Annotated in this window: 405 protein-coding genes, 7 tRNA genes, 3 rRNA genes, 4 pseudogenes and 1 riboswitch (2 of these 420 running past the window's edge); of the genes and pseudogenes, 197 read left to right on the top strand and 222 right to left on the bottom strand. The window is 62.9% G+C overall.

The window, feature by feature from the left end; genetic code table 11:
• Positions 1-678: the 5' portion of a LysR family transcriptional regulator gene (locus AT302_RS23150; RefSeq protein ID WP_407668806.1), read on the bottom strand. It extends 342 nt beyond the left edge of the window; 678 of the gene's 1,020 nt are visible here — the first part of the coding sequence; the start codon lies at positions 676-678; its stop codon lies off the left edge, out of view.
• 99 nt (positions 679-777) lie between these two features.
• Between AT302_RS23150 and AT302_RS23155 the strand changes: the two genes are divergently transcribed.
• Positions 778-2,007, top strand: a complete 1,230-nt coding sequence (locus AT302_RS23155; RefSeq protein ID WP_058376013.1) for an MFS transporter — start codon at positions 778-780, stop codon at positions 2,005-2,007.
• An 88-nt stretch (positions 2,008-2,095) separates the two neighbouring features.
• On the opposite strand, the gene AT302_RS23160 is transcribed toward AT302_RS23155, so the two are convergent.
• Positions 2,096-2,935, bottom strand: coding sequence for an arylamine N-acetyltransferase family protein (locus AT302_RS23160; protein WP_058376014.1), 840 nt, complete (start codon positions 2,933-2,935; stop codon positions 2,096-2,098).
• Positions 2,936-3,155: 220 nt separating this feature from the next.
• Here AT302_RS23160 and AT302_RS23165 point away from each other — a divergent pair, with 220 nt between their 5' ends.
• The gene (locus tag AT302_RS23165; protein ID WP_084656415.1) at positions 3,156-3,590 is read left to right on the top strand and encodes a GFA family protein; all 435 of its coding nucleotides are present in this window, start codon (positions 3,156-3,158) and stop codon (positions 3,588-3,590) included.
• 33 nt (positions 3,591-3,623) lie between these two features.
• Here AT302_RS23165 and AT302_RS23170 read toward each other — a convergent pair whose 3' ends face one another.
• On the bottom strand, positions 3,624-4,160 hold the full coding sequence (locus tag AT302_RS23170; protein WP_058379896.1) for a glyoxalase superfamily protein: 537 nt from the start codon (positions 4,158-4,160) through the stop codon (positions 3,624-3,626).
• 334 nt (positions 4,161-4,494) lie between these two features.
• On the opposite strand from AT302_RS23170, the gene zapE reads away from it, so the two are divergent.
• A complete protein-coding gene (gene zapE / locus AT302_RS23175) occupies positions 4,495-5,526 on the top strand; it encodes a cell division protein ZapE (protein ID WP_058376016.1) in 1,032 nt (343 codons plus the stop codon).
• Here the strand turns inward: zapE and AT302_RS23180 are convergent.
• From AT302_RS23180 to AT302_RS23190, 3 genes are all read right to left on the bottom strand, one after another.
• Positions 5,510-5,704 carry a helix-turn-helix transcriptional regulator gene (locus AT302_RS23180; RefSeq protein ID WP_058376017.1) on the bottom strand — a complete coding sequence of 65 codons (195 nt, stop codon included), beginning with the start codon at positions 5,702-5,704 and terminating at the stop codon, positions 5,510-5,512. The two genes, zapE and AT302_RS23180, sit on opposite strands and share 17 nt — an antisense overlap.
• Positions 5,705-5,739: 35 nt before the next feature.
• Positions 5,740-6,114, bottom strand: a complete 375-nt coding sequence (locus AT302_RS23185; protein ID WP_058376018.1) for a hypothetical protein — start codon at positions 6,112-6,114, stop codon at positions 5,740-5,742.
• A 108-nt stretch (positions 6,115-6,222) separates the two neighbouring features.
• The gene (locus AT302_RS23190; RefSeq protein ID WP_150791735.1) at positions 6,223-7,113 is read right to left on the bottom strand and encodes a LysR family transcriptional regulator; all 891 of its coding nucleotides are present in this window, start codon (positions 7,111-7,113) and stop codon (positions 6,223-6,225) included.
• 112 nt (positions 7,114-7,225) lie between these two features.
• Between AT302_RS23190 and AT302_RS23195 the strand changes: the two genes are divergently transcribed.
• The 4 genes from AT302_RS23195 to AT302_RS23210 all read left to right on the top strand — a co-directional run bounded on the left by AT302_RS23195 (position 7,226) and on the right by AT302_RS23210 (position 10,407).
• Entirely contained in the window at positions 7,226-8,002 is a 777-nt protein-coding gene (locus tag AT302_RS23195) for an NAD(P)H-dependent oxidoreductase (protein ID WP_058376020.1), read from the top strand.
• A 94-nt stretch (positions 8,003-8,096) separates the two neighbouring features.
• Positions 8,097-8,723: a LysE family translocator gene (locus AT302_RS23200; protein WP_058376021.1), complete on the top strand. Its 627-nt coding sequence runs from the start codon at positions 8,097-8,099 to the stop codon at positions 8,721-8,723.
• Positions 8,724-8,974: 251 nt separating this feature from the next.
• The gene (locus AT302_RS23205) at positions 8,975-9,628 is read left to right on the top strand and encodes a hypothetical protein (RefSeq protein WP_058376022.1); all 654 of its coding nucleotides are present in this window, start codon (positions 8,975-8,977) and stop codon (positions 9,626-9,628) included.
• A 23-nt stretch (positions 9,629-9,651) separates the two neighbouring features.
• Complete coding sequence (locus tag AT302_RS23210; RefSeq protein WP_058376023.1) at positions 9,652-10,407, top strand: 3D domain-containing protein; 756 nt, start codon at positions 9,652-9,654, stop codon at positions 10,405-10,407.
• 39 nt (positions 10,408-10,446) lie between these two features.
• Here the strand turns inward: AT302_RS23210 and AT302_RS23215 are convergent, their stop codons facing one another.
• Positions 10,447-10,950, bottom strand: coding sequence for a CPBP family intramembrane glutamic endopeptidase (locus AT302_RS23215; protein WP_058376024.1), 504 nt, complete (start codon positions 10,948-10,950; stop codon positions 10,447-10,449).
• Between the two features lie 93 nt (positions 10,951-11,043).
• A complete protein-coding gene (locus AT302_RS23220; protein WP_058376025.1) occupies positions 11,044-12,528 on the bottom strand; it encodes an MmgE/PrpD family protein in 1,485 nt (494 codons plus the stop codon).
• Between the two features lie 118 nt (positions 12,529-12,646).
• On the opposite strand from AT302_RS23220, the gene AT302_RS23225 reads away from it, so the two are divergent.
• Positions 12,647-13,543 (top strand): LysR family transcriptional regulator, encoded by an 897-nt coding sequence (locus AT302_RS23225; protein ID WP_058376026.1) that lies wholly within the window; start codon positions 12,647-12,649, stop codon positions 13,541-13,543.
• Positions 13,544-13,576: 33 nt separating this feature from the next.
• Here AT302_RS23225 and AT302_RS23230 read toward each other — a convergent pair whose 3' ends face one another.
• Positions 13,577-15,238, bottom strand: coding sequence for a metallophosphoesterase (locus tag AT302_RS23230; protein WP_218918975.1), 1,662 nt, complete (start codon positions 15,236-15,238; stop codon positions 13,577-13,579).
• A gap of 136 nt (positions 15,239-15,374) precedes the next feature.
• Positions 15,375-16,178: an AraC family transcriptional regulator gene (locus tag AT302_RS23235; protein ID WP_058376028.1), complete on the bottom strand. Its 804-nt coding sequence runs from the start codon at positions 16,176-16,178 to the stop codon at positions 15,375-15,377.
• Between the two features lie 252 nt (positions 16,179-16,430).
• Between AT302_RS23235 and AT302_RS23240 the strand changes: the two genes are divergently transcribed.
• From AT302_RS23240 to AT302_RS23250, 3 genes are all read left to right on the top strand, one after another.
• Entirely contained in the window at positions 16,431-18,647 is a 2,217-nt protein-coding gene (locus AT302_RS23240; RefSeq protein WP_084656418.1) for a TonB-dependent siderophore receptor, read from the top strand.
• Positions 18,648-18,847: 200 nt separating this feature from the next.
• Complete coding sequence (locus AT302_RS23245; RefSeq protein ID WP_157125860.1) at positions 18,848-19,693, top strand: hypothetical protein; 846 nt, start codon at positions 18,848-18,850, stop codon at positions 19,691-19,693.
• A 58-nt stretch (positions 19,694-19,751) separates the two neighbouring features.
• Positions 19,752-20,576, top strand: a complete 825-nt coding sequence (locus AT302_RS23250; protein ID WP_058376030.1) for a CPBP family intramembrane glutamic endopeptidase — start codon at positions 19,752-19,754, stop codon at positions 20,574-20,576.
• 271 nt (positions 20,577-20,847) lie between these two features.
• Here AT302_RS23250 and AT302_RS23255 read toward each other — a convergent pair whose 3' ends face one another.
• Both AT302_RS23255 and AT302_RS23260 read right to left on the bottom strand, forming a co-directional pair.
• On the bottom strand, positions 20,848-21,684 hold the full coding sequence (locus AT302_RS23255) for an SDR family NAD(P)-dependent oxidoreductase (RefSeq protein WP_058376031.1): 837 nt from the start codon (positions 21,682-21,684) through the stop codon (positions 20,848-20,850).
• A gap of 81 nt (positions 21,685-21,765) precedes the next feature.
• Positions 21,766-22,464 (bottom strand): TetR/AcrR family transcriptional regulator, encoded by a 699-nt coding sequence (locus AT302_RS23260; RefSeq protein ID WP_084656419.1) that lies wholly within the window; start codon positions 22,462-22,464, stop codon positions 21,766-21,768.
• An 89-nt stretch (positions 22,465-22,553) separates the two neighbouring features.
• Here AT302_RS23260 and AT302_RS23265 point away from each other — a divergent pair, with 89 nt between their 5' ends.
• The 3 genes from AT302_RS23265 (at position 22,554) to AT302_RS23275 (ending at position 26,525) form a co-directional block, all read left to right on the top strand.
• A complete protein-coding gene (locus AT302_RS23265; RefSeq protein WP_084656420.1) occupies positions 22,554-23,351 on the top strand; it encodes a class II aldolase/adducin family protein in 798 nt (265 codons plus the stop codon).
• 134 nt (positions 23,352-23,485) lie between these two features.
• Positions 23,486-24,883: an MFS transporter gene (locus AT302_RS23270; RefSeq protein ID WP_218918976.1), complete on the top strand. Its 1,398-nt coding sequence runs from the start codon at positions 23,486-23,488 to the stop codon at positions 24,881-24,883.
• A gap of 112 nt (positions 24,884-24,995) precedes the next feature.
• On the top strand, positions 24,996-26,525 hold the full coding sequence (locus AT302_RS23275; RefSeq protein WP_058376033.1) for a class I adenylate-forming enzyme family protein: 1,530 nt from the start codon (positions 24,996-24,998) through the stop codon (positions 26,523-26,525).
• A gap of 54 nt (positions 26,526-26,579) precedes the next feature.
• Here the strand turns inward: AT302_RS23275 and AT302_RS23280 are convergent, their stop codons facing one another.
• Positions 26,580-27,002 (bottom strand): SHOCT domain-containing protein, encoded by a 423-nt coding sequence (locus tag AT302_RS23280; RefSeq protein WP_058376034.1) that lies wholly within the window; start codon positions 27,000-27,002, stop codon positions 26,580-26,582.
• A gap of 307 nt (positions 27,003-27,309) precedes the next feature.
• Here AT302_RS23280 and AT302_RS23285 point away from each other — a divergent pair, with 307 nt between their 5' ends.
• The 4 genes from AT302_RS23285 to AT302_RS23300 all read left to right on the top strand — a co-directional run bounded on the left by AT302_RS23285 (position 27,310) and on the right by AT302_RS23300 (position 33,666).
• The gene (locus tag AT302_RS23285) at positions 27,310-27,924 is read left to right on the top strand and encodes a pyridoxamine 5'-phosphate oxidase family protein (RefSeq protein ID WP_058376035.1); all 615 of its coding nucleotides are present in this window, start codon (positions 27,310-27,312) and stop codon (positions 27,922-27,924) included.
• Between the two features lie 117 nt (positions 27,925-28,041).
• A complete protein-coding gene (locus AT302_RS23290) occupies positions 28,042-31,065 on the top strand; it encodes an autotransporter family protein (RefSeq protein ID WP_058376036.1) in 3,024 nt (1,007 codons plus the stop codon).
• A 116-nt stretch (positions 31,066-31,181) separates the two neighbouring features.
• Positions 31,182-32,249 carry an RNA methyltransferase gene (locus AT302_RS23295; protein WP_058376037.1) on the top strand — a complete coding sequence of 356 codons (1,068 nt, stop codon included), beginning with the start codon at positions 31,182-31,184 and terminating at the stop codon, positions 32,247-32,249.
• 226 nt (positions 32,250-32,475) lie between these two features.
• Positions 32,476-33,666 (top strand): MORN repeat-containing protein, encoded by a 1,191-nt coding sequence (locus AT302_RS23300; protein WP_084656421.1) that lies wholly within the window; start codon positions 32,476-32,478, stop codon positions 33,664-33,666.
• Between the two features lie 80 nt (positions 33,667-33,746).
• Here the strand turns inward: AT302_RS23300 and AT302_RS23305 are convergent, their stop codons facing one another.
• Together AT302_RS23305 and AT302_RS23310 are read right to left on the bottom strand one after the other, a co-directional pair.
• Positions 33,747-34,436, bottom strand: a complete 690-nt coding sequence (locus AT302_RS23305) for a hypothetical protein (protein WP_058376039.1) — start codon at positions 34,434-34,436, stop codon at positions 33,747-33,749.
• 167 nt (positions 34,437-34,603) lie between these two features.
• Entirely contained in the window at positions 34,604-35,395 is a 792-nt protein-coding gene (locus AT302_RS23310; protein WP_058376040.1) for a hypothetical protein, read from the bottom strand.
• A 625-nt stretch (positions 35,396-36,020) separates the two neighbouring features.
• On the opposite strand from AT302_RS23310, the gene AT302_RS23315 reads away from it, so the two are divergent.
• From AT302_RS23315 to AT302_RS23325, 3 genes are all read left to right on the top strand, one after another.
• A tRNA-Gly gene (locus tag AT302_RS23315) sits at positions 36,021-36,094 on the top strand.
• A gap of 208 nt (positions 36,095-36,302) precedes the next feature.
• Positions 36,303-36,884: a TetR/AcrR family transcriptional regulator gene (locus AT302_RS23320; protein ID WP_058376041.1), complete on the top strand. Its 582-nt coding sequence runs from the start codon at positions 36,303-36,305 to the stop codon at positions 36,882-36,884.
• A gap of 129 nt (positions 36,885-37,013) precedes the next feature.
• Entirely contained in the window at positions 37,014-38,198 is a 1,185-nt protein-coding gene (locus tag AT302_RS23325) for an MFS transporter (protein ID WP_058376042.1), read from the top strand.
• Between the two features lie 19 nt (positions 38,199-38,217).
• Here AT302_RS23325 and AT302_RS23330 read toward each other — a convergent pair whose 3' ends face one another.
• The gene (locus AT302_RS23330; protein WP_058376043.1) at positions 38,218-39,135 is read right to left on the bottom strand and encodes a LysR family transcriptional regulator; all 918 of its coding nucleotides are present in this window, start codon (positions 39,133-39,135) and stop codon (positions 38,218-38,220) included.
• 119 nt (positions 39,136-39,254) lie between these two features.
• Here AT302_RS23330 and AT302_RS23335 point away from each other — a divergent pair, with 119 nt between their 5' ends.
• The 6 genes from AT302_RS23335 to trmB all read left to right on the top strand — a co-directional run bounded on the left by AT302_RS23335 (position 39,255) and on the right by trmB (position 46,834).
• Positions 39,255-40,055 carry an alpha/beta fold hydrolase gene (locus AT302_RS23335; RefSeq protein WP_058376044.1) on the top strand — a complete coding sequence of 267 codons (801 nt, stop codon included), beginning with the start codon at positions 39,255-39,257 and terminating at the stop codon, positions 40,053-40,055.
• Positions 40,056-40,285: 230 nt separating this feature from the next.
• Positions 40,286-41,092, top strand: a complete 807-nt coding sequence (locus AT302_RS23340) for a DUF3348 domain-containing protein (protein ID WP_064674996.1) — start codon at positions 40,286-40,288, stop codon at positions 41,090-41,092.
• Entirely contained in the window at positions 41,073-44,285 is a 3,213-nt protein-coding gene (locus AT302_RS23345; RefSeq protein ID WP_058376045.1) for a DUF802 domain-containing protein, read from the top strand. Before AT302_RS23340 ends, AT302_RS23345 begins: the two co-directional genes overlap by 20 nt.
• Entirely contained in the window at positions 44,282-44,974 is a 693-nt protein-coding gene (locus AT302_RS23350) for an OmpA family protein (protein ID WP_058376046.1), read from the top strand. Before AT302_RS23345 ends, AT302_RS23350 begins: the two co-directional genes overlap by 4 nt.
• Positions 44,967-45,833: a DUF2894 domain-containing protein gene (locus AT302_RS23355; protein ID WP_058376047.1), complete on the top strand. Its 867-nt coding sequence runs from the start codon at positions 44,967-44,969 to the stop codon at positions 45,831-45,833. Before AT302_RS23350 ends, AT302_RS23355 begins: the two co-directional genes overlap by 8 nt.
• A gap of 191 nt (positions 45,834-46,024) precedes the next feature.
• A complete protein-coding gene (trmB, locus tag AT302_RS23360; RefSeq protein ID WP_058376048.1) occupies positions 46,025-46,834 on the top strand; it encodes a tRNA (guanosine(46)-N7)-methyltransferase TrmB in 810 nt (269 codons plus the stop codon).
• Between the two features lie 79 nt (positions 46,835-46,913).
• Here the strand turns inward: trmB and AT302_RS23365 are convergent, their stop codons facing one another.
• From AT302_RS23365 to AT302_RS23380, 4 genes are all read right to left on the bottom strand, one after another.
• A complete protein-coding gene (locus AT302_RS23365) occupies positions 46,914-47,756 on the bottom strand; it encodes an undecaprenyl-diphosphate phosphatase (protein WP_058376049.1) in 843 nt (280 codons plus the stop codon).
• A gap of 111 nt (positions 47,757-47,867) precedes the next feature.
• Positions 47,868-48,506, bottom strand: a complete 639-nt coding sequence (locus tag AT302_RS23370) for a DUF1439 domain-containing protein (RefSeq protein WP_084656423.1) — start codon at positions 48,504-48,506, stop codon at positions 47,868-47,870.
• A gap of 134 nt (positions 48,507-48,640) precedes the next feature.
• Entirely contained in the window at positions 48,641-48,901 is a 261-nt protein-coding gene (locus AT302_RS23375) for a YkgJ family cysteine cluster protein (RefSeq protein ID WP_058376050.1), read from the bottom strand.
• Positions 48,902-48,995: 94 nt separating this feature from the next.
• The gene (locus AT302_RS23380) at positions 48,996-49,769 is read right to left on the bottom strand and encodes an SDR family oxidoreductase (RefSeq protein ID WP_058376051.1); all 774 of its coding nucleotides are present in this window, start codon (positions 49,767-49,769) and stop codon (positions 48,996-48,998) included.
• Between the two features lie 108 nt (positions 49,770-49,877).
• Between AT302_RS23380 and AT302_RS23385 the strand changes: the two genes are divergently transcribed.
• The 4 genes from AT302_RS23385 to AT302_RS23400 all read left to right on the top strand — a co-directional run bounded on the left by AT302_RS23385 (position 49,878) and on the right by AT302_RS23400 (position 53,248).
• Positions 49,878-50,531 carry a TetR/AcrR family transcriptional regulator gene (locus AT302_RS23385; protein WP_058376052.1) on the top strand — a complete coding sequence of 218 codons (654 nt, stop codon included), beginning with the start codon at positions 49,878-49,880 and terminating at the stop codon, positions 50,529-50,531.
• A gap of 79 nt (positions 50,532-50,610) precedes the next feature.
• The gene (locus AT302_RS23390) at positions 50,611-51,279 is read left to right on the top strand and encodes a protein-L-isoaspartate O-methyltransferase family protein (RefSeq protein WP_058379901.1); all 669 of its coding nucleotides are present in this window, start codon (positions 50,611-50,613) and stop codon (positions 51,277-51,279) included.
• A gap of 121 nt (positions 51,280-51,400) precedes the next feature.
• Positions 51,401-51,724 (top strand): rhodanese-like domain-containing protein, encoded by a 324-nt coding sequence (locus AT302_RS23395; RefSeq protein WP_058376053.1) that lies wholly within the window; start codon positions 51,401-51,403, stop codon positions 51,722-51,724.
• Between the two features lie 9 nt (positions 51,725-51,733).
• Positions 51,734-53,248, top strand: coding sequence for a TolC family outer membrane protein (locus AT302_RS23400; RefSeq protein WP_064674997.1), 1,515 nt, complete (start codon positions 51,734-51,736; stop codon positions 53,246-53,248).
• Between the two features lie 163 nt (positions 53,249-53,411).
• Here the strand turns inward: AT302_RS23400 and waaA are convergent, their stop codons facing one another.
• The 4 genes from waaA to AT302_RS23420 form a co-directional block, all read right to left on the bottom strand.
• Positions 53,412-54,746, bottom strand: coding sequence for a lipid IV(A) 3-deoxy-D-manno-octulosonic acid transferase (waaA, locus tag AT302_RS23405; protein ID WP_058376054.1), 1,335 nt, complete (start codon positions 54,744-54,746; stop codon positions 53,412-53,414).
• The gene (locus tag AT302_RS23410; RefSeq protein ID WP_237172003.1) at positions 54,746-55,696 is read right to left on the bottom strand and encodes a Kdo hydroxylase family protein; all 951 of its coding nucleotides are present in this window, start codon (positions 55,694-55,696) and stop codon (positions 54,746-54,748) included. Before AT302_RS23410 ends, waaA begins: the two co-directional genes overlap by 1 nt.
• Complete coding sequence (gene waaC / locus AT302_RS23415; protein WP_237172217.1) at positions 55,693-56,682, bottom strand: lipopolysaccharide heptosyltransferase I; 990 nt, start codon at positions 56,680-56,682, stop codon at positions 55,693-55,695. The genes AT302_RS23410 and waaC overlap by 4 nt, the downstream gene beginning before the upstream one ends.
• A 200-nt stretch (positions 56,683-56,882) precedes the next feature.
• Positions 56,883-58,280 carry a phosphomannomutase/phosphoglucomutase gene (locus tag AT302_RS23420; protein WP_058376055.1) on the bottom strand — a complete coding sequence of 466 codons (1,398 nt, stop codon included), beginning with the start codon at positions 58,278-58,280 and terminating at the stop codon, positions 56,883-56,885.
• Between the two features lie 343 nt (positions 58,281-58,623).
• On the opposite strand from AT302_RS23420, the gene AT302_RS23425 reads away from it, so the two are divergent.
• From AT302_RS23425 to AT302_RS23455, 7 genes are all read left to right on the top strand, one after another.
• The gene (locus AT302_RS23425; protein ID WP_058376056.1) at positions 58,624-59,841 is read left to right on the top strand and encodes an oligosaccharide flippase family protein; all 1,218 of its coding nucleotides are present in this window, start codon (positions 58,624-58,626) and stop codon (positions 59,839-59,841) included.
• Between the two features lie 4 nt (positions 59,842-59,845).
• Positions 59,846-60,976 carry a glycosyltransferase family 4 protein gene (locus AT302_RS23430; RefSeq protein ID WP_058376057.1) on the top strand — a complete coding sequence of 377 codons (1,131 nt, stop codon included), beginning with the start codon at positions 59,846-59,848 and terminating at the stop codon, positions 60,974-60,976.
• Positions 60,973-62,112, top strand: a complete 1,140-nt coding sequence (locus tag AT302_RS23435; protein ID WP_058376058.1) for a glycosyltransferase — start codon at positions 60,973-60,975, stop codon at positions 62,110-62,112. Before AT302_RS23430 ends, AT302_RS23435 begins: the two co-directional genes overlap by 4 nt.
• Before the next feature lie 15 nt (positions 62,113-62,127).
• The gene (locus AT302_RS23440) at positions 62,128-63,282 is read left to right on the top strand and encodes a glycosyltransferase family 4 protein (RefSeq protein ID WP_058376059.1); all 1,155 of its coding nucleotides are present in this window, start codon (positions 62,128-62,130) and stop codon (positions 63,280-63,282) included.
• A 55-nt stretch (positions 63,283-63,337) separates the two neighbouring features.
• Positions 63,338-64,438: an MraY family glycosyltransferase gene (locus AT302_RS23445; protein WP_058376060.1), complete on the top strand. Its 1,101-nt coding sequence runs from the start codon at positions 63,338-63,340 to the stop codon at positions 64,436-64,438.
• 50 nt (positions 64,439-64,488) lie between these two features.
• Complete coding sequence (locus tag AT302_RS23450; protein ID WP_058376061.1) at positions 64,489-65,580, top strand: MraY family glycosyltransferase; 1,092 nt, start codon at positions 64,489-64,491, stop codon at positions 65,578-65,580.
• A gap of 118 nt (positions 65,581-65,698) precedes the next feature.
• Entirely contained in the window at positions 65,699-66,724 is a 1,026-nt protein-coding gene (locus AT302_RS23455; RefSeq protein WP_058376062.1) for a symmetrical bis(5'-nucleosyl)-tetraphosphatase, read from the top strand.
• Between the two features lie 137 nt (positions 66,725-66,861).
• On the opposite strand, the gene AT302_RS23460 is transcribed toward AT302_RS23455, so the two are convergent.
• The 7 genes from AT302_RS23460 to AT302_RS23490 all read right to left on the bottom strand — a co-directional run bounded on the left by AT302_RS23460 (position 66,862) and on the right by AT302_RS23490 (position 72,845).
• The gene (locus AT302_RS23460) at positions 66,862-67,692 is read right to left on the bottom strand and encodes a lysophospholipid acyltransferase family protein (RefSeq protein WP_058376063.1); all 831 of its coding nucleotides are present in this window, start codon (positions 67,690-67,692) and stop codon (positions 66,862-66,864) included.
• A 12-nt stretch (positions 67,693-67,704) separates the two neighbouring features.
• A complete protein-coding gene (locus AT302_RS23465; RefSeq protein WP_058376064.1) occupies positions 67,705-69,009 on the bottom strand; it encodes a dihydroorotase in 1,305 nt (434 codons plus the stop codon).
• A gap of 8 nt (positions 69,010-69,017) precedes the next feature.
• Positions 69,018-69,995 carry an aspartate carbamoyltransferase catalytic subunit gene (locus AT302_RS23470; protein ID WP_058376065.1) on the bottom strand — a complete coding sequence of 326 codons (978 nt, stop codon included), beginning with the start codon at positions 69,993-69,995 and terminating at the stop codon, positions 69,018-69,020.
• Between the two features lie 98 nt (positions 69,996-70,093).
• A complete protein-coding gene (gene ruvX / locus AT302_RS23475) occupies positions 70,094-70,522 on the bottom strand; it encodes a Holliday junction resolvase RuvX (protein WP_058376066.1) in 429 nt (142 codons plus the stop codon).
• On the bottom strand, positions 70,519-71,088 hold the full coding sequence (locus AT302_RS23480) for a YqgE/AlgH family protein (RefSeq protein WP_058376067.1): 570 nt from the start codon (positions 71,086-71,088) through the stop codon (positions 70,519-70,521). Before AT302_RS23480 ends, ruvX begins: the two co-directional genes overlap by 4 nt.
• A 104-nt stretch (positions 71,089-71,192) precedes the next feature.
• Entirely contained in the window at positions 71,193-72,662 is a 1,470-nt protein-coding gene (locus AT302_RS23485; RefSeq protein WP_058376068.1) for a hypothetical protein, read from the bottom strand.
• Between the two features lie 12 nt (positions 72,663-72,674).
• The gene (locus tag AT302_RS23490) at positions 72,675-72,845 is read right to left on the bottom strand and encodes a rubredoxin (protein WP_039370930.1); all 171 of its coding nucleotides are present in this window, start codon (positions 72,843-72,845) and stop codon (positions 72,675-72,677) included.
• Between the two features lie 213 nt (positions 72,846-73,058).
• On the opposite strand from AT302_RS23490, the gene thiD reads away from it, so the two are divergent.
• Positions 73,059-73,943, top strand: a complete 885-nt coding sequence (thiD, locus tag AT302_RS23495; protein WP_058376069.1) for a bifunctional hydroxymethylpyrimidine kinase/phosphomethylpyrimidine kinase — start codon at positions 73,059-73,061, stop codon at positions 73,941-73,943.
• 98 nt (positions 73,944-74,041) lie between these two features.
• Here the strand turns inward: thiD and AT302_RS23500 are convergent, their stop codons facing one another.
• The 8 genes from AT302_RS23500 to recA form a co-directional block, all read right to left on the bottom strand.
• Positions 74,042-75,841, bottom strand: a complete 1,800-nt coding sequence (locus AT302_RS23500; RefSeq protein ID WP_157125862.1) for a PglL family O-oligosaccharyltransferase — start codon at positions 75,839-75,841, stop codon at positions 74,042-74,044.
• Between the two features lie 193 nt (positions 75,842-76,034).
• Positions 76,035-76,559, bottom strand: a complete 525-nt coding sequence (locus tag AT302_RS23505) for a pilin (RefSeq protein WP_058376071.1) — start codon at positions 76,557-76,559, stop codon at positions 76,035-76,037.
• A gap of 180 nt (positions 76,560-76,739) precedes the next feature.
• The gene (locus AT302_RS23510) at positions 76,740-77,468 is read right to left on the bottom strand and encodes a TerC family protein (RefSeq protein WP_058376072.1); all 729 of its coding nucleotides are present in this window, start codon (positions 77,466-77,468) and stop codon (positions 76,740-76,742) included.
• A gap of 125 nt (positions 77,469-77,593) precedes the next feature.
• Complete coding sequence (gene sucD, locus AT302_RS23515) at positions 77,594-78,475, bottom strand: succinate--CoA ligase subunit alpha (RefSeq protein ID WP_058376073.1); 882 nt, start codon at positions 78,473-78,475, stop codon at positions 77,594-77,596.
• Positions 78,476-78,556: 81 nt separating this feature from the next.
• Positions 78,557-79,723 carry an ADP-forming succinate--CoA ligase subunit beta gene (gene sucC / locus AT302_RS23520; RefSeq protein ID WP_058376074.1) on the bottom strand — a complete coding sequence of 389 codons (1,167 nt, stop codon included), beginning with the start codon at positions 79,721-79,723 and terminating at the stop codon, positions 78,557-78,559.
• On the bottom strand, positions 79,720-80,592 hold the full coding sequence (locus AT302_RS23525) for a DUF2889 domain-containing protein (RefSeq protein ID WP_407668807.1): 873 nt from the start codon (positions 80,590-80,592) through the stop codon (positions 79,720-79,722). The genes sucC and AT302_RS23525 overlap by 4 nt, the downstream gene beginning before the upstream one ends.
• Before the next feature lie 123 nt (positions 80,593-80,715).
• Entirely contained in the window at positions 80,716-81,171 is a 456-nt protein-coding gene (gene recX / locus AT302_RS23530) for a recombination regulator RecX (protein WP_322788720.1), read from the bottom strand.
• 232 nt (positions 81,172-81,403) lie between these two features.
• Positions 81,404-82,468: a recombinase RecA gene (recA, locus tag AT302_RS23535; protein ID WP_058376077.1), complete on the bottom strand. Its 1,065-nt coding sequence runs from the start codon at positions 82,466-82,468 to the stop codon at positions 81,404-81,406.
• A 201-nt stretch (positions 82,469-82,669) separates the two neighbouring features.
• Between recA and AT302_RS23540 the strand changes: the two genes are divergently transcribed.
• From AT302_RS23540 to AT302_RS23555, 4 genes are all read left to right on the top strand, one after another.
• Positions 82,670-83,359, top strand: coding sequence for a response regulator transcription factor (locus AT302_RS23540; protein ID WP_058376078.1), 690 nt, complete (start codon positions 82,670-82,672; stop codon positions 83,357-83,359).
• Between the two features lie 158 nt (positions 83,360-83,517).
• The gene (locus AT302_RS23545) at positions 83,518-85,188 is read left to right on the top strand and encodes a sensor histidine kinase (RefSeq protein WP_084656424.1); all 1,671 of its coding nucleotides are present in this window, start codon (positions 83,518-83,520) and stop codon (positions 85,186-85,188) included.
• 171 nt (positions 85,189-85,359) lie between these two features.
• A complete protein-coding gene (locus AT302_RS23550; protein ID WP_058376079.1) occupies positions 85,360-87,018 on the top strand; it encodes an MFS transporter in 1,659 nt (552 codons plus the stop codon).
• 166 nt (positions 87,019-87,184) lie between these two features.
• Positions 87,185-87,261 (top strand) — tRNA-Met (locus tag AT302_RS23555).
• Between the two features lie 279 nt (positions 87,262-87,540).
• On the opposite strand, the gene AT302_RS23560 is transcribed toward AT302_RS23555, so the two are convergent.
• Together AT302_RS23560 and AT302_RS23565 are read right to left on the bottom strand one after the other, a co-directional pair.
• Positions 87,541-87,921 (bottom strand): TFIIB-type zinc ribbon-containing protein, encoded by a 381-nt coding sequence (locus tag AT302_RS23560; RefSeq protein ID WP_058376080.1) that lies wholly within the window; start codon positions 87,919-87,921, stop codon positions 87,541-87,543.
• A gap of 251 nt (positions 87,922-88,172) precedes the next feature.
• Positions 88,173-88,952, bottom strand: a complete 780-nt coding sequence (locus AT302_RS23565) for a TerC family protein (RefSeq protein ID WP_058376081.1) — start codon at positions 88,950-88,952, stop codon at positions 88,173-88,175.
• 192 nt (positions 88,953-89,144) lie between these two features.
• Between AT302_RS23565 and AT302_RS23570 the strand changes: the two are divergent.
• Together AT302_RS23570 and AT302_RS23575 are read left to right on the top strand one after the other, a co-directional pair.
• Positions 89,145-90,020 (top strand): annotated as a pseudogene (locus tag AT302_RS23570) (LysR family transcriptional regulator); the annotation flags it as partial.
• A 169-nt stretch (positions 90,021-90,189) separates the two neighbouring features.
• Positions 90,190-91,263 (top strand): AI-2E family transporter, encoded by a 1,074-nt coding sequence (locus AT302_RS23575; RefSeq protein WP_058376082.1) that lies wholly within the window; start codon positions 90,190-90,192, stop codon positions 91,261-91,263.
• A 76-nt stretch (positions 91,264-91,339) separates the two neighbouring features.
• Here AT302_RS23575 and AT302_RS23580 read toward each other — a convergent pair whose 3' ends face one another.
• Positions 91,340-92,917: a tetratricopeptide repeat protein gene (locus AT302_RS23580; RefSeq protein ID WP_058376083.1), complete on the bottom strand. Its 1,578-nt coding sequence runs from the start codon at positions 92,915-92,917 to the stop codon at positions 91,340-91,342.
• Positions 92,918-93,413: 496 nt separating this feature from the next.
• On the opposite strand from AT302_RS23580, the gene AT302_RS23585 reads away from it, so the two are divergent.
• On the top strand, positions 93,414-95,153 hold the full coding sequence (locus AT302_RS23585) for an ABC transporter permease (RefSeq protein WP_058376084.1): 1,740 nt from the start codon (positions 93,414-93,416) through the stop codon (positions 95,151-95,153).
• Positions 95,154-95,163: 10 nt separating this feature from the next.
• Positions 95,164-96,480 (top strand): ABC transporter ATP-binding protein, encoded by a 1,317-nt coding sequence (locus AT302_RS23590; protein WP_058376085.1) that lies wholly within the window; start codon positions 95,164-95,166, stop codon positions 96,478-96,480.
• 24 nt (positions 96,481-96,504) lie between these two features.
• On the opposite strand, the gene AT302_RS23595 is transcribed toward AT302_RS23590, so the two are convergent.
• Positions 96,505-97,398 carry an outer membrane protein gene (locus tag AT302_RS23595; protein WP_058376086.1) on the bottom strand — a complete coding sequence of 298 codons (894 nt, stop codon included), beginning with the start codon at positions 97,396-97,398 and terminating at the stop codon, positions 96,505-96,507.
• Positions 97,399-97,864: 466 nt separating this feature from the next.
• Between AT302_RS23595 and AT302_RS27750 the strand changes: the two genes are divergently transcribed.
• The gene (locus AT302_RS27750) at positions 97,865-98,008 is read left to right on the top strand and encodes a hypothetical protein (protein ID WP_157125863.1); all 144 of its coding nucleotides are present in this window, start codon (positions 97,865-97,867) and stop codon (positions 98,006-98,008) included.
• Between the two features lie 97 nt (positions 98,009-98,105).
• Here AT302_RS27750 and AT302_RS23600 read toward each other — a convergent pair whose 3' ends face one another.
• Both AT302_RS23600 and kbl read right to left on the bottom strand, forming a co-directional pair.
• Positions 98,106-99,080 carry an NAD-dependent epimerase/dehydratase family protein gene (locus AT302_RS23600; RefSeq protein WP_170935826.1) on the bottom strand — a complete coding sequence of 325 codons (975 nt, stop codon included), beginning with the start codon at positions 99,078-99,080 and terminating at the stop codon, positions 98,106-98,108.
• Positions 99,081-99,082: 2 nt separating this feature from the next.
• A complete protein-coding gene (gene kbl, locus AT302_RS23605) occupies positions 99,083-100,300 on the bottom strand; it encodes a glycine C-acetyltransferase (protein ID WP_058376088.1) in 1,218 nt (405 codons plus the stop codon).
• Between the two features lie 128 nt (positions 100,301-100,428).
• Between kbl and AT302_RS23610 the strand changes: the two genes are divergently transcribed.
• Complete coding sequence (locus tag AT302_RS23610; protein ID WP_058376089.1) at positions 100,429-101,019, top strand: helix-turn-helix domain-containing protein; 591 nt, start codon at positions 100,429-100,431, stop codon at positions 101,017-101,019.
• Between the two features lie 204 nt (positions 101,020-101,223).
• Positions 101,224-102,846, top strand: a complete 1,623-nt coding sequence (locus tag AT302_RS23615) for a methyl-accepting chemotaxis protein (protein WP_064674998.1) — start codon at positions 101,224-101,226, stop codon at positions 102,844-102,846.
• Between the two features lie 69 nt (positions 102,847-102,915).
• Here the strand turns inward: AT302_RS23615 and AT302_RS23620 are convergent, their stop codons facing one another.
• Positions 102,916-103,599: a TetR/AcrR family transcriptional regulator gene (locus AT302_RS23620; protein WP_058376090.1), complete on the bottom strand. Its 684-nt coding sequence runs from the start codon at positions 103,597-103,599 to the stop codon at positions 102,916-102,918.
• Positions 103,600-103,842: 243 nt separating this feature from the next.
• On the opposite strand from AT302_RS23620, the gene AT302_RS23625 reads away from it, so the two are divergent.
• Together AT302_RS23625 and AT302_RS23630 are read left to right on the top strand one after the other, a co-directional pair.
• A complete protein-coding gene (locus AT302_RS23625) occupies positions 103,843-105,129 on the top strand; it encodes an MFS transporter (RefSeq protein WP_058376091.1) in 1,287 nt (428 codons plus the stop codon).
• Positions 105,130-105,197: 68 nt separating this feature from the next.
• On the top strand, positions 105,198-106,322 hold the full coding sequence (locus AT302_RS23630; protein WP_058376092.1) for an alkene reductase: 1,125 nt from the start codon (positions 105,198-105,200) through the stop codon (positions 106,320-106,322).
• 81 nt (positions 106,323-106,403) lie between these two features.
• Here the strand turns inward: AT302_RS23630 and AT302_RS28280 are convergent, their stop codons facing one another.
• The 6 genes from AT302_RS28280 to AT302_RS23655 form a co-directional block, all read right to left on the bottom strand.
• Positions 106,404-106,535 (bottom strand): hypothetical protein, encoded by a 132-nt coding sequence (locus tag AT302_RS28280; protein WP_257786044.1) that lies wholly within the window; start codon positions 106,533-106,535, stop codon positions 106,404-106,406.
• A gap of 197 nt (positions 106,536-106,732) precedes the next feature.
• Positions 106,733-107,968: a mechanosensitive ion channel family protein gene (locus AT302_RS23635; RefSeq protein ID WP_058376093.1), complete on the bottom strand. Its 1,236-nt coding sequence runs from the start codon at positions 107,966-107,968 to the stop codon at positions 106,733-106,735.
• Positions 107,969-108,152: 184 nt separating this feature from the next.
• Entirely contained in the window at positions 108,153-109,355 is a 1,203-nt protein-coding gene (locus AT302_RS23640) for an osmoprotectant ABC transporter ATP-binding protein OsmV (RefSeq protein WP_058376094.1), read from the bottom strand.
• The gene (locus AT302_RS23645) at positions 109,352-109,999 is read right to left on the bottom strand and encodes an ABC transporter permease (RefSeq protein ID WP_058376095.1); all 648 of its coding nucleotides are present in this window, start codon (positions 109,997-109,999) and stop codon (positions 109,352-109,354) included. The genes AT302_RS23640 and AT302_RS23645 overlap by 4 nt, the downstream gene beginning before the upstream one ends.
• A gap of 52 nt (positions 110,000-110,051) precedes the next feature.
• Positions 110,052-110,972 (bottom strand): glycine betaine ABC transporter substrate-binding protein, encoded by a 921-nt coding sequence (locus AT302_RS23650; RefSeq protein WP_084656648.1) that lies wholly within the window; start codon positions 110,970-110,972, stop codon positions 110,052-110,054.
• 67 nt (positions 110,973-111,039) lie between these two features.
• Positions 111,040-111,774 carry an ABC transporter permease gene (locus tag AT302_RS23655; protein ID WP_058376096.1) on the bottom strand — a complete coding sequence of 245 codons (735 nt, stop codon included), beginning with the start codon at positions 111,772-111,774 and terminating at the stop codon, positions 111,040-111,042.
• Positions 111,775-112,643: 869 nt separating this feature from the next.
• Here AT302_RS23655 and AT302_RS23660 point away from each other — a divergent pair.
• Positions 112,644-114,011 (top strand): GGDEF domain-containing protein, encoded by a 1,368-nt coding sequence (locus AT302_RS23660; RefSeq protein ID WP_058376097.1) that lies wholly within the window; start codon positions 112,644-112,646, stop codon positions 114,009-114,011.
• Here AT302_RS23660 and AT302_RS23665 read toward each other — a convergent pair.
• Genes AT302_RS23665 through AT302_RS23680 form a run of 4 tightly spaced genes read right to left on the bottom strand, consistent with a single transcriptional unit; the run spans position 114,008 to position 119,222 of the window.
• The gene (locus AT302_RS23665; RefSeq protein ID WP_058376098.1) at positions 114,008-114,421 is read right to left on the bottom strand and encodes a VOC family protein; all 414 of its coding nucleotides are present in this window, start codon (positions 114,419-114,421) and stop codon (positions 114,008-114,010) included. The genes AT302_RS23660 and AT302_RS23665 overlap by 4 nt on opposite strands.
• A 50-nt stretch (positions 114,422-114,471) precedes the next feature.
• The gene (locus tag AT302_RS23670) at positions 114,472-116,019 is read right to left on the bottom strand and encodes a SpoVR family protein (RefSeq protein WP_058376099.1); all 1,548 of its coding nucleotides are present in this window, start codon (positions 116,017-116,019) and stop codon (positions 114,472-114,474) included.
• Between the two features lie 2 nt (positions 116,020-116,021).
• The gene (locus AT302_RS23675) at positions 116,022-117,284 is read right to left on the bottom strand and encodes a YeaH/YhbH family protein (protein WP_058376100.1); all 1,263 of its coding nucleotides are present in this window, start codon (positions 117,282-117,284) and stop codon (positions 116,022-116,024) included.
• A gap of 15 nt (positions 117,285-117,299) precedes the next feature.
• Positions 117,300-119,222 (bottom strand): PrkA family serine protein kinase, encoded by a 1,923-nt coding sequence (locus AT302_RS23680; protein WP_058376101.1) that lies wholly within the window; start codon positions 119,220-119,222, stop codon positions 117,300-117,302.
• A 1,020-nt stretch (positions 119,223-120,242) separates the two neighbouring features.
• Here AT302_RS23680 and AT302_RS28285 point away from each other — a divergent pair.
• The 10 genes and pseudogenes from AT302_RS28285 to lnt all read left to right on the top strand — a co-directional run bounded on the left by AT302_RS28285 (position 120,243) and on the right by lnt (position 129,519).
• Complete coding sequence (locus AT302_RS28285; protein WP_257786045.1) at positions 120,243-120,365, top strand: hypothetical protein; 123 nt, start codon at positions 120,243-120,245, stop codon at positions 120,363-120,365.
• Complete coding sequence (locus AT302_RS23685) at positions 120,362-121,120, top strand: metal ABC transporter ATP-binding protein (RefSeq protein ID WP_058376102.1); 759 nt, start codon at positions 120,362-120,364, stop codon at positions 121,118-121,120. The genes AT302_RS28285 and AT302_RS23685 overlap by 4 nt, the downstream gene beginning before the upstream one ends.
• On the top strand, positions 121,110-121,988 hold the full coding sequence (locus AT302_RS23690) for a metal ABC transporter permease (protein WP_058376103.1): 879 nt from the start codon (positions 121,110-121,112) through the stop codon (positions 121,986-121,988). Before AT302_RS23685 ends, AT302_RS23690 begins: the two co-directional genes overlap by 11 nt.
• 11 nt (positions 121,989-121,999) lie before the next feature.
• Positions 122,000-122,938, top strand: a complete 939-nt coding sequence (locus AT302_RS23695) for a metal ABC transporter substrate-binding protein (protein ID WP_058376104.1) — start codon at positions 122,000-122,002, stop codon at positions 122,936-122,938.
• Between the two features lie 299 nt (positions 122,939-123,237).
• Positions 123,238-124,581, top strand: coding sequence for a tRNA (N6-isopentenyl adenosine(37)-C2)-methylthiotransferase MiaB (gene miaB / locus AT302_RS23700; RefSeq protein ID WP_058376105.1), 1,344 nt, complete (start codon positions 123,238-123,240; stop codon positions 124,579-124,581).
• 28 nt (positions 124,582-124,609) lie between these two features.
• Entirely contained in the window at positions 124,610-125,680 is a 1,071-nt protein-coding gene (locus AT302_RS23705) for a PhoH family protein (protein WP_058376106.1), read from the top strand.
• Positions 125,677-126,141 (top strand): annotated as a pseudogene (gene ybeY / locus AT302_RS23710) (rRNA maturation RNase YbeY); the annotation flags it as partial. The gene AT302_RS23705 and the pseudogene ybeY, both read left to right, overlap by 4 nt.
• A gap of 156 nt (positions 126,142-126,297) precedes the next feature.
• The gene (locus AT302_RS23715) at positions 126,298-126,996 is read left to right on the top strand and encodes a gamma-glutamylcyclotransferase (protein ID WP_084656428.1); all 699 of its coding nucleotides are present in this window, start codon (positions 126,298-126,300) and stop codon (positions 126,994-126,996) included.
• A gap of 78 nt (positions 126,997-127,074) precedes the next feature.
• Positions 127,075-127,950 carry an HlyC/CorC family transporter gene (locus AT302_RS23720; RefSeq protein WP_058376108.1) on the top strand — a complete coding sequence of 292 codons (876 nt, stop codon included), beginning with the start codon at positions 127,075-127,077 and terminating at the stop codon, positions 127,948-127,950.
• Positions 127,951-127,971: 21 nt separating this feature from the next.
• Complete coding sequence (lnt, locus tag AT302_RS23725; RefSeq protein WP_237172005.1) at positions 127,972-129,519, top strand: apolipoprotein N-acyltransferase; 1,548 nt, start codon at positions 127,972-127,974, stop codon at positions 129,517-129,519.
• A gap of 99 nt (positions 129,520-129,618) precedes the next feature.
• Here lnt and AT302_RS27755 read toward each other — a convergent pair whose 3' ends face one another.
• A complete protein-coding gene (locus AT302_RS27755; RefSeq protein WP_157125864.1) occupies positions 129,619-129,774 on the bottom strand; it encodes a hypothetical protein in 156 nt (51 codons plus the stop codon).
• Between AT302_RS27755 and glyQ the strand changes: the two genes are divergently transcribed.
• The 6 genes from glyQ to gloA all read left to right on the top strand — a co-directional run bounded on the left by glyQ (position 129,773) and on the right by gloA (position 135,787).
• Positions 129,773-130,711, top strand: a complete 939-nt coding sequence (gene glyQ / locus AT302_RS23730) for a glycine--tRNA ligase subunit alpha (RefSeq protein WP_058379905.1) — start codon at positions 129,773-129,775, stop codon at positions 130,709-130,711. The two genes, AT302_RS27755 and glyQ, sit on opposite strands and share 2 nt — an antisense overlap.
• Positions 130,708-132,819 (top strand): glycine--tRNA ligase subunit beta, encoded by a 2,112-nt coding sequence (gene glyS, locus AT302_RS23735; RefSeq protein ID WP_058376110.1) that lies wholly within the window; start codon positions 130,708-130,710, stop codon positions 132,817-132,819. The genes glyQ and glyS overlap by 4 nt, the downstream gene beginning before the upstream one ends.
• A gap of 23 nt (positions 132,820-132,842) precedes the next feature.
• Positions 132,843-133,445 (top strand): D-glycero-beta-D-manno-heptose 1,7-bisphosphate 7-phosphatase, encoded by a 603-nt coding sequence (gene gmhB, locus AT302_RS23740; protein WP_058379906.1) that lies wholly within the window; start codon positions 132,843-132,845, stop codon positions 133,443-133,445.
• Positions 133,446-133,535: 90 nt separating this feature from the next.
• Positions 133,536-134,300 (top strand): lysophospholipid acyltransferase family protein, encoded by a 765-nt coding sequence (locus AT302_RS23745; RefSeq protein WP_058376111.1) that lies wholly within the window; start codon positions 133,536-133,538, stop codon positions 134,298-134,300.
• Between the two features lie 86 nt (positions 134,301-134,386).
• A complete protein-coding gene (locus AT302_RS23750) occupies positions 134,387-135,286 on the top strand; it encodes a M48 family metallopeptidase (RefSeq protein WP_058379907.1) in 900 nt (299 codons plus the stop codon).
• Between the two features lie 99 nt (positions 135,287-135,385).
• Positions 135,386-135,787: a lactoylglutathione lyase gene (gene gloA, locus AT302_RS23755; protein WP_058376112.1), complete on the top strand. Its 402-nt coding sequence runs from the start codon at positions 135,386-135,388 to the stop codon at positions 135,785-135,787.
• Between the two features lie 63 nt (positions 135,788-135,850).
• Here gloA and AT302_RS28325 read toward each other — a convergent pair whose 3' ends face one another.
• Positions 135,851-136,306 (bottom strand): rubredoxin, encoded by a 456-nt coding sequence (locus tag AT302_RS28325; RefSeq protein ID WP_084656429.1) that lies wholly within the window; start codon positions 136,304-136,306, stop codon positions 135,851-135,853.
• 297 nt (positions 136,307-136,603) lie between these two features.
• Between AT302_RS28325 and AT302_RS23765 the strand changes: the two genes are divergently transcribed.
• Complete coding sequence (locus tag AT302_RS23765) at positions 136,604-137,494, top strand: DMT family transporter (RefSeq protein ID WP_058376113.1); 891 nt, start codon at positions 136,604-136,606, stop codon at positions 137,492-137,494.
• On the opposite strand, the gene rsmA is transcribed toward AT302_RS23765, so the two are convergent.
• From rsmA to AT302_RS23785, 4 genes are read right to left on the bottom strand one after another with little or no spacing between them, the layout of a single operon-like run.
• Positions 137,469-138,302 (bottom strand): 16S rRNA (adenine(1518)-N(6)/adenine(1519)-N(6))-dimethyltransferase RsmA, encoded by an 834-nt coding sequence (rsmA, locus tag AT302_RS23770; protein ID WP_058376114.1) that lies wholly within the window; start codon positions 138,300-138,302, stop codon positions 137,469-137,471. The genes AT302_RS23765 and rsmA overlap by 26 nt on opposite strands.
• 10 nt (positions 138,303-138,312) lie before the next feature.
• Entirely contained in the window at positions 138,313-139,416 is a 1,104-nt protein-coding gene (pdxA, locus tag AT302_RS23775) for a 4-hydroxythreonine-4-phosphate dehydrogenase PdxA (protein WP_084656430.1), read from the bottom strand.
• Between the two features lie 43 nt (positions 139,417-139,459).
• Positions 139,460-140,830 (bottom strand): peptidylprolyl isomerase, encoded by a 1,371-nt coding sequence (locus AT302_RS23780; protein ID WP_058376115.1) that lies wholly within the window; start codon positions 140,828-140,830, stop codon positions 139,460-139,462.
• Positions 140,823-143,237, bottom strand: a complete 2,415-nt coding sequence (locus AT302_RS23785) for an LPS-assembly protein LptD (protein WP_058376116.1) — start codon at positions 143,235-143,237, stop codon at positions 140,823-140,825. The genes AT302_RS23780 and AT302_RS23785 overlap by 8 nt, the downstream gene beginning before the upstream one ends.
• 109 nt (positions 143,238-143,346) lie before the next feature.
• Here AT302_RS23785 and AT302_RS23790 point away from each other — a divergent pair, with 109 nt between their 5' ends.
• From AT302_RS23790 to purH, 7 genes are all read left to right on the top strand, one after another.
• Positions 143,347-144,435, top strand: coding sequence for an aminoglycoside phosphotransferase family protein (locus AT302_RS23790; RefSeq protein ID WP_064675000.1), 1,089 nt, complete (start codon positions 143,347-143,349; stop codon positions 144,433-144,435).
• 10 nt (positions 144,436-144,445) lie between these two features.
• Positions 144,446-145,195: an N-acetylmuramate alpha-1-phosphate uridylyltransferase MurU gene (murU, locus tag AT302_RS23795; protein ID WP_237172006.1), complete on the top strand. Its 750-nt coding sequence runs from the start codon at positions 144,446-144,448 to the stop codon at positions 145,193-145,195.
• Positions 145,196-145,278: 83 nt separating this feature from the next.
• Positions 145,279-146,610: an aminopeptidase P N-terminal domain-containing protein gene (locus AT302_RS23800; RefSeq protein WP_084656432.1), complete on the top strand. Its 1,332-nt coding sequence runs from the start codon at positions 145,279-145,281 to the stop codon at positions 146,608-146,610.
• A 36-nt stretch (positions 146,611-146,646) separates the two neighbouring features.
• Positions 146,647-148,041: an FAD-dependent monooxygenase gene (locus tag AT302_RS23805; RefSeq protein ID WP_237172007.1), complete on the top strand. Its 1,395-nt coding sequence runs from the start codon at positions 146,647-146,649 to the stop codon at positions 148,039-148,041.
• A gap of 76 nt (positions 148,042-148,117) precedes the next feature.
• Positions 148,118-149,146 carry a tRNA dihydrouridine synthase DusB gene (gene dusB / locus AT302_RS23810; protein ID WP_084656433.1) on the top strand — a complete coding sequence of 343 codons (1,029 nt, stop codon included), beginning with the start codon at positions 148,118-148,120 and terminating at the stop codon, positions 149,144-149,146.
• On the top strand, positions 149,143-149,376 hold the full coding sequence (locus AT302_RS23815) for a Fis family transcriptional regulator (protein ID WP_058376120.1): 234 nt from the start codon (positions 149,143-149,145) through the stop codon (positions 149,374-149,376). Before dusB ends, AT302_RS23815 begins: the two co-directional genes overlap by 4 nt.
• 165 nt (positions 149,377-149,541) lie before the next feature.
• Positions 149,542-151,107: a bifunctional phosphoribosylaminoimidazolecarboxamide formyltransferase/IMP cyclohydrolase gene (gene purH, locus AT302_RS23820; protein WP_058376121.1), complete on the top strand. Its 1,566-nt coding sequence runs from the start codon at positions 149,542-149,544 to the stop codon at positions 151,105-151,107.
• 443 nt (positions 151,108-151,550) lie between these two features.
• Here purH and AT302_RS23825 read toward each other — a convergent pair whose 3' ends face one another.
• From AT302_RS23825 to AT302_RS23880, 12 genes are all read right to left on the bottom strand, one after another.
• On the bottom strand, positions 151,551-152,606 hold the full coding sequence (locus AT302_RS23825; RefSeq protein WP_058376122.1) for a porin: 1,056 nt from the start codon (positions 152,604-152,606) through the stop codon (positions 151,551-151,553).
• A gap of 8 nt (positions 152,607-152,614) precedes the next feature.
• Positions 152,615-153,775 carry an XdhC family protein gene (locus AT302_RS23830; protein WP_064675001.1) on the bottom strand — a complete coding sequence of 387 codons (1,161 nt, stop codon included), beginning with the start codon at positions 153,773-153,775 and terminating at the stop codon, positions 152,615-152,617.
• The gene (locus AT302_RS23835) at positions 153,775-155,997 is read right to left on the bottom strand and encodes a xanthine dehydrogenase family protein molybdopterin-binding subunit (RefSeq protein ID WP_157125970.1); all 2,223 of its coding nucleotides are present in this window, start codon (positions 155,995-155,997) and stop codon (positions 153,775-153,777) included. The genes AT302_RS23830 and AT302_RS23835 overlap by 1 nt, the downstream gene beginning before the upstream one ends.
• A 91-nt stretch (positions 155,998-156,088) precedes the next feature.
• Entirely contained in the window at positions 156,089-156,532 is a 444-nt protein-coding gene (locus AT302_RS23840; RefSeq protein WP_058376124.1) for a (2Fe-2S)-binding protein, read from the bottom strand.
• Positions 156,533-156,732: 200 nt separating this feature from the next.
• Entirely contained in the window at positions 156,733-157,674 is a 942-nt protein-coding gene (locus AT302_RS23845) for an AraC family transcriptional regulator (RefSeq protein ID WP_058376125.1), read from the bottom strand.
• A gap of 300 nt (positions 157,675-157,974) precedes the next feature.
• Complete coding sequence (locus AT302_RS23850; protein WP_064675002.1) at positions 157,975-158,604, bottom strand: HutD/Ves family protein; 630 nt, start codon at positions 158,602-158,604, stop codon at positions 157,975-157,977.
• A 53-nt stretch (positions 158,605-158,657) separates the two neighbouring features.
• Entirely contained in the window at positions 158,658-159,926 is a 1,269-nt protein-coding gene (locus AT302_RS23855) for a glutamate-5-semialdehyde dehydrogenase (protein ID WP_058376127.1), read from the bottom strand.
• Positions 159,927-159,999: 73 nt separating this feature from the next.
• Positions 160,000-161,079 carry a DNA polymerase III subunit delta gene (gene holA, locus AT302_RS23860; RefSeq protein WP_058376128.1) on the bottom strand — a complete coding sequence of 360 codons (1,080 nt, stop codon included), beginning with the start codon at positions 161,077-161,079 and terminating at the stop codon, positions 160,000-160,002.
• 29 nt (positions 161,080-161,108) lie between these two features.
• On the bottom strand, positions 161,109-161,624 hold the full coding sequence (locus AT302_RS23865; protein ID WP_058376129.1) for an LPS-assembly lipoprotein LptE: 516 nt from the start codon (positions 161,622-161,624) through the stop codon (positions 161,109-161,111).
• An 82-nt stretch (positions 161,625-161,706) separates the two neighbouring features.
• Positions 161,707-164,298 (bottom strand): leucine--tRNA ligase, encoded by a 2,592-nt coding sequence (leuS, locus tag AT302_RS23870; protein WP_058376130.1) that lies wholly within the window; start codon positions 164,296-164,298, stop codon positions 161,707-161,709.
• A gap of 294 nt (positions 164,299-164,592) precedes the next feature.
• Positions 164,593-165,390, bottom strand: coding sequence for a 4-hydroxy-tetrahydrodipicolinate reductase (dapB, locus tag AT302_RS23875; RefSeq protein WP_058379911.1), 798 nt, complete (start codon positions 165,388-165,390; stop codon positions 164,593-164,595).
• Between the two features lie 30 nt (positions 165,391-165,420).
• Positions 165,421-166,110, bottom strand: a complete 690-nt coding sequence (locus AT302_RS23880; RefSeq protein WP_084656650.1) for an outer membrane protein assembly factor BamE — start codon at positions 166,108-166,110, stop codon at positions 165,421-165,423.
• Between the two features lie 164 nt (positions 166,111-166,274).
• Between AT302_RS23880 and fur the strand changes: the two genes are divergently transcribed.
• Together fur and AT302_RS23890 are read left to right on the top strand one after the other, a co-directional pair.
• Positions 166,275-166,706: a ferric iron uptake transcriptional regulator gene (gene fur, locus AT302_RS23885; protein WP_023594193.1), complete on the top strand. Its 432-nt coding sequence runs from the start codon at positions 166,275-166,277 to the stop codon at positions 166,704-166,706.
• Between the two features lie 156 nt (positions 166,707-166,862).
• Positions 166,863-167,735 carry a GumC domain-containing protein gene (locus AT302_RS23890; protein WP_058376132.1) on the top strand — a complete coding sequence of 291 codons (873 nt, stop codon included), beginning with the start codon at positions 166,863-166,865 and terminating at the stop codon, positions 167,733-167,735.
• Positions 167,736-167,842: 107 nt separating this feature from the next.
• Here the strand turns inward: AT302_RS23890 and gap are convergent, their stop codons facing one another.
• Together gap and tkt are read right to left on the bottom strand one after the other, a co-directional pair.
• Positions 167,843-168,853 carry a type I glyceraldehyde-3-phosphate dehydrogenase gene (gap, locus tag AT302_RS23895; protein ID WP_058376133.1) on the bottom strand — a complete coding sequence of 337 codons (1,011 nt, stop codon included), beginning with the start codon at positions 168,851-168,853 and terminating at the stop codon, positions 167,843-167,845.
• Between the two features lie 28 nt (positions 168,854-168,881).
• Complete coding sequence (gene tkt, locus AT302_RS23900) at positions 168,882-170,894, bottom strand: transketolase (RefSeq protein WP_058376134.1); 2,013 nt, start codon at positions 170,892-170,894, stop codon at positions 168,882-168,884.
• Positions 170,895-171,091: 197 nt separating this feature from the next.
• Between tkt and AT302_RS23905 the strand changes: the two genes are divergently transcribed.
• The 4 genes from AT302_RS23905 to AT302_RS23920 all read left to right on the top strand — a co-directional run bounded on the left by AT302_RS23905 (position 171,092) and on the right by AT302_RS23920 (position 174,122).
• Positions 171,092-172,033, top strand: a complete 942-nt coding sequence (locus AT302_RS23905) for a spermine/spermidine synthase domain-containing protein (protein ID WP_058376135.1) — start codon at positions 171,092-171,094, stop codon at positions 172,031-172,033.
• A 112-nt stretch (positions 172,034-172,145) separates the two neighbouring features.
• On the top strand, positions 172,146-172,568 hold the full coding sequence (locus AT302_RS23910; protein WP_058376136.1) for a VOC family protein: 423 nt from the start codon (positions 172,146-172,148) through the stop codon (positions 172,566-172,568).
• Positions 172,569-172,680: 112 nt separating this feature from the next.
• On the top strand, positions 172,681-173,418 hold the full coding sequence (locus AT302_RS23915; RefSeq protein ID WP_058376137.1) for a 16S rRNA (uracil(1498)-N(3))-methyltransferase: 738 nt from the start codon (positions 172,681-172,683) through the stop codon (positions 173,416-173,418).
• A 62-nt stretch (positions 173,419-173,480) separates the two neighbouring features.
• Complete coding sequence (locus AT302_RS23920) at positions 173,481-174,122, top strand: YidB family protein (RefSeq protein ID WP_058376138.1); 642 nt, start codon at positions 173,481-173,483, stop codon at positions 174,120-174,122.
• A gap of 163 nt (positions 174,123-174,285) precedes the next feature.
• Here AT302_RS23920 and AT302_RS23925 read toward each other — a convergent pair whose 3' ends face one another.
• The 3 genes from AT302_RS23925 to AT302_RS23935 all read right to left on the bottom strand — a co-directional run bounded on the left by AT302_RS23925 (position 174,286) and on the right by AT302_RS23935 (position 177,836).
• Entirely contained in the window at positions 174,286-174,834 is a 549-nt protein-coding gene (locus AT302_RS23925; protein WP_058376139.1) for a barstar family protein, read from the bottom strand.
• 7 nt (positions 174,835-174,841) lie between these two features.
• Positions 174,842-175,237 (bottom strand): ribonuclease domain-containing protein, encoded by a 396-nt coding sequence (locus AT302_RS23930; protein WP_058376140.1) that lies wholly within the window; start codon positions 175,235-175,237, stop codon positions 174,842-174,844.
• A 295-nt stretch (positions 175,238-175,532) separates the two neighbouring features.
• Positions 175,533-177,836 (bottom strand): NADP-dependent malic enzyme, encoded by a 2,304-nt coding sequence (locus AT302_RS23935; protein ID WP_058376141.1) that lies wholly within the window; start codon positions 177,834-177,836, stop codon positions 175,533-175,535.
• A 436-nt stretch (positions 177,837-178,272) separates the two neighbouring features.
• Here AT302_RS23935 and thiL point away from each other — a divergent pair, with 436 nt between their 5' ends.
• From thiL to AT302_RS23950, 3 genes are all read left to right on the top strand, one after another.
• Positions 178,273-179,268 (top strand): thiamine-phosphate kinase, encoded by a 996-nt coding sequence (gene thiL / locus AT302_RS23940; protein WP_058379912.1) that lies wholly within the window; start codon positions 178,273-178,275, stop codon positions 179,266-179,268.
• Complete coding sequence (locus tag AT302_RS23945; protein ID WP_058376142.1) at positions 179,265-179,786, top strand: phosphatidylglycerophosphatase A family protein; 522 nt, start codon at positions 179,265-179,267, stop codon at positions 179,784-179,786. Before thiL ends, AT302_RS23945 begins: the two co-directional genes overlap by 4 nt.
• 157 nt (positions 179,787-179,943) lie before the next feature.
• Complete coding sequence (locus AT302_RS23950) at positions 179,944-180,447, top strand: CinA family protein (protein WP_058376143.1); 504 nt, start codon at positions 179,944-179,946, stop codon at positions 180,445-180,447.
• 195 nt (positions 180,448-180,642) lie between these two features.
• Here the strand turns inward: AT302_RS23950 and pyrF are convergent, their stop codons facing one another.
• Both pyrF and corA read right to left on the bottom strand, forming a co-directional pair.
• Positions 180,643-181,455 carry an orotidine-5'-phosphate decarboxylase gene (pyrF, locus tag AT302_RS23955; protein WP_058376144.1) on the bottom strand — a complete coding sequence of 271 codons (813 nt, stop codon included), beginning with the start codon at positions 181,453-181,455 and terminating at the stop codon, positions 180,643-180,645.
• Between the two features lie 63 nt (positions 181,456-181,518).
• Positions 181,519-182,481: a magnesium/cobalt transporter CorA gene (gene corA, locus AT302_RS23960; RefSeq protein ID WP_058376145.1), complete on the bottom strand. Its 963-nt coding sequence runs from the start codon at positions 182,479-182,481 to the stop codon at positions 181,519-181,521.
• Between the two features lie 278 nt (positions 182,482-182,759).
• On the opposite strand from corA, the gene AT302_RS23965 reads away from it, so the two are divergent.
• Positions 182,760-183,614 (top strand): mechanosensitive ion channel family protein, encoded by an 855-nt coding sequence (locus tag AT302_RS23965; protein ID WP_058376146.1) that lies wholly within the window; start codon positions 182,760-182,762, stop codon positions 183,612-183,614.
• Between the two features lie 40 nt (positions 183,615-183,654).
• Here the strand turns inward: AT302_RS23965 and mtgA are convergent, their stop codons facing one another.
• The 7 genes from mtgA to mpl all read right to left on the bottom strand — a co-directional run bounded on the left by mtgA (position 183,655) and on the right by mpl (position 191,780).
• On the bottom strand, positions 183,655-184,398 hold the full coding sequence (mtgA, locus tag AT302_RS23970; protein ID WP_058376147.1) for a monofunctional biosynthetic peptidoglycan transglycosylase: 744 nt from the start codon (positions 184,396-184,398) through the stop codon (positions 183,655-183,657).
• A gap of 9 nt (positions 184,399-184,407) precedes the next feature.
• Complete coding sequence (gene aroE / locus AT302_RS23975; protein WP_058376148.1) at positions 184,408-185,292, bottom strand: shikimate dehydrogenase; 885 nt, start codon at positions 185,290-185,292, stop codon at positions 184,408-184,410.
• Positions 185,293-185,468: 176 nt separating this feature from the next.
• Complete coding sequence (lpxO, locus tag AT302_RS23980; protein WP_058376149.1) at positions 185,469-186,365, bottom strand: lipid A hydroxylase LpxO; 897 nt, start codon at positions 186,363-186,365, stop codon at positions 185,469-185,471.
• A gap of 69 nt (positions 186,366-186,434) precedes the next feature.
• Positions 186,435-187,415: an energy transducer TonB family protein gene (locus AT302_RS23985; protein WP_237172008.1), complete on the bottom strand. Its 981-nt coding sequence runs from the start codon at positions 187,413-187,415 to the stop codon at positions 186,435-186,437.
• The gene (locus AT302_RS23990; RefSeq protein WP_084656652.1) at positions 187,409-189,589 is read right to left on the bottom strand and encodes a ribonuclease catalytic domain-containing protein; all 2,181 of its coding nucleotides are present in this window, start codon (positions 189,587-189,589) and stop codon (positions 187,409-187,411) included. Before AT302_RS23990 ends, AT302_RS23985 begins: the two co-directional genes overlap by 7 nt.
• A gap of 130 nt (positions 189,590-189,719) precedes the next feature.
• Positions 189,720-190,331: a YqiA/YcfP family alpha/beta fold hydrolase gene (locus AT302_RS23995; protein ID WP_058376150.1), complete on the bottom strand. Its 612-nt coding sequence runs from the start codon at positions 190,329-190,331 to the stop codon at positions 189,720-189,722.
• Between the two features lie 66 nt (positions 190,332-190,397).
• Positions 190,398-191,780 carry a UDP-N-acetylmuramate:L-alanyl-gamma-D-glutamyl-meso-diaminopimelate ligase gene (mpl, locus tag AT302_RS24000; RefSeq protein ID WP_058376151.1) on the bottom strand — a complete coding sequence of 461 codons (1,383 nt, stop codon included), beginning with the start codon at positions 191,778-191,780 and terminating at the stop codon, positions 190,398-190,400.
• A 190-nt stretch (positions 191,781-191,970) separates the two neighbouring features.
• Here mpl and AT302_RS24005 point away from each other — a divergent pair.
• From AT302_RS24005 to AT302_RS24050, 10 genes and pseudogenes are all read left to right on the top strand, one after another.
• Positions 191,971-192,627, top strand: a pseudogene (locus AT302_RS24005) (UDP-N-acetylmuramate--alanine ligase); the annotation flags it as partial.
• 240 nt (positions 192,628-192,867) lie between these two features.
• Positions 192,868-193,392, top strand: coding sequence for a TlpA family protein disulfide reductase (locus tag AT302_RS24010; RefSeq protein ID WP_058376152.1), 525 nt, complete (start codon positions 192,868-192,870; stop codon positions 193,390-193,392).
• A 155-nt stretch (positions 193,393-193,547) separates the two neighbouring features.
• Positions 193,548-193,994, top strand: coding sequence for a type II 3-dehydroquinate dehydratase (gene aroQ / locus AT302_RS24015; RefSeq protein WP_058376153.1), 447 nt, complete (start codon positions 193,548-193,550; stop codon positions 193,992-193,994).
• A 70-nt stretch (positions 193,995-194,064) separates the two neighbouring features.
• Positions 194,065-194,526: an acetyl-CoA carboxylase biotin carboxyl carrier protein gene (gene accB, locus AT302_RS24020; RefSeq protein ID WP_058376154.1), complete on the top strand. Its 462-nt coding sequence runs from the start codon at positions 194,065-194,067 to the stop codon at positions 194,524-194,526.
• 106 nt (positions 194,527-194,632) lie between these two features.
• The gene (gene accC, locus AT302_RS24025) at positions 194,633-195,997 is read left to right on the top strand and encodes an acetyl-CoA carboxylase biotin carboxylase subunit (RefSeq protein WP_058376155.1); all 1,365 of its coding nucleotides are present in this window, start codon (positions 194,633-194,635) and stop codon (positions 195,995-195,997) included.
• 41 nt (positions 195,998-196,038) lie between these two features.
• Positions 196,039-196,932 carry a 50S ribosomal protein L11 methyltransferase gene (gene prmA, locus AT302_RS24030; protein ID WP_058376156.1) on the top strand — a complete coding sequence of 298 codons (894 nt, stop codon included), beginning with the start codon at positions 196,039-196,041 and terminating at the stop codon, positions 196,930-196,932.
• Positions 196,933-196,956: 24 nt separating this feature from the next.
• Entirely contained in the window at positions 196,957-198,057 is a 1,101-nt protein-coding gene (locus AT302_RS27765; protein WP_058376157.1) for a DUF3426 domain-containing protein, read from the top strand.
• Between the two features lie 33 nt (positions 198,058-198,090).
• Complete coding sequence (gene tpx, locus AT302_RS24040) at positions 198,091-198,591, top strand: thiol peroxidase (protein WP_058376158.1); 501 nt, start codon at positions 198,091-198,093, stop codon at positions 198,589-198,591.
• A gap of 130 nt (positions 198,592-198,721) precedes the next feature.
• Positions 198,722-199,657, top strand: a complete 936-nt coding sequence (locus tag AT302_RS24045) for a carbohydrate kinase family protein (protein ID WP_058376159.1) — start codon at positions 198,722-198,724, stop codon at positions 199,655-199,657.
• Between the two features lie 16 nt (positions 199,658-199,673).
• Positions 199,674-200,153, top strand: coding sequence for an outer membrane lipoprotein (locus AT302_RS24050; RefSeq protein WP_058376160.1), 480 nt, complete (start codon positions 199,674-199,676; stop codon positions 200,151-200,153).
• 304 nt (positions 200,154-200,457) lie between these two features.
• Here AT302_RS24050 and AT302_RS24055 read toward each other — a convergent pair whose 3' ends face one another.
• Both AT302_RS24055 and AT302_RS24060 read right to left on the bottom strand, forming a co-directional pair.
• Positions 200,458-201,123, bottom strand: a complete 666-nt coding sequence (locus AT302_RS24055; RefSeq protein WP_058376161.1) for a histone H1-like DNA-binding protein — start codon at positions 201,121-201,123, stop codon at positions 200,458-200,460.
• 716 nt (positions 201,124-201,839) lie between these two features.
• Complete coding sequence (locus AT302_RS24060; protein WP_058376162.1) at positions 201,840-202,991, bottom strand: ribonucleotide-diphosphate reductase subunit beta; 1,152 nt, start codon at positions 202,989-202,991, stop codon at positions 201,840-201,842.
• A gap of 655 nt (positions 202,992-203,646) precedes the next feature.
• Between AT302_RS24060 and AT302_RS24065 the strand changes: the two genes are divergently transcribed.
• Positions 203,647-204,612: an aldose epimerase family protein gene (locus tag AT302_RS24065; RefSeq protein ID WP_157125868.1), complete on the top strand. Its 966-nt coding sequence runs from the start codon at positions 203,647-203,649 to the stop codon at positions 204,610-204,612.
• 117 nt (positions 204,613-204,729) lie between these two features.
• On the opposite strand, the gene AT302_RS24070 is transcribed toward AT302_RS24065, so the two are convergent.
• The 5 genes from AT302_RS24070 to AT302_RS24090 all read right to left on the bottom strand — a co-directional run bounded on the left by AT302_RS24070 (position 204,730) and on the right by AT302_RS24090 (position 211,028).
• Positions 204,730-207,681 carry a ribonucleoside-diphosphate reductase subunit alpha gene (locus AT302_RS24070; RefSeq protein WP_058376164.1) on the bottom strand — a complete coding sequence of 984 codons (2,952 nt, stop codon included), beginning with the start codon at positions 207,679-207,681 and terminating at the stop codon, positions 204,730-204,732.
• A gap of 375 nt (positions 207,682-208,056) precedes the next feature.
• The gene (gene ampD / locus AT302_RS24075; protein ID WP_058376165.1) at positions 208,057-208,683 is read right to left on the bottom strand and encodes a 1,6-anhydro-N-acetylmuramyl-L-alanine amidase AmpD; all 627 of its coding nucleotides are present in this window, start codon (positions 208,681-208,683) and stop codon (positions 208,057-208,059) included.
• Between the two features lie 439 nt (positions 208,684-209,122).
• Positions 209,123-209,635, bottom strand: a complete 513-nt coding sequence (locus AT302_RS24080) for a DUF1269 domain-containing protein (protein WP_058379914.1) — start codon at positions 209,633-209,635, stop codon at positions 209,123-209,125.
• Between the two features lie 223 nt (positions 209,636-209,858).
• Positions 209,859-210,137, bottom strand: coding sequence for a PP0621 family protein (locus AT302_RS24085; RefSeq protein ID WP_058376166.1), 279 nt, complete (start codon positions 210,135-210,137; stop codon positions 209,859-209,861).
• A gap of 6 nt (positions 210,138-210,143) precedes the next feature.
• On the bottom strand, positions 210,144-211,028 hold the full coding sequence (locus tag AT302_RS24090; RefSeq protein ID WP_058376167.1) for a cytochrome C assembly family protein: 885 nt from the start codon (positions 211,026-211,028) through the stop codon (positions 210,144-210,146).
• A gap of 103 nt (positions 211,029-211,131) precedes the next feature.
• On the opposite strand from AT302_RS24090, the gene ffh reads away from it, so the two are divergent.
• Both ffh and AT302_RS24100 read left to right on the top strand, forming a co-directional pair.
• Entirely contained in the window at positions 211,132-212,496 is a 1,365-nt protein-coding gene (ffh, locus tag AT302_RS24095) for a signal recognition particle protein (protein ID WP_058376168.1), read from the top strand.
• Between the two features lie 141 nt (positions 212,497-212,637).
• Entirely contained in the window at positions 212,638-213,186 is a 549-nt protein-coding gene (locus AT302_RS24100) for a hypoxanthine-guanine phosphoribosyltransferase (protein ID WP_058376169.1), read from the top strand.
• An 85-nt stretch (positions 213,187-213,271) separates the two neighbouring features.
• Here AT302_RS24100 and AT302_RS24105 read toward each other — a convergent pair whose 3' ends face one another.
• Together AT302_RS24105 and AT302_RS24110 are read right to left on the bottom strand one after the other, a co-directional pair.
• The gene (locus AT302_RS24105; protein WP_058376170.1) at positions 213,272-213,865 is read right to left on the bottom strand and encodes a MarC family protein; all 594 of its coding nucleotides are present in this window, start codon (positions 213,863-213,865) and stop codon (positions 213,272-213,274) included.
• Between the two features lie 170 nt (positions 213,866-214,035).
• A complete protein-coding gene (locus AT302_RS24110) occupies positions 214,036-215,775 on the bottom strand; it encodes a proline--tRNA ligase (RefSeq protein WP_058376171.1) in 1,740 nt (579 codons plus the stop codon).
• Between the two features lie 130 nt (positions 215,776-215,905).
• Here AT302_RS24110 and AT302_RS24115 point away from each other — a divergent pair, with 130 nt between their 5' ends.
• Positions 215,906-216,643 carry an RNA pyrophosphohydrolase gene (locus AT302_RS24115; protein ID WP_237172009.1) on the top strand — a complete coding sequence of 246 codons (738 nt, stop codon included), beginning with the start codon at positions 215,906-215,908 and terminating at the stop codon, positions 216,641-216,643.
• 68 nt (positions 216,644-216,711) lie between these two features.
• On the top strand, positions 216,712-217,419 hold the full coding sequence (locus AT302_RS24120) for a CNP1-like family protein (protein ID WP_058376172.1): 708 nt from the start codon (positions 216,712-216,714) through the stop codon (positions 217,417-217,419).
• A 139-nt stretch (positions 217,420-217,558) separates the two neighbouring features.
• On the opposite strand, the gene proB is transcribed toward AT302_RS24120, so the two are convergent.
• The 4 genes from proB to rplU all read right to left on the bottom strand — a co-directional run bounded on the left by proB (position 217,559) and on the right by rplU (position 220,803).
• Positions 217,559-218,692, bottom strand: coding sequence for a glutamate 5-kinase (gene proB / locus AT302_RS24125; RefSeq protein ID WP_058376173.1), 1,134 nt, complete (start codon positions 218,690-218,692; stop codon positions 217,559-217,561).
• 214 nt (positions 218,693-218,906) lie between these two features.
• Positions 218,907-220,052: an Obg family GTPase CgtA gene (gene cgtA / locus AT302_RS24130; RefSeq protein ID WP_058376174.1), complete on the bottom strand. Its 1,146-nt coding sequence runs from the start codon at positions 220,050-220,052 to the stop codon at positions 218,907-218,909.
• Positions 220,053-220,202: 150 nt separating this feature from the next.
• Positions 220,203-220,463, bottom strand: a complete 261-nt coding sequence (gene rpmA, locus AT302_RS24135) for a 50S ribosomal protein L27 (RefSeq protein ID WP_017234735.1) — start codon at positions 220,461-220,463, stop codon at positions 220,203-220,205.
• Between the two features lie 28 nt (positions 220,464-220,491).
• Positions 220,492-220,803: a 50S ribosomal protein L21 gene (gene rplU / locus AT302_RS24140; RefSeq protein ID WP_058376175.1), complete on the bottom strand. Its 312-nt coding sequence runs from the start codon at positions 220,801-220,803 to the stop codon at positions 220,492-220,494.
• A gap of 364 nt (positions 220,804-221,167) precedes the next feature.
• On the opposite strand from rplU, the gene AT302_RS24145 reads away from it, so the two are divergent.
• From AT302_RS24145 to yacG, 9 genes are all read left to right on the top strand, one after another.
• The gene (locus AT302_RS24145; RefSeq protein WP_237172219.1) at positions 221,168-222,097 is read left to right on the top strand and encodes a polyprenyl synthetase family protein; all 930 of its coding nucleotides are present in this window, start codon (positions 221,168-221,170) and stop codon (positions 222,095-222,097) included.
• 24 nt (positions 222,098-222,121) lie between these two features.
• Positions 222,122-222,198 (top strand) — tRNA-Pro (locus tag AT302_RS24150).
• Positions 222,199-222,412: 214 nt separating this feature from the next.
• Positions 222,413-223,705, top strand: coding sequence for an HlyC/CorC family transporter (locus tag AT302_RS24160; RefSeq protein WP_084656436.1), 1,293 nt, complete (start codon positions 222,413-222,415; stop codon positions 223,703-223,705).
• Between the two features lie 158 nt (positions 223,706-223,863).
• Positions 223,864-225,216, top strand: coding sequence for a GspE/PulE family protein (locus AT302_RS24165; RefSeq protein ID WP_058376179.1), 1,353 nt, complete (start codon positions 223,864-223,866; stop codon positions 225,214-225,216).
• Positions 225,197-226,516 (top strand): type II secretion system F family protein, encoded by a 1,320-nt coding sequence (locus tag AT302_RS24170; RefSeq protein WP_058376180.1) that lies wholly within the window; start codon positions 225,197-225,199, stop codon positions 226,514-226,516. The genes AT302_RS24165 and AT302_RS24170 overlap by 20 nt, the downstream gene beginning before the upstream one ends.
• Complete coding sequence (locus AT302_RS24175; protein WP_058376181.1) at positions 226,513-227,382, top strand: prepilin peptidase; 870 nt, start codon at positions 226,513-226,515, stop codon at positions 227,380-227,382. Before AT302_RS24170 ends, AT302_RS24175 begins: the two co-directional genes overlap by 4 nt.
• Positions 227,379-227,993, top strand: a complete 615-nt coding sequence (gene coaE, locus AT302_RS24180) for a dephospho-CoA kinase (RefSeq protein WP_058376182.1) — start codon at positions 227,379-227,381, stop codon at positions 227,991-227,993. Before AT302_RS24175 ends, coaE begins: the two co-directional genes overlap by 4 nt.
• A gap of 159 nt (positions 227,994-228,152) precedes the next feature.
• Entirely contained in the window at positions 228,153-228,908 is a 756-nt protein-coding gene (gene zapD, locus AT302_RS24185) for a cell division protein ZapD (RefSeq protein WP_058376183.1), read from the top strand.
• Between the two features lie 4 nt (positions 228,909-228,912).
• A complete protein-coding gene (yacG, locus tag AT302_RS24190; protein ID WP_058376184.1) occupies positions 228,913-229,107 on the top strand; it encodes a DNA gyrase inhibitor YacG in 195 nt (64 codons plus the stop codon).
• A 93-nt stretch (positions 229,108-229,200) separates the two neighbouring features.
• Here the strand turns inward: yacG and AT302_RS24195 are convergent, their stop codons facing one another.
• From AT302_RS24195 to secA, 4 genes are all read right to left on the bottom strand, one after another.
• On the bottom strand, positions 229,201-229,632 hold the full coding sequence (locus tag AT302_RS24195) for an NUDIX domain-containing protein (protein ID WP_058376185.1): 432 nt from the start codon (positions 229,630-229,632) through the stop codon (positions 229,201-229,203).
• Positions 229,633-229,717: 85 nt separating this feature from the next.
• On the bottom strand, positions 229,718-230,596 hold the full coding sequence (locus AT302_RS24200) for an ATP-binding protein (protein WP_058376186.1): 879 nt from the start codon (positions 230,594-230,596) through the stop codon (positions 229,718-229,720).
• Between the two features lie 224 nt (positions 230,597-230,820).
• A complete protein-coding gene (gene argJ, locus AT302_RS24205) occupies positions 230,821-232,050 on the bottom strand; it encodes a bifunctional glutamate N-acetyltransferase/amino-acid acetyltransferase ArgJ (protein WP_058376187.1) in 1,230 nt (409 codons plus the stop codon).
• Between the two features lie 167 nt (positions 232,051-232,217).
• Positions 232,218-235,013, bottom strand: coding sequence for a preprotein translocase subunit SecA (gene secA / locus AT302_RS24210; protein WP_058376188.1), 2,796 nt, complete (start codon positions 235,011-235,013; stop codon positions 232,218-232,220).
• A 306-nt stretch (positions 235,014-235,319) separates the two neighbouring features.
• On the opposite strand from secA, the gene AT302_RS24215 reads away from it, so the two are divergent.
• Positions 235,320-235,799: a DciA family protein gene (locus AT302_RS24215; protein WP_058376189.1), complete on the top strand. Its 480-nt coding sequence runs from the start codon at positions 235,320-235,322 to the stop codon at positions 235,797-235,799.
• 152 nt (positions 235,800-235,951) lie between these two features.
• Here the strand turns inward: AT302_RS24215 and lpxC are convergent, their stop codons facing one another.
• The 17 genes from lpxC to coq7 form a co-directional block, all read right to left on the bottom strand.
• Positions 235,952-236,866 (bottom strand): UDP-3-O-acyl-N-acetylglucosamine deacetylase, encoded by a 915-nt coding sequence (lpxC, locus tag AT302_RS24220; protein WP_058376190.1) that lies wholly within the window; start codon positions 236,864-236,866, stop codon positions 235,952-235,954.
• Between the two features lie 578 nt (positions 236,867-237,444).
• Complete coding sequence (ftsZ, locus tag AT302_RS24225) at positions 237,445-238,635, bottom strand: cell division protein FtsZ (RefSeq protein ID WP_058376191.1); 1,191 nt, start codon at positions 238,633-238,635, stop codon at positions 237,445-237,447.
• A gap of 116 nt (positions 238,636-238,751) precedes the next feature.
• On the bottom strand, positions 238,752-239,984 hold the full coding sequence (ftsA, locus tag AT302_RS24230; protein WP_010806905.1) for a cell division protein FtsA: 1,233 nt from the start codon (positions 239,982-239,984) through the stop codon (positions 238,752-238,754).
• A 22-nt stretch (positions 239,985-240,006) separates the two neighbouring features.
• On the bottom strand, positions 240,007-240,843 hold the full coding sequence (locus tag AT302_RS24235) for a cell division protein FtsQ/DivIB (protein ID WP_058376192.1): 837 nt from the start codon (positions 240,841-240,843) through the stop codon (positions 240,007-240,009).
• 50 nt (positions 240,844-240,893) lie between these two features.
• Complete coding sequence (locus tag AT302_RS24240) at positions 240,894-241,832, bottom strand: D-alanine--D-alanine ligase (protein ID WP_058379915.1); 939 nt, start codon at positions 241,830-241,832, stop codon at positions 240,894-240,896.
• A 46-nt stretch (positions 241,833-241,878) separates the two neighbouring features.
• Positions 241,879-243,288: a UDP-N-acetylmuramate--L-alanine ligase gene (murC, locus tag AT302_RS24245; protein ID WP_058376193.1), complete on the bottom strand. Its 1,410-nt coding sequence runs from the start codon at positions 243,286-243,288 to the stop codon at positions 241,879-241,881.
• A gap of 1 nt (position 243,289) precedes the next feature.
• Positions 243,290-244,393, bottom strand: coding sequence for an undecaprenyldiphospho-muramoylpentapeptide beta-N-acetylglucosaminyltransferase (murG, locus tag AT302_RS24250; protein WP_058376194.1), 1,104 nt, complete (start codon positions 244,391-244,393; stop codon positions 243,290-243,292).
• Positions 244,390-245,658 carry a putative lipid II flippase FtsW gene (gene ftsW, locus AT302_RS24255; protein WP_058376195.1) on the bottom strand — a complete coding sequence of 423 codons (1,269 nt, stop codon included), beginning with the start codon at positions 245,656-245,658 and terminating at the stop codon, positions 244,390-244,392. Before ftsW ends, murG begins: the two co-directional genes overlap by 4 nt.
• Positions 245,655-247,178, bottom strand: coding sequence for a UDP-N-acetylmuramoyl-L-alanine--D-glutamate ligase (gene murD / locus AT302_RS24260; protein ID WP_058376196.1), 1,524 nt, complete (start codon positions 247,176-247,178; stop codon positions 245,655-245,657). Before murD ends, ftsW begins: the two co-directional genes overlap by 4 nt.
• Positions 247,179-247,304: 126 nt before the next feature.
• Positions 247,305-248,474: a phospho-N-acetylmuramoyl-pentapeptide-transferase gene (gene mraY / locus AT302_RS24265; protein WP_058376197.1), complete on the bottom strand. Its 1,170-nt coding sequence runs from the start codon at positions 248,472-248,474 to the stop codon at positions 247,305-247,307.
• A 15-nt stretch (positions 248,475-248,489) separates the two neighbouring features.
• Positions 248,490-249,899, bottom strand: a complete 1,410-nt coding sequence (locus AT302_RS24270) for a UDP-N-acetylmuramoyl-tripeptide--D-alanyl-D-alanine ligase (RefSeq protein ID WP_058376198.1) — start codon at positions 249,897-249,899, stop codon at positions 248,490-248,492.
• The gene (locus AT302_RS24275; protein ID WP_058379916.1) at positions 249,896-251,434 is read right to left on the bottom strand and encodes a UDP-N-acetylmuramoyl-L-alanyl-D-glutamate--2,6-diaminopimelate ligase; all 1,539 of its coding nucleotides are present in this window, start codon (positions 251,432-251,434) and stop codon (positions 249,896-249,898) included. Before AT302_RS24275 ends, AT302_RS24270 begins: the two co-directional genes overlap by 4 nt.
• A 32-nt stretch (positions 251,435-251,466) precedes the next feature.
• On the bottom strand, positions 251,467-253,242 hold the full coding sequence (locus AT302_RS24280) for a peptidoglycan D,D-transpeptidase FtsI family protein (RefSeq protein ID WP_058376199.1): 1,776 nt from the start codon (positions 253,240-253,242) through the stop codon (positions 251,467-251,469).
• A complete protein-coding gene (gene ftsL / locus AT302_RS24285; protein WP_058376200.1) occupies positions 253,239-253,583 on the bottom strand; it encodes a cell division protein FtsL in 345 nt (114 codons plus the stop codon). The genes AT302_RS24280 and ftsL overlap by 4 nt, the downstream gene beginning before the upstream one ends.
• Positions 253,580-254,533 carry a 16S rRNA (cytosine(1402)-N(4))-methyltransferase RsmH gene (gene rsmH / locus AT302_RS24290; protein WP_058376201.1) on the bottom strand — a complete coding sequence of 318 codons (954 nt, stop codon included), beginning with the start codon at positions 254,531-254,533 and terminating at the stop codon, positions 253,580-253,582. The genes ftsL and rsmH overlap by 4 nt, the downstream gene beginning before the upstream one ends.
• 22 nt (positions 254,534-254,555) lie before the next feature.
• Positions 254,556-254,984, bottom strand: a complete 429-nt coding sequence (mraZ, locus tag AT302_RS24295; protein ID WP_039406026.1) for a division/cell wall cluster transcriptional repressor MraZ — start codon at positions 254,982-254,984, stop codon at positions 254,556-254,558.
• A 443-nt stretch (positions 254,985-255,427) separates the two neighbouring features.
• Entirely contained in the window at positions 255,428-256,126 is a 699-nt protein-coding gene (gene coq7, locus AT302_RS24300) for a 2-polyprenyl-3-methyl-6-methoxy-1,4-benzoquinone monooxygenase (protein WP_058376202.1), read from the bottom strand.
• Between the two features lie 318 nt (positions 256,127-256,444).
• Between coq7 and AT302_RS24305 the strand changes: the two genes are divergently transcribed.
• Positions 256,445-257,599, top strand: a complete 1,155-nt coding sequence (locus AT302_RS24305) for a porin (protein ID WP_058376203.1) — start codon at positions 256,445-256,447, stop codon at positions 257,597-257,599.
• A 169-nt stretch (positions 257,600-257,768) separates the two neighbouring features.
• On the top strand, positions 257,769-258,248 hold the full coding sequence (locus AT302_RS24310) for a MarR family winged helix-turn-helix transcriptional regulator (RefSeq protein ID WP_058376204.1): 480 nt from the start codon (positions 257,769-257,771) through the stop codon (positions 258,246-258,248).
• Positions 258,249-258,406: 158 nt separating this feature from the next.
• On the opposite strand, the gene AT302_RS24315 is transcribed toward AT302_RS24310, so the two are convergent.
• Positions 258,407-259,540 carry an aminopeptidase gene (locus AT302_RS24315; protein WP_084656439.1) on the bottom strand — a complete coding sequence of 378 codons (1,134 nt, stop codon included), beginning with the start codon at positions 259,538-259,540 and terminating at the stop codon, positions 258,407-258,409.
• 169 nt (positions 259,541-259,709) lie between these two features.
• Positions 259,710-261,785, bottom strand: a complete 2,076-nt coding sequence (locus tag AT302_RS24320; RefSeq protein ID WP_058376205.1) for a molybdopterin-containing oxidoreductase family protein — start codon at positions 261,783-261,785, stop codon at positions 259,710-259,712.
• 213 nt (positions 261,786-261,998) lie between these two features.
• On the opposite strand from AT302_RS24320, the gene AT302_RS24325 reads away from it, so the two are divergent.
• On the top strand, positions 261,999-263,195 hold the full coding sequence (locus tag AT302_RS24325) for a M20 aminoacylase family protein (protein ID WP_058376206.1): 1,197 nt from the start codon (positions 261,999-262,001) through the stop codon (positions 263,193-263,195).
• A gap of 69 nt (positions 263,196-263,264) precedes the next feature.
• Here AT302_RS24325 and AT302_RS24330 read toward each other — a convergent pair whose 3' ends face one another.
• The 8 genes from AT302_RS24330 to AT302_RS24365 all read right to left on the bottom strand — a co-directional run bounded on the left by AT302_RS24330 (position 263,265) and on the right by AT302_RS24365 (position 271,713).
• Complete coding sequence (locus AT302_RS24330; RefSeq protein ID WP_157125870.1) at positions 263,265-264,104, bottom strand: DUF3047 domain-containing protein; 840 nt, start codon at positions 264,102-264,104, stop codon at positions 263,265-263,267.
• A 195-nt stretch (positions 264,105-264,299) separates the two neighbouring features.
• A 5S ribosomal RNA gene (gene rrf, locus AT302_RS24335) occupies positions 264,300-264,412 on the bottom strand.
• Between the two features lie 140 nt (positions 264,413-264,552).
• Positions 264,553-267,431, bottom strand: a 23S ribosomal RNA gene (locus AT302_RS24340).
• 274 nt (positions 267,432-267,705) lie between these two features.
• Positions 267,706-267,781 (bottom strand) — tRNA-Ala (locus tag AT302_RS24345).
• Between the two features lie 44 nt (positions 267,782-267,825).
• A tRNA-Ile gene (locus AT302_RS24350) sits at positions 267,826-267,902 on the bottom strand.
• A gap of 64 nt (positions 267,903-267,966) precedes the next feature.
• Positions 267,967-269,499, bottom strand: a 16S ribosomal RNA gene (locus tag AT302_RS24355).
• The 16S, 23S and 5S rRNA genes sit together here with 2 tRNA genes alongside, the layout of an rRNA operon.
• Before the next feature lie 551 nt (positions 269,500-270,050).
• The gene (locus tag AT302_RS24360; RefSeq protein WP_058376208.1) at positions 270,051-270,851 is read right to left on the bottom strand and encodes a basic amino acid ABC transporter substrate-binding protein; all 801 of its coding nucleotides are present in this window, start codon (positions 270,849-270,851) and stop codon (positions 270,051-270,053) included.
• Positions 270,852-270,933: 82 nt separating this feature from the next.
• The gene (locus AT302_RS24365; RefSeq protein WP_058376209.1) at positions 270,934-271,713 is read right to left on the bottom strand and encodes an enoyl-CoA hydratase; all 780 of its coding nucleotides are present in this window, start codon (positions 271,711-271,713) and stop codon (positions 270,934-270,936) included.
• Between the two features lie 509 nt (positions 271,714-272,222).
• On the opposite strand from AT302_RS24365, the gene paaN reads away from it, so the two are divergent.
• The 5 genes from paaN to paaK all read left to right on the top strand — a co-directional run bounded on the left by paaN (position 272,223) and on the right by paaK (position 278,139).
• Positions 272,223-273,917: a phenylacetic acid degradation protein PaaN gene (gene paaN, locus AT302_RS24370; protein ID WP_058376210.1), complete on the top strand. Its 1,695-nt coding sequence runs from the start codon at positions 272,223-272,225 to the stop codon at positions 273,915-273,917.
• 190 nt (positions 273,918-274,107) lie between these two features.
• Positions 274,108-275,310 carry a 3-oxoadipyl-CoA thiolase gene (gene pcaF / locus AT302_RS24375; protein ID WP_058376211.1) on the top strand — a complete coding sequence of 401 codons (1,203 nt, stop codon included), beginning with the start codon at positions 274,108-274,110 and terminating at the stop codon, positions 275,308-275,310.
• A 79-nt stretch (positions 275,311-275,389) separates the two neighbouring features.
• Positions 275,390-276,172, top strand: a complete 783-nt coding sequence (paaG, locus tag AT302_RS24380; protein WP_058376212.1) for a 2-(1,2-epoxy-1,2-dihydrophenyl)acetyl-CoA isomerase PaaG — start codon at positions 275,390-275,392, stop codon at positions 276,170-276,172.
• A 126-nt stretch (positions 276,173-276,298) separates the two neighbouring features.
• Complete coding sequence (gene paaI, locus AT302_RS24385; protein ID WP_058376213.1) at positions 276,299-276,763, top strand: hydroxyphenylacetyl-CoA thioesterase PaaI; 465 nt, start codon at positions 276,299-276,301, stop codon at positions 276,761-276,763.
• An 80-nt stretch (positions 276,764-276,843) separates the two neighbouring features.
• On the top strand, positions 276,844-278,139 hold the full coding sequence (paaK, locus tag AT302_RS24390) for a phenylacetate--CoA ligase PaaK (RefSeq protein ID WP_058376214.1): 1,296 nt from the start codon (positions 276,844-276,846) through the stop codon (positions 278,137-278,139).
• Between the two features lie 74 nt (positions 278,140-278,213).
• Here the strand turns inward: paaK and mltA are convergent, their stop codons facing one another.
• Positions 278,214-279,356 carry a murein transglycosylase A gene (mltA, locus tag AT302_RS24395; protein ID WP_058376215.1) on the bottom strand — a complete coding sequence of 381 codons (1,143 nt, stop codon included), beginning with the start codon at positions 279,354-279,356 and terminating at the stop codon, positions 278,214-278,216.
• On the opposite strand from mltA, the gene AT302_RS27890 reads away from it, so the two are divergent.
• Complete coding sequence (locus AT302_RS27890) at positions 279,355-279,627, top strand: hypothetical protein (RefSeq protein ID WP_058376216.1); 273 nt, start codon at positions 279,355-279,357, stop codon at positions 279,625-279,627. The two genes, mltA and AT302_RS27890, sit on opposite strands and share 2 nt — an antisense overlap.
• Before the next feature lie 55 nt (positions 279,628-279,682).
• Here AT302_RS27890 and apaG read toward each other — a convergent pair whose 3' ends face one another.
• A complete protein-coding gene (gene apaG, locus AT302_RS24405) occupies positions 279,683-280,057 on the bottom strand; it encodes a Co2+/Mg2+ efflux protein ApaG (protein ID WP_058376217.1) in 375 nt (124 codons plus the stop codon).
• A gap of 219 nt (positions 280,058-280,276) precedes the next feature.
• Here apaG and rpe point away from each other — a divergent pair, with 219 nt between their 5' ends.
• The 14 genes from rpe to AT302_RS24475 all read left to right on the top strand — a co-directional run bounded on the left by rpe (position 280,277) and on the right by AT302_RS24475 (position 300,445).
• The gene (rpe, locus tag AT302_RS24410; protein WP_058376218.1) at positions 280,277-280,987 is read left to right on the top strand and encodes a ribulose-phosphate 3-epimerase; all 711 of its coding nucleotides are present in this window, start codon (positions 280,277-280,279) and stop codon (positions 280,985-280,987) included.
• A 10-nt stretch (positions 280,988-280,997) separates the two neighbouring features.
• A complete protein-coding gene (locus AT302_RS24415; protein ID WP_058376219.1) occupies positions 280,998-281,717 on the top strand; it encodes a phosphoglycolate phosphatase in 720 nt (239 codons plus the stop codon).
• A gap of 442 nt (positions 281,718-282,159) precedes the next feature.
• Positions 282,160-283,665 carry an anthranilate synthase component I gene (gene trpE, locus AT302_RS24420; RefSeq protein WP_058376220.1) on the top strand — a complete coding sequence of 502 codons (1,506 nt, stop codon included), beginning with the start codon at positions 282,160-282,162 and terminating at the stop codon, positions 283,663-283,665.
• Between the two features lie 267 nt (positions 283,666-283,932).
• Complete coding sequence (locus AT302_RS24425) at positions 283,933-285,528, top strand: efflux transporter outer membrane subunit (protein ID WP_064675003.1); 1,596 nt, start codon at positions 283,933-283,935, stop codon at positions 285,526-285,528.
• Between the two features lie 17 nt (positions 285,529-285,545).
• Complete coding sequence (locus AT302_RS24430) at positions 285,546-286,619, top strand: HlyD family secretion protein (RefSeq protein WP_058376221.1); 1,074 nt, start codon at positions 285,546-285,548, stop codon at positions 286,617-286,619.
• A gap of 10 nt (positions 286,620-286,629) precedes the next feature.
• Complete coding sequence (gene rbbA / locus AT302_RS24435) at positions 286,630-289,422, top strand: ribosome-associated ATPase/putative transporter RbbA (RefSeq protein ID WP_084656441.1); 2,793 nt, start codon at positions 286,630-286,632, stop codon at positions 289,420-289,422.
• Entirely contained in the window at positions 289,419-290,666 is a 1,248-nt protein-coding gene (locus AT302_RS24440; RefSeq protein ID WP_237172010.1) for an ABC transporter permease, read from the top strand. The genes rbbA and AT302_RS24440 overlap by 4 nt, the downstream gene beginning before the upstream one ends.
• A 105-nt stretch (positions 290,667-290,771) precedes the next feature.
• The gene (locus tag AT302_RS24445) at positions 290,772-293,183 is read left to right on the top strand and encodes a DUF3141 domain-containing protein (protein ID WP_084656443.1); all 2,412 of its coding nucleotides are present in this window, start codon (positions 290,772-290,774) and stop codon (positions 293,181-293,183) included.
• Positions 293,184-293,555: 372 nt separating this feature from the next.
• A complete protein-coding gene (locus AT302_RS24450) occupies positions 293,556-294,143 on the top strand; it encodes an anthranilate synthase component II (RefSeq protein WP_058376222.1) in 588 nt (195 codons plus the stop codon).
• A 139-nt stretch (positions 294,144-294,282) separates the two neighbouring features.
• Entirely contained in the window at positions 294,283-295,311 is a 1,029-nt protein-coding gene (trpD, locus tag AT302_RS24455) for an anthranilate phosphoribosyltransferase (RefSeq protein WP_058376223.1), read from the top strand.
• Between the two features lie 71 nt (positions 295,312-295,382).
• On the top strand, positions 295,383-296,195 hold the full coding sequence (gene trpC / locus AT302_RS24460; RefSeq protein ID WP_058376224.1) for an indole-3-glycerol phosphate synthase TrpC: 813 nt from the start codon (positions 295,383-295,385) through the stop codon (positions 296,193-296,195).
• Between the two features lie 14 nt (positions 296,196-296,209).
• Positions 296,210-296,905: a CYTH domain-containing protein gene (locus AT302_RS24465; protein ID WP_058376225.1), complete on the top strand. Its 696-nt coding sequence runs from the start codon at positions 296,210-296,212 to the stop codon at positions 296,903-296,905.
• Positions 296,906-297,005: 100 nt separating this feature from the next.
• Positions 297,006-297,893 (top strand): uracil-DNA glycosylase, encoded by an 888-nt coding sequence (locus AT302_RS24470; RefSeq protein WP_058376226.1) that lies wholly within the window; start codon positions 297,006-297,008, stop codon positions 297,891-297,893.
• Between the two features lie 275 nt (positions 297,894-298,168).
• Positions 298,169-300,445 (top strand): TonB-dependent receptor, encoded by a 2,277-nt coding sequence (locus AT302_RS24475; RefSeq protein ID WP_058376227.1) that lies wholly within the window; start codon positions 298,169-298,171, stop codon positions 300,443-300,445.
• A gap of 156 nt (positions 300,446-300,601) precedes the next feature.
• Here AT302_RS24475 and AT302_RS24480 read toward each other — a convergent pair whose 3' ends face one another.
• Positions 300,602-301,576 carry a pirin-like C-terminal cupin domain-containing protein gene (locus tag AT302_RS24480; RefSeq protein ID WP_058376228.1) on the bottom strand — a complete coding sequence of 325 codons (975 nt, stop codon included), beginning with the start codon at positions 301,574-301,576 and terminating at the stop codon, positions 300,602-300,604.
• A 124-nt stretch (positions 301,577-301,700) separates the two neighbouring features.
• A complete protein-coding gene (locus AT302_RS24485) occupies positions 301,701-302,300 on the bottom strand; it encodes an FMN-dependent NADH-azoreductase (RefSeq protein WP_058376229.1) in 600 nt (199 codons plus the stop codon).
• Between the two features lie 256 nt (positions 302,301-302,556).
• Between AT302_RS24485 and AT302_RS24490 the strand changes: the two genes are divergently transcribed.
• Positions 302,557-303,507 (top strand): LysR family transcriptional regulator, encoded by a 951-nt coding sequence (locus AT302_RS24490; RefSeq protein WP_058376230.1) that lies wholly within the window; start codon positions 302,557-302,559, stop codon positions 303,505-303,507.
• A gap of 66 nt (positions 303,508-303,573) precedes the next feature.
• On the opposite strand, the gene AT302_RS24495 is transcribed toward AT302_RS24490, so the two are convergent.
• The 3 genes from AT302_RS24495 to AT302_RS24505 all read right to left on the bottom strand — a co-directional run bounded on the left by AT302_RS24495 (position 303,574) and on the right by AT302_RS24505 (position 307,485).
• On the bottom strand, positions 303,574-305,379 hold the full coding sequence (locus tag AT302_RS24495) for a M61 family metallopeptidase (protein ID WP_058376231.1): 1,806 nt from the start codon (positions 305,377-305,379) through the stop codon (positions 303,574-303,576).
• Between the two features lie 41 nt (positions 305,380-305,420).
• On the bottom strand, positions 305,421-306,173 hold the full coding sequence (locus AT302_RS24500) for a DsbC family protein (protein ID WP_058376232.1): 753 nt from the start codon (positions 306,171-306,173) through the stop codon (positions 305,421-305,423).
• 124 nt (positions 306,174-306,297) lie between these two features.
• Positions 306,298-307,485: a UbiH/UbiF family hydroxylase gene (locus AT302_RS24505; RefSeq protein ID WP_058376233.1), complete on the bottom strand. Its 1,188-nt coding sequence runs from the start codon at positions 307,483-307,485 to the stop codon at positions 306,298-306,300.
• A 194-nt stretch (positions 307,486-307,679) separates the two neighbouring features.
• On the opposite strand from AT302_RS24505, the gene ypfJ reads away from it, so the two are divergent.
• The 4 genes from ypfJ (at position 307,680) to AT302_RS24520 (ending at position 310,805) form a co-directional block, all read left to right on the top strand.
• A complete protein-coding gene (gene ypfJ / locus AT302_RS24510) occupies positions 307,680-308,558 on the top strand; it encodes a KPN_02809 family neutral zinc metallopeptidase (RefSeq protein ID WP_058376234.1) in 879 nt (292 codons plus the stop codon).
• 109 nt (positions 308,559-308,667) lie between these two features.
• Positions 308,668-309,762: a redox-regulated ATPase YchF gene (gene ychF, locus AT302_RS24515; RefSeq protein ID WP_058376235.1), complete on the top strand. Its 1,095-nt coding sequence runs from the start codon at positions 308,668-308,670 to the stop codon at positions 309,760-309,762.
• 456 nt (positions 309,763-310,218) lie between these two features.
• On the top strand, positions 310,219-310,473 hold the full coding sequence (locus AT302_RS27410; protein WP_084656445.1) for a type II toxin-antitoxin system HicA family toxin: 255 nt from the start codon (positions 310,219-310,221) through the stop codon (positions 310,471-310,473).
• Entirely contained in the window at positions 310,470-310,805 is a 336-nt protein-coding gene (locus AT302_RS24520; RefSeq protein ID WP_058376236.1) for a type II toxin-antitoxin system HicB family antitoxin, read from the top strand. Before AT302_RS27410 ends, AT302_RS24520 begins: the two co-directional genes overlap by 4 nt.
• 480 nt (positions 310,806-311,285) lie before the next feature.
• On the opposite strand, the gene AT302_RS24525 is transcribed toward AT302_RS24520, so the two are convergent.
• Both AT302_RS24525 and AT302_RS28330 read right to left on the bottom strand, forming a co-directional pair.
• Positions 311,286-311,759 (bottom strand): GNAT family N-acetyltransferase, encoded by a 474-nt coding sequence (locus tag AT302_RS24525; RefSeq protein ID WP_237172011.1) that lies wholly within the window; start codon positions 311,757-311,759, stop codon positions 311,286-311,288.
• Complete coding sequence (locus AT302_RS28330) at positions 311,756-312,436, bottom strand: GntR family transcriptional regulator (protein ID WP_058376237.1); 681 nt, start codon at positions 312,434-312,436, stop codon at positions 311,756-311,758. Before AT302_RS28330 ends, AT302_RS24525 begins: the two co-directional genes overlap by 4 nt.
• 61 nt (positions 312,437-312,497) lie before the next feature.
• On the opposite strand from AT302_RS28330, the gene AT302_RS24535 reads away from it, so the two are divergent.
• The 3 genes from AT302_RS24535 (at position 312,498) to AT302_RS24545 (ending at position 316,735) form a co-directional block, all read left to right on the top strand.
• Positions 312,498-313,943, top strand: a complete 1,446-nt coding sequence (locus tag AT302_RS24535) for an SLC13 family permease (RefSeq protein WP_058376238.1) — start codon at positions 312,498-312,500, stop codon at positions 313,941-313,943.
• Positions 313,944-314,310: 367 nt separating this feature from the next.
• On the top strand, positions 314,311-315,612 hold the full coding sequence (locus AT302_RS24540) for a glycosyltransferase family 87 protein (RefSeq protein WP_058376239.1): 1,302 nt from the start codon (positions 314,311-314,313) through the stop codon (positions 315,610-315,612).
• Positions 315,613-315,616: 4 nt separating this feature from the next.
• Positions 315,617-316,735, top strand: coding sequence for a glycosyltransferase family 2 protein (locus tag AT302_RS24545; RefSeq protein ID WP_084656446.1), 1,119 nt, complete (start codon positions 315,617-315,619; stop codon positions 316,733-316,735).
• On the opposite strand, the gene AT302_RS24550 is transcribed toward AT302_RS24545, so the two are convergent.
• Entirely contained in the window at positions 316,662-317,111 is a 450-nt protein-coding gene (locus tag AT302_RS24550; RefSeq protein ID WP_084656447.1) for a GtrA family protein, read from the bottom strand. The genes AT302_RS24545 and AT302_RS24550 overlap by 74 nt on opposite strands.
• Positions 317,112-317,306: 195 nt before the next feature.
• Here AT302_RS24550 and AT302_RS24555 point away from each other — a divergent pair, with 195 nt between their 5' ends.
• Positions 317,307-319,763: a penicillin acylase family protein gene (locus AT302_RS24555; RefSeq protein ID WP_058376240.1), complete on the top strand. Its 2,457-nt coding sequence runs from the start codon at positions 317,307-317,309 to the stop codon at positions 319,761-319,763.
• 106 nt (positions 319,764-319,869) lie between these two features.
• On the opposite strand, the gene AT302_RS24560 is transcribed toward AT302_RS24555, so the two are convergent.
• The 3 genes from AT302_RS24560 to AT302_RS24570 all read right to left on the bottom strand — a co-directional run bounded on the left by AT302_RS24560 (position 319,870) and on the right by AT302_RS24570 (position 322,229).
• Positions 319,870-321,369, bottom strand: a complete 1,500-nt coding sequence (locus tag AT302_RS24560) for an MDR family MFS transporter (RefSeq protein WP_058376241.1) — start codon at positions 321,367-321,369, stop codon at positions 319,870-319,872.
• Positions 321,370-321,709: 340 nt separating this feature from the next.
• Positions 321,710-321,949, bottom strand: a complete 240-nt coding sequence (locus AT302_RS24565; RefSeq protein WP_058376242.1) for a GlsB/YeaQ/YmgE family stress response membrane protein — start codon at positions 321,947-321,949, stop codon at positions 321,710-321,712.
• Between the two features lie 22 nt (positions 321,950-321,971).
• Positions 321,972-322,229: a GlsB/YeaQ/YmgE family stress response membrane protein gene (locus tag AT302_RS24570; RefSeq protein ID WP_058376243.1), complete on the bottom strand. Its 258-nt coding sequence runs from the start codon at positions 322,227-322,229 to the stop codon at positions 321,972-321,974.
• A gap of 304 nt (positions 322,230-322,533) precedes the next feature.
• On the opposite strand from AT302_RS24570, the gene hemA reads away from it, so the two are divergent.
• The 5 genes from hemA (at position 322,534) to AT302_RS24595 (ending at position 326,901) form a co-directional block, all read left to right on the top strand.
• Entirely contained in the window at positions 322,534-323,814 is a 1,281-nt protein-coding gene (hemA, locus tag AT302_RS24575) for a glutamyl-tRNA reductase (RefSeq protein WP_058376244.1), read from the top strand.
• Complete coding sequence (gene prfA, locus AT302_RS24580; protein ID WP_058376245.1) at positions 323,815-324,897, top strand: peptide chain release factor 1; 1,083 nt, start codon at positions 323,815-323,817, stop codon at positions 324,895-324,897.
• A complete protein-coding gene (gene prmC, locus AT302_RS24585; protein ID WP_084656448.1) occupies positions 324,897-325,826 on the top strand; it encodes a peptide chain release factor N(5)-glutamine methyltransferase in 930 nt (309 codons plus the stop codon). The genes prfA and prmC overlap by 1 nt, the downstream gene beginning before the upstream one ends.
• Positions 325,827-325,945: 119 nt before the next feature.
• Positions 325,946-326,260 (top strand): Grx4 family monothiol glutaredoxin, encoded by a 315-nt coding sequence (gene grxD / locus AT302_RS24590; RefSeq protein WP_058379922.1) that lies wholly within the window; start codon positions 325,946-325,948, stop codon positions 326,258-326,260.
• 32 nt (positions 326,261-326,292) lie between these two features.
• The gene (locus AT302_RS24595) at positions 326,293-326,901 is read left to right on the top strand and encodes a UbiX family flavin prenyltransferase (protein WP_058376247.1); all 609 of its coding nucleotides are present in this window, start codon (positions 326,293-326,295) and stop codon (positions 326,899-326,901) included.
• Positions 326,902-326,950: 49 nt separating this feature from the next.
• On the opposite strand, the gene AT302_RS24600 is transcribed toward AT302_RS24595, so the two are convergent.
• Positions 326,951-327,487: a VOC family protein gene (locus AT302_RS24600; protein ID WP_058376248.1), complete on the bottom strand. Its 537-nt coding sequence runs from the start codon at positions 327,485-327,487 to the stop codon at positions 326,951-326,953.
• Between the two features lie 221 nt (positions 327,488-327,708).
• Between AT302_RS24600 and AT302_RS24605 the strand changes: the two genes are divergently transcribed.
• The 6 genes from AT302_RS24605 to AT302_RS24630 all read left to right on the top strand — a co-directional run bounded on the left by AT302_RS24605 (position 327,709) and on the right by AT302_RS24630 (position 334,992).
• The gene (locus tag AT302_RS24605; protein WP_058376249.1) at positions 327,709-328,002 is read left to right on the top strand and encodes a hypothetical protein; all 294 of its coding nucleotides are present in this window, start codon (positions 327,709-327,711) and stop codon (positions 328,000-328,002) included.
• Between the two features lie 175 nt (positions 328,003-328,177).
• Positions 328,178-328,483, top strand: a complete 306-nt coding sequence (locus tag AT302_RS24610) for a hypothetical protein (protein WP_058376250.1) — start codon at positions 328,178-328,180, stop codon at positions 328,481-328,483.
• 1,122 nt (positions 328,484-329,605) lie between these two features.
• Positions 329,606-331,669, top strand: coding sequence for a methyl-accepting chemotaxis protein (locus tag AT302_RS24615; RefSeq protein WP_157125871.1), 2,064 nt, complete (start codon positions 329,606-329,608; stop codon positions 331,667-331,669).
• A gap of 62 nt (positions 331,670-331,731) precedes the next feature.
• The gene (locus tag AT302_RS24620; protein ID WP_058376251.1) at positions 331,732-332,574 is read left to right on the top strand and encodes a CheR family methyltransferase; all 843 of its coding nucleotides are present in this window, start codon (positions 331,732-331,734) and stop codon (positions 332,572-332,574) included.
• Entirely contained in the window at positions 332,558-333,085 is a 528-nt protein-coding gene (locus AT302_RS24625; RefSeq protein ID WP_058376252.1) for a chemotaxis protein CheD, read from the top strand. The genes AT302_RS24620 and AT302_RS24625 overlap by 17 nt, the downstream gene beginning before the upstream one ends.
• Positions 333,082-334,992, top strand: coding sequence for a chemotaxis protein CheW (locus tag AT302_RS24630; protein ID WP_058376253.1), 1,911 nt, complete (start codon positions 333,082-333,084; stop codon positions 334,990-334,992). The genes AT302_RS24625 and AT302_RS24630 overlap by 4 nt, the downstream gene beginning before the upstream one ends.
• Positions 334,993-335,134: 142 nt before the next feature.
• On the opposite strand, the gene AT302_RS24635 is transcribed toward AT302_RS24630, so the two are convergent.
• The 5 genes from AT302_RS24635 to AT302_RS24655 all read right to left on the bottom strand — a co-directional run bounded on the left by AT302_RS24635 (position 335,135) and on the right by AT302_RS24655 (position 340,142).
• Complete coding sequence (locus AT302_RS24635) at positions 335,135-335,800, bottom strand: HD domain-containing protein (protein ID WP_058376254.1); 666 nt, start codon at positions 335,798-335,800, stop codon at positions 335,135-335,137.
• Positions 335,801-335,835: 35 nt separating this feature from the next.
• Positions 335,836-337,017, bottom strand: coding sequence for a patatin-like phospholipase family protein (locus AT302_RS24640; RefSeq protein WP_058376255.1), 1,182 nt, complete (start codon positions 337,015-337,017; stop codon positions 335,836-335,838).
• A 106-nt stretch (positions 337,018-337,123) separates the two neighbouring features.
• Positions 337,124-337,921, bottom strand: a complete 798-nt coding sequence (locus AT302_RS24645) for a 3-hydroxybutyrate dehydrogenase (RefSeq protein ID WP_058376256.1) — start codon at positions 337,919-337,921, stop codon at positions 337,124-337,126.
• Positions 337,922-338,059: 138 nt separating this feature from the next.
• A complete protein-coding gene (gene ettA / locus AT302_RS24650; RefSeq protein ID WP_058376257.1) occupies positions 338,060-339,727 on the bottom strand; it encodes an energy-dependent translational throttle protein EttA in 1,668 nt (555 codons plus the stop codon).
• A 61-nt stretch (positions 339,728-339,788) separates the two neighbouring features.
• Complete coding sequence (locus AT302_RS24655; protein ID WP_084656450.1) at positions 339,789-340,142, bottom strand: 2Fe-2S iron-sulfur cluster-binding protein; 354 nt, start codon at positions 340,140-340,142, stop codon at positions 339,789-339,791.
• A 388-nt stretch (positions 340,143-340,530) separates the two neighbouring features.
• On the opposite strand from AT302_RS24655, the gene AT302_RS24660 reads away from it, so the two are divergent.
• The 3 genes from AT302_RS24660 (at position 340,531) to AT302_RS24670 (ending at position 342,638) form a co-directional block, all read left to right on the top strand.
• Positions 340,531-340,923: a nucleotide pyrophosphohydrolase gene (locus AT302_RS24660; RefSeq protein WP_084656451.1), complete on the top strand. Its 393-nt coding sequence runs from the start codon at positions 340,531-340,533 to the stop codon at positions 340,921-340,923.
• 142 nt (positions 340,924-341,065) lie between these two features.
• Positions 341,066-342,178, top strand: coding sequence for a metallophosphoesterase (locus tag AT302_RS24665; protein ID WP_058379926.1), 1,113 nt, complete (start codon positions 341,066-341,068; stop codon positions 342,176-342,178).
• Between the two features lie 163 nt (positions 342,179-342,341).
• Complete coding sequence (locus AT302_RS24670; RefSeq protein WP_058376258.1) at positions 342,342-342,638, top strand: acylphosphatase; 297 nt, start codon at positions 342,342-342,344, stop codon at positions 342,636-342,638.
• A 288-nt stretch (positions 342,639-342,926) separates the two neighbouring features.
• On the opposite strand, the gene infA is transcribed toward AT302_RS24670, so the two are convergent.
• On the bottom strand, positions 342,927-343,148 hold the full coding sequence (gene infA, locus AT302_RS24675) for a translation initiation factor IF-1 (RefSeq protein WP_058376259.1): 222 nt from the start codon (positions 343,146-343,148) through the stop codon (positions 342,927-342,929).
• Positions 343,149-343,770: 622 nt separating this feature from the next.
• Here infA and AT302_RS24680 point away from each other — a divergent pair.
• Positions 343,771-344,244: a CBS domain-containing protein gene (locus AT302_RS24680; protein ID WP_058376260.1), complete on the top strand. Its 474-nt coding sequence runs from the start codon at positions 343,771-343,773 to the stop codon at positions 344,242-344,244.
• A gap of 190 nt (positions 344,245-344,434) precedes the next feature.
• A complete protein-coding gene (locus AT302_RS24685) occupies positions 344,435-345,226 on the top strand; it encodes a hypothetical protein (RefSeq protein WP_157125872.1) in 792 nt (263 codons plus the stop codon).
• Positions 345,227-345,310: 84 nt separating this feature from the next.
• Here AT302_RS24685 and AT302_RS24690 read toward each other — a convergent pair whose 3' ends face one another.
• Positions 345,311-346,789 carry an MFS transporter gene (locus tag AT302_RS24690; RefSeq protein ID WP_058376262.1) on the bottom strand — a complete coding sequence of 493 codons (1,479 nt, stop codon included), beginning with the start codon at positions 346,787-346,789 and terminating at the stop codon, positions 345,311-345,313.
• Between the two features lie 441 nt (positions 346,790-347,230).
• On the opposite strand from AT302_RS24690, the gene AT302_RS24695 reads away from it, so the two are divergent.
• Entirely contained in the window at positions 347,231-347,746 is a 516-nt protein-coding gene (locus tag AT302_RS24695) for an outer membrane lipoprotein (protein ID WP_058376263.1), read from the top strand.
• A 253-nt stretch (positions 347,747-347,999) separates the two neighbouring features.
• Positions 348,000-349,415: an undecaprenyl-phosphate glucose phosphotransferase gene (locus AT302_RS24700; RefSeq protein WP_237172012.1), complete on the top strand. Its 1,416-nt coding sequence runs from the start codon at positions 348,000-348,002 to the stop codon at positions 349,413-349,415.
• Positions 349,416-349,430: 15 nt separating this feature from the next.
• On the opposite strand, the gene AT302_RS24705 is transcribed toward AT302_RS24700, so the two are convergent.
• On the bottom strand, positions 349,431-350,252 hold the full coding sequence (locus AT302_RS24705) for a WecB/TagA/CpsF family glycosyltransferase (RefSeq protein WP_058376264.1): 822 nt from the start codon (positions 350,250-350,252) through the stop codon (positions 349,431-349,433).
• Between the two features lie 221 nt (positions 350,253-350,473).
• On the opposite strand from AT302_RS24705, the gene AT302_RS24710 reads away from it, so the two are divergent.
• Positions 350,474-352,177 (top strand): FAD-dependent oxidoreductase, encoded by a 1,704-nt coding sequence (locus tag AT302_RS24710; protein WP_058376265.1) that lies wholly within the window; start codon positions 350,474-350,476, stop codon positions 352,175-352,177.
• Positions 352,178-352,190: 13 nt separating this feature from the next.
• Positions 352,191-353,120, top strand: coding sequence for an NAD-dependent epimerase/dehydratase family protein (locus tag AT302_RS24715; RefSeq protein WP_058376266.1), 930 nt, complete (start codon positions 352,191-352,193; stop codon positions 353,118-353,120).
• Here AT302_RS24715 and AT302_RS24720 read toward each other — a convergent pair whose 3' ends face one another.
• The 4 genes from AT302_RS24720 to AT302_RS24735 form a co-directional block, all read right to left on the bottom strand.
• A complete protein-coding gene (locus AT302_RS24720; protein WP_064675005.1) occupies positions 353,121-354,497 on the bottom strand; it encodes a lipopolysaccharide biosynthesis protein in 1,377 nt (458 codons plus the stop codon).
• A gap of 1 nt (position 354,498) precedes the next feature.
• Positions 354,499-356,205, bottom strand: a complete 1,707-nt coding sequence (locus AT302_RS24725; protein WP_058376267.1) for a glycoside hydrolase family 44 protein — start codon at positions 356,203-356,205, stop codon at positions 354,499-354,501.
• The gene (locus AT302_RS24730; protein WP_058376268.1) at positions 356,183-357,475 is read right to left on the bottom strand and encodes a hypothetical protein; all 1,293 of its coding nucleotides are present in this window, start codon (positions 357,473-357,475) and stop codon (positions 356,183-356,185) included. The genes AT302_RS24725 and AT302_RS24730 overlap by 23 nt, the downstream gene beginning before the upstream one ends.
• Before the next feature lie 103 nt (positions 357,476-357,578).
• On the bottom strand, positions 357,579-358,295 hold the full coding sequence (locus AT302_RS24735; RefSeq protein ID WP_058376269.1) for a polysaccharide biosynthesis/export family protein: 717 nt from the start codon (positions 358,293-358,295) through the stop codon (positions 357,579-357,581).
• Positions 358,296-358,500: 205 nt separating this feature from the next.
• On the opposite strand from AT302_RS24735, the gene AT302_RS24740 reads away from it, so the two are divergent.
• The 3 genes from AT302_RS24740 to AT302_RS24750 are packed head-to-tail and all read left to right on the top strand — an operon-like array spanning position 358,501 to position 362,858.
• Entirely contained in the window at positions 358,501-360,699 is a 2,199-nt protein-coding gene (locus AT302_RS24740) for an exopolysaccharide transport family protein (RefSeq protein WP_084656452.1), read from the top strand.
• Between the two features lie 42 nt (positions 360,700-360,741).
• Positions 360,742-361,713, top strand: coding sequence for a DUF6492 family protein (locus AT302_RS24745; protein ID WP_058376271.1), 972 nt, complete (start codon positions 360,742-360,744; stop codon positions 361,711-361,713).
• A 5-nt stretch (positions 361,714-361,718) separates the two neighbouring features.
• Positions 361,719-362,858, top strand: a complete 1,140-nt coding sequence (locus AT302_RS24750; protein WP_058376272.1) for an acyltransferase family protein — start codon at positions 361,719-361,721, stop codon at positions 362,856-362,858.
• Positions 362,859-362,940: 82 nt separating this feature from the next.
• On the opposite strand, the gene AT302_RS24755 is transcribed toward AT302_RS24750, so the two are convergent.
• A complete protein-coding gene (locus AT302_RS24755; RefSeq protein WP_058376273.1) occupies positions 362,941-363,159 on the bottom strand; it encodes a hypothetical protein in 219 nt (72 codons plus the stop codon).
• A 79-nt stretch (positions 363,160-363,238) separates the two neighbouring features.
• On the opposite strand from AT302_RS24755, the gene AT302_RS24760 reads away from it, so the two are divergent.
• Positions 363,239-364,210 (top strand): DUF4434 domain-containing protein, encoded by a 972-nt coding sequence (locus tag AT302_RS24760; RefSeq protein WP_058376274.1) that lies wholly within the window; start codon positions 363,239-363,241, stop codon positions 364,208-364,210.
• A 6-nt stretch (positions 364,211-364,216) separates the two neighbouring features.
• Here the strand turns inward: AT302_RS24760 and AT302_RS24765 are convergent, their stop codons facing one another.
• The 14 genes from AT302_RS24765 to AT302_RS24830 all read right to left on the bottom strand — a co-directional run bounded on the left by AT302_RS24765 (position 364,217) and on the right by AT302_RS24830 (position 383,507).
• Entirely contained in the window at positions 364,217-364,891 is a 675-nt protein-coding gene (locus AT302_RS24765) for an alginate O-acetyltransferase AlgF (RefSeq protein ID WP_058376275.1), read from the bottom strand.
• Between the two features lie 2 nt (positions 364,892-364,893).
• Positions 364,894-366,375, bottom strand: coding sequence for an AMP-binding protein (locus AT302_RS24770; protein ID WP_058376276.1), 1,482 nt, complete (start codon positions 366,373-366,375; stop codon positions 364,894-364,896).
• A gap of 30 nt (positions 366,376-366,405) precedes the next feature.
• Positions 366,406-366,645: an acyl carrier protein gene (locus tag AT302_RS24775; protein ID WP_058376277.1), complete on the bottom strand. Its 240-nt coding sequence runs from the start codon at positions 366,643-366,645 to the stop codon at positions 366,406-366,408.
• Positions 366,646-366,672: 27 nt separating this feature from the next.
• Positions 366,673-368,250: an MBOAT family O-acyltransferase gene (locus AT302_RS24780; RefSeq protein WP_058376278.1), complete on the bottom strand. Its 1,578-nt coding sequence runs from the start codon at positions 368,248-368,250 to the stop codon at positions 366,673-366,675.
• Between the two features lie 70 nt (positions 368,251-368,320).
• Entirely contained in the window at positions 368,321-369,367 is a 1,047-nt protein-coding gene (locus AT302_RS24785; RefSeq protein ID WP_058376279.1) for an alginate O-acetyltransferase AlgX-related protein, read from the bottom strand.
• A gap of 76 nt (positions 369,368-369,443) precedes the next feature.
• Positions 369,444-370,466, bottom strand: coding sequence for an alginate O-acetyltransferase AlgX-related protein (locus tag AT302_RS24790; RefSeq protein ID WP_084656453.1), 1,023 nt, complete (start codon positions 370,464-370,466; stop codon positions 369,444-369,446).
• Between the two features lie 38 nt (positions 370,467-370,504).
• Positions 370,505-373,195: an NfrA family protein gene (locus tag AT302_RS24795; protein WP_237172013.1), complete on the bottom strand. Its 2,691-nt coding sequence runs from the start codon at positions 373,193-373,195 to the stop codon at positions 370,505-370,507.
• Positions 373,196-373,230: 35 nt separating this feature from the next.
• Positions 373,231-374,928, bottom strand: coding sequence for a glycosyl transferase family protein (locus tag AT302_RS24800; RefSeq protein WP_058376281.1), 1,698 nt, complete (start codon positions 374,926-374,928; stop codon positions 373,231-373,233).
• Between the two features lie 19 nt (positions 374,929-374,947).
• Positions 374,948-377,098, bottom strand: a complete 2,151-nt coding sequence (locus tag AT302_RS24805) for a hypothetical protein (RefSeq protein ID WP_174554633.1) — start codon at positions 377,096-377,098, stop codon at positions 374,948-374,950.
• A gap of 271 nt (positions 377,099-377,369) precedes the next feature.
• Complete coding sequence (gene wecB, locus AT302_RS24810; RefSeq protein ID WP_058376283.1) at positions 377,370-378,530, bottom strand: non-hydrolyzing UDP-N-acetylglucosamine 2-epimerase; 1,161 nt, start codon at positions 378,528-378,530, stop codon at positions 377,370-377,372.
• Positions 378,531-379,056: 526 nt separating this feature from the next.
• Positions 379,057-379,686 (bottom strand): MotA/TolQ/ExbB proton channel family protein, encoded by a 630-nt coding sequence (locus tag AT302_RS24815; RefSeq protein ID WP_058376284.1) that lies wholly within the window; start codon positions 379,684-379,686, stop codon positions 379,057-379,059.
• A gap of 48 nt (positions 379,687-379,734) precedes the next feature.
• The gene (locus AT302_RS24820) at positions 379,735-382,152 is read right to left on the bottom strand and encodes a TonB-dependent receptor (RefSeq protein ID WP_058376285.1); all 2,418 of its coding nucleotides are present in this window, start codon (positions 382,150-382,152) and stop codon (positions 379,735-379,737) included.
• Between the two features lie 132 nt (positions 382,153-382,284).
• Entirely contained in the window at positions 382,285-383,097 is an 813-nt protein-coding gene (locus AT302_RS24825) for a TonB family protein (protein WP_058376286.1), read from the bottom strand.
• The gene (locus AT302_RS24830) at positions 383,097-383,507 is read right to left on the bottom strand and encodes an ExbD/TolR family protein (protein WP_058376287.1); all 411 of its coding nucleotides are present in this window, start codon (positions 383,505-383,507) and stop codon (positions 383,097-383,099) included. Before AT302_RS24830 ends, AT302_RS24825 begins: the two co-directional genes overlap by 1 nt.
• A 373-nt stretch (positions 383,508-383,880) precedes the next feature.
• Between AT302_RS24830 and AT302_RS24835 the strand changes: the two genes are divergently transcribed.
• Positions 383,881-385,104: a phospholipase D-like domain-containing protein gene (locus tag AT302_RS24835; RefSeq protein WP_058376288.1), complete on the top strand. Its 1,224-nt coding sequence runs from the start codon at positions 383,881-383,883 to the stop codon at positions 385,102-385,104.
• 10 nt (positions 385,105-385,114) lie between these two features.
• Positions 385,115-386,722, top strand: coding sequence for an alkaline phosphatase D family protein (locus AT302_RS24840; RefSeq protein WP_058376289.1), 1,608 nt, complete (start codon positions 385,115-385,117; stop codon positions 386,720-386,722).
• A 139-nt stretch (positions 386,723-386,861) separates the two neighbouring features.
• On the opposite strand, the gene AT302_RS24845 is transcribed toward AT302_RS24840, so the two are convergent.
• Together AT302_RS24845 and AT302_RS24855 are read right to left on the bottom strand one after the other, a co-directional pair.
• Positions 386,862-386,937: transfer RNA gene (locus AT302_RS24845), tRNA-Glu, on the bottom strand.
• A gap of 151 nt (positions 386,938-387,088) precedes the next feature.
• The gene (locus AT302_RS24855; protein ID WP_058376290.1) at positions 387,089-388,996 is read right to left on the bottom strand and encodes a sigma-54-dependent Fis family transcriptional regulator; all 1,908 of its coding nucleotides are present in this window, start codon (positions 388,994-388,996) and stop codon (positions 387,089-387,091) included.
• A gap of 339 nt (positions 388,997-389,335) precedes the next feature.
• On the opposite strand from AT302_RS24855, the gene exaC reads away from it, so the two are divergent.
• Positions 389,336-390,856 (top strand): acetaldehyde dehydrogenase ExaC, encoded by a 1,521-nt coding sequence (gene exaC, locus AT302_RS24860; RefSeq protein WP_058376291.1) that lies wholly within the window; start codon positions 389,336-389,338, stop codon positions 390,854-390,856.
• Between the two features lie 221 nt (positions 390,857-391,077).
• The gene (yiaY, locus tag AT302_RS24865) at positions 391,078-392,226 is read left to right on the top strand and encodes an L-threonine dehydrogenase (RefSeq protein WP_058376292.1); all 1,149 of its coding nucleotides are present in this window, start codon (positions 391,078-391,080) and stop codon (positions 392,224-392,226) included.
• A 13-nt stretch (positions 392,227-392,239) separates the two neighbouring features.
• Here yiaY and AT302_RS24870 read toward each other — a convergent pair whose 3' ends face one another.
• Positions 392,240-394,471: a hypothetical protein gene (locus AT302_RS24870; protein ID WP_058376293.1), complete on the bottom strand. Its 2,232-nt coding sequence runs from the start codon at positions 394,469-394,471 to the stop codon at positions 392,240-392,242.
• 569 nt (positions 394,472-395,040) lie between these two features.
• Here AT302_RS24870 and AT302_RS24875 point away from each other — a divergent pair.
• The 4 genes from AT302_RS24875 to AT302_RS24890 all read left to right on the top strand — a co-directional run bounded on the left by AT302_RS24875 (position 395,041) and on the right by AT302_RS24890 (position 399,269).
• Positions 395,041-396,684 (top strand): flavin monoamine oxidase family protein, encoded by a 1,644-nt coding sequence (locus AT302_RS24875; RefSeq protein ID WP_237172014.1) that lies wholly within the window; start codon positions 395,041-395,043, stop codon positions 396,682-396,684.
• 73 nt (positions 396,685-396,757) lie between these two features.
• Complete coding sequence (locus AT302_RS24880; RefSeq protein WP_058376294.1) at positions 396,758-397,156, top strand: c-type cytochrome; 399 nt, start codon at positions 396,758-396,760, stop codon at positions 397,154-397,156.
• A gap of 148 nt (positions 397,157-397,304) precedes the next feature.
• On the top strand, positions 397,305-397,793 hold the full coding sequence (locus AT302_RS24885; protein WP_058379931.1) for a RidA family protein: 489 nt from the start codon (positions 397,305-397,307) through the stop codon (positions 397,791-397,793).
• Positions 397,794-398,198: 405 nt separating this feature from the next.
• A complete protein-coding gene (locus AT302_RS24890) occupies positions 398,199-399,269 on the top strand; it encodes a porin (protein WP_058376295.1) in 1,071 nt (356 codons plus the stop codon).
• Positions 399,270-399,458: 189 nt separating this feature from the next.
• On the opposite strand, the gene AT302_RS24895 is transcribed toward AT302_RS24890, so the two are convergent.
• Positions 399,459-400,853, bottom strand: a complete 1,395-nt coding sequence (locus AT302_RS24895) for an MFS transporter (RefSeq protein WP_167365819.1) — start codon at positions 400,851-400,853, stop codon at positions 399,459-399,461.
• A gap of 329 nt (positions 400,854-401,182) precedes the next feature.
• Here AT302_RS24895 and AT302_RS24900 point away from each other — a divergent pair, with 329 nt between their 5' ends.
• From AT302_RS24900 to AT302_RS24915, 4 genes are read left to right on the top strand one after another with little or no spacing between them, the layout of a single operon-like run.
• Entirely contained in the window at positions 401,183-402,205 is a 1,023-nt protein-coding gene (locus AT302_RS24900; RefSeq protein ID WP_058376297.1) for a DODA-type extradiol aromatic ring-opening family dioxygenase, read from the top strand.
• A 50-nt stretch (positions 402,206-402,255) separates the two neighbouring features.
• Positions 402,256-402,948 (top strand): RraA family protein, encoded by a 693-nt coding sequence (locus AT302_RS24905; protein WP_058376298.1) that lies wholly within the window; start codon positions 402,256-402,258, stop codon positions 402,946-402,948.
• Positions 402,949-403,006: 58 nt separating this feature from the next.
• Complete coding sequence (locus AT302_RS24910) at positions 403,007-403,669, top strand: RraA family protein (RefSeq protein WP_058376299.1); 663 nt, start codon at positions 403,007-403,009, stop codon at positions 403,667-403,669.
• Positions 403,670-403,680: 11 nt separating this feature from the next.
• Entirely contained in the window at positions 403,681-404,382 is a 702-nt protein-coding gene (locus tag AT302_RS24915) for an RraA family protein (protein WP_084656455.1), read from the top strand.
• A 165-nt stretch (positions 404,383-404,547) separates the two neighbouring features.
• On the opposite strand, the gene AT302_RS24920 is transcribed toward AT302_RS24915, so the two are convergent.
• A complete protein-coding gene (locus tag AT302_RS24920; RefSeq protein WP_058376300.1) occupies positions 404,548-405,297 on the bottom strand; it encodes a FadR/GntR family transcriptional regulator in 750 nt (249 codons plus the stop codon).
• A 49-nt stretch (positions 405,298-405,346) separates the two neighbouring features.
• Complete coding sequence (locus AT302_RS24925) at positions 405,347-406,456, bottom strand: CobW family GTP-binding protein (RefSeq protein ID WP_058376301.1); 1,110 nt, start codon at positions 406,454-406,456, stop codon at positions 405,347-405,349.
• A 403-nt stretch (positions 406,457-406,859) separates the two neighbouring features.
• Here AT302_RS24925 and AT302_RS24930 point away from each other — a divergent pair, with 403 nt between their 5' ends.
• From AT302_RS24930 to AT302_RS24960, 7 genes are all read left to right on the top strand, one after another.
• On the top strand, positions 406,860-408,239 hold the full coding sequence (locus AT302_RS24930) for an aromatic ring-hydroxylating dioxygenase subunit alpha (protein WP_064675006.1): 1,380 nt from the start codon (positions 406,860-406,862) through the stop codon (positions 408,237-408,239).
• Positions 408,232-409,254, top strand: coding sequence for a DODA-type extradiol aromatic ring-opening family dioxygenase (locus AT302_RS24935; RefSeq protein WP_058376302.1), 1,023 nt, complete (start codon positions 408,232-408,234; stop codon positions 409,252-409,254). Before AT302_RS24930 ends, AT302_RS24935 begins: the two co-directional genes overlap by 8 nt.
• Before the next feature lie 63 nt (positions 409,255-409,317).
• Positions 409,318-410,595, top strand: a complete 1,278-nt coding sequence (locus AT302_RS24940) for a Rieske 2Fe-2S domain-containing protein (protein ID WP_058376303.1) — start codon at positions 409,318-409,320, stop codon at positions 410,593-410,595.
• Between the two features lie 79 nt (positions 410,596-410,674).
• The gene (locus AT302_RS24945) at positions 410,675-411,694 is read left to right on the top strand and encodes an amidohydrolase family protein (RefSeq protein WP_058376304.1); all 1,020 of its coding nucleotides are present in this window, start codon (positions 410,675-410,677) and stop codon (positions 411,692-411,694) included.
• 24 nt (positions 411,695-411,718) lie between these two features.
• The gene (locus tag AT302_RS24950) at positions 411,719-412,705 is read left to right on the top strand and encodes a PDR/VanB family oxidoreductase (RefSeq protein ID WP_058379933.1); all 987 of its coding nucleotides are present in this window, start codon (positions 411,719-411,721) and stop codon (positions 412,703-412,705) included.
• 51 nt (positions 412,706-412,756) lie between these two features.
• A complete protein-coding gene (locus AT302_RS24955; RefSeq protein WP_058376305.1) occupies positions 412,757-414,217 on the top strand; it encodes an aldehyde dehydrogenase family protein in 1,461 nt (486 codons plus the stop codon).
• Between the two features lie 31 nt (positions 414,218-414,248).
• Positions 414,249-415,028 (top strand): HD domain-containing protein, encoded by a 780-nt coding sequence (locus AT302_RS24960; protein ID WP_218918977.1) that lies wholly within the window; start codon positions 414,249-414,251, stop codon positions 415,026-415,028.
• Between the two features lie 140 nt (positions 415,029-415,168).
• Here AT302_RS24960 and AT302_RS28295 read toward each other — a convergent pair whose 3' ends face one another.
• From AT302_RS28295 to AT302_RS27900, 5 genes are all read right to left on the bottom strand, one after another.
• Positions 415,169-419,320: an autotransporter outer membrane beta-barrel domain-containing protein gene (locus tag AT302_RS28295; RefSeq protein WP_058376306.1), complete on the bottom strand. Its 4,152-nt coding sequence runs from the start codon at positions 419,318-419,320 to the stop codon at positions 415,169-415,171.
• Between the two features lie 972 nt (positions 419,321-420,292).
• Entirely contained in the window at positions 420,293-421,045 is a 753-nt protein-coding gene (locus tag AT302_RS24970; RefSeq protein WP_058376307.1) for a PD-(D/E)XK motif protein, read from the bottom strand.
• The gene (locus AT302_RS27895; RefSeq protein WP_167365764.1) at positions 420,984-421,703 is read right to left on the bottom strand and encodes a hypothetical protein; all 720 of its coding nucleotides are present in this window, start codon (positions 421,701-421,703) and stop codon (positions 420,984-420,986) included. The genes AT302_RS24970 and AT302_RS27895 overlap by 62 nt, the downstream gene beginning before the upstream one ends.
• Positions 421,679-422,005 carry a hypothetical protein gene (locus tag AT302_RS24975; RefSeq protein WP_058376308.1) on the bottom strand — a complete coding sequence of 109 codons (327 nt, stop codon included), beginning with the start codon at positions 422,003-422,005 and terminating at the stop codon, positions 421,679-421,681. The genes AT302_RS27895 and AT302_RS24975 overlap by 25 nt, the downstream gene beginning before the upstream one ends.
• Positions 422,006-422,009: 4 nt before the next feature.
• Entirely contained in the window at positions 422,010-422,354 is a 345-nt protein-coding gene (locus tag AT302_RS27900; RefSeq protein WP_058376309.1) for a hypothetical protein, read from the bottom strand.
• 126 nt (positions 422,355-422,480) lie between these two features.
• Between AT302_RS27900 and istA the strand changes: the two genes are divergently transcribed.
• The 3 genes from istA to repC all read left to right on the top strand — a co-directional run bounded on the left by istA (position 422,481) and on the right by repC (position 425,346).
• Positions 422,481-423,986: an IS21 family transposase gene (istA, locus tag AT302_RS24985; RefSeq protein ID WP_058379935.1), complete on the top strand. Its 1,506-nt coding sequence runs from the start codon at positions 422,481-422,483 to the stop codon at positions 423,984-423,986.
• Entirely contained in the window at positions 423,979-424,776 is a 798-nt protein-coding gene (gene istB, locus AT302_RS24990; protein WP_058376310.1) for an IS21-like element helper ATPase IstB, read from the top strand. The genes istA and istB overlap by 8 nt, the downstream gene beginning before the upstream one ends.
• Before the next feature lie 126 nt (positions 424,777-424,902).
• Positions 424,903-425,346, top strand: coding sequence for a replication protein C, IncQ-type (gene repC, locus AT302_RS28455; protein WP_407668853.1), 444 nt, complete (start codon positions 424,903-424,905; stop codon positions 425,344-425,346).
• A gap of 389 nt (positions 425,347-425,735) precedes the next feature.
• On the opposite strand, the pseudogene AT302_RS24995 reads toward repC, so the two are convergent.
• A pseudogene (locus AT302_RS24995) lies at positions 425,736-426,413 on the bottom strand (site-specific integrase); the annotation flags it as partial.
• Here AT302_RS24995 and AT302_RS27430 point away from each other — a divergent pair.
• Positions 426,352-426,771: a tyrosine-type recombinase/integrase gene (locus AT302_RS27430; RefSeq protein ID WP_084656462.1), complete on the top strand. Its 420-nt coding sequence runs from the start codon at positions 426,352-426,354 to the stop codon at positions 426,769-426,771. The pseudogene AT302_RS24995 and the gene AT302_RS27430 sit on opposite strands and share 62 nt — an antisense overlap.
• Positions 426,772-426,846: 75 nt before the next feature.
• Here AT302_RS27430 and AT302_RS25000 read toward each other — a convergent pair.
• From AT302_RS25000 to petA, 6 genes are all read right to left on the bottom strand, one after another.
• Positions 426,847-426,922 (bottom strand) — tRNA-Thr (locus AT302_RS25000).
• Between the two features lie 126 nt (positions 426,923-427,048).
• Positions 427,049-427,510: a ClpXP protease specificity-enhancing factor gene (locus AT302_RS25005; RefSeq protein WP_058376311.1), complete on the bottom strand. Its 462-nt coding sequence runs from the start codon at positions 427,508-427,510 to the stop codon at positions 427,049-427,051.
• Between the two features lie 98 nt (positions 427,511-427,608).
• Positions 427,609-428,220 carry a glutathione S-transferase N-terminal domain-containing protein gene (locus AT302_RS25010; RefSeq protein WP_058376312.1) on the bottom strand — a complete coding sequence of 204 codons (612 nt, stop codon included), beginning with the start codon at positions 428,218-428,220 and terminating at the stop codon, positions 427,609-427,611.
• An 83-nt stretch (positions 428,221-428,303) separates the two neighbouring features.
• A complete protein-coding gene (locus tag AT302_RS25015) occupies positions 428,304-429,023 on the bottom strand; it encodes a cytochrome c1 (protein ID WP_058376313.1) in 720 nt (239 codons plus the stop codon).
• Between the two features lie 29 nt (positions 429,024-429,052).
• Positions 429,053-430,438 carry a cytochrome b gene (locus AT302_RS25020; protein ID WP_058376314.1) on the bottom strand — a complete coding sequence of 462 codons (1,386 nt, stop codon included), beginning with the start codon at positions 430,436-430,438 and terminating at the stop codon, positions 429,053-429,055.
• 2 nt (positions 430,439-430,440) lie between these two features.
• Positions 430,441-431,055 (bottom strand): ubiquinol-cytochrome c reductase iron-sulfur subunit, encoded by a 615-nt coding sequence (gene petA, locus AT302_RS25025; protein ID WP_058376315.1) that lies wholly within the window; start codon positions 431,053-431,055, stop codon positions 430,441-430,443.
• A 306-nt stretch (positions 431,056-431,361) separates the two neighbouring features.
• On the opposite strand from petA, the gene mscL reads away from it, so the two are divergent.
• Positions 431,362-431,808 (top strand): large conductance mechanosensitive channel protein MscL, encoded by a 447-nt coding sequence (gene mscL, locus AT302_RS25030; protein WP_058376316.1) that lies wholly within the window; start codon positions 431,362-431,364, stop codon positions 431,806-431,808.
• A 95-nt stretch (positions 431,809-431,903) separates the two neighbouring features.
• Here the strand turns inward: mscL and AT302_RS25035 are convergent, their stop codons facing one another.
• On the bottom strand, positions 431,904-432,653 hold the full coding sequence (locus AT302_RS25035; RefSeq protein ID WP_058376317.1) for a Nif3-like dinuclear metal center hexameric protein: 750 nt from the start codon (positions 432,651-432,653) through the stop codon (positions 431,904-431,906).
• Positions 432,654-432,671: 18 nt separating this feature from the next.
• Here AT302_RS25035 and AT302_RS25040 point away from each other — a divergent pair, with 18 nt between their 5' ends.
• Positions 432,672-433,889, top strand: a complete 1,218-nt coding sequence (locus AT302_RS25040; RefSeq protein WP_058376318.1) for a Do family serine endopeptidase — start codon at positions 432,672-432,674, stop codon at positions 433,887-433,889.
• Positions 433,890-434,147: 258 nt separating this feature from the next.
• On the opposite strand, the gene tatC is transcribed toward AT302_RS25040, so the two are convergent.
• The 26 genes from tatC to AT302_RS25170 form a co-directional block, all read right to left on the bottom strand.
• Positions 434,148-434,933: a twin-arginine translocase subunit TatC gene (gene tatC, locus AT302_RS25045; protein WP_058376319.1), complete on the bottom strand. Its 786-nt coding sequence runs from the start codon at positions 434,931-434,933 to the stop codon at positions 434,148-434,150.
• A 64-nt stretch (positions 434,934-434,997) separates the two neighbouring features.
• Entirely contained in the window at positions 434,998-435,540 is a 543-nt protein-coding gene (tatB, locus tag AT302_RS25050; RefSeq protein ID WP_058376320.1) for a Sec-independent protein translocase protein TatB, read from the bottom strand.
• Positions 435,541-435,552: 12 nt separating this feature from the next.
• On the bottom strand, positions 435,553-435,798 hold the full coding sequence (gene tatA, locus AT302_RS25055) for a Sec-independent protein translocase subunit TatA (RefSeq protein ID WP_058376321.1): 246 nt from the start codon (positions 435,796-435,798) through the stop codon (positions 435,553-435,555).
• Positions 435,799-436,066: 268 nt separating this feature from the next.
• Positions 436,067-436,441 (bottom strand): histidine triad nucleotide-binding protein, encoded by a 375-nt coding sequence (locus AT302_RS25060; RefSeq protein WP_058376322.1) that lies wholly within the window; start codon positions 436,439-436,441, stop codon positions 436,067-436,069.
• A 96-nt stretch (positions 436,442-436,537) separates the two neighbouring features.
• Positions 436,538-436,960, bottom strand: coding sequence for a DUF4870 family protein (locus AT302_RS25065; RefSeq protein ID WP_237172015.1), 423 nt, complete (start codon positions 436,958-436,960; stop codon positions 436,538-436,540).
• Between the two features lie 126 nt (positions 436,961-437,086).
• Positions 437,087-437,443: a phosphoribosyl-ATP diphosphatase gene (locus AT302_RS25070; RefSeq protein ID WP_058379937.1), complete on the bottom strand. Its 357-nt coding sequence runs from the start codon at positions 437,441-437,443 to the stop codon at positions 437,087-437,089.
• 5 nt (positions 437,444-437,448) lie between these two features.
• Positions 437,449-437,847: a phosphoribosyl-AMP cyclohydrolase gene (gene hisI / locus AT302_RS25075; protein ID WP_058376323.1), complete on the bottom strand. Its 399-nt coding sequence runs from the start codon at positions 437,845-437,847 to the stop codon at positions 437,449-437,451.
• Positions 437,848-437,864: 17 nt separating this feature from the next.
• Complete coding sequence (hisF, locus tag AT302_RS25080; RefSeq protein ID WP_058376324.1) at positions 437,865-438,638, bottom strand: imidazole glycerol phosphate synthase subunit HisF; 774 nt, start codon at positions 438,636-438,638, stop codon at positions 437,865-437,867.
• A 38-nt stretch (positions 438,639-438,676) separates the two neighbouring features.
• Entirely contained in the window at positions 438,677-439,426 is a 750-nt protein-coding gene (gene hisA / locus AT302_RS25085) for a 1-(5-phosphoribosyl)-5-[(5-phosphoribosylamino)methylideneamino]imidazole-4-carboxamide isomerase (RefSeq protein ID WP_058376325.1), read from the bottom strand.
• 188 nt (positions 439,427-439,614) lie between these two features.
• Positions 439,615-440,253, bottom strand: coding sequence for an imidazole glycerol phosphate synthase subunit HisH (hisH, locus tag AT302_RS25090; RefSeq protein ID WP_058376326.1), 639 nt, complete (start codon positions 440,251-440,253; stop codon positions 439,615-439,617).
• A complete protein-coding gene (locus tag AT302_RS25095; RefSeq protein WP_058376327.1) occupies positions 440,250-440,876 on the bottom strand; it encodes a MarC family protein in 627 nt (208 codons plus the stop codon). Before AT302_RS25095 ends, hisH begins: the two co-directional genes overlap by 4 nt.
• Before the next feature lie 92 nt (positions 440,877-440,968).
• Positions 440,969-441,556: an imidazoleglycerol-phosphate dehydratase HisB gene (hisB, locus tag AT302_RS25100; protein ID WP_058376328.1), complete on the bottom strand. Its 588-nt coding sequence runs from the start codon at positions 441,554-441,556 to the stop codon at positions 440,969-440,971.
• Between the two features lie 27 nt (positions 441,557-441,583).
• Positions 441,584-442,648 (bottom strand): histidinol-phosphate transaminase, encoded by a 1,065-nt coding sequence (gene hisC, locus AT302_RS25105; protein ID WP_058376329.1) that lies wholly within the window; start codon positions 442,646-442,648, stop codon positions 441,584-441,586.
• Positions 442,649-442,750: 102 nt separating this feature from the next.
• Positions 442,751-443,353, bottom strand: coding sequence for a hypothetical protein (locus tag AT302_RS25110; protein ID WP_058376330.1), 603 nt, complete (start codon positions 443,351-443,353; stop codon positions 442,751-442,753).
• Position 443,354: 1 nt separating this feature from the next.
• Positions 443,355-444,677 (bottom strand): histidinol dehydrogenase, encoded by a 1,323-nt coding sequence (hisD, locus tag AT302_RS25115; RefSeq protein ID WP_058376331.1) that lies wholly within the window; start codon positions 444,675-444,677, stop codon positions 443,355-443,357.
• Positions 444,674-445,354: an ATP phosphoribosyltransferase gene (gene hisG / locus AT302_RS25120; RefSeq protein WP_058376332.1), complete on the bottom strand. Its 681-nt coding sequence runs from the start codon at positions 445,352-445,354 to the stop codon at positions 444,674-444,676. Before hisG ends, hisD begins: the two co-directional genes overlap by 4 nt.
• Positions 445,351-446,691 (bottom strand): UDP-N-acetylglucosamine 1-carboxyvinyltransferase, encoded by a 1,341-nt coding sequence (gene murA, locus AT302_RS25125; RefSeq protein ID WP_237172016.1) that lies wholly within the window; start codon positions 446,689-446,691, stop codon positions 445,351-445,353. Before murA ends, hisG begins: the two co-directional genes overlap by 4 nt.
• Positions 446,688-446,927 carry a BolA family protein gene (locus tag AT302_RS25130; protein WP_058376333.1) on the bottom strand — a complete coding sequence of 80 codons (240 nt, stop codon included), beginning with the start codon at positions 446,925-446,927 and terminating at the stop codon, positions 446,688-446,690. The genes murA and AT302_RS25130 overlap by 4 nt, the downstream gene beginning before the upstream one ends.
• A gap of 20 nt (positions 446,928-446,947) precedes the next feature.
• A complete protein-coding gene (locus AT302_RS25135; protein WP_058376334.1) occupies positions 446,948-447,703 on the bottom strand; it encodes an ABC transporter permease in 756 nt (251 codons plus the stop codon).
• Positions 447,700-448,626 carry an ABC transporter ATP-binding protein gene (locus AT302_RS25140; protein WP_058376335.1) on the bottom strand — a complete coding sequence of 309 codons (927 nt, stop codon included), beginning with the start codon at positions 448,624-448,626 and terminating at the stop codon, positions 447,700-447,702. The genes AT302_RS25135 and AT302_RS25140 overlap by 4 nt, the downstream gene beginning before the upstream one ends.
• A 351-nt stretch (positions 448,627-448,977) precedes the next feature.
• Positions 448,978-449,235, bottom strand: coding sequence for an STAS domain-containing protein (locus AT302_RS25145; protein ID WP_058376336.1), 258 nt, complete (start codon positions 449,233-449,235; stop codon positions 448,978-448,980).
• A gap of 4 nt (positions 449,236-449,239) precedes the next feature.
• A complete protein-coding gene (locus tag AT302_RS25150; protein WP_058376337.1) occupies positions 449,240-449,860 on the bottom strand; it encodes an MlaC/ttg2D family ABC transporter substrate-binding protein in 621 nt (206 codons plus the stop codon).
• A gap of 191 nt (positions 449,861-450,051) precedes the next feature.
• Complete coding sequence (locus AT302_RS25155) at positions 450,052-450,933, bottom strand: MlaA family lipoprotein (protein ID WP_058376338.1); 882 nt, start codon at positions 450,931-450,933, stop codon at positions 450,052-450,054.
• Between the two features lie 5 nt (positions 450,934-450,938).
• Complete coding sequence (gene mlaD, locus AT302_RS25160; protein ID WP_058376339.1) at positions 450,939-451,481, bottom strand: outer membrane lipid asymmetry maintenance protein MlaD; 543 nt, start codon at positions 451,479-451,481, stop codon at positions 450,939-450,941.
• Between the two features lie 54 nt (positions 451,482-451,535).
• The gene (mlaE, locus tag AT302_RS25165) at positions 451,536-452,303 is read right to left on the bottom strand and encodes a lipid asymmetry maintenance ABC transporter permease subunit MlaE (protein ID WP_058376340.1); all 768 of its coding nucleotides are present in this window, start codon (positions 452,301-452,303) and stop codon (positions 451,536-451,538) included.
• The gene (locus AT302_RS25170) at positions 452,300-453,112 is read right to left on the bottom strand and encodes an ABC transporter ATP-binding protein (RefSeq protein ID WP_058379939.1); all 813 of its coding nucleotides are present in this window, start codon (positions 453,110-453,112) and stop codon (positions 452,300-452,302) included. The genes mlaE and AT302_RS25170 overlap by 4 nt, the downstream gene beginning before the upstream one ends.
• A gap of 338 nt (positions 453,113-453,450) precedes the next feature.
• Between AT302_RS25170 and AT302_RS25175 the strand changes: the two genes are divergently transcribed.
• The gene (locus AT302_RS25175) at positions 453,451-453,936 is read left to right on the top strand and encodes a GNAT family N-acetyltransferase (RefSeq protein ID WP_058376341.1); all 486 of its coding nucleotides are present in this window, start codon (positions 453,451-453,453) and stop codon (positions 453,934-453,936) included.
• Positions 453,937-454,002: 66 nt separating this feature from the next.
• Here AT302_RS25175 and AT302_RS25180 read toward each other — a convergent pair whose 3' ends face one another.
• From AT302_RS25180 to AT302_RS25195, 4 genes are read right to left on the bottom strand one after another with little or no spacing between them, the layout of a single operon-like run.
• Complete coding sequence (locus tag AT302_RS25180) at positions 454,003-455,232, bottom strand: thiamine phosphate synthase (protein ID WP_064675007.1); 1,230 nt, start codon at positions 455,230-455,232, stop codon at positions 454,003-454,005.
• Positions 455,229-456,077 carry a thiazole synthase gene (locus tag AT302_RS25185; RefSeq protein WP_058376342.1) on the bottom strand — a complete coding sequence of 283 codons (849 nt, stop codon included), beginning with the start codon at positions 456,075-456,077 and terminating at the stop codon, positions 455,229-455,231. Before AT302_RS25185 ends, AT302_RS25180 begins: the two co-directional genes overlap by 4 nt.
• 1 nt (position 456,078) lies before the next feature.
• Positions 456,079-456,276, bottom strand: a complete 198-nt coding sequence (gene thiS / locus AT302_RS25190) for a sulfur carrier protein ThiS (protein ID WP_058376343.1) — start codon at positions 456,274-456,276, stop codon at positions 456,079-456,081.
• A gap of 16 nt (positions 456,277-456,292) precedes the next feature.
• Positions 456,293-457,432, bottom strand: a complete 1,140-nt coding sequence (locus tag AT302_RS25195) for an FAD-dependent oxidoreductase (RefSeq protein ID WP_058376344.1) — start codon at positions 457,430-457,432, stop codon at positions 456,293-456,295.
• 133 nt (positions 457,433-457,565) lie between these two features.
• Positions 457,566-457,691: riboswitch (TPP riboswitch) on the bottom strand.
• Between the two features lie 310 nt (positions 457,692-458,001).
• On the opposite strand from AT302_RS25195, the gene AT302_RS25200 reads away from it, so the two are divergent.
• The 3 genes from AT302_RS25200 to AT302_RS25210 form a co-directional block, all read left to right on the top strand.
• Positions 458,002-459,807 carry an ABC transporter ATP-binding protein/permease gene (locus AT302_RS25200; RefSeq protein WP_084656463.1) on the top strand — a complete coding sequence of 602 codons (1,806 nt, stop codon included), beginning with the start codon at positions 458,002-458,004 and terminating at the stop codon, positions 459,805-459,807.
• A 169-nt stretch (positions 459,808-459,976) separates the two neighbouring features.
• A complete protein-coding gene (locus AT302_RS25205; protein ID WP_058379942.1) occupies positions 459,977-460,765 on the top strand; it encodes an SDR family NAD(P)-dependent oxidoreductase in 789 nt (262 codons plus the stop codon).
• 109 nt (positions 460,766-460,874) lie between these two features.
• Positions 460,875-461,373: the 5' end (the start) of an MFS transporter gene (locus AT302_RS25210; protein WP_058376345.1), read on the top strand. 761 nt of this gene lie beyond the right edge of the window; only the first 499 of its 1,260 coding nucleotides appear in the window; its start codon is at positions 460,875-460,877; the stop codon falls past the right edge of the window.

Consider the following 461,373-nt stretch of genomic DNA (forward strand, 5'->3'; position numbering starts at 1 on the left):
CGTGGTGAGCGCCAGCCACGGCATCTGCGCCAGCTCATGCGGATGCGTGGGCAAGCGCCGGTCTTGCAGCAATTCAGGCGACGCCACCACAATGCGCGGCACATCGGTCAGCGTGATCGCCACGTTTGACGGGTCGCGCAACTCGCCCACGTGAATAGCGCAGTCGATGCCTTCTGCAATGAAATCGGGTTCTCGATCCTGCAAGAACCAGTGCACCTTGATGCCCGCATAGCGCTCGAGAAAACTCACCAGCGGGCCGACCAGCAACTCCTGCCCGAACGCGTGTGGCGCCAGCACGCGCAACGTGCCCTCGGGTTCCTCGCCGGTGCCGCGCAAATCGGCTTCGAACGCCTCCCAGCTTTCCACCAGCTCTTTCGCGCGGGTGAAGCAACGCTCGCCGTCTTCGGTAAGTTTCATCTGATGGGTGGAGCGTTGCAGCAGCCGCAGCCCCAGCGAGCGCTCCAGCATTTGCAGACGACGGCTGACCGTGGGCTGCGTGGTGCCCAGCAGCGCCGCTGCCGCCGACAGGCTGCCCGCTTCGACAATGCGCACGAAGGTCTGCATCAACTCGACGCGGTCGGCACCGCCGGCCTTGAGGGCTGGGACGCCCGGGGCAACGATTGGCGGTTTTTCCGTCGGGAGATTCGGCGAATCAGGCGATTCCGGGGCTTTGGTCATACGTCACACGTATAAAGGTTCTACGGATTATAGGTCTACCGTTGCACCGCACCAAAGGGGAAACTACGCCCCGTACTGTTTCCTCACTGGAGCAATCGCATGAGTTCCGCCCAGCTTTCCAATGCCAGTCCCTCAGACACCCGGCCTCAGCCGGAACTGTCGGCGCGACTGATTCTGCTACTTGCCGCCGGCGCCGGTCTGACGGTGGCCTCGCTGTACTACGCCCAGCCGATGCTGGGCATCATGACCGACGACATTCACGCCGCCAACACGACCGTTGGCTGGGTGCCCACGCTCACGCAACTCGGCTACGCGCTCGGCATCTTGCTGTTAGTACCGCTCGGCGACCGGTTCGACCGCCGCCGCATCGTCTTGATCAAGGGCGCTGCCCTATCGCTGGCACTGCTACTCGCCGCCGTGGCACCAGGCATCGGCACGCTGCTGTTTGCGAGCCTCGCCATCGGGCTGACGGCCACCATGGCGCAGGACATCGTGCCGGCCGCCGCCGCACTCGCCCCTGAGTCGATTCGCGGACGTGTGGTCGGCACGGTCATGACCGGCTTGCTGCTGGGCATTCTGCTCTCGCGGGTGATTTCGGGATTCGTCGCGCAGAACTTCGGCTGGCGGGCGATGTATGTCGTCGCCGCCATCAGCGTGGCGGGCTTTGGTGTGGTGGCTTGGCGCGGTCTGCCGTCATTCCATCCGACCACGCAGATGACCTATCGCCAACTGCTCGGCTCGGTCATCGGCCTGTGGCGCAAGCACCCTGCGTTGCGCCGTGCGGCGCTCGCGCAGGGGTTGCTCTCGGTCGCCTTCAGCGCCTTCTGGTCGACGCTGGCGGTCATGCTTCACGAAGCCCCCTTCCATCTGGGCGCCGCAGCCGCCGGGGCGTTTGGTCTGGCCGGTGCGGCAGGCGCACTGGGTGCGCCGCTCGCCGGACGCATTGCCGATCGCAAGGGGCCGCAGGTGGTCACGCGTCTCGGTGCGGCGCTGGTGGCCGTGTCGTTTGCGGCGATGCTTTTTGCCCCGTTGCTCAGTGCTCATGCGCAGTTGTGGCTGATCGGGCTGGCCGCCATCGGCTTCGATCTCGGAGTGCAGGTGGCGCTGGTCTCGCATCAGACCATCGTGTACGGGATCGAGCCGCCCGCTCGCAGCCGCTTGAATGCCGTGCTGTTCGTCGGCGTGTTCATCGGCATGTCGGTCGGGGCCGCACTCGGTGCGCAAGCGTTGTCGCTGTGGGGCTGGACGGGCGTGGCATCGCTCGCGACGCTCGCCGCACTCGGTGCGCTGGCCGTACGCATGTGGCCGGGCACGGTGATCGCCGATTAATGACGGATTGATCGCTGACGCGATCATCGACAAGACAAAGGCCGCGTCCCGTTCGGGAGGCGGCCTTTTCATTGGTGCTGCGAGTTAATCAGCCAGCGGCGAGCGCCGCACCGGCTTGTGCACGCCGGAACAGGTCGTCGACGTCGACATCCGTCATGTTCAGGCCGAAGCGTTCCCGCACCAATTGTTCGAGCTGTGCCGACGACGTAATCTCGGTCTCGCTGACCAACTCGCCGCGCATGCCGCGCTCCGTCAGCCGGGTGTTCAACACGGCAATCCGGCCCTGCGGCAGCGCACGGCACAGCATCAGATTCTTGCGAAACACCGACTCGGGCTCGGTCGACGTGAACCAGTTGCCCAGCTTGTAATCGACCCACTCCGCCGGCCGCGTCACAAAGCGATACACCGGCAGCCACTTGTCGCCCGATTGCACGCTCAGGTGATACTCGCCGTCGTCTGCCACGGCAAATTGATAGGTTTCGAGCGGTGTGGCCTGCGGTTCGGCCGAGTGCAGACGCAGCGGCGCAGTGAGCGTGACCGAGCCGAAACCGACGTCTGCGAGCCACGCTTCGCCATCCAGATCCACGCGCAGCAACATGTGCGTTTGCGAGGCCTCGGCATCGAACGTGCGCCCCCATACCACCCGGCCGATCAGCGGCGTGACGGCAAAGCCGAGGTGCTGGAGTGCCTTCGCAAAAATCAGGTTCTGCTCGAAGCAGTAACCGCCACGGCCGCCATCAATCAGCTTGGCCACTACCGCAGGCAGATCGACGCTGACCGGCCGCTCGCGCAGCGGGTCAAGATTTTCGAACGGAATGGTCAGTGGATGCAGCGCGTGCACACGACGAAAAACGTCGAGCGTGGCTTCATGCGGGCCGGTGTAGCCGATGCGCTGAAAATAGCGCGCCGGATCGAAAGCATCGGACATGTCTGGCGTTCCCATGACGAGAGATGCCAGTACGTTACCGCATCGCCCGCGCGCGCGGGCAAAGCCCGCGTTTCGAAAGGGCCATTCCTGCCGTGTATGAGCGATGTGGGCGACTCGGGCCATCGCGGCCTGTGACTTTCGGTAGGCTTCATAACGCATCGACTGCCGTATCCTGACGCCTTCGCGCTCACGCGCCTGCCATCGTCCCGGGATTCGATCGATGACAACCACCCCCCACACCCTATCCGTGACCTGCCAATGCGGTAGCGTCACGATGCGCTTGCGCGGCGAGCCTGCCGCCCGCGCCAACTGCCACTGCAATGCCTGCCGCGACTTTTACGGCGCACCGGTATTGGCGGCGACCGCGTGGTCGCCGGACCAACTGAGTATGGAGGGTGCCACGAAGGTCTTTGCCCATCCGACCCGCAGCCTCACGCGACGCTTCTGCCCGCAATGCGGCGAGACGTTGCATGGCACCAATCGGCTGGACATGTACGTTGTCCCCAACGCGCTGCTCGCGCGGGCACACGACGGCCAACTGCCCGCCGCCCTGCGCCCCACGATGCATCTGTTCTACCGCCACCGGCTATTCGACGTGCGCGACGACCTGCCGAAGTATCTCGACGGTTGGGACGGTCCCGTGCACGACGAATGACGATAGCGACGACGGGGTCGCGTGCCGACGCGATTAGCCGTTCGACTCGCAGAAGCGGATGCGGTTATTGAACGGATCCGTGACCGTCATCTGCTTGCCCCAGTCGAGCGCTTCGATGCCGGGATTCATGTTCGGGTAGCGTTTGGCCGACAGGTCTTGCTGATAGGCCGTGACGCCATGCATGAACACGAACGTCGTGGCCCCCGGGCTGGCATCGCCGAAGTGGCCCGATAGATGCAGCGTCATGCCTGCACGCGAGACCTGACAGTAGAGCGGCATGCCATCGGCAAAGCGGTGCTCCCAATCGAGCCGGAAGCCGAGAAAGTCGACGTAGAATTCGCGCGCTTTCGCTTCGTCGAAGATTCGGTGAATCGGGGCAACGGTGTTGAAGACGATGCCGTCGGCGCCAGAGGCCGAGGCGAGTTTCGCGGCGAGCACGTTCCAGTCCGCAAAGCCGAACTGGGCGGCGACGGATTCAAGTGCCTGCGCGTGGGAGATATCGATGCCCTCGCGCGAAAGACGCTCGCGCAGGGATTTAGCCATGATTTTGGCGTCGAGATAGGTTCGCATGTTTGCCATCCTTGATAGCGTTCTACGGCGACGGGGCTGATCAGTGCTCGCGTTGCTGATGCGTGTCGCCAATGGAACGGGACGGACATGCGACCTACGATACTTTCACCGTGCCCGGGTTGCGGGTGCGAGCGGCAGGCAGCATCGGCCTTGCCGGCGATTCTATCAGCAACCGCGGAGAAACCGGAAGCGCCCGTGCGATGCCGGAATGCGATGACACGCACGCAAATTCCATATTGGCCGACGGCGTGCCGCGCCGGTATAGTGGCGCTCGTTGAGACCGTGCCCCGCCGCCCTTGGCGGACCGGTCGTTGTAATGCGGAGCCTTATTCTCATGATCGACGCCGCGCGCGTAATGCAAGCGCTGGCCGAGCGCCACGTTGTTCCCGATAGCCGTCAGCGCGATGCCCTCGCGGCCCTCACTGCCCTTGGCACGCCCGCCAGCGCCGTCGACGGCGTGTATTGCTACGGCCTGCCCGGACGCGGCAAGAGTCTGGTGGTGGACACAGCATTCAGCGTGGCCGCTGGTGAAAAGCGCCGGGTGCACTTCCACGAATTTCTGCGCGACATGCATCGTCAACTGGTGCGCGAACCCAAGTGCGACGACCGGCTTGCCGCTGTCGCCCATCGCTGGCTCACCGGCGTGGCGTTGCTGTGCTTCGATGAATTCCACGTGCACGACATTGCCGACGCGTTTCTGATCGGCCGCTTCCTCGAAATCGCGCTCGCCCGTGGCGTGAAACTGGTGCTGACGTCGAACTACGCGCCACAGGACTTGCTGCCCGATCCGGAATATCACGCACGGTTCGAGGCGACCATCGCGGTCATCGTTCAGCGCTTTACCATCGTGCATTTCGACGGCGCAACGGATTACCGGATGGGTGGCGAGGCCGCGACGCTCTCGCGCTGGATTGCGCCGCTCGACGTGGCGAACGGCGTGCTGCCGCAGCATTTTGCGCAGCTCGAAGGCGCGCCGCCGGGCGCGGCGACGGAGGTTTCGCTGGCAGGCCGCGCGTTAGCGGCATGCAGTTCGGGAGAGCATGTCTTGTGGGCGAATTTCGACGACTTGTGCGTCGCGCATCGCTCGCATCTGGACTATCTGGCGCTGGCGGAGCACTGGCAATCGCTGATTGTCGACGCGCTGCACGTCGAGCGACTTCGGCGGCCCGATACCTTGCAGCGATTTCTCTGGCTGGTGGATATCTGCTACGACCGGCAACGCACGCTGATCATCGCCTCGGACGCGCCATTGATTCCCGCGCTCGATGCCATGCGCGACTGGCGCGATCTTTCGCGCACGATCAGTCGGCTGGCCGAGATGGGCTCGCTCGATTACGAGCGCCGTACACTCACTCGCCCTCGCTGAAGATTTGTTCGATCGGCAGACCGAAGACGCGTGCGATCGCAAACGCTAACGGCAAACTCGGGTCGTAGCGCTGGTTCTCGATCGCATTGACGGTCTGACGCGAGACACCCAGCGCCGTGCCCAAATCGCTCTGCGACCAGCCGCGCGCGAGGCGCAATTCCTTGACGTCGTTTTTCATCGTATGTTGTCGCGTACGCGCATCCGATCACCCAATCAGCGATACCGGGCGGCGCACAGTTGCCCCGCCACCATCCACAACGCACACATCAGCGGCCACACCACGAACAGCGAAAGCTTCGGGAACCCGATGCCTTCCAGAAACCCGTAAGCGAAGGTGATCAGGCCCGTCCCCGCAAACGCGATGGCAAACGCCTCAAGCTGAATGCGTTGCTGCAACTCGTCCATCCGCCGCAAATTCCGGACGATGGCCCAGCACACGCCTGCGCCCGGCAACACCGGCGTCAGCGCGATCAAGGCGCGCGCGTATTGCGGCAAGTCCGGCAGCGCCTGCAATACTTTGATCGACCCGATCAGCAGCACGGTGTAAGCCACCAACGCCCCGCCCAACTCCTTGACGTAAATTCGCATTGCTCAACCTCATGTAAAGGATGCTTTACACGATAGCGAAGTCGCGACGTCATGTAAAGTTTCTTTTACACCCCAATCCGTTGAATCATGCGCGCGAACTTGCGGCCGCTACACCGCATTCGCAATACGCTCCCGCAGCCATTGATGTGCGGGGTCCCGGTGCACGCGTTCGTGCCACAGCATGGATATCTCGAACCCCGGTACCTCGACCGGGGCGGCTACGATTTGCAGCGCGGGGTCGTCGCGCACCAGTCGCTCGGGCGCCATGGCCACGAGATCCGACGTCGCAATCGCGGCGCGCGCCACGAGAAAGTGCGGCACAGATAACACCACGCGACGCGCATGACCGAGCGCGGCCAGCACCTCGTCCGTCCCCGCCTGAAAGCCACCGCTCTGCGACACCATCACATGCTCCAGCGCGCAGAACTGCTTGAGTGTCGGGCGACGGCGCAACTTCGGATGATCGCGACGCCCCACCAGTACGTAGCGCTCGGTGAATAGCTTGCGACGGCGCAGCCCGTCCGGCGAGCCGTCCGTCGTGTGAAACGCCAGATCGATATCGCCCTGCTCCGCCTGCTTCGCCATCAGCGCGGGCGTCATCTCAATCAGCGCGAGACGCGTGTGCGGCGCCACGGCGCGCAAGCCGGGCAGCATCGGCAAGATCACCGTCGACTCGGTGTAGTCGGTCGCAGCAATACGCCATGTGTGATCGGCGCGCGCCGGATCGAACGGGTCGGCGGGCGCCACCGCCTTCGACAGCGCTGCCAGCGCGTCGCGCAGTGGTTCGCGCAGCGCTTCGGCTCGCACCGTCGGGCGCATGCCACGCGGGCCGGGCAACAACAACGGGTCGCCCAGTAGCTCGCGCAACTTCGCCAGATGCACGCTCACCGCCGGCTGCGAAAAGTGCAGCCGTTGCGCCGCGCGCGTCACGTTCTGCTCGTCCAGCAACACGTCGAGGGTGACGAGCAGATTCAGATCGATGCTTCGCAAATTAACCATGGTTATACCTGTCATATTGGCAATTCATTTCCAATATACCTGCTGCCCGCCTAAGCTGCCTTCATTCCCTCAACGCTTTGCTGAGGTTCCCAGTTTGAAATGGAGGTTGGCAATGAATGTCCTGATCGTCTATGCGCACCCGGAGCCGCGCTCCCTGAACGGCGCGCTGCGCGACTTTGCCGTGCAACGGCTCGAAGCGGCCGGACACCAGGTGCAGGTCTCGGATCTGTACGCCATGCAGTGGAAGGCGACCGTCGATGCGCAAGACTCGCTCGTGTACGAGGCCGACGCACCGTTCAACCCGTCGCTCGACTCGAAGCAAGCCTTTGAAAGCGGCCAGCAGAGTCCCGACATTGCGCGCGAACAGGCAAAGCTGCGCTGGGCCGACACGGTGATTCTGCAATTCCCACTGTGGTGGTTCTCGATGCCCGCGATCATGAAGGGCTGGATCGATCGCGTGTATGCCTACGGCTTCGCCTATGGCGTCGGCGAACACTCCGACGCGCGCTGGGGACTGCGTTACGGTGAAGGGTCGATGGCCGGCAAGCGCGCGATGCTCGTCGTGACGACCGGTGGCTGGGATTCGCATTACAGCCCGCGCGGCATCAATGGCCCGATTGACGATGTGCTGTTCCCGATTCAGCACGGCATGCTGTTCTACCCGGGTTTCGATGTGCTGCCGCCGCACGTGATGTACCGCACGGGCCGCACGGATGAGGCGCGTTTCGATCAGATGACCCGCCAATTGGGCGAACGTCTCGACACGCTGGCGACGACGCCGCCGATTGCGTTCCGCCGTCAGAACCATGGGCAGTACGAGATTCCGGCGCTCACGCTCAAGGACGATATCGCCCCCGGCAAGACGGGCTTCGCGGCCCACGTCGACTGATTTACGCGCCGCTGGCAGCGGTCCTGCCGACCGCTTGCCGAGGCGCGGGTTATCTGCAAGACTGGCAGCCGATTCCCCCTTTCGATGCGTCGTCATGCAACTTTCCACGCTTGCGATTTATGCCACCGCCGCGCTCATCGGCGGCCTGATTCCCGGTCCGACCACGTTGCTGGCACTGGCCAACGGCATCTCCGGTAACTGGCGGGTTGTGCTGGTCGGGATGTGCGGCGCAGCACTCTCCGACATCGTCATCGTCGCAGCGGTCGGTGCCGGGCTGGGCGCATTGCTGTCGGCATCGGCCACGCTCTTTGCGACGGTGAAATGGGTCGGCGTGCTCTATCTCGTGTGGCTGGCCGTACAGTTGTGGCGCAGCCATCCGAAGGATCTGAGTCAGGTGCGCATCAAGGCGGACATGAGTGCGCGCCGGGTGTTTCTGCGCAGCTTCGGCGTGACGCTCACCAACCCGAAGATTTTGTTGTTCCTGTCGGCTTTCCTGCCGCAGTTCGTCAACACGTCGATGCCGCAGGTGCCGCAGTACGCCGTGCTTGCGGTGGTGTTTGCGCTGGTCGATATCGTCGTGATGACGTTGTACGCGACCGGTGGCGTGCAGGCGGCGCGTCTGATGACGGCACGCGGCCTGAAACGCCTGAACCGCGTGTGTGCCGTCGTGATGTTTTCCCTCGCAGGCGGGCTGGCGTTGTACCGAAAATCCGGGAATTGAATTCCCCGATACCGGCGAACCCCGCCCGGACGAAGGCTCGCCCTGCCCATCGTCCATTTGAAGGATTCCCAACGATTTTCGTTTCCCTTATTTTCTGACGCGCGCCGGTGGCATCGGGTCACCCGTCACGGCGCGTCGTAGATAGCACGTTCTGAAAGACAAGTCCCGCAGTCTTCGGCCAACACCGGCACGCTGCGGGGTAAAAATAATGACGATGCTGTAACGGCGCCAAGCGCCGCAGGGGAAACGATATGAACCGGTATTCGGCCATCACCGCCGTCAGTGCGGTGGCCATCGCCTTTGTGCCTTCTCTGGGCTGGGCGGCAGATCCATCCTGTACTTCCGAAGCTGCCCTCCTGAACAAGAGTCTCACCGTGCAACAACTTCAGCCGTTGTTTGCCCCCCAAAAGACCCTGGTAGCCACGACCAAGGTCAGCGAGCTCGATATCCAGCCTGAACAGCTGAACGAGCTTGAAACCAGTCTCACGACCTACCAAGTCATCAACGGGGTGACGCTGGAGGCCGTCGTTGGAAAAGCCAAGGCCGACGGCACAGAATTCCTGACGCTCTACACGTTCAAGCAGTACCGGACCGACGATGCCAAGAAGAAAAACGGCATTTCGATCGAGATGAAGATTCATTACTTCTCCAAATCCGGCTCGCTCTCGCTCTCCAACCTTTTCGGCTTCCTCTCGACATCGGCGAACGCGAGCAAGTTCGACGGCAGCATCAGCTTGTCGGTCCATGGCATTGCCAATGCAAAAATGGCAGCGTTGTTGCCGATGCCGTCCCAACTCGATGAGAGCGCCGCCGCCATGTACTTCTCATACATGGGCACGCTCAAAAGCCTGATCACCGATAAGGACACGAAGATCATCCCGGTCGAACTCTCGCCATGCACCTGATCGCCAGCCACGAAAGGAAAATCATGACGCTTCGCCGCCTTATCGTCATTGCGTTGCTCGCATCGCCGTTGACGGCTTACGCGGGCACCGCCCAGCAGTCCGACTTCGATTTTCCGGCGCCCGCCGCCAGCGCCACGCCGAAGAAGCTCTGGGCGACGCATTACTACGTCAACACGGTTGCGAGCGTGCCCACGGGTATCCCGTTGCGTGATGCCGCCGGCAATGCGCTGTCGGACAACATCTCGCCACGCGACTGGTGTCTGAGCGCCATTGAAGGGACCGTTCAGGTCGCGCAAGGCAACACGCGCCGCACGCTGAACTACGCGGGCACGGGCACCCAGCAGGTCGACTGTGCCGCGACGCTCAAGATCGATGCCCGCAAAAAGCCGTGGATCAAGAGCACGGGAAAGAGCTACTTCGAAGTCGCCAAGGGGCCTTTTGGTGACGGCGTGAACGGGTATCAGTTGGTGCCGTTGCGCACCATCGCGGTGGACAGCAGCGTCATTCCGTACGGCACTGTGGTCTATATCGCTGCGGCACGCGGAGCGATGGTCGAGGTCGATGGCGAGAAGATCCGGCACGACGGCTACTTCTTCGCAGGGGACGCCGGTGGCGGTGTGAAGGGCAATCATGTCGACGTGTTCTGCGGCGCGACGTCGGCAAATTGTCTGCCCGGCGTGGTCGCCAGCGACGACAAGCACACGTTCGACGCGGTCGTGATCACCGACGCCGATATCACTCGCCGACTGCGCGCGGCGCACGGACGGACGTCTCCCTGAGATGCCTTGCGCGACCGGGGTAGCCCCGCAATTTCCGGGCTATCCCGGCGTAGCGAAGTACAGGAAGTACACGGTGGTGATGGCGTTTCGCATCATATGCACCGCCATGGTCACCAGAAACGGGCGGCCGCCTCGTTGGTCTTCGATGACGAAGGTGCCGGCCAGCACGAGTCCGACGACAAAGGTCATCAGCACATAGACGGCGCTGTAGGTGTGGGCCAGTGCGAAGAGCGCTGCGGAGATGGCAATCGTGATGCCCGTCGGGCATTTGAACCGGTTGAGCAACCGGATGCACGCCCACTGGAAGACGGCCGTCTCGAGCAGTGGCGCGATCAGGCAGCCCAACAAAATCATCGCCCCCGCGCCACGGCTGCCGAGCCCCGGCCCGGCGAGCGAAAGCTCAGGCATCGCCAGCGTGACGAGAATGACCGGCACCGCTGCCATGTAGGTCAGCAGGAGCGCAACGAACATCAGCGGGACCGACGGCAGCCGGGTGACCCAAGTGACGCACGTCATGCAGCCGGACCAATAGCGCTGGATCATGCTTCGGAAGTGGTTTCCAGTGAGCGAGGCAGCCGAGATGTTATCCCAACTCGGTAGCCCGACTACCCCTCACCGCCACCCACTGCCCCGATGTCAGGCCTTGATCGCGCCCAGCGTGGCGATATCCGCCGCGTTACCAAGCGTCTCCACGTGCCAGCAGGTGTCGATCAGGCGATGCGCCTGCGCGTCCGGCAGGATGCCGTTCACCAGATCGAGAAATTTGGCTTCGAGTTGCTTGTCGGTCATCGGCACTTCCAGACTGCCGATGGCGTGCTCGATGAATTTATGCAGCTTGCGGCCGTCTTTCAACGTGATCGTCATGTCGACCTGTTCCGGCTTGATCGACGGCACGATGGTCGCCGTCACGCGGTCGCGCAGCGCAATCACTGCTGGGTCCTGCACCGCGCGGTCGCTGTACTGACGCTCGCCCGCCGCGCCCTCGATGATCGCCACGGCCACCGAGTGATACACGCTGAATTTGCCTTCCAGCCCGATGCGCGGCGTCTTCTTGCCGGTCAGCTCGATCACCAGCGGGTTGACCTTCAACTCGATGCCTGCAATCTGGTCTGCCGTCAGCTTGTATTCATTGCGCAACTGAATCGCCGCATCGATGGCCGGATGGATCACGATGCCGCACGCAAACGGCTTATACGTGTTGAGCGCCGCTTCGTAGCGCTGGCCCAACCCTTCAGTGATCTCGCGGTAGTCCTGCTTGGTGCTGATGGCGTTGGCCCAGCCGCGCTTGGCTTCGATCATGCCGTCCGAGCTGGTGAAGTCCTTCGCCGCCAGCAATGCTGCGAACAGCCCGTTGCTGGCCGCACGCCCGGGATTGAAACTCTTGTTCATCGACCCGAACGACTCGCGCAGCCCGACCGGCTGCGACGCCGCCAGCCCCAGCGCCCAGACCATCTGCTGCTCGCTCAACCCCAGCACCTTGCCCGCCGCCGCTGCCGCACCGAATACCCCGGCAGTGCCGGTAATATGCCAGCCCACGTCGTAGTGATTCGGGTAGACGGCGTTGCCAATGCGGCATTCAGTTTCGACGCCAAGCACCAGCGCATTGAGAAAGTCGCGGCCCGTGATCGGGTGGTATTCCGCCAAGGCGAGCAACGCCGACGTGACCGGACCCGCCGGGTGAATGATGGTCTTGAGATGGGTGTCGTCGTAGTCGAAGATGTGGCTCGCCACCCCGTTCAGGAACGCAGCGTTCATGATGTCGAAGCGTTCCGTACGGCCCAGCAGATGCGCTTGCGGCGGCCCGGAGAACGGCGTGAGCGCGGCGACAGCCCGATCGACCGTCTCGTGACGCGAGCCGCCGACAGCCACGCCGATCCAGTTCAACAACGTGCGCGTGCCTTCCTTGCGCACGTTCGCGGGCAGGTCTTCGTAGCGCGCGGTGACGATGTAGCGCGCCAGCGTGCGCGTCACGCCCTGCCCCGCTGCGCCCGTGTCGGCGCCAGCACCCGACGCTGCCGCCGGTGCCGGGGCGGCCATGCTGCGCTGGACCAGCCCTTGGGCTGCCGCAATCGAAACCACGGCGCCAGCCTTGAGGGCGGCGCGACGATTGATCGTGTTCATGTGTCTATCCTCCATGCATTTCTTGTTGTTGCACCCTTCGATGGGGCGACCTTCGATCATGCGCGAGTTGGCGACGCATTAGAATCGCAAAAATCACAACCATTAGTGCATACGACGCATGAATCTGGAAATGAGCGACCTGCGCGCCTTCGTGGCGATCGCCGAGCGGGGCAGCTTCCGGGCCGCCGCCGAGGAAATTCATCTGTCGCAATCGGCCCTGTCGAGACGGATTGCCAAGATGGAGAGCACGCTGGGTGTTCGCCTGCTTGAGCGGACCACACGCCGCGTCGACCTGACAGTCTTCGGGCGAGACTTCGCCCGTAAGGCGCGTGACCTGCTGAACGAGTTCGAGGAGAGCCTGCGAGGTCTAACCGACGGCGCCACACGCATGGGAGGCGAAGTGACGCTGGCCTGCGTGCCATCGGCCGTGCGGCACTTTCTGCCGGAAGTGCTTCGCCGGTATCACGAGACGTACCCGCGCGTGCTGATCCGCGTGAACGACTCGGGGGCCAGCGACGTGTTGTCGAGCGTGGCCCGCGCCGAGGCGGACTTCGGTCTGAACTATCTGGGTGCGCAGGAAGACAACATCGAATTCGCGCCGATCCTCAAAGAACCGTTCGTGCTGGCCTGCCGGGCCGATCATCCGTTGGCGGCGCGCAAGCGTGTGAAATGGTCCGAACTGAAAGACCACGACTATCTGTCGGTGGCGAAGGCCAGCGGCAATCGGTTCGTGCTCGATCTGGCACTCGCCGAAACGCCCGACCTGCCGCGCTCGTTTTGCGAGGTGCGCCATGTCATGAGCGTCGTGAGTCTGGTGGAAGCGGGCCTCGGCATCGCCGCCGTGCCACGGCTTGCGATGCCGCCGGGTGCGCACCCAGTGCTGAGAAGCGTGCCGTTGGTGGAGCCGGCGGTCACCCGCACGATGGGGCTGATTCGCCGCCGGGGTCTGGTGCTCTCAAGCGCCGCGCAGCATCTTTACGACACTATTCTGGCGTTCGCCGAAGGCAAGGACTGAGGCGCTCGCCACGGTCGAGCGTGGCGAAAAACCTCACCCCCGGCCCGCCCCATCGCGACGCGGACGGCGCAACGTGAATCGTTCGAAAGGTGCGATCTGACCATCCAGCCCGACCACATCGAAGTAGGTCACGCGGATCTCCGTCATATCGCCGGGATGGCGTCCCGGGTCGACGTCGAACGACGCGAAACCGTACGCGCGTGCGGCGTTGCGAACCGCTGACCACGGAGCATCTTCCTTGACATAGATCGGCGGACGCTTGCCGGTCTTCTCGTCGCGCTCGCCCACACCGGTGATGACGCGGCAGCACGGCGGGTTGAACAGCAACTGATTGGACGGTGCCGACGTACCACCGCCGCCGATCACCATGTGAACGGTGCCTTGCGTGGTGTCGATGACTTCAGTGCCGGTAGCGACCGGAATCGGCGTCAGTGTGCCGTTGGCCTGCTGGCCGCGGATCGGATGCGAGCGCTCGTAGTGATGTTCATGGCCGCACACGACCAGATCGACACCGTACTTGTCGAACAGCGGCAGCCATTCCTCGCGGATACCCAAATCGGCGCCGTTGAATTTGTCGGCGGTGGAAATGGCCACCTGATGCATGCACACGATTAGCCAGTCGATCGACCGGTCGGCACGGGCGGCCGTCAGTTCTTTTTCCAGCCATGCCTTTTGCGCGCCATTCGAATAGCCGCGCACGTAAGAGTCGCCGGCGTCCTGATAGCACACGTCGTCGTTGGCAATGGCGATCACGCGCACGGCACCCGCCGTGAACGCATACCAGAGACCGCGAGTCACATCGGACTGTCCCTCGGCGGGCGGCACCGAGAAATACGTCTGGTAGGCCTGATAACCGATCGGCCCGTTGCCGAGTTCGTTCTCGTGATTGCCCGGTGACGGCATCCACGGGCGATTGCGGGCACTGCGCGTGTTGTTGTTCCAGAAGTCCCACCATGTGCGCACGCGATCCTGTGCGAGATTGGCGTAGCAAAGATCGCCATTGAACAGGTGGAACAGCGGGCGCAAACGCTCGACGCCCAGCACCGTATCGCCAGCCACCGGCGAGCCGAGGTTGTCGTTCACATAGGTGGGCGGCAACGTGACACCGGCGGGCGGCGTGAAGAGTTTGCCAAGGGTCGGCGTGCCCTGATCGCCGAAGCTGGTGAAGCGCAGCGGCTGGCGTCCGCGCGGTGCCGTGCGGAACGTGCCGAATTGCGGTTCTGCGCCGTCGTGCAACGCGGCATAGAGATAGGCGGAATCGGAAGCCAGACCGCCGATCTTGGCGTGATAGGCATACACGGTCTGCTTCGACTTGCCGTCGACATAGTGAACTTCGTCGGCAGCGACCGTTTTCTCCAGACGGCCGTCGGGGCGGCCGAGCAGTACGCGGGGACGCTTGACCGGCTGGAGCGTGTGCCACGACACCACGATCTCGCGCGACGCATCGGCGCCGAACTGGAGATGCAGGCCCGCGACCGGCGGCGTGACTACCGGATCGGGCGAGGCGCCTGCGGGCGACGGGTCCGCCTTGGCTGCCGACTTGCCCGCAGCTTCCGCACCGAGCGGTGCGACCAGCCCCACGGCACCGATGCCTGCTGCGGCGAGCAAGCGACGGCGCGCGAGATCGGGCATGACGTCTGGGTTCACCCCGGGAGTTGCGTCACCGTAGACGGGTTGGTTGTCGTGATCAGTCATCTCGGAGGCCCGGCAGCTTGGTAGGGCCCCCCACTCTAGGTGGCTTGTGTGACAACGCGTCGGTGGACAGTGGGTTCCGGAAAGCAACGTCGTGACGCCCATCCCTAGACGCCGCGATTCACTGCTTTCACTGCCATTACGCCTGAAGGACAAAACCCGCTTGATAACGCTGCGGCGTCACGCCCAACACACGACGGAACATGCTGGCGAAGGTAGCCGTATCCGCGTAGCCAAGCGCCGAGGCCACGTCACCGGGCGCGGTGCCCGTCGAGAGCTGGCACATCGCCTCGCACACCCGCATATGCTCACGCCACTTGGCGAAAGCGACACCCGTCTCGCGCTGAAACAACCGCGACACCGTGCGCGAACTGGCGCCGAGCCGGTCAGCCCAGAGTTCGAGCGTGTCGTTGTTGGCAGGCTCGGCGAGCAGCGCTTCGCAAATCTTGCGCAGACGGGGATGTACCGGCAATGGCAGCCGCCACTGCGCATCCATCTCGCCCGGCCTCGCGTCACCCAATAACCGGCCGATCAGATTGGCCAGCAACCCCGGCACGCTGTCCGGCGCATAGTGCTCGGGGGCTTCGGTCATCGCGACGATGGCTTCGCGCAGTAAGCCGGTCACGGGAATCAGCAGCCCCTCCAGATCCTCCTGGGGCACCTCGAAACTGGTGAGATAGATCGTGCGGAAGGCCACGCTGCCGACCATTTCCAGCTCGTGTTCGACGCGCGGCATGACCAGCAGGCCGATCGACGGCGTGACCACCCACGACGCGCCGGGCGTGCGCACGCGAATCATGCCCGCCGTCGCGTAGATCAGTTGCGCCCGCGAATGCGTGTGCGCGGGCTCCCGCATGCCATGGGGGTAGTCAATCGCATTGGCGATCACCGGGGGTAACGGACGCCGACCGGTGGCGGTGACTGGCGTACGTTTGGTGTCCATCTCGCTTGATAACATCTGCAAATCCGTCCCGTCAGGACAAAATCTGTCGCATTCGCGGCGATTGTTGTCGCCGCACGTTGCCCCAACGGCGATATGATCGGCTCCCGTCAGGCACTCCTTGACCGCCAGCGCCGGCCCGAACCGTCGCGGCGCACAACTCAACTCCCCCGCCAAACCCTCCGTACCCCGGCCGACAAAGACGCCGCGGACGACGCTTCACGTAAAAAGTTAATGATACGCATTTTTATTAACATGACAAACACACACGATAACGTCGCGCGGCAGCCGTCGCGCAATCTGAAGTCAGCCAAGCACCGGACGGGCGTTCCGGGATCGCTGCGGCGCCGGGGAAGCGGGTTGATCTGGGTGCCGCTGGCCTTCGCCGCCGTCTCCGGCGCGGCGCACGCGCAAGACAGCGGGGTGCCGTCCGCCGTCGCCCTGCCGACACAGGAAGTGCGGGCCGACCGGGAGGAGTCGCCAACGGGGCGCACTGACGGTGTGGTTGCCAAGCGCAGTGTCTCGGCGACCAAGACCGACACGCCGCTCGTGCGCGTGCCGCAATCGGTGTCGGTCGTCACCCGTGACCAGATGGATGCACAGGGCGCGACGACCATCGATCAGGCGTTGCGCTACACGCCGGGCGTGTCGTCGCAGGACGCCACCGACTTCCGCTTCGACCAATTGCGGGGCCGGGGCTTTTCGTACGACACCTACCTCGATGGACTGATTCTTCAGCCGAACGCGTTTTATGCGAATCCGCGCATCGATCCGTATTTCCTTGAACGTATCGAAGTGTTGCGCGGCCCGGCGTCGGTGCTTTACGGCGCGGGCAGTCCGGCGGGCATCGTCAATCTGATTACGAAGATGCCAAGCGACGAGCCGGTGCATGAGCTGATGTTGCAGTTCGGCAGTCATAGCCGCTTCGAGGCGGGCTTCGACATGGGCGGCAAGGTGACGGACGACGGTACGATCCTGTATCGCGTAACAGGTCTGGCGCGTGACGCGAATTCGCAGGTCAACGGCATCAAAGACCAACGTCTGGCGATCGCGCCGAGCGTGACCATCCGGGCGTCGCGCGACACTTCGCTGACGCTGTTTGCCAGCTACCAGCGCGACCCGGCCGGCGGGCTGTTCAACTCGCTGCCGGTCAGCGGCGTCGTGAGCGGCAACCCGAACGGCAAGATCGACCCAAACACGTACGTCGGCAATCCGGATGTCGATTACTTCCGGCGCACGCAATACTCGTTCGGGGCCAAGTTCGAACATGCGTTCAACGACACCCTCAAATTCCGCTCGAATCTGCGCTACCTGCACGATGACATCGACTATCACCAGTCGTTCTTCCTGAACTACCTGCCGGGCTCGACCTCGACGGTATCGATGAACGCGTTTCTCGACCGCGAGCACCTGAGCCAGTTCGCGTGGGATAACCAGATCGAAGGCAAGCTGTCGACCGGGCCGCTTCAGCACACAGTGCTCGTCGGGCTCGACTACCAGCGCCTGCTTAGCGGTACCAGCAGCGGCACGGGGCCCATTGGTACGCTCAACGTGTTCGCGCCCAACTACAGCACGCTGGGTCGTATCACCACGACGAACAAGCGCGTGGATACGGCGACCGACCAGTTCGGCATGTACATGCAGGATCAGATTCAGTACGGCGGATGGACCGCGCTGCTCGGCCTGCGTCAGGACTGGACGTCGATGAACGTGCAGACGCAGACCACCACGAGTGCGAGCATTCAGAACCAGAGTCCACATGCGTTCACGTGGCGTGGCGGGCTGTCATATCTCTTCGATTCCGGCATTGCCCCGTACTTCAGCTATGCCAAGTCGTTCCAGCCCACGGCAGGCGTCGACTACTTCAATCAGGCACTCAAGCCCACGACGGGCGAGCAATACGAAATCGGCGTGAAGTACCAACCGAAGTCGTATAACGCGCTGTACACGGTGTCGTTCTACAACCTGACGCAGCAGAACGTGACCACGGCCGATCCGGCGCACAACGGGTCGGTGATCCAGACGGGCGAGGTGCGCTCGCGCGGTATCGAACTCGAAGCGCGCCTGCAATTGACCGACTCGCTGAGCGCGATCGGGTCGTACACGTATCTGAATCAGACCGTCATGAAGACGAACACGGCGTCGCAGTTGGGTAAGCGTCCGACGATGATGCCGCGTTATCTGAGCTCGCTCTGGCTCGACTACACACTGCATGGCGGTGTGCTGCGCGGGCTGGGCTTCGGTGCCGGGGTGCGCGTGATCGGACCGTCGGCGGGCGACGTGCAGAACACGTTCGACGTGCCGGCCGTGGCGCTGTTCGATGCCGCCATCCATTACGACACCGGCAACTGGTCGTTCGCGGTCAACGGCAGCAATCTGTTCAATCGCAAGTACGCCGCTTATTGCTCAGGCGGGGCGTGCTATTACGGCTCGACGGCATCGGTGATCGGGACGGCTAAATATCGGTGGTAATACCGTTGGATTGACGTAATGAAGCGGGCGCGCCGTGTTTCTGGCGCGCCCGCTTTTGTTTGCGTGCCCCCTCACAGAATTGAGAGTGTCTTCCGTTAACAGATTAAATATCCGTGGATGGATGCCGTTATCTCTGCGGTGGACTCGCCGGGGATGGCCTGTCGTTCATGTGAGATTTGTGAGATAGCGGAAAAATGAATTTGAGCATTCGATATGGCGTCGCCACTGCACTCCTCTGCGCTCTGCTGACGGGTTGTGAAGACTCGGACGTCGGCACGGTGAAAGCTGCCAATTACCCGGGCGACCAAACCCACACCTACGGTTCGGCGTTGTCGGATCGCGCGGCCTGCAAGAGCACCAGTTGGAAAACGTTCAAGGACGCGAGTAATCGATCGGCCGTGGAGTACCGCTGTGAGCTCAACGACGCCGTCGCGGCGCTGAACAAGGTTCGTGACGCCCAGATCGACGACATCAACGGCTACCTCAAAGCCAGCAACGACAACCTGAGCAAAGCCATCGAGGGCACCGCCGGCGACGTGGATCGCTACGCGAAACTGCTGGAAGAAAAGAAGGTCGTCGTTCAGCAAATCGACGAAAAGAGTCAGGCGCAATTGGCCGGCATGGACGGACCGTCGGCACTGAAAGCCAAACAGGTGCTGGACACGTCCCGCGCTTACGCCGTATCGGAAGTCGAGCGTTATCAGGCGGAGCTGGACAAGGCCAAGGCCGGTGGCAATGCGGATTCGCTGAAAGCCTCGATGCAAAGCTATCAGGACCGGGCGGCCACCGATATCGCCAACCTCCACGCAAAGTACGACGGGGTGAAATCCGTGACGGAAGTCATTCAGTGGGCCGTGAACGACAAGGTCGTCGTGCCCACGTACTTCGGCTTTGAAATCGACTCGGCGAACGGCAAGCAAACCGTCGATAAGTCATCGCAGTTCACAGGATTTCTCCGACAGATTGTCGCAAACCGTGGTCAGGATTACGTGACGCTTGTCGCACCGACCGTGCTGGCCGGTGTTGCCAATACGACTGCGAAGTGACAGATAAATAGCAGGCAAATCGCGGGCAGTCATCGATCAGCCCCCAAGACCATAAGTCATGAACAACAGACCGACCGAATACTGCTTCCCGAACCTGCTGGAAGCTTTCTTTGTTGTGATCGCGATCTTCTTTGTCGAGATGGTGACGGATGCGATCGTGGTGCAACTGAGCTATATCGTCGGCATTCGCCCGATGGCGGCTTACAGCATTGGCCGTGTGCTGGCTTACGGGCTGGCATTTTGGGCAATGCTTCACTACACCAAGCTCAGCTATCGGGATCTGTTTCATCAGGGGCGCGCTTCGATGCGCGCCACGCTGGGGCTTTTCACGGTGCCCATTCTGCTATTGACGCCGGGATTGCTGCTGCTCATCACGGTGATCGGCACCGGCGTGGAGAAGATGTTCCCGATAGGAGGATGGCTGCAAGCCTCCAATGACTTTTACCGGCAGACCGGGCTCGGCTCCTTCGTACTCGTGTGTCTGGTCGCGCCATTTGTCGAAGAAATGCTGTATCGCGGCATCATCCTGCGCAGCTTTCTGCGGCAGTATCCGGCGGGCACGGCCATCGCGCACTCAGCCGCAGTCTTCGGTCTGGCTCACCTGAACGTCTATCAGTTCGTCGTCGCCCTCATCTTCGGACTGGTGGCCGGAAAGCTGTACGAACGGACTCGCTCACTGCTCCCCGGCATCCTGCTGCACGTGTTCTACAACACCGCCGTGGTTGTGAGCACCATGAACCTGCCGACAGACGAGAAGAATCTGACCGTCTTCGACATGCCGGCCCTGTGGTGGCTGCTGGCGATCGCAAGCGGCGGTGCCGGCGCACTGATGTTGGTCAAACTGCTCGGCGGCGCCGCGGTAGTGCGTGCGGGGGCGAAGTAACGGCCGACTGTGATTTGTCTCAGTTTCGCCAATGTCCCCTGCCAGGTATCGTTGCATCAACTCGCCAACACAGCGAGATCGATGAAACCCAACACTGGAGGTGTGAAATGCCCTGGATGGCTATCTTGGACGGAATGGTTGCAGTGGGTTCGTGGGCAAGCCGGCTCGCTCCGGTCGCAAAGTTCATGTCGGACACCGCAAGCCTCTTCATGTAAGCACCTGCGGCGGATGTTGCACCCGCCGCAAGATTTCTCTTACCGGCTCTCCCGTCTTACGCTGCGCCGGCGCGTGCCAGTTCGCGGAAGTTCATCCAGTGCGAACTGACCAGCCAGCCAGCGTCGACGGGCAAGCTGACACCGGTGATGGCGCTCGACTGGTCGCACATCAGGAAGCTCACCGCCGCAGCGATTTCATCCGTACCGACCAGACGTCCCAACGCCGAATGCGCCTCGATGGCTGACGCGCTGCGCTTGCCGGTCGCAAGCTTGTCTTCAAAGATCGGTGTGAGCGTGAAGCCCGGCGCCACCGAGTTCACGCGAATGCCCGACGCGCCAAGTTCTCCCGCTGCGAGTTGCGTGAGCGCCCCCAGCGCCACCTTGGTGGGCGAATACGCGTGCAGCGGTAGCGGACGCAACTCGTTGATCGACGTGATGTTGACCACGGCGCCTGCTCCGGCCTGCGTCATCAGCGGTGCTAACGCGCGCAGGCAATGCTGCGCGCCGAAGTAGTTCACTTCCCAGACGCGGCGCTGCATGGCGTCGTCCATCTCGAGCAGGGGAATGGCGTCCTGCAACAAACCCGCCACATTCACGAGTCCGGCCACGCCGCCACGCTCACGCAGCGATGCGGCGAGCGCGTCGACCGCGGCATGGTCGGTTACGTCAATGGCGGCCAGCGTCATTCTCGGTGTATCGGCACGCTCGCCGAAAACGTCGCGCAGTCGCGCCAGATCGAGGTCGGTGGCCACCACGTGCCAACCGTCGTCATAGAGACGGTTGGCGACGGCCAGACCGATGCCGCCGCTCGCCCCCGTCACGACGACGGCGTGTCCGCTATCGCGCAACGCGTCCAACGAGATGCGCTTCGCGCGGCCAGAAGATGTGTTCATACAGGGCGTCTCCGTCAGGTTGTGTCGTTGCTTTAATTTCTAAACTATTCGTTTAGTTTATTCACAACCCGGTTCGACGCGTCAAGCTTTTTTTGCCGCCGCTTTGGCCGTCGCGCCCTTCGACGGCACCGCTTTTGCACCGCGCACGGCCTTCGCAGCCAAGGTCGGCACCGTGCCATTCGGACCGATCAGGCCCTGCATGACGAGGTTCACGTGCTCACGCACGAACGCACGCGTCAGCGGCTTGTGGCCGACGAGCAAACGGTAGTACAGCGGCGCGTAGAGAATATCGAGCACGACATCGGGGTCGCCCGGCTTGATGAGACCGCGCGCCACGGCGTCGCGCACAATCTCCACGCCCTGCTGGCGGCGGGCCGAGACGTAGCCATCGCGAAACGCCTGCGCGATCTCCGGGTCCGACTGCCCTTCTGCGATCAGCGCACTGATCATCGTGCCCATCGGTCCACAAAACTCTTCGGCCATCTTGAGCAGTCGCGCAAAGATGCTGTCGAGCTTCAACTCTTCCGGATACGGGAGCGCCTGCCCCGCTTCGCGCAGGAACGCCGTCATGATTACCGACGCGCGGTTGGGCCACCACTTGTAGATCGTCGCCTTGCTCACACCGGCAGCCGTCGCGATGGCCTCCATCGTCGTGGCGGCCAGCCCCTGCTCCAGCAACAACCGATAAGCCGCGTCGAGCACAGCGCGCTCCGCTTCGACACTACGTTTGCGACCGCGCCGGCCTGACGTGGAAGATTCGGGATTCAACTGACTTGACATTCGCTCGGTCCAGACAAATACTAAACTGAACGTTTAGTTTATAAATATCGTCGCCGCTTTGCTAGCGGTACGTCGGTTCGGAGAACGGAATGCAGAAGTCTGACACAGTTTTTTCTTCATTTGACCTGCCTGCCGGCGAAGTGCTCGCCGACACCGGCACGACGCCGGCCGAGCAGCGCGTGCGCGAGGATCTCGCGGCGGCGTATCGACTGTGTGCGCTCAATGGCTGGGACGATCTCATCTACACCCATCTGTCGGCGCGCGTGCCCGGCCCGCAGCATCACTTTCTGGTGAATCCGCTGGGCTTGTCGTTCGACGAGATCACGGCGTCGAACCTCGTGAAGATCGACCTTGAGGGCCGCGTTATCGGCCACTCGCTCTACCGCCCCAATGCGGCTGGCTTCGTCATCCACGGATGCATTCATGCGGCACGCGAGGATGCCGCCTGCGTGATGCATCTGCACACGGAAGCCGGCATGGCGCTCTCTGCACTGGAAGACGGTCTGCTGCCGATCACTCAGCACGCGATGCGCTTTGTCGGCCGTCTCGGCTATCACGACTATGAGGGCATCGCGCTGACCACCGACGAGCGCGAACGGCTGCTGGTCGATCTGGGCGAGCACACGGCGCTCATTTTGCGCAATCACGGCACGCTCACCGTCGGGCGTTCGGTCGGACATGCGTTTGTGGAAATGTTCTATCTGGAGAAAGCGGCTCGCGCGCAACTGCTCGCGCAAGCCACGGGCGCTGCACTGCGAATTCCGCCACATGACATTGCCGCATTGACCGCCGAGCAATGGGTGACAGATCTGCGCGGCTCGGGCGATCGCGAATGGCCGCCGCTGTTGCGCAAGCTGGAACGCCACGGGCATGACTACAAGCGGTAAGGCTGGCGCGAGGGCCACGCCGGTAGTGAGTCAGTGAGTCAGTAAATCGTAACGAAGTCGTGCAATACCGCAAGTTCGTATCACCCAACTGGCAGCGACCAGCATTCATAACAGCACCATGACGGAGACACCCCTTGAACCCGACCCCCGCATCTCAGGCGAGCCCACCGGTCGCGAGCGGCGATAACGCCGCCGCGCTGGACTCGCGTCTCGCGCAGGAGACGATCAGTCAGCTACTGCGCCGCATTCTGCCGTTTCTGATCCTCTGCTACATCGTGGCGTTCCTCGACCGGGTGAACGTCGGCTTTGCCGCGTTGCATCTGAATGGCGATCTCGGGTTCACCGCGACCGTCTACGGCTTCGGTGCGGGCATCTTCTCGATTGGCTATTTCGTCTTCGAGGTGCCCAGCAACCTGATCCTTCATCGGGTCGGGGCACGTATCTGGATTGCTCGCATCATGGTCACGTGGGGGATCGTCTCGGCAGGCTTCGCGTTCGTGTCGGGAGAGACGTCGTTCTACGTGATGCGCTTCCTGCTGGGCGTGGCCGAAGCGGGGTTCTTCCCGGGCATCGTGCTTTACCTCAGCCTCTGGTTCCCGGGACGCGCCATGGCGCGCGCGACGGCGATCTTCATTCTGGGTCTGCCGCTCGCGGTCTTGATCGGGGCGCCGTTGTCTACCGCCATCCTGACCTCGTTCCACGACTTCGCCGGCCTGCGCGGCTGGCAGTGGATGTTCCTGCTCGAAGGCGCGCTCGCGGTCGTGGTTGGGGTCATCGCTTACTTCGTGCTCGGCAATTCACCGGACAAGGTGACGTGGCTGACCGGCGCACAGCGCGACTGGCTCGTGCGAACGCTCGCACAGGAGCGCGCCGCCAAGGAAAGTGCGCGTCAGTACAGCGTGATGCAGACACTGCTCTCCGGAAAAGTGCTGTTGCTGGCCTTCGCCATTTTCTGCAACATCACCGCGCTGTTCGGCATCACCTTGTGGATGCCCCAGATCATCAAAGGCATCGGCGGTCTGGACAACACGCGTGCGGGGCTGCTCAGCGCGTTGCCTTATCTGTGCGCCGGTGTCGCGATGGTGATCAACGCGCGGCACTCCGACAAGACTGGCGAGCGTCGCTGGCACATTCTCGTGCCCGCAGCAATCGGTGCCGTGGGGCTGGTGATCGCGGGGAATGCGACTTCGCCGGTCGTGGGGATCGTCGGGCTTTGCATCGCAGCGTCGGGGATTCTGGCGTCGAACATCCTGTTCTGGCCGCTGGTGCCCATGTTCCTGACGGGGGCCGCGGCGGCCGCCGGTATCGGCCTCGTGAATTCGGTCGGCAACCTTGGCGGTTTCGTCGGCCCTTATCTGACGGGTTGGGCGAAGGACACCTTCGGTGGATACGGCGCGAGCATGAGCACGCTCGGCGTGATGGTGCTGCTCTACGGGCTGTTGCTCTTCGCGTTCCTGACGGTGGCGACGCAACGCTCGGGGGACGCGAGTCGTCGTGTTGCGCCGGGGGCCGCACGTACGCCTGCCCATTGATTTGACGACGCGCCCGGCACAGCATGGGCGCGGTTTCCCCTCGCACCGTTTTCTCACTTTTTTCTGATCGCGCGTCGCACGCTGTCCGGGTGTGGCGCGCTCGCTTCCTGTCATGAATATTGCCAATACGCTTGCCCGCGCCGCTGCTCGGCACCCTTCGCACATCGCAACTTATCTCGGTGATTCGCCGCAGCATGACTACGCCGCGCTGGCACGACGTTGCGCTGGCATTGCGCACGGCCTGCGCTCGCTCGGTCTCGCGGAAGGTGCGCGCGTCGCACTCTGGATGCGCAATCGCCCGGAGTACCTCGAATGGCTGTATGCGATCTGGTGGGCAGGTCTGGTCGCCGTGCCGATCAACGCGAAGCTGCATCCGCGCGAAGCCGCGTTCATCGTCAGTGATGCGCAAGCCGAGGGGGTGCTGACGGAAGCGGAAGATCTCCATGCCATTGCCGAGTTTCTGGAAGTGCCAGCGATTCGCATCGCACCGGACGATGCGCGCATCGAGGGGTGGGTGAATGCCGCAGGTGGCTCGGCATCGCAAACGAGTGCAGTCGTCTCCCGGGAGAATGGGGATCTGGCATGGATCTTCTACACCTCCGGGACAACGGGGCGACCGAAGGGCGTGATGCTCTCGCATCGCAATCTCTGGTCGCTCGCGGCGTGTTACCTCGCGGATGTGGATGCCATCGGACGCGACGACCGCACGCTCTACGCGGCACCGATGTCGCACGGCGCCGGGCTGTATAGCGTGGTGTTCATGATGCAGGCGGCGGGACACGTTTTCCCCGCCTCGGGTGGTTTCGATGCCGAGGAAATGTTTGCGTTGGCGGCGTCACTCGGTGGCATCTCGTGCTTCGCTGCGCCGACCATGGTCAATCGTCTGGTCCGGCATGCGCAGGCCTCGGGCGCATCGTCCGACGGTTTCAAAACGATCGTGTACGGCGGCGGGCCGATGTACACGGCCGATATCGAACAAGCGCTTGCCGTGATGGGTTCACGCTTCGTCCAGATCTACGGTCAGGGCGAGTCGCCGATGACGATCACGGTGTTGCCGCGCGATTGCATTGCCGCGAGTGAGCACCCGGCGTGGGCACAACGGCTCGCGTCGGTCGGCCACGCACACGCGATGGTGGAAGTCCAAGTGGTGGATGACGACGGCGTTCCCGTCGCCTCGGGCACGCCCGGTGAGGTCGTGGTGCGCGGCGATGTCGTGATGCAGGGGTATTGGAAAAATCCAGAAGCGACGGCAAAGACGCTTCGCAACGGCTGGCTGTGGACGGGCGACATCGGCGTACTCGACGACGATGGCTTTCTCACGCTGAAGGACCGCTCGAAAGACGTCATCATTTCCGGCGGCACGAACATCTATCCGCGCGAGGTCGAGGAAGTACTATTGCGCGCAGACAACGTGGCCGAGGTGGCCGTCATCGGTGAGCCCGATCCGGAATGGGGCGAGGTGATCGTGGCGTATGTGGTGAGTTGCCCCGGCACACAACTGGACACTCGCGCGCTGGATGCACATTGCCTCGCGCACATCGCGCGATTCAAACGTCCGAAGCGGTATGTCGCGGTGGATGCACTGCCCAAGAATCACTACGGGAAGGTGTTGAAGACGGCGTTGCGGGCACGAGAGATGTGAGCGCTTTCGAACGTTTAAGAAAAAAGGCTCCGGGAGGAGCCTTTTTTTGTGCCGTCAGATGCTGGCAAGGATTTCGCCTCGGCGCTTCTCGAAATCGCCTTCCGTGATCAGGCCCTTGTCGAGGAGGTCCTTGAGCTTCAGGATGCGGTCTTCCACGCTGGCCTGCGCCGGGACCGGCGCTGCCGCGCTCGCTGCCCCCGGGTGCGTCGCGCCTGCACACGCGGCGTTGATGTCGTTCATCAGAGCGACTTCGTCGAACAGCGTATTACCCTTCTTGTCGCGCGTGAGATTCGAATACTCACGGCCGAGCGCGAGCGTCGTCTGCTTGAGATCGGCGTTGGTCGGATCTTTCTTCAGTGCATCGAGCGACGCTGCATAGCGTTGGCGAGCTTCCTCGCGCTGACGTTGAAGCTTCTTCTGATAGATGATCGCCCACGCGACGAACGCCACGATGACGATAAAGAAGATAAAGCCCATTGCTTTCCCCTAAATAGATTCTGGTCCTGCCGAGTCAGCAGAAATATTCGTGTTTATATTGATAGGACATTCGGTACCGCACGTTGGTCGACGCGCCGAATGCGCTTGGCAGTTTAAAACGATCGCCCGCATTTGTCTTACGATTCGAGAGCCGCCCCTATCTCGCTAAACACAGCGGCGAGCGACCCCGCAAAGCCTCCCTTGGAAGGCGCCGAAAGCGTAGCTGTAAAAAATGACAGGGTATCGGCAACGAATTTATACTGCCCGCAGCGGATGGCACCAGTACCGAAACTTACGAGAGCGTCACATGAATCATGAGGTCAATAGCGTGGAACAACTCGCCGCGATTTACGGCGAGCCGGGTGAGCGTGCGATATGGAAAGAGCTGACGTACCTCAACGAGGACTATCAGGCGTTCGTCAGGGCGTGTCCGTTTGTGGCGCTGGCATCCGTCGGCGATGAGGGGACTGACTGCTCTCCGAAAGGCGATGCGGCGGGTTTTATTCAAATTCTGGACGAACGAACCTTGGCGATTCCCGATCGGCCGGGCAATAACCGAATCGACAATCTGCGCAATATCATTGCCGACCCACGCGTGTCGCTTCTCTTTTTGATTCCCGGTATTGGTGAGACGTTACGCGTCAATGGACGCGCCCGCATCTCGGTAGACCCGGATTTGCTCGCGCGCTTTGAAGTCAGCGGCAAGTTGCCGAAAACGGTCATCGTGGTGTCGATCGACCGCGTGTATTTCCATTGCGCCAAGGCAATCGTGCGCTCCCGCTTGTGGGATCAGGAAACACAAATCCCACGAGAGCGCTTGCCGAGTACCGGCGAGATGCATAAACGCCTGAGCGGCGGCCATTTTGATGCGCAGACCTACGACCGGGATTTACAGAAAAATACGGTGGCGGGGTTGTACTAAATTGATGACGTGATTTACGCCGATCACGTCAATCTTTCACTGCATTTCATCAATTCGTCATGACACCGACGAATACTCTGCGACTTCGAACAAGTTCCAAAGAGGACATCGGGGTTTATGAAACCAATTGCCATTCTGGCAGGCGTCATCGCGCTTTTCGCCGAGCAGCACGCCCTCGCCGCCAACTTCCTCATCAATAACGGACAGACGTCCACCACCGCGCAGACGCTCTCCAGCGGGCAATCCGGCACGATTGCCAGCGGCGGCGTCTTGTCCGTGGGCGGCAGCAGTGTCGGCATTACCGCGACCGGCAACGCCACCATCGTCAACAACGGCTCGATCAATATGACGGGCACCGGACGCGCGATACGCGACAACACCGGGGGCCTGACCCTGACGGTCACCAACGGAGTTGGGGCCAGCATCACCACGTTCGACGCCGACGTGATCCAGATGAACAAGGCGAACAGCAACGTCGTGTTCAACAACTACGGCACGCTGACATCGACCAACAACTCCGGCGGCGGCAGTCAGGCGATCGACTTCAACGCGATCACGACCGGCACCAATGTCCTGAACAACTTCGCCGGTGGCGTCATTCAGGCAAACGAAGCCGATGCCGTGCGCCCCGGCGTCAATGGCGTGGTCAACAACGCGGGCATCATCCGCTCGACCAACAACCCCGGCAGCACGAGCAGCAGCGACGGTATCGACGCCCAGTCCAACAGCGGCATCACCGTCGTCAATGCGGGCACCGGCTTGATTCAAGGCGCGCGCCACGGCATCACCGGCGGTGTCGATACGACCACGGACGGAACGTTCAAGCTCTCCGTCACGAACAATGCCGGCGGCACGATTCAGGGCATGAACGGTTCGGGCATCAACATCGACGGGTTCAATGCCAAGGAAGTCGTCACGATCAACAACAGCGGCACGATCATTGGCAATGGCGTGACGGGCGACGGCGATGGTGTGGACGTCGACGGTATCGTCAACATCACCAATTCGGGCACGATTCGCGGCGCGCGCGCCTTCAACGACGTGAGTGAAGGCGTCACGGTCGGTGGCGGCACGATCGTCAACAGCGGCACCATCGTCGGCGAGAACACGCCCGGCGGCATCGGTCGCGGCATCACGCTCGCCGGCGTGGACAAGGACCCGGCCACGGGTCTGGCCATCGCACCGCAGGGCATCTACGTCAATTCGACCATCGTCAACAGCGGCCTCATTCGCGGGCAAAGCGACTCGGCGATTGCCGTGACCGGCAGCCGCAACGCCATGACGGTGACGATCATCAATCAGGCGGGCGGTGTGCTTGAAGGGGGCGGTGCGACGGCAGCCGCCGTCAACACCGGCGCCAACGACGCGACGGTGATCAACTACGGCACGATCACGGCCGATCAGAGCGGCAAAGCCGTGGATCTGGGCAGCGGCAACAGCAGCCTCCAAATTATTGGCGGCGCAGCGGTAGTGAACGGCGACGTGTCCGGTGGCACGGGCACCAGTACCCTGACGATCACGCCCGGCAGCGGCAACGCGTTCAGCTATAACGGCGCGATTTCGAACTTCTCGGCAGTGGCACTCGGCGCGGGCACGATTGCTCTCAACGGGGCAAGCACGTACGCCGGCGCGACGACGATTGCCAGCGGTGCCACCATCATCGTTGGTGACGCCTCGCACCGCAACGCGACACTGGGGAGCGGCCTGACGACGGTGGCTGCCGGTGCGACGCTGGCAGGCTACGGCGGCACGCTGGGCAGCGTGACGAACGCCGGTATTCTCGCGGTCGGCAGCGCATCGCCCGGGGCCACGACAGGCAATCTCGGCACGTTCACGATTGCGGGCGACTACGTCGGCAACAACGCAACCGCGCTGATGGGCGCCACCATCGCCGCCGACGGCACAACGGCATCCGACAAACTCGTCATCAACGGCAATGCGAGCGGCACGACCCTGCTCAAGCTGAAGGTCTCGGGCACCGGCACGCCGACCTCGGGTAGCGGCATTCAGCTCGTGCAGGTCAACGGGACGGCCTCAGACGGCGCATTCAAGCTTGATGCGCCGATTCAGGCGGGCGCATATCAATACCTGCTTCGCAAGATCGGTCCGGCGGGCGGCGACCCGAGCTGGTTCTTGTCGACGTCATACGCCTCAGGCCAGACTGCTTACCGCGCAGCGACGGTTGCCTACGCCATGACGCCGCAGTTGAACACCGATTTTGGTTTCACCATGCTGGGCCGCTTGCAGGAACGCATGGGCAATGCGCGAGCCACCGGCACTGCGGGCGACGACACGTCCAATGGCGTGTGGGGCCGCGTGTACGGCAAGTCGATGGACGCCAATATGTCGGGGCGTTTCGATGCGGATGAGCGCATGTTCGCGGCCCAGTTCGGGCGCGAGTGGCGTTTGAATACCGACGCATCGGGCTGGGGCGGCAGCACGCTGGCGGGGGTGACGGCCACGTTCGGGACGGCATCGGCGTCGTTCTCCGACAGCGCACGCACGCTTGACCCGACGCTCTCGGCGGCGACCGGTTCGGTCAACATGCAGGCGCAATCGGTGGGCGCCTACTGGACACGAATTCTGCCGCAGGGCGCTTATGCCGACGTGACGACCCAGGTCACGCACTATCGCAACAAGTACAGCGATGTGACGGGCATTGGGGCCACGCAAAACGGCTTCGGTGCGGCACTCTCCGGCGAGATCGGCCACCGGTTCGCGATTCTCGGCTCGGGTTTCACCGTGGAGCCGCAGGCGCAACTGGCTTATCAGTACCTGCATCTGAACGGGTTCAGCGACAGCTTGTCGACGGTGTCGGGCAACACGACGAATGCGTTGCGTGGGCGTCTGGGCGTCAAGTTCGCTGCCCCGGATCTGGCGAACGTCGCAGGGGCTGGGTCGGCGTCTCCTTACGTGAGCGCCGACGTCGTGCACGACTTCCTGTCGCCGGGTGCGACCAACGTGGCGGGCGCGAGCTTCGACAGCAGCCTTGCAAAGACGTGGTTTGAAATCGGTGCCGGTCTGGATGCAACCCTCGGTCGCACGTCGTCGCTTTACGCGAGTGTGAAGTACGCCCGCAACATGGGCGGCGATTACCGTCGGAATGTGTACGGACAGGTGGGGTATCGGTATCGGTGGTGATGGGTTGACCTGACCCAAGGCGCGTAGTGTCACGGCGCGGTGTGATATTGGTCTTCCAATGGTGTCATGCCGTCGCCTTGAGTGCCCGAGCGCAAGTGGCGTAGAATCCGCACCCTATGCGCTTCTCCGACTTCGACCAACGCCTCGCCGCACTCGGCGCTCAGCCCGTCCATCGCGGCCGGGTGGCGCGCGTCTGGCTGGACGGTCAGGCGCTCGACACCGGCACGCGGCGTCGAAGCTCGGAGCACTTCCTCCCGCTGGCGCTACGCAACGCCCTTCCCACGATCACCGCAGAACTGGATGCGCTCGCGCGCGTGCGTTCCGAGCATGCCGGCAACGACGGCTCGCGCCTGCTCGTCGAACTTGCCGACGGGCAGATGGTGGAAAGCGTATTGCTGCCACGTGACGGACTCTGCGTCTCCACGCAGGTCGGCTGCGCGGTTGGCTGCCGGTTTTGCATGACCGGCAAGAGCGGTCTGATCCGCCAGATTTCGAGCATGGAAATCTTGGCGCAGGTCGTGCTGGCGCGACGTCTGCGTGCCGTGAAGAAAGTCGTCTTCATGGGCATGGGCGAACCGGCGCACAACCTTGAGAACGTGCTCGAAGCCATCGACCTGCTGGGCACCGAAGGCAATATCGGCCACAAGAATCTCGTGTTCTCCACCGTGGGCGACCCGCGCGTGTTCGAGGCACTGCCGCGCCAGCGCATCAAGCCGGCGTTAGCGCTATCGCTGCACACCACCAAGGCGGAACTGCGCGCGCACCTGCTGCCGCGCGCGCCGAAAATCGCACCGGATGCGCTGGTCGAACTCGGTGAAAAGTACGCCCGCGACACCGGTTATCCGATCCAGTACCAGTGGACGCTGCTCAAAGGCATCAATGACGGCGACGATGAACTCGACGCCGTCGTGCGCCTGCTCAAAGGGAAATATGGCGTGCTCAACGTCATTCCCTTCAATAGTCTCGAAGGTGACGACTACCAGCGCCCCGATCGCGAACGCATTCGCGAGATCGTCCGCTATCTGCACAGCCGCGGCGTGCTGACCAAGGTCAGAGACAGCGCCGGTCAGGACGTCGACGGCGGTTGCGGGCAGTTGCGCGCGCGTGCGGTTGCTGGTGCCGCTGGCGAGGTGCAGGTGGTCGAATTGCGCCGCTCGCGTGCGGTAAAGCCGGAAGCGGCATAGCTCTCGCACGACTGTTTTCCAAGTACCAGCATCACGCGCTGGTAATCCCCCGCCGTTCGACCATCATCAACATGGATGATGGAGCTTGTGCCTCCCACTGAGTAATCTTCGCTTGCGAAACCCTGCATAAGGGTGTCCACGCTTGCCGCCGCCGTCCTCACGACCCGGTGGATTCGGATCCATACGAGCGTCGGATCGATAACACTCAGAACGTGGGGAGAAGACCATGAGAAACGCACTTGATTTCACGAAACTCGTTTTGCTGGGCAGCCTGAGCACGCTCGCCGCATGCGCATCGGCGCCGCGCGCGCCAGCCCTTCCATCGACTTGGACAATGACCACGCAAGGCTGCCAGACGTGGAACCGAACGCCATCGGCGACGAGCACGGAAACCGTGACTTGGGATGGCGCGTGTGTGGGCGGCTATGTCGACGGCCCGGGGACCTTGACCTGGTTTCAGGACGGCAGCTATTCGCAACGCTTCGTCGGCACCATGCGGGCAGGCAAACGTCAGGGCATTGGCGAGTATTACTGGGCGAGCGGCGATCGTTATCAAGGGGCGTTCGAGAACGACCTCCGTACCGGCAAAGGCAACTACACATGGAGCAGCGGCGACACGTATTCCGGTGATTTTGTCGATGGCCAGCGCACCGGGTACGGCATTTACACGTATGCGAACGGCAATCGCTTTGAGGGCGATCAAAGCAATGGCAGTTTCATGAACGGCAACCTGAGCGCCGCCAATGGCGAGGCCATTGCGAGATACACCGATGGCAAGCGCATTGCGCTGCGCTATGAGCCGGCACAGGCGTCGAGTCAAACAAGCAGCGGCGGTGCCGGATTCGGAGCGGTGCTGGGCGCCATCGCGCAAGGTCTGGCGGCGGCGGGCGGGAAGAACGCCGCACAGCTTCAGGCGGCGGCATCTGTCATGAATAGTTCTGCTGGCGGTGGTGGCAGCGCGGCGCGGGCGTACAGCGCGCCGAACACAGCGGCCAGTGGCAATGCAACCAGCGGGATGAACGGCGCCGAGACGCAGCCGATGGTCAACAACTGCTTGAGCCTGACGCGCAGCCACAAGTATTCGATGCGAATCAACAATAGCTGCGGTTTTGAAGTGTCGATGATCTATTGCTACACCAGCATCAGCAACGCGGCACGCACTGGCTTCGATGTGACATCCAATGCTTGCACGAATTACCGCACGAGTGCTTCGGCCAACGTCGTTGTCGGCGCGTCGTCGTTCATCGAGGTCAACGCGCCCGACAACACCCAGCCGGTCGAATTCATCGCGTGTAAATCGGCGAACGACGGTTATCCGGAGAAGCTGCGTTACGACGGCAGCCGGCTCAACGGACAGTGCCATTACAGACAAACTACGGCGGGCAACGGGTCACGCAGTTTTGGCGGGGTCAGGTAAGCGGTGGCGCTCCCGCGTGCCGTGAACGCGACGCATCGATTGTCGCTGAACCGGGATCGCGGGGGCCAGAGCGCAGGTGCTCAATTCGAACCGACCTTCGCGCGGTCCGACTGCGCGATACGCAAGGCCCTGAGCTGGATATCAAGTGCCCGTGCCAGTTGTTCCTGCTCGACACGCACCTGAGCGAGCCGCCTTTCGATTTCGTCCTGCTTGGTTTGGGGTGTCGATACCGGTTGCGGTTGTGCTTGCGCGGCGAGGGCATCGTTGAGCACCACCAACCCCAGATTGCCTTCCTTGGTATTGGCGAGCCCTTCCGAGTTCAGCGTCGGACGCCCGGCGCGCTCCCATTCGTCTTGGGTCATCGGGCACTGCACCCCCGTCACCGCCAACGCGTAGCGATTCTCGGCGATGGTGCACAACACGGCCACCGATGCCTTCACCTGCCCCATGCTGCGCAGTTCTCGCGCGTTCTTGAGCGTCTCGCAATGATGGTCGGTCCAAGTGGTGCCAATGGAAAAGCCGAACATCGTGCCCGAGCCACCGACACTGGTCGATCCCATGCAGGTGTCGGTTGACGTTGTCAGCGCGGGCCCCACGGCGGTCGATGCCGAGAAACGCGTGTCGGTGTTGTAGATCGCGTGTGAATCCATGTTGAGCGCACCGCCGGTCGCGCCCGATGAAGCGGTACCGCTGCCCATGCCGGTCATGGACTGCCCGATCGCCGAGAACGCGAGCATGGCGAGACCGGCGAAGAGTGCAATCTTCTTCATGATGTTTCCCCTCAGTGTGTTTTTTGTGTGCGCTCGTGCGGCGGACGAGGTGCCGATGATGCGTAGGGCACCTGCCCGCTCGCGCGCGTCATGCGTTATCGACGCGATGCTGCCGGCGAGCGGTTGGCGAAGTCACGTTGAAGCTGCGACATGCGCCAACCGGCTACTTAGTGCGTCGGCGTCGGCAGTTGGACGACCGCCAGCGGCGACGTGTTGTCCGCTTTGACGGTCACGCCAAACGACGCATTGCTGCTCGCCGTGTTGTGCAGCGTGTTGGCGAAGCCCGACGACTCGTTGTAAGTAGCCCCCGCGCCGATCTGGTTCACGTTCGGGATGTTGGTCAGATTGATATTGGCACTCGTGAGTGCGGCAAGCCCGGTCGCAGCGATGTTATCGACACTCGCACTGCCGCCAGCACTCGTGGTGTTGGTCACCGAGAACCCGTTGTACTGCGGGCCGGTGTAGGCAACGTCTTGTTGAATCGAGCTGTAGAAGTTCGCACCACTAGCTGACGCGTTCGAGTTGGCTTCGTTGCTGCCCGCCTGTGCGTAGTTGGATGTACCGGACGTCGCGCTGCCGGTACCGGTGCCATGTGCACTCGGGAAGGCAAGCGTGCCGTTGGCCGTCGAGCTCGTCGTGCCTTGGGCGATGGCGCCACCGCTACCGCCGCCAACCGATGCGTTGAATGCCAGTGCCGAGCCCGACGTCTGCGTCGTCCCCACCAGATTCATCTGCGTGCTGGCGTAGGTGTTCGTCGTCGAGCCGGGTTGCAGCGTGAACGACGACATCTGCGTGGCGCTGGCACCGGTGTACGACTGACCGGGCGCTACGGCTGCGGCAGAACCGGACACGTTGGTGGTGTTGCTGATGATGCCGGTGCCCGAAGCACTCGGCACTTGTGCATGGGCAACGCCGATCGAGGCGAACAGAGCGAGCAGAGCTAACGAGACATTTTTCATGGTGTGGCTTCTCCAATTTTGTTTCTGTTATGGGCTTCAAAGCACTGGAGATATGGCCACCGAGCACGTGCGAACGATGTGTCGCCTCGTGTGTGATCATCCCCCCGAGACGACCGGATCAGTGGTGAGCGCGTTATGGTTGCGCCCAATCCAGCTTGCCGTTCGTCTACGGAGAGACTGAGCAACTTGTATGCCAATCGAGAATCGGGATTGAAAATCGGCGTCAGGGTTTAGACCGAGAGGCACGCGTCTTCGCCATGACTGTCTTCAGTTGATCAAGACGATTGGATTTGAATAATTCGATCGGTGTGTGCAACGTTCGAACTAAGGCGACGAGGTGCAAACGAGAGAAAGCGTTACGAAGGGCGAATACGTAACGTTACGAGAGGGGGACGCCGCGGAACATCGGTGTATTGGCACGTTTCGCGGCCCTTCAAAGACGTTGCGCGCGCAAAATGCACCACATCGGGAATGGCGTCAATACTGCATTCGATGGATAAGTGAAAAGAAAGAATTTGGAGGATCGAGGGAATCGATCTCAAGATGCTCCGCTCCGAATCGTACCGACCGAAGAAACACGGTAGATTGCCAAAAACCCCAAACCGCGCTTAGAATGGCGTTCTTCGCGGGCGTCGTATAATGGTAATACCCTAGCTTCCCAAGCTAGAGCCGTGGGTTCGATTCCCATCGCCCGCTCCAAAGATTCTTCGAAGAAGCCGTCCTCGTGACGGCTTTTTTGTTTCTGCGCGCCGCATCTCCCACCGCCCTGACATCAATTCCACAACCGATATCGGGTTATTGGAACAGTCGTTAAATAATCGCCTATAGTCTCGTCTACCGGACTGGCGTATTGACGTCGTCCAATGCCTTACCCCGTTTTCGCCCCCTTTTATCAAGGCACATCAACATGAGCGGCAGACCCAGAGAATTCGACGACGCGGCCGTCATCGACGCCGCCATGGATGCGTTCTGGACGAACGGCTATGAAGGCACGTCGGCGCAGACGCTCGTCGAATGCACCGGCCTCGGGCGCGGCAGTCTTTACAACGCCTTCGGCAATAAGCTGAACCTTTATCACGAAGCCCTCGAGCGCTATCAGACGCTCGGGCTTCAGACGCAAGTCGACATTCTCAACGCGCCCGGCGCGGTCAAAGACCGGCTGCGCGCCCTCATGCAATGGGGGATCGACCAAGACCTCGATCCCCAGAAGGGACGCGGCTGCATGGGTCTTTTCGCTGCCCTCGAACGCGGCGGCAAAGACCCCAGAGTGCGCCAGATCAGTCAGGCCTATCTCACCCGTATCGAACAAGTGCTCGTGCACCTGATCGCCATCGGACAACACAGCGGTGAACTCTCCACCGATCGGCCCGCACTCCTCGTCGCCCGTATGTACATCAGCAGCTATTTCGGATTGCGCGCCCTCGGACGCACCGTCTGCGACCGCGCATTTCTCGAAGACATCATGAAAGGCACGATCGCCCAGCTCTGACGCTTTCGATTGCCGACGCAAACGCGACCGACACACGCAACGCACCCAACACACAAGCATCACCCGACATTCGCGCGTAAAGCCCTCTGGGCTTTTTCTTCCCCCAAATATTGAATGATCGTTACAGATATGACGCAAAAAACCTCGATGCCACCGGTCGTGTACTTATTAGGACTCACCGTCTTTGCCATGACCACGGCGGAATTCATGGTTGCCGGCATGATGCCCGCGCTCGCCCATGCGATGAACGTTGGCATTGGCGACATCGGCAACCTGATCTCGCTCTATGCGTTGGGCATGACGATCGGCGGCCCAGTGCTCACCGCCCTCCTGCTCGCCTTGCGCACGCCGCATAAGCAAGCGCTCGTCTGGCTGCTCGTCATCAACGTGGCGGGCGGTGTGCTCGCCGCCGTGGCCACGCGCTATGAAGTGATGGCGCTCGCTCGCATCATCATGGGCGTGGCCAGCTCCGCTACGTTCGGTGTCGCGCTCACGTTGTGCGCCGACCTCGTCGCGCCGTCGGTGCGCGGTCGTGCGGCGTCGTTCGTGCTTGGCGGCCTGATGTTCTCGCCCGTCGTGGGCGTGCCGCTCACGGCGTTCATCGAGCAGCACTTCGGCTGGCGTGCCAGCTTCTGGCTGGTCGCCGTACTCGCCGCGCTCTGCACCGTGGCGGTCGCGCTATGGGCACCTGCCACCGAGAAGCGCGAGACTGTCAGCCTTGCGGCCGAATTCCGTTCCCTGCGCAATCGTCCGCTGTGGGCCGCCTTCATCACGAGCGGCCTGATCATCGGCGCGACCTTCGCCGCGTTCAGCTACTTCTCGCCGATCTTCCTGAACGTCGCTGGGGTATCCGCCGCCACGATTCCGAATCTGCTCGCGATGTACGGTATCGCCAACATCATCGGCAATGCCGTGACGGGCCGGTTTGCTGACCGCCATACGCTCACGGTGCTGGTCGTCGGCCTGAGCGTGCTGGCACTCGCTTTGGTGAGTTTCGCGTTGTGGGCCGATATCACGCCGGTGGGGATTGCCGCGTTTGCCGCCATCGGCCTGACCGGCGTGTCGCTCAACCCCGCCATGGTCGCGCGCGTGATGCGCGCCGCCGCGCCGGGGCCGCTCGTCAATACGATGCACACCTCGGTGATCACGGCCGGTCTCGCGTTCGGCACTTGGGCAGGCGGCTCCGCAATCGACGCGGGCTACGGCATGCGCGCGCCGCTCTGGATCGGCGCCGCCATGGCTGCCATCGGTCTCGCCAGCCTGCTGCCATATCTGCGCAGCGGCCTCGCGCAAACCGCCGACGCCACCTGCTGAACACGCTCGCTGTCACGCTTTACACCGTCTCCGGGCCACCCTCGCCCGCCGCCTCAACCTCACGGCGGAGATACGCCCAGAGACGGTTCGCCACCGGCCCATGCGGCCCCTCGGCACGCCGCGCCGCGACGATTTCCTCTGTGTGCACGGGCAGATGCCGGCTAGCGATGGATTTGAGCGCGCCGCTGCGCAGCTCCTCCTCGATCAGATGCGCAGGCAAGTGTCCCCAGCCCAAGCCATGCACGATCACATCCTTCTTCATCGCCTGATCGGCCACCGTGCACTGATGCGCCCCGTCGATCACGAAGAAGCTCTCGCCGCCCGGCTGCCGCGCCGAATCGCGCATGACGCATTGGGTGTAGCCGCGCATGTCCGCCGGACGCACGAGGCGCGGTAGCGGTGCCGTGAGCATTTGCGGTGCCACCACCGGCACGAGCCGCACCTTGCACAGATCGATCCACGCAATGTCGGCATCGCGCTTGTCGACGCGGTGCAGGATGAGATCCGCGTCCCCCGACATCAACCGTTCCATCGGCCCGCCCACCGTCTCGAAGTGCAATTGCAGACGCGTGTGAGGACACTCGGCGAAGAACCGCGCCAGCAGCCCCAGCAGCAAGCCGCGCGGGCACAGGTCGCCGACGACCACGTTCAACTCACTCTCTTCGCCCATCGCCAACTGCTCGGCGTGCTGTCGCAAGCCCATCGCTTCGCGCAGCAATGGCTGCGCACGCCGGTAGAACGACTCGCCTGCATCGCTTAGCTTCACGCGATAACCGCTGCGGTCGAGCAACGCGAGGCCCGTCTGCCGCTCCAGCCTTGCCACCGCCGCGAACACGGCCGGATGCGTGCGGTGCAATACCGCCGCCGCTGCCTGAAAACTGCCCTCGCGGATCACGGCGTCGAAGCATTGCAGGTCGTGCAGGGTGAATTCCGTCATGTCATCTCTTTTGACAAAGATCGTCCGATCTTTGTAATTTAAATCATTTCCAGCCTCACCCAGAATGGACTTCACGAACTGACCACAACGTCTTTTTCCTGATCTCCCCGGAGGCTACGATGGACAACCTTTCTTTCTTCGACACCACTGACGGCGCGCGTATCGCATATCGGCTCGATGGCCCCGATCACGCGCCCGTGCTGGTGCTCTCGAATTCGATCGGCACCGATCTGCACATGTGGGACGCGCAGATCGCCGACTTCTCGCAACACTTCCGTGTGCTGCGCTATGACGCGCGCGGCCATGGCGCGTCGAGCGTGCCGCCCGGCCCCTATTCACTGGCGCGTCTTGGCGAAGATGTCGTGGAGTTGCTAGATCATCTGGATATCGCCCGCGCGCACTTTCTCGGGCTGTCGCTCGGAGGCATCGTCGGGCAATGGCTCGGCATCCATGCCGCCGCGCGCATCGACCGATTGATTCTGAGCAACACTGCCGCCTATCTCGGCCCGGCCGACATCTGGGACGCGTCGATCGCTGCCGTCCTTCAGGCGAGAGACATGCGCGAGACCACGCAAACGTTTCTTCGTAACTGGTTTCCGGCGCCCATGCTCGATGGCGACGATCCGGCGGTCGTACCGTTTCGCGAAACGCTGCTCGCGACCAACCGCCACGGGCTGGCCGGCTCGTGGGCGGCTGTCCAGCAGACAGACCTCCGGCGCGATATCGCCGCCATCACTCGCCCGACACTCGTGATCTGCGGCGAATACGACACGGTGACCTCCTCCGCGCTCGGGGAAGCTATCGCGAACACGATTCCCGGCGCCCGCCTGCAAGTGTTCCCTGCGGTGCATTTGTCTAACGTGGAATTTCCCGAGCCGTTCTCGAAAGCGATCATCGCGTTTCTCATGCCGCCGCAATGACACGGATCGCGTGCCGCACCACGGGTTTCGGTGTGCGCCGGACCCGTTACTCCCCGTCCTCGGCACGCCGCCAGTCAGCACCCACTCTCCTTTCACCACCGACCGTTGTGCGCGATAGATGCCGCGTCACGAGCGTGTCATGAACGTTGCCGGCACGGGCGGCGAACCTCAACCCGGGGGTGCCGGGGGCCGCGCAGTGTAAACTGCTGGGTTTTTGACCCCCCAGTGGAATGGTGCAAGTGCCCCGGCGTCCTGTAATCAGCGCCCCGACACTCATACGCTCGCTGGCCCGTCTGAGCACGTTCACGCCGCCTGAGGCCGCGCCGTCGCTCTCGGACCGCATGAGTGAGTGGCTGGGCTGGACCGACGCCATCGCCCTGTCGTCGGCTCTCAAAGCCTCCTCGCCGGCCGAAACGCCCGGCGGGCGTACGGCCGCCCCGGCTTCGGCCAGCGGCAGCCGGGAGTTGACACGCGTACGCACGGACCTCGCCGCCGCCATCGCCCGCGATTGCGGTCTGGCCACCGCCCCCGGCGGGCAAATTCGGGCAATGAGCGCCGCCGAGCGTCAGCGGGCCGCCTCGTTTGCCGAGTTTCCCGCTTATCGGCAGCGCTACGCCACGTCGCAACAGACCATGGACACGGCCATCGGCGCGCTGCGCACCCGCATGCGCGCACAACTGGCGTTGATGTCGCCAGACGCCGCCCGTCTGGCCAGTGTCGATGCCGTCATGGAGCGCGTGCTGGGCGCCCGCGAGCGCACCTTGCTCGCCAGTGTGCCGAACCTGCTCGAAGGCCATTTCGTGAAGTTGCGCGATACCGAACAGGCCGCGTTGGCCGCACCGCGCGTGTCCGGTGCCCCGCCGCTCGCCCCGGCAGGCACGTGGCTCGACACTTTCCACCGGGACATGCAGAGCATCCTGCTCGCAGAACTCGATATCCGCCTTCAACCGCTTGAAGGGCTGCTCGCCGCCCAGCTCGCGATTGAACCCGGCGAAAACGTTAGTGAACCCGGACAACATGAATCGTTACCTCGTTGATCTCGTCGCCTTTGTCGCCGGACTGGCCGTTGTCGGCTGGATCGCCATCGGCTATGCCGGCACCAACACCCTCGCGCTGGCCGTCACACTGGTCATCGCCGCCGTCTATCTGTTCGGTGCGCTTGAACTCAAACGCTTTCATCAGTCTTCCAACGCGCTCGCGAAGGCGGTTGGCGAACTGAATACGCCCCCGGCGTCACTGCCGTCATGGCTCGACACGCTGCCCGCCGGCCTGCGCACCGCCGTGCGCCTGCGCGTGGAAGGCGAGCGCGTCGGCCTGCCCGGCCCGGCACTCACGCCCTATCTCGTCGGCTTGCTCGTGCTGCTCGGCATGCTCGGCACGTTCCTCGGCATGGCGGCAACGCTGCGCGGCACCGGTATCGCCCTCGAAGGCGCGACCGACCTGCAAGCCATTCGTGCGTCGCTCGCCTCGCCGGTCAAGGGCCTCGGCTTTGCCTTCGGCACCTCGGTCGCCGGTGTCGCGACGTCGGCCATGCTCGGCCTGCTCGCCGCACTCGCCCGCAAACAGCGCGCGCAAGTGGTGCAGTCGCTCGACGCGCGCATTGTCACCACGCTGCGCGGCTTCTCGCAGCAACATCAGCGCGAAACCACACTGCAACTGCTTCAGCAGCAAGCCGCTGTAATGCCCGCGCTGGTCGACCGTCTGCAAGACATGATGGCGGCCATGGAGCGCCAGAGTCAGGGCCTCGGCGAACGCCTCGTGGCGAATCAGGATGCCTTGCACGCGCGCACGGATGCCTCGTATGCGCAGCTCACAAACGCGATGCAGCAGTATCTGAAAGACAGCGTGACGACCACGGCCAGCGCCGCCGGTGCCGCCATTCGCCCCGAAGTCGAAGCGACGATGGCCAGTCTGGCGCGCGAGACCGCGTCGTGGCACCAGACGGTGTCGTCCGCCATGCAAGACCGCATGGACGGTCTTTCCGAGCGCTTCGAAGCAACGACCTCGCGCGTGGCGAATGTCTGGAAGGATTCGCTGGACGCGCAGTTGCGCACCAACGAGTCGCTCGCGATCGATCTGCGCGGTGCACTCGGTGAGTTCGCGCAGACGTTCGAGACACGCTCGGCGCGCCTCGTCGACGACGTTGCCACCCGGCTCGAAAGCGCGACCGGTCAGGTGAGCACGGCACACGCCGGTGTGGCGCAAACGTGGGAAGCCTCGCTCGCCGCACAGCAACGCACCAGCGATGCGCTCGCGAAGGAACTCGGCGCGACGCTCACGCAGTTCGCACAAACGTTCGAAACGCGCTCTGCGGGGCTGCTGGCCGATGTGACCACGCGCCTCGATAACGCCACTGGCAGCATCGCCACTGCGCAGACGACTGTCGCGCAGGCTTGGGAACAAGCGCTTGCGCAGCAGCAAAGCTCGCACAACGCGTTGACGCAGGATCTCGGCACGGCGCTGGAACGATTCGCACAAACCTTTGAAGCGCGTTCGAGCGCGTTGCTCGGCGACGTGGCGGCCAAGCTCGACGCGACGAGTGGCAACGTGACCGGCGCGCACGAGCGTGTGGCGCAGGTGTGGGATCAGGCACTGACGCAACAACGTCTGTCGCACGACACGATGACGCAGGAACTCGGTGCCGCGTTGGAGCGCTTCGCGCAGACGTTCGACGCACGCTCGAATGCGCTGATCAGCGACGTGGCCGTGAAGCTCGATACGACCAGCGGCAATGTGTCCGGTGCGCACGAGCGTGTGGCGCAAGTGTGGGATCAGGCATTGACACAACAACGTCTCTCGCACGACACGATGACGCAGGCGCTCGGTGCCGCGCTGGAACGCTTCGCTCAGACGTTCGACGCGCGTTCGAATGCGTTGATCAGCGACGTGGCCGCAAAGTTCGACACGACAAGCGGTAACGTGTCTGGCGCTCACGAGCGTGTTGCGCAAGTGTGGAACGAATCGCTGGCGCTGCAAAAGGCCGCCAACGCGTCGCTGGCTGCCGATCTCGGCGCCGCATTGAGCCGCTTCACGGAAACATTCGAGCAACGCTCGGCGCATCTGGTGGACGGTGTGAGCACGCGCACGGAAGGCGCAATGCAAAGCGTTGCCGACACGGCGGCGGTGGTTTCCGGCGAGTGGAAGCAGGCCATCACTGCGCAGCAACAGGCCAACGACTCGCTCACGAAAGACCTCGCCGCCGCACTCGCGCGCTTTGCCGACACCTTCGACACGCGCTCGACGCAACTGCTGCAAGGTGTCTCGACGCAGATGGACGCCGCGTCGGCCAACGTCGCACACGCCTGGCGCGAAGCCATCGCCGAACACGCTCGCGTGAGCGAACAACTGGCAGGCGGCAACCAGCAACTCGTTGCCGCGACGACGACGGCCTTCACCGAACACAGCGCGTCGCTGCTCGATGCTCTGAACGCCGCCAACGCCGCGCATCACGACGCCACCGCCGAGCGCGAGACGCAACGCTTGTCGGCATGGACCGAAACGCTCGAAGGCACGCTCGCGACACTGCGCGAACAATGGCAGCAGATGGGCGCACAAACGGCCGATCAGCAACAGACCATCTGCGAGACGCTCAGCCGCACCGCGCTCGAAATGTCGGAACAATCGCGCAACAACGCGAGCGACACCATCGCCGAGATTTCGCGCCTGATGCAGACCGCCGCCGAAGCGCCGAAGGCTGCCGCCGAAATCATCGCCGAACTGCGCCAGAAGCTCTCGGACAGCATGGTGCGCGACAACGCCATGCTGGAAGAACGCTCGCGTCTGCTCGACACACTCGGCACGCTGCTCGACACGGTCCGCCATGCGGGCAACGAACAACGCGCGGCGGTCGACGATCTCGTCACCACGTCGGCGCAGTTGCTCGAACGTGCCAGCGCAAATCTGGGCGACACCATCGCCGCCCAGACCGAGAAACTGGCCGCCGCATCGGCGCAGGTCACCGGCAGCGCCGTGGAAGTGGCGAGCCTTGGCGACACGTTCGGCGCTGCCGTGCAGGCCTTCGGCGAATCGAACACGCAACTGCTCGACCATCTGCAACGCATTGAGGCGGCACTCGACAAGTCGATGGCCCGCAGCGACGAACAACTCGGCTACTACGTCGCGCAAGCGCGCGAAGTGGTGGAGCTGAGCGTGATGTCGCAAAAGCAGATTCTCGAAAACCTGCAACAGCTCGGCGCTGCCCGCGCACAACCGGGTAGCGCGGCAGCATGAGCCACGACTTCGACTCCGAGATGGCCGACGGCGACGTTGGCGCCGCCGCACCGGCGTGGGCCGTGTTCGGCGATCTGATGTCGGTGATGCTCGGCGCGTTCGTGCTGATCATGCTCGGTGTGATCGGCGTGCAGCTCGAACTGTCGGCCAAGCTGGAGCGAGAGGTGAAGGAGCGTCAGGCCGAAACGCAACGCCGCGAGACGCTGGAGAAAGCGCTCGCCGGGCCGCTGGCAGGTGGACGCGTCACGATCGTGAACGGCCGCATCGGTATCAGCGGCAACGTGCTCTTCGCGCTGAATTCGGATCAGTTGCAGCCGCAGGGCCGCGAAGTGCTGCGCAGTCTCGCCGCGCCGCTCGCCGCCTACCTGAAGGTGAGCGACGAGATTCTGATGGTCAGCGGCTTCACCGACGACCAGCAAGTGCGTGAGACGAACCGGCGCTTTGCCGATAACTGGGAGTTGTCCGCGCAACGGGCACTCACCGTCACGCGCGAATTGATCGCGGCAGGTATTCCCCCGTCGTCGGTGTTCTCGGCCGCGTTCGGGGCAGAGCAGCCCGTGACGTCGAATGGCGACGAGGCTGGCCGCGCCAAGAACCGCCGTGTGGAAATTGCACCGATGCCGCGCAGTAGTGCGGGGAATGCGGGGAATGCGAGCAATGCCAGCAAGGCCGGGAAGACAAATGGCTGACGCTGATACCGCCGATTCGGCGGGCACCGCCGACACCGCCGATCAATCGGTCTGGCAGACGCAGCTCGACCTCTGGCGGGCGCAACAAGCCGACAAACGCGACCCAGTTCGCTTTCACCTCATTGAAGCGCTGGCGCGGCGATCAGCGACCTATACGGGCGAAGCAAGGCGCGTGCTGGACGCGCGCCTGCAAACGCTCGTCGACGCGTTCTCGAAGGCGTTGACGGGCGGTGCAGCACCGGACGCCGAAGGCAGCGCTGCCACGGTGCCGGAAGGCGGGGTTGCTGCCGCATCGTCTTCTCTGTCGCCCCCGTCGCCCCCGTCGCCATTGTCGCCATTGTCGCCATTGTCTGCCCTGATCGCCGACATGACGCAACGCGTCGGCGAGCGGCCCGCACGGTCGGTAGCGTCCAGCAAGCGCCCCGCGAACACGACACCCGCTGCGCGTCCGGCTAGTCCCGCTTCCTTCGTCGCGCCGTCCGCCACGGCTCCCGCTCCCGCCACGCTCCCGGCCGCTCCGCCTGCCCCGCCGAGCGTCATCGCGACGGACGACAGCTTTGAAGACATGGACGTGCTGGAGTATTTCCGCGAGACGTGGTCGAAGCTCAGCACCGACGGCAATCTGCGACAGTCGCTGGCGCAGGTGCCGGAGAATGCCGGGCCGCTGAATTCCAGCCATCTCGTGCATCGCGCGCTCTCGCTCATGCATGACGTGTCGCCCGACTATCTGCGCCACTTTCTGCGCCATGCCGACGCCCTCTCGTGGCTCGAAGACATGGACAGCGCCGGCGCAATGCGCAACAAGAGCGCGGCGCGTGTCGCAGCGTCGGCCAAGCCCTCACGGGCGAAGGCGCGTTGAGCGGCCCCGGGGGCCAACTTGCCAGTCAAGGCCGTTCCGGGCGATAATCGCGCTCGTTCCCGCCGCCAAGGCGCGGGAAAATCCTTTGAAAAATCATCGTGTTGGGCGCCAGCGCAGGCTTCACTGCTAAGCGCGCCGCCCGCCGCAGCACTTCCTCGACAAGCCGTCGCCCCCGACGGCTTTCTGCTTCCATGACGAACCACGCCAACCACGGACAACCGCCGGCTGACGACGCGCAACCGGCCCACGACGACGACGCCGACCTCGACGCGCCGAACACCTCTGACGCGCAAGACGATGAAGCCCAGGTCGGCCCGGACGGCGTTGCGCACCCGCGCCGTATCCGCAGCTTCGTGCGCCGTGCCGGTCGCAGCTCGGAAGCGCAAAAGCGCGCGTTCGATACGCTCGGCCCGAAGTTCCTCGTGCCCTACGCGCCCGAAACGCTCGACTGGCCGGCCGCCTTCGAGCGCCCGAACGCTCCGCGCATTCTCGAAATCGGTTTCGGCATGGGCGACGGCACCGCGCATATCGCCAACGTGCGTCCTGACGACGATTTTCTCGGCGTGGAAGTGCACGAGCCGGGCGTGGGCGCACTGCTCAAGCTCATCGGGACCACCCCGCTGTCGAACGTGCGCATCATCCAGCACGACGCCGTGGAAGTGGTTCAGCACATGCTGCCGGAGGCGTCGCTCGACGGTGTTCACGTGTTCTTCCCAGACCCGTGGCACAAGAAACGCCACCACAAGCGCCGCCTGCTCCAGCCGCCGTTCGTCGCACTGCTCGCTTCGCGCCTGAAACCGGGCGGCTATCTGCACTGCGCGACCGACTGGCAGGAATACGCCGAGCAGATGCTCGAAGTGCTGGGCGCCGAGCCGACGCTCGAGAACACCGCCGCCGACTATGCACCGCGTCCCGACTACCGTCCGGTGACGAAGTTCGAGAATCGCGGCCTGCGCCTCGGTCACGGCGTGTGGGATCTGGTCTTCAAAAAGCGCGGCTGAACGGCGCGATTGAAAGGCTGAGGCATACGAAAAAGGGCACCGCGAGGTGCCCTTTTTTCATTGCGTCAATCCGTGATGCTTAGTCTGCCCAGACCACCAGCCCGCTGTAACCGGTCGCCAGCACCACCAGACCGAACACGATGCGGTACCACGCGAACGCCGTGAAGTCGTGCGACGCGATGTAGCGCAGCAGCCAGCGCACGCAAATGAACGCGCTGATGAACGCCGCCACAAACCCCACGCCGAACAGGCTGAAGTCGTCCACCGACAGCGTGGCACGCGCTTTGTACAGTTCGTAGATGGTTGCGCCGAACAGAATCGGAATCGCGAGGAAGAACGAGAACTCGGTCGCCACCTTGCGCTCCAGCCCGAACATCATCCCGCCGATGATCGTGGCCCCCGAGCGCGACGTGCCGGGCACGAGCGCGAGGCACTGTGCGAAGCCGACCTTCAGCGCGTCGGCCACCGACAGATCGTCGATGGAATTCACACGCGGCAATTGGCCCGCTTCGACATTGCGGCGGTTATGACGCTCGACCAGCAGAATGATCACGCCACCCACGATGAACGCGGTGGCCACCACCGTCGGATTGAACAGCATCGCCTTGATGTGCTTGCCGAGCAGCAGCCCCAGCACGATGGCCGGCAGGCAGGCGACGATCACGTTGATGGCGAAGCGGCGCGAGGTGGCATCGCTGCCCAGCCCGGCCATGACGCGCGCAATCTTCGCGCGAAACTCCCAGCACACAGCCAGAATCGCGCCGAACTGAATCATGATCTCGAAGACCTTGCCTTTGTCGTCGTTAAAGTTGAGCAGACTACCGGCCAGAATCAGGTGACCGGTCGATGAGATCGGGAGGAATTCGGTCAGACCTTCGACCACACCGAGAATGATCGCCTTAAGCGCCAGCAACAAGTCCATGCAATGGTTTCCTGAGAAGTCTTGAAATCGGAAAAAGAGGTTTTACGCGGAAAAAATTAGGTGAGCCGTAGGGCGCTTAACGGCTTAACGCCGAGGCTTGGCCGCGCGGGATCAACGGGAATCGAATTTGACGTTCACACCGTGGGAAAGCACGGTGATCTGGCCCGGCTGGCGCGCCACGCCGCCGATGGTCAGTTGCTCGGGCTTGAACGTGTAGATCGGCGCGCCTTGCAGCAACTGCGTGGCGAGCAACGCTCCCGCCGCATTCAACTGGCGAGACCAGCGTTCAGGCAAGCCATCGATCGTGAACGTTTCGACCTCCGGGTCGCGCAGCACCACGGACATCGTGGCCGGGTCGTAAGCCAGCGCACTGTCGATGGCCAGCGTCCCGGTGAGCGGTGCGCCGCCGAGCGGATGCGTGACCGTGGCGTCGACGGCCACCGCCAGACGGTTGCGCTCGGGTAACAGCGTCAGACGCGGGTGCGACAGGTTCACGTCGAGCACGGCCAGCACGCGGCGGTCGAACGGAAACTTGCGCTCCAACGCGCGCTGCAACTGGCTTTCTGAAAACGTGTAGTCGTTGCCGAACGGCAAACCGGCACACGCGGCGAGCCCAGCAGCGAGTGCCGATGCGCCAGTGAGCGTCAGCCAGCGACGACGCGAAGGGTTCGCCGCTTCGTGCACATCGCGTGCGTCCAATGCCTCGCACTGCTGATGATGTTGCCGGTCCGGATGCGTTTGACGCGCCATGTCTCGTTCCACTACAGGGCGCCAAGCGCCCGACACGCGCGACTATAGCATCCGCCTATGACGCCGAACTACCCGGTGCCTATTGGCATAGCGCTGTGGCGGATGAGGTTTGATGCGTGGGGGTGATCTGCCGGTTACTGCATCGGCGCGGTCAGCGCTTCGAGTTCGGACAGCCAGCGCACGGCCTGTTCGCGGTCGTTGCCACACATTTCCAACGAAGGTTGCAACGAGCCGCACACGGCCGGGCGCAGCGGGCTGCCGAAGATCTGGCAGCGGTCGGCCTCGTCGAGTTGCACGCAACGCGTGTTTGCGGGCTTACCGTGCGGCATGCCGGGAATCGGGGACGAGATGGAAGGCGCGATACAACAAGCCGCGCAATGCGGTCGGCAGTTCATGAAACGTTCGGTTGGGGCCGGCGGCGGAGGTGTCACCGGACAAGCAGGCTGCGCATTTTACCGCGAGCACAACCTGCCCTCCCCCTTCACCCGATCACCACGGCAACGCGCCTGCCACGTCGAAGAAGCCGCCGTTGACCGCCCCGCGCTCGCCCAGCGCCAACATCACCACGCTGCGCGCGCCGTCTTCCACACTCTGGGTGCCTCGTTTGCCGTTCAAGTCGGTGGCCGTGTAGCCCGGGTCGACGGAATTCACGGTGATCGCCGTCTCGCGCAACGTGTGCGAGAGCTGCACGGTCAGCATGTTGAGCGCCGCCTTAGAGGCGTTGTAGCCGATCAGCTTGAACGCGGCATGCTCCCACGCCGGGTCGCCGTTGTTGGCGAGCGAGCCCAGACCGCTCGACACGTTGACAATACGCGCGGCGTCCGAGCGCGACAGCCACGGCAACATGGCCTGCGTCACCCGCAAGGTGCCGAAGAAGTTGGTCGCGAATACCCGCTCGACCGCCTCGATGGACGCCCGCTCGGGGGTGTCGTCGCGAGGATCGGTAATGCCCGCATTGTTCACCAGTACGTCCAGCCGCCCGTGATAGCGCCCGATCCGGTAGGCCGCCGCGTGCAGCGTCTCCGGCTTGAGCAGGTCGATCACCAGCGTCTCAGCCTGAAAACCCGCCTTGCGCAGCGGCGCCACCACCTCTTCACCCCGGGCCTCGTCGCGGGCCCCCACCACCACCGTCATGCCCGCCTCGGCGAGCGAGCGTGCCACTTCCTGCCCAATACCCTTGGTCGCGCCCGTCACCAGTGCCACCCGTCCCAGATGGCGTTCGGCGTCCGCTCGCACTGCCTTGTCGATTGCGTCCCGTTTCATCACTGCTCCCGTCGTCATGCCTGTTGTTCTGCGCTGAACTGCATGCAAAGCCGCGCAAATTTGTTAGCATCGAGTTTATGAAGAATCCTTCAGATTTTCTATTCGCATATGAAACCGGACATCCGAGGGGCCTCAGGGCCCCGTAAATCGCCGCAGCAGGCCCGTTCGCGTGTCACGATCGACGCGATTTTCGAGGCCGCCCTTCAGGTTTTGCTGCTCGATGGCGGGCGCCAGCTCACCACCACCCGGGTGGCGGAGCGCGCCGGGGTGTCGGTCGGCACCCTCTATCAGTACTTCCAGAACAAACAGGTACTGCTCTATGCCGTGCTGGAGCGGCACATCGATCGCATCGTCTGCACGGTGGAAAAGACGTGTCTGGATTCGCACGGCCTGCCACTCGAGGCAATGGCCCGGGCGCTGGCTGACGCGTACGTCGGCGCGAAGATGACGGATATCGCGGAGGCGCAGGCGCTCTATCGTCTGTCGGAAGATCTGGATGGCCGGGAGGTGTTTGCGGGGGCGAGCCAGCGCATGCATGCGGCGGTCGTCGCCATGCTGGATACCGCGCAGGACGGGCGTTTCGACGATACGAGCACGGTCGCTTTCGTGTTCCTGAACTCGATGACGGGGCCGATCAAAGCGATTCTGGAGAACCGCACGCCGGCGGGCACGACCTGCGGCCAGCTCGCTGCGCACATTGCCGATCAGATCGCCACGATGTGTGCGGCCTATCTGCATCGCGTGACCCTTCCCACCCCATAAGTTCACGCGTCATCATGACCGTCGCCCGGAACTGGTAAAATGCGCGGTTGTGTTTGCCTACAATCCCACGGTAATCGAAATGAATTACGAACAGGCCCGCTTTAACATGATCGAGCAGCAGATCCGCCCTTGGGATGTGCTCGATCAGCAGGTGCTCAATCTGTTGACGGTGGTCAAGCGCGAAGACTTCGTGCCGGCGCCCTACCGCAACCTCGCTTTCACCGACGTCAAGATCCCGCTCAAGGGCGCTGCGATCAGCAACGACAGCCAGTTCATGCTGGAACCGCGCGTCGAAGCGCGCATTCTGCAAGCGCTCGCGCCGAAGAAGAACGAAAACGTGCTGGAAATCGGTACGGGTTCGGGCTACATGGCCGCGCTGCTCGCCTATAACGCGCATCACGTGACCACGGTGGAATTCGACGCCTATCTCGCCCAGACCGCCCAGCAGACGCTGCGCGCGAACGGCGTGACGAACGTGGAAGTCGTAAACGCCGACGGCGCACAAGGCTGGAGCGCCGCCGCCCCGTACGACGTGATCGCGATCTCGGGCGCGCTGGCAGAACTGCCGCAGGCCTTCCTCGCACAGCTCAAGGTGGGCGGCCGTCTGGCAGCCTTCGTGGGCGGCTCGCCGGTGATGGAAGCGCAACTGATCACGCGTCTGTCGGAGAACGAGTACCGCACCGAAAACCTGTTCGAGACGCAAGTGGCCTATCTGGTCGCGCCGCAACCGTCGAGCTTCAAGTTCTGAGCCCGGCGCCCGGGTGTATGCCGCCGCCAGCTGACGGCGGCGCGCCCGGATTGCCGTGTGCGGACCCGTCCCCCGGGGGATGAATGAGGACTGGCCGCCATCTATACGACACACGTTGATCATGCAAAACATTACACCGGCGCAATTAGCCCAGTGGCTGGCGGATGGGGACCGCGGCCAACCCACGCTTCTGGATGTGCGTGAGGATTGGGAAGTGCAGACCTGCCACATTGCGCAGAGCAAGAACGTGCCGCTTGGCGACGTGCCTGCCCGCCTGAACGAACTCGACGCCGACGCGCCCATCGTGTGCATTTGCCATCACGGCATGCGCAGCGCCCGTGCCGCGATGTTTCTGGAACAACAAGGTTTTACCCAGCTTTTCAATCTCGACGGTGGTATCGATGCCTGGGCTCGCCAGGTCGACCCGTCGATGCCGACCTACTGAGCGAGGGCCATGCGCCCCCCGAGGCTCGCCGCGCTCCCGCGCGCGGCCAAGCGTGCGCCCGCCCTGCGCGCAGCGTCTGCGATGCCCGTCGTCTTCGCGACGATGTGCTTCGCGCTCGCCGCGCCCGCCGGTGCCACCGATCTTCTCCAGCTTTATGGGGAAGCCCAGACCCGCGACGCGTTGATCGCCAGCGCACGCTCGGCCTATCTCGCGAATGTCGAAGCCCTGCCGCAAGCGCGTGCTGCCCTGCTGCCGCAAGTGACCGCGCGCTGGAGCACCGTGAATACGCACTACGGCTCGGGCAATATCTCGAATACGTTCGGCAGCAGCGGTTACAGCCTCGCGCTAACGCAGCCGATCTTCCATTGGGATAGCTGGCAGACGTATCAACAAGGCAAGCTGACAGTTGCCGCCGCCGAAGCCTCGTTCGCACAGGCAGAGCAGGATCTGATTCTGCGTGTGGCCGGGGCCTATTTCGACGTCCTCGCGGCGCAGGATGACCTCGCGCTGGCCGGTACGCACAAGCAGGCGATTGCTGAGCAACTCGCCGCCGCGAAGCGAAATTTCGAAGTCGGTAACGCGACGATCGTCGACGCGAATGAAGCGCAGGCCAGTTTCGATCAGGCCACGGCTCAGGAAATTGCCGCGCAGAACACGCTCGACGTACGCCGCGCCGCATTTGCCCGTATCGTCGGCCATCCGGTCGGCTCGCTCGCGACGCTGCGTGCTGGCTCGACGCTGCCCTCGCCGCAGCCGAACAATGTGGCGGATTGGGTCGCACAGGCGGAACAAGCGAACTACGGCGTGCAGTTGCAGACGCTGACGCTGGAGACGGCACGACGCGAAACGTCGAAAGCGAAGTCAGGCTATATGCCATCGATCGATCTGATCGCCAGTGGAGCGCACTCGAACGTCGGTAACGCGAACAGCCTGCTGTCGTCGGCGATGTCGAGCCCGACCAGTCAAGGCTCAGGGCCCAGCTCGGCGGGGCAGATCGGCATTCAGATCAGCATTCCGATCTTCTCGGGCGGCTCGGTGCAGAGCAAACTCCGCCAGACACTCGCGCTGGAAGACAAGGCAACGAGTGATCTCGATGACGCACGTCGACTCGCCGTGCTGAGTGCGCGTACGTCGTATCTCGGGGTTTCCAGCGGACTGGCTCAGGTGAAGGCGCTTGAGGCCGCAGAGCAATCGGCGCAATCGTCGGTGGCGTCGAACAAGCTGGGCTATCAGGTCGGCATCCGCATCAACGCCGACGTGCTCAACGCGGAAGACAAGCTCTTCACGACACGTCGCGATCTCGCCAAGGCACGCTACACCACGCTGCTCTCAAGCCTTCAGTTGAAGGCCAGCGCAGCCACGCTGGTGGATACCGATCTGCAACTGCTCAACGCGCTGCTGACGGAAAATCCTGACGCGTCGGCCGCGATGGCCGGGGTTCGCGAAGCCGCGCCGAAGAATTCGGGGGCGGGGTTGCCCGAACGCGGTGTGCGGCCGGGGACTACGGCGCCATTGCGGCGCTAAGGCGCTAAGGCGCTAAGGCGCTACGGCAGATGGGTGCGCCCAGTCTGTCCTCCGGGACGGACCGGGGCCCCTTCCCGCTGCTCAGACAAGTTCAACTCGCCTCGGGAAGGGGCCCCGATCCATCCCCTCCCACATCGCCTGTCCGCCAACGAAACCGATCGGCTCAAGTCGCGCTCGGTGCGGCTTTCACGACTTGCTCGACGTTCCTTTCTTCGCCCAGCCAACGGCCCAGCGCGCCCACCGTGCGCCGGGTCGCGCCCTGATGCTGCTTGGCAAATAACGTCGCCGCCGTACGCATCGCCAAACGACGATCGTCGTTGACCAACAAATCCGCCAACGACGCGGCCAACTCGCCCGCATCGCTCACCCGTCGCGCAGCACCCGCCGCCAACGCGTTTTCGCTCGCCTGCGTGAAGTTGAACATGTGCGGACCGAAGATCACCGGGGTGCCCGCGGCACACGATTCAATCAGGTTCTGACCACCCAACGGCAGCAAACTTCCACCAATGAAGGCGATGTCGGCCGCCGAAAAATACGCCGGCATCTCGCCCATCGAATCACCCAAGACCACCTCGACATCGGCAGGTAACGGCGTGCCATCGTCAGGCCACGCGCTGCGACGCACGTAGTTGAGTCTGAATTTCTCCAACATCGCTGCGACTTCGTCAAATCGCTGCGGATGCCGTGGCACCAGTACCAACAACGCACGACGTCCTTCGTCCGACGCTGCCGCCAACATGGCCCGTGCCTGCAATACCTGCGCTTCTTCACCATCGCGTGTGCTGGCGGCCAGCCACACTTTGCGATTGCCGAAACGCTCGCGCCACACTTTGCCCAGCGCAACGAGTGCAGGCGGCGCGGTCATGTCGAACTTGAGATTGCCCAGCACGTCGACGTCGTGCGCACCCAACATGCGCAAGCGCTCGGCGTCGGCATCGCTCTGTGCAAGCACGCGCGTGAAACCACCGAACACCGGACGGGCCGCTTCGCCAAACTTGGCCGCTCGCTTGAACGAACGCGCCGACATCCGCGCATTGACGAGCACTAGCGGCGTGCCTTGTTCGCGGCACGTGAAGATCAGATTCGGCCAGACTTCGGTCTCCATCACCACGCCGACACTCGGGCGCCACTGCTTCAGGAAACGCCGGATCGGGCCGACCATGTCGTACGGCAGATAACAGCGCAGCACGCGATCGCCGAACAGGCTTTCGCCCGTGGCGCGGCCGGTGGGCGTCATGTGCGTGAGCAAGATGCCGTGCGACGGGTATTGCTCGAGCAAAGCTTCGATAAGCGGCTGCGCTGCACGCGTCTCACCGACGGAGACGGCATGCACCCAGATGAGCGGGCGGCCGGTGTACGGCGCCGCATCGTAGAAGCCGAAACGCTCACCAATGTGACGGCGATAGCCCGGCTCGAACCGGCCTCGCCACCACAGGCGAATTACCGCGAGCGGCGCAACGATCCACCACAACGCACCATAGACGAGACGCAGGAACATCAGATGAGCGCCCGGTGCGTGAGACGTTGCAAGACCGCCAACGGCGAGCACTCGGGGTGCACCATCGCGTCGGCCGGCAGGAAGAAGGTCTGTTCCATCATGAACTGTCCGGACATCACGGCATGCGAGGTCTGGTCGGAAAAGCAGATCCACACGCTCCCCGGCGGGAACGGCATGGTCTGCTGATCAGCCTCGCTCTGGTAGGTCATGTCGGCCTTCATGCCGTCGTGCAGATTCAGCATGATGTGATCGTAACCACTGCGCGGACGCTTGGTAATGCCCACCGCGTTCTGCAACCATGCGGAGCCCGGCCACTGGGTCGGCACTTTCGGCAGGAAACGCTTGGCCACATCTTCGAACGGCTCGCCCACGCGCCACACGCGCGGCTGGCCCGCCGGGTTGATGTTGGTGAACACGCGCAAGATGCGCTCGCCATAGTTGGGCCGCGACGGGAACGCATCGACGTGCAGGCGGCTGTCGTCCTTGCGCCACGAAGTCTGGCGCGTTTCGACCTGATGCAGACGCAGGCTCGTCGGCGCCGCACGCAGCTTGCCCCGGTACTCGGGCAACAAGCCGTCGATCAGGCTGCACGCCTGCGCGTAGTAACGCTTGACGAGCGCGTGCACGGCACGCTGGGTCGCGTCGTCGGACGCCACACCCACGAGGACGTCGGTTTTCGGATCGAGGCTGATGTTCTTGCGCTTGGGATCGGCAATCGCCGGGTCCAGCAGACGCGTTTCGTCCGCACCGATCGCAAAGGCCAGATGCGGGAAATACAGCACTTTGCCAGCCTCGACATCAGCCACCAGCCGCTCGCGCGGCAGCGACAATTCGCCACCCTGCCAGTTGCCGGATTCGACGGTGACGATCTGGCCGCTCTCGGCGCCTGCATTTACGGCGCTCGAAGTGCTTGCGGCGTTCGCGGCGCGGGTTGAATTCGTTTGGCTCATGCGTTTCTGTCCTCCCCGGAGGCGGCGACGTTGCCCGGCAACCCATGCGCCGGCGGCGAGGCTGCCGGCAACAACGGTGCGAACTCGCGCACGGTGTCGCGCACCTGAGCGAGCGTGGGTTTATGCTCGGCGTCGCCGAGATTGACGATGTGCGGCGACCAGAATCCGCCGGTGCGCCACGCAGTGCTGAAATTGTATAGCTCGATGGTCGGGCGGTTCAGCGCTGCGGCAATATGTACCAAACCGGTATCGACCCCGACGGTGATCGCGCCTCGGTCAATCAGGCCGACCACCTGCGACAGATTCATTTTGGGCGGGACCCATGCGCTGTCACCGAGCGCCGCGCCCAAACGCTCGGACACCTCGCGCTCGGCCGCACTGCCCCACGGCAACACGATCAGCAGGCCCTGCGCGGCCAGATCGCGGCCCAGTGCAATCCAGTCGGCTTCGGGCCACGTCTTGTCGTCACGCGATGTGGCATGCACGAACACGGCATACGGACGGTCCGGGCACTGGCTGTGATCGGCACGCTCGGTCGCAATGCCGAAGTCGATATCCTCCGGCACCTCGAAACCCATCGCCCCGGCGACCAGCAGGCGCGAGCGCGTCACGACGTGGGTGTGCGGTTCGATCTGCACCATGTGCTGGTAGAGCAGCCGCACGGGCCATTCGTAGCTGGCGCCTTCGGTGCGATTGCCCAGTCCCCACACGGCGCCACGCGCGGTGCGCGCGATCCAGCCGGTCTTGACCAGACCCTGCGTGTCGATCACGTAGTCGTAGGGGGTTTCGCGCAGGGCACGGCGGAACGTGCCGATCTCCTGCCACGTCTGGGCAGCGAGCGGCTTCTTGCGCCAGCGGCGCAGCGCAAAGGGGATGACCCGGCGCACACCGCGCACGAGTTTGACGAGGTCGACGAAGCCCTCTTCCACGACCCAGTCGATCTGGGCGTCGGGATGGTGACGCAGGATGTCCTGCACCACGGGCATGTTATGGACGACGTCGCCGAGCGACGAGACTTTGACGATCAGAACCTGCAACCGAACGCTCCGGCGGTTCGGCCGGGCCTCGTGAGCAAAAACGCGATTTTACTCTGTCCCGGCCCGCCAATCATGGCTTCGGTTACCGTTCGGGCCCGACGCCGCCGGTAGTTGGCAAACGTCAGGCCCGAAATGCCTTCAATCCACGCTTAGAACGGCAGCTTGGCGTCCGGCTTGACCGCCAGAATGGCGCTGCGGAAGTCGTCCTGAATGCGCTTGATGGCAGCCTCGCTGTCGGCCTCGAAACGCAACACGACGACCGGCGTGGTGTTGGACGAACGCGCCAGACCAAAACCATCCGGATATTCGACACGCACGCCGTCGATCTTGATGATTTCCTGCGAGCCCTCAAACTTTGCGGTCTCGCGCAGCTTGTCGATCAGCGCGAAGTTCTCGCCTTCGGCCAGCGGAATCTGCAACTCGGGCGTCGAGATCGAGTTCGGCAGCGCGTTGAGCACTGCGCTCGGATCGGCCGACTTCGAGAGAATCTCGAGCAGGCGCGCGCCGGTGTACAGGCCGTCGTCGAAACCGTACCAGCGGTCCTTGAAGAACACGTGACCGCTCATCTCACCAGCCAACGGCGCGCCGGTTTCCTTGAGCTTGGCCTTGACCAGCGAATGGCCCGTATTCCACATGACCGGCTCGCCGCCATGCTCACGCACCCAACTGGCGAGATTACGCGTGCATTTGACGTCGTAAATGATCTTCTCGCCCGGGTTGCGGCTCAGCACGTCGGCCGCGAACAACATGAGCTGACGGTCCGGATAGATGATCTGGCCGTCTTTGGTCACAACCCCCAGACGGTCGCCGTCGCCATCGAAGGCGAGGCCGATCTCGGCATCGGTGGTCTGGAGCGTGCGGATCAGGTCCTGAAGGTTCTCGGGGTGTGCCGGGTCCGGGTGATGGTTCGGGAACGTGCCGTCGACGTCGCAGAACAGCTCGATAACGTCGCAACCCAGCGCATGGAACAGCGCCGGGGCGTAAGCGCCGGCCACACCGTTGCCGCAGTCGACGGCAATCTTCATCGGACGCGCCAGATGCACGTCGTTCGAGATGCGCGAACGATACGACTCGCCGATTTCGTCGGCCGTGTAGGTGCCCTGACCGGTCTCGAAATCCTGCTGCTCGATGAGCTTCGCCAGCCCCTGAATGGCATCGCCGTAAATGGCACGGCCACGCAGCACCATCTTGAAGCCGTTGTAGTCAGGCGGGTTATGGCTGCCCGTGACCATGATGCCGGAATCGACGACGCGCCCGTGCAGGGTCACGTTGGTGGCGAAATAGACCATCGGGGTGACAACGACGCCGATGTCGACCACGTCGACGCCGGCGGCGCGCAGGCCGTCGGAGAGTGCACCGACCAACTCGGGGCCGGACAGGCGGCCGTCACGGCCGACCACGACAGCATTGCCGCCTTCGCGACGCAGCGCCGTGCCGAAAGCGCGACCGATCAGGTGCGCGACGTTGGCATCGAGGGTCTTGCCGACGATGCCGCGAATGTCGTATGCCTTGAAAATCGCAGGCGAAACTTGCGTGGTTTGCGTCATGGAAAAGGGTCTCTCGGGAACGAGGGGGAAATTAGTACCTGATACGAATAGCAGAAGCGGGTACCCAAGCGGATTCGCGAAGCGGCATGTCAGAGCACGCCGCCATGCTGCCAGATCAAGAACGGCCCGCCACGAAGGCAGGCCGGTAACGGCTGCATTACGCTAAAATTATACGGGACTTCGCCGCACTGCGGCACGCCGCGAAACCCTTGTCAGCGAGTACCTACAATCGCCCTGCGAACCGTACCGGCTCACGATGACAAGCCAGTGAAGTCCCCCAGCACCGGCCTCCCAAGGCCGGTTTTGCTTATTTTGAGAACGAGTGAGCCCCGCGCCCGCCCACATGCCCTACCGGACCATCATTCGCAACATCCTCTGGATGCTGACCGAGCGCGGCGCGCAAATCGTCGGCGGCATCGTGGTCTCCGGCCTGCTCGCCCGTAGTCTCGGTGCCGCCCAGTTCGGCCTGTTTCAATACGCGCAATCGCTGGTGTTTCTGGCCGCCTCGCTCACGCTGCTGTGCGGCAGCGAAGTCGTCGTGCCCCGCCTCGTGGGCAAGCCCGAAGCGGAGCAGCGCACTGTCATCGCGCACGCCTTCATGCTGCGTCTGGGCGCCGCCGCCGTGGCCTACGCGGCGCTGGCGGTCTACGTGATCGTGTTCGCCGACTCGGAACTAATGGCGGCCGCCCTCTGGCTCGGCGTGGCGCTGTGGTTCCGCGAGCCGGTCGGCATCGTCATCGCCTGGTTGCAGGCACGCACGTTCAATCGCCCCAGCGTGACGGCCAACCTGTGCGCGCTCGGCGCCAAGCTCGCACTGGTGGCAGTGTTGTTCGTCACCCATGCGGGCATCGTCGCGTTCGCCATCGTCTACGCCGTGGAAGCCGTGGTCGCCGCAGCCCTGCTCGCCCGCTATTACTTCCGGCATTCCCCATCCACTCGAGTGATCTGGCGGCCCGATCTGCTGCGCGAGTTGCTCACGAACGGCATGACGTTCTGGGGCGGTTTGATGCTGATGATGCTCTTCAAGCGCATCGACCAACTCGTGCTCAAGCCGATCATTCCGCTGGCCGAACTCGGCGCCTATGCGGCCGCCATGCAGATTACGGAGAACTTCGTACTCGTCGCGCCGATCATCGCGAATTCGCTGGCACCGCAGTTGATCTTTCAGGCGAACGACAACCTGCACGCGCGCCGCAATACGGTGCGCGCTATGTGGCTGATGGTCGCCGCCGGGGCAAGTCTGGCCATCCCCATCGCGCTGCTCGCCCCGTGGATCGTGCATTTGATCTACGGCGCCGGGTTTGCGGAGTCAGCGCAGATTCTGCGCGTGTCGGCCCTGATGGGCATTCTGGTGTTTGCCGACGCCGCCCTCAATCTGACGCTGGTGCGGCGCGGCGCCGGACGCTGGGTGATCGCCAAGTGGCTGTTCGCGGCAGTGATCGCGTTCGTCGTGGTGCGCACGTTCGCGCCACAAATCGGGGCACTGGCGGGTGCGTTAGGGTATGGCGCGGGCTACGCCGCCGCCCTCGCCCTCGGCATCTGGCTGCTGCGACGGGACTGACGCGATGACGACAGCCTCACCCAACCGCCCGCCCCAGACGATCTGCCTGTTCACCGGCACATTGGCCGCTTTTGCCGGTGCCGAGCGGGCGACCGCCACACTGGCCAACGCGCTTGCCGCACGCGGACACCGCGTGCACGTGCTCTCGCTGTGGGGCCACACCCCCGTCTTTGCGTTGGCCTCCGATGTTCAGCATCACGCACTGTTTGCCGAGCGCGTGGCTTTCAAACATCACTACTTCTCGATCGTTCGTAACGTTCGGCGGTATGTGCGAGAACACGGTATCGACGTAATGATCGACGTCGACCCGATGCTCGCGCTCTACACACTGCCTGCGACGTTCGGTCTGTCACTGCGCCGTATCGCGTGGGAGCACAGCACCTATGCGAGCGACCTCGGCCGTCGCGCACGCCGTTGGGCGCGAAGTCTGGCCGCGCGGCGCTACGATGCCGTCGTGGTTTTGACCGACGCCGATCGCGACGCCTGGCAAGCCCACCATCCCCACGCGCGAGCGCAATTCGTCACGTTGCCCAATCCGCTGGGCATTGCCGCCCCGGCGCAAGCGCCCTCGCATGACGACGCACGTTGCATTCTCGCTGTCGGGCGGCTGGTGCCCGAAAAGGGGTTCGACCGGCTGATCGACGCATGGGCGAAAATCGCGGCGGATGCGCCCGGCTGGCAGGTCCGGATCGTTGGCGACGGGGCATTGCGCGATGCACTTCTTGCGCAGACCCGCGAGCGTGGTGTCGGCGACAGCGTGCAGTTGCTGCCTGCCGTGGCCGAGATTGCCCGGCATTACGCCGAAGCCGCGATCTACTGCCTGCCGTCGCGACGAGAAAGCTTCGGACTGGTGCTGCTCGAAGCGCAGGCGTTTGCGCTGCCCATCGCGGGCTTTGCTGCCGACGCCGGACCCCGGGCACTGCTGCATGACGGCATCGACAGTCTGATCGCCACCGATGGCGATATCGACGCGCTCGCCCTCGTGCTGCGCCGTCTGATCGACGATGCCCCACTTCGTCAGCGGCTGGGTGCTGCCGGCTACGCGCACGCTCAGGCGTTTCAGCCCGATGCCATCGCGGTGCGTTGGGAGACGTTGTGGTCGCACACGACAACTGTCCCGGGGAGCCCCGCATGAAGATCGTACTGTTCGTGACCGGCTTGCAGTTGGGCGGCGCGGAAACGCAGGTCGCCGATCTTGCTCGCGGATTTCTCGCGCGCGGGCACGACGTCGTCATGATCTCGTTGACCGGCGAGTGCACCGTCCGGTTGCCGGACTCGCCCCGCTTCTCCCTGATCGAATTACGCGCCGCCAAGACGCCGTGGTCGCTGGCCGCGGCGGTGGCGAAGTTTGCCTCGCACATCCGGCGCTTGCGGCCCGACGTCGTGCACGCCCACATGGTGCACGCGAACTTGCTGGCCCGCGTTGCCCGGCTGTTTGCGCCGATGCCGGTGCTCGTCACCAGCGCGCACAGCCGCAATGAAGGCGGGAAGCTGCGCATGCTTGCGTATCGGCTCACCGACCGGCTCACCGACCTGACGACCAATGTCAGCGACGACGCCGTCGCCGCGTTCGTCGCCCAGCGTGCCGCCCCTGCGGCACGTATCGTCAGCATGCCCAACGGGATCGACACCCAGCGTTACCAGCCCGATCCGGCCGATCGCCCTGCGCTGCGTGAGCGTTTGCTGCAAGCGCAGACACGTTCGTCCTTCGCTCCCGTTGTCTTTGCCGCCGGACGTTTGGTCGATGCGAAGGATTACCCGACGCTGTTCGCCGCCTTCGAACACGTGCTCGCCGAGATGCCCGATGCCCGGCTGTATATCGCCGGCGACGGTCCGCTGCGTGCCGGGTTGCAGGCACGGATCGAAACACTGAACCGAACGAACGCCATCACGAACGCCATCACGCTGCTGGGCCGTCGCGACGATGTGGCGCAGTGGCTGCGCGCCGCCGATGTCTACGCGATGTCTTCAGCATGGGAAGGCCTGCCGCTGGTCGTCGGCGAAGCCATGGCGAGCGGCCTGCCAGTGGTGTCGACCGACTGTGGCGGCGTGCGCGAGTTGATCGGCACCGATAGCGACAATGTCCTCGTGCCTGTCGGCGACGCCCAAGCGCTGGGCCATGCCCTGCTCCGGATGCTGCATCTGAGCCCCGGCGCACGCGATGCGATCGGGGCTGCCAACCGCGAGCGCATCGTTACGCATTACTCGCTTGACGCCGTCGTGGCGCGCTGGCTCGATGCCTACGCGCAGCTCGCCGCACGGCCTGCTTGAACTTTCTGATCACCCATGCGCCCACCCGTTCTGTTCTGCTCCAATTCGTTCTGGTCGATCCACAACTTCCGCGGCGGCCCGATCCGTGCCCTGCTGGCCGACGGCTACCCGGTGCATGTGGTCGCCCCGGATGACGACTATGCGCCGCTCCTGCGCGCGATGGGGTGCGTCGTGCACCTCATGCCGATGGCGTCGAAAGGCAAGAATCCGCTCGACGATCTCGCGCTTGCCCGGCGATTGTTCCGCCTTTACCGTAGCGTTCGCCCCGCCGTGTGCTTTCACTACACGATCAAGCCCAATATCTACGGCGCCATGGCCGCGCATTGGGCCGGCATTCCCTCGGTGTCGATCACCACGGGCATGGGCACGGTCTTCATCAATCGTTCGTTCCTGACCCGGATCGTCCGCCTGCTCTACCGCCACGCGTTTCGCCATACGCGGGAGAACTGGTTCCTGAACGAATCGGATTTCGACGCGATGGTCGGCGGCGGGCTCGTCGACCTGCGCAAGGCCCGACTTCTGCCCGGAGAAGGGGTGAATCTCGATCACTTCGCCAGCGCGCCATGGCCGGCCGACAACGGTTCGTTCCGATTTCTGCTGATCGCCCGCATGTTGCGCGACAAGGGCGTGCTGGAGTTCATCGAGGCGGCCCGCGCGCTCAAATCGTCGGCACCCCATGTCAAATGCCAGTTGCTGGGCCCGGCCGATGTGGAGAACCCCACGGCCATTTCACGCGATCAGATCGCCGAATGGGAACGGGAAGGGCTGGTCGAGTACCTGGGAGTGACGCAGGAAGTGCGGCCCGCGATCGCACAGGCGCACTGCATTGTGCTGCCGTCGTATCGCGAAGGCTTGTCCCGGACGCTGCTCGAAGCGGGGGCCATGGCACGCCCGGTGATCACGACCGACGTGCAAGGATGCCGCGAAGTGGTCGACCATGGCATCACCGGATGGGTCGTGCCGGTTCAGGATGCCAAGGCATTGGCAACGCAAATGGCGGCAACTTCTGGCATGCCCCTGCCGGAATTGCAGGCAGTTGGACGGGCCGGGCGTGCTAAAGTAGCGCAAAATTTCGACGAAGGTCTGGTGATCGCAGAGTATTTCAGAATCCTCGGCGAGATCGATGGGAGCCCCACTCGCACCCGGCTCTCATCCGATTCAGCGCAATAAGCTGACACCAGTCGCACATAAGAACTAACAACGCGCTCAACGACTTGTCCGCACTATGCTGAACCTGACATTGGCCCTCGTAGTCTCGTTTGTCACCACGCTGCTGATCGTGCGTTATGCCCACGTGCACGCGCACTTCTCGAGCGACAGCGACACGAAGGGCGTCCAGAAGGTCCATGCGCATCCGGTGCCACGCATCGGCGGGCTGGGCATCATGTTCGGCCTGCTTGCCGCTGGAACGTTTGCGAAGCTCCACTACGACGGCCCCCTGGAGGAGATTCTCCTTCTCGCGGCGAGCGCCGCCCCGGTGTTCCTTGGCGGCTTCATCGAAGACATCACCAAACGGGTGTCGCCGCGCATGCGCCTGTTGTGCGCCATGATCTCAGCGTTCGTCGCCTATCTGATACTCGGCATTCACATCAATCGCATCGGCATCGCGCCGATCGATCATCTGCTGACGATCCCCGTCATTTCAGTCGTGCTGACGGTCGTCTGCACCGCCGCCATGACGAATGCGGTCAATATCATCGATGGCTTCAATGGTCTGGCGGCGATGGTGAGCATCTTCATGTTCGCCTCTCTCGGCTACGTCGCCTTTCAAGTGGGCGACTACATCGTGCTGGCCACGTCGATGATCATGATCGGGGCCGTGCTGGGCTTCTTCATCTTCAATTACCCGAATGGCCTGATCTTCCTCGGCGACGGCGGTGCCTATTTTGTCGGCTTCATGCTGGCCGAACTGGCCATTCTGCTGGTCATGCGCAACCCGGCCGTGTCGCCGTGGTATCCCGCGCTCATGCTGATCTATCCGATCTTCGAAGTGTGCTTCTCGATCTATCGCCGCCGCTTCATCCGGGGGGTTTCGCCCAGCATGCCCGACGGCGTGCACCTGCACATGCTCATTTACAAGCGCATTCTGCGCTGGGCGGTCGGCTCGCGGGTCGCAGCGCAACTCACGCGCCGTAATTCGCTGACGTCGCCGTACCTGTGGGTGCTTTGCCTGCTCGCGGTCATTCCCGCAACGATCTTCTGGCGCCACACGGGCATTCTCGTCGCGTGTTGTCTGGCGTTTATCGTGACCTACACGTGGCTGTATCGCCGCATCGTACGGTTCCGCTCGCCGCGCTGGTTGATCGTCAAGAAAAAGAAATCCTGATTGTCCGCTTCACTCTTTGATGGCCTCATCGCAGGCCATCGGGCTGCATCATGCTGAGTCTTGCCATCGCTCTCGTCGTGTCGTTCGTCGCGACGCTGCTTATCGTGCGCTACGCGCATGTTCACGCCCGCTTTTCCGGTGACAGCGATGTCGTCGGCGTACAGAAATTTCACGTCCGCCCGGTGCCCCGCATTGGCGGCGTCGGCATTCTGGCCGGCCTGATCGTCGCCGCCACGGCCCTCGCCTTCCCCTACCCGAAAGTCGCGCGCGACATTCTGATGCTCGTGGCCTGCGGCCTGCCGGCGTTTCTCGGTGGTTTTGTCGAAGACCTGACCAAGAAGGTCACGCCGACGGTGCGACTGGTCTGCACCATGTTCGCCGCCCTGCTCGCGTGGCTGTTGCTCGACATTCGCATCACGCGCATCGACATCGGTTTTGCCGATCGGGCGCTGCTGCTTGCCGCCGTGTCGGTGCCGCTCACGGTGCTGTGTGTGGCCGGCATGGCCAATGCGGTCAACATCATCGATGGCTTTAACGGGCTCGCCGCCATGGTCGCCATGATCATGTTCGCCTCGCTCGGCTATGTCGGGTTTCAGGTGCAGGACCCCATTGTGCTCACCACCTCGATGATCATGGTTGGGGCCATTCTGGGATTCTTCATCTTCAACTTCCCCGGCGGCCTGATCTTCCTCGGCGATGGCGGGGCCTATTTCGTCGGCTTCATGCTGGCCGAAATCGCCATCCTGCTCGTGATGCGCAACCCTCAGGTCTCGCCGTGGTATCCCGCGCTGATGGTGATTTACCCGGCCTTCGAGGTCTGTTTCTCGATCTATCGCAAGCGCTTCGTGCGCGGCATCTCGCCCGGTATTCCCGATGGCGTGCACCTGCACATGCTCGTGTACAAGCGGTTGATGCGCTGGGCGGTTGGCGTGCGCACTGCGAGTGCCCTCACGCAACGCAATTCCTTGACCTCCCCGTACCTGTGGCTGTTATGCTTGCTGGCAGTGATCCCGGCGACTGTCTTCTGGCGACACAGCCTGGTGCTCGCACTTTGCTGCGTCGCCTTCATGGTGACGTATGTCTGGCTGTACCTGCGCATCGTCCGCTTTAAGGCACCCCGCTGGCTGATCTACAAAAAATGAAAGACCACGGGGGGCGACGCACTTTGGTAGGCCATTGAATGGTAAGCCACTGAAGTGCGCAGCCGCGGCACACGGAATCCCCCTGTTCGGGACAACAAGACAAGACAGCGCCACCGCGATGCGTGACATCTATGCCATCGGCGACCTTCAGGGTTGCCAAACGTCGTTTGAAGAACTTCTTGCCCTTTTACCGCAAGACGCCGACCTATGGCTGGCCGGCGATCTCATCAATCGCGGCCCCCGTTCCCTCGACACGCTCCGTCAGGTCATCGCCCTCGGCGATCGCGTGAGTGTCGTCCTCGGCAATCACGACCTGCACCTGCTGGCGGTTGCCGCCGGGGTTCGGCAGGCCCACGGCAGCGACACGCTCGACGATATTCTGAACGCCCCCGATCGCGACGCACTCATCGACTGGGTGCGCCATCGTCCGCTCGCGCATTTCGCCCACGGCCACCTGATGGTGCACGCCGGCGTATTGCCGCAGTGGGACGCCGAGCAGGTCATCACGCTCGCACGCGACGTGGAAAGCCAGTTACGTGGCCCGGACTGGCAGACGTTTCTCTCGCGCATGTTCGGCAATCAGCCGGATCAGTGGCGCGAAGGTCTGGCCGACGACGACCGTCGACGCCTCACGATCAATGCGCTCACGCGGCTGCGCTTTTGCACCGCCGATGGCCGCATCGATTTCAAACTCAAGGAAGGCGCCGACGCCGCCACGGACGACCTCAAGCCGTGGTTCGAGGCGCCGAATCGACGGACCGCCGATATCACCGTCGTGTTCGGTCACTGGTCGGCACTCGGTCTGGTGATGCGTGAGCATGTGCTCGGGCTCGACACCGGCTGTGTGTGGGGTGGGCAACTGACCGCGGTGAAGCTGGCCGACTCGCCGGCACAACGCGACCTGATTCAGATCGACTGCCCGCAGGTGCGTGATCCGTTCGGATCGGCCGAGGGCAAGAAGCGCGGCAAGATCAAGAAGGCAGAGAAAGCCGAAGACGCGTTCAAGGCCGCCAAGGAAGAAAAGCTTGGCAAGTCCGTGCGCAAGCTTGAGAAGATCGGCAAGAGCGCAGCGAAGAGTTCGAAGGCAGAGAAGATCGACAAGAACGACAAGCCCGAGAAGGCGGCAAAGCGCAAGGAAGCGTGATCCCGTTACCGTCTACCGTCGCGTAAGACACGTAGACTGCTTAGGACGCTAAAGACGCGTCAGGCCATTGTCGATAGAAGAACGGCGCCGTCATTGCGGCGCCGTTTTCGTTTTGCTATCCCGGGAGATATCCCGAATCAGACCTGCACGGCCTGCGTGGCGTCGCCCTCTTCATCGCCCACGGCGGCCTCACGCGACCCCACCGAGCCGCTCTGCGGCAGCACCGCCTCCGGCAAGTACCCCTGCAACTGTTCGCCCACCGCCTTCTGTGCGGCGAGTGCGACGTCACGCCGATGTTGTCCATCCTGCGGGTACTGCGGTTCGCCCACTGCCAGACGCACCGTCATCGGCGGCGCCCGCAGAATCATGTCGATGGACTCGATCAGCGTCATCTCGCCGATGTACGCCGGTGCCATCGTGTGACGCCCGCTGGCCGCATCCGTGTAGAACAGGCACAGCGGCTGCACAGGCTTGCCGGTGCTAACAGGCGCTTGCAACAGATTCGCGTGAAACGGCAGGAGACTTCGTCCATCCGTGGTCGTGCCTTCCGGAAACACCGTGATGATGTCACCATCGCGCAAACATTCCGACAGGTAATGCATGATGCGGCGCGCATCGGCACGGCGTTCGCGTTGCAGGAAGATCGTGCGCGTCTGCACGCACAGCCAGCCCACCAGCGGCCAGTGGCGGATCTCGGCTTTCGCGACGAAACGCACCGGTTGCCACGCATTGATCGCGAAGATGTCGATCCACGAGACGTGGTTGCACAACAGCATCACACCGCTCTCGGGGAGCGGCCCGCGTTGTTCGACTTCGAGTTGCATGCCGCACAGTCGCAGCAGCTTTTGCGACCATGCACGAATGCGGCGATGCCGGCCCGCTTCTGACAGAAACGGGAACAGCACCAGCGCGGTCAGCAGGCCGCGCGCGAGGTGCAGGCCAAGACGGAGTTTTTTGATCAACAACACGGCATTCGCGTCCTAAACGGCAAGGGTTTCATACGCCACGTGGCCGCCGACCAGTGTGAGACGTACGCGTCCCGGCAATTCATAGCCGAGGAACGGAGTGTTGTGTCCCGCACTGCGCAGCAGCGCCGGCGAAACTGTCCAATAAGTGGAAGGCTCGAACACGCAGAGATCGGCAGGCAGGCCAACGGCAAGCTTACCTGCACCGGCGGCCTCGCCGCTCGTTTTGCTGGGCTTGTCTCGACTGCACAGACCGTCCAGATGCTGTGCGGGGCCATGGGTAACGCGTGCCAACGCGTCAATCAACGGCACCCGGGCCTCATCGGCCCACTTCAATACCAGCGACAACAGCAGTTCCAGCCCCGTCGCCCCCGGTGCGGCCTCGGCAAACGGCACGAGCCGGGCATCGGCAGCTAGCGGCGTGTGGTCGGAGCAGATGGCATCGATCGTCCCATCGCGGGCCGCATCGCGAATCACTTCACGATCGCGCTGGCCGCGCAACGGTGGGTCGAGCCGGTACTGGGCATCAAAATAACCGATGTCCATGTCGGTGAGATGGAGGTGATGCGCCGCGACGTCGCACGTGACCGGCAAGCCCTCAGCCTTGGCCGCCCGCACCAACGCGACTCCTGCGGCCGACGATAAGCGGCACAAGTGCACCCGTGTGCCCGTCACACGCACCAGTTCGAGGATGGTGTGCAATGCAATCGTCTCGGCGGCCACCGGAATGCCGGCCAGCCCAAGACGCGAAGCCACTGCGCCACTGGCAGCCACGCCGCCGGCCGCGAGAGCGGCATCCTGTGGGCGCAGCCAGACGGTCAGCCCGAAGGTGCCCGCGTATTGCAGTGCGCGCAGCAGCGTGCGGTTGTCCGATATCGGCGCATTGGCCTGTGACAAACCAATACAACCCGCCGCGCTCAACTGGGCCATTTCGGTGAGTTCCCGTCCGGCGAGTCCGACCGTGAGTGCGCCGAGCGGATGCACTTGCGCGTGGTGCATCGCACGCGCGCGATGCTGAAGCATTTCGACCAGATCAGGCGCATCGAGCACCGGATCGGCATCCGGCGGGCACACGACGCGCGTCACGCCACCGGCCAGTGCCGCCGCCGCTTCGCTGGCCGCCGTCATCTTGCGGGCTGCCAGATCCACCAGCCCCGGCGCCACAACGAGGCGCGCCGCGTCAATCGTACGGTCGGCGGTGAAGCCATCCGGCGCACTGCCAAAGCCGGCAATCTTGCCGTGTGCAATGAATACGTCCTGGACCCGGTCGGAGCGGGTGGCGGGGTCGATGACGCGGCCACCCTTCAGATGCAGTTTCATGGGCGCGCTCATCCGTGGTTACCAGCGACGATGCTCATCACAGCCATGCGCACGGCAATGCCGAACGACACTTGTTCGAGAATGACGGACTGCGGACCATCGGCCACCCGCGAATCGATTTCCACGCCGCGATTCATCGGCCCCGGATGCATGACGATGGCATCCGGCTTGGCCAGGGCCAGCCGCTCGGGGGTGAGGCCGTAGTATTTGAAGTACTCGTTCGCCGACGGCAGCAGGGCGCCATTCATCCGCTCGTTCTGCAAACGCAACATGATGATGACGTCCACGTCGCGCAGCCCTTCGTCCATGTCGTGGAACACACGCACGCCGAGTTGTTCGAGCCCGGCCGGCAACAACGTACGCGGCCCGATGGCGCGCACTTCCGGCACGCCGAGCGTGGTGAGTGCGTGAATATCGGAGCGCGCGACCCGCGAGTGCAGGATGTCACCGACGATGGCGACCGTCAGGTTGTTGAAGTCGCCCTTGTGGTGGCGAATCGTGTACATGTCGAGCAACCCCTGCGTGGGGTGCGCATGGCGCCCGTCGCCCGCGTTGATGACATGCACGTGCGGTGCGCAATGCTCGGCGATCAGGTACGGGGCGCCCGACTGCGCGTGCCGCACGACGAACAGATCCGCATGCATCGCCGAGAGGTTGCCGATCGTATCGAGCAAGGTTTCGCCCTTGCTCGTCGACGACGCATTGATATTCAGATTCAACACGTCGGCAGACAATCGCGCAGCCGCGATCTCGAACGTCGTGCGCGTACGGGTGGAGTTCTCGAAGAACAGATTGAAAACGGATTTGCCGCTCAGCAGCGGTGCTTTCTTCACATCGCCGTCGTTCAGACTGACGAACTGCGTGGCGGTGTCGAGAATATGGGTGAGAACGGCGCGCGGCAGGCCTTCGACCGTGAGCAAATGCTTCAACTCGCCGTTGCGAGTCAGTTGCGGGTGGCCGCGCCGGCCAAGCATTCCATTAGCCATGCGGCGTCTCCGGGGCGGCGGCCCGTTGCTGGGGTGCTTCGCCCGATCCGGGCGAAGCGAGCGATTGGTGCAATCTGGAACACGCCTGCGGCGCAGCGTCAGGCAGGCACATGCTCGTCGAAGTACTGCTGGAGAATGATGCGGGCGGCTTCGGCGTCGAGAGAGGTCTTTTGCGAGACCTTGATGCCGGCTTCGGCGAGTGCGGCAGCGGCGGCCACCGACGAATATCGCTCGTCGACCCACACCACGGGAACATCGAAACGCCCATTGACCTGATTGCCGAAGCGCTTGGCCTGCTGCGTCATTTCATGCGGCGTGCCGTCGGGATGACACGGCAGGCCGACGACGATCAGCTCGGGCTGCCATTCGGCAACGAGCCTGCCGACTTCGGCAAAACGGACTTCGCGATTGAGATTGGCGAGAACGGTGAGTGCACGGGCTTCTCGCAGCAGCAGATTGCCGATCGCCACACCGATACGACGCTCGCCGTAATCGAAGGCGAGCACCGTGGCGCTACCAGCCGTCATGCGTGGCCAGCGTCGGCGGAGAGCATCGACGACGATACCCCCAGCAACGCGAGTGCAGCGTCAAAACGCTCTGCCGGCGGAACATCGAACACGATGCCGGGATCGGCTGCCACGGTCAGCCAGCCGTTGCGGCTGATTTCGTCTTCCAGTTGCCCCGCGCTCCAGCCGGAATGACCGAGCGTGAGCAGGAAGCGGCTCGGACCGTCGCCATTCGCCACGGCTTCGAGCACATCCTTGGAGGTGGTCATCTCGAGACCGCCCGGCACCGACAGCGACGAGCTGTACGGCGTGCCGGTCGCTTCGTGCAGCACGAAGCCGCGCTCCGTTTGCACCGGACCGCCGAAGAACACCGGCTGATGGGCCAACGGGTCGATTTCGAGCTTGAGGTCCAGCCGTTCGAAGAGCGATTGCAGATCGATGTCGGTCGGACGATTGATCACCAGTCCGATCGCGCCGCGCTCGCTGTGCTCGCACATGTACACGACCGTTCCGGAAAACGTCGGATCGGCCATGCCAGGCATGGCGATGAGGAACTGATTCGTGAGATTGATACGGTCGTTCGGCATAGGGCCAAAGTAGTTTCGCGGACGGTTTGCGGTCTTACCGCATCGTGCTACGGCCATCGGCCACCTTGTTCGACCACCTTAGGCAGCCTTTGCTGCCGACTTTATCACGGAACGTCGCGCCCGGTGACGAGCCGCTGTCCGAATACACTCGCATCCAGCGCCCGCTCCCGCCACATTGCCATCTCGGCAATCAGGTCGGGACGCGGCTCCGGATAAGCGTCTGCGGCGAACTGGTGAAGCATGCCGCGCAAGGCCTTCACGGTCATGGCCAGCGCCGCCGGGCCGCCCGGCTCGGCCGGAGGCGACGCCGCCAGACGCTCGCCCGTCGCCGACACGGCGGCGGCCAGCCGGGCGACCGGCGCCAGACCGATCGCCGACGCATAGTCGGCCACACGCCCCGCCACGGCAGGGTCGTTCAGATTCGGCAAGGCTTCGTCGGCCAGACTCAGGAAGGTCTGGCACACGTCATGGCGCACCGCAATCGGACCGATGCGCAGCCAATCGCGCGAACTCGTGCCAGCGCCCTGCTTCTGGGCGGCCTCAACGGCATCGGCCAACGACGCGGGCAAATTACCGCCACTGCGCAGTACGCCGAAATCGGCCAACAAGGTGTTCAGCCAACTGTCCGGCGCTTGCGCCTGCCATGTCGCCAAGGCTTCGAGCAGGTCATGACCGGGGATGACTTCGGTTTGTGATTTGGGGGCCGACACTGCCCCCGTTGCAGCCGCAGCACTCGTTGCGGCCGTACCGGCTTGCCCCGGTGCCGCAGGGGCGGCCGACAGGTTCGGCGTGGGGATTCCGGTGGTCGTCTGACCCGGCTCGGTCGGCCGTGTCAGTTGGCGCCGCAGCGCCATGTTCATTCGCCCGATCTGACGCTTGTCGGCCAGACTCAGCGGGGCACGGGCAAAACGCAGCCATGCGGCCGCGAGACGCCAGTAATCGAGCGGCGCGGTCGCCCCAGCACGGTGCAGGTCAGCGGCCAGATCGGCCAGTTGTGCGAGGGCTGCCGTGGTGTCGGCCGCGTCGGCATCGGGACGCAGCAGACGCAACAACACACGCTCGACATCGGCACGCAGGGGCGCGGTCCCCGCCGGCAAGCCATGCAGACGAGGCGTGGCGACGGCCCAGCCGGTCATGCGTAGTTCGCCAGGGGTCGGTGAACCCGGCCAGTCGGGGGTTGCAGCGGGTGTCGCCGCAGTCGATACAGAAGGTGCGGTAGGTGCCGTCGGTGTAGCGGGTGCAGCACCGGCCTGCCAGATCTCGCGCTCGAACTGGCGCAGCGCATTGCGCATGGCGTCCTGACTGCCGGGCTGACCATAGGCCGTCTCGGCAATGGCTTGCACAAGCCGTTCGCCATGGAGCGCCCAGTCGGCATGACCGCTGGTCTGCAACAAACGATTGGCACGCCGTAATGGTCCGAGCGCCGCCGCCGGTCCGTTCGACCATGCGTCGGAGGCTTCCGTCAACGCCTCAGCGACGTCAGGAAGACGCCATAGCGGGGCGTCACGCGTCTCGCGTGTCGCGGGGCCAGGCGTGCTTGCAGTGGGGTCGAGGGGCGTTTGCGGAGTCACCATGGGCCATCGGCCTCAGATCTGCACCATCTCGAAGTCTTCCTTGCGCGCACCGCACTCAGGGCAGGTCCAGTTGATGGGCACGTCGTCCCAGCGCGTGCCGGGGGCAATGCCTTCGTCGGGCAAACCTGCCTCTTCGTCATAAATCCAGCCGCAAATGAGGCACATCCAGCTCTTGTATTCCATTCTTTCTTAAGCGACTAGCGTTCCGTTACAATGGCTTGTCAACCGCTTCGGGCCCCGGCGACAGACTTGTCGAACGGTGATGTGGGGGGCCTGCCGATGCATTGCCCGGCAGGTGCTGCCCACGACGCTTGCAAGCGCTCCGAAGCGGGCATTTAAGGCGTGATGGTACCAACGAACCCAAGCCCTGACCAGATCGCCGTCTATCCTGCCCCCATGCAAACTGAATCCCCTCCCATTCTGCTGACCTTCGGGCTTTCCGATCCCACCTCGGCCACCGGCATTCAGGCCGACCTGCTCACGTTCGCGAGCATGGGCGGCTATGGTGTGTCGGTGCTCACCGGCTATTCATCGCAAGACTCACGCGCCTGCGTGGACGTGCAGCCGGTCGACCCGGACTGGATCGTCGATCAGGCACGCATGCTGCTCGAAGACATGCCGGTGGCCGCGTTCAAGGTCGGCAGTGCCATCAATGCCGAGAACGTCGCCGCCATCGCCGAAATCGTCGCCGACTATGACGAGACGCCGCTGGTCGTGTCGCCGGACTTCGGTCTGGCCGGCGAACACCTGCTGTCGGCCGACGAACTGCGCGAAGCCACCGCCAGCCTGCTCGTGCCGCAGGCGAGCGTGCTGGTGGTGAGCCCGGCGAGTACCATCGCGCTGGCACAGACGGTCAGCGAGAACGAAAACGTGTCGATGGAGGAAGCCGTGAGCATCCTCCTCGAACACGGCTGCGAGTTCATTCTGGTGAGCGACAGCAACGCGCCACAATTCACCCACACGCTGTATTCGGACGATGGCGTGGTGCGCGAAGACACGTGGGACCGCCCGCCGCACAATGTGGCAGGCGCCATGGATACGCTTGCGGCGGCCGTGGCAGCCATGCTGGCCAATGGTCTGGCCATGCCGGAGGCCGTGCGAGAAGCACAAGAGTACTTGCAACAAGTGCTCGAGAATGCGTTCCGCCCGGGGATGGGACGTCATTTCCCCGATCGCTTCTTCTGGGCGCGCAACGACGAGAACGAAGACGATCCGGTGGCGGATTCCCCGGATATCGCCGTGCCTCCCGCGCTCGCGCCGGACGAAAGCGATAAGGCCTGACGGTCGTCGTTTGTGCCCCGCGTCACCACAAAAGAAAACGCCCGCAATGTGAATTGCGGGCGTTTTCTTTTCTCCGAGCGCGTCAGCGTGAGCGATGTTCAGGACATCCGTTTCGCGGCCGATGCCGGTGACGTCATCGCCTCGTCGTCATCCGGGTCGCCCTTCGGGCGTCCCCACTTCTCGATGACGCGCTTGGTGAACGGCTTCAAGTCATCGCCCTGCGCGCGCAGCAAGCGAATCAATGACGCGTACTGACCGTCGAAAATCTGCATGTTGTAGTGCTTCAGCCTCTGCACGTCTTCCAGCGCCTCGTCGTCACGCCCCGCGAGGGCGAGCAGCACGATGTAGCGCTTGATCATCGTCGGCCCGGCACCGAGCGCCAGCGCTTCGCGATGCGATGCCAGCTTTTCGTCGAGCTGATCGCGATTGAGGTACAACGCGCCGGTCACGGCGTAGTCGCCATACGGCGCGAAGAACAACGCCGGGTCCGTGCGATACGTGTCGATCTTGCCCGCGCGGTAAGCCACTTCCACGCGCTGGTAGTCACTGATCAACCACGGAATCGCCACGCAGGCGAACAGCACGATCACGCCGTTGATGGCCCCGGTCGCGGTCGGCGACACGCCATTGATGGCCTTCGTATCGCAAAAGCCCAGCAGAAACAACGCCGGGAGCAGGAAGAACGCGTAATGCTGCGGATACTCAAGCATCGCGTGCACGGCGAGCATGCCGAGCAGGATGAACGCGAAGGCAATCGGTGCCGATTTGATGGCGCGCACCGCACGAGCGAACCAGAACAGCAGCGGCACGAGCACCAGCAACGTGCCGACGAGACCGATTTTCGCGAGCAGATCGAGCAGCGCGTTGTGCGCGTTGTCCGCCATTTCGACGGGGCCCAGTTTGTCGACCAACGCGAACTGCGCGTCGATGTAATTCGACCACCCGGCACCGAAGAGCCAATGCTCCCGGAAAATCGCAAAGCCGTATTCCCACAAGTTCAGCCGCCCGGCCACCTGCCCCGCCTGCTGCATCCGCGCCACCGCGCTGCCGTCGAGTTGCAGTCCCCACGCCACATTGGCCCAGCCGACGAACATCGTCATCAGGCCTAACAGCGGCAGAATCACCACGGGCGCAAACCAGCGCATCGGACGGCGCACGTTGTGCGGCGAATCGACGCGCTCATTCCAGACCAGCCACAGACCGAAGGCCGACAGCAAGGCCAGTTGCAGCCACGGCGTGCGCGAACCGGTGAAACAAATGCCGATATCGAACGCCGCCCACACCGGCAGCAACAGCCACACCGGCAACTTACGGTGATACCAGAGATAGAACGCACCAGCACTCGCGAGCGACAGGTACGTTGCCAGATGATTCGGCTGATACATATTGCCGAACAGACGCCGCGCCACGCTGACGGTGTACTTCGCAACCAGCCATGGCACATGCGCTTCGAGATGGAAGGCCTGCACCACCTGCGCGCCAAACGCGTAGAGGCCCCCGACGGTGAGCGCCGCAGCACTCAAACGCATGAGCGTGCCGCGCCAGCCCAATTGCGCGAGCCAGTACCCCGAACTCACTGCCACGATCATCGCCACGCCGTAGAGCAGCGCGGTCATCATCAGTTGCGGCAGCTCGGTCGCCATCGTCGCGCGCTGGACGAGAATTACCGCAATGAACATCAGCGGCATCCACGTAATGCGCGGCAGTTGCAGCAAACGCGAATCGCGCCGCAGCACGGCCACCATCGACAACACGCCGAGTGCGCCGAACAGCGAAAACGTCAGCGCCTCCGAATAGAACGTCGAGATCGGGTACGTGTGTTTGACAAAGTTATAGGGCAGAGCCCAGATCGCGGCCAGCGTGAGCCCGATCATCGAGAGAAGCAGAGGTGGAAACAAGGTCGCCGCCGTGCAGTACACCGGTTGAAAGATGCGCAAGCATAACGAAAAACGGTCGCCGGAGGGGCGACCATTTCATGCGAGAGACGAATCTTCGCCTCTCGTTCCGATGCGCAAACCGTGCGGCGGATGATGGCTGGTTTTTGTCCTCCGCCCATCATCACCGCACACGCCATTCGCTACCCGGGCCGACTCAGCCCTTGGCCGCTTCTGCCGTTACACCACGGCACTCAGGCGGCGCGACCTTGGCCGACAGCGTGGCACCGCTCGGGGCGCCGTCGCGGCCTTGCGCGTAGCACGTCCAGACGATCTGCCCTTCCGGCGCTTTGCCGCTTTCCAGCACCGCGGGCTTGCCGTCGGCACCGGTCTGCATCGGCACCAGCACCAGCGTGCCGTCGCCGGCGCGTTGCGTGTAGGCGATGCTGACATTGCCGGTAGAACCGTCGATGCTGACCGAGTTGACGTTATCCGTCGCGCTCGGCACTTGCCAGCCGCTGTTGAACGGCGCGCCGTGCATGGCGTTCTCGGCCACGAGCGCCTTGGCAGCAGCCGCCGACCCGAGACCCTCGACGACGCGCGCACGCACCAGATAATTTTGCAGATACGGGACGCCTGCCGTGACCAGCACACCGATGATCGCCAGCACGATCATCAGCTCGATCAGGGTGAAGCCCCGGGACTTGGCGATACCGGTGGTCCGGTGGCCGAAACGACGCATTGTGTAACTCCCAGCGATAGCATTGAAAACGAAACGGACGCGCCATTCCAGGCTCGGAACGGCGCTCGTCGGGGGGAAGTGGGCGGAGTATGCCATAGCCCCCGCGCCGAGAACCCTGCCGCAGATCAAAATCGGGCGGGGCTGTATGGGTGATGAGAAATCACCCGGTAATGGACCGGATTATTCCGAAGAGGTTGCACGCAATTGACGCGCCTCGCTACGACGCCGGAGTATCAGCCCGATACCGACGACCAGCAACGCCCCGATACCCGATGCAATGTAGTGCGTGTATTCCGCCGCAGCGCCCGGCAGGTGCAGCCAGGGGCCGATGCCCGGATCGGTCACGATCAGGTTGCCCGCAATCCAGCCGAGCAGCGCCGCGCCCGCCATCACAATGATGGGGAAGCGATCGAGCGCCTTCAACACCAGTTGCGAGCCCCAGACGATCAGCGGAATGCTCACAAGCAGCCCGAAGATCACGAGCGGCAGTTGATGATGATCGGCAGCCCCTTCAGCGGCGCCGGCGATGGCGATCACGTTGTCGATGCTCATCACCAGATCGGCGACGATGATCGTCTTGACCGCGGTCCAGAGCTTGTCGGCAGGCTTTACGCTGTCGTGCGCGTCGTGATCGGGCACAAGCAGCTTCGTGCCGATCCAGAGCAACGCCAGGCCGCCCAATGCCTTCAGATAAGGCACGGCGAGCAGCGTCACGGCGAACGCGATCAGGATCACGCGCAAGACGATGGCGCCGACGGTGCCCCACATGATGCCCTGCAAACGTTGCTTGGCCGGCAGATTACGGCACGCGAGCGCGATCACCACGGCATTGTCGCCACCCAGCAGGATGTCGATCATGATGATTTGCAGCACGGCTGCCCAGTTCAGCTCAGCGAAAAACGCCAGCATGGCAAGAAATCCTTGGTTTGAAACCCATAGCAAAAAAGGGAGCCCGATAGTTCAGGCTCCCTTTCTAGTGACTCATCGCGATGGCTACCGGTTCCGGCAGCCGCAACGGAGTCAACCGACGGTAATTACAGCACCGACTTGAGCAGGCGGCCCATTTCCGACGGGTTCTTGGTCACCTTGATACCGCAGGCGTCCATGATGGCCAGCTTGGCTTCGGCCGTATCGGCACCGCCCGAGATCAGCGCGCCGGCGTGGCCCATGCGCTTGCCCGGAGGCGCCGTCACGCCTGCGATGAAGCCGACGACCGGCTTCTTCATGTTGCCCTTGATCCACTCAGCAGCCGTGGCTTCGTCCGGACCACCGATTTCACCGATCATGATCACGGCGTCCGTATCCGGATCGTCGTTGAACATCTGCATGACGTCGATGTGCTTCAGACCGTTGATCGGGTCGCCACCGATACCGACGGCGGTCGACTGGCCCAGACCCAGGGCAGTCAGTTGGCCGACGGCTTCGTACGTCAGGGTGCCCGAGCGCGACACGACGCCGATGCGGCCCTTCTTGTGGATGTGACCCGGCATGATGCCGATCTTCAGTTCGTCCGGCGTGATCACGCCCGGGCAGTTCGGGCCGAGCAGCAGGGTCTTGCGACCTTCGCGGCGCATACGGTCCTTCACTTCGATCATGTCACGGACGGGGATGCCTTCCGTGATACAGATCGCCAGGTCCAGATCGGCTTCGACGGCTTCCCAGATCGCGGCAGCAGCGCCTGCGGGCGGGACGTAGATCACCGAAACGGTGGCGCCGGTTTGTTGCTTGGCGTCCTTGACCGAACCGAAAATGGGGATGCCCTCGAAGTCCTCACCGGCCTTCTTCGGGTTCACGCCTGCGACGAACGCGTTCTTGCCGTTCGCGTATTCGCGGCACATGCGGGTGTGGAACTGGCCAGTCTTGCCAGTAATACCCTGGGTGATGACCTTGGTATCTTTGTTGATCAGAATCGACATTGCTTGATTTCCTTCATCCGGTTGCCGGGCAGCGTTCGCACAACCCTTTGGGCGGTGCGCCGCTGCGGCTTAGACAGTTAGTTAGTTGCCTTTGGCAGCTGCAACAACCTTCTGGGCAGCTTCTTCCATGCTGTCTGCGGCGATGATCGGCAGGCCGGATTCGGCGAGCATCTTCTTGCCCAGGTCTTCGTTCGTGCCCTTCATGCGCACGACCAGCGGCACCTTCAGCGAAACGGCCTTCGATGCAGCGATCACGCCTTCGGCGATCACGTCGCAGCGCATGATGCCGCCGAAGATGTTGACCAGGATCGCGGTCAGGTTCGGGTTCTTCAGCATGATCTTGAACGCTTCGGTCACCTTCTCCGTCGTGGCGCCACCGCCCACGTCCAGGAAGTTGGCCGGCTCGCCGCCGAACAGCTTGATGGTGTCCATCGTGGCCATGGCCAGACCGGCACCGTTCACCAGACAGCCGATGTTGCCGTCGAGCGAGATGTAGGCCAGATCGAACTTCGAGGCTTCGACTTCAGCCGGATCTTCTTCGTCCAGATCGCGGTACGCGACGATTTCCGGGTGACGGAACAGGGCGTTCGAATCGAAGTTGAACTTGGCGTCCAGTGCCGTGACCGTGCCGTTGCTCGACACGTTCAGCGGGTTGATTTCGGCCAGCGATGCGTCGGTTTCCCAGAAGGCCTTGTACAGACCTTGCAGGATCGCGCGGGCTTGCGGGATCGAAGCGTCGGGGACGCTGATCTTCTTGGCGAAGTCGTCGGCTTGCGCGTCGGTCAGACCGGCCGACGGATCGATGACAACGTGGTGAATCAGTTCCGGATGCTTTTCGGCAACTTCTTCGATGTCCATGCCGCCTTCGCTCGAACCCATCATCACGATCTTCTGCGTGACGCGGTCAACCACGAGGCTGACGTACAGTTCGTTATTGATGTCCGCGCCTTCTTCGATATACAGGCGGTTGACCTTTTGGCCTTCCGGACCGGTCTGGTGCGTGACCAGTTGCATACCGAGGATCTGGTTGGCGTACTCGCGCACTTGCTCGAGCGACTTGGCCACCTTCACGCCACCGCCCTTACCGCGACCGCCTGCGTGAATCTGGGCCTTGACCACCCAAACCGGACCGCCGAGTTCTTCGGCTGCCTTCACGGCCTCATCCACGGAATAAGCCGGAATGCCGCGGGGCACCGCGACTCCGAATTTCCGGAGGATTTCCTTGCCTTGATACTCATGAATCTTCATGCGTGATTCCCTTCTTGCTGAGTTGGAAGTTTGGGTTCGAGCTTGCGAGTCGAGGCACCATCGCGCACCGCTTCGGTAGTGGCGGGCGTCGTGGGCTCGTTCGCTCGATCGTTTGCGCGGCCGTTGAACCAGCGCGGGTAAAACCGGCGCACTGCCTCGCCATCAAACCGCAAGGCGTGACAATGTCCGAGTTGGAAAGGAGGCACCGTGTTTTCGGTGTCATTGGCCGCAGTGTCCGGTGTATGAATGACAACACCGGCAAAGGCCTGAATCGCTGCCGTGGGCAGGACACTACAAAGTTCGGTCAGATGGGTACAGCCTGCCGCGCCGGCGAGTCGCTCGCGCACACCATGGCGGAAGCCGCGGCGCAGGTTAAGACCGATCAACTGACGGTATTCGGGGCCGATCTGATCGCAAATGCCGGGATATGGCACCCAGTCAGAGACGGCTTCGGCGTCATGCACCTCGAAATCTTCGTCGATCGTCAAGCGCAGCCACAGCTCGTGGATCGGCGTGCCCTCCTTGCGAAGGCCCGTTGCCAATGCAAAATCCCGATCTTTGTGATCGGTCAGACGGGCTTCGATGTCCCATAGGCCATCCTCACGCGAATACGCTTCGACAGCGATCGTGCGGCGGTGACGCAGGGTACGAGGGGCGGGCTCAGAGAGCGGCATGCGAGAGTGTGCAATGCATGAACGCAGAAAGACCTTGATTCTAGCATAGGCCACGAAGTCTTCTGCCGCAGTGCAGCAGACGCCCGCTGCATAAGGCTTGATTACCCGACCCATCGGTCGGGTTATGCGAATTTCGAGGCCGTGGCGAGCATGGTGCGACGCCACATCCCGATAAGCGCGCAACCAAGGTGTCATGCGAGTTTCCGTGCCGCATCATACGTCACGTGACGTGCCTCGCGAGTCCTCACGAACGCAGCACATTGCCGATGAATGGCCACCGATTCATGAGAAACATTTTTTGCGCTCGCCGGATGCGGCTTAGTCTTCGTCCGAGAATTCGTCGGCGCCCCGCACGATTTTGCTGATAACGGTACGCGAAAAGCCACGCGATGCGAGAAAGCGCATCTGCTTGGCGCGTGCCTCGGGGGTGATGGCAACTTCGCCGAACTTCCGTTGCCAGACCGCGCGGGCACGGGACAGCTCGGTCTCACGCAATTGCTCGGCGAGCGCGGAGACGGTGTCCGGGTCAACCTGATGTTGTTTGAGTTCGCCGACGATGCGCGACGTACCGAGCCGGGACGACCGGCGGTGCACCACACTTTCCGCAAACCGCTCGTTGGACAACCAGCGTTCGGCTTCAAGGGTGTCGAGCAGACGATCCAGTGCTTCGGGGTCCTCGGCATCGGCGTACGGCATCAACTTGCGGCGCAATTCCGCACGGCTGTATTCCCGGCGCGATAGATAGCCCATGGCGCGGCCTTTGAGACTGAGCACGGGTTTTCGCGAGCGCTTGACCGCCACCGCGTCGTCACCCGGCGGAGGCGGTGGATCTTGCGGGTTGCGGGGAGGACGTCGATTGATCATGAAGATAGCGCGCGGATAGCACCAAAGCAGGGATCAAAGCGGAGCCTAGCGCTACGGCCCGAACGGCAAAACCAAAACTACAAACAAAAACGGCAACGCGACACCGTATTAGCGTCGCGTTGCCGTATTGACTCGGGGGTCATCAGACCTCGTCGTCTGCTTCGATCTCGCCGGTCTCGTTGATCGCCGTCACGCCGAGCGATGCACGCACCTTGTTTTCGATCTCGTGGCCGATGTCAGGATTCTCACGCAGGAATTCGCGTGCGTTGTCCTTACCTTGGCCGATCTTCTCGCCGTTGTAGCTATACCAGGCGCCCGACTTCTCGACGATCTTCGCGGTCACGCCCAGATCGATGATTTCGCCTTCGCGCGAGATGCCCTGACCGTACAGGATGTCGAAAATGGCTTCGCGGAACGGCGGCGCGACCTTGTTCTTGACGACCTTCACGCGGGTTTCGTTACCGACGACTTCGTCGCCCTTCTTGATCGAACCGATACGGCGGATGTCCAGACGCACCGAGGCGTAGAACTTCAGCGCGTTACCGCCCGTCGTCGTTTCCGGGTTACCGAACATCACGCCGATCTTCATCCGGATCTGGTTGATGAAGATGACCGTGCAGTTCGTCCGCTTGATCGTGCCGGTGAGCTTGCGCAGCGCCTGCGACATCAGACGGGCTTGCAGACCCGGCAGCGAGTCGCCCATTTCGCCTTCGATTTCGGCCTTCGGCACCAGGGCCGCCACCGAGTCGATCACGATCAGGTCGATCGAGCCCGAACGCACCAGTGCGTCGGCAATTTCCAGTGCCTGTTCACCGGTGTCCGGCTGCGAGATCAGCAGTTCCGGGACCGAGACGCCCAGCTTGCTGGCGTAGCCGACGTCGAGGGCATGTTCTGCGTCGATGAACGCGCAGGTGCCGCCGATCTTTTGCATTTCCGCTACGACTTGCAGCGTGAGCGTCGTCTTGCCCGACGATTCCGGGCCGTAGATTTCGATCACGCGGCCGCGCGGCAGGCCACCGACGCCAAGCGCGATGTCCAGACCCAGCGAGCCGGTCGAGACGACCTGGATGTCAGCTTCGACCTCGCTGTCGCCCAGACGCATGATCGAGCCCTTGCCGAATTGCTTTTCGATCTGCGCGAGGGCAGCGGCGAGCGCCTTGCCCTTCTCGGCCGACAGATTGGCAGACCCTTTCTTGCTTTCTTCCATGAATCGTCCTTTGATATGATGAGCGAGACGGCTCGAGTGAGGCGTGAATGCCAGCACTGTATAAAAAAACAGTGCTTTTGGCAAGTGCCTGTTGTCCGAAAGCGCCGAAACGACAAAAAAAGCCGCGAACCACGCGCCGCAACATCACAGGAGACACGCCGCAGCCGTCAGGCTCCGGTGCCTAACAAGCCTATCACGCCCATGCGAATTCTCATCGCAGAGGATGACAGCATTCTGGCTGACGCCCTGACCCGCTCGCTGCGCCAGGGAGGCTACGCCGTCGATCACGTCAAGACCGGGCTCGAAGCCGACTCCGCGCTGTCTGCCCAGACGTTCGATCTGCTGATTCTCGATCTTGGTTTGCCCCGCCTGCCCGGCCACGAAGTCTTGCGCCGGTTGCGTGCACGAAATTCCCATTTGCCGGTATTGATTCTGACCGCGTCGGACAGCGTCGATGCGCGCGTGAAGGGGCTCGATCTCGGCGCCGACGACTATATGGCGAAGCCGTTTGCGCTCGCCGAACTCGAAGCGCGCGTGCGAGCGCTCACGCGACGCGGTGCGGGCGGCGGCTCAACCGTGATCCGGCACGGCCCGCTCAGTTTCGATCAGGTCGGGCGCACTGCCTATATTCACGAGCAGATGCTGGATCTGTCGGCGCGCGAGCTCGAACTGCTCGAAGTGCTGCTGCTGCGCACGGGCCGGCTCGTCTCGAAGGAGCAACTCGTCGACCACCTGTGTGGCTGGGGCGAAGAAGTCAGCAACAACGCCATCGAGGTGTACATGCACCGGCTGCGCAAGAAGATCGAGCCGAGCGGCGTGCGCATTGCGACGATTCGCGGACTGGGCTACTGTCTGGAAAAACCCGCCACTGCGCCTGCCAATGCGGCGTGATAGGGTGCGACGCGGGGGTGCGACGCGATCTACCCAACGGGATGCCACCCGGACGACGACCGCAGATCAAGTGAACCCGGCTTGATGACCGCCAAGCGTCACCGGCCGGACACCAGCGCCTTCAGAGACGCAAGGCCCGCCAGAAATTCCGAGGTTTTATGCGCCTGAGTCTTCGTCATCATCGCGATGCCAACACGGCGAACACGGCGGGCCGCTCTCGGCCATCGCGTTCAGCAAATTCAGCACACGACGACGCCTTCCCGCCCGACATCGAAGAACCGTCGCTCGACTCAGTCGACGCCACCGACCCGTTCGACCCGTTCGACCCGTTCGACCCTTACGCCGATCCCTTCACGCGTCCCGGATTCGGCGCGCCGCTGGAGCGCGAAGCCGAGCCGCCGCCCCGCTCGCTCTTCGGCGAGATTCTCGACTGGATGCTCGCGCCGTTGCTGCTGCTCTGGCCGATGAGTATTGCGGTGACGTATCTCGTCGCCAAGTCGATTGCGAATGGCCCCTTCGATCGCGCCCTCGAAACCAACACTTACGTGCTTGCCCAGCAGGTCCATACCGATCGCGGACAAGTCACGTTGACGCTGCCCATGCCCGCGCGCGATCTGCTGCGGGCCGACGCCACCGACAGCGTCTACTTTCAGGTGCTCGGCGCGAAGGGCGAGCTCGTGGCCGGCACCGCCGACTTGCCGCTGCCTCATGAAGACGACCGCCCGCAGCCGGGCGTCGTGCAATTTCGCGACGAAACCCTCGGCGGCAACGACATTCGCGTGGCGTTCACTTATGTCGATCTGCCGCGTCTCGAACCGAAAGGCGGCATGGCACTGGTTCAGGTCGCCGAGACGCTCGACAAGCGCAGCCAACTGGCCAACGAAATCATCAAGGGCGTGATCCTGCCGCAGTTCGTCATTCTGCCGCTGGCCATCGTGCTCGTCTGGTTCGGGCTGTCGCGCGGCCTCGCGCCGTTGCATGCGTTGCAGGAACACATTCGTGCGCGGCGTCCCGACGATCTCTCGCCACTCGAAGCCCGGCAAGCGCCGCCGGAAATTGCCCCGCTCGTGAATTCGCTGAACGATCTGCTGGGGCGGCTTGAAACAAACATGAAGCTCCAGCAGCGCTTCATCGCCGACGCGGCGCATCAGTTGAAGACACCGCTCGCAGGGCTGCGCATGCAAGCCGAGCTGGCGTTGCGGCAAACGTCGCCCGACGAATTGCGCCGCTCGCTCTCGCAGATTGCGGTGAGTTCCGAGCAGGCGGCCCGCCTCGTCAATCAGTTGCTGGCACTGGCGCGCGCAGAAAACAGCGCGAACGATGCGGCGGCATTCACGCCAGTCAATCTCAGTGTGCTGGCACGCAATGCGATGCAAGACTGGTTTCAGGCCGCGTTCGCCAAGCGCATCGATCTGGGCTTCGAGGAGCCGCCGTTCCCCGTGCAACTGTCGGGCCAGCCGGTGATGCTGCGCGAGTTGCTCAACAACCTGATCGACAACGCGATTCGCTACACACCGGCGGGCGGCAAGGTCACGGTGCGGCTGCGTCATGAAGCCTCGGACGGCTTCGTGCATCTGGAAGTCGAAGACACCGGACCGGGCATTCCGTCAGCGGAGCGGCCGCGCGTGTTCGAGCGCTTTTATCGCATTCTTGGCAGCGACAGCGACGGCAGCGGACTGGGTCTCGCGATCGTGCGCGAGATTGTGCAGATCCATCGAGGCGACGTGAATGTGCTCGACCATGTCGACGCGCAGCATCCCGAAGCAACGGGCACGTTGATACGCGTCACCCTGCCTCTTGGGGACCCTATCGAAAACCCGGATGCCTGACGAAAATGCGTCCAAAACCGTCAATTTCGGGGCAAAGACGAGGGTAAGTCCCTAGCAACGTAAGCTTCGAGTCAGTTTGGCGTCAGACGGCGGTAAGGTTGCACTCCAATAATCAGTTGCAACGGCCCGGGCACGACCCAGGGGCGTGCTTACATTACAGGAGACAACCGCATGGCTACTGCAACGACAGCCACTACGCATGCGCCGATGACCAAAGAAGAACGAAAGGTCATCTTCGCGTCGTCGCTGGGCACGGTGTTCGAGTGGTACGACTTTTATCTGGCCGGTTCGCTGGCCGCCTTCATCAGCCGGCACTTTTTCTCGGGCATCAACCCGACTGCGGCATTCATCTTTACGCTGCTGTCGTTTGCAGCAGGCTTCGCGGTGCGTCCGTTTGGCGCCATCGTGTTCGGCCGCATCGGCGACATGGTTGGCCGCAAATATACGTTCCTCGTGACCATCACGTTGATGGGTCTGTCCACGTTGGTCGTCGGCTTGCTGCCGGGCTACACGTCGTGGGGCATTGCCGCACCGGTGATCTTCATCGCGATGCGTCTGTTGCAGGGTCTGGCCCTCGGCGGCGAGTACGGTGGTGCCGCCACGTATGTGGCCGAGCACGCACCGCATGGTCGTCGTGGCTTCTATACGTCGTGGATTCAGACGACGGCCACGCTCGGTCTGTTCCTCTCGCTGCTGGTGATTCTCGGCACGCGCATGGTGATGGGCGAAGAAGCGTTCGGTGAATGGGGCTGGCGCATTCCGTTCGTGCTGTCGATCGTGCTGCTGCTGATCTCGTTGTGGATTCGTCTGCAACTGAGCGAATCGCCGGCGTTCCAGCGCATGAAGGCTGAGGGCAAGGGCTCGAAGGCACCGCTCAAGGAATCGTTCGGTGAGTGGAAGAACCTGAAGATCGTGATTCTGGCGCTGGTCGGCTTGACCGCGGGTCAGGCAGTCGTGTGGTACACGGGCCAGTTCTACTCGCTGTTCTTCATGACACAGGTGCTCAAGGTCGACGGCAACACCGCCAACATCATGGTGGCGTTGGGTCTGTTGATCGGCAGCCCGTTCTTCGTGTTCTTCGGCGCGCTGTCGGACAAGATTGGCCGCAAGCCGATCATCATGGCCGGCTGCCTGCTCGCGGCACTGCTGTACTTCCCGATCTTCAAGGCACTGACGCACTACGCCAACCCGGCGCTGGAAGCGGCAACGGCCCGTTCGCCGATCACGGTGATCGCCGACCCGAACGAGTGCTCGTTCCAGTTCAACCCGGTGGGTACGTCGAAGTTCACCAGTTCGTGCGATATCGCGAAGAGCTATCTGTCGCGCGCAGGTTTGAACTATGAGAACCAGGCGGCACCGGCGGGCACGATGACGACGGTGAAGATTGGCGACAAGGTGATCCAGTCGGTGGACGGCAAGGCAGCGGACGCGAAGGACAAGACCAAGGCGTTCGAGACCGACATGTCGGCCACGCTCAAGGCGGATGGTTATCCGCCGAAGGCTGACCCGGCGCAGATGAACAAGCCGATGGTCGTGATCCTGCTGGCGATTCTGGTGATCTTCGTGACGATGGTGTACGGCCCGATTGCGGCGATGCTGGTCGAGATGTTCCCGACGCGCATTCGCTACACGTCGATGTCGCTGCCGTATCACATTGGTAACGGCTGGTTTGGCGGCTTCCTGCCGGCCACCGCGTTCGCCATCGTGGCGGCCAAGGGCAATATTTACTCCGGCCTGTGGTACCCGATCGTCATCGCGTTGATCACGTTCGTCATCGGCATGCTCTTCATCAAGGAGACGAAGGACGTCGACATCTACGCCAACGACTAAAGGTGTGACCTGCCAGACAGGTTGAATGGATCGTCAACGCCGGTGCCTTCGGGTACCGGCGTTGTCTTTTTGTGGGACGAGTGGCTGAGAGGGCTGACGGTTATTTTCATCTTCTCGCAAAAACCTGTTGACAGCCCAAGGTGGCCTTCATATAATCTTTTTCTACGGCGAATTAGCTCAGTTGGTTAGAGCGACGGAATCATAATCCGCAGGTCCGGGGTTCGAGTCCCTGATTCGCCACCAAATTGGAAAGCCCGCACTCTCACGAGTTGCGGGCTTTTTCATTTGCGTCGACAAAATGCGCGCGCAAGCAGAGCGCAAAGTCCGACAGCACAAATGCAAAAGCCCGGCTTTCGCCAGGCTTTTGCGTCCCATCGAGAGGGAAAACACTTTGGACTGCTTTTGCCTCAAGGGCAACGGTTGGATGCTAAGGGTTGCTGGGTAGGCTGCCAAAGATACGGGCTTAGCGTTGCCCGGACCTCACTTCGCAGCCCCTCACATCAGACCGCCCGTTCCCTCGTATCAATCAAAGTCGAACATCTCAAACAGCGACTTCTTCTTTCTGGGTTGATCGTAGTGGCGGCGGCGGTCGTCGTGGCCGTAGTGGGCGTCGCGGCGCTGTTCGCCGCTGTGGCCGAAGCCGTGTCCTTGGCTCTCCTTCCGATACTCCCGCTCGATGTGCTGGCCGCGCTCGTCGCTATCCCGACGCTCACCTCTGTCGCCGCGATCGCCATTGCGGGTCAGATGCGCCGGCATTGTCGCGCTCCCGTCCGTGCGCTCGATCAGCTTGTCCAGCTCGCCACGGTCCAGCCACACGCCCCGGCAGATCGGGCAGTAATCGATCTCCACTCCCTGACGCTCCGTCATCAACAGATCCGGGGTACTGCACACAGGACATTTCATCGTTTCGCTCCGTCACGTAAAAGACAACGTCCTCAATGTATCGGTCAGCACCTTCCGGAAAAACCTGCATTTCCATTCATCCCACTTCGGAAAAACCGAACTCGGCAATCGCTTCACCCAAACGAAAAGGCGGTGCCGATTTTCACCGGCACCGCCTTGTTCACTTCGCCTGATACCGCAGCGATCTGACGTCAATCGGACTTCGATATGAACGCCAGCCCTGCTGCGTGTCATGGGTCACGCGTTGCAGATCACTCCACCACGCGCGCCTTCTCCACGTCGCGCCGCGCTTTGGCACGACGCGTCAGCATGTTCAAACCTTCAACGAACGCTGAGAATGCCATGGCTGCGTAGATGTACCCCTTCGGTATGTGCGATCCCATGCCTTCGGCAATCAGCGTCATACCGATCACCAGCAGGAAGCCCAGTGCCAGCATGATCACGGTCGGGTTCGCTGCGATGAATCGCGAGAGCGGCCCAGCCATGAACAGCATCGCCGTCACCGCAGCAATCACCGCAATGAACATGATCGGGATGTGCTCCGTCATGCCCACCGCCGTCACGATACTGTCGATCGAGAACACCAGGTCCAGCACCAGAATCTGGATCACCGCCGCCTTCGCCGTGATCGTCACCACCGCGCCAGCCGCCGAGCCCGTTTCAGCGTGCGGCTCGTCGCCAGTGCCCGACGCCACGTGATGGTGCATCTCCTTGGTCGCCTTCCACACCAGGAAGAGACCGCCCGAAATCAGGATCAGGTCGCGCCACGAATACCCGTGATCGAACAACTCGAACAGCGGCGTGGTCAGCTTGGCAATCCAGGCCACCGTGCCCAGCAACGCCAGACGCATCACCAACGCCAACGCAATACCCATGCGCTGCGTCCTCGCGCGCATCGACAACGGCAATTTGTTGGTCAAGATCGAAATGAAGATCAGGTTGTCGATGCCAAGCACGACCTCCATCACCACCAGCGTAACGAGCGCCGCCCATACCGCCGGGTCAGCCGCCAAAGCAAGCAGATAGTCCATAAGTGCGCCAGAGTTTCCGTAGAGTTATCGAAATCGCGCCGCCAACCACCCTCGCCAGCCGCCTCGATCCCGTTTGTTGTCCCGCCAACAACGCATAACGCGGGTTCAGGTCAGCATCATCGTCGAACTCATGCTTCGTAAAAACCAGTTATATACTTCACCTTAGTTCGGTTTTTTCGAAGTTACCGCTTTATGTTGAACTACCGTCATCTTTACTATTTCTGGGTCGTCGTCAAGGAGGGGGGCTTCGCAAGGGCCGCCGAGCGCCTCGACATGGCCGTGCAGACGATCAGCGCACAAGTTCGCGAACTGGAAAAATCGCTGGGCCACCAGTTGCTCAAGCCACTCGGACGCGGCGTGGCCATGACAGACCCCGGCCAAGCCGCGTTCCGGCGCGCGGAAGAAATCTTCCGGCTCGGGCAGTCGATTCCCGACGAAGTCCGCGAAGCCGCCAGTGGCCGTGTCGCACGTCTGGCGGTCGGCCTCTCGGACGGTATTTCGAAACTCGCCGCCCACGCCCTGCTGGCGCCCGTGCTCGCCACCCCCTCGCTGCGGCTCGTCTGCCACGAAGGCGAGCACGAACAACTGCTCGCCGAACTCGCCCTGCACAAGCTCGATCTCGTACTCGCCAACCAGCCCGCCCCCTACAACCCCACGCTGCGGCTCGCCAGCGAGCGCCTTATCGAGTCACCCGTCGACTGGTACGGCCCGGCGTCGCTCGTGCGTAACGCCTCGCGCGAACACTTTCCGCAGTGCCTCACCGAACTCCCCGTGCTGATGCCGACCGGGCACTCGGCCCTGCGAGCACGTCTCGATCAATGGTTCGAAGCCCAAGCCATTCGTCCGAATATCGTCGGCGAATTCGAAGACAGCGCGTTGATGGCGGTCTTCGCCACGCGCGGCATGGGCGTGTTTCCGCTGAGCGAAGCCGGTGCCGGTGACGTGTCGGTACTGCGCGGCCTGCGTTGGCTCGGACGCCCGCAAGGCGTGCACGAAGAAATTCACGCGATTCGCTCACGGCGCGGCGAAGGTCATCCGCTCGTCCACCAGATCATGCAAGAAGCGGCCGCGCTCGCGGCGACGCCATCCGAGTCTGATATAACGACACGTAAGCCGACCACCGCATCGACGCCGACGCCGACGACAGCGGTTACTTCAGCTACGGCGAGCGCAATGCGTTCGACGCGTGACACCGCCGCCGAGCCGTTGACACCCGCAGCCTCTTCGAGGAAATCTCATGTCAAGCCGTAGCGAGCAGCGCAAGTTCTTCCATCTCCTGCTGTTCGCCGTGACGATCGCCTTCGTGTGGATTCTGTTTCCGCTGTTCGGCGCCGTCTTCTGGGGAACGATTCTGGCCGTGCTGTTCCAGCCAATACAGCGCCGCATCGAGCTTCGCATGCGGGGCCGCAAGAATCTGGCAGCCCTCGTCACCCTGTCACTGATTCTGATCATCGTGATCCTGCCGCTCACGCTGATCGTCGGCATGCTCACGCAGGAAATCGGCACGGCCATCGTGCGCTTTCGCACCGACCTGCCGCAACTCACCATCGCGTTTCAGGGGCTGCTCGACCGCCTGCCAGTGAGCGTGCACCGGATCATGGATCTGGCCGGAATACAGGACGTCACGGCCATGCAGTTGAAACTCGGCGACGGTGCCGCGCAGATCGGCCGCTTCGTGGCCGTCTACCTGCTGAGCATCGGCCAGAACACGGCGCAATTGCTCGTGAGCTTCGGCGTCATGCTCTATCTGCTGTTCTTCCTGCTGCGTGACGGCATCGTACTGGGCGTGATCATCCGCCGCGCCATTCCGCTCGACGAGCGTCACAAGACGCAGTTGCTCAAGCAGTTCACGACGGTCGTGCGCGCTACGGTGAAGGGCAACATCGCCGTCGCCGTGGCACAGGGTGCGCTCGGCGGCTTCATCTTCGCGGTGCTGGGGATTCAGGGATACGTGCTGGCCGCCGTGGTGATGGCGTTTCTGTCACTGCTGCCGGCTGTGGGCGCAGCCTTCGTGTGGGTGCCCGTGGGCGTGTGGCTGTTTCTCTCGGGCGACATCTGGCGCGGGGTCATCCTCTTCGCCTTCTGCGGCACCATCGTCAGTCTGGTCGACAACGTGCTGCGCCCGATTCTCGTGGGCAAAGACACCAAGCTGCCCGACTGGGTGGTACTGATCTCCACGCTCGGCGGCATGTCGCTCATCGGGCTGACCGGGTTCGTGATCGGCCCGCTCATCGCCGCCCTCTTCATCGCGTGCTGGAATATCTACACCCGCATGCGCGACGAAGAGGTCGATCAAAGCGATATCGGCTGACCCGGGCGGCCGTCAAGGCGGCCTGCCCGAGTGGCCGGTTGAGTGAATCGATGGCCGAATGTGGCCATCACTCAGCTCAGCCCGCGACCGACTCGCCCTTCGCGTTCGTCGCAATGGCATCCAGATCCGCACTCACCTGCGCCATCACCGCATCCCAGTCGCCGCGCTGCGGCTGGCGATAGAGCGCAACCGACGAATACCATGCGCTGTCGCGCCGCGTCAGTTGCCAGCGCCAATCGGGCGTGTGGTTGAGCAACACCCACACCGGTTTGCCCAACGCCCCAGCCACATGCGCCACGGCGGTATCCGCCGTAATCACCACGTCCATCTGTGCGATGACCGCCGCCGTCTCGGCAAAATCGCTGAGCTTCGCGCCGATGTCGCGCACGTTGGCGTGCGCCGCCAGTTGCGCGCGCTCCTCGTCGGTCGCATCCACCTGCAAGGAAAAGAACTTCGCGCCGGTGGCGAACACCGGCTTCCAGTGATCGAGGCCGACATCGCGATTCGGCGGGAACGGACGCGGGCGCCACGCAAAGCCCACGCGCACTTCGCCCGCCGGCTTGGCTCCCAGCATCGAGCGCCAGATCATTTCGCGTGCCGCACTTGAGCGCACATAAGGCATATGCCCGCTGCTCACGTCACCGCCGACGCCGAGCAAATGCGGCAGGCTGAGCAACGGCATCTGCCAGTCGAACGACGGCACCGGCATATGCTCGCCCAGCACCGTCACGCCACGGGCGAAACCACCCAGCAGCGTCACGAGCGGCGCCTGCACGCAGAGCATCACCTGCGCGCCCAGTTCCACCAGCCGCGGCACAAAGCGCACGAATTGAAGCGTGTCGCCGAAACCCTGCTCGCTATAGACAAAGACCTTCTTGCCCGCCAGCGGCGCTTTGCCGTCCCAAAGCCGATCGGGGAAGCGGCGCGTTTGCCCGCCATCGAGCCAACGCCATTCATAGTCGCGCCAGCCGTGCTCGAAGTCGCCGAGCAACAGATTCGTCTGCGCACGATTGGTACGGGCACCCGCGTGTTCCGGCGACAACTTCACGGCTTGGGTGAAGCACTGCAAGGCGTCCTGAAACGCGTGCCGCTCGCGCAGCGCCACGCCGAGATTGACCAGCGGATCGGGCTGCTGGGGCGCAATGGCGTTCGCGAGCCGGTAGGCATCGATTTCTTCGTCGTACCGGCCCAAGGCACCCAGTGCACGGCCACGGTTGAAGTGGGCCTGCCACAGTGCAGGAGCCTTGGCGGCGGTGCGCTCGAACCAGGTCAGCGCGCGGGCGTTATCGCCCGCCTGCGCCCAGGTCATGCCGATCGTGTGCATCGCACCGATGGCATCGGGAGACTGCTGCACGGCCGACTCGAACAGCGCGTCGGCCCGCATGGGGCGGCCCGCCTGCAAACTGGCCATCGCCGCATCGAAACTGACTTGCGCCCCGGCCTGTGGCACCAGCGCCAGCATCCGGTCGAACGCATCGGCCGCCGCGTCGAACGCGTTCATGCGCAGCGAGACGTAGGCGAGCCCCTCAAGGCCGGGCAGAAATTCCGGTGCCTGCTTGAGCAACTGGCGCAGTTCGGCAATCGCTTCGCCCAGCCGGCCAGCGGCACTCAGTTGTCGTGCGCGCTCGCAACGCGCATCCATTGGCGTCGTCATGCGGCGCTTCCTTACTGTTCTTGAAATTGGGGGCGGGTCGGCCTGGCGGTCCTTTGTACATGGCGTACATCGAGTACCGGCGGCCCGAACAAGCGGTGCACACTACACCACCGCACGGCACGAAGCAAGCCGCGGGGATTCGGCCTTCCAAGTGACGCAAAGTTCACCTCTGGGAGCGACGAAAATGTGACAATTTTTGCGGCCTGCACCGGCGATCCCTAAACTGCCTCGCCCACTCGTCTTATCCTTCGAAACCACGGCTGCGGCAGTGCAGCATAAAAACCACAGTCGGCAAATGGTGATCGCAGTTTGCCAGCCCGATGCGGTCGCTTTAACATCATTTTGCGGGTCAATCTGGTAGCATCCGCTGCCGTCCATGTGTATGTGCGCGATCGCTGGCAATTTTGCGGGCAACCACCCCGCTGCGATCCCTGCCACAGCGCATGTCGACGCCGAGTCCGTTGTTCGTCCGACCCCTCAAAATCACGAGGTCCTGATGCCGCGCGTAGCCCGACCGTTCATTCCCGCCACCGCGCGACGCCTGCTGCCCAATCGCTGGGATTTCATTGCCTTCCCGATCATCATCGGTTTTCTGATGGTCAGTTCTTCAGGCATTCGCCAGACTTGGGCACCGCTGGCCGATCTGCAAACCGAAGTCATCTCGCTTGACCCGTCCAATCTGCCCGAGTACGCGCTACGCACCACCCTGCGCATGCTCGCCGCGATGGTCGCCTCGCTGATCTTCACGCTGATCTACGGCACGCTCGCCGCCAAGAGCCGCCGCGCCGAGAAACTGCTCGTGCCGATGCTCGACATCCTCCAGTCGGTGCCGGTGCTGGGCTACATCTCGTTCACGGTGACGTTTTTCCTCGCGCTCTTCCCCGGGCGCGTGCTGGGCGCCGAGTGCGCCGCCATCTTCGCGATCTTCACGAGTCAGGCGTGGAACATGACGTTCTCGTTCTACCAGTCGATGCGAACCCAGCCACGCGACCTCGCCGAAGTCTCGGTGAACCTGCGGCTCTCGCCGTGGCAGCGCTTCTGGAAGCTCGACGTGCCCTACTCGATGCCCGGCCTCATCTGGAACATGATGATGAGCATGTCGGGCGGCTGGTTCTTCGTGGTCGCATCCGAAGCCATCACCGTAGGCGACAAGACGGTCACGCTGCCGGGCATCGGTGCCTATCTGGCCACCGCCATCCTCCAGCGCGATCTGCACGCCGTAGGCTGGGTGATTCTCGCCATGACGGTCGTGATCCTGATTTACGACCAGTTCCTGTTCCGCCCGATGGTCGCGTGGTCGGACAAATTCCGTCTGGAAGACACCGTCTCGCAGGCCGCCCCCGAGTCGTGGGTGCTGAACATGATTCAACGCACCCGTGCGATTCAGTACCTGCTGCGTCCTTTCGGCAAGCTGCTGCGCACGATCGCCCGCGCGCGCATGCCGATCTCGCTGCCGGCGGCCATCCATTCCGAGTCGAACTCGCCGCTGTCTCGCGTGATCGACTGGATCTGGGCGGCATTGCTGGTCGTGCTCAGCGTGTTCGCCGCGTGGAAGATCGTCGCCTTCGTCTTGGCTGAAGTCGGTTTTTCCGAAATTCTGCGGGTGTTCGGTCTGGGCCTGATTACGCTGGTGCGCGTGATGGTGCTCATCGCCGTGGCGTCGGTCGTGTGGGTGCCGCTGGGCGTGCTGATCGGCCTGCGCCCCAAGCTCGCCGAACGGATTCAGCCGCTCGCACAGTTCCTCGCGGCTTTCCCGGCGAACCTGCTGTTCCCGATCTTCGTGGTGGCGATCGTGCATTTCCACGCCAACCCCGACATCTGGCTCTCGCCGTTGATCGTGCTCGGCACGCAGTGGTACATCCTGTTCAACGTGATTGCCGGCGCGACCACGTTCCCGAACGACTTCAAGGAAGCCGCCACCAACTTCCGCATTCGCGGCTGGCAATGGTGGCGTCAGATCATGCTGCCGGGCATCTTCCCGTACTACGTGACGGGCGCGATTACCGCCTCGGGCGGCGCATGGAACGCGTCGATCGTCTCGGAATACGTGCAGTGGGGCGACGACAAGCTCGCCGCGCACGGTCTGGGCGCCTATATCGCGCAAACCACGGCGGCCGGCGACTATCCGCGCATTCTGCTGGGCATCGCCGTGATGGCGCTGTTCGTCGTACTGTTCAACCGCTTGCTGTGGCGTCCGATGTACGCCATTGCCGAAAACAAGCTTCGCCTGAATTGAAGGGACCGTGATGCCGAACGATACCCAACCGACCGTCGGAAAAGAGATCTTCTCGCTCGCCAATGTCAGCCGCGGTTTCCGCAAGGGCAGCGACGAGCGTCAGGTGCTCGATGGCGTGAACCTGCAACTGCATGAAGGCGAAATCGTCGGCATGCTCGGCCGCTCGGGCTCGGGCAAGTCGACGCTGCTGCGCATCATTGCCGGCCTGATCCAGCCCAGTTCGGGCGACATCCGCTACCTCGGCGAGCCGCTCGAAGGCCCGCCCGAAGGCGTGGCGATGGTGTTCCAGACCTTCGCGCTGTTCCCGTGGCTGACCGTGCTGCAAAACGTGGAAGCCGGTCTCGAAGCGCTTGGCGTCGAGCCGAAAGAGCGCCGCAAGCGTGCGCTTGCCGCGATCGACCTGATCGGTCTGGACGGCTTCGAGAACGCCTACCCGCGCGAACTCTCGGGCGGCATGCGCCAACGCGTGGGCTTCGCCCGTGCGCTGGTGGTCAACCCCACGCTGCTGCTCATGGACGAGCCGTTCTCCGCGCTCGACGTCCTGACCGCCGAGACGCTGCGTACCGACCTGCTCGACCTGTGGAGCCAGCGTCAGTTGCCGATCAAGTCGATCCTGATCGTCACGCACAACATTGAAGAAGCCGTGTTCATGTGCGACCGCATTCTGGTGCTGTCGTCGAACCCGGGGCGCGTGGTGGCCGAGATCAAGGTGCCGTTCCCGCACCGCCGTAATCGTCTCGACCCGGCCTTCCGCAAGATGGTCGACGACATCTACGCACTGATGACCTCGCGCCGTAATGCGCACACCACGCAGAAGATTCCGCTGGAGCTGTCGAGCCCGCTGCATGAAGTCTCGACCAACCTGATGGCCGGTCTGCTCGAAGCGCTGGCCGGGCCGCCCTACAACGGCCGCGCCGACTTGCCGGATATCGCGCAGACGCTGCTGCTCGAAGTCGACGATCTGTTTCCGGTGGCGGAAATTCTCGACCAACTGGGCTTTGCCGAACTCAAGGAAGGCGACCTGTTGCTGACGACGGCCGGCAAGCGCTTTGTGGACGTGAGCACGCAGGAGCGCAAGGTGCTGTTCGCCGAACATCTGCTGCGTCACGTGCCGCTCGCCGCGAAGATTCGCGCCGTGTTGCAGGAGCGTCGTGGACAACGGGCGCCGCGCGTGCGTTTCGAACAGGAACTGGAAGATTCGATGTCGGACGATCTCGCCCAGGAAACGCTCGATACCGCCATCAACTGGGGCCGTTACGCCGAGATCTTCTCGTACAACGACCACACCGAGACGTTCAGTCTCGAGGATGTGGAAGGCGCGACCTGAGCGTAGGGGTAAGGGGGTGCGGCTTCAGAACGCGTACCCCACGCCGATCATCCACGTCTGGTTGATCGTTTTCGAATCCGGTTCGTAGGCGTTGACGCCCGGCGACACCTGCGTCACGTCGGAGCGTCCGTACTGGAAGCGCGACCACTCGTAGGTGGTGTTCACGTGGAAGTTGCGCGTCACCGCGTAGTCCAGACCAAAACCCGCCACGACCACTGGCTTACTGCCCAGCGTGAACGTGTTCTGCGAGCCGGCCAGCGTCATTGAAGCGCCGAGGATGGCACCGGCGCGCACATCGGCCGTTGCCACCAGCTTCGAGGTGACTTCGAGCTGGCCCATCAGACCGCCGCCCACCACATGGTGGCGATACCGCTCATAGAAACCATACGGGTCGCGGCTGCTGTCTCGAATCCAATCGCGATAGCTGTAGCTCACGTACGGGACGAGTTGCGCGTGCCATGTGCCGAGCATGAATGGCAGCGCCTTGCCCGCCTTGAGCGTGACGTCGGTCGAGGTCGAGCGCGTACTCATCTGGTAGTTCGGCAGCACCACGCGGCCCGTCGGGTCCTGCAAATAGCCGCCGTAATCCGTGTTGCCATGGGCAACGCGCACCTGGCCGCTGAAGTACAGATTGGAAATCCCGAACAGCTGGTGCTGTGTGGACGCGCCAAGTCCGAACGCGGCAGTGGTGCCTCGCTCGGAATCGTTTTTGCCCGCGCCGATGTTTTCCCAGTAGTGCAGTTGCTGCACCCCGCCGTCGACCCAGACCTGATTGTTGGCGCGCAGCATCGCTTCCTGCGCATGGACGTTGCTCGCCATCAAAGTCGCGGCAACCAGTGCAATGGCGGTGGCCGCATGACATGCAGCGGCGGCTCCGCGTTGGCCGCAATCGATGGTGCGGCGCGTCTTCGGCGTCATGGCACGGCCCTCCCCAGGCGTGAACTCAACGACGACTCGGCAATGGCCGTCAGCGCGGCCACCGTTTTCAGGCATTGTTTCAGCGCGTGACGTGCTGCGCAAGCGGGCAACCGTGGATTTTTTGTGGTCTTCGAGATTCAGAAATCTCGCGATTCGAGAGACTTGTGCGCGGCGTCCCCGATCCGGACCGTAGCGGCCTTGATGGGCGAGCGTGAGACCGGAGAAAACGTGGAGAGCGGGTGAAGCGGGTCGATCCCGAGGATGGAGTCGAAACGCATGAGACGGTGACCGACCGTGTCAAAAAGGCCACACCTATCAGTGTAGATACTGATTAGCGGTCGTTTTTGTGCAGTCGCATAATCAGTCAAGGATCTGCCTGTCACGCGCCGGGGGGCGCTGCGACAAGCCTTCGCGCAGATCCCATCCGCGGCAAAGACCGTGTGTCAGAAGACCCGAGATACGCACTATGAGCTACTACCATTCGAAAGAAGAAGGCCGGGGACGCGCCATCACCTTCACCACTGGCTATCGCTGGCGCCGTCGCGGCATGGCCGTCACCTTTGCGGTCATCGCCGCGCTGGTCTACTACGCGGTGCATCACCCGAAGTAAGGCCCCGCCCCTAGGCTTCGAAGTACAGCCTTGAAGCACGGCCCCGAAGCACGGCCCCGTCAAGCACGACGCGGCCGCTTCTTCCCTCTCGCGCCCTTCAGGCGGCGTTTCCCAAGGCCGGCGCATGCCAGTCGAGGGGAACGTTCGCGAGCATATCGTCGACCATCGCATCCAGACCGAATGCCGGCTGCCAGCCCCAGTCGTAGCGGGCATGCGTGTCGTCGAGCGTATGCGGCCACGTCTCGGCAATCGCTTGCCGGAAATCCGGCGCGTACTTCACCGTGAAGCCCGGCACACGACGCTCGATCGCCGCGGCCAGCGTCGCCGGATCGAAGCTCACTCCCGCCACGTTATAGGACGAGCGCACACGCAGACGCGACGGGTCGGCGTTCATCAGCTCAAGCGTGGCGCGCACGGCGTCGGGCATGTAGATCATGGGCAGCGTGGCGTCTTCCTTCAGGAAGCACGTGTACGTCTCGCCACGGCGTGCCGACTGGAAGATATCGATCGCGTAGTCGGTCGTGCCGCCGCCCGGGGGCGTCTTGTAGCTGATGACGCCCGGATAACGCAGGCTGCGCACGTCCACGCCGAACTTCGCGTGGTAGTACTCGCACAGCCGCTCGCCCGCCTGCTTGCTGATGCCGTACATGGTGGTCGGGTCCATGATCGCGAGCTGCGGCGTTTCAACGGCCGGCGTGTGCGGGCCGAACGCGGCAATCGACGACGGCCAGAACACGCGCAAACCCTTGCGCGACTGATGCTCGCGGGCCAGTTCCAGCACGTTGAGCAGCCCGTTCATGTTGAGCGTCCACGCCTGCAACGGACGGGTTTCGCCCGTGGCCGACAGCAGCGCCGCCAGATGGAAGATCTGCGTGATGCCGAAACGCTCCACGAGCGCGGCCAGACGCGCCGCATCAAGCACGTCGAGGGTCTCGTAGTGCACCGGATGGCGCGACGGCCCCGGTGCGATATCTGTCGCCACGACATTCTCTTTGCCGTACTGCGCGGCCAGGGCTTCGACGAGTTCGCTGCCGATCTGCCCGTTGGCGCCGATGATGAGGATTCGTTCCATGTTCAACCTTGCTTGAGAATGCCGAGTTCGTTGCCGGCCTGCGCAAAGGCAGCCAGCGCGCGCGTGAGTTGTTCACGCGTGTGGGCCGCCGAGAGTTGCACGCGCACGCGCGCCTGCCCCTGCGGCACCACCGGATAGAAGAAGCCCGTGGCGATCACGCCCAGTTCGTACAGGCGTTGCGCGAAGCTTTGCGCCAGCGTGGCGTCGAACAGCATCACCGGCACGATCGGGTGCGTGCCCGGCTTGATCGTGAAACCCAGCGCAGCCACTTCGTGGCGGAAGAACGCCGTGTTCTCATGCAACTGCTCACGGCGGGCCGACGAGTGTTCCAGTTCGTCGAACACGGCCAGCGACGTACCGACGATGGCCGGCGCCAGACTGTTCGAGAAGAGATACGGACGCGAGCGCTGACGCAGCGTCTCGATGACTTCGCGGCGCCCGGCCGTGAAGCCGCCCATCGCGCCGCCCAGCGCCTTGCCCAGCGTGCCCGTGATGATGTCGATCTTGCCGATCACACCGTGGTGTTCATGCGTGCCGCGGCCGGTCGCGCCCATGAAGCCGGTCGCATGACACTCGTCGATCATGATCAGCGCGCCGTACTGTTCGGCCAGCGCGACGATGCGGTCGAGTTGCGCAATCGTGCCGTCCATGGAGAACACACCGTCGGTGACGATAATGCGGTGACGCGCCCCGGCGGCCGCTTGCAACTGGCGCTCCAGGTCTTCCATGTCGTTGTGGGCGAAGCGCAGACGTTGCGCCTTGCAAAGCCGTACGCCGTCGATGATCGAGGCGTGGTTCAGCGCGTCGGAGATGATGGCGTCCTGCTCGTCGAACAGCGGCTCGAACACACCGCCATTGGCGTCGAACGCGGCGGCATAAAGAATGGCGTCTTCCGTGCCGAGATAGGCGGCGATGCGCGCCTCAAGTTCCTTGTGCGGGCCTTGCGTGCCGCAGATGAAACGCACCGACGACAGGCCGAAGCCGAAGTCTTCGAGCGCCTTCTGGCCGGCCTTGACCAGCGATTCGCTACCCGAGAGGCCGAGATAGTTGTTGGCACACAGATTGATGCGGGTCACCCCGTCGTCGCACATGACCTCCGGCCCCTGCCGCGACATGAGCACGCGTTCCTGCTTGAAAAGGCCTTGGCGGCGCGTGTCTTCGAGTCGTTCGGTCAGTTGCTGGTAGAAGCCCTCGCGGGCTTCCGGGGTTTGTGCGGTCATCGTGTACATCTCCTCGGTCGTTCGGCCGGTGCGCTCTGCTACCATGCAGGCATTCACCTTAGCGGAAACTATACTTTATATTGAACTAGTTTCAATATATTGAAAAATTCTAATATCCCGGAAAGAATATGGCAAGCACCCCCGCAACGCCCGCGACCGTGCCGACGGCGCCGCCGCCGGTCGGCGACATGATTCAACAGCTGCGCAAAGAACGCGGCATGACGCTGGAAACGCTCTCGCGCGCCTCGGGCGTCTCGAAGTCGATGCTCTCGCAGATCGAGCGCGACAAGGCCAATCCAACCATCGCCGTGGCCTGGCGGCTGTCCAACGCACTGGGCGTGCGGCTCGATCAGTTGCTCGGCGCGCCTGCTGGCGACCCGGAGCCGGTACGGGTGATCGGCAAGCACGAAATTCCCACGCTGGCCGGCGCAGAGCACGCCTATCAGTTGAAGATCCTTGGCCCGATGGAGCTGGCCGGCAAATACGAGTGGTATGAACTCACGCTCCAGCCGGGTTCCGCGCTCGTCTCCGACCCGCATGACCCGGGCACCCGCGAGCACTTCACGGTGTTCGACGGGCAGGTGGACATCGAAGTCGAAACGTTCGTGCGCCGCGCCAAGCCCGGCGAGACGGCCCGCTACCCCGCCGACCGCGCCCATGCGATCCGCAATGCGGGCAAGTCCGTGGCACGCGGACTGCTCGTGGTGATTCACGGTTAAGCCCTTTCCCCCTAAGCCGCTTCGCTCAAGTCCGCCGCCAGACTGCCGTTACCACACGTTCGGTCGGTGCCTTCATCAGGGGCACTGATAACCAATACACAACCGGACCGCCCGGACGTCTCCCCCCTTGTGAGACGTCAAGGGCAGCCGCCGCCAGCGCAAGCAACCAGCTAGCACCGCGGAACGAGTGGGGATGACGAAGTAATGCAGCGATTGAGTTTGAATGCGAAGTTGTGGTCGGCCGTCGGGTTGATGTGGATCAGTCTGCTGGTCATGGCAGTGTGGGGCGCGTGGGCCCAGCGCAACACGATGCTCAGCGAGCGGCGCGCGGGGCTCACTCACGTGGTCGATTCCGGCCTCAGTCTCGTGAAGCACTACGCCGAGCGCGCCGAACGCGGCGAAATGACCGTCCCCGACGCACAGAAACTCGCCCGCGAGCAGATCGGTGCGATCCGTTACGACGGCGACAACTATTTCGGTATCTTGAACTCGCAACGGGTGATCGTGCTGAACTCGGTCAATCCGAAGCTCGAGGGCAAGGATATGAGCCAGTTCCGCGACCCGTCGGGCAAGCTCATGTTCTCGGACATCGTCGCCGCCGCGCGCACCGACAATCCCTTCGTGACCTATCTCTGGCCCAAGCCGGGCTCGGACAAACCCGTCGAGAAAATCAGCCGTGTGGGGGCCTATACCCCGTGGGACTGGTATCTGACGACCGGCGTCTATGTCGACGACATCAACGCCGCCTTTGTCGGCGCGCTGCTGCGCTGGGGCGCCATCCTTGCCGTCATCGGTCTGGCGGTTTCCGCCGTCATGCTGCTCATCATCCGCAACGTGCGCGACAGTCTGGGCGGTGAGCCGGAATACGCGGCCGACATTGCCTCGCGCATCGCCGATGGCGATCTGCTCACGCAAGTGAAGTTGCGTCAGGGCGATCGCGCGAGCCTGCTTTACGCGATGCAGCGCATGCAGGGCAATCTGCAACAGATGATCGGACGGATTCGCAGCGGCACCGGTGCCATTACGACGGCGGCACGCGAAATCGCCGAAGGCAATACGGATCTGTCGGCGCGTACCGAACAGCAGGCGGCGGCACTGGAAGAGACGGCATCGTCGATGGAGCAACTGACCTCGACCGTTCGTCAGAACGCCGACAACGCGCGTCAGGCCAGCCAGCTCGCCGAGAGTGCCTCGTCCATCGCGGTACGCGGCGGGCAGGTGGTCGATCAGGTGGTGGCGACGATGGAAGGCATTTCGTCGAGTTCGAATAAGGTCGTCGACATCATCAGCGTGATCGACGGCATTGCGTTCCAGACGAATATTCTGGCGCTGAACGCCGCCGTGGAAGCCGCCCGTGCCGGTGAACAGGGCCGGGGCTTTGCCGTCGTGGCAGGCGAAGTGCGCACGCTCGCCCAGCGCAGCGCCGCCGCCGCGAAGGAAATCAAGGAACTGATCGAAGCGTCGAACGGGCGTGTGCAAGACGGCTCGATCCTCGTCGCGCAAGCCGGACAGACGATGCACGACGTGGTGCAGGCCGTGCGCCGCGTGACCGACATCATGGGTGAGATTTCAGCCGCCTCGAGCGAGCAGAGTCACGGCATCGAACAAGTCAGCCGGGCGGTCACGCAGATGGATGAAGTGACGCAGCAGAACGCCGCGCTGGTGGAGCAAGCCGCCGCCGCAGCGGCTTCGATGGAAGATCAGGCCCATCAACTCGATGCCGCCGTGGCCGCCTTCCGGATGGCCACCGGGCAGCATCTCGAAATGGCGTCCGGTCCGTTGAGGACGCAAACGGCGTCGGTGGCCATGAAACGTTTGGCGGCCTGATAGGCCGCCAGATAACGCGAACGGCGACGGCTAGTGCCGTTCGCCGTCGCCCTTTCCCCGCCAGTCGCATCAGGCGGGTGCAGGCACTTCCAATAGCGCCGCGTCGATGATCTGCCCTGCCACCGTCGGCAACACCCGCAACGGGGCCGACCCCGGGCCGAATGTCTGGCTCGCGGCGTAGGCGCCTTCGAGCACCAGCGACAGCGCATCGACCAACGGGGCCGGTTCCTGCAAACCGGCCGCCGTCGCCAGCTCGGTGAAGCGGCGCACCACTTCCGCCTTGTAGTTCACCACCGACTTGCGGGCCGGGTGTTCCGGGTCCGGAAACTCGGCGGCCACGTTCACGAACGGGCACCCGCGATAGCCGGGATGGCTCGCACGCTCCGCCAAATCCACGAAGATCTGGAGCAACTGCTTGCCCGGCTCGCCCGGTCGACGGGCAATGCTCTCGTCGATGCGCTGAAGACTGCACGTCTGCATTTCATCCAGATACGCCAGAATCAACTCGTCCTTCGACGCGAACTGGCGATACAGGCACATCTTGTTGACGCCCGCGCGCTTGACGACGGCGTCCACCCCCACGGCCCGCACGCCCTCCGTATGGAACAACTCCACGGCGGCATTGAGCAGATACTGCTGCGCCAACGGTGCCGGCGTCACATGCCGGCCGCCTTTGACCGTGCTGCGGCCCGTTGCGGGGGAGCCTTCCGCGCTAATGGCTTGCGTGGGGTCCCGGGCTATCGTTTTGGCCATTCTCTGGCGCTCCTGATTCTATGATTTGTGACGGAAGGCATGCGGCGCCTCGGCAGTGCGCTGGCGGGTCGCTGAAAGCCCCTGCCGTCACAAAGGAATGCTTGACATGTTACCGATCGGTTCATAACATGGCAACCTCATGTTACCGAGCTGTCACAAACCGTTATCCCGATAGACAGCACGGTGACAGGCAACGTTCCCGAAATCGTGACGCGGTCCCCCGGAACCGCAAGGATTCCCGCCATGAAGGCAGCCATTGCAAGACGCATCAACGGCCATTTCCACTACGGGTGGATTGTCGTGGGCGTGATTTTCCTCGTCCTGCTCGCCTCCGCGGGCATTCGCGCCACGCCCAGCGTGATGATGGTGCCGCTGGAGCACGATTTCGGCTGGAGCCGCGCCACGGTGTCGCTGGCGATTTCCGTGAACCTCGCGCTGTATGGCCTGACCGGGCCATTTGCTGCGGCGGCGATGCAGCGTTTCGGCATCCGCCCGACGGTCATGGTCGCCTTGCTGTTGTTGTCCTCGGGCACGGCCCTCTCCTCGCTGATGACCGCCCCGTGGCAGATGATTCTGATCTGGGGCGTGATGGTCGGTGGCGGCACCGGTGTCGCAGCGGTGACGCTCGCGGCAACCGTCTCGAATCGCTGGTTCCACACGCACCGTGGCCTTGCCATGGGCATTCTCACGGCCAGTTCGGCGACGGGCCAGATGGTCTTCCTGCCGATGATGGCCGCGATCACCGAGCGTTACGGCTGGCGTCCGGTCGTGCTGATCGTGGCTGTGGTCGCCGCGCTCGTGCTGCCGCTGGTCGCGTTTCTGGTGCCTGAGCGTCCGGGCTCGGTCGGGCTGCGCCCGGTGGGCGCGCCGGAAGACGCCCCCGACGTGCAACTCGCCCAAGGCAACCCGCTCAAGCACGCGCTGTCGGTGCTGCGCATGGCGGCCGGCAAGCGCGACTTCTGGCTGCTCTTCTTCAGCTTCTTCATCTGCGGTGCCAGCACCAACGGTTATATCGGCACGCATTTCATCGCGATGTGTGGCGACTATGGCATCTCGGAGGTCAAGGGCGCCGGTATTCTCGCCGCGATGGGCATGCTCGATCTCGTGGGCACGACGCTCTCCGGCTGGCTGTCCGACCGCTACAACAGCCGCGTGCTGCTGTTCTGGTACTACGGGCTGCGCGGTCTGTCGCTGATCTATCTGCCCCATGCGTTTGGTCTCGACTTCTTCGGCCTGCCGCTGTTTGCCCTGTTCTACGGTCTGGACTGGATTGCCACGGTGCCGCCGACGGTGCGTCTGACCACCGACGTGTTCGGCAAGACCATGGCGCCGATCGTCTTCGGCTGGATCGTCGCCGGGCACCAACTCGGTGCAGCGACCGCTGCGCTGGTCGCGGGCTCGCTGCGGGCCACGCTGGGCAACTACACGATGGCGTCGATGCTCTCGGGCGGCGTGTGCATCATTGGCGCCTTCATGGTGCTGCGTATTGCGCGCCGGGCACCGACGAGTGCGAGCCCTGCAAGCGCTTAAAAATTGACTTAACCTGTGCAGGTTTTTGTGCAACACAGCAACCCCCAACTTTCACAGGACCTTCAGCAATGACGGATTCCCAAGCTCCCCAACTCTCGTCGCTCGACACGGACCTTTTTTCGCCGTACCGGCTGGGCCCGCTCGAACTGAGCAACCGCGTCGTGATGGCGCCGCTGACCCGCAGCCGCGCCGGTGCCGGCGACGTGCCGGGCCCGCTGGTCGCCGAGTATTACGCGCAACGCGCATCGGCCGGCCTGATCATCAGCGAAGCCACCAATATCTCGCAGCAAGGCAAGGGCTACGCGTTCACGCCGGGCATCTACACCGACGAGCAAGTCGCCGGCTGGAAGCAGGTGAACGACGCGTTGCACGCCAAGGGCGGCAAGATTTTCTGCCAGCTCTGGCACGTGGGCCGTATCTCGCACCCGTCGCTGCAACCGGACGGCGCACTGCCGGTCGCGCCTTCGGCCATTCAGCCGGCCGGCAAGGCTTTCACCGAGCACGGGTTCGAGCCGCACCCGACGCCGCGTGCGCTTGAGACGTCCGAGATTCCGGGCATCGTCGAGCAGTACCGTCATGCTGCGGAGTGCGCCAAGCGCGCCGGTTTCGACGGTGTGGAAATTCACGCCGCGAACGGGTATCTGCTCGACCAGTTCATGCGCGACAAGACGAACCATCGCACTGATCAGTACGGCGGCAGCATCGAGAACCGTGTGCGTCTGACGCTGGAAGTCACGCAGGCCGTCGTCGATGTGTGGGGTGGCGATCGCGTCGGTATTCGTCTCTCGCCGATCAGCCCGGCCAACGATTGCGGCGACAGCAATCCGGAACCGGTGTTCACCTACGCCGTGGAACAGTTGAACCGTTTCGGTCTCGTGTATCTGCACGTGGTCGAAGGCGCGACGGGTGGCCCGCGCGAAGTGCCGGACGGCTTCGATTTGCAGAAGCTGCGTCGCTTGTTCAACGGCACGTTCATGGCCAACAACGGCTATGACCTCGCGCTGGCAATCGAGGCACGCAAGGACAACCTCGCGGATCTGATCGCCTTCGGCAAACCGTTCATCTCGAACCCGGATCTGGTGGAACGCCTCAAGCGCGGCGGCCCGTTCAACCCGCTCGACCGCGACACGCTTTACGGCGGCGACGCCCGCGGTTATGTGGACTATCCGACGTTGGATGAGTCGGTGGCGTAAGCTCGCCACGCATCATTCAGAGTGAAAGAAAGGGCTCCCTCGGGAGCCCTTCTTCTATTGCGAACCAGACGTCGCCGCGTTTCACCACGTCCACTCCTCCTCATCGAAGTCGTTGCCGAGGTTGCCGAGCACGAGTTCATTGTCGTCATAGGCGTCATCCGCCACCGCGTCCGATGCCTTTACTGTTGCGTCAAAGCTGTCCCTGCCATCCATTGCACTACCCCATCACATTGCCCCGTCGGCATCTCATCTTGCGTGAGTCGAGAAGCATCGTCGCAGGCGTGAGCGGTGAAGTAAACAGGGGCAACAATCTTCCGGAATATTCCTGAAGCGGGTCTCGGAAAAATCGCGCGATCAGTCAGAAACAGCGCACAGTTTTTGCACCACCTGCACGCCCGTTCTCAAGTACATCAAGCCGCCCGCTGCTGCCAGCGCAGCAGATCGGCACCCGCCGGGTTCTGATACATGCGCAGGCCAAACTCGGGCAGGATCGCCAGCAGGTGGTCGAACACATCGCCCTGCACACGCTCGTACTCCGCCCACACGATGGTGTTCGTGAAGCAGTACAGTTCGACGGGAATGCCCGTAGCCGACGGCTCCAGCGAGCGCACCATGCACGTCATGTTCTCGTGAATATTCGGATGCGACTTCAGATACGCCAGCGCATACGCACGGAACGTGCCGATGTTCGTCAACCTGCGCGTATTCGCCAGCACCCCCGCCGCATTGCCCAACGCGGCATTCGCCTCCGCAATCGTGCGCTGCTTCTCCGACAGATACGGCCCCAGCAAATGAACCTTCGACAAGCGCTCGATTTCGCTCTCGTCCAGAAAGCCCACACTGCCCGCATCGATGCACAACGTGCGCTTGATGCGCCGCCCGCCCGCCTGCTGCATGCCGCGCCAATTGCGGAAGCTCTCCGAGATCATCCGCCACGTCGGAATCGTCGTGATCGTCTTGTCCCAGTTCTGCACTTTCACCGTGTGCAACGCGATATCCACCACGTCGCCATCGGCGCCGACCTGCGGCATCTCGATCCAGTCGCCCACGCGCAGCATGTCGTTGGAGGTGAGCTGCACGCTCGCCACGAACGACATGATCGTGTCCTTGAACACCAGCAGCAACACCGCCGACATCGCCCCCAGCCCCGAGAGCAGCAACCACGGCGATCGATCGATGATGGTCGCCACGATGGCAATGGCCGCGACCACGTACAGCGCGATCTTGCCCAACTGCACATAGCCCTTGATCGAGCGCGTGCGCGCATGCTCCGACGTCGCATAGACAGCCTGCGACGCGTTCAGCATGCCCGCGATGGCGAGCGTCGCGTAGAGCAAGGTCGTCGCCAGCGCCACATTGGCGATCACGATCGCAAGCTTCGGCGGCACATCGGGGACCCACTCGATGCCGAACTGAATCACCAGATACGGCAGAATGTGCGCCGCGCGCTGGAAGACCCGATGGCTCAGCAAGGCGTCGTCCCATCGGTTGGCCGTGCGTTGCACGACCATGCGCGCCACGCGCACGATCACGAACGTCGCCACCGCTTGCACCAGCAACGCCGCCGCAACCAAGATCGCCAGCCCGCCGACCATATGCGCCCACTGTGCGTTTTCCAGCCACTTCAACATCGAATCCCACGTCATCCTGCAACTCCTTGACTACGATTTGCCTGCCTGCTGCTTGTTGTCTGTCGTCGACATCGCCACGTAGACGCATTGTCCACGGGCGGACGACAGATGCGACAGATGCAAAAATGACGGCCCGACTGGACCGTCATTTCCTTACGCCACATCTCGGCAGATCCTCTTGCCCGAACGGCGCACCGCCTTAAATCTGCGCCCCAAACGGCACACTCGCCACGACGCTCGGCGAACCGGGCAACGCCGGGGCAGAAATCGTACCACCGCCGCTACTGCCGCGCGATTTGCCGGAACTCAGATAGTCGGCAATGGAATCCTGCGTGACTTCGCCCAGATACTGATTGTCGTCGCCCAGCACCGGCAGCGATGCCAGATTGTGTTCGTACATGCGCGAGAGCAGCACACGCAGATTGTCGTTGGCCACCGCCGACGCCTTGAAGTCGCGCACCCGCTCGCCGCACGTCCCCTGTGCATGGCGGGTGTCGCGACGTGCGATGTAGCCCAGCGCCTTCGCGTTCTCGTCGACGACAACCAGTGAGCGCGTGTCCAGCTCGTCCATCATGCCGTAGGCTTCCGCGAGCGTGGTCTGCGGCTTGACGGTCGGCTGCGGCGTCGCGGCATCTTCCGCACGCACCAGCAGCAGGCGCTTCAGAATACGGTCGTGACCGACGAAGCTCGCCACGAACTCGTCGACCGGGCGCGCCAGCAGCGCATCCGGTTGTGCGTACTGCACCAGACGTCCCTGCCGGAAGATCGCAATGCGGTCGGCCAGCTTGATCGCCTCGTCGATATCGTGACTCACCATGATGACGGTCTTGCCCAACTGACGCTGCATCTGGAAGAACTCGTTCTGAATCGACTCGCGATTGATCGGGTCGACCGCGCCAAACGGCTCGTCCATGAGCAGCACGGGCGGGTCGGCCGCCAACGCGCGAATCACACCGATACGCTGCTGCTGCCCGCCGGACAACTCACGCGGGTAACGCGACAGGTAGTGCTTCGGATCGAGGGCCACCATCGCCATCAGTTCGGTCGCACGTTCACGGCAGCGCTTCTTGTCCCAACCCAGCAGACGCGGCACCACCGTGATGTTCTCTTCGATGGTCATGTTCGGAAACAGACCGATTTGCTGAATCACGTAGCCGATGTGGCGGCGCAATTCGATTTCGTTGATCTTGCCGGTGTCTTCGCCATTGAGCAGAATGCGGCCCGACGTCGGTTTGATCAGACGGTTGATCATCTTGAGCGTGGTCGTCTTGCCGCAACCCGACGGGCCCAGGAAGACGCAGATTTCGCCCGGCGGCACTTCGAGACTGACCGAGTTCACGGCGTTCACGCGCGTGCCGTCTTTCTGAACGAAGCTTTTGGTGAGATTGTCGAGTGTAATCATGCGGTTCGAATTCCTTTTGGTGTCAGCACCCGCTGGAGGCGGTGCAACAGGGTGTCGGCAACGATGGCGAGCAAGCTCACCAGGACCGCACCCACGACAAGTTGCCGGGTATCGCTCTGGCTGATCCCCTGGGTGATCAACACCCCGAGACCGCCGGCACCGACGATGGCACCAATGGCCATCACGCCAATATTCATCACAACAGCCGTGCGTACGCCGCCCAGCACCACGGGCACCGCCAGCGGCAACTCAACCAGACGCAAGCGCTGCCAGAACGTCATGCCGATGCCGATGCCCGCTTCGCGGATGCTCGGATCGATCTGTTGCAGCGCCAGACACGTGTTGCGCATGATCGGCAACAACGAATAGAGAAAGACGGCGGCCACGGCCGGCGCCGGTCCGATCCCGATGCCGTAGACCGACAGCAGCGGAATCATCAGGCCGAACAGCGCGATCGACGGGATCGTGAGCACGACCGTCGCCAACCCGAGCACGACGCCCGACAGCCAGCGAAAACGCGTGACCAGCACACCCAGCGGCACGCCGACCACGATGGCCGCACCCACGGATGCGGCCACCAGCCACGCATGCTGGACCGTGAGGTTCAGGATGCGGTGCCAGTTGTGAGTCAAAAATTCAATCATTGGAGTTCCTCGATCTGTGACGTCAGCGGCGCAGCGATATGTGGCAACAGCCTCACTGCACCAGCCCTTCCTGCGCGAGGAATTCGCGCGCCACGCGAGCCACGCCCTTGTGTTCGATGTCGACCCTGGCGTTCATCTCGCGCATGTTCTCGTCGTTGATCTTCGCGGCCAACACGTTGAGTTCATCGGCCAGCTTCGGATTCGCATCGAGCACTTCCTTGCGCACCACCGGCGTCGCGGCATACGCGGGGAAGAAGCCCTTGTCGTCGGTGAGCACCTTCAGGTCGAAGCCCTTGTTGCGGCCATCGCTCGTGTAGACCAGACCGCTGTCGATCTGCTCGTTCTTGAGCGCCGTGTAGACGAGGCCCGGGTCCATCTGCTTGATGTTCTCGCGCTCGAGATGGAAGTCGTAGAGCTGTTCCATCGGCTCAAGACCATCGGAGCGGCCGACAAATTCCATGTCGAAAGCGAACTGCATCTTCGGATTCGCCTTGAATCGCTCGATCAGTTGCGAGACGGTTTCGATGCCGGCTTCACGGGCGATCTTGCCGGGCATGGCGAAGGCGTACGTGTTGTTGAGCGTCGACGGGTTCAGCCAGACGATGCCGATCTTGCCGTCGAGTTCTTTCACTCGCTCATAGGTCTGCGCCGGGTCGAGCTTCTCGGTGACCTTGTTGTAGACGATCAGCGATGTACCGGTGTATTCCCAGACGACGTCGAGCTGGTTGCTCTCCATGCCTTGGCGCATCACCACGCTGCCCAGACCGTTCTTGAGTTCGACGTCGTAGCCTTTGCTTTTCAGGTACTGCGCCGTCATCTCGGAGAGAATCAGTTGCTCGGTGAAGTTCTTGCCGCCGATAGTGAGCGTGGCGGCTTGCGCCACACCGCTCACTGCCATGGCCGTCAGTGCCAGTCCTGCGACAGCGAGCTTGCGCGTCTGGCGCGCGAAGTGCATGAAGCGCATGAAGCGCATGAAGCGCGGCAGCTTGCCGAATCGTGTTCGGGAGAAAATGGATTTCACGTGGGGGGTCTCCTTTGTCTTAGCGCGTGGCCGCGCCATGACGTGCAAACCAGAGGCCGCTCGCGAAGGCGACAATGCCGTCGAGCACGAGCGCAAGCAGCGCGGTGCCGGCAGCGCCGAGCAACAACTTCGTCTGGTCGTTCAAATAGATGCCCGGGAAAATCAATTGCCCCAGACTGTCCGCCCCGATCAGGAAGGCGAGCGGCGCCGTTCCGACATTGATCGCGAGCGAGGTGCGAATGCCGCCGATGATGACCGGCATGGCGTTGGGCAGGTCCACGCGAAACAGCACTTGCGCGGGCGTCATGCCCATGCCGCGCGCGGACTCACGCAACGCGGCGGGTACCTGGCGCAGGCCTTCGTAGGCGTTGCGCACGATCGGCAGCAGCGATGCGAGCCACAGGGCCAGAATGGCCGGGCGATCGCCGATACCGAGTACTGCCATCGAAAGCGCCAGCACGGCGAGCGAGGGCAGCGTGTTGCCGATGTTGAAGATCTGCACGGCGCGCTCCGCATGTTTCGCGAATATCGGCCGCGAGATCAACACGCCCGCAGGCACGCCGACGGCAATGGCCATCGCCATCGAGATGGCCACGAGCTTCAAGTGCTGTTGGGTGTAATACACCAGGTCTCCCCGGTATTTGACGAGCGCATCCACGCCCAGCCAATACACCAGACCGGCGACTGCGGCGGCAACACCAAGCAGTCCGAAACCGGCCAGATAGAGAATGCGATACTGCTTCGCCACGTTCATGCTCCCTTTGAATGGGTTGGCAGCGCTGGCGCGAGGCAATAGCAATCGCCCCGCGTGACAACGCGGTCAAACAAGCATGACAACTGATAGCTGCCTTGCGAATTGTGAGGTGTTCGATCCGAAGGTCTGAGAAAGACAACGGTGACGAACCAGGCGTCGCGAGATGCGACATGAGAGACGAGCTTTCGACGCCGTGGGCGCCTGGGCCTCTCGATACACGCTTATTGAAAGCGCGCGAATGTTTTACTGCACAAGCTCATTGCGTGATGGTACGGATCGCCGGCGCAACGAGGAACACCGGCAACGCTTATGTTTCTATTGGCCAGTCAGAGCGATTGGCCTTTTTTATTCTAGTACAGATAGTGCGTCGATGCCAACCCATGAGACACCTTCTGCCATGAATCCACCGCAATTTCGCATAATCTGCCGCGATATTTCCCATATATATCGGATGCCGAATTAATTGCGCACGCTGTAATCCCCCGCCATCTCTAGGTTCTCGCGCGGTCAATGGGATATGTCCCATTTTTTACAAATCATGCGTTTCGCAGAGCGGTTCAGTGTGCCGCGTCGAATTATTTTCCTGACTTAGTAGGGAACCCTCTAAACGCTTTTTCGACTCCCTGAAACTCGCCTGTTCATGCGGGTCCGCGCGAATTTAGAGGGGGGTCATGGAAACGGATGCCAACCCCTGGAAACTCGTGTATTCTCCGAGGTTTATCTTAGTTTTCAACCATTTAGCGCTAAATCGGGGAAACGCGACGGCAACGCGAGGCTATGACCTGGCGGCCAGTCACGAGTGCAAAGGTTGGACGGTAAAAGAGCGATCGTGCGCGAGGCACGAGGGCGTTGATTGGCAAATAAGAACTATGAAAAGCACCATCAGCCGTACCGAACAGGGCAACCGCGTTGCTGCGACGACGATTCTCGTCGCGTGTGCCGCGCTCACCCTCGCGGGGTTTCTCACACGCGCCTTCGAAGGTGCGGTGAACCCGTTGCTCACCTTCTTTCTGGTCTCTGCCGGGGGCATCCTCAATCTATCGACGGCGTGCCTGCTCGGCGTCCAGTATCTCTACAACGGCAAGCGCTACTTCGCCCAGTTCGGCTGTGCGTTTTTGCTGCGCGGCCTGTTCATGTTCACGCAAGGGGTGTTGTTGGCGAATCAGCTCGCCGGCATCTCCACGCACGTCACACGCGCCCCCTTCTGGCTATGGCTGGTGGCCGAAGCAAGCTTCGCTGCCTACGTGATGATCAGTGTGCGCAGTTATTCACGCACGCGCAGCGACCCGCACACACGCCCCGGCTATCGCGATGCGGCGCGCCACGGTGCTACGGTGCTGATCATCTGGCTGACGGTATCGCTCTCGGTAGTGGGTGCGGCCCGCACGCTCGTCACGCCAAAGTTTGCCGGGGGCGTCGACATCGAGACCATGGCACTGGGGGCGCTCTTCGTCGCCTACGTCACGTTGTGGTGGCGTATCGCGGCGGTCACGCGGCTCTCGCACAAGCTCTTCCTGCTGGTGTGGGTAGTCGTCACCATCTCGCTGTGCCAGTTGCTGCTCGCGCTCACGGCGCCAAGCGAGGCGTCGTATCAGTGGTACGCGGCCCGCCTGTTGGCGCTGGCCTCGCCGGGTGTAGCAACACTTGCGCTCGTGTGGGAAATCACGCGCCAGTATCAGTCGCTGGCACTCACAAACACCGATCTCGTCGAGAAGGTGTTCATCGATCCGCTCACACATATCTACAACCGGCGCTATTTCGACAATCGCATCCGTATCGTCGCGGACCGCGTGCAGCAGTACAACACGCCGCTGTCGGTGCTGATCATCGATATCGATCTATTCAAGCAGGTCAACGACCGCTACGGGCACCCGTTCGGCGACACCGTGCTGCAACGCATTGCCAACACGATTCAGCATTGCATTCGCTTGCCGAGCGATTTTGTGGTGCGTCTGGGTGGGGAAGAGTTTGCCGTGGTGCTGCCTGAAATCGACCAGCACGCCGCGTTGCGCGTCGCCGACCGCATTCGCGAATCGGTCAAGCGCGCCAGCACCGATCTGCTGCCGGCCAAGGCCCGTGAAGACGGCGAAGCGATCACCATCAGCGTGGGCATCGCGTCGTGGCATCCGGGCGAACCGTTGGTCATCAGTGCAATGCTGGAGCGTGCCGACAAGGCGCTGTATCAGGCCAAGCACAAGGGCCGCGATCAGAGCGTGCTGGGCCAGTTGGCCGCCTAACGTCGCGTTGGCGGCCCTTTGAGCTCTACGACATTCCCGTCGGGATCAGTGAGATAGCACGACGGCCCTTCGCCGTGTGCGCCGTACCGCTGCACGACTTCCCCGAGCGTCACGCCATGCGAAGCCAGTCCCTGACGGATGGCCTCATCGTCGAACGGTTCGACACGCAGACAGAAGTGATCGAGATTGTGCCCCTCGGCCCCCGGCGCTTCACCGCCCTGCCGGCCGATCGTGCCAGCCACGTCGACGAGATCGATCAACGCGTCGCCCGCACGCAACTGCACGAGCCCGATATCGGCCTGCACCTTCTCGAGTGTGCAGCCCAGCACGTCCACATAGAAGTGCTGTAGCCGCGCCACATCCACGGTGCGCAGCACCACGTGATCGAGTGCGACGAACGGAATCTTCATCGGGCCGCCGCTACCGAACTCTTCGCACTCATGCGCCGTTCATCCGGCACTCACGCCGCGCTCAGCGAATAACGCCGGCGCTTTTCGACCTTGGTCTCGTGGGTCATCTCGCTGCGGCCGTCTTCGAACACCGTCTCCAGCCGCACCGTAAATCCCCACAGACGTGCCACGTGCTTGAGCACCTCTTCGAAACCTTCGTCGAGCGGCTTGCGATCGCTTTGCACGTGCCGCAGCGTGAGCGAGCGGTCGCCGTGCAAATCGACATGCGAGACCTGAATATTCGGCTCCAGCGTACTGAGGTTGTATTGCTGCGCGAGCATCTCGCGAATCTCGCGATAGCCGTTGTCGTTGTGAATGGCCGTCACACGCAGGCGGCTGTCCCGGTCATCGTCGAGTACCGAGAAGAGCTTCAGATCGCGAATGACCTTTGGCGAGAGGAATTGCTGGATGAAGCTCTCGTCCTTGAAGTTGCGCATCGCGAAGTCGAGCGTCTTGATCCAGTCGCTGCCGGCGATATCCGGCGCCCACAGACGATCTTCCTCGGTCGGCTCTTCACACATGCGCCGGATGTCCTGAAACATCGCGAAACCCAGCGCATATGGATTGAGGCCGCTGTAGTACGGGCTATCGAACGATGGTTGATAAACCACGTTCGTGTGCGCGTGCAGAAACTCCATCATGAACGCGTCGTTGACGAGTTTCTCTTTGTAGAGTTGCTGGAGAATCGTGTAATGCCAGAACGTCGCCCAGCCCTCGTTCATCACCTTGGTCTGGCGCTGCGGATAGAAATACTGCGCGAGCTTGCGCACGATGCGAACGATCTCGCGCTGCCACGGCGCAAGCTTAGGCGCGTTCTTCTCGAAGAAGTACAGCAGGTTCTCCTGCGGCTCGCCCGGAAAGGCCGGTTCGTCCGAATCGGTTGGATCGAGCCCGTCGTCTTCGTCGTCATCGTGCAGCACGTGATTGGGCAACGTGCGCCACAGATCGTTGATCTGCAATTGCAGGTAGTTTTCGCGCTCTTTCTGGCGCGCCTGTTCCTGCGCGAGCGACAGACGCTTGGGTCGCTTGTAGCGATCCACGCCGTAGTTCATCAGCGCATGACACGAGTCGAGCAGCAATTCGACCGACTGCTCGCCGTAGCGTTGTTCGCACTCGCTGATGTAATTGCGCGCGAACAGCAGGTAATCGACGATGGCGTCGGCATTCGTCCACGTGCGGAACAGGTAGTTGCCCTTGAAGAACGAGTTATGACCGTAGCTGGCGTGCGCAATGGTGAGCGCCTGCATGGTCATGCTGTTCTCTTCCATCAGATACGCGATACAGGGGCTCGAGTTGATGACGATCTCGTACGCGAGACCCATCTGGCCGCGCTTGTAGCCGCGCTCGGACGACAGGAAGTGCTTGCCGTACGACCAGTGGTGATACCCGATGGGCAACCCCACGGTGGCGTAAGCGTCGAGCATCTGCTCGGCAGTGATGATCTCGATCTGGTTCGGATACGTATCGAGCTTGAAGTTCGCGGCGATGCGCGCGATCTCATGCTCGTAACGTTGAATCAGCTCGAAGGTCCATTCCGATCCGGTCGATATGTAGGCCATGGTCAGGCCGCCTTTTTCTTGAACAAATCGTGCAGCACTGGGTAGATCTCCGCGGCCTCCATGATGCGTTGCATCGCGAAGTTCGAATGCTGCTGCTTGACCGACAGGTACTCGTTCCACAAATTCTGCGGTTCCGCGCTGGCCACTTCGACATACGCGAAGTACTGCACGGCGGGCATGATCGACTGCATCAGAATGTCGCGGCAAATGGGCGAATCGCCGTCCCAGTTGTCGCCGTCCGACACCTGCGCGCCGTAGATATTCCAGTCGCTCGGCGAGTAGCGGTCGGCGATGACTTCCATCATCAACTTGAGCGCGCTCGACACCACCGTGCCGCCCGATTCCCGTGCGTAGAAGAAGTCATCCTCGTTGACTTCCTTCGCCGTGGTGTGGTGCCGGATCAGCACCAGATCGATGCGCTCATAGTTATGCCGCAGGAACATGTAGAGCAGCATGAAGAAGCGCTTGGCGAGATCCTTGCGGCTCTGGTCCATCGAGCCCGACACGTCCATCAGACAGAACATGACGGCCTGCGCCTGCGGACGCGGCTGCATGACACGATTCGAATAGCGCAGGTCGAGCTTCTCAATATACGGAATCGCTTCGACGCGCGTGCGCAAGTGTGTGATCTCGTGCGCGAGTGCGACGGCGCGTGGCGAGGTATCGCCTTCGCGCGCCACGACATCGGCGTACTCGTTCTCGAGTTCGCGCAACTGCTTGCGATACGGTGCGGTGAGCGCGATGCGGCGGCCCAGCGAGCTGCGCATCGTGCGGATGACGTTCAGATTCGACGGTGTACCGTCGATGGAGTAGCCCGCCCGAACCTTGCGAAACTCCGGAATCTGCGCGAGCCGGCGTTTGGCGAGGTCAGGCAGGGCCATGTCCTCGAAGAAGAATTTCAGGAACTCCTCGCGCGAGAGGTTGAAGACGAAATCGTCTTCGCCCTCGCCCGAATCGCTGGCGCGGCTGCCGCCGCCACCGGCGCCCGACGGCGGACGCTCGAAGTTATCGCCCACCACGAACTCGCGGTTGCCGGGATGTACCATCTCCCGCCGCCCGCCGGGCCCGTGGTGGAACAAGGGCTCCGAGATGTCCTTGACCGGGATCGAGACCTGTCCGCTGCCATCGATATCGGTGATCTTGCGCCCAGACACCGCCTTCGCTACCGCGCGCCGAATCTGATCGCGGTAGCGCTTGATAAAGCGTTGCTGGTTGATGGCGCTTTTGTTCTTACCGTTTTGCCGTCTGTCGATGATCGCTGACATAGTGGCCCCGAGTGGTTACGAGGATTTGCGCACGCGCAGGTACCATTCCACGAGCAGGCGAACCTGCTTCGGGGTATAGCCTTTTTCCACCATCCGGTTGACGAAGTTGGCGTGCTTTTCCTGATCCTCTTTGGACGACTTCGCATTGAAGGAGATCACCGGCAGCAAGTCCTCGGTCGTGGAGAACATGCGCTTCTCGATGACGGCCCGCAGCTTCTCGTAACTTGTCCAGAGCGGATTCTTGCCCGCGTTGTTGGCGCGCGCGCGCAGGACAAAATTGACGATCTCGTTGCGGAAATCCTTCGGGTTCGTGATGCCGGCCGGCTTCTCGACTTTCTCCAGTTCATCGTTGAGCGCCGTGCGATCGAGAATTTCGCCGGTGTTCGGATCGCGATACTCCTGATCCTGAATCCAGAGATCCGCGAAATTCACATAACGGTCGAAGATGTTCTGACCGTACTCGGAGTACGACTCCAGATACGCGGTCTGAATTTCCTTGCCGATGAACTCGACGAACGGTGCGGTCAGATACTCCTTGATGTACGAGAGATAGCGCTTCTCGACTTCGCCCGCATACTGCTCGCGCTCGATCTGCTGTTCGAGCACATACAGCATGTGCACCGGGTTGGCCGCGACTTCGGTGTTGTCGAAGTTGAACACCTTCGAGAGCACCTTGAAGGCGAAACGCGTCGACATGCCGGTCATGCCTTCGTCCACCCCGGCGTAGTCGCGATACTCCTGATACGACTTGGCCTTCGGGTCGATGTCCTTGAGGTTCTCGCCGTCGTAGACGCGCACCTTGGAGAAGACGTTGGAATTCTCGGGCTCTTTCAGACGCGTAAGCACGGCGAATTGCGCGAGCATCTTGAGCACATTCGGGGCGCGCGGTGCATTGGCGAGCGAGCTGTTCTTCACGAGCTTCTCGTAGATCTTCACCTCGTCGGTCACGCGCAGGCAGTACGGCACCTTCACGATGTAGATCCGGTCGAGGAAAGCCTCGTTATTGCGGTTGCCCTTGAAGCTCTGCCATTCCGCCTCGTTCGAGTGGGCGAGCACGATGCCGTCGAACGGAATCGCACCGAACCCTTCCGTGCCCTTGTAGTTGCCTTCCTGCGTTGCAGTCAGCAACGGGTGCAGCACCTTGATCGGGGCCTTGAACATTTCGACGAATTCGAGCAGGCCGCGATTGGCCAGACAGAGGCCGCCGGAATACGAGTACGCGTCCGGATCGTCCTGCGGGAATTCTTCGAGCTTGCGGATATCGACCTTGCCGACCAGCGACGAGATGTCCTGATTGTTTTCGTCACCCGGTTCGGTCTTGGCGATGGCGATCTGTTGCAGCACCGACGGACGCAGCTTCACCACGCGGAACTTGGTGATGTCGCCGTTGAATTCGTTCAGGCGCTTGGTCGCCCACGGCGAAGGAATCGTCGTGAGATACCGAATCGGGATACCGAAGTCCTCTTCAAGAATCTTGCCGTCTTCCTCGGGCGAGAACAGGCCCAGAGGTGACTCGTGCACCGGCGATCCCTTCAGGCAGTAGATGGGTACCTCTTCCATCAACACCTTCAGCTTCTCGGCCAGCGACGATTTGCCGCCGCCCGGAGGCCCGAGCAGATACAGGATCTGCTTGCGTTCTTCGAGCCCCTGCGCGGCGTGTTTGAAGAACGAGACGATTTGCTCGATGGTGTCTTCCATGCCGTAAAAGTCACGGAAGGCCGGATAGATCTTGATGATCTTGTTCGAGAAGAGCCGCGAGAGTCGCGGGTCATGATGCGTATCGATGAGCTCGGGCTCACCGATGGCGCGCAGCATTCGTTCGGCCGCCGACGCATACGCGGTCGAGTCCTTCTTACAGATCTCCAGATACTCCTGGATGCTGTACTCCTCTTCCTTGCGTGCGTCGAAACGTGTCGTGTAGTGGCTGAAAATATCCATATGCCTCACCCCCGCTTCATCGGAAAACACCGCAACGCGATGCCCGCTCTGTTGCCTAAGACCCGGATGACTGCGCAATGGTTTCGACCTGGCTCACTGCATGCCGGAGCGACGTTCGCGAAACCTTTCGCACTGTCCCCTCCCTCACATGAACGACTCAAAATCGGTTTAGGTTGACTTTAAACTTGTCACTAGAAAAAGCAACCGTTAACTCATCATATGCACAAACAAAAAAACTGTCGCTAGATATTTTCCGCAGCGCTAAGCATCCTCGATAACCCGCGGCCCATAAGGGTTTCCGAGAAATCTACGCATTGCGCATGCCCGATGAAATACATCAAAATTCGAGCGAATTCTCACGTGCATCGACACGCATTGCGCACTCGGGTTTGCCTGCATTCGCAACACATCGTAATGTGTCGCTAATTATTAAGTAATCCTATTTATTCGATAGCGTTAAACAGGAAATGTCTGCACGCTGCGTGCGATGTTTTTTTGGAAAAAAGAGTGGGCGGCCCGACGACGTCGACGAGAGCGAAGACGTGGGCGCGAGACGAGTAGCGATCCGGCAGAAGCCGCGCGACTGCGCAAGCCGCGAAGGTCACACGCACTGCATGCGCCACTGGCATGAAGTCGTGACCGGAAAGCCGACGACGATCAGATGATTGAACGGGCGAACCTCCTCAGGCAGGGCCGGCATGCCGCGTCGCGCGAAGGTCGCTGCGCCGCATCATGTCGCCGTCTCATCAATGCCTTGCATATTGCCGAACTCTGGAATGAAGCGAACACCATGCCAGTCGATTCAGCGTGAAGTCATGTTACGCCGGTTCGCAAAAACGTGCTGCGGCGATATGTAACCCGTTGTGTCACACCGACGCCCCGCTACCTTGGCCGAATGACGCCCTCGCCATCTTCGACACCGTCCAAGGCCGCGACGTGCCTGACGAATCATGTAATAATGCAACTTTGTTGCATTTATTACACAGTTGCAATCTGTGTGATGTCCGCCCGACCCGCGCCATGATTCGTTTTTCCGTTTGGCTCTATCGCCTCGCCGGCTGGCAGCGCACCGCACTTACCCTGCTGGTGCTCGTGCCGCTATGGGCGCTCGTCCTCTGGGCACTCCAGGGAGTCGCCTCGTGATCGGCTGCCGCAATCTCTCGGTCCGTTTCGGCCCCAATCTCGCGCTTGAAGGCGTGGACGCGACGTTCGCCCCGGGCGTGCTGTCGGCCGTCGTGGGCCCGAACGGCGGCGGCAAGACCACGCTGCTGCGCGTGCTCGCCGGCCTCCAGAAGGCAACCACCGGCAATGTCATCTGCGACGAGCCCGTCGCCTATCTCTCGCAACGCCCCGAGACCGACCATCGCTTCCCCATGTGCGTGGAAGAATATGTGCTCACCGGCACGTGGCGCCGCACCGGCGACGCCCGCCGGCTCGGCCGCGACGAGTTCGCGCGTGCTCATGAGGCGCTGACCCGCGTCGGTCTTGCCGACAAGCGCGCACAGCCGCTGGAAGTTCTGTCGGGCGGCCAGTGGCAGCGTGCCCGCTTCGCCCGCCTGATCGTCGAAGATGCACCGATCGTTTTGCTGGATGAACCCCTCACCGGCATCGATGTGCCCTCTGCGGAACTGTTGCTGGCCTTGCTGGATCAATGGCGCAACGAGGGTCGAACGGTGGTGACGGTGCTGCACGATCTGCCGCTGGTTCTGGAGCGCTTTGCTTATGTCGCCGTGATGGCTGGCAAGCTGGTCGCTGCCGGTCGTCCGGCCGAGTGTTTACATAGTGGTTTCCCGTCGGCAGGCGGCACGTTCAGCGGCGTCGGTGGCAATGCCCACGTCGGCTTATCCGATGCCGGCGGCTACACGACCTTCACCGCAGGAGGCCGCCATGGCGCTTGAGTCACTGGGCGCCGTGGGCAACCTGATCCATCTGCTGATCGGCCCGTTTGCGGAATTCGATTTCATGCGGCACGCCCTGGTCGGCAGCCTCGCGCTGTCGATCGGCTGTACGCCCGTGGGGGTGTTCCTGCTGCTGCGGCGCATGAGCCTGATGGGCGATTCGCTCTCACATGCCGTGCTGCCGGGCGCTGCCGTCGGGTATCTGATCGGCGGGCTGTCGCTGCCGTGGATGGCGGGCGGCGGCATGGTCGCCGGCCTGCTCGTCGCGTTGCTGGCCGGGGTGTCGAGCCGCCGCACGCGTCTGGATGAAGGTGCGTCGTTCGCCGGCTTCTATTTGCTGGCACTGGCGGGCGGCGTGGTGATCGTCTCGAAATGGGGCAACAGCGTCGACCTGATGCACCTGCTGTTCGGTTCGGTGCTGGCGGTGGACGATCCGTCGCTGATTCTCGTGGCCGCCATCGCGACCGTGACGCTCGCGTGGTTCGGCTGGCATTATCGCGGCCTCGTGCTCGACAGCGCCGATCCGGCGTTTCTCGGCCACGGGCACGGCAAAGCCGTGCTGCGCTATCACCTCGGCTTTACCGTGCTGACGGTGATGAATCTGGTTGCAGGGTTTCAGGCCATGGGCACGCTCATGGCCGTGGGTCTGATGATGTTGCCGGCGGCCACCGCTCGTCTGGTGGCCAGCACGCTGCCGGGCATGCTGCTCGTGGCGTGGCTGGTCGCGAGCGCGTCGAGCGTCATCGGACTGCTGATTTCGTACTATCTGGCCTGCCCGTCGGGGCCGGCCATCGTTTTGACGGCAGGGATCGCCTATCTTGGTGCGCTCCTTGTCACGCCGGGCCGCACACAGGCTCCGGCGATCTAAGAGAGGAAAACATGTTCGGATTGGGTAAATCGGGCGGTAAATCATGGCCGGGCGCGCGCTTCTTCGCCGCGCTGCTTTCGTCGGTCGCGCTCACGCTGGCAGTTGCCGGCCCGGCACAGGCACAAGACACACGTCTGCCGGTCGGTGTGAGTTTCAGCATCCTGTCCGACATCGTGAAGGTGGTGGGCGGTGACCGCGTCGACGTCACAACATTGGTCGGCCCCGATCAGGACACGCACGTCTATGAGCCGACCCCGGCCGACGTCGCCAAACTCTCGGGCACGAAACTGTTCTTCGTGAACGGCCTCGGTTTCGAAGGCTGGCTGCCGCGCCTGATGAAGGCCAGCCATTACCCGGGCAAGATCGTGACGGTCACCGACGGGCTCAAGCCCCGCACCATGCGCGACGACGGCAAGGTCGTCACCGACCCGCACATGTTCCAAGACCCGGTGCTGGTGAAGTCGATGGTCGACAACGTCGCCGCCGCGCTCTCACAGGCCGATCCGGCCGGCCGCGCCTACTACACCGATCGCGCAAAGAACTATCAGCTCGCGCTCGACGACCTGATCACCTGGGCCCGCAAGCAACTCGCCGCAGTGCCGGCCAACCGTCGCGTGGTGCTGACCTCGCATGACGCCTTCGGCTATCTGGGCGAGCGCTTCGAGATCAAGTTCCTCGCCCCGGAAGGCGTGTCGACGGAAAGCGAAGCCAGCGCGCGCGATGTGGCCAACCTGATCCGCATCATCCGCCGCACGGGCATCAAGGCCGTGTTCATGGAGAACATCTCGAATCCGCGCCTGATTCAACGCATTGCGCACGACGCGAAGGTGCAGGTCGACGGCAAGCTCTACTCGGACGCGCTCTCGCAAAACCCGGAAGCCTCCACCTATCTCCAGTTGTTCCAGCACAACATCCGCGCCATCGCCGCCGCGATGAAGGACAACCGCTAAGCCCTGCGGGCCTCGCTGCCTCTGGCCGGCCTTCGCCGGCCGGGGCAGCCGTGACGGCCGCAAAAGTCGTGACGCCCCCAGCGTCCACCTGGCGCAATACCCCTGCCGTTCACGCGGTATAATGCGCGCACCACTCACCGGCCCCGCTACGGAGGTCCGGACAGGCCGGCCACGCCGGCTTTTGCGTTTTGGCCGCCGCTTTTTTCTCTGGTCGGCCACCTGACAGAACCCCGGAAAACCTCCGAAATAACCAAATTACGGACGCCCCCAGGTTAACCACTGCGAACGGCGCACACTCAATGGCAAAGAAGATTTACATCAAGACGTTCGGCTGTCAGATGAACGAGTACGACTCCGACAAGATGGCGGACGTGCTCGGCGCGGCCGAAGGTCTCGAGAAGACCGACACCCCCGAAGACGCTGACGTCATCCTGTTCAACACCTGCTCGGTGCGTGAAAAGGCGCAGGAAAAGGTGTTCTCGGATCTGGGCCGCATGCGCGCCCTCAAGGAAATCAAGCCGGATCTCGTGATCGGCGTCGGCGGCTGCGTCGCCAGCCAGGAAGGCGCCGCCATCGTGCAGCGCGCCCCGTATGTCGACGTCGTGTTCGGCCCGCAAACGCTGCACCGCCTGCCGCAGATGCTCGAGGCGCGCCGTGCCACCGGCCGCTCGCAAGTCGACATCTCGTTCCCGGAAATCGAGAAGTTCGATCACCTGCCGCCCGCCAAGGTGGACGGTGCCACGGCCTTCGTCTCGATCATGGAAGGCTGCTCCAAATACTGTAGCTACTGCGTCGTGCCGTACACGCGCGGCGACGAAGTCTCGCGCCCGTTTGAAGACGTGCTCACGGAAATTGCCGGTCTGGCCGAGCAAGGCGTGCGCGAAATCACGCTGCTGGGCCAGAACGTGAACGCCTATCGCGGCCTGATGGCCGACGGCGAAATCGCCGACTTCGCCCTGCTGGTCGAATATGTGGCCGAAGTGCCCGGTATCGAGCGCATTCGCTTCACGACGAGTCATCCGAAGGAATTCACGCAGCGCCTGATCGACATGTACGCGAAGGTGCCCAAGCTCGTGAGCCACCTGCACCTGCCGGTGCAGCACGGCGCCGACCGCGTGCTCTCGGCCATGAAGCGCGGCTACACGGCGCTGGAATACAAGTCGATCATTCGCCGTCTGCGTCAGGTTCGCCCGGACATGTCGATGTCGTCGGACTTCATCGTCGGCTTCCCCGGCGAGACCGAAGAAGATTTCGACAAGCTCATGGCGATGATTCACGAGATCGGCTACGACACAAGCTTCTCGTTCATCTACAGCCCGCGCCCGGGCACGCCCGCTGCCAACCTGCCGGACGAAACGCCGCGTGAAGTCAAGCTGCGCCGCCTGCAACACTTGCAGGCCGTGGTCGAAGAAAACGCCGCGCGCATCAGTCAGCGTATGGTCGGCTCGCGTCAGCGCATTCTGGTCGAAGGCATCTCGCGCAAAGACCCGAACGAGCTGCAAGGCCGCACCGAGAACAACCGCGTGGTCAACTTCCCGGCTTCCGAGGCACAACGCAGCGCGCTCATCGGCCAGATGACGGACGTCGTGATCACCTTCGCCTACCCGCACTCGCTGCGCGGCGAACTGATCATTACGCACTGATCGCCCTGCCCCATCACACCGGATCATCTTGAAAGCACTCGCCCAAGAATTTACCGCGCCGCGCGACGACAATCGCCGGCTGGCCAACCTCTGCGGCCCGCTCGACGAGAACCTGCGCCAGATTGAGCAGGCCCTCGACGTGTCGATTTCCCGCCGGGGTCATCGCTTCACGATTCGCGGCAAGAGTGCCGTCATCGCGACGCAGGCGCTGGAAAGCTTCTACAACCGCGCCACCGAACCGCTGTCGGTCGACGACATTCAGTTGGGTCTGGTGGAAACGCGTCAGGGCCATGAGCCGATCCTGCGCCACGGCGACGACAACCCGTTCGCTACCGGTGACGAGACGGAAACCGGTTCGCCGGTGCTGCACACCCGTCGCACCGACCTGCACGGCCGCACGCCAGCGCAGCGCGATTACCTCAAGCAGATTCTGTCGCACGACGTCACGTTCGGCATCGGACCTGCGGGCACCGGCAAGACGTATCTGGCCGTGGCCTGCGCCGTCGACGCGCTGGAGCGCGACGCGGTCAAACGCATCGTACTCACGCGCCCGGCAGTCGAAGCCGGCGAGCGTCTCGGCTTTCTGCCGGGCGATCTCGCGCAGAAGGTCGATCCGTACCTGCGCCCGCTCTACGACGCGCTCTACGATCTGCTCGGCTTCGACAAGACACAGAAGTACTTCGAGAAGCAGATGATCGAGATTGCGCCGCTTGCCTATATGCGTGGGCGCACGCTCAATCACGCGTTCATCATTCTCGACGAGGCGCAGAACACCACGCCTGAACAGATGAAGATGTTCCTCACGCGGATCGGCTTCGGCAGCAAGGCGGTGGTGACGGGCGACACGACGCAGGTCGACTTGCCGCGTGGCCACAAGAGCGGCCTGAACGAGGCGCAAGTCATCCTGAAGAACGTACGCGGCATCGCGATGACCCGTTTCACCAGCGTGGACGTGGTGCGTCACCCGCTGGTCGCGCGCATCGTCGATGCGTACGAAGCCCACGCCCAACACGCGGAAGCCGGGCTCGATTTGCCGGCATCGGCCGATCACGAGCCGCGCCAACCCCGTCAGGCCCGTGCGCCGCGAGGCAACGCATGAGCGGTGCCCGCCCACGCCACGCGCTGACGCTGACGAGCCAGTTCGTACTCGGGCGCGACTTCGCCGCCCATAAGGCGGTGCTCTCGCGCGCCAACCTGCGCCGCTGGGTGCAGGCCGCGCAACTGGCCGACGCCGAGCTCACGCTGCGTTTTGTCGACGCCGACGAAGGTCAGGAGCTGAACCGCAGCTATCGCGGCAAGGACTACGCGACCAACGTGCTGACGTTCGCGTACGCGCAAGACGAGAGCGACCCGGTCATGGGCGACATCGTGCTGTGCTGCCCGGTGGTCGAGCGCGAGGCGAACGAGCAGGGTCTGACGCTCGAAGCCCATTACGCGCATCTGATCGTGCACGGCGTGCTGCACGCGCAAGGCTACGATCACGAGGAAGACGACGAAGCCGAGGAAATGGAAGCGCTGGAGACGGAGATTCTTGCCGGCTTGGGCTACGCCGATCCTTATGCGTCGGAGAAGACCGCCGCACCGCGCAAGACGAAGACGGCCAAGACCATCGAGGCCACCAAGGCCTCCAAAGCCACTAAGGCCACGCCAGCCGCTGCCAAGACCACCCCGCCGGCCAAATCGCGCCGCGCCTGAACCGCCGATCGCATAGACAGCATGGACCGCATCCCAGACCACCCGAGCGCCCCCGAATCCCCTCAGGCCAGCGTGTCGAGCGGCCCCGGATGCACCCAGTACCCGCCCGACCTCGGCATTGCCCACCATCTGAGCCCCGAAGAGCTGTCGCGCTCGCTCGACGCCGCGCTCGCCGGCTGGAACGGCAAGCAGGATCTCTGGATCTTTGCCTACGGCTCGCTGATCTGGAATCCGGGTGTGCCGATGGAAGAAAGCCTGCACGCCCGCGTGTTCGGCTATCACCGGGGCCTTTATCTGTGGTCGCGCGTCAATCGCGGCACGCCGGAACACCCGGGCCTCGTGCTCGCACTCGACCGGGGCGGCTCATGTGCCGGCGTAGCGTTGCGTCTGTCCGCTGCGACGGCGCGTGCACATCTCGAATCGCTCTGGCACCGTGAAATGGCGATGGGTTCTTACCGTCCGGCGTGGCTGCACTGCGCGCTCGCCGATGGCCGCACCACACCCGCGCTCGCTTTCGTGATGCGCCGCGACGTGAAAAGTTACGCCGGCCGCCTGCCCGACAACATCGTGCGCAAGGTGTTCGATCAGGCGCAGGGCCGCTACGGCACCACCCACGATTACGTGGCTCGCACGGTCAAGGCACTTCGCGAAGCGGGCATGCCCGACCCCGCGCTCGAAGCCGTGCTGCACCGCTGCGGTGCACCGACCGGCCAGCGCTGACACGGCAATGGCGTGCATCTGGTGTATCCTTTAGCTTCCTGAAACAGCTCGGCGTCCGCCCAACTTGGACGCGCCGTCATGAACGACCCTTATCCCAGTCGACCCGGTCAAAGAAAGCCCGAAAAACCTCGCTCTCTGCTCGAACGCCTCACCGATCTGATTTCCCCGGAGCCGGAGTCGCGCGCAGAGTTGCTCGAAATTCTGCAAGACGCTCACGCCCGCAACCTGATGGACGCCGATTCTCTGGCGATGATCGAGGGCGTGTTCCAGGTGGCCGATCTGTGCGCACGCGACATCATGGTGCCTCGCGCTCAGATGGACGCCATCAACATCGAACAGACTCCCGAAGAATTCATGCCGTTCGCACTGGAACAGGCGCACTCGCGCTATCCCGTGTATGAAGGCAATCGCGACAACATCATCGGCATTCTGCTCGCGAAGGATCTGCTTCGTTTCTACGCGAATCACGACTTCGATGTGCGCGACATGCTGCGCCCGGCGGTGTTCATCCCCGAGTCGAAGCGCCTGAACGTGTTGCTGCATGACTTCCGCGTGAACCGCAACCACATCGCCATCGTCGTGGACGAATACGGCGGCGTGGCCGGTCTCATCACCATTGAAGACGTGCTCGAACAGATCGTCGGCGACATCGAAGACGAGTACGACTTCGACGAAGAAGAAGACAACATCATCGCCGCGCCCGATGGCAGTTATCGCATTCGCGCGCTCACCGAAATCGAGCAGTTCAACGACGCCTTCGGCACCCAGTTCGTCGATGCCGAAAACGACACGATCGGCGGTATGATCACGCACCAGTTCGGTCGTGTGCCGCGCCGTGGCGAACGTCTGCGCGTCGGCAATCTCGTGTTCGAAGTGCTGCGTGCCGACGGCCGCCAGATTCATATGCTGCTCTTGCGGCGCGTGGAACCGGCCCCCGTCGTTCAGCCTGACTAATTTCAACGATCCATGCAGGAAATGACCGTCCACGCGCCCGAGCGGCGCTCGTGGCCGGCCTGGCGCGCGCGTGCGCTCGCCGGTCTGGCCGGTATTGCTCAGACACTGGCTTTCGCCCCCCGAGACGTTTGGTGGCTGCAACTGCTGGCCATGGCCGGCCTGTTCGCGCTACTTGAGCGCAGCCCGTCGCGGCGCGATGCGTTGTGGCTCGGCGGCTGCTTCGGCGTGGCGTCGTTCGTCTCCGGCATCTGGTGGCTCTACATCAGCATGCACACCTACGGTGGCATGCCCGGCGTGATGGCCGGTGCCGCCGTCGTGCTGTTCTCGCTCTATCTGGCGATCTACCCAGCGCTCGCGGCCTTCGTCACGCGCTGGGTTCCGGCCACGGGCCCGTGGCGCACGTTTGCGTTTGCCGGAGCCTGGACGCTCGCCGAATGGCTGCGCGGCACCGTCTTCACCGGTTTCCCGTGGCTCTCACCCGGTTACGCTCACGTCGATGGCCCACTCGCCGGCTTCGCGCCGCTGCTGGGCGTGTACGGCATTGGCGGTCTTGCTGCACTGACCGCCGCGTGGTTCGCCCGCGCGGTGTTGCCGCTGAACATGGCGACGCGACCGGCGCGCCGGCTGCTCGCGGTCGTCGGCGTGCTCGCACTGCTCGGCATCGGCGCCGGTCTCACCCGTCACGCGTGGACCACGCCTGCGGGCCAACCGCTCACGGTGCGGCTGCTGCAAGGCAATATCCCCCAAGACATGAAGTTCGAGCGCGCCGGCATCGATCACGCGATGGCGCTCTATCGCGACATGATCACCGCAGCGCCGGCCGACCTGATCATTACGCCGGAAACGGCCTTCCCGGTGCTGCTGCAAGGGATTCCTCCGGAAATCGCCGCGCCCATTCGTGAATTTGCCGATCGCACCGGCTCGCACGTCGTGCTCGGCGCCGTGGGCGCGACGTTGACGCCGCAAGGCCCGACGGACCTGACCAACAGCCTGTTCGGCGTCTCGCCGCGCGACCAGACGCTGCATCGCTACGACAAACACCATCTCGTGCCATTCGGTGAATTCGTGCCGTGGGGCTTCCGGTGGTTTGTCGACATGATGCATATCCCGCTGGGCGACTTCCTGCGCGGCTCGGCAACACCGACCGGCTTCCCGGTGCGCGATCAGCGTGTGGCGCTCGACATCTGCTACGAAGACTTGTTCGGCGAAGAGATCGCTCAGGCGCTGCGCAATATGCCGGAGCCCGCGACGGTGCTTGCCAACTCGACCAATCTGGCGTGGTTTGGCGACACCATCGCGCTGGACCAGCATCTGCAAATCGCCCGCATGCGCACGCTCGAAACTGGGCGTCCGATGCTGCGTGCGACCAACACCGGCACGACGGCCATCATCGATGCACAGGGTCACGTGCAAGGCCGCCTGCCGGCGATGACCGTCGGCGCGCTCACGGGCAAGGTGCAGCCCTATACGGGCCTCACGCCTTATGTGCGTTTCGGCAATGTGCCGGCGCTGCTGCTGGCGCTGGCCGCCCTCGGCCTTGGCCTGATCGCCGGACGACGCGCGCGCTGAGTCCGTCACACAAATGCGCCACGCTTGACGGGCGCTGCGGCACGGCCGGCGCCTCATTGGTCGGCCAACACCCCGCTCGGGCCGGATTCCCGCTAAAATTCAAGGTTTTGGGGCCTGTTCACCCTGGTTTTTGGCGGGCAATCCTTGCCCGATATCAGGATGAACAGGCCCCAGTTCGTCGGCCGCGCTCGCGGCCGGGCCGATGAACTGCGCAAAATCCGCATATTTCTCTTTTCGTCCGCGCGAATTCATCATGCTTACCTTTCAACAAGTCATCCTGACGTTGCAGGATTACTGGGACAAGCAAGGCTGTGCGTTGCTCCAGCCTTACGACATGGAGGTCGGCGCCGGTACCTCGCACACCGCCACGTTCCTGCGCGCAATCGGCCCGGAGCCGTGGCGCGCCGCCTACGTGCAGCCGTCGCGCCGTCCGAAGGATGGCCGCTATGGCGAGAACCCGAACCGCATGCAGCACTACTACCAGTACCAGGTGGTGCTCAAGCCGGCACCGGAGAACATTCTCGACCTGTATCTGGGTTCGCTGCGTGCGCTCGGTCTCGATCTGACCGAAAACGACGTGCGCTTCGTCGAAGACGACTGGGAAAACCCCACGCTCGGCGCTTGGGGTCTGGGCTGGGAAGTGTGGCTCAACGGCATGGAAGTCACGCAGTTCACCTACTTCCAGCAAGTGGGCGGTCTGGACTGCAAGCCCGTGCTCGGCGAAATTACCTACGGGATCGAGCGTCTGGCGATGTATCTACAACAGGTCGAGAACGTGTACGACCTCGTGTGGACGGAATGGGAGGAGCAGACGGCTGACGGCCCGGTCACGCGCCGCCTGACGTATGGCGACGTGTTCCATCAGAACGAAGTCGAGCAGTCGACGTACAACTTCGAGCACTCGAACCAGCCGATGCTGTTCAGCTTCTTCGATAACTACGAGAGCGAAGCCAAGCGCCTCATCGAAGCCGAACTGGCCCTGCCGGCCTACGAAATGATTCTGAAGGCGGCACACACCTTCAACCTGCTCGACGCCCGTGGCGCCATCTCGGTGACCGAACGTGCGGCGTACATCGGCCGTATCCGGGCGCTGTCGCGCCTGATCGCACAGGCCTACTACGCTTCGCGCGAGAAGCTCGGTTTCCCGATGCTGAACGCCCCCGCCGCCCAAACCCGAACGCAAGCCGCATGATGAGCACCGCACAACGTACCCTGCTGGTCGAACTGCTGACCGAAGAACTGCCGCCGAAGGCACTGGCACGTCTGGGCGACGCCTTTGCCGACGGCATCGCCAACGGCCTGCGCTCGCGCGGTCTCACGACCGACGCCAGCGTCGTCACGCCGTATGCCACGCCGCGCCGTCTGGCCGTCACGATTACCCACGTGCTCGAGCGCGCCCCGGATGCCACCATCCGCGCGAAGGTGCTGCCGGTGTCCGTCGCGCTCGACGCCAACGGCAACCCGACCCCGCCGCTCGCGAAGAAGCTCGCCGCGATGGGCTTCGCCGACCTGCCGGTCGCGAGCCTTGAGCGCGCCATGGACGGCAAGGCCGAAGCCTTCTTCCATACCTACACGGCCGCCGGTGCCCAACTGGCCGGCGCGCTGCAAGCCTCGCTCGACGAAACGCTCGGCAAGCTGCCCATCCCGAAGGTCATGAGCTACCAGCGCCCCGATGGCGAAACGGTGCAGTTCGTGCGTCCGGTGCATGGTCTGATTGCGCTGCACGGCGACACGCTCGTGCCGGCCACGGCGATCGGTCTGACGTCTGGCAACAAGACCCTGGGTCATCGCTTCCTGTCGAACGGTGAAGTCGTGATCCACAACGCGGACGAATACGCCGCCACGCTGCTCGACGAAGGCAAGGTCTACGCGAGCTACACGGCCCGGCGCGATGCGATTCGCGAGCAACTGCTCGCCGCTGCCGGCAACGACCACGTGGTCATGCCCGACGCGCTGCTCGACGAAGTCACCGCACTGGTGGAATGGCCGGCCGTCTACGCCTGCCATTTCGAAAGCGAGTTCCTCGCCGTGCCGCAGGAGTGCCTGATTCTCACGATGCAGACGAATCAAAAGTACTTCGCGCTCACCGACAAGCCGCTTGCCGAGGGCGGGCGTCTGACGAACCGTTTCCTGATCGTCTCGAACATCGCCACCGACAAGCCGGAGCAGATCGTGACCGGCAACGAGCGCGTTGTGCGCCCGCGTCTGGCCGATGCGAAGTTCTTCTTCGAGCAGGACAAGAAGAAGCCGCTGGCCGATCGCGTGCCGTTGCTCGCCAACGTCGTGTATCACAACAAGCTGGGTTCGCAGCTCGAACGCACGAAGCGCCTCTCGGCACTCGCGGGTGCGATTGCGCAGATGACCGGCAGCGACGTGGCACTGGCCGAGCGCGGTGCACTGCTGGCCAAAGCCGACTTGCTGACCGACATGGTCGGCGAGTTCCCGGAGCTGCAAGGCACGATGGGCACGTACTACGCACGCCACGACGGCGAGCCGGACGATGTCGCCCTCGCCTGCTCGGAACACTACCAGCCGCGCTTTGCCGGCGACGCCCTGCCCGTGAGCCCGACCGGCACGGCCGTGGCGCTGGCCGACAAGCTCGAAACACTCGTCGGCATCTGGGGCATCGGCCTGCAACCGACCGGCGAGAAAGACCCGTTCGCGCTGCGTCGCCACGCCCTCGGCATCGCGCGCATGCTCATCGAGAAGCGTCTGCCCGTGATGTTGCCCGACCTGCTTCGCGTGGCTTACGACGGCTTCACCACGGGCGTGGCTGATGGCGCTTATCTGCACGATGTCTACCTGTTTGTGCTCGATCGCGTGCGCGGTTACCTGCGTGAGCGTGGCTTCGGTGCGAACGAAATCGAAGCCGTACTGGCCAATCAGCCCCCGTATCTGGGTGACTTGATCGAGCGTCTGGAAGCCGTGCGTGCGTTCTCGGCACTGCCGCAAGCCGAAGCGCTGGCGGCTGCCAACAAACGTATCGGCAACATTCTGAAGAAGACGGCGCCGCCGCCGGACGGTGTGATTCAGCCGTCGCTGCTCATAGAACCGGCTGAAAAGGCGCTCGCCGCCGCGCTCGACAAGGTGACGCCGCTGGTGGAAACGAGCTTCGAGGCGCGTCAGTACGAGCAGGCGTTGACGGCGCTGGCGCAATTGCGCGATGCGGTCGACGCCTTCTTCAACGACGTGATGGTGATGGCCGACGACGAGGCGCTGCGCAACAACCGCCTCGCGTTGCTCACGCGCCTGCACGCGCAGATGAACCGTGTGGCCGATCTCTCGAAGCTCGCCGCCTAAGTTGCCGATATCCGATGCCGAACATGGACTCGCGTAAAGACCGCACCCCCGGCCCCGCCGCTCGCAAGCTGGTGATTCTCGACCGTGACGGCGTGATCAACGTCGACTCGGACCAGTTCATCAAGTCGACCGACGAGTGGGTGCCGCTGCCCGGCAGCCTCGAAGCGATTGGCCGGTTGAATCAGGCCGGCTATCGCGTGGTCGTGGCCACTAACCAGTCGGGCGTCGGACGCGGTCTGTTCGACATGGCAACGCTGGGCGCCATGCACGCCAAGATGTCGAAGCTGGCTGCCGCGGCGGGTGGCCGTATCGACGCGGTGTTTTTCTGTCCGCACACGTCAGCGGAGGGTTGTGATTGCCGCAAACCGAAGCCCGGCCTGTTTCAGGAAATCGCCCGGCGCTATGAAGTCGACCTGACCGGCGTGCCGGCCGTGGGCGATTCGTTGCGCGACTTGCAGGCGGCTGCCGCCGTGGGTGCCCACCCGCATCTGGTGCTCACCGGCAAGGGCAAGAAAACACTGGCCGCCGGCAACTTGCCGGAAGGCACCCGCGTGCACGACAGCCTTCAGGCATTCGTGCGCGACATGCTCGCTGAAGAGGATGCCAAGGACGCCAAGGGTGGCTGACGCGGTGTGAGACCGCTCATGCCGCTCATGCCCGCTCAAACGCCTGAAACACCCGACGCTCCCCGGCCCACTCATTCAAGCCCAGATCTGATGCAGCGACTTCGTTCGATTCTTTTCTTCCTCTACCTGATCGTCTTTACGATTCCGTACGCCATCGCGTGCATCGTGACGTTTCCGATCCTCAACCGCGTCCGGCGTTATTGGTTCGCGGTGGGCTGGTGCCGCACGACGATGATCGTGGCCGACAAACTGTGCGGCATTCGATACCGTGTGATCGGTCGCGAGAACCTGCCCGACACGCCCGCCATCGTGCTCTCGAAGCACCAGTCGGCGTGGGAAACGCTCGCGCTGCCGGCACTCATGCCGCGCCCGCTGTGCTTCGTGTTCAAGCGCGAATTGCTCTACGTGCCGTTCTTCGGCTGGGCGCTCGGCCTGCTGAGCATGATTCACATCAACCGCAGCAAGGGCACCGATGCGTTCCAGTCGGTAGTGGCGCAGGGGCGTGAGCGTCTGGCCGAAGGCTCGTGGATCATCATGTTCCCGGAAGGCACGCGCACGAGGACCGGCTCGCGCAACAAGTACAAGTCGGGCGGTGCGCGTCTGGCAGCAACGACCGGGGCACCGGTCGTGCCCATCGCGCACAATGCCGGACGCATGTGGCCGCGCAATTCGTTCATGAAATTCCCCGGTGAAGTGATCGTCTCGATCGGCCCGGTGATTCAGACGGAAGGACGCACGCCGGAAGCCGTGAATGCTGATGTGGCCGAATGGATCGAACGTGAGATGATTCGTATCGATCCGGCAGCCTACACGTCGGCCCCAAAAGCTACGCCGGAAGCCACCCCTCGGACCTGAGCGCACTACGAGACAGTCTCATGTCGAAAGCCCGAACCGCGAACCGTAACGCCAGCAATACCCGCGATCGCCGCTCCCGGCATGAGATGCTCGTTCCCCAGATGGAACTCGACCTGTTCGGCAGCCCGGCCGCCGAAGCCAATGGTGTGGCGACCGATGCACCGGCCCCCGCCCCTGCCCCCACACCGGTTATCCCCGCTACTCCCGCTACTCCCGCCATCCCCGACACGCCTGAGCCGCCCAAGCCGCGCCGTGCGCCCGCCGCCGGCGAGCGCGTGATCATGCTCGACGGGCACGCGCTCTATTACCGCTTCAAGCGCTCGTCGCGCCGCACGATCGGCTTCATCATCGATGAGTCGGGGCTTGCGGTAACCGCACCGCGCTGGGTCACGATCGCTGACGTCGAAGCTGCCGTCGTCGAAAAGAAGCGCTGGATCTTCAACAAGATCGCCGAGTTTCGCGAACGCTCGGCCCGGCGCGTGATTCCGCGCGTGAACTGGGTCGACGGCGCGACGCTGCCGTATCTCGGTCACACGCTGACCGTGCGTCTTGGCGGCCGCCCCGGTGCGCAGCAATACGACATTCACACGCACACGCTCTGGCTCGACCTGCCGCCGCAAGCCGCGCCTGAACAGATGCGCGACCGTGTGCAAGGCTGGTTGCAGCAGGAAGCGCGCAAGCTCTTCACGACCCGGCTCGACGTTTATGGTGAGCGCCTCGGCGTGAGCTACTCGGCACTTGGATTGTCCTCGGCGACCACCCGCTGGGGCAGTTGCAGCGCCGATGGCCGCATTCGCCTGAACTGGCGTCTGATCCACTTTCCGCTGGGTGTGATCGACTACGTGGTGGCGCACGAACTGGCGCATTTGAAGGAAATGAACCACGGGCCGCGCTTCTGGCAGGCGGTAGCGTCGATCTTTCCGGAGTTCGAATCCGCGCGCGACACACTCAAGTCGCATGCCCCGGAATGGCTGCCGGAGTTTTAAGCGTCACGCTGAAATGGCTCAACGCTGCATGAACGCCGCTCATTTTTGCTGACGCGGGTACAATTGACGCTTCGTTTGTCCCCACACAGTCAAAACACCATGCGAATGCTCCACACCATGCTGCGCGTCGGCGACTTGCAGCGCTCGATCGACTTCTACACGCGCGTGCTCGGCATGCAACTGCTGCGCCAGAGCGAAAACCCCGAGTACAAGTACACGCTGGCTTTCGTGGGCTACGGCGCCGAGTCAGAGAACACCGTGCTTGAGCTGACCTACAACTGGGGCGTGGAAAAGTACGAGATCGGCACGGCGTTCGGCCATCTGGCCGTTGAAGTCGACGACGCCTACAAGGCTTGCGACACGATCCGCGCCGCGGGCGGTAAAGTCTCGCGCGAAGCCGGCCCGGTCAAGGGCGGCACCACGGTCATCGCCTTCGTGGAAGATCCGGACGGCTACAAGATCGAACTGATCCAGAAGCATTCGGCCAAGGGCGGCCTGTAAGACACGACGGCGGCGCGGGTCCCGGTTCTCCACCGAGGGTCGGGCAGCGCCGCCAGCAACGCCTCAGAACTGCACCATCGCAAAGTCTTCCTTGCCCACGTCGCATAGCGGGCAACGCCAGTCGTCCGGCACATCCTCCCACCGCGTTCCCGGCGCAATGCCGTCTTCGGGATAACCGGCCGCTTCGTCGAAAATCCATCCGCAGATCACGCAGACCCACTGCCGGAATTCCGGTGCCGTGGCAGCACTCGCTTCGCCATCGTTGGCGCTATCGGACTCGCTGCCGGTGGTGGCGCCATGGCCCGTCTTCCCCGGCACGGCGGGATCGAGCAGTGTGAACAACAACGGCTGACCGGTGCCCGCTGCATCCGGCTCAGTGCCTGCCAGATGCGTTTGCAGCGCGGCGAGCAGCGCCTGCGCTTCGTCGCGCGTGAGATCGATCCAGAACGGATCACCCGCCCCATCGTTGAGTCGCGATGGAGAAAACTGGAGTTCGACGGCAGAGCCTTTCTTGTACATGGGGATGACTGCGGGGGATGACTGCGGGGGAATACCGCGGTGATGAGCGGGAGATGACGGGCGATCGCACCCGAGGGACGTATTCTAGCCGCGCGACTGTCCCCGATAAACCCTCCGGAGGGGGAGACATTGTGCCGCACGGAGAAACAATGATTACCCCTACGGCGCGCACCAAATTGATGCAGTCATGAGGCGGATCGTGGAGAATGAGCGGCGAATCGGATGTGCAGAATGACGTGCGGCAACGCTGCGCCGCGTCGCCTGCTTGCCCGCCCCTCCCACTCCCGAACCGATTTCATGAACACAGCCCCTCGCCCGATCGATGCCACCGCCCTCGCCATCATGGTCGGCTTGTGTGCGATATGGGGCGGCCAACAGGTGGCGGTGAAGCTTGCAGTGACCGCCGTGCCAGCGGTGCTGCAAGCGGGTCTGCGCTCGGTAATCGCCACGCTGCTCGTGGGCGGGTGGATGCTCTGGCGGCGTCAGCGGCTTGTCACCGGCGACGGGACGTTGTCGGCCGGCCTTCTGGCCGGCGTGCTGTTCTCGCTGGAATTTCTCTGCATCTTCGTCGGGCTGACGCATACCACGGCATCACGCATGGCCGTGTTTCTGTATTCCGCACCTTGCTTCACGGCCATCGGCCTGCATTGGACGGTGCCCAGCGAGCGGCTGCGTGCCGGGCAATGGCTCGGCATGGCGCTGGCGTTCTGCGGCATCGTGGTGGCGTTCTCGGACGGTGGCAGCACGAGCCTTGCGACGACTTGGCCGGGTGACCTGCTCGGCATTCTGGCGGGCGTTTTCTGGGGCATGACGACGGTCGTCGTGCGCGCTTCGAAGCTGGCAACGGCCGCCCCCGCCAAGACACTGCTCTATCAGTTGGCCGTCTCCGCCGTGCTGCTATGCGTGCTGGCGCTGGCCACCGGTAACGTCCACATCGGCGAGATGACGGCCACGACGTGGATCAGTCTGGTCTATCAATCCATCGGCGTGGCGTTTGCGAGCTATCTGATCTGGTTCTGGATGCTCACGCGCTACAGCGCCGCCCGCCTCGCGTCGTTCTCGTTCCTGAGCCCGCTGTTCGGGGTAACGTTCGGCGTGCTGATTCTCGGAGAATCGGTGGGCTGGCGCTTTGCGGGCGCCGTCGCCCTTGTGTTCGCCGGGATCAGCCTTGTGAACCGGCGCCGCTGATCGTGCGCGCCAGCGACACGTATTCGTCGACGGAAACATCTTCCGCACGACGTGTCAGATCGAACCCGAGTGCATCGAAGTCGACGCGGTCGCGATAGCTGTGCAGCGTGTTGCGCAGCATCTTGCGACGCTGTGAGAACGCCTGCGCAACCACCGCTTCGAACACCGTCAGATCCACGTCGGGCAAGTCGGCCTGAGCACGCGGAATCATTCGCACGATGGCCGAATCGACCTTCGGCGGCGGATTGAACGCTTCCGGCGGAACGTCGAGCACCTTGTCCATCCAGTAGCGGTATTGCAGCATCACCGACAGCCGGCTGTAGTTGCTCGACCCGGCCGGTGCCACCATGCGCTCCACGACTTCGTTCTGCAACATGAAGTGCTGGTCGCGCACCTGCGTCGCAAAACGCATCAGGTGAAAGAGCAACGGGCTCGAGATGTTGTACGGCAGGTTGCCGACGATGCGCAGCGGCGACTCGTCGCGGCGATCTTCCGGCACCAGCGAGCCGAAGTCGAAGTCGAGCGCATCGCCCGCGTGTACCGTCACGCGATCGCCAAACTTGCGCGTCAGGCGTGCGACGAGATCGCGGTCGAGTTCGACGACATGCAGATGCGCAAGCCACTCGGCGAGCGGCGTCGTCAAGGCGCCGAGCCCCGGGCCGATTTCGACCATCAGATCATCGGGGCGCGGCGAAATGGCGCTCACGATGTCGTCGATCACGCCCACATCGACGAGAAAGTTCTGACCAAAACGTTTGCGCGCCACGTGGCCCTGTTGGACGCCCGTGCGCTTCGATGCGCTACTCATGTGAAATTCCTTAGGAACGCGGTGGAGCGTCGTTATCGCCCGTCTTGGCCGCCGCATCGCTTGCGGTGCCTGACGTCGCGACGGTGCCAGCGCGCAGTTGTGCATGGGTGGCCGCGTTGGCGGCCATGGTCGCGGCGGTGCGCAGGGCTTCGAGCAGGCTGCCGCTCTCGGCGCGCCCGGTACCCGCAAGATCCAGCGCAGTGCCGTGATCGACCGAAGTGCGAATGATCGGCAGGCCCAGCGTGATGTTCACGCCCGCGCCGAAGCTCGCGTATTTGAGCACCGGCAGGCCCTGATCGTGATACATGGCGAGCACGGCGTCGGCCCCGTCGAGGTGACGCGGCTGGAACAGCGTGTCGGCCGGGTACGGCCCGCGCGCGTCGATGCCTGCCGCGCGCGCATCGTCGAGCGCGGGCGTAATGACATCGATCTCTTCACGGCCGAGATAGCCCGACTCGCCCGCATGCGGATTGAGTCCGGTCACGAGAATACGCGGACGCGTCACGCCGAAATGGCGCATCAGGTCTTGATTCAGTATGACGAGGGTTTCCAGCAGATCGTCCCGGCGAATGGCGCCGGGCACCTGCGCCAGCGGCAAATGCGTGGTGGCAAGCGCCACCCGCAAACCACCGCCTGCGAGCATCATCACCACGCGCGGCGTATGCGTGCGCTCGGCGAGATATTCGGTGTGACCGGTGAAAGCCACGCCGCTGTCGTTGATCGTGCTCTTTTGCAGCGGCGCCGTGACAATCGCGTCGAAGGTGCCGGCCACCGCGCCGTCAATGGCCGCGTCGAGCAGTGCGAGCACATAGGGACCGTTGGCGGCGTTCAGTTGCCCGGCGACGGCCGGCACGGCGAGCGAATGATGCTCGACGCGCACACGTCCCTGCAACAGCAAAGCCTGCCATGCGTCGCCCAGGCCAACGGCCTGCGCGCGCGCCGACAGCAGTGCGGCGTCGCCGAGCACGGCGAACTGACAATGTTCGAGGGGATCTGATGCTGATGGGGCCGACGGTGTCAGGCACTGGACCAGTGCCTGCACAGTCAGCTCCGGCCCCACACCTGCCGGTTCACCGGTGGTGATGGCAAGGACGAAGGGCCGGGCGGATGTCATACGAGGAGGTGTGGCAGTGTCGGGTCGTCGGGTCGGGCCGCGCTTACTGCGCAGCCGTGCTCAGACGGTAATCGACATAAGCGCTGTCGCGCAGTTGTTGCAGCCAGTCGCGATACTGCTGCTCGGCCTTGCGGCCACGCAGTTCCTGCATCGCCAGATTGCGCTCCTGATCGCCCGACACCTGCGACTCGCGATGGCCCAGCACCTGAATCAGGTGATAGCCATATTCCGAGCGCACCGGATCGCTGATCTGGCCGTCCTTGAGCTCCGACATGGCGCGCTCGAACGCCGGCACGGTCTCGCCCGGCGAAATCCAGCCGAGGTCGCCGCCCTGCGAGGCCGAGCCGTCCACCGACACCTGACGGGCATACGTCGCAAAGTCGCCCTTGCCGGCTTCGATCTGCGCCTTGATATCGAGCAGCTTCTTCTGCGCCTGTGCTTCGGACACGCCGTCGCCCACACGAATCAGGATGTGGCGCGCGTGAATCTGCGGCACGGTCATGCCTTGCTCGCCGCCGCCCTGCTTACGGGTGTCGACCAGCTTGATGACGTGAAAACCGTTATTGCTGCGCAGCACCTGCGGCACGAGCGTGCCCGCTTGCAGCTTCTGGACCTGATTCAGGTACAGATCGGGAATACGTTCGGGAATGCGGAAACCCATGTCGCCACCGGCGCTGGCGTCGGACGCATCCGAATATTGCTTGGCGAGAGCAGCGAAATCGCCACCGGCTTTCGCCTTGTCGAGCGCGTCGTTGGCCTTCTTCTGCGCAGCGTTGACCTGATCGGGCGAAGCGCCGTCCGGCACCTTCACGAGAATCTCGCTGATGCGGTATTCGGTTTCGGAAGGCGTGGCCGAAGCCCCACGCTGGGCGGCGAGGAACGTGTTGATTTCGGTCTCGCTGACCTGAATCTGGCTATCGACTTCCTTGTCGCGCAGGCGGGCCAGAATGATCTGTTCGCGCACTTCCTTGCGGAAGGCGTCCCAAGGCACACCGGCTTGCGCGAGGCGCGCCTTGTACTGATCGACGGAGAGGCGGTTGTCGGCGGCGATGCGTTGCAGCGCCTGCTCGACGTCGGCGTCCTTGACGACGATGCCATCTTCCTTGGCGCGCTGGAGCTGCACCTGCGTGATGATCATCTGTTCAAGCACCTGACGCTGGAGCATGTCGGCCTCGGGGACCGGACGCTTCGCAAGCGTCAGCTGGTGCTTGGCTTCCTCGATTCGCGTGTTGAGTTCCTTGCGGGTGATCACGGCGTCGTTGACCACGGCCACGATCGAATCGACCGACTGCGTGGACGACGCGGGCGCGCCAGCGGCGCGTGCGCTGACGGGTGCCGGTTGGGCCACCGCCACCCCGGCGGCGAGACACAGGCTCGCCAGCAGCGAGGCACGCTTCACAAACATGTCATTCATAGTTGCTGAATCGAGAAGGAATCTGGTTCGTCGGCGGCGGCTGGTAGCCAGGCACGCCTTGCTTGAACGCTTCGGTGGCGCTGGTACCGGACTTGGTCAGGCCCTTCAACTCCAACTGCGCAAAAATACGCGAAGTCGTTGTCGTGGCATTGGTCGCATAGCGCTGCACGCCCACCCGGAAAGCCCAGCAGTCGGCATCATACTCGAAACCCGCCAGGGCATCGATGAACGACTTGTCCGTGATGCTGTAGTTGATCCGGCCCACCACCCCGAATCGGGGTGTGATCGGCCATTGGCCCGAAAGTTCGATCTGGTTGATCGGAGTCACCGTCAACGCGGTCTGCCCCACCACCGGCGGCGGGTTGCGCAGGTAACGGTAATAGACATTGAAGACGCGACGCTCACCCGGACGCCACGTGATCCCCACGTCCGAGCGGTTGAACTGCGACGTGCTCGGGCTGTACTGCACCGCCGTGCTGAACGTGATGTTGCTGTACAGCAGCGCCGAGCCGCCCACCAGGAAGTCGGACACCCCGGCGTTTTCCGGCGTGCCGCCCGGCATCGTCACGAGCGATTGCTGGATGTTGTAGCGCTGCGCGTACCAGACGCGCGCGCGCTCCACACCGCTCTCCGCATCGATCAGGCGCGAGGTCAGCGCCATCGTGACACGGTTGGCATCCTGAATCCGGTCTTCGCCGATGAACGAATTCTCGCTGAAGATTTCCGCGAGGTTGAAGTCGGCGACCGCACTGTCGAAAATCGGAATCGAGCTCTGATTCCGGTACGGCGTATAGACGTAGAAGATGCGCGGTTCCAACGTCTGCTTCATGCTCGAACCGAACAACGTGAGCGGGCGCTCGAACGTCAGACCGGCATCGAGACTGACCGTCGGGACCGTGCGCGTGATCGACGACTGCATCGTCGAGCCGTTCGGATAATCGACGTTGTACGACGCCGCGTTGAACATCACCTTCGGGATGATGAAGTAACCCGGCGTCAGAATCGGGTAACTCAACGTCGGCTGCGCATACAAACGCTCGCCATCGGGCTGGCCCGTGGTGGCTGCGATGTGGAACCGGTTGTACCGGATCGGCATCGTGAAGTCGAAACCACCGAAATCCAGCTTGTTGTACGTCGCCGACAGCTCGGGCACCGATTCATACTGCGGCGCACTCGGGGCAAGCGTCTGATACTTCAGAATTCGCGCAAGGAACGACCAATTGCCGTAACCCCACGTCAACCCGGCTTCGCGGTTGTACACGCGCGTCACGCCAGTCTGGAAGTTGGTACCCGCACCGAAGTCGTCGGGATAGGTGTCGTCCGACACCTTCGTAAAGTTGACGTAGCCGTTGACGCCATAGCCAAACGACTGGGCGTGCTGCCACGTAAACGTATACCGCGCGTCCCCCGTCACCCGGTCTTTTGGCAGGTATTCGATGTGGAACAATCCGGAATACGTATTTTCGAGGTACCGGAAATCCCCCATCAACATCGTGCCGCGCTTGGTCATGAAGCGCGGCGTGATCGTCAGATCGCGATTCGGTGCGATATTGAGGTAATACGGTTGCGAGAACTCGAAGCCCGTCTGGGTCGACTGCGTAAACGTCGGCGCGAGCAAGCCCGAGCGGCGCTCGGTCGTTGTCGGGAACGACATGTACGGGCTTGCCAGAATCGGCACGCCCTGGAAGAACAGAATGCCGTTGTAGGCCGTACCTTCCTGCTGTTCCTGATCGAATTCGAACGACGACGCCTTGATGTACCACGCCGGCGTCTTGTCGTCATCAGTACAGGCGCATGCGGAATAGGTGCCGCGCTGCAACGTGACCACGTTGCCTGCATCGACATCCGCGCGCTCGCCTTTACCGCCGCCGCCTGTCACCAGTTGATACGTCGGCGTGAGCATGTAGCCGTCGCCCGCACCGGTATACATATGGGCCTCAGGGCCGACAAATTTGTTGCCGCCCTGTGACATGTGCGCGTTACCGTGCGCCACCACCTCGTCCGTGTCCTGATCGTAGGTCAGACGATCGCCCTTCACGTAGGAGCGCAATTTGCGCGCCTCCGCGTCGCCGTCGACGGTCGCGTCGACGTTGGTGCGGCCGGTCAGATGCATGCCACGCACGTACATCGGCACGTCGTCGCCGTCCCCTAGCACGAACTCCCCCAGCGAAGGGACCGTGCGCAGCACAAGACCATCGCTCTTCGAAAGATCGGGGGGAGGGGCTTCTTGTGCACCGGCGAGCGAGCACCACACGCCCGGCAGGGAGAGCAGTAGCGCCAGTGGCTTGCGTCGCGCGCGCATCAGGCGGCGCAGCGACGAAACTTCATTCGTATGGACTTGTTTATCCGGCATGTACGCAAACAGCATGACAATCGAGGCGCCGGTTGCGGGCAGCCAATTCCCCATGTCCGGACAGCTTTGCCGGGACATTCGGAACGGTCGATCGAGGTCGAGAATCAGGGCGTCGGGAAAACATGATCGGGTATTATATGGCAAGACGTTTACCGCCCCCATCATGACCGCACAACCCTCTGCTCCCACGAGTGTTTCCGAGGCTTCCAGCCTGCTCGGCGCCGCTACCGACGATTCCCGCCTGCAATCGCTTGCCACCTGGCTCTCAGGGCTGGCCGAGCCGTTTTCGCTCGACATGGCGCAGTGGGCGCCCGCCTCGGCAGACGCGAGCTTCCGGCGCTATTTCCGCATCGGCAGTTTTGATCCGGCACATCCGAGCCTGATCGTGATGGACGCCCCGCCGCCGCAAGAAGATTGCCGTCCTTTCGTGCACGTCGCGCAATTGCTCGACGACGCCGGCCTGCAAGCACCCAAGGTGCTCGCCGAAGATCTGGCCCAAGGCTTCCTGCTGCTCACCGACCTGGGCCACCAGACTTACCTCGACGTGCTCGACGACGACAACGCCCGCCCGCTCATGCGCGCGGCGCTCGATGCGCTGATCGTGTGGCAAAAAAGCTCCCGGGCCGACGTCCTGCCCGCGTACGACACGGCACTGCTCCAGCGCGAGCTCGATCTCTTCCCCGACTGGTACATCGGTAAGCATCTGAAAGTCGAACTGACAGCCGACCAGCGTGCCACGCTCGATCGCATCAATCAGTTGCTCATCGACAATGCCCTCGCGCAGCCCAAGGTGTTCGTGCATCGCGACTTCATGCCGCGCAACCTGATGCCGGGTCTGCCGGGCACGACCGGCCCGGGCATTCTCGATTTTCAGGACGCCGTGTACGGCCCGCTGACTTACGACGTGATCTCGCTCATGCGCGATGCGTTCCTGAGCTGGGATGAAGAACGTCAGCTCGACTGGCTGGCCTATTACTGGGAACGCGCGCGCAAGGCCGGGCTGCCGGTCGACGCCGACTTCGGCGAGTTCTACCGTCAGGCCGAATGGATGGGGCTGCAACGCCATCTGAAAGTGCTCGGCATCTTTGCCCGTATCAACTATCGCGACGGCAAGCCGCGTTATCTGGCCGATACCCCGCGCTTCATCGACTACGCCCGCAAGGTGGCCGAGCGTTACGCGCCGCTGCGCCCGCTGGCACGGCTGCTCGACACGCTGACCGACCAACAGGTCGACGTCGGCTACACGTTCTGAGGCGCCCGCAATGGCCGGGCCCCTGAGCGCAACCCCTGCGCCGATGCCGCTCAAGGCGATGATCTTCGCCGCCGGGCGCGGCGATCGCATGCGCCCGCTCACCGACACCACGCCAAAGCCGTTGCTGCCGGTGGCCGGCAAGCCGCTGATCGTCTGGCAGATCGAAGCCCTCGCGCGGGCGGGTTACACCGACATCGTCATCAACCATGCCTGGCTGGGCGCACAGATCGAAGCCGCGCTCGGCGACGGCAGCCGCTTCGGCGTACGCCTCACCTACTCGGCCGAGGGGGAAGCCCTCGAGACGGCGGGCGGCATCGTTCAGGCGCGCCCGTCTCTCGAAGGCGCGGGCAACGTGTTCCTGGCCATCGCGGGCGACCTGTTCACCGATTTCGATTTCGCTACGCTGCGCGCGCCTGCGGCACGTCTGGCCGCGCAGGCGCAGCCCGGCATGCATCTGGTGATGGTGCCGAACCCGCCGTTTCATCCGGCGGGTGACTTCGCGCTCGACGCCGCACATCGGCTGCATCTGCGCGAGAACGCCCCGCCCGGCGCCGTACCGCTCACCTTCGGCAGCATCGCGCTATACGACCTGCGTCTGTTCGACGGCATTGCCCCGGGCACACGCATGGCACTCACGCCGCTGTACCAACGCACGATTGCCGACGCCCGCGCCACGGGCGAGCGTTTTGACGGCGAGTGGGAAAACGTCGGCACGCCGGCGCAGTTGGCTGCACTGAACGACACCGTTAGCGCCCGATAGCAATCGGAAGCATCCGAGAGCATTCGGCAGCGCTGAACCCCCGGCAGTAGAATCGCCTCAATACGACAAGAATGGAGCCCGCGATGACCGATTCCCCTTACCGCGCCCGCCGTGCGCGTGCCATCGAGCAAATGCGTCAGGCTGGCGGCGGTCTCGCCATCGTGCCGACCGCGCCGGAAGTGGCACGCAACCGCGACAGCGACTATCCCTATCGTCACGACAGCTACTTCTATTACCTCTCGGGCTTCACCGAGCCCGAGGCGGTCGTGGTACTCGATAGCCGCAACGGCCAGTCGATTCTGTTCTGCCGCGCAAAGAACGAAGAACGCGAGATCTGGGACGGCTATCGCTATGGCCCGGAAGCCGCGCGCGAAACGTTCGGCTTCGACGCCGCCTATCCGATCGATGAAATCGACACGCGTCTGCCGCAGTTGATGGCCGATACTCCGGCGCTCTTCTATGCGCTGGGTGCCTCTGCGCAGCAGGACCGTCAGGTGCGCCATTGGCTGAACACCGTGCGTGCGCAGAGCCGCACCGGCGTGTCGGCACCGGCCGCAGCCCATGACATCCGCGCGATTCTCGACGAGATGCGCCTGATTAAAGACGCCCACGAGATCGACATCATGGCGCGCGCGGGCAAGATCTCGGCCGATGCCCATGTGCGCGCGATGAAGACGTCGCGCCCGGGGCTGCGCGAATATCACCTCGAAGCCGAGCTGCTTTACGAATTCCGTCGCAATGGCTCACAGTTTCCGGCGTATGGCTCCATCGTGGCTGCCGGTGCCAACACGACCGTGCTGCACTACCGCGCCGGTGACACCGAGCTGCGCGACGGCGATCTGTGCCTGATCGACGCCGCCTGCGAGCTCGACGGCTACGCCTCGGACATCACGCGCACGTTCCCGGTGAACGGGCGCTTCACGCCCGCACAGCGCGAACTCTACGACATCGTGCTCGCCTCGCAGCAGGCCGCCATCGACGCCACCCGCGCCGGTGTCGCCTTCGACGCGCCCCACAACGCCGCCGTGCGCGTGCTTGCGCAGGGCATGCTCGACACCGGGCTGCTCAAGCGTGACACGGCCGGCAGCGTCGACGACGTGATCGCCGACAAGTCGTTTAGCCGCTTCTACATGCACCGCACCGGCCACTGGATCGGCATGGACGTGCATGACTGCGGCGAATATCGCGAAGACGGACCGAACGGCGAGCGGCCGTGGCGCACGCTCGCGGCGAACATGGTCACCACCATCGAGCCGGGCATTTATGTACGCCCTGCACCGGACATCGACGAGCGTTACTGGAACATCGGTATCCGCATCGAAGACGACGCGGTTGTCACGGCGACCGGCTGCACGCTGCTCACCCGCGACGTGCCCGTCGACGCCGACGAGATCGAAGCGCTCATGCGCGGTTGATGGGCGAGCCTGCGTTCTGATATGACGACGACGGACATGACTCCTGAGCCGATTCCCCGGCGTTTCGACGTCGCCATCGTCGGTGCCGGCCCGGTCGGCACGGCGCTGGCGCTGTTGCTCGCCCAGCGCGCGCCGCAAATGCGCGTGGCGCTCATCGACGCGCGCGGGCCGCAGGCAGGCTATGACGACCCTCGTGCGTTGGCCCTCTCGCACGGCAGCCGTGAGATTCTGGCGCGCGCCGGGGCGTGGCCGCACCCGGCGCATGCAGTCCATGCTGCCCACGCCTCGTCCGCCCGCGCCAATACCGGCCTCGCCACCACGCCGATTCAGCATATTCACGTATCGCAGGCGCGCCGCTTCGGCAGCACCGAGATCGATTTTCGCGAGCATGGTGTGCCGGCGCTGGGCTACGTGGTGCGGTACGGCGCGCTCATGCGCGCGCTCGACAACGCCATGTCGCAAGTGCCCACGCGAGTCGAGCACTCGCCGCAGGCACCGCTCTCTTTAGGAGCAACAGGAGCATCGGGAGAACTTGCCCCGGGGCTGCATCACTTCCGCCCGTATCAGGCCATCGCCCTGCGTCAGGACGCGCAACAGGTCACGATCACGCTCGGCACCACCGCCGACGATCATGCCGAGACGTTGCACGCCACGCTGGCCGTCAATGCCGAAGGCGGGCTGTTCGAAAGCCAGACCTCCCGTCCCCGCGCACGGGATTACGGCCAGACGGCGCTCGTCGGTTTTGTCACCTGCGAACGCCCGCGGGCGGGCTGGGCGTGGGAGCGCTTCACAGCCGACGGGCCGTTGGCGCTGCTGCCGCAGGACCACGGCTACGCTTTGGTGTGGTGCTGCTCGCACGACGAGGCCAAGCGCCGCCGCAACATGGACGACGCCAGCTTCCTCGCCGAACTGCACGCCGCATTCGGCGACCGCATGGGCCGTTTCACGACGATCAGCGGCCGGGCGGGCTTCCCGCTGGGCCTGAACGCGCTGGGACAGGTGGTCGACGGGCGGGTCGCCGCCATCGGCAACGCGGCGCAGACACTGCATCCCGTGGCCGGCCAAGGCCTCAATCTGGGCCTGCGTGACGCGTTCGACCTGGCCGACACGCTGGTGCACCACATGCGCGGGACTCACGAGGCGCGCGGCTCGAACACGACGGCACCCCACGCCAGCGCTGCCAACGCCACAGGCACCGGCACCGGCAGCACATCAGGCATCCCCGGCCCGGCGGCCCTCGCCGCCTTCGCCCGGCGCCGCCGTGCCGACCGTGGCATGACCATCCGCATTACCGACCTGCTGCCACGCGTTTTCGGCATCGAAGCCGCGCCCGTGGCCGTGCTGCGGGGCATGGCACTCGCCAGTCTCGACCTCGTGCCGCCGCTCAAGACGGCCTTCGCCCGCCAGATGATGTTCGGGCAACGCGGGTGAGCGTGCACATTTTTTAGGCGACGGGGACCGGTTTTCGCAGTAAAATGCTCGTTTTTTCCCGGCGACTCCCTGCATCGTGCGTATCGGCCCCCACGAACTCCGCAATAACCTCTTCGTCGCGCCCATGGCTGGCGTGACGGACCGGCCATTCCGCCAGCTGTGCAAACGGCTGGGGGCAGGTTATGCCGTCTCGGAGATGGTGGCCTCGAACGCTCAGCTCTGGAAGAGCGAGAAAACCATGCGCCGCGCGAACCACGCGGGCGAGGTGGCACCGATTTCCGTGCAGATCGCCGGAGCCGACCCGGCCATGATGGCCGAGGCCGCGCGCTACAACGTCGAGAACGGCGCCCAGATCATCGACATCAACATGGGCTGCCCGGCCAAGAAGGTCTGCAACGTCGCCGCAGGTTCGGCCCTGTTGCAGAACGAACCGCTGGTCGCACGCATCGTGTCGGCCGTGGTCGGTGCCGTGGGCGACGTGGTGCCCGTGACGCTGAAGATCCGCACGGGCTGGGACCGCGACCACAAGAACGCACTCACGGTGGCGCGTATCGCCGAAGAGTGCGGCATCAGCATGCTGACCGTGCACGGGCGCACGCGCGCCGATCTGTATCACGGCGATGCCGAGTACGAGACGATTGCCGCGGTGAAGGCCGCTGCGCGCATCCCGATCGTCGCCAATGGCGACATCGCCTCGGCACAGAAAGCCAAACACGTACTGGATGTCACGGGGGCGGACGCCATCATGATCGGCCGCGCCGCACAAGGCCGGCCGTGGCTGTTCCGCGACATCGAGCTGTTTCTCACGACGGGCGAGATTGCCTTAGCGCCGCGCGTCGATGAGATTCAGCAAATCATGAACGAACACCTCGAAGACCATTACGAGTTCTACGGGGAGTTCACCGGGGTGCGAACGGCGCGCAAGCATATTGCGTGGTATTCGCGCGGGCTGCCGGGGGCGGCCACGTTCCGCCAGCGTATGAACACGCTGGACAGCACGCAAGACCAGTTGGCTGCGGTCAACGAATTTTTCGAACAGCAGAAGGCGCACTCGGACCGTCTCTGCTATGAACAAGAATCGCCGAGGGAGCTATTAGCCGCATGAGCAAAACAAACATAGAACAATGCGTACGCGACAGTCTGGATTCGTATTTCCGTGATCTGGACGGCGCCGTACCACACGATGTCTACGATATGGTTGTCACCGTCGTTGAAAAGCCGTTGCTCGAATTCGTGCTGGGCAAGGCCGATGGAAATCAGTCGCTCGCCGCAGAATATCTGGGGATCAACCGCAACACGCTGCGCAAGAAGTTGCAGCAGCACGGCCTGCTCTAGTCGCCCGTGGCGACGGGTGGCGGCGCGGGTGTCAACGATGCGAGCGCGCTACCTGTTTTGCCCCGCCAGGGGGCGCGCGTGCAAGGCTGAGGTCAGCCCCAACGTTTCTGCCCGCCCTATTTGTCCGTTTTTGCCGCTTCATTTGCCGCCTCACTACCGTCCGTCATGATCAAGCAAGCTCTCATCTCCGTCTCCGACAAGACCGGCATCGTCGACTTCGCCAAGTCGCTCGCTGCACAGGGCGTGTCGATTCTCTCCACTGGCGGCACCGCCAAGCTGTTGGCCGAAGCTGGCCTCAAGGTGACCGAAGTGGCCGACTACACCGGCTTTCCGGAAATGCTCGATGGGCGCGTGAAGACTCTGCACCCCAAAGTGCACGGCGGCATTCTGGCGCGACGCGACCTGCCCGAACACATGGCTGCGCTCGACCAGCACGGCATCCCGACGATCGACCTGCTCGTGGTGAACCTGTACCCGTTCGTGCAGACGATTGCCAAGGATGACTGCTCGCTCGAAGACGCCATCGAGAACATCGACATCGGTGGCCCGACGATGCTGCGCTCGGCCGCAAAGAACCATCGCGACGTGACCGTCGTGGTCGACCCGGCCGACTACGCCGTGGTGCTCGACGAGATGAAGGCCAATAACAACACCGTGGGTTACACCACGAACTTCCGTCTCGCGACGAAGGTGTTTGCGCATACGGCCCAGTACGACGGCGCCATCACCAACTACCTGACGAGCCTCGGTGAGTCACTGCGTCACAGCGAGCGCACCGCCTACCCGGCCACGCTCAACCTGGCGTACACGAAGGTGCAGGACATGCGTTACGGCGAGAACCCGCACCAGAGCGCGGCGTTCTATCGCGATATCACCACGCCGGAAGGCTCGCTCGCGAACTATCGCCAGTTGCAAGGCAAGGAACTGTCGTACAACAACATCGCCGACGCGGACGCCGCGTGGGAATGCGTGAAGACGTTCGACGCCCCGGCCTGCGTGATCATCAAGCACGCCAACCCGTGCGGCGTGGCCGTGGCGGCAACGCCGGCCGACGCTTACGCAAAGGCATTCCAGACCGACCCGACGTCGGCTTTCGGCGGCATCATCGCGTTCAACCGTGAAGTCGACGAGACCGCAGCACAGGCCGTGGCCAAGCAATTCGTGGAAGTGCTGCTGGCCCCGTCGTTCACGGAAGGCGCCAAGCAAGTGTTCGCTGCGAAGCAGAACGTGCGTTTGCTCGAAGTGCCGCTGGGCAACGGCGTGAATCAGTACGACTTCAAGCGTGTGGGTGGCGGTCTGCTGGTGCAGTCGCCGGACGCGAAGAACGTGGCACCGCATGAACTGCGCGTGGTGACCAAGCGTCATCCGACGCCGAAGGAAATGGAAGACCTGCTGTTCGCGTGGCGCGTGGCGAAGTACGTGAAGTCGAACGCCATCGTGTTCTGCGCCGGCGGCATGACGCTGGGTGTGGGCGCGGGCCAGATGAGCCGCGTGGACTCGGCACGTATTGCGAGCATCAAGGCGCAAAACGCCGGTCTGTCGCTGAACGGTTCGGCCGTGGCGTCGGACGCATTCTTCCCGTTCCGTGATGGTCTGGACGTGGTGGTCGATGCTGGCGCCACCTGCGTGATTCATCCGGGGGGTTCGATGCGCGACGACGAAGTGATCGCCGCTGCCGACGAGCGCAATGTCGCCATGCTGATGACGGGCACGCGTCACTTCCGTCACTGATCTGTCGCGATTCGCGATTTGTGACTCGGGGTCTCGTGCCCCGGCTCGCGAAAATCGCAAAGAAAAAGGCCGCTTCGGGTGATTCCCGAAGCGGCCTTTTTCGTTTTGCAGCCGGGGGCTGCTGCCCCCGTTCGCTTATTGAAAGAACGGTGCGGCGGTCGAGAGCATGATCAGACCTTGGAAGGCGTATTCGGCGGCGAGCATGAGTGCGGGCATGGTGTTTCTCCTTGATTCTGGCTTTGCGCGGTGTTGCGTGAGCCGGTGAATGAAGTATCGTCGCTGCGCCCTTTTGCCGAAACTGTGATTAATACAACTCACATGCGTGTCGCCCACCGAGTCAGACGCGCGCCCGATGCTGTGCCTGGCACCGGGCGCGTCCGACACTTCCCGCACCGCTGTCCCCCCGGATCAGCCGTGCGTTACGAGGCGGTGACGGTGCCGCCTCAGAAGTAGTGCGCGAGGCCGAGCGCTACGCCGACCTGATTGCTGCCCGGCACGATGCTCAACCCATATCCGGTCACGCCGAGATTCGAGTTGTTCTGATTGCGCGAAAAGCCGACTTCCGCGAAGAGTTGCGTGCGCTTGGACAGCAGATACGCCGCATTCGCCGCGAGCAAATATGGGTGCTGATTAGCCGACGAGATGTCGTTGTAGTAAATCGCCCCGGAGAGAATGACCTCCGTCACCGGGCGGTATTGCAGACCCGCGTAGTACAGCGCATTGCGCCCCGCGACTCCCGGCACATTGCTCAGATACCACTGATACCCGACATACGGTTTGACGTTACCGACGGCGTAACTCGCCCCCGCGGCCACGCGCTGTGACGTGGCACCCTGCGTCGCAACGGATGTGCCCTGCTGTTGGTCATACACGAGCGAGACGTTGAGCGGACCGTTGGCATAACCCACCGACACGCTGTACTCCTTGCCCACACGCCACTCGCCCGGCACCTGCGCACCGTTGGCAATGGTCGCGTCGTAACCGGTCGAGAAAAGGCCGGCGATCTTGAAGCCGTTGAAATTGCCCGCGTATTTGATCGAGTTGTCGGCACGGCCCGCAAACTGCGCATCCATCGCAGGCAGCGAGTAGCTGTAGTACGACAGCGGATCGAGTTCGAGGAACGCGTCGTAGATCAGGTTCTTCTGGCGGCCGATCGTCAGTGCGCCCCATTCGTTCTGAAGCCCCACCCAAGCCTGCCGGCCAAACATGCGCCCGCCTTGCTGCAACTGCCCGGAGTCGAGGTTGATACCCGCTTCGAGTTGCATGATGGCCTTGAGGCCGCCGCCCAGATCTTCCGATCCTTTGAAGCCGAACCGGTTCGGCGCCTGCGAGCCGTTGCTCACGCGAAAGAGTGACGACTTGTTGCCGTTCGCGCCGGTGCCCGCGTTAGTGAGGTATTCCAGACTGTTGTCCAAAATGCCGTAAATCTGCAAACCATCCGCCTTGGCGCAGCCCGCCGCGACGGTGAGTGCCATTGCCATCCAGACTTTGTGTTTCATGACATTCCCTAATTTTTATATTGGATTCCAAACAACCTGTCCGTCAGGCACGACAAAACCGGCATGCCCTCGTTCCTTGTGAGAACGCGATGAGCGACTACCGAGGGGGGAGGTGATTCAGCAGAACAAGAAGGCGTCACACGGCGCGTGGTGTCGCCGAGCGTGCCGTTGCGAAGCGCGGTGATCTCCGCAAGAATGGCCAGTGCAATCTCCGGGGGGGTTCTTGCGCCGAGGTGCAGGCCGACCGGGCCGTACAGCCGGTCAATCTGCGAAGGCGTCAGGTCGAACATGGCGAGGCGCTCGCGACGTGAGGACTGGTTCCGGTGTGAACCGATGGCGCCGACATAAAACGCGTCGGATTTGAGCGCTTCGAGCAACGCCATGTCGTCGAGCTTCGGGTCGTGGGTGAGCGCCACGATGGCGGTGTTGCCGTCGGGACGCAAACGCACGATGAGGTCATCGGGCATTTCGTGCACACGCATGACGTGTGGCGTCGGCGTGTGGTGTGCGCCGCCACCGCCATCGTGAATATCGTGAATATCGTGAATATCGTGAATATCGTGAATATCGTGAATGTCGTGAATGTCGCGTGGATCGCAGATCACGACCTGATAACCCAGCGGCACCGCCATGGCCGTGAGGTGCCGCGTGAGTTGCCCGTCGCCGATGACGATGATGCGCCAGCGAGGCCCGAACGGCACGGTCAGGCGAGCGGGCGTGTAGGCGAATGCGGCGGGCTGTTTTACGTAACGCACGCGCGCCTCGCCGGTCCGCAGATCAAGCTCGCGCGTGCCGAGCTGGCCCGCGTTGATCGCCGTGCGCATCGCGTCGAGGGCGCTGCGCGCGGTGACGGCTTCAATAATCAGTTCCAATGTCCCGCCACAGGGCAGGCCGAATCGATGGGCTTCGTCGGCAGTGAGTCCGTAGGTCTGCACGTGCGGGCGCCGCCCCGGGCGAAAACCTTCCGCCACTTTGGCAAGCAGATCGTCCTCGATGCAGCCGCCCGACACGGAGCCGGCAACCCGGCCACGTGCACCGAGCGCCATCATCGCGCCGACCGGCCGTGGCGCTGAGCCCCACGTACGGGCCACGGTCGCGAGCAGCACGTCGTCGCCTTGCGCCTGCCAGCGCGCCACGGCGTCGAGCACCTCGGCATCGAGGACATCCATTACGCGCGACCCTTTGCGTCAGCCGCCACGCCGCCCGCCAGTGCACGCGCCTCGGCAACGGTCTGCGGCAGCGGCATCGCGCGTGGCCGCACACCCGTGGCGCGCCGGATCGCCTGCGCCACCGCGGGGGCCATCGGCGGCAGCGAGACTTCTCCACAGCCCTGCGGCGGCCGGTCGCTCGGCACGATCACGGTCTCGATCTTCGGCATCTCGACGAGATACAGCAGCGGGTAGTCGCCAAAATTGCTTTGCTCGACGCCACCGTTTGCAAACGTGATCTGGCTCTTGAAGGTATTGGTCAGCGCAAAGCCGATGCCGCCTTCAATGTTGGCGCGGATCAGATTCGGATTGATCGCACGACCGCAGTCGACACCACACACGACGCGTTCGATCTTGAAGTGATCGTTCACGACGCGCATCTCGACGGCGACCGCCACGTAGGTGGAGAACGCCGCCCCCCGCCCCGTATAAGTGCAATACCCGAAGCCGCGATGCACGCCGGGCTTGGCGGGTGCCTGCCAACCGGCAGCCTTGACCGTGGTGTCGATCACGGCACTCGCAAGGGCGTCGTGTTTGAGCAGGCGTTTGCGATAGACGATGGGATCGATGCCCGCCGCCTCGGCCATTTCGTCGATGAAGCTCTCAAGGAAAAACACGCTGGACGTCGAACCGACCGAGCGCATGAAGCTCACCGGAATGTTTGGCTGCGGCACGTCGACACCTTCAACGCGCAGGTTCGGCACGGCGTAGGCGAGATCGTATAGCCCGTCGAGCATGGTCTCGTCGTAGCCCACCTTCTCGTAGTTTTCTTTCTTGATGACGTTGTAGAGCGACTGCCCCGCAACGCGTAGCTGCATGGCGCGCGGCAGGCCATCATCCCCCAGCACGGCCTGAAACCGGCCGGACGCGCAGGGCCGATAGAAGCCGTGCCGCGTATCGTCTTCGCGTGAACGGATCACTTTGACGGGACGCCCCACGGCAGCGGACGCCACCGCCGCATGGATGACGAAATCGGGGACGTACTTGCGCCCGAAGCTGCCACCGAGGAAGGTGGTGTGCACGGTCACTTTCTCGGGCGGCAGCTTGAAGATGCCGCCGAGCGCCCAGCGCACTTTGTCCTGTCCCTGTATCGGGCCCCACACTTCGATCTCGCCGCGATCCTTGCGCACATGCACGGTCGCGTTCACGGGCTCCATGGTCGCGTGCACGATGTAAGGCGTGTGGTACTCGCCGGTGACGACCTTGCCGCCCGCCGCGATGATTCCCGGCGCATCGCCGATGTCGGTGGCGATACCGGGTTTGCCGTGGGTGAGTGCGGCGCGGCGCTCGGCAAGAATGGTGGCGCTGTCGGCCGCAGCGCCCGCCTTCCATTCGACGTCGAGGGCGTCGCAGGCTTGCTTGGCACGCCAGTAGTCGTCGGCCACCACGATGATCGCGTCTTTGGCGATCACGACGTCGTGCACGCCTTTGCGCGCCTTGATGTCGTCGCGATTCTTGACCGAGAGCGGCGTGCCGCCGGAGGTCGGCGCCATGCGCACGGCGCCGATGAGCATGCCGGGCACGTTGACGTCGATGCCGAAGACAGCGGAGCCATCGACTTTCGACGGCGTATCGAGGCGCTGCATCGGCTTGCCGATCAGGGCATGCGCGGCCGTCGTCTTCAGGTGCGGATGGGGATTGAGCGGCAGCTTCGCCGCATCGGCGGCCAACTCGCCGTAGCCGAGCGAGCGTCCCGACTGCGGATGAATCACGCGGCCTTCGCGCGTGATGCAGTTGGTCGTGCGCACGCCAAGGCGTTGCGCCGCTACGCTCACGAGTGCCTCTCGCGCCTGTGCGCCGGCGATTCGCAGACGCTCGTAGAAGAGCGTCACGCTCATCGAGGCGCCGACGAACTGCTGCAACGCCTCGTTGGCCGCCGCCGTGCGATACGCGTCACGCGCGGTGACGAATTCCACCCGCACACGGCGCCAGTCGGCATCGAGCTCGTCGGCAAGCACTTGCGGCAAACCGGTGTACACGCCCTGCCCGACTTCGCATTGCGACAGGCCGAGCACCGTCGTACCGTCGGCGTCGATGCGAATCCAGTCGTTGATCTCGATAAGGTGATCGCCCGGCTCACCTGCCGACTCACCTGCCGACTCACCGGTCGCAGCACGGGCTTCCGGACTCGCCACCCACGACGCGGAAATCGGAATCAGCAGGCTGCCGGTGGCCAACGTCATCCCCTTGAGCCACTGACGGCGTGAGCGCGACGCAATGGCCGTCGCGCCGTCGGCGATATCGCGCGCGTTCGGCACGGCGCGCTCTGCTTGATTAGCGTTTAGCAGCGGCATGGATGGCCTCCCGAATACGGTGATACGTCGCGCAACGGCACAGATTGGTCATCGCCTCATCGATCTGCGCGTCGGTCGGATGCGGATGCTTGTCGAGCAATGCCGCCGCCGCCATCACCATGCCGGACTGACAGTAGCCGCATTGCGGTACGTCTTTGGCAATCCAGGCCTGCTGAATCGGATGCGAGCGCGTGGGCGACAGCGCTTCGATCGTCGTGATGCGCTTGCCCGCCACGGCCGACACCGGCAACACGCAGGTGCGCGTGGCGACGCCTTCGAGATGCACCGTGCAGGCGCCGCACGCGCCGATACCACATCCGTATTTGGTGCCGGTCAGCCCCGCGGCATCGCGGATGACCCACAGAAGCGGCGTGTCGTCTTCACCCTCGAAAACGAACGGCCGCCCGTTGAGCTGGAATTCCATTGACTCTCCCGTTGTGACTCGCCACTCGCATCGACGCGCTTTGGCGCGCGCCTTCGGATGGCGATTGAATTCTCACAACGAGAAAAATGCCGAACAACGGCCGGCCGACCCGAAAAGGTCGCCGTTCGTCCCGAGACGGGAAAACCCCTGTGCTTTTGCTTGTGCGGCCGGTCGCTGACGCGCCGCCCGCTTTTTGTTTTTTAGTGACCCAGCTCACAACTGCGCAGATACTCGCGCGGCGGGAGTCCGTAACACCGCCGGAACGCTCTGGTGAAGGCTTTCTCCGAGGCATAGCCCACCGCGTCGGCCACGTCTGCCACTCTCGCTCCGGCGCCCGCCAATCGCTCTGCCGCCATGTACATCCGGTGTGCGGTCAGATAAGACATCGGCGACTCCCCGACCAACTCCCTGAACCGCAAACAGAACCGGGATCGCGACATACCCGCGATGCCCGCCAACTGCTCCACCGTCCACGGCCGTGACGGCGCCTCGTGCATCGAGGCAATCACCCGGCCCATCTGCGGGTCTGTCATGCCGCGCAGCCAGTGCGTACTCGTCCCGCCACTCGACGCCAGATACGCGCGCAATATCTGCACGAACAACACATCCGCAAGGCGCGCCACCGCCACGCGCCACCCGGCTCCGCGCTGCATCGACTCTTCGATGAACCCGGCGAGTGTCGTGGTCAGGAGTGCGGGCACGGCAGGGTCACCCGCACGGATGTGAATCAACGGCGGCAACGACACGAGCAACGGGTTTTTCACACGCTCCCGAAACATCACCACGCCGGTGTACAACTCGCTCACCGCCCCGGTGCCCCCGGCCCGAAATGCCAGCGGCGTGTCCAGCCGTGGCGCGATGCCCTGCGCCGACATCATTTGCTCGAAGACCACCGGCGTCTCGTCCAGCGACGAACACATCACATGCTCGTGCCCATGCGGCAGCAGCACGCAATCGCCCGGCTCGACACGCACCGGCGGCATCCCGGCTACGACAAGATAGAAAGGCGCCCCCAACGCGGTGCGAAACGGCACACCGTCCAGTGCAGGCTTTCGTAATGACCACGGCGCACCAAACGTAAATCGCCCGGTGACCACGGCATCCGCCCGGACATCGCTCAAGACGTCACTCAACGGATCCATGGCATGGGTCCTCGCACGTGGGGATAGTTTGTTTCATGGGTGGAACTTCGATTTATATATGGATTAATCGAAGTATGCCGTTTCGCTCGCCGGAAAAGTATCCGGATCGGCCTAGGGGAAGTACGGGGGAGGCGGAACGGGGGCGACGCAGGGAGAAACCCGGACGGATGGTGCGGATGGCAGGGACGAGCGTCCCCGCCGAAGGGCGTCAATCGCGACTTGCGGACTAACGTTGCGCCGCTCGCGCCAATAACGCCAATAACGCCAATTGCGTCAGCCGCGCTAGTTGCACGGGTGGCGTCAGTCGTGCAGCCGCGTCAGGCAGGTGAGGAACACGTCGCTTGAAGGCCCCTCGGCGCGCAGTTGGCACGCGGGGGTATCGATTTGATCAATGCCTTCGATACGGAGCGCGTGGCCGGACGGTACTTTCACGACCTCACCATTGGTGAGTGCCACGCTGACGTCGCCCGCTGCACAGTAGAGGAACGCGACGCTGCCGGCCTGCGTCGGCAGTGCCCACGTCACGACGTCACCCGTCAGGCGATGTTGCACCAGCGTGTGCTGCCACTCGCTACGGCGCGTCATGACGTTGAAGTCGTCGATGGGCACGCCTGCGTTCTCGAGCATGGGTGTGCTGCTCACGGCAAGTTCGCCACCGAACGCATACGGCGAGGTTTGTGTCGTGAGCGTGACGTCGTCGCGGCCCTCGACGTTCAGCGTGAGCGACCCGCCGCGCACAATGGCCAACGACCGGTCGATGCCTGCGAAGACAGAGAACGGTCCGGCCGTGGCGACCGTCGCCGTGCTGATGCGCCAGTCGAAGCCGTCTTCGCCGGTGCGATGCGCGACGGCCAACTCGGTCGTCACGCCCAAGCCGTTCTTCCACGGCATTTTCCGGAAATCGGCCGGGCCGAGAATTTGTACTTTCATACCCACGTCCCTGACATTCACACGCGTCGATGCGGCGCTTGTCGATGCGTCACTTACTGACGAACTTCGCCGTGACCGAACACGACGTACTTGAGACTCGTCAGCCCTTCGAGCCCCACCGGGCCGCGCGCGTGCAGCTTGTCGTTCGAAATGCCGATTTCAGCGCCCAGTCCGAACTCGAAGCCGTCAGCAAAGCGCGTGCTCGCGTTGATCATCACGCTCGCCGAATCGACTTCACGCAGGAATTGCATCGCCGCGCTGTAGTCTTCAGTGACGATGGCATCGGTGTGGTGCGAACCGTAACGGTTGATGTGCTCGATTGCCGGTGCCAGACCATCGACGATCTTAATCGCCAGAATCGGCGCGAGATACTCGGTCGACCAATCTTCCTCGGTCGCCGCCACCACACCGGTCACACCCGCATCGGTCAGCGCCGCCACGGTGCGCTCGCAGCCGCGCAGCTCGACCTGCTTGCCCTGAAACATGCGGGCAATCGCGGGTAGTTGCGCGATGGCGTGCTGGTCGACGAGCAGCGTTTCCATCGTGTTGCACGTGCCGTAGCGATGCGTCTTGGCGTTCTCGCAAATCGCCAGCGCTTTGGCGGCATCGGCGCGTTGATCGACATAGACGTGGCAGATGCCGTCGAGATGCTTGATCATCGGCACGCGGGCATCCTGCATCAGGCGGGCGATCAGGCTCTTGCCACCGCGCGGCACGATCACGTCGACATACTCGGTCATCGTAATCAGCTCGCCCACCGCCGCGCGATCGGGCGTGCTGACGACCTGCACCGCATCCCCCGGCAAACCGGTCGCGGCCAGCGCTTCGGCAATGAGGGTCGCCAGCGCGGTGTTGCTCTCAATGGCTTCGGAGCCGCCGCGCAAGATCGTCGCGTTGCCCGACTTCAGGCACAGCGCCGCCGCATCGATGGTCACGTTCGGACGCGATTCGTAAATGATGCCGATCACCCCCAGCGGCACGCGCATCTGACCGACCTGAATGCCGCTCGGCTGCACGCGCACGTTGCTGATTTCGCCAATGGGATCGGACAGACCGGCGATCTGGCGCAAGCCTTCGATCATCGTGCGCAGTGCTTTGTCGGACAGCGTCAGGCGGTCGATGAAGGCGGCGTCCTGACCATTGGCTTTCGCGCGGTCGAGATCGCGCCGGTTCACTTCCTGCAACTTCGCGCCGTCGCGCTCGATGGCGTCGGCAATGGCGAGCAACGCGCGGTTCTTGGCGGCCGTATCGGCACGCGCCATCGCGCGGGATGCCTCACGGGCACGCTGGCCCAGCGACTGCATGTAGGCTTTGATATCCATCTCGTGACTCTGGTCGATTGGGTCGATCCGGCGGCATGTCCGCCGTCGTAAATTGATATTTTTGGGGCGCGATCTACGCGTGCGCCGGGCGTGCCGGACGTGCGGACCGCGCCGTTGGCGGTCGATTTCCGACGAGCAACAAACCGAGTTGCAGCATGCCGTCCCACGGGTCGCCGGGCAGACCGTCGGCGCGCAGCCCCTTGACCTGCCGGTCGAGGCGCGCCGCCAATTGCAACGCTTGGGCAAGCATCGCCGGCGTGACACGATTCGCCGCCTGTTCCATCAAACGCTCGCGCGGGCCCCACACGCGGTATTCGCGCAGCAGCATCGCGAGCGGCTTGCCTGCGGCCATGCCGCGCGTGATCTTCGCCAGCGTGCGGACTTCTTCGGTGAGCGCCCACAACACGAGCGGGGCCGCTTCACCCTCGCCGCGCAAGCCGTCGAGCATTCGCACGAGTCGCGGCGTATCGCCCGCGAGCACTGCTTCGCTCAGCTTGAAGACGTCGTAACGCGCGACGTTGAGCACGGCGTCCTGTACCTGCTCGAACTCGAGTGTTCCCGAGGGGTACAGCAGACCGAGTTTCTGAATTTCCTGATGCGCTGCGAGCAGATTGCCTTCGACGCGATCGGCGATGAACTGCAACACCCGGCGTCCCGCTTCGCCCGCGGCCACACGCTGTCCCTGTGCGGCCAGACGCTGCGAGATCCAATCAGGCAGACGCGCCCGATCAACCGCGTCGATCTTGACCGTCACGCCCGCACGATCCAGTGCGGTAAACCAGTCGGACTTGGACGCCGCCGCATCGAGGCGCGGCAAGGTGATGATGGTCAGCACGTCACCGCTGGCCGCTTCGGCATGCGCCTTGAGCGCCGCGCCGCCGTCCTTGCCGGGTTTGCCGCCGGGAATCCGCAACTCAATCAGCTTGCGGTCGCCGAACAACGACATCGACTGCCCTGAATTTGCGAGCGCGCCCCAGTCGAAACTGCGCTCGACCGACAGCACATCGCGCTCGGTAAAACCGCCCGCGCGAGCCGCCGCGCGCACGCGATCGACCGCTTCCTGCACGAGCAGGCTCTCGTCGCCGTAAATCACGTAGATCGGCGAGAGGGTCTTGGCAAGATTCGCGTCAAGCGCGTCGGGGCGCAGTTGCATGGCCTTCGGGGGTAGTGGACTTAGTGGACTTAGTGGTCCGGTGTCGGTGTAGGCATGGTCTTCACCGCTTCCATCCGGCGAATGATCTGATCGACAGCATCTTTCTGCATGTCGCGATTGAGCAGCGCCGCTTCCTGATCGCGAGCCGTCGCTTCGCTGTCGCTATACGGCAGGTTGCGCGTCAGGCGAATCGTGCTGAGCGGAATGATCGGCGTACCGTCCGGGGTCACCAACTGGAACGTGAACGTATTACGCATTTCGTATTCACGCGCCTGGCCCGTCGAGTCCAAACTCACTGCTGCTCTCGTTGCCGTCTGTCCCAGAATCTCCAGCCGGGCATCGGCATCCTTCGGCGCATCGACGACAACCGTCCCCTTGCTCCCATAACGGATGTATCGATTGATATCGATGCCCATCTGACCGCCGCCGGAGATATACAAGCGCTTGAATGCGTACTCGCTCGCCCCGCGCAGTTGGAAACCGCACGCGGTGAGCGCCAGCGCGCAGCCCAACAGGGCGATCCAGCCGAAGATCCTGCGCGTCATGCCTGCGCTGCGTTGCCCGGATGTCATTTGCACGTGATGTGCCCTCTTCTCACCAAATCATGGATCGGCAGTCGTTGCCGGCTCAGACCACCACGTTCACGAGACGCCCCGGCACGATGATGACCTTCTTGACCGGCTTGCCTTCGCCGAACTTGACCGTCATTTCATGCGCCAGTGCCGCCTGCTCGATCGCTTCACGCGGGGCATCCTTGGCCACGAGAATCGCGCCACGCACTTTGCCCGCCACCTGCAACACGAGTTCGATTTCGTCCTGCACCAGTGCGGCCTCGTCCACCACCGGCCACGAGGCATCGAGCAGATCGCCCGACTCGGCCGCGTAGCCCAGCGCATCCCACAGGCCGTGCGTGACGTGCGGCACCACCGGATAAAGCACGCGCAGCAAGATGCCGTAGCACTCGCGCACCGCGCCGGCACCGGCCGCGCCCTTGTCGTTCTCGATGGCGTTGAGCATCTTCATCGCCGCCGACACGACCGTGTTGTACTGCACACGCTGGTAATCGTAATTGGCTTGCTTGAGCACGCCGTGAACCTCGCGGCGCAATGCCTGCGCTGCCGGGTTGGCCGTCTCGATGGCCGCGTCCGCCTGACGCAGCAACGCAGCCTGCGACTGGCCGAAGCCCCACAGGCGGCGCAGGAAGCGGCTCGCGCCTTCCACACCGGCGCCCGACCATTCCAGCTGTTGCTCCGGGTGCGCCGCGAACATCACGAACAGACGCGCCGTGTCGGCGCCGTACTGATCGATCAGCGATTGCGGATCAACGCCGTTGTTCTTCGACTTCGACATTTTCTCGATGCCGCCCAGCACGACGTCGCCGCCGTCGGCCTTCGACGTCGCGCCCACCGGACGCCCCTTGTCGTCGAGCTGCACCTGCACGTCGAGCGGGTTAAACCACGTCTTCTTGCCGGCGGCGTCTTCGCGGAAATACGTCTCGTTGAGCACCATGCCCTGCGTGAGCAGGTTCTGCGCCGGTTCCTTGAAGCTCACCAACCCCAGGTCACGCATGACCTTGGTCCAGAAGCGCGAGTACAACAAGTGCAGAATCGCGTGCTCGATGCCGCCGATGTACTGATCCATCGGCATCCAGTAATCGGTGCGCGCGTCGACCATGCTGTCGGCATCCGGGCAAGCGTAGCGCATGAAGTACCACGACGAATCCACGAACGTGTCCATCGTGTCCGTCTCGCGACGTGCCGGCTTGCCGCACTTCGGGCAGTCGCACTTCAGGAACGATTCGGACTTCGCGAGCGGGTTACCCGAGCCGTCCGGCACGAGGTCTTCCGGCAACACCACCGGCAGATCTTTCTCCGGCACCGGCACCGCACCGCACGTGTCGCAGTGAATGATCGGGATCGGCGTGCCCCAGTAACGCTGGCGCGAAATGCCCCAGTCGCGCAGACGGAACGTGATCTGCTTGTCGCCGACTTCCTGCGCCTTCAGATCGGCGGCAATCGCGTCGATGGCGGCGGCGAATCCGAGGCCGTCGTACTTGCCGCTGTTGATCAGCGTGCCGTCCTTGTCGCCGTACCAGGCTTGCCATGCGTCGGTCGAATACGTCTCACCGGCGAGCGCCACGACCTGCTTGATCGGCAGACCGTACTTGCGCGCAAACGCGAAGTCGCGTTCGTCGTGCGCCGGCACGCCCATCACGGCACCTTCGCCGTAACCCATCAGCACGTAGTTGCCGATCCACACTTCGACCTTGTCGCCCGTAATCGGATGCGTGACGAAGAAGCCCGTCGGCATGCCCTTCTTTTCCATCGTGGCGATGTCGGCTTCGGCCACACCGCCCTGCTTGCATTCGGCAATGAATGCCTGCAAATCGGGGCGCTCGGCGGCCAGACGCGTGGCGAGCGGATGCTCGGCGGCAATCGCGCAGAAGGTCACGCCCATGATCGTGTCGGCGCGCGTGGTGAACACGCGCAGCAGCTTGCGCTCGCCGTCGAGTTCGTACGGGAACCCGAAGTTCACGCCGAAGCTCTTGCCGATCCAGTTCTGTTGCATCACCTTCACGCGCTCGGGCCAGCCGAGGGCGTCCAGATCGCCGAGCAACTCGTCGGCATAATCGGTGATGCGCATGTAATACATCGGGATCTCGCGCTTCTCAATCAGCGCACCCGAACGCCAGCCGCGGCCGTCGATCACCTGCTCGTTAGCGAGCACGGTCTGATCGACCGGGTCCCAGTTCACCGTCCCCGTCTTCAGATAGACCACGCCCTTTTCGAGCATCTTAAGGAACAGCCACTGGTTCCAGCGGTAGTACTCCGGCGAGCAGGTGGCGACTTCGCGCGACCAGTCGATCGCCAGCCCCATCGCCTGCATCTGCTTCTTCATGTAGGCGATGTTGTCGTACGTCCACTTCGCGGGTGGCACGTTGTTGGCCATCGCCGCGTTTTCAGCAGGCATGCCGAACGCATCCCAGCCCATCGGCATGAGTACGTTGTACCCGCGCATGCGCATCTGACGGTACATCACGTCATTGATGGTGTAGTTGCGCACGTGCCCCATATGCAGCTTGCCCGACGGATACGGCAGCATCGAGACGCAATAGAATTTTTGCTTGTCCGCGCGCTCGGTGGTCTTGTAGGCATCGATCGCCTGCCAATGCGACTGGGCGGAGGCTTCGACGTCGGCGGGAACGTATTTTTCTTGCATGATGGGTCGGCAGATAGGATTCGGCTCGGCTTTGCCCTGCCGGTGTGCGGCCATCGGCGCGGCACACGGGTATTTGGGGCAGATCCGGGGAAAACGATGATTATAACGCCGCCGGGTGCGGATTCAGCGCGATGGCGGCGGGCGTCGCAACCTTCAGATCGAAGGGTTGCCAACAGGATGCAACGGCGGTGCTGGCAATGCGTGCCGGCAAAAAAGCCGGGGAAGCCGGGAAGCGAAAAGGCCGGGTTGTCGACGTGCGCGCTTCGCATGTCAACCGCCCCGGCCGGCAGGGGCTTAGCGTAGGCCTAGCACGTCCTGCATGTCGAACAGACCGGTCTGGCGTTCGACGAGGAAGCGGGCAGCACGCAGCGAACCCTGGGCATACGACAGACGGCTCGACGACTTGTGCGTGATCTCGATGCGCTCGCCAATCCCGGCAAACAGCACCGTATGGTCGCCAACGATATCGCCGCCGCGCACGGTCGCAAAACCGATGGTCGACGGATCGCGCTCGCCGGTCACGCCTTCGCGCCCGTAGACGGCACATTCTTTCAGATCGCGTCCGAGGGCGTCGGCCACGACTTCACCCATGCGCAACGCCGTACCCGACGGCGCATCGACCTTGTGACGATGGTGCGCTTCGATGATTTCGATGTCGTAGCCGGTGTTCAGGATCTTTGCGGCCACTTCGAGCAACTTGAACGTGGCGTTGACGCCCACGCTCATGTTCGGTGCGAAAACGACGGCGACGCGCTTGGCGCCTTCGGCCAGACGTGCCTTGTCTTCATCCGAGAAACCGGTCGTGCCGATGATCATCTTCACGCCATGCTTCGCGGCAGCGGCCAGATGCAGCAGCGTGCCTTCCGGGCGGGTGAAGTCGATCAGGAATTCGGCGTTGGCCAATGCGGTGTCGAGATCGGCGGTAATGTGCACGCCGGTCTCACGACCGAGGAAAGCCCCGGCATCGTGACCGAGGGCAGGGCTGCCCTCACGATCGAGCGCGCCCACGAACTCGGCGTCATCGGCGGCCAACACGGTTTCAATCAGCATCCGGCCCATACGGCCGGACGCGCCCGCAATCGCAATCTTCATCATGGTGAGTCTGGTTGTATTTCTGACGGCTTACTTGGGCGCCGAGAACAGGCCGCCACCGGAGGTCACGCGCGGCGACGGCACCAGGCCCGTACCGCCGGCAGTACCGGCATTGCTGCTCGATGCAAGGCCGGCATTCGTCGGCGTGGTCTGCGCAGTCTGGCTGGCCGCCGCGTCGGTCGACACGGTGGCCACATCGTTGACGGCCGGCGTTGCAGCTGCCGTCGGTGCGGTGGCAGTCGCGTCAGGCGACGGCGATGCCGCTTCCGCTGCGGCCGCGCTCGCGGTGGACGGTGCCGGGGCATCGGTCTTCACAGCCTTGCCTTTCTGACCATCGATTTCCTGCACCAGCTGGTATTCGGTCGGCAGGTTCTCGCCACCGTCCCAGCGGGCCAGCGCATCGTTCTCGAAATACACCCTCAAGTGGCGCTCCTGCACCACCGAGGTGTTGCCGCGCTTGAAATAGAAGACGTAATCCCAGCGGTTGGCGTGGAAGATGTCGGTCAGCAGCGGCGTGCCGAGCACCTGGCGCACTTGATCGCGCGTCATGCCGGCCTTGAGCTGTTCGTAGGCTTCCTTCGAGACGAAGTTGCCTTGAACGATGTTGATTCGATACGGCGTCACGACGCCGATTACCTTGTCGGTCACGCTGTCGTACGTGGAGCAGCCAGCCAGCGCCAGCAGTGCTGCGGCAGCATAAAGGGAGAGATAACGACGCAAATCTGACTCGCTTTCAAAAAAATCGAACTTGATCCGGCACGCCGGGCGCGCCGCCACATCGCCCCCGTTGACGGCTGAAACCGTCCCGTTTGCGCCGGTTTGCGCCGGGCAAGGCAAAAAGGCATTATTATTGGGGCTGTATTGTACTCTAGGGACGTAGAGCGATGCCGAATCCCGCCGATCTGAAAAATATCGGACTGAAAGCCACGCTTCCGCGCCTCAAAATTCTGGAAATCTTCCAGAACAGCGAGGTGCGCCATTTGACCGCCGAAGACGTTTATCGTCACCTGCTCGGCGAAAACCTCGACATCGGTCTGGCCACGGTCTACCGCGTGTTGACGCAATTTGAACAAGCCGGCCTATTGTCGCGCAGTAACTTCGAGTCCGGCAAGGCCGTATTCGAACTCAACGAAGGCCATCACCATGATCACCTGGTGTGCCTGGACTGCGGTCGCGTCGAAGAATTTTTCGATGCAGAAATCGAACGCCGCCAGAAGTTGATCGCAAAAGAGCGCGGTTTCGCACTTCAGGAACATTCCCTCGCCATGTACGGGAGCTGCACGAAGGATCCGTGCCCGCACCGGCAGAAGAATTAATTCCATTTCCTTACCCATCCCGGGGGCCTTATCCGGGAGATGTTCCCCCAAGTCGGTTATTTGGAACATAAGGAGGGATCACCGCATCAAACGGTGATTACCTCTCGCGCAAGGCATACGACCTGTTGGTCACGTCTAGACGTTCGATTCCACCCGATGAATTACGACAAAACACCTTACGAAACGACCTCAGAAGGGTTGTCCGACGTCTCGTTCGCAGACATCCTGAACTTCGCGCGAACCAACATCAAATGGATTGCCAGTCTCGCCATTGTGGGCGGCGCCATCGGTGTTGGCAGCACGTTTCTCGTGCAGAAAGAATGGGAAGGCAAGCTGACCCTGCAAGTGGGCCGCGCAGCAGGATCCCCGGTAAGCGGGCCAGATGGGCCGCTTATCGAGTCGATACAGCAAACCGTCGGACGTGTCGGTTTGAACAATTTCCGCGACGATCTCGCGGAAAAGGTGCTGCCCGAACTCAAGGGCAATCTGGACGCGCTGCACAAGTCTGTTGTCTGGAAAACGATCAAAGCCCGCGCGATCCAAGGCACCACCTACGTCGAAATCGTCGCGCGTGGCACTTCAGAGCAACAGGCCGGGCAGGCACTCTCCACGGCAGCGCAACAACTTCTCAGTGAACACGCGGCAATTCTGGAAAGAGTACGCGATCTGCCCAAGCAGCAATTGAGCGTCATCGACGCCGCCATCGATGCGAATACGAAGGCGCAAGAGCAACTCGGCACGGCGCTGGCGCATTCCAAGAACACGGATTCCGTCATGGCACTCAGCGCCCTCCAGAGCAGCCGCTCGGAGCGGGCAGTGCTCAATGACAGCCGGTATCGCGTTTCGCAACTGCTCGCCCCCGATCAGTCATACAACACGCGCATCATCAGTGCCGCGCAAGTTGACGATCACGCCGTCTATCCCCGGAAGCTCTACTTCGGTGGTGGCGGGCTGGTGTTGGGCGGCATTCTCGGCGTGCTGATCGGGCTGTGTCGCAAGAAGACGGTCAATCGTCGCGAGGCGTCGTAACGTCATCACACGAGAAACGCATGTCTTCATGCGTTTTCCCGAACGCAAAAGAAAAAGCCGCTGTCTTTCGACAGCGGCTTTTTTTATGCAACTACCGAAGCAGCAACTTACTTGGCCGACATCAGCGCGACGGTCGTGTCGAGCATGCGGTTCGAGAAGCCCCACTCGTTGTCGTACCACGACGTCACCTTCACCAGACGACCCGAGACCTTGGTCAGCGTACCGTCGAAGTTCGACGATGCCGGGTTGTGGTTGAAGTCGACCGACACCAGCGGTGCCGTGTTGTACGTGGCGATAGCCTTGAGCGGACCTTCTGCGGCTTCCTTCAGGATCGCGTTGACTTCGTCGACCGTCGTGTCGCGCTTGGCGATGAACGACAGGTCAACGATCGACACGTTGATCGTCGGAACGCGGATGGCGTAGCCGTCGAGCTTGCCGTTCAATTCCGGCATCACCAGACCGACGGCCGAAGCGGCGCCCGTCTTGGTCGGGATCATGCTCATCGTGGCCGAACGGGCACGACGCAGGTCTTCGTGATAAACGTCGGTCAGCACCTGATCGTTGGTGTAAGCGTGCACCGTCGTCATCAGGCCGTTTTCCAGACCGATCTTGGCGTGCAGCGGTTGCACCAGCGGTGCCAGGCAGTTGGTCGTGCACGAAGCGTTCGAGATGACCGTATCGGTCGACTTGAGCACGCCTTCGTTCACGCCGAACACGACCGTAGCGTCCACATCCTTGCCGCCCGGGGCCGAGATGATGACCTTCTTCGCGCCGCCCTTCAGGTGCGCGCCGGCCTTTTCCTTCGTGGTGAAGAAGCCCGTGCACTCGAGCACGACGTCCACGTTCAGCTCGCCCCACGGCAGTTCTGCCGGGTTGCGGTTAGCCAAAACGCGAATCTTGTCGCCGTTGACGATCATGTAATCGCCGTCGACCGTCACCGTGCCCGGGAACTTGCCGTGCGCGGTGTCGTATTGCGTCAGGTGAGCATTGGTCTGCGCATTGCCCAGATCGTTGATGGCGACGATTTCGATGTCGTGCTTCTTGCCACCTTCGTAATGGGCACGCAGTACGTTGCGGCCGATACGGCCATAGCCGTTAATAGCGACGCGAATGGTCATGGGGGTTTCTCCGTAAGGTCTAACGAAATCAGCCAAGCACGGACTTGACCGTCGCGACCACGTGGTCGACGGTGAAGCCGAAGTGTTTGAACAGCACGCCGGCCGGAGCCGACTCGCCAAAGGTGTCGATACCGACCACGCCGCCTTCCAGGCCGACGTACTTGTGCCAGAACGCCGTCACACCGGCTTCGATGGCCACACGCGGCACGCCGCGCGGCAGCACGCTGTCGCGATACGCCTTGTCCTGACGGTCGAACACGTTGGTCGACGGCATCGACACGACGCGCGCAGCAATACCCTCGGCGGCCAGAACGTCGGCGCCCTTGAGGGCCAGATCCATTTCCGAACCGGTTGCGATCAGCACGATCTGCGGATTCGCCACGTCACGCAGCACATAGCCGCCGCGACGAATATTGGCGATCTGCGCGTCGTCGCGCGAGACGAACGGCAGGTTCTGACGGCTGAGCACCAGGCTCGACGGGCCATCGTGACGCTCCACGGCAGCCACCCAGGCGCTTGCCGTTTCCGTCGTATCGCACGGACGCCACACGTCCATTTGCGGAATCAGACGCAGGCTGGAGACGTGCTCGATCGACTGGTGCGTCGGGCCGTCTTCGCCCAGACCGATCGAATCGTGCGTGAACACGAAGATCGAACGCAGCTTCATGAGCGCGGCCATGCGCAGCGCGTTGCGGCTGTAGTCCGAGAACGTCAGGAACGTGCCGCCGAACGGAATGTGACCACCATGCAGCGCGAGGCCGTTCATGATGGCGCTCATGCCGAATTCGCGCACGCCATAGTTGATGTGGTTGCCGTACTGCACGCCATCGGCGTTGGCACGCACCGGCTTGCTGGCCTTCCAGTTGGTCAGATTCGAGCCGGTCAGGTCGGCCGAGCCGCCGAGGAATTCCGGCAGCACGGCAGCGAGACCTTCGATGGCCAGTTGCGACGCCTTACGCGTTGCCACGGTCTCGGCCTTCTCGTTGGTCTTGGCGATCAGTGCGGCAGCCGCCGACTTGAAGTCGCCCGGCAGTTCGCCCTTCATGCGGCGCTCGAACTCGGCGGCTTCGGCCGGGAACTGGCTGCGATAAGCGGCAAAACGCTCGTTCCAGGCAGCTTCGGCTTGTTGACCCGCGGCCTTGGCGTCCCATGCGGCGTAGACTTCGGCCGGCACTTCGAACGGCGGCAGGGTCCAGCCCAGCGCGGCACGCGTGGCGGCGATTTCATCCGCGCCCAACGGCGCGCCGTGCACGTCGTGACCGCCTTGCTTGTTCGGTGCACCCTTGCCAATCAGCGTCTTGCAGCAGATCAGCGTCGGACGATCCGACGTCTTGGCCTGCGCAATGGCAGCATCGACCGCGTCGGCGTTGTGTCCGTCGATATCGCGGATCACGTTCCAGCCATAGGCTTCGAAACGCTTCGGCGTGTCGTCGGCAAACCAGTATTCGACGTCGCCGTCGATCGAGATGCCGTTGTCGTCGTACAGCGCGATCAGCTTGTTCAGGCGCAGCGTACCGGCCAGCGAGCAGGCTTCATGCGAGATACCTTCCATCAGGCAGCCGTCGCCGAGGAACGCATACGTGTAGTGATCGACGATATCGGCGCCCGGGCGATTGAATTCCTTCGCGAGCAGCGCTTCGGCCAAAGCAAAGCCGACGGCATTCGTGATGCCCTGACCCAGCGGGCCCGTCGTCGTCTCGATACCCGGCGTGATACCCACTTCAGGGTGACCCGGCGTCTTGCTGTGCAGTTGGCGGAAATGCTTGAGTTCTTCGATCGGCAGATCGTAGCCCGTCAGATGCAGCAACGAGTAGATGAGCATCGAGCCATGGCCGTTCGACAGCACGAAGCGGTCGCGATCGAACCAGTGCGGATTGACGGGGTTGTGCTTGAGGTGACGGCCCCAGAGCGCGACCGCGATATCGGCCATGCCCATAGGCGCACCAGGGTGACCGGAGTTGGCCTGTTGGACCGCGTCCATGGAGAGGACGCGAATGGCGGAAGCCATCAGCGCAGCCGTAGCAGTAGAGGAGTTCGTCATGGTGACCAGCCGGAATAGCGGGCGTGCCCCGTTGCCGCGAGCTGCCGCGCGAAATCAAGTGCAGGATAAAGATCGCGATTTTATCAGATACGGCACCTCCCCGGGTCGCTTGCGGTGAACTTCCCCAAATGGCGAGAACGTGGAATGATGCCAAAAAGTGGCGCAATCACCGCAATTTAGAGGAAGTTGTCACAACAATGCCCGTCAAAAGCGACGTCACTGCGGACGATTCCGATGCCGCACTCAAGCCGTTTTCCGCCCCACTCGGCCCTTGGGCGACCTACGCCCTCGCCGGCCGCACGGTGGCGACGGCGGTATCGCCCTATCAGCACATCGAAATCGTCGATCTTCCGGCCCTCGGCCCGCTCGGACGCGCCTATCGGCTCGACGGGCGGTTCATGGCCAGTCTCGCTGATGCTCACATTTGCCACGAGTGCATGGTCCATCCGCTGCTGCTTGCGCACGGCGACGCGAAACGCGTGCTCGTGATCGGTGGCGGCGATGGCGGCTCGGCGCGCGAAGCCTTGCGTCATGCCAGCGTGACCGAGGTCGTCATTGCCGAACTCGATGCGCAAGTCCCTGCGATGATCTTGCAGCACATGCCGTCGCTCGCCGATGGCGCGTTCGACGACCGGCGCACGACGCTCGTCATCGGCGACGCACGCGATTTTGTCGACGCCGCGCTCTCGCATGGCGACCGATTCGACGCCGTGATCTTCGACCTCACTGAAACCGACGGTGCCGCCGCCCCGCTGCATGGCGCCGCGTTCTTTGCAAAAGTCCGGTCACTTCTGACACCCCGTGGCGGCATTGCCGTGCAACTGGGTGCCCCGTGGTTCGAGCCGGTGCAGGTGCGGCGAGTGCTTGCAGCGCTACGCTCGGTCTTCGCGCGCGTGCAGCCGATGACGGCCTACGTGCCCCTTTATGGGTCGCAGTGGGCGTTGGCCGTCGCCAGCGATGCGCTCGATGCGCGCGGCACCGATGCCAACTCGCTGCAAACGGCCGCCCAACGGGCTTCCCCCGATCAACTACGCAGTCTTAGGCACTACGCCGTGTCGCGCCACACGGCGCTTTTCGACATTCCTCCCGACCTGACGGATACGCTTGACGCCCCCAATACGCCCATTGGCACGAGATGACTCGCTCGGGGTGAAGATCGTGCGCGTTCCTTGTATATTGGATGCTCGTATCGAGCGCCGGGCCTGAGGGCCGGTTCTTACGGCCGCCCGGCAGCAACAACGGAGGAAAGTCATGTCCGATCCCCGCCCGTCACATGTGCCTTGGTTGACGCCCTATCTGACCGTGCGCGACGCGCGAGCTTCCGCCACGTTTTACGAGCAGGCGTTTGGCTTTACCGTGCACAACACGATGGACGACGATGGCGCCGTGATGCACGTCGAAATGTTCTATCAAGGCGAATTGATCCTGATGTTCGCCCCCGAAGGCGCGTTTGCCAGCGCGGCCCGCTCGCCGCGAACCTCGGGCGTAGAAGCGCCACAGAGCTTTTATGTTTTCACCGACGATGTCGACGCGCTTTACGCGCGGGCGACCGCTGCCGGCGCCAAGGGCCTGATGCCGCCCGAAGACCAGTTCTGGGGCGATCGATTCTGCCAGCTTGAAGATATCGACGGCTATCGCTGGGGTTTCGCGCGTCCCGTCGCACCTCGTCGTTAAGTGCCAGCGGCGACCCTTGGGGTATGCTTCAGCCCCTGACCGGTCGGAGATTCGCTTCGAAAGCACCGACGTCGCCCATTTTTACGCCTGATCCGGCCCCTTCCCACCGCGTATGCCCCGTTTCTTCGTTGATGCGCCCTTGCACACCGGCGCCCTGCTCGACCTTCCCGACGCGGTCGTGCGTCATGTTCAGGTATTGCGTCTTAAAGCGGGCGACACGCTCACGCTGTTCAATGGCACCGGCGGCGAGTATCCGGCCGAACTAATGAGTCTGGAAAAGCGACACGCCACGGTGCAACTGGGTGAACACGATTCCCGCGAGGCTGAAACCCCTTATCGCGTGACGCTGGCGCAGGGCATCGCCGGCGGCGACAAGATGGACTGGTTGATTGAGAAAGCGATCGAGTTGGGGGTGACCGACATCCAACCGCTGTCGACCGAGCGCTCGGTGATCCGGCTCGACACCGAACGGGCCGCCAAACGGGTCGCGCATTGGCAAGCGCTGGCGCAGGCGGCATGCGAACAATGCGGCCGAAATCGCGTGCCGCAGATCCTGCCGGTCCGGCCGATTACGGCGTGGTTACGCGACCAGGACGCGGTTACGAGTTACGCATGGCGTGTGCTATTGTCACCTAGAGCGGACAGCGGCTTTGATTCGCTATTGCCGCAGGCACCGGCGCAGCCCGGCGTGTTGCTCTTCGGCCCGGAAGGCGGGCTTACACCTCAGGAAGAAACCCTCGCGCGCGACACCGGCTTTGAGGCGATTCGCCTCGGGGATCGGATTCTTCGCACGGAGACAGCGGGTATTGCAGTCCTTGCGGCACTTGCCGCACGCTGGGGGGGTTGGTAAGGCTTAGTGTTGGGTAACTCTGTAACGAGTCACGGCCTAGCAGGCCTCAAGGAGAAATCGTCATGGGTATTCTCGATTCCATTCTCGGCGGCGCGGCCGGCAACCCCGCAGGCGGTAACAGCGGTGGCGGCAATACGCGCATGTTGCTGCTGATGGGCCTGCTGGCGATGATCGCCAGTCATGCGGGCAAATCGGAAGGGCAGGACGGCGGTGGCGGCGGTTTGCTGGGCTCACTCGGCGGTGCGCTGGGTGGCATGCTCGGCGGCGGCGCCGCGGCGGGTGGTGCTGCTGGCGGACTCGGCGGTCTGCTGGGTGGCTTGCTCGGCGGTGCTCAGGCACCTCAGCCCGGCGGCGCGGGGGCACCGGCGACTTCGCCCACCGATCTGGTCGGCGCACTCGGCGGTCTTGGTGGTCTCACGCAGGTGCTGGAAAGCGGTGGTCTGGGTGACGCCGTGAAGTCCTGGATCGGCACCGGCGGTAACCAACCGGTTTCCCCCGATCAGGTGGCTCAGGCACTCGGCCCGGGCGGCCAACTCCAGCAGTTGGCCAACACGGCGGGGGTCAGTACGGACGAAGCGGCACAGCAACTGTCGTCAATTCTCCCGGAAGTCGTCAATCACCTCACACCAAACGGCGATGTCCCGCAGGGTCAGTTCGATCTGGCGGGCCTTGCCCAGAAGTTTCTCGCCGGACACACGTCCTGAGCGACTGACCGGGTAAAAGTGTGACGGGCCGACATCGGCCCGGGAGCCCGGAAAATGAAAAAAGGTCCGCGATTGCGGACCTTTTTCTTTGCATCATGACGAACGCTGAATCAGTCGATCGGGCGATATTCAGTGACGTTCACACCAAATCACGCCCCGATGCTTACGCGAACGAGTAGAACACGCGGAAGCTCACGCGCCGTTCGCCCCAGAATTCGGCGGCATCGCGGAACACGTCCAGCAGCGTTTCTCGCGCATCTTTGTCGAACTTCGTCGCCACCGGCAGCCCTTCGAGCACGACCACGAAGCCCGGCTGTGCGCCGCTGCGGCTGACGAGATCGGTCAGGCAATCGTGTAAGGCGTCAAAGTTCTTGCCGAAATGCTTGGGGAGCTGGAAGGACGTAGCGATCGTTTCAAGCACTTCGGCCTTGCTCTGCGCCTGAGCGCAGTTGGCATACAGGAAGTGCTGCCCCAGTCGCTCGGCCTCGTCAGCCAGCTCCGGCACACGGAAAGCGCGGATCGACTGCACAATATTCGGCCTGACGGTCTTGAAAAGACTCATATCTCCCTCTTCCGATAAGGCATGGCGGCGGCCAGCCCGCGCAACAGCATGCAGGCCCAGCACCTGCTTGAACAAGTTGCCCTCGCCCGCACCGAATGGATCTGCCATAAGATCTTTCCCGCGTTCTTGTGCGAAAACCGGCTCACTCATACTGCTGTCATTCCCTTATGCGTCTAAAGCTGTTGTAGTGATCTTGGGTGTAGTAACAAGGATCGACTGCACGTTGATCACCGCCACAGATGATGCGCCTGGCACCTCTATTGCGGGCACCGGGAGTCGGCACCGTATATTCATGGTAATAGCCGCGCGGCATTTTGGGCAGGCGCTTTTCGTAGTTCCCGAACACAATGCCATCTTTGGCATAGGGGAACGGCCCGCCCTGGGCAATCAGCGACAGCGTGCGCTGCGCTTCGCGGGGCAACTCGGTGACGGAAACCGCCGCCGTTTGATCCGTGACATATGGCGCGGTTTCGCGCGCCACGGCATTCGCCCCCAGAAAAACACTCCCAGCCGCCGTCAGCGCCACGATGCTCCGGTGAAGCCAACGTGCCATTGTCATAGCTAGGTTGTCGGCCTGCGCGGTTTTGCGCTGCGGGCCCGTTCTGGTAGGTGAAGCCGTAAGGGTATCGCTATTACTCCCCGGAATCAATGTCGGCTTACATTTGGCAACTAATTCACTCAACAAATTCATGAAAACAAAGAGTTTTTCATGGAAGTGAGTACACACATATCGATATACGATACGAAAAATGCGTCGCTAAAATGACAAAACGCCGCCCCGGAAAGGTGCGGCGTTTTGTGGCTAATGTGGGCCGAACGGCGGCGAACCACCGATCACCCCTGAACGGTCAGCGCGTTTCCTGTTGCGCTGCCGCATCGGCCACCACCAGCGCGACCATGTTGATGATGCGTCGTACCGTGGCCGATTCCGTGAGGATATGCACCGGCTTGGCGGCCCCCAGCAGGATCGGGCCGATCGCTACGTTATTGCCTGCGGCCGTCTTGAGCAGGTTGTAGGCAATGTTCGCCGCGTCGATGTTCGGCATGACCAACAAGTTGGCGGCACCGGTCAGCGTCGACTCCGGCATGATGCGCGCACGCAGTTCCGGGTCGAGGGCGCAATCGCCATGCATTTCGCCGTCCACTTCCAGCTCGGGTGCACGTTCTTGCAGAATCGCCAGCGTTTCGCGCATCTTGCGGGCGCAACTTGCGTCGCTCGTACCGAAATTCGAGTGCGAGAGCAGCGCAACCTTCGGCTGAATACCGAAGCGGCGAATCTCTTCCGCGGCCATCAACGTGATCTCGGCCAGCTCTTCTGCACTCGGATCCTGATTGATGTGCGTATCGACCAGGAAAATCTGGCGATTCGGCAGAATCAGCGCGTTCATCGCGCCGTACACATGACCGCCTTCGCGCTTGCCGATCACGCGATCGATGAAGTGGAGGTGGCGGCCCGGCGTGGAAACGGTACCGCAGATCAGGCCATCGGCCTCGCCCTTGCGCACCAGCATGGCGGCGATGAGGGTGGTCCGGCGACGCATTTCGACACGCGCGTACGATGCCGTCACGCCCTTGCGGTTGGTCAACTGGTGATACGTCTCCCAGTAATCGCGGTAGCGCTCGTCGTGCTCCGGGTTGACGACTGTGAAGTCGACACCAGCGGTCAGACGCAGACCGTACTGTTGAATACGATGTTCGATGACGGCCGGGCGGCCGACCAGAATCGGCGTGGCGACGCGCTCATCCACCAGAATCTGCACCGCGCGCAGCACGCGCTCTTCTTCCCCTTCGGCAAACGCGATGCGCTTCTTGTCGGCCGGCACGCTGCGCGCCACCGAGAACAGCGGCTTCATCAGACCGCCGCTGTGATACACGAATTGCTGCAACGATTGCTCGTAGGCGTCGACGTCGGCGAGCGGACGGGTCGCAACACCGGCCGCCATCGCGGCTTCGGCCACGGCCGTGGCGACCTTGACCAGCAGGCGCGGATCGAAGGGCTTCGGAATCAAATACTCCGGACCAAACGACAGGTTCTTGATGCCGTAGGCCGAAGCAACGATATCGCTCTGTTCCTGACGTGCCAGTTCCGCCAGCGCATTCACGGCGGCGATTTCCATCGAGCGCGTGATCGTCGTGGCCCCCACGTCGAGTGCGCCACGGAAAATGAACGGGAAGCACAGCACGTTGTTGACCTGATTCGGATAGTCGGTGCGGCCCGTGGCCATCACGCAATCCGGACGCACTTCCTTCGCGAGTTCCGGCGTGATTTCCGGATTCGGGTTGGCCAGCGCGAAAATCAGCGGCTTGTCCGCCATGGTCTTGACCATTTCCGGCTTGAGCACGCCCGCAGCCGACAGCCCGAGGAACACGTCGGCGCCGCCGATCACCTCGGCAAGACCGCGTGCGTCGGTCTTCTGCGCAAAGCGAATCTTCTCGGGGTCCATCAGTTCGGTGCGGCCCTCATAAACCACACCGGCCAGATCCGTCACCCAGATGTTCTCGATGGGCAGGCCCATGTCCACGATCAGGTCGAGACAGGCGAGTGCCGCAGCACCGGCGCCGGAGGTCACCACCTTGACCGACGTCAGATCCTTGCCGACCACCTTCAGACCGTTGATGAGCGCCGCCGCCACCACAATGGCCGTGCCGTGCTGATCGTCGTGGAAGACCGGAATCTTCATGCGCTCGCGCAGCTTGCGCTCGACGATGAAGCACTCCGGCGCCTTGATGTCCTCAAGGTTGATCGCACCGAACGTCGGTTCGAGTGCAGCGATGATGTCGACGAGCTTTTCGGGGTCCTTCTCGTCGATTTCGATATCGAACACGTCGATATTGGCGAACTTCTTGAACAGCACACCCTTGCCTTCCATCACCGGCTTGGAGGCAAGCGGTCCGATATCGCCCAGACCCAGTACGGCCGTGCCGTTCGAGATCACGCCGACGAGATTGCCGCGCGCGGTGTAGCGCGAAGCGTTGAGCGGGTCGATGACGATTTCCTCACACGCGGCGGCAACGCCCGGCGAGTACGCCAGCGCCAGATCGCGCTGGTTAAGCAACTGCTTGGTCGGGGCGATGGCAATTTTGCCGGGGGTGGGGAATTCGTGATACTCGAGCGCAGCTTCGCGCAGTTTCGGATCGATCGGCGTGGGCATGAGGGGAAGCTCTTAACGGACAGAATGGCTCAAATTTTCTATGCGAATTGTAGCCCTATTTATTCACGCCATTTATGCAAAAAGCGGATAAGGGCTGCACCTTCGATCTGAGCATCGTCGCGATAATTCCCCGAGAATTCAACGCTGCATCGCACCATATCCGCAATTTTCAGACGAGAGATGAAAATTCGGTAAGGTGCTGTCCGAGACATGGCTAAGCAGTGTTCCGAAATCGAACGTGCGCGCCACAAGACCATTGGGAAAACCGGGGTGCGCTCGTAAAATACGCTATCGAACTCGCGATTCACAGGATTGGCGCTGCGTTGTCTTTGGTCTTCCCGCCGATCTTGTCGTCATCTTTTCGCCCATGGCCTGCTGACTTCGCATGACGCTTCGCGTCATTGCCCGCAACGCCGACACTTCGTCACCCATGACCATGCCTACGTCAACGCCCGTGCCTCTGTCCGAGTTCTCGCTGATCGATCGCTTTTTCGCCCGGGCGACACGTCAGGGGGATCAAGTGACGCTCGGCATCGGCGACGACTGCGCATTGCTGCGTCCGCCGGCGGGCGAGCAACTCGCCATCTCGACGGACATGCTCGTCGAAGGTCGCCATTTCTTCCCTGACGTCGATCCTTGCGCGCTGGGTCACAAGACGCTGGCGGTCAATTTGTCGGATCTGGCGGCCATGGGTGCCAAGCCGCTCGGTTTTACCCTCGCGCTCGCCCTGCCCGACAGCGACCCTGCGTGGCTTGGGCCCTTCGCCGAGGGATTAGCCGCGCTGGCCGATCGTTATGACTGCCCGCTCATCGGTGGCGACACGACTCGAGGACCGCGCAACCTCTGTGTCACGGTTTTCGGTGCGGTGCCGGGCGCACACGCGCTGCGGCGCGACGCGGCGCAGCCCGGCGACGATATCTGGGTTTCCGGCACGTTGGGCGATGCGCGGCTGGCGCTCGGGGTATTGCGCAGTGAATGGCCGTTAAGCGATGCCGACTTCGATCAGGTGCGCCGTGCCATGGACTGGCCCGAACCGCAGATTACACTCGGCATGGCACTTCGCGGTGTGGCACGTGCGGCGCTCGACATTTCCGACGGCCTGCTCGGCGATCTCGGTCATATTCTCAAGCGCTCGGGGGTGGGGGCTCGGATCAACGTCGATGCGTTGCCGCGCTCGCGCGAACTTGCTGGGCAATCGCAGGCGATTCAGCGACTTTGCACACTGGCCGGCGGGGACGATTACCAACTGTGCTTCTGCGCCGACAGTGCGCAACGCGACCGAATTGCCGCCATCGGCAACGAACTCGGGATGCGCGTGACGCGTATCGGTACAATAGCGCTTCCTGATGCACGCCAGGCCCCGCTGCAATTACACGATGATACGGGGGCGCCTGTCGCTGCCGACTTCAAAAGTTTCGACCATTTCCAATGAGTACTGACCAAACGGCCGCCCTCAATCCGGGCAGCGGCCCGCGCCGGCCGAACACGCGTTTCCTGCTGTCGCACCCCGCCCATCTGTTTTCCCTCGGCTTCGGCACAGGACTCTCGTCGCTGGCACCGGGAACGGTCGGCACGCTATTCGGCTGGGCATCGTATCTGGTGCTCAATCTGTATCTGACGGTCACCGGCTGGGCGACGCTGATTGCCGTCGCGGTCGTCGGCGGCATCTGGATCTGCGGCTTTACGGCGCGCAAGCTCGGCACACAAGACCCCAGCGCAGTGGTCTGGGACGAAATTGTGGCGTTCTGGATCGTGCTGCTGCTGATTACGCCCACGAGCTTCGTCGGACAATTGGTGGCGTTCATCCTGTTCCGCTTTTTCGATGCCGTGAAGCCGCCGCCGATCCGTTACTTCGATCGCACCGTGAAAGGCGGCCTCGGCATCATGCTGGACGATCTCGTCGCTGCGTTCTGCACGCTGCTCGTCATCGCGTTGTGGCGTTCGATCTGAACGATGGTCTGAATGGTGAGGCGGGCCGCAATCCGCCTTGCGACGCTCGCACACCGACAGACAGACCGACAGACCGACAGGCCGATAGACCGATAGACCGAGCGATGAATTGATCGGCAACAGCACTCCGCACATACACTTTTGAAGGCGTCGTCCCGTGGTTTCCCAACAAGCTCTTCTGGCCCAACTGTCGGTAAAAGTCGGTAATCGTCTGCGTGACGAGCGTCTGATGCTGACCACCGCGGAGTCGTGCACCGGCGGGCTCGTGGCCGCCGCGATCACGGACATTTCGGGCAGCAGCAACTGGTTTGAACGTGGCTTCGTCACGTACTCGAATCAGGCGAAGACCGAGATGATCGGCGTGCCTGCCGAACTGATCGAGAAACACGGCGCGGTGAGCGAGCCTGTGGCGCGCGCCATGGCCGAAGGGGCGTTGTTCAACAGCCGCGCGCAGATTTCGCTGTCGATCACCGGCGTCGCCGGTCCCGGTGGCGGCACGCCCGACAAGCCGGTCGGCATGGTGTGCTTCGGGTGGAGCAATCGCGTGAAGACGATTGTCGAGACGAAGCACTTCAAGGGCGATCGCACACAAGTGCGCAGTCAGGCAGCACAACACGCCTTGCGCGGTGTGATCGAATTGCTCGACACCGCCGAGTCGTAAATCACGGCGTCAGCACAACATCGGCTCGCCCCGTACACGAAACCGATAGGCAAAGCGGACAAGCGAAGCCCGAAAGACATAAAAAACAGCGCCTTGCGATTCGCAGGCGCTGTTTTTTTCTTGGCACTGACCCAGCAACGCGGTTGCAGCGCCCCCATGCGACGGCATTCACCGCAGCACGGGTGCCCGCTGGCATTACCGATAGACGTTGATGCTATCGCGCGTCTTCTCTGCGGCGACGGCTGCGGCGGCAGCAAACTGCTCATCGCGCCCGGCGTAAATGATGGCGCGCGACGAGTTGATCATCATGCCCGTGCCATTCGCCGTGCGGCCAGCCTTGACCGTCGCTTCCACATCACCACCCTGCGCCCCGACACCGGGAATCAGCAACGGCATATCGCCGACGATGCCACGCACCGTGGCGATTTCGGCCGGGAACGTCGCACCGACCACCAGACCGATCTGTCCGCTCGTGTTCCACGGACCGGCGGCCAGACGGGCCACCGTCTGATACAGCGGCTTGCCGTCGACATCGAGAAACTGAAGATCGCTGCCACCCGGGTTCGACGTGCGGCACAGCACGATAACGCCCTTGTCGGTGTGCGCCAGATACGGCTCCAGCGAATCGAAACCCATGTACGGGTTCACGGTCACGGCGTCGGCACGATAGCGCTCGAACGCCTCACGGGCGTACTGCTCGGCGGTGCTGCCGATGTCGCCGCGCTTGGCGTCGAGAATCACCGGCAGGCCCGGATGATCGGCGTGGATGTGAGCGATCAAACGCTCAAGCTGCTCTTCTGCACGATGGGCCGCGAAATAAGCAATCTGCGGCTTGAACGCGCACGCGTAAGGTGCAGTCGCATCGACGATCTGGCGGCAGAATTCGAAGATGGCATCCGGACGGCCCTGCAAATGGGCCGGGATACGCGACGGTTCGGGGTCGAGGCCAACGCACAACAGCGAGTTGTTGCGGGTCCAGGCTGAGCTGAGGGCTTGCGTGAATGTCATGACGGTTTTCCGGCGGTGTTCCGATTCGAGGCCGCTATTTTACCTGCTCAGCCCCCTTGCCTCTCAGTCGAGCCAGCCGCGGTGACGGAAATACAGGAACGGGGCGATCGCCGACAGGATCATCAGGCCGACCGCGAACGGATACCCCGCCTCCCATTGCAGCTCCGGCATCATCTGGAAGTTCATGCCATAGATACTGGCAATGAGCGTCGGCGGCAGAAACGCGACCGCCGCCACCGAGAAGATCTTGATGATCTTGTTCTGGTTGATGTTGATGAAACCGATGGTGGCGTCCATCAGGAAGTTGATCTTGTCGAACAGGTACGCCGTGTGATTGTCGAGCGACTCGATGTCACGCAGGATCTGCTTGCCTTCCTGATACTGCTCGTCCTTGAGCATGCGCGTGCGCATCAAAAACGACACCGCCCGTCGCGTGTCCATCACGTTGCGCCGGATACGCCCGTTCAAATCTTCCTCGGCCGCAATGCTCTCGAGCGCCTTGGCCGCATCCGCGTCGGTCAGGTTCTTGCCCAGCACGCGCCGGCTCACCTCTTCGAGCGCCGCGTACACCCCTTCGAGCGAGTCGGCGGAATACTCGGCATCGGTCGAGTACAGGTCGAGCAGTACATCCATGGCGTCGCGTACCGAACCGGGCCGGATACGCGCACGCATGCGCACGAGGCGGAAAACCGGCAGGTCTTCGTCGTGAATGGAGATCAGCAGGTCTTTGAGCACAACGAACGCGACCGGCACGTTGCGCGACTGTTCTTCTTCATCAAGCAGGAAATCGGTGCGCACGTGCAACACGCCGCCATCGTCTTCGTAATATCGCGCCGAAGCTTCGATATCGGTGAGTTCGTCGCGCGTGGGCAACTTCACGCCGTAGGCCTCTTCGACCCAGCGTCGCTCTTCCTCCGACTCACTGTGCAAATCGACCCAGACCGGCGAAACACTCGCCAGATCGCTCGGTTGGTCGCAGGTCACCTGTTGCAGGCGGCCATTATGGATGACGAAGGCATTGATCAAACGGAATTCTCCCTGCTACGCGGCGACGCCAAGTGTACAGGCACGCGACAGGCACGCCAAGGGCGGCGCCCAAAGGCTCAGGACTCGCGTGACGATAGCGCCGCCGCCGTGCCGCCAGCGTCAGCGGACGCCGCATTGCCGTGTAGGAGGATTCTCAAAATTGCCCCCATCGCTTCCATTCGTCGTCAGCCTCGGCACACTTGAAGAACCAATCAACGCACTTTGCGTCAATTTTGATATCGACGTTCCGAGACGTCTGCTGACAGGGAGTTGAAGAGATGACAGAAGTGACCACGCCCCTGGCGTCGTTCGATGCCGTGATGGGGTTTCTCACTGCCAATGCGGTGAATTACGGCCTGTCGTTCATACAGGCCGTGTTGATTCTGCTGATCGGGTTCTGGATCGCCGCGCGACTGGGTAATTTCGTGCGCAAGACGTTGGGACGTTCGCCGAATTTCGACGCGACACTCAAGCCCCTGCTCGCGTCGATCGTGCAATGGTCGGTGCGCATCATTACCGTGATCGCGGTACTGGCACAGTTCGGCGTGCAAACGGCCAGCATCATCGCGGTACTCGGTGCGGCGGGTCTTGCCATCGGTCTGGCGTTGCAAGGCACCTTGCAGAACATTGCGGCGGGCACGATGTTGCTGCTTCTGCGGCCGTTTCGTATCGGCGACTACATCACGGCAGGTAGCGCGGTGGCCGGCACGGTCGAGGAAATCGGCTTGTTCACCACAACGCTCACCAATGCCGATGGGATCTACGTCTGCGTGCCGAATAGCCAGATCTGGGGCCAACCGGTGACGAACTACAGCCGCAATGCAACGCGTCGCATGGAAATCACCGTCGGCATTGCGCTCGACGACGATCTCGATGCTGCCATGAACGCCCTGCGCGAACGCGTAATGCAGGACGATCGCGTGATCGACAAGCCGGCGCCGGAAATCATGGTCAAGCAAGTGAGCGACAGCTCGGTGATCGTGAACGTGCGCGTCTGGTCACTGCTCACCAATTACTGGGGGCTCTATTGGGACCTTCAGCGCGGCGTGAAGGAAACGGTCGAAGGCGTGGGCTGTTCGCTGCCGTATCCGACCCGCACTGTCGTGCAGATGCCGGCCGACATGCCCCGTTGAGATTGCGTTGCGATTGTTGCGGGCTGTGCGGGAATTACCGCTACTGCGGCAATTCCGCAGCCCCCATGCGCCGCGCAATCACGCCCGCGCGCTGCGCGAGATACGGCGAGTTGCGGTGCGTGTCGAAATAGCGCGGCCGTGGCAGCATGACCGCCAACCGCGCCGCCTGCCACGGTGACAGCTTCGACGCTGGCACACCGTAGTAGTAACGCGCCGCCGCCTCGGCACCGAACACTCCCTCGCCCCACTCCACCGAATTCAGATAGATCTCGTAGATGCGCTGCTTGTCCATCCAGAATTCAAGCATCCACGTGATGCTGAACTCCTCCGCCTTCCGTAGATAGCTCTTCTCGCTCGAGAGAAACAGGTTCTTGGCAAGTTGCTGCGAAATCGTGGAGCCGCCGGCGACGATGTGTCCCTTCTTCTGATTCTTCTCCCACGCGCCCAGCATCGCATCGATCTCGTAACCGTCGTGATTGACGAAGTTGGCATCCTCGCTGGCAATGATCGCGCGCTTCAAATTGCGCGAAATTTGGTCGTACGGCACCCACTGATGCTTGAGCGTCGCGTTCGAATCGGTCTCTCGCAAACGTTGCTCTGCGGCACGCATGAACGCCGTCGATTGCGGATTGAAGCGCACCCACCAGCCGATTTGCAGGAAGTAATAGAGCTGCGTGGCGAGTATGCCCACGACGAGCAACGTCACGAAGTAGGCGGTCCATTGCCATGGCCCCCACCGGCGTTTGCGGGCACTGCGCGGGGCGCGACGCTGGACGGCGCTCATCCGGCGCGCTCAGCCCTTGGCCACGAGACGCGCACGCAGCGCAGCCCGCACGGCCTGTGTGGCCACCGATGACGGGCGTACACCGCGCCACACGGCAAACGCCTCGGCGGCTTGCTCGACGAGCATTCCAAGACCATCGGCCACCTTCGCCGCACCGTGCGCGCTCGCATGCGTCATGAACACGGTCGGATGGGCGCCGTACATCATGTCGTAAGCCAGTGCACCCGACGCGTAGACACCCGCGGGCAATGGCGGCACGTCGCCTTGCAGGCTGCCGGCCGTAGCGTTGATGATCACGTCGAAGTCAGTGGGAATCGTGTCCCAGCCACCGCCTGCGAGACTGACACCGGCGTTGCGGGCGGCGTCGGAGAAGCGGGCAACGAGTTCGTCCGCGCGCGCTGCCGTGCGATTCGCGACGAACAACAGCGAAGGACCGGCGCCGATCAACGGCAGCAACGCCCCGCGCGACGCGCCGCCAGCGCCAAGTACCAGCACACGGCGGCCGGCCAGCGACACGCCGAGCGGCCCTTCGATATCGCGCACCAACCCTACGCCGTCCGTGTTGTCGCCCGTGATGCCGCGCGCGTCGAACACTAGCGTATTGACCGCACCGGCGGCCTGCGCACGCTCGGTCAGGTGATCGGCCAGCGCGTGCGCCTCCAGCTTGAACGGCACCGTCACGTTGGCACCTCGTGCGCCGCTCTCGATGAACACACGCACGGTGGCGGCAAAGGCATCGAGCGGCGCCAGAAGTCGCTCATAGGTCAGGTGCTGCTGCGTCTCACGCGCGAATTCGGCATGAATATAGGGCGACTGGCTGTGTTCAACCGGGTGGCCGATCACGGCGTAGCGATCAGCAGGCTCAACAGCCTCGGACGGTGTGTGGTTTGTCATCGTAGTCAAAGACGCGGCGCCTGGCTTTCGCTCAGGCGCCGCTTGAAAAATGCATCGGATCGTGGGCCGATCGTACCGCATGCGGCGGTCTTCGCACTTCATGCGATGCGGCGCATCGATCCTTCAAGCCAATCGGGCCAACAGGACCATAGCGGCGGGACTTCTGCGACGGCGGATCACCAGAAGACCCACAGCGCGATCCCCCCGAACAGCGCCCACTTCACCGCATAGTACACATAGTGGTTCCACGCCTTGAGGCGTTTGCCGACGATGCGGATCGAATAAATATACTTGAACACCCGATTGAGCACGCCCGTCCGGTCGCCTGCATCGTTCGGCGAGGCTGCCGCCCCCACCAGATGACGCCCGAGCCAGCGGTTCACGGCCTGCGTCCAGCGGTATCGCATCGGCCGCTCCACATCGCAGAACAGGATGATCCGGTTCTGGCCGCTCTGATTCTCGGCGTAATGAATGTAAGTCTCGTCGAACAACACGCCCTCACCGTCGCGCCAGCTGTAGCGCCGCCCGTCCACATCGATGAAACATCGATCGTCGTTCGGCGTGACCAGCCCGAGGTGATAGCGCAACGACCCCGCAAACGGATCGCGGTGACGCACCAGCCGGCTGCCGTGCGGCAACTCGGCAAACATCGCCGCCTTGATCGTGGGAATTTGCTGCACCAGTTGCGTCGTGACCGGGCACAACGCGTGCGCCGACGGGTGTGCCTCGTCGTACCATTTCAGATAGAAGCGCTTCCAGCCGCTCTTGAAGAACGAATTGAAGCCCACGTCGTTGTATTGGTCGGACGCCTTGATGCGACGGGCCTCAAGCAAGGCAATGGCTTCCGCGCGAATGGCTTCCCAGTGCTGGCGCAGGGGTTCGAGTTCGGGGAAGTTGTCCGGCTTCAGATACGGCGTCGTCGGGACCCGCGAAAACGTGTACATGAACACGTTCAACGGTGACAGAAACGTCGAGTGATCAGAGAGTTGGCGAAAAAAACGATGGCGGATCTTACCTCGCAGGTGGACATACCCCGCGCACGCAGCAAAGATCGCCAGGAGGACCCATTTCATGGCGGACTTTCCAGTTCGAAAAAACTTCCAAATTATAAAAAGGATTGGAAAGTTTTACCGTGCAGGGCCTCAGGGCGAGGCTTTGCCGCCAGTGGCGCCGGCGTCCGACGCCGGGGATGTAAGGGTTTGCGCCTGCACGCCCTGACGCGAGAACGTCATGCGCGTGACGATTTCCAGAATGTCGTAGCGCTGCTTCATTTCCGGCGAAAAGTCACCGAACGGTGCGCTGGCCTGCACGATGGCCACCGCGCGCCGGTCGAGGTCCCGGTTGCCGGAGCTGCGGGTAATTTCCACGCCCTGCACGTCCCAGCCGTCCTTGTGATAACCGAGTCCACCGCGCTGATTGACGTTGAGCGTGACGATCAATTCGCCGTACAGGCGGTCGTTGCCCACTTGCGGGAAATGGTCCGTGCCGTAGCGCTCGATGCGATGACGCAGCGTGTCGAAATAACGTGCATAGGCCACTTCGCGCGTATTGGCAGTGACCTGACCGCGTTTCGGACGCGTTTGATAGGCACGCAGTTGCTTGTCGATTTCCGCCTGCAACCGGGCAATTTGCTGGTCGACGGTCTGGTCGTCCTGCCCTCGCCCGTTTTGTGCGGCGTTGGCTCGGCTGCGCTGCGACTCCGGCACGGCAGCGTACTGACTGCGCAATTGCGAGAGCAGCTTTTCCTGCACAGCCTCCAGTTCGCTCACGTTGCGCTGGATTTGGGCGACAGGTGCACCGTCGCGCTCGGCTTCGCGCGATGGCAGGGGGGAGGTCGCGCGTTCGCCGTCGTGCTCGCCACCGCCCACCAGGTTGGCTTGGGCGAGCGCGGTGGCTTTGTCCGGCGCATGGGCCGACTTCGCGTTGACGAGAACGACTTCGAGCGGGGTGTCGGCACTGTGTAGCCGAAAGCTGTCGGGCGCGACGAAATGCACCGCCAGTGCGATCAAATGCACGATGGCGGAGATGGCCAGCCCCGTGGCGAGCGGATGCTCGCGCACGATGGCCCAGCCGCGGCGGCGAGCCGCGGCCAGATCGCCGGACGCGACAGCCGGTTTCAGCACGCAGCGTTCGCCGAGGCGTGCGCGGCTTGCGCGGTGCCGGAAGCCTCCGTTGCCATCACGGCAACGCCGTCATCATCGTCGGCGTTGTCGGTGTTATCGGCGGTGTCGGCGTTACCCTCGGCATCATCGTCCGACTCGACGTCGGACGCATCGGCGGCTCCTCCGTCGGCATTGCCGTCAGCGCTACCCTCGACATCACCCGATGCACCGTTACCGTTACCGCCGTCTTCGTTGCCTTCGCCGCCTTCGCCGTCATCTTCGTCTTCGGCCAATACCGACTGACTGGCGTCGAGCACCTGCGACACGCGCACCGAAATGCCCAGCGTGACGACGTCGAGCGAGAGCACGTCGAGCATGATCTGCGTGCCACGGGCATGCGGCGCGAGACCCGGCACGACGAGCGTGAGCGGCACATCGTTCAGACGCACGGTGTCGCCCTTGAGCACGCTCGCCTGCACCTGCGACTTGTTCTCTTGCAGCAGCCAGCGCAGGCACCAGTACCGCTCCATGCGGCTCTGGTGCTCGGCATACGCCGCGTACGCCGCTTCGAAGCTCGACACCGTGACGTAGAGATCGGCGTCCTTCGGCTTGAACGGCGCCGCCAGCTTGGCCGTCACACCATGACGCACGCATGCCAGCAATTGCCATTGATTGACAAGATCGACATAGCGACGCAGCGGCGAGGTGCTCCACGCGTACTGCTCCACGCCGAGCCCTTCGTGCGGCGCAGGTGAGGTCTGCATGCGCGTACGGTTCACCCCGTAGGCACGCTGTGCACGATAGATCCCCGGCACGCCGCAGTCGGCCAGCAATCGGCCCCAGCGGCTGTTCGCCAGAATCGCCATCTCGGCCACGATCAGATCGAGCGGCGCGCCACGCATGCGCTGCTTAATCGTGACGTGTTCGCCGTCGACGTAGAAGTTGAAGTCGGTCTTGTTCTGCACTTCCGGGCGCAGGCCGTAGCCCACGCGCGCGGCCTGACGCTTCTCGTACAGCGATTGTGCGAACGGCCACAGCAGGCGCAGCTCTTCCTTATGCGGATACTCGCCGCTGCCATCGGCCAGCGTTTCGGCCGTAATGATCGAATCGAGTTCGTTGTGGCGCAGATTCGCGGAGATCGGCACGAGTTCGGCACGCGTCTCGGTAGTGACGATCTCGTAGGTGTCGGCCTTGACCACGACATACAGCGACAGCGCCGGCCGGGCACCGCCTTCGGCGAGCGTATAGGTCTCGACCACCGAGTCGGGCAGCATCGTGATCTTCTCGCCCGGCGCGTAGACCGTCGAGAGGCGCACGCGTGCGATCTCGTCGACCACGTCGCCACGCGTGATACCCAACGCAGGCGCGGCGATGTGAATCCCCACGCGCAGCAGCCCGTCGGGCAGCAGTTGCACCGACAGCGCGTCGTCGATTTCGGTCGTGGTGGAGTCGTCGATGGAGAACGCCTGAACGTCCGCCAACGGCAGGTCTTCCGTCGGCACCGGGGTCGGCCCCACATCGGGGAAGCCCGTGCCGCGCGGGAAGTACTCATACAGGAACGCGGCCTCGTGATAGGCGCGCGGCGACGCAATGCCGCCACAGGCCAGCATCACTTCTGCCTGCGTCTTGCCGAGGGCACTCGCGGCCGCATCGAGGGCCTTCCATTCGATGGCGTTCTTGTCGGGACGGAACAGCAGTTGCAGCTCCTTGCCCTTGAGCGCATCGGGCAAGGTGCCTGCGATCAGCTGGTCGGCATAGCTGGCTTGCAACTCGGCCTGCTGTTGCTTGCGCGCCAGCCCGGCGAGCGCTGCCTGAATCTGTTCCTGCGGTGCGCGTTGATACTGCCCACGGCCCTTGCGGCGGAAGTAGATGGGCGAAGCCTGCAAGGCGAGCGCGAGGCCCGCTTGTTGCGCAACGCTCGCCCCTTCGCCGAAGTACTCGGCAGCGAGCACCGGGAACGCGAATTCCTCGGCCGGCGCGCACTCCCACAGGAAACTCATGTCGATATCCTGCGATGCCGCCTGCGCTTGCACGATCAACTCGGCCGGCGCGGGGGACTCGAAGCGCAAGAGGACATCGCGTCCCTTGATCTTGCTGCGACGTCCGCCCGGCAGCTCCACCTGATACGACTCGCCCTGCTGCGACAACACCGTGCCGGCCTTGAAGCCGCCGGATTCCTCAAAAAAAATGTTCATGAAACAGCCATCGATCGCAATAGGCGACATTGTAGCCCGCCGACGTGCGGCGGTTTAGGGCAGAAAGGGAACGCGCGCATCGTCGACGTCACGGGCAGGTTTTGCTGCCGTTCGTCACTGCGGTGAGTCATTATTCCCCGGCAAAAGCGGCGGACGTGCCGATAGACGCCGGCACATCGATGCCCGCGAAACGCAGCACATCGTCCATATAGTCGACAAAATCGGAAATCCCGTGGTCGCTGCCCTCAATCAACGTGAGCTTGGCACCCGGGAATTTCGCGACCATGTCGCGGTAATCGAGCGTCTGATCGCCCGTAGCAGCCACCAGGTAGTAGCGCTCCGGACGGGTGATCTGCGCGACGTCGATCATGCGCAATTCGTCCAGATGGCGCGGCTCCACGACGATGGTGCCGCCGCCGTGCCACATCGGCTGTTCGCCGAGCCACTTGCCGAGGTCTTCATACGGACGCGTGGCCGGATTGAGCAGCACGGCGCGACAGCCGAGCTTCTCGGCCAGATAGGTCGCGTAGTACCCGCCGAGCGAGCTGCCAACGATGGTCAACTCGTCCGGGTCCACGCCGGTGAGCAGACGCTGGGCGTCGACAACCGCCGCGAGCGGTGACGGCGGCAGTTGCGGGCAGGCCCATACATGCCCGAGCCCGAGCTTGTGCATGCGGGCGGCCATCAACTGCGCCTTGAACGAACGCGGCGAGGAACGGAAGCCGTGCAAATAGAGAATCATGTGAGGCTCCGGAAAACTTGTCTGTCGGTGGCGCAAGCAGGCATCAGCGGTGTCATGAAGCCAAGCTTAGGCGCGCGCGGCCAGTGCATCGAGCAATTTCTGATGAATGCCGCCGAAGCCGCCATTGCTCATGACCACCACCTGATCGCCCGGCTGAGCCGCCGCCACCACGGCACGGACGAGCCCGTCGATGTCGCTGAAGGCCTGCCCCCGTGCGCCGAGCGGCGCCAGCGCCTCGGCCAGATTCCACCCCAGCGAGTCCTTGCCGCTCGGGGCGCCATAGCCGAACACGAGATCGGCATCGGCCAGACTCGCGGGCAGTTGCGCCTTCATCACGCCCAGCTTCATCGTATTCGAGCGAGGTTCGAGCACGGCCAGAATGCGGGCGTCGCCAGCACGGCGGCGAAGACCGGCAAGTGTCGTCTGGATGGCGGTGGGGTGGTGCGCAAAGTCGTCGTAGATGGTGACGCCCGCGGCCACGCCGCGCACTTCCATCCGGCGCTTGACGTTTTCAAACTTGGCAAGCGAGGCCGCACCCTGCTCGGGCGGCACACCGACGTGACGCGCCGCAGCAATCGCCGCCAGCGCATTCATCCGGTTGTGTTCGCCCTGAAGCGCCCACTTCACCTCGCCGGCAGCCGGCTGGCCGTGGTGTACCCAGAAGGCTTCCTGCCCCGGGGCCAGCGTTTCGGTCGCTTGGGCGACGTGCCAGCCGTCGGCCACGCCAAAGCGCTCGACTTCACTCCAGCAGCCGCGCGCCAGCACGCGCTCGAGCGCCGGCTCGCGACCGTTGACGATCAGGCGGCCCTGGCCCGGCACGGTACGCACCAGATGATGGAATTGCGTCTCGATTGCCGTCAGATCCGGGAAGATGTCGGCGTGATCGAATTCAAGGTTGTTCAGGATGGCCGTACGCGGGTGGTAGTGAACGAACTTCGAGCGCTTGTCGAAGAAGGCCGTGTCGTACTCGTCGGCCTCGATCACGAAGAAATCGCTCTCGGTCAGGCGCGCCGAAATGCCGAAGTTCATCGGCACGCCGCCCACCAGAAAGCCCGGGTGATAGCCGGCGTCTTCCAGAATCCACGCCAGCATCGATGTGGTGGTGGTCTTGCCGTGTGTGCCGGCCACGGCCAGCACCCATTTGTTCGACAGGACGTGCTCGCCGAGCCACTGCGGACCCGAGGTATAGGGAAGATTCCGGTTCAGGATCTCTTCCATCAGCGGATTGCCGCGCGAAACCACGTTGCCGATCACGAACAAATCGGGCTTGAGGGAAACCTGATCCGCATCGAAACCCTCGATCAGCTTGATACCCTGCGCCTCAAGTTGCGTGCTCATCGGCGGGTAGACATTGGCGTCGCAACCGGTGACGGTGTGACCGGCCTGACGCGCCAGGACTGCCAGACCGCCCATGAACGTGCCGCAGATGCCAAGAATATGAATATGCATGGATGGGGAGCTGATGAGGACGGGCAGTGCCCGTGCGGGAAATGGGAGTGCGGATAACCGAGGGCTACATTGTACCTGCCGCGTGACGCGGGTGGCCCGGGCGCAGTCTCAGATAGGTATCGGATAGGTCCCCAAACGCTTGCCGCGCCCGGCAGGCGGCCGGACACGCCTTTCGGGTATCATCGGCCGCATGACACGTAAATCCTGGACCGATGCCCAACGCCTGCGCGAAGAAATCGCGCTGGCAGCCGCTCGCCTCATCGCCGAGGAGGGGGCCGACTATGCCACCGCCAAGCGCAAGGCGGCGAAACAGGTGACGGGCGAGACTCGCATTGCGGGTGAATTGCTGCCGGATAACGACCAGATCGAAGCGGAAGTGCGCGAGTACGTACAGATTTTCATGTCGGACACGCAACCTGCCGAGCTGGCTCACCTGCGCGAGGCCGCCCTGAACGTCATGGACGAGCTGGCCCGCTACCGCCCCTATATAGCGGGTGCGGTCTATAACGGTACGGCCACGGCGCTATCTGATATCTATTTGCAGGCTTTTTGCGACAACCCCAAAGAAGTCGCCATCGATCTCCTGAACCGGGGGATCGACTACGAGGTCTCCGAATCCCGTCACTTCAATGGCCGGGGCATGGTCGAGACGCTGAGTTTCCTGTGGCGCCAACGCGGTCAGCGGGGTGATCCGGCAGGTGTGCACCTGTCGCTTTACTCGCTAGACGACATGCGCGGTGCGCTCAAGGCGAGCGACGGCAATGGCCGCCCGGCACGCACTGACGCCAACGGCTTGCGCGCCTTGATGGCCGCCGAGGCACAAGCCACGCGGACGCGCGCCGCTGAAGTCACCAGCGCCACCGGCACTCCCGGCACTCCCGGCACTCCCGGCACTCCCGGCACTCCCGGCACTCCCGGCACTCCCGGCACCCCCGGCACCCCCGGCACTCCCGGTCAGGCCCGTGTGGACGAACGAGAACACTGACGCGGCAGGTCACTACATCGCGTCAATATCGCCACACCTTCTCCATATTTGTCAGCCGTTTCCCGGCTATTGTCTACTCAGCGTGATTTTTCCCTTCCCGTCATGACAAAACGCATCGTCATCCTGGTGGTACTGGCGCTCGTGGGGCTCGGGGCCGGCTTCTGGCTCGGCCACCGCAATCAGCAAGCGGCGGACACATCCGACACCGCCGTCGCCCAACTGCTCGCGACCCGGCTGCCCGATCTGACCGGCACCGAACAGCCGGTATCGCAGTGGCGCGGCAAGACGCTCGTCATCAACTTCTGGGCGCCGTGGTGCGGTCCGTGCGTAGAAGAAATGCCGGAATTGGCCGCCCTGTCTCAGGAATATGCGGCGAAGAACGTGCAATTCGTCGGGATCGGCATCGATACGGCGCAGAACATGCTCGCCTTCGAGCAAAAAGTGAAGGTCGATTACCCCCTGCTCGTGGCAGGCTATGCAGGCACCGATCTGGCGCGGGCGCTGGGTAACAAGGCCGGCGCCCTGCCGTTTACCGTGGTGGTCGACGCCCAAGGGCGCATGCACTATCAGAAGCTCGGGCGTATTACCTCCGACGAAGTGCGCGCGGCGCTCAAACCGCTCATCTGACCCCGCTTGTCCGGGCCTCCCGAACGGGCGGCCCTGCGGTGGTCGGGGCGAACACCCCGGAAACCCGCATAATACGGTGCCGATTTTCGCCCCACTGGACAAAATCCACCAACTGGCGTTTAATTGCGCCCAATTTCGTGAAATTTGATTCGCCGATGCCTCACCGCATTCTCGTGCTACACGGTCCTAACCTGAACCTGCTCGGTACTCGCGAGCCGGCGGTGTATGGCCGCACGACGCTGGCCGACATCGACAATGCCCTGCTGGCACAGGCCCAGGCGGCCGGTGCCGAACTGGCGACGTTTCAAAGCAATCACGAAGGCGCACTGGTTGACCGGATTCAGGCAGCGCGCGGTGAATCGATCGACTTCATCGTCATCAACCCCGCGGCCTATACCCACACGAGCGTGGCAATTCGCGACGCGCTGGCGGGCGTTGGCATCCCGTTCGTCGAAGTTCACCTCTCGAACGTCCATGCCCGCGAGGCCTTCCGGCATCACTCGTATTTTTCCGATATTGCGCAAGGTGTGATCTGCGGCCTGGGCTGGCGCGGGTATACCTACGCACTCGAATTTGCCCTGCACCGGCTCACCGGCGGGTAGTCCTCTCATCCCCTATTTCCCATCGCGGGACGCTGTTCCCGCGTCGATACCGAATCAAGGAGCTTCCTTCATGGATTTGCGCAAACTCAAGACGTTGATCGACCTCGTGGCCGAATCGGGTATTTCCGAACTCGAAGTCACCGAAGGCGAAGGCAAGGTCCGCATCGTCAAGGCACCGCCGCAACTGATCGCCGCCCCGATGCAGATGGCCATGCCGGTCGCCCCGCAAATGAGTGCGCAAGGCCCCGCCGCGATCCCGACGGCCCCCGCCGCGCCGGTGGCCCCGGCCGTGCCGCAAGGTCATATCGTGACCTCGCCGATGGTCGGCACGTTCTACCGTGCCCCGTCGCCGGGCGCCGACGCGTTCGCGCAAGTAGGCGACTCGGTCAAGGAAGGCCAGACGCTGTGCATCATCGAAGCGATGAAGCTGCTCAATGAGATCGAGTCGGACAAAGCCGGCGTGATCAAGGAAATCCTCGTCGAGAACGGTCAGGCTGTGGAATACGGTCAGCCGCTGTTCGTGATCGGCTAAAGCCAGTTGCCGGACGCACACGCGTTGTTGCGGACTGCGGCTCCCCCGCACCGCACCGCCGGGTGTCCGGCCCCGCTCCTTACCCCTACGGGCAGGACTGCACAAAATGTTTGAAAAAATCCTCATCGCCAATCGCGGCGAAATTGCTCTGCGCATCCAGCGTGCATGCAAGGAATTGGGCATCAAGACCGTTGTCGTCTATTCCGAAGCCGACAAGGAAGCCAAGTACGTCAAGCTCGCCGACGAAGCCGTGTGTATCGGCCCGGCCCCGTCGCAGTTGAGCTACCTGAACATGCCGGCGCTCATCAGCGCCGCCGAGGTCACCGACGCTCAGGCTATCCACCCGGGTTATGGTTTCCTCTCCGAGAACGCCGACTTCGCCGAGCGCGTCGAGCAATCGGGCTTCACCTTCATCGGCCCGCGCCCCGACACCATTCGCCTGATGGGCGACAAGGTCTCGGCCAAGCAGACCATGATCAAGACCGGCGTGCCCTGCGTGCCGGGTTCGGAAGGCGCATTGCCCGCCGACGATCCGAAGGAAATCGTGCGCATTGCACGCCAGATCGGCTATCCGGTGATCATCAAGGCAGCAGGCGGCGGCGGTGGTCGCGGCATGCGCGTGGTGCACACGGAAGCGGCGCTCGTGAACGCGGTCAACATGACGCGCGAAGAAGCCGGCCGGGCGTTCAACAACCCGGAAGTCTATATGGAGAAGTTCCTCGAGAACCCGCGCCATATTGAAATCCAGGTGCTCGCCGACAAGCACAAGAACGCGATCTGGCTGGGCGAGCGTGACTGCTCCATGCAGCGCCGCCACCAGAAGGTGATCGAAGAAGCCACCGCGCCGCTGATTGCGCGCCGACTGATCGAGCGTATTGGCGATCGTTGCGCCGACGCCTGCAAGAAGATGGGCTATGTCGGTGCCGGCACGTTCGAATTCCTGTTCGAAAACGGTGAGTTCTACTTCATCGAAATGAACACACGCGTGCAGGTCGAACACCCGGTGACCGAAATGATCACGGGCGTGGACATCGTGCAGGAACAGATCCGCATCGCGGCCGGCGAGAAGCTCGCGCTGCGTCAGCGTGACATTCAGTTCCAGGGTCACGCGATCGAATGCCGTATCAACGCCGAAGATCCGTACAAGTTCACGCCGTCGCCGGGCCGCATCACCGCCTGGCACATGCCCGGCGGCCCGGGCATTCGCGTTGACTCGCACGCTTACAACGGTTACTTCGTGCCGTCGAACTACGACTCGATGATCGGCAAGCTGATCGCCTACGGCGCTACGCGCGACCAGGCCATCCGTCGCATGCGTGTGGCGTTGTCGGAAATCGTAATCGAAGGTATCCAGACCAACATTCCGCTGCACCGGGAAATGATGCTCGACGCCAAGTTCGTCGAAGGCGGCACGAGCATTCACTATCTGGAACACAAGCTGGCGCAGAAGTCTGCCGTCGGCGGTAATTAAGCCGTTTTTTAGCCGTTCATCTGTAAGGAAGTACTCGCCCTATGTATCGCGAACTCGTCGTGGAAGTTGCCCGCGCTCAAGCTGAGGCCCTGTCGGACACCCTGATCGACCTGGGTGTCCTGTCGGTCTCCGTGGAAGACGCGGATGCCGACACCCCCGACGAGCAACCGATGTTCGGCGAGCCGGGTCTCACCCCGCCGGACACCGCGTGGCAGCGCTCGCGCGTGGTCGCGCTGGTGGGGGAAGACCAGGACGCCGCCGTGCTGCTCGCGGCGGCCGTCAACGAACTCAACCTGCCCGAATCGCCGGCCTTCACGGTGCGCGACGTCGAAGATCAGGACTGGGTGCGTCTGACGCAATCGCAATTCGAGCCGATGCAGATCGGCGAGCGCATCTGGGTCGTGCCGTCGTGGCACGATGCCCCCGATGCCGACGCCCTCATTCTCGAACTCGATCCGGGCCTCGCGTTCGGCACCGGCAGCCATCCGACCACGCGCTTGTGCATGGAATGGCTGGAGCAACACGTACAAGCCGGGCAGTCGCTGCTCGACTACGGTTGCGGCTCGGGCATTCTGGCCATTCTTGCGCGCAAGTGCGGCGCCGATCCGGTCATCGGCATCGATATCGATCCGCAAGCGGTCGAGTCGGCACGCTATAACAGCGAGCGCAATCACGCGCCGGTCGAATACGGCCTGCCCGACGATCTGCGTGACGGTCAGTTCAATATCGTGGTCGCCAACATCCTGTCGAATCCGCTCAAGCTGCTCGCATCGATGCTCACCTCGCGTGTGGCACCCGGCGGCCGGCTCGCGCTCTCGGGCGTGCTGGAGCGGCAAGCCGATGAGGTGATCGCCGCTTACGCGCCCTATATGAAGATGTCGGTCTGGCGCGCACACGACGGCTGGGTCTGCCTGCACGGGCAGGCCGCCGGTTAAAGCGCTCACAACGCGCCGAGTCCCATGACCCTATCCCCGCGCGTTCTGGCTACCCGCTGCCCTCACTGTCACACCGTCTTTCGCGTCGTCGCCGACCAGCTCAAGCTGCGCGACGGTCTGGTGCGCTGCGGCCACTGCCGCGAAGTGTTCGACGGACGCGCGTATCTCTGTGAACCGCCGCGAGACGACGAGGCACCTCAAGCGGCAACCGAGTCAGTGCCGGAGATGCACACGTCGCCGGTCGCCTCACCGGTCGCATCAGCACCTGCCCCCGTCGTTAGCGAACACGCCGACACCGCGAACCCAAGCCTAAGCGACAGCGACAGCGAAGCCTCGGCAGCGCGCACGACCGTGCCCGAGATGCTGACGCCGACGGCCATCGCGGCACTGCTCGGCACGCCCGACGAGAGCCGTGCGCAGATGCAGCATGGCCCGGGACGCTATATCGACGACGATCCCACCGTATTGCCTGCACCGACGGCGGTACCGGCAAGTGCAAAGCTCGCGGGCGCATCGGCCATCGCACCTACCGAAAAGCCACCGGGTGCCGCCCGCGTCATCTGGCGTGTGCTGATTACGCTGGCCGTCATCGGTCTGCTCGCACAGTGGGCATGGATCGAGCGCGCGGCGCTCGTTGACCGAATCCCTGCGCTGCGCGACGCGTTCGCCACCGTTGGACGTCCGCTGCATATCGCCATCGCACCCGCACGTCAGCCGGACATGCTGCAACTCTCGAGCGTCACGCTGGTGACCGACGACGGCAGCGCCACCGGCACGACGGATAGCAACGCCGCTGCCAGCGCCGCGACAGCGGCAACCATCGCCGCCGCGAGCGACGCCTCGGCAGACGCCGCCGTCCCGGCCGACAGCGTGCCGATGACGCTGACCGTGTTCATGCGCAACGACGCCGGTCACGCGGTGGCGTGGCCATCGCTCGAACTCACACTCTCGGATATCGACGGCAAGCCGGTCGTACGACGCGTTTTTGCTGCGGGCGATTATGTTGCCGACGGCGCGTTGCGCGATGCTGGCCTTGCACCGCACAACGAACGCACGATTCGGTTACGATTGTCGGCGCAAGCAGCGCTTGCCAGTAACTATCGGGTACTCGCGTTTTATCCCTGATAGCGCTGCCGCACTCAACACTAGGAGATATCAATGTCCCAAGTCACCCTCGGGGGCAACCCCATCGAAGTCGACGGCCAGTTCCCGCAAAAAGGGCAAACTGCACCGGCGCTCAAGCTGGTCAATGCCAAATTGCAGGACGTCACGCTCGAGGACTTCGCGGGCAAACGCAAGGTCCTGAACATCGTGCCGAGCCTCGACACGCCGACCTGCGCCACCTCGACCCGCAAGTTCAACGAAGCCGCCGGCAAGCTCGATAACACCGTCGTGCTCGTGATCTCGGCCGACCTGCCGTTCGCCATGAGCCGCTTCTGCGCCACCGAAGGCCTGAACAACGTCGTCACGCTCTCGACCATGCGCGGCCGTGAGTTCCTGAAGGACTACGGCGTGGCCATCACGACTGGCCCGCTCGCCGGCGTGAGCGCCCGCGCCGTGGTGGTGCTCGATGCCGAGAACCGCGTCGTGCACGCCGAACTCGTGCCCGAGATCAAGAACGAACCGAACTACGACGCCGCACTGGCTGCGCTGGCGTAAGCCGGTAGTTCGTCGGCCGTCATCCGTGACGGCCGATTGCATGACTCGTGCCGGCGCCTGCGCCGGCACATTGCCGTCCGGCTACCGTGCCGCCGTGCCCCCTGACTTCTAACTAACAAGGAATCATCTCGTGACTACCGTGATCTGCGGCTCGCTCGCCTACGACAACATCATGACGTTCGAAGGCCGCTTCGGCGAGCACATCCTGCCCGACCAGGTGCACATCCTGAACGTGAGCTTCCTGGTGCCGACCATGCGCCGCAACTTCGGCGGCTGCGCGGGCAACATCGGCTACAGCCTGCATCTGCTTGGCGGCTCGCCCACGGTGATGGCCACGGTCGGCGAAGACGGCGGTGCCTACCTGGAGCGCTTCAGCTCGCTCGGCATGACCACCGAGTTCGTGCGCACGGTGCCCGACACCATGACGGCCAACGCGATGATCACCACCGATCTGGACAACAACCAGATCACGGCCTTCCACCCGGGCGCGATGATGTTCTCGGCACAAAACCACGTGAGCGACGTGAAGGGCGCGACGCTCGGCATCGTGGCCCCCGATGGCCCCGACGCCATGCTTGCGCACGCCGAAGGGTTTGCCGCCGCCGGTGTCCCGTTCGTGTTCGATCCGGGTCAGGGCCTGCCGATTCTGTCGTCTGAGACACTGCGTCGCATCGTGGAACTTGCCACTTATCTGGCGGTCAACGACTACGAAGCCAAGCTCCTCGCCTCCAAGACCGGTTGGTCGCTGGAAGACCTCCAGTCGCGAGTCGAGGCACTGATCGTCACGCGCGGAGAACACGGGGCCCTGATCTTCGCCGGCGGTGAGCAGCACGACATTCCTGCTGTGAAAGCCAAGCGAGTCGTCGACCCGACCGGATGCGGCGATGCGTTCCGTGGCGGGTTGCTCTATGGCATCGAAAAGGGTCTCGACTGGCCGACCACTGGCCGACTGGCCAGTCTGATGGGTTCGCTCAAGATTGCCGAGCAAGGCCCGCAGACCTATGCACCGACGCGCGCCGACATCGACGCGCAATATGAAGAAGCGTTCGGCCACCGCTTCGAATGATTCCAGGATATTAACGATGGCACGACTGACCACACCGCTCGTAGTTCTCACCGTCACGGCATCGCTCATGCTGTCCGCCTGCACGGCGTTCGGCCCGAGCAATTCCGCGAGCGTCTACAACAGCCGCCAGGCACAACGCGAGCAAGTCGTTCGCATGGGCACGGTCGAATCGGTTCGTCCGGTGACGATCGATAGCAGCAACGGCGATCCGGGCGTGCTCGGTGTTGTCGGCGGCGGCGCACTGGGTGCGATCGGTGGCAGCGCCATCGGTGGCGGTCGCGGCTCGATTGCCACAGGCATCATCGGCGGTCTGCTCGGCGCAGTTGCCGGCCAAGCCGTCGAGAACCGCATGAGCAAGAAGGCGGGGCTTGAGATCACCGTGCGACTCGACAACGGTGAGCTGCGTGCCATCACGCAGGATGCCGACGATGCGTTCCAGCCGGGCCAACGCGTACGCCTGCTCTCGAGCGGCGGTGTGACGCGCGTGACGCATTAAGGCATCAGGAAGACGGCAAGACTCGCGAGCGCCACCACGGCGCTCTGCGCGCAATCCAAGCACATGCAGCGGGCGACCACAGGTCGCCCGTTTGCATTTCCGTGCCCATCACACCACTCGCGACACGCACACCGACCTCGCCACTCGCGGGCAACACGACTGCCAGTGTGCGGCGTTGCGACGAGAACCGTTCGCCCATGAAAAAACCCGCTGTGGCGACTAGCGTCACAGCGGGTTTCTGATCGAGTAGGACTACTCGGTCAAAAGACACCTAAGTGTCTTGGTCCCTGCGTCAGCACTCGAATTACGGACGGCTGCCGGTCGGGAACGGCCATGCAGCTGCCGGGTTCAGTGCCGTCTTCGGAGCCGCTGCCGGCGCTGCTGCGGGAGCCGCAGCAGGCTTGGCAACCTTCTTCACGACAGCCTTCTTCACAGCGGGCTTCTTGGCAGCAGCCGGCTTAGCGGCCGGCTTGGCAGCGGGCTTCTTCGCAGCAGCGGCAGGCTTCTTGGCAGCCGGCTTCTTCGCAGCAGCCTTCTTCGCAGCAGGCTTAGCAGCCGGCTTCTTAGCAGCAACCTTCTTCACTGCTGCCTTCTTGGCTGCCGGCTTCTTGGCGGCGACTTTCTTGACGGCTGCTTTCTTAGCGACCGGCTTCTTCGCAGCAACCTTCTTCACTGCGGCTTTCTTAGCCACCGGCTTCTTGGCTGCAACCTTCTTCACCGCTGCCTTCTTGGCCACCGGCTTCTTCGCAGCAACCTTCTTCACTGCGACTTTCTTGGCTGCCGGCTTCTTAGCGGCGACCTTCTTGGCGGCCGGCTTCTTAGCGGCAACAGCCTTCTTAGCGACCGGCTTCTTAGCGGCCACAGCCTTCTTGGCGACAGGCTTCTTGGCAGCAGCAGCCTTCTTCGCTACCGGCTTCTTCGCAACAGCAGCCTTCTTGACTGCGGGTTTTTTCTTAGCAGTAGTAGCCATCACAATGCTCCTTAACGTGAGATATCACTCAAACGAAACTACCTGAGAAGGAAACCCGACCACCGCACGGCGAACCGCCGGCGAGCGGGCTATTCATCGGCGTACGCATCGGACATCGACGGCTTACGCTAATGAATTCGGCGCTGCGCGCATGACGCTTACCATGAGTGGTCACGCGCGCAAAAAAATTGCCGACGACATCGCCGTCAGCAATTCGATTGTCTTGATAGGGGGAGTTCGCCAGATTCTTCGGGGGGTAGCTTGCCTGTCCCGTCATCGGGATGGAGGAGATTGCGATAGCGGATAAGCGATACTGCTTGCTATGCACCAAGGTTTTTACGCTCCGTAACTACCAGCTCTCTGTCGCGGGAGGAAAGCAATGTGCTTTCGTGTGTTCATCGAGACTGCAATTTATTTGAGCGAATAATAATTCTTTTGTGATGCGATGTTAATACTTTGCGCATAAAAAAGCGCACATCAATCGCAACGAAGAAGTCAATCTGTTGTATTTGATGCACATCGCACGCGTGCTTCGATCGCTTCGACGCACTCACGAGCATGCGATGACGAGGGCGATGTGTGTGACTCATGCCTTCTCTTGCGCTTCGCTTTGACTTCTCTTCGCACAAGTCACGCGTGCTTCGCACGCACACACCACCCTCTCAAGAACCGCATGAATGCTGGCTTTGCAGCCAACACCCATTTTCACTACACGCTTAGTCCCAGCTCAACGCACCGCCGGTTTGATAATCGATCACTCGCGTCTCGAAGAAGTTGCGCTCCTTCTTCAAGTCGATCATCTCGCTCATCCACGGGAACGGATTCTCTTCGTTCGGGTAGAGCGCCTCGAGACCGATTTGTGCGCAGCGACGATTCGCGATGAAGCGCAAATAGCTCTTGAACATGCCCGCATTCAGACCAAGCACACCACGCGGCATCGTGTCTTCAGCGTAGCGATACTCCAGCTCGACGGCCTTCTTGAACAGCTCGCGAATCTCGTCGCGGAACTCCGGCGTCCACAGGTTAGGGTTTTCCAGCTTCACCTGGTTGATCAGGTCGATGCCGAAGTTGCAGTGCATCGACTCGTCGCGAAGGATGTACTGATACTGCTCCGCAGCACCGGTCATCTTGTTCTGACGGCCCAGCGCGAGGATCTGCGTGAAGCCGACGTAGAAGAACAGACCTTCCATGATGCAGGCGAACACGATCAGCGAGCGCAGCAGCTTTTGGTCATTCTCCTGCGTGCCGGTCTGGAACGACGGGTCGGCAACGACTTCGATGAACGGCAGCAGGAACTCGTCCTTGTCGCGAATCGACGCGACTTCGTGATACGCGTTGAAGATCTCGCCTTCGTCCAGGCCCAGGCTCTCGACGATGTACTGATAGGCGTGCGTGTGGATCGCTTCTTCAAACGCCTGACGCAGCAGGAACTGACGGCACTCGGGCGCGGTGATGTGGCGATACGTGCCGAGCACGATGTTGTTCGCGGCGAGCGAGTCGGCGGTCACGAAGAAGCCGAGGTTGCGCTTGATGATGCGGCGCTCGTCTTCGGTCAGGCCGTTCGGGTCCTTCCACAGGGCGATGTCGCGCGACATATTCACTTCCTGCGGCATCCAGTGGTTGGCGCAACCGGCCAGATACTTTTCCCACGCCCATTTGTACTTGAACGGCACCAGCTGGTTCACGTCGGTCGTGCCGTTGATCACGCGCTTGTCGGAGGCGCTCACGCGGCGCGTCGACGACGAGGCGATCACGTTCGGGGTATCCCCCTGCGTGCCAAGGATGTTCTCCGCCGGCGAGAAGCTAGCGGCGGGGGCTGCCGGTGCAGCAGGTTTGGCGGTGGTGGTCTCTTCTTCCCAGTTCAACATAGGGTCTCGGTCCGTTCAGGTTGATGCGGTGCACACAACTACGCACACCGCCGAAGTGGCAGATCAGCCGATCACCCGCCTGGGGCGTGTGCGACTCGGCTGATACGAATTAATGGTTACTTAACTTACTGGGTCACGCGCAAAAAGCCATGCGTTCCGGCGGACATCATCGCGCGATTCGCGTGACGGGCGGCGGAAAATCCGCAAGGGTCGATACCGTGTTTCGGGGGCCAGTCAGAGGCGCATTCGCGCACTTTTGAGGAACTTCGCAGACGGGGGAGTTGGTTTGCGTCACTGGCAACATCATGACCTCCCGACGTCGAATTGAATGACTCAAATTTAGCACAATTACGTCGCGTATTCCAGCACCCTCCACTATATATAGTGCCGCACCCCATACAAACCACTATACCTAGTGTTCTGCCGCACCCCTCGTGCCATGGCCGCCAAGGCCCGCGGGACCGGCATGTTGCCACGATTTGCGGGCCGGCGGTAGGGTTTGCGCAGCACCGAATGCGACGTTGACGGCGAGCCACTCGGCACGACGACATCGGGCGTATCCTATGCGTCACGCGTCACCCGTGCAGCGAATCCGGACGACAGATCCGGACGCGCGGCGCGTCAAGACGCGAAGGAGACGAAGGAGATACTGACGATGCATTCCCCTGATGCCGACAACGCGCGCGCCCTCGCAACACATCCCCCGGGCGCGACGCCGCTCACCCTCACCCCGGGCAAGCCGGTCCGGCTCTCGGCCGGGTCGTTGATTGCCGAAGTGCAACCGGGCTGCGGCGGGCGGCTCGCAAGACTGGCGCGGCGCGACACACGCGGCGATCTGTTCGACTACCTCATGCCGCTCGGCAATGAACCCTTTGCGTCGGACGAATGGCCGAAGGCCGGCGCGTTCCCGATGCTGCCCTACACCAATCAGTTGCGCGACGACACGCTCCATTGGCAAGGCCGCACCATCACCGCCCGTGAAGCGGCAGTGGCCTCCAGTTCGCTGCATGGCTGGGGGCTGCGCCGCGCGTGGGAAGTCGTGGACGAGAGCGCGCACTGCTGCGTGCTGCAACTCGACAGCCCCGCGCAACCCGAGTGGCCCTGGCACTATCAGGCCTATCTGTCGATATCGCTCGATGCGCAAGGTGTCGACATGCAGCTCTCGCTCACCAACCTCTCGGCGGGCGAGATGCCGGCCGGGCTCGGCCTGCATCCCTACTTCCGCTGGCCCGCCGGAGCGCGCCTGACGTTCGAAGCGGAATCCATCTGGCGCTCGCCTTCGGAGGACGTCCGGTGGCCGAGCGAGCAGCGCATTCATGTCGGCGCCATCGAGGTGGTGTCGGTCGGCGGCGGGCTCGACAGCAAAGGCCGCTCGACGTGGTTCGCCGAAGTGCCCACCGAGGCCGGCCGGTTCGATGCCCGCATCGACTACGCAGGCGGCCTGCGCTCGGCGACGGTGCGCAGCGACGATGCCTCGTGGCTCGTGGTGCACTCGCCCGCTGGGCGCCCCTACCTGTGTCTGGAGCCGTCGACACATCGCGTAGGTGACTTCGATCACGACCACGTCCGGGTGCCGCATGGCGAGACGCTCAACCTGTCGATGCGGATTGATTTGGCGTGATCTGGTGTGATCTGACCTGAGCGGGAAAGCCCGCAAGAAAAAACCCCGTCGTCCTGAAGGACCGACGGGGTTTTTTCCGAGTGGCCAGTACCGAACCGGCACCGGCGCGAACTCAACTTACTGGCAGGCTTCGCACTCGTCGAAACCGGCATCGCCCGGACGCATCGTGCAGACCGCGCCTTCGGCTTCCGGCATCGGCTGGGCCAACGGCGAGGTCGGCTCGGCCGAGAAGCTGCTCGTCGGCGTCACGCCGCCCGAACTCACCGAGTTCAGCGCACCGTGGTTCACCGTCGACTTCTCGACGTGCGTGGCCGACATCGTACGGAGGTAGTACGTGGTCTTCAGACCGCGCGTCCACGCCAGCTTGTACGTCTCGTCGAGCTTCTTGCCCGAAGCGCCGCCCATATAGATATTGAGCGACTGCGCCTGATCGATCCACTTCTGACGACGCGAAGCTGCTTCGACCAGCCACTTCGGCTCGACTTCGAAGGCCGTGGCGTAGATCTCGCGCAGATCGGCCGGCACGCGGTCGATACGGGAGAGCGAGCCGTCGAAGTACTTCAGGTCGGCGACCATCACTTCGTCCCACAGGCCGCGCGCCTTCAGATCACGCACCAGATACTCGTTCACCACCGTGAATTCGCCCGACAGGTTCGACTTCACGTACAGGTTCTGGAACGTCGGCTCGATACAGGCCGACACGCCGATGATGTTCGAGATCGTTGCGGTCGGTGCGATCGCCACGCAGTTCGAGTTGCGCATGCCGTGCGAAGCGATGTGCTTGCGCAGGCTGTCCCAGTCCAGCGTTGCCGACTGGTCCACTTCGAGGTAACCGCCGCGCTCTTCAGCCAGCAGCTTGATCGAGTCTTGCGGCAGGATGCCACGATCCCACAGCGAGCCCTTGTACGACGAGTACTGACCGCGTTCCTTGGCCAGCTCGCTCGACGCCCAGTAGGCGTAGTAGCAAACGGCTTCCATCGAGCGGTCGGCGAACTCGACGGCATCGTCGGACGCATACGGCGTGCGCAGCAGGTGCAGGCAGTCCTGGAAGCCCATGATGCCCATGCCCACCGGACGGTGATGCAGGTTCGAATTACGCGCCTTCGTCACGGCGTAGTAATTGATGTCGATCACGTTGTCGAGCATGCGCATCGCCACGCGAACCGTGCGTTGCAGCTTCTCGTGATCCAGCTCGTAGCCGTTGGCCGTCTGCTTCAGGTGAGCCACCAGGTTCACCGAGCCGAGGTTACACACGGCAATTTCGGTCTCGCTCGTGTTCAGCGTGATTTCCGTGCAGAGGTTCGACGAGTGCACCACGCCCACGTGTTGCTGCGGCGAACGGATGTTGCACGGGTCCTTGAACGTGATCCACGGGTGACCGGTTTCGAACAGCATGCCCAGCATCTTGCGCCAGAGCGCTTGTGCCGGCACCTTCTTGAAGAGCTTGAGTTCGCCGCGCGCTGCCTTGTCTTCGTAAGCGGTGTACGCCTGCTCGAAGGCCTTGCCGTACTTGTCGTGCAGGTCCGGGCAGGTCGACGGCGAGAACAGCGTCCATTCACCGCCTTCCATCACGCGCTTCATGAACAGATCGGGAATCCAGTTCGCCGTGTTCATGTCGTGCGTACGACGACGGTCGTCGCCGGTGTTCTTACGCAGTTCCAGGAATTCTTCGATATCCAGGTGCCACGTTTCCAGGTACGCGCAGACCGCGCCCTTGCGCTTGCCGCCCTGGTTCACGGCCACGGCCGTGTCGTTGACCACCTTCAGGAACGGCACCACGCCTTGGCTCTTACCGTTCGTGCCCTTGATGTGCGAGCCGAGCGCGCGAACCTGCGTCCAGTCGTTGCCCAGACCGCCGGCAAACTTCGACAGCAGTGCGTTTTCCTTGAGCGCTTCGTAAATGCCTTCCAGATCGTCCGAGACGGTCGTCAGGTAGCACGACGACAGCTGCGAGCGGCGCGTACCCGAGTTGAACAGCGTCGGGGTCGAGCTCATGAAGTCGAAGCTCGAGAGGATCTGATAGAACTCGATCGCACGTGCTTCGCGCTCGACTTCGTTCAGCGCCAGACCCATTGCGACACGCATGTAGAACGCCTGCGGCATTTCGATGCGATGGCTGTCGATGTGCAGGAAGTAGCGGTCGTACAGCGTTTGCAGACCCAGATAGTTGAACTGGAGGTCGCGCGATGCGTCGAGTGCAGCGCCCAGCTTGGCCAGGTCATACGTCAGCAGTTGCTCGTCGAGCAGTTCGGCTTCCACGCCTTGCTTGATGAAGCGCGGGAAGTATTCGACGTAACGGGCTGCCATCTCGCCCTGCGGCACTTCTTCGCCGAGGATTTCGCGGCGGATCGTGTGCATCAGAATACGGGCGGTGACGAGGCTGTACGCCGGCTCTTTCTCGATGAGCGTACGCGAGGCGAGGATCGCCGAGTCGTACACCTGCGACAGCGGCACGCCGTCGTACAGGTTCTTGAGGGTTTCGGTCAGAATCGGCTCGGCGCTGACTTCGTTGCCGAGGTTTTCGCAAGCGGCCTGCACCACGCCACGCAGCACGCCCATGTCGAGCGAGCGCGTCACGCCGTTGTCGGTCACACGCAGCACCGGTGCGTCAGGCGCTGCCGATTCTTGCGTGGTTTCGACCGAGTGAGCACGCTCTTGCGAACGCTTTTCGCGATACAGCACGTAGGCACGTGCGACGTTGTGCTCGCCTTCGCGCATGAGCGCGAGTTCGACCTGATCCTGAATGTCTTCGATGTGGAACGTACCGCCGTTCGGGCGGCTGCGCACCAGCGCACGCACGACGGCTTGCGTCAGTTGCTCCACGAGTTCGCGAACACGCGCCGAAGCCGCACCCTGACCGCCGTTCACGGCGAGGAACGCCTTGGTCACGGCGATGGCGATCTTCGACGGCTCGAAACCCACCACCGCGCCGTTGCGTCGAATCACTTTGAAGTCGGCGTTGGTCGCCGGTGCGAAGGCGCCCGTAGTTTGGGGCGCCGACGCACCCGTGCTGCCGGCATTCGCGGCGGCCGTCGGGTTCGGGCGGGTGAGGTTTTCGTTAGTCTGCATGTAAAAACTCCCGTTCCAATGAGATGGTGCTGTTAGCGCGTCTCTACCAGTTTGACGGCCGGCAAAAATGCGCCCTGGGGGCGCCGATGGAGCGAAGTGCTGAACACCGCACGACCGACGGACGGCCAAGGGTTCGAGGTGTCCGCTGCACGGCTTTGCTGCTGTACCGCCCCACAAAATGCCGCGGGACAAGCACGGTATTGATGGATATTGCTTCCTGCGCCGACCTCATGAAAAACCACTACATATAGTGGTCGGCACCCGAATTGGCACTAAGTATAGTGGAGATGACGCACTCCGCAAACTCAAAAATTTGTGTCGCCGGGAAGGCCCGTGGCGTCGCCGTGTCAAGCAAAACCTATTCCGGCATGGGGGTTAATCCGCCGGCTGAAACGGCAACATCGCGGGGTTCAGGCCCGCCATTCGACGCAACCGCTGCCACTCGAAATGCGGCCCCGGATCCGTCTTCCGACCCGGTGCTATATCGGCATGTCCGGCGACAGCTTGAATCGGATAACGCACCTGCAACGTTTGCGTCAGCGCTGCAAGCGTTGCGTACTGCGCCGCCGTGAACGGCGTCTCGTCGGTGCCTTCCAGCTCCACCCCGATCGAGAAGTCGTTGCAGCGCGCACGCCCTTCGAACGACGATGCACCGGCGTGCCATGCCCGGGCGTCGCACGACACAAACTGTTGCAACGCACCATCACGGCGCACCAGAAAGTGCGACGACACGTGCACGCCGCGAATCTCGTCGAAGAACGGATGCGCATCGTGGTCGAGCCGGTTCTGGAAGAACGCCGGAATCTCGTCGCCCCCGAACTGCCCCGGCGGCAGCGAGATGTTGTGCACCACGAGCAAGTCGGTCGGCAGCCCAGCCGGGCGCGCGTCGAAATTCGGCGACGGCAGTCGCTGCGCTTCGCGCACCCAGCCTTCGGTGTCGAGCGTGAAGACCGGCAGCCGATTCGGTGTGCCTTCGACTTTCGATCGATCCGGTGCGTTCATGCCGCGCCCCGCGACAACATGCGGGATACCGCAGCGCAAGCGCTGACGCGGCGATCCGGCCGGTGGGCAACATTAGGGGACACAAATGACTGGAGCATGACGGGCACAGCGATCTCCCGTAGAGCGAGGGGCGCCATTGTAGCCCACTTGGCGTGACGCCGCCGGCGGGGGGCCCAAAGGGCGCTGCGAGGTGCAATGCGATCCCCGATGTGACGCACGATGGGATGCACAACACCGTCAATGTGCCCTGCCGATGCCCGGAAAAAAATCGGCAGAATCCCCAAAGAAGAAGCCTCTCGCCGCACCAGGCCGAGAGGCTTCCATGGGCGTTGCCACGCCCGGGGGTGGCAACGGACTCGTGTCGTGCAACACGCGTACCACCCCGCACCGCTCACAGGGGCGGCGCCATTGGCCGTTGCCGGCCGGATGAACCCATCGATCACGGAAATGCCGGAATCGCCGCCTCCACCCCTTCCATATGCGCTTCGGGATGGTGTGCTTTCAACATCTCGCGAACCTCGTCGACGCGGCTCTCGCGCACATCGACCATCAGCAGAATCTGGCCTTGCTCCAGCGGCTCACGGAACATCTTGAGCCGCGAGTTCGGCACCGATACGCCGATCATGCTCGACACCCACGCGCCGAACAGCGAACCGAGCGGCGCGGTAATGATCATCAGCTCCCATTGGGGACGTGTGCCCACGATGGGGAAAAACGCCGCGACTGCACCGACTGCCAGCCCACAGAAGCCACCGATCACGAGCCCGGCTTCAGCGCCGTGCACGATATCGGAAGTCTGTAGGAGGTTAGCCTCGTGCAGTCCCTCCAGATCCATTTCGTCACGTGCCATGAAGTGGATGTGACGCTCCTCGATTCGCGCCAGCAGCAGGTCACTCATCGTGCGCTGCGCACTCGCCAAATCGGGAAGAAGGAAATACATCCGTCTGCGCATCAACATATGGCGCCCTCCTGTCGACTGATCCCCGTCCCCGTCTCGTCACGCTCGTTCTTGTTCTGTACGGGGCTGGTTACTGTGTTTTAGTGCATGCGACAGGCATGCGCAAGCCGGCCACCGGGGCAGGCTTGCTAATAGAGAGCGGAAGCGGGATGGAAAGCGCGGAGAATACGCGAGAAATGGGCCCCGACGAATGCGCGGTGAGGCCGCGCTTCGGGGCTCAGGCGCGGCGTTCGCGCGCGAGATAGGCGTCGCGGTGCGCGCCACTGCAAAAATGCGTGCCACCGGCGCCGTGTATGGCGTCGCTCTCGGGCAAATAGGTATCGCACTCCTGGCAGCGCACCATGCGCTCGGCCGGCGGCAGCGACTGTTGCACGGTGGTCTTCGCCCCGTTCGCGGGCGGCGGGCGCATGCGATCGGCATCGCGCTTGCGCTCGTTATGACGCATCCACCAGGTGCCCAGCACCAACAACACCAGTAACAACAAGATATTGCGCATCGCGCTTCAAGTCTCCGTCATGCGATGCAGCACCACCTCTAGCACGAAGCGAGAACCGACATACGCCAGCAACAGCGCCACGAATGACGCCAGAACCCAACGCAGCGCGACCTTACCGCGCCACCCATAAAAATGCCGCCCCAGCAGCACCGCGCCGAACATCAGCCACGACACCACCGCGAACACGGTCTTGTGATCAATGCGCACCGCGCGCCCGAACAACGCCTCGGAGAACATCACGCCGGAAATCAGCGTCAGCGTGAGCAGCACGAAGCCCGCACCGATCAGACGGAACAACAGCTTCTCCATCGTGAGCAGCGGCGGCAGCGTTTCGAGCCAGCGGGCCAGCCAGCCGGTCGGCTCGCTGCCGCGCGACGGATGCAGTTGCCGCTCGGCATAAATCATCAGCAGCGCGTGCAGTGCCGCGAGCGCAAACAAGCCGTATGCCATGTTCGCGATGATGAAGTGCACCTTGAAGATCGGTTCAGCCGCAAAGCCGAGAATTCGCACGTCGGGAAAAACGAGCGGCAGGATGCAGGCCACGGCCGCGATCGGTGTGACCATTAGCCGCAGGCTGTCGAGCGGGAAGAAGAAACTCTCGATCCAGTAGATGCCCACCGAGAGCCACAGCATGGCCGAGAGCATGTACGCGAAACCGAAGTGCATGCTGTCGGCACGGAAGATCGTCTGATGCAGCAACACCCCGTGCAGCGCGAGCGCGACGAACAGCGAAAGCTGCATCGGCCAACGCGAAGGCGTGCCCGTGACCGGCGCAGGCGCGAGCTGCCCGCCCGCCATCGCGAGTGCGGCATCGCGCCGGTAACCTTGCCACGAACAAACCGCCAACCCGGCGTAGAGGATGGCGGTCAGCGCATACAGTAAAATAGTCATGTTTGAAGTTTACACCAGCCCATGACGGGCGCGCTGCCGTGCTGCTCACTCGCCCGGGCACGCCCGCCCACCGGGCCACTGCGGGTCTTACAGGATACGTTTCATGCTCGACAATCTCACTACGCGCCTTGCCAAGGTCGTCAAGACCCTGCGCGGCGAAGCCCGTCTGACCGAGGCCAACACGCAGGAAATGCTGCGCGAAGTGCGCCTTGCCCTGCTTGAGGCCGACGTTGCCCTGCCCGTGGTCCGCGATTTCGTCGCCAAGGTGCGCGAAAAGGCACTCGGCGAAGAAGTCGTCGGCAGCCTCTCGCCGGGTCAGGCGCTCGTGGGCGTGGTCCAGCGCGAACTGACCGCGCTCATGGGCGGCGACTACGAAGGCCGCGCCGCCGAACTCAATCTCGCCACCACCCCGCCCGCCATCATCCTGATGGCCGGTCTGCAAGGCGCCGGCAAGACCACCACCGTCGGTAAGCTCGCCAAGCTGCTGCGCGCGCAGAAGAAGAAAGTCCTCACCGTTTCCGTCGACGTCTACCGCCCTGCCGCTATTGCGCAGTTGCAGACGGTGACCGAACAGGTCGATGCCGATTTCTTCCCGTCGCAACCCGATCAGAAGCCGGTCGACATCGCCCGTGCGGCGGTGGACTGGGCGCGCCGCCATCACCACGACGTGCTGCTCGTCGACACGGCCGGCCGTCTGGGTATCGACGAAGCGATGATGCAGGAAATTACCGCCCTGCATACGGAACTGAAACCGATCGAAACGCTGTTCGTCGTCGACGCCATGCTCGGTCAGGACGCCGTGAACACCGCCCGCGCCTTCAATGAGGCGCTGCCGCTCACCGGCGTGGTGCTCACCAAGCTCGACGGCGACTCGCGTGGCGGTGCCGCGCTGTCGGTGCGTCACATCACCGGCAAGCCGATCAAGTTCGTCGGTGTGGGCGAAAAGCTCGACGGCCTCGAAGTCTTCCACCCGGACCGCATGGCGAACCGGATTCTCGGCATGGGCGACATTCTCGCGCTCGTCGAGGAAGCCCAGCGCGGCGTAGACGTGCAGGCCGCCCAGAAGCTCGCGGAGAAGGTCAAGAAAGGCGGTGACTTCGATCTGAACGACTTCAAGGCGCAGATCGGCCAGATGAAGAAGATGGGCGGCCTTTCCTCGCTGATGGACAAGCTGCCGGCGCAATTCCAGGCCGCCGCCAGCCAGACCAATATGGATCAGGCTGAGAAGCAGGTGCGCCGCATGGAAGGCATCATCAACTCGATGACGCCGACCGAGCGCGCCAAGCCCGAACTGATCAAGGCCAGCCGCAAGCGCCGCATCGCTGCCGGCGCGGGCGTGCAGGTGCAGGAAGTCAACCGCATGCTCAATCAGTACGACCAGATGCGCACGATGATGAAGAAGCTCAAGGGCGGAGGCATGATGAAGATGATGCGCAGCATGAAGGGCATGATGCCGGGCATGCGCTAAGCGCGCAGACGTTCTCTCCCCGGTCGCAGGGTTGCGGCCCGCCAGATTTCGGACAGATCCGGCCAACGCCGGCTATTCCGTATATACTCCGGGCCGCAAATAGCGACATCCCCCGCAACAAGTGATACAGGGTCGCCCCATATGAACCGCGAAGAAGCCCTCGAAGTATTCCGTAATTCCGAAGAAATCGTCTCGTCCGACCAGGTCAACGCCTCGGTCGACCAGATGGCCGGTGCCATCAAGGCCGCCATCGGCGACGAATTCCCGATGGTGCTGTCGGTCATGGGCGGCGCCGCCGTCTTCACCGGCATGCTGCTGCCGCGTCTCGACTTCCCGCTCGAGTTCGACTACATCCACCTCTCGCGCTACAACAACACCACCACCGGCGGTGCCATGCAGTGGCGTGTCGCCCCGCGTGACTCGGTGCGTGACCGCGTGGTGCTCGTGCTCGACGACATCCTCGACGAAGGTGCGACGATGGCCGCCATTCGCGACCGGATTCTCGAGATGGGCGCGTCGAAGTTCTACAGCGCCGTGCTGTGCGAGAAGATTCTCGCCAAGGACAAGCCGTCGCATCCCGACTTCTGCGGCTTCACCGTGCCCGATCGCTACGTCTTCGGCTGCGGCATGGATGCCAAGGGTTACTGGCGCAACCTGCCGACCATTCGCGCACTGACGACGCCGCGCTGATATCGTTTTGACATCAGCCACATCGCCATGAAGAAAGGGCCCCTCGGGGCCCTTTTCTTTTGCTGCCGATTGTCGAGACGTGCGCTCAGAACTGATGCACGAAGACTTTCACGCCCTTGAGGATCATCTCGACCGAGATGGCCACGAGAATCAGCCCCATCAGACGCTCGAACGCCGCCACCACGCGCGACCCAAGCAGGCGCTCGATACGGTCAGCCAGCAGCAACACCACGGCACACACGGCCATCGTCACGCTCAGCGCCGTAATCCATTCGAGCATCCTGCCCGGTTGTTGCGACACCAGCAGCATGACGGTCGCCAGCGCCGACGGCCCGGCAAGCGCGGGAATCGCCAGTGGCACAATCAGCGGCTCACCCGCCGTCGGCAGCGAGCCCTGATCGGGGTGCGGGAAGATCATGCGCAGCGCAATCAGAAACAGCACGATGCCGCCCGCCAACTGCAACGACAGATCGGTCAGGCTCATCATCCGCAGGAAGCGATCGCCCACGAGCATGAACAGCAGCAGAATCGCGAACGCGATCAGCACCTCTCGCACGATCACGCGCGGCCGTCGCGACGCGGGCACGTTACGCAGCGCGTTGACGAAAATCGGGATATTGCCGAACGGATCCGTGATGAGCAGCAGCAGGATCGTGGCCGAAGCGAACGTGTATTCCATACGGAGAATGCTCTGGATATGACAACGGCAGCCGCCAAGGCGACTGCCGTCAGGTAATGCAGTATCCGGCCGACGCAACCTCTACCTCTAAAAGATCGCACGGCTGGCTGGCGGGTGCGGTGTCATCCGTCGTGCAGACCAGATTCGACTCGCCCCCGCCTCACTGACGCTCAGACCGCCTTCGCAGCGCGCACCTTGCCGGTCACGATCTCGGCCACGGTGGCGGCGTCGAGCAACTGGGCTTCCGTCTCGCGACGGCCCTGATACTCGATCTTGCCTTCCTTCAGGCCACGATCGCCGATCACCACGCGGTGCGGCACGCCGATCAGTTCCCAGTCGGCGAACATCACGCCCGGGCGCTCGCCACGGTCATCGAGAATGACGTCGATACCGGCGGCCAGCAGTTCCTCGTAGAGCTTGTCGGCCGCGGCGCGCACAGCGTCGCTACGGTCGTAGCCCATCGGGCACAGCACCACTTCGAACGGGGCGATCGATTCCGGCCAGATGATGCCGCGATCATCGAAATTCTGTTCGATGGCAGCGCCCAGCACGCGAGTGACGCCAATGCCGTAGCAGCCCATTTCCATCGGCGCCGGCTTGCCGTTCTCGTCGAGGAAGGTGGCGCCCATAGCATCCGAGTACTTGGTGCCCAACTGGAACACGTGACCCACTTCGATACCACGGCACAGCGCGATCTCGCCCTTGCCGTCCGGCGAGGCGTCGCCCGGCACGATGTTACGCAGATCGGCCACCACTTCGGCTTCGGGCAGATCGCGGCCCCAGTTCACGCCGGTGATGTGGAAGTCCACCTCGTTGGCGCCGACCACGAAGTCGCTCATCTTGGCCACCGTGCGGTCGACCACCAGCTTGACCGGCTTTTTCGTGCCGATCGGGCCCAGATAGCCCGGCGGCGTGCCGAACCACTCGACGATCTCGGCTTCGGAGGCAAAACGGAAGTCCGTCAGCCCCGGCACCTTGCTCGCCTTGATCTCGTTCAGTTCGTGATCGCCGCGCAGCAGCAGCAACCAGACCGTGGTGCCAGCGTCTTCGCTGTCGGTCGCCAGCACGATCGACTTGACCGTGCGCGCGAGCGGAATCGACAGCAGTTCGGCGACGGCTTCGCACTTGGCCTTGCCCGGCGTGGCGGTCTTGGTCAGGGCTTCGGCCGGGGCGGCACGCTCGCCTTGCGGGGCGACGGCTTCGGCCATTTCGACGTTGGCCGCATAGTCCGACGTCGGGCAGTAGGCGATGGCGTCTTCGCCGGTGTCGGCGATCACGTGGAATTCATGCGAACCCGAGCCGCCGATCGAGCCGTTGTCGGCCACGACTGCGCGGAAGTCCAGCCCCAGACGCGTGAAGATGCGCACATAAGCATCGAACATCTTCTGATACGAGACTTGCAGGCCGGCACGGTCCTTATCGAACGAGTACGCGTCCTTCATCAGGAATTCGCGACCGCGCATCACGCCGAAGCGCGGACGGATCTCGTCGCGGAACTTGTTCTGCACCTGATAGAAGTTCACCGGCAGTTGGCGGTAGCTCTTGATCTCGCGGCGCGCGATGTCCGTCACCACTTCTTCGTGGGTCGGCCCAACCACGAAATCGCGGTCGTTGCGGTCCTTCAGGCGCAGCAGCTCCGGGCCGTACTTTTGCCAGCGGCCCGATTCCTGCCAGAGTTCGGCCGGCTGGACGGCTGGCATGAGCAGTTCGAGCGCGCCGGCGCGGTTCATTTCTTCACGGACGATGGCTTCGACCTTGCGAATCGAGCGCAGGCCGATCGGCAGGTAATCGTAGATACCGCCGGCAACGCGACGGATCATGCCGGCACGCACCATCAGCTTGTGGCTGACGATCTCGGCGTCCGCGGGAGCTTCCTTGAGGGTGCCGATGAAGAAACGAGAGGCTTTCATGCAGATTTCCGGAAAAATTAGGGGTCAACGGCCGGGTTGCTTCGGTCGGGTGCCCGAGCCCCGCCAGCCGCCGCGCCGGTGATTATCTGTTTATAATCGAAGCAATTTTAAAGGATTCAAGGGTGGTTGTATGCTTGACCGTGAAGGCTTTCGCCCGAACGTCGGCATCATCCTCTTAAACGCACGCAATGAAGTGTTCTGGGGCAAGCGGCTGGGCGAACACTCCTGGCAGTTCCCGCAAGGCGGCATCAAGTACGGCGAAACGCCCGAACAGGCCATGTTCCGAGAATTGCACGAAGAAACCGGGCTAAAGCCAGAACACGTCAAAATCATCGGTCGCACGCGCGACTGGCTGCGTTATGAGGTGCCGGACAAGTTCATCAAGCGCGAAGTGCGCGGACATTACCGGGGCCAGAAACAAATCTGGTTCCTGCTGCGCATGGTCGGTCGCGATTGCGATATCTGCCTGCGTGCGACCGATCATCCCGAGTTCGACGCCTGGCGCTGGAACGAATACTGGGTGCCGCTCGAGGCCGTGATCGAGTTCAAACGCGAAGTGTATCAACTCGCGCTCAACGAACTCTCGCGCTATCTGCGGCGCACGACTGCGCGTGCCCAGCACGAACGGCGGCGGTTTCCGCGCGCGGGTGCCCACATCGGCGAACTGCCGCCGGGCGCCACGAGCGGGTCGTACGGCGACGCGATCGACCCCGGCCCGGGCGAGCATCACTCGGGCGAATACACCGACGATTGCGGCGGTGCTTCGGTGGCGGTGGACGATGCCGATGCTGCCGAGCACGCCGGTCATTCGGGCAATGCGGTTAGCCCGGTTAGCCCTGGAAAGGGTTCCGCAGGCGGGGGGCACTGAACCGGGCCGCGACCGCGCTGTCCATCATCCGTACGCGGGCTTCATGCCCGCGTCGTGCTGAATTCCCCGTGTTCGCCGCCGCCGCGTTTGTCTTCGCCGCGTTCGTCGTCGCATTTGTCGTCGCGTTCGTCATCGAACACCCAGAACATGTTGCGCGGCCCCGCCCGCGTTCGCTCATCAGCCGTCTTACTGACCGTCACCTCATGCGCCTGTCTTTCACCCGCCGCACTCCGCGCCTCGCCGTTCTGGCTCCTCTGGCCGCGCTGTCGCTGCTTGCCGCTTGCAGCAGCACGTCGCAGCCCGTTCAAGATCTCGACGAATACTTCGCCCAGCAAGAAGCCGCCAAGGGCAAATGGAAGGAATCCGACTTCACGATGCCGACGACGGCCCCGCAGAACGCCGATCTCGCCACCTTCCCCACCCTGCCGAACTCCTCGCTGACCTACGCGATCGACACCAAGTCCGTGCAAGTGTCCGACGACGGCGTGGTGCGCTACGTGGCCGTCATCACCAGCAAGGAAGGCGCACGCAACGTGTCGTTCGAGGGCATGCACTGCTCGACGTTCGAGACGCGTCTGTACGCCACCGGCCGTCCCGACGGCACGTGGGTTGCCGCACGCAACAGCGAGTGGCGGCAGATTCGTCCGTACGGCTCGACGGCCTACCAGGGCATCCTGTACCGCGACTACCTGTGCCGCGAAAAGACGCCGCTGGGCAAGCCGAAGGAAATCGTGCAAAACCTGCGCTTCCCGGTGGGCAACCCCGACTACAAGTGATGGCATTGCGGGCGATGCTCGCCCGCACCGAAACTTCGATGCCATAAAAAAAACGCCGGCCACGGTTATCGTGCCGGCGTTTTTGTCTCTGCGTCTGTGTTGAGAATCGCGCCCCGGAAAACTCGGTAGCGCATCTCGTTCAGCGCAGAATCAGGTTATCGCGATGAATCAGTTCGGGTTCATTGGCGAAGCCCAGCACCTGCTCGATATCGCTACTCGGGTGGCGGCGAATGAGCCGGGCCTCCGAGGCGCTGTAGTTCGACAAGCCGCGCGCGACCTCGTGACCGGCTTCATCCAGACACGCAATAACCTCACCGCGCGCAAACGTGCCTTCCACGTCGATCACTCCGATCGGCAGCAGGCTCTTGCCCTCTTCGATCAGCTTCTTGCACGCGCCCGCATCGATCACAACGCGCCCGCGCACCTGCAAATGGTCGGCCATCCACTGCTTGCGCGCCGTCAGTACGGCCGTGCGCGCCACCAGTTGCGTGCCGATCGCCTCGCCGCCCGCGAGCCGCACCAGTACGTCAGCCTCGCGGCCCGACGCGATCACCGTGTGCGCACCGCTCGTCGCGGCCCGCTTGGCCGCCAGAATCTTGGTCAGCATGCCGCCACGGCCGATACTCGAACCGGCACCGCCCGCCATCGCTTCGAGACGCTCGTCGCCCGCTTCCGCTTCGTGCACGAACTCGGCGTCCGGGTTCTTGCGCGGGTCGGCGGTATAGAGCCCCGACTGATCGGTGAGGATGACCAGCGCATCGCCGTCGATCAGGTTGGTCACGAGCGCGCCCAGCGTGTCGTTGTCGCCGAACTTGATTTCGTCGGTCACGACCGTGTCGTTCTCGTTGATGATCGGCACCACGCCCAGGCGCAGCAAGGTCAGCAGTGTGGTCCGGGCATTCAGATAGCGCTCGCGGTCGGCCAGATCGGCGTGCGTGAGCAGAATCTGCGCGGTGCGCACGCCGTGCTCGGCGAAACGGGTCTCGTAGACCTGCGCGAGCCCCATCTGCCCCACGGCGGCCGCCGCCTGAAGCTCGTCGATGGCTTTCGGACGACGTGTCCAGCCCAGACGCTGCATGCCTTCGGCAATGGCGCCCGAACTCACGAGCACCACCTGCTTTGGCGCACGCCCGTCACCACCGTGCCGCAGGGCGGCAATCTGCTGCGCCCAACGCGCAATCGCAACATCGTCCAACCCGCGACCATCGTTGGTCACAAGGCTGGAACCCACTTTCACCACGAGCCGCCTGGCATCGGCAATGACCGAACGCATGGGACTGGTTTCTCCTGCGGATGTATTGGGGAAGGCTGGTTCGCTGGCACCGTCGGACGACTGCGGCGGAGGCGCTGAACGCGATAATCGCAATAACCGCAATAAACGCGTTGATACGCCCCGTCAGATCTGCACCGCTCACGGCCAGCGTGGCCGGACCACCGGCGGCAGCGTCATTGCGACGACACCGCCCGTGTCTTGAGTGATGTGGAGTTTACGCCTTTGGCGTATCGTCCGGGGGCGTTTGTGGTGCCGGTTCGCTGGCAGCGGGTGCGGCCTCGGGGGTCGTACTGCCGGCGCGGAACCGCGGATCGAGCGCAGCATCTTCCAGGGCTTCTTCGACGGCACCGCGTTGCTGATACAGATACTCCTGCACCGAAAGGCACAGGTGTTCGCAGCCTTCGCCGGTCAGCGCCGAGATCTGGAAGGTCGGGCCGTCCCACTCATAACGCTTGAGGAAGTCGGCTACGCGCTCGGCGCGCTCGTCTTCCGGGATCATGTCGACCTTGTTGAGCACCAGCCAACGCGGCTTCTCGAACAGCATCTGATCGTACTTCTGCAATTCGAGCACGATGGCCTTCGCGTCCGCCACCGGATCGACGCCCTCGTCGAACGGGGCGATGTCCACGATATGCAGCAACAGGCCCGTACGCTGCAAATGGCGCAGGAACTGGTGACCCAGGCCGGCACCTTCGGCGGCGCCTTCGATCAGGCCGGGAATATCGGCGATCACGAAGCTCTTGCCCGGTGCAGTGCGCACGACACCGAGGTTCGGGTGGAGCGTGGTGAACGGATAATCGGCGATCTTCGGACGCGCGTTCGACACCGACGCGATGAAGGTCGATTTGCCCGCATTGGGCATGCCGAGCAGGCCGACGTCCGCGAGCACTTTGAGCTCAAGCTGGAGCATGCGGCGCTCGCCGGGCTTGCCGTCGGTCTTCTGACGGGGCGCACGGTTCGTGCTCGACTTGAAATGGAGGTTACCCAGACCGCCTGCACCGCCTTGCGCGAGGACCACTTCCTGACCGTGTTCGGTCAGATCGGCGATGACTTCGCCGGTGTCCATGTCGCTGATGATGGTGCCCACCGGCATACGCAGATGGATGTCGTCGCCGCCCTTGCCGTAGCAATCCGAGCCGCGGCCGGTTTCACCGTTGCGCGCCAGATGCTTCTTCGAGTAACGGTAATCGATCAGGGTATTGATGTTGCGATCCGCCACGGCATACACGCTGCCGCCACGACCGCCGTCGCCGCCGTCGGGTCCGCCGAACGGCACGAACTTCTCACGGCGCATCGATGCCGAGCCATTGCCGCCGTCCCCGGCGATCACCTCGATACGCGCTGCGTCAATGAATTTCATGGTTCCGTTCCGCCTTATCGACCGTCCGCAGACGATACTGAATTCTGTACAACGCCCCGTGAGCCTCGCGATATTTCGCGGAGATGGCGACGGGACAAACAAAAAAGGCTCCGCATGAGAGCGGAGCCTTTTGGTGGCAAAAGGCTTAGCTTACGCTGCCGGCACCACGCTAACCACTTGCTTCTTCGCTGCGCCCTTGATGGCGAATTGCACGTGGCCATCGGCCAGTGCAAACAGCGTGTGGTCCTTACCAATACCGACGTTTTCGCCGGCATGCATACGAGTACCGCGTTGGCGAACGATGATGCCGCCAGCCAGGATTGCCTGACCGCCGTACACCTTCACGCCGAGGCGCTTCGACTCGGAATCGCGGCCGTTACGGGACGATCCGCCTGCTTTTTTGTGTGCCATGACTTAACTCCTTACCTAGCTCTATCGATTAGCCGTTGATGCTGTCGATACGCAGCTCGGTGTAGTTTTGGCGATGGCCTTGACGCTTTTGGTAGTGCTTGCGACGGCGCATCTTGAAAATCTTCACCTTGGGGTGACGACCCTGGGCGATAACGGTAGCCTTGACGGAAGCCCCACTAACCAGCGGTGCACCGAACTTAATCGATTCACCCTCGCCGACGGCGAGAATCTGGTCGATGGTGATTTCAGCGCCAATGTCAGCCGGTATCTGTTCTACTTTAAGTTTTTCGCCAGCAGCAACCTTATATTGCTTGCCGCCGGTTTTTATGACCGCGTACATTGTTGAACCTCACTCATAAACAAGAGATATTTTTCTTTCCGTGCAGGCCGAGGGTCCCGATCCCCAAAAGGACAACTTATAGGGACACTTTGGACGCTGCTTACCGGCCCAACACCACCCGCGCAGCCCGTCATACTGAAGTATTTTCGGACTTGTCGCGAAGAATGCGCGCACGAAAACCGGGGATTATACAGACTTTATCCTTTTGAGTCAAAGACTTCCGTGAAGCCAGTCATTCCGCGGGGCTGGTGCCCGAAAGTGGCCCTGCGCACTATATAATTTGGGGCGAATTTTTCCTCACCCGAGCCTTGTCTTGACTGCTTCGACTTCTCCCCAGAACGTACTGGCCGCCATCGCCGACGACATGCGTGCCGTCGACCAGCTTATCCGCCACCGGCTGGCCTCCGAGGTGGTCCTGATCAATCAGATCTCGGAGTACATCATCAATTCGGGCGGCAAACGCCTGCGTCCGGCCTTGTTGCTGCTCGTCGCGAATGCGCTTGGCGTCACCTCGCCGGCTCGTTTCGAACTGGCCGCCGTCATCGAGTTCATCCACACCTCGACGCTGCTGCACGACGATGTGGTCGATGAATCCGACCTGCGTCGCGGCCGCCAGACGGCCAATGCCCTGTTCGGCAATGCGGCGTCGGTGCTCGTCGGCGACTTCCTGTACTCCCGCTCGTTCGAGATGATGGTGAGCGTGGACAACATGCGCGTCATGCAGATTCTCGCGCGCGCCACGAACGTCATTGCGGAAGGCGAAGTCCTTCAGCTGCTGAACATGCACGACCCGGACGTCGACGAAGCGCGCTATCTCCAGGTCATCAAGTACAAGACGGCAACCCTCTTCGAAGCGGCCACGCAACTCGCCGCCGTGTTGGCGAATGCCGATGCCCAGACGGAAGCCGCAGTACTGGAATATGGCGGCCGCCTCGGCACCGCATTCCAATTGATGGATGATTGGCTCGATTACGCGGGCGACACCGACGCGATGGGCAAGAACGCCGGCGACGATCTGCGCGAGGGCAAACCGACGCTGCCGCTGATTCATGTGCTGCAACACGGCACCGAAGCCGAGCGCGCGCTCGTGCGGGAGGCCATCGAAAATGGCGGCACCGACAAGTTCGAACCGATCCTCGCCGCGATCACGCGCACGGGGGCGCTCGACTACACGCTGGCACGTGCGCAAGAAGAAGCCGATGCCGCCGCACAAATTATTTCTACACTCCCCTCTTCACAATACAAAAATAGCCTGCTAGAATTGTGTTCTTACTCGATAACGCGACGCACTTAACAAGCGGAGCGACAAAATCGAAAGCGGGGTGTAGCTTAGCCTGGTAGAGCGCTACGTTCGGGACGTAGAGGCCGGAGGTTCGAATCCTCTCACCCCGACCAAGATTCACTTTGCTCTCATGCAAAGCAAAAAAACCGCCGGATTCGTCCGGCGGTTTTTTTATTTCTGCGTCATCCCCGTCCCGCGCAAATGCCTTGCACTCCGTTGCATTCGCGGCCTTCGCGGACAACCGCGCCACGCTGGCGGAACGACGGGTCCCCTCTGCTATAGTGGCAACTCATTGCCACCCCCCGCGCCACTGGTGCACACATACGCTTGGAAGCCTTGCCCTTATGGGCGCAAATTTGCGCCGTCGCCCTGCTGATCGTCTGCTCGGGCTTCTTCTCCATCTCAGAGACAAGCATGATGGCGCTCAACCGCCATCGCCTGAAACATCTCGTGCGCCTCAACGTCCGAGGCGCGAAAGACACTCAGGGCCTGCTCTCCCGCACCGAAGACCTGCTGTCGACGATTCTCGTCGGCAATAACGTCATCAACACCGTAGTCCCGGTACTCACCACATCCATTGCCGTGCGTTACTTCGGCAACGATGCGGTCACCTTGACCGTTGCCACAGCGCTGATTGCGTTGCTCATCATCGTGTTCGCCGAGATTGGTCCGAAAATCGTCGGCGCGACTTACCCCGAGCGCATTGCACTGCCCACCAGCGCGCTGCTCAAACCCATCGTCACCCTCGCGACACCACTCGTCTGGGTACTCAACGGTTTTGTGCGCGGCATTCTCGGCGTGCTCGGCATCAATACGCGCCGCGACGCCAGCGAAACACGCCTCACCACCGAAGAACTGCGCACCATCGTGCTCGAGGCCGGCAACTACATGCCGACCAAGCCGCGCAGTGTGTTGCTCAACCTGCTCGATCTGGAAAACATCGCGGTGGACGACGTGATGGTGCCGCGCGCGCGCATCGAAGCGCTCGATATTTCAGCACCGCTCGAAACAATCCTCTCGCAGCTCGAGACCTGCTATCACAACAAGCTGCCGGTGTACGACGGCGATATCGATCGCATCGTCGGTATCCTGCCCGTGCGCCGCACGCTCTCCGCGCTGCGCCACCCGGACGACCTCACGGTCGACACCTTGCGCGCGCTGCTCGTCGAGCCCTACTTCATTCCGAGCGATACGCCTGCGCTGCGCCAGTTGCAGTACTTCCAGGAAAACCATCGGCGCGTAGGTCTCGTCGTCAACGAATACGGCGAAGTCGAAGGGCTTGTGACGACCGAAGACATCATCGAGGAACTGATCGGTGAGTTCACCACGAGCACCCATGGCTCGGGCGGCAGCCGCTCGGGCTGGAGCAAAGATGCCGATTGCCTGGTCAGTGGCGGCGTCGGGCTTCGCGACCTGAATCGCCGGCTGGGCCTGCATCTCCCCACGGACGGCCCCAAGACACTCAACGGCCTGATCCTCGAAGTGCTGCGCGAGATTCCGGAAGCGTCGGTAAGTATGGAGATCAGCGGCGTGCGCATGGAGATCGTGCAGATCGACAATCAGGCGATCAAGACCGTGCGATTGTTCAAGCCGGCGGACCACCATCAATCCGCCCACTGACGACGGCCGCGCAGGTGACGCAAACGAGCAGGTTTAGCAGGTTGACATCTGCTCGCGCACTGCACGTAACATCACCCCATTTTTCGGGCAATTCCGATTGAGATCTCCCTGGGTTTTGACGAGACTGAAGCTTCAAGTCGCTCTCGTCACTCCCTGTCATGTCATCGCCAATCGTCTCGACGCCATCTCGTCACACGCCCGTTGAATCGCGCAGTGTCGAAGCGCCGGTTGCTGCGTCATTTTCCTCTTCCGCACTCGAAGCCAACTCGCCCCTCCAGTATCTGGAACAGATGCTCGGCGAAGCGGTGCGCGCCGGCGCTTCCGATATTCACTTCGAGCCGATGGCGCGACGGTTTCGCATCCGCTTGCGTGTGGATGGCGAACTGCACGAGCACGCCGAAGTGCCAGTCGCGTGGCGCGACATGCTGGTTGCCCGATTGAAGGTGCTGGCCCATCTGGATATCTCGGAAAAGCGTCTGCCGCAGGATGGCCGGATGTTGTGGCGTGAGGCGGGCGAACCTGTCGAGTGCCGCGTCAGCACGCTGCCCACGCTCTACGGTGAGAAGTTGGTGGTGCGGCTGCTCGATGGCGCCAAGGTCCCGCTCTCGCTCGAATCGCTCGGTTATACGCCCATGCAATACCAGGCGCTCGCGCGGGCCATTGGGCGCCCGCACGGCATGATTCTGCTCACGGGGCCGACGGGGAGCGGCAAGACGGTATCGCTCTACAGTTGTCTGCGACGGCTCAACGACACCACCCGCAATATCGTGACGATCGAAGACCCGGTCGAAATTCGGCTGCCGGGCGTCACGCAGGTCAATCTCAACGAGCGAGCCGGTCTCGACTTCTCGACCGCCTTGCGCGCCTTCCTTCGACAAGATCCCGATGTGCTTGTCATCGGAGAAATCCGCGACGCACAGACCGCCTCGATTGCCGTGCAGGCCGCACAAACGGGGCATCTGGTCTTCGCCACGGTGCACGCTAACGATGCATCGAGCACCGTAGCCCGATTATTGGATCTCGGCGTCGCCCCGTTCAATCTTTCGTCGGCACTCCTGCTAGTCAGCGCACAACGCCTCGTCAGGCGCCGTTGTCCGGCGGGGTGTGATGTTGCGACTCCCCGCGGCGATTCATCGGCTAACGCTACGTCGGTTGATCGCCGCATCGGCCGAAGTGATTTCGCCGGGAGCGCCGACGCATCGAAGGAGACGCCGTCGGGCTCGCGCGAGATTGCCGAGCATGGAGCGTGTGGAGAGGACCGCGACGAACCGCAGCGCCGCCACACCTGCATGCGCTGTCACGGCACTGGATTTGCGGGCCGCATTGGGGTGTTTCAGGTGATGCCGATCAGCGCGACGCAAGCGGTCAACATCGCGCAATCGCGCAGCCCTCACGAACTGGCAGCACAGGCGGCGAGCGAAGGCGTGATGACATTACGCGAAGCCGGTTTGTGGCACGCCGCCGTGGGCACGATCTGTCAGGAGGATGTCGATGCAACAACACCTGCCTGACGTGGGGCGAGACGAGGTGCGAGACGACGTTCGTCGCTCCGATCGCGCCCCTCTCGCCAATGGCGCGAATAAGACCCGACACGCGCCCATCGCCCAACCCCGTCGCTGGCACTGGCAGGGGCACGACGCCGATGGCCGTGCCCGGCAAGGTGAACTGATCGCGACTGGCGAAGCGATCGCACGTCTCGAACTGCGTCGACAACATGTGCGCGTAACGCATCTGAGCGCCGGGCGCCGCCACACCGCCACCATTCGCGTGAAAGCCATCGATGCCGCCAACCTTATGCGGCGCCTCGCCACACTGCTGGCAGCCGGTGTGCCATTGAGCGCCGCGCTCGACATTCTCGCGCGTGGTGCGCACGCCCGTGGTCTCAAGCGTCTCGCACGCGAAATCGGGCACGACGTCAGGCAAGGCTTTCCGCTGGCACAGGCGATGGCGCGGGCGACGCATCATTTCAACGCCGTCGATTGTCAGCTGGTCGCCGCCGGCGAGTTGGGCGCACAACTGGCGCCGACGCTCGCACGGCTCAGCGCCCAGCGCGATCACACGCGCGCACTCCGCGAAAAACTCCAGCGGGCGCTCTCCTATCCACTGACCGTGCTGGGCGTAGCCATCGCTATCGTGATCGCACTGCTTCGCTGGGTCATCCCCGAGTTCGAACGACTCTTCGCCAACGCTGCCGGCGGTGGCGTACCGTTGCCACCACTCACCCGGTGGCTTATCGACGTGTCCCGCGCGGCGCTCGACGACGGGCCGTGGCTGCTTGCCGCCGCCAGCGCCGCAGGCGTTGCCATCAGCGTGACGCTCAGGCGCAGTTCACGCGCGCGACGATGGCGTGATCGCCTGATTCTGCACCTGCCCGGCATCGGGCAGATTCTGCGCATGACAAGCACCGCGCGCTGGGCCCGCACGCTCGGCACACTGCTAGACGCGGGCATTGCGCTGCCCGACGCAATGGACGCCGCGGCCAACGCCTGTGGCAACCTCCTCATCCGACAGTCAGCGCATGTCGTGCACGTGTCGGTCGCCCGCGGTGCACGGCTGGCCACGGCACTTGAGGCCGATACGCACTGGCCGCTGGTCATCGCGCAACTCGCCGTCGTGGGGGAGGAATCGGGTACACTCGGGCGCATGCTCAACCAGGCGGCCGATCTGCTGGACGAAGAAGCCGCACATACGCTGGTGAGCGCCTGCGCGACGCTAGAACCCATGATGATTACGTTGCTCGGACTGCTGATCGGAGGCATGGTGCTCGCCATGTATCTGCCGATGTTCCAACTCGGATACGGTGTCGCATGAACGGCTACGCAGAGCCTCTGCTCATCGACTTTCTCGCCCAACTGGCGCCGCACTGGCGCTTTGCGCTCTTTGCTGCCGTCGGCGTCGTCGCGGGCCTCTTCCTCGATATCGCCATACGCCGCGTGCCGGTCGCCGTCGAGCTTGCATGGCTGGCGGAGTCGGCCACTGCGGCGAACGCATTCACTTCCTCCACCTCGATCACCACGAGTGCGTCCGCCGCGTCCACCGACCATGGCGATACGGATATCCCTTTGGCATCGATCACCGCGCTATCCGCAGAGCGTTTCCAAGCGGTGCCGCTTCCCGACGCTGCCCCGACACGCCGCTGGCAGTTGTCGCTGCTCACTGCGCTGCTGAGCGTGGCCGTGGCCTGGCGCTTCGGCCCGACCTGGCAGAGCGTAGGCGCTCTTGGTCTCGTGTGGACGCTGATTACGCTCGCCTATATCGATTTCGACACGCAGTTGCTGCCCGACATCCTCACCTTGCCGCTGCTGTGGGCGGGCCTGCTCTGTAATCTGGGCCACTGGTTCGCCACGCTCCCTGCTGCGGTGATCGGCGCAGCGGCGGGCTATCTGAGTCTCTGGCTGTTGTACTGGGTCTATTGGCTGCTGCGGCGCCGCGAGGGCATGGGTTTTGGCGACTTCAAACTCTACGCCGCACTCGGCGCATGGCTCGGATGGGCCTCGCTGTTGCAGATCATGACGCTGGCGTGTTTGCTCGCCATCGTGGTGGCCGGCAGCGCCTGGATCGCGGGCCGGCTGCGCCACGACCAGATGTTTCCGTTCGGCGCGTTTCTCGCGGCGGGGGGTATTGTCACGCTGTTCGGTGGCAACGAATTGATGATGTGGATCGGAGGCACCCCATGACTTACGCCATCGGACTGACCGGCGGCATCGGCAGTGGCAAGACCACTGTCGCCAACCTGTTCGCCACGCACGGCATCGCCATTATCGACACCGATGCGATCGCCCATGGCATTACCGCACCGGGCGGTGCCGCCATGCCGGCCATCCGCCGCACGTTCGGTGATGATTTCGTGGCCCCCGACGGCTCGCTCGACCGGGCGCGCATGCGCGAACTCGTCTTCGCCGATGACGATGCAAAAGCACGTTTGGAGGCCATTACCCATCCGCTGATCCGCACCGAGTGCGAGCGCGCGGCGGCGCAAGCCGAAGGGCCCTATCTGATTTTCGTGGTCCCGCTGCTGGTCGAGTCCGGTACGTGGCGCGAACGTGTGCAACGCATACTCGTCGTCGACTGTCCGGAAGAAACGCAGATCGCCCGCGTGATGGCGCGCAATCATTTCTCGCGCGATCAGGTGCTCGCGATCATGGCGCGACAGGCCACACGAGCACAGCGGCTCGCGCTCGCCGACGATGTCGTCGACAACGACACGCAGCACGCCGCACTCACCTCGCGCGTGGATCGCCTGCACGCGGAATATCTCAAACTCGCGGCGCAATCCAGTGCACACTGAGTCATTCGACAGTCACAGGAGCATCGCAATGCAGCGCTCGCTGACAACGCACACGGCAATTGCGCGCCATGGAACGCCGACGCGCGTTGCTTCTCTTTGGATTCCCGCATTAGAATGTCGCCATTACGCTGAAAAGCGCCAACTTTTGGGCCAACGCGCTTGATCCTGTACGAATATCCGCTCAACGAACGCATTCGCACGCTGCTTCGGCTAGAAGAGCTGTTCGGGCGCTTTGCCTTTTTCGTCGGACAGGATCAGCCGCTCGATCATCACGCGGCGCTGATCACGATGTTCGAAATCGCGGATATCGCGGGGCGCTCCGACCTGAAGAACGATCTGGTCAAAGAACTGGATCGGCAGCGGCTGACGCTTCAGACCTATCGCGGCAATCCCGACATCGCGTCGGATGCCCTCGAACAGTTCATCGACGAAGTCGAGCGCGCGATTGCCAATCTCAATCAGATTCCCGGCAAACCTGGCCAACACCTGAACGACAACGAATGGCTGTCGAGCATTCGCAGCCGCTCGGTGATCCCGGGGGGCACGTGCCGCTTCGATCTGCCGTCGTACTACGCGTGGCGGCACAACGATACCGAGCAGCGCCGCCAGGATATCGACAAGTGGATTGGTCCGCTGATGCCGCTGCGTGATGCCATCGGCATCGTGCTCGGGCTGGCGCGCGAGTCCGGTCACGCCAGCAAGGCGATGGCGCAGCAAGGCAGCTATCAGCAGATGCTCACGGGCCGCGTCTACCAGCTCATGCAGGTGCGCGTGGCCGCCGATCTGCGCGTGATCCCGGAAGCCAGCGCCAACAAGTACATGCTTTGGGTGCGTTTCACCACGCAGGACGGCGATCTGAAGCCCCGTCCGGTCGACAGCGACGTGCCTTTCCTGCTGACACTCTGCAATCTGTAAGACCATGACAACCGTCGTCAATTGTCCGACCTGCGGCAAGAAAGTCGTTTGGGGCCCTGAAGCCAAGTTTCGTCCGTTCTGCTCGGAGCGCTGCAAGCAGATCGACATCGGCGCATGGGCCGCAGAGAAGTACACCATTCCCGCAGAAGCCGCTGACGATCCCTCGCAGGACTCGCCGCTCGATCCGACGGAGCGCTGATCCAGTCGCTGAATCCAGTCGCTGAAGTTAGTCGCTAAAAGACGAAAGGCACCCTAGGGTGCCTTTTTGTTTTTCAGACCTGCCGTTACCGCATCACTTGCCTGCCATTTCCTCAGCAAGCCACGCGAGCGGCGGCTCGGCCGCTGGCAGCAACGGGGTCACGCCCACCGGGGGCCGTTCCCACGCCAATGCCTGCCCTTCCTTGCCATGCGGCTCGCCGTCCCATGCTGTGACCTTGCAGAAGTGCAGACGGACATACGCATGCGGATAGTCATGCTCCAACACGCGCCACGGTGCGCATCGCACGACCGTCACGCCCAACTCTTCGTGCAGTTCGCGGGCCAGCGCCGCCGCGACCGACTCGCCCGCTTCAAGCTTGCCGCCCGGAAACTCCCAGTAGCCGGCATACGGCTTGCCTGCCGGGCGTTGGCCGAGCAGCACCGTGCCGTCGGGGCGCACCATCACGCCGACCGCCACTTCCGTAATGGCACGCCCATCGGGCGCGTATCGCTTCGATTCAGTCATAAGTCTGCGGTTCTCTTGGCCGGGCGCGCCATCGCTGCACACGCCCCGGCTTTTTGCGGGTCTGTTTATCGGTCTTGAAAAAGCGTCAGGACGCCGCGGCACCACTCAGCTTGCCCGCCCAATCGCGCGCAAACTGGAACGCCACACGCCCTGAGCGCGAACCGCGCTCCAGCGCCCAGATCAGTGCCTCATGGCGCGCTTTCTCAAGCTGATCGGCCGGCACACCGAAGTGTTGCAGCCAGTGACCGACGATGCTCAGGTAGTCGTCCTGCTTGAACGGATAGAAGCTCACCCACAGGCCGAATCGCTCAGACAGGGAAATTTTCTCTTCGATCACTTCGCCCGGATGAATCTCACCGTCATCGGTGTGGCGATAGGTCTCGTTGTCCTTCATGTACTCGGGCAACAGATGGCGACGGTTCGACGTGGCGTAGATGAGCACATTGTCCGATTGCGCGGCGATGGAGCCGTCGAGCGCAACCTTCAGCGCCTTGTAGCCCGACTCGCCGTCCTCGAACGACAGGTCATCGCAAAACACCACGAAGCGCTCCGGACGCGCCGAAATCAGATCGACGATGTCGCCCAGATCGACCAGATCGTCCTTGTCGACTTCGATCAGACGCAGGCCCTCGCTCGCATACTGATTCAGGCAAGCCTTGATCAGCGACGACTTGCCCGTGCCGCGTGCGCCCGTGAGCAACACGTTGTTGGCCGGCTCGCCGCGTACGAACTGGCGCGTGTTCTGTTCGATCAAGCCTTTCTGGCGCTCGATGTTCTGCAAATCGCCCAGCGTGATCTCCGAGACGTGCGCGACCGGTTGCAGGAACCCGCGTCCCTGCTTCTTGCGCCAGCGAAACGCCACTGCCGCATTCCAGTCGATCTCGGGCGTGGCCGGCGGCAACATCGCCTCCAGTCGGGCCAGCACGCCTTCGGCGCGCGTGAGGAACTGCTCCAGCTTGTCCATGCTTCGAATCCTTGCGCTGGCGAGAAACCGCCAGTCGATGTCTCGTCGTTCGGTGTTGTCGTTTCCCTTCGCTATCGGCCCCGATGCTCGTGCCATCGGTGACCTGCCTGCCAGCCCGTGTTGCCGGCACCTCGAACGGTGCATCGCCCGCGCCGGTCAGGCACGCATCGATGTCACCGACAGCGCTCGTCTCCGGTGGAAGACGAGCGCCGTCCCGTCGGGGCTCAGGAGCGGTAGTCCGCGTTGATGCTCACGTAGTCGTGCGACAGATCGCAGGTCCACAGCGTTGCTGCCGCGTCGCCGCGGCCCAGCACCACGCGCACCGTGATCTCGCTTTGCTTCATCACGCGCTGACCGTCTTCTTCGCGATAGTCGGCGTTACGGCCACCGGCGCGGGCGACCAGCACGTCGTCCAGATACAGGTCGATCTTGCTGACGTCCAGATCGTTGACGCCGGCATAGCCGATGGCGGCCAGAATGCGGCCCAGATTGGGGTCCGACGCGAAGAACGCCGTCTTCACCAGCGGCGAGTGGCCGATCGCATAAGCGATCTGGCGGCACTCAGCCACGTCGCGGCCGCCTTCGACGGTCACGGTGATGAACTTGGTGGCGCCTTCACCATCGCGCACGATCAGTTGCGCCAGTTCCTGCGAGATCGACAGCAGTGCGTCGCGCAGGGCAGCAAACGCCGGCGTGTCGGTGCTGCTGATTTCCGGCAATTCGGTCTGGCCCGTGGCGGCCACGATGAACGAGTCGTTCGTCGAGGTATCGCCGTCGATGGTGATCGCGTTGAACGAGCGGTCGGCCACGTACTTCACCAGCGCGTCGAGCACCGGCTGCGCCACACGGGCGTTGGTGCCGACGAAGCCGAGCATGGTCGCCATGTTCGGCTTGATCATGCCGGCGCCCTTGCTGATGCCTGTCATGACGATGGTCTGGCCGTCGATCACGACTTCACGCGAGGCGGCCTTCGGCAGCGTGTCGGTGGTCATGATCGATTGGGCGGCTTCGTACCAGTGCGCCGGTGCGAGATTGGCAATCGCTTGCGGCAACCCTGCGACCAGACGGTCGACCGGCAGCGGTTCGAGAATCACGCCCGTGGAGAACGGCAGAATCTGGTTCGGCGAAACCGACAGCAGCTTGGCCAGTGCGTCGCACGTAGCGCGCGTCGCGGCCATGCCCGGCTCGCCGGTACCGGCGTTGGCGTTGCCGGTGTTCACCACCAGCGCGCGAATGCCCGCGTGTGCGGCCAGATGCTCCTTGCAGACGGTCACCGGTGCCGCGCAGAAACGGTTCGTGGTGAACACGCCCGACACAGTGCTACCGGCGGCCAGTCGCATGACCAGCACGTCCTTGCGGTTCGGCTTACGGATATTGGCTTCGGCCCAACCCAGTTCGACGCCGGGCACGGCGCGCAATTGGGAGGCTTCGATCGAGGGGAAATTGACGGCCATGAGGGTTCGCCCGCGAGAGGTAAGGGTTGCATCTCCCGCCCTGGCGACGTCGGCACGACAGTCCGCCCGGGCGGCGGTTGATCGGTGCGGCCGGAGACTGCGAGTACCGGCGCCACAAACGACTCGGCGCCGATTTTTGGTCGGCGCCGCGTCGCTCGGTTCACATCTTAAGACAGTTTGCCGTGGCAGTGCTTGAATTTCTTGCCGCTGCCGCACGGGCACGGATCGTTGCGGCCAACCTTCGGCAGCAGATCGTCGCCACCGGCCACCGCAGCAGCGGCCGAGGCGATCGCCGCGACCACCGGACGCCCGGCGTCCTCGTCGACTTCGCCCTCACCGCCCACGGTCTCGAGTTCGTCATGCTTGAACTCGATGTTGACCAGCCCACCCGCGTTGTCTTCGAGCGATTCGGTCGCCTGCTCCAGCTCTTCCTGCGACTGAATCCGCACATTCATGATCACGCGCGTGACTTCCAGCTTGATGGTTTCCAGCAACTGGGAGAACAGTTCGAACGCTTCGCGCTTGTATTCCTGCTTCGGGTTCTTCTGTGCGTAACCGCGCAGATGGATACCCTGACGCAAGTGGTCAAGGGCGGCCAGGTGTTCGCGCCAGTTCGAGTCCACACTTTGCAGCATGACCGAGCGCTCGAAGCCCGAGAACGACTCGCGGCCCACCTGATCGATCTTGGCGCTGTAGGCGGCTTCGGCGGCGTCGAGCACTTCCTTGAGGATGTCTTCGTCGTCGATCTCGTCGGCGCCTTCGATGCGCGATTGCAGCGGCAGGTCGAGCTGCCACTCTTCGCGCAGCGTCGTCTCGAGACCCTTGAGGTCCCACTGCTCTTCCACCGTACCGGCCGGCACGTAGGCACGCACGATATCTTCGAACACGCTCTGGCGCATGCCGGCGATGGTCTCGGAGACGTCTTGCGTTTCGAGCAGTTCGTTACGTTGCTGATAGATCACCTTGCGCTGATCGTTGGCGACGTCGTCGTACTCGAGCAGTTGCTTACGCACGTCGAAGTTACGCGCTTCGACCTTGCGTTGTGCCGATTCGATCGAGCGCGAGACGATGCCGGCTTCGATGGCTTCGCCTTCGGGCATCTTCAGGCGATCCATGATCGCGCGCACGCGGTCACCCGCGAAAATGCGCAGCAGCGGATCTTCCAGCGACAGATAGAAACGCGACGAACCCGGGTCGCCCTGACGGCCCGAACGGCCGCGCAACTGGTTGTCGATACGGCGCGACTCGTGGCGCTCGGTGCCGATGATGTGCAGACCGCCCGCGGTCTTCACTTGCTCGTGCAGCCCTTGCCACTCGTCCTGCAATTGCTTGATGCGGCTTTGCTTGTCGGCTTCCGACACGCTCTCGTCGGCTTCGATGAACGCCGATTGCTTCTCGACGTTGCCGCCGAGCACGATGTCGGTACCGCGACCGGCCATGTTGGTCGCGATGGTGATCACGCCCGGACGGCCCGCCTGCGCCACGATCTCGGCTTCACGCTGGTGCTGCTTGGCGTTAAGCACCTGATGCGGCAGCTTTTCGCGCGTGAGCAGTTGCGAGAGGTACTCCGAGGTTTCGATCGAGGTCGTGCCCACCAGCACCGGCTGGCCACGCTCGACGCAATCGCGAATGTCCTTGATGACCGCGTCGTACTTCTCTTTCGAGGTCTTGTAGATCTGATCCTGACGGTCGATCCGCTTGGGCGGACGGTTGGTCGGGATCACCACCGTCTCGAGACGGTAGATTTCGTTGAATTCGAACGCTTCGGTATCCGCCGTCCCCGTCATGCCCGAGAGCTTGGCGTACATGCGGAAGTAGTTCTGGAACGTGATCGAGGCGAGCGTCTGGTTCTCGTGCTGGATCGTGACGTGTTCCTTCGCTTCCACGGCCTGATGCAGACCTTCGGACCAGCGACGGCCCGACATCAGACGGCCCGTGAATTCGTCGACGATGACGATCTCGTCGTTCTGCACCACGTAGTGCTGATCTTTGTGGAACAGCGTGTGGCCGCGCAGGGCGGCGTACACGTGGTGCATCAGCGTGATGTTTTGCGGTGCGTAGAGGCTGTCGCCCTCGGCGATCATGCCCCACTCGGCGAGCAGTTGCTCGGCCTTCTCGTGGCCGCGCTCGGTCAGGAACACCTGACGTGCCTTCTCGTCGAGCGTGTAGTCGCCCGGCACTTCAACGCCTGTGCCATCGGCCTTCTCTTCACCGATCTGACGCTCGAGCATCGCCGGCAGGCGATCCATCTTGACGTACAACTCGGTGTGATCTTCGGCTTGGCCCGAAATGATGAGCGGCGTACGGGCCTCGTCGATCAGGATCGAGTCCACTTCGTCGACGATGGCGTAGTTCAGGGCCCGCTGCACGCGCTGCTCGGTCTCGTAGACCATGTTGTCGCGCAGGTAGTCGAAGCCGAACTCGTTGTTCGTGCCGTACGTGATGTCAGCGGCGTAAGCGGCCTGCTTCTGATCGTGCGGCATCTGCGACAGGTTGATACCCACCGACAGACCGAGGAAGTTGTACAGACGCGCCATCCATTCGGCGTCGCGCTGGGCCAGGTAGTCGTTGACCGTCACGACGTGCACGCCCTTGCCCGAGAGTGCATTCAGATAGGCCGGCAGCGTGGCGACGAGCGTCTTGCCCTCACCCGTGCGCATTTCGCCGATCTTGCCGAAGTGCAGCACCATACCGCCGATCAGCTGCACGTCGAAGTGACGCATCTTCAGCACGCGCTTGCCCGCTTCACGGCAGACGGCGAAGGCTTCGACGAGCAGCGAGTCGACGCTCGCCCCTTGGGCGATACGTTGCTTGAATTCCTCAGTCTTGCCACGCAGTTGCTCGTCGCTCAGTTGTGCGATCTGCGGCTCGAGCGCGTTGATCGCCGCGACGGTTTTCTGGTACTGCTTGATGAGCCGCTGGTTGCGGCTGCCAAATACTTTTTTGAGAAGACCGGGAATCATCGGATCACTGGTAAGGGCGGCAAATGTCGTTCGCAAGCGTGCGGACGGTCGAAGGAACAAGGCCCGAGCGCCACGAAAATCCCCCCGTGACATCCGGACCGCCCGACGCGCCTGCGCACTGCGGGTCACCAGCATTTGGCAGAGTTGCCACGTGCCGGTTCGATACCTGTTCTAAAAAAAGGATTCTAGCATGCTGCGGTGATACGCCCGGGCGCCTTGGCATCTCGGACAGCCTTGGTTTCTCGCCGCCCGCCGGGTCCACGCCCGATCGCGGGGTAGAATATGAGGCATTCTCTGTCTCACCATATGAAACGACGCAAAGCACCCCGTGTTGCCCGCCCGCTGAACGCCCTGCTATCCGCGTCTTTATCGACTTCTGACGGCGCAGGATCGCTGCTGGCCGCCGCCGAACAGCTCGGCCGCTTGGAGCGCGATGTGCATGCGTTGTTGCCTGCGCCACTCACCGCGAGCGTGCGGGTCTCGCCGCCACGCGATGGGGCGCTCGTCTTTCTCGTCGCCAACAATGCACTGGCCGCGCGCCTGCGCCAGCAGACCCCCTCGTTGATCGAAGGCCTCGCCAAGCGCGGCTGGCTGATTCGTACGATTCGTATTCGCGTGAGCATCACGGCGCCAGAACCGCCCAAACCACCCAAAGAAGCGCGCCTGCCGCGACAAGGTCTGGTAAGTCTGCGCGATCTGCGCGATTCGCTGGAGCCGTCGCCGCTTCGCGACGCACTGGCCCGGCTGGTGGCACGGCACTCTTACGGCGGCACCCGCAAGCCCTGAGCTTTGCGGCAATCAGACGCGACCGAATCTTGTTGCGCGTCAAATAAAAAAGCGCCGGAAAACCGGCGCTTTCGTTTTGTTACATTCGCACCGGTAAGCGGTGCGGCGCAACATCCGCGTCATCCGCGTCATCCGCGCGTGACGTGCGCGACTTATGCGAATTGCGTTTGCGGTTCGAACTGGAAACCACGCGGTGCGTCTTCGGCACGCTCGAACGTCACCACTTCGAAGGCTTCCTGTGCGAGAAGCTCACGCAGCAGTTGGTTGTTCAGACCGTGGCCCGACTTGTAGGCCGTGTACGACGCCAGCAGCGGGTGACCGATCACATACAGGTCGCCGATCGCATCGAGCATCTTGTGTTTCACGAACTCGTCGTCGTAGCGCAGGCCGTCGTTATTCAGAATGCGGTACTCGTCGAGCACGATCGCGTTGTCCATGCTGCCGCCACGGGCCAGGCCCAGTTCGCGCAGCATTTCGACTTCATGCGCGAAACCGAACGTGCGGGCGCGGGCGATTTCCTTCGCGTAGGACGTTTCAGCGAAATCGACTTCAAGCGCCTGACCGGTGCGGTCCACCGCCGGGTGACGGAAATCGATCGTGAACTTGAGCTTGAAGCCCTCAAACGGATCGAGGCGGGCGAACTTGTCGCCTTCGCGAATCTCGACCGGCTTGGTCACACGGATGAATTTCTTCGCGGCGGGCTGCTCTTCGATGCCGGCCGACTGGATCAGGAAGACGAACGTTGCAGCGCTGCCGTCCATGATCGGAATTTCTTCGGCGGTCACATCGACGTACAAATTGTCGATGCCCAGCCCGGCGCATGCCGACATCAAGTGTTCCACGGTGGAAACACGCGCACCATCCTTCTGCAACACCGACGCGAGACGCGTGTCGCCGATCGCCATCGCCGACGCCGGGATCTCCACGGGGGGATTCAGATCGGTACGACAAAAGACGATGCCGGTGTTCGGCGGCGCCGGACGCAGCGACAACTCGACCTTGCGACCGGAGTGCAAGCCGATGCCGACTGTCTTGGCGATGGATTTGAGAGTGCGCTGCTTGAGCATGCTATTTATTAAAACTATCAGACGCTAATGACCATAGATCGAATTATATCAGATCGGCGCCTTCATCGCTGTGCCACAAACACAACGATTCGTTACTAAACATTTTGGATTGTGCCTCACGGATACACATTCCGAATATCCCGTCATACGAAACAAGCCATTTCGCTTTCCGGCGACGGCCATTACCTCTCGGGGGCCCCTCGCGCCCTTCAACGTTCATCGTAGAACATCGACGCGCTGGTGCAGGGCACCCCGTCCACCACAACGGAGGCATGCCGCGGTGGACGGGGGACAGACTCGCGAGACCGGGTCAGGGATGGCGGACGCTTACCCGTAACGTCCGTCATCTGTCGCGCGTTGACCTCTCATGCGACTCTGGTTGTCGCAACGACGAGACATCAACCCACGCAACAACCTTGCCGTATCGCCTTTCAGACTCGTACTGCGGCGCGCCTTCCCCACACCGAAAGGTATGGTTCATAGGGCGGCGACGAGTCCTCACGACGACCTGCGTAGGTCTCGCGATTCCCAAGGTGCGGCGGCGCCAGGCACTGGTACCCGGCCCGCGCGCAACCCTGTCAGTCGGCTTGCTTGCGCAGGAAGGCCGGAATGTCGTACGTGTCGACACCCTTCTCCTGCAATGCGGCAACGTGCGAGGCTGCGGTCTCGCGCGTGCTGCGCCACACGGCCGGCGTATCGAGCGCGCCGTAGTCCGTACCGCTGGCCTGACCCACGTTCGGCACATGGCCGGTCGCGATCGGCATATTGTCGGTACCGGTCTTGAGCAGCGTCATCGGTGCAGCAGCCTTCTTTGCTACCGCACGGCCCAGGCCCGTTGCGACCACGGTCACGCGCAGTGCATCACCCATCTTGTCGTCGTAGACGGTACCGAAAATCACGGTCGCGTCTTCGGCGGCGTAGCTCTTGATGGTGTTCATCACTTCACGCGTTTCCGACAGACGCAGCGAACGCGAGGCCGTGATGTTGACCAGCACGCCACGCGCACCCGACAGGTCCACGCCTTCCAGCAGCGGGCTTGCCACGGCTTGCTCTGCGGCCAGACGCGCACGATCGACACCGGCAACCGTCGCCGTGCCCATCATGGCCTTGCCCTGCTCGCCCATCACCGTCTTCACGTCTTCAAAGTCGACGTTCACCAAACCGTCGACGTTGATGATTTCGGCGATACCGGCCACGGCGTTATGCAGCACGTCATCGGCGCATTGGAAGCACTTGTCCATCTCGGCATCGTCGCCCATGACTTCGAACAGCTTGTCATTGAGCACCACGATGAGCGAGTCGACGTTGTCTTCCAGCTCTTGCGCGCCGGTCTCGGCCACGCGCATGCGCTTGCCACCTTCGAACTCGAACGGCTTCGAGACCACACCCACCGTCAGGATGCCCATCTCTTTGGCGATCTGCGCGACCACCGGTGCCGCGCCCGTGCCCGTACCGCCACCCATACCGGCGGTGATGAACACCATGTGCGCACCGCGCAGAGCATCGGCCACGCGCTCACGCGCTTCGTCCGCTGCGGCACGGCCCATCTCCGGCTTCGCGCCAGCGCCCAGACCGGTCTTGCCGAGCTGGATGTTGACCGAGGCCTGCGAGCGGCCCAGTGCCTGCGCGTCCGTGTTCATGGCGATAAATTCCACGCCTTGCACACCGCGGTTGATCATGTGCTGGACGGCATTGCCGCCAGCGCCACCAACACCCACCACCTTGATGATGGTGCCGTTGGTTTCCGTTTCCAACATTTCGAAGTTCATAGCGCCTCCAGTGAATTAAAAACAGATCCGGCACTGCCTGATCACGCGCCGCTCGGGTAAGCCGCCCGTGGGTTCAACACCGAATCCACACCCCTCAAACAACTCAATAAAACGACTTAAAAATTGCTGAAGAACCAGTCGCGCATGCGCGTCCATACCTGGTTCGCTTGTCCCGATTGCACGGCGACCTTGCGGCCGCGCATGCGTTGCGAGCGCCCTTCGAGCAGCAGACCCATCGCGGTCGCGTAGCGCGGGCTGCGCACCACGTCGGCCAAGCCGCCTGCATACTCCGGCACGCCGATACGCACGGGCTTGAGGAAGATGTCCTCGCCCAGCTCGACCATGCCCGGCATCATCGCTGCGCCGCCCGTGAGCACGATGCCCGAGGACAGCAGTTCTTCGTATCCCGACTCGCGCACGACCTGCTGCACCAGCGAGAACAGTTCTTCCACGCGCGGCTCGATCACGGCCGCCAGTGCCTGACGCGAGAGCGTGCGCGGACCGCGCTCGCCAAGGCCCGGCACTTCGATCATTTCGTCCGGATCGGCCAGCGACTGCTTGGCGATACCGTGCTGAATCTTGATGTCTTCCGCGTCGGGCGTCGGCGTGCGCACGGCCATCGCGATGTCGCTCGTGATCTGGTCACCGGCGATCGGAATGACGGCGGTATGGCGAATCGCGCCTTCGCTGAAAATCGCGATATCGGTCGTGCCGCCACCAATATCGATGAGCACCACGCCCAGTTCTTTCTCGTCTTCCGTCAGCACCGAAATGCTCGACGCCAGCGGTTGCAGAATCAGGTCGTTCACTTCGAGGCCGCAGCGGCGCACGCACTTCACGATGTTCTGTGCGGCCGACACGGCGCCGGTCACGATGTGCACCTTCACTTCGAGACGGATACCGCTCATGCCGATCGGCTCGCGCACGTCTTCCTGACCGTCGATGATGAATTCCTGCGTGAGGATATGCAGCACCTGCTGATCGGTCGGAATGTTGATCGCCTTGGCCGTCTCGATGACGCGTGCCACGTCGGCCTGCGTCACTTCCTTGTCCTTGATCGCCACCATGCCGCTCGAATTGAAGCTGCGGATGTGGCTGCCGGCAATGCCCGTGAACACGTTGGTGATCTTGCAGTCGGCCATCAGCTCGGCTTCTTCAAGCGCGCGCTGAATGGACTGCACAGTGGCCTCGATGTTCACCACGACGCCCTTCTTCAGGCCCCGCGATTCACTCTGGCCAAGACCGATCACTTCATAACGGCCTTCAGGGCGCAGCTCGGCCACCACCGCCACGACTTTCGACGTGCCGATATCAAGGGCGACCAACAGATCTTTGTAATCTTTGCTCATAGCGTGTGTAAGTCCTGAAGTCTCACTGGCTTCGCTTCACCGGGGCGGCAGGCTTCTTCGCTGCCGGCTTTTGCGAATCCCGCTTCTGTGGCGGTGCTGCGGCGAGTTTCTTGGCTTGCTCTTCGCTCAAGAAACGCATTCCCGCAGCCCGTACCGCAAAACCGTTCGGGTAACGCAGATCGGCATACTCGATCTGATTGCCCCAGCGCGCCGCTACCTGCGGATACGCCTGCACAAAACGTCGACTGCGTGTGACGAGGGTCTCGGGCGTACGCTCGCGTCCCAACGCCAGTTGCAGCCCCCCTGCCAACCGCACGCCCCAGGCGTAGCGGTTCGACAGCGTGATCGCTTCGGGTTTCATATTCAGCGGCGCGAACCACTTCACGAAGTCGTAGTACCGCGCCGTCACATCTTTCTCGCTGCCCGGCGGACCGGCGAATTCCGGCAACTTGCCGTCGTCCTCCGCTTCGGCCAGATTTGCCGCAAACAGTTCGCCGTCCACACTCACCAGACGGCCGTCGTTCCACGTCGCCAGCGGCTTGTATTCCTCGATCGACACCGCGAGCTGGTTCGGCCACACGCGACGCACGCTCGCATGACGCACCCAAGGCACCGCTTCGAACGCCGCGCGCGTGGCATCCAGATCGATCGTGAAGAAGTTGCCCTTCAACCGCGACACCGCATTCGCACGCAAGGTCGGCCCGTTGATATGCGACACATCCCCGTCGATCTGAATCGCCTTGAGCGTGAAGATCGGTCGCTGAATCAGCCAATGGCCGCCCGCCGCGAGCGCCGCCAGCACGACGAGTGCGACGAGCGCACTCGCGATGGCGTTGAGCAGGCGTACGTTTTGCCACATGGCGATTCGCTTTCCGTATCAGGGCGTTCTTCAACGCGTTATTCAAGATGTCACTCAGGTTTCCACTGCGCGTTCGGATGCAGATCGAGCGTCGCAGTTGCCAGAATTTCAACCACCAGGTCTTCATACGACAAGCCCGCCGCCCGCGCCGAAATCGGCACCAGCGAGTGGCCGGTCATCCCCGGCGACGTATTGATCTCCAACAGATACGGCTTGTTGTCGCGCTTGCGCAGCATCACGTCCGCGCGCGCCCAGCCACGGCAACCCAGCACCAAGTACGCGCGCAACACGATGCGCTGCACTTCTTCCTGCAACGAGACCGACAACGGCGGCGGGCACTCGTAGCGGGTGTCGTCCTTGAAATACTTGTTCTGGTAGTCGTAGTTCGCATCCGGCGCAACGATGCGGATCACCGGCAGCGCACGCGCCGCGGCGGCACCCTTGGTGCCCACACCGAGCACCGGCACGGTCAACTCGTCGCCATCGATGAACTCTTCGGCGAGCACGTCCGGGTCGAGCGCGACGGCCTTCTCGAACGCCGCCTTCAGTTGCGATGCCTCGGTGACCTTCGTCAGACCGATGGTCGAACCTTCGCGCGACGGCTTCACGATCAGCGGCAGGCCGAGATCGCGCGCCACGGCGTCGAAATCGCTGTCGGCGTTGAGCATCGTGAAGCGCGGCGTCGGCAGCCCTTCGTTGATCCACACGCGCTTGGTCATTTCCTTGTCCATCGCCAGCGCAGACGCCAACACGCCGCTGCCGGTGTACGGAATGCCCAGATGTTCGAGCGCGCCCTGCAACGTACCGTCTTCACCGTAGCGGCCGTGCAGCGCGATGAACACGCGGTCGAACTTCTGGGCGGCCAGCGCGGCCAGGTCATGCATGCCGGTATCGAAACCGTGGGCATCCACCCCGCGCGAGCGCAGGGCTTCGAGCACGCCATTGCCCGAAATCAGCGAGATCTGACGCTCGGCCGAGCGTCCGCCCATCAGGACGCCAACTTTGCCAAAACGTTTCGGATCGAAAGCACTCACGTCAAACTCCTTGCTGAACTTGCAACTTCGCGGGCACCGCGCCGATCGAGCCGGCACCCATAGTGATGACAACGTCGCCCGCGCGGGCGACCTGCGAAATGGCGTCGGGCAACAGCGCGACGTCTTCCACAAAAACCGGTTCTACCTTGCCCGCAACCCGCAACGCGCGCGCGAGTGCGCGGCCATCGGCGGCCACGATGGGCGCTTCGCCCGCCGAATAAACTTCGCCCAGTACCACGGCATCGGCTTCGGACAACACTTTCACGAAATCTTCGAAGCAGTCGCGTGTGCGCGTATAGCGATGCGGCTGGAATGCCAGCACGATGCGACGGCCCGGAAACGCCCCACGGGCGGCCGCCAGCGTCGCGGCCATCTCGACCGGGTGATGACCATAGTCGTCAATCAGCGTGAACGAGCCGCCACCATTCGCTTGCGGCAGGGCGATTTCGCCGTAGCGCTGGAAACGACGGCCTACGCCGTTGAATTCGGCCAACGCCTGTTGAATCGCAGCGTCGGGCACTTCGAGTTCGGTCGCAATCGCAATTGCGGCCAGCGCGTTGCGCACGTTGTGCTCGCCCGGCAGATTCAGCGTGATATCCAGCGGCGGCGCACCGTCGCCAAACGTGCGAAGCACGGTGAAGCACATGCGTCCTGCATCGGCGCGCACGTTAATAGCGCGCACCTGCGCGTCTTCCGACAAGCCATAGCGCACGATCGGCTTCGAGACGAACGGCAGAATTTCGCGCACGTTCGGGTCGTCCACACACAGCACCGCGATTCCATAGAACGGCAGACGCTGCGTGAAGGCCACGAACGACTGCTTCAGCCGCGCGAAGTCGTGCCCATACGTATCCATGTGATCCGCATCGATGTTCGTGATGACTTCGATGACCGGATTCAGATTCAGGAACGAGGCGTCCGATTCGTCGGCCTCGACCACAATGAAGTCGCCCGTGCCGAGCTTGGCATTGGCACCCGCGCTGTTCAGGCGGCCGCCGATCACGAAGGTCGGATCGAGCCCGCCTTGTCCCAGCACGCTGGCCACCAGACTCGTTGTCGTGGTCTTGCCGTGCGTGCCGGCGATGGCGATGCCCTGCTTCAGACGCATGAGTTCCGCGAGCATCAGCGCACGCGGCACGATCGGAATCTGACGAGCACGGCCCGCGAGCACTTCGGGGTTGTCTGCCGTGATGGCGGTCGACACCACGATGGCATCCGCGCCGTCGATATTCTCGGCCGCATGGCCACGGGCGACGCGTGCGCCAAGCGCCACAAGGCGCTGCGTCACGGCGTTGTCGCCGAGATCGGAGCCGCTGACCTGATACCCCAGGTTAAGCAGCACCTCGGCAATGCCGCTCATACCCGAGCCGCCGATGCCGACAAAGTGAATGTGTTTGACGATGTGTTTCATTTCAATCCTTGGCCAGGGACGCGCACACGCGCGCCACTTGTTCGGTGGCGTCCGGCTTGGCGAGCGCCCTGGCTTTCTCTCCCATCGCGAGCAGCGAATCGCGCGTCTGACGGCGCAACCACTCGGCCAGGGTCTCGACCGACAGCTCGCGCTGATCGATCAGCGTTGCCGCGCCCTTATCGGCGAGGAAACGTGCATTGGTCGTCTGGTGATCGTCGACCGCGTGCGGGAACGGCACAAACAGCGCGGCCACCCCGGCGGCAGCCACTTCGGCCACCGTCATCGCGCCCGCCCGGCAGATCACCAGATCTGCTGCGGCGTAGGCCTCGACCATGTTGTCGATGAACGGCAGCGCTTCGACCGTCACCCCCGCTGCGGCGTAATTCGCCTGCAACGTCTGAATATGTTTGACACCCGCCTGATGCGTGACCTGCGGACGCGTCTCGCGCGGCAGTTTGGCCAGCGCCTTCGGCACGATCTCGTTGAGCACCGTCGCGCCCAGACTGCCGCCCACGACCAGAATGCGCAGCGGGCCGGTACGGGCACCGTAACGCTCTGCCGGCGGGGCCATGTCGTCGAAATCGGCGCGAATCGGGTTACCGACCCACTCACCGTGTTCGATCGTGCCGGGGAACGCCAGCAGCACCTTGTCCGCCACGCGTGCGAGCACCTTGTTCGCCAGCCCCGCCACCGAGTTCTGTTCGTGCAGCACCAGCGGGCGGCCCAGCAGCGACGCCATCATGCCCGCCGGGAAGGTGATGTAACCGCCCATGCCGAGTACCACGTTCGGCTTGGCGCGACGCACCGCCGCGAAGCTTTGCCCGAACGCACGCAGCAGATTCAGCGGCAGCAGCAGCTTGGTCATCAGACCTTTGCCGCGCAGCCCGCCGAACTTCACGAATTCCATCGGAATGTCGTACTTCGGCACGAGCGTCGCTTCCATGCCGTTCGGATTGCCGAGCCACACCACGCGCCAGCCCTGCACGCGCAAGAAATTGGCAACCGCGAGGCCCGGAAAGACGTGACCGCCCGTGCCGCCGGCCATGACCAGCAGCGTGCGTGTCTTCGTCTCCGGAGCCGGCATCGCGGTAGCGCGCTCGGTCATACTTTTCCTCCCCGCATCAGCACGCGGTTCTCGTAATCCACCCGCAGCAAAATCGCCACGGCCACACAGTTGAGCAAGATGCCCGAGCCGCCGTAACTGACCAGCGGCAGCGTGAGCCCCTTGGTCGGCAGCAGGCCCAGATTCACGCCCATGTTGATAAAGGTCTGCGCACCCAGCCACACGCCCACGCCCTTGGCCAGCAAGCCGGCGAACGTGCGTTCGAGGGCCAGTGCCTGACGGCCGATTTCGAACGCGCGGCGCACCAGCCAGTAAAAGAGCAGGATCACCACCAGCACGCCCACGAAGCCGAATTCCTCACCGATCACGGCGAGGATGAAGTCGGTATGCGCTTCGGGCAGGTAGTGCAGTTTTTCGATGCTGCCGCCCAACCCCACGCCGGTCCATTCGCCGCGACCGAACGCGATGAGCGAGTGCGTCAGCTGATAGGCCTTGCCAAGCGCGTAGTCTTCGCGCCACGGGTCGAGGTACGCGAAGATCCGCTCGCGACGCCATGGCGAGAGCCAGATCAGCATGGCAAACGTGCCGACGGCCGTGAGCGCCAGACCGCCGAACAGGCGGCCGTTCACGCCACCGAGGAACAGGATGCCCATGGCGATGGCGGCCACCACCATGAACGCGCCCATGTCCGGTTCGAGCAGCAACAACAGGCCCACGAACACCACGGCAATGCCCATCGGCAAGAAGCCCTTGCCGAAGCTCTGCATGAATTCCTGCTTGCGCACGGTGTAGTTCGCGGCGTATAGCGTCACCGCGAGCTTCATGATTTCCGACGGCTGGAGGTTCAACACACCAAACGGAATCCAGCGCTTCGAGCCGTTCACGCCCTTACCCACGTGCGGAATCAACACGATGATGAGCAGCAGCAGCGCGAGCAGAAAGACCTTGGGCGCGAGCTTGTCGAGTGTCTTGACCGGAATGCGGAAGGTAATGACGGCCGCCGTCAGCCCGATCGTGAGCGACACGATGTGGCGGCCGAGGAAGTGATACGTCGAGTAGCCGTTGTACTTGGGCGAATCGGGCAACGCGACCGACGCCGAGTACACCATCACCAGACCGAGCGAGAGCAGCGTAATCACCACCCACACGAGTGCGTGATCGTATTCGAGCATGCGCGAGCGCGTGGGCTTGATGCTGCCCAGCGTGCGGCTCGCCGCCGTGGTTGCCGCGCCCGGTGCCGTGGCCGTACCCGCGCCGGCAAACCCCGCCTGACGCTTCTTGCTGAAGAACGACTTGAGACGATTCATAGCATCACCCCCGCGTCGGCGGCCAGATCAATGACGGTGTCGCGAAATACCTGCGCACGATGCTCGTAGTTGCGGAACATGTCGAAGCTCGCGCACGCGGGCGAGAGCACTACCGCGTCGCCCGGCTGGGCCAGCTTGGCGGCTTCGCGCGTGGCGTCTTCGAGCGTCGGCGCGTCGATCAGATCGACGCCCGTGTCGGTCAGCGCTGCGCGCAGCAAACCGGCGTCGCGGCCGATCAGGAACACGGCGCGCGCATGGTGCGCGACCGGGTTGGCCAGCGGCGAGAAGTCCTGCCCCTTGCCTTCGCCACCCAGAATCAGCACCAGCTTCTTTTCCAGACCGGTGATCGCGGCGACCGTGGCACCGACGTTGGTGCCCTTGCTGTCGTCGTAGTACTCGACTTCGTTGATGCTGGCCACGAGTTGCACGCGATGCGGCTCACCCGGGTACTCGCGCAGGCCATGCAGCAGCTTGGCCATCGGCAGGTCGATCGCGCGGGCGAGTGCCAGCGCCGCCAACGCGTTCGACGCGTTGTGCTGGCCGCGAATGCGCAGCGCATCGGCCGGCATCAGCCGCTTGCCGAACACTTCCACGACGGCCTGCTCGGCGTTGGCCTTGCGGCGCTTCGGCGCGGGCGGCGCATCGTCGCGCGTGATGCCTTCGACCAGCCACCACATGCCGCCTTCCATCTCGAGACCGAAGTCACCTGCGGCGTCGGGCGCCGACGTGCCGAACGTCACGACATTCGCTTCGGGCGATGCCATAGCGATCACACGCGAATCATCACGATTGAGCACGCGAACGGTCTGCGGCCCAAAAATGCGGGCCTTGGCGGCAACGTACGAATCCATGTCGCCGTGCCAGTCCAGATGGTCTTGCGTGATATTGAGAATCGTCGCCGCGTCCGGGGCAAGCGAGTGCGTGGTCTCGAGCTGGAAGCTGGAGAGTTCGAGCACCCAGACGTCGGGCAGCGTGGCGTCGGCGATGCACTCGGTCAGACGATCGAGCGCCGACGGGCTGATGTTGCCCGCCACGGCCGTGCGCTTGCCGGCGCGACGGCACAGCAAACCGGTCAGACTCGTCGTCGTGGTCTTGCCGTTCGTGCCGGTGATCGCGAGCAGCTTCGGTGCGTAGCCGCTGGTCGCCTGCATATGGCGCAGCGCCTGCGCGAAGAACTCGATTTCGCCCCACACGGGAATGCCGCGCTCGGCGGCCTCGGCCAGCAGTGCGGTCACATCGGACGCGAGCGGCGAGAGGCCGGGGCTGATGCCGATCAGTTCGATGTCGTCGAGCAACGGGTCGATGCGATCGGCAAATGCGCCGCCGACAAACTCGGCTTGCGGGGCTTCGGCGTGCAGGGTGGCGACGTTCGGCGCGCTCGGCGGCAACGCGCGCGTGTCTGCCGCACGGACGCGGCAGCCGTAACGCGCGCACCAACGTGCCATCGCCAGGCCGGACTCTCCCAGACCCAGGATCAGGACACGCGGTTGCCAGGATTCACCAAACTTCTCGCCAAACACGTCGCTCTTCCTTTTATCGATTCAAACAACCTACGAATGCATCGCTTCTTTGCCGCCGATCTCCCACTATCGGCGTGAGCGGTCCTACCTTTAGCGCTTTACGACTTTTTGCGGTTTGATACCGCGTTAGCGCAGCTTCAGCGTCGACAAGCCGATCAGTACGAGCATCAGCGTGATGATCCAGAAGCGCACTACGACCTGCGTTTCTTTCCAGCCCGACAGTTCGAAGTGATGGTGCAACGGCGCCATCTTGAAGATGCGCCGCCCTTCGCCGAACCGTCGTTTCGTGTACTTGAACCACGTGACTTGCAGCATCACCGACAGCGTTTCCGCCACGAACACACCGCCCATCACGAACAGCACGACTTCCTGACGCACGATCACAGCCACGGTGCCGAGAGCGCCGCCGAGTGCCAGCGCGCCCACGTCGCCCATGAAGACCTGCGCCGGGTGGGTGTTGAACCATAGGAACGCGAGCCCGGCCCCCGACATCGCGGAACAGAACACGAGCAACTCGCCCGCGCCCGGAATATGGGGGAACAGCAGGTACTTCGAGTAGACGACGTTGCCCATCACATAGGCGAACACGCCGAGCGCCGCACCGACCAGCACCACCGGCATGATCACCAGACCATCGAGACCGTCGGTGAGGTTAACGGCGTTGGACGAGCCGACGATGACAAAGTACGTGAGCGCAATAAATCCGAACACGCCCAGCGGGTAGCTCATCGTCTTGAAGAACGGCACGATGAAGTCAGCCTTCGGCGGCAAATCGAGCGGGAAGCCGTTACGCACCCAACTGATGAACAGCTCGAAAACCTTCAGGTTGCTCGTCTCGGACACCGAGAACGCCAGATAAATGGCGGCGAACAAACCGATGATCGATTGCCAGAAATACTTCTCGCGCGACGACATGCCGCGCGGGTCCTTGAACACCACCTTCCGGTAATCGTCGATCCAGCCGATGATGCCGAAGCCCAGCGTGACCATCAGCACGATCCAGATGAAACGGTTGCTCAGATCCGCCCAGAGCAGCGTGGCGACGGTGATGCCGATCAGAATCAGCACCCCGCCCATCGTGGGCGTACCCGACTTGATCAGGTGAGTCTGCGGGCCATCGGTACGCACGGCCTGACCCACCTTCATTTCGGCGAGCTTGCGGATGACCATCGGCCCGAACGAAAGCCCGATCACCAGCGCCGTGAGGCTTGCCATCACGGCCCGAAACGTCAGGTAGTTGAACACGCGCAAATAGCTCGCATCCGCTTGCAGCCATTGCGCCAACGTCAGCAACATTCCATCAATCCTTTTTTACTTAGCCGGGGCGTCGCCGCCCCCGGTTTCACTCGTAGCGCGCAGTGTTTCCAGCACGCGCTCCATCCGCATGAAGCGGGATCCTTTCACCAACACCGTCGCCGGCGCACTCAGCGTCGCGTTCAGTGCCGCCACCAGCGGTGCGACGTCCGCGAAATGCTCGCCGCCGTCGCCGAATGCCGTGACCGTGTCCTGCGTTTGTTCACCCAGCGTCATCAGCACATCGATGCCGCGTTGTGCCGCGTATTCACCCACTTCCCGATGAAACTCGGGACCGTTGTCGCCAACTTCGCCCATATCGCCGAGCACCAGTACACGCGGCGCGGGGGTTTGAGCGAGTACGTCAATGGCGGCCCGAACCGAATCGGGGTTCGCATTATAGGTGTCGTCGATCAGCGTGACGCCGGCAAGCGGCCCCTTGGAGAGCGTCGACACGTTAAGCCGGCCTTTGACGGCAGAAAACGCTTCGAGTGCCCGCACGATCGAACCAATATCGACATGCGCGCCGAGCGCGCAGGCAATCGCGGCCAGCGCGTTGCGGGCGTTGTGCTCGCCGAGCAGCGGCAACTTCACCGTAAATTCGCCGGCGGACGACGTCACGCGCAGCACGCGAGTGGCCACGTCGTAGCGACCGGACACTGCGGCACGCGCATCGAGTGCGAAGTCGAGCACGCGGCGCTTGGTGCCAGGTGCGTCCGCAATCTCCCGCCACATCGGTGCGAATTCGCTTTCCGCCGGGAAGACGGCAACGCCATCGACCGGCAGCGCCGCCAGCACGGCCGAGTGCTCTTCGGCCACGGCGGCCACGCTCACCATGAATTCCTGATGCTCGCGCTGTGCGTTGTTGATGACGGCCACCGTCGGCTGCGCAATGCGCGCCAGATAGGCCGTCTCGCCCGGGTGATTCATGCCCAGTTCAAGCACGGCGAGCTTGTCGCTGTCTTTGAGGCGGAACAGCGTGAGCGGCAAACCGATGTCGTTGTTGAAGTTGCCCGCTGTCGCGAGGCGAGCTTCGACACCGACCGCCTCAGCGAAGATCGCCGAGATCATTTCCTTGACCGTCGTCTTGCCGTTGCTGCCCGTCACCGCGACCACCGGAATCGCGAAGCGCCGGCGCCATGCGGCCGCCAGTTCGCCCAGCGCGATACGCGTGTCGGGTACGAGCAATGCCGGCGTCTCGAAACCGTCCGGTACGCGCGATGCCACTACAACGGATGCGCCAGCGCGCACCACGTCGGCGAGGAAGTCGTGCGCATCGAAACGCTCACCCTTGAGCGCCACGAACAAATCGCCCGGCTGTACCGAGCGGCTGTCGGTCACGATGCGGGCAAATGCCGTCGCCGCCGAACCCAGCACTTGGGCATCGGTCACGGCGGCCTGCGCATCGCTCAGTTTCCACATGCTCATTCGCCACCTCCGCGCACGGTCGTTGCACGCGCTGCAAGTGCCAGACGCGCGTGCTCCTGATCGGAGAACGGCTTTTTCTTGCCCATGATTTCCTGTGTACTTTCGTGCCCTTTGCCCGCGATCAACACCACGTCGGCGGCCTGCGCGCCGCGCACGGCTTGCAAAATCGCGCTGGCGCGGTCTTCGATGCGGCGCGCGGCGTCGGGCTGCGCGAGACCGGCAGCAATCTGCGCCATGATCTCGGCAGGCACTTCGCTGCGCGGGTTGTCACTCGTGAGGACGATCGCATCGGCCAGACGCTCGGCCACCGCGCCCATCTGCGGACGCTTGCCCGCGTCGCGATCGCCACCGCAGCCGAACACGCAAACGAGCTTGCCGCCACGGGCATCCGCCACCGGACGCAGCGCGGCGAGCGTCTTGTCGAGCGCGTCGGGCGTGTGTGCGTAGTCGATCACCACAAGCGGCTGACCGGGTTGACCGATCTGTTCCATGCGTCCGGACACCGGCGTCAGCGATGCGAGTGCGGCGATCGCAGCATCCTGCGGCACACCCGCGGCGAGCGCGGCGCCCAGCACGGCCAGCGCGTTGCTGATATTGAATTCACCGATCAGCGGCACCGTGATCTGCTGGCTATGACCGTCGATATGCAGCGTGAAGCGCGTACCGATGGTCGTCGCGCGGATGTCTTCGGCGCGCAGCACGGTATTGCCGTGCGCCGACGACGCCTCACCATGCAGACCGTATTCGTAGACCAGCGTCTTGCCTTTCAGACGTGCGAGCAGGCGCTGGCCCATCGCATCGTCGCGATTGATCACCGCAGACTTCAGACCCGGCCAGTCGAACAGGCGCGTTTTGGCCGCTTCGTACTCGGCCATCGTCCCGTGATAGTCCAGATGGTCTTGCGTCAGATTGGTGAACACAGCGACGTCGAAGGCCACGCCGTTCACGCGCCCCTGATAGAGGCCGTGCGACGAGACTTCCATCGCAAGCGCCGCCGCGCCTTGCGCGCGCAGATCGGCAAGACTGCGCTGCAACTGCACGGCGTCGGGTGTGGTGAAGCCAGTCACCGTCAGATGACCGGGGAAGCCACTACCCAGCGTGCCGATGACTGCACTGCGCGTGCCCGCTTTCGTGAGCAGCTGCGCGAGCCATTGGCTGCACGACGTCTTGCCGTTGGTGCCCGTCACGCCCAGCGTCGTCATGCCGACACTCGGTTCGCCGTACCACAGCGCTGCCAGCGGGCCAGCCAGCCAGTCGAGTCGCGGCACGCCGAACTGCGGCACATTCCCGAGATTGGCAACGCCTGACGGCCACGTGAAGTCGTCGCTCTGCCACAGCACGGCCGCAGCGCCACGTTCCACCGCGTCGGCGATGAAACCACGGCTGTCGGCCCCCTTGACCGCATAGGCGACAAACACATCGCCCGGCCCGACGCGACGGCTGTCGGCATGCAAGATAGCACCGGCCGGCACCGTACGGCGCAGCCAATCCCAAGCCTGCGCCAGCGTGGCGCGCTCGGTGGCGTTGGCGATCATCGCCAGCGTGACGGGGGTGGCGGGGGTGGGGTTTACGGTGCCCATGGCTCGCTCTCCTCCACTGCGTCGCTCACCACGAGCTTCGTTACCGGGGAATCCGGCACCACATTGAGCGAGCGCAGCGTGCCACCCACGATCGCGGCAAACGCCGGACCGGCGGCCACGCCGCCGTAGTGAGCACCACGGCCCGGCTCGTCAAGCGTCACGGCCACGATGATGCGCGGCTCGGACATCGGCGCCATGCCGACGAACGATGCGCGGTATTTACTCTTGTCGTAACCCTTGCCCGATTGCTTGTAGGCCGTACCCGTCTTGCCACCCACGCGGTAGCCGATGACCTGCGCGCGCGTGGCGGTACCGCCCGGCGACGTCACCATTTCAAGCATCTTGCGAACTTCGCGGGCCGTGGCGGGCGAGATCACCGGCGTGCCCTTGACCGTGCTGCCGTCAGTCTTGTAGATCGAGATCGGCAGCAATTCGCCATCGTGCGCGAACACGGTGTAGGCACGCGCGAGCTGAATCAGCGAGGCGGACAAGCCGTAGCCGTAGCCCATCGTCGCCTGCTCGATCGGGCGCCAGCTCTTGGCCGGACGCAGACGTCCCGCCACCGCACCGGGGAAGCCGATCTTCGGCGCCTGACCGAGACCCACACTAGTAAACATGTCCCACATTTCCTGCGACTTCATTTGCAGGGCGATTTTCGCGGTGCCGATATTGCTCGAATGCTGGATCACGCCCTGCACGGTGAGCAGCCCGTAGTCGCGCGTGTCCGTGATCGTCGCGCCGAAGAAGTTGGCGCGGCCGGTGGTCATCACCGTCGTCATCGGCTTCACATAGCCGTTCTCGATGGCCGCCGCCACGGTGATCGGCTTCATGATCGAGCCCGGCTCGAACGTGTCGGTGATCACGCGGTTGCGCAACTGGGCGCCGGTCAGGTTCGTGCGGTTGTTCGGGTTGTACGTCGGCAGGTTGACCAGCGCGAGCACTTCGCCCGTGCGCACATCGAGCACGACCGCACTGCCGGCCTTGGCGCCGGTGCGCTCGATGGCATCCTTTAACTCGCTGTACGCTAGAAACTGGATTTTGCTGTCGATCGAAAGCGTGATGTCGTGGCCGTCGCGCGGCTGCGCGAGGATGTCGAGATCCTCGACCACGCGGCCCAGCCGGTCCTTGATCACGCGGCGGCTGCCCGGCGTGGCGGCGAGGTCCTTCTGCATCGACAGCTCGACGCCTTCCTGCCCGACGTCTTCCACGTTGGTGAAGCCGACGATATGCGCCGCGATTTCGCCTTCCGGATAGAAGCGCTTGTATTCCTTGCGCTGATAGATCCCCGGAATGTCCAAATCGGACACTTGCTTGGCGACGTCAGGCAGCACCTGGCGCTTCACGTAGACGAAGCTCTTTTCCTGATTGAGCTTGCGGCGCAGATCGGGCTCGCCCATCTCCAGCAGACGCGCGAGCTTGCGCACCTGGTCGGTGGAGACATCTTCGGGCACGTCTTCGGGAATGGCCCAGATGGCCTTGACCGGCAAGCTGGTCGCGAGCACCTGCCCGTTACGGTCGAACACTTTGCCGCGCGTGGCGGACATCTCCAGTGTGCGTTCGTAACGGCTCTCGCCCTGACGTTGATAGAAGGCGTTGCCGGGGCCCTGAATCCAGAAGGCGCGTGCAGCCAATGCGGCAAACGCGCCGAAGATCACGAAGACGAGCATCTTCGAGCGCCACATCGGCAGACGCACGGACAGCACCGGGCTGGCAGAGAACTGCACATCCTTCGTCTTGGCCTTGGCGTCTTTGCGGCGGATCATCGCTTGCCTCCGCTGGCAGGGGCCGACGCGGCACTCGCGGTCGGCACCGGGACATCGACCATCGCACCCGTGCTGCCGGCCGGGGCCGACAGATATTGCGTGCGGCCCGGGGAGACGGCCTGCATCTTCAGGTCGCTGCGCGCCACGTTCTCGATGCGCGCGCTCTTGCTCTGCGCGCTCTGTTCATATTGGAGGCGGTCCCAGTCCTGCAACAGCTGATGCTCGAGCGCCTGCTCGCGGTTCAGTTCGACGAACGTCCCGCGCGCACGATATTGCGCATTGATCAGCGACAGCGCGCAGCCGATGAGCAGCGCGAGCAGGAGGATGTTGAGCCGGCTCATGTCGACACCCGCTCCATGACCCGCATGATCGCCGAGCGCGCACGCGGGTTCGCTTCCACCTCGGCGGCGGAAGGTTTGCTCTTGCGATGAGCTTTGAACGGCGGCTCGGGAATTTCGTGGGCGCGCAAAGGCACGCGGCGATCCACCACCGGCGCGCTCGTGCGCGCTTGCATGAAGCGCTTCACGATGCGGTCTTCCAGCGAATGAAAGCTGATCACCACGAGTCTGCCTCCGGTTTCGAGGACGTCGGCCGCCGCTTCAAGTGCTATCTCGAGATCCGCAAGCTCTTGATTGACGTGAATCCGTATAGCCTGAAAGGTGCGTGTTGCCGGGTCCTTGCCTTTCTCACGGGTCTTGACGGCGCCAGCCACGATCTCGGCAAGCTCGCGAGTGCTGACGAGTGGACCGAGGTGATCGGCGTTTGCCCGGCGAGCAACAAGCGCCTTTGCAATCTGAAAAGCAAACCGTTCTTCCCCATAGTCCTTGATGACCTCCGTCATTTCTTCCAGCGTTGCCCGGGCCAGCCACTCGGCGGCCGACTCGCCGCGCGTGGTGTCCATGCGCATGTCGAGCGGCCCGTCGAACCGAAAGCTGAAGCCGCGCGCAGGGTCGTCGAACTGCGGCGACGACACGCCGAGGTCCAGCAATACGCCCGACACCTTGTCGACGCCCCGACGGGCGAGCCCGTCACGCAGCGTCGCAAAGCTGTCGTGCTCAATCGAAAATCGCGGATCGGCAATCTTTGCCGCCTCCGCGATCGCTTGGGGATCCTTGTCGAATGCGATCAGCCTCCCCTGGGCCCCCAGCCGCTCGAGAACTCTGCGACTGTGCCCGCCCCGCCCGAACGTTCCGTCGACGTATACGCCTTCGTCGCGCCACAGCAGGGCGTCCACGGCCTCATCCAGCAGGACCGTGCGGTGCTGCATTACCGTTTCCACCGCGTGCGCCATGCTCGTCGGACCACCTGATCAATCAAAAAGTGAAGTTTTTCAGTGCTTCCGGCATACCTTGCGCCATCGCTGCCTGTTCCTTGGCGGCGTAAGTCGCGGCATCCCAGAGTTCAAAGTGACTGCCCATGCCCAGCAGCATGACTTCCTTGTCCATGCCTGCGGCGGCACGCAATTCCGGCGCTACCAGGACACGCCCCGCCGAATCCATCTCGACGTCAGCGGCGTTGCCCAGGAAAATACGGCGCCACCAGTGCGCATCCATCGGCAGTGCGGCGATCTTGCCGCGGAAGATCTCCCATTCGGGACGCGGAAACAGCAGCAGACAACCATCGGGGTGCTTCGTGATCGTGACCTTGCCTTCGGCCTCGCCTTGCAGCACGTCACGATGCCGGGCCGGAATCGACATCCGTCCCTTTGCATCCAGTGAAAGTGCCGAGGCTCCCTGAAACACGTGCGCTCCCGTGAGGTTTCGACCGCCTGTCCGTCATGCCGAGAGAGAAAGATTTCGTGCCTAACACCACACAAAAATACACTTTCTCACACTATTTCCCACTTTAGAGGAGAGTGTTTGGCCGGTCAAGCGTTTCGCCGGTTTTTCGAAGGGGATTTGTTAGGCAGAACAATGACTTAGCGCACTTTCCTCAAGCAGCCAAACGAATTTTTGTCAGAAAAATTAATGACATAACTGCGATAGTGAAAGTGGAACCTCAAACTCAAGGCCCGGCCTCGCGCGAGGCCCGCCAACGCTATCGATACCGGGGAGTGCGCGCTCACGCCATTTGGCGGCCTGCCAAATGGCACATGACACGGGCTACGCGAGGGGAGATCGACACGAGAAGAGAGGCTGTGCCTGCCGCGATCGCAGTGCGCTGACGAAGTACGTTTTCGAGTGCTCTATATATAGTAGGCCGTCGTCGTCATGACTTTGGCGGCAGCACGCATGACGCGCTGCACCGGCACCGGCAACTCAATACCACCGGCATCCCGCGCCGCCTGGCCGTGTTCGATCTCATCGAGGCGCATCTGATCGACGATGGCCCGCGAACGCAGATCGTGCAGCGGCAACTCGTCCAGATGGGTATCGAGATGATGTTCGACCTGACGTTCGGTCTCGGACATGAAACCGAGACTGACGTTGTCACCGCACTTGCCGGCAACGAAGCCGATCGCGAATGCACCGGCATACCAGAGCGGGTTGAGCAGACTGGGGCGGGAGCCCAGTTCGGACAGCCGGTGTGCCGTCCATGCGAGGTGATCCTCTTCCTCTTTACCGGCATGCTCGAAGGCCTTGCGCAATTCGGGCCGCTTGGTCGCCAGCTTCTGTGCCTGATAGAGCGCCTGCGCACAAACCTCACCCACATGATTCACACGCATGAGACCTGCGACATGACGACGCTCCTGCGGGCTCAACGCGTCGTCGGCGCCTTCCGGGGAAGAAGCTGACGCACCACCGGTCGCGCCAGCTGCCTCAGCGACTTGGGTCGACTGGGCAGTCACTTTTGCGGGGACGGGAGTCGGCCGGGAGGCTTGCGTGACACCCACGATCGCTCGCAGGCCACGGTCAAGTTCGGAGATCAGGCTGTCAGAGAACATCTTGCTTTCAACTCACTTCAATCTTTCACAATGTGGAATTCAGGACGATTCCACCGCGCCTGCCGGGGATCATACGCCCCTTTGCCAGACGTGCCTTGCGCGGGAGCAAACGCGCGTAACCCGCGCCAGAAGCCGGTTTCCGGGCTGTTGCGTAAACGAAACAAAGGTCGCCGCAAACCCGCGCAAAACCGGCCTTTTCCTTTGCCGCCCACATTGAATTTGTTACATTACGTCCAACTTCTCGCGAAGTTGATTAGCAAGGACGTTATCACTAGTGACCTTGTTAAACAAATCTCACAATCCTTTGGAGATCACTCAATGAAAAAGTCGCTTCTCGCTCTGGGTGTGCTCGGCGCATTCGCTGGCGCTGCTCACGCACAAAGCAGCGTGACCCTGTACGGTATCATCGACGCTGGCGTTCAGTACGTCAGCAAGACTGGCGGCAACCTGGCTGGCACGGGCACGACGTCGAAGAACTTCCAGTTCGCCAACGGCAACCTGCAAGGTTCGCGTTGGGGCCTGAAGGGCGCTGAGGACCTCGGTGGTGGCCTGAAGGCTATCTTCGTGTTGGAAAACGGCTTCAACCTGGGCAACGGTACGCTGGGCCAAGGCAGCCGTGAATTCGGCCGTCAAGCTTACGTCGGTCTGAGCAGCGCAACGGCTGGTACGTTGACCATCGGTCGTCAGTACGACTCCGTGGTGGACTTCGTTGGTCCGTTCGCAGTCGGTAGCCAGTGGGGCACGTTCGCGGGCGCCCACCCGTTCGATAACGACAACTTGAACAACTCGTTCCGCGTGAACAACACTGTCAAGTACACGTCGATCAACTACGCTGGCTTCAGCGCAGGCGGTATGTACGGCTTCTCGAACTCGGCCAACAACGGTACGGCTGGTTCGGGCTTCGCTAACAACCGCGCATATTCGTTCGGTGCTGGTTACGCTAACGGCCCGCTGTCGTTCGGCGCTGGCTACTTGTACATCGCTTCGCCGGGCACGAACACCAGCGGTGTTCTGACCGCCGGTGACGTGAACACGCCGATGAACCTGGGCGGTGCTGCTGTCAGCGACAAGGCATGGATCGGCGCAGCCGGTCTGTCGTATGCCTTCGGTCCGGCAACGGTCGGTCTGGTGTATGGCCACAGCTCGTACACGTACGTTGGTGGCGGCAGCTGGAAGTTCGACAACATCGAACTGAACGGCAAGTACATGCTGACCCCGGCTCTGCAACTGGGCGCTGCTGTGACGTACACGTGGTCGACGCTGAACAACGCCGGCACGAACGTGTCGCCGAAGTACACGCAAGCCACCATCGGCACGGACTACTTCCTGTCGAAGCGTACCGACCTGTACCTGGTTGGTCTGTACCAGCACGCCAACAACGACGCTCCTGGCGGCGCGTCGATGAACGGCCTGGGCTTCTCGAACGGCACGAACCAGTTCGCTGTCACGAGCGGCATCCGTCACAAGTTCTAAGCTGACAATTTTCGTCACTTAGTCTTTGTTTGACGAAAGGGCACCTTCGGGTGCCCTTTTTTTATTGCACGCGCGTTGTTTCCAGACCAACGCCCCACGGAATCCCGGCTTGACCCGACATTTATTTCAAACCTAAAATTTCCATATTGTAAATTTCACTGCGCCTCCCATGAGCCTCGCCGATTCCGACTCTCTCGATCTCGAAACGCGAGCCAATGATCGCGAGCACGACGCCTTGCGTCTTTGGCTGCGGCTGCTCACCTGCGCCAACATGATCGAAACCGACATCCGGTCGCGTCTGCGCCAGGATTTCGATTGCACCCTGCCGCGCTTCGATCTGCTGGCACAGCTCGATCGCCATCCCGAGGGACTGAAGATGGGAGAGCTCAGCAAGCGCATGATGGTGACTGGCGGCAACGTCACCGGCATCACCGATCAATTGGAAAAAGAGGGCTGGGTGACGCGCGAGACCGTCGTCAACGACCGCCGCGCCTTCCTGATCAAGCTCACGCCGCGTGGCAAGAAGGCGTTTTCGAACATGGCACGCGCGCACGAGGAATGGATCGAGCAACGGCTGGGGCGACTGCCTGAGGACAGGCAGCGTCAGCTGTACGCGTTGCTTGGGGATTTGAAGGCGGTGATTGCCTGACGCCTAGGCCGACACCCCGACAGACGTCAGACAGTGGTTTTTAATGCCCGGCCCAGGGGACGTCGCGAGGACATCGGAAATTGCCCTGTTCGGCGTGAGGCCTCCTGCCGCGGTACATCGAACATGGCGCAGACCACCGCCAAATCCAATCACTTCCGTTACTTGGCCGCGTGTTCTCGAGCATTCAAGGTCGCCCGCGCGGCGGCCGCCGCCGGTGTTTCATCCAGTGCGGCAAGCACTGCGTCACGGTCGGACGCTTTGCGCTTCGACAGCGCTTTCACTGCCGCATAGAACCTGGGCAAATCGTTGCCCTCTTGCGCGAGCAAGGCCATGAACGCCGGCACCCACTGGTTATACGTGGCGAACGATCCGATCTTCGCGTTATTCAGATCACTCGCGAACCAGAGATCGAACCCCTTGTATCCGCCCCAAGACACTTTGAGCGCCGCGTAATCGGCGCGCATGCGGGTGAACAGAATGTCCTTCTGAGCCGCTTTCTGCTCATCACTATCCGCCCCGTTGTAGAGCGTTTCCAACTGCTTCCGGTACCCTTCGACCAGATCGCGGAACTGCCGCCGATACGCGTCGTACCGCTCATACTCGATCGCCGCATCCGGATGCGCCGTCAGCCATCGCTGCACCCCGACCGTTTCGACCGTCACCGCAAACGATTCATTGAACGTCGTATCGCCACGGACAAACAGGATCTGATGCGCCAGCTCGTGGAAGATCATGCGAGCGACTTCGGCGCGCGGCAGGTAGATGAAGGTGCTGAGCAGCGGGTCATCGAAGTAACCCAGCGTCGAATACGCTGGAATGCCGGCCACGAAGGTTTCCCATCCGTCGCGATGTAATTCGGCCGCATAAGCCTCAGCCGACTCCCGGGAGTAATACCCGCGATATTCGACACATCCGACGACCAGCAAACACGATTCGTGCAGTTTCAGTGAGAGTGCCGGCGCGGCGAACACGTTATAGACGACGAACGGCCGCTTGATGTCGGCATAGCTGCGATAGCTGCCGTTATCGGGTTCGCCCAACGCCGTTACGGCGTAGCTGCGGATCTGCTCGGCCTCGGCGAGACGCACCCGCAGGCGAGGGTCCAACGAGGGGTCTGCCAGCAAATCATTCACCGGCTGTGCCTCGTGCAGCATCGTGAAATGCCCATTGATCGACTGCGCATAGTAGCCGACCTGACTGCACCCGCAGACAGCAAGCAACATCGCCCACGCCGTCAGTGCCTTGAGACACCGAAACCCGATCAGGTAAGGCTTCGCAGACAAGGTCGACATGAGAAGCTCCATGAGCAAGGATGTTCACCGGAGCGCGGAAAGGCTCCCAGGCTCCCGGGCACCAGAGTCGGCTGTCGGCTGGCAGTCGCGGGCAACTGGTGGCCTCTCGTCGTCGGCACCGGCTTCCGGCTCGCGGTCGTCGGTACTTCAGTCCGATATTTCCGTCCGCTCAGGCCGGGGCGACGTCGACAAGGCAGTCATAGAAGGTCGGTGCGCGGCCGAGATCCGTGAGTTGCTGACTCGTGACTTCGTTAGCGTTCTTGCCATCCGGGGCCAGCTTCTTCCACCAGATGGATAGCCCGACAACCACGCCCTCGCGGGCTTTTTCCGTCACCCGCGCTTTGGCGTTCAGGGTGCCGCGATCGTTGAAGATACGCACGCCGGCACCATCCGCAATCCCGCGCGGCGCGGCGTCTGCCGGGTGAATATCGAGTGTCGGCTCGCCGACGGACGAACGCAGGCTATCCACGTTGACGAAACTCGAGTTGAGGAAGTTACGCGCAGGTGGCGAAATCATCGCCAGCGGGTAGCGCGCCGCCAACTTCGGATTACTCGCGACAGATTCGTAAGGCGGCACCCAATCCGGCAGCGGATCGAACCCTTCCTGCACCATGCGTTCGGAATAGAACTCGCATTTGCCGGACGGCGTAAAGAACCCGCCATTGGCAAACGGCGCCTCGGGCAAGTCGTAACGCACCCAGCCGTCGCGCTTCAGTGTCTCCCAATCGGTGCCGGCCATGCGCGGGTCGGCCCATCGAATCGACTGCTCCGCAAGTTGATCGTCCGAATCCAAGAAGCACGGCTCCTGCCATCCCATCCGTTGTGCGAGCACACGGAATATCTCGGAATTCGGCTTCGTTTCGCCCAAGGGCGCAATCGCGGGATTGTTCGCGAGCAAATAGGTGTGCCCGTATGCCTTGTGAATATCCAGATGTTCAAGCTGCGTCGTCGCCGGCAGAACGAAGTCCGCATAGTCGGCGGTGTCGGTCTGGAAGTGCTCCAGCACCACAGTGAACAGATCCTCTCGACCAAAACCCGACGCCACCTTGCTCGACTCGGGGGCCACGGCCACCGGATTGCTGTTATAGACCACGAGCGCTTCGATCTTCGGACCGAACGACGCGTCACCCGGGTGGCACAGCGCGTCGCCGATGGCGCTCATGTTCACCAGACGCGGTACTTTGTCAGGCACTGGCCGCAAGTCCGGGCGGGTTTGGGCGAGCCCATCGACCGGGGCAAAACCCGACGTCGACATCAGCATGCCGCCGGCCGGGTCACGCCACGCACCGATGAGCGCCGGGAGGCAAGCCACAGCGCGCGTTGCTTGACCGCCACCTTTGGCGCGCTGCATCCCGTAGTTCAGTCGAATTGAAGCAGGCTTGGCGCTGGCATACTCCCGCGCCAATGTAATAACCGTCTCTTCACTAATGCCGCAAATCTCGGCGACGCGCGCGGGTGTATAGCGCTGCGCCCGTTCCTTCAATTGGGCGTAACCGACCGTGTGCTGCGCAATGTATTCGTGGTCAACGAGATCCTCGGCGATCAGCACATGCATCATGCCAAGCGCCAGCGCGGCATCCGTGCCGGGCAGCAGCGCAATGTGCTGATGACATTTCTCTGCGGTGAGCGAGCGATACGGATCGATCGCGATCAACTTCGCGCCGCGCCGCTTGGCCTCCTGTGCGATCGCCCAGAAGTGCACACTCGACGTAATCGGGTTGCTTCCCCAGATCAGAATCAGCTTGCTGTCGACAAAATGTTCGACGTGCATCCCGACGCCCGCGCCGTAGGTGTAACGCAGACCGGCGGCACCCGCACTCGCACAGATCGTGCGATCGAGGTCGGACGCACCGAGCTTGTTGAAGAAGCGGGCCGCCATGGTCTCGCCCTGCACAAACCCCATCGTTCCTGCGTAGCTGTACGGCAGAATCGCTTCGGGGTCGCGCGCGGCAATTTCCGTCAGGCGAGCCGCGATCTCATCAAGCGCCTGATCCCAGCTCACCTGCACAAACTTGCCGGCGCCCTTCGGCCCCACGCGTTTCAGCGGATGCAACAGGCGGTCGGGGTGATAGGTACGCTCTGTATAGCGAGAGACTTTCGTGCAAAGCACGCCCTTGGTTGTCGGATGGTCCGGATCGCCTTGGACCTTGATCGCGACGCCATTCTCCACCGTCACGTGAAGTGCGCACGTATCGGGGCAGTCATGCGGGCAAGCGGCCCGAACGACGTGAACATTGGACGTCATGAAACTACTCCTCTCTCTACCGAAATGCTGCGTCTAGCTGGGGTGCGACGCTGACGACATTGTATTACGTTCACCGGCGCTTCGCCCCGTCTGGCGCGGCAGAGCCGCATTTTCCGGACACGTCTGTGCTGCCGTTCGGGCGATTCCTATCGAGATGCCAGACCCTGCCTTTAGGGGTAAGATGAGCCATTGCGTACGCAGGAAATCCCCGTCATGAAGCTTATTCCCGAAATCGATGCCGCTCGCGGCGAAATTCAGACCATTCGACGTGACATTCACGCGCATCCGGAGCTGTGTTTTGAAGAAAAACGCACCTCCGACGTCGTGGCCGATACATTGACGAAGTGGGGCATCCCCATTCATCGCGGACTCGGGACCACGGGTCTTGTCGGCGTCATCAAGAACGGCAGCAGCGACCGTGCGATCGGTCTGCGCGCCGACATGGATGCCCTGCCGATCAAAGAAGCCAACACCTTCGAACATGCGTCGAAGCACGAGGGCAAGATGCACGCCTGCGGCCACGACGGCCACACGGCTATGTTGCTCGCGGCGGCGCAGTATCTTCAAAAACATCGCAACTTCGACGGCACGGTGTACCTGATCTTCCAACCCGCAGAAGAAGGCGGCGGCGGTGCTCGCGAGATGATCAAGGACGGGCTGTTCGAACGCTTCCCGATGCAGGCTGTGTTCGGTATGCACAACTGGCCGGGGGTACCGACGGGAACGTTCGCTGTCACGCCGGGGCCGATGATGGCGTCGAGCAACGAATTCAAGATCACGCTGCGCGGCAAGGGTACGCATGCGGGTATCCCGAACGCCGGCATCGATCCGGTCATTGCCGCGGTGCAAGTTGCCCAGGCGCTCCAGAGCATCATCACGCGCAACAAGCGCCCGATCGACGCCTCTGTGCTCTCGATTACGCAGATTCACGCGGGTGACACCACGAATGTCGTGCCGGACACGGCATGGCTGGGCGGTACGATCCGCACGTTCTCGCTGGAAGTTCTGGACCTTATCGAATCGCGTTTGCGCGAGATTTCGGAATTTGTGGCCAAAGGAATGGGCTGCTCGGCCGAGATCGAATTCCAGCGCAATTACCCGCCGACCATCAACGATCCGGCCATGGCCGCCTTGTGTGCCGATGTGATGCGTCAGGTAGTGGGCAACGAAAACGTGAACGATAAAGTCGAGCCGACGATGGGTGCGGAAGACTTCTCGTTCATGCTGCTGGAAAAGCCGGGCGCCTATGTCTTTATCGGCAATGGCGACGGTACGCACCGTGACACCGGTCACGGCCTTGGCCCCTGCAATCTGCACAACGCCAGCTACGATTTCAACGACGATTTGCTGCCGCTAGGCGGTACTTACTGGGTGAAGTTGGTCGAAACCTACTTCGGGCGCGATCAGTAATCATCATCACGTTGTAGCGTTACTCAACAAAAAAGCCGGCAATTGCCGGCTTTTTTGTGTCGATTGGAGCTACTTGGCAGCAGTGGTGGTAGGAATACCATCCGTATCCAATCGAATATCGCCATACCACGCGGTAAATTTCGATTGCGTATTGTCGCCGTCACTCATGATCGCGATGCCGATCAAGCGGCCCGGTGGTTCGCCGAATGCCTTCTCGTAATCTTTTGCGATATCACGCGAATACGATTGCCACTGACCGAGCCCATCTGTCCCCCGCTGAACCACGATCGCGCGAATACGCGCGGTGTAGGGGTTTCGAACGACTTCATCCGAGGCGAACTTCCCGTCGCCCCACGTGTACATCAGCGTTGCGTAGGGCAACTCGCGTCCGCTCACCAGACGAGCCAGCTCGCGATGCAAATGGTCTTGTACGGTGAGTTTCGCCGGGTCACCGTCGAAAGCAAGTGCGATCCGAACCGGCGCATCATCGTATCGCTTTGTCCGGATATCGGCGGAAGCCGGCATGTCATCTGCGCGCCATCGCCAATTCAACTTGGCCCCAGGGTAGATGGGAATATCGAGCTTCTGAGCAATTCCCGACGCTGAATCATCCACCTTCGCACGAATTACCGCAATGCCGTTCGCATCGAGCGTCTGTTCGTAATTCGTACGACGCTTGTTGTGCGTAACGAGATAGGTCTCCCAATGAGGCGGAAGTCCATCGGCATTCACCGCAGCGGAAAGGGGGGCGATATCGTCACTTCGAGCAGGTACGGTCGCAGCGACCGTATCGCTGGCTGTTTGATACGTAGCGCATCCAGCGATCATGAGTGCAATGCCCACTGCGCCGCCAACCAAAGTCCATCCACGCCACGTTGCATGGCGCTTACGTCGATCATCATCTACCACTGGTTTCACTCCCCGAACCACAACTAACCCCGTGGTCGAATCCTAAGCGAGAAACCGATGTCGATCCATCCGAAGTTTCACTTCACGACACTGATGCAACACATTTTGGACGTGAAGAGACGCGACGCTATCGAATTCCGAACGCGCAAAGCAAAAACCCCTTGCTACGCGTTGTAGCAAGGGGTCTTTAGGGGAGCCTGACGATTACCTACTTTCACACGGGTATCCGCACTATCATCGGCGTGGAGTCGTTTCACGGTCCTGTTCGGGATGGGAAGGGGTGGTTCCAACTCGCTATGGTCATCAGGCATAACTTGTATGTTCTGCTGCACTGCGTGCAACAAAACCAATTCAGAAGAAGCGTAGTACTACATGTAGTTGGGTTGTGAGCGTATCAGCCTCGTTATGGGCACACGCAACTCACACCAGCACAAAACACACTGGTTATAGGATCAAGCCTTACGGGCAATTAGTATCAGTTAGCTTAACGCATTACTGCGCTTCCACACCTGACCTATCAACGTCCTGGTCTTGAACGACCCTTCAAAGGAATCGAGTTCCTAGGGAAGTCTCATCTTAAGGCGAGTTTCCCGCTTAGATGCTTTCAGCGGTTATCTCTTCCGAACATAGCTACCCGGCGATGCCACTGGCGTGACAACCGGTACACCAGAGGTTCGTCCACTCCGGTCCTCTCGTACTAGGAGCAGCCCCCTTCAAACTTCCAACGCCCACGGCAGATAGGGACCAAACTGTCTCACGACGTTTTAAACCCAGCTCACGTACCTCTTTAAATGGCGAACAGCCATACCCTTGGGACCGGCTACAGCCCCAGGATGAGATGAGCCGACATCGAGGTGCCAAACACCGCCGTCGATATGAACTCTTGGGCGGTATCAGCCTGTTATCCCCAGAGTACCTTTTATCCGTTGAGCGATGGCCCTTCCATACAGAACCACCGGATCACTATGACCTGCTTTCGCACCTGCTCGACTTGTCAGTCTCGCAGTTAAGCACGCTTTTGCCATTGCACTATCAGCACGATTTCCGACCGTACCTAGCGTACCTTCGTACTCCTCCGTTACACTTTGGGAGGAGACCGCCCCAGTCAAACTGCCTACCATGCACTGTCCCCGATCCGGATTACGGACCTAGGTTAGAACCTCAAACAAACCAGGGTGGTATTTCAAGGATGGCTCCACAGAAACTAGCGTTCCTGCTTCAAAGCCTCCCACCTATCCTACACAGACCGGTTCAAAGTCCAATGCAAAGCTACAGTAAAGGTTCATGGGGTCTTTCCGTCTAGCCGCGGGTAGATTGCATCATCACAAACACTTCAACTTCGCTGAGTCTCGGGAGGAGACAGTGTGGCCATCGTTACGCCATTCGTGCAGGTCGGAACTTACCCGACAAGGAATTTCGCTACCTTAGGACCGTTATAGTTACGGCCGCCGTTTACCGGGACTTCAATCAAGAGCTTGCACCCCATCATTTAATCTTCCGGCACCGGGCAGGCGTCACACCCTATACGTCCACTTTCGTGTTTGCAGAGTGCTGTGTTTTTATTAAACAGTCGCAGCCACCAGTTTATTGCAACCCTTTCACCCTCCTGGCGCAGGCCAGTCAAGCTACAAGGGCGTACCTTATCCCGAAGTTACGGTACCAATTTGCCGAGTTCCTTCTCCCGAGTTCTCTCAAGCGCCTTAGAATACTCATCTCGCCCACCTGTGTCGGTTTGCGGTACGGTCTCGTATGACTGAAGCTTAGAGGCTTTTCTTGGAACCACTTCCAATTGCTTCGTGAACAAGTTCACTCGCCCCATATCCTTGAATTCCGCGCCCGGATTTGCCTAAGCGCCTTCTCCAATACAGGGACCGGGACTTCCAACACCCGGACAACCTTCCGCGATCCGTCCCCCCATCGCATCATACGACGGTGCAGGAATATTAACCTGCTTCCCATCAGCTACGCATCTCTGCCTCGCCTTAGGGGCCGACTCACCCTACGCCGATGAACGTTGCGTAGGAAACCTTGGGCTTACGGCGAGGGGGCCTTTCACCCCCTTTATCGCTACTCATGTCAGCATTCGCACTTCTGATACCTCCAGCATCCTTCACAAGACACCTTCACAGGCTTACAGAACGCTCTCCTACCATGCGAGCAAGCTCGCATCCGCAGCTTCGGTATATTGCTTAGCCCCGTTACATCTTCCGCGCAGGACGACTCGATCAGTGAGCTATTACGCTTTCTTTAAAGGGTGGCTGCTTCTAAGCCAACCTCCTGACTGTTTTAGCCTTCCCACTTCGTTTCCCACTTAGCAATATTTAGGGACCTTAGCTGGCGGTCTGGGTTGTTTCCCTCTTGACACCGGACGTTAGCACCCGATGTCTGTCTCCCGTGATTGCACTCTTCGGTATTCGGAGTTTGCTATGGCGAAGTAATCCGCAATGGACCCTTCAACCATGACAGTGCTCTACCCCCGAAGGTGATACACGAGGCACTACCTAAATAGTTTTCGGAGAGAACCAGCTATTTCCAAGTTTGTTTAGCCTTTCACCCCTATCCACAGCTCATCCCCTAATTTTTCAACATTAGTGGGTTCGGACCTCCAGTACGTGTTACCGCACCTTCATCCTGGCCATGGATAGATCACTTGGTTTCGGGTCTACACCCAGCGACTGAACGCCCTATTCGGACTCGCTTTCGCTACGCCTTCCCTATTCGGTTAAGCTTGCCACTGAATGTAAGTCGCTGACCCATTATACAAAAGGTACGCCGTCACCCCTTACGAGGCTCCGACTGTTTGTATGCATGCGGTTTCAGGATCTATTTCACTCCCCTCCCGGGGTTCTTTTCGCCTTTCCCTCACGGTACTGGTTCACTATCGGTCGATTACGAGTATTTAGCCTTGGAGGATGGTCCCCCCATCTTCAGACAGGATTTCACGTGTCCCGCCCTACTTTTCTCAAGCTTAGTTCCACACCAGGGTTTTCTCATACGGGGCTATCACCCACTATGGCCGGACTTTCCATTCCGTTTTGATAACACCGGTGCTAAATCTTGAAGGCTGGTCCCATTTCGCTCGCCACTACTTTGGGAATCTCGGTTGATTTCTTTTCCTGCAGCTACTTAGATGTTTCAGTTCGCCGCGTTCGCTTCGCTAGACCTATGTATTCAGTCTAGGATGACCCATTCGGGCCGGGTTTCCCCATTCGGACATTTGTGGATCAAAGCTTATTTGCCAGCTCCCCACAACTTTTCGCAGGCTATCGCGTCCTTCATCGCCTGTAATCGCCAAGGCATCCACCACATGCACTTATTCGCTTGACCCTATAACGAGAATGTCTCGTTACAGGTTGAGTTTTAGCGTTGTGCCGTATTCCAAGTCATCTTTCGATCACTTAAATACTAGTTGATACAATCACAACCCGTACAATTTCCACGCGCCATCTCTAACGCGTTTCCGTTGTACTACTACTTCTTCTAAATTGTTAAAGAACAAATAACTGCATGACATTGCTGTCATTCAAAAACATTCACATTCGTTGGGATTTACCGCAGACGTAAAAGCTTTTGACTGACATCGATGTGTGATCTAAGGAATTGGTGGAGGCAGACGGGATCGAACCGACGACCCCCTGCTTGCAAAGCAGGTGCTCTCCCAGCTGAGCTATGCCCCCATTTCAAGCCAGTTTCCACCGACTTGGTCAGGCGGTGGTTAGCTTGGTGGGTCTGGAAGGACTTGAACCTTCGACCCCCGCCTTATCAAGACGGTGCTCTAACCACCTGAGCTACAGACCCGACTTAGATCTACGCAGTCAACAACCGATAAGCGTGAACACTCAACTTCCAGTGCATGCTCTAGAAAGGAGGTGATCCAGCCGCAGGTTCCCCTACGGCTACCTTGTTACGACTTCACCCCAGTCATGAATCCTGCCGTGGTAAGCGCCCTCCTTACGGTTAGGCTACCTACTTCTGGCAAAACCCACTCCCATGGTGTGACGGGCGGTGTGTACAAGACCCGGGAACGTATTCACCGCGACATGCTGATCCGCGATTACTAGCGATTCCAACTTCACGCAGTCGAGTTGCAGACTGCGATCCGGACTACGATCGGTTTTCTGGGGTTAGCTCCATCTCGCGATTTGGCAGCCCTCTGTACCGACCATTGTATGACGTGTGAAGCCCTACCCATAAGGGCCATGAGGACTTGACGTCATCCCCACCTTCCTCCGGTTTGTCACCGGCAGTCTCCTTAGAGTGCTCTTGCGTAGCAACTAAGGACAAGGGTTGCGCTCGTTGCGGGACTTAACCCAACATCTCACGACACGAGCTGACGACAGCCATGCAGCACCTGTGTTACGGCTCTCTTTCGAGCACTCTCACCTTTCAGCAAGATTCCGTACATGTCAAGGGTAGGTAAGGTTTTTCGCGTTGCATCGAATTAATCCACATCATCCACCGCTTGTGCGGGTCCCCGTCAATTCCTTTGAGTTTTAATCTTGCGACCGTACTCCCCAGGCGGTCAACTTCACGCGTTAGCTTCGTTACTAAGGAAATGAATCCCCAACAACTAGTTGACATCGTTTAGGGCGTGGACTACCAGGGTATCTAATCCTGTTTGCTCCCCACGCTTTCGTGCATGAGCGTCAGTATTGGCCCAGGGGGCTGCCTTCGCCATCGGTATTCCTCCACATCTCTACGCATTTCACTGCTACACGTGGAATTCTACCCCCCTCTGCCATACTCTAGCCTTGCAGTCACGAATGCAGTTCCCAGGTTAAGCCCGGGGATTTCACATCCGTCTTACAAAACCGCCTGCGCACGCTTTACGCCCAGTAATTCCGATTAACGCTTGCACCCTACGTATTACCGCGGCTGCTGGCACGTAGTTAGCCGGTGCTTATTCTTCCGGTACCGTCATCCCCCCGAGGTATTAACCCAAAGGATTTCTTTCCGGACAAAAGTGCTTTACAACCCGAAGGCCTTCTTCACACACGCGGCATTGCTGGATCAGGCTTTCGCCCATTGTCCAAAATTCCCCACTGCTGCCTCCCGTAGGAGTCTGGGCCGTGTCTCAGTCCCAGTGTGGCTGGTCGTCCTCTCAGACCAGCTACAGATCGTCGCCTTGGTGAGCTTTTACCTCACCAACAAGCTAATCTGACATCGGCTGCTCTTGTAGCACGAGGCCCGAAGGTCCCCCGCTTTCCTCCTCAGAGCGTATGCGGTATTAATCCGGCTTTCGCCGAGCTATCCCCCACTACAAGGTACATTCCGATGTATTACTCACCCGTTCGCCACTCGCCACCAGGTGCAAGCACCCGTGCTGCCGTTCGACTTGCATGTGTAAGGCATGCCGCCAGCGTTCAATCTGAGCCAGGATCAAACTCTTCAGTTTAAACCTGTTACTGTTTTCGGTTTTTCGTGATAAATCACTTGAACCGGTCGCTCTCAAAGTATGCTGACAAGTTAATTACTTAACTTACCTATTACTATGTGAGCCTCAATAAATTTAAAGCTTATCTGCCGAAGCAGACGCACTTTTCATCGAGTGCCCACACTTATCGGTTGTTCAATTTTTAAAGATCAATCGCTTCGAACTTCGCTTCGTCGCATCATTACCGCGCCGTCGCTTCGTTTTCTGCGTCGCTGCATCAGCAGCAGAGAAGTGAGATTATGTCGCAGCTTCTCGTCGTCGTCAACAGTTTTTTTCGCTTCTTTTCGTTCGCCGCCGTAGCGACTCACAAGCTCCAAAACCACTAACCACCGGGCTTTCCAGCCCGTCGCTTCCTTCTGCTTCGCTGCTTTCGCTGCGTCGCTGTCGTTGCGAGAGACGGAATATTAGTGAAAACCCCGAACCATGGCAAGCACTTTGTGAAAATAATTTGAAAAGGCATGAAAAAGCCCCGTCGCGACGGGGCTTTTTCCTTATTCCGGACACCTAAGCCGTTACTTCTTGCCGAAGTAGCGCTGATAAATGGTGTCGTACGTGCCGTCAGCCTTGATCGCTTCGATCCCTTTGTTGATCTTCGCGAGCAACTCGGCATCGCCCTTGCGCACGGCAATCCCGTAATACTCCTTCGGGAAGTTGCTGTCCGCCACGGTGCGCAGGCTGGCATTGGGATTGTTCGCGATGAAGTTCACCACGACGCCGTTATCAGCCACCACCGCATCGACACCCCCCGCTTCCAGTTCCTTCATGGCGAGCGGCGTGCCCTCGAAGCGTTTGACCGCCGGGTTGTTCTTGCCCATCAGCTTCTGCACGACTTCATCCCCCGTCGTGGCCGTCTGCACGCCCACCTTGAGCGACTTCAGATCGTCAAAGCTCTTCACGCTGGAGCTGGCCGGCACGGCAATCAATTGCGACGCTTCGAAATAAGGCGTCGAGAAGTCCATTTGCTTGCGGCGCTCATCGGTAATCGTGATCGCCGAGATCAGGATGTCGCGATCGCCCTGCACCAGTGAATTGAAAATGCCCTCGAACGGCGTGTTGATGAACCGCACCGCAATGCCCGCCTTGTCAGCGACGGCCTTCATCACATCGATATCGAAGCCGGCGATCTGCCGGGTGTCGGTCTCATATTCGAACGGCGCATAGGCTGCGTCCGAACCCACGACGTAGACAGGCTGGGAACCATCCGGCCCGACCGAGCGGCCGGCAGCCGTTTCTTCTTTCTTCCCGCAGGCACCCAACAACAGCCCGGAAGACACCACCAGGGCCAGCGCAAATGCACGTCGCTTCATCGACATCGTCTCGTCCTTGCTGAAAAAACCGGCAGACTAACATACGACGGCCTCCAAAAAGGAGGCCGTCACAGTTTCTCACTCAGTTTCAGCGATGCTTGAAAACCGGCTTACGTTTTTCAACAAACGCCGCCATGCCTTCCTTCTGATCTTCAAGCGCAAACAAAGAATGGAACAGACGGCGCTCGAATTGCACGCCTTCATCCAGCGTCGATTCGAAAGCGCGATTCACGGCTTCCTTGGCTGCCATCACCACCGGCAGCGAGTATTCGCAAATCGTATTGGCCGCGCCCAGCGCTTCATCGAGCAACGTCGCGACCGGCACCACGCGCGACACCAACCCAGCGCGCTCCGCTTCGGCAGCGTCCATGAATCGCGCCGTCAGGCACATATCCATCGCCTTCGCCTTCGACACCGCGCGCGTCAGGCGTTGCGTGCCGCCTGCGCCCGGGATCACGCCGAGCTTGATTTCCGGCTGACCGAACTTGGCGTTGTCCGCGGCAATGATGAAGTCGCACATCATGGCCAGTTCGCACCCGCCGCCCAGCGCAAAACCCGAGACCGCCGCGATCACCGGCTTACGGATACGACGCACCGTCTCCCAGTTGCGCGTGATGTAGTCGCCCTTGAAGACATCGGCGAAGGTGTACTTCGACATCATGCCGATGTCGGCGCCCGCCGCGAATGCCTTCTCGCTGCCCGTGATCACCATGCAGCCGATCGCCTCGTCGGCGTCGAACGCCGTCAGCGCGGCGCCCAGTTCGTCCATCAGCGCATCATTCAGCGCGTTGAGGGCCTTCGGGCGGTTCAGCGTGATCAGACCGACGCGGCCACGCGTCTCCACCAGAATGTTCTCGTACGTCGTCATCCTCTTGTTCCTCCAGTCAAAGTCTCGTCTTGTGATTCAGGGGCTGGCATCTGCGCGACGTTTATGACAGCAGCGTCGGCGCAGTCACCGGAAACAGCCATAAGGCATAAGGCGATGGGCACGCTGCCGGCTCACGGGAGCATGGCAGCACGGCGGCGCGGGCGGCAGACCATGGATTGCGGCCGGCCGGGCGTCGACTGTAGTGGATAGGCATGATGCCATCGTTCCCCCGCCCACGCACCTCCCGTTCCGCCATGCAAACGGCCCGCCGGACACCGCCCCGCCGCCCCTTCGCACCACTGAAAAATTCGGGGAAAACCCGGCGTCATGACCTGCCACGCCCGAAAGATTTGATGCTATATTAACAAACCAACCGGTCGGTCAATTAATGTTGATGACGACCGAATGACAGCATGCCGTCTCCGCCGCCCGCAAGTCCTCGCTCGCGAGGGGGTGCGGGCAGACAGCGAACCCGCCAGCCGCACTCCGATACGGATAGACCCGCCACCATGACCCATCCCCTCTTCGCCAAACACCAAGAGACCCTTGAGCGCGCCCTTCAGGCCATCGCCACGCGTGGATACTGGAGCCCGTTTACCGAGATGCCGAGCCCGCGCGCCTATGGCGAGACGGCCGCCGCCGACGGTGAAGCCGCCTTCAAGCAGTATCTGAACGCCGCCTTCCCGCTCGAACAGCGCGGCAGCACCGGTAGCGCCGGTCAGGAAGCCTCGCCGTTCGGCTTCGCGCTCGGCACGACCTACCCCGGCTTCGAAATCGACACCCTGCTCGCCCGCGTGAGCGAAGCGCACAAGACGTACCGCGCCGCCACCCCGGACGCCTGGGTCGGTGTGTCGCTCGAAATTCTCAAGCGCCTGAATGCGCGCAGCTTCGAAATGGCCAACGCCGTGATGCACACGACCGGCCAGGCCTTCATGATGGCGTTTCAAGCCGGCGGCCCGCACGCGCAAGACCGTGGCCTCGAAGCCGTGGCCTACGCCTGGGACGAACTGCGCCGCATCCCCGCCGACGCCTACTGGGAAAAGCCGCAAGGCAAGAACCCGCCGCTCGCGATGGAAAAGCGCTACACCGTCGTGCCGCGTGGCGTCGCGCTGGTCCTCGGCTGCTGCACGTTCCCGACGTGGAACGGCTACCCCGGCTTGTTTGCCAGCCTCGCCACCGGCAACGCCGTGATCGTCAAGCCGCACCCGGGCGCAATTCTGCCGCTCGCCATTACCGTGAAGATCGCCCGTGAAGTGCTGGCCGAAGCCGGCTTCGATCCGGACGTGGTGACGCTTGCCGCGACCAACCCAAATGACGGCGAAATCGTCCAGCAACTGGCCAAGCGCGGCGAAGTGCGCGTGATCGACTTCACCGGCAGCACGGCCAACGGCGACTGGCTCGAAACCAACGCCCGTCAGGCGCAGGTCTTCACCGAGAAGGCCGGTGTGAACCAGATCGTGATCGACTCGGCCGACGACCTCAAGGGCGTGGCACGCAACATCGGCTTCTCGCTCGCCCTGTACTCGGGCCAGATGTGCACGGCACCGCAGAACATCTACATCCCGCGCGACGGCATCCAGACGGCGGAAGGCAAGGTGTCGTTCGACGACGTCGTCGCCGCCATTGCCGGCAGCGTGCAAAAGACATGCAGCGACCCCGCCAAGGCCGTCGAACTGCTCGGCGCCATTCAGAACGAAGGCGTGCTCGCCCGTATCGACGAAGCCCGCAAGGTCGGCCGCGTCGTGCTCGACAGCCAGACGCTGCAACACCCGGCCTTCGCCGATGCCCGCGTGCGCACGCCGCTGATCGTGGCGCTCGATGTGGCCGACGAAGCCGTCTACACCCGTGAATGGTTCGGCCCGATCGCCTTCGTGATCGCCGTGGACAGCGCCAAGCAAGCCTTCGAACTGGCCGGCCGTATTGCCGCCGAACATGGCGCACTGACGCTGTCGGCTTACACGACGTCCGCCGAAGGGGAAGCTCAGGCACTCGACGCCGCCATCGAAGGCCGCGTGGCTCTGTCGTTGAATCTGACCGGCGGTGTGTTCGTGAACCAGTCGGCGGCGTACTCGGACTACCACGGCACGGGCGGCAACCCGGCCGCCAACGCCAGCCTCGCCGACGCGGCCTTCGTCGCCAATCGCTTCCGTGTCGTGCAGAGCCGCCACCACGTGCCGGCCAAGTCCGACGCGGGCGCAGCTTAAGACAGCCAGACGACACCCGAGCGACACAGCACCCTTCTATATATAGAGCGCGAGCGCGCGCACCGGCAGCGGGAAGTCACTACCATAGTGACTCCTCGCGGCACGGTGATACCGGTGACATCCGAGGCGATCTCCGCCCGACGCCACTGCCCTGCGCGAACCCCGCCTTCCAAGACAGGAACGAGACATCATGACCGAAGCCTTTATCTGCGACGCGATCCGCACCCCCATCGGCCGTTACGGCGGTGCCCTGAAGGACGTTCGCGCCGACAACCTCGGTGCCATCCCCCTCAAGGCGCTCATGGCGCGCAATCCGAACGTAGACTGGCGCGCGATCGATGACGTGATCTACGGCTGCGCGAATCAGGCAGGTGAAGACAACCGCAACGTCGCACGCATGGCCGCCCTGCTGGCCGAATTGCCGATCGACGTGCCGGGCGCCACGCTCAACCGTCTGTGCGGCTCGGGTATGGACGCCATCGGCAGCGCCGCGCGCGCGATCAAGGCAGGCGAAGCCGGCCTGATGATCGCGGGTGGTGTCGAGTCGATGACCCGCGCGCCGTTCGTGATGGGCAAGGCCGACAGCGCGTTTGCGCGTCAGGCCGCCATCTTCGACACGACCATCGGCTGGCGTTTCATCAACCCGCTGATGAAGGCGCAATACGGTGTGGACTCGATGCCGGAGACGGCCGAGAACGTCGCCGACGACTTCAAGATCAGCCGCGCCGATCAGGATCTGTTCGCCCTGCGCAGCCAAGAGAAGGCCGCTCGTGCGCAAGCCGACGGCACGCTGGCACAAGAAATCACGCCGGTCTCGATCGCCCAGAAGAAGGGGGATCCGATCGTTGTCGAACACGACGAGCATCCGCGCGCGACCAGCCTCGAATCGCTGGCCAAGCTCAAGGGCGTCGTACGCCCGGACGGCACCGTGACCGCCGGCAATGCCTCGGGCGTGAACGACGGCGCATGCGCCCTGCTGCTGGCCAGCGAAAGCGCCGCCAAGCTGCATGGCCTGACGCCGCGCGCTCGCGTGCTGGGGATGGCGACGGCCGGCGTGGCACCGCGCATCATGGGCATCGGCCCGGCGCCGGCGACCGTCAAGCTGCTCAAGCAACTCGGCATGACGCTCGACCAGTTCGACGTGATCGAACTGAACGAAGCCTTCGCGAGCCAAGGGCTGGCGGTGCTGCGTCAACTCGGCATTGCCGACGACGACGCCCGCGTGAACCCGAACGGCGGCGCCATTGCACTGGGCCACCCGCTCGGCGCTTCGGGTGCCCGTCTCGTGACGACCGCGATGTATCAACTGCACCGCACCGGTGGCCGCTACGCCCTGTGCACGATGTGCATCGGCGTGGGTCAGGGTATCGCCATCGCCATTGAGCGTGTCTGATCGCACTTGAGTCCATTGGCGCGCGTGGCCATAACGATTTGACCACGCGCCTGCACGAGACACCCGGAGGAAGCCCCCGATGACTGCCACGATTCAACTGACGCTGGAAGCCAACGTCGCCACGATCACGCTCAACCGCCCGGAGAAGCTCAACAGCTTCACGCGGCAGATGCACGCCGAACTTCGCGAGGCCCTCGACGCCGCACAGGCACAGGGCGCACGCGCCATTGTGCTGACCGGCGCCGGACGCGGTTTCTGCGCGGGACAGGATCTGGCGGATCTCGACTTCACGCCGGGCGCCTCGACCGATTTGGGCGCGCTGATCGACGAGAACTTCAACCCGCTGGTACGCAAACTGCGCGCGATGCCGATGCCGGTGATTGCTGCCGTGAACGGCATTGCCGCGGGCGCGGGCGCCAATCTGGCGCTGGCTTGCGACATCGTGCTCGCCGCCAGTTCGGCGAACTTCCTGCAAGCGTTCGTGAAGATCGGCCTGCTGCCGGACACGGGCGGTACGTGGTTCCTGCCGCAACGTATCGGCATGGCACGGGCGATGGCGTTGGCGATGCTCGGCGACAAGCTCTCGGCCGAACAAGCTGCCGAGTGGGGCCTGATCTGGCGCTGCGTCGACGACGACGCGCTGACGGCCGAAGCCAACAAGCTCGCCACGCATCTCGCGACGCAACCGACGCGCGCGCTCGCCACCATCAAGGAAGCGCTGTATGCGTCGGCCACCAACACGCTCGATCAGCAACTCGATCTCGAGCGCGACGGCCAGCGTGCGCTGGGCGCGTCATATGACTACGCCGAAGGCGTGAACGCGTTCCTCGAAAAGCGCGCACCGAAGTTCGAAGGCCGCTGATTTTTCAGCACCGAAATAGCATTCGAAGAAAAAGCAGCGACGCACACGAACCGCCAAAACCACACGCGCCGCGCGAGAGACCAGACCACAAGAAGACTTAACAAGACTCACGAGACGAGAGACACCATGAGCCTGACCGCCCCCGCAGGAAACGCCGCATCCCCGGAAACCCTGTCGCCCGAAGCCCTGGCCCGTGCCACCGGCGAGGCGATGTACAGCACCGACCGCGCCAGCCAGTGGCTCGGCATGGAGTTGCAGGAAGTGCGCCCGGGCTACGCGCGCATGACAATGCGCGTGCGCGACGAATTTCTCAACGGTCATGCGATCTGCCACGGTGGCCTCATGTTCACGCTGGCCGACTCGACCTTCGCGTTCGCCTGCAACAGCTACAACATCAACACGGTCGCGGCCGGTTGCAGCATCGAATTCCTGAAGCCGGTCTTCGGCGGCGACACGCTCACGGCCGAAGCGCAGGAACAACTGCTGTCGGGCCGTCACGGCATCTACGACATTCGCGTGACCAACTCGGCAGGCGAAGTGGTGGCGATGTTCCGGGGCAAGTCCGCCCAGATCAAGGGCAGCGTCATCTGACGCCGTCTGGCAGTGCGCGAGCCCGCGCTCGCGAGCAAAACCAACAGTATGTGTAAGACGTAAGCCCCAAGGAGACAGACATGACCACCGCCTTGCCGCTCGATCCGATCGAGAAAGCGAGCCTCGACGAACTGCGCGCCCTCCAGCTCCAACGGCTGAAGACCACGCTGCGGCATGCCTATGAGAACTCGCCGGTGTACCGGCGCAAGTTCGACGAGGCCGGCGTCCATCCGGATGATCTGAACACACTGGCCGATCTGGCCAAGTTCCCGTTCACGACCAAGAAGGATCTGCGCGACAGCTATCCGTTCGGCATGTTTGCCGTGCCGATGGAACAGGTCTCGCGCATTCACGCCTCGTCGGGCACGACGGGCAAGCCGACGGTGGTCGGTTACACAGCCAACGACATCAGCACGTGGGCCGATCTGGTGGCCCGCTCGATTCGCGCTTCGGGCGCACGTCGCGGCGACAAAGTGCACGTGAGCTACGGCTATGGCCTGTTCACGGGCGGTCTCGGTGCCCACTACGGTGCCGAGCGCGCCGGCCTGACGGTGATTCCGTTCGGCGGCGGCCAGACCGAGAAGCAGGTGCAACTGATTCAGGACTTCAAGCCCGACATCATCATGGTCACGCCGAGCTACATGCTCGCGATTGCCGACGAGCTTGAGCGTCAGGGCATGGCAGCCTCTGAGTCGTCGCTGCGCATCGGTATCTTCGGCGCCGAGCCGTGGACCAACGACATGCGTCTGGCGATCGAGAAGCGCATGGGCATCGACGCGGTCGACATCTACGGCTTGTCGGAAGTGATGGGCCCGGGTGTGGCGTGCGAATGCGCCGAGACCAAGGACGGCCCGACGATCTGGGAAGATCATTTCTTCCCGGAAATCATCGATCCGGAAACGGGCGAAGTGGTGCCCGATGGCGAATTCGGCGAACTGGTGTTCACGTCGCTCACGAAGGAAGCGCTGCCAATCATCCGTTACCGCACGCGCGATCTGACGCGTCTGCTGCCGGGTACGGCACGCACGATGCGCCGCATGGAGAAGATCACCGGCCGCTCGGACGACATGATGATCATCCGTGGCGTGAACGTCTTCCCGTCACAGATCGAAGAGTTGCTGCTGCGCCAGCCGGTGCTCTCGCCGCACTATCAGATCGTGCTGGACAAGGAAGGCCCGATGGACACGATGGAAGTGGACGTCGAAGCCGCCGTGGGTTGCCATGACGACGCGGCACTGAAGTCGGCGGGCAGCGAGCTCAAGCGCGACATCAAGACGCTGATCGGTGTGTCGTGCGCGGTGCGTGTGCGTCCAGTGGGCGGCATCGAGCGCTCGGTCGGCAAGGCACGCCGGGTGGTGGATAAGCGTCCGCGTTGAGCGGCGCGTTTCTCGCTAATCGCCCATAAGAAAAAAGCCCGCGAAACTCGCGGGCTTTTTTCATTGGGCTTCTTTCATTGATTCGGCAGAAACACCCACATGCGGCCACTCTGCCGCATGCGGCCGGCCAGATCGCCGGCGTCGTCGCCCAACCCCCAGAAGAAGTCGGCACGCACGCCGCCCTTGATGGCGCTGCCAGTGTCCTGCGCGAACATCAGGCGATTGATCGGCGCGTTGGCCTGAGGCCCGAACGGCGGACGCGTGGTCGAGAGAAACACCGGGCTGCCCAGCGGAATCGACGCGGGGTCAACGGCAATCGAGCGCTCGGCGGTCAGCGGCACGCCCAAGGCACCCACCGGCCCTTCGATCCCGCCCACGCCATGATTCGGCATTTCGCGGAAAAACACGAAGCGCGGGTTCACGTCGAGCAACGCATCGACACGCGACGGATTGGCGCGCGCCCACGCACGAATGCCCTGCATCGTCGCCTGCGCCGCAGTGATCTCGCCACGATCGATGAGCCAGCGGCCGATCGACTTGTACGGCTGGTCGTTGTTGCCGCCGTAGCCCACGCGCATCACCGTACCGTCATCGAGCAGCACCTGACCGGAGCCCTGCACTTGCAGGAAGAACGCCTCGATGGGGTCGTCCACATAGACCAGCTCGTTGCCGCGCAGGATACCGCTGCGGTTAAGCTCGGCGCGCGCGGGCAGCGAGCCCACCTTGCGTCCGGCTGGCCAGCGGTAGAGCGGCGTCTGATAGATACCGTTACGCACGCGCGAACCATGCAACAGCGGTTCGTAATAGCCGGTGATCAGGCCCGACTGCGTGCCATCGGAGTTGGCAATACGAAACGGCGTAAAGTATTGCTCGAAGAACTGGCGTACCGACGCCGGGTCGAGATCGTCGAGATGCTCAGACGCACGACAGGCCGGCTGCCATGTGCTCTGCCGGCCCAGCTTGACGCAGGTTTGCGCGAGCGCGAGCCGTGCGCCGATGAGTGAATCGTCCTGCCAGCCGTCGACTTGCGACCACGACACGGCTTGCATGCGGCCAGCCCCGGTTGGTGGCGAAGGCACGTTCGACGGCGGTGTGCCTGGACGATAGGCGTCTTTCGGCGGCACACTCGAACATCCGTACAGCAATGCGGCAAACGCGGCGAGCGCCAGGCCCCGGCCGGCACGCCACCGCCCGAACACATTCAGGGAAAGCATCATGGGTAATTTGTTCGATGAATATCCGGCCTTGCTGGTCTTGCCGGAAGTCTTGCTGGCGATCGTGATCGTCGCCGCGATTGTTGTGATGCGTCGCAGGCCCTCGCCCACGCGCCGGGTGCGCCAGATGCGGGAAGCGCCGGCGCGTCCGGTCAGACCGATGCCGAGCGATACGGTCGACGGCATCGATGCCGGTGACCCGGCGGACCGCGCGTCGACCAAGCCGTTGGACGACCCGCTCAAACGCGAAGACTGGTCCGACGACCGCCGCTGATCTGCCTGCTCCGCCTTCCCTGCGTTCCCCGCCTCGCTCATGCCGCCCCTCACCCTCAATGCAGGGTGCGCGGCATGGTAAGCGCAAATTCGGCGATCGGCGCTTCAAAGCGCGTGCCGTCCTCGGCTACGCAGAAATATTCGCCGCGCATGGTGCCGACCGGCGTGCCGACCATGGCCCAGCTCGTGTATTCGAACTGTTCGCCCGGTTGCAGGAACGGTTGATGCCCGACCACGCCCAGGCCGTTGACTTCCTGCACCTTGTTGTCGCCGTCGGTGATGACCCAATGGCGCGAGATCAATTGCGCAGGCACTTCCCCGCTGTTGCGAATCGTGATCGTGTAGGCAAAGGCAAATTGCCGGCGATCCGGTTCCGACTGCTCGGGCAAGTATTGCGGGCGCACCGTGACGGTAAATTCATACTGGCTCATCGGGTGTTCCTATTGCGCATACGTGCGGTATTTGGGTCTGTCTGGTCACGCTGGCCGGGCCGATACCCTCGATTCGGGCACCTGCTGCGCGCCCAGCGCGTGTCGTCTTGATTTGCAAGGCATTCTGCGGCAAGTCGCCGCAGGGGGCAACCGGCTTTCAGACAGGCGTCAGGCGAAAGCTTTAAAATAGCGCTTTTGACGCTCCAGCCCCATCACGCCATGACGCAATTCTGCATCGCCCCCAGCATCCTGTCCGCCGACTTTGCCCGGCTGGGCGAAGAAGTCCGTAACGTCGTGGCCGCCGGTGCCGACTGGATTCACTTCGACGTGATGGACAACCATTACGTTCCCAACCTGACCATCGGCCCGCTGGTCTGCGAAGCGATTCGCCCCCACGTGGACGTGCCTATCGACGTGCACCTGATGGTACGCCCGGTTGACCGTATCGTGCCCGACTTTGCCAAGGCCGGCGCCAATCTGATCACGTTCCACCCGGAAGCCTCGGAACACATCGACCGTACGCTGGGCCTGATTCGCGACAACGGCTGCAAGGCCGGCCTCGTGTTCAACCCGGGCACGCCGCTGAATTACCTCGATCACGTGATGGACCGCCTCGACATGATTCTGATCATGTCGGTCAATCCGGGCTTCGGCGGTCAGTCGTTCATTCCCGAAGCGCTCAACAAGCTGCGCGCGGTGCGTGCCCGTATCGACGCCTACACCGCCGAGACCGGCCGTGAAATCCGTCTGGAAATCGACGGCGGCGTGAAGGTCGACAACATTGCCGAGATCGCCGCGGCCGGTGCCGACACGTTCGTCGCCGGTTCGGCCATTTTCGGCAAACCCGACTATAAGGCGGTAATCGACCAGATGCGCACAGAGCTGGCCAGCGTCGCGAACGCTGCGAAAGCCACCCCCGCCACGAAGTAAGGCCGAGACCATGTCCCTCCCCCCGAACGAGATTCATCTGGACGGCATCCGCGCGGTGCTGATCGACCTCGACGGCACGCTCGTCGACACCGCCGGCGACTTCGGCGTTGCACTGAACGCCATGCTGGCCGACTTGGGGGCTGCCCCTGTGCCGGTCGAGCGCCTGATGACGTTCGTGGGCAAGGGCACGGCCAATCTGGTGCGCAAGACGCTCGCGGAGCGCTTCTCCGAGCCCGAGATCGACGCCCACTTCAGCCGCGCCCAAGACAAGTACGAAGCCGCCTACACGTCGATCAACGGCGAGAACACGGCGCTCTACCCGGAAGTGCGCGAGGGCCTCGCGGCATTGCGCGCCGCCGGGTTGCCGGTGGCCTGCATCACCAACAAGCAGCATCGCTTCGCCATCGGCCTGCTCGAGCACTACGGGCTGCTCGATCAGTTCGACCTCGTGTACGGCGGCGATTCGTGGCCCAAGCGCAAACCCGACCCGATGCCGCTCGTGAAAGCGTGCGAAGCGTTCGGGGTGGCACCGGCACAGGCGGTGCTCGTCGGCGACTCGGGCAACGACGCTCAGGCGGCACGTGCAGCGGGCTGCCGGTCGCTCACGGTGCCGTATGGCTACAACCATGGCGAATCTATACAAACGATTGACACCGATGGTATAGTCGGCTCAATTCTGGGCGCTGCCCGGGCCATCGTGCCCAAGGCGACGCCCTCACTGGCTGGCTGAAACCCTTCAGCGCATTGCCAACTTTCACAGTGCATTCAAACGCATGTTCCTGAACAAGAAACGGAGTCTGAGCGTGATCGACCGGGGGGCCTGGCCCTGGCGACGCTGGTCCTGCTAAACCCTTCTCACAGGGTGGCCGGGACCGCTGGAGCTCGTCTTCAGCAACCCGTTTCTTGCATCGTTGTTGTTCCCAAGATTTATTGCACTCACGCGCCGTTTTGCACGGCGCGCGTCTTCGTCAAGACACGATTCTGTCGTCGCACCGCCGTACGCTTGCGCGTATTGACGGTGCGTGCGCGGACCGGCAGCCGGCGAGGGGTGCACGAGCGATGCAGTTCGACCGCAGGTCGGCCTCCCCGAAATACCTTTCAGGTTTTCTTAACGCCAATCCACGCCGAATCTGCGGGACCACCCGCCGGCAAACTTGCAGGCAGAGTGCACCATGACCGAACTCGAATTCAAATCGCTGGCCAACGAAGGCTATAACCGCATTCCCCTGATCGCCGAAGCCTTCGCCGATCTCGACACGCCGCTCTCGCTCTATCTCAAGCTGGCCTTGGGCGACCGGCGCGGTGCAAACACCTTCCTGCTCGAATCGGTCGTCGGCGGCGAACGCTTCGGCCGCTACTCGTTCATCGGTCTGTCGGCCCACACGCTGCTGCGCAGCTTCGGCCCCAAGACCGAAGTCGTGCGCGACGGCGTCGTCGTCGAGACACACGAAGGCGACCCGCTCGAGTTCATCACCCAATTTCAGGCCCGCTTCAAAGTCGCGCTGCGCCCGGGCATGCCGCGCTTTGCCGGTGGCCTCGCCGGTTACTTCGGCTACGACGCCGTGCGCTACATCGAGAAGAAGCTCGCCCACACCACGCCGCGCGACGACCTGAACCTGCCCGACATCCAATTGCTGCTCACGGAAGAACTCGCCGTGATCGACAACCTGACCGGCAAGCTCTACCTCATCATCTACGCCGACCCGACGCAGCCCGAAGCCTATTCGAAGGCGCGCCTGCGACTGCGCGATCTGCGCGCTCGCCTGAAGGCGCCGGTCGACGCGCCGGTCACCTCCGGCAGCGTGCGTACCGAAACCTTCCGCGAATTCGCCAAGCCCGACTATCTGGCCGCCGTCGCGAAGGCCAAGGAAGCCATCGCTGCCGGTGAACTGATGCAGGTACAGGTCGGCCAGCGCCTGATCAAGCCGTATCGCGACTCGCCGCTCTCGCTGTATCGCGCCCTGCGCTCGCTCAACCCGTCGCCGTATATGTACTTCTACAATTTCGGCGACTTTCAGGTGGTCGGCGCGTCGCCCGAGATCCTCGTGCGTCAGGAGCGTCGCCAAACGCCAGATGGCGTGCATGAAATCGTGACGATCCGCCCGCTCGCCGGCACCCGCCCGCGCGGCGCCACGCCCGAACGCGATGCAGAACTCGCTACCGAATTGCTTGGCGATCCGAAGGAAATTGCCGAACACGTCATGCTCATCGATCTGGCACGTAACGACGTGGGCCGTATCGCGCAAACCGGCACGGTCGAAGTCACCGACAAGATGATCATCGAGAAGTACTCGCACGTTCAGCACATCGTGAGCTCGGTCGAAGGCCGCCTGCAAGACGGCTTGTCGAACATCGACGTGCTTCGCGCGACGTTCCCGGCAGGCACGCTCACCGGCGCACCGAAGGTTCGCGCCATGGAGTTGATCGACGAACTCGAACCTGTCAAGCGTGGCCTGTACGGCGGCGCCGTGGGTTACCTGTCGTTCGGCGGCGAGATGGACGTGGCGATCGCCATTCGCACGGGCATCGTGAAGGACGGCAACCTCTATGTGCAAGCCGCTGCCGGTATCGTGGCCGACTCGGTCCCCGAATCGGAATGGCAAGAGACGGAGAACAAGGCACGCGCCGTGTTGCGCGCTGCCGAGCAGGTGCAGGACGGACTCGACGCCGAGTACTGATCTGCACAACGGTGCAACGCTGCCATGAACGCGTTGCACCAAAGTGAAGCCGGTTGCTGTTTGAAACGCGAGCGCTTTACTTATATTGCATACGAATAAGCAGGGCTCCGAATCGATCCTCTACTCGATTCGGGGCCCTTGTTGATTTAGCACAACCGTTCGCTTTTTTTCGGCCACTTTGGTATACGCCGATTGACGTCACCGAGCTATAGTTGGCAGGTCCTTCGGGAGGCCGAAACATCTATGGCGAAACCATGCAATTCACGTATGCGTTCGGGCGTTGCGAATACCCTCGCACTGTCTGCTAAAGCCGCACTGATCGTCACTGCACTCAGCACATTGAGCGCGTGTATTTCGATGGCGCCCACTTACGAGCGCCCCGCTGCGCCGATCGCAGGCACCTGGGCGTCTGACGCGCCCACGGCACCCACAGCATCCACTTCCGCCACATCGCAGCCCGCCGCCACGCTGAGTTGGGGCGAGTACTTTGCCGATCCGCAGTTACGCAGTCTCATCGAGACCGCGCTGGCCAACAACCGCGACTTGCGCGTGGCGCTCTCGCGCGTCGAGCAGGCACGTGCGGTGTATGGCATTCAACGCGCCGATCTGTTTCCGTCACTGGGCGTAGGCGCGAGCGAAACCCGTCAGCGCCTGCCTGGCGATCTGAGCCTCACCGGCAACCCGTATATCAGCAGTCAATATCAGGTTGGGCTGGGCCTCGCCTCATGGGAACTGGACTTCTGGGGCCGCATTCGCAATCTGAAAGATGCCGCGCTGGACGACTATCTGGCATCCGACGCCTCGCGCCGCGCACTCGAACTGAGCCTGATCTCACAAGTGGCCCAGACCTGGCTGAGTCTGCGCGAATACGACGAGCGCCTCACGCTGGCGCAGCAAACCGTCGATAGCCGCGCCGAGTCGCTGCGCATCTTCACTCGCCGCGAGCAAGTCGGTTCTACGTCGAAGCTCGATCTGACGGAAGTCACCACGCTGTGGCAACAGGCCCGCGCACTCGTCACGCAGCTTGAACAGCAGCGCGCCGTGCAGGCGCATGCCTTGCAGGTACTCGTAGGCGCGCCCATCGATACCTCACCGCGCGCCCTCGACCGTACGGTCGACGACGACGCGCTGATGCGCGATCTCGAACCCGGCCTGCCTTCGGCGTTGCTCGAAGACCGCCCGGACATCATTGCCGCCGAGTACCAACTGCGCGCCGCGCACGCAAACATCGGCGCCGCGCGTGCCGCGTTCTTCCCGCAGATCACGCTCACCGGGTCGGTGGGCACGGCCAGCAGCGCCCTCGACGGTCTATTCAAGGCCGGCAGTGCCGCGTGGGCGTTCACGCCGAGCATCAACATCCCGATCTTTCAGGGCGGGCGTCTCGTGAACAATCTCGATCTGGCCGAAGCGCGACGTGTGGAGTCGGTCGCGAACTATGAGAAGACGATTCAGGGCGCATTTCGCGATGTGGCCGACGCATTGAGTGCACGTCACTGGCTCGCCCAGCAGGTCACGATTCTGCAAGCGACGCAGGACGCGCAAGCTGAGCGCGCTCGCTTGGCCAAATTGCGTTACGACCACGGCGCCGCAGCCTTCCTCGAAGTGCTCGACGCCCAGCGCGATTTACTCGCTATCGAACAACAGACGGTGCAGACGCGCCGCGCGCTGCTCTCGGCGCGCGTCTCGCTCTACTCAGCGCTTGGCGGCGGCAGCCGCCTGATGCCCGCGGCCGACGCGCCCGGCGGCCCGTTCGCACGCACGCCGCGTGTGATCGTGCCCTCGACGCAAAGCGTTGACGGTACGACAGGCACGGCAGGCACAGCAGCCACGGCAACCGCAGCGCCCGCGCAGCCCGTCCAATAATCAAGAGGTCAACGAACATGACGCTTCCGAACGCCAAGAAACTGGTTCCCGCACTGATCGTACTGGTCGTCGTCGGTCTGGGTTGGTACGGATGGAAGACCTACAGCCACACCGGCCCGGGTGCGGGCTTTGCCAGCGGCAACGGACGCATTGAGGCCACCGAAGTCGACGTCGCGACCAAGCTCGGCGGCCGCGTGCTGGATATCTACGTGAAGGAAGGCGACTTCGTCAAAGCGGGGCAAGTGCTCGCCAAGATGCAGATCGACACCCTCAACGCGCAGCGTGACGAAGCGCGTGCGCAGTATCAGCAGGCCGTCACCAACGTCGCGGCGATTCAGGCACAAGCAGCGGCAAGGGTGTCGGACAAGGCCACGGCAGAAGCCAACGCCGCCGCACGCGAAGCCGAACTCGATGCCGCACAACGCCGTCTCGCCCGCTCGGAAACTCTCTCGAAAGAAGGCGCGTCGTCGGTGCAGGAACTCGATGACGACCGCGCGCGCGTGCGCAGTTCGCGCGCTGCCGTGAACGCGGCCCGCGCACAGATCGCCGCCGCGCAATCGGCAGTGGAAGCGGCCAACGCACAGGTCACCGGTGCCAAGTCGACGGTCGAAGCTGCGCAAGCCACCGTCAACCGCATCGAAGCCGACATCGCTGACAGCGACCTGAAGGCCCCGCGCGACGGGCGCGTGCAATACCGCGTGGCGCAACCCGGCGAAGTCCTGGCGGCCGGTGGCAAGGTGCTGAATCTGGTCGATCTGTCGGACGTGTACATGACGTTCTTCCTGCCCGAGACCGTGGCCGGGCGTCTCGCCATGGGTGCCGAAGCGCGCATCGTTCTCGACGCCGCGCCGCAGTACGTCATTCCCGCGAGCATCTCGTTCGTCTCGAGCACCGCGCAGTTCACACCGAAGACGGTGGAAACCGAGAGCGAGCGCCAGAAGCTGATGTTCCGCGTGCGCGCGCAAATTTCGCCCGAACTTCTGCAACAGCATCTGAAACTCGTGAAGACCGGCCTGCCGGGCGTCGCGTGGGTGAAGACCGATAGTCAGGAAGCGTGGCCGGCCCAGTTGCAGACCAAGCTCCCGCAGTGAGCGCCGCATCATGACGGCGCCCCTCCCTCCTCCTGCCGGCGGCATCGACAGCAACAGCGCAGTGCCCGTCGTGCATGTTGCGGGCGTGACCTTGCGCTACGGCCGCAAGACGCTCGCGCTCGACGACGTCTCGATCGACATCCCAGCGAACCGCATGGTCGGTCTGATCGGCCCGGACGGCGTGGGCAAGTCCACGCTGCTCTCGCTGATTGCGGGCGCGCGCGCGGTACAAACGGGCACCGTGGAAGCGCTCGGCGGCGACATGGCCAGCAAGGTGCATCGTGACCTCGTGTGCCCGCGCATCGCCTACATGCCGCAGGGGCTCGGCAAGAACCTGTATCCCACGCTCTCCGTCGAAGAGAACCTGCAATTCTTCGCGCGCCTGTTCGGGCACGACGCGGCCGAGCGTCGCCGCCGTATCGACGACCTGACGCGCAGCACCGGGCTGCAACCGGTCCTCGCGCGGCCGGCGGGCAAGCTCTCGGGCGGTATGAAGCAAAAGCTCGGCCTGTGCTGCGCGCTGATTCACGACCCCGACCTGCTGATTCTCGATGAGCCGACGACCGGCGTCGATCCGCTCGCCCGCGCACAGTTCTGGGATCTGATTGCGCGCATTCGCCGCGAGCGGCCGACCATGAGCGTGATCGTCGCCACGGCCTATATGGACGAGGCACAGCGCTTCGACTGGCTGGTGGCGATGGACGCAGGCAAGGTGCTCGCGACCGGCACACCCGCCGAACTGCTCGCCCGCACGCATCGCGACAATCTCGAAGCGGCATTCATCGACCTACTGCCCGACGACAAGAAACTCGGCTACGAGCCCGTCGTCATTCCACCGCTTCACATCGACGAACACACCGAGATCGCCATCGAAGCCAAGGGCTTGACGATGCGCTTCGGCGATTTCGTGGCGGTCGATCACGTGGATTTCCGCATTCAGCGCGGTGAGATTTTCGGCTTTCTCGGCTCGAACGGCTGCGGTAAATCGACCACGATGAAAATGCTCACCGGCCTGCTGGAAGCCAGTGAGGGGCAAGCGTGGCTATTCGGTCGCGAGGTCAATCCGAAAGACATCGATACCCGCCGTCGCGTGGGTTACATGTCGCAGGCGTTCTCGCTCTATACCGAGCTGACCGTGCATCAGAATCTGGTGCTGCACGCACGCCTGTTTCACGTTCCCGAGGCGGAGGTGAGCACCCGGGTGGACGAGATGGTGCTGCGCTTCGGTCTGGCCGACGTGCTCGACGCCCTGCCCGACAGCATTCCGCTCGGCATGCGTCAGCGCCTGTCGCTCGCGGTCGCGATGGTGCATCAGCCCGAGTTGCTGATTCTTGACGAACCGACGTCCGGCGTCGATCCGGTAGCGCGCGACAATTTCTGGCGCCTGTTGGTGGAGCTGTCGCGGCGCGACCGCGTGACGATCTTCATCTCCACGCACTTCATGAACGAGGCCGACCGCTGCGACCGCATTTCGCTGATGCACGCGGGACGTGTGCTGGTCTCCGATCCCCCCGCCAAGATTACGAAAGACAAGGGCGCCGCGACGCTGGAGCAGGCGTTCATCGAATATCTCGTGGAAGCGGGCGGCGGCACGCCTGAAGCGCCTGAATCACCCGAATCGCCGAAGACCGAACCGGCTGCCGCAGCGCCCACTGAAACCGCACACACGAAGCACAAAGCGTTTTCGTTCGGCCGCATGATCAGCTACCTGTGGCGCGAAACACTGGAGTTGCAGCGCGACCCCGTGCGCGCCACGTTGGCACTCGTCGGCTCGCTGGTGTTGATGCTGGTGATGGGCTACGGCATCAGCATGGATGTGGAAGACCTGCGCTACGCCGTGCTTGATCGTGACCAGACCACGCTCAGCCAGAACTACGCGCTCAATATTGCAGGCTCGCGCTACTTCATCGAGCAGCCGCCGATTGTCGATTACGACGATATGGACCGACGCCTGCGTGACGGCGAACTGGCACTGGCCATCGAGATTCCGCCGGGTTTTGCCCGCGACGTATCGCGTGGCAAGAACGTGCAGATCGGCGCGTGGATCGACGGCGCGATGCCGATGCGCGCCGAGACCGTGCAAGGCTACGTGCAGGGCATGCATCAGAACTGGCTGGCCGATCAGTCATTGCGACGCCTCGGCGTGCGCGCGACCGCCTCGCTCGACATCGAGACACGCTATCGCTACAACCCCGACGTGAAGAGTCTGCCGGCCATGGTGCCCGCCGTCATTCCGCTGTTGCTGCTGATGCTGCCGGCGATGCTCACGGCGCTGTCCGTCGTGCGAGAAAAGGAACTCGGGTCAATCCTGAACCTGTATGTCACGCCGGTCACCCGCACCGAATTTCTCATTGGCAAACAGATTCCGTACGTGGCGCTCGCCATGCTGAATTTCCTGCTCATGGCGCTGATCGCCGTGACGCTCTTCGGCGTACCGATCAAGGGCAGCTTCTTCACGCTGCTGACGGCCATCTTCATCTTCAACGTGGTTGCCACAGGCATCGGCCTGCTCGCGTCCACCTTCACCCGCAGCCAGATCGCGGCCCTGTTCTTCACGATGATCGGCACCATGATCCCGGCGATTCAGTTCTCGGGCATGCTCACGCCGGTGCCATCGATGGAGGGCTCAGGCCGGTTCATCGGCGAGATCTACCCGGCGACCTACATGCTGATCATCAGCCGGGGCGTCTTCAACAAGGCGCTCGGGTTTGCTGACCTCGGCAATGCCTTCTGGCCGATGCTCGTCGCCGTGCCCGTGATTCTGGGCGCCACGATCCTGCTGCTCAAGAAACAGGACAAATGATGGCGAGCCCCTCGACCCCGCAATCGCCAACGCCAACGCCGCCGGCATCTTCGACGCCCCCCGTCGCGCCCGCGCGAACCCCGGCAAGCGCTGACAAGCCGCGCAACCCCCACGCGTGGCGGCGGCATCTGGCCAACATCTACCGGCTTGGCGTGAAAGAGCTGTGGAGTCTAGTGCGCGACCCGATGATGCTCGTGCTCATCATCTACACGTTCACGGCCTCGGTGTATTCGTCGGCCACGGCGCAGCCCGACACGCTGCATCTCGCGCCGATCGCCATCGTCGACGAAGACGCGTCACCGCTGTCCGCACGCATCGTCTCCGCGTTCTACCCGCCGCAGTTCGCGCAGCCGCGCATGATCAGCGCCGACGCCGTGGACCGGGGCATGGACGAAGGCGCCTACACCTTCGCGCTGAACATTCCGCCCAACTTTCAGGCCGACGTGCTCGCGGGCCGTCATGCGGAAGTGCAGTTGAACGTGGACGCCACGCGCATGAGTCAGGCGTTCTCGGGCAGCGGCTACGTGCAGCAGATCGTGTCGGCGGAAGTGCGGGAATTCGTCCAGCGATACCGATCAAATGCGGAGCTGCCGGTGGAGCTGGCGTTGCGCGTGCGTTTCAACCCGACGCTGGAGCGGGCGTGGTTCGGCGCGCTCATGCAGATCATCAACAACATCACGATGCTGTCGATCATCCTCACGGGGGCCGCCCTGATTCGTGAGCGAGAGCACGGCACCATCGAGCATTTGCTCGTCATGCCGGTGACACCGACCGAGATCATGCTGGCGAAAGTCTGGTCGATGGGCATGGTGGTGCTGATCGCCGCCGCCATGTCGCTCTGGCTGATCGTGAGCGGCGCGCTGAATGTGCCGATCGGCGGGTCGGTGGCACTGTTCCTGCTGGGCGCCACGCTGCACCTGTTTGCGACCACGTCGATGGGCATCTTTCTGGCGACGCTGGCCCGCTCGATGCCGCAGTTCGGCATGTTGCTGATTCTGGTACTGCTGCCGTTGCAAATGCTATCGGGCGGGAACACGCCGCGCGAAAGCATGCCGAAGGTGGTGCAGGACATCATGCTCGCAGCACCCACGACGCACTTCGTCGAGCTGGGGCAGGCGATCCTGTTCCGAGGCGCCGGGATCGGCGTCGTGTGGGTGCAGTTCGTGGCGCTGGCCGTGATTGGCGCCGTGTTCTTCGCCATCTCGCTGCGACGTTTTCGCCGCACGCTCAGTTCGATGGCTTGATGTTGTTAACAAGGGGCGCGCGGGTATCGCCGGGTTCTCGGGTGACGCCTGCGCTTTCACAGCATCCGCCAAGCCCTGTCATGCCGGATTTGCGAGGTCATTGCCATGCCTGCCAAGTCGTCTGCCGCACTCCAACGCCAAACGTCCCGCGCGACGTCTTCCACTTCCACCTCACGGTCTGACACGCCATGGCTTGCCGCCAATCCGTGGCTCGACAATATGCCGTGGATGGCCGCCGCTGCCGAGTATGCCGTCGACGCGTGGCAGCGCAGCGTGCTCTTCGCAGACGTGATGCGTCAGCGCGGCAATCAGTATCAGGAACATTTGGCCGAGTCGGCACCGAATGTGCTCGACTTCCCGTCGGAAGTGATTCTCGATGGGCACGACCTGCCGCGCCCGTGCAACTACTGCCTGATGCGGATTCAGCCCCCTGACGATGCGCCCACGCTGCCCAACGCGCGCCCGTTCGTCGTGGTCGATCCGCGTGCGGGGCACGGCCCGGGCATCGGCGGGTTCAAGCCCGATAGTGAAATCGGTGCTGCCTTGCGGGCCGGTCATCCGTGCTATTTCGTCGGCTTTCTGCCCGACCCGGTACCGGGCCAGACGGTCGAAGACGTGATGCATGCGGAAGCGGCGTTCCTTGAGAAAGTCATCTCGATGCACCCCGAGGGTGCGGGCAAGCCGGCCGTGATCGGTAATTGTCAGGCCGGCTGGCAGGTGCTGATGACGGCGGCCATGCGCCCCGAGCTGTTCGGCCCGATCATCGTGGCCGGTGCGCCGCTCTCGTACTGGGCAGGCTGGCGCGGACGCAACCCCATGCGCTATTCCGGCGGCCTGCTGGGCGGCAGTTGGCTCACGGCGCTCACGAGTGACCTTGGCGATGGCCGCTTCGACGGGGCATGGCTCGTCCAGAATTTCGAGAATCTCGACCCGGCCAACACGCTGTGGCGCAAGAAATACCACCTGTACGCCAACGTCGATACGGAAGCGCCGCGCTATCTCGGTTTTGAGAAGTACTGGGGCGGGCACGTGTTCCTCAACGCGGTGGAGATGCAGTACATCGTCGACAACCTGTTTGTCGGCAACCGGCTCACCAGCGCGGAACTGATCACGAGCGACGGCATCCGGCTCGACCTGCGCAATATCCGCTCGCCGATCGTGGTGTTTTGCTCGTACGGCGACAACATCACGCCGCCGCCGCAGGCACTCGGCTTTATCACCGACATGTATCGCGACGACGCGGAAGTGTTCAGCCACGACCAGACCATCGTGTACGCCACACACGACAGCATCGGCCATCTGGGCATCTTCGTGTCGAGCAGCACCGGGAGAAAGGAGCACCGCAAGTTCGTCAACAACATCGATCTGATCGACGTGCTGCCGGCGGGTATCTATCAGGCGCAGATTGCCGAAAAAACCGCCGATACGCCGCATCGGGAGCTGATCGATGGCGACTATGTGATGTCGATCCAGCGGCGCAGCATCGAGGACGTGCGCGCCATCGTGCAGCCGGACACCGAGAGCGACCGGCGCTTTGCGGCGGTGGCGCATCTGTCGGATATCAATCTCGGCCTGTACCGGAGCCTCGTGCAACCGTGGGTGCGGGCGATGGTTACGCCGAACTCGGCGTACTGGATGCGCATGCTGCATCCGTTGCGCGTGAGTTACGAAATGTGGTCGGATCGCAATCCGTTTGCCGCACCGTTTGCCGAGAAAGCCGAGCGCATTCGCGAGACCCGGCAGCCGGTGTCGCCGGACAACCCGTTCCTCGCGTTTCAGACCGCCATGTCGACGGCCATCGAGCAGTCGCTCAACTTCTATCGCGATATCCGCGATGACGGCTACGAGAAGGCTTTCGAGCTGATCTACGGTCAGCCGTGGGTACAGGCGCTTGCGGGGCTGCACGGCAGCGACGGGGCGGCGGTGCGCGTGCATCCGGGCACATCGCCGGAGCACATTGCGTTCGTGAAAGAAGCACTGGCCAATCGTCAGCACGAACTGCATCACGGCGGCGCACTGGAGGCAGGGATTCGTGCGCTGCTGTGGGTGCATCGTCTGCATGGTGAAGCCGATGAGCGTCAGTTCAATCTGGCGCGGTCGTTGCCGCGCAGCGAACGGGACATTCCCATCGAAAGTTTCCGCGAGATGATCCGCCGGCAGGCGGGCTTGCTGCGAATGTCGCCGGACGCCGCCATGAACGCCATTCCGGGCATGCTGGCGCACGCCTCGCCCGAACACATCCGTCTGGTAGCGAAGGCGGTGAAGGATCTCAGCTTCGCGGTGCCGATCGACGGCGACGAGCAAAGTGATCTGGAACGGGTTCTGGCGGTATTCGAAGACGCCGCCTTGAAGCAGGAACCCAAGCAGGCACAGAAGCAGGCAACAAAGCGGACACCCGCTGCTGCGCCCCGCAAACGCACGACGGCGGTCAAGAAAAGCGCCCCAGTGGCGACGAAAGCCGCGACGAAACCTGCGACAAAAGCCACAACGGTCCGGAAGTCGAAAAAGGGCGCCTGAGCGTCGCATTCTGCCCTCTGATCGGGGGGCAGAATCGTCGAATGACGGGCCCTGTCGCGCGCACATTCTTGCGAGAAATGGCCCGATCACGCGAGAAATTCGCTGTTTGACCGCTTTTTGCGACACCCCGCCCACGAGCAACGGTGGTTACTGCTACAATCGCCGTCACTATGAAGTCGATTCAGTCTTCCTCCCTCCTCTGGTCGTCCCTGACCGTCGCCCTGCGCTGGTGGCGGTAACCCGCCACGTCTATCTCATCCCCATAGCGCCCTCCCCCGCGGACCGCGAAGTCAATGTGGGGGCACGCTCAGGGGAAATTCGCAAATCTCACGCGTTCGACATTTCAATGTCACCAGACGAACAGGGACCATCATGCTGCTGATGATCGACAACTACGACTCGTTTACCTACAACATCGTCCAGTACTTCGGTGAATTAGGCGAAGACGTGCGCGTCTTCCGTAACGACGAGATCACACTCGACGCCATCGCCGAGCTCTCCCCCGATCGCATTTGCCTCTCGCCCGGCCCTAGCTGCCCGGCCAACGCAGGCATCACGCTCGACGTGCTCAAGCGCTTTGCGGGCGAAATTCCGATTCTTGGCGTCTGCCTCGGCCATCAGGCCATCGGCGAAGCCTTCGGCGGCAAGGTCATCCGCGCCCAGCAGATCATGCACGGCAAGGTGAGCGAGATCGAAACCACGCAACAAGGCGTGTTTGCCGATCTGCCCAAGCGCTTTACCGTCACCCGCTATCACTCGCTGGCCATCGAGCGCGCATCGCTGCCCGATTGCCTCGAAGTGACCGCCTGGACCGACGACGGTGAAATCATGGGCGTGCGCCACAAGACGCTCGACGTCGAAGGCGTGCAGTTCCACCCGGAGTCGATCCTCTCGGAACACGGCCATGCCGTGCTGCGCAATTTCCTGCAAGCCGCGCCGCGTGTGGCGCAGGCCGCCTGAATTCGGCGCAGCGCTGCACCCCAAGCGATTTCGAATGACATGAGCAGGTTGCCCGGCATCGATGCCGGCACCTGACGGACAAGACAGCGGATCGCCGCGACAACCACGCGGCCGACCCGGCAGAGGAGAGAAGTCTTCCATGATTACCCCGCAAGAAGCCCTGCAGCGCACGATCGAACACCGCGAAATCTTTCACGACGAGATGCTCCATCTGATGCGTCTCATCATGAAAGGCGAGATCTCGCCGGTCATGTCGGCCGCCATCATCACCGGCCTGCGCGTGAAGAAGGAAACCATCGGCGAGATCGCCGCGGCCGCGCAAGTGATGCGTGAGTTCGCCAATCACGTCGACGCCCCGGCCGACGAGCATTTCGTCGATATCGTCGGCACCGGCGGCGATGTGTCGCACACGTTCAACATCTCGACGGCGTCGATGTTTGTCGCCGCAGGCGCGGGTGCGAAGGTCGCGAAGCACGGCAATCGCGGCGTCAGCTCGAAGTCGGGCAGCGCCGACGTGCTCGAAGCGCTGGGCGTGAACATCATGCTCTCGCCCGAGCAAGTCGCCGAGTGCCTGCGTGAAGTCGGCATCGGCTTCATGTTCGCGCCGAACCATCATCCGGCAATGAAGAACGTGGCCGCCATCCGCAAGGAAATGGGCGTGCGAACGATCTTCAACATCCTCGGCCCGCTGACCAACCCGGCCGGTGCACCGAATCAGTTGATGGGCGTGTTCCACCCCGATCTGGTCGGTATTCAGGTGCGCGTGATGCAGCGTCTGGGCGCGGAACACGTGCTTGTCGTCTACGGCAAGGACGGCATGGATGAAGTGTCGCTGGGCGCCTCCACGGTCGTGGGTGAGCTCAAGGACGGCAAGGTCACCGAATACGAAATTCATCCGGAAGACTTCGGTTTGCAGATGGTGAGCAACCGCAGCCTGAAAGTGGGCAGCGCCGAAGAGTCGAAGACGATGCTGCTCGAAGCGCTCGACGACAAGGCGGGCACTGCACGCGAAATCGTGGCACTCAACGCGGGCACGGCGCTGTATGCCGCCAATCGCGCCGCGTCCATCGGCGACGGGATCCGCATGGCACGCGAGTCCATCACGAGCGGTGCCGCGCGCGCAAAACTCGACGAGTTCGTGACGTTCACGCAACGATTCAAATCGTAATCTGATGGTCAGATGCCGAACGTGTCACGTCGACGTCTGACCCACTATTGAAGCCCGAAATACTGATCGCTATGTCTACCGTTCTCGACAAGATCCTGGCCGTGAAGGCCGAAGAAGTTGCCGCCACCAAGCGCGCCCGCGACCTGATCAGCCTGCGCCGCGATGCCGAAGCCACCGTCGGCGACAGCGAATTACGCACGCGCGATTTCGTGGGTTCGCTGCGCACGAAGATCGAAGGCGGGCTGTCCGGCGTGATTGCCGAAATCAAGAAAGCGAGTCCGTCGAAGGGCGTGATTCGCGAGAACTTCGTGCCGCCGGCCATCGCCGAGTCGTATCAGCGTGGCGGTGCCGCGTGTCTGTCGGTACTGACGGATGAGCAGTTCTTCCAAGGCAAGACCGAGTATCTGAAAGCCGCACGCGCCGCGTGCGATCTGCCGGTGCTTCGCAAAGACTTCATGATCGACGCCTATCAGGTGTATGAAGCCCGCGAGATGGGAGCGGACTGCATTCTGCTGATCGCCGCTGCACTGGAACTGGCACACATGCGCGATCTGGAAGCGCAGGCGCACGAGCTGGGCATGGCGGTGCTGGTGGAAGTGCACAACGGCCGCGAGCTCGATGCAGGTCTTGAGTTGAGCACGCCGTTGCTGGGCATCAACAATCGAAACCTGCACAACTTCGAAGTCACGCTGGACACCACGCTGGGCCTGCTCAAGCACATTCCGCAGGATCGTCTGGTGGTGACGGAGTCGGGCATCCTGTCGCGTGACGACGTGACCCGCATGCGCGCGGCCAACGTCAATGCCTTTCTCGTCGGCGAAGCCTTCATGCGCGCGCCCGAGCCGGGCGATGCCCTCGCCACGCTGTTCGACATGCCGCGCTGATACAGGAGCGGTCAATGGCCATCGAACGCGAACTCAAACTTGCCCTGCCGGGCGACCTCCCCGCTGCACGTGCCGACGCCCTCATCGCGCATCTCGATCACCTGCCCGGTGCCGAGGCGCGAGGCGAACGCCATCTCGTGAACCGCTATTTCGATACGCCATCGCTCGCGCTGTCGCGTGCCAAGGCGGCCTTGCGTCTGCGCTTCGTCGCGCGCGACGGTCATCCGGGACAGTGGCTGCAAACATTGAAATCAGTCGGTGAAGCGCGCGACGGTTTGCATGTGCGCCACGAGTGGGAACAGCCGGTCAAGGGTGAGGCGCTGGAACTTGATGCGCTGATCGCCGCGTGCGACGTCCCCGCGACGGCGGCGATGCTGCGCGCCGAGGGGGCGAGCGTGGTTGCCCAGTTCGAGACGAACTTCGTGCGGCGGTTGTGGCGCTACGTTGCCGGTGACGGGACAGCAGTGGAGATTGCCTTCGATCGTGGCGAAGTCGCCGTCGAAGCCAACGGCCAGCGCCACACGGCACCGCTGCTGGAAGTCGAACTGGAATTGCTCGAAGCGCCCGATGACGACCGCAACGCACAGGGCGAGCGCATTCTCTTCGCGCTGTCGCAGGACTTGCGGCAAGTGCTGCCCGAGTTGCACAGCGACGACGTGAGCAAGGCGCAACGTGGCTATCGTCTGCGACAGAAGGTGCTCGGCGGTTGAGGCCGATGAGCGAGCACAACCGTGACGACGCGCTGATGGGGTCATCGCCCGACCGGCGTCGCCTGCCTTCCGAATTCACGTATTTCCAAAGACCTACCGCATGACATCACGCGCACGAGCGAAAGCCAACGACGAGCATCAGCGCTCCCTGTTCGACGATCCCGCACCGGCCACCGAGACTGCCGACGCCAATACGGCGGTTGAAACAGGTTCGGCTGCGAGGGTGAGTGGCGCGAGTGAGGCCGTGGCAGCCCCTGCTGTCGCGGGGCCGCTGCAAGGCCGTGTCGAAGATCAGTTCGATGCGCTGCCTGCCGCATGGAAGGCACTGACCGCACCGTTCGTCGCCAGCGACGCGTACGCACCGTTGTGCCGGTATGTCGACGCGGAAGTGGCGGCAGGCAAGACGGTCTATCCGGCCGACATTTTCCACGCGCTGCGCATGACGTCGCCGCAGGACGTCAAAGTCGTGATTCTTGGACAAGACCCGTATCACGGCGACGACCATGGCATCGCACAAGCGCACGGCATGGCGTTTTCGGTGCAACGCGGGGTGCGCGTGCCGCCATCGTTGCGCAACATCTACAAGGAAATCGAGCGCGATCTCGGGATATCACCGCCGTCGCACGGCAATCTCGATGCGTGGGCCAAGCAAGGCGTATTGCTGCTCAACACGACGCTGACGGTCGAAGCAGGCAATGCGGCAAGTCACGCGAAGCCTTTCAAGAAAGGCGGCTGGCAAGCGTGCACGGACACGCTGCTGGGTGGTCTCGCGGCACAGCAAGGCCCGCTGGTATTCCTGCTCTGGGGCAGCCATGCGCAGGCAAAAGCGCCTTTGCTTGCGGGACACGGGCATCTGCTGCTCGAAGCCCCGCACCCATCGCCGCTCTCGGCGCATCGGGGCTTCCTCGGCTGCGGCCATTTCAGCGCCGCCAACGACTTCCTCGAACAGCACGGCAAGACACCCATCGACTGGCGTTTGCCGGATTGAGACTGCCGATGATCGCTTTGGCGATCATTTTCAAAACTTGGTGCCATTTTGATAGTTATCGCTATCAAAAAGCCGGACCGTGCCGGTTCAACGTCATTACGGTTTTACCCACCGAAATATACGAACGCATAGATCATTTCAAACGTTTACACGCTTTCTTGAACATATTAAACTTCCGGCCGTAATGAGAATTCGTCTCATTATCAACTGATAAGAATCGTGCGTTGCCCGGCCCGTCAGGCGTCCGACGGTGACGCCATAGCCGGAACACACGTATGTCTACCGCTTTCCAGACGCGCCAGCGTCTGCTCGTGACCGCCTGCGCCCTGCTCGTTGCCGGTGGCGCCCTCGCCCTCCCCGCTGCCGCACAGACCACCCAGCCCGCTCCGTCCGGTAATACGGACCCGGCCGGTGCCAGCGCCGCCCCTGCCAGCGCCAACGCCAGCGCCAACGCCGTCACCCTGCCGACCACGCAAGTGAACGACAGCGCAGTGCCGTCGGCCATGCAGACCAAGACGTTGCCCTCGTACAAGTTCGTCGACCCGTTGCGCGATACGCCGCGCTCGGTCACGGTCATTCCCGAAGAGCTGATCAAGCAGACAAACGCCACCACGTTCGCCGACGCACTCAAGACGGTGCCCGGCATCACGTTCCTCGGTGGCGACGCCGCCGCGAACCCGTCGGCCGACCGCCCGGTCATTCGCGGCTTTGAATCGCGCAACTCGATCTTCGTCGACGGCATGCGCGACTCCGGTGTGCAGAACCGCGAGACGTTCGCCATCGAGAACATCAGCGTCATCAAGGGCCCGGATTCGGTCTACGCCGGACGCGGCGCCGTGGGCGGCAGCATCGACATCACGACGAAAACGCCGCGACTGGAAGACTTCACCAACGCCAGCCTCGGCTTCGGCACCGACAGCTACAAGCGCCTGACGCTGGACGTTAACCGCCAGCTCAACGATCAGACCGCCGTGCGCCTGAATGCCATGGGCTTCGACGCCGATCAGGCCGGCCGCACGAACGTCTACAGCAAGCGCTGGGGTATTGCGCCGTCGGTGGCCTTCGGCCTGAACAGCCCGACCACCGTCACGTTCAGCTACTACCACCTGAATTCGTACGACATGCCGGACTTCAGCGCGCCGTTCCGCTCGGCAGGCGGCACGCCCGACGGCGGCTTCCAGCGCAACCAGTTCTACGGCCTGAACAACCGCGATTACCGTCGCGGCCAGACCGACACCGGCGAAATCAAGATCGAGCACCGCCTCAACGACACGTGGAAAGTGAAGAACACCACGATGGTCGGCCGCTCGACGCTCGACTACGTGGCGACGAACCCGCAGTTCCAGTCGGGCAACCCGAACATCATTTCGCTGCAAGCCAAGAGCGGCAAGTACGCCACCAACAGCATCGCCAACCAGACCGAACTCACCGGCAAGGCCACGTTGTTCGGCTTCGAGCACACGCTTACGGGCGGTGTCGAATTCAGCAACGAACAAAGCCGCTACGAGGGGTATCTCGTCGCAGACAGCGCCGGCAACAACATCCGCTCGGGCGGCCCCTGCTCGGTGGCCTACAACTGCACGACCATCGGCGGCTGGAATCCGGACAACCCGTGGACGGGCAGCCTCGTCCTCAACGGCGACAAGGCCTTCCCGGGTGCCGCAACGAACACGCGCACCGATGTGGCCTCGGCCTACCTGTTCGACAGCGTGAAGCTCTCCGAGCGCTGGCTGCTCAACGGCGGCATGCGCGTCGATCGCTTCGACGTTCACGCCGTGCAAGCCGGTGCGCCGGACCTGAAGAACATCTCAACCCTGTTCAGCTTCCAGTTGGGCGTGGTGTACAAGGTGCTGCCGACACTGAGCCTGTACGCGTCGTACGGCACGTCGGCGAACCCGCCGGGCGCAAACAGCGGTCTGGGCGGCGGTACGGACCAGATTACGACGGGCAACTCGAACCTCTCGCCCGAGCGTAGCCGCAACATCGAAATCGGTGCGAAATGGGATGTGCTTGAGCAACGCCTGTCGCTCACCGCAGCGCTGTTCCAGACCGACAAGACCAATGCTCGCGTGAGCGATGGTCTGGGCGGCACGATCAACGCCGGCAGCCAGCGCGTGCGCGGTGCCGAACTTGGCTGGGCCGGTAACCTGACGCAGCACTGGCGTGTGTTCGGCGGCTACTCGTATCTGGATGCGATCACGACCGATGCAGGTCCGAGCGCACCGGGTGCGTCGGGTCTGCCGATGGTGATGGTGCCCAAGCACAACGTCACGCTGTGGACCGACTACGAAGTGCTGCCCAAGATCACGCTCGGCGCCGGTATGACGCTATCGAGCCTCACCTACGCGTCGGTGTCGGCCACCACGCGCAAGTGGACGCCGGGCTACGCGCGCTTCGACGCCATGGCGACATATCGCGTCTCGCGCAGCGTCGATCTGCAACTGAACGTGCAGAACATCTTCGACAAGAAGTACTACGCCAGCGCCTACCCGATCTACGCCACGTGGGCCCCGGGTCGCAGCGCCATGCTGACGCTGAACTTCCATCAGTGATGCATGACGTGCCGCAGTGCCGTAGTGCCGTTGCTGCAACGTGACGCGGTGACGTAGTGCGCTGAAGTCATACGGCAACGTAAAAAAGGGGGATTCGGTCGCAATGGCCGAATCCCCCTTCTGCATTCATTGGGCACTGACTTCCGTCACGCCATATCAAAGCGTGCCCATCGAGCCTTGCTGGTAAAGCCGCATGAGGTTGATGAGATCGCCCTCGTCGCGCGCCGCGAAGTTGCCGCGAAAGACCACCGGCTCATCGAGTGGCGTACCGCCGACGAGCAGCAGGCGTGCGCCAGCGCGCCCCGCCATCTGCCATTCGCCCGGTGGTAGCGACAACGCCTCTACGTCGCCGCCATCGGCACGCAACGCATGACCCGCCAGCGCCGCCTCGCCCTGCGCGATCAGCGCAATCCAACGGCGGCCGTCGCACGGAACGGTGAACGTACGCACATCGTCGTCGCGCCAGTCGAGTCGTAACAACGTCGTGGGTTTCTCTTCACTTGAAGGGGCACCACCGCTTTGAGGCGTCTCGTCACGGCTAATGCGATCAGCGCGATCGACTTGCCGATCACCCCACTCGCCACACACGAGTGTCAGATCGAGCCCGCCCGCTTGCCACTGCGGCATCGCTGTCGCGCGAACCACCGTCTGATCGGGGGCGCCATGCGCATGGCGTCCGGCACGATTGACGACCAGACGCACGCCGCGCACGGTCTTGCAAAGGTCGTCCGGGACGTCGTCGTGCACGGTGCCGCAATTCGCTTCCAGCCAGAGCAAATCGCCCGGTTGCAGCGTGTCGTCACCGCCTTGCGCGTTTCGACAGCGCATCGACGTCGTGGATTCGGGAAACAGATAGGTCGCCACGGCACACCCCGCATGCGGATGCGGTGGAATGCACGCGCCGTGACGGCGGAATACATCGACCGAGAGAAACGGATCGGTCTCGTCAGTCTGATCGAAAACACCCGCCCCCGCGGCCGCGGCACAGCGACCGGGCCGGGAGACAGGAAGCACGCGCGGAATGACCGGCGCGTCGGCATGGGCGGCCGGGCGCTTCTTGACACGGGTCCGTAGCGATACGAGAGATACGGGACCCGATGCGAGACCCGGGACGGAATTCGGGTTGGTCATTGGGGGTTCCTGCGCGTGCGGGACAACTAGCAATAAGAAACGCGACGCGCCCGCTCGCCGGGAGGGTCCGGCGAGTCGGGCTACGTTCGCAGCCCGACCGGGCGCGCCGCTTCAGTACGCTGAATTACAGCGCTGCGATGGCGTCGCGGGCGTTCTTGAAGCCGGCAGCGGCCGATTCCGGGCCACGTGCCAGACCTTCGGCGAAGATGAACGTCACGTCCGTCATACCGAGGAAGCCCAGAATGGCCTTCAGGTACGGGGTCTGGCTGTCGGCAGGCGTGTCCTTGTAGTTGCCGCCGCGAGCAAACGCCACGAGCACCTTCTTGCCTTGGATCAGGCCTTCCACGGTGCCGTCTTCACGGTAACGGAACGTCACGCGGGCACGGGCGATCCAGTCGAAGTAGGCCTTCAACTGCGACGGCACTTGGAAGTTGTACAGCGGCACGCCGAACACGACATAGTCGGCGGCCTGAATTTCTGCGATCAGTGCATCGCTGCGCGCGATGATGGCGTTCTGCTCCGGCGAGCGTTGGTCTTCCGGCGTGAAGAACGCGCCGATCACGGCTTCGTCCAGATGGGGCACGCCGTCGGCCAGCAGATCGCGCACGACCACCTTGGCACCGGGGTTCTTCGCGACCAGTTGCGTCACCGTTTCGTTGGCGAGCGTGGTCGAGTTGGCACCCTGCGAGCGGGCGGCAGAATTGATTTGCAGAATCGTGGTCATTGCTGTGGCTCCTGAGCCTGGGTTCGGAAAATCCGTCCACGCAGGCCCCCTTCACCGGGGATGCCGTCAATTGCGTGTCGGCTTAGGGTGAATTCTAGTTACCCACAAAAATGAAACAAGCCGCTAAAATCGAATTGTTTGTTCCTATTTTGGAACAATGAATTCGTCCCTTCCGGGTAGCGGTTTCACGGGCGGCTCATGGGCGATTCAACGGTTTTGGCCAGACGCCACAAGGCGTCACAAGGAGCGCAGTGCGATGATTGACGATCTGAACGACATGCTGATCTTCGCCGAAGTGGTGCGCTCCGGCAGCATCACCCGAGCGGGTGAGCGGCTCGATTTGCCGAAGGCGACGGTCAGCCGGCGTCTGTCCCGGCTGGAGACGCGACTCGGCACCCGGCTGCTGCACAAGACCACCCGGCGCCTTGAACTCACGGAAGTGGGTGAGGCGTATTACGAGCGCTGTCTGCCGATTCTCGAAGAGGTGGAAGAGACACGCGACTTCGCTTCGCAGCTCTCGAACAAGCCGCGTGGCCGTTTGCGAATCACGGCACCCGCCGACTTTGCGACGCAATGGCTGGCGCTTCCGCTCGCCACGTTCTGTGCGGCGTATCCCGAAATCACCGTCGATGTCGATCTCAGCTCGCGGCAGGTCGACCTGATCGCCGAGCGCGTCGACGTGGCCATTCGCGCGGGGCAGCTCTCGGACTCCACGCTGGTGGCGCGTCCGTTGCTGATGCTCACGCGCAGCCTCTACGCCAGTCCGCTCTATCTCAGCGCTACGGGCCTGCCCGGTGAGCCGGAAGAACTTGCCGGCCACCGGTACGTGATCCTGCAAGGCGCCCGACGGCTCTTCAATACCGACACGCTGCACAAAGGGCGGCAACGCGTCGACATCACGATGCACGGCGCGATTCAGGTCAACAGCATGGGGATGGTCAAGGAGATGGCGCTGGCGGGTAGCGGCATTGCCGCGCTGACCGACATTCTGGCCGAAGATGCATTGCGCACTGGCCGTCTGGTCAAAGTGCTGCCCGAGTGGTCGCTACCGGCCAGCCCGGTGCATCTGGTCACGCCCTCGCGCCGCTTTTTGCCGAGAAAGACGCAGGTCTTCATCGAACATATGCTGGCGGTCGCGCGGACGTGCCCCGAAGAAAACCGCGACCCGACGGTGCCGGGTCCGGCACCTGTCGAGGCCAAGCGGTAATCAGGCGCAAATCAAAGACGATTCAAAGGCGATTCAAACACCCATCAAAGACTGATCGAACGCCGGTCAGGCACTCAGCCACTTCTCGCGGCGTTGCGCGGCGGCCCGATCGCGCGTCGCGGTGATGCGGTATTGCGTCACTTCCGGGGCATCGAGCGTGAGCGCGGTTTCGCGCAATTCGTCGCGGCGGAACGCGTGCACGCGCACCTGATCGCCTGCGCGATAGCGTTCGAGCAACTTGTCGAGATTACCCGTCGTCACGCGCAGACCGTCGATGGCGACGAGCGTATCGCCTGCCGACAGACCCGCCGCTTGCGCAGCGCCACCGTCGAGCACTTGCGCGAGCGCGAGGTCGTCACCGCGCTTCGCTGTCTTCGCTCCGAGTGACGGACGGCCATGTTCCGGCGTCACTGGCGCCAGCGTCAGGCCGACACGCTCCAGCAACGATGCGAGCGGCAAGTCGCGCGTGCCGTTGATGGCCGTCGCAAAGAACTCCGACAGGTCGATACCCGAGACTTCTTCAAACAACGGCTGAACCGCATCTTCATCGATGCCGACCGGTGCCCCGCGATAGAAATCGCGCCCGTAACGCTGCCACAGCGCGCGCATGATGTCGTCAAGCGACTTCTGGCCACGCGTCTGCGTGCGAATGGTCAGATCAAGTGCCAGCGCGATCAGCGAACCCTTCGTGTAGTAGCTCACGATGGCGTTCGGCGCGTTCTCGTCCTGACGGTAGTACTTGGTCCACGCGTCGAACGAACTCTCGGCAACGGTCTGCTTGAGGCGGCCGCTGCCGCGCAGCACGTTGGCCACCGTCTCCGCGACCAGATCGTAATAAGCGGGCGCGTCGATCACGCCGCTACGCACGAGCATCAGATCGTCGTAATACGACGTAAAGCCTTCGAACAACCACAGCAGGCGTGTGTAGTTTTCCTGATCGAGTGTGTAAGGCGCGAAAGCCGCAGGCTTGATGCGTTTGACGTTCCACGTGTGGAAGTACTCGTGGCTCACCAGACCGAGGAAGCCGCGATACGCGTCGCTCATCTTCGCCTGCCCCTGCACCGGCAGGTCATTACGACCGGCCAGCAGCGCCGTGGACGCGCGATGCTCCAGCCCGCCGTAACCGTCCCCCACCGTCATCAGCAGGAAGACATAACGCGACATGGGCACACGCGAACGCGCGCTGGCACCCGGTTCGAACAACCGGATCTGCGATTCGCAGATCTTCTTCATGTCGCGCAGCAAACGGTCGAGATCGAGCTTCGGCACGGGGCCGGTGATGGCCACCTCATGCGTCACACCGCACGCCTTGAAGGTGCCGTGCACGAAGGTGCCCAGTTCCACCGGCGAATCGATCAGTTCGTCGTAATCGGCGGCGATATAGCGGCCGAAGTCGAGCGCCGCCGTCCCCTGCGCAGGTTCCAGCGCCGTCGCCACACGCCATGCCTTGTAGGCAGCACCGCGCGGGCGCAGGATGTCGACCTCGCACGGCGAGTTCTCCTGCCCGTGCACGCGCAGAAACACGCTGGTGCCGTTGAAGAAGCCATGCGTGTCGTCCAGATGCGCGGCGCGCACCGAAAGATCCCATGCATAGACCTCGTACGTCACGATCAGCGTGCCCTTGCAGGGCGCCGCCTGCCACGTGTGCTTGTCGAGCTTGTCGAGCGCCACCTTGCGGCCACGGCACGTCGCGCCGATGGTCACGATGTTGCGCGCGAACTCGCGCACCATGTAGCTGCCCGGAATCCACGCCGGCAACGTGAAACGCTGGCCTTCAGGCGCAGGGCTGGAGACCGTGACGCTCACTTCGAACAAGTGAGCGGCGGGCGACTTCGGGACGATGGCGTACCGAATGGAAGGCGTAGCTTTCATGACGTGGGCGGCGCGGGCGGGCGCTTCTTATGTGAGAGGGCTTACTTGACGGTGGCGAGGGCTTTTTCGAGCTCGTCGGCAGGCACGGCGCCCGGCAGGCGGCGGCCGTCCGACAGAATGATCGTCGGCGTGCCCGTCACGTTGTAGCTGTGTCCCAGCGCCACGTTCTGCTTGACCGGACCGTCGTCGCACTTGGCCGTGGGCGTGGCCGGTGCCTTCTTGTCGAGCATCCAGTCGTGCCATGCCTTGAGGCGATCGGTCGAGCACCAGATGGCCTTCGACTTGGCGTCCGAATCCGGGCCGAGCACCGGATACAGGAAGGTATAGACGGTGATGTTGTCGATGTTCGACTTCAGGGTCTCTTCAAAGCGCTTGCAGTACGGGCAATTCGGATCGGAGAAGACGGCGATCTTGCGGCTGCCGTTGCCCTTCACGAACTTGATGGCGCGATCGAGCGGGAGCTTCGAGAAGTCGACCTTGTTCAGCTCGGATTGACGCGCTTCCGTGAGGTTCTGACGCGTCTTGGTGTCGATCAGGTTGCCGCCGAGAATGACGTACTGTGCCTTTTCGTCGGCGTAGATGATCTCGCCGCCGACCGCCACTTCATAGAGCCCCGGCACCGGCGTGCGCGACACCGACTTCACGGGGGCATCCGAACCGAGCGTCTTTTGCACGGCGCTCTTCACGCGGTCGAGCGTCGCGTCCGGCTTGTTCTGCGCGACGGCCAGCGTGGTGACACCGGCGGCGCAAACCGCTGCGATAGCAAGCGCCGCGGCGCGATAACGTTGCAACATCGAATTTCTCCAGAAGTAGTGTCGTGCTTGATGGTGCGTATGGGGATGCGAGGGCGTGCGCAGATACTTGCACTGTCCCGCGCGTCGCTTCGCCGGTTGCGAATCGACGCCGTAGACGAATGCCTTAACCCAGCGCGCGGCCGATCAGGAATTTCTTCACGAAGGGCAGCATGTTCACGCCGTCGAGTCCGGCGTTGCGTGCGAACTTCGCGAGCGGGCTGCTGGTCGAGAACAGCTTGTGCAGCCCATCGGTCGTGAACGCCATGCTGCCGATATCTTCCTTGCGCGCACGCTCGTAGCGACGCAGCACGGTGGCGTCGCCACAGTCGCGGAACGATTCCCGCGCAGCCACGGCGTCGCCCAGTGCTGCGACATCGCGTAGCCCAAGGTTCATGCCCTGCCCCGCCAGCGGATGCACCACATGCGCCGCGTCGCCGATCAGCGCAACGCGTTGAGCGATCAGACGCTTCGCTTGAGCGAGCACCAGCGGGAACCCCTGTGCGCGGGCTGAGACCGGCGTGAGCTGGCCAAGTTCACCTTTCGAGAACGTGCCGATGCGCTCGGCAAGGTCTTTGGGATCGAGCGCAAGCAACTGGCTGGCGTGCCCTTCGGCGGCCGACCAGACGAGCGAGACGTGCTGATCCGGCAATGGCAGCAGCGCGATGATCTCGCCGTCGTGAAACCATTGAAACGCCGTATCGCGGTGCGATCGCTCCGCGCGGAAGTTGCACACCACACCTAGTTGTTCGTACGGACGCACCGTGCCATCGAGGCCCGCCGTGCCGCGTACCCATGAGTGCGCGCCGTCGGCCCCGACCACCAGCGATGCGCGCAGCACCTTGCCGTCGGACAGACGCACCGAGGCGGCATCCGCGTCGACTTCGAGCGCATCGGCGCGGGCGTCGACCCAATGGACTTGCGGAGAGAAGCGCAGCGCGGCGTCGAGGGCGCGTTCGAGATTCGACGATTCGGCGATCCATGCCAGTTGCGGCACGGCGGCCTGATAGGCCGAGAAGTGCAGGCTGCCGCGTTCGTCGCCGAACACTTCCATGTCGTAGACGGGATTCACGCGCGCGGGATCGACTGCCTGCCAGACACGCATGCGCTCGAAGAGGGCTTGCGAGCTGGACGAGAGCGAGTAGATGCGGGCGTCCCAGGGGTCACCGCCGGGCGCCGTGGCCGTGGCGGGCTGGGCGAGCAGTGCGACCGACAGGCGCGCTTGCGAAAGCAGCAAGGCGGCGGCCTTGCCGATCAGACCGCCACCGACGACGATGACGTCGTGCGTCTGGCTGGAAGTTTGGGATTGGGCCATGCGGCGAATGCAGCGCCCGCGCCATGACTGCGCGAGCCGACTGGTTCAGAAAACGAGATGGCGTATTGTCGCACGCCTGCCGCCGGGGTGATGCCCGGCCGCGCGGTGCCCGGCTGCGACCGAGCGTCGCGCCGTCGACGCCCGGCGCTATACTTCCGCGCAGGTAACGGGCATCCATGCAGGGGAGATTCAAAATGCGTCTCGACGACGAACAGGAAAGTCAGAACGTAGAAGACCGCCGGGGCAGTGGCGGCGGCTTCGGAGGACGCACGACCATCGGGATCGGCACGATCGTGGTGGCGCTGGCGGCCTCGTACTTCTTCGGCATCGACCCGCGCGTAATCATCGAAGGCTCGCAGATGATTCAGGGGCAGACGCAGTCGCAGCCCCAGCGGGCACCGGCCAACACGGCACCCGCCAACGACCCCAAGATCGTCTTCACGCGCAAGGTGCTCGGCAACATCGAGCACACGTGGGCGAGCGTTTTCCCGGCGCAGCTGAACCGTCAGTACGTAGCGCCGAAGCTGGTGGTGTTCTCCGGGGCGACGGCCACGGCGTGCGGGACGGGGCAAACGGCCATGGGGCCGTTTTACTGTCCGGGCGACCAGAAGGTCTATATCGACCTCGAGTTTTACGACGAATTGCAGCGCAAGTTCGGCGCCGGGGGGGACTTCGCGCAGGCTTACGTGATTGCGCACGAGGTGGGCCATCACGTGCAGAACCTGCTGGGCATTTCCGATCAGTTCGACGCGGCGCGCCGGCGCGTGAGCGAGGCGCAGGCCAATGCGCTGTCGGTACGGCTGGAGTTGCAGGCGGACTGCTTTGCCGGGGTCTGGGCCAACAATGCGGCGAAGGCGAACCAGCAGTTGTTCGAGCCGGGTGACATTGAGCAGGGGCTGAAGGCGGCGGCCGCCATTGGCGACGACCGGTTGCAGCAGCAATCGCAGGGGCGCGTGGTGCCGGAGTCGTTCACGCACGGCACGAGTGCGCAGCGGGTGTATTGGCTGCGTCAGGGGTTGCAGTCGGGCGATGTGCGCAAGTGCGACACGTTCTCGGCCAAGCAACTGAGCTGAGCGCCTGCGGCCCCCGAGGCCCCGGGGGTGGCAGAGCGGGTGGTTCGGGCACGAACGGGTACAATAGCGGACTTTCCGCGACGCAATACCGGATTTCACAGGATTTAGCATGAGCCTCAAATGCGGCATCGTCGGCTTGCCCAACGTCGGCAAATCGACCCTTTTCAATGCGCTGACCAAGGCGGGCATCGCTGCCGAGAACTACCCGTTCTGTACGATCGAGCCGAACGTCGGCGTGGTCGAGGTGCCGGACCCGCGACTGGGCAAGCTGGCCGAGATCGTCAAACCCGAGCGGATCATGCCGGCAACGGTCGAATTCGTGGATATCGCCGGTCTGGTGGCGGGCGCGTCCAAGGGTGAAGGGCTGGGCAACCAGTTCCTCGCCAACATTCGCGAAACGGATGCGATCACGCACGTCGTGCGTTGCTTCGAGGATGAGAACGTCATCCACGTGGCCGGCAAGGTCAACCCGATCTCCGACATCGAAGTGATCAACACCGAACTCGCGCTGGCCGATCTGGCCACCGTCGAGAAGTCGTTGCAGCGTTACACGAAGGCGGCCAAGTCGGGCAACGACAAGGAAGCGGCCAAGCTGGTGGCGGTGCTCGAGAAGATTGCGCCGGTGCTCAACGAAGCACGTCCGGTGCGCTCGCTGAAGCTTTCGGAAGACGAACAGGCGTTGATCAAGCCGTTCTGCCTGATCACGGCCAAGCCGACGATGTATGTGGCGAACGTGAAGGACGACGGTTTCGAGAACAACCCGCATCTGGATGCGGTGCGTAAGTACGCTGAAGCGGAAAATGCGCCGGTCGTGGCGGTATGCGCGGCGATCGAGGCGGAAATCGGCGATATGGAAGATGCCGACAAGGCTGAGTTTTTGGCCGACATGGGCATGGACGAGCCGGGTCTGGACCGCGTGATTCGTGCGGGCTTCAAGCTGCTGGGCTTGCAGACGTACTTCACGGCCGGCGTGAAGGAAGTGCGCGCGTGGACGATCCACGTGGGCGACACGGCACCGCAAGCGGCTGGCGTGATCCACACGGACTTCGAGCGCGGCTTCATCCGCGCGCAGACGATTGCGTTCGACGACTACATCCAGTTCAAGGGCGAGCAAGGCGCGAAAGAAGCCGGCAAGATGCGCGCCGAAGGCAAGGAATACGTCGTGCACGACGGCGACGTGATGAACTTCTTGTTTAACGTGTAACGACTCAGTCGACTGGATAAATTCGGGGGCCCCAGATGCTTCCGGAGTCTCCACAAAAAACCCGCGCTCTCGCGGGTTTTTTGTTTTCAAGGCGACTTGGGGCAGTTCCGAATCTTCGATCCAAGCATCGAATTGCGCCGCCATCCGCTTGTCCCGGCGATGCGATCCCCATATGCTTTCGTTCGTCTCGCAGCTAGGCGTAATCTGCGCGATGACGATTGAGCAGCATCTCGCTGAAAGTCGTCGCCACTGCATTCAAGCGAACGTTCCCACCGATCCGCCGTCGTTACACGCCCGCGTCCATATATTCGGCGATCGTTCGCGCCAATCGTCAACACCCGTCCCCGTCACCACCCAAGCAGCAGTCACTCGCTCAACCGTCAGTTGATGACCCTTCGCAATCGTCTAAACAACTTCTTCTCGTTTGTTTTTGATACTATATTTTGATACTATTTGATGAAAACAAAATCGAGAAAGACGCTTGAATTGATTTTTTCTCGCCCCACCCCAGCGGGAGCGCGTTGGCGCGACGTGGCATCGCTGTTTCTTGATCTTGGTGCAGAGTTGATTGAACGCGAGGGGTCCCGAGTCGCGGTCTATTTGTTTGGCCACATCAGAATATTTCATCGCCCCCACCCTTCGCCGGACCTCGACAAGGGGGCTATTGCAACGATTCGGAAGTGGCTCGAAGAGAACGGAGTGAAACCATGAATAACGTCATGATCATCAATGGGCACAAGGCCGTCATCTGCTATGACCCCGAGATTGAAATGTTCAGAGGCGAGTTTGTCGGCTTGAACGGGGGTGCAGATTTTTATGCCGGTGATGTCGGCGGACTGCATCGCGAAGGCGAACTGTCTTTGAAGGTCTTTCTCGAAGAATGCGCGCGCCGTGGTTTGGAACCCCAAAAGCAGTTTTCGGGGAAGTTTGTGATTCGCCTGGATCCCAAAGCCCATGAAGCTGCCGCTATTGCCGCCGCAGCGCACGGACAAAGTCTGAACCAGTGGGCAGCCGAGACACTTGAGCTCGCGGCGTGCGCGTGACGCTTCTTTCAACGCAATTGAGATCACTCGCCTAGACGGGGCGACCTATTGCGACAACAACTGAAGAAATCGTTGTTATCTAACAAGATGCGGCCCTCTTCCTGCGAAGGCGATCCACTACGTTGCGGATCGTGAGAAGGTTTCCGTCGAGAACGTCTTGTTCACTCAGGAAAAGCAACTTCAGTAGCGCTGACTGTTCGCGAAGGCTTTCATACAAAGTGTCGCAATGTGGCGAGTCAACATCGCCATCACGCCTCCTCGTTGGTCGAACTCGCTTCGCGTATCCGTGCAGCACCTTCCATCTCCGTTTTGAACTCTCGCAGTCAGTCATTCGCTGCTGACAGGGGAGTGTGAACGATCGCAACCGTCAACAACGCAAAGCCTCGACAGGTGGATGTCGGCAGACTTCGCAGATCCTTGTGATGTGGGCGTCTCCGGCAGAGTCAATTTCTGATGCCCGCCGTACTTATCGGAGAGCGCTCAATGCGCTTCGGTCGTCAGCGTCGCGGTCACCATATCCTCGTAATCCCCCTCCTCCGACGTCCCCGCCCCAGTCACAGCAAAACCGTGACGCAAGTAGAACGCCTTCGCTCGCGAGTTCTTCACCAGACATTTGAGTCGGTATCCGCGTGATGGCCAATCCGGGAGCGCTTTCAACAACGCCGCCCCCACACCTGCGCCTTGCGAGGTCTCACGCACGTAGAGCATGTGAATGAAGTTATCCGCTGGCCAGACGGAGATGAATCCGAGGATCTCGTCGTTGACACCCCTCGCTACCTGAATCGTCTCGCCCGCGGCATCCGACGCGAAGTCTTCATACCGGAACCGGTCGGACGACAACCACGTCATCGTCTGCCGCCTGACACCGAGGTAGAGCTGCGCAAGCGCAGGCAAGTCCGCCGGTCTTGCCGCTTCAATATCAAAGGCAATTCCGTTCGTGTCGACGTAGCTCACGCGTCCCAACCCTCTCGAATGATTTGTGCGATCCGTTCACCGGTTTCCCGGTTATGCGCCTGCACCAATGCCACAGCCCCTGCATCGTCACCGGCCGCACAAAGACGCAGTAACTCGCGATGTTCCTCGTGCGAGCGCTGCGCGTTCCCCTGCGTGCGCCACGCCAGAAACAAATACCGCCCGAGGTTCAGTCGCGCCGTCGCCACCGCACGCTGAAAGTACGGACGTTCCGCCTTCGCGTACAGCATCGCGTGAAACGCCGCGTTGCGTGCCACCACATCCGCAAGATCCGTTGCCGCTTCCAGCGCATCGAGCGACGCCTCGGCCCGCGCCAGATCGGCGCGCGACAAGTTCGGCATCGCCAACGCCATCAATCGCCCCTCCAGCAACGCGCGGTAGTCGGCCAACTCCAGCGCGTCGCTCTCAGTGAGCGACGCCACCACCGTGCCGCGATTCACACGACTGAGCGCCAACCCGTCCGCCGCCAGCATGGTCAACGCTTCACGCACCGGCACATGGCTCACGCCCAGCGCCGCCGCCAGATGGTCCTGCCGCAGCGCTTCGCCCGGCTTCAATTCGCCACGGCCAATCTGCTCGCGCAACGCTTCATAGGCCCGCTCCGTGGCGGTCCCAGCCTGCGGCTCCGATCCCGCGTCCAATCCGGCATCTTTCGCCATTCGTCGACTCTCCCGGCAAATTATATATAATCACGAAAATTATATATTATCCGGAGTCGCCATGTCACAAACCAGTCCGACACCTACCGCTGGCAGCGCGGTCGCCCCCGTCCCCGGCGACGCCTTCGCGCCCGGGCGACGCTGGCGGCACGGCTTGCTTGTGGGACTCAGCGCCTTAGTCGGCTTCGCGCTGTACTCGGCAGGGTTGCGTGGCGACACGCTCACGGTGGCCGTCATCGTCACGCTCTGTCTCGGCTACTGGGCCACCGGCTGGCTGCCCGACTTCCTCGTGTCGTTGCTGCTGATGTTCCTGCTGGTTGCCGCTACATCGCTTGGCGCTGGCGTGGTCTTCTCGGGCTTCACATCCGGGGCCTTCTGGCTGGTGTTCAGCGGGGCCGTCATCGGCATGGCGCTTGCCGTCACCGGACTCGGCGAGCGCGTCGCGCGCCGCCTCGCCGCCCACTGCGGACACGCTTACGGGCTCGCCCTCACCGGGTTCGTCGCCATCGCCTTCGTGCTGTCGCTGGTCATGCCTTCCACGCTGGGACGCATCGCCATTCTGGTCCCGATCGTGCTGAGCTTTTGCGACCGCGTCGGCTTCGTCGCCGGTCGTCCCGGGCGCACCGGGCTTCTGCTCGCCACCGCGCTCGCCAGTTGCGAGTTGTCGACGGCGATTCTTCCCGCCAATTTGCCGAATCTAGTGATGGCAGGCAGCGCGGAAACGGTGCTGGGCATCCGACTCGGCTATGCCGAATACGCCAGCGCACTCGTCCCGGCGCTGGCCGTCGTGCGCGGCGCGCTGCTGGTCGTCGTCGCGATATGGATGTTTCCGGATCGTCTCGTTGCAGCAGACCTCGCGTCTTCATCCCCCTCGCCCACAACCGCATCCATGGGCCCCGCCGAACGTCGCCTGCTCGGCGCGCTGACGCTGATGCTGGGGCTCTGGTTCACCGAACCTTGGCACCACGTCTCCGCCGGTTGGGTCGGGCTTGGCGTAGCGCTGTTGTGCCTCGGCCCGCTGCGCCTCGTGAATCCGGAAGCGTTTCTCAAGCAGGTGAAGCTCGCACCGTTGTGGTTTGTCGCAGCGATCATCGGACTGACGGCAGCGGTCGATCACGCAGGTCTCGCCGACGCGCTGCGCCCCGCACTTTCGCGCCTCGACCTCGCGCAAATGTCGGCAACGCCCGCCTATCTCGTGCTGGTCGTACTTTCCGTCGTGCTGATGTTTGCCGTCACCTCGAACGCCGCGCCCGCGTTGTTCACCCCGTTAGTCCCCGCCCTCGCACAAGGCGCGCCGCTCAGCATGAAAGCCGTGTTGCTCACGCAGGCTGTCGGTATCTCGACGATCGTCCTGCCGTATCAAGCGCCGCCGCTGATTCTGGCCATGGCGCTCGCCGGCATCGGACTGCGTGACGCCACCCGGTTTTGCGTTGCCACCGCCTTGCTGTCGCTCGTCACGGTGCTGCCGGCCAATGCGCTTTGGTGGCACGTCATCGGCCTGATGTGACGCGATGTGACGTGCTGCAACGCGAAGTGGCGTTTTACGTGGCCATCCGAATCAACATTTCAAACGCCGGTTTGCCACAGTCACCCGATAGACGTGATCCTTTCGGAGACCGTCTCGTCTAATATCAAAGCGTGGCCCTGCCATCTCGGGAATGCCCTGCTTGAGCTTGGCGTGCCCGCGCAGTGACAATCGTGACAACGACAAAGTAAAAAACGGGAGCGACACCACGAATAAGACGCGTCGATCATGTCGCGTCGATTCGCGTCAATACGCATCGCCCCGTCGGCCGACTCACCGCAATCTCGCCATACCCAAACAGCAGCGCAATCGAGCATCGCAGTCTTCATGCAGCCAGGGGGATGTTGGCATGACATCGAAGCCGTCCGAAGTGATTGACGTAGCAGCGCCCTCGCGCCCGCACTGGAGCGATGATCGCGATCGCATTCGCCTGTATGCCGGCGCCGGCCTGCTTTGCGTGCTCGGCGTGATCGTCTTCTGGTGCAAACAGCACTTTTTCACGGAAAACCCTACGATCGGCCCCTTCGGTCTCGACTTCCTGCCGTTCTGGGGCGCATCGCATTTCGTACTGCAAGGGCATCCGCTCGATGCTTACAACATCGAGATCATGAATCAAGCGCAAATCGCTGCGGAACCCTGGACAACCAAGTTGGGCGGCTACATGCCGTGGCTCTACCCGCCCATCATGATGGTGTTCCTCGCCCCCGTGGCGTTGCTGCCTTTCATGTTCGCCTACACCGTGTATGCCAGCATCGGCTTCGCGCTGTTCTATGCGACCCTGCGGCGCACGGCACCTTGGGCGGACGCGCGCCTGCCGATCATCGGATTTCCCGGCGTGCTGGTCGTTGTCGTTGCCGGTCAGATTGCCCTCTACACCACCGCCATCGCCGGCATCTCGCTGGTGTTGCTGCGCAAACGTCCCGTGTGGGCAGGTATCTTCGCAGGCCTGCTCTTCATCAAGCCGCACATCGCGCTGCTCTTCCCGCTGGCATTCCTTTGCGCCCGGCAATGGCGCGCCCTCGCCGCATGCATCGTCACCGTCATTGTCACGACGTTGCTCGCCGCAGCGGTGTTCGGTATCGATGCCTATACCGCCTTCCTTCACGCCAATGAATATGCGCGCCAGGGTGTCGCCAACGGCACGGCTCAGGTCGCACGCATTCCCACGTTCTTTATCACCGCCCGCATGTTCGGTGCGCCGGTGCTCGTGGCACTCGTCATCCATGGCGTGATTGCACTGGGCGCCGTCGCGGTGGTGATCGACTTCTGGCGTCGCCCCGGCCCGTTTGCACTGCGCGCTGCCACGCTGATTTGTGCGACCACGCTGGTGAGTCCGTACCTCTATGACTACGACCTCGCCCTGCTCGCGCTGGTGATCGCGTGGTACGTGCGCGATGGCGTGGCACGCGGCTGGCTGCGCGGCGAGCGTGAATGGCTCGTGGTGTTGTGGATCACGCCGTTGTTCGGCCTGTTCATCGTGCTTTTCACCAACGTCCAGTTCATGCCGCTCATTACGCTGGCGACACTCGGCATGCTCTGGCGCCGACGTCGCAAGCTTGCGCATGTACCCGATCTGCCCGATGCCTTCGATCGGCGAATCGATACCGCCGACCGCCGTGCCCCCGGCATGGCTCATGTGTTCACGAGGTGACCCGATGCCACGCGCTGCCGACACCCGCCACACACCCGACACCACCCGCGCACCGCTCGTCTCGCTCGTGGTGCCCTGCCACAACGAAGCCCCGGCGCTCGACGCCTTCTTCCGGGCCGTCGTCCCCATCCTCGACAGCGTGGCCGGCGTTCGCTTCGAAATCGTCTGCGTGAACGACGGCAGCACCGACGACACGCTCAACGCGTTGCTCGCGTTACGCCGTCACGACGCCCGCATTCGTGTCGTGGACTTCACACGCAACTTCGGCAAGGAAGCCGCACTCAGCGCCGGCATCGACGAAGCCGTCGGCGACGCCGTGATCCCCATCGACGCCGACCTGCAAGACCCGCCCGCCCTCATCCCCGTGATGATCGAGCGCTGGCGCAACGGCGCCGAAGTCGTGCTCGCCAAGCGCACCAACCGTGCAAGCGACAGCTTCGCCAAACGCGTCGCCGCCGGGTTGTACTACCGCGTACACAACCGGCTCTCCGAAGTGAAGCTGCCCGAGAACGTCGGCGACTTCCGGCTGATCGACCGGCGCGTGGTCACGGCGCTCAAGCAGTTGCCCGAGCGCCGCCGCTTCATGAAGGGTCTGTTCGCGTGGGTCGGCTTTCATACGGAAATCGTGGAGTACGTGCGCGAGCCGCGCAGCGCCGGTGAGTCGAAGTTCTCCGGCTGGCGGCTGTGGAATTTTGCGTTGGAAGGCATCACCAGCTTCAGCACCGTGCCGCTGCGCTGCTGGACTTACATCGGCGTGTCGCTGGCGTTCGTCTCATTCGCCTATGGCTGCTTTATCGCGCTGCGCACGATCATCCACGGCATCGATGTGCCCGGCTACGCGTCGCTGCTCGTCGGCATTCTGTTCCTCGGCGGCATCCAGTTGGTGGGGATTGGCGTGATCGGCGAATACGTCGGACGCATCTATTACGAATCGAAGGGGCGTCCGCTCTATCTCGTGCGCCGGCGCTACCAGACGAGCGACAAGGTCAGCCATCTGCCTGCCCGCGTGGGCGGGCGCACACCGCGCCATCTGCACGAAAGCCTCGCGCTCACGCGTCGCGATACGTCCAGAGCCGATGCAGCAAAAACGTCGCGGGCGGCACGATCAGCACGACAGCGATGATGCCCAGCCAGTGATTGCCGCCCAAGCGCTCGACGGCCCCGGCAATCATCGTCGTGAGCCATAACCCGAACAGCGACACGCCCACAAAACGCAGCAGACTCGTGCGGTGCAGCCGCGCGGAAAAACTCCAGAGCGTATTGAGCAGATAGGAACACGGCGTCGCGACGCAGAACGCCGTCGCATTCGCCAGTACCGGCCCCACGTCAAAGCCGTCGATGAGCGTGATCGCCACGATCACATGCACCGCCGTCGAGATCACCCCCGTCACACCAAATCGCCATAGCGGCACGAGCAACGTGCGCGCATGCCGCGACGCACGCCAGCGTTGCAGACGCGATGCCGGTGGCGGTGACGACGGCGGACGGGGTTCGTGCATCAGCGGCGTTGTAAGTAAAGACGCGGGCGAGTAAGAGAATCCGGAAGCGCAAGGTGTAAGAAAAACACCCGTGGCGGATCGAGTATAGGGATTTCTTCCACCTCGCGGAATATGGGTTGCAAGTCGCCAGGATCTGCATAGGATTGCTGGGTACTTCGCAAGAACAATACCCCCAAAGAAGACAGGAGGAAGACAATGCAACGCCCCAATGCCACATATGCCATCCACGCCATCGGCGCACTGGCCTGTGCCTTCGCCACGTGGAGCGCGTCTGTGCACGCTGCCGACACCACCCCCTCGGCCGCGCCCCCCGCCTCCGAAACACTCACGGTCGCCGGTCTCTCGCAGCCGGCCGATATCCTGATCGATCGCAACGGCGTGCCGCACATCTTTGCGGCGAACGAGCGCGACGGCTTCTTCGTGCAAGGCTTCAATGCCGCGCGCGACCGCCTGTTCCAGATCGATCTCTGGCGACGCCGTGGTCTCGGCGAATTGTCGGAAGTCTTTGGCCGCGCCTACGTCGCACAGGATGATGCCGCCCGCCGCTTCGTCTATCGCGGCGACATGGCGACCGAATGGCGACGCTACGGCCCCGATGCCAAGCCCGCTGCCGAAGCCTTCGCTGCCGGCGTGAACGCTTATATCGAATGGCTCGCCGCCCACCCAGACCAGATGCCGTACGAATTCCGCACGGTCGGGTATTGGCCAGCGAAATGGACCGCCGACGACATCGTGCGCATTCGCAGCCATGGCCTCACCCGCAACCTCAAGAGCGAAGTCGCGCGCGCCAAGGTCGTGTGCAAAGCCTCGCTCGACGCCGACAGCGTGCGCGTCGGCCTGCAACCGGCATGGAAGACGCAAGTGCCCGCCGGGCTCGATCCGTGCCTGCCCGACGACCTGCTCAAGGTCTTCGATCTCGCCACACAAGGCGTGAAGATCACCAAGGAATCACTGCAACGCGCCGACGCCGACATCATTCAGGTGGCCGAAGCCGGCCCGTACGACGTATCGACCGAATCGGCGGAAGGCAGCAACAACTGGGTCATCTCGCCGCAGAAGTCGGCCACCGGCCGCGCCATCATGGCCAACGACCCGCACCGCGCCTATGCCGCGCCGAGCCTGCGCTACATCGTGCAGGTGAGCACGCCCACGCTCAATCTGATCGGCGCCGGCGAGCCGGCCATTCCGGGCGTGGCGATCGGCCATAACGGCACCATCGCGTTCGGCCTCACGATCTTCAACATCGATCAGGAAGATCTGTACGTCTACGAGCTGAACCCGGCCAACCCGGACCAGTACCGCTATCGCGGCAAGTGGGTGTCGATGCGCACCGCCCACGAGACGATCAACGTGCGCGACGGCGCGCCCGTCGAGACCGATCTCAAGTTCACCCGCCACGGCCCGGTGATCTACGTCGATAAGGACAAGCACCGCGCGTACGCCGTGCGCACGGCGTGGCTCGAACCGGGCATGTCGCCATACTTCGACGCCATGCGCTACATGCGCGCGAAAAACTACGCGCAGTTCCAGAAGGCACTCGATACGTGGGGTGCGCCGACCGTCAATCAGGTCTATGCGGATACGGCGGGCAATATCGGCTGGGTGCCGAGCGGCATGGCGCCGATTCGCCCGAACTGGGACGGCCTGATGCCCGTGCCCGGCGATGGTCGCTACGAGTGGGCCGGTTTCTGGCGCCGCGATCAGTTGCCCTCGGCGTACAACCCGGCGACCGGCTACTTCACCACGTCCAACGAGATGAACATGCCGGCCGGCTATCCGTACGATCAGCGCAAGCTCGGCTTCGAATGGACCAACGGCTCGCGTCATGCACGCATCGACGAAGTGCTGAAGGCGAAGGACAAGGTGTCGATCGAAGATTCGGAGCGCTTGCAGAACGACATCGTGTCGATTCCGGCCCGCCGCTTGATGGCGCTCCTCGCGCCGCTCGCCAGCGACGATCCGCAAACGGCTGCCGCCCTCAAACTGCTCAAGGGCTGGGACGCCCACATGGGAGCCGACTCGGCACAGGCCGCGCTGGAAGAAGTCTGGTTCAGCCGTCATCTGGGCCGCGCCTACAAGAACGCCGTGCTGCCGAAGGCTGCTGCGGACAGCTTCGGTGCACCCGATCCGGCACCGATGCTCGACGCGCTTGAGCAACCCGCCGCCCGCTTTGGCGAGAACGCCAACGCCAAACGCGACGCGGTGCTGCTGAGCAGCCTTGGCGAAGCGTGGGGCGAGATGGTCAAGCTGCAAGGGGCCGACCCCGGCGCGTGGCAGTGGGGCAAGCTTCAGACCAACCTGAATGCGCACCCGCTCGCCGACGCCGTCGCCCCGGCCATGCGCGCGAAGCTCAACGTCGGTCCGTTGCCCAAAGGCGGCAGTGCCTTTACGCCGAACCAGTCGACGTACCGCGTGAGCGACTTCCGCCAGACCAACGGGCCGTCGTTCCGGATCGTGGTCGATGTGGGCAACTGGGACAACACGCGCGCCATGAACCTGCCGGGTGAATCGGGCAATCCGGACAGCCCGCATTACCGTGACCTCGCCCAGAAGTGGCTCGACGGCGAGTACTTCAAGCTGCCGTACACCCGTGCGGCGGTCGAAGCCGAGACGGAGTCGCGCCTGCATCTGGTGCCGGAGGCATCGCGTTGAACTGATGTGATGGATCAAGCTGCTTGAATAGAAAACGGCCGGTCGGGTTTTACCCCGTACCGGCCGTTTTCATTGGCGTGCCTGCATGCCAATCGCGATCTGACGATCAATGCCCGCCGGGCACAAACTCCGGCTTGTCGCGCTTCACGCCACGCGCGCTGTCGACGGCGTTGGTCGGCACGAGCAGCAGCAGAATGACCACGCCCACCGAAATCGCGAGAATCGACAGGAACGTCAGGTGCAGCGAGTGTTGCAACACCGCGCGAATCGCCTGATCGGCCACCGTCGCCACGCCACGATCTTCCAGCACGTGACGCAACTGGTCGGAGCTGACGGTGCCCAGACCACTCGAATGCGTCAGTCCATAGTTGAGCACCGCACCGAACAACATCGCACCCAGCGTGCTGCCCAAATTCCGCGAGAAGATGTTCGATGCCGTGGCACTGCCGCGCTGCGACGGCGTGACAAGCTCCTGAATCAGCACCAGCGCGCTCACGCTGCCGGTACCCATCGAGAAGCCCATCAGCAACGAGCCGAACCCTGCCAGCACCGGCGAACTGTTCGGGCCGAGCAACGCAAACACGATGCCGCCCATCGGCATCAGCAGGCTGCCCAGCACCAGCACGCGGCGCAAACCGAATCGGGTGAACGTCTTGGCCGCGAGCGTGGCACCAATCGGCCAGCCCACCATGATCATCGTGAGGGCCATACCGGCGACCACCGGCGTCTGCTTGAGCACACCCTGCGCGTACATCGGCAGGAACGTCGTCAGCCCCATGAGCACCATGCCTGAGAGCATCGTCGCGGCGTTGGCCGCCGCAATCGGACGGCGGCTCCACAGCGCGAACGAGATCATCGGGTCCTTCGCGCGGCGCTCTTGCCACACGAACAGCATCGAGGCGATGGCGCATACCAGCACGCCCGACCACACATGCGTATCGGTGAAGGCATTCGCATCGGTGAGCGCAATCATCAGCGCCGCCACGGCGATGGTGAAGAACACGGCGCCGAGGAAGTCGATGCTCGGCTTCTGGCGCGGGGCCTCTTCATGCAGATAGGCGATGAAGCCTGCCGCGGCCAGCAAGCCGATGGGGATGTTGATCCAGAAGATCCACGCCCACGACAGATCGCGGATGATGATGCCGCCGAGCATCGGTCCGAGCACGGCCGAAATCGCCCACACACTCGCCAGATAGCCCTGCACCTTGCCGCGCTCGCTGATCGGGTAGTAGTCGGCAATGATGGTCAGACTCACCGGCTGGATGCACGCCGCGCCCACGCCCTGCAACAGGCGGAAGACGATCATCGCGGGCATCGACCACGCGAGCCCGCCGCCGAGCGAGGCAATCAGGAAGATCACGATGCCCGCGAGCACCACCGGCTTGCGCCCGTAAAGATCGGCGAGCTTGCCGAACACCACGGTCATGGCGGTCTGCGTGAGCAGGAACGCGGAGAACACCCAGCTATACAGATTCAGGCCGCCGAGCTGGGCGACGATTTGCGGCATGGCGGTGGAAATGATCGTGGCTTCGATGGCGACCATGGAGGTCGCAGCCATGACGGATGCCACGATGAAAGGCCGCACGGAATTGCGGTTAGCAGTCATTGTTTTTTTGAAGTGGGGGCGACGCGTTTGAGACGGCGGAAGACGGGGATCGAACGTGGCGGGGGTACCGCGCGCGTAGTCAAGACGACTCGGGCCAGAGGATGGCGACAAGCATAGCCGAACACCAGCAAACGCGTATGACGTGAGCAAGCGACCGGCATGGCTTCCCGGAAAGCCTTATGCCACGGGGCTTACGGGCCGAGAAAACCCTGACCGGAAGCGGGTTTTGGAAGGTTTGGCGCAGCCAAAACCTCGCCATGAGCGATCAACGCTCGATTTTTCCGCGATCACACGCCGGTGGTGTTGCTTTTGGCGCGAAACCGCCGGGCAGCGATGCGGCCTATCGTCGCACCAGGCGCAACAGGGCGAGCAGCACAATCGCGCCGATGGTGGCCGTGATGATGCGCCCGAGGGTGCCGTGTCCGATGGCGATGCCCAGATGCTGAAGCAACCAGGCGCCGATGAACGCGCCGATCACCCCGACGACAATGTCGCCGATCAGCCCAAAGCTGCCGCCGACGACCAGTCCGGCAAGCCAGCCGGCCACCAGCCCGACCAGCAGGAGAATGAGAATGCTCATGATCGTTCTCCGGACGCGGGCGTCAGGCGGTGCCGCGGCTGCGCTTGATGGCGCCGTAAATCACCAGCAGGACGATCGCGCCGATGATCGAGGCGATCCAGCCGGCCGATTGGCCTTCGGTGTAGAGATGGAGGAACTGTCCGACATACCGGGCGAGCAACGCGCCGGCAATGCCGAGGATGATGGTCATGATGATGCCCATGCTGTCCCGGCCGGGATGCAGGGCGCGTGCGATGAGACCGACGATCAGACCGACGACGATGGTGCCGATAATGCCCATGACGTGTCTCCAAGGACGGGAACCCGAACGCAGTATATCGCCTATTTCCGGCATGTCGACGACCGCGTCATCGGCGCCACAGCGGCATTTATTGCTCAATATTTCAGCACTTCGTCCCGAAATCCGGCCCAAAATGCCCGCGCACCTGACCCCGCCTATGTTCGGTATAAGGGATCGCTATTTGTCAAAAGGGCGTCACTGCGCGATGATGGCAAGCACTGTCCCGGTGCGAAGGGCGCGGGTTGGCCTGAAACGGGCATCGCGTCGACGCGCTATAATCAGGGGCTATTAAATCCCCCACACCATGCAACTGCTCGCTCTCGGCCTGAACCACCACACGGCGCCCGTCTCGCTGAGAGAACGGGTGGCGTTTCCGTTCGAGCGGATCGAGCCGGCGCTGGCAGGCCTGAAGAGTTTGTGGAACGACCGGTCGAGCGCCCCCGAGGCCGCCATCCTGTCGACGTGCAATCGCACCGAAATCTACTGCGTCACCGACGATGCCGCCGCCCGCGAGCGAGCCGTGCACTGGCTGTCGCAGTTCCATAACATTCCGGCCAGCGACCTCGCCCCCCATCTGTATGCCCTGCCCCAGTCCGACGCCGTGCGGCACGCGTTTCGCGTGGCGAGCGGTCTCGACTCGATGGTGCTCGGCGAAACCCAGATTCTCGGCCAGTTGAAAGATGCCGTGCGCACCGCAGCCGAAGCCGGCGCGCTGGGCACGTATCTGAATCAGTTGTTCCAGCGCACGTTCGCGGTGGCCAAGGAAGTGCGTGGCCAGACCGAGATCGGCGCGCATTCGGTGTCGATGGCCGCTGCGGCGGTGCGTCTGGCCCAGCGCATTTTCGAAAGCATCAGCACGCAGAAAGTGCTGTTCATCGGCGCGGGCGAAATGATCGACCTCTGCGCGACGCACTTCGCCGCACAGAACCCGAAAGCCCTCTATATCGCGAACCGTACCGCCGAGCGCGGCGAAAAACTCGCCGAGCGGCTGGGCGGCAACGCCATCCGTCTGTCCGAGCTGCCGCAGCGCCTGCATGAGTTCGACATCGTCGTCTCGTGCACGGCCAGTACGTTGCCGCTGATCGGTCTCGGTGCGGTCGAGCGCGCCATCAAGGCGCGCAAGCACAAGCCGATGTTCATGGTCGATCTGGCCGTGCCGCGCGACATCGAGCCCGAAGTGGGCCGGTTGACCGACGTCTTCCTGTACACGGTCGACGACCTCGGCGCCGTCGTGCGCGAAGGCAACGCGCTGCGTCAGGCGGCAGTTGCGCAGGCCGAAGCGATCATCGAGACGCGTGTCCAACACTTCATGCAATGGCTCGACGCGCGCAGCGTCGTGCCGGTCATTCGCGACATTCACGGCACAGCCGAAGCGATGCGCGTGGCCGAACTCGAGCGTGCGCAACGCATGCTTGCACGCGGCGACGACCCTGCCGCCGTGCTCGAAGCCCTGTCCCAGTCCCTCACCAAGAAATTCCTGCATGGCCCGACGCACGCGCTGAACACGGCGCGCGGCGATTCGCGCGAGCAAATCATTCACCTCATTCCCGAACTGTTCCGCACCTCGGGATCTTCCGACAAATAGATGAAAGCGAGCATGCAAGCCAAGCTCGACCAGTTGACGCAACGTCTGGTCGAGCTTGATGGCCTATTGAGCCAGGGCGACGTCACGCGCGATCTGGACAACTACCGCAAGCTCACCCGCGAACACGCCGAGCTGGCGCCGGTTGTCGCGCAGTACCAGCAGTACCGCCAGGCGCACAACGATGTGACGGCGGCGCAGGAGATGGCGTCCGACCCGGAAATGCGTGACTTTGCCGAAGCCGAAGCGGCCGACGCCCGCACGCGCATGGACGACATGGAAGCCTCGCTGCAACGCATGCTGCTGCCGCGCGACCCCAACGACGAGCGCAACATCTATCTGGAAATTCGCGCGGGCACGGGCGGCGACGAGTCGGCGCTCTTCGCGGGCGACCTGCTGCGCATGTACACGCGCTATGCCGAACGTCAGCGCTGGCAGGTGGAAATCATGTCGGCCAGCGAGTCGGATCTGGGCGGCTACAAGGAAGTGATCGTGCGCCTGATCGGTCAGGGTGCCTATTCGCGCCTGAAATTCGAGTCGGGCGGCCATCGCGTGCAGCGCGTGCCCGCGACCGAAACGCAGGGCCGTATCCACACGTCGGCGTGCACCGTGGCCGTGATGCCCGAAGCCGACGACGTGGCCGACGTCGAGATCAACCCGGCCGATATCCGTATCGACACGTTCCGCGCATCGGGTGCGGGCGGGCAGCACGTCAACAAGACCGACTCGGCCGTGCGTATCACGCACATGCCCACGGGCATCGTCGTGGAATGTCAGGACGACCGCTCGCAGCATCGCAACAAAGACAAGGCGCTCAAAGTGCTCGCCGCGCGCATCAAGGATGCCCAGATGCGCGCCCAGCAAGCCAAGGAAGCCGCCACGCGCAAGAGCCTGATCGGCTCGGGCGACCGTTCGGAGCGCATTCGCACCTACAACTTCCCGCAAGGGCGAATGACCGATCACCGTATCAACCTCACGCTCTACAAGCTTGAGTACATCATGGACGGCGATCTGGACGATCTCGTCAACGCGCTCGTGACCGAACATCAGGCCGAGTTGCTGGCATCGCTGGGCGAGGCCGCCTGATGTCGCAGGGGCAGGACAGCACGACTTCGCCTGACGCGTCTAACGCGTCTAACGCGTCTGCTACGCCGGGCACCGGGTTGGCGGCCGGGTCCACATCCGGCGCCAGCACCGTCGAGACGTTGCTGCGCGAGCCCGGGCTGCCGCCGTCGGAGTCGCGCATTCTGCTCTCGCACGTGCTCGGCTGGTCGCGCACGCAGTTGATCACGCGCGATCGCGAACCCCTTGCCCCCGACGCCGTGGCCGCCTATCGCGGTCTGCACGCCCGGCGTGTCGCGGGCGAACCGATTGCCTATCTCACCGGTACCCGGGAATTCTTCGGGCTGACGTTCGCCGTCAGTCCGTCGGTCCTGATTCCCCGGCCGGAAACCGAACTGCTGGTAGAACTGGCACTGGCGCGCCTCGAAGGCTGCACCGCACCGCGCGTACTCGATCTCGGCACCGGCAGCGGCGCGATTGCACTGGCCATCGCGCACAGCCGTCCCGATGCCCAACTCACCGCACTGGACCGCTCGACGGACGCCCTGCGCGTCGCCACCGGCAACGCGCAGCAACTCGGACTGGCAGCGCCGCGTGTGCGCTTTCTGGAAAGCGACTGGTATGGCGCGTTGGCGGCTGGCGAAGCGCCGTTCGACATGATCGTCTCGAACCCGCCGTACATCGTGGCGGGTGACGAACACCTCTCGCAAGGCGACCTTCGGTTTGAACCGGCCGATGCGCTGACTGATCATGCCGACGGTCTGGCCGCCCTGCGCGTCATCGTCGCAGGCGCGGTGTCGCGGCTCAAACCCGGTGGCTGGCTGCTGTGTGAACACGGCTACCATCAGGCCGCCGACGTCCGCGCACTGTGCGATGCGGCCGGTTTCCTCGACGTTTTCTCCGAGCGGGATCTCGCGGGTATCGAGCGCACCACGGGCGGCCGCCGCGCCTGACGAGGGCAGCCCGGGCCACCCGCAAAGGACACCCGGAGGGCACGCACCAACGAGCGCGGCGGAAAACCGCTAAAATGGCGGACACGCCGATTTTCCGGCATCCCCACGGGCTTTCCACCATGACTACCCAGCAACGTATTCAGCAAATCGTCACCGACCATCCCGTCGTGCTCTTCATGAAGGGCAATGCGCAGTTCCCGATGTGCGGCTTCTCGGGCCGCGCCGTGCAGATCCTGAAAGCCTGCGGCGTGGACAACCTGTTCACGGTCGACGTGCTGCAAGACGAAGAAATCCGTCAGGGCGTGAAGGAATTCGCCAACTGGCCGACCATTCCGCAGCTCTACATCAACGGCGAATTCATCGGCGGCTCGGACATCATGATGGAGATGTACCAAAGCGGCGAACTCAAGCAGATCATCGCTGAGCTTGCCTGATCGTCGTCTGATCTCCGCTTGATCCCGGCCTGATGACCGTCTCGACGGGCGCCCCGCGCCCAGCGCGCATGATCGTCGCCATCACTGGCGCGACCGGTGCCGTCTATGGGGTGCGCCTGCTTGAGCGCCTGCGGGCGCTCGGCGGCGTCGAGACCCATCTGCTCGTGTCGAGCGCCGGTTGGCTGACGTTACGTCACGAACTGGGGCTCGAACGATCGGACGTGCAGGCACTCGCCGACCAGTACCACAGCGTGCGTGAAGTCGGCGCCAACATTGCCAGCGGCTCCTTCGCCACGACCGGCATGGTCATCGCACCGTGCTCGATGAAAACGCTCGCGAGCGTCGCCCACGGCCTGTCGGACAACCTGATTGCCCGCGCCGCCGACGTCACGCTCAAAGAACGCCGCCGCCTCGTCATGATGGTGCGCGAAACGCCGTTCAATCTGGCGCATCTGCGCAATATGACCGCTGTCACGGAAATGGGCGGCATCGTCTACCCGCCGCTGCCGGCTTTCTACAACCGCCCCGAATCGCTCGACGCCATGGTCGACGACACTGTCGGGCGCGTACTCGACCTCTTCGGTCTGGCACCGCAGGTCTCTACCAGTTGGTCCGGACTCGGCAAGGACGCCGAAGCATAAGCGCCTGATCGGCTAAGCGGCTATGCGACTGAACCAGCGAGTCAGCGCACTACCTCACGCCATCCAGCCAGCGCTGCAACGTATCGAGCGCCCCTTGCGGCTGCCCTGCTGCCGATTCCGGCGTCGCCACACATAATTCCAGCATGACCTCGTTCGGATCGAGCAGATAGAGATGCTCGCCGTCGCCGTGACGCTCGACCACAAACGCCACATCGTGCGCCGTCAGACGCGATTTCCAGCGCTCAAGGGCGTCGAGATCGCGCACGCGTAGCGCCACGTGATGGATCTGGTTCGCGGGGGTATCGGGATGGGAGACGGGCGCCAACCCGTCGCAATTGAAGAAGGCCACCGCTTCGCCGGGGGCGATCTGATAGCTCACGAGCAGGTACGGCTTACCCCAGAGGCGACTCATGCCGGTTTGCGCACCCGCGAGCCTGAAGCCCATGACGTCGACGTAGAAACTGTGTGTGAGCGCCGCGTCGTAACTGGGATACGCGACGTGATCGATCGCCACAGGCGTGACGGGTGCCGACGAGGTGACGGCAGTGCTGGGCTCGAGAACGGCCTGACTGGTGGACGGACTCATCGCGTACCTCCCGGGCATTGAGGTGGCGAGTGTGTCGCCAACGTTGCCTGCGCAGACCGGTTGGACGGCCTGCGGGGAACTGCGTCTGTAGTGTAGTCTTGCAACCCGCGTCCCGACAACCGAGTGTCAGCCGCAGCCGCATGGACTATAGTAAAAACGCCACACTTTGCGTGCCAAGGCGCGTCCCCCGTGGTGTGACACTTTCGCGAACGGAGTTTGATATGGAGACCGCATTCTCGCCTGTTGTCCTGTACGCCGTGTTGACGCTGGTATTCGTGATGCTCGTGCTTGTCGTGCCTGTGGGTGCCCGTTGGCGCCAGGTGGCATGGCCGGCCTCGATGCCACCGCTCTCGCCGCACCGTCCGGGCGATCTGCTCGGCGCCCCGCGCACGCCCTACTGGCGCTCGCCGAACGACACACGAGATTTACGCCGCCCCTCGTACTTCAGCACGTCGGAACAACGCGGACGACGCCCGCCGGGCTTTCTCGCACCGCGCGATCACGACTGGCGATAGCCGTCGATCGCGAGTCGCGCCCAACGCCCCACCGATGTTGTCGTGAATAGCGGCCGATAAGATTTTCGGCCGCTATCGCAGGTTTCCTTACGCCTTGTTACATCTGTAGTCCTGCGGTTGCACCGCCGTGGGACCACGTTCCTTAAAATTGGACGTGATGAAACAAGGAGATCAGATGCAACATCAACACTGGATCGCTGCCGCAGGGATGGCGGCCGCGCTCGTCTCGGGCAGCGCACTCGCACGCACCGATGTCTCGGTGAATATCGGCATTCCGGGGCCGGCCATCGTGGCCCCTGCCCCCGTCTACGTCGCACCGCCGGTCTATGCTGCGCCCGCACCGATGATGGTCGCGCCGCCCCCGCCGGTGATCTACGGACCGCGTCCGCATTACTGGCGCGGACCGCCCCCGCGCCATTGGCATCACGACCGTGACTGGGATCGCCGCGATTGGCATCGCCACGACGGCTATCGCCGCTGATCTCGCAAGCCGGCACCGCAACCACCACCTTTAATTTGACGGTGAATGCCCGATAAATTGACGGTGAATTGGCGATGAATTGCCAACAAAAAGCCCCGCATGTTTTGCTTGCGGGGCTTTTTATTTTTCACGGCGAACAATTCTCGGCCAATGAGAAATTCAAATGAAACAGGCGTGATTCATATCGCGCCCGTCTCATCATCAACCGATGAATAAGCATTAATTGATCGCGTGTAATTTCGATGGGTTGAATTTCGCGTTTTGTCGCGTTTTGGCTCCCCAATTAAATCCCGAACGACGTTCTCTATTTCGTCAGTCGAATCAATAACGATAGCAGCACGGGTGTCCGTAGTAACCCCCGTAATACGGCCGGGCCGGAACAACAACGCATCCGGCAAGCGTGACGGCAAGCAGTGCGGCAACAAGCAACTTCATGATCTGACTCCTGATGATAAGGAACGAGGGGAACGCGAGTCCGTTCGATTCCTTTATATCTTTGGCCCGATACGAAGCCCATCACGCGTCTGTAAGCCGTGTAAGCGAAGGTTGCCAAACGGGGGAAGTGTCGCACTTTGTTACGTTACATGCGGCGTCCAACGCCGTAACATCACCGCCCCCGGCCAGCGACGCTTTCATGACAACCCAATAACGACGCGGGTTTGCGCTTGTCGCAGCCGCTGGCACGGCGATTGCATAGTAATGTGTGCCGCCCTCTCAATTGCCCCGAAGAGAGCGGCTTTGGATGTCAGCCCCTTCCCGCGTCTGACGCGGGAGGGGGTCTTTTTTCCGACAGGCTGCTCAGCCACTTCAATTGCACCGTCTGCGTGCAAAACCCCTCGTATTGCCATTTCATCTGCGCGTTTGAAATGTATTGACGCTATAACAGCGTCGACTTTGCGCCCGTTTCATTTATCTTTAAATCTTTATTCGGCGCGGCTTACCGGGTGATTTTGCCATTCAAGGCAAAAACAACATGCGGGTAGCCACCAATCTCAAGTTGACTTTCCAACTGTCGTAATCGCGTCTATAGAGGAGTGCGCGTCAACTCCTGGGCGACGCAAAAAATCCTTTTCGTGACGGCCGCACGACACGCGCCGGGGCAAGCGTATCAGGGAGAAGGTCATGGAAATCGCCACGCCTGAATTCCAGATGGAACAACAGGAACTACAGGCCATCAGCGCCGCACTTAACCGCGTTCAGGCGGTTATCGAGTTCGATCTGCAAGGCCGCGTCATGCACGCGAACGATAATTTCCTTCAGACACTCGGTTATCGGCTCGACGAAATTCAGGGCCAGCACCACCGTATGTTCTGCGAGCCGGACTACGCCGCGTCAGAGGCGTACCGCGACTTCTGGGCGAAGCTTGGGCGCGGGGAATTCGACTCGGGCGAATACAAGCGTGTCGCCAAGGGCGGCCGCGAGGTCTGGATCCGCGCCTCGTACAACCCGGTGTTCGACGCCAACGGCGTGCCCTACAAGGTCATCAAGTTCGCGACCGACGTCACCGCCGACCGGGCGCGCCAAGCGGAATTTGAGAGCAAGGTGCGCGCCATCGGCGTATCGCAGGCTGTGATCGAATTCCAGCTCGATGGCACCGTGCTCACCGCTAACGACAACTTTCTGCAAGCCCTCGGCTACTCGCTCGACGAGATCAAGGGCCAGCATCACCGCATGTTCTGCGAGCCGGAGTACGCCAACTCGGCGGCTTACCGCGACTTCTGGGCCCGCCTGAATCGCGGCGAGTTTGACACCGGCGAGTACAAGCGCATCGGCAAAGGCGGCCGCGAGATCTGGATTCACGCCTCCTACAACCCCGTATTCGATGCCAGCGGGCGCCCGTACAAGGTCGTCAAGTTCGCCTCGGACGTGACCGCCCAGCGTCGTCAGACGGCCGAGTTCGAAGGCAAGGTGCGCGCGATGGATCTGGCGCAGGCCGTGATCGAGTTCAACCTCGACGGCACGGTGATCACCGCCAACGACAACTTTCTCAAGACACTCGGCTACGCGTTCGACGACATCAAGGGCAAGCATCACCGCATGTTCTGCGAGCCGGAATACGCCGCGTCCGACACGTATCGCGAGTTCTGGGCGAAGCTCAATCGCGGCGAATTCGACTCCGGCCGCTACAAGCGCATCGGCCGTGGCGGGCGCGAAGTCTGGATTCAGGCGACGTACAACCCGATTCTCGACATGAACGGCCGCCCCTACAAGGTGGTGAAGTTCGCAACCGACATTACGCAGCAAGTCGAACTCGAAGCCAGCGTGAAGCGCCGCGCCGAAGACGATCAACGCAAGGTGGCCGCGTTGCTGAACACAGTCAATCGTGCGGCTGCCGGCGACCTGACCGGCGACATCGCCGTGAACGGCACCGACCCGATCGATCAACTGGCCGAAGGCATTCGCCACATGATGGACGACCTGCGCGGCGTGATCGGCAAGGTCGTGAACTCGGCCGGCGAATTCTCGGGCGCATCGCGCGACATCGCAGACCGCGCCAATACGGTCGCGACCGGTGCTCAGGCGCTCGGTGCCACCGTCGAAGAGATGAATGCCTCGATCGAAGAACTGACCGCATCGATCAACTCGATTGCCGACAACACCAAGGGCGCCGATCAGCTTGCCAAGGCCACACAGCAGGAAGCGGAGACCGGCGCGCGCGCCATCGCCCGCTCGGTCGAGGCGATGGAGTTGATCAACAAGTCCTCGGAAGACATCGGCGAGATCGTCAAGGTGATCGGCGAGATTGCCGGGCAGACCAATCTGCTGGCCTTCAACGCGGCCATCGAGGCTGCGCGTGCTGGCGAGCACGGTCTGGGCTTCTCGGTCGTGGCCGACGAAGTGCGCAAGCTGGCCGAGCGCTCGTCGCAGGCGACCAAGGAAATCTCGAAACTCATCAACGAGTCGACCAAGCGCGTGGCACAGGGCAGCGAGGTGTCGAAGCAGGCGGGCGACGCGTTCGAGAAGATTGTCGGCGGCGTGTCGCGCACCACGCAGGCGATCTCCGAGATTTCTTGTGCCGCAGAAGAGCAACTGGTCGCCGCCCGCGAAGTGAGCCTTGCGATTCAGCACGTGGCCGAAGAGACCGAGAAGTCGGCGGGTGCGTGCGAGACCATCGCGCAGGCCACCGCCGGGCTCACCAGTGAGGCCGAGGAACTCGACCGCACGGTCTCCCGTTTCAAAGTCTGATGCCGCACCCCGTTCCTTCGATCTGTCACGACTGACGCGTCCGTATCTCCGGAGAGCACGACATGGAAATCGAAGCCGACGCCGACCCCGGTACCCAGCTCGCCCTTTTGCGCGCCGTGCACCGGCACACCGGCATCTCGATGAACGAAAAGAAGTGGACGATGTTGCAGGGGCGGCTACGCCCGCGCCTGCGCACGCTCTCACTGCGTTGCTATCGCGACTATCTGGCGCTACTGGAAAACACGCCGGACGAAGTGCGCAACTTCGTGAATCTGGTCACGACCAACGAGACCACGTTCTTTCGCACGCCGCGCGTGTGGGACTACTTCGCGCAGCACTTTCTACCGCGCTGGCAGGAGGGCAAGCCCGGCCGCCCGTTCCGTATGTGGTCGGCGGCAGCCTCCAGCGGCGAAGAGGCCTACTCGACGGCGATGATCTGCGAGGAATTCCGCGTGCGGCATCCGGACTTCCAGTATCAGATTCACGCGACCGACATCTCGAGTCAGGTGCTGGCCGTGGCGATGGCGGGCAACTACGGCGGACGCAGCATCGACGGCCTGAAGCAGCAACGCCCGGGTCTGCTTGCCAAGTATTTCCGCCCGAGTGTGGGCGGACACACCGTGGTGCCCGAACTGCGCGCGCACATCACCTTTGCCGAGCACAACCTGTATCAGCGCATGGCGCGCCGCGAGGCGTTCGATCTGATCATGTTGCGCAACGTGCTGATCTACTTCGAAGCCCCCGATCAGGAGCGGGTGCTCGAGAATGTGCGCCGCACGCTCGCTCCCGAAGGCGTGCTCATCGTGGGCGAGTCGGAATCGCTCTCGCGGCTGTCGACCGGCTACCGGTTCGAACAACCGCTCATCTACCGAAATCAGGGAGCGCCGAATGGGGTCATCGCATGATATTCAGGTGTTGATGGGCGAAGTGCGCATCGGGCGCGGCGAAGACGTGTTGCGCGCGACACTTGGTTCCTGTGTCGGCATCGCGCTGATGTGGCGCTCGCGTGGCCTGTATGGTCTCGCGCACTGCCTGTTGCCCGAAGCCCCGGCGCCCACGCTCGCCATCGGCGCGAAGTACGTGACGCAAGCCGTGCCGTCGCTGCTGGCGCTCATGAAAGCCGACGGGGCGCGGCGCAGCGAAATCGAAGCCGTCATCGCGGGCGGCGGCAACATGATGCCGCACCAGCCGCCCGCCCGGCACGGGCTGATCGGCGTGGCCAACGCCAAGATGGCGCAGGCACTCATCGCCGAGACCGGCATTCCGATCGTGCACGTGGAAGTGGGTGGCGAAGTCGGACGGCAAATCACCATCGATTGCGCCCATCACTCGTATTTCGTGCGCGTGATCGGATCGAACGGTGCCACCGAGGTACCGCGCCGCCCGGCGCTTCGACTCGTGGGACGGGGCACATGAACGCACGCACTCCCGGATTTCCGTTTCTGCATCAAGATGCGCTGGCCGGCACGACCGTGCTGCCGCCGACGGTGTCGCCCTTTCAGGGCTATGCCGGTCGCAACGCCTATGGCTACGGTGCTGGCGCGGCCGTGACGACGCATATCGCGAGTGAATCACCGCAGCGTCGTGGCAATGATGCCGAGGCGATCAATGTCGACGGTATCGATGGCATCGAGGATTTAAGTGGCGTGAGTGGCGTGAGTGGCGTGAGTGGCGTGAGTGGCGTGAAGAGCGCCGCTCCGGAGACGGCAGCCCCTGCCGTGGCGTCCGCCGCGGCGCCCGCCCCGACACCTGCGCGGCGCGCCGTCACGGTCGACGACGTCGAAGTCTTCGGCTCGTTTCATCTGGGCGATGTGGAGTTCGCGCTGCCCATCGCTGCGTTGCAGGAAGTGGTGAATTATCCGTCTCGCATTACGCCGGTGCCACTCTCGCCGCCGTTCCTGCTAGGCCTGTTCAATCTGCGCGGCACGCTGATTCCGATTGTCGATCTCAAGCCGTTGTTGTCGATGTCTTCGGGTGTCGGCACAGGCACGGCCGGCGCGCTGGCACGGGTGACAGAAAAGATTGCCATCGTCGATGTCGACGGCGTGCGCGTCGGGCTGCTGTTCGATACCACGGGCGAGATTCTGCGTGTGCGCGCCTCGCAGCGCACCGGCTTCGAATACGATGCCGGACACACCGCACCGCCGGTGGTTTCCGGCGCCATCAAGCTCGACGGCGGCGATCGGATTCTGCAAATTCTTGCGCCGGGTGCGCTCGTGCATATCGAGAATATGCCGCAGTTGCTGGCGCGCCAGTCGCTGAGTGCACCGCAGCGCCGCCAGCAACGCCAGCGGCTGCAATGCGTGTCGTTCACGGTGGAGCAATCGCGTCTCGCACTGCCGATGAGCGCGATTCGCGAGATCATCCGCATTCCCGAGTTGCAGAACTCGGCACTCGCCAGCGTGTTCTGCGTTGGCATGCTGAACCTGCGCGGCACCGTGGTGCCGGTCATCGACTTCGCTCACTTTCTCGGCTTGCACGCGTGCCGGCCGGATGCCGACGTGGCAGGCACCGCTGCCGATCCGCGCCGCATTCTGATCGTCAAGCAAGAGGACGTGCATTTCGGTTTGCTGGTCGACGCCGTGGACAGCATCGTGACGTACTACGCCGACGAGTTGCTGGCGATGCCGTCGTTCAGCACGACGCATGCGCAACTCTTCGCGGGCTGCATCACCCGCGAAGATGCCAGCGACATCGTGCTGCTCAATGCCGAAGAGTTCTTTACACACTCGCAAGTGCTCGAACTCACGCGCGGCCATCGCGAGTTGTATCGCGAAGGCGACGGTGCCGCCCACAACAAGGCCGGTAGCTCGGCGCGCTTCGCAGCGGGCGCCGCAGGCAAGGCATCACGCGGTACTCGCCATGCTTACGTGTCGTTCCGTCTGCAACACATGCTGGCCGTCCGGCTCGACCAGTTGCGCGAGATCATTCACGACTCGCCCGATGTCATGCCCGCACCCGGCGCACCGTCGTTCGTGCGCGGGATGCTCAACCTGCGCCGTGAACTGGTGACGATTGTCGATCTGCGTGCGCTCTACGGCATGCCTGCGCAGGAGGACACGCAGGCGCGCAAGATTCTGGTGATCGAACACGGCAAGGACAAGTTCGGGCTGCTCGTCGATGCCATCGAGAACATCGTGACGCTGGACGAGGCCGACAAGCTGCCGGTGCCCGCGATGTTGCTCGGACGGGCCACACATGAGATGCGCAACGACATGCGCGACGCGGTGGAATTGCCGGCGTCGGACGGCACGGCACGTACGGCCATGTTGCTGGATCTCCAGCCGCTCAAGATGAGGCTGGAGACAGCACTCGCGTTGTAGACGGGGGTTTGACGCAGGGCCCTGCGGCGTGTCGGGGGGCGCGCCGCAGGGGTAGTTCGCGAGACGGTAGGCGCTCGCCGGACTTCCTTTGCGTTTGATGTTCGACGTTCGATCTTCGGCGCTCAGTGCGTAGGCCCAAGGCTCAAGCGAGGCCCAACTCGCGGCGCACCTGCGTCAGAAACGCGCGCATGACATCGGTCCGCTCTCGTCCGATGCGCTGTCCTGCTGCGGTGCTCAGCCCGTCGGTCAGATGCAGTAACTTCCGCTCGAAATGGTCGATGGCGTACGTCGCGTCATCCAGCTCTCGATGCTGCGCAAACGGATCGACCGGATCATACAGGCGACTGCCGAGACGCCCCGCCACATAAAACACGCGGGCGATGCCGACGGCACCCAACGCGTCGAGCCGGTCGGCATCGCGCAGAATCCGCGCCTCATCCGTCGTCGGCGTAATGCCCGCCGAGAAGCTGTGTGCCGCGATGGCATGCGCCACCAACTCGACGCGCGACGCCGGCCACTCCATCCGAACCAACAACTGGCGAGCGACATCAGCCGCCAGCGTCGACGCGCGTGCACGGTCCGGCGAATTCTTCTCGACACTCACGCAATCGTGCAACAACGTGGCGACAGCCAACGCCTCCAGATCGACACCGGGCACGTCGGCGGCGATTTCTTTCGCCAGGCACCAGACACGCGCGAGATGGGACACGTCGTGCGCGCCATCATCGGTCGCATGGCCGCCATCGTAGTGACGCAACACGTCGGCGACCGTGGCCGAGCAGGGAGAAAACAGGTCAGGCAGAGACAAATTCGATTCCGTTGAAAATGACGTCGCAGGCGACGTCAGATGACTTCGTGGCGATGCACGTCATGCGTGACAAAGCCCGAGGTATCGCTCGGCATGGCCAGCCACTCGGGATGCGCAAGGGTGCGGCGCATGTCGTCGAGCCCGCTGGTCCAGTGATCGAGCATGGTCGAGAGGCCGAACTGATAGTCCTTGTAATGGCCCTCGTATTCCTTGTTGCGATAGATAAGCTGGACGACGTTGTACCGCTTACTGCACGCGATCTCCTGCGCCGCATGGCACCACGGGTCGCGCGCGCGCACGTCGGCGGGCACGCGCTCCAGCACTTCGCGCAACACGCGGCGATAGTGCTGCGCGCGTTGCAGGTTATCGGTGACGAATCGCGTCCGGCTGGAAAACTGAATGTCTTTCTGCCGGTCGGCGACATCGTTCAGGTTGTCAGGCAACGGCCCGCGCGCACTCCACAAGTCCACCTGAAACGCGAGCGTGTCGCGGCGCGGCGATGTACCAAGCACTTCCGACAGCGGCGTGTTCGAGACCAGCCCGCCGTCCCAGAAATACTGGCCGTCGATCTCGACCGCAGGAAAGCCCGGCGGCAACGCGCCGGACGCCATGAAGTGCTCGGGCCGCAGCACTTCGCGCGTGTTGTCGAAGTAGACGAAATTGCCCGTATGCACATTCACCGCACCGACCGAGACGCGCGTCTCGCGCGAGTTGATGCGATCGAAGTCGACAAAGCGCTCAAGCGTGCCGCGCAGCGCCGTCGTGTCGTAATAGCTCGCGTGCGCCGGGTCACCCATTGCGGTCGGCAAGGGCTGCGGCCAACGCGGCGTGAAGAAGCCCTTCTGACCTTCGACCAGTGCGCGCCAGGCCTGCCACGCGCTGTAGGCCACGCGCCCCGACTCCGGGCCGTTGAGAATGGCTGCTTCGAACGGGGCCGGCAGCGGCGGAAATACCGCTGGCTCGCAGATCGTGCGCCAGAACGCTTCGAGTTGCGCCACACGCTTCTCGGGAGGATTGCCAGCGATGACGGCCGTATTCAGGGCCCCGATGGAGATGCCCGCGATCCAGTTCGGATGGATGCCGGACTCGTACAGCCCGGCGTACACGCCCGCCTGATAAGCGCCGAGCGCACCGCCGCCCTGCAAGACAAGCGCCACTGTCTCGTACGGCGGCAGATCGATGGCGCGTTTGGGGACCTTCGGCGGGTTGGCCGTCATGACCGTTCTCCTGAAGCAATGGCGTGATGCCACGCAGTACTGCAAAGGTAAGGCACTGGCCATCCGGCTTTTGCGACAGGCGGATGGCCAGCAAACCGACTTCCGGTTATTGCATGAACCAGCCGTGGCTCACCACGAACGACTGTCCGGTGAACGCAGCCGTCGGGAAAGTGGCGAGGAACAGCGCCGTTTGTGCGACGTCATCCACCGTGGTGAAAATGCCGTCGACGGTGCCGCCGAGCATGACCTTCTTGATGACCTCGTCTTCCGAGATACCCAACTCCTTCGCCTGCTCGGGAATCTGCTTGTCGACGAGCGGCGTGCGCACGAAGCCCGGGCAGATCACGTGCGAGCGCACGTTGTGCTTGGCGCCTTCTTTGGCGAGCACGCGCGCCAGACCCAGCAACGCGTGTTTGGCCGCGACGTAAGCCGACTTCAGCGGCGAGGCCTCATGCGAGTGCACCGAGCCCATGTAGATCACGATGCCGCCGCGATCGTCCTTGTACATGTGCTTGAGCGCCGCCTTGGTCGTAAGAAACGCGCCGTCGACGTGAATCGCCTGCATCTTCTTCCAGTCGGAGAACGCGTAGTTCTCGATCGGGTTCACGATCTGGATGCCGGCGTTGGAGATCAGGATGTCGATGGACCCGAACGTCTGCGCCACCTTGTCGATGCCGCTGTTGACGGCTTCTTCATTGGTCACGTCCATCGCTACGCCCAGGGCCTTTCCGCCCGCCGCCTTGATTTCCTCGGCGACCGCGTCGGCGCCCTGCTGGTTCAGATCGGCGATGGCCACCGCTGCGCCCGCTTTGGCGAGCGTCAACGCAATTTCCTTGCCGATACCGCTGGCGGCGCCCGTCACCACGGCGACTTTTCCATTCAACTGATTCACTGACTGGCTCATTTGCACACTCCTGATTCGTCAAAATGGCGCGTCGTGCGGCGCTTCGCGCGCGCACGGCACGTCGGGGGTCTTGCGTTACGACTTCAGCAATTACGTCAGATCAAACAGAAAAGGCGCCTTGCGGCGCCTTTTCCTGCGTTACCGCGCGATCGGCTTGTAGCGGATTCGCTTCGGTTTCGCGCCCTCCTCGCCGAGGCGTTTCTTCTTGTCCGCCTCATACTCCTGATAGTTGCCCGGGAAGAACTCGACGTGCGAGTCGCCTTCGAACGCCAGAATATGGGTGGCGATACGATCGAGGAACCAGCGATCGTGAGAGATCACCATCACGCAGCCGGCGAACTCGAGCAGCGCGTCCTCGAGTGCACGCAGGGTTTCGACGTCCAGATCGTTCGACGGTTCATCGAGCAGCAACACATTGCCGCCCGAAATCAGCGTCTTGGCCATGTGCAGTCGGCCGCGCTCACCACCCGAGAGCGAACCCACCTGCTTCTGCTGGTCGGAGCCCTTGAAGTTGAAGCGGCCGATATAGGCACGCGACGGCGTTTCGTAGCGGCCCACGGTCAGCACGTCGGCGCCGCCCGAAATTTCTTCGAACACGGTCTTCGTGCCATCCAGCGCATCGCGGCTCTGGTCGACATAGGCCATCTTGACCGTCTGACCGATCTTGATTTCGCCGCTGTCCGGTTGTTCACGGCCGGTGAGCATCTTGAAGAACGTCGATTTACCGGCACCGTTCGGGCCGATGATGCCGACGATCGCGCCCGGCGGCACGTTGAAGCTCAGGTCGTCGATCAGCAGGCGGTCGCCGAAGGCCTTCGACACGTTCTTGAATTCAACGACTTCATTACCCAGACGCTCACCCACGGGGATGAAGATTTCCTGAGTTTCGTTGCGCTTCTGATATTCCTGGCTGTTCAGTTCGTCGAAGCGGGCAAGACGCGCCTTCGACTTGGCCTGACGGCCCTTCGGGTTCTGGCGCACCCACTCCAGTTCCTTCTTCAACGCCTTCTGACGCGCCGATTCGCTCGATTCTTCCTGCTCCAGGCGCTGTTCCTTCTGGTCGAGCCACGAGCTGTAGTTGCCCTTCCACGGAATGCCATGACCCCGGTCGAGTTCGAGAATCCACTCGGCCGCGTTGTCGAGGAAGTAGCGATCGTGGGTAACGGCCACCACGGTACCCGGGAAGCGCGTGAGGAACTGTTCCAGCCAGTCGACCGATTCCGCGTCCAAGTGGTTGGTCGGTTCGTCGAGCAGCAGCATGTCCGGCTTCGAGAGCAGCAGACGCGCGAGCGCGACGCGGCGCTTTTCACCGCCCGAGAGCACGCCGATCTTGGCGTCCCACGGCGGCAGACGCAGGGCGTCGGCGGCGACTTCGAGCGCTTGTTCGATGTTGTTGCCGTCGCTCGCGGCCAGAATTGCTTCGTACTTGGCTTGCTCGGCGGCGAGTGCGTCGAAGTCGGCGTCCGGCTCGGCGTAGGCGGCGTAGATCTCTTCGAGCTTGGTACGTGCCTCAAAGATTTCGCCCATGCCGCTTTCGACGGATTCGCGCACGGTCTGCTCGGGATCGAGCTGCGGCTCTTGCGGCAGATAACCGATGTTCAGGTTCGCCATCGGGATGGCCTCACCCTCGATCTCCTTGTCCACCCCGGCCATGATTCTGAGCACGGTCGACTTGCCCGAACCGTTCAGACCCAGCACGCCGATTTTGGCGCCGGGGAAGAACGACAGGGAGATGTCCTTGAGGATGTGACGCTTGGGCGGCACGATCTTGCCCACGCGGTTCATGCTGAATACGTACTGTGCCATTCGGCTTTCCTGATACTGAAACGGTTATGCCGCTCTCGTCGAGCGACAGACATCGGCAAGTTTAACAAAGCGCAGCGTCGGGCGCGTCGATGGTGAGGTCGGCACGCGCGTAACTACAGCACGGCAGCAGCCAGCCCTCAGCTTTCTCGTCGCGCGACAAGCCCGGCCATTCGATGCGGTAGGCCACTGACGCCGGGGCTGGGTCGCCCGCGCTTTGCACTCGGCACAGGCACGCACGGCAGGTGCCGTTGCGGCACAGGCTCGGCAACTTGATGCCGGCGGCCTGTGCGGCGAGCAGCAGCGGCACGTCAGCCGGGGCTTCGAACTGCCAGCCTGAGGGCAGCAGCGTGACGCGATGGCGGCGTGGTTCGGCGGGTTCATCGTTAGCCGGTGGCTCGGAGGTAAAGCTGTCCACGGTGTGAAGGTTGGTGATCGAAAGTAAGGATGTCGGGTGTTGATTCGCGATTCACGAGGCGTGGCGGCAACTGATGGCAACTGACGATGAGCGCCGACGGCCATGTGCAGGCGCTTCCCGGGGTGCAGCGCGCGTCTGGCATCAACGCGCTACCATAACCCGTTCCTGCGGCTTTTTGTCGCGAGTACGATGCCGATGGCATCCCGGACGATGTCGATCGCCAGCATCTTGGCCCCCGTCAGTCATTCGGCTCGCGCCATTGCGCCATTGCGCTTTTTGCTGCCGCCCCAATATCGAACAGAATCGAAGTTTCGCAGACGCTCTGCGATGGCGGCGGCTCGACCTCCCGCCCACTTATTCAACCTTATTCAGTGTTATTCAGCCGTCCATGAGCCAAGCGCCCTCGTCCCCGGATTCGCCTGCCGATGTTGCATCGTCCGATGTCAACGGACATGCCCGTCTGATCGACACCCGGGGGCTCGAAGGCGCGCTGCATGCCTTTGCCGACGCGCGTGACTGGCATCGGCATCACACGCCGAAGAACCTTGCGATGGCGTTGTCCGTCGAAGTGGCAGAGCTGGTCGAAATTTTCCAGTGGCATACCGACGCCGAGGCCAGTGCGGTCATGGCGAGCAGCGAGGCACGCCATGTGGAGCAGGAACTCGCCGACATCGCCATGTATCTCGTGCGCCTGTCGTCGGTGCTGGGCGTGGATTTGAACCGCGCCGTGACCGAGAAGCTCGTCATGAATGCCCAGAAGTACCCGGCACCGCCGGCGTAGTCTCTCCCCCAATTTCGTTACAGACACCGATATGTCGCAAACCTCACAAGCGTCTCGTGCCCCGTCAGGGGCGACCGACGGCCCGGCTCACCGCCACGGCAAGTCGTCGCACCGCACGCTGCCTGCGCGTCCGCGCTGGCTGATGCTCGCCATCATCGCGCTGCTGCATACCTATATCGGCTGGCGGCTGCTCACGCCGCTGCCCGTCGGCATGGGCTGGAAGGTGGCCGGCGCGTTGTGGCTCATCGCCTCCACCGTATTGATTCCGCTCGGCTTGATGAGCCGGGCGCTCCAGCGCGAGCCGCTCGCCACCTTGCTGAACTGGTCCGGCATGATGGCGGTCGGCATTTTCTCGTCGCTGTTCGTGCTCACGTTGCTACGCGACATCGTGCTCGGCGTGGCGATGGCGTTCTCGGTGCTCGATGCGCAACTCGTGACGCGCTCCGCCGTCATCGTGTTGCTGCTGACTGCCGCCTCGACGGTGCTGGGTTTCTACAACGCGCGGCGGCTCGCGCGCGTGGTCGACGTGGATATTCCGATCGCCAATCTGCCGCCGGAGCTCAAGGGGTTCACGATCGTGCAGTTGAGCGACATTCACGTGAGCTCGACGATCCGCCGCCGCTACATCGACGCCATCGTCGACGCGACCAACGAATTGAAGCCCGATCTCGTGGCCATCACCGGCGATCTGGTCGATGGCAGCGTGCCCGCGTTGCGCGACCACATTGCGCCGCTGGGCCGGCTCACGTCGCGCCACGGCACCTATGTGTGCACGGGCAATCACGAGTACTACTCGGGGGCGCCGGCATGGGTGGAGGAACTGCGGCGTATCGGCCTCACCGTGCTTGAAAATCAGCACGTCGTGCTGGAGCACGAGGGTGCCGCGCTGACGGTGGCGGGTGTCACCGATTTCGGTGCACATCATTTCGATCCGGAGAAGCGCAGCGACCCGCAAGCGGCTGTCGCGGGGTCACCGGAAGATGTGCCGCGTGTACTGCTCGCGCATCAGCCGCGCAGCGCACCGGCGGCCGCCGAAGCGGGCATCGATCTGCAACTCTCGGGCCACACGCATGGCGGTCAGTTCTGGCCGTGGATGTACTTCGTGCCGCTCCAGCAGCCGTTCGTGCATGGATTGCACCGGTTGGGACGTCTGGCGATCTACGTGAGCCGGGGCACTGGCTACTGGGGTCCGCCCAAGCGCTTTGGGGCACCGTCCGAAATTACGCGCATCCGGCTGGTGCCGGGGAAGGTCTGAGTGGGGGCTGAGTTGGGGGCTGAGTGTGGTCTGAGTGGGATTTGCGCGGAGTTTGGCGGTCGCAGTCACGCGATAAGGCTACAATCGCCCTCCTCCGCCGCGTTCCGCTAGCGCGCCCCGCGTTCTTTTTCGCGATTCAATCTCCGTACCTGTCTTTGCTGCCATGAAGTCACTGCCTCCCGCCTCCGCGCTTGAAACCGTTGCCGTGCGCCTGCGCGGCAAGATCCAGGGCGTCGGGTACCGCCATGCTGCGGTGCGCGAGGGCCATCTGATCGGCGTTCGCGGCTGGGTGCAGGCGTTGCCGGAGGGCGACATCATCGCGGTGGTGCAGGGCACACCCGAGCAGGTCGACAAGATGCTCGAATGGATGCGTCGCGGCCCGCCCGCCGCACGCGTGATCGACTTCGAGAGCGAAGTGGAATACACCGGCCGTCGCTTTGACCGTTTCGAACAGCTCTGAGAAAGTGGGAAGTACTGGGGGGGGTGCAGGGAAGGCTGGGGGACGCTGCGGAAGCTGCGAAGCTGAGAGTGCGCACCAGCAGGACGCAGGTACGAAACGTGAACGAAACACGTGAGCGTCGGGCGCGCGCTAACGGCGGCCGCACACACAGGGTTCAACGCGTGGGGATTTGAGAGCTTCGAAGTGACGAGCAGCGACCATCGAGTCGCTGCGCATCGCTTCTATGCGCGCCATGACTAGCCCGGGACGGGCAGCGCGTGGCGCGCCGGTCAGACTTGAGCGCTGACCTTAATTCTTGTGACGGTAATTGATGCGGCCCTTCGTCAAATCGTAGGGCGACATTTCCAGCGTCACGCGGTCACCCGCGAGAATACGGATGCGGTTCTTTTGCATACGGCCACTCGCGTAGGCAATCACGCCCACGCCATTTTCAAGCGTGACGCGAAAGCGATTGTCCGGCAATACTTCTTCGACTTTTCCGCCGAATTCGATCAATTCTTCCTTGGCCAATATCGTGTCCTCTTGTAGGCGCCGCTCGCGATGAGCGCAGCACCGGTGTTACTGAAGGTTCGTTCGCCAATACCGTCGCCACGCCCTGTGGGTTGCAGGGCATCCATCGAAGCCAAACGAGCCTACCCGGCGGACCTGCCATGACTGTCATGGCGGCGCACCGAAACGCGGCGAGAGTTCGAAGGAGCAAGGCACATTGCGGCAGTGCCACAATGACGAGCAGTGCGTGTCGGGAGGGCGGAGACCGGTCGGTCTGCGCCATCGGCACAGCGAGTGATTCGGCTCGCAGGACAAGGCTGTCAGCGGCGCCGATAAAGCATTTCGCGATCGTCAGGCGATGATCGGCGAATTTTCGCCGATCCCGCTAGGATACGCCTATCTGCGTTGCTCGTGGGGAAAAGTTGTCCGGATTGTGCCATTTTGGAGGCTTTTGTCATCAATTTGTGGCGCAATGCATCATTCGAGACATTCAGCGCCCCCCCCCGCTCCCAGCCCGCTTCCCCGGGATTCTCCTTGATTCATGAAGCATACCCGCGAGTCGCCCCTCCGGGACAATGCGAGCGTGACGCGCAACGTGGCCTCAACTATCCTGTAAGTACCCGTACCCTGCAGGAGGATGACCATGAAAACAGTCGCTCAGATCCTGAAGTCCAAGTCGGCAGACACCGTGTACAAAGTGCGTCCGTCCGATTCGGTACTCGATGCGTTGACGTTGATGGCAGAAGCGCGCATCGGCGCGGTGCTGGTCAGCGAGGATGATCGCACGATCATCGGCATCTTCACGGAGCGCGACTACGCGCGAAAGGTGGCGCTCATGGGCCGGACATCCGTCACTACCCCTGTACGCGACGTGATGACCTCCGCCGTGCGCTACGTGAGCCCGGAACAGACCAACGAAGAGTGCATGTCGCTCATGACCGAGCACCGCATCCGCCACCTGCCGGTCATGAAAGACGGCGAACTGGTCGGCCTGCTGTCGATCGGCGATCTGGTCAAGGCGATCATCTCCGAGCAACAGTTCACCATCGATCAGCTCGAAAACTACATCATGGGCGGCGGCGCCGCACTCACCACCCGGACACCTCGCCCCAACTGATGACGCACATGGGCCGGTAGCCACCCCTTGAGAGCGGGTCTGACGAACCTTCACGCCCCACCGCAACATCACGGCGCTTCAACAGAAGCGCCGTTTTCATTTCATCTCGAACACCCTGCACTGCGATCCGACACCCGGCTGTGCCAGAATGCACTTCCCTGACGGCCTCCTAGCGTCGCGACGCCTGACCTTGCCGCCCCTCTCTTCCTTCGCGCCCGCCATCGCCCCCTCCCTCGCCGCCCCGACATTCGCAACCTTTGCACCCCGCGTGGGCGAAATCGATCGTGCGCGCTTGCGCCGTCGTATGGGTTGGATGGCGTTTGCCGTGCTGGTCGTCCACGGGCTCGCGGGGGTGGCACTGCGTGAATGGCTGCCTGACTTGCCGGATCTTCGCGACGACACGCAACGGCCTTCGATGCAGGTGACATGGGTAACGACACCGGCGCCTGTGACGCCGCCTGCCAGTGCGAAAGCCGTTCAACCGGCGGAATCCATGACCTCACCCGCCGTTCGTTCGTCGAGAACACCGCCGGTACCGGCCACACCCGCCGTTCAGCCCAAACCGATCACACCTGAACCTACTTCACCCCTCGCCATCACGCCGCCTGCGCCAACGACTCCGCCGCCCGACTGGCGCGCCGACATCGCACGGGGTGTCGGTCAGTTACCGCCCGCGCGGGCATCGGCACCGGCGGCGTCCGCCGAGCGTGTGATTACCGACCAGTCGCAACGTCCTGCCGGGGCCGGAGACGATGCCAACGCACCCGGATCAGCCGCGCAGCGTGCGTTCGACAACGCATTGGGTAGCGGGCGCTCGTCCGTCAGCGGCCCATCGGCGACGCGCGAAGGCGGCAACCCACTGGGCACCCGGGAATGTATCGAGATGAATGGCAAGAAGCGCTGTGCGCGCTACCGCAACCAGGCCGCAGACATCGACCCGTTCATGAAGCGAGAACGATTGTTCTCGCCGGACATGCGTTGAGATATCAGAAAACGTCGCAGAAAACTCACCGTGGGCGAGCGGCAAGACCACCGCTGCGCCCACTCGACTGACGCGACAGGCGAATCAGAAGTCTTCCGCGTCGACGTCGTAATTCGACGGTTCCCAGCGAATCGCCAGCAGCGCGAGCAGCCCGATGGCCGGCGCAATCGCGATCACCCAGAAGACCTTGGTCGCCAGCGCCGCCGCGAGCACCGGGAACAGGAAGAGCGACACCGTGGAACTCGAACGCATCAGCGTCTGATTGAAGCCCACGCCCACGCCACGCAGTGATGTCGGGTAGCTCAGCGACGCAAACGTCATCGAGTGCGCGCCCGGACCGAAGCCCTGCCCCAGCAGGAACAGCGCGAGAAAGCCCAGCGCCCACGCCACTTGCACGCCGGTCGCGGGCTTGCCGACCAGCGCCAGCCCGACGAGTGCCGTCAACTGGAAGGCGTAACCGATGACGGTCAACTTCCACGCGCCGACCTTCGGCACGAGCCGCACGCCGAGCAAACCACCCGTGAACGCAAACAGCAGGTTGAGCGCCAGCGACATCAGAATCGTCGTGAGCATCGACTGCGCGAGAAAACTCGCGATGATCACCGGCAAACCGAATGCCACCGCGTTATACGCAAACGACGAGGCCACCGCGATGATGGTCGCGAGCGTCGTGCGGCGCAGATACACACCGCGCAACAACGCACCGTAATTGCTCCACGCCGCAGGCCGTTTGGCCGTCACACGCTCGGCGTCGGCAGCCACCACGGCATCGATGCCATACGAGCGCTTGAGAATCTTCGCGGCCCCTTCCAGATCGCCCTGATTCGCGGCCCACACCGGCGACTCGCTCATGTAACGGCTGCGCACGGCGATGATGGCCAGTGCCGGAATCGCGCCGAAGCCGAGAATGATCCGCCAAAGCAGTGCGCTATGCGACGACGGCAGCACCGAGTAGCACAGCAGCACGAGCAGATACGACGCACAGATCGCCGCGTACCACGTTGGACACCACATCGCCACGCGCGCCGCCTTGTTGCCACGTCCCTTCAACTTCGAGAACTCGGCAAGGAACGCCATCGCCACCGGCAAATCGATACCGACACCCAGCCCCATCACGAAGCGCGCACCGGCGAGCACGTACTCGTTCGGCGCGAACGCGCAGGCGATGGCCGCGATGACGAAGCACAGCATGTCGGCCATGAACACGCGGTAGCGGCCAATGCGGTCGGTGAAGTAGCCACCGAGAAACGCACCGACGATGGCGCCGAACGTGATCGCCGACGCGACCATGCCGGTGCCAGCAGGCGTGAGATTGAACTCGCGGGCCACGTCTTTCAGACCGAACGCAAGTGCGCCCAAGTCGTAAGCGTCGAGGAACACACCGCCAAGGGCGATGGCCACGATCCAGCGGGCATTCGAGACACGCGCGCCGCCTTCGTTGACGAGTTGCGCAACGTCGCTCGCCGAGCGGATAACAGCGGGGCCCGAAGGGCGGGCAGCCGTAGATGCCGCAGTGGCTGCGGGTGCAGACGCGGCAGGAGACAGGGAAACGTCGACAGACATGATGCGGAATCGGAAAAGCAGGGACGAAAGGTCGCGATGTTACCGCTTGGTACCGTGTCAACCAAGTGCTTTCTGGTTATATGCTTAGACGATTCCCTCGCCAATCGGCATATTTTGCGAACTTATCGGCAACATCACCCACTTCTCACCCATCTATATAGTGACTTCCCCTCACCCTGCTCGCATTGACAGGGCATGACCCCACATCCCACCGGGTGGGAATATGATCGAGGCATGCTTCAAAAGCGGCGGGGTCCGCGCAAACCCGCGCCACGCCGGGCGTGACGCCATTACAAATGCTTACCGTTTCTTACAGCACGAATGTCTGCGGAACCCTACATTCCGCGTCGTGGTCGCAAGATATGTGGCACATAGTGCGCGAAGTCACCGCCCTCCATGGTGACGGCGCATTTACCTCACGCTCACGAGGAACGACTGAAAATGAAGATCAAAGCACTTACGGGAATCAGCGCGGCACTGGCCGCAGTCCTGCTCGCCGGTTGCGTCGCACCGGGCCAGCAATACGGTGGCGGTTACCAACAGGGTTATCAGCAACCGGGTTACCAACAGCCGGGCTACCAGCAGGGCTATCAGCAACCGCCGCAGCAGGCGCCGCAGGGCGCGCTGTATGGCCGGGTCGAATCGATCGAGCAGATGAACGGCGCGAATAACAGCCCGAACATTCTCGGTACGGTGCTGGGTGGTGCGGCCGGTGGTTTGCTCGGCAACACGATCGGCGGCGGACGCGGACGCACGGCCACCACCATCGGTGGTGCCGTGGTCGGTGCCATCGCGGGTAACCGCATCGAAAACGGCATGGGCCAGCCGAACGTGCTGTACCGCATTACCGTGCGTCTGGACGATGGCCGCGTCGCCACCGTGACGCAAGCGCCGCCGCTGCGCGTGCAGCAGGGCCAACGTGCTGCCGTCTCCAACGACACGGTGTATCCGTACTAAGCAAAGCACGAAATATCGGAAGGCCCGCACGGGGCCAAGTCCGATTCGCTACAGTGAAACGCCCGCCGGTTTTGCCCGGCGGGCGTTTTATTTTTCAGGCGTGTCAAACGCGACACAGTCGCGTCGATCGAGGGGTCAGGCGCCATACGCAAAGACTATTTGGCCTGATAAGATACGCGCGACCATCGGAGGGCTGTGCGCCGTTCCGGAACTTTGTCGAATCCGTCAGTTACCGCAACCCTTCGCATCCGTCATGTCGACCCAGACGACTTATCACCATCGGCTTTTCATGGCGGTGGTCGGCGGCATTAGTGCAGTACTCAATGCCGGCGCCTTCTTTGCTGTCTTGCTATTCAACGGACAGAATCCCTATACCCCGTACGGCCTGACGCTTGTCAGCGCGTTGGGTGTGGCAGCCTTTATCGTCTTTGCCCGCTTCCATCTGCTGGCCAGCGCCCGCGATGCCAAATGGATGCTCGGGCGCGGCGCCATGCGCTGGTGCCGGGTGTTGCTCACGATGATCGTGCTGTTGTTCCTGACCTATGACCGTCCGGAAGACGTGCGCGTCATGCTCGCCGAATGGGCGGGGCTCGCGCTGCCGTTGCAGATGCTGGGCCTGGCTGCGTTGCGCGGTGCGGCCCACAGCATCAACAACGCCCCGGGCAACCAGCGTCGCGCCGCGTTCTTCGGCTTCGGCCCCGAGGCGCGCAAGCTGAATCTGCGCCTGCGCCGCTCGCCGATTCTCGGCATTCAGGTCGCCGGTTACTACAACGACGCCCCTGTCGCGCCGGAAGACGGTGAAGTATTGCCGCCCTACCTTGGCCGCTATGCCGACGCCGCCGCGCATATCCAAGCCAGCAGCTACGAAATCGTCTTCATCGCCATCGGGCAACAGGACAACAAGGAACTCACCGCCGACATCGTCAACCGCTTGTACGATTCGACGGCGGCTATCTATCTGCTGCCCGAGTTCCGCTTCCCGGGCGATCTGCCGCTGACCGGCACCGATCTGGCCGGTGTGCCGTTGCTGGCGTTGCACGACATCACCGTGCAGGGCTTCCTGCGCATGATCAAGCGCGGCATGGACATCGCGGGGGCCTCGCTGCTGCTGTTTTTCCTGTGGCCGGTCATGATCGGCATTGCGATCGCCGTTCGGCTCGATTCACCGGGTCCGATCCTGTTCCGGCAGCGGCGTTATGGCGAACGCGGCCAGCCGATCATCGTGCGCAAATTCCGCTCGATGCGCGTCGTCCAGCCCGAGGATGCGGCGGCCGCCGCGACCGGTGGACTGCGTCAAGCGCACGCGGGCGACAGTCGCATCACGACACTGGGCCGGCATCTGCGCCGGACGTCGCTCGACGAGTTGCCGCAACTGCTGGATGTGCTGGGGGGTGCGATGAGTCTCGTCGGCCCGCGTCCGCATGCAGAGGAGCACAACGAGATGTACCGGCGTCTGATTCCGGGTTACATGCTGCGTCACAGCGTGAAGCCCGGCATTACGGGATGGGCGCAGATCAACGGCTTGCGCGGTGAGACCGAGACACCCGACAAGATGCAGCGCCGCGTCGAGTACGACCGCTACTACATCACCCACTGGTCGCTGTGGCTCGACATCAAGATTCTGCTCAAGACCATTCCGGTCATGATCACGGGACACAACGCGCTGTAAGTCCTGCGTGCGGACCTAGCGCCCGTTACGCGCCATGCTGCGCCACTGACGCCAGCAGATGCCGACAAAGCGCCGGTCGTCGACCAAATAGCGCCGCCACATCCTGCCCGGGTCCTGCAAGATGCGCCAGATCCACTCGGAGCCCGTGCGTTGCATCCATTTCGGTGCACGCCGCTGCATCCCGGCAGCGAACTCAATCGCCGCGCCCACACACAGCATCAGTCCACCCGGCATATTGCCTGCGTTGGCCATCGCCCAACGCTCCTGTTTCGGCATGCCTACGCATACGAAAATCAGATCGGGCGCCAACGCGCGAACACGCTCGGCAATCGCATCGCCTTCGGGCCCGGTCGGATCGAAGCGCATCGACGGCACGATCAACGTGAAATCCAGCCCCGGGAAGCGCGCGGCGAGCCCTTCGCGAATCCGGGCTTCGAATTCGGGATGACCGCCCACGAAGACCGCCTTACCGCCGGTCGCACTCGCGCGGTCGCAAAGCGCAGGAAGCAAATCTGCACCAGTCACGCGTCCGGGCAGCGGCGTGCCGAACAGCCGGCTGGCCCAGATGATCGGCATGCCATCGGCAAACAGATAGTCGGCCGTAGCATAAGCGCGCTTGAACTCGGGTTGTGTGTCGAGCCGCACGATGTGATCGACGTTCGGTGTCACGACAATTCGCGCGCGCCCGTCGCGCTGCACACTGGCATGTGCGAGCACGTCGACGGCAGTGTCGAAAGGCACCGCAGCGAGATTCAGCCCGAACAGGGCAACGCTGGGTTCGAAGACGTCGCGCGAGCGCGTGACGGGTGCGGCGTTCAGATCCGTGTCACTGGTCATGACCTATCGTATTCCTGTCGTCCGGCGAAGCCGGATCCGTTCGGGTGGCAGGCACGATAGTATCAGCGGGCCTATGACGCCAGTGACACTTTTCACCACACGCGCGCGCACTTGTTGCGGAAAGTCGTCGTCTTGACGTCGTGGATCAGCTACCATCGCAGCGGCTGTCCGTCCTGCCCCTTCCCTAACTGCTGTAAGCACGCCGCGAGTTGCCGCAGACGATGATTCTCGACGCCCACGACATTCCTTCCGGAACCTGCCTGCAAGCCGATCTGTGCATTGCCGGTGCAGGTGCCGCCGGCATCACCCTTGCGCTGGCGCTCGAAGCCAGCGGACTCGACGTCATCCTGCTCGAGAGCGGCAGCGACACCCCCGAGCCCGCCACGCAAGCGCTCTACGACGGCACGGTCGCCGACACGCGCCTTCATCCCCCCACGGAAAGCTACCGCGTACGCCGCTTCGGCGGCTCGACCACGCTCTGGGGCGGACGCTGCATGCCGCTCGATGCCATCGATTTCGAAGCGCGCGACTACATGCCGCACAGCGGCTGGCCGATCACTCTCGACGACTTGATGCCGTGGTACGCACAGGCCAATACCCTGTGCGAAGCCGGTGAATTCGCCTACACCGCCGAGCGCGCATTCACGAAGCCGTCGCCGCCGATGATCGGCAACTTCGAGAGCGATCTGTTCACCACGAACACGCTGGAACGATTCAGTTGTCCGACCGATTTCGGCGGCCGCTACCGGGCCCGTCTGGCCCGAGGACGCGTGCGCGTCGTGCAGCACGCCAATCTGTGCCGTCTGCCCCAGCGCGACGACACGGCACGTCTGGTCGGCCCGGCCGAAGTGCGCACGCTCGATGGCAAGGTCTTCACTGTGGCCGCGCGTGCGTACGTGCTCGCCACCGGTGGTCTGGAAGTCCCGCGCCTGCTGCTCGATAGCCCGGGTGCCAGCAGCCTTGGCCTCGGCAATGCGCACGACGTCGTGGGCCGCTATTACATGTGCCACATCGCCGGCACCATCGGCACAATGGACCTCGCCGCAGCGGCGTCGGTGCACCACGGTTATGAAGTCTCGGACGAAGGCATTTACTGCCGTCGCCGCTTTGCATTGCGCCCGCAAGCCCAGCACGACCTTCGGGTGGGCAACTTCATCGCCCGGCTGCATCACCCGCGCATTCCCGAAGCGGGACACGGCAGCGGCATTCTGTCGTCGCTGTATCTCGCGCGCCCCATCGTTCCTTACGAATACGCCAAGCGCCTCTATGGCGATTCGCCCGACAATTCGCTCGCGAACTGGCTGGCGCACCTGCGTAACGTCATCGTCGACGCGCCGAACACCGTTCGGTTCCTGACGCACTGGACACTCAAGCGCACGTTGGCGGCCCGCAAATTCCCGTCGATCATCGTGCGCCCGGCCAACCTGCGCTTCAGCCTCGACTTCCATGCCGAGCAAGCGCCGAACCCGGCAAGCCGCGTGATGCTCGGCGACGCCGTCGATACGCTGGGCCAGCGCCGCATTCACATTGACTGGCGCTACTGCGATGAAGACGTCGCGACCGTGACCCGGACACTCGCCGCGCTCGCGCAGGAAGTCGAGCGCACGGGCGTCGGCCGTTTCTCGTACGATCCCGCCGAAGTGGAAGCCGAAATGACGCGCTACGGCGCCTACGGCGGCCACCATATCGGCACCGCGCGCATGGGCCTCGACCCGAAGACCAGCGTAGTCAACGCCGATTGCCGCTTGCACGAGACCGACAACGTCTTTATCGCGAGCGCTGCGGTCTTCCCGACCTCAGGGCAGGCCAATCCCACACTGAGCATCGTGGCGATGGCGCTGCGCCTTGCCGATCATCTCCGGCAGCAGGGGAACGTCTCCGACTTGCCTATGCCGCCGTCAGCCAACCCATCCACTTCTTCGTGAGTTCGTGCGCCACATGAAAGCCCGCATCCTTGTTACCGGCGCGACCGGCTTTATCGGCCGCCACGTCGTTCAGGCACTTGCCGCCAGTGATTGGGCCGAACCGGTCGCCGCCTCGCGCCGCGCCGGCCCGGGTCTACGCGTCGTCGACGCCCTCTCCTCCGCCTCGCTCGGTGCGGCCCTCGAAGACGTCGACGGGCTCGTCAATTGTGTGGCGGGCTCGCCGGAAACCATCGTGGCCAATGCGCACGCGTTGCGCGACGCCCTGAACGCGCGCACCACGCCGGTGCCTGTGGTGTATTTCAGCTCGATGGCGGTGTATGGCGGCGTCGAAGGCCATATCGACGAGACGGCAACGCTCGCGGGTGAGAGCGCCTATGGCATCGCCAAGGTGGAAGCGGAAAAAGCGCTCGCAGGCCTGTCGAGCGTCGCGCTGTTGCGCCCGGGCTGTGTCTACGGAGGCGGCAGCCCGCAGTGGTCCGCCCGTATCGCGGAGTTGCTGCGCGCAGGCCGTCTCGGCGACCTCGGCGTCGCGGGCGATGCGCACAGCAATCTGGTGCACGTGGACGATGTCGTGAGCGCGGCACTGAGTGCACTGCGTACGCCGGGCGCGGGTGGGCGCGCGTATAACCTCGCCATGGCAGAGGCCCCGCGCTGGAATGAATATTTCACCGCTTACGCATTGGCGCTGGGCGCCACGCCGGTCAAGCGCATCGGGGCGAAGCAACTGAAGCTCGAAACGAAGCTCTTGGGCCCTGCCCTCAAGATCGCCGAGATCGCGGGCCGCAAGGTCGGTTTGAAAAACTTGCCGCCGCCGATTCCGCCGTCGCTCGCCCGGCTCTGGCAGCAAGACATTTGCCTCGATGCTCAGTTGGCCGAACAAACTTTTGGCCTCCAATGGACGCCTTGGCGCGATGCCGTCAAGGCGGAAGCCTCGCGGGCGTAACTAGCTGCGGGCCTTCCGGGCGAGAAGGCCCACCACCCATCGCCGCAGAGCAGCGAGTGGTGACACCCCAAGCAGACGATGCGCGGCCCACGTCGCGGCCGCGCCGTTCACCGCAATCGCCAGCGATGCGGCGGCCGAAGCGCCAACGCTGCCGCCTGACGGTGCCAGCAACGCCAACCCGGCCAGCAGCACCACCACCGACACAGCGTTGATCCGCATGAGCGCCCGCGTGTGCGCCGTCATCCCGAGCAGTTCCGGCATGGCGGTAAAGCACGCAGCGGCAATCTGCCCCAGCGCCAACACACGCAAGGCCGTCGCACCATCGTCATAGCCATGCCCGAACAGGCCCAGCAGGTGCTGCGGAATGACGAGCATCGCTACGGTGACCGGCAGCGCCAGACAAAGCACCAAGCCGATCGCTTGCGCCGCGCTACGCTCCAGCCCCGGCGTGTCGTGACGGGCATACAGACTTGCGAAGCGCGGTGCGGCCATGCCTGTCACGCCGCTGATCAGCAGATTGACGACGAGCGCCAGGCGCCACGCAAGCGCAAACAACCCGGTCTCACGGGACGACGCGACGATGCCCAGCACGATGGCGGGCGCCGAGGTGATCAGCAACTTGGTGAGTTCCAGCGAGAACAGCGACAATCCCGTTTTGAGCAGCCCCTTGGCAGCAGGGTGCGATACCGCCGGCGCCGCGGCGTTCGTCATGGTTCGCTTCGGCACATCGCGCAGAAACCGACGGAGCAGCACCGCGCCGACAATCGCCGTGAGCGTGAAGCTCGCGGCAATCAGTATCAAGGCATTGATCACCGTCAGGTGGCCCGTGACAACCAGCGGGATGACGGCTACGCAGAAGATGGCAGGCCAGAGCCACGAATAAATCATCTGGCTGAAACCCACGCGTTGCAACCCAGCGAGCGCACCGGCCACGGCAGCACCGAGGTTCTGCGGAACGAATGAGAGCGCCCCCAGCATGAGCGGCAGAGCGAGTCCCGGCTTGCGCAGAATATCGTCGGCAAACAGCGCAGCACCTGCGGCGAGCAGCATCGACACGGCGACCGAAGTGAGCACCACCAGCCAGAGCGCGCGGCGGATCGTCGGGCGCACAGCACCGAATTGCCCCGATGCCACGTCCATGGCGAGTTGCCGCGTCAGCGCCTGATCGACGCCAAGGCGCCCAAACCCGGCAAGCGCCACCATCGTGCTGAATACGATGTAGAAATTACCGGTCTCGACCACGCCGAGCGCCGCAGCGATCAGCAGGTGAAAACCGTAGCGGCTGGGCAGATCGAGCAGGCGTACGCCGAGGCTGATCACGCTGCCGCGAATCATCGAAGCCCCGGTCTTGGCGGGCGGCGGGCGCGTGTCGGTCATATCAATTCACTGACTTCGAGGTTGGCTTGCCTGCGGGCTTCAACGCAGGCTGCGCCGTGCCTCGCAACACCAGCAGCTTGATGCTTTGCGGCGGCAAATCGACGCGCAGCGCACCGTCCGTGGCCGTGACGTCGGGGGCGCGCGTCAGTTCGTTGTTCACCAACTGCCAGACTTCGCCCGTACCGCTGACGGCAAAATTGGCCAGCGAAATCGTAGTCTGCGCGGGGCGATCGAGTTGCTTGTTGATGACCACCACGGTCATCGCGCCGTCATCGCGCAAGGCGGCGAACGCCGAGACCGTATCCGGGTCGGGAGCGGTCGCCGCCACACTGGTCGAACCGAACGCACCGCCGTGTCCATCGTAGTTCCGGTAAAGCTTGATCGCCTTGTAGACCGGCATCGACGGATCGAGCGTGCCCCAGCGCGTGGCCATGTCCAGCTTTTCGCGGCCGAAAATGCCCAGCACATCCGCTTGGGCCGTCGCCCCGTTCATGCGCGTGTCAGCGCCCCAGTTGTATTCGGTAATGGCAATCGGCGTGCCGGGGTAGTAATACGTGTCGACCCACTGACGCATCATCGGAATCAGCGCGACCACGCTGTTGATCCACGTCGGGTCCTTGTAATTCGGGTCCCACAGATTGCGCGTGGAGCGGTTGCGCATCAGGGCAATCGTGGACGAATTACCGGTGGGGGCTTCCTCGTACTCGCCGCTCTGCGGGTAGAAGTGCAGGCTGAAGACGTCGACCGGCCGGCCCGCTTTCTTCCACTGCGCCAGCAACCACGGCACGTAAGCCATGCCACCGGTCTCGCGTTGGCGGTCGGGCGCCTGCGCATAGCCATGCTTGATGGAATGCTGCTGGTCGAAGCCGCTGTACTGATAGCCGTTCCAGCCCCACTCTTCGGGCGCGATCACCTGCGCGCCCGGGTCTGCCGCCTTCACCGCGCGCGAGTAGGCGATCACCTTGGCTGCGATCTCACTGGCGTGCGCGCCTGTCGGGTGCACGTCGTTGTGAATCAGTTGCCAGAGGCTCGGCTCGTTATCCATCGCGTAATAGCGCACGCCACCCGCACGCGCCGGGCCGAACTGCTGCACCAGCGCCGCCACACGCGCCTGCTGGCTGGCGGGGTCGTCGGGCACCGTGGCGTCGTTCGGATCGTTCACGACCGGCGTGCCGTCGCGCAGGATGCCGTTGCCCGCGTCGGTCAGACCGTCCACGTCGTGATTCTGTTGCAGGCCGTATTTGGCAATCGAGAAACTGGGCAAACGCTCACGGGCACGCGACAGCGTGGCCACACGCCCCAGCATCGAGATCGTCACGATGGGAGTCGCACCGCCCGCCTGCGTGAGCGCGACAAACCGGTCACCGAACTGATCGTTGATATCGGCGGGATTGACCGGCAGGCTTTCGTAGTACCAGTCGCGCCCGGCGTTGCGCGCGTCGAGCCGCCAGTTGTAGGCCGAGGCGCTGTTACCGCCCGAGCGATTGAGCGGCACACGCAGGTCCTGCAACATCGCCGTCGTGCCGAAATTGATGCCGTAGATGTACGGGTTGATCGGGTGACGGTTTGCCGCCGCATCCACCGCGATGGTGACGGGCAACAGCTCGCCGGGGGCGGCTTTGGTGCATGCTGCGGCGGATAGCAGCAGCGCCACCCCGACCAGTTGAATCAAACGGGAGCGGGGGCTACGGTGCCGCAAAACGCGCATGGAAACTCCGGGGATCGGCCCGCCGATCAAAGCCGCCCGCGCGCCAGACGTAGGCAAAAATCGCCAGAATGACGGCAGTTTCGCCCGGCGCAAGCGTCGGCGGGTAGAAGAACGAGGCCAGCAGAACAAACTTCAGATAGTCGAACAGAGCGCCGAGGAAATCGTCTTCGACCTCCGCGCGCAGGCGCCGGTAGAAGAAGAGTCCGCGCAGTTGCAGGCCCAGGATGATGAGCGCCCCGATCAGACCAAACTCGAACACGATCCCCAGCCAGGTGATGTCCGCCAGGAAGAAGAAGTGGTGGAAATAACTTGTCAGGCTGTCGCCGCTCGCGGGGCTGATGGTGCCCACGCCGAACAGCCAGCGCATCGGCTCGTTACCGAGAAAGCGCGTCGCCAGTTGTGCCGAAATGCGGCGCGTATCGAAGCCAGTCTCGGCGCCCGCACTGAAAATGGTCGCCAGATAGCCCATCGAGAACACCGATGCCAGCACCACGGGCACCACGAGCAGAAGCCCGATCCGGGCACGCGGACGGGCCCACACGAACGTGTTGATGACCAGCACCGCCACGATGCCGATAGCCAGTGCGCGCGACTTCACGATCAGCAGCGCCACCGCCAGGCCGACGAGGACACCGACGAAATACCCGAAACTCCGCTCGAAATAGGCGCGGCGGTAGCAGAAGAACAGCAGGATGAACGGGAAATACATCGACATCCGAATACGGTGGCCCCGGCTGTCGGCGGTGAAGAACGGTGCCTGACCGAAGACGTAGGTCTCCTTGTACCAACTGGCCGGCACCACCAGCCACATCAGGATCAGCGTGCCGACGACGACCGCCCCGAGAATCACGAAGCTGCGCCCCAACTCGCCCAGCGTCGGCTTGAGCATGAGCAGCAGCGCCAGGAACGAGAAGAAATACAGGATCGGCAGCAGTTTGACCTGCGCCGTAATACTGACGAAGAAACTCTCGTTGAAATAAATAACGGCGGCGAAGCTCGGGACGATCAGCAGCCACGCGAAGCTCAGCAGCACCTGCCGCGTCATCGGGAAGCGCGGCTGACTCCCCAGACGCAGCACCAGCGGCAGCGTGAGCACCGGAAACGCTTTCGACAGGGCCCACAACGGATACAGCGCCGTAATGTAGTGAAAGGTCTGACCGAACATCGGCAGCACCAGCACCAGGCACCAGACCACAAACGGGCGCGCCGCCGTGTCGGCAAAGACCGGCGGCAGTGCACCCACCGGCGCGTCGGCGCGGTGGGGTGTCATTTCGAGGGAGTGCGACCCGGCTGTCACGAAGCAGTTGAATTCAGTGAGTAGACTTGGGGCTCCCGCCGGGCGGAGATCGCCTGCGGGAGCCGGTCATGAACGATCAGAAGGAACGTGCGCCGTTGATGTCGTAGTTCACGTTCTTGTTGAACGGCAGGGCCTTGTTGATGTACTGGTCGACCCAGAGATCGACTTCGGCGATCGACGATTTTGGCACGAAGATCGTGTCGTTGGACGTCAGCACGATGTCCTGCGCCGGGTCGCCCTGCTGCGTCAGCGCCTTCACGTCGATGGTGCGCAACATCGGACGGCCGTCCGGGCTGCGGCGAATCAGCACGATCTCGCCGGTGCGGGCGGTGTCGAGCAGGCCCTGTGCGGTAATGATCGCCTGCATGACGCTCATGCCCGGCGTGAGTGCCAGTTCGCCCGGCTTGCCGACTTCGCCGCCCACAAAGATGTGCGCAGCCGTCTGGGTGACGGCGATCTGGGCACGCGCATTTGCGATCATGCCGCCGGTCGCCAGCGCTCGGTCCACGGTCTCGCCGAACTGCGCGAGCGTCTTGCCGGCGGCGGGCAGGTTGCCGGCAAACGGCATCGCGATCGTACCGTCAGGCGCGACGCGGCCCTTGTAGTTGAGCTCGATGTTGAACGGCAGGACGACGGAAATATCGTCCCCCGGCAGCAGGCGGTAGGGGGACGGCGCGGCGTCGACCCACGTCGCAAAACTGGCCGGTTGCTGGTATTTCGTGTCAACCCAGGTATGGGAACAGGCTGTCAGCGTCATCAGTGCCAGAACGCAGGCCGGGCGGAAAATGTTCATCGGTAATGATGGCAGGAAGCCGGGATTGGTCGGTTTGGACCGTACTCTAGTGCACTTGAGCGTTCTCGCCAAGCGCGAAGAATGTTTGTCGGATTTAGGGGAAAAAAGTGCTTATTGGGAGACTTTAGGGGGACGATCTTCCGTAAGATATGCGCCTTGAAACCACACTTGATGGCCCGGCAACGCTACCGCTACTCGCACCCTTATGGCAATTACGACCAGAACAAGGCCTGACCGGCACGCCGCTGTCGTCGATTTGACGATCCGGGACTATCTCAATACCTTCTTCTATTACCGAAAGATTGCGACGGCAGTATTTCTGGGGATCGTCGCCCTCGGTATTCTGATCGCGCTCTTCGTGCCCATCCCGTACCGGGCACAAGCAACACTGCTGGTGCTCAACGCCGGCTACTACGACCAGACCAACAACGCCAACGTGGGCGTGGCGCTTCAGCCGCCGGTCGGCCAGTTGAACGGTGTAGAAGCGCAAATTCTCTCCAGCCCGGAGCTGCACCGCGATGTCGTCCTGTCCAAGCTCGGACCGGCCGCCACCGAACGTGACATCGACCGCGAGTTGCAGAGCTTCGAGCGCAAGCTGCACATCGAACAAAACGACCTCGCCAACACCATCACGCTGACCTATTCGGATACCGATCCAAAGGTCGCGGCCGATGCACTGGCCCGTCTGCTCGACAAATACTTCCGTCAGCGCGCCTCGATCTTCACGTCGGGCCGCGTCAGCATGCTGGTGAGCCAGCGCGACGACGTGGGCAAGCAACTCGACAAGGCCGACGCCGACCTGCTCGCATTCCAGAAGAAGCATGGCATCGTCAAGATCGACGACCAGACCTCGCGCGCGGTGCAACTGGAAAGCCAGTTGGTGCAGCGCAAGCTGGAAACCGACGCCAAGCTGTTGCAGGACCGGGGCGAACTCCAGTCGATGCAGGCCTCGACGAAGGACGTGCGCTCGACCATCCCGATCTATACCGACGACTCGGAAGCCAGCCGTGCGCTGAACGGCATGCAGGTCACGTTGTCGGAGCTCGAGACCAAACGCGCCGATTTCGCCTCGCGCTATCTGCCCACCTCGCCGTTCGTGCAAAACATCGACAAGCAGATTGCCGATATGCGCGCGAATATCGCGAGCCAGAAGCAGCAGATGATGACCGCGACGCGTCTGGGTCATAACAATTACTACGACGTGGTGCAGGAGCGTCTGTCTGTCCTGAATGCCAGCATCGCCGGCGGTCTGGCGCAACAGAAGGCGCTCGACGAGCAGATCAAGGACACGCGCAACAAGCTGCAAGGCCTGAGCGACGTGTCGAGCCAGTTGAGCCAGTTGCAGGCGCGCCGCGACATCCTCGCCGACAGCTTCAAGGAGCGCTCGCGTCAGGTCGAACTGGCCCGCGTGCAGCAAGGTCAGGCCAGTCAGATCAACGGCACGAACGTGCGCGTGATTCAGGCGCCGTTCCCGCCGTCGCAGCGTAGCGTTGCCGCCAGTCTGGTGATCGCTGCCGCCATCGCGGCCGGTCTGCTGATCTCGGCACTGACGGTGTTGATCCTCGCCAGCCTGCGCGAAACGTTCCTGAGCCCGGAGCAAGTCGAACGTGCGCTGTTGCTGCCGGTGGTGAATGCGCCGGTCATGCTTGGCGCAGAACGACGTGCAGGCGCGGCGGGTGCGGCAGGCGTTGCAGCGGCGGCAGGCGCGGGAAGCCCTGCGGCGGCCGCGGCCGCGGCCGCCGAGCCAACGCTGAGTCGCCCGGCCTATATGGCCTATGGCCGCATGATCGCGGCGATCAACAGCAGCACCGACGCCCACGCCAAGGTCGTCATGGTGCTGGCGGCGAGCCAGAACGACGGTCAGGCGGCCGTGATTCAGGGGCTCTCCGTCGAACTCGAACACCGTTCGGCCAAGCCGATCGTCATTCTCGACATCGCCTCGACCTCTGGTGCGCCGCTGTACGGTAAGCCCAACGCGCAAGGGCTGCTGCCATGGCCGGGTAACGGCGGCAGCGGGACGGCCAGCGCCGACGCGATCGTCAGCACCGGCACGCTCGAGACACTGGCATTTACCCGTGTCGATGGTCACAATATCGTGGTGGCGCAACCGAGCAGCGGGGCCATTCCGTCCTCGTGGCAGCAGGTCACCCAGTTGTTCGATGCACTGCGCCAGTCGCACGACTACATCGTCGTGCATGCACCGCCCTCAAGCCAATCCTTCACCGGCATCGAAAACGCATCGCTGGCCGACGCAACGGTCCTCGTGGTGCGCGCCGAATCGACCCGCAAGCCGGTGATCGCCGGCCTCAAGTCGCAGGTCGAAGACGCAGGCGGACACTTGATCGGCGTGGCACTCACGCACCGTCGCGGGTACATCCCCGCGGCGATTTACCGCTTCTTCTAGCCGCCGGCCCAGACTCGGATTCGGCCTCAGATACTGACGACCATGCAACAAATCAGCGCGATCCTGCCGATCAAGACCCGGGGACGACACTACGCCGACAACATCGGCCGCTGTGACATCCTCTTCTCGTCGCTGCGTCACTTCACGACGCCGGATCTGTTTCATCGGTTCGTCATCATCGTGCCGCACGACGAGGTCGACGAGGTCAAGGGCTACGCCAAGGCGTGGTCGGATTTCCCCATCGAGGTCATCGACGAGTCGCTGTACATGGGCGCGTTCGCGGAGTTCTCGCAGCGTCACCAGATTCGCAACTGGCACCGCCAGCAGATCATCAAGATCAACGCACCGGAGTGGATCGAAACCGAGTACTTCCTGATCTTCGATCCGGATTGTTTCGCCACCCATGCGTTCGACGTGAATTCGCTCATCGTCGACGGCCGAGCGGTCACGCACCTCCAGCCGCGCAATGTCGAGCCCTACTACTGGGAAGCCTCGTCCAAGCTGCTCGACGTCGAGCCGCACCTGGAGCGCGACGGCGTCTGGTGGACGCCTGCCACGCTCTCGCGATCGCTCTGCCTGTCGTTGCAGCAGCGTCTCGAAGCGGTCCACGGCACCGACTGGAAGCGCGTACTGCTCGCGAACTATGCCGTCGACTGGACGGAATACACCCTGTACTGGCTCAATGCCGAGCATGAAGGGCTGCTGGAGCGTTATCACACGCAGGCCGTGCCGCCGCAGCGCACGCTGCACGCGACCGAGAGCGTGTGGTTTGCCGAAAAGATGCAGGAGTGGGACGCCGCACATTACTTCGCGCCGGACAGCGACGGCCTCTTCGCGGTCGTGCAAAGCAACACGCAAATTCCGCTCGATCAGGTGGTCGCCAAGCTCTCGCCTTATTTCCCGATTACCATTCAGCCTTACGAGCGCCATATTGACCCGGTGCTCAAGGGCGCCGAGCTTTACTCCGCTGTGGTGCGGCGCGGACTCAAGATGTTGAAAAAGCTGCGAGGCTGAGGTTGATGAGCAGTAGCCAGAACAAGCTGGTCGGTATCGAGATTCTGAGATTTGTCAGCGCATTCGCGGTACTCATCTGGCACTACCAGCACTTTTTCTTTCAACCTGCGACGGCTTCGATCGACGTGGTGCGCAGCACCGAGCCGCTCTACGGGCTGCTGCACCCGTTCTATGACTTCGGCTGGCTCGGCGTCAACGTCTTCTGGACGATCTCCGGCTTCATCTTCTTCAATCGCTACCTCGGCAGAATCGCCGAGCGCGGCGTGTCCGGCGGCCTGTTCTTCCTGAACCGCTTCTCCCGGCTGTATCCCCTGCACATCGTCACCCTGATCGCCGTTGCGGCGCTTCAGGCGTACTACGTGCGCGAGCATCACGCGTACTTCGTGTATCCGTACAACACGCCGTACGACTTCTTCGTGAATGTGATCTTCGCCTCCGGCTGGCTCACCCCCTACACCGACTCGTTCAACGGGCCGGTCTGGAGCGTGTCGACGGAGATCGTCATCTACGTCGCCTTCTTCCTGCTCGCGCGGTTTTGCCGCATCGGCCTGCTCTCGACGCTTCTGCTCATGGGCCTGTCAGCGGCCGCGGGTGGCTGGCTGATTCACCAGCAGATCAAGGGCAGCGAGTCGAACATCGTCTACTGCGCCTTCTATTTCTTCATGGGTGGCGCCGTTCACCTGATCTACCAGCGCTTGCGCACGGTGATCGAGCAACATCGTCTCGCGACGGTTGCGCTATGTTGCGCCGCCTATGCCGGGCTGTTCTGGTTTTGCGCCGTTTTCGGCGGCACGAAGTATCTTGCGGCGACGGTCATCGCGCCGGTGTCGATTGTGCTGTTGCAGGTGATCGAACCGTGGATTCCCGACCGGCTGGCGGCGCCCATCGTGCATCTGGGCAACACGACCTATTCGAGCTATCTGATCCACTTCCCGCTGCAACTGACGACCGTGATCGTGTTGCAGCAGTGGGGCATCGCCAGCGCCTCAGTGGCGACGAACGCGGGGTTCCTCGCGGCCTACCTGATCGTGGTGTTCGTGCTGGCGCATCTGGTCTACCGGGGCTTCGAAGCCCCGGCACAGACGCTGATCCGGCGCCGCATGGCTTGGCTGGGCAAGCGCTCGGCGGTCAAACCGGTGAACTGAGTGGACTGAGTGGGCTGAGTGGACTGAGGGGACGCATCGGGGACGCCTGACAGGCACGATGCGTATTGTGCGTTCGCGTCGCTCAATGATGGTGGTGATGCGACCACAGCGGGTCCATCGAGTCGACAAACGACGCCACCGCCGCCTTGTCGCCGGTGGCATGGCGCATCAACTGACCGCACTTGCACCAACCCTGATACGGCGTGATGTGTGAGCACGCAGACGTCTTCTGCAAATACAGCGTGACGGGTTTGGCGCACTTCGTGCACTTGAACTTGAGAGTGAGGGCGAGTTTGCTCATGATGAATTCGCGACAGCACGCACGGCCTGACGCCACGCGTAAAAGCGCTATTGTACCGGTAGTGTCCGCTCACTCGCCGATGCGCCGCCGCCTTCTGCAAGCCGCCGCGCTGGCGGCCTGCCTGCCGCTCGCCGCCTGCACACCGCCGCCCGAACTCGGCGGCAGCTTCGTCCAGCTTTGGCGCAGCCATCTGGAATGGACGCCCCAGCAATGGCGCGAGCGCCTCACCGCCACGCACGCACTCGGCTGCAAGGAGATCTTCGTGCAGTGGACCGGTATCGACGGCGAACCGGATAACACGTGGATGGCCCCCGATCCCCTGATCCGCACGCTCCTCGACGAAAGCGCCGCGCTCGGCATGGGCGTGCATCTGGGGGTGCCCTACGACGAGCGCTGGTGGACCGCCATCGGCACCCCAGACGACGCCCCGGACGCCCCGCTCGCCACCTTCCTGCAACGCACCGGCAACAACGCTGCACGCTATATGCAGCAGGCCGCGTGGCCGAAACATGCCGCCTTTCGCGGCTGGTATCTGCCTTACGAACTGGAACAGTACGATTGGGCCGTCCCCGCGCGACTGGACAGGCTCGCCACCTGGCTCGGCGGCATGTCCACCGTTGCGAAGGCGACCAGCGGCCAGCCCCCGGCGATTTCTACCTATTTCAGCCGGCTGCCGACGACCGGCACGCTCGCCGGCATGTGGAGCACATTGCTGGACCGCGTCGCGCTGCACCCAATGATTCAGGACGGCGTAGGCGTCGCCGGCATGTCGAACTACACCGCGCTGGCGCCGCTGCACGACATGCTTCTCGCCAGAGGCGCGCCGTTCGATCTGGTCATCGAATTATTCGAAGAACTGCCGTCTGAGAAAGACGACGGGACTACCTTCAACGCGAAGGCGGCCGATTTCTCCCGCGTGAAACGGCAATGGGAAATCGCACGGCACTACGGCGCGACCCGGCTGGTCGCGTTCGCCATCGATCCTTGGGTGCTCGACGACACCCCCGGCTCGAAGGCGCTGCTGCGCGAATGGCAGGCGGCATTGTCCTGACCGGTCTCAGCGCTGATACGGATCCGTCGCACTCAACTGTCCGCGCAGCACCGGCGCGCCGGGCGTGCCCACCAGAAACAAGCTGTAGTGATCGCCCGGGGCCAACGCGGGCAGCGCCAGCGTTTTCGACGAGACCGCGCCGCACGCGGACACCAGCGTCGCTTTCACCGGATTGATGCCGCGCGCCACCGATGCGCCCTGCCCCACGTTGTCGAACAGCGTCGGGCCTGACGGACTGACGCTGAGTTGCCCACCCGCACATTGCGCGCTCAGGTTGTAGAAGCGCAACTCGGCCTTGAGCCCATCTTCGGTGCCGCCCGCGTCGGTCAGGACCGTGAACGTAAGCTTGCCGCCTTCACGGCGCGGCACCAGCGTGTTGAACGTGTCAGGCGCGACCTGAAGCGTGCCCGCGGGCTTCCCGTCGATGATGATCGGAAACGCGTCGTTGCCCTTGACGATGGCATACGTGCTTGCCACCTTCTCGCCCGAGAGGGTCTGAACAGGCCCCTTGGCAACCTGTGCGCGCATCGGCGCGCTGCCCGGGTTGACCACACGGACGAACGACGAACCGGCGGGCGGCCGGGCAGCGTAGAGCCGGGCAAAAATTCCCTCTGCGCTGGCTACCCCTGTACCGGCAGCCGTCATCGCACACACAAGTGCCATCGTTCGCAACATCTTCATTCTTACGACTCCGTATTCGCGGGATTGCCGGGGCGCATGCGCGCCGCCAGATACATCCGTTCCAATTGTTTTCGATCGGCCTTGTCGCTGCTCGTCGTCGGAAAGCCATGACAGACGAGCAACTCCGTGGGGATCATGTACGGCGGCAGACGCTGGCTCAGCAGGGCCTTCCAGTCGGCCAGCGCTTCCGGGACCGGATGCAGGCCCGCCGGGCCGCTCGTCTCCGGCTCCACGAAGCCGATCATGCGAACGATCACGCCGTCCGGGCGGCGCAACGCGACCGCAGCCCCCGCGCGAATGCCGGGCAGCGTGGCGAGCGACGCATCGACCTCCGCCAGCTCGATCCGATACCCGTGCATCTTGATCTGATCGTCGCGGCGACCGCGAAAGGTCACGAGCCCCTGCGCATCGATCTCACCAAGATCGCCACTGCGGTAGGCCCGTTTGCCGTGATGCAGGAACAGGCGCGTCTCGTTGAGATCGGGTCGATTCAGATAACCGCGCATGACGTGATCGCCTGCCATGCAGATCTCGCCGTCATCGATGAAGACCTCGGCATAGGGCTTGGCCCGCCCGATCGGGAACGGCAACGGTGCCGCCGCCCGCAGCGCCGGGTCGATCTCCACCCAGGTGGTGGAGCAAGTGGCTTCCGTCGGCCCGTACGAATTGACGATGCGGACCTCGGGAAAGCGTTGCCAAAGCGCTTCGGCAACGGTGGGCGTGAGCGACTCGGCACCGAAGACGAACATCCGCAGGTCCGGCAGATGCGCATGGTCGAACTCGGGATTGAGCAACTGCTGGCGCACGAACGACGGCGTCGACGCCCACACGTTCACGTGCGTCGTCGCGAGATAGCGCGCAAACGCTGCCCGGTCGGCGATGACCTCGCGTGGGCACAAAACGCAGCAGCCCCCGGTAGCCAGCGCACCGACCCAGTTGAACAGCGAGAAATCGAAGCTGAACAGCATCTGGTCCATGAAGGCAGGCGCGGGGCCCGGCTTCACGTCGTCGCGAATCCATCCCGCGAACAGCGCAACGCTTTCGCGCCCGATCTGCACACCCTTCGGGTCGCCCGTGCTGCCCGAGGTGAACATGATGTAGGCGAGTCCGCGCTCCGCAAGCGCCGCCCCGGGCTGCCCGGTCGGTACAAACTCGCTGGACTGCGCATCGAAGCGCAACGGCGCTTGTACCAGCTCACCGATGCGCGCGATGCGCGACGCCGGATTGATGACGTCCACCGGGACGAACGGCACGCCCAGACACAGGCATCCCAGCATCGCCACGAGAAAGGCCGATTCCTTGTGGCCCGAAATCACCATCGGCACATCGGGCAGCGCACCGGCTGCCGCGGCCTGCGTCATCCATTGTTCGGTTGCGCCCTGCAATTGCGCCCAAGTGAGCGCGCCTTGCAGATCCGTTACCGCCGGCGCATCGGGCGCGTGTGCGGTGTCGGCGAATGCCAGCCGTTCGAAATCGAAATACATGGTCTAACCCTCCGGCGAGGCGGCCGGCGCTCAGGCGCCTTTCTGTTCGGCAATGAATGCCGCAAGCGTCTGTACCGACTGCAGATACACGTCGATCTCCGACGGCGGCACTTTCACGCCGAATTCGCGCTCGACCGCCAGCACCACGTCCACGGCCGAGAGCGAATCGACCAGCCCCGAATCGATCAGCAGCGTGTCGGGTTCGACCTGCGTGAGCACGATGTTGCCGACGATGTCGGCGAGTTTGCTTTCGATGTCATTGATGTTCATGAAACGACTCCCGCGAATGACGCGAAATCAGAATTGAAAATAAAGGAAACGCGTTTCCTTATGGAGATTCACCAGGCAAAGAAACAGCAGCGCGAGCGTGACCGACAGCCAAGCCGGGTTGGGTTGCCAGCGCATGAAGCGGCGTGCCGCTTCCTGAACCTTGAACAAGGCGGGTGAATATCGCCCCAGAATCTGGTGCGCATTCGGTGTGAACCAGACAATGCCGAGCAGCGCGACCACATAGGCCAGTTGCAGGTGATGCCCGATCAGCAGACGCCACGCGTCGCCGAAGCTCGCACCGTCGAGATAGGTCAGCGACGGCCAGGCTTCGAAACCCCGCAGCCCGGTCATGCCGCTCAGCAACGACAGGGCGTCATGGACGCCGTTTGCGCGGAAAAACGCCTGCGCGACCAGTACCGCGACGAACGTCAATGCCACCGACGCGACATGCGCCGGCCAGCGAGTGACATGCGACTTAGGACGACGGCCGACGACAAAAATTCGCCAGCCGTGATTGACCGACAGATAGGCGGCATGCAGCAGACCGAACACCAGAAACTGGAAGCCCGCACCGTGCCACACCCCGGCCAGTCCCATCGTGAAAAGCGTCGGCACGACGATGGTGCTCGCAAAGCCCGCCGGTGTGCGCGCGCCTTCCGAGCCCACCGGCAGACCGCGCGCACTGCGATATCGCGAGATGGCCATCGCCGCCGGGTAATACAGGTAAGACGTGAGGTAGCGCGTGAGCGTGATGTGCCACCGCGCCCAAAAGTCGATCACGCTCGTCGCCTTGTACGGCGAATTGAAGTTCAGCGGAAACCGGATGCCGAACATCTTTGCCAGCCCCAACGCCATGTCGGAATAGCCGGAGAAGTCGAAGTACACCTGTAACGCGTAGCAGAGACTGGTGCCCCACGCCGCCCAGAACTGCAAGTCGCCGGGCGACGCAAAACCCGCATCGGCATAGGGCGCAATCGCATCGGCCAGCAGCACTTTCTTGGCCAGGCCAATCACGAACAGCATGCCGCCGATGGACAGATTTTCGGCCTTGAAGCGGTAATTCTCCCGCTGCGCAAACTGCGGCATCATCTCCTTGTGATGCAGGATCGGCCCCGCGATCAGGTGCGGGAAGAACGTCACGAACAGCACGTAGCTGAGCAAGCTGCGCTCCTTGACGAGCCCCGCACGGCAATCGAGCAGATAACCGATCTGCGTGAACGTGAAGAACGAAATCCCCAGCGGCAGCACCAGCGTATCGACGCTGGAATGCGTGAGACCGAGATCGTGCAGAAAGCCGAACAGCGCCGCGAAGTACTTGTAGTGAAACAGCACGATCAGGTCGACACCCACGCCGACGGTGACAATGACGTTCTGTACGCGCGCACGCCCCACGTTGCGCAACACGCCCTGACTCACGACGTAGTTGAACGCGATCGAGAGGGCCAGCAGCGCCACGAACTGCGGGTTCCACCAGCCGTAGAACACGAACGACGTCAGGCAGAGCCAGAACGCTGCGAGACGCAGGTTGATGGCACCGCTGAGGTAGTGTCCCGCCAGCGCTACCGGCAGAAACAGCAACAGGAACAGGTAAGAGTTGAACAGCATCGGGTATCGCGCTTGATATCGGTTGGTATCGGTTGGTTTCGTGTCGTGTCGTATCGTCAGACGTCGCCCGTCAGGGCAAACGGGCCAGCACGGATTTCTCGTCGTCGCTGAGCGGCAGCGACAACGCGTTCTCCGAGAACTCCCAGATCACCAGCTTCAGGCTCTTGGGCCACTGCGCGCGCTGCTTGAGCGCCACGGTCAGTGCCCCGGCAAAATCACCGCCGTCCATACTCATATTCCAGACCTCGCGCCCCAGATCGACGCCCAGCCATTCGGCAAAATTGCTTCGCCGCCCATGCGAACTGCCGGCGAGCATCACTTCGACCGGTGGCGTCTCATCAAGCAGGCCGCCGCTGCGCACCGGCGCAATGTGCTGCGCCGATGCCTGATCGGGACGCGGCCGCCAACCGTCGTGTGCATGTTCAAGACCTGAGAGCGACAGCAGATCGCCCACGCGCGGTTGTGCGGGCGCGGGGGTACCGACATCGAACGCTTGTGCGCCCTTGCCCGGCAGCAAGGCCAGACCGGCTTGCGCAACGGTGGCCGCAGCGGCCTTCGCGCCCTCGGCATTCATGTGGACGTCGGTGCGGAAGAACATCGGCCGGTCGCGTTCGGCGAGCGTCGGGCGCAGATCGACGAACGGCACGCCATCGCGATGCAAGGCCGTCTTCACGATGTCCATGCGAGCGAGCATCGCCGCCGACACGGGCTGGCCGCACAAATGCGACGACTCGATGCGCGCCTTGTCGGGCACCGCCACCACCAGCACGTTGATGCCTTGCGCGCGCACCTGTCCGAGCCAGTAATGCATGAGACGCAGACGATCCTCGAACACGGCATCCGTCGTGCCGGGCTTGGGTCGCATGCCGTCGCGATAGAACATCCACTGCGGGCACCCCATCGCGACCTGCTCGCCCACGTCGCCCAGCACCCGGTAGCGCACGGCCGCGTTCCACGTCTCGACCGTCTCCTGCGCCGGCAAACGCAACGACTTGTTGAGCGCATGGCCCGCGGTCCCGTCGAGCCACGCGGACAAATTCAGTGGATCGCCATCGAGTTGCGCGTGCGCGAGTGTCCACACGCCCCACGCGAGACCGGCGGTAAGCAGTGCGGCCATCACGACCGCGTTCAAGCGGTGCGATGGCACTGACGATGGTGACGACGACGAAGGGGGGTTGATGTCCGGCACGTGCTCAATTCCCCAGTGCGGCCTTCAGACGCTTGCGCCAGACGTCGGGCGTCATGATCGAGGCGTTGTCCCACAGACCGGCGGCATCCGGCCCCTGCGAATACGCGGGCTCGAAAATCTGCCAGACGAGCACTTGCGGCTTGGTCTGTTTGAAGGCCGGCGACTCGACGTATTCGAGCAGCATGACCCATTGCCCGACGTTCCCCGGCTTCCAGTTCACCGAGACGGGACGATCGAGCACGTTCGAGAGCTTCTGCGGAAAGCCGAAGTACGGCTGCATCATGCTGTGGCCGGTGATGTGCACCGGTGCTGGCGCATCGTCGAGCAGATTCTGGCCGTCGGATGGACGCCGCACGGTGAACACCTCGCGCCCGATCTTCTTGCGATCTTCCGGCGTCAAAAACAGTTCGGCCAGATCGCCATAGCGACGGTCGTTGACCATGCCGCCGAGCGGCATGCCGGTGCCCGGCTTGCCCGACAATTCCGGCACATCCTTGCGAATCATGTCCGCCGTCGCCTGCGCCGTCGCATCGGCAGCGACCTGCGTCCAGTGCTGATCCGTGCGGTAGTAGACATCCTGACCGCCGTCCTTGATGCGGCGCAGAATCACCTCGTCGTCGAACGTCGAAATACCGGCGGCTTTCAGCTTGCCCAGAATTGTCGTGTAGCGCGCCTTGACCTCGGGGCTCATGACTTTGCCGTCGGGCAGCTTGTCCTGATAGAACAGCGACTTGTCCGGCAGCAGCAACACTTCGAGCTTGATGTTGTGTGCCGCGAGCGCGTCGCGCGCCTCGATCACCAGCGCCGTGTTCGCGTCGATACCGCGCGTGTCGACTTGCGTGAGGCTGCCCCAGCCGGGAAACAGCCAGTTGTCCTTGCCGCGCAAGATGAGCGTCGACGCGTCTTGCGCCTGCGCAGCCCCCAAGGCAAACGTCAGCACACACGCGCTCAGGCTACGGACTAGGCCTGCGCAAAAGTGTCGCGATACCCGTCGCGAAGCGCGAGGTTCGAAAGCGTACGACGTCATGTTGCAACTCCTCGAAATCGATTGAAAGCTGTCACACATCAGTACGACAGCGTGAAGGTCATGAACAGGCCCTTCGCCCGATCCGCCTGCCCGCCGCCGATGTTGAAGCGATACTGCGTAGCGAAGTCGACATACGACCTCGCCGTGTTGTAGTGGTCCGAGCGGAAGTAGTACCGGACGTTGAAACCGACGCCCGCCCCCAGCGACCACGAACTGCTGTTGCCGAGCAGTTCATAGTCGTCTACGCCGTTGATCGGCAGGCCCTCGACCCGGTCGGCATTCTTCAGCCAGTCGCCCCCGAGCACGACGTACGGATACAGCACGAGATGCTCATCGATCTGATCCATTCGGAAGCTCTGCCCTGCTCGCACTTCGAAAGCAGCGAAGTATTGGCGCCGCTTGACCTTGCCGGACGTGCGCGCGTCGGTGGCGCCGGTATCGTTGTTCGTGAGCCAGAGGTCGGAGGGCAGGTCTTGCCACGAGTAACCGGCCTGCACATAGCTCTCCAGCGTGAACCAGCTCGGCCGGTCCATGCGCAGCTCACTGCCGATGTAGTGGCCATACGTGGCGTACGCCTGCCAGCCGCCGTTGCCTGCATTCGAGTGGTAGTTCGCGGTCTGGTTACGCTGATTGAGCGCGCACTGAAGATCTTGTCGCAGCGGCTGGAAAGTGCCCGAGCGTGTCGCCGATCCGAGCAGGAACTGGCGCTCCAGACCGAACGTCAGGCCGAGATCGGTGGACGGCGTGAAGCGCATGCCGAGAATGCCCACCGTCGTCGGAAACCCGGAGCTGCCCCGATTCGACGTCGGGTCGATGTTGATGGGTGCCTGACTGCAAGGATCGAGGCCCGTCTGCGCGATCGTGTTGCCGCCCGCGTCGTACAGCGTGTTCGACAACTGCCCATAAACTTCGAAGGCGTGATTGTTCGCGTTCAACCAGCCACGCGGGCGCCAGAACACTTCTGCCGTACTGAACACGGCATTGCCCGGCACCGAGATCGCCGCGCCGCCCAAACTGCCCCCGGCCGGGCGCGCACCGCGATACCCCACGGAGACCGTCGCGCCCCACTGGCGCGACACATCGGCGATGGCGCTGCGCGTGTCCAGCAGTTGCTCGGGCGTGAGCGATAACCGTTTGGCGTCGTAATCGTCGATGGCCTGACGGAAGGTGGTCTCGGCTTCGGCCTTTTGACCGGCGGCCGACAGCGCATAGCCCTCGGCGAGCACGACATCCGGCGAGGCTTTGCCGGTTGCTCGCGCCGCCCGAAAATCGTCGACGGCCAGCGCCGGTTCGTTGATGCGCTGGCGAAGGTAGCCGCGCTGAATCAGCAAATCCGGGTCGCCCGGCTTCTCCGCCAGCGCCTTCTCAATGCGCTCGCCCGCTTCTTTCGTCTGCGATGAGTCGCCGGCAGCGAGCGCTGTCGTCAGCAGGCTCTGGTAGATCGGACTCTTCGGATCAAGCTCGACCGCACGGCGTGCTTGCTTGATCGCTTCCTGATAGTCCTCGCGGTCGTACGCCGCATAGGCTTGCGCCGACGGCCCGCCGTAGCCGACCGTGTCGTAGGGCAGCAACTCGTAGACCGTGCCGTAGGGGGTTTCGCGTGGGTCCTGAATCGGTGCCGGGAAATTGATCTGCGTGAGTGCCTTAGGCGCACGCGCACCGGAACGCGCAAGCTTCAGACGCTTCTTGACGGCGTCGTCCTTCTCGTCGAGCGGCGCCACGAGCGCAATGGCACGCGTATGATCGCCCGCCGCCAGTGCAGCATCGGCGGCAATCAGCCGAACGTTGCGCACCTGTCCCTCGTCGAGCCAGTCCTGTTTGATGGCCTCGTCGAAGTCGGCGTCAGCCAGCGCTTTCTTGCCCTGAAGTTGTCGCAGATAGCCACGCATCTCGAGTGCGACCGTGTTCTCGTCGTTCTGAGTGAGCGCGTTGCTCGCCGCGTCTTCCGCCTCGGGCAACTGATTGTCGAGCATGAACGCGGAAATCAGCAGCAGGCGATAGCTGTCGTCCTCGGGGGCCAGACGCACGGCTTCCTGTGCAAACGGAATGGCGTCCTTCGGCTTGTTGTCGATGATGGCCTGATAGCCGGCGCTCGCCGGGTCCACGGCCATGCGCGCCCGCAGCACCTGAATACGCGCTTTCAGATCCGACGTATTCGGTGCGCCCAGCGACATTGCGGTTTCGGCGGCACTCACGCCAGCGTCGAACTTCTCCTGTGACTCCAGTCCGGCGATCCAGAGCAAAGCCCATTCGCCGCGCGACGGATCGATACGAAACGCTTGTTCGGCATGGGTCGACGCCTCCACGTATTGCTGCGCGTTGTATTCCGAGTACGCCTGCGTGGCAATCGGAAAAGCGCGTCGATAAGCCTCGGTCGGCGGCGGCCCGCCCGCCTGTGCGCCACTCAGATTCGTATTCGCATCGCGCAATGCGGGCGTATCGAATCCGTACTTGAGCGCGCTGTCGACCGCCTTGTGCGCGTCGTCGATCTTGCCCGCGCGTTGCAGCGAATAGACGAGCAGCATGCGAAGGCGCAACACATCGGGGCGCAAGCGCACGGCGGCGGCCGCTGCCGACGCGGCCTGCTCGAACCGTCCCGCCTGATAGTGCTTGTAGGCCTGATCGGCAAACTTCCACGCCTGCCCGGACAACGGCGCTTCGCCAGACGGTTTGGCGGCGTGTGCCGTCGCCTGCGCCATGGCGGGCGAGGCCGGCCAGCAGCAGGCCATGGCCGTGACGAGAAGAAGCGTTCGGAAAGGCGGCATCATGTTGCGGCGGTGGGAACGTCGTTGGGCGGCAGCGACGGCGCGATCACGCCCTGCTGGAACGAGATGGCTTCATGCAACGTGGCTTCGTCGAGCCAGCCCAGTTGCATGAGAATTTCGCCGAGCGGACGTTTCTCGCGCGCCTGTGTCTCCAGTGCGAATGCCAGCTTGGTTTCGTCGATGGCCTGCCACGACAGCAGCAACTCACCGAGACGCTGACGCTGCTGGGTGATCTGATCGGTCGACGGGAAGTCGTGCATCGTCTTGTCCCACACGAGACGTTTGCCTGTGATGAGATGCACGATGAACAATCGCCACGCGCGTGCCGCCGCCATCGCGTTGATGAAGTTGCCGATCACCATGCGAGGTGCGGCCAAGAGCGCGTGTTCCCAGCCGTACATGTGATACACGAAGAAGCTGCGCTGACACACGCGCAACGCGAGCGCCACGGCGTTCACGCTCATGAGCGTCATGACCCAGCCGCCCGGCGGAAAGATCGACGGGTAGTAGATCGTCCACCAGCCCATGCGGTCGGCCAGCAGGAACAGCGCGAAGTTGATCAGCAACACGTAGGCCATGATCGCGATAAACGACGTCGCCAGCCCCTTGCGGTCACGGAACAGCAGATATTTCGTCGCGAGCGAACCTGCCCAGCCGACCTGCACCCAGCCTTGCAGCCCAATGCCCAGCGTCCAGCGTGCCTTCTGCCGGTACGCGGTTCTGAACGTGTTGGGGAAGTACTCGCGAATGCCGAGTGGCATGCGGATCGTCGAGACCTTCTCCTTGCCGAAGCCGAACATCCGCCGCCGCTTGATCACATACTCGACCGGGAACTTGCCGAAGATCTGCTTCATGCCGCGTCGCGCCAGACGGGCGCCGATGTCGTAATCCTCGGTCAGCGTGTCAGTGTTGAACGGCTGGTTGTCGGTCTCGGCAGCGAGTTCTTCAAGGGCGCGGCGCGAAAAGCAGGTCCCCACCCCCGCCGACGGCACCATCTTCGACAGGCTCTCGCGCACCACCAGATCCTTGGTATGCCATTCGGCGAACTCGTCCATGTACGTGCCCGCGACGAGTTCGTACCACTCGCGCTCGAGCGACGTCACAGGCAGTTGGATAAAGTCGATGCGCGGCAGCAGATAGTTGTAGTACTTGAGTTCCAGCGGGTGGAGCACGTCTTCGCTGTCGTGCAGAATCACGCCCGCGAACGGCTCTGGCTGTTGCTGGTTCTGCTTGAAAATCGCCTGCACGATCCAGTTCAGGCAGTCCGCCTTGCAGGTCGGTCCGTCGTGCGGCACTTCCACGCGCACCAGTTGCCGATAGCGGCGGCGCATGCGCTCGACTTCCGTTTTGGTCCGCTCGTCGTTTTGATAAGTGCCGACGAAAATCATGTAGTTCTTGTATTCGAGCGTGCCCACCATGCTCTCGAGCATGGCGGCGATCACGTCGAATTCGAGCCACGCGGGCACCATGATCGCGAGCGGCTGTTCTCGCACATCGCGCAACTGCGCCGCTTGCAACGGCGTGTAGCGTCGCTTGATGAACAGTGAGCGGTAGACCTGGCGCACCCAGTACCAGGCATCGACGAACAGATCGTCGATGCTCGATAGCAGGATGAGAATACCGACCACCGCGCTGGCAATTTCCAGCGCGTGGTAGTAGTCGGCGACCAGATACGGCCAATAGAGCGAGGAGATCACGGCGGCGCGTCTCTACCGGTCAATGGCTGTCTTGTTTCTTGCGACCGGCGCGCAGCGCCAGCACGAGAATCAGCAGCAGCACCAACAGGGCGATGGCGACGGCCGGCACGCCCCACGAGACATAGCGGCGCCACTCGTAAAACGCACTCTCTCCGGCGCCCGGCGGCAGGCTCGCGTCGGGGTTGCTGCTGTCGATCCACGCGACCGGCCCTGCCGGTCCGATGATCGCGAGATTGCCGCGGTTGAGCAGGAACGGCTCGCCCACTTCGACCTGCGGCGCGCCGACGGCGTACCACAACAAGCCGTCTTCACCGCCGCCGCGCACCACCTCCGCGGTCGACAGGTTCTCCAGGCCAGTGATGTCCAGCCACTTGGCATCCTTGCCGCCGATTTCCAGACGCTTGCCATCCGACACGCTCACTGTCGGCTTCGCGCCATCGATCGGCACTTCCATCGCGACGAACGGTTTGCCCGGCTTCACGCTCTTGCCCGCAGCGGCAACCGTCAGTTCGGTGCGCGACGGGGCGAGCCCGCTGGCAGACGCAATACCGATCACGCGGCGGATATTGGCCGGGGCGTCTTCGAGATAGCGCGCGGGGACGATCAGTTGCGGGTTGCCGGCCATGAGCGGCAGCAAGCCCACGAACGTGCCATCCGGTTCGGCCTTGCCCGGGCGGATGTAGCTCGCCGAAGGCAGCACATTGACCGGATAGGCCTGCGGAATTTCATCGCAGTTCGCCGAATACGGCTGACGTTGCACCGACACGCGAAGGTTATTGTTCACGCCGAGGACGTAACCCGGCACACGCGCCTTGAGTTGCTCGGGGCGGCCATTGGCGTCGAGTTGCTTCGCGGCCAGCAGAATGCCGTTCCAGAACACCGTCGCCACCGGCTTTGACGCCGCAGGTCCCGGCGCAGCGGCGAGATACAGCGAAATCTCGCCCGGCATGCGGCCGTCGGACGCCACCGCGCCCAGCGGGAAACTCACGGTCCAGTCGCCGCGGGCGAGCACGTCGAAACTGTCCGATGAGCCCCCCAGACTCGACAAGCGCACGACCTGCTTGTCTGCGATGTCCGGCGTGCGAGCGACCGGCACGGTGACATTGTTCGAGAGCAACAGACGGCGCAGCGAGTTGTCGAAGAGGCCCGCTGCCTGCGCGCCTGCGTCGCCCGCGATGGCAATCACCGACTGACTGCCCATGGACAGCAGGCGGATCTGCTTCGCACCCAGCGCGTCATTCGCCAGCGGCGCACGCTGATCACGCCATGCCTTGAAGGCCGCAGCGGCGTCGCTATCCGAGGCGAGCTGACCTTGCAGCGCGTCGAACGCAGCGGCTAGACGCGCACGCATCGTCGCGTCGGCCACCACCACGTCACCGCTGACCGACGACGCATTCATTGCCAGCAACGCGCCCAGTTCGGCATCGTTGGCCAGCTTGTGTGTCGCGCTGCTGTCGCGCAGCGCGGCAAAGGCCGGTACACCGGCGAGCGCTGCCGGCACGTTGACGCCACGCGTGTCGACGACGTCGCCCACGGCGGGCAGCGCCCTTACCTGCACGCGCTTGCCGCTGCGCTCAAGGGCGACACCGATACGCCACGCACTGTCGAAGGCTTCCTGACCCAGCGTCTTCGATGCGACGAGCAGTGCCGGAGCACCGGGCAACGTGCCCCACGCGTCATCGAGACTCGACACCGATTTCTGATCGATGCGATAGGTCAGCCGCGTCTGCGGCGTGATCGTGACCGAGTTCGCAATCGAGCGATCGGGCTCGCAGCGATAGGTACCCGTGCGAGCGTGCCAGTTCACCGAGAAGCGCACGAAGCCGGTGTCGCGAGGACGCGCCGACACCGCGAGATTACGTTGCAGCGGCCCGTCGCCCTCTGGCACCGACTGCGACGTCATCGGCTGCCCGTCGATGGAAAGCACGACCGACGCCGCGCCGGGTTCCCCCTTCAGATAGCGGCCGTCGAACGTGATCGACGCATCGGCAAGCGGCAAGCCCTTGGGCACCGGCAGATAGAAGTCCTGACTCGCATCGCCCGACAGCACGATAGGCGCCGTGATGCCCAAATCGGCCAGTGCGATGCTGCGTTGCAGATTCACGCCCGAGCCAAGGGCACGCACGCCGTCGCCCAGTGCGCTTGCGTGCGACGCGAGCGGTGCGCACATGCCAAGCACGGCAAGCACGCCCGCCGTCGTCGCACACACGCGGCGCAAAGGCGTACGGGGTGCAGGCGTCGCACGCGATACCGAAGATAACGAAGATACCGAACGGGAAAGGTCGCGGGTCATTCGGCGACGTGCAGTCAATGTGTTGAGCAACGGCATGGAATATCCGTAGTGGGGCGCACGGTCCGCGCGGGCGGGCGATGCGGGGTTGGACGGAACAGGTGGCAGCGCAGGTGTCGGCAGTGCAGTCATCGCGTGAGTCCCCCGCCTGTCAGGACACGCGGCCGATGGCCGGCGCGTCCGGATCGAACTCGCTTACCGTGCGCCCGCAAAGGGCCGCCACGATGCGTTGCGAGGCGTGTCCGTCGCCGTAGGGATTCACGCGCCGCGAGAACGACACGTGATACGCGATGTCGTCGAGCAAACGGGTCACGGCCTCGACGATGCGATCACGGTTGGCGCCGACCAGTGCGACCGTGCCTGCCGCCACGGCCTCCGGACGTTCGGTCACATCGCGCATGACCAGTACTGGTTTGCCCAGATACGGCGCTTCTTCCTGCACGCCGCCCGAGTCGGTAAGGATCACGTACGCACGCTGCATGAACCAGACGAAGTCGACGTAATCGAGCGGATCGATCAGATGCACATTGTCGAATCCCGCGAGCGCCGTCATCACGACCTCGCGAACGGCCGGATTCAGGTGCACGGGATAGACGATCTGCACGTCGTCGCGCTTGGCGATATCGGCGAGCGCCGCGCAAATATTGCGAAAGCCATCACCGAAGCTCTCTCGGCGATGCCCCGTGACGAGCAGCAAACGACGTGAACTGTCGAGCCACGGGTAACGCGCGGCGACCTCCTTGGCCAGCGGCGAATCGTCGCGCAGCCGCTCCATGAGTGTCGCGAGCGCATCGATCACGGTGTTGCCGGTCACGACGATCCGGCCCTGAAGGTTCTCGCCCAGCAGGTTCGCCCGGGACGTTGCCGTCGGTGCGAACAGCCAGTTGCCGACCGCATCGACCACGCGGCGGTTCATTTCCTCGGGGAACGGTTTGGCCAGATCGCCGGTGCGCAGCCCCGCTTCCACGTGCCCGATGGGAATACGCCGGTGAAAGGCGGCGAGTGCACACGCGCACGCCGTACTCGTGTCGCCATGCACCAGCACGTAATCCGGCGCTTCCGCCTCCAGCACAGCGTCTACCCGGGCAATGGCGCGCGAGAACAGACCGTTGAGCGTCTGATTAGGCACCATGACTTCAAGGTCGTACTTGGCCGAGAGATTGAAAATCGACATCACCTGATCGAGCATCTGGCGATGCTGCCCCGTCACGCAAACCACGCTATCTATGCCGGGCTCGCGATCGAGCGCCGTCACGAGCGGTGCCATCTTGATGGCTTCGGGACGTGTACCGAAGATCGACAGGACTTTCATCGTTATATGTTCCGGTCATCGCCTGCTGGCGCCATACGGTATAAGGCATACGGCGTGCAGACGTTATCTCGCCCCGGGGACTTCGGACATGGGGCTCTCAGACATGAGGTCGGAATGGTGGTGGCGACGCTATGACACTTACTTCGTTGTCCGATACATCAGTATCGGCTGCCTGCGCGGCGAAGACCAACAGACGACGCCAGCCGTGCGGCCAGTGTCGCAATACCTCCTCCTGCCACTTGTTTCGCACCGGATTCAGCGGCTTGTTTTTTCTACAGTGCGAACTTGATTGGCCGGATGGTATCGATCAACCGTCCCCATACAGTCCCCCCATTTGCGATGCGCCTCTCGCTGTCGCGCATGAGCAACAGGGTTTTTCGCAGGGAAATCAAGGGTTGACGGGCGTCAAAACAAACGAAAAAGCCCCGTGCAATAGCCGCAAAAGCGGTATCGCACGGGGCGAACATCGGTACGACAGGGGCTGATCGGTGGCCCGAATTACCGGGTCACCGTCTTATGCGTTTCATCACGCTTGCCGCTGCAACCGCACCACGTTGTCTTGCGAACCCGGTTGAATGCCGGCACGCAGGAGCAGGATCTTCAGGTGATCGCCGATACGCTCGATACGATCGTTGAAGTGATTGAGGAACACGAGCACGAACAACGCCGTCGAGATACCCAGTGCGGTCGCATACAGCGCCGTCCCGATACCGGCCGACACGCCCTTGGCATCCGAGATCCCCGACGCGGCGAGCGACGAGAACGTATCGATAATGCCGAGAATCGTACCGAGCAGGCCGATCAGCGGTGCCGCCGTCACGATCGTGTCGAGCATCCACAGACGCTGCTTGAGCTTGGACTTCATCGCGAGATACAGCGCAGCGGAGAGCTGCTCCATGTCTTCACGCGAATGAGCGTCGGCACGCGCCTTGGCCAGTGCACGCAGCGCATCGGCCGGCACACTGTCATTGCTCTCGAGATGTTGCGTGAGATCGTCGAGCGTACGGCCTTCGCCGAGCAGCATCGCGTCAAGCTCACGAGCGTGTTTGTTCGTGTAGCGATAGAAAATCAGACGTTCGATGCTGATGAACAACGCCACGACCAGGCACGCGTACATCAGGAAAAACGACAGATCATGTAGCACCTGAGTGTTCATACGAAGGTTCCTCTTTCAAATTCGTGAGTGCGAAAGCAGCGGCTCGCCTCACTGGAAGTCGGCAGACAGCGACACAGACAGCAGTCGCGGTGCGCCCAGGTAGTAATAAACCGTGCCACTGCCGCCGCCGACTTGCACGCTCGACGGGTTGCGATACTGGCGATTGAACAGGTTGCTGACGTTCACGCGCACGGTGGGGTTCTTGAAGAAAAACGTGTTGTTGAACCGGTAGCCCGCATCCAGATCCACGGTGGTGTACGACGGTGCGACTTCGTCGTTCATGAGCGTGGCGTACTGACGCGCCGTGAACTTCGTTTGTGCACGCACGTACCACTTCGGCTGGGCGTACTGAATCGACAGACCCAGCAGCCACGACGGATCGAGCGGGTAATCCTTGCCCGACGTCTGCATCGTGGTCGTCGCCGACGTCTGAAGGTTGTCGAGCTGGCGGCTATGGTTGTTCGTGATCGAGGCGTACGCCGACCAGCCGTGGAACGGCACCGTGCCGAATTCGAGCTGGAAGCCGTAATTACGCACGCGACCGGCATTCGTGTAGACCGAGTTGTTCAGATTCGGGTCGTACGCGGTGGCCTGACGGTTCTTGTAGTCGACGTAGAACAGCGAGCCCGAGAACACACCCAGACCGCTTTCGTTGCGATAGCCGATGTCATACACATTCGACGTTTCGGCCTTCACGTTGCCCGTCACGGTCGCCTGACCGTTCACGAACGTCACGTTGCCGTTGGTCGGCGAGAACGCGAAGTTGGGTGGTGCGCGGAAGTTCATCGCGTAGCTGGCGTAGACCTGATTCGCGTCGTCGATCGAATAACGCACGCCGGCCTGCGGCAGGAACGCGTTGTAGTCCTTGACCACGTTGTACGACGTGCCCGAGTTGCTGCCCTCGTTAGCGAAGTTCGTGAAGTCACGGCGCACGTGCGGCGTACGGAAACCGGCCGTCACGTTGAGCTTGTCGGCGAGCATCGAGATCGAGTCGGCGGCGAAGAACTGCCACGACGTCGACACCGTCTTCCAGTTGCGCGACTCATACGGCTGTCCCGTCGGGCCGGTGATCTGGTTGTCTTGCAGCCAGATGTCGCTGGCAGTGCCGTCGGCATTCACGAGCACGGCCGGGCCAGTCTGACGGTGCACCGCACGCTCGAACCACACACCGGCCTGAATCTGGTGGTTGCCGAGCTGTTGCGTCACGGTCGTGGTGATACCCGGGCGGTCGGTACGCGTCACGCTGCTGTTCGCCACGATGATCTTGTCGAGCGTGTCGCCGTCGCCGTTCAGATCGCGGCCCAGACCCGCCTTGCCGGTGGCCGGGTTCAGGAAGCCGGTTTCCGAAAGCACGTATTGCTGCGTGCCGCCGGTGCCGAAGCCATACCAGTAGTACGGCTGAATCTTCACCTGCGTGGTCGGCGTCAGGCGGAACACGCCGGTGACCGATGCGATCACGTTTTCAAACGGGTTCTGCGACAGCTTGTAGTACGCCGGGCTTTGCGAAGCTTCGTTCTGCGCGGTGCCCTTGACCGGGGGCAGGTGACCGACAAACTGCGAAGCGTAGTCGCCGTAGTAGCCGTTCTGGTTGAGCTGCGCGAGCGACGGGTTGTAGATGTTGTTGTTGATCGCACGGTTGTAGTTCAACGTACCCGTGACGTAATTTTCCTTGTTGAGATCCAGACGGAAGCCAAAGTCGACGTGATCGCGCTTGGCCTTGCCTTCTCCCTTCCACTTGTCGATTTCGGCGTGCGAGTACGACACGAAGATCTTCGCCATGTCGTTGGCGAAGCGGCCCGAGTCCAGACGCACGAACGAGTTCGTGAGGTTCAGGCCACCGACCGTTTGCGACACGCGCACGCGCTTCTCGTTTTCCGGTTCGCACGTGACGATGCTGACGTTACCGCCGGTCGAGCCGACGTGCGGGGCGTCGAGATCGGTCGCGCCCTGCGTCACCGACATACCGCAGGTGTTCGAGTTGTCGAGGAATTCCTGCGGATACACGGCGAAGCTGCCCGAGTCGTTGACCGGCACGCCGTTGATCGTGAAGCCGATCTGGTCGGAGTTGAAGCCGCGAATCGACAGACCGCCACCGAACAGGCCCGACGCGTCGTAGCTGTACGTCGACACGCCCGGCAGCAGGCCGATCGACTGGAACACGTTGCCGGTGGCACGTTCCTTTTCGATTTCGGCGCGCGTGACCGTGCTACGGGTTTTCGGTTCGTCTTCGCGAACCATGAGGCCGGTGCCGAGGTTGTCGCCGTCGCCGGTGATGGTCACCGTGCCGATGTTCGACGTGCCCGAAGCACTGGGGGAAGCCGTGGCGGCGGCGGGTGCTGCATTGGTATCGGCGCTCTGCGCGTGTGCGACGCCAGCCTGAAGCAGCAGCACGTGAACAGCGATCATGGACAGACGCAATGCGGGACGCTTGAACGGCTTGCCGGCCGTTGTATGTAGATCGTTCATCTCGGTCTATTCGTTATGGTTACGGGTGCCTGGATTGCTGCGGCAAAGCGCCGCCGCGGTTTTTTTCACGTGGCGCAGGGCCGCGTGGTCAGCGTGAGTGCAACGGGACTGCTGTGTTGCCTGGGTCGCTCCTCAGCTATTGCTCGGGAGCTGGTAATCGAGCTTCATGCAGAACCTGTGCTGCGCCTGGCCTGCAAAATGGGTGTCCTGAAATGCCGGGTATGTGGTGCCCTCGACGAGTCGCGTGGCCGTGTTGTCGAGCAGCAGCGAGCCCGAGCCGTTGGTCAGGTTCACGTCCTTCACCTTGCCGCTGCGATCGAGCATCACGCACAACTCGACCGTCCCCGTGGGCTTCTCGGTCATCGCCTGACGGCTCGTCGGATACTTCTTTCGCGACTCCACCAGCGCGCGCAACGACCGTTCGTACTCACGGTCGGGGTCGCCCTTGCTCGGCGCGGCGGCCTTCTGCACGGGCTTCGATTCGGCGGTCGGCGTCGACGGTGCGGTGTTGGTCGCGGTGTTCGCTGTCGGCGTCGCGTTCGACGTCGCCGGTGCGCTGTCGGCGACCGGTTGCGGTGTCGGCGTGGGCGTCGGTGTGGGTTGCGGCGCCGGTTGAGGACGCGGTTGCGGCTGAGGTTGCGGCTTCGGCTCGGGCTTCGGTTCGGGCTTGGGCTCAGGCTTCGGCTGAGGCTTCGGTTCCGGCTTGGGCTGAGGCAACGGCTCCGCCTTCGGCTGCGGTTGCGGCTCGGGCGGCGGCGGCGCGAGATCGATTTCGGTGAGCACTTCTGCCTGCTTCTCGCCTGGCGGCGGCGTCAGCGCACGCAGGCTCGGACCGACCGTGGCCGCGAGTGCGAGCAACAGCGTCAACCCGCCCGCCACCCAGTCGCGGCGGCGATAGATCGGCGTGGGCATCCAGAAAGCTGGGGTGGCGTTCGTCGCAGTCATTACGATTTCGCTCGCGTAGCGATCGAGATTTTGCTCACCGACGCTGCCTTCAACGCATCCATGACGTCGATCACACGCTGCATCAGCGTGCCTTCATCGGTCTTGAGCGTGACTTGCGCCTTCTCGACGTCGCCGGCCTTTTCCTTCACGCGTGCGCCGAGCGCTTCGAGCGTGGTGTCGGCACCGTCGACCTGCAACGCACCATCGCGCGTGATGGTCACGACGACGGGCTTCTCGGGATTGACCTGTGCTGCGCTCGACGACTGCGGCAACGTGGTCGACAGGCCGCGCGACGGGATCACGTTGATGCTGAGCAACACGAAGAACACGAGCAGGAACATCATCACGTCGATCATCGGAATGATCTCGATGCGCGCGTGCCGTTTGGGGGGATCTTCGAAGTGAATCATGGCGACGTCCGGAAAAAAGAAACCGGATTATTTTGGACGTCGATGAAATTTCCGTGACGAATCGACACAAATGCGATGCGAATTCCGTCAGACGTTGCGTTTACCCCGTAACCGCAAAATATATTTCCTACGTGTAATAAAGTTTAACAATTGACGAATATCCTGCCGTGTAAACCACAGGAAACCAATGCGCTACGCGAGCGTAAAACCCCTTGAAACAAGGCGTTTTTGCGATGCGACGCAGGCAGTTTTCGAAGGCACATATGTCAATGCATATGTTAGATATACGATGCCATCGCAGAACTGTCACACAAGAATTTCCGTGCGAAAGCTTTGCTCCACACACGAACACGACACGTCATTTGAGGAAGTCATGCGTCACACGTTTGCCGCGCTCACGCTAGCGCTGAGCAGCATCGCTCCGCTATGCGCTGCGCCCGCACCCTTCACCATTCCCGGCTTTGAACTCGTGCACACCGCGCCCGTTGGCGCCGGTGCCGACAGCGACGATCTGCGCGATTCCGTCACCGTCTGGACCGACATGTTCGATCACGCGAAGACGTCGATCGACTTCGGTCAGTTCTACGTGTCGGGTGAGCGTGGCAGCCGCATGGATACGGTGCTCGATCATCTCGAAGCCGCGGGCAAGCGCGGTGTGAAGATTCGTTTTCTGATGGAAGCCAAGGGCGAGCGCATGTCCGACGAAGCGACGCTCGCGCGCGTCAAACAGATTCCCAATCTCGAGTTCCGCATGCTGGATTTCTCGAAGGTGGGCGGCGGCATCATTCACGCAAAGTACTTCATCGTCGATCGACGCGATGGCTTTGTCGGCAGCCAGAACTTCGACTGGCGTGCGCTGGAACACATCGACGAGACCGGCGTGCGCGTGAGCGACGCGAAAATCGTCGCGCAGATGCAGGGCATCTTCGAGCAGGACTGGCAGGCGCAGGCCGCGCTGGCGAGTGGCGGGCAACCGGCGGTGCGCAATCGCGACGTCGTGCCCGCCGATCTCGCGCAGTCGTCGTTCCTCGTCGCCAGCCCGAATGCGTACAACCCGCCGGGCGTCGGCGATTCGCAGACTACCCTGCCCGCGCTCATCGGACAGGCGAAACAGAGCGTGCAGATTCAGTTGATGGATTACGCACCGCTCTCGTTCGGCGAGAAGGGCAAGCGCCCGTACTACGGTGTGATCGACACGGCGTTGCGCACGGCGGCGGCACGCGGCGTGAAGGTGCAGATGCTGATCTCGAACTGGAACCTGAAGCGCCCCGATGTCGCGTATCTGAAGAGCCTTGCGCTGGTGCCCAACGTCGAGCTGCGTGTGGTGACTGTGCCGCCTGCCTCAAGTGGGTTCATCCCCTATGCGCGCGTGGTGCACAGCAAGACGATGGTCATCGACGGCGAGCTGGCTTGGGTTGGCACAAGCAACTGGACCGGCGGCTACTTCGACAACTCGCGCAATCTCGAGGTGGTGATGCGCGACGCAAAGATGGCGCAGCGTATCGCCCAATTGCAGCGCACGTGGTGGAATTCGCCGCATACGGCCCCCATCGACGTGTCGCGCGATTACCCTGTGCCGCATCCGGGCACGCCGTGAGCCACGTCTCATGAAGTCGACAGATATTGCGTCGCCCGATCGCGCACGCCGCACGCTGCTCAAGGGCGCGGGTGCCCTCGTCGCCGTGCCGCTGCTTGGTCCGTTCTCGCGGGCGCTCGCCGCTAATTCAGGCGATCCGTTCACGTTGGGTGTGGCCTCTGGCGACCCAGTGTCCGATGGCTTCGTGCTGTGGACGCGTCTCGCGCCCTCGCCCATTTCGCCCGACGGTCAGGGCGGTATGGCCGGCATGCCTGCGCAGGTGCCCGTGCAGTGGGAGATCGCCAGCGATGAGTCGATGCGTGACGTCGTGCGTCGTGGCGTTGCCTATGCGCCAGCGATGTTCGCCTACAGCGTACACGTCGAGGTGAGCGGCCTCGCGCCGCATCGGCCGTACTGGTATCGCTTTACGGCACTCGGCGCACAAAGCCCCGTAGGACGCGCCGTCACCGCGCCGCTCGCTAACGCGCCGGTGGATCGTCTGCGCTTTTCGTTTGCGTCGTGCTCGCACTGGGAATTAGGGTATTTCAGCGCCTATCGTCACATGGCGCAGGAGAACCCCGATCTCGTCATCTTCCTCGGCGACTACATCTACGACTATACGAACGATCAGAAGAAGAAGGATGCCAAGCCGATCGTGCGCGCGCACGACGGCCCGGATGCGAAGGATCTCGTCGGGTATCGCAACCGCTACGCGTTGTACCGCACCGACCCCGATCTGCAAATGCTGCACGCCGCTGCGCCGAGTCTGATGACGTGGGACGACCACGAAGTCGAAAACGACTATGCCAACGCGTGGTCGCAGAAGGTCGACGTCTCGGCCACGGACTTTCTGAGGCGTCGCGCAGCCGCCTATCAGGCGTACTACGAGCATATGCCGCTACGTGCCATGTCGATGCCGCGCGGGCCCGATATGCGCGTGTACGACCGTATCGGGTACGGCGCACTCGTCGACTTCCACGTACTCGACGGACGCCAGTACCGCACGCCACAACCTTGCGCATTGCCGAACAATCGCGGTGGCCATGTCACGCCCGACAGTTGCACCGAGCGCACCGAGGCGCGCCGCACCATGCTCGGCTTCGAGCAGGAAGCGTGGCTGGCCGATGGGTTTCGGCAATCGCGCGCGCAATGGAATGTGATCGCACAGGATCTGCTGTTCGTACCGCTCACGCAAAAGGATCGCAAGACCGGTGTCGTCGGCCATTGGACTGATGGCTGGGACGGTTATCCGGCCACCCGGGATCGCATGTTGCAGGCGATGACGCAGTCGCGCCCGAACAATCCTGTGCTCATCGGTGGCGATATCCACTCGTACTGGACGAACGACGTGCATGCGAACGAGCGTCCCGATTCGCCGGTGATTGCGACGGAGTTCGTCGGCACGTCGATCACGGCGAATCCGCCGCCGTACGAGGCATTTGCGAAGATGCTGCCGGAGAATCCGCACGTGAAATACTTCGAGAGCCGGCATCGCGGCTATGTGTCCGTCGATCTGACGCCGCAGCAGATGCAGACGCGCTTTCAGGTGATCTCGGACCGGGCCGACAAGCAGGCGACGGTCTCGACGTTGAAGCAGTTTGTGGTGGAATCGGGCGACCCCGGCGCGAAGGTGGTTTGACGTTGCCCGTGTCGCCACATTGATGCGTTAACGCAAAAGGCCGGATGTCGTTGAAGACATCCGGCCTTTGTTCATGCGATTCGTCGAATCTGACGCCGACGCGGTATCGATGTGTTGCTGCCACATCGACGCCGTTAGATGGCGTCCCCTAGGGGATTCGAACCCCTGTACTCACCGTGAAAGGGTGATGTCCTAGGCCTCTAGACGAAGGGGACAAAAACAGTCATTCGTTTGGTGGAGGTAAGCGGGATCGAACCGCTGACCTCTTGCATGCCATGCAAGCGCTCTCCCAGCTGAGCTATACCCCAGCGCGAAGAGGCGTGACTATAGCGTGTTTGACGGCGTCGGGCAACTGGTTTTGACCGGCTAGCGCAATAAGCCGAACCGCTTCAGCTTCCGGTACAGCGTGTTGCGGCTCACACCGAGCTTGCGCGCCGCCGCGCTCACCTGCCCCTGACAGGCATCGAGCGTCTCGCGCAACGCCTGCCGCTCCGCCGCTTCGAGCGGGGCCTCGCGGGGGGTATCTCCATCGACGGCCTGCGCCTGCCGCACGTCCGCAGGCAGATCCTCTGGCGTGATGACACCATCGTCGCTCAGCGCCACCAGCGTACGGATCACGCTGCGCATCTGCCGCACGTTGCCGGGCCAGTCGAAGGCACATAGGGCTTCGCGCGCGGCGTCAGTCACGACGACGCTACTGTCTGCCTGTGCCTGTTTCAGCAGCCGCTGGATCAGGTCGAGTTTGTCGTCGCGCTCCCGCACCGGCGGCACCACGACGGCCAGCCCACTGAGTCGATAGAACAGGTCTTCCCGGAATTGCCGCTCAACGATGCGCGCCTCCAGATCCTGATGCGTCGCGCTCAGCACGCGGATATCGAGCGCCACCGGTTCTCCGCCGCCTAACGGCAGCACCTCACGCTCCTCCAGCACGCGCAACAGCCGCGTCTGCATCGCGAACGGCATGTCGCCGATTTCGTCGAGGAACAGCGTGCCGCCGTTGGCTTGCCAGAGCTTGCCGCTCATGCCCTCTTTGCGCGCTCCCGTGAAGCTGCCGCCCACGTAGCCGAACAATTCACTCTCGATCAGCGCTTCGGGAATGGCCGCACAGTTCAGCGCGACAAACGGGCCGTTCGCGCGCGCACTGGCCGCATGCACGGCGCGGGCGAAGACTTCTTTCCCGCTGCCGGTTTCGCCGCGAATCAGCACCGGTACGTCGTGCGCGAAAACACGACAGGCACGCGAGAATTCGCGTACCAGATGCGCGTCGGTGAAGGGCGCGACGTTTGTGTCCTGACGCGGTGCAGGTTGCGCCGGAATGCGTGGCGTTGGCCTCGCGGCCCGTTCGGGGGCGCGCAACATCGCCAGCAATGCTTCACCCGCATGCGTGCGAACCGGCCAGCAAGTCTGCGGTTGCGGGTGCGCACGCGCCATCAGCGCATCGAGCGATTGGGCAAACCACTGGTCAACCCGCGTGCCGATGATGTCGTCGCGCGTGGCACCCAGACGATTCAAGGCGCTCTGATTCGCGGCGAGCACGCGGCCGCTGTCGTCAAAAGCCAGCAACGCCTGCGCGAAACCGCCCAGATGGTCGGCTTGCTCCTGCAATTGCAGCAGCCATTCGTCGCGATAGTGCAGAAAGAAGTATTCGCTCTCGACCACCTTCGCACTGAGATTGACGAGCGCGAGTGTGTGGAACTGGCTTTGCCTTGTGACGTCGGCACTGGTCGACGACACGTCGATCACGGCGAGCAATTCGCCGTGCGGCGCAAAGACCGGACTGGCCGTGCAGGTGAGCGGCGTATGCAGCGCGCGAAAGTGGTCCTGCTGGCAGATGATCACCGGCGCCCGTTCGACCACGCATGTGCCGATCCCGTTGGTGCCCTCGCAGGATTCACTCCAGTCCGCGCCGGGACGCAGGCCGGCACGCAGGAAGTCGTCGCGCGTGCCGTCGTGCAACTGACAGTCGACGATCACACCTTCCGGGTCGGTCAGTAGCACCGCCTGTCGCGGATTCATCAACTGGCGTTGCAGACGATCCAGCACGTGCGCCGATACGTGGCGCAGTTGCTCCATCGCGTTGCGCCGCTCGGTCAGTTGTGACGATCCGATGACATGCGGCGCCATGCGCGCACCCGGGTCGAGATCGTGCGTGTCGAGACAGCGGCGCCAGGAGCTGGCGATACTCGGGTCGGTCGCTGCCGCGACGGCAGGCAGGTGACCTTGTACAACATTCAGCACACGGCGCGCGTGTGCTGATTCTGTATTCGCTGGCATTGGTTGTCTCCCCGTGCCGGATGACCTTGAGTCGTCCCCGAAGCATGTCGCAAGCCGCAGGTGATTGCAATGAGGTATGTCAGCCATGCCCGTGGCCGGTTCGCGACCCCGCCTATCGGCAGCGTGATGCCATTAGCCATTAGTGTCGCGGCGGTCTCGCGCCCGGTGTCCCGCCTGCGAGACAGGGGGTGACACACGTGTCTCGGTTTCGGCGCATCGGCGAGCGCGGCTCGCTCGCGTGGTGCCCGTCAGGCAACGATCTGCCGGGCTGGCCCGCGACTTGCTTACCGACGTGCGTGGCCTCGACGCCACCGACACGACAATATCCGGAGACACAACATGCGTTATGCCCCGCCCGGCACCCCCGGTGCCCTGCTGACCTTGCAGCCGCGTTACGAAAACTACATCGGCGGCAAGTTCGTCCCGCCCGTCGAAGGACGCTACTTCACCAACACGTCGCCGGTGACCGGGGGAGTCATCGGTGAGTTTCCGCGCTCCGGTGGCGCCGACATCGAACTGGCGCTCGACGCGGCCCACGCCGCCGCGGCGAAATGGGGCAAAACGTCGGTTCAGGCGCGCTCGCGCATTCTGCTGCAAATTGCCGACCGGCTCGAAGCCAATCTTGAGAAATTCGCCGTCGCCGAGACGTGGGACAACGGCAAACCCGTGCGCGAGACGCTCGCCGCCGACATGCCGCTGGCCGTCGATCATTTCCGGTATTTCGCCGGTTGCATTCGCGCGCAGGAAGGCACGAGCGCCGAGATCGACGAGCACACCGCCGCATATCACTTTCATGAACCGCTGGGCGTCGTCGGTCAGATCATTCCGTGGAATTTTCCGCTGCTGATGGCCGCGTGGAAGCTTGCGCCTGCCCTCGCCGCGGGCAATTGCGTGGTGCTCAAACCTGCCGAGCAGACGCCGCTGACGATCACGCTGTTCGCCGAGCTGATCGGCGACCTGCTGCCGCCGGGCGTGCTCAACATCGTGCAGGGTTTCGGGCGCGAAGCGGGTGAAGCACTGGCGTCGAGCCGTCGCATTGCCAAGATCGCCTTTACCGGGTCGACGCCGGTCGGCGGACACATTCTGTCGCGCGCGGCCGCCAACCTGATTCCGAGCACGGTCGAGCTAGGCGGCAAGTCGCCAAACATCTTCTTCGACGACATCATGCGTGGCGAGCCGGAGTTCATCGAGAAGGCCGCTGAAGGGCTCGTGCTGGGCTTTCTGAATCAGGGTGAGGTCTGCACCTGCCCGTCGCGCGCGCTGGTGCAGGAATCGATCTATGAGCCGTTCATGGAAGTGGTGATGGCCAAGGTCGCCCGCATCAAGCGCGGCGATCCGCTCGATACCGATACGGCGGTCGGCGCGCAGGCGTCGGAGCAGCAGTTCGACAAAATCCTGACGTATCTGGATCTCGCCCGCAAGGAGGGCGCTCAGGTGCTGACGGGCGGCGGTATCGAGATGCTCGACGGGCCGCTGGCATCAGGCTTCTACATTCAGCCGACGCTGCTCAAGGGCGAGAACCGCATGCGCGTGTTTCAAGAGGAAATCTTCGGCCCCGTGGTCGGCATCACCACGTTCAAGGACGAAGCCGAAGCGCTTGCGATTGCCAACGACACCGAGTTCGGTCTGGGCGCGGGCGTGTGGACGCGAGACATCAACCGCGCCTATCGCATGGGCCGCGCGATTCAGGCTGGGCGCGTGTGGACGAATTGCTACCACCTGTATCCCGCGCACGCCGCGTTTGGTGGCTATAAGAAGTCGGGCATCGGACGCGAGACCCACAAGATGATGCTCGATCACTACCAGCAAACCAAGAATCTGCTGGTGAGCTACGACATCCATCCGCTGGGCTTCTTCTAACCATTTTTAAGCCCGATTTGTAGAGTCCTTCGACGCTTTCTGTATTTGCGTCCCTGTTTGCCGCAGATCAAAGACGCGGCCCGCCGATAGGCGGAAGCTGTCTTTAATGCCTGCGAGAAGATCCCGCATACCCCCTGCGACGACGCGACCGGCAGTGTTGAACTTGCCGGCCGCGTGGTCGTGGTGCGCCCCCTCACAGAACAGATATAAGGAGCATCACCATGAGCACGACCTTCTTCATTCCCGCCGTCAACATGATGGGCATCGGCAGTCTCGACGAAGCGATTGCCGCCTTGCCGCAATACCATTTCCGCCGTGCGTTGATTGTGACCGATGCCGGTCTCGCCAAGGCCGGTGTTGCCGAGAAAGTGGCGAAGCTGCTCACGCAACAGGACATTCAGGCAGTGGTCTTCGACGGCGCCAAACCCAACCCGACGGTGTCGAACGTAGAAGCCGGTCTCGCAATGCTCAAACAGAATCACTGCGACTTCGTCATCTCGCTGGGCGGCGGCTCGCCGCACGACTGCGCGAAGGGAATTGCGCTGTGCGCGTCCAACGGCGGCAAGATTGCCGATTACGAGGGCGTGGACCGGTCGGCAAAGCCGCAGTTGCCGCTGATCGCGATCAACACCACGGCAGGCACCGCGAGCGAAATGACGCGGTTCTGCATCATCACGGACGAGGCACGACATGTGAAGATGGCGATTGTCGATCGCAACGTCACGCCGCTACTGTCGGTCAATGATCCGGCACTGATGGCAGCGATGCCTAAGGGGCTCACCGCCGCGACCGGCATGGACGCGCTCACGCATGCCACCGAGGCCTATGTCTCGACGGCGGCCACGCCGATTACCGATGCGTGCGCACTCAAGGCTGTCACGCTGATTTCAGAAAATCTGCGTCGTGCGGTGTCGCACGGCGACGACATGACGGCACGCGAAAACATGGCGTATGCGCAGTTCCTCGCAGGGATGGCATTCAACAATGCGTCGCTGGGCTACGTGCATGCGATGGCGCATCAGTTGGGCGGCTTCTATGACCTGCCGCACGGTGTGTGCAACGCGATACTTCTGCCGCACGTGGAAGAGTTCAATGCGAGCGTCAGCGCTGCGCGCCTGAAGGATATCGCGCAAGCCATGGGCGAGAAGGTCGACGGGCTGAGCGATGCGGAAGGCGCGAAGGTGGCGATTGCTGCGATCCGGCGGCTCTCGAAAGACATCGGTATCCCGGCCGGTCTGACGGAGTTGGGTGCGAAGAAAGAAGATATCCCGACGCTGGCCGCGAATGCGATGCAGGATGCCTGCGGATTTACGAATCCGCGTCGTGCCGAGCAAGCGGAGATTGAGGAAATTTTCGCGCGGGCGTTTTAAGGGCTCGGCGGCGTTATCCGCCGTTGAAGTAACGCAGTAACGCCCAAAGGTCCCTGCCCCAGACGTCATCCACGGCGTCGAATATCTGCTCCTGCAATGCAGCCGGCGGGTGCGGCGCCAGCGCCGCCGCACCTGCGTTGCCGACCTCCAATGTCAAATCTGCGCCGATCGCCGTGGCCTCTGCCTGCGCCAGCCCATGTTGCACCAGTGTCTGCAAGGCCGTGGCCTGTTGGTCTCTGAATTGCAGGAATTCCGCACTGAATGTGTCACCTTGCCTTGCCCAGAGAACACCCGGCCCATAGTGCTGGATGAGCTGGAGGACATTCATCGGGCCCGGCGGCGCGGCGATCACCGGGCGAGCGCCCTGAACAGCCTCAGGTTGCACGCGCGATGCCGTTGTCGATACCGTCGAAGCCGTTGCCGGCGATTCGCGCGACGATGTGCCCGATGATTGGGGCCTCGTCAGTGGAACCCGTTGCCGATCCATCTCGCCCGCTGCCGCTGTGATTGGGCGCAATGCCTCGGGGCGCCCGCGAAGCGCCTCGTTCACGGCACGTACCAACGAGCCGTTCCGGTGCTCGACCAGCACTCTCAACTCGCCGGACACCCGGTCCCTCAACGGCGGCTGGAGTTTCTCCGCAACCGCCCGGAAGCCTTGGCCGCCCTCCCCCTGAAGGCTCGGAAAACGCCCCTCGGCCTGAATTTGCCGGACCGCCTCGTCAATGGGTGCGTACGGATGCCCGGTGCTCCCGTCCACCGTCACGCTGCCCGGTTCGTCAGTGCCCTGGGGCGCCCGCAATTCCGAATCGGCGGCCAGTATCGACTCGACCGGCGTCTTCACGGTGGACCCTGCGCGGTTACGGCCGCCGGTGGAGGCGTCCAGCCGTCCACCGCCTCCGGTGAGACGTGCCAGACGCTCGACCAGTTGCTGCTTGTTGGCCGCGCCCCGCCCCGCTGGAAATAACTGACCCTGTTGGTCGCCGCCAAGCCTGCCGAACGCGCCGAGTTCGATCGAAATCGTCGCATGCTGGGCCAACGCAGACGTGGCGGAAATCGCGAAACGTCCGTGATCCGGCGCGCCTTCGGTCAATTGCCGAGCATGTTGCCGCAGTAGTGCGGTTGGCCGCCAGTCGTTCGTTGTACTTGGCGATCCCGACGTGAACATGCTGGTAGGAAAGCGACTTATCGCGCCGCGAAGCTGGCTGGCTAAGGTGGTATTCAAGGCGGCAAATGCGAACGGCGGCGTGCGGAATTCGACTTGCGCGGTCACTCGGTCGCCCTCCTGCCCGGGGACAATTGGCTTGATGTCGTCGAGCAAGACTTCAAGCAACGCCCGAGGCCGCGGCGGCTCGCCCCGCCGTGCTGAAGGCTCGACGACAACGTACTCCGCGAGCGTGCGATTCAAAAGGCGTTCGAGCGTTGGCCGTGCGCTTTCCGGAAATCGGTAGACCTCCCCCAGTTCGATCTCGAAACCCACGCGGGTCGACGCTTCCGGTCGAATCTGGCTCGCGAGGTCGGGGGCCGGTTGACTCGATGACTCGGCTGTCGAGCGATCAGGCAAGACGGGCTCACGTTCGTTGCCCTGTGGCACCAGATCGGTTGCCACGACTTCATCATCGTGATCAATTCTGCCGGGATCGCCGGGAGGCTCATCCTGCGTCGTCACATGACTGGGAACGATCTGGCCGCGAGGATCCGGCTGCGACGTTGAAATGGGTTCTCTGGGTTCGCCTGAGTCGCCGCTGCGTCTTGCGGCGGGTTCTTCGGAGGGCGGAGTTGGTGGTGTGACGCCACCCAACGTGTTCAATATCGCTGCCACGGCAGCGCGAGCATCCGCAAACCGTCGAGACGACGGATCTCGTATCCAAGCGCGGAAGGTGGCAACGATCTGCGCGGCCTGTGCGGGCGCGACGGCTTGGGCAATCTGCGCGACCTCGCCGACTTGTGGCGCCGTGGATCCCAGCGGCCGTGTGGAGGCGCCGATGAAAACAAGGCGCTGCACGACACGCTGGCCGCCCGGCATGACTCGATGCGCTTGCGGCTCGGCGAGCACATCGCGGCTGACAGCCCGCTGCTGTGCCTGAAATTGCAGTGCGCGCCGCCCGCGCTCTGTCATTTCACGGAGTTGGGCATGCGCCTGCGCGGCAGGCCGCTTGTCTTCGATCACCGATGTCGCTCGCGCCGTGGCGTGAGTCTCATCGATGCTTCGCGCCTGTTCGGCCTGCTTCGGCACAGGGTCTTTCATCGCAAGTCACCTTTCCAAGGAGGTCCGAGACAATGAAGCGCGATTCACGTGGTGATCAGATGTGCCCTGCTGCCCTAGGCAAATAAGCCCATATAGGCATACGCACGCTAAGTACTAACGCTAATACACCAAGCCATAACACGCATATAGTATGGTCGTTATGGTGGCAGGCAAACCTGATACGACAGGCGAGCAAGCATACCCGATTCCCCTGAGCAGGATTGGCTCCGCAGTGCAGTGCCGGCGTGATGCATATTCGACCGGCCGCACGCCCCCAGGAGCGCGCAGTCGGCCGGCTCTGCGGGTAACGCTTCACGAGAAGACAAGAACCCGGCGTTACGACGGCGCAAGACCGTCGGGCTCGCCCCGGAATTCGCGCTTAAGGAGACATCATGCGGTCCTCTGGCCACTCGCCCTGAGCCTTCTCACTATCCCCCGTATTCGTTCGCCGACGCGCTGCATGCGCTTGCCGGTTGCGCTCGTCCGCAAGGCCGTGGCGCGCCCTCGCACATCAGACGCACGGCGTTGGCATTCGCGACAGGTTGCATCATCCATGAGTGAGGAGAGTCATGTCAGACGCGCAACAAACCACGGGTAAGTCGTTCGGTTCGATGGATTCGATCGCAGGAGCAGGCGAACAGGGAGGCGGGAGCGGGTTGCGCCGCCGGGATTTCCTGATGCGTACGCTGGCCATCGGCGGCAGTGGCCTCATGCTGGCCACGATGAAAGCATGGGGGGTGGATCTCGCCTCGGTGCGCACGTCACCCCCGCGACTGTCGGGCAGCGGGCGCGGCAAGCGCGTGGTCATTCTCGGCGCCGGCCTTGCTGGCATGACCGCCGCGTACGAGCTCTCGAAGCTCGGCTATCAGTGCGAGATCATCGAAGCCCGTGGCTTTGCCGGCGGACGCTGTCAGTCTGCACGCCGGGGCTTCGAGCTGACCGAACTCGGCGGCGAGCGCCAGGTCTGCAATTTCGACGAAGGCCAGTACATCAATCACGGCCCGTGGCGCATTCCGTTTTGCCAGCAGTCCACGCTGCACTACACGCGCGAATTCGGCGTGGCGCTCGAACTCTTCAACAATGACAACGACGCGGCCTACGTCTACAAGGAAAACATCGACGGCCCGCTCGCAGGCAAACGCCTGCGCCAGTTCGAGATCAAGGCGGACATGCGCGGCTATACCGATGAGCTCTTCGCCAAGACGCTGCGTGCGGGCAAGCTCAACGACCAGATCAGCGAAGGCGACAAGGCGCTGCTGCTCGACTACCTCGTGCACGAGGGCTATCTGAACAAGAAGGACCTCGACTACAAGGGCACGTCGGCCCGCGGCTACAAGACGTACCCCGGGGTGCAGGCCGGCGTGCTGACCGATCCGCTCCAGTTCGGCGATCTGCTCAAGTCGAAGCTCGGCAACATCTACCGCTCGGCCAACGACATCGAACAGCAAAAGACGATGTTGCAGGCGGTGGGCGGTATGGACCACGTGGCCAAGGCGTTCGAGGCCCGCACGAAGAAGATGATTCGCTACAACACCGAAGTCGTGAACTTGCGCAATACGGACAGCGGGGTGGTCTTGCAGTGCAAAGACACACGCACCGGCGCCGCACGCACGGTCAAGGGCGACTTCTGCCTGTGCACAATCCCGCTGTCGGTGCTCAAGCAGATCGATACCGACTTCTCCGACGACTTCAAAGACGCCATGCAAGTCGCCTACGAGCCGGTCGGAAAACTGGGCGTGCAGATGAAGCGCCGCTTCTGGGAAGAGGATCACTTCATCTACGGTGGCCACATTCAGACGGACATCAAGGGCGCCACGCTGATTTCGCTGCCGTCGACCAACTGGCAGGGCAAGAAGGGCACGCTGCTGTCGTATTACAACTTCGGGGCAACCGCCGCGCAGATCAGCGCGATGTCGCTGAAGGAGCGCACGGACTTCGGTCTGGCGGCGGGCGAGAAAGTGTTTCCGGGGCAGTATCGCGACTCGGCCGAATCGTCGTTCTCGGTGGCGTGGCACCGCGTGAAGTACAACCTCGGCGGCTGGGCCGACTGGAGCGAAGCCGGACGCCGCACCGCGTATCCCCGTCTGCTCAAGGGCGAAGGCCGCACGCTGCTCGCTGGCGAACACCTGAGCCATCTGAATGGCTGGCAGGCCGGCGCCATCGAATCGGCCTGGTATCAGATCGAGCAGTTGCATGCACGTCTGAGTGCATGAGCTTGATGCAGCAGCAATAACGCTTCAGTAGCAACGTCAGTAGCAGTCAGAAGAAAAGGACAGGAGTGAAGCAATGAAAAAGTTGTGGTCGATCGCGTTGTTTGGTCTGGTGGCGGGTCAGGTGGCCGGTGTTTCCCACGCGCAGACGCCGTCGGGCAAGACTCTCTTCGGTAACAACTGCGCAGCTTGTCATCAGGCGGGCGGGCAAGGCATTCCCGGCGCGTTTCCCGCCCTCAAGGGCGACAAGTTCGTGCTGGGCGATCCTTCCAAGGTCGTCGAGACCGTGATCGGCGGACGTGGCGGCATGCCGACGTTCAATTCGTCGCTCAACGATGGGCAGATCGCCGCGGTCGTGAGCTTCATTCGCGGCGAATGGGGCAATAACGCGGCCCCGGTGTCGGTCGAGCAGGTCGCAGCCGTGCGCAAGACCGTAGCGGCGAAAGAAGCGGAAGGCGGCACCAAGGGCAACTGAGACCCCCGACGTGCTGCGCGATGGTGCGGCGCGTCGCATTCAGAACGCAGAAGCAGAACGCAGAAACGACAGTCACGCGTCGGAAATTCCGGCGCGCGTGGGCTCGCGCGCGCTATCGATTCAACAATCTTCAGGAACCAATATGACGATGTCAGCGAAAGGATGGTGGAAAGTCGCGGCGCTAGGCGCTGCCATGTGGTGGGCCCATGCGGCCGGTGCGCAGGAAGTCGTACGCCACCTGCCGAAGACCCCCGGGCCGCTCGCGCTTGCGGTCGAGGTACCGGCCAGTGCCACCACCGTGTATCTGAGCGGTCAGGTGCCCGAAAAACTCGAAGGTGGCGGTTACGGCAATACCGAGCAGCAGACGGTGAGTGTGCTCAAGCGGATTCAGGCACTGCTCGCGACCATGAATCTCGGCATGAAGGACGTGGTCAAGATGCAGGTCTTCCTAGTGGGCGATCCCGCCAAGAACAATGTCATGGACTTCGGCGGCTTCATGAACGGCTACTACCAGTTCTTCGACAAGAACGGCCCGAACCTGCCAGCGCGCTCCGTGCTGCAAGCGGCACGTCTGGTCGATCCGGGCTGGATGGTGGAAATCGAAGTGATTGCTGTGAAGCCGGCCGGTGCGAAGTGACCGGGCGCTAGCGGCATAGATGTTCGGAAAAATGCGACGCTCCGTGCAGGGAGCGTCGCGCCTCCGGACCACTTAAACGGCGTGTGCAACGCTTGCCATTCGGGAGGGTAATACAACGAAAAGCATACATTAAAATAATTAGGTATACAAATTTATTGTCGCGGCATGGGAGACCGTCGGCGCCGTATGCGCCGGATGGTTCTGGAATCATCACTGTCCGGAAATAACGTCGCCATCGCTTTGGAGGCAGGCGACGAACAGGCGCATATTCAGGTACATGACAATTAATTAGTTATACGAAATATATTGCCATTATCTGTGCGATTCGGCGACAGTGGCGACGCCGCGGCGGTGCTATCATGGCCGGCCGCTGCAGGGCGGTTGGCGCATTGGGGAAGGCATTAAATGAAAACATGGGCGTTTCCTCTAGCCGCCGGGGCGCTGATCGCCTCGCCGGCGTTCGCGCAATCGAGCGTCACGATGTTCGGCGTAGCAGACGCGAGTCTTCGCTATCTGTCGGGCGCTACCAGTGACAACAAGAGCAGTTTCGCGCTCACCGACGGCGCCATTTCGCAAAGCCGTTGGGGCATCTACGGAAAGGAAGATTTGGGTCAGGGCATGAAGGCGCTCTTCATGCTCGAGGGCGGTTATCACCTGAACAACGGCACGTCGCAGCGCAGCGGCAAGATCTTCAACCGCAAGGCGTACGTCGGCCTCGAAGGCGACTACGGCAAGCTCACCATCGGTACGCAGGACAACCCGCTCTGGGAGCTCCTGATCGAAGGCTGGGACCCACTCACCGTCGGCAACTACGACCAGAACGAGTGGATGCCGGTTGTATTTGGCACGAACGGCCCGAACGGCGGCAATAACGCGGTCAAATACACCAAGCGATATCAGGACATCCAAGTGGGTCTGGAGTACATCGTCGGCGGCGTGGCAGGCAGTACAGCACGCAATTCCGGCTACGTCCTCTCGGTGGCGTACATGGGCAAGCCGTTCGGCATTGCCGCAAACGTGTTGCAGAACCGGGACATTCAGGCCAACACGCAGATGATCTACAACCTGGATCTCAAGTACGAATGGGGTCCGGCGACGCTCACGCTCGGCTACTACAACAGTAACGACAAGACCGGCTTCGTCGACGGCTTCCTCTCGGGCCGTGGCGTGACGGGCGGTCCGAACCCGCGCAAGGACAATGCATTCTTTGCGGGCGTGGCGTATCAGGTATCGAAGCCGCTGACGCTCTCCGCCGCCGTCTACTACGACCGTGCCACCAACGTGAACGGTGTAACGGGAGACGCAGGCGACGGATCGCGGGAAACCTATGTGTTGCTGGCGGAATACGGCTTCTCGCGCCGCACCACGCTGTACGGCACGGTGGACTACAGCGTCGGTCACGGCGCGCAGCGCGCCGAGTTTCCGAATGGCCACGACCAGACCGGCGTAGGCGTCGGTTTGCGGCACCGGTTTTGATCAACGTCCACAGAAGGCTTCACACGCCTTACCTTCATTGCTGATTCATTGACCGTTGACCCTTCACCACCGCGACTGTTGCGGTGGTTTTTTTACGCGCGAGAGGTCTATGCAATGCGAGCGCAAAAGAATACGCGCCGTCGCCCGAAGGCAGACGGCGCGTCGTGGACGGTGATGCCGGCGGTCGGGTTACTCGAAGTTACGGCGGCGGACTTGTGCGGCGACCAGCGCGTACATCACACCGGCGATCGCCGTACAGGCGCAGAAGGTCGTGATGATGGCGTACCCCATGGCCATCGGCCCGGTGAAGAACAGATGCGAGATCATGGCGGCGACCGTCGGCCCCAAGGCAAGGCCTAGCAAGTTCTGCACGAGGAAGAAGAGCGAAGAGAGCTTGCCCATCATTCGCCCCGGCGTGATCTGCGCCATCGTGGCACCGGCCGACGACGGAATCGGGCTGGCAAAGAACGTATGGCACACGTACAGCACAACCGCGAGCGCGTGGTTGTCGGTGAAGGCGAGGAAGAGCGTGGCGAGACAGGAGATGAACGTCGAGACCATCGCCACTTCGAGGGGCGCAGCGCGGCGCCCGCGGCGCGACAATCTGTCCATGACCGCGCCGAGCAGCACCAGCCCTGCGGGCACCGAGATCATCATCAGCGGCCCAAGCATGCGGCCGATGCTCGGCAACGGCAATTGCCAGACGCGCGAGATAACAGTGGGCAGCCACGCGTTAAACCCCGAGATCGCCATCGCGTAGAGCGTGGCGGCCGTCCACAGCGGCACGTAGAGACGCCACTCGCTGCGAACGAAGCGCAGCGCGTCGCGGTAGCCCGGTGCGTCGCTGGACTGCTGCTTCGCCGCGCGCTTGGGTTCGCGCAGCGTCAGCATCAGCAGCGCGAGCGGAATGCCGACCAGCCCCGGCACAACGATCACAAATTGCCACGGCCGCAGCGACCCGAGAATCGGCCAGTGCGCAACGTCGCCGCTCTGCGACAAGCTAAGCAGCGTGCCGCCGACAAATAGCGAGAAGCCCACACCGAGCATCGGCCCCATGTGATAGATGCCAAACGCGCGTCCGCGCCGGTCCGGCGGGAAGGTATCCCGAATCATCGAATAAGCGGCAGGCTGTAGCGCTCCTTCGCCGATGCCGATACCAGTGCGTCCGAGAAAGAGCTGGACGTAGTTCGACGCGAAGCCGCACAGCACCGTCATCGACGACCAGACGAACACCGCCCAACCGACGATGCCGCGACGGCTGAACCGGTCGGCCAGATACCCGGCGGGAATACTGAACGTGCTGTAGAGCACCACGAACGAGAGCCCGAGCAGCAGGCTCATCTGGAAGTCGCTCACCCCCAGTTCCTGTTTGAGCGGCCCAACCACAAGCGAAAGCGACGAGCGGTCGACGAACGACAGCACGAAGATGGCCGTGAGCACGATCAGCATGTACCAGTCGCGCCAACCAACACGGCGAGTGTCACTGCCGGATGGCTGTGCCGCGGGTGCGGAAGATGGTGTGGCAGGCGCAGGATCGTGCGGGGGCGCGTTCGCCGGGCTGGCGTCCATCGCGGATTGGGTCATGTCTGCCTCCAGTATCGTTATCGTAGTGAGTGCTGTGCGCGACTTGTGGCTCATGAACGGGTGCTTGCCCGCAATTCGGCGCAGCCTAACACGCATACTATATGCCTGTTATGAGCAGTGTCAAACACGACGAAAAAAACCCTGCGGGCCGTTGACAACCCAAATACAACCCGCCTATTCTTTGCCAAAACACGCATACAGTAATACACATTAAGCGTGATTGGCATCGCACTTTTCCTGTGCGTGCCGCCATAAAAGGAGACACACATGAGGCAAGCAAGTGTCGTTCGCCGGCGTGAGGCGCCGGTGCCATTTCGCGAGGCACACTGATGGCACGCATCGTTTTCGCGATGGGGTGTTCGCACGGGCCGATGCTCGCGACGCCGCCTGAGATGTGGCATTTGCGCGCCGGGGCCGATCGCAAGAATGCACAACACTGGTTCCGGGGCGAGGCGATGCCATACGACGCGCTGCTGATCGCCCGCGCCGCTGAGTCGCCGCAGTTTGCCGACGCCATCACGCCCGACGCGAAGCAAATGCGCTTCGACGCCTGTCAGCGCGCGCTCGACACGCTCGCCGACCGATTCGCCGTTGCGCGGCCTGATGTGGTGATTCTGCTGGGCAACGATCAGCGCGAAGTCTTCAAAGACGATCTGACGCCATCGATCACAGTCTATGCGGGCGAGCGCATCGAAAACATTCCGCTGACCGAAGCGCAAGTGGATCGCTTGCCGCCGGGTGTCGCCGTGGCCGAAGCGGGGCACTGCCCGCCGCAAGGCGCCACGTATCCCGGATCGCCCGGCGTGGCCGATGCACTGATCCGGTCGCTGTGCGATGCGCACTTCGATGTCGCGCGATCGGTGCGCCTGCCCGGTGGAGAGGATCGTCAGCACGGCATTCCCCATGCCTTCGGATTTCTCTACCGGCGCATCATGCGCGACGTACCTCCGCCGAGTGTGCCGATTTTCCTGAACGTGGGCGTGGCGCCGAACCAGCCGCGCGCGGCGCGGTGTCTGGCGCTCGGTCATGCGCTGCGCGCCGCCATCGAGCGTTTGCCCAGCGACATGCGCGTGGCGGTGCTCGCCTCCGGTGGCATGACGCATTTCGTCATCGACGAAGCGCTCGACAAGCGCGTGCTGAATGCTTTTGCTGCGCGAGACGAGACCGCGCTGGCCGAGATTCCCGAGTCGTACTTCAACGGCAACACCGCAGAGATCAAGAGTTGGTACCCGCTGGCTGCCGCGATGCACGACATCGACTGGCACATGACGCTCGTCGACTACGTGCCGTGCTATCGCACCGAAGCAGGCACGGGCAACGCGATGGCGTTCGCTTACTGGGCACCGGCATGACACACGCTGCGCGACTTTCTACCCCTAACACAATCTGGCAAGGACACGTCATGAACGCGACTTCAGACACCGTCTCACGACTGCGCAAACTCGATGCTTGCGCAGTCTCGGACGCCCTAGACAAGCTCGGGCTGCCCAGCACCGTCAGCCACCTGCCGCAACGCTCGGGCGCGCGCCGCATCGCCGGGCGTGCCGTCACCGTGAAACTCATTGCCGCTACCGATGCCCCCGCCGCCACCGGCGTGCCGCGTCATCTCGGTACCACCGCCGTCATGCTGGCGGGGCCCGACGACGTGATCGTCGTCGAACAACGCACTGGGCTCGACGCAGGCAGTTGGGGCGGCATCCTCTCGCTCGCTGCCGTCCAGCGCGGCATCGCGGGTGTCGTTGCCGATGGCCCCGTGCGCGATATCGACGAAGCCCGCGACTACGACCTGCCGGTGTTCTGCCGCGAGCTCACGGCACGCACCGCTCGCTCGCGAGTTGCTGAAGCCGGGACCAACATTCCCATCAATGTGGACGGTTTCAACGTCGCCGCTGGCGACTATGTGATCGCCGACAACAGCGCTGTGGTCTTCGTGAGCGCGGCGAACATCGATCGCGTGCTCGCCGCCGCAGAACAAATTGCCGCGCGTGAGGCGGCCATGGCCAAGGCACTGCTGGCCGGCCACCCCGTCACCGAAGTGATGGGCGCGAACTACGAACACATGCTGCACGACACCGCCGCGCAAGCCACCGCATAAGCCGCCGCATAAGCCGCCGGCCAGTCGCCGCAGCCGACACCTATTCAGGAGACACAACATGACACAACCGCAAGACACCAACGTCGCACGCGCGGCGGCACTCGACACGGCAACACTGAGCGATGCGCTCGACCGGCTCGGCATCGCTGGCCAATGTCATCAGATCAAGGCACGCGACAGCCGCTATCGCATGGCCGGTCGCGCCTACACATTGCAGTACGGTCCGGCCAGCACGCCGCCGGGCACCGTCGGCGACTACATCGACGATATCCCGGCAGGCACAGTGCTCGTGCTCGACAACGGCGGACGCGAGGACTGCACCGTGTGGGGCGACATCCTCACGGAAATCGCCCATCGGCGCGGCATCGCGGGCACGGTGATCGACGGTATCTGCCGGGATGTCTCGCTGGCGTTCGAACTCGGCTATCCGATCTTCAGCCGGGGCAACTGGATGCGCACCGGCAAGGATCGCGTGCAGGTCGAAGCGGTGGGCATCCCGGTCAATATCGGCAACGCCCGTGTCAATCCCGGGGACATCCTGCGCGGCGATGCCGACGGCGTGATCGTGATCCCGCAAGCGCATGAAGCGGCCGTACTCGATGCGGCAGAAGCGATCGACGCAGCCGAACGCCACATTCGCGAGGCGGTGCGTGGCGGCAAGCGTCTGGACGATGCCCGTAAGGATCTGGGCTATCACCAGTTGCAAACGCGCCAACGTTAAGGAGACGACGCATGGACACCACTTCGTGCGGGACGCCGCTCACGTCGCAATTTCCGTTCGCCCGTCTGCCGACGGTCAATCTCGATTTCGCGCGGCCGGACCCGGCGCTCCTGGCGCGTGTCGCCGCGCTGCCGGTCGCCACGCTTCACGAGGCGGCGGGCAAGATTGGCGCCCTGCCCGCCGCGATCAAACCGATGGCCCCAACGTTTCGGGTGTGCGGCCCGGCACTGACCGTGGATGCCCCTCCCGCCGACAACCTCTGGCTGCATCGTGCGCTGGCCTTGGCCAGCCCCGGCGATGTGCTGGTAGTGCGTGTCGCCGGACATTACGACGCCGGCTATTGGGGTGAAGTGATGTCGACCATGGGCCGCGCACGCAAGCTCGGCGGACTCGTGATCGACGGGTGCGTGCGCGATGGCGCGATTCTGGAGCGCTTCGGCTTCCCTGTGTTTGCACGAGGCTTGTGCATACGCGGCACGGGCAAGGACTTCGAAGCGCGGGGGTGGATCGGTTACCCGGTGCGCATCGAGGACATCGTCATTGCGCCGGGCGACGTCGTCGTGGGCGATGCCGACGGTGTCGTCGCGTTGCCGCAGGGCTCGCTTGAAGCAGTGGTGAGCCATGCCCATGAACGCGAGGCGAAGGAGGCGGACATCATTCGCCGGCTAGAGGCCGGTGAGGCGTCGCTGGACATCTACGGCTGGAATCGCTGATGCCGCTGACGCAGCCGATGCAGTAGTGAAGGCAGCAGGCAGCAGCCAGTACTCGACGGCTGCCGCGCTCGCTATCAGGCAGCGCTGGTCCGCTTGGGGGTGGGCCGGCTTTTTGCAAACCGCGTCGGGGGACGCGGTTTCTTTTTGCCCGCGCCGCGCGGAATTTCAGCGCTTGGCAGCAGCCTTGGTGGCTGCATCGCGCGCGGCGAGATACTTCTCGCGCAGCACCGTGAGGTTTTGCGAGACGACCTGACGGGCGGCCTCATCGTTGCGCGCGCGAATCGCATTGAGCAGCTCGCGGTGGCGCTTGATCACGCCTTTGGCGACGGTCTCGGTGGTGTACGGCGTGAGCGAGCGGTACAGCACGTGCACGATCGCCTGCATCATCGCTTCGAGAAAGTGGTTGTGCGACGCATGCGCCACCGCGTTACGAAACGCCATCGATGCCTGCGTGAACTCGTGTTGCGTGCCCACCAGCGCCTGCGCATTCTCCAGTGCCAACTCCAGCGCTTCGATGTCCTCTGCCGTCGCCGCCTGAGCGGCCAGTGCGGCGACCGCGACCTCTATCGTGAACTGCGCATCGAAGATCTCTTCGGCCGACATACCCACGAGCTTGAGCTGAATCGCCAGTGCTTCGGAGAAGAGCGACGGATTGCCTTGCGCGATACGCGCGCCGCCACCGGCCCCCGTGCGGATATCGACGACACCCAGCGCCTGCAAGCGGCCCAGTGCTTCGCGAATCGGCAGACGGCTCACGCCGAACTGCGTGGCGAGGTCGTTTTCGGAGCCGAGGAAATCACCCGGAGCGAAGTGCCCGTCGAGCAATGCCTCCTTGATCTGACGTTCGACGCGCATGGCGGTCGATTCGGCGCGGCCGAGTTTCCAGACGGGTGTTTCTGCTTTTTCGCGTGGCATGGGATTCCTGGTCGTTTTGTCGGCAACAAGATACTACATTGCGCATAGCCTATGTCGGTACGCGCTGCGCTTCGGTCAGGTGCGCCAGCAGGGCCTCGCGCGGCACGTTGCGCATGATGAAGACGAAGCGTGAGCGTTGTTCGGTATTGGCAGCACCCTCGGCACGCCGGGGCCACGCCGGAAGGATCTCGGGAGGATGCAGACAGTGCTGCACACCGTGTACGACGACGGGGCCGGCTTCGCCCGCCACGTCGACCAATCCCTTCAAACGCAGCAGTTCATTGCCGTGATGAAAAGCGACGGCCCCGAGCCAACTGCTCAGCACGTCCCAATCGAGGGGCGTCTCCAGCGTGATGCAATGGGCGGTGACGTCGGCGCGATGCGGGGTATCGTCGCCGGGCAGCAACCTGCGCGGCACGCAGTCGGTGCACGCGGTGGTGCCGTGGGTGTTACACACGGATCGATAGCGCGGCGAATGTGTCTGCGCAGGGGTGTCGTGCCAGCGCAGTGTCACGTCCGCGACGTTGCCCGCCGCATGCATGCCGAGGCCAAGCACGTCCGACGGTGCGATGCGGCCGTGCTCACACAAATGCTGGGATGCGGCCGGATTTTGCTGGGCCAGCGCCCCGCGGAGCGTGTCGAGCGCATCGTCGTCGACAAGGTCTGCCTTGGTGATGAGCAACCGGTCGGCGAGCAACACCTGACGCAGCGCCTCCGGTTGTTGTGCAAGCTGCGACATCGAATGCGCGGCGTCCACGGTGACGATGACCGCATCGAGCACGAAGCGTCGCGACAGCGCCGGGTCACGCACCAGTGCCGCCACCACCGCGCTCGGATCGGCCAGACCGCTGGTCTCGATCACGACCCGCGAAAACGGGGTGATCTCGCCACCGAGCAACTGCGTATGCAGCGACAGCAACGTCTCGCTCAGATCATCGCGAACGGCACAGCACACGCAGCCACTATCCAACAGCACCGTATGCGCATCGAGCGTCTCGACGAGCAGATGGTCCAGCCCCACTTCCCCGAACTCGTTGACGATCACGGCCGTGTCGCTCATGCCAGGGTGCGCGAGTAACGCACGCAACAGGGTGGTCTTGCCGCTGCCGAGAAAACCCGTGAGGAGCGTGACCGGCAAGCGGGCGGCGGTGGCTGACATGGTCGATTCGATGGGTGGAGGTGAGGACGGATCGGGCAGAAAATCGGCGGTTCGGAACATGGTCGTCGCAGCGTAGAGTACGTCCCGCCGAGAGACCTTGACGCTGATCAAGCGGTGTACGCATCGAAGTATAATGCGCATACAGTATGTTTGTAATCATATCCCGTCAATAGGCGAAACCGCCTAAATTCGCGGGTTTCCACGGCATTGGCGGGAAACCGCAGGGAAACGGCGAGGAAACGGCGGGGAAACGGCGGGGCGATTGCACGGACATCGAAGACCGCCAAGGGATGGCAAATCGCACGACAAAGGGCGTTGACACGTCAAATAAACACGCATACAGTATGCGCCAATGCACTGTTGAAAGCGGTGCGCATCCCACAAAAAACGGACGGAGACATCCATGCTCAGCGAGGCAAAAAACCAGTTGTTGACGCAGGTCGGGCCCGGCACGCCGATGGGCGATTTGCTGCGGCGTTACTGGCATCCGATTGGGGCAGAGAGCGAGTTCGACGAGATTTCAGTGCGGCCGGCGCGTCTGTTCGGTGAAGACCTCGTGCTCTATAAGGATCTTTCGGGCAACTACGGACTGGTGGATCGTCAATGCCCTCACCGTCGCGCCGATCTGGCCTATGGATTCGTGGAGAAGTGCGGTCTGCGCTGCAACTATCACGGCTGGCTGTACGACGAGACAGGCCAGTGCACTGAGCAGCCGTATGAAGACATTGCCAATCCGCAGGTGCGCCTGAAAGACCGCATCAAAATCAAGTCGTATCCGGTGCAGGTCAAGGCCGGCATGATCTGGGCCTACATGGGGCCGCTGCCGGCGCCGCTCGTGCCGACGTGGGAGCCGTTCACGTGGGCGAACGGTTTCCGTCAGGTCGTCATTTCGGAAGTGCCTTGCAACTGGTTCCAGTGCCAGGAGAACTCCATCGACCCCGTGCACTTCGAGTGGATGCATTCGAACTGGAGCGTCCGGTTGCGCGGCGATACCGGCCCCTACTCCCCGACGCACACGAAGCTCGGCTTCGAGGAATTCGAGTACGGCCTGATCTACAAGCGCGTTCGCGAAGACACCGACGAGAAGCACCCGTTGTGGGCGGTGGGCCGTCTGGCGCTGTGGCCGAACGTGTTCTGTCTGGGCGATCACTTCGAATGGCGGGTGCCCATCGACGACGAGAACACGCTGTCGATCACCTGGGCTTTCAACCGCGTGCCGCGCGAGCGCGAGCCGTACGTGCAAGAGAAAATCCCGGCGTGGTACGGCCCGGTCAAGGACGAAGCTACCGGGCAGTGGATCTCCAGCCACGTGATGAATCAAGACTTCGTCGCGTGGGTCGGACAGGGACGCATCGCAGATCGAACGCAGGAGAATCTCGGGGCGAGCGACCGGGGTATCGCGATGTTGCGCCGACACTTTTTCGACGAGCTCGACGCCGTTGCGCAGGGCCGTGATCCGAAAGGGCTGGTGCGCGACGACGCCAAGAACGCGTGCATCGAACTGCCGGTCGCCGCGCGCCGTCTGTTTGTCGATGGGCTGACGCGCGACGAGCTCAAGGCGCATCCAATCATCGGCAAACACCTCAAGGAATACGCCTTTCAGGCCGGACAGCCTGAAGCCATCAAGCGCGCGTTCCACGACGCGATGGGCGTACGCGTAGACGCGCAGGGCAACGTGGTCGATGCCGACCTGACAGGCGAATCCAGTCAGACCCACATTTCACGTGAGCCCGGCCGGCAGTCGTACCCGATCCATCCGATTCGGGACGAGCGCCATGACTAAGATCGTGCTGGCCATGGGGACGTCTCATGGGCCGATGCTCTCCACGCCACCCGCCGACTGGGATCTGCGCGTGCGCGCCGACCGTGCCGAGTCAGCGCATCCGTTTCGCGGGCAGACCCATAGCTTCGACGCACTGATGACGCTGCGGGCGAGCGAAGGCCTCGAAGCCCAAGTCACGCTCCCGGCGCGCGAGGCGCATGCGGCACGCTGTGCCGTGGCACTCGAAGTCCTCTCGCAGGCATTAGAAGACGCGGCCCCCGACATCGTCGTGATCGTCGGTAACGATCAGCGTGAAGTCTTCGGACCGGCAATCACGCCCGCATTGTGGCTCTACGGCGGTGAGTCGGTTTTCGACGAACCGGTGAGCGAGGCGCGTCTGGCGAAGATGCCGCCCGGCATCTCGATCTCCTCGGCGGCCATCAAGCCGGGGGCACGCACCGAGTATCCGGCGCATGCCCCGCTCGCACGGCATCTTGCGACGGCATTTACCGACCGGGGGCACGACATCACGCTCTCGACCGAAGTCCCGCAGCGCGGCAACGACGGTCCGACCGGCATGCCGCACGCCTTTGGCTTCGTCTATCAACGGGTCATGCAGGGCCGCGTGCCACCGCATGTGCCGATCATGCTCAACACCTTCTATCCGCCCAACCAGCCGCGCGCCACACGTTGCGTTGACCTCGGACTGGCACTGCGCGATGCGCTGAACGCATGGCCGCACGACGTGCGCGTTGCATTGATTGCCTCCGGCGGGTTGAGCCACTTCGTCATCGATGAAGCGTTCGACCGCGCCTTGCTCGACGCGATGGTGCGGGGCGACAACGCGTATCTGCGCGGGATCGACGAGACGTTGCTTCAGTCGGGCACCTCGGAAGTGAAGAACTGGCTGCCGGTCATTGCAGCGGCCAATGCCGAAGCGATGACGATGCAACTGGTCGATTACGTACCGTGCTACCGCTCGGCGGCCGGCACGGGCAACGCCATGGGCTTCGTGCTCTGGCATCCGGCCGACTGAGGCCAGCCGCCGCGCACACCCCGCAGAGGGTGACGCGCCGGCCCCACCTGCAAGGAGGCAGGCATGCTTTCCACGCAAGACAACGAAACTCTCACCCGAGTGGGACCCGGTACGCCCATGGGCGAACTGTTCCGCCGCTTCTGGCTGCCCGCGCTGCTCTCTGCGGAGATCGGCGAGCGTGACGGCGCCCCCGTGCGTTTGCGCTTGCTGTGCGAAGACCTCGTCGCGTTCCGCGATACCGAAGGCCGTGTGGGCATTGTGGATGCCTACTGCGCGCACCGCCGCGCGGGTCTCTTCTTCGGCCGCAACGAAGACTGCGGCTTGCGTTGCGTCTATCACGGCTGGAAGTTCGACGTGAACGGGCAGTGCGTGGAGATGCCGTCCGAGCCACACGAGAACCCGCAAACGCACAACGTTCGCATCAAGGCGTATCTCACTGCCGAGCGCAATGGGGTGGTGTGGGTGTACATGGGACCGCGCGAATCGGTGCCCGCGTTGCCGGACTTCGAATGGTCGCGGCTGCCCGAACGTCAACACACGGCGACCAAGCGTCTGCAATCGTGCAACTGGGCGCAGGCCGTCGAAGGCGGTATCGATTCGAGCCACATTTCGTTTCTGCACAGCCGCACCGAATCGGCGGCAGGCGCGCCGAGCAATCGCTACCACGCAACCGACCGTCACCCGGTCTTCGAAGTGAGCGACGCCGGGCACGGGCTCGTCATCGCGGCACGCCGGCACGCCGAACCCGGCACGTACTACTGGCGAGTCACGCAATTCCTGCTGCCTTGCTACACGATGATTCCGCCCGTGGGCAACTTTGCCGAATCGAGCCAAGAGCCGTATGACGGTCACGCGTGGGTACCCATCGACGACGAAACCACATGGACGTGGTCTTTCAGCGCAAGCCCCGCGCGTGCTTATCGCGACGAGGAGATTGCGTTTCGCGGCGGTCGCGAGGGCTTCTGGGGACCGGTCGACGAAGGCTATCAACCGTTGCTGCATCGGGACAACGACTACCGCATCGACCGGGCACGCCAGCGCACGTCCAACTTCACCGGCATCGAAGGTATTCCGAATCAGGATGCCGCCGTGCAGGAAAGCATGGGGCCCATCGTAGACCGGTCGCAGGAGCGTCTAGGGGCATCCGATCGGGGCATCGTGCGCTTTCGCCGGTTGATGCTGGGTCTCGCACGCGATCTCGCACAAGGGCAGGTGCCCGCCTGCGCGAACGACGGGGCGCGCTACAACGTTCGACCCGTGTCGATGCTGCTGCCGCAAGACGTTCCGGTACTCGACGGCGCGGCGGCACTGCTGCGCGGAGCACCGGCGAAGGCGTCATGACCGCGCACTGCACAACGCCCTGCTTTTTCCCTCTCTGTTCCCTCGCAACCCAGTCTCAACCCTGACACCGGAGTTCAGCATGATCATCGATTGCCACGCACACGTAAGCGCACCGACCGAATTGTGGGCCTACAAGGCCAGTCTGCTGGCGAGCCGCGGCTCGCATGGACGCGGACGCATCAACGTCTCCGACGACGAGATCCGCGCCGCGGCCAATCGTGCGGAGACGTGGCCGAAGGGTCACCTCGACTACATCCGCGATCACGGCACCGACCTGCAATTGGTCTCGCCGCGTCCGTTCCAACTGATGCAGTCAGAGAAACCCTCGAAGCTGGTGCATTGGTTCACCGAAGAGTGCAACAACATCATCTATCGCCAGACGCAACTGTTCCCGCAGACCTTCGCCGGCGTGGCGGGGCTGCCGCAAACGGCCGGCGATCCCATCGAACAGGCGCTGCCCGAGCTGGAACGTTGCATCAACGAACTGGGCTTTGCGGGCTGTCTGCTCAACCCCGATCCGTTTGAGAACGGTGTCGCCGAAGCGCCGCCGCTGGGTGATCGCTACTGGTATCCGTTGTATGAAAAGTTGTGCGAGCTGGATGTGCCTGCGCACATCCACGGCACCGGATCGCGCTCCGAGCGCGTGCCGTACTCGCTGCACTTCATCAACGAAGAGACGATCGCCGTCTTCGGTCTCGTGAACTCAGACGTCTTCAAGGACTTCCCTAACCTGAAGATCGTGGTGAGCCACGGCGGTGGTGCGGTGCCGTACCAGATCGGCCGCTTCGATGCACCGACGCTGCGCCGCCCGAACGGCCAGCGGTTTTCGGAGCGTTTGCGCAATCTGTACTTCGACACCGTGCTGTACACCGAAGAGGCGCTGTCGCTGCTGATCAAAACAGTGGGCGTCGATCGCTGTCTGTTCGGCACGGAATGCCCGGGCGTCGGTTCGGCCGTCAATCCCGCCACCGGCCGCTCGATGGACGACGTGCGCTCGCTCATCGACAAGCTCGACTGGCTGAGTGCGGACGACCGTCGCAAGATTTATGAAGACAACGCGCGTCACGTCTTCCGTCTGCCCGCCAAGGCCGCGGCATAACCGGCTGCGCACGACGCCATGAACATGTCCGACTTCACCGACACGCTGATCGTCAACGTCGTGCGACGCGCGCAGGAGACGGCCGCCGTTGCCGTCTTCGAACTGCGCACACCTGACGACAGTGCGCTGCCACCGTTCACCGCCGGGGCGCATATCGAGTTGTTCCTGCGCGACGGACTGTCGCGATGCTATTCGCTGCTCAACGATCCGGGAGAACGGCATCGCTATGTCATCGGCGTGAACCGTGATGCGGCGAGCCGTGGCGGCTCCGCCTTCGTGCACGAGCATCTGCACGAAGGCGCGGCGCTCAGGATCAGTGCACCGCGCAACCACTTTCCGCTCGACGAGACGGCGGCACACAGCGGGCACACCGTGCTCGTGGCGGGCGGCATCGGCGTCACGCCGTTGTTGTCGATGGCCGCCCGTCTCGAAGCGATGCAGCGCCCCTGGACGCTGCATTACTGTGCACGCTCCCGGGAGACGGCAGCGTTCGCAGAGCATCTGGAAGGCAGCGCTTTCGCCCATGGGTGCGTTGAATGGCACTTCGATCGCGCACCGGGACAAGGCTCGCTTGATCTCGGCCGGCTCATCGATGAAGCGCCTGCGGGCACGCACTTGTACTGCTGCGGACCGTCACCGATGTTGAAGGCGTTCGAGGCTGAAGTGGCACGCCGCGCAGATTGCCACGGACATGTGGAGTATTTCGCAGGCGCTGGTGCACCTGAAGTACTTGAAGGTTCCGCTGACCAATACGACGTGGTGCTCGCGAAAAGCGGGAAGATCGTCGTGGTCAAGCCGGGACAAACGATGCTCGATGCGTTGCTCGACGCCGGCGTGGACGCCCCGTATTCTTGTCGCGAAGGCGTTTGCGGGACGTGCGAAGTCGCAGTACTCGAAGGCACGCCCGAGCATCGTGACCTCGTGTTGAGTCAGGACGAACGGGCCAGCGGCCGCACCGTCATGATCTGCTGCTCCGGTTGCCGAGGCGACCGGCTGGTGCTCGATCTGTAGCAACGCCTATCACTATCAATGCGTCCGGCACAGGACGCTGGAGGAGACGACATGCAAAGCGGTTTCACTCATACCATCGACGGTCGCGGCGAATCGAGCGACGCCTCGTTCGACGTCATCAATCCCGGGACTGGCGCGCCGTTCGCCGCGTGTCCCGACGCATCTCGCGATCAACTTGATCGCGCGGTGGCTGCTGCGCGCCGTGCGTTCAGCAGCTGGCGAGGGACGACCCCGGCCGAGCGCCGCGACATGCTGCGCGGTTTTGCCGAGGCATTGCGTGCGCGCACCAACGAAATCGCCACGCTGCTCACCCGCGAGCAAGGCAAGCCGTTCGCCCGTGCGCAGGACGAACTGGGTCGCGCATTCGCCAATCTGGAAGGCCTGCTGGCCATCGACCTGAAGCCGGAGTTGTTGCGCGACAACGAACGCGGTCACGTTGAGTTGCAGTACCACCCGCTCGGTGTGGTCGGTGCGATCACCCCGTGGAATGTGCCCGTGCTGCTTGCGCTGCCGAAGATCACGCAGTCGCTCTACACGGGCAACACGATCGTGCTCAAGCCGTCGCCGTACACGCCGCTCACGACGCTGCTCATCGGCGAGATCGCGCGCGAGCATTTCCCGCCCGGCGTGGTGAACGTCATCGCCGGGGGCAACGATCTGGGCGCATGGATGACCGAACATCCCGGCATCGACAAAATCTCCTTCACCGGGTCGGTCGCGACCGGCAAGCGGGTCATGGCGAGTGCGGCAAACACGCTCAAGCGCGTGACGTTGGAGCTTGGCGGCAATGATGCGGCCATCGTGCTCGACGACGTCGATGTGAAGGCACTCGCACCACGCCTGTTCTGGGCATCGTTCGGCAACAGCGGCCAGATATGCATGGCCATCAAACGCCTGTATGTGCACGAGAAGGTGTACGACGCCATGTGCGACGCGCTCGCGGAGATCGCTCGCCGCGTGAAAGTCGGTGAAGGTTTCGAAGAGGGGGTGCTGATGGGCCCGGTGCAGAACCGCATGCAGTACGAGCGCGTGCTGGCGTTGATCGAGGACACGCGTCGCCAGAATGCGCGCATCTTGTGCGGCGGCGAAGCGTTGCCGCGGCCCGGCTATTTCATCGCACCGACCATCGTTGCCGATATTGCCGAAGGCACACGGCTGGTCGACGAGGAGCCTTTCGGGCCGGTGTTGCCGGTGATTCGGTTCAGCGACGTGGATGACGTCGTGCGCCGTGCCAACAACACGCGGTTCGGTTTGTCGGGCTCGGTCTGGAGTGCGGATCCCGAGCGGGCGCGAGCGATTGCGCAACGGCTCGAAGTGGGCACGGCGTGGATCAATCACCATGTAGGGGTGGAATACGACGTGCCGTTTGGCGGCACCAAGGAGTCGGGCATCGGTCGCGAGTACGGTGCGCAGGGCCTGAAAAACTACACCGAAACGCGGGCGGTGAGCGTTCCTGTTCTGCCGCCCATGCCGCCCATGCCGCCCGTTGCGTCGAAAGCGCCGCAGCGCTGAGCCCGTCAACGAATCGTTCAGGAGAGACGACATGTCCACCACGAATGCGCCGGGACACACCGGTATGAATCTGTCAGCGCGCGCCGATGCGCTGGAACATCGGATGATCGAGGAGCTCGACTGCAAGATCGTCCGCTCGGTATTGTTCACCTCGGGCGATCGCGATCCGACAGCACCGATCATGCCGCCCCCCGGCGGAAAGCCCGATCCCCGGCATTTCCTGATGGGCGACGATCCGCGCCTTCAGCCAATGCCGGAGCGGCCCACATTGCTCGACTTCTTCCGTCACCGCTTTGCACCTGCAAACCACTTGCTGCAAAGCGCAACGCACGCGCTCAAGGCCGGACACGACGAGAAGACGATTCTCGCGTGTCTGCTGCACGACATCAGCGTGTCGGGTTTCATTCGCGCCGATCACGGGTACTGGGGTGCGCAGTTGCTTGCGCCTTACGTCGATGAGGAAGTGAGTTGGGCCATCCGCTACCACCAGGCGCTTCGCTTCTTCCCGGATGCGTCGGTGGGTTACGACTACCCTGAGGCGTACATCCGGTACTTTGGCGGGGATTATGCGCCGGAGGACTACGTCAAAGCCGACTGGGAGTACGCCCGCAATCACAAGTGGTACATGACGAGCCGGCTGATCACGTTGAACGACATCTATTCGTTCGACCCGAACGCGCAGGTGAGCTGGGATCCGTTCATCGACATCATCGGCCGGCATTTCAAGCAGCCGAAGGAAGGACTGGGCTTCGATGGATCGGCGTCCGCTCATATGTGGCGGACTATTATCTGGCCGACGAAGTTTTTGTGATGACTCGCGGGGGCGGTGCGTTCGTAAATACGTTGCCGCCCGCCACCGGTTCAGAAAGCAAAAAGGGGATGCGTGAACATCGCATCCCCTTTTTTTCATCATGCGTCGGATGGTTGATCAACCGGCATGACCCGCCTGCATTACCAGCTCAGACGCACCCCGGCATTGCCTTCCGCCGTGCTCCGGTGCGAGCCGCCCAGATTGAACCAGTAGCCGCCCGTCAGATAGAGACTGACGCGTTGATTCAGCTTCGCGTAGACGCCAGCGCCCACGTGCCCTTGCGTCGACCCGACCGACGAATCGATCTTGGTGGAGTCGGAGAAGTTCACGGTGTCGGTGCCGCCGAAGTAGCGCAACACGTCCAGACGCAGATATGGTTTCCAGTTGATGCCGTTCGCCTGAAACTGCGTCTGAAGTCGCAAACCGAGTCGCCCGATCAGTTCGTTCGCGCTCTTGAACGACACGGTCGCCGCCGGATCGGTCAGATCGTTGATGTGCGTGTACTGATAGATCAACTGGGCTTGCGGTTCAAGTGATAAACCGTACGGCAGCGGCAACGGCACCCCGCCTTCCAGCGATGCCGTGAACGCATTGGCCCGCGTCGTCGCGGTATTGCCTTGCAGCGACGACGGATTCACCGACATGGTCGAGCCCATCAACACGGTATCGACATACCAGCCGCTCGGTGCGATGCGCGTCCAATAGGCGCCAAGGCTGTACGAGTTGATGGCGAGGCTGCCGGCGGCCAGATCCTGCGTGGCCAATGCGAACCCCTTCACGTCGCCACTGCCTCGGGCGAAGCCGAAGAATAGACCGGCGTGATCGCGGTAGCCGCTATCGGTCGTGTTCGAATAGACGTCCTGCCCGACTTGCAACCCGAAGATCGTGCCGCTGAACGACTGATTTACCGTACCCGTGTGATCCTGCGACATGTGATCGCCCCACACGCGGCCCCAGCCACCGCCCCACTTGCCGTTTTCATCGAGCAGGTCTTGCCCGCCCATGCGATCGTGGAACGTGCCGATCTGCTGCACGGCGATCTCGCGCGCCAATGCCGAAATCTGCGAGTAGACCGGGACTTCGGTTCGATACAGCGGCGTTTCGGGATCGACGGGCGGGACGGGCACGATCGGGTCGATCGGCGGACGGGTCGGGTCGAGCGTGGTCGAGCGCAGGTACCAGTTGTCTTGCGTGCCGGGGGTAATGCCACCGCGGTATAGGTAGTAGGTATAAGCCCCTGCATTCGCCGTGCCGCCGGTAAATGCCGAGCCCGCCGTTGACGCCCCGTTCACCGTCTGCACGACCTGAATACCGTCACCGGTCGTTTGCCCGCCCTTGCCACCCGCGTTGGCGATCTTCAGCGTGGTGCTGCCGGTCGCCGTTCCGCCATTGATGATGATCTTGTCGGTCGGCGAATTGTCGGTGCCAAGTTGCGTGCGAAGCGATGCCGTCGCTTGCTGGCCGACGTAGTTACCTGCGACGGTCAGCGTGTTGCCGACGCCCGGGCCTGCCAACTGAAGCAGCGCGGCGTTGGTGAACGTGCCGTTGACCGTCAGGTTGCCCGTGGCACCGGAGGCAAAACCCGGCGTGGCGTTGGCGACCGCGACGGTGCCGTTGTTCTGCACGGAACCGGTAACGCTGCCGTAGCCACCCAGCGTTGCACCACTGGCCACCGTGACCGCGCCGCCACCGGACAGCGCCGCCCCTGAGGACGTGGGATCGCCCACGGCCAGTACCCCGGCATTAATGCTCGTCCCCCCGGTGTAGGTGCTGTTGCCGTTGAGCACGAGCGACCCGGCGCCGATCTTGGTCAGTGCCCCGGTACCGGTGATGCCCTGCGTGATCGTCGAGTTGAACCCGTTGGTATCGATCGTGCCGCCCGCGGTATCGAGTGCGACCGCACGACCCGCAGCGAGATTGAAACTGGCGCCGAGTTGCAACGTGCCGCCGTTGAACGTCAGCGCGCCACCGGGGGCACCAAGGCTGCTGTCTTGGCTGACGACCAGCGTCCCGGCGTAGAGCGTCCACGGCGTGAGTGCGGTGGTACTGCCGGTGAGTGTCCAGACACTGGTGCCCGTCTTATGGAAGGCAGAGAAACCTTGATATTGGGCTGTCGGACCAATCAGCGACGTGTTGAAACTGCTGTTGGCATTCCCGCCAAGGATGAACGTGTTGGTGCCGACATTCGCGTCGACGGTGCCGGTGATGGCAGATCCGGCGCGCAGTTCGAGCGAGTTAGTGCCGGCACTGAATTGAATGGCGTCGGCGACGGTGCCATTCGCACCGGTGCCACCGGTGATGGTGCCGCTATTGATCACCGCGACGTTCTGGCCCTGTACACCGACCCCACCCGCGCCTGATGCACCTGCGGTACCGCCAGTCCCGCCCGCACCGCCTGCGCCGCCGCTGATCGAGCCCGTGTTCGTGATGGTGCCGCCGTTGTTGGTCACCAATACCCCGGCGCCACCGGCACCGCCCGCACCGCCGACACTACTGGTGCCGCCGCCACCGCCCCGGTTGCCGACACCGCCGGTAATCGTGCCGGCGTTGTTCATGGAGCCGCCTGCGGTGACTACCACCCCGGCACCGCCGCCACCGCCCGCGCCGCCCGCCGACGTGGCGTTTCCGCCGCCGCCGCCGGTACCGCCATCGCCACCGGTAATCTTGCCGGTGCTGGCGTTGGTCACCGTCCCGGTCCCGGCGACGCGCACCCCCGCACCGCCCACGTCGCCATGGCCGCCGGTCGTGTTGGCGCCGTTACCGCCGTTGCCGCCGTCGCCACCGGTGACGACACCGGAATTGCTGACAGTTCCATTGCCGCTGAGGGAAATGCCGTCGCCGCCCACGCCCCCGCCACCGCCGCCGCCTGCGCTGTCGTCGCCGCCTTGACCGCCCTTGATGACACCGGTCGACGCGTTGGTGACCGTTCCGGCGCCCACGAGGCTGACCCCGTTACCGCCAGCCGCCGCTTCACCACCCACACCGGTCCCGGTACTGTTGCCAGCGCCGCCGCCGCGGTTGCCCACGCCACCGAGGATGGTGCCGGCGTTCGTCACGACGCCACCGCCGTTGAGCCGGACACCGTCGCCGCCCTGCCCGCCGTCGGCGCCGACACCACCGGTAACGGTGCCGGTGCCAGTGCCGCCGACGAAGGTCTGGCTTTGTGCGCTGCCGCCGCCGCCCGTACCGCCGTTACCGCCGACAATCGTGCCGGTCGTCTGGTTGTTGAGTCTGCCGCTGCCGTCGATGAGCACGCCGACACCGCCCGCGCCACCGAGCCCGCCGTTGCCGGAAACCGCAAGGGCGCCTGCGGCGAGTGCAGAGCCGCCGTTTTCGCCGTTGCCACCGTTACCGCCGGTGATCATGCCGCTATTCGTTACGGTACTGCCGCCGGAAAGGGTTGCCCCATTGCCGCCCACGCCCGCGTCGCCACCACGTCCGCCATAGGGGACGACTGCGCCGCTGGCACTGACTGAACCGCTGCCGCCACCGTTGCCGCCAGCACCGCCAGTGACAACGCCTGAGGTGCCGTTCACGAAGGTACCGCCTTGTGCCGAGACGACGGCGTCGCCGCCTGAGCCGCCTGCGCCGCCGTTCCCTGCGATGAAGTTGGTGCCGTTGCCGGTGCCCGCAGAGGTCGTGTTGCCAAAGCTGCCGCCACCGCCGCCGTTACCGCCCTGGCCACCGACGACGGTACCGGTGTTGGTGGACTGTTGGCTGGTAGTGAGTTGCACCCCGACGCCGCCTGCACCGCCGCCGCCGCCATTGCCGCCGCCACCGGTACCCGTGCTGTCGGTGCCACCGCCGCCGCCACCGTTACCGCCTTTTCCGCCCGCGATCGCGCCGCTATTGGTTTGTCCGCCGGGGAGTTCGATACCGACCCCACCCGCGCCGCCACCGCCGCCGCCTGCACCATTGCCGAGTGCGCCGGTGACGTTTGTCGCGCCGCCGGTGCCACCGGTACCGCCGGTACCACCCGAAAGCCCCGGGACACCCGAGCCTGCGAGGCCTGCATCACCATTGCCACCACCGCCACCGCCGGTGCCACCTGCGCCGCCATTGCCGCCACTGCCTGCGGCGCCCGTGCCATCCACGCTGCCGCCGCCGCCGCCGTTGCCGCCGGTGCCATTGGTATTGCTCGCATCCGTCCCGGCGCCACCGTTCGGTGCGCCGGCGGTACCGCCTGCACAGGTAACACCTGGCGCAGCGGTGCAACCACCGGTGCCGCCGGCGGCGAACGCTTGTGACATCGGGAATGTGACTAGCGCAGCGGCGCTAAGCGCGGCCGCCATTGCGGTGCGTACGGGAGATGCTGAAGAGGGGGATTGATGCGAGAGGTTCTGACTGGGTGCCACACTCATCCGCATTCGGACCGCGCGAGCGATAGCGGTGGGGGAATCTTTACGTTCGTTGCGGTCAATGCGATACGACATATCGGTTCGGCCTCCAACGTAGTTTGGATGAAAAAGTCTACCAAATTTCATTCCATTACCGATACGTCATTTCATTCATATACAAACACTCTGGTGTAGTCCGAATTTGTTTTTTCCTTTGCGTGATTTTCTTAAGATTCCATTGATGGAAAGGCATTAATTCCGCTAAATAGAGGCAAAAGCGAGCGCCGAGATTCGTTGCAAATCATCAGGGCATTGAGGCAACAACGGGCCTTGTAGGAGGATACCTACATGGAACCCCCTCTCAGAATTGGCGGGTTGTCAGGCGTCATGCTCTGTAGTCCGAACGTTTATTCACATCAACAATATCGAATGATGTTCGGATTTAATTTTTGAAGGGAGTAATGCGGATGAGACTCCTACATCATTCGATGAAGGCGGAATATGTAGGTTAGATGTAGGGAGTGACGACCATTGCGGCACACCTGATATTTGATTTAATCGAGGCTTAATTAGTGTGAGAACCGACGTTCTATTTTTGAGGGCCACAAAAGCAAAAGGCCCACATGCGAACATGTGGGCCTTGCTTGTTTGGTGCCGGCTGCAGGAATTGAGCAAATCCGCAAAAGTCTTGTCTCGCGGGGCCCAGCGAAAACATTCGCTCTTTACGTGCCCCCAAAAGTGCCCCCCCCCGCAGAGAGGGCACAGCCCGACGTGGGCGCCGAACCGCAACTCCGGCCGAACGGCCTGCGTTGCCCTTCGGGTGTGGACCGTCTTTACAGCCGGTCGGCTAGGCCTCGCCGGCCCCTTCATTCTCACGCCCGGTAACTTCTTGCGACGAGTCCACCTCCAAACTAAGCGGCCAAGCAACTAAAAGCGGTGATGCAATGCTGTTTGGGCAAGCGGCTTAAGCAATTCGTCGGAGAGTGACGTGTCGTCGAGATTGACACGAAAACGAACCGCGGAAATAGGGCTCCCCTCTGGAATCAAAACCACCGGCACCTTGGAAGCCGCAATGACTCTGAGATTTGCCTCCGCGAACGTCTCATCAAACCGCATTTCCGACGCCTCAGATACCGCACTTCCCAGAGCGCTGAACACATTCCGGACAACCTTCGTTCGCATTTCGGGACTCAGGAAACCTTGAAGGATTTCCACCAAATCGGAAATCGACTGACCGCTCTGTACGCGCCGCAGACGTAGCGAAGCAATCGTTATTTGACGCTCGCTTCGGCGTAGTTGTTCGTACGAGAATTCATGGTTCCGCCCCTCCTTCTCAGTCGCCTTGACTTCGACTAAATGATCTCGGTACGCGAAATCGAAACGGTCTGTTGCATCTTCGTGCCAGGCGGCCACCGCAGCCCGAGGGTCGTCCGCGACGGTCATCAACCATAGCTCGGCCCACAGACCGGCAACGGCTCGCGAAGATGGGAGCGAGAGGGAGCTCATCAACTCCACGAACTGGCGAACAACACGCTCGATATCAGATGCCGACGGCGTTCTTGGCAACGCAGCAATCAATGATTCAATCGCCGTACAAAACGGCTCTACGAGCATCTGGTCACCACCGCGTAGCGACACAACAACGAAGTGGCCGTCCTCCTCGTTCGATGAAGTGCGCACACGAAAGCGGATATGGAGCCGCGAAAGTCTCGCGGAGCAGCTTGTTGAGGTGGTAGAGAAAATACTGAGGTTTCGCACCCGCTTCAGTGCTTAGCGCGGCGGATAACGCCGCCGCGCTGGCGAATCGAACGAAGATTTCGATGTTTTCATTGCCCGAACCGGCGAATCGTTCTACAAAGGGATGCACGAGTGACACGTCGACCTGAACGTAGCGTGTCCGACCACCATCGGTTGTCGGTTGAGTTGCGTCCCCGACTCGAAGCCAGTCGGTCACCGCCGGGTCTGTATTTGCCTTGATTGTCAGTTTCCAGGTGGTGTTCGCAACACGAACCTCCACGGCTCGCTCAAACCCTGAGGTCGACGGCACTCCAATCTTGGGAGGGACGGGAGGCGGTGCGGCTGGATTTCGCTCCTCCTCGTCTAGCACAGGAGCGAGTTCCCGCTCGACAACATCTCCCACGCTGTTGGTCGCTTTTTCCGCTGTCTCAGCCAAGGAGCGATTATGACGCTGCCTAGCCCGATAGCCCTCCGCCTGGTCAAGCAGGTCTAGGGGAGACCGCTTGAGTTCTTCTTCCAGTAATTCGAGAAAGAGTTCCTCGTGCTCTTCCCAGCGAAAACCATCCTTCGTGTGGCTTACATCGAAGCCAGAAAGGTGCAACTCACAGGCAGAGGTTTCTCGAAATGCTGCGCGAGAGCGTAGAGGTCAAACTGTCGCAATATCGACTGCTTAGCCTTCAGGTCGGCTAACGCTGCGTTCACATAGGCCTTGGCTTTCAATTCGAGATAGTCTTCGATCTCGGCATGAGCTAGCAAACGAAAAGCAGCAATCCTGTCCAGGTCGGCAGGGTCCGGAGGAAACTTTTGCTGCTTGCTAACTTCCCTTGCCAGGAACTTGGCTCGCAGCAACTTCAGTCGTGCTTCCATATGCTGGAAGTGCTGACTCGTCACCTTGGGCGCCATTTTTTCACCTAATGATCGCCATACCAGCGTCAAATTGTTTCCCTACCACAACCGAGAGCGTACTTCCCCATGCTTGAATTCGGTACTGCGTTGACGCAATGCTCTTCGTCGTTCGTTCAATGGATTCCATGAATTTCGGGTCCGTGCACTGTTGCTTGAATGCTGCAACGACATCGTCCTTCCTCTGCTCAGCAATCCTGGCAACATCTTCGTCGGCAAAGAAGCGAGTAATGCAATCAAATACCGCCCGATTCATTCGGCGCTCATACTTGTCGCCTAACCACTTCTTGAATGCTGAGTCCCCAAACACCGCATGGGCGCACGTAAGGGCGACATCGAGTCGAACCAAGTGATGTTCGAGTGTTGATGTGCACCAAGAACTGACCCTTTGAGGGGTGTAGTTTTCATCGAAAATTGACCCACGTGATTCAATGTCCTGCTCAACCTTTGAGCAGGAGATACCAAGGTGATCACGGTGGGCATGCTAGCCAAGATCAGGCGGATGTATTTCCGCGAGAAGGTACCGCTGCGAGAGATTGCGCGACGCACGGGCCTGTCCCGAAACACGATTCGCAGCTGGCTGCGCCAGACCGATGCGGTCGAACCCCATTACCCCAAGCGAATCAGCCCCAGCGTCATCGATGAGTGGGCGGAGCAATTGAGCTGCTGGTTACGCACCGACAGCCATCGGCCAAAGCGTGATCGCCGTACCGCTCGCTTCATGTTTGAGGCAATCCATGCACAGGGCTACGCCGGCAGCTACGCACGAGTGAGCGCCTTCGTGCGGCACTGGCACGAGACGCAATCCCAGGCACCACGCACCAAAGCTTACGTGCCGTTGGCTTTCGATCCGGGTGAGGCGTTCCAGTTTGATTGGAGCTGCGAGTATGCCTTCGTGGGAGGCTTGCGCCGGCGGCTCGAGGTCGCCCACGTCAAACTCAACGCCAGTCGCGCATTCTGGTTGGTTGCCTATCCCACGCAGAGCCATGAGATGCTATTCGACGCACATGCTCGAGCTTTTGCAGCATTTGGTGGCGTGCCTCGGCGAGGGATTTACGACAACATGAAGACTGCGGTCGACAAGGTCGGCCGAGGCAAAGAGCGAGCGATCAACGCCCGCTTCGAGGCGATGTGTGGCCACTACCTCTTTGAGCCCGAATTCTGCAATCGCGCTGCCGGTTGGGAGAAAGGTATCGTCGAGAAGAACGTGCAAGATCGGCGACGACAGATTTGGCATGAAGCGGCCGAGCATCGATGGGAAACACTTGCGACGCTCAACGAGTGGGTTGCCGACCAATGCCTATGCGCGTGGCAAGGCAAACACCCGCAGTGGCCTGAGCTCACCATTGCTGACGCGTTGCAAGATGAGCGCACGAAGTTGATGCCCAACCCTAAGCCATTTGATGGATATGTTGAGCAGACGCTACGCGTCTCCTCAACGAGCCTGATTCACTTCCAACGCAATCGCTACAGCGTGCCATCGAATCTGACCAATCAGGTCGTTAGCGTGCGCTGCTACCCGACATATCTGAGCATCGTTTCCGAAGGGCAAGAAGTCGCCCGACATGAGCGTAGCTTTGATCGATACCTCACTTTTTACGATTGGCGCCACTACATCGACTTGGTGGAGCGAAAACCCGGTGCACTGCGCAACGGAGCACCGTTTGCGACGATGCCGGTGCCGCTGCAGCGCTTACAGCATTACTTGCTCAAGCATCCCGGTGGCGACCGGGTTATGACGCAAGTACTAGCGGCAGTACGTGACCACGGTTTAGACGCTGTGCTGACTGCCGTAAAAATGTCATTGGAGTCAGGTCGGCCGAGTGCCGAGCATGTCATCAATGTGCTGGGCCGGCTCAAAACGCCAGTCGGGCCGTTACTGCCCGCACCAACCAAACTGCACCTGACCGAAGAGCCCTCAGCGGATGTCGATCGCTATGAGAGCCTAAGGCCCAATGCCCCGGAGAATCGCCATGTCTAATGACATTACAGCTCAGCTCAAGGGTTTGAAGTTGCACGGCATGGCAAGCAGTTGGCCGGAGCTGCTCGCACAATCCAGGCACACGGAGTTTGATCCGGAGCGTTTCATGAAGCAACTGCTGATGGCTGAGACGGCAGAGCGCCAAGTCCGATCTATTGCCTATCAAATGACTGCGGCTCGTTTCCCGGCACATCGCGATCTCACCGGATTCGATTTCGACCAAGCGCACGTAGATGAAATGCTGGTGCGAGAACTACATGACCTGGCGTTTCTCTCCAGCGCACACAACGTGGTGTTTATCGGCGGGCCCGGTACCGGCAAGACGCATTTGGCGACTGCGATAGGCATCCAAGCGGTGCAGCGCCAAGGCAAGCGAGTTAGGTACTTTTCGACAGTGGAACTGACGAACGCGCTGGAGCAAGAGAAGGCTATCGGCAAGCAAGGCCAAATAGCGCACAAGCTGATGTACGTGGATATGGTGATCCTCGATGAGCTGGGCTACCTGCCATTCAGCCAGACGGGCGGTGCACTGCTATTTCATCTGCTCTCGAAGCTGTACGAGCACACCAGCGTGGCGATAACGACGAATCTGAGCTTTAGCGAATGGGCCAGCGTATTCGGGGACGCAAAGATGACAACTGCGCTGCTCGACCGGGTGACGCATCACTGCCACATCGTAGAAACGGGCAACGATTCCTGGCGTTTCAAGACCAGTTCGGCCAAGTCTCGGGTATCGCGGAAAAAGGCCCCCAAGGGCACGGAAAATGACGACTTATCCACACAGAAGTAGATGTACTAGGCTGATTGGGGTGGGTTAAATTTCGATGAAAATCCCGGGTCAAGATTTGGTGAAAATCAACACTACGGGAGCTTAGCCCGCGAGATTGGTTATGCCGATATCGACGATAGCAGGACAATCCGGAGGTGTATCGAGCGACTCTGGACCGTGTCAGTCATCGCCGAGGCTAATGGCATTCGTCAAGGATTCAGATTGCTGTCGGGACTTGTAATTGACGAGCGACGCGGGAAACTTGCCGTAGCGCTAAACCCCCACTTGACGCGGGCTATCTTGGGGGAGGGTCAATACACCCAAATCGACATGCAGGAAATTCGGGCACTGAGAAGCGATGTCGCCAGATTAGTCCATCAGAGACTGTGCGCGGTTATAAACGCAGGCAGCAAACGTGTTGTGGCGATCGACACGCTTTGTTCATATGCGTGGCCAGAACAGGCGAACACAAACACCATGCATAAGCGCCGGCAGCGACTCGCTACTGCGATACAGGAACTCAGGGAAATAAACTGGAACGCCGAGGAGCGTTTGCGTGGAAAGTTTCACATTCAGCGGCCGCGAAAGTGACGAGCGCGCGCAATTGAGAACCCCGTTTATCTGTACAAAAACCCCCGTTTATCTGTACCAGAATCCCCGTTTATCTGTACAACCGGAAACCCTCGAAGTCCTTATGGGAAAAGGGTTTCCGTTCAACCAGGAGATTTCACCTAAGATTATCTAAGATAATCTACTAGGCGCAGGGCTTCGCACCACATGCGCAGCCCATTGCCGAGTCTCACATGCAATACAGCCGGCTCGGCACGAACACCCTGACTCCGCGCCGTCAGATTTTAGCGGCTAAAGTTTCGACAAACATTCCGATCGGAGTCAGCCCGTCGCATTCCATTGCACCTCCCTGCCGATAATCATACGGGGTGGAACGCAGACCCAATGTGTGGGCTACTTCAAGCCATCGCTCATAGACGATCAAGCTTAGCCACCAGATCCTCCGCTCGAAGGTGCGTATATCGCTTGAGCATTTGCATTGATTTGTGGCCACTAATCGAAGCCACCTCCTGATCGCTCAGACCTGCTTCCACGAGCCGACTAACCGCCTCATGACGCAGATCGTGAAAGTGCAAATCAGCGAGCCCAACCTTTTCGGTGATAGCGCTCCAAAGCTTCTGGAACACATATGCACGCCTGACACCGTCCCGCCCAGGCTCGCCGAAAAATACGAGTGCCGTGTCGCTAGGTCTCGTTGGATTTTCCAACGCCAACTTGAGAATCTCAGAAGCCGCGCGGGTCAGGGGAACAGATCGAGCGGAGCCATTCTTCGTGTCAAGCAGCCTTATGACTCGCTTTGCAAGATCAACGTCTGAGCAACGCATTCCTACGATCTCGGACGAACGCATCCCAGTCTCAACTGCCAGCCGAACGACCCAACCCAGCATCGGATTGCTGTGCGCGTCCGCAGCAGCAAACAATGCCTCCTGCTCATCAACACTCAATCGACGATTGCGCCCCGCTCCGGGGCTCGGCTTGCGTACATTGGCGACGGGATTAAACGTAAGACCCAGCCCCCACTCCTGAATGGCCACGCGGAACAAGTGTCCCAGCAACGCCAGCTCAATTCGTACGGTGTTGTTCGCCTTCGCGCAGTCGAAGACCGGCAGTGTTGTGGTTATCGAAGTGACCGGCGAGCTGAAGAAGCTCGTTGACGCCTTGCTGGCATGGCGAGGAAGCGAGGTAGACGTCTCGCCGTACCTGCTGCGCGACGAGAAAGGGCACCCGCTTACGCGCGGCCAACTGCGCTCGCGGTTCGACAACGCGCGCGACAAGGCCAAGATTGACAAGGCGGATTTTCAGTTCCGGGACTTGCGCGCGCGAAGCGTGACGCGCAAAGCGATCGAATCAGGCTTGGAGGAAGCACAGCGTCTCGCGGGCCACACAACACCGGGGATGACCGCCCACTATTCGCGCGGTGCACGCCCTGTAAAGCCGTCTCGATGAGGGAATTGCGAACGCGGAGGGGGGATTGCGAACGTCGGGCCTTTGCTGAAACTGGCCGCAAAGGCCCGACTGTATTGGTGCCGGCTGCAGGACTCGAACCCGCCACCTGATGATTACAAATCAACTGCTCTACCAGATGAGCTAAGCCGGCGAAGTCGCACATTGTAACCGATTCATTGGCTATTGCGACTACCTGTCAGTGCAAAATTCCTCACAACCGCGCCCGTTTGGGGAACCGCTCAAAGAGCACCTCCCCATCCGCACACTGTGCCGTGAATTACTTCACCACTTTCAGGTGTCCGCGCGGGGCATTGCTGCCAGCCGCGCCGTTACCGCCAGGACGCGGCGGTTCCGGATCGTCTTCGTCAGACTCCGGCGACGACGGTACCGATTCCAACTCCGGCCCCGCATCCGCCTGTGCCTGTTTGTCGACCGGGAAGGCCATTCCCTGACCATTCTCGCGGGCATAAATCGCCAGCACGTTCGGCACCTGCACCTCAACCTTCTGCGAGATGCCGCCGAAGCGGGCGCTGAATTCAATCCAGTCGTTGCCCATCTGGAGCCCGCTCGTGGCATCGAAGCTGATGTTCAGCACGATCTCGCCATCTTTCACAAACTCGCGCGGAACTCGCGTCTTGGCATCGACATGCACGGCCAGATACGGCGTGTACCCGTTATCGGTACACCACTCGTACAGCGCGCGCAGTAAATAGGGCTTGGTAGACGTTTCAGGAGGCATAAGACATTTCGTCCCCCTTGGCCAGCCAGCCCGCCAACTTCGGCAGGCCGGCCCGCGCCAGCGGGGTATCGACGCATTCGCGACGTAATAACGCCGTATTAACGACGCATGACCTTTTCGGACGGCGTCAGCGCTTCAATGTACGCCGGACGGCTGAAAATACGCTCGGCATACTTCATCAACGGGGCAGCATTCTTCGACAACTCAATGCCGTAGTGGTCCAGACGCCACAGCAGCGGCGCAATCGCCACGTCGAGCATCGAGAACTCTTCGCCCAGCATGTACTTGTTCTTCAAGAAGATCGGTGCAAGCTGCGTCAGACGATCGCGAATCGATTGGCGAGCGGCCTGATGGGCCTTCTCGGCCGCACGGCCCTTGTCGTTCTCAAGCGTGCTCACGTGCACGAACAACTCTTTCTCGAAGTTGAACAGGAACAGGCGCGCACGCGCACGCTGCACCGGGTCCGCCGGCATCAGCTGCGGATGCGGGAAACGCTCGTCAATGTACTCATTGATGATGTTCGATTCGTACAGAATCAGGTCGCGCTCAACAAGAATCGGCACCTGACCGTACGGGTTCATCACCGCAATGTCTTCCGGCTTGTTGAACAGATCGACGTCACGGATCTCAAAATCCATGCCTTTTTCGAACAGAACCAGCCGGCAACGCTGGGAGAAGGGGCAGGTCGTGCCCGAGTACAAAACCATCATAGCGCGTCTTCCTTAAAAACCAACGGGGCCGGGGTGGGAAACCGACGCTTCCCTGACCCTGGCCCCGTCGTACAGACGTTATTTTACTTCACGTCCTTCCAATAGGCCGCATTCAGGCGCCAGGCAAGCACCGTAAAGAGTCCCAAGAACAACAAAACCCAGACGCCAAGCTGCCTGCGCGTACGCTGCGCCGGCTCCGACATCCAATCCAGATAAGATACCAGATCAGCCATGGCAGAATCGAATTCCACCGGTTTCATCGTTCCTTGAGTGATCTGCACGAACTGTGCCGGGCCATGCTCCGCGCCCTCCACATGCTTCAATCCACGCTGTCCCTGCAACTGCCAGAACGGGTTCGGCATGCCCACATTCGGGAACGCCACGTTGTTCCAGCCCGTCGGACGCGCATCGTCACGGTAGAACGTGCGCAGGTACGTATACAGCCAGTCCGTCCCCCGCGCACGCGCCTCCACCGATAAATCCGGCGGCGCCGAACCAAACCAGTCCTTCGCATCCGCCGCACGCATCGCCACGGTCATCGTCTCGCCAATCTTGTCGGTCGTGAAAAGCAGATTGTTCTTGATCTCTGCTTCCGACAGCCCAAGGTCCTTGAGACGCGAATACCGCATCGATGCCGCCGAGTGGCAATTCAGACAGTAATTCACGAAAAGCTTGGCCCCGCGTTGCAGCGACGCCAGGTCGTCCACGCGGTTGGGCGCCGTATCGAGCGGCCCGCCCTCTTCCGCCATGGCCGGCGCCACAAAACCGCTGAGGAGCGCCAGGATGAGCAACAGTTTTTTCATCTTGATATCCCTAGTCGACTTGAGTGCGCTCAATGCGCCGCGAAGGTTACGCGCTCGGGCACCGGCTTGAACGTGCCGCGTTTGCTCCAGATCGGCATCAGCCAGAAGAATCCGAAGTAATACAGCGCGCCGATTTGCGAGACCGCAGTCTTCACGGGCGTCGGCTCCTGGATACCCAGGTAACCCAGCACAGCAAAGATGACGACGAGGATACCCAACAACACCTTATGAAATCCCGGACGGTACCGGATCGACTTCACCGGGCTCTGGTCCAGCCACGGCAGGAAGAACAGCGTCACCACCGCGCCGCCCATCACCACCACGCCCCAGAACTTGGCTTCGATCAGGAACATCGCCAACAACAGCAACACCACACCGCCAGAACCCGCCACCTTGGTGGTGGCCGCCGCGCGACCCTTGATCCACCACACGGCCGCGACGATCACCGTCAACGCCATCAGCACGTGCTTGAAGTCATCGGTCGTGGCCCGCAGCATCGAGTAGAACGGCGTGAAGTACCAGACCGGTGCGATGTGCGGCGGCGTCTTGAGCGAGTCGGACGGGATGAAGTTGTTCGCTTCGAGGAAGTACCCGCCCATCGTCGGCGCAAAGAACACGATCGCCGAGAACACCATCAGGAACACACCCACACCCATGATGTCGTGCACGGTGTAGTACGGATGGAACGGAATGCCGTCGAGCGGCCGGCCGTTGGCGTCCTTCTTGTCCTTGATCTCGATGCCGTCGGGGTTGTTCGAACCCACTTCGTGCAACGCAATGATGTGCGCCACGATCAGGCCAATCAGCACCAGCGGAATCGCAATCACGTGGAAGGCGAAGAAGCGGTTGAGCGTCGCGTCCGACACCACGTAGTCGCCACGAATCCACAGCGACAGATCCGGGCCGATGAACGGAATTGCCGAGAAGAGGTTCACGATCACCTGTGCGCCCCAATACGACATCTGACCCCACGGCAGCAGATACCCGAAGAACGCCTCGGCCATCAGGCACAGAAAGATCAGACACCCGAACACCCACACCAGCTCACGCGGCTTGCGGTACGAACCGTACAACAGCCCCCGGAACATATGCAGATACACGACCACGAAGAACATCGACGCGCCCGTGGAATGCATGTAGCGGATGAGCCATCCCCACGGCACCTCGCGCATGATGTATTCGACCGACGCAAACGCAAGGTTGGCGTCCGGCTTGTAGTTCATCACCAGGAAAATGCCGGTGACGATCTGAATCACCAGCACCAGCATCGCCAGCGATCCGAAGAAATACCAGAAGTTGAAGTTTTTAGGGGCGTAGTACTCGGAAGCGTGATCTTTCCAAAGCTGTGTCAGCGGGAAGCGACGATCGATCCAGCCCAGCAAGCCCGTCGTGTCGACCTGTTTGTCGGCGGCCATGGTTACGCTTCTCCTTTTTCGTCTTTACCGATCACGAGCCGAGTGTCGTTCACGAACATGAAACGAGGAACGTCGAGATTCTTCGGTGCCGGCTTGTTCTTGAACACGCGGCCCGACATGTCGTACGTAGAACCATGGCACGGGCACAGGAAGCCCGGATCGTGCCCCAAAGCAGGGATGGTATTGGCGTCGTAAGGACCCGATGGAATGCACCCCAGATGGGTACAGATGCCGACCACAACGAGCAGATCCTTATGCTCGGCACGCGCCCGAAACGCGTTCTTGCAATAGTCGGGCATCGGGTAGGAGAAAGTCTCCTTGGAGTCCGGATCAGCGAGTTCGCCCGTCACTTTGGACAGCGAATCCATTTCCGCCGGCGTGCGGCGCACGATCCACACCGGCAGACCACGCCACGCCACGGTCATCTTTTCGCCGGGCTTGAGATTACTGATATCGGCCTCGACCGGCGCACCGCCCGCCTTGGCTCGCTCAGAGGGTTCCAGAGAACTGACGAAAGGAACAAGTGTTGCAACGCCGCCCACGCCTCCAGCTACGGACGTTGCAATCAGCAGATTCCGGCGGCTACTGTCGACGGCCTTTTCTTGATTGTCACTCATCACAAGCCCCACACGGTTGATTTGGTATTTCCGTCAACCTTAAATCATACGCGAGCGTAAATGCCTGAAACAACGGCTAAACGCCCCAGTCTCCTAGTGGTTTTCGCGTATTTTCAAAGGATTAACGTACCCTGCGGGCGGCTGATGCTCACCCGGGGTTTCGCTTCTGGGATGCTGCACGAGAGTCGCTATGATCGCCGCTTTCGTTGACGCGTGCACGACATTTAGTCATCATTTTCCCTGTCTCACCCCGGTGACAGCTACTGTGCGCGCCCCCGGCCCTCATTAAAACAGCGGAGGAATGGCATGAGCTTCATGTCGGAATTCAAGGAATTTGCCGTCAAAGGCAATGTGGTCGATCTGGCCGTCGGTGTGATCATCGGCGCGGCATTCGGCAAGATCGTCGACTCGGTCGTCAAAGACCTCATCATGCCGATTGTCGGCGCCATCTTCGGTGGCCTCGACTTCTCGAGCAAATTCATTCTGCTCGGCGCCATCCCGCCCGACTTCAAAGGCAACCCCACGTCGTACGCCGATCTGACCAAGGCCGGCGTTGCCGTCTTCGGTTACGGCAACTTCATCACCGTCGCCATCAACTTCATCATTCTGGCGTTCATCATCTTCATCATGGTCAAGCAGATCAACCGCTTGAAGCGCCCGGCCCCGGAAGCCCCGGCGGCACCGGCCCCCACGCCGGAAGACATCGTTCTGCTGCGCGAAATCCGCGACAGCCTCAAGAAGCAGAACGGCTGAGCTTTCTGGCCTGTCTGCCAGCCACCCGCGTTGCGCGGTGGCTGGCCCTCGCACCTGCCCGCATCCGCTCCCGGCTCAAACCGGCTCAGACCGGCTCAGACCGGATTAGGCATGTCGAAGAATTTGTGTTCGAGGCCGAAGCGTTCGGCGACATGTTCGCCAACGGCTCTCGCCCCGCCGCGCTCCGTGGCGTGGTGCCCCGCGGCCAGATAGCCGACGCCGCTCTCGTGCGCGAGGTGAGTGGTCGGTTCGGACACTTCACCGCTGATGTAGACGTCCGCCCCCGTGGCGATGGCCGCCTCGAAGAAGCCCTGCGCGCCACCCGTGCACCATGCGACGCGTCGGACCACGCGATCGGGTTCGCCCAGCATGAGCGGCGTGCGGCCCAGTGTCGCTTCGACATGGGCGGCGAGTTCGGCCAAGGTCGTGGGCTGCGCGGGCCTGCCGAGCCATCCGAGCTGATCGGGGCCGAAACGCCCGCCATCGTCGGCGAATCCCAGCAGTTTGCCCAGTTGCGCGTTGTTGCCCAACTCGGGGTGCGCGTCGAGCGGCAGGTGGAAGGCGAACAGGTTGATGTCGTTGCCGATCAGTAAGCCAAGGCGTCGGCGTTTCATCCCCACAACACGGGCATCTTCGTTCTTCCAGAAGTAGCCGTGATGGACGATGACCGCGTCGGCGCCCCAGTCACGCGCCGCTACAAGAAACGCCAGGCTGGCGGTCACGCCGCTGGCGATTTTGCGGATCTCATCGCGCCCTTCAACCTGTAGGCCGTTGGGGCAGTAATCGCGAAATTGCGCGATTTGCAGGGTATCGTTCAGATACAATTCGAGTTCAACACGATTCATATAAGGTCTCGCTCTTTCATGCTCAGACGCTTCTGGCTACTGTTCGCGCAAGCGGTCACCGTGCTGCTTGCGTTGCTCTTCATCATTGCCACGCTCAAGCCGCAGTGGTTGCAACGCCAGGGTTCGTTCGGCAAACAGTTGGCCAACCCGATCATCGCCCTTCAGGAAGTCGCCCCCAGCCTGTCGGACAAGCCGGCTACCGGCTCTTACGCCGACGGCGCGCAAAAGGCCATGCCCGCGGTCGTCAGCATTTTTTCCAGCAAGGAACAAAAGCAGAATCGCGACCCGCGCCTTGATGATCCGCTGTTCCGTTACTTCTTCGGCGACGGCGGCGGCACGGTGCGGCAAGACCCGGTCTCGAGCCTCGGCTCGGGCGTGATCGTCAGCAGTGAGGGCTATATTCTCACGAATCATCACGTGGTGGACGGCGCCGACGAGATCGAAGTCGCCCTCGCCGATGGCCGCAAAGCCCGCGCGAAACTCGTCGGCAGCGACCCCGAGACCGACCTCGCCGTGCTCAAGATCACGCTGGACAACCTGCCCGCCATCACGCTCGGCCGCATGGATCAGGTGCGCGTCGGCGATGTGGTGCTGGCCATCGGGAACCCGTTCGGCGTCGGCCAGACGGTGACGATGGGCATCATCAGCGCGCTCGGCCGGAACCACCTCGACATCAGCACCTTCGAGAACTTCATCCAGACAGATGCGGCGATCAACCCCGGCAACTCGGGTGGCGCGCTGGTCGACGTGAACGGCAATCTGCTCGGCATCAACACGGCGATCTACTCACGCAGCGGCGGCAACATGGGGATCGGCTTCGCCATTCCGGTGTCAACGGCGCGCACGGTGCTCGAGAGCATCATCACCAGCGGTACGGTCACGCGTGGCTGGGTCGGTGTGGAACCGCAGGACATCACGTCCGATATCGCTGAATCGTTTGGCTTGCAGCAGGACTCGGGCGTGATCATCGCCGGTGTCGTGCAAGGCGGGCCAGCGGACAAGGCTGGCGTGCAACCGGGCGACATACTGACCAAGGTCAACGACGAGTCGATCCGCGACACGACCGAACTGCTCAACGTGATCGCGCAGATCAAGCCGGGTACGCAGGCGAAGATCCACGTCACGCGCAAGAAGAAGGATATGGACCTGACCGTGACCATCGGCAAGCGTCCGCCGCCGCCCAAGCGCCCTGCGCAGGACGACGACGACAGCAACGACGAGAACGGCGCCGACTGACGGCAAGCTGGGGCTCACGCTCCGGTGTCGGAACTACAAAACGGCTGCGCTTCGGCGCGGCCGTTTTTGTTTCGCCGACGCGTTTGGCCGACGCGTCTGTCCGCCGCGTTTTGCATCGCCACGGGCTTCGCACCGGATTGCCATGGGCAATAAAAAAGCACGGGACGCAGCCCGTGCTTTCTTTATTACTCGTGGTGACTCACAACTTCGTCACGTCGTTATGTCGTTATGTCGTTATGTCGCTACGCCGTCACGTCGTTACGGCGTCGCCTGCCCGTTCTCTTTCTCTTCGTTCGTGTGTCCTTGCTTGACGAAGATCCGTGCCGCAATCAGGCCGAGTTCGTAGAGGATACAGAGCGGAATGGCAAGCATCAGCTGCGAGAGCATGTCCGGCGGCGTCACTACGGCGGCGAGCACGAAGGCACCGACGATCACGTACGGGCGAATCTGCTTGAGCTTCTCGATGCTCACGACACCCATGCGCGCGAGCACCACCACGACCACCGGCACTTCGAAGGTCACCCCGAAGCATAGGAACATGGTCAGGACAAAACTCACGTAATTGTCGATATCGGTATTCATCTCCGCGCCCAGCGGCGCGTTGTAATGCGCCATGAAGTGGAACACGGTCGGGAACACCAGGAAGTACGCGAACGCCATGCCGATCAGGAACAGCGAGTAACTGCTCACTACCAGCGGAAATACCAGCTTCTTCTCGTGCTGATACAGCCCCGGCGCAACGAATGCCCAGGCCTGATACAGCACGATGGGGAGCGCAATCACGAACGCGACCATCATCGTGACTTTCATCGGCACGAAGAACGATCCGGTGATGTCCGTGACAATCATCTTGCCGCCGGCGGGCAGCGATTGCGTCAACGGGCGCGAGAGCAGACGGAAGATATCCGGCGCCCAATAGACCAGCGAGAGGAACACCACGATCACCGCCGCGCCCGCGCGAATGATGCGGTTGCGCAGCTCGATCAGGTGCGAGATGAAAGTCTCTTCGGTGCCCCCGTCAGGGGTTTGCTTGTCGTCGCTCACGTCGACTTATCCAGGAATGAGGCCGGTACGGCGCAAGGTGGCGGAAATAAGGTGCGCACGCGCCTCAGAAGAACTTGACGGGACGGCGCAGCTTGGCCGGCGTATGCCGCGCGACCCGCGCCGCACCTGACTGCACTTTCGTGCGCGTGGCGCTGGCCTGCTTGAACCACACCGGCGTTGCATTGCGGCGCACGCGCCAGTTGCGGCGCTTGGTCGACGCACGAATGCCGGACGTGACGACCGGCTCGGCGAGGTAGCTGTCGGAGTAGCCGGTCGCGGCATCGGTGCCACCTCCGGCAATCTCGCTGCTCGACGTGCCCGTGGCGCTTGCCCAGGCCTCGTTGAGCGAGGACTCCTGCTCATTCAGATGTTTCTGAACCGTGCTCTGGGCGCTGCGTGCCGCGTTCTCGAACTCGCTTCGCATGTTGCGAAGTTCGTCGAGCTCCATCTCGCGGCCCACCTCGGCCTTCACATCGTTGATGTAACGCTGGGCGCGGCCAAACAGCGCGCCCGCCGTGCGTGCCACCTTCGGCAGACGCTCGGGACCGATCACGACCAGCGCCACAACGCCGATCAACATCAGTTTGGAAAGGCCGAGATCGATCATGTCGACGCCGACTTAGCCTTGCTTGTTGTTGCTCGCGTCCTTGGCCTGCACGTCGATGGTCGTCGAGTCGCGCAGTTCCTTGGCCGTCATCGGGTCTTCCTTGGCGGCCGGGGCGCTTTCGCCTTCCTTCATGCCGTCCTTGAAGCCCTTGACTGCACCGCCCAGATCGCTGCCCATGTTACGCAGCTTCTTGGTGCCAAAAACCATCATCACGATCACCAGCACGATCAGCCAGTGCCAAATACTCAACGAACCCATGACCACTCTCCTTGCGTGATTCGCCCCGGCCGACTTGCGGCGAGGGTCTTATCGGACAACCCCGTCCGATGCATTGTATTTGCCCGTGTGAGCGCCGCAATGTGCCCCATTGTGGCACATCGGGCGTCACGTCCAGCATCGTAACCGTGTCGGACGCCGGGTAGAAATAAATGTTTCGTGAAACCTTTCCCGATGCGGCACTAGCGCACCGTGAACCGGCGACCTGCGGCAATCTTCCGCATCCCGCCGATGCTTCACGTCATTTGCCTCACATGCGCTTCCACGGCCGCGGGCCCGCCAGAATATGCATGTGAAGATGATAAACCTCTTGTCCGCCGCCCGGGCCGTTGTTCACGACCACCCGGAAGCCGTTGCCGTCGACGTTCTCAGGGTCGCCGTCGTAGGCGTAACCCTGCTCGGCAGCGAGCTTCGGCGCGAGCAGCAGCATCTTGCCGAGCAATGCCTGATCTTCCGGCTGCGCATCCTGCAACGTAGCGATGTGCTTGCGCGGCACCATGAGCAAGTGCAGGTCGGCGGCCGGATTGATGTCCTTGAACACAATCACGTCGTCATCGGCATACACCTGTGTGCTCGGAATTTGCCCGGCGACGATTTTGCAGAAGATACAGTTGTCGTGCGTCATGCGGATGTCTTCCTCTCCAATGTCTCAAAGGGAGTAACCCAAAGGGAGTGACCCAAATCGACGGCCTCGATCAAACGGGGCCGCCTGCGTCAGCGATCAGGTGCGCGCCGCGTACATGGGCTTGTTGTCGTTCAGGTACAGCCAGCCCTTCACGATCCGGTACAGCGTCCAGATGCCGAGCACCCAGAGAATCGCGAAACCGACCATCACCACCGCCAACGCCACGCCCAACACGCCCCACAGCACCGACCACCAGAAGGTGCGGATCTGCCACGTGAAGTGCGACGCGTAGAGCGTGCCGACAGCATCGTCACGCTTGATGTAGTTGATGATGATCGCCACGATGGCCGTCACGCCGCCGGTGAGCCAAAACAGGGCGTACAGGGCGTAGAGCACGTGCGTGAGCTTGCGCAGCGCGCGCTCTTGCTCGGTCGTGGGCGGATTGACGACGTAAGGGTTGCCGGGGTTGCCGGTGCTGCCGGAAGGGTTGGTCGTACCGGGGGTCTGCGGATCGTTCATGGATGGTCTCCCTCGCGTCTGCCGGCGTGATGCGCCGGCATGTCGAATCGGTACAGTGTGTGCGGCGCTCGGTGCAGGTGTGCCGGCGTGCAGGCAGTCGATGCCGGCGCGCCAGACGGCCCCATATCAGTCGGCGTGTTCGCCGCGCGTGCCCCGCTGGGCCTTTTCCGTCAGCCCCGAGAGGCCTTCACGGCGTGCCAGCTCGGCGAGTACTTCGTCCGGGCTCAGGTCGTGGTGCGCGAGCAGCACCATGCAGTGGAACCACAGGTCGGCGGTCTCGTTGACCAGCTTCTGGCGCAGATTGTCTGCGCCGCCGATGCGGATGTCCTTGGCGGCGAGCACCACTTCGGTGGCTTCTTCGCCGATCTTCTTGCAAATCGCGTCGTCACCCTTGTGGAACAGGCGCGCAACGTACGATTTATCCGGATCGCCGCCACGACGCGAGGCGATCACTTCGGCAACACGCGCAAGCGTATCGTTCATGGTGCTCACTTATAGATCTTGTGCGGGTCTTTGAGCACCGGCTCGACGGTGGCCCATTGGCCGTCGTCGACAGTGCCCTCGAACTTCTGGAAGAAACAGGAATGGCGGCCGGTATGGCACGCAATGCCGTCGATCTGCTCGACCTTGAGCAGCACCACGTCTTCGTCGCAGTCGAGGCGAATCTCGTGCACTTTCTGCACGTGGCCCGACTCTTCGCCCTTGTGCCACAGGCGTTTGCGCGAGCGCGAGTAGTAGACGGCCTCGCGGGTCTCGACCGTGCGCGCGAGCGCTTCACGATTCATCCACGCGAACATCAGCACGTCGTTACTGCCGACTTCCTGCGCGATCACGGGCACGAGGCCCTGAGCGTCCCAACTTACCTTGTCCAGCCAGTCTTGCGTCATGATCCGTTGATTCCCGTTCAGAGCCGCACCGAAATGCCCTTGTCGGCCATGAAGCGCTTGGCTTCGCCGACGGTGTGCTCGCCGTAATGGAAGATGCTGGCGGCGAGGACGGCATCGGCATGGCCTTGCGTCACGCCGTTGGCCAGATCGGCCAGCGAACCCACGCCGCCCGAGGCGATCACGGGGATGCTCACGGCGTCCGACACGGCGCGCGTGAGCGCCAGATCGAAGCCGCTCTTGGTGCCGTCGCGGTCCATGCTGGTGAGCAGGATCTCGCCCGCGCCCAGCTCGGCGATCTTCTTCGCCCAGGCCACGACATCGAGGCCGGTGGCTTTGCGGCCGCCATGCGTGAAGACTTCCCAGCGCGGCGTTTCGCCGTCCGCCGAGACGCGCTTGGCGTCGATCGCCACAACGATGCACTGCGCACCGTGCTTGGCCGACGCATCGGCGATCAGTTGCGGATTCGCCACAGCCGACGAATTCATGCTGACCTTGTCGGCGCCGGCGTTGAGCAGCCGGCGCACGTCGGCGACTTCGCGCACGCCGCCACCCACCGTCAACGGAATGAACACCTGCGCCGCCACCGATTCGATGATCGGCAGAATCAGGTCGCGCCCGTCGGAGGTGGCCGTGATGTCGAGAAACGTCAGTTCGTCGGCACCCTGCTCGTCATAGCGGCGGGCAATTTCGACGGGGTCGCCCGCGTCGCGCAGTTCGACAAAATTGACACCCTTGACCACTCGGCCAGCCGTCACGTCCAGGCACGGGATGATGCGTTTAGCGAGAGCCATGATGTTGGCACACGAGACGGCCGCAGCCGTGAGCTCGCTTATGCCGCTCCTTGGGAAAGCTCGTCTGCACGCGTTTGCGCCGACGAGAAATTCAGGTCGCCCGAGTAGATCGCGCGACCGCAGATGACGCCTTCGACGCCCTCGTTCTGCACGTCGCACAGCGCGTCGATGTCACCCAGGTTGGACAGACCGCCGCTGGCGATCACCGGCACCGTCACGGCCTGCGCGAGGCGCACGGTCGCTTCGATGTTGATGCCTTGCAGCATGCCGTCACGGCCGATGTCGGTGTAGATGATCGACTCGATGCCGTAGTCTTCGAACTTGCGCGCGAGATCCACGACTTCGTGACCGCTCAGCTTGCTCCATCCATCGGTCGCCACTTTGCCGTCCTTGGCATCGAGACCCACGATGATGTGCCCGCCGAAGGCGCTGCAAGCGTCCTTCAGGAAGCCGGGGTCCTTCACCGCCGCCGTGCCGATGATCACGTACGACAGACCGTCGTCGAGATAGCGCTCGATGGTGTTGAGGTCGCGAATACCGCCGCCCAGCTGCACGGGGATGTCTGCGCCCACTTCCTGAATGATGGAGCGGATGGCAGCCTCGTTACGCGGCTTGCCAACGAATGCGCCGTTCAAGTCCACCAGATGGAGGCGGCGTGCACCCTGCTCGACCCAATGTCGGGCCATGGCAGCGGGGTCCTCCGAGAAAACAGTGGCTTGATCCATGTCGCCTTGTTTAAGGCGTACACATTGACCGTCTTTAAGGTCGATGGCCGGGATGAGCAGCATAGGCAATCGTGAAACGTCGCTAGTGGGAAGTAAAAGGAATTCGCGTAAAACGCGGACAACGCAAAACCGATCCCTGCCCTGCAAGGCGCCGGCACGTCGGGATCGGATTATTCAACATGACACAGTATAAGCTGGCTCAGCCGGCAGGCCCGGGCACCGAAGCGCCGCACGGGTCCCGCTCAGGCGGGTTAAGGTTTCCACTGTGCAAAATTGCGGTAAAGCGCAAGCCCTGCGTGGGCGCTCTTTTCCGGGTGGAACTGGGTGGCAAAGATATTATCTTGGGCCACTGCACAGGTAAAGGGCACCCCATAGACCGTCTCGCCCGCCGTCAGTTCGGCGCTGGCGGGGACGACGTAGTAACTGTGCACGAAATAAAAGTAGCTGTCGTCGGGCACACCGGCCCAGATCGGGTGAGCCCGTGACTGACGCACGCGGTTCCAGCCCATCTGCGGCACCTTGAAGCGCGAACCGTCGTCTTGCAACTGGCCTTCCAGATCGAAGCGCACCACACGGCCCGGCAGCAGGCCGAGCGCGGGCGTGTTGCCCTCGTCGGAAATGTCGAACAGCATCTGCTCGCCCACGCACACGCCGAACATCGGCTTGGTGGCGGCGGCCTCGACAACGGCTTCACGCAGGCCCGACTCGTTCAGGCAGCCCATGCAGTCGCGCATGGCGCCCTGACCCGGCAGCACCACGCGGTCGGCGGCGCGAATCTCGGCGGCGTCGCTGCTGATGCTCACGTCGGCCTCCGGCGCAGCAGCACGCAGCGCCTGATAGACCGAGCGCAGGTTGCCCATTCCGTAGTCGACAATCGCAATCTTATTCATCTCAAACCCGGCAGCAGTATTTTCAAACCATCGATAATGAATTCCACGGCCAGCGCCGAGAGGATCAACCCCATCAGGCGCGTGCCGATGTTGATACCCGTGCGGCCCAGCCAGCCCTCGATCCGCCCGGCACTGCGCAACGCCACCCAGCACACCGCGCCCACACCCACGCCAATCGCCATGAGCGCCAGAATCTGCGTCCACCCGGCAGCACGGCCCGAGTAAATGATCACGGTACTGATCGTGCCCGGCCCCGTGAGCAACGGAATGGCCAGCGGCACCACGGCGATATTCGGCCGCTCTTCCGCTTCATGACGCTCTTCGGCGGTTGCGCGCGTGTTGCCGGTCTGCGCGTTGATCATGTTCACTGCCATGAGCAGCATGATCACCCCGCCGCCGACTTCGAGCGACGCAATCGAAATGCCGAAAAAGCGGATGATGTGCTCGCCGAACAGGCCCGAGCCCGCCACCACCAGCGCCACCGCAATCGCCGCCACATTGATCGTATGGCGTTTCTCTTCGCGCGTCTGCGTGGACGTGAGGCTGATGAACAGCGGGATCGCCCCCAACGGGTTGATCAGGGCCAGCAGCGAAATAAAGAACTTGAAGGCGTCGAGCGTCATCGTGGGCACGCGGCGCCGGCATTCCGCCGGGGCAAAGAATCGTCGCAGGGGCCGCCAGCCATCCGGGCCGGCGGGCTATCTCGCTGGCTCGCTTACAGGCTGCCCTTCGTGGACGGCACGACACCCGCCGCACGCGGATCGATCTCGACCGCCATGCGCAGCGCGCGTCCGAACGCCTTGAACACCGTTTCGCACTGGTGGTGGGCGTTGATGCCGCGCAGGTTGTCGATATGCAGCGTCACGCCGGCATGATTGACAAAGCCACGGAAGAATTCGATGGTCAGGTCGACGTCGAAGCTACCCACGCGCGCACGCGTGAATGGCACATGAAATTCGAGACCCGGACGTCCGGAGAAGTCGATCACCACGCGCGAGAGCGCTTCGTCGAGGGGCACATAGCTGTGGCCGTAGCGCACGAGGCCCTTCTTGTCGCCCACGGCCTTGGCCACGGCCATGCCCAGCGTGATGCCGACGTCTTCCACCGTGTGGTGGTCGTCGATGAACGTGTCGCCCTTGGCCTCGACTTCCATGTCGATGAGGCCATGACGCGCGATCTGGTCGAGCATGTGGTCCAGAAACGGTACGCCGGTGTCGAGCGTCTTCCGGCCGGTGCCGTCCAGATCGATCTTGACGCGTATTTGCGTTTCGCTGGTATCGCGAACGACTTCCGCAATGCGCATGATGGTGAGTTCTCGTCTTGTAGCTTGTTAGAGTGATGCGGCCAAGGCTTCGACCATCGCCGCATTCTCCGTGGGGGTGCCGACCGTCAAGCGCAGGCAATTGGCCAGCAATACGTGCATTTTACCCACGTTTTTGATCAACACCTTGCGTGCGAGCAGGCCCGCGAAGGATTTGTCGGCATCCGGCACCCGCACGAGCAGAAAATTCGCGTCGCTCGGGTACACCGTCACCCCGGGCAGCGCCGCCACGGCAGCCGCCAGCCGGCTGCGTTCGGCCCGCAATTCGGCCGCCTGCGCATCGAGCACGTCGAGGTGATCGAGCATGAATTCGGCGCACGCCTGCGTGAGCACATTCACGTTGTACGGCGGACGCACTTTATCGAACTGGTCGAGCCATTCCGCACTCCCCGCCAGATACCCCAGCCGGATCCCGGCCAGCCCCAGCTTCGAAACCGTGCGCATGACCACGACGTTCGGGAAATCCGCCAGACGCGGCATCCACGTCTTGCCCGCAAACGGCTGGTAAGCCTCGTCGATGACCACGAGGCCACCGCTGGCGGCGCGCACCAGCGTCTCGATCTCGTCGTCGGCAAACAGGTTGCCGGTCGGGTTGTTCGGGTAAGCCAGATACACCACCGCGCCCGGATGCGCCGCAATGGCGTTCAGCATGGCCGGCATGTCGAGCGAGAAGTCGGCCTTCAGCGGCACGCCCACGAACTCGATGCCCGCAAAACGCGACGACATCTCGTACATCACGAAACCCGGCATCGGCGCGATCACTGCTGCGCCCGGCCGGGCTGTGGCCGCCGCGATCATGCTGATGATTTCGTCCGATCCGTTGCCCAGCAACAGCTTCGCCCCTGCTGGCACGCCCATCGCATGCGAGAGCTTGGCGAGCAGCGCTGCGGGGCGCGGCGCCGGATAGCGATTGAGCGCCACCTCGGCCAGACGATGACCCAGCGCGGTGCGCAGGGCTTCGGGCAGGCCGTAGGGGTTCTCCATCGCGTCGAGCTTCAGCAGGCCGCTGGCATCGGGTACGGGATAAGTGCTCATGGCGAGCACTTCGGGGCGAATCACTTGATCGACAGACATGAGGGTCGGACCACCTGAATGGATAACGCGCGAATCGGTTTGAAGGTCTGAAGCGGGTGAATCTACGAAGTCTACGAGCGCTACAAAGCCGGCAGCGGCAAATCAGTTGAAAGCGAACGTCAGCAGTCCGGCATCGGCCCCGTCGATCTTGACGGTGCAGCGGCGCCCGGTCTCCACGCTGCCGAGCGCATCGGTGATGCGCTGCACGCGCACGCCGGTTTGCCACGACAGCGCCTGCGCCACGGCCGGGCTCACGCGCGCAGGCGATTCCTCGGCTTCGCAACGCATGGCCACCAGCCGGTTGCCCACGCGGCCGAACACACCGTGCGCGACTTCGTCGTCGGTGCCGCGCAGGGCCGTCTTGCCATCCAGACGCAGCACGTAGACGTCGTTATCGAACGCCTGCCGGCGCACGCAGACGGTCATACGCTCGACGGACGCGCCTTCGAACGTGGCGTGCTGGCAATAATTACCGGCAGCATGCGCCGCTGAACTTGCCGCAGCACCCAGCGCAAACAGCGCGGCAACACGCACAACAAAGCGCATGACGAAACGCACGGCGGCACGCCGCCCGGCCAGCACGGGGCGGGCAGGCAGCATGACTGACGATAAAGGGGATTGGGCGAGCGATGCGCGAGCCCGACGCCGGGACGTAGCCGGCGCCGAAGCGATTTGCGCGGCGGGCCACAGGGCGTCGTCGCGCATGTCAGGACTCGTGATGCAGACGGAATTCGGCGCTGCGAGCGTGCGCTTGCAAGCCCTCGCCGTAGGCCAGTTCGGCAGCGATTTCGCCGAGCATGCGGGCACCGCCTTCGCTCACTTCGATCAGGCTCGAGCGCTTGATGAAATCGTACACACCCAGCGGCGACGAGAAGCGTGCCGTGCGCGAGGTCGGCAGGACGTGGTTCGGGCCGGCGCAGTAATCGCCCAGGCTTTCGCTCGTGAACTTGCCGAGGAAAATCGCACCGGCGTGGCGAATCTTGTCGCCCCACTGCTGCGCGTTTTCCGTCGAGATCTCAAGGTGTTCCGGCGCGATCACGTTGGCGATCTCGCAGGCTTCGTTCATGTCACGCACCTTGACCAGTGCACCACGGCCTTGCAGCGACGCCGCAATCACGTCACGGCGCGGCATCTCGTCGATCTGACGCTCCATCGACTGGTGCACGCGGGCAAGATACGCCGCATCCGGGCACAGCAGAATCGACTGCGCGAGTTCGTCGTGCTCGGCTTGCGAGAACAGGTCCATCGCCACCCAGTCCGGGTCGGTCGTGCCGTCGCAGATCACGAGGATTTCCGACGGGCCGGCGATCATGTCGATGCCGACGGTGCCGAACACGCGACGCTTGGCCGCGGCCACGAACGCGTTGCCCGGACCGACGATCTTATCGACCGCCGGCACGGTCTCGGTGCCATACGCCAGTGCGCCGACGGCTTGCGCGCCGCCGATGGTGAACACGCGGTCCACGCCAGCGATATGCGCAGCGGCCAGCACCAGCGGGTTCTGCACGCCATCGGGCGTGGGCACCACCATGATGATTTCCTTCACGCCAGCCACACGTGCGGGAATCGCGTTCATCAGCACCGACGACGGATACGCCGCCTTGCCGCCCGGCACGTAGATGCCCACGCGATCGAGCGGCGTGACCTTCTGGCCGAGCACCGTGCCGTCCGACTCGGTGTACTGCCAGCTATGGCTGCCGCATTCGATGCGTTGCTTCTCGTGATAGGCGCGCACGCGCGCAGCGGCCGCTTCGAGCGCCGCGCGACGCTTGGGCTCCAGACTCTCCAGCGCGGCTTCGAGTGCCGTGGCCGGCAGCTCCAGCGCGCTCATGCCGGAAGCGCTCAGGCGGTCGAACTTGTTGGTGTATTCAATGACGGCTGCATCGCCGCGCGTCTTCACGTCGGCGAGGATCTCGGCAGCCGCGCGGTCGATGGCGGCGTCTTCGCTCGCCTCGAACGCCAGCACGTCGCGAAGCTGCTTCGCGAAGCCGTCGGCAGAGGAATCGAGTTTGCGAATATCGAGTTTCATGCTGTTTGGCGGGAGGCCTGCTCGAAGGCATCCAGAATAGGCTGCAACGACTCGCGCTTCAACTTGAGCGCAGCCTGGTTGATCACGAGGCGGGACGAGATCTCCATGATCTCCTCCACTTCCACCAGATTGTTGGCCCGCAGCGTGCCGCCGGTGCTCACCAGATCGACAATCGCGTCGGCCAGGCCCACCAGCGGGCCCAGTTCCATCGAACCGTACAGCTTGATCAGGTCGACGTGCACGCCCTTGGCCGCAAAGTGCTCGCGTGCGGTCTGCACGTACTTGGTGGCCACCCGCAGGCGGGCGCCCTGACGCACGGCGTTCGCGTAATCGAAGCCCTTCGGTACAGCAACAGACATGCGGCAACGGGCAATGTTCAAATCGATCGGCTGATACAGGCCGCCACCGCCGTGCTCGATCAGCACATCCTTACCGGCCACGCCGAAGTCGGCGGCACCGTATTGCACATACGTCGGCACGTCGGTCGCGCGCACGATGATCACGCGCAGGTTCGGGTCCGTGGTCGGCAGAATCAGCTTGCGCGAGGTCTCCGGATCTTCCGTGACTTCGATACCGGCAGCAGCGAGCAGCGGCAGCGTTTCCGTAAAGATACGCCCTTTCGAAAGCGCCAGCGTCAGCGGTTGGCTGAGCGGCTGGGCAGACTTGGCGGAACTCATGCAATCTCTCCCTGGCGTGCTTGCACACGACGGATTCGCGCGCCCACGGCGCACAACTTGGCCTCGATACGATGATAGCCGCGATCGAGGTGATGAATACGGTCGACGAGCGTGCGGCCATCGGCCGTCAGGCCCGCCACGATCAGGCTGGCGGAGGCGCGCAGGTCGGTTGCCATCACATGCGCGCCCGACAGACGTTCCACGCCCGCAATGCGCGCGGTATTGCCTTCGATGCCAATATTCGCGCCCAGACGCAGCAATTCCTGCACGTGCATGAAGCGGTTCTCGAAGATCGTCTCGACGACCTGCGACGCGCCTTCTGCGATGCAGTTCAGCGCCATGAACTGCGCCTGCATGTCGGTCGGGAACGCCGGATACTCCGACGTCTCAAAACTCACGGCCTGCGCGCGTCGATCCATCGACACACGCAACCAATCCGCACCGGCGCTCACATTCGCGCCGGTCTCGCGCAACTTCGCAATCACGGCGTCCAGCGTGCCCGGCACCACGCGACGCAGCGTGATGTCGCCGCGCGTGGCCACTGCCGCGCACAGGAATGTGCCCGCTTCGATGCGATCGGGCACGACGTCGTGCGTTGCACCATGCAAGCGCGCCACGCCGGTCACGACCAGACGCTCGGTGCCGATGCCTTCGATCTTCGCGCCCATCTTCACGAGCAGGTTCGCCAGATCGGTCACTTCCGGCTCACGCGCGGCATTGGCCAGCACGGTCACGCCGTCGGCCAGCGTGGCCGCCATGAGCAGGTTCTCGGTGCCGGTCACGGTGATCATGTCGGTCACCAGCGTCTCGCCGCGCAGACGCGCCGCTTTCGCCACGATGTCGCCATGCGTGAGCGTGATCTCGGCGCCCATCTTTTGCAGGCCCTTGATGTGCTGATCGACCGGACGCGCCCCAATAGCGCACCCGCCCGGCAGCGACACACGCGCCTCGCCGCAGCGCGCGAGCAACGGCCCGAGCACGAGAATCGACGCCCGCATGGTCTTCACCAGTTCGTACGGGGCGGCCGCCTCGGTGATCTGCGACGCGTCGAGCGTCACCGACTCACCCTCGCGCTCGACCTTCACGCCCATACGAGCGAGCAGCGTCAGCATGGTGCGCACGTCGTGCAGATCGGGGACGTTGCCAAGCACCAGCGGCTCGGCGCTCAGCAGGCTTGCACACAGAATCGGCAGCGCGGCATTCTTCGCGCCAGATACGGTAATTTCTCCCGCCAGCCGCTCGCCACCTTCGATTTCCAGGTGGTCTGCGGCCACACGCTCGCCGGCGGCGGACTCGCCGTTGCCGGCTGCGCCGGCGCTTTCTTGCGTAATCCTCATTGCGCCTGATACTCCGCCGGCGTCAGGGTCTTCATCGACAACGCGTGAATTTCTGCCTTCATGCGATCGCCCAGGGCGGCGTACACCAGTTGATGGCGCGCGATGAGGCGCTTGCCTTCGAACTGCGCGCTCACGATGGTCGCGTAGAAGTGCTGGCCATCGCCTTCAACGGCGACGTGCTCACAAGCCAGTCCGGCTTCGATGTACTGTTTGATTTGTTCTGGGGTGGGCAGCATTTTGCCGATCCTAAGAAAGTTCAGTGACGCAGTTTGTAGCCGCGGCGCAGCAGATTCAGCGCCACGGTTGCGAGTATCAGGAACGTCGCGCCGACGACCGCCAGGCTCGTGGCCGGCGAGACATCGGAGACGCCGAAGAAGCCGTAGCGGAACCCGTCGATCATGTAGAAGAACGGGTTGAAGTGCGACACGGCTTGCCACAGCGGCGGCAACGAATGAATCGAATAGAACACGCCCGCGAGGAACGTCGCCGGCATGATCAGGAAGTTCTGGAAGGCCGCGAGCTGATCGAATTTCTCGGCCCAGATGCCCGCAATCAGCCCGAGCGTGCCGAGAATCGCTGCGCCCAGGAACGCGAAGCCGAGAATCCACAGCGGCGCGGCAAACGTCAGATGCGTGAACGTCACGGTCACGAGGAATACGCCGAAGCCGACGCACAACCCGCGCACCACGGCAGCAAGCACGTACGCACCGAACATCTCCCAGTGCGAGAGCGGCGGCAGCAGCACGAACACCAGATTGCCGGTGATCTTCGACTGAATAAGCGACGAGGAACTGTTCGCGAACGCGTTCTGCAACACGCTCATCATCACCAGACCCGGCACCAGAAACGACGTGTAGGTGATCTGGTCGTAGACCTTCACACGGTCTTCGAGCACGTGGCCGAAGATCATCAGATACAGCAGCGCGGTGAGCACCGGTGCCGCCACGGTCTGGAAGCTCACCTTCCAGAAGCGCAGCACTTCCTTATAAAACAACGTACGAAAACCGATCATGCCGCCACCTCCTGCGCGCGCGCACCGGACATGATCTGCACGAAAACGTCTTCGAGATCTGCCTTCTGAATTTCAATGTCTTCGACGATCCCGCCGGCCGCACGGCAGGTAGCGAGAATCGACTCGACTTCGTCGCAGCCCGCCAGACGCAGCGCGAACTGACGCCCGCCGGTGTCTTGTCCGTCCACGAGGAGCGGACGCAGCGAATCGGGCAGCGTGCCCTGACGGAAGCGCAGTACCAGCCGCGTGCCCGCAAAACGCTGCAACAGCGATGCCGTACGTTCCAGTGCGACGACTTCGCCGCGCTTGAGCATGGCAATGCGGTCGCACAGCGCCTCGGCTTCTTCGAGATAGTGCGTGGTGAGGACGATGGTGTGGCCTTCGCGGTTCAGGCGCGAGATGAACTTCCAGAGCGTCTGACGCAATTCGACGTCGACCCCGGCGGTGGGCTCGTCGAGGACGATCACCGGCGGACGATGCACGAGCGCCTGCGCCACCAGCACGCGGCGCTTCATGCCGCCCGAGAGCTGGCGCATGTTCGCGTCGGCCTTGTCGGTCAGATCGAGATTGGCCATCACTTCGTCGATCCAGTCGTCGTTGCGCGTGAGGCCGAAGTAGCCCGACTGAATGCGCAACGTCTCACGCACCGAAAAGAACGGGTCGAAGACGAGCTCCTGCGGCACCACGCCGAGCTTGCGGCGGGCGTTGCGGTAGTCGCGCACGACGTCGTGACCGAGCACGCTGATGCTGCCAGCGTCGGCACGGGCCAGACCTGCGAGGATACTGATGAGCGTCGTCTTGCCGGCGCCGTTGGGGCCGAGCAGACCGAAAAATTCACCTTCTTCGATCGAGAAGCTGACGCCCTTGAGCGCCTGCAACGCCTGATAGCGTTTTTTGACGTTACGGATTTCGATGGCGGCCATGGGCTGCACGCGCCCGTCTTGGCGGACGCGCCATTTTTTGTAACTCCGGACACGGCGCGCCGAGCGCGCAAACCGGGGAGGATGGCGGCAATGACGGCGTCGGTGCCCCGAATGAGGGGGTTACCGCTCAATAGACGGCGGAAAACCCCTGATTATAAAGGAAGCGGGAGTCCGCCGTGGTTTTGGCCGACTGGCCAGCCCGCAAGGCCCCGCCCTGCTGGATTCGACAGGCCTCGGCGCCCCCTGCCGGGGCAATCACCGGAACAAAAAAAGCGCCGTCGTGGGACGGCGCTTTTTCTGGATTCTGCGGGCTTCGTGCACTGGCCACCCCGCCGACAGGGCACCGGCCGATCAGCTCGATAGCAGATGGTCGACGCCGTACACCAGCGCGAGACTGGCCAATCCGGTCGGCAAGTTAGTGAACGCCAACGTCAACCCACGTCGGCCGGCATGGCGGCGCAAGGCCAGCAGCACAGCGAGTGCCGACGAGTCGAAGCGCGTGAGCCCCGCGCAATCGACGTGGGTTTCCCCCGCGTCGATGCGATCGATGGCCTGCGCGAGCACCTCGCCGGCGGTGTCGTGCGTGAGATCGGTTTGCAAAGCGAGCATGCGCTTACTTGCCGCCCGAGAGCTGCTGGTTGCGCGTCTTCAGGAACTGGATCAGACCATCGATTCCGCTCTTGTTGATCTGCTCGGCAAACTGGCTGCGGTACGTCTGGATCAGCCACGAGCCGAACACGCTCATGTCATACAGTTTCCATTCGCCACTCGCCGTCTTGTACAGGCGGTAGTCGAGCTCGAACGGCTGGCCATTGTTGAGCACGCTGGTGTTGACCGCGACATCGGTATCGCCCGGTTGCGCGCGGAACGGCTTGTACTCGACCTGTTGATCACGAATCGATGCGATAGCACCGGCGTACGTGTACAGCAGCAACTTCCGGAACTCGGTCGTGAGCTGATCGCGTTGCGCCGGCGTGGCCGTCGCCCATGCACGGCCAGTGGCCAGTTGCGTGGTCTTCGCGAAATCCGCGTGCGGCATGATCTTGGTTTCGATCAGCTTGGTAATGCTGTTCAGGTCACCGCGTTGAATGTTCGGATCGGTCTTGGCAGCGGCCATGACCTCGGACACCGTCTGCTTGACCAGCGCGTCAGGCGCCTGGGCCTGTGCCATCGCCGAGCCCGCAGCGGTAAGCGTCATGAATGCCATGACGGGAATGAGCCAGAACTTCTTCATTGTGGACTTCCTCTTTCGAGTGACGAGTGTTGCGGGTTTTGATACCCGCGTTACGTGTTGAGTTCGCAAATTCCCGCCGGCGCGTTGTAACAAACTGTTGCCTGGTGGGCCTGACGGACACATCCCGCATGTCGGGACGCAACGAGGTGTTGGTACGACAGGACGCGCGCGAACGCGCGTCCCTCATGAGATCAACGACGGAACGGCAGACCACCCGGCACCATCGTGCCCGGCAGCGGCGAGCCTTGCGGCGAACCCGATTCCGGCTCGGCTGATGCGCCCGACGCCGGCGCCGGCATCGGCTGCGCGCCCGCGCCAGCCGCCGCGCCTGCGGCACCCGCACCGGCAGCGCCGTCTTCCTCTTCGTAGTTCGGCAGCGGGGCACTGCCCGATGCACCGCCGCTGATCAGGTACTTGCGGCGTGCCAGATAGGCGTCACGCGTGAACGAATACGGATCGAGCGCTGCGGCTTCGAGCAGGTTCGAAGCGTCGAGCAGGTTAGCCCGCGTGTTCACCAGACGCACGCCGTACAGCGAGTAGCTCACCCAATCCGGCTTGATATAGGACGTCGGATCAAGATACAGATTGGCCGCCATCCCGGCCGTATCGCGCACCGTGCTCGGGCCGAGCAGCGGCAACACCAGATACGGGCCGTCAGGCACGCCCCACTTGCCGAGCGTCACGCCGAAGTCCTGGCTGTGCTTGGGCAAGCCGGCCGGCGTTGCAAAGTCGAACAGACCCCCCACGCCCCAGAGCGTGTTGATCGTCAGGCGCATCAGATCCTGTACCGCCGCCGTGATTTGCAATTGCAGCAGGTTGTTGGCGAAGTTGTACACGTCGCCCACGTTCGAGAAGAAGTTCGTGACCATGTCGCGCCCGGGCTGCGGCACGATAAATTGGTAGCCCTTGGCCACCGGGGTCATGACAGCCTTGTCGAGCTTGTCGTTGAACGTGAACATCGAACGGTTGAACCCTTCGATGGGGTCGGTCGGCGTGGGGTTCGTCACAGTGGCGCAACCGGCCAGCGTCAAGGCGCCGACGGCCAGCACTGCCGAAGTACGGAAGCGGGTCATTTCTTTTATTTTCCTTGGTTAGCCGTTGCCCCTTGTCCCGGCGCGGCAGCCGGTGCAGGCGCTGCCGACGCGCCGCCCGGTTGGGCTCCGCCAGCATCCGCCGCCTTGTTATACAGGAACTGGCCGATCAGGTTTTCCAACACAATTGCGGACTGCGTGAGCGTGATCGTATCACCGGCTTTCAACATTTGATCGTCACCCCCGGGTTCGAGCCCGATGTACTGCTCACCGAGCAGGCCGGAGGTCAGGATCTTCGCCGACGAATCTTTCGGGAACTGGTACTGCGAATCGATGTTGAGCGTGACGCTGGCCAGATAGCGTTTATCGTCGAACTGAATCGACGACACGCGTCCGACCACCACGCCCGCGCTCTTGACGGCGGCGCGCGGCTTGAGCCCGCCGATATTGTCAAAGCGCACGGTGACCGGGTACGTACTCGAGAACGACAGCGAACTCATGTTACCCGCCTTGAGTGCGAGAAACAGCAGTGCCGCGAAGCCGAGAACCACGAACAAGCCGACCCAGAAGTCGAGAGGGTGTTTTTTCATTGTGTCAGTGTGCGCAATCTGTCTGTAATTGTCTTAGGCGGGATCGCCTGACGGTTAGCTGAACATCAGGGCCGTGAGCAGGAAATCGAGCGCCAGCACGGCCAGCGACGCCTGCACCACCGTGCGTGTCGTCGCGCGCGAGACACCCTCGGGCGTCGGCTGAGCTTCAAACCCCTGATACAGCGCAATAAAAGTCACGGCAATGCCGAACACAACGCTCTTGATCACGCCGTTGGCGACATCCGCCCAGACGTCGACGCCGCCCTGCATCTGCGACCAGAACGCACCGCTGTCGACACCGATCATCTGCACGCCGACCAGATAGCCGCCGAAGATACCGACCGCCGAGAAGATCGCGGCAAGAATCGGCATCGCGATCACGCCCGCCCAGAAACGCGGCGCAACGACGCGCGCGATCGGGTCGATCGCCATCATCTCCATCGCCGTCAGTTGTTCGCCAGCTTTCATCAGGCCAATCTCCGCCGTGAGCGACGTCCCCGCCCGCCCGGCAAACAGCAGCGCCGTGACGACCGGACCGAGCTCACGCACGAGCGACAGCGCGACGAGCAGGCCGAGCGCCTGTTCCGAACCGTACTTGTTGAGCGTGTAATAGCCTTGCAGGCCCAGCACGAAGCCGACAAACAGGCCCGAGACCGCAATGATCACGAACGAGTAGTTGCCGACGAAGTGAATTTGATCGGTCACCAGACGCGGGCGGCGCAGCAGCGCACCGCTCGACCTCAACATGCGCAGGAACAAGCGCGCGCCGTAGCCCAGGCGCTCGACATGCCCGCGGACAAAACCGCCGATCGCCGTGATCATGCGCGGCCTCCGATGCCGAAATCTTCCGCAAGCGGCAACGCGGGGTACTGAAACTTCACCGGGCCGTCCGGCTGCGCGTCGATAAACTGGCGCACGGTCGGGTCCTGCGAGGCCCGCAGGTCCTCCGGCGTCCCCTCGGCACCGATCCGGCCTTCGGTAATGAAATAAATGTAGTCGGCGATGGCGAAAGTCTCGGAAACATCGTGCGACACGATGATCGACGTGGCGCCCAACGCATCGTTGAGCTTGCGAATCAGGTTCGCCGTGATGCCCATCGAGATCGGGTCGAGACCGGTGAACGGCTCGTCGTACATGACGAGATCCGGATCGAGCGCGATCGTGCGCGCCAGCGCCACGCGTCGCGCCATGCCGCCCGAAATCTCGGCCGGCTTCATGTCGCGCGCCCCGCGCAGGCCCACGGCGTTGAGCTTCATAAGCACCAGATCGCGAATCATCTCTTCGTCGAGACGCGTATGTTCACGCAGCGGAAACGCCACATTGTCGAACACCGTCATGTCAGTAAAGAGCGCGCCAAACTGGAACAACATGCCCATGCGGCGGCGCAACTTGTACCAGCCATCACGGTCCAGCGACGACACATCGGTGCCATCGAAATCGACGACGCCACGGCTGGCATGCACCAGACCGCCGATCAGGCGCAGGACCGTAGTCTTCCCACAGCCGGAACCGCCCATGACCGCAATCACCTTGCCGCGCGGAAACCGCATGTTCAGCCCGGAAAGGACGAGACGTTCGCCATAACCGAAGCTAACGTCGCGCAATTCGAGCAGATTTTCCGTATTCGGGATAGGCACGTTTCGGGTCTTATAGTGCGGCGCAAAACGCCAATTATAGGGGGGAATGCCGATCGATGCCGTCCACGGGGAGGCTGTGACAGGCAGTACTGGCAGTTGCCCGCGGGATTTTACAGGCGGGCGGCCGACACCGCAGAACCCCGTTCCGATGCGCGTAACGGGGAAAAACGTAACCCCGGCAAGGACTTAGGAAGGGTTTGATCGGCGCGGCTGTTGCGCCGTTGCTACAATATGCCGATTTGGGCAATAAACCATTGATTGTTATGAAGTCTTCTCCGGCCGGGCCTGACGCTGGCGCGCCTGTTCCCTCCACTCGATTTCAGACGCGTCCGATGCGCCCTGCCGACCTTCCTCAAGTGTTGGTGGTACAGGCTCAGGCCTATGGCGACGTGATGCTGGAATCGGAAGCCACGCTGGGTTCGCGGCTGGCGCTGTCCCCCGCCACCTGCTGGGTGGCCGTGGATGAGACCGCCGTGGTGGCCGGGTATCTGTTCACGCATCCGTGGCAACTCGCCGCCCCGCCACCGCTCGACATGGTACTCGACGCTCTGCCCGACGCCCCCGACTGCTGGTACGTCCACGATATGGCACTCGCCCCGCGCACGCGAGGCGCGGGTGTGGCGGCCCGCCTGTATGACGCCGCGTTGACCTCGGCACAGGCACTTGGCCTTGCCGCATCCGCACTCGTTGCAGTGCAGCAATCACAAGGTTTCTGGGCGCGTTTCGGCTACAAGGCTGCCACCGATGTCTCACCGTTGATTGCGGCGAAGCTGGCTGGCTACGGTGACGGCGCGGTGTTCATGACACGCACGCTGTAATTCAGAAGGCAGTGCACGGCGCATCGTCGCGACCCTCACTGCCCGCATTTCCTCCCGCCCCCGGCGTCACGCCCGCTTCGCAAATTCCGCTTGCATGCCCTTGACGGCAGTCGCCACGTCGGCCGCCTCCGTCACGGCACGCACCACAGCCGTACACCCCACGCCAGTCTCAAGCACCTGCGGCAAGTTCTGCGCGTCGATGCCGCCGATGGCAACGAGCGGATAGTGCGGCGAAATCAGCTTCACGTACCGCGCGAGCTTGGCCAGCCCTTGCGGCGCGGTGGCGATGACCTTGGTCGTCGTCGGGAACACGGCCCCCACGGCGAGATAGCTCGGGCGGAAGTGGTGAGCGGCAAGAATCTCGTAATAGCCGTGCGTGCTGATGCCTAGCCGCATGCCGCTCGCGTGCAGCGATTCGACTTCGGCGGCGGAAAGCGCCGCCATGTCCTCCTGCCCCAGATGCACGCCGTAAGCGTTTGCCTGCGCCGCTTCGCGCCAATGGTCATTGATGAACCATGCGCTGTCGTGCGTCACGCGCTTGCCGGCGGCAACCGTGCGCGCGATCTCCGACGTCAGTGCGGGATGGGCCGGGTCCTTGACGCGAAGCTGCACAGTGCCGACCTGAAGATCAGCCATGCGCTCGCACCAGCCGGCATCGGGGAGCACGGGGTACAGCCCCAGCCGCGCCGGACATGCGGGAAATTCGCCGGGGCTCGGCACCTGGCCGACCACTTCAGGGAACGTCTCCAACACCGTCGGCCAGTCACCCAGCGCATCGGCATCTTCCGCCCGCGCATGGCGGCCGTCGGTGCGCCACGCGCGGCCAAGCACGAGCGCATCGTGCGGTGCAAAGCCGCAGTCGAGAAACGCGGCGAATGCGGGGAAAAATGCGGGATCGTCCACGCCGGCCACGCGATAGATTTCGCCGTCCGCATACAACGTGTCTTCGACACCGCCACGCGGTAACGCACGCGAGCACAGCACAACGGCACCCGCCGCACGCCACACGTCGATTTGCACCGAGGTGCCGGTATCCAGTGCGCCTTGCGGCGTCAGCGGCCACCAGAACACGTCACCTTTGGCAAAACCGCCCGGCGGTACCTGCGCGTGCAGGCGCCATTGCGCAGTCGTGCTGGCGTCCGGCCACGGCGCGAGACGGGCGCGGATCGCGCCGGCCGCCTGTTGCCACGCCAACGCGAGCGGCGCGTCGGCCGGCAGGCACGTCACATGAGACAAAGGATCAGTCTGCCCCGAATCGCTGGACACCGGTGCAGCCGCGCGGGCAGACATCGTCATGAATAATCCTTGCTGTGCCAGAACGGCACGCCGACCACCGGCGTGCTGGCTTCGGCGCTCTCGCGCTCGGCCATCGGCCCGGCGAGCCATGCGCTACGACCGGCCTTGATGGCAGAAGCAAACGCGCCAGCCATTTCCACCGGCTGTGCCGCCAGCGCCACGGCGGTGTTCAGCAGCACGCCGTCGAAGCCCCATTCCATCACCTGACAGGCATGCGACGGCAGACCGAGACCTGCATCGACGATGAGCGGCGTGTCGGGCAGGCGATCGCGCAGCAAGCGCAGGCCATACGGATTGATCACGCCCTTGCCGGTGCCGATCGGCGCGCCCCACGGCATCAGCGCCTGACAACCCACGTCCAGCAAACGGCGGCACAGCACCAGATCTTCAGTGCAGTACGGCAGCACCTTGAAGCCGTCGCGAATCAGTTGTTCCGCGGCCGTGACGAGACCGAACGGGTCGGGCTGCAAGGTGTAGTCGTCACCGATGAGTTCGAGCTTGATCCAGTCGGTCTCGAACACTTCGCGTGCCATTTGTGCGGTGGTCACCGCTTCCTGCACGGAATGGCAGCCGGCTGTGTTTGGCAGCACGGGCACGGCGAGACGTCGCAGCGTGTCCCAGAAATGGCTTTCGGACACTTGCGCGCCGGTGCCCGAGAGTTGACGGCGCAGCGCCACGGTCACCATGCCGGGACGGGCGGTATCGATGGAATCGTTCAGCGCCTGCAACGACGGGTAGCGCGCAGTGCCGAGCAAAAAGCGGCTGCCGAAGCGAGTGTCATAGAGGGTCAGCGCGTCGCGCGTGCTGCCTGCGGCCACGTTGGCCGATTCGGTAATTGCGTTCATTTCAGCCTCCGGCGACCGGTTGCACGACATCGACTTTGTCGCCCTGCACGAGTTGGCGCGCGGCGTATTGCGTCTTGGGCACGAACTGTCCGTTCACGGCGGCCGCAAAAGGCGGCTTAGCGCCGTAAGCGGCGAGTGCTTCGGCGAGCGTTGCCGCATCGGCCACGCTCAGCGTCTGTTGATTGATCTGGATATCCATTGCGTACTGTTCCCTCTCAAGCCCGGCGGAACAGGTCCGGCCAAGGCCGGCTTGCTCGCCACGTCTCCCAATCGAGCGCGTCTCCCACTGCTGTTGGCGCGCCCTTCGTTTGCATCAATGCCTGCGCCAGTGCGCACGCTTCGCCGGTCACCGCCGGCGCCAGCAGATAGCCGTGCCGGTAGAGACCGTTCACGCGCAACAACCGCGCGCCGTCCCACTGCACTCGCGGCAGGTGATCGGGTAGCGCCGGGCGGCAGTTGACGTTCAACTCGACGATGCGCGCCTCGCCGAACGCAGGGTTCAGCGAATGCGCTGCCGATAGCAATTCGAGCGCCGAGCGCACCGTCATCGGCGACATGTCTTCGGATTCAAGCTCGGTCGCGCCGATCACATAGAGATCGTTCTCTTTAGGCGCGATGTAGATCGGATAACGCGGATGCAGCAATCGCACCGGACGGCGCAGGCCGATCCCCGGTGCGTGAATACGCACCACTTCACCGCGCACGCCGCGAAGCTGCGTGAGCGCCGCGCGCGCGCCCAGACCGCGACAGTCGATGACGAGACCCGCGTCGGGGTAGTCCCCTTCGGTAATTTCCGTGTTCCAGTGCAGGTCGGCACCGGCTTTTGCCAGCCCTGCGGCGAGTGCACGCAGCAACTGGCGGTTATCGAGCTGGCCCTCGTTGGGCAGCAGCCAGCCTTCCTGAAAGCGGCCGGCGAGCGCGGGTTCGACATCGGCAAGCGATTTCGCCCCTTGACCGCCAAGACGTTCGACACCACCGCGCAGCAGTTCAGGCGGGGCGTTAGCGCGCATGCGACGGTCGAACATGACGGCTTCGGCGCGGTCAGGCTGGTGCCACACGACGAGCGTGCCGTTGCGTTGGAAGAACACGTGTTCGGGAAGTCCGTCGATCAGCCCGGGCCAGCGCTCCAGCCCGACGGCGCCCATTTCGACGATGCTCGGCTCGGCCACGGCCGCTTCGGCCAGCGGCGCGAGCATGGCGGCGGCCACCCAACCGGCTGCGGACGAGCCGTCGGCATCGCCGCGCTCATAGAGCGCGACACGCGCGCCGGTGCGAATCAGTTGCCACGCGACGAGGCGCCCGGACAGGCCTCCGCCGAGCACGGCAACGTCGGGACGTGAAGTCGAGGCGCTCATACGCGCACGCCCGCACAGGCCATCACGGCGTGCAGGCACTCAGGGCAATGCGAAGGAATTTGCGGAAGGTAACGCATGGGGTCCTTTCCTCATGAAAGCAAAAGGACGAAACGGTGCCAGGCACCTTACCCCACTGGAGGAGTCGGAAACTTCCCACGCCGGTATTACCCGGGTCGGGTGCAAAGGGTCTCTCTCAGCCCCGCGATCGTCACGCATGGTCTACACCCGCGTTCGATACGGAGCACCCCTGTTTCGCCCGCAGCCATTACAACATAGATGCCGACGCCCGTGCAAGCTGGCTTCCCGGGTGGGTAGACGCTCGACGCGTCTCGTTTTTTGACGTTTTTCCCGGGCGTTGTAACAGCGCGTAAACTGAATTTCGGCGTGACGCGAGCCCTGGGCCGGGAATCGTGCAACACACTGAGGAAGACGACGGTCAAACGAACCGTTGGGTACCGGTGAAGCCGTCGGGGCGTCGTCGGGCACTCGATCCGGAACACGCGCGGCCGCGCGCCGCCGGGCACTCCTCATAAAACGTTGCACCACTGCGGCAACGCCGCCAGACGATCATGGCCCACACGCCGACGCCACCCACGCCCCCAGCCTCGCCGGAGGTTCCGCCGCCGGGCGCCTCCGATCCGGCGAAGCCCGCGCCAACACCCCCGAAATCACCCACGGCATGGCAACTGATCCGGCCGTACTGGGTCTCCGAAAAGCGCTGGGAGGGACGCCGGCTGCTGCTGCTCGTGATCGCGCTGAATCTCGCAGTGGTGTTTATCAACGTGCGCCTGAACGCATGGAACGCGCGCTTTTACGATGCCCTCGACAAGCGCAACTGGCCGGTCTTCACCTCGTCGCTGATGGAGTTCGCCGTGCTGGCGTTCAGCTTCATCATCATCGCGACGTTTCGCACGTACTTCCGGCAGATGCTGGAAATCAAGTGGCGGCAGTGGGTCACGGATACGAACCTGACGAAGTGGTTCACGCGTCAGGCCTATTACCGCATCGAGCGCGATCATCTCGCAGACAACCCCGACCAGCGTATTTCCGAAGACATTCGTACGCTCGTGAATTCCTCGCTGGCGCTCTCGCTGGATCTGCTGACCACGCTCGTCTCGCTGTTCTCGTTCGTCACGATTCTCTGGACGATTTCGGGGGCCGTCTCGTTTGCGCTCGGCACGATGAACGTGACGGTGCCCGGGTACATGGTTTGGGTGGCGGCTCTCTATGCGGTGGTCGGCTCGTTCTTCATCTTCAAGGTCGGCCGCCCGCTCGTCGGACTCAGCTATCGCCAGCAACAAGTGGAAGCCGATTTCCGTTTTCTGCTGGTGCGCCTGCGCGAAAGCTCGGAACAAATCGCGCTGTATCGCGGCGAAGGCGCCGAGCTCTCGCGCCTGAAATCGGCCTTTGGCGCGGTGCGCGACAACTGGTGGCAGATCATGGTCGTCACCAAGCGGCTGATTTTCGCGAACTCGATTTACGGCCAGATCGCCATCGTGTTTCCGATCATGGCAGCAGCGCCCCGGTACTTCGCGGGCGCCTTCACGCTCGGCGTGTTGATGCGCATCATCGATGCCTTCGGACAGGTCAGTGACGGTTTCTCCTGGTTCGTGAACAGCTTCACGACGCTGGCCGACTGGAAAGCCACGATCAACCGGTTACGGGAATTTACACGCGTGATCGACGAACCGCCGCGCGCCGGTGGCATTGCTGTCGTCCCCGCGCAGGCCGGAGCAGCACCCGCGTTTGCCGCCACCGATCTGCAACTCGCACTGCCGAACGGCGCACCGCTCGCGAACGTCGGCTCGTTTGCCTTTGCACGCGGCTCACGCTGGCTGGTACGCGGGCGCTCGGGCTGCGGCAAGAGCACGATGTTGCGAGCGCTGGCCGGTCTGTGGCCATTCGGCAGCGGACAAGTCAACGTGCCCGCCAATGCGCGCGTCCTGTTCCTGTCGCAACAGAGCTATCTGCCGATCGATACGCTGGCGGCTGCGCTTGCCTTCCCGTCGCCGCCGCAAACCTTTACCGATGCGCAGTACCGCGATGCGCTGGCTGCGGTGAGCCTCGGACAATACGGCGGCGATCTGCAAACCGTTGCGCATTGGGCGCGGCGTCTGTCGGGCGGCGAACAGCAACGACTCGCGGCTGCCCGTGCATTGCTTCAGAAACCCGACTTCCTCTTTCTCGATGAAGCGACCAGCGCGCTCGATGTCGAAACCGAGGAAGCCGTGTACGACGCCCTGCACGCCAATCTTCCCGATACGACGATGGTCAGTGTTGCGCATCGCGAGACACTCGGCCGATTCCATCAGCACACCATGACGCTGCATCCTGTCGAGGAGGTTGCGCCACCGCGCGCGGTCGGGGCGGCATAGTGATTTGCGCCCCATTTTTTCACCCAGTTTCACCGCTGCTTTCGGCATTCGCACAACGGTATTGGCCGCGACTTTGTTCACTTCCTAATTAATATTGACGCGGCTATTCCACGCCTCCCTCCGTTTGGCATAATCACACGCACCCTCCGCTTTATCCGGGCTCACCGTGATTACCCCTACTTCTTCGTCTGGCGACCACGCCCGACGCACTATCGTCGTGACCGGTGCCGCCTCAGGTATCGGTGCCGCCATCGCACGACACCTCGCCTCACCTGACACGCAGCTACTGCTGCACACACGCGGCAGTTCCCCTGAGAGCCAACAACGACTCGCCGATGTTCGCACCACGTGCGAATCGCTCGGCGCGAATTGCGCTGTGTGGCTGGGCGATCTCTCGGACGTGTCTGCCGCCGCGCGACTGATCGACGCCGCCCGCGACGCCTTCGGCCCCGTCGACCAGATCGTCAGCAATGCGGGTTTCGCGACGCGCCAGAGTCTCGCCGACATCGACGACGAGGCCTTTGCCCACGCACTGGCAGCCATGCCCGGCACCTTCGCCGCGCTGCTGCGCTGTGCCCTGCCCGACTTGCAACGCTCGTCGCGCGCGAGCATCGTCGCGATCAGCTCGTTCGTCGCGCATCGTATCGCCGCGAACACGACCGGGTTTCCGGCGACAGCCGCCGCGAAAGCCGCCATCGAAGCGCTCGCGAAAAGCGCCGCCGCCGAGTACGCGCGCGCCGGTATTACGGTGAACTGCGTGGCACCGGGCTACACCCGCAAGGACGGCGGGCACTCGGCGATGGACCCGGCGGCATGGCAACGCGCTGCCGACGCCACCCCGACCGGCCGCCTCTGCGAACCCGATGACATTGCAGCACTCGCCGCCTTCCTGCTCGGCCCGCACGCCCGGCAGATCACCGGTCAGGTGATTCACGTCGACGGCGGCCTGACGATTTAACGCCGCGCCAAAACAAAAACACCGTGCGACGGCACAGGTGACTGGCGCAGGCAGCACAGGTGGCACACGCACACATAACGACAAATACACGATTCACCGAGGAGTCTTCATGGCATTTTTTTCCTGGTTCAACGAACTCAACACGAAGGAACGCAAGGCCCTGTATGCGGGCTTTGGCGGTTACGCCGTCGACGCGTTCGACTTCATGATCTATTCGTTTCTGATCCCGACGCTGATCGCCGCATGGGGCATGACGAAGGGTGAAGCCGGGATGATCGCGACCAGCTCGCTGATCTCATCAGCGGTCGGCGGATGGCTCGCAGGGATTCTCGCGGACCGCTACGGCCGCGTTCGCGTTCTGCAATGGACGATCGCCACGTTCTGCCTCTTCACATTCCTCTCGGGCTTCACCAACTCGTTCTGGCAACTGCTCATCACACGCACGTTGCAAGGCATCGGCTTCGGCGGCGAATGGACGGTGGTCACGATGATGATGGGCGAAATGATTCGCTCGCCCCAACACCGCGCGAAGGCGGTCGGTACGGTGCAAAGCAGCTGGTCCGTGGGTTGGGCTGCCGCGGCGTTGCTCTACTGGTTCTTCTTCGCCG

This window comes from Pandoraea norimbergensis, from assembly GCF_001465545.3.
GTDB lineage: Bacteria > Pseudomonadota > Gammaproteobacteria > Burkholderiales > Burkholderiaceae > Pandoraea > Pandoraea norimbergensis.

What these genes read in the sequence shown, in the direction of transcription:
- AT302_RS24475 (WP_058376227.1), top strand. Translation starts at nt 298,169, where the DNA reads ATGTCTACCGCTTTCCAGACGCGCCAGCGTCTGCTCGTGACCGCCTGC.
- AT302_RS23445 (WP_058376060.1), top strand. Translation starts at nt 63,338, where the DNA reads ATGCTGAACCTGACATTGGCCCTCGTAGTCTCGTTTGTCACCACGCTG.
- AT302_RS24085 (WP_058376166.1), bottom strand. Translation starts at nt 210,137, where the DNA reads ATGCGCAATATCTTGTTGTTACTGGTGTTGTTGGTGCTGGGCACCTGG.
- rbbA (WP_084656441.1), top strand. Translation starts at nt 286,630, where the DNA reads ATGACGGCGCCCCTCCCTCCTCCTGCCGGCGGCATCGACAGCAACAGC.
- murG (WP_058376194.1), bottom strand. Translation starts at nt 244,393, where the DNA reads ATGACCGAGCGCGCTACCGCGATGCCGGCTCCGGAGACGAAGACACGC.
- petA (WP_058376315.1), bottom strand. Translation starts at nt 431,055, where the DNA reads ATGAGTGACAATCAAGAAAAGGCCGTCGACAGTAGCCGCCGGAATCTG.
- AT302_RS23645 (WP_058376095.1), bottom strand. Translation starts at nt 109,999, where the DNA reads ATGATTGAATTTTTGACTCACAACTGGCACCGCATCCTGAACCTCACG.
- AT302_RS24100 (WP_058376169.1), top strand. Translation starts at nt 212,638, where the DNA reads ATGAACCGCGAAGAAGCCCTCGAAGTATTCCGTAATTCCGAAGAAATC.
- AT302_RS23625 (WP_058376091.1), top strand. Translation starts at nt 103,843, where the DNA reads ATGAAGGCAGCCATTGCAAGACGCATCAACGGCCATTTCCACTACGGG.
- AT302_RS24490 (WP_058376230.1), top strand. Translation starts at nt 302,557, where the DNA reads ATGATTGACGATCTGAACGACATGCTGATCTTCGCCGAAGTGGTGCGC.
- AT302_RS24785 (WP_058376279.1), bottom strand. Translation starts at nt 369,367, where the DNA reads ATGGCCGCACTGCTTACCGCCGGTCTCGCGTGGGGCGTGTGGACACTC.
- AT302_RS23395 (WP_058376053.1), top strand. Translation starts at nt 51,401, where the DNA reads ATGCAAAACATTACACCGGCGCAATTAGCCCAGTGGCTGGCGGATGGG.
- AT302_RS23345 (WP_058376045.1), top strand. Translation starts at nt 41,073, where the DNA reads ATGAATCGTTACCTCGTTGATCTCGTCGCCTTTGTCGCCGGACTGGCC.
- AT302_RS24215 (WP_058376189.1), top strand. Translation starts at nt 235,320, where the DNA reads ATGAAACGACGCAAAGCACCCCGTGTTGCCCGCCCGCTGAACGCCCTG.
- AT302_RS27765 (WP_058376157.1), top strand. Translation starts at nt 196,957, where the DNA reads ATGACCCTATCCCCGCGCGTTCTGGCTACCCGCTGCCCTCACTGTCAC.
- hisH (WP_058376326.1), bottom strand. Translation starts at nt 440,253, where the DNA reads ATGAATAAGATTGCGATTGTCGACTACGGAATGGGCAACCTGCGCTCG.
- AT302_RS24665 (WP_058379926.1), top strand. Translation starts at nt 341,066, where the DNA reads ATGCTCGCCATCATCGCGCTGCTGCATACCTATATCGGCTGGCGGCTG.
- AT302_RS23260 (WP_084656419.1), bottom strand. Translation starts at nt 22,464, where the DNA reads ATGTCAAGTCAGTTGAATCCCGAATCTTCCACGTCAGGCCGGCGCGGT.
- mltA (WP_058376215.1), bottom strand. Translation starts at nt 279,356, where the DNA reads ATGATGCTTTCCCTGAATGTGTTCGGGCGGTGGCGTGCCGGCCGGGGC.
- AT302_RS24440 (WP_237172010.1), top strand. Translation starts at nt 289,419, where the DNA reads ATGATGGCGAGCCCCTCGACCCCGCAATCGCCAACGCCAACGCCGCCG.
- yiaY (WP_058376292.1), top strand. Translation starts at nt 391,078, where the DNA reads ATGAGCACGACCTTCTTCATTCCCGCCGTCAACATGATGGGCATCGGC.
- AT302_RS23485 (WP_058376068.1), bottom strand. Translation starts at nt 72,662, where the DNA reads ATGGTGACTCCGCAAACGCCCCTCGACCCCACTGCAAGCACGCCTGGC.
- wecB (WP_058376283.1), bottom strand. Translation starts at nt 378,530, where the DNA reads ATGAAAGTCCTGTCGATCTTCGGTACACGTCCCGAAGCCATCAAGATG.
- AT302_RS24755 (WP_058376273.1), bottom strand. Translation starts at nt 363,159, where the DNA reads ATGAGCAAACTCGCCCTCACTCTCAAGTTCAAGTGCACGAAGTGCGCC.
- AT302_RS23230 (WP_218918975.1), bottom strand. Translation starts at nt 15,238, where the DNA reads ATGACTGATCACGACAACCAACCCGTCTACGGTGACGCAACTCCCGGG.
- gmhB (WP_058379906.1), top strand. Translation starts at nt 132,843, where the DNA reads ATGGACTCGCGTAAAGACCGCACCCCCGGCCCCGCCGCTCGCAAGCTG.
- AT302_RS24555 (WP_058376240.1), top strand. Translation starts at nt 317,307, where the DNA reads ATGCAACGCCCCAATGCCACATATGCCATCCACGCCATCGGCGCACTG.
- AT302_RS25065 (WP_237172015.1), bottom strand. Translation starts at nt 436,960, where the DNA reads ATGAACGATCCGCAGACCCCCGGTACGACCAACCCTTCCGGCAGCACC.
- miaB (WP_058376105.1), top strand. Translation starts at nt 123,238, where the DNA reads ATGGCAAAGAAGATTTACATCAAGACGTTCGGCTGTCAGATGAACGAG.
- AT302_RS25040 (WP_058376318.1), top strand. Translation starts at nt 432,672, where the DNA reads ATGCTCAGACGCTTCTGGCTACTGTTCGCGCAAGCGGTCACCGTGCTG.
- AT302_RS23430 (WP_058376057.1), top strand. Translation starts at nt 59,846, where the DNA reads ATGACGACAGCCTCACCCAACCGCCCGCCCCAGACGATCTGCCTGTTC.
- AT302_RS23355 (WP_058376047.1), top strand. Translation starts at nt 44,967, where the DNA reads ATGGCTGACGCTGATACCGCCGATTCGGCGGGCACCGCCGACACCGCC.
- AT302_RS23790 (WP_064675000.1), top strand. Translation starts at nt 143,347, where the DNA reads ATGACCGCACAACCCTCTGCTCCCACGAGTGTTTCCGAGGCTTCCAGC.
- mlaE (WP_058376340.1), bottom strand. Translation starts at nt 452,303, where the DNA reads ATGATCACGGCGATCGGCGGTTTTGTCCGCGGGCATGTCGAGCGCCTG.
- tpx (WP_058376158.1), top strand. Translation starts at nt 198,091, where the DNA reads ATGTCCCAAGTCACCCTCGGGGGCAACCCCATCGAAGTCGACGGCCAG.
- AT302_RS24145 (WP_237172219.1), top strand. Translation starts at nt 221,168, where the DNA reads ATGCGTGCCGTCGACCAGCTTATCCGCCACCGGCTGGCCTCCGAGGTG.
- AT302_RS23945 (WP_058376142.1), top strand. Translation starts at nt 179,265, where the DNA reads ATGAGTACTGACCAAACGGCCGCCCTCAATCCGGGCAGCGGCCCGCGC.
- glyQ (WP_058379905.1), top strand. Translation starts at nt 129,773, where the DNA reads ATGCTTACCTTTCAACAAGTCATCCTGACGTTGCAGGATTACTGGGAC.
- AT302_RS25035 (WP_058376317.1), bottom strand. Translation starts at nt 432,653, where the DNA reads ATGAATCGTGTTGAACTCGAATTGTATCTGAACGATACCCTGCAAATC.
- AT302_RS24960 (WP_218918977.1), top strand. Translation starts at nt 414,249, where the DNA reads ATGTCCACCACGAATGCGCCGGGACACACCGGTATGAATCTGTCAGCG.
- AT302_RS24010 (WP_058376152.1), top strand. Translation starts at nt 192,868, where the DNA reads ATGACAAAACGCATCGTCATCCTGGTGGTACTGGCGCTCGTGGGGCTC.
- AT302_RS23325 (WP_058376042.1), top strand. Translation starts at nt 37,014, where the DNA reads ATGACGCAAAAAACCTCGATGCCACCGGTCGTGTACTTATTAGGACTC.
- ypfJ (WP_058376234.1), top strand. Translation starts at nt 307,680, where the DNA reads ATGCGTCTCGACGACGAACAGGAAAGTCAGAACGTAGAAGACCGCCGG.
- AT302_RS24625 (WP_058376252.1), top strand. Translation starts at nt 332,558, where the DNA reads ATGGGGTCATCGCATGATATTCAGGTGTTGATGGGCGAAGTGCGCATC.
- AT302_RS23165 (WP_084656415.1), top strand. Translation starts at nt 3,156, where the DNA reads ATGACAACCACCCCCCACACCCTATCCGTGACCTGCCAATGCGGTAGC.
- AT302_RS25185 (WP_058376342.1), bottom strand. Translation starts at nt 456,077, where the DNA reads ATGAACGCAATTACCGAATCGGCCAACGTGGCCGCAGGCAGCACGCGC.
- coaE (WP_058376182.1), top strand. Translation starts at nt 227,379, where the DNA reads ATGACTTACGCCATCGGACTGACCGGCGGCATCGGCAGTGGCAAGACC.
- rsmH (WP_058376201.1), bottom strand. Translation starts at nt 254,533, where the DNA reads ATGGCGCACGCGGTGGAAACGGTAATGCAGCACCGCACGGTCCTGCTG.
- AT302_RS24595 (WP_058376247.1), top strand. Translation starts at nt 326,293, where the DNA reads ATGACCGTCTCGACGGGCGCCCCGCGCCCAGCGCGCATGATCGTCGCC.
- AT302_RS24600 (WP_058376248.1), bottom strand. Translation starts at nt 327,487, where the DNA reads ATGAGTCCGTCCACCAGTCAGGCCGTTCTCGAGCCCAGCACTGCCGTC.
- mscL (WP_058376316.1), top strand. Translation starts at nt 431,362, where the DNA reads ATGAGCTTCATGTCGGAATTCAAGGAATTTGCCGTCAAAGGCAATGTG.
- AT302_RS23595 (WP_058376086.1), bottom strand. Translation starts at nt 97,398, where the DNA reads ATGACGCCGAAGACGCGCCGCACCATCGATTGCGGCCAACGCGGAGCC.
- rpe (WP_058376218.1), top strand. Translation starts at nt 280,277, where the DNA reads ATGACGCAATTCTGCATCGCCCCCAGCATCCTGTCCGCCGACTTTGCC.
- AT302_RS23635 (WP_058376093.1), bottom strand. Translation starts at nt 107,968, where the DNA reads ATGACGTGGGATTCGATGTTGAAGTGGCTGGAAAACGCACAGTGGGCG.
- AT302_RS24640 (WP_058376255.1), bottom strand. Translation starts at nt 337,017, where the DNA reads ATGACGGCCAACCCGCCGAAGGTCCCCAAACGCGCCATCGATCTGCCG.
- AT302_RS24770 (WP_058376276.1), bottom strand. Translation starts at nt 366,375, where the DNA reads ATGTATTTCGATTTCGAACGGCTGGCATTCGCCGACACCGCACACGCG.
- trpC (WP_058376224.1), top strand. Translation starts at nt 295,383, where the DNA reads ATGTCTACCGTTCTCGACAAGATCCTGGCCGTGAAGGCCGAAGAAGTT.
- AT302_RS23665 (WP_058376098.1), bottom strand. Translation starts at nt 114,421, where the DNA reads ATGAAGATTCCGTTCGTCGCACTCGATCACGTGGTGCTGCGCACCGTG.
- fur (WP_023594193.1), top strand. Translation starts at nt 166,275, where the DNA reads ATGCCGAATCCCGCCGATCTGAAAAATATCGGACTGAAAGCCACGCTT.
- AT302_RS23490 (WP_039370930.1), bottom strand. Translation starts at nt 72,845, where the DNA reads ATGGAATACAAGAGCTGGATGTGCCTCATTTGCGGCTGGATTTATGAC.
- gap (WP_058376133.1), bottom strand. Translation starts at nt 168,853, where the DNA reads ATGACCATTCGCGTCGCTATTAACGGCTATGGCCGTATCGGCCGCAAC.
- AT302_RS24175 (WP_058376181.1), top strand. Translation starts at nt 226,513, where the DNA reads ATGAACGGCTACGCAGAGCCTCTGCTCATCGACTTTCTCGCCCAACTG.
- AT302_RS24110 (WP_058376171.1), bottom strand. Translation starts at nt 215,775, where the DNA reads ATGAAAGCCTCTCGTTTCTTCATCGGCACCCTCAAGGAAGCTCCCGCG.
- AT302_RS23845 (WP_058376125.1), bottom strand. Translation starts at nt 157,674, where the DNA reads ATGGATCCGTTGAGTGACGTCTTGAGCGATGTCCGGGCGGATGCCGTG.
- AT302_RS23155 (WP_058376013.1), top strand. Translation starts at nt 778, where the DNA reads ATGAGTTCCGCCCAGCTTTCCAATGCCAGTCCCTCAGACACCCGGCCT.
- AT302_RS24065 (WP_157125868.1), top strand. Translation starts at nt 203,647, where the DNA reads ATGCATTCCCCTGATGCCGACAACGCGCGCGCCCTCGCAACACATCCC.
- AT302_RS24855 (WP_058376290.1), bottom strand. Translation starts at nt 388,996, where the DNA reads ATGCCAGCGAATACAGAATCAGCACACGCGCGCCGTGTGCTGAATGTT.
- AT302_RS23720 (WP_058376108.1), top strand. Translation starts at nt 127,075, where the DNA reads ATGAACGACCCTTATCCCAGTCGACCCGGTCAAAGAAAGCCCGAAAAA.
- AT302_RS23510 (WP_058376072.1), bottom strand. Translation starts at nt 77,468, where the DNA reads ATGCTGGCGTTTTTCGCTGAGCTGAACTGGGCAGCCGTGCTGCAAATC.
- AT302_RS24740 (WP_084656452.1), top strand. Translation starts at nt 358,501, where the DNA reads ATGGCAATTACGACCAGAACAAGGCCTGACCGGCACGCCGCTGTCGTC.
- trmB (WP_058376048.1), top strand. Translation starts at nt 46,025, where the DNA reads ATGACGAACCACGCCAACCACGGACAACCGCCGGCTGACGACGCGCAA.
- AT302_RS23265 (WP_084656420.1), top strand. Translation starts at nt 22,554, where the DNA reads ATGCAGAAGTCTGACACAGTTTTTTCTTCATTTGACCTGCCTGCCGGC.
- waaA (WP_058376054.1), bottom strand. Translation starts at nt 54,746, where the DNA reads ATGTTCCTGCGTCTCGTCTATGGTGCGTTGTGGTGGATCGTTGCGCCG.
- waaC (WP_237172217.1), bottom strand. Translation starts at nt 56,682, where the DNA reads ATGCCCGTGGTGCAGGACATCCTGCGTCACCATCCCGACGCCCAGATC.
- AT302_RS23780 (WP_058376115.1), bottom strand. Translation starts at nt 140,830, where the DNA reads ATGAATGACATGTTTGTGAAGCGTGCCTCGCTGCTGGCGAGCCTGTGT.
- AT302_RS24165 (WP_058376179.1), top strand. Translation starts at nt 223,864, where the DNA reads ATGTCATCGCCAATCGTCTCGACGCCATCTCGTCACACGCCCGTTGAA.
- aroE (WP_058376148.1), bottom strand. Translation starts at nt 185,292, where the DNA reads ATGACAAACCACACACCGTCCGAGGCTGTTGAGCCTGCTGATCGCTAC.
- AT302_RS28280 (WP_257786044.1), bottom strand. Translation starts at nt 106,535, where the DNA reads ATGGATGGCAGGGACAGCTTTGACGCAACAGTAAAGGCATCGGACGCG.
- AT302_RS25200 (WP_084656463.1), top strand. Translation starts at nt 458,002, where the DNA reads ATGGCCCACACGCCGACGCCACCCACGCCCCCAGCCTCGCCGGAGGTT.
- hisB (WP_058376328.1), bottom strand. Translation starts at nt 441,556, where the DNA reads ATGCGCATTGCGGAAGTCGTTCGCGATACCAGCGAAACGCAAATACGC.
- AT302_RS24760 (WP_058376274.1), top strand. Translation starts at nt 363,239, where the DNA reads ATGCGCCGCCGCCTTCTGCAAGCCGCCGCGCTGGCGGCCTGCCTGCCG.
- AT302_RS23565 (WP_058376081.1), bottom strand. Translation starts at nt 88,952, where the DNA reads ATGGACTATCTGCTTGCTTTGGCGGCTGACCCGGCGGTATGGGCGGCG.
- hisF (WP_058376324.1), bottom strand. Translation starts at nt 438,638, where the DNA reads ATGGCTCTCGCTAAACGCATCATCCCGTGCCTGGACGTGACGGCTGGC.
- AT302_RS23505 (WP_058376071.1), bottom strand. Translation starts at nt 76,559, where the DNA reads ATGCGTCGTTTCGGCCACCGGACCACCGGTATCGCCAAGTCCCGGGGC.
- AT302_RS23660 (WP_058376097.1), top strand. Translation starts at nt 112,644, where the DNA reads ATGAAAAGCACCATCAGCCGTACCGAACAGGGCAACCGCGTTGCTGCG.
- AT302_RS24750 (WP_058376272.1), top strand. Translation starts at nt 361,719, where the DNA reads ATGAGCAGTAGCCAGAACAAGCTGGTCGGTATCGAGATTCTGAGATTT.
- AT302_RS23350 (WP_058376046.1), top strand. Translation starts at nt 44,282, where the DNA reads ATGAGCCACGACTTCGACTCCGAGATGGCCGACGGCGACGTTGGCGCC.
- AT302_RS23855 (WP_058376127.1), bottom strand. Translation starts at nt 159,926, where the DNA reads ATGGATATCAAAGCCTACATGCAGTCGCTGGGCCAGCGTGCCCGTGAG.
- AT302_RS23630 (WP_058376092.1), top strand. Translation starts at nt 105,198, where the DNA reads ATGACGGATTCCCAAGCTCCCCAACTCTCGTCGCTCGACACGGACCTT.
- AT302_RS25135 (WP_058376334.1), bottom strand. Translation starts at nt 447,703, where the DNA reads ATGATCGGTTTTCGTACGTTGTTTTATAAGGAAGTGCTGCGCTTCTGG.
- AT302_RS24365 (WP_058376209.1), bottom strand. Translation starts at nt 271,713, where the DNA reads ATGACGACGTACGAGAACATTCTGGTGGAGACGCGTGGCCGCGTCGGT.
- AT302_RS25060 (WP_058376322.1), bottom strand. Translation starts at nt 436,441, where the DNA reads ATGACGCACGACAACTGTATCTTCTGCAAAATCGTCGCCGGGCAAATT.
- trpD (WP_058376223.1), top strand. Translation starts at nt 294,283, where the DNA reads ATGATTACCCCGCAAGAAGCCCTGCAGCGCACGATCGAACACCGCGAA.
- AT302_RS27430 (WP_084656462.1), top strand. Translation starts at nt 426,352, where the DNA reads ATGGCCACGCGGAACAAGTGTCCCAGCAACGCCAGCTCAATTCGTACG.
- AT302_RS23620 (WP_058376090.1), bottom strand. Translation starts at nt 103,599, where the DNA reads ATGGCCAAAACGATAGCCCGGGACCCCACGCAAGCCATTAGCGCGGAA.
- AT302_RS25005 (WP_058376311.1), bottom strand. Translation starts at nt 427,510, where the DNA reads ATGCCTCCTGAAACGTCTACCAAGCCCTATTTACTGCGCGCGCTGTAC.
- AT302_RS24320 (WP_058376205.1), bottom strand. Translation starts at nt 261,785, where the DNA reads ATGACGTCCAATGTTCACGTCGTTCGGGCCGCTTGCCCGCATGACTGC.
- AT302_RS24465 (WP_058376225.1), top strand. Translation starts at nt 296,210, where the DNA reads ATGGCCATCGAACGCGAACTCAAACTTGCCCTGCCGGGCGACCTCCCC.
- ftsL (WP_058376200.1), bottom strand. Translation starts at nt 253,583, where the DNA reads ATGAGCCGGCTCAACATCCTCCTGCTCGCGCTGCTCATCGGCTGCGCG.
- AT302_RS24765 (WP_058376275.1), bottom strand. Translation starts at nt 364,891, where the DNA reads ATGAAGATGTTGCGAACGATGGCACTTGTGTGTGCGATGACGGCTGCC.
- AT302_RS24875 (WP_237172014.1), top strand. Translation starts at nt 395,041, where the DNA reads ATGTCAGACGCGCAACAAACCACGGGTAAGTCGTTCGGTTCGATGGAT.
- AT302_RS23470 (WP_058376065.1), bottom strand. Translation starts at nt 69,995, where the DNA reads ATGGCTAATGGAATGCTTGGCCGGCGCGGCCACCCGCAACTGACTCGC.
- AT302_RS25145 (WP_058376336.1), bottom strand. Translation starts at nt 449,235, where the DNA reads ATGCTCGCTTTGCAAACCGATCTCACGCACGACACCGCCGGCGAGGTG.
- mraY (WP_058376197.1), bottom strand. Translation starts at nt 248,474, where the DNA reads ATGTTGCTGACGTTGGCGCAATGGCTGCAAGCGGATGCGAGCTATTTG.
- AT302_RS23275 (WP_058376033.1), top strand. Translation starts at nt 24,996, where the DNA reads ATGAATATTGCCAATACGCTTGCCCGCGCCGCTGCTCGGCACCCTTCG.
- AT302_RS23330 (WP_058376043.1), bottom strand. Translation starts at nt 39,135, where the DNA reads ATGACGGAATTCACCCTGCACGACCTGCAATGCTTCGACGCCGTGATC.
- AT302_RS23815 (WP_058376120.1), top strand. Translation starts at nt 149,143, where the DNA reads ATGAGCAAAACAAACATAGAACAATGCGTACGCGACAGTCTGGATTCG.
- glyS (WP_058376110.1), top strand. Translation starts at nt 130,708, where the DNA reads ATGATGAGCACCGCACAACGTACCCTGCTGGTCGAACTGCTGACCGAA.
- mlaD (WP_058376339.1), bottom strand. Translation starts at nt 451,481, where the DNA reads ATGAAAAAACACCCTCTCGACTTCTGGGTCGGCTTGTTCGTGGTTCTC.
- AT302_RS23690 (WP_058376103.1), top strand. Translation starts at nt 121,110, where the DNA reads ATGGCGCTTGAGTCACTGGGCGCCGTGGGCAACCTGATCCATCTGCTG.
- AT302_RS23650 (WP_084656648.1), bottom strand. Translation starts at nt 110,972, where the DNA reads ATGCGCTTCATGCGCTTCATGCACTTCGCGCGCCAGACGCGCAAGCTC.
- AT302_RS23295 (WP_058376037.1), top strand. Translation starts at nt 31,182, where the DNA reads ATGCGCTTCTCCGACTTCGACCAACGCCTCGCCGCACTCGGCGCTCAG.
- ampD (WP_058376165.1), bottom strand. Translation starts at nt 208,683, where the DNA reads ATGAACGCACCGGATCGATCGAAAGTCGAAGGCACACCGAATCGGCTG.
- AT302_RS25095 (WP_058376327.1), bottom strand. Translation starts at nt 440,876, where the DNA reads ATGACGCTCGACGCCTTCAAGTTCTTTATTTCGCTGCTGGCCCTGATC.
- AT302_RS24730 (WP_058376268.1), bottom strand. Translation starts at nt 357,475, where the DNA reads ATGACACCCCACCGCGCCGACGCGCCGGTGGGTGCACTGCCGCCGGTC.
- AT302_RS24570 (WP_058376243.1), bottom strand. Translation starts at nt 322,229, where the DNA reads ATGGGCATTATCGGCACCATCGTCGTCGGTCTGATCGTCGGTCTCATC.
- AT302_RS24070 (WP_058376164.1), bottom strand. Translation starts at nt 207,681, where the DNA reads ATGCAGACTAACGAAAACCTCACCCGCCCGAACCCGACGGCCGCCGCG.
- AT302_RS24090 (WP_058376167.1), bottom strand. Translation starts at nt 211,028, where the DNA reads ATGACTATTTTACTGTATGCGCTGACCGCCATCCTCTACGCCGGGTTG.
- AT302_RS24105 (WP_058376170.1), bottom strand. Translation starts at nt 213,865, where the DNA reads ATGGAATACACGTTCGCTTCGGCCACGATCCTGCTGCTGCTCATCACG.
- AT302_RS24550 (WP_084656447.1), bottom strand. Translation starts at nt 317,111, where the DNA reads ATGCACGAACCCCGTCCGCCGTCGTCACCGCCACCGGCATCGCGTCTG.
- AT302_RS27410 (WP_084656445.1), top strand. Translation starts at nt 310,219, where the DNA reads ATGAAAACAAAATCGAGAAAGACGCTTGAATTGATTTTTTCTCGCCCC.
- AT302_RS23300 (WP_084656421.1), top strand. Translation starts at nt 32,476, where the DNA reads ATGAGAAACGCACTTGATTTCACGAAACTCGTTTTGCTGGGCAGCCTG.
- AT302_RS23255 (WP_058376031.1), bottom strand. Translation starts at nt 21,684, where the DNA reads ATGAACACATCTTCTGGCCGCGCGAAGCGCATCTCGTTGGACGCGTTG.
- istB (WP_058376310.1), top strand. Translation starts at nt 423,979, where the DNA reads ATGTCTAATGACATTACAGCTCAGCTCAAGGGTTTGAAGTTGCACGGC.
- accC (WP_058376155.1), top strand. Translation starts at nt 194,633, where the DNA reads ATGTTTGAAAAAATCCTCATCGCCAATCGCGGCGAAATTGCTCTGCGC.
- AT302_RS27750 (WP_157125863.1), top strand. Translation starts at nt 97,865, where the DNA reads ATGAGCTACTACCATTCGAAAGAAGAAGGCCGGGGACGCGCCATCACC.
- AT302_RS24880 (WP_058376294.1), top strand. Translation starts at nt 396,758, where the DNA reads ATGAAAAAGTTGTGGTCGATCGCGTTGTTTGGTCTGGTGGCGGGTCAG.
- AT302_RS23835 (WP_157125970.1), bottom strand. Translation starts at nt 155,997, where the DNA reads ATGACGTTGGCCACCGGCAGCCTGCTGATTCCGATTTCCGCGTCGTGG.
- recA (WP_058376077.1), bottom strand. Translation starts at nt 82,468, where the DNA reads ATGGAAGAAAGCAAGAAAGGGTCTGCCAATCTGTCGGCCGAGAAGGGC.
- AT302_RS24670 (WP_058376258.1), top strand. Translation starts at nt 342,342, where the DNA reads ATGAAGTCACTGCCTCCCGCCTCCGCGCTTGAAACCGTTGCCGTGCGC.
- AT302_RS23750 (WP_058379907.1), top strand. Translation starts at nt 134,387, where the DNA reads ATGCTCGTTCCCCAGATGGAACTCGACCTGTTCGGCAGCCCGGCCGCC.
- AT302_RS23310 (WP_058376040.1), bottom strand. Translation starts at nt 35,395, where the DNA reads ATGAAAAATGTCTCGTTAGCTCTGCTCGCTCTGTTCGCCTCGATCGGC.
- AT302_RS24825 (WP_058376286.1), bottom strand. Translation starts at nt 383,097, where the DNA reads ATGACTGCGACGAACGCCACCCCAGCTTTCTGGATGCCCACGCCGATC.
- AT302_RS24055 (WP_058376161.1), bottom strand. Translation starts at nt 201,123, where the DNA reads ATGGCTACTACTGCTAAGAAAAAACCCGCAGTCAAGAAGGCTGCTGTT.
- prfA (WP_058376245.1), top strand. Translation starts at nt 323,815, where the DNA reads ATGAAAGCGAGCATGCAAGCCAAGCTCGACCAGTTGACGCAACGTCTG.
- prmA (WP_058376156.1), top strand. Translation starts at nt 196,039, where the DNA reads ATGTATCGCGAACTCGTCGTGGAAGTTGCCCGCGCTCAAGCTGAGGCC.
- AT302_RS23905 (WP_058376135.1), top strand. Translation starts at nt 171,092, where the DNA reads ATGCCCGTCAAAAGCGACGTCACTGCGGACGATTCCGATGCCGCACTC.
- AT302_RS24710 (WP_058376265.1), top strand. Translation starts at nt 350,474, where the DNA reads ATGATTCTCGACGCCCACGACATTCCTTCCGGAACCTGCCTGCAAGCC.
- AT302_RS23410 (WP_237172003.1), bottom strand. Translation starts at nt 55,696, where the DNA reads ATGAGCCAAACGAATTCAACCCGCGCCGCGAACGCCGCAAGCACTTCG.
- AT302_RS23825 (WP_058376122.1), bottom strand. Translation starts at nt 152,606, where the DNA reads ATGAAACACAAAGTCTGGATGGCAATGGCACTCACCGTCGCGGCGGGC.
- hisC (WP_058376329.1), bottom strand. Translation starts at nt 442,648, where the DNA reads ATGTCTGTCGATCAAGTGATTCGCCCCGAAGTGCTCGCCATGAGCACT.
- AT302_RS23480 (WP_058376067.1), bottom strand. Translation starts at nt 71,088, where the DNA reads ATGCCGAACGACCGTATCAATCTCACGAATCAGTTCCTCATCGCCATG.
- AT302_RS23655 (WP_058376096.1), bottom strand. Translation starts at nt 111,774, where the DNA reads ATGAACGTGGCGAAGCAGTATCGCATTCTCTATCTGGCCGGTTTCGGA.
- paaG (WP_058376212.1), top strand. Translation starts at nt 275,390, where the DNA reads ATGACTGCCACGATTCAACTGACGCTGGAAGCCAACGTCGCCACGATC.
- AT302_RS23375 (WP_058376050.1), bottom strand. Translation starts at nt 48,901, where the DNA reads ATGAACTGCCGACCGCATTGCGCGGCTTGTTGTATCGCGCCTTCCATC.
- leuS (WP_058376130.1), bottom strand. Translation starts at nt 164,298, where the DNA reads ATGCAAGAAAAATACGTTCCCGCCGACGTCGAAGCCTCCGCCCAGTCG.
- AT302_RS23670 (WP_058376099.1), bottom strand. Translation starts at nt 116,019, where the DNA reads ATGGCCTACATATCGACCGGATCGGAATGGACCTTCGAGCTGATTCAA.
- AT302_RS24080 (WP_058379914.1), bottom strand. Translation starts at nt 209,635, where the DNA reads ATGCGCAGACGGATGTATTTCCTTCTTCCCGATTTGGCGAGTGCGCAG.
- AT302_RS24680 (WP_058376260.1), top strand. Translation starts at nt 343,771, where the DNA reads ATGAAAACAGTCGCTCAGATCCTGAAGTCCAAGTCGGCAGACACCGTG.
- AT302_RS24630 (WP_058376253.1), top strand. Translation starts at nt 333,082, where the DNA reads ATGAACGCACGCACTCCCGGATTTCCGTTTCTGCATCAAGATGCGCTG.
- AT302_RS24170 (WP_058376180.1), top strand. Translation starts at nt 225,197, where the DNA reads ATGCAACAACACCTGCCTGACGTGGGGCGAGACGAGGTGCGAGACGAC.
- AT302_RS24945 (WP_058376304.1), top strand. Translation starts at nt 410,675, where the DNA reads ATGATCATCGATTGCCACGCACACGTAAGCGCACCGACCGAATTGTGG.
- kbl (WP_058376088.1), bottom strand. Translation starts at nt 100,300, where the DNA reads ATGACCGCACAAACCCCGGAAGCCCGCGAGGGCTTCTACCAGCAACTG.
- AT302_RS23525 (WP_407668807.1), bottom strand. Translation starts at nt 80,592, where the DNA reads ATGACACCTTGGTTGCGCGCTTATCGGGATGTGGCGTCGCACCATGCT.
- AT302_RS24505 (WP_058376233.1), bottom strand. Translation starts at nt 307,485, where the DNA reads ATGGCCCAATCCCAAACTTCCAGCCAGACGCACGACGTCATCGTCGTC.
- paaI (WP_058376213.1), top strand. Translation starts at nt 276,299, where the DNA reads ATGAGCCTGACCGCCCCCGCAGGAAACGCCGCATCCCCGGAAACCCTG.
- AT302_RS23215 (WP_058376024.1), bottom strand. Translation starts at nt 10,950, where the DNA reads ATGATCCAGCGCTATTGGTCCGGCTGCATGACGTGCGTCACTTGGGTC.
- coq7 (WP_058376202.1), bottom strand. Translation starts at nt 256,126, where the DNA reads ATGTTCTCTGACAGCCTGATCTCCGAACTTGACCGTGGCCTGCGAGCG.
- murC (WP_058376193.1), bottom strand. Translation starts at nt 243,288, where the DNA reads ATGAAACACATCGTCAAACACATTCACTTTGTCGGCATCGGCGGCTCG.
- dapB (WP_058379911.1), bottom strand. Translation starts at nt 165,390, where the DNA reads ATGAAGATTGCGATTGCGGGCGCGTCCGGCCGTATGGGCCGGATGCTG.
- aroQ (WP_058376153.1), top strand. Translation starts at nt 193,548, where the DNA reads ATGCCTCACCGCATTCTCGTGCTACACGGTCCTAACCTGAACCTGCTC.
- secA (WP_058376188.1), bottom strand. Translation starts at nt 235,013, where the DNA reads ATGATTCCCGGTCTTCTCAAAAAAGTATTTGGCAGCCGCAACCAGCGG.
- AT302_RS24690 (WP_058376262.1), bottom strand. Translation starts at nt 346,789, where the DNA reads ATGTCTGTCGACGTTTCCCTGTCTCCTGCCGCGTCTGCACCCGCAGCC.
- AT302_RS24060 (WP_058376162.1), bottom strand. Translation starts at nt 202,991, where the DNA reads ATGTTGAACTGGGAAGAAGAGACCACCACCGCCAAACCTGCTGCACCG.
- yacG (WP_058376184.1), top strand. Translation starts at nt 228,913, where the DNA reads ATGACAACCGTCGTCAATTGTCCGACCTGCGGCAAGAAAGTCGTTTGG.
- AT302_RS24885 (WP_058379931.1), top strand. Translation starts at nt 397,305, where the DNA reads ATGTCAGCGAAAGGATGGTGGAAAGTCGCGGCGCTAGGCGCTGCCATG.
- AT302_RS23965 (WP_058376146.1), top strand. Translation starts at nt 182,760, where the DNA reads ATGACAGAAGTGACCACGCCCCTGGCGTCGTTCGATGCCGTGATGGGG.
- AT302_RS24820 (WP_058376285.1), bottom strand. Translation starts at nt 382,152, where the DNA reads ATGAACGATCTACATACAACGGCCGGCAAGCCGTTCAAGCGTCCCGCA.
- AT302_RS24470 (WP_058376226.1), top strand. Translation starts at nt 297,006, where the DNA reads ATGACATCACGCGCACGAGCGAAAGCCAACGACGAGCATCAGCGCTCC.
- AT302_RS23615 (WP_064674998.1), top strand. Translation starts at nt 101,224, where the DNA reads ATGCAGCGATTGAGTTTGAATGCGAAGTTGTGGTCGGCCGTCGGGTTG.
- AT302_RS24795 (WP_237172013.1), bottom strand. Translation starts at nt 373,195, where the DNA reads ATGGCCTGCTGCTGGCCGGCCTCGCCCGCCATGGCGCAGGCGACGGCA.
- AT302_RS24360 (WP_058376208.1), bottom strand. Translation starts at nt 270,851, where the DNA reads ATGTCGATGAAGCGACGTGCATTTGCGCTGGCCCTGGTGGTGTCTTCC.
- AT302_RS23435 (WP_058376058.1), top strand. Translation starts at nt 60,973, where the DNA reads ATGAAGATCGTACTGTTCGTGACCGGCTTGCAGTTGGGCGGCGCGGAA.
- AT302_RS25180 (WP_064675007.1), bottom strand. Translation starts at nt 455,232, where the DNA reads ATGACGATGTCTGCCCGCGCGGCTGCACCGGTGTCCAGCGATTCGGGG.
- tatA (WP_058376321.1), bottom strand. Translation starts at nt 435,798, where the DNA reads ATGGGTTCGTTGAGTATTTGGCACTGGCTGATCGTGCTGGTGATCGTG.
- AT302_RS23580 (WP_058376083.1), bottom strand. Translation starts at nt 92,917, where the DNA reads ATGACGACGCCAATGGATGCGCGTTGCGAGCGCGCACGACAACTGAGT.
- thiD (WP_058376069.1), top strand. Translation starts at nt 73,059, where the DNA reads ATGCAAACTGAATCCCCTCCCATTCTGCTGACCTTCGGGCTTTCCGAT.
- AT302_RS24905 (WP_058376298.1), top strand. Translation starts at nt 402,256, where the DNA reads ATGAACGCGACTTCAGACACCGTCTCACGACTGCGCAAACTCGATGCT.
- AT302_RS24610 (WP_058376250.1), top strand. Translation starts at nt 328,178, where the DNA reads ATGCAACATCAACACTGGATCGCTGCCGCAGGGATGGCGGCCGCGCTC.
- AT302_RS24950 (WP_058379933.1), top strand. Translation starts at nt 411,719, where the DNA reads ATGTCCGACTTCACCGACACGCTGATCGTCAACGTCGTGCGACGCGCG.
- AT302_RS25175 (WP_058376341.1), top strand. Translation starts at nt 453,451, where the DNA reads ATGCGCCCTGCCGACCTTCCTCAAGTGTTGGTGGTACAGGCTCAGGCC.
- AT302_RS24930 (WP_064675006.1), top strand. Translation starts at nt 406,860, where the DNA reads ATGCTCAGCGAGGCAAAAAACCAGTTGTTGACGCAGGTCGGGCCCGGC.
- AT302_RS24235 (WP_058376192.1), bottom strand. Translation starts at nt 240,843, where the DNA reads ATGTGGCAAAACGTACGCCTGCTCAACGCCATCGCGAGTGCGCTCGTC.
- ftsA (WP_010806905.1), bottom strand. Translation starts at nt 239,984, where the DNA reads ATGAGCAAAGATTACAAAGATCTGTTGGTCGCCCTTGATATCGGCACG.
- lpxO (WP_058376149.1), bottom strand. Translation starts at nt 186,365, where the DNA reads ATGAAATGGGTCCTCCTGGCGATCTTTGCTGCGTGCGCGGGGTATGTC.
- AT302_RS24790 (WP_084656453.1), bottom strand. Translation starts at nt 370,466, where the DNA reads ATGACGTCGTACGCTTTCGAACCTCGCGCTTCGCGACGGGTATCGCGA.
- AT302_RS23840 (WP_058376124.1), bottom strand. Translation starts at nt 156,532, where the DNA reads ATGGAATTCCAGCTCAACGGGCGGCCGTTCGTTTTCGAGGGTGAAGAC.
- AT302_RS23170 (WP_058379896.1), bottom strand. Translation starts at nt 4,160, where the DNA reads ATGCGAACCTATCTCGACGCCAAAATCATGGCTAAATCCCTGCGCGAG.
- AT302_RS23465 (WP_058376064.1), bottom strand. Translation starts at nt 69,009, where the DNA reads ATGAAACTGCATCTGAAGGGTGGCCGCGTCATCGACCCCGCCACCCGC.
- AT302_RS23765 (WP_058376113.1), top strand. Translation starts at nt 136,604, where the DNA reads ATGAACACAGCCCCTCGCCCGATCGATGCCACCGCCCTCGCCATCATG.
- AT302_RS23285 (WP_058376035.1), top strand. Translation starts at nt 27,310, where the DNA reads ATGAATCATGAGGTCAATAGCGTGGAACAACTCGCCGCGATTTACGGC.
- hisG (WP_058376332.1), bottom strand. Translation starts at nt 445,354, where the DNA reads ATGAGTTCCGCCAAGTCTGCCCAGCCGCTCAGCCAACCGCTGACGCTG.
- pdxA (WP_084656430.1), bottom strand. Translation starts at nt 139,416, where the DNA reads ATGACATCCGCCCGGCCCTTCGTCCTTGCCATCACCACCGGTGAACCG.
- AT302_RS24495 (WP_058376231.1), bottom strand. Translation starts at nt 305,379, where the DNA reads ATGAAAGCTACGCCTTCCATTCGGTACGCCATCGTCCCGAAGTCGCCC.
- AT302_RS24890 (WP_058376295.1), top strand. Translation starts at nt 398,199, where the DNA reads ATGAAAACATGGGCGTTTCCTCTAGCCGCCGGGGCGCTGATCGCCTCG.
- AT302_RS23585 (WP_058376084.1), top strand. Translation starts at nt 93,414, where the DNA reads ATGCCGCGCGTAGCCCGACCGTTCATTCCCGCCACCGCGCGACGCCTG.
- AT302_RS23305 (WP_058376039.1), bottom strand. Translation starts at nt 34,436, where the DNA reads ATGAAGAAGATTGCACTCTTCGCCGGTCTCGCCATGCTCGCGTTCTCG.
- AT302_RS24940 (WP_058376303.1), top strand. Translation starts at nt 409,318, where the DNA reads ATGCTTTCCACGCAAGACAACGAAACTCTCACCCGAGTGGGACCCGGT.
- mtgA (WP_058376147.1), bottom strand. Translation starts at nt 184,398, where the DNA reads ATGAGCGCCGTCCAGCGTCGCGCCCCGCGCAGTGCCCGCAAACGCCGG.
- AT302_RS24830 (WP_058376287.1), bottom strand. Translation starts at nt 383,507, where the DNA reads ATGATTCACTTCGAAGATCCCCCCAAACGGCACGCGCGCATCGAGATC.
- AT302_RS24910 (WP_058376299.1), top strand. Translation starts at nt 403,007, where the DNA reads ATGACACAACCGCAAGACACCAACGTCGCACGCGCGGCGGCACTCGAC.
- AT302_RS23455 (WP_058376062.1), top strand. Translation starts at nt 65,699, where the DNA reads ATGCGTGACATCTATGCCATCGGCGACCTTCAGGGTTGCCAAACGTCG.
- AT302_RS24725 (WP_058376267.1), bottom strand. Translation starts at nt 356,205, where the DNA reads ATGCGCGTTTTGCGGCACCGTAGCCCCCGCTCCCGTTTGATTCAACTG.
- AT302_RS28325 (WP_084656429.1), bottom strand. Translation starts at nt 136,306, where the DNA reads ATGTACAAGAAAGGCTCTGCCGTCGAACTCCAGTTTTCTCCATCGCGA.
- AT302_RS23560 (WP_058376080.1), bottom strand. Translation starts at nt 87,921, where the DNA reads ATGAAATGTCCTGTGTGCAGTACCCCGGATCTGTTGATGACGGAGCGT.
- paaN (WP_058376210.1), top strand. Translation starts at nt 272,223, where the DNA reads ATGACCCATCCCCTCTTCGCCAAACACCAAGAGACCCTTGAGCGCGCC.
- AT302_RS24695 (WP_058376263.1), top strand. Translation starts at nt 347,231, where the DNA reads ATGAAGATCAAAGCACTTACGGGAATCAGCGCGGCACTGGCCGCAGTC.
- gloA (WP_058376112.1), top strand. Translation starts at nt 135,386, where the DNA reads ATGCGAATGCTCCACACCATGCTGCGCGTCGGCGACTTGCAGCGCTCG.
- ffh (WP_058376168.1), top strand. Translation starts at nt 211,132, where the DNA reads ATGCTCGACAATCTCACTACGCGCCTTGCCAAGGTCGTCAAGACCCTG.
- AT302_RS23210 (WP_058376023.1), top strand. Translation starts at nt 9,652, where the DNA reads ATGACGCTTCGCCGCCTTATCGTCATTGCGTTGCTCGCATCGCCGTTG.
- rplU (WP_058376175.1), bottom strand. Translation starts at nt 220,803, where the DNA reads ATGTACGCGGTCATAAAAACCGGCGGCAAGCAATATAAGGTTGCTGCT.
- AT302_RS28285 (WP_257786045.1), top strand. Translation starts at nt 120,243, where the DNA reads ATGATTCGTTTTTCCGTTTGGCTCTATCGCCTCGCCGGCTGGCAGCGC.
- apaG (WP_058376217.1), bottom strand. Translation starts at nt 280,057, where the DNA reads ATGAGCCAGTATGAATTTACCGTCACGGTGCGCCCGCAATACTTGCCC.
- AT302_RS23450 (WP_058376061.1), top strand. Translation starts at nt 64,489, where the DNA reads ATGCTGAGTCTTGCCATCGCTCTCGTCGTGTCGTTCGTCGCGACGCTG.
- rsmA (WP_058376114.1), bottom strand. Translation starts at nt 138,302, where the DNA reads ATGAGTAGCGCATCGAAGCGCACGGGCGTCCAACAGGGCCACGTGGCG.
- AT302_RS24050 (WP_058376160.1), top strand. Translation starts at nt 199,674, where the DNA reads ATGGCACGACTGACCACACCGCTCGTAGTTCTCACCGTCACGGCATCG.
- mpl (WP_058376151.1), bottom strand. Translation starts at nt 191,780, where the DNA reads ATGCATATTCATATTCTTGGCATCTGCGGCACGTTCATGGGCGGTCTG.
- prmC (WP_084656448.1), top strand. Translation starts at nt 324,897, where the DNA reads ATGTCGCAGGGGCAGGACAGCACGACTTCGCCTGACGCGTCTAACGCG.
- AT302_RS23180 (WP_058376017.1), bottom strand. Translation starts at nt 5,704, where the DNA reads ATGAAAAACGACGTCAAGGAATTGCGCCTCGCGCGCGGCTGGTCGCAG.
- AT302_RS23935 (WP_058376141.1), bottom strand. Translation starts at nt 177,836, where the DNA reads ATGCCCACGCCGATCGATCCGAAACTGCGCGAAGCTGCGCTCGAGTAT.
- AT302_RS23205 (WP_058376022.1), top strand. Translation starts at nt 8,975, where the DNA reads ATGAACCGGTATTCGGCCATCACCGCCGTCAGTGCGGTGGCCATCGCC.
- AT302_RS24815 (WP_058376284.1), bottom strand. Translation starts at nt 379,686, where the DNA reads ATGAACACTCAGGTGCTACATGATCTGTCGTTTTTCCTGATGTACGCG.
- AT302_RS23420 (WP_058376055.1), bottom strand. Translation starts at nt 58,280, where the DNA reads ATGACGCAAACCACGCAAGTTTCGCCTGCGATTTTCAAGGCATACGAC.
- AT302_RS23865 (WP_058376129.1), bottom strand. Translation starts at nt 161,624, where the DNA reads ATGACGCGCAGGATCTTCGGCTGGATCGCCCTGTTGGGCTGCGCGCTG.
- AT302_RS24955 (WP_058376305.1), top strand. Translation starts at nt 412,757, where the DNA reads ATGCAAAGCGGTTTCACTCATACCATCGACGGTCGCGGCGAATCGAGC.
- AT302_RS23195 (WP_058376020.1), top strand. Translation starts at nt 7,226, where the DNA reads ATGAATGTCCTGATCGTCTATGCGCACCCGGAGCCGCGCTCCCTGAAC.
- AT302_RS23335 (WP_058376044.1), top strand. Translation starts at nt 39,255, where the DNA reads ATGGACAACCTTTCTTTCTTCGACACCACTGACGGCGCGCGTATCGCA.
- AT302_RS23290 (WP_058376036.1), top strand. Translation starts at nt 28,042, where the DNA reads ATGAAACCAATTGCCATTCTGGCAGGCGTCATCGCGCTTTTCGCCGAG.
- AT302_RS24835 (WP_058376288.1), top strand. Translation starts at nt 383,881, where the DNA reads ATGCGTCACACGTTTGCCGCGCTCACGCTAGCGCTGAGCAGCATCGCT.
- lnt (WP_237172005.1), top strand. Translation starts at nt 127,972, where the DNA reads ATGACCGTCCACGCGCCCGAGCGGCGCTCGTGGCCGGCCTGGCGCGCG.
- hisI (WP_058376323.1), bottom strand. Translation starts at nt 437,847, where the DNA reads ATGACGCAAGACTGGCTGGACAAGGTAAGTTGGGACGCTCAGGGCCTC.
- AT302_RS24620 (WP_058376251.1), top strand. Translation starts at nt 331,732, where the DNA reads ATGGAAATCGAAGCCGACGCCGACCCCGGTACCCAGCTCGCCCTTTTG.
- AT302_RS24840 (WP_058376289.1), top strand. Translation starts at nt 385,115, where the DNA reads ATGAAGTCGACAGATATTGCGTCGCCCGATCGCGCACGCCGCACGCTG.
- AT302_RS25150 (WP_058376337.1), bottom strand. Translation starts at nt 449,860, where the DNA reads ATGAAGAAGTTCTGGCTCATTCCCGTCATGGCATTCATGACGCTTACC.
- AT302_RS23930 (WP_058376140.1), bottom strand. Translation starts at nt 175,237, where the DNA reads ATGGCACGTTGGCTTCACCGGAGCATCGTGGCGCTGACGGCGGCTGGG.
- AT302_RS23590 (WP_058376085.1), top strand. Translation starts at nt 95,164, where the DNA reads ATGCCGAACGATACCCAACCGACCGTCGGAAAAGAGATCTTCTCGCTC.
- proB (WP_058376173.1), bottom strand. Translation starts at nt 218,692, where the DNA reads ATGCGTTCGGTCATTGCCGATGCCAGGCGGCTCGTGGTGAAAGTGGGT.
- AT302_RS25130 (WP_058376333.1), bottom strand. Translation starts at nt 446,927, where the DNA reads ATGCTGCCCACCCCAGAACAAATCAAACAGTACATCGAAGCCGGACTG.
- hisA (WP_058376325.1), bottom strand. Translation starts at nt 439,426, where the DNA reads ATGCTGCTCATCCCGGCCATCGACCTTAAAGACGGTCAATGTGTACGC.
- AT302_RS23990 (WP_084656652.1), bottom strand. Translation starts at nt 189,589, where the DNA reads ATGAACATTTTTTTTGAGGAATCCGGCGGCTTCAAGGCCGGCACGGTG.
- AT302_RS23640 (WP_058376094.1), bottom strand. Translation starts at nt 109,355, where the DNA reads ATGATTACACTCGACAATCTCACCAAAAGCTTCGTTCAGAAAGACGGC.
- accB (WP_058376154.1), top strand. Translation starts at nt 194,065, where the DNA reads ATGGATTTGCGCAAACTCAAGACGTTGATCGACCTCGTGGCCGAATCG.
- AT302_RS23695 (WP_058376104.1), top strand. Translation starts at nt 122,000, where the DNA reads ATGTTCGGATTGGGTAAATCGGGCGGTAAATCATGGCCGGGCGCGCGC.
- AT302_RS23280 (WP_058376034.1), bottom strand. Translation starts at nt 27,002, where the DNA reads ATGGGCTTTATCTTCTTTATCGTCATCGTGGCGTTCGTCGCGTGGGCG.
- AT302_RS23995 (WP_058376150.1), bottom strand. Translation starts at nt 190,331, where the DNA reads ATGATTCTCTATTTGCACGGCTTCCGTTCCTCGCCGCGTTCGTTCAAG.
- AT302_RS24545 (WP_084656446.1), top strand. Translation starts at nt 315,617, where the DNA reads ATGCCACGCGCTGCCGACACCCGCCACACACCCGACACCACCCGCGCA.
- pcaF (WP_058376211.1), top strand. Translation starts at nt 274,108, where the DNA reads ATGACCGAAGCCTTTATCTGCGACGCGATCCGCACCCCCATCGGCCGT.
- AT302_RS23380 (WP_058376051.1), bottom strand. Translation starts at nt 49,769, where the DNA reads ATGAAACGGGACGCAATCGACAAGGCAGTGCGAGCGGACGCCGAACGC.
- hemA (WP_058376244.1), top strand. Translation starts at nt 322,534, where the DNA reads ATGCAACTGCTCGCTCTCGGCCTGAACCACCACACGGCGCCCGTCTCG.
- AT302_RS23680 (WP_058376101.1), bottom strand. Translation starts at nt 119,222, where the DNA reads ATGGATATTTTCAGCCACTACACGACACGTTTCGACGCACGCAAGGAA.
- ftsW (WP_058376195.1), bottom strand. Translation starts at nt 245,658, where the DNA reads ATGAATCGTCTCAAGTCGTTCTTCAGCAAGAAGCGTCAGGCGGGGTTT.
- ettA (WP_058376257.1), bottom strand. Translation starts at nt 339,727, where the DNA reads ATGGCACAGTACGTATTCAGCATGAACCGCGTGGGCAAGATCGTGCCG.
- AT302_RS24200 (WP_058376186.1), bottom strand. Translation starts at nt 230,596, where the DNA reads ATGGACAAGCTGGAGCAGTTCCTCACGCGCGCCGAAGGCGTGCTGGCC.
- AT302_RS25140 (WP_058376335.1), bottom strand. Translation starts at nt 448,626, where the DNA reads ATGGCCGCCATCGAAATCCGTAACGTCAAAAAACGCTATCAGGCGTTG.
- AT302_RS24700 (WP_237172012.1), top strand. Translation starts at nt 348,000, where the DNA reads ATGTCGACCCAGACGACTTATCACCATCGGCTTTTCATGGCGGTGGTC.
- AT302_RS23545 (WP_084656424.1), top strand. Translation starts at nt 83,518, where the DNA reads ATGCGCCTGAGTCTTCGTCATCATCGCGATGCCAACACGGCGAACACG.
- AT302_RS24735 (WP_058376269.1), bottom strand. Translation starts at nt 358,295, where the DNA reads ATGAACATTTTCCGCCCGGCCTGCGTTCTGGCACTGATGACGCTGACA.
- AT302_RS24325 (WP_058376206.1), top strand. Translation starts at nt 261,999, where the DNA reads ATGAAGCTTATTCCCGAAATCGATGCCGCTCGCGGCGAAATTCAGACC.
- AT302_RS24270 (WP_058376198.1), bottom strand. Translation starts at nt 249,899, where the DNA reads ATGAGCATGTGGAAACTGAGCGATGCGCAGGCCGCCGTGACCGATGCC.
- AT302_RS23745 (WP_058376111.1), top strand. Translation starts at nt 133,536, where the DNA reads ATGCAGCGACTTCGTTCGATTCTTTTCTTCCTCTACCTGATCGTCTTT.
- AT302_RS23400 (WP_064674997.1), top strand. Translation starts at nt 51,734, where the DNA reads ATGCGCCCCCCGAGGCTCGCCGCGCTCCCGCGCGCGGCCAAGCGTGCG.
- AT302_RS23225 (WP_058376026.1), top strand. Translation starts at nt 12,647, where the DNA reads ATGAATCTGGAAATGAGCGACCTGCGCGCCTTCGTGGCGATCGCCGAG.
- AT302_RS24605 (WP_058376249.1), top strand. Translation starts at nt 327,709, where the DNA reads ATGGAGACCGCATTCTCGCCTGTTGTCCTGTACGCCGTGTTGACGCTG.
- holA (WP_058376128.1), bottom strand. Translation starts at nt 161,079, where the DNA reads ATGCAACTGCGCCCCGACGCGCTTGACGCGAATCTTGCCAAGACCCTC.
- ruvX (WP_058376066.1), bottom strand. Translation starts at nt 70,522, where the DNA reads ATGACGGCTGGTAGCGCCACGGTGCTCGCCTTCGATTACGGCGAGCGT.
- AT302_RS23370 (WP_084656423.1), bottom strand. Translation starts at nt 48,506, where the DNA reads ATGGCGCGTCAAACGCATCCGGACCGGCAACATCATCAGCAGTGCGAG.
- AT302_RS23385 (WP_058376052.1), top strand. Translation starts at nt 49,878, where the DNA reads ATGAAACCGGACATCCGAGGGGCCTCAGGGCCCCGTAAATCGCCGCAG.
- AT302_RS23785 (WP_058376116.1), bottom strand. Translation starts at nt 143,237, where the DNA reads ATGGGGAATTGGCTGCCCGCAACCGGCGCCTCGATTGTCATGCTGTTT.
- AT302_RS24450 (WP_058376222.1), top strand. Translation starts at nt 293,556, where the DNA reads ATGCTGCTGATGATCGACAACTACGACTCGTTTACCTACAACATCGTC.
- AT302_RS23675 (WP_058376100.1), bottom strand. Translation starts at nt 117,284, where the DNA reads ATGTCAGCGATCATCGACAGACGGCAAAACGGTAAGAACAAAAGCGCC.
- AT302_RS23365 (WP_058376049.1), bottom strand. Translation starts at nt 47,756, where the DNA reads ATGGACTTGTTGCTGGCGCTTAAGGCGATCATTCTCGGTGTGGTCGAA.
- AT302_RS23925 (WP_058376139.1), bottom strand. Translation starts at nt 174,834, where the DNA reads ATGAGTGAGCCGGTTTTCGCACAAGAACGCGGGAAAGATCTTATGGCA.
- AT302_RS23575 (WP_058376082.1), top strand. Translation starts at nt 90,190, where the DNA reads ATGTCAAGCCGTAGCGAGCAGCGCAAGTTCTTCCATCTCCTGCTGTTC.
- grxD (WP_058379922.1), top strand. Translation starts at nt 325,946, where the DNA reads ATGACTACCCAGCAACGTATTCAGCAAATCGTCACCGACCATCCCGTC.
- AT302_RS23240 (WP_084656418.1), top strand. Translation starts at nt 16,431, where the DNA reads ATGACAAACACACACGATAACGTCGCGCGGCAGCCGTCGCGCAATCTG.
- AT302_RS24715 (WP_058376266.1), top strand. Translation starts at nt 352,191, where the DNA reads ATGAAAGCCCGCATCCTTGTTACCGGCGCGACCGGCTTTATCGGCCGC.
- AT302_RS24310 (WP_058376204.1), top strand. Translation starts at nt 257,769, where the DNA reads ATGAGCCTCGCCGATTCCGACTCTCTCGATCTCGAAACGCGAGCCAAT.
- AT302_RS24805 (WP_174554633.1), bottom strand. Translation starts at nt 377,098, where the DNA reads ATGTGCGCACCGCTCGCGTCGCACGCAAGCGCACTGGGCGACGGCGTG.
- AT302_RS24920 (WP_058376300.1), bottom strand. Translation starts at nt 405,297, where the DNA reads ATGCCACGCGAAAAAGCAGAAACACCCGTCTGGAAACTCGGCCGCGCC.
- AT302_RS23920 (WP_058376138.1), top strand. Translation starts at nt 173,481, where the DNA reads ATGGGTATTCTCGATTCCATTCTCGGCGGCGCGGCCGGCAACCCCGCA.
- AT302_RS24275 (WP_058379916.1), bottom strand. Translation starts at nt 251,434, where the DNA reads ATGATCGCCAACGCCACCGAGCGCGCCACGCTGGCGCAGGCTTGGGAT.
- AT302_RS24430 (WP_058376221.1), top strand. Translation starts at nt 285,546, where the DNA reads ATGACGCTTCCGAACGCCAAGAAACTGGTTCCCGCACTGATCGTACTG.
- AT302_RS23915 (WP_058376137.1), top strand. Translation starts at nt 172,681, where the DNA reads ATGCCCCGTTTCTTCGTTGATGCGCCCTTGCACACCGGCGCCCTGCTC.
- AT302_RS24415 (WP_058376219.1), top strand. Translation starts at nt 280,998, where the DNA reads ATGTCCCTCCCCCCGAACGAGATTCATCTGGACGGCATCCGCGCGGTG.
- AT302_RS24975 (WP_058376308.1), bottom strand. Translation starts at nt 422,005, where the DNA reads ATGGCGCCCAAGGTGACGAGTCAGCACTTCCAGCATATGGAAGCACGA.
- AT302_RS24915 (WP_084656455.1), top strand. Translation starts at nt 403,681, where the DNA reads ATGGACACCACTTCGTGCGGGACGCCGCTCACGTCGCAATTTCCGTTC.
- AT302_RS24305 (WP_058376203.1), top strand. Translation starts at nt 256,445, where the DNA reads ATGAAAAAGTCGCTTCTCGCTCTGGGTGTGCTCGGCGCATTCGCTGGC.
- AT302_RS23540 (WP_058376078.1), top strand. Translation starts at nt 82,670, where the DNA reads ATGCGAATTCTCATCGCAGAGGATGACAGCATTCTGGCTGACGCCCTG.
- AT302_RS24900 (WP_058376297.1), top strand. Translation starts at nt 401,183, where the DNA reads ATGGCACGCATCGTTTTCGCGATGGGGTGTTCGCACGGGCCGATGCTC.
- AT302_RS27890 (WP_058376216.1), top strand. Translation starts at nt 279,355, where the DNA reads ATGGGTAATTTGTTCGATGAATATCCGGCCTTGCTGGTCTTGCCGGAA.
- AT302_RS25110 (WP_058376330.1), bottom strand. Translation starts at nt 443,353, where the DNA reads ATGCGCGACGACGCCCTGTGGCCCGCCGCGCAAATCGCTTCGGCGCCG.
- purH (WP_058376121.1), top strand. Translation starts at nt 149,542, where the DNA reads ATGATCAAGCAAGCTCTCATCTCCGTCTCCGACAAGACCGGCATCGTC.
- AT302_RS24540 (WP_058376239.1), top strand. Translation starts at nt 314,311, where the DNA reads ATGACATCGAAGCCGTCCGAAGTGATTGACGTAGCAGCGCCCTCGCGC.
- AT302_RS23340 (WP_064674996.1), top strand. Translation starts at nt 40,286, where the DNA reads ATGGTGCAAGTGCCCCGGCGTCCTGTAATCAGCGCCCCGACACTCATA.
- AT302_RS24720 (WP_064675005.1), bottom strand. Translation starts at nt 354,497, where the DNA reads ATGACCGACACGCGCCCGCCGCCCGCCAAGACCGGGGCTTCGATGATT.
- thiL (WP_058379912.1), top strand. Translation starts at nt 178,273, where the DNA reads ATGCCTACGTCAACGCCCGTGCCTCTGTCCGAGTTCTCGCTGATCGAT.
- tkt (WP_058376134.1), bottom strand. Translation starts at nt 170,894, where the DNA reads ATGACGAACTCCTCTACTGCTACGGCTGCGCTGATGGCTTCCGCCATT.
- AT302_RS23890 (WP_058376132.1), top strand. Translation starts at nt 166,863, where the DNA reads ATGAATTACGACAAAACACCTTACGAAACGACCTCAGAAGGGTTGTCC.
- zapE (WP_058376016.1), top strand. Translation starts at nt 4,495, where the DNA reads ATGATCGACGCCGCGCGCGTAATGCAAGCGCTGGCCGAGCGCCACGTT.
- AT302_RS24240 (WP_058379915.1), bottom strand. Translation starts at nt 241,832, where the DNA reads ATGGGCGGACGCTCGGCCGAGCGTCAGATCTCGCTGATTTCGGGCAAT.
- rpmA (WP_017234735.1), bottom strand. Translation starts at nt 220,463, where the DNA reads ATGGCACACAAAAAAGCAGGCGGATCGTCCCGTAACGGCCGCGATTCC.
- AT302_RS23830 (WP_064675001.1), bottom strand. Translation starts at nt 153,775, where the DNA reads ATGGATGTCCTCGATGCCGAGGTGCTCGACGCCGTGGCGCGCTGGCAG.
- AT302_RS24565 (WP_058376242.1), bottom strand. Translation starts at nt 321,949, where the DNA reads ATGAGCATTCTCATTCTCCTGCTGGTCGGGCTGGTGGCCGGCTGGCTT.
- AT302_RS24480 (WP_058376228.1), bottom strand. Translation starts at nt 301,576, where the DNA reads ATGACCAACCCGAATTCCGTCCCGGGTCTCGCATCGGGTCCCGTATCT.
- AT302_RS23160 (WP_058376014.1), bottom strand. Translation starts at nt 2,935, where the DNA reads ATGTCCGATGCTTTCGATCCGGCGCGCTATTTTCAGCGCATCGGCTAC.
- ychF (WP_058376235.1), top strand. Translation starts at nt 308,668, where the DNA reads ATGAGCCTCAAATGCGGCATCGTCGGCTTGCCCAACGTCGGCAAATCG.
- AT302_RS23220 (WP_058376025.1), bottom strand. Translation starts at nt 12,528, where the DNA reads ATGAACACGATCAATCGTCGCGCCGCCCTCAAGGCTGGCGCCGTGGTT.
- AT302_RS23320 (WP_058376041.1), top strand. Translation starts at nt 36,303, where the DNA reads ATGAGCGGCAGACCCAGAGAATTCGACGACGCGGCCGTCATCGACGCC.
- cgtA (WP_058376174.1), bottom strand. Translation starts at nt 220,052, where the DNA reads ATGAAATTCATTGACGCAGCGCGTATCGAGGTGATCGCCGGGGACGGC.
- AT302_RS28330 (WP_058376237.1), bottom strand. Translation starts at nt 312,436, where the DNA reads ATGGCGAAAGATGCCGGATTGGACGCGGGATCGGAGCCGCAGGCTGGG.
- AT302_RS23550 (WP_058376079.1), top strand. Translation starts at nt 85,360, where the DNA reads ATGGCTACTGCAACGACAGCCACTACGCATGCGCCGATGACCAAAGAA.
- AT302_RS23715 (WP_084656428.1), top strand. Translation starts at nt 126,298, where the DNA reads ATGGACCGCATCCCAGACCACCCGAGCGCCCCCGAATCCCCTCAGGCC.
- trpE (WP_058376220.1), top strand. Translation starts at nt 282,160, where the DNA reads ATGACCGAACTCGAATTCAAATCGCTGGCCAACGAAGGCTATAACCGC.
- murA (WP_237172016.1), bottom strand. Translation starts at nt 446,691, where the DNA reads ATGAGGATTACGCAAGAAAGCGCCGGCGCAGCCGGCAACGGCGAGTCC.
- AT302_RS23200 (WP_058376021.1), top strand. Translation starts at nt 8,097, where the DNA reads ATGCAACTTTCCACGCTTGCGATTTATGCCACCGCCGCGCTCATCGGC.
- AT302_RS27755 (WP_157125864.1), bottom strand. Translation starts at nt 129,774, where the DNA reads ATGATGAATTCGCGCGGACGAAAAGAGAAATATGCGGATTTTGCGCAG.
- AT302_RS24560 (WP_058376241.1), bottom strand. Translation starts at nt 321,369, where the DNA reads ATGACTGCTAACCGCAATTCCGTGCGGCCTTTCATCGTGGCATCCGTC.
- AT302_RS24195 (WP_058376185.1), bottom strand. Translation starts at nt 229,632, where the DNA reads ATGACTGAATCGAAGCGATACGCGCCCGATGGGCGTGCCATTACGGAA.
- AT302_RS24445 (WP_084656443.1), top strand. Translation starts at nt 290,772, where the DNA reads ATGCCTGCCAAGTCGTCTGCCGCACTCCAACGCCAAACGTCCCGCGCG.
- AT302_RS25020 (WP_058376314.1), bottom strand. Translation starts at nt 430,438, where the DNA reads ATGGCCGCCGACAAACAGGTCGACACGACGGGCTTGCTGGGCTGGATC.
- AT302_RS23910 (WP_058376136.1), top strand. Translation starts at nt 172,146, where the DNA reads ATGTCCGATCCCCGCCCGTCACATGTGCCTTGGTTGACGCCCTATCTG.
- AT302_RS23800 (WP_084656432.1), top strand. Translation starts at nt 145,279, where the DNA reads ATGACCGATTCCCCTTACCGCGCCCGCCGTGCGCGTGCCATCGAGCAA.
- paaK (WP_058376214.1), top strand. Translation starts at nt 276,844, where the DNA reads ATGACCACCGCCTTGCCGCTCGATCCGATCGAGAAAGCGAGCCTCGAC.
- AT302_RS25155 (WP_058376338.1), bottom strand. Translation starts at nt 450,933, where the DNA reads ATGACCCGCTTCCGTACTTCGGCAGTGCTGGCCGTCGGCGCCTTGACG.
- AT302_RS24535 (WP_058376238.1), top strand. Translation starts at nt 312,498, where the DNA reads ATGTCACAAACCAGTCCGACACCTACCGCTGGCAGCGCGGTCGCCCCC.
- lpxC (WP_058376190.1), bottom strand. Translation starts at nt 236,866, where the DNA reads ATGCTCAAGCAGCGCACTCTCAAATCCATCGCCAAGACAGTCGGCATC.
- AT302_RS24500 (WP_058376232.1), bottom strand. Translation starts at nt 306,173, where the DNA reads ATGTTGCAACGTTATCGCGCCGCGGCGCTTGCTATCGCAGCGGTTTGC.
- AT302_RS24660 (WP_084656451.1), top strand. Translation starts at nt 340,531, where the DNA reads ATGAGCCAAGCGCCCTCGTCCCCGGATTCGCCTGCCGATGTTGCATCG.
- AT302_RS24615 (WP_157125871.1), top strand. Translation starts at nt 329,606, where the DNA reads ATGGAAATCGCCACGCCTGAATTCCAGATGGAACAACAGGAACTACAG.
- AT302_RS24645 (WP_058376256.1), bottom strand. Translation starts at nt 337,921, where the DNA reads ATGAGCCAGTCAGTGAATCAGTTGAATGGAAAAGTCGCCGTGGTGACG.
- sucD (WP_058376073.1), bottom strand. Translation starts at nt 78,475, where the DNA reads ATGTCGATTCTGATCAACAAAGATACCAAGGTCATCACCCAGGGTATT.
- AT302_RS25070 (WP_058379937.1), bottom strand. Translation starts at nt 437,443, where the DNA reads ATGAACGATACGCTTGCGCGTGTTGCCGAAGTGATCGCCTCGCGTCGT.
- sucC (WP_058376074.1), bottom strand. Translation starts at nt 79,723, where the DNA reads ATGAAGATTCATGAGTATCAAGGCAAGGAAATCCTCCGGAAATTCGGA.
- AT302_RS23805 (WP_237172007.1), top strand. Translation starts at nt 146,647, where the DNA reads ATGACTCCTGAGCCGATTCCCCGGCGTTTCGACGTCGCCATCGTCGGT.
- AT302_RS24280 (WP_058376199.1), bottom strand. Translation starts at nt 253,242, where the DNA reads ATGATCCGCCGCAAAGACGCCAAGGCCAAGACGAAGGATGTGCAGTTC.
- AT302_RS23850 (WP_064675002.1), bottom strand. Translation starts at nt 158,604, where the DNA reads ATGAAAGTACAAATTCTCGGCCCGGCCGATTTCCGGAAAATGCCGTGG.
- AT302_RS24780 (WP_058376278.1), bottom strand. Translation starts at nt 368,250, where the DNA reads ATGCTGTTCAACTCTTACCTGTTCCTGTTGCTGTTTCTGCCGGTAGCG.
- AT302_RS24485 (WP_058376229.1), bottom strand. Translation starts at nt 302,300, where the DNA reads ATGACCACGATTCTGCAAATCAATTCTGCCGCCCGCTCGCAGGGTGCC.
- murU (WP_237172006.1), top strand. Translation starts at nt 144,446, where the DNA reads ATGGCCGGGCCCCTGAGCGCAACCCCTGCGCCGATGCCGCTCAAGGCG.
- AT302_RS23425 (WP_058376056.1), top strand. Translation starts at nt 58,624, where the DNA reads ATGCCCTACCGGACCATCATTCGCAACATCCTCTGGATGCTGACCGAG.
- thiS (WP_058376343.1), bottom strand. Translation starts at nt 456,276, where the DNA reads ATGGATATCCAGATCAATCAACAGACGCTGAGCGTGGCCGATGCGGCA.
- tatB (WP_058376320.1), bottom strand. Translation starts at nt 435,540, where the DNA reads ATGATCGATCTCGGCCTTTCCAAACTGATGTTGATCGGCGTTGTGGCG.
- AT302_RS24520 (WP_058376236.1), top strand. Translation starts at nt 310,470, where the DNA reads ATGAATAACGTCATGATCATCAATGGGCACAAGGCCGTCATCTGCTAT.
- AT302_RS23390 (WP_058379901.1), top strand. Translation starts at nt 50,611, where the DNA reads ATGAATTACGAACAGGCCCGCTTTAACATGATCGAGCAGCAGATCCGC.
- argJ (WP_058376187.1), bottom strand. Translation starts at nt 232,050, where the DNA reads ATGGCCGTCAATTTCCCCTCGATCGAAGCCTCCCAATTGCGCGCCGTG.
- AT302_RS25195 (WP_058376344.1), bottom strand. Translation starts at nt 457,432, where the DNA reads ATGAGCGCCTCGACTTCACGTCCCGACGTTGCCGTGCTCGGCGGAGGC.
- AT302_RS24775 (WP_058376277.1), bottom strand. Translation starts at nt 366,645, where the DNA reads ATGAACATCAATGACATCGAAAGCAAACTCGCCGACATCGTCGGCAAC.
- AT302_RS23190 (WP_150791735.1), bottom strand. Translation starts at nt 7,113, where the DNA reads ATGGTTAATTTGCGAAGCATCGATCTGAATCTGCTCGTCACCCTCGAC.
- AT302_RS23250 (WP_058376030.1), top strand. Translation starts at nt 19,752, where the DNA reads ATGAACAACAGACCGACCGAATACTGCTTCCCGAACCTGCTGGAAGCT.
- AT302_RS24895 (WP_167365819.1), bottom strand. Translation starts at nt 400,853, where the DNA reads ATGACCCAATCCGCGATGGACGCCAGCCCGGCGAACGCGCCCCCGCAC.
- AT302_RS23600 (WP_170935826.1), bottom strand. Translation starts at nt 99,080, where the DNA reads ATGGAACGAATCCTCATCATCGGCGCCAACGGGCAGATCGGCAGCGAA.
- AT302_RS24315 (WP_084656439.1), bottom strand. Translation starts at nt 259,540, where the DNA reads ATGTCGACCTTGTCTGCGAAGCCTTACCTGATCGGGTTTCGGTGTCTC.
- AT302_RS24935 (WP_058376302.1), top strand. Translation starts at nt 408,232, where the DNA reads ATGACTAAGATCGTGCTGGCCATGGGGACGTCTCATGGGCCGATGCTC.
- hisD (WP_058376331.1), bottom strand. Translation starts at nt 444,677, where the DNA reads ATGAAACTCGATATTCGCAAACTCGATTCCTCTGCCGACGGCTTCGCG.
- pyrF (WP_058376144.1), bottom strand. Translation starts at nt 181,455, where the DNA reads ATGACATTCACGCAAGCCCTCAGCTCAGCCTGGACCCGCAACAACTCG.
- AT302_RS24870 (WP_058376293.1), bottom strand. Translation starts at nt 394,471, where the DNA reads ATGAAAGACCCTGTGCCGAAGCAGGCCGAACAGGCGCGAAGCATCGAT.
- exaC (WP_058376291.1), top strand. Translation starts at nt 389,336, where the DNA reads ATGCGTTATGCCCCGCCCGGCACCCCCGGTGCCCTGCTGACCTTGCAG.
- AT302_RS23440 (WP_058376059.1), top strand. Translation starts at nt 62,128, where the DNA reads ATGCGCCCACCCGTTCTGTTCTGCTCCAATTCGTTCTGGTCGATCCAC.
- AT302_RS24115 (WP_237172009.1), top strand. Translation starts at nt 215,906, where the DNA reads ATGCTTGACCGTGAAGGCTTTCGCCCGAACGTCGGCATCATCCTCTTA.
- AT302_RS24925 (WP_058376301.1), bottom strand. Translation starts at nt 406,456, where the DNA reads ATGTCAGCCACCGCCGCCCGCTTGCCGGTCACGCTCCTCACGGGTTTT.
- AT302_RS23185 (WP_058376018.1), bottom strand. Translation starts at nt 6,114, where the DNA reads ATGCGAATTTACGTCAAGGAGTTGGGCGGGGCGTTGGTGGCTTACACC.
- AT302_RS23235 (WP_058376028.1), bottom strand. Translation starts at nt 16,178, where the DNA reads ATGGACACCAAACGTACGCCAGTCACCGCCACCGGTCGGCGTCCGTTA.
- AT302_RS23610 (WP_058376089.1), top strand. Translation starts at nt 100,429, where the DNA reads ATGGCAAGCACCCCCGCAACGCCCGCGACCGTGCCGACGGCGCCGCCG.
- AT302_RS24425 (WP_064675003.1), top strand. Translation starts at nt 283,933, where the DNA reads ATGCGTTCGGGCGTTGCGAATACCCTCGCACTGTCTGCTAAAGCCGCA.
- AT302_RS28295 (WP_058376306.1), bottom strand. Translation starts at nt 419,320, where the DNA reads ATGGCGGCCGCGCTTAGCGCCGCTGCGCTAGTCACATTCCCGATGTCA.
- ftsZ (WP_058376191.1), bottom strand. Translation starts at nt 238,635, where the DNA reads ATGAACTTCGAAATGTTGGAAACGGAAACCAACGGCACCATCATCAAG.
- AT302_RS25010 (WP_058376312.1), bottom strand. Translation starts at nt 428,220, where the DNA reads ATGATGGTTTTGTACTCGGGCACGACCTGCCCCTTCTCCCAGCGTTGC.
- AT302_RS24745 (WP_058376271.1), top strand. Translation starts at nt 360,742, where the DNA reads ATGCAACAAATCAGCGCGATCCTGCCGATCAAGACCCGGGGACGACAC.
- AT302_RS24705 (WP_058376264.1), bottom strand. Translation starts at nt 350,252, where the DNA reads ATGACCAGTGACACGGATCTGAACGCCGCACCCGTCACGCGCTCGCGC.
- AT302_RS25015 (WP_058376313.1), bottom strand. Translation starts at nt 429,023, where the DNA reads ATGAAAAAACTGTTGCTCATCCTGGCGCTCCTCAGCGGTTTTGTGGCG.